General features: G+C 52.7%; 370 protein-coding genes, 8 tRNA genes, 1 pseudogene and 1 riboswitch (1 of these 380 only partly in view). Of the genes and pseudogenes, 139 read left to right on the top strand and 240 right to left on the bottom strand.

Annotated features, from left to right (window positions below; translation table 11 throughout):
- On the bottom strand, positions 1-40 hold the beginning of the coding sequence (gene pepT, locus NTX59_11980) for a peptidase T (protein MCX5786396.1). It extends 1,193 nt beyond the left edge of the window; the window shows 40 of its 1,233 coding nt (coding positions 1-40); it begins with the start codon at positions 38-40; the stop codon falls past the left edge of the window.
- 122 nt (positions 41-162) lie between these two features.
- Here pepT and NTX59_11975 point away from each other — a divergent pair, with 122 nt between their 5' ends.
- A complete protein-coding gene (locus NTX59_11975; protein MCX5786395.1) occupies positions 163-789 on the top strand; it encodes a DUF47 family protein in 627 nt (208 codons plus the stop codon).
- Positions 782-1,780 (top strand): inorganic phosphate transporter, encoded by a 999-nt coding sequence (locus NTX59_11970; protein ID MCX5786394.1) that lies wholly within the window; start codon positions 782-784, stop codon positions 1,778-1,780. The genes NTX59_11975 and NTX59_11970 overlap by 8 nt, the downstream gene beginning before the upstream one ends.
- Before the next feature lie 80 nt (positions 1,781-1,860).
- On the opposite strand, the gene NTX59_11965 is transcribed toward NTX59_11970, so the two are convergent.
- From NTX59_11965 to NTX59_11955, 3 genes are all read right to left on the bottom strand, one after another.
- Positions 1,861-3,123, bottom strand: a complete 1,263-nt coding sequence (locus NTX59_11965) for an aminoacetone oxidase family FAD-binding enzyme (protein MCX5786393.1) — start codon at positions 3,121-3,123, stop codon at positions 1,861-1,863.
- Positions 3,124-3,225: 102 nt separating this feature from the next.
- A complete protein-coding gene (locus NTX59_11960; GenBank protein MCX5786392.1) occupies positions 3,226-4,218 on the bottom strand; it encodes a class II fructose-1,6-bisphosphate aldolase in 993 nt (330 codons plus the stop codon).
- 174 nt (positions 4,219-4,392) lie between these two features.
- A complete protein-coding gene (locus NTX59_11955) occupies positions 4,393-5,418 on the bottom strand; it encodes a hypothetical protein (protein MCX5786391.1) in 1,026 nt (341 codons plus the stop codon).
- Between the two features lie 210 nt (positions 5,419-5,628).
- Between NTX59_11955 and NTX59_11950 the strand changes: the two genes are divergently transcribed.
- The 4 genes from NTX59_11950 (at position 5,629) to NTX59_11935 (ending at position 10,205) form a co-directional block, all read left to right on the top strand.
- Positions 5,629-8,055 carry a hypothetical protein gene (locus NTX59_11950; GenBank protein ID MCX5786390.1) on the top strand — a complete coding sequence of 809 codons (2,427 nt, stop codon included), beginning with the start codon at positions 5,629-5,631 and terminating at the stop codon, positions 8,053-8,055.
- A 62-nt stretch (positions 8,056-8,117) separates the two neighbouring features.
- On the top strand, positions 8,118-8,567 hold the full coding sequence (locus NTX59_11945; protein ID MCX5786389.1) for a DNA-binding protein: 450 nt from the start codon (positions 8,118-8,120) through the stop codon (positions 8,565-8,567).
- 126 nt (positions 8,568-8,693) lie between these two features.
- On the top strand, positions 8,694-9,599 hold the full coding sequence (era, locus tag NTX59_11940) for a GTPase Era (protein ID MCX5786388.1): 906 nt from the start codon (positions 8,694-8,696) through the stop codon (positions 9,597-9,599).
- A gap of 141 nt (positions 9,600-9,740) precedes the next feature.
- Positions 9,741-10,205, top strand: a complete 465-nt coding sequence (locus NTX59_11935; GenBank protein ID MCX5786387.1) for a hypothetical protein — start codon at positions 9,741-9,743, stop codon at positions 10,203-10,205.
- 32 nt (positions 10,206-10,237) lie between these two features.
- Here the strand turns inward: NTX59_11935 and amrS (NTX59_11930) are convergent, their stop codons facing one another.
- Positions 10,238-11,371, bottom strand: a complete 1,134-nt coding sequence (gene amrS / locus NTX59_11930; GenBank protein MCX5786386.1) for an AmmeMemoRadiSam system radical SAM enzyme — start codon at positions 11,369-11,371, stop codon at positions 10,238-10,240.
- Positions 11,372-11,506: 135 nt separating this feature from the next.
- Positions 11,507-12,397: a diacylglycerol kinase family lipid kinase gene (locus NTX59_11925; GenBank protein ID MCX5786385.1), complete on the bottom strand. Its 891-nt coding sequence runs from the start codon at positions 12,395-12,397 to the stop codon at positions 11,507-11,509.
- 207 nt (positions 12,398-12,604) lie between these two features.
- Here NTX59_11925 and NTX59_11920 point away from each other — a divergent pair, with 207 nt between their 5' ends.
- Positions 12,605-13,429 carry a FecR family protein gene (locus tag NTX59_11920; GenBank protein MCX5786384.1) on the top strand — a complete coding sequence of 275 codons (825 nt, stop codon included), beginning with the start codon at positions 12,605-12,607 and terminating at the stop codon, positions 13,427-13,429.
- Between the two features lie 88 nt (positions 13,430-13,517).
- On the opposite strand, the gene NTX59_11915 is transcribed toward NTX59_11920, so the two are convergent.
- From NTX59_11915 to NTX59_11890, 6 genes are all read right to left on the bottom strand, one after another.
- Positions 13,518-14,576: a hypothetical protein gene (locus NTX59_11915; protein MCX5786383.1), complete on the bottom strand. Its 1,059-nt coding sequence runs from the start codon at positions 14,574-14,576 to the stop codon at positions 13,518-13,520.
- A gap of 23 nt (positions 14,577-14,599) precedes the next feature.
- On the bottom strand, positions 14,600-15,046 hold the full coding sequence (locus tag NTX59_11910; protein ID MCX5786382.1) for a hypothetical protein: 447 nt from the start codon (positions 15,044-15,046) through the stop codon (positions 14,600-14,602).
- Positions 15,047-15,247: 201 nt separating this feature from the next.
- Positions 15,248-16,420 carry a PorV/PorQ family protein gene (locus NTX59_11905; protein MCX5786381.1) on the bottom strand — a complete coding sequence of 391 codons (1,173 nt, stop codon included), beginning with the start codon at positions 16,418-16,420 and terminating at the stop codon, positions 15,248-15,250.
- Positions 16,421-16,471: 51 nt separating this feature from the next.
- Entirely contained in the window at positions 16,472-19,978 is a 3,507-nt protein-coding gene (locus NTX59_11900) for a PepSY domain-containing protein (GenBank protein MCX5786380.1), read from the bottom strand.
- 17 nt (positions 19,979-19,995) lie between these two features.
- The gene (locus tag NTX59_11895; GenBank protein ID MCX5786379.1) at positions 19,996-21,120 is read right to left on the bottom strand and encodes a HEAT repeat domain-containing protein; all 1,125 of its coding nucleotides are present in this window, start codon (positions 21,118-21,120) and stop codon (positions 19,996-19,998) included.
- 188 nt (positions 21,121-21,308) lie between these two features.
- Positions 21,309-21,382, bottom strand: a tRNA-Arg gene (locus NTX59_11890).
- A gap of 350 nt (positions 21,383-21,732) precedes the next feature.
- On the opposite strand from NTX59_11890, the gene NTX59_11885 reads away from it, so the two are divergent.
- The 12 genes from NTX59_11885 to NTX59_11830 all read left to right on the top strand — a co-directional run bounded on the left by NTX59_11885 (position 21,733) and on the right by NTX59_11830 (position 33,362).
- Positions 21,733-22,488, top strand: coding sequence for a YebC/PmpR family DNA-binding transcriptional regulator (locus tag NTX59_11885; GenBank protein ID MCX5786378.1), 756 nt, complete (start codon positions 21,733-21,735; stop codon positions 22,486-22,488).
- A 35-nt stretch (positions 22,489-22,523) separates the two neighbouring features.
- A complete protein-coding gene (gene ruvC / locus NTX59_11880; GenBank protein MCX5786377.1) occupies positions 22,524-23,060 on the top strand; it encodes a crossover junction endodeoxyribonuclease RuvC in 537 nt (178 codons plus the stop codon).
- A gap of 55 nt (positions 23,061-23,115) precedes the next feature.
- Complete coding sequence (locus NTX59_11875) at positions 23,116-23,736, top strand: hypothetical protein (GenBank protein ID MCX5786376.1); 621 nt, start codon at positions 23,116-23,118, stop codon at positions 23,734-23,736.
- Between the two features lie 101 nt (positions 23,737-23,837).
- Positions 23,838-24,863 (top strand): Holliday junction branch migration DNA helicase RuvB, encoded by a 1,026-nt coding sequence (ruvB, locus tag NTX59_11870; protein MCX5786375.1) that lies wholly within the window; start codon positions 23,838-23,840, stop codon positions 24,861-24,863.
- A 1-nt stretch (position 24,864) separates the two neighbouring features.
- The gene (locus NTX59_11865; protein MCX5786374.1) at positions 24,865-26,007 is read left to right on the top strand and encodes a SpoIID/LytB domain-containing protein; all 1,143 of its coding nucleotides are present in this window, start codon (positions 24,865-24,867) and stop codon (positions 26,005-26,007) included.
- Positions 25,997-27,187 carry a tRNA preQ1(34) S-adenosylmethionine ribosyltransferase-isomerase QueA gene (gene queA / locus NTX59_11860; protein MCX5786373.1) on the top strand — a complete coding sequence of 397 codons (1,191 nt, stop codon included), beginning with the start codon at positions 25,997-25,999 and terminating at the stop codon, positions 27,185-27,187. The genes NTX59_11865 and queA overlap by 11 nt, the downstream gene beginning before the upstream one ends.
- A 142-nt stretch (positions 27,188-27,329) precedes the next feature.
- Positions 27,330-28,463: a tRNA guanosine(34) transglycosylase Tgt gene (tgt, locus tag NTX59_11855; GenBank protein MCX5786372.1), complete on the top strand. Its 1,134-nt coding sequence runs from the start codon at positions 27,330-27,332 to the stop codon at positions 28,461-28,463.
- An 87-nt stretch (positions 28,464-28,550) separates the two neighbouring features.
- Positions 28,551-28,826, top strand: a complete 276-nt coding sequence (yajC, locus tag NTX59_11850) for a preprotein translocase subunit YajC (GenBank protein ID MCX5786371.1) — start codon at positions 28,551-28,553, stop codon at positions 28,824-28,826.
- A gap of 10 nt (positions 28,827-28,836) precedes the next feature.
- The gene (secD, locus tag NTX59_11845) at positions 28,837-30,276 is read left to right on the top strand and encodes a protein translocase subunit SecD (GenBank protein ID MCX5786370.1); all 1,440 of its coding nucleotides are present in this window, start codon (positions 28,837-28,839) and stop codon (positions 30,274-30,276) included.
- Complete coding sequence (secF, locus tag NTX59_11840) at positions 30,273-31,160, top strand: protein translocase subunit SecF (GenBank protein ID MCX5786369.1); 888 nt, start codon at positions 30,273-30,275, stop codon at positions 31,158-31,160. The genes secD and secF overlap by 4 nt, the downstream gene beginning before the upstream one ends.
- 93 nt (positions 31,161-31,253) lie before the next feature.
- Positions 31,254-31,919 carry a hypothetical protein gene (locus NTX59_11835; GenBank protein ID MCX5786368.1) on the top strand — a complete coding sequence of 222 codons (666 nt, stop codon included), beginning with the start codon at positions 31,254-31,256 and terminating at the stop codon, positions 31,917-31,919.
- A 42-nt stretch (positions 31,920-31,961) separates the two neighbouring features.
- Entirely contained in the window at positions 31,962-33,362 is a 1,401-nt protein-coding gene (locus NTX59_11830; protein ID MCX5786367.1) for a hypothetical protein, read from the top strand.
- 73 nt (positions 33,363-33,435) lie between these two features.
- On the opposite strand, the gene NTX59_11825 is transcribed toward NTX59_11830, so the two are convergent.
- The 4 genes from NTX59_11825 to NTX59_11810 are packed head-to-tail and all read right to left on the bottom strand — an operon-like array spanning position 33,436 to position 40,411.
- A complete protein-coding gene (locus tag NTX59_11825) occupies positions 33,436-34,713 on the bottom strand; it encodes a hypothetical protein (GenBank protein ID MCX5786366.1) in 1,278 nt (425 codons plus the stop codon).
- An 11-nt stretch (positions 34,714-34,724) separates the two neighbouring features.
- Positions 34,725-36,284 (bottom strand): hypothetical protein, encoded by a 1,560-nt coding sequence (locus tag NTX59_11820; GenBank protein ID MCX5786365.1) that lies wholly within the window; start codon positions 36,282-36,284, stop codon positions 34,725-34,727.
- A gap of 33 nt (positions 36,285-36,317) precedes the next feature.
- Complete coding sequence (locus NTX59_11815; protein MCX5786364.1) at positions 36,318-39,929, bottom strand: hypothetical protein; 3,612 nt, start codon at positions 39,927-39,929, stop codon at positions 36,318-36,320.
- Between the two features lie 20 nt (positions 39,930-39,949).
- Complete coding sequence (locus tag NTX59_11810) at positions 39,950-40,411, bottom strand: T9SS type A sorting domain-containing protein (protein MCX5786363.1); 462 nt, start codon at positions 40,409-40,411, stop codon at positions 39,950-39,952.
- Between the two features lie 296 nt (positions 40,412-40,707).
- On the opposite strand from NTX59_11810, the gene NTX59_11805 reads away from it, so the two are divergent.
- From NTX59_11805 to lptB, 15 genes are all read left to right on the top strand, one after another.
- The gene (locus NTX59_11805) at positions 40,708-42,282 is read left to right on the top strand and encodes a hypothetical protein (protein MCX5786362.1); all 1,575 of its coding nucleotides are present in this window, start codon (positions 40,708-40,710) and stop codon (positions 42,280-42,282) included.
- A 137-nt stretch (positions 42,283-42,419) separates the two neighbouring features.
- Positions 42,420-43,235 (top strand): polysaccharide deacetylase family protein, encoded by an 816-nt coding sequence (locus NTX59_11800; protein ID MCX5786361.1) that lies wholly within the window; start codon positions 42,420-42,422, stop codon positions 43,233-43,235.
- 167 nt (positions 43,236-43,402) lie between these two features.
- Entirely contained in the window at positions 43,403-44,434 is a 1,032-nt protein-coding gene (locus NTX59_11795; GenBank protein ID MCX5786360.1) for a glycosyltransferase family 9 protein, read from the top strand.
- A complete protein-coding gene (gene lpxK, locus NTX59_11790; GenBank protein ID MCX5786359.1) occupies positions 44,431-45,528 on the top strand; it encodes a tetraacyldisaccharide 4'-kinase in 1,098 nt (365 codons plus the stop codon). The genes NTX59_11795 and lpxK overlap by 4 nt, the downstream gene beginning before the upstream one ends.
- Entirely contained in the window at positions 45,525-46,145 is a 621-nt protein-coding gene (locus NTX59_11785; protein MCX5786358.1) for an HAD-IIIA family hydrolase, read from the top strand. Before lpxK ends, NTX59_11785 begins: the two co-directional genes overlap by 4 nt.
- A 13-nt stretch (positions 46,146-46,158) precedes the next feature.
- Entirely contained in the window at positions 46,159-46,710 is a 552-nt protein-coding gene (locus NTX59_11780; GenBank protein ID MCX5786357.1) for a hypothetical protein, read from the top strand.
- Positions 46,700-47,686 (top strand): DUF3108 domain-containing protein, encoded by a 987-nt coding sequence (locus NTX59_11775; protein ID MCX5786356.1) that lies wholly within the window; start codon positions 46,700-46,702, stop codon positions 47,684-47,686. The genes NTX59_11780 and NTX59_11775 overlap by 11 nt, the downstream gene beginning before the upstream one ends.
- A gap of 87 nt (positions 47,687-47,773) precedes the next feature.
- A complete protein-coding gene (gene rfaE1, locus NTX59_11770; GenBank protein ID MCX5786355.1) occupies positions 47,774-48,790 on the top strand; it encodes a D-glycero-beta-D-manno-heptose-7-phosphate kinase in 1,017 nt (338 codons plus the stop codon).
- Positions 48,772-49,518, top strand: a complete 747-nt coding sequence (kdsB, locus tag NTX59_11765; GenBank protein ID MCX5786354.1) for a 3-deoxy-manno-octulosonate cytidylyltransferase — start codon at positions 48,772-48,774, stop codon at positions 49,516-49,518. The genes rfaE1 and kdsB overlap by 19 nt, the downstream gene beginning before the upstream one ends.
- A 111-nt stretch (positions 49,519-49,629) precedes the next feature.
- Positions 49,630-51,240, top strand: coding sequence for a CTP synthase (locus tag NTX59_11760; protein ID MCX5786353.1), 1,611 nt, complete (start codon positions 49,630-49,632; stop codon positions 51,238-51,240).
- Positions 51,241-51,316: 76 nt separating this feature from the next.
- Positions 51,317-52,150, top strand: a complete 834-nt coding sequence (gene kdsA / locus NTX59_11755) for a 3-deoxy-8-phosphooctulonate synthase (GenBank protein ID MCX5786352.1) — start codon at positions 51,317-51,319, stop codon at positions 52,148-52,150.
- A 467-nt stretch (positions 52,151-52,617) separates the two neighbouring features.
- Positions 52,618-53,598, top strand: a complete 981-nt coding sequence (locus NTX59_11750) for a KpsF/GutQ family sugar-phosphate isomerase (protein ID MCX5786351.1) — start codon at positions 52,618-52,620, stop codon at positions 53,596-53,598.
- Positions 53,595-54,101, top strand: a complete 507-nt coding sequence (gene lptC, locus NTX59_11745; protein MCX5786350.1) for an LPS export ABC transporter periplasmic protein LptC — start codon at positions 53,595-53,597, stop codon at positions 54,099-54,101. The genes NTX59_11750 and lptC overlap by 4 nt, the downstream gene beginning before the upstream one ends.
- Positions 54,098-54,847, top strand: a complete 750-nt coding sequence (locus NTX59_11740; protein ID MCX5786349.1) for a hypothetical protein — start codon at positions 54,098-54,100, stop codon at positions 54,845-54,847. Before lptC ends, NTX59_11740 begins: the two co-directional genes overlap by 4 nt.
- Positions 54,848-54,941: 94 nt before the next feature.
- Positions 54,942-55,661, top strand: coding sequence for an LPS export ABC transporter ATP-binding protein (lptB, locus tag NTX59_11735; protein ID MCX5786348.1), 720 nt, complete (start codon positions 54,942-54,944; stop codon positions 55,659-55,661).
- Between the two features lie 108 nt (positions 55,662-55,769).
- On the opposite strand, the gene NTX59_11730 is transcribed toward lptB, so the two are convergent.
- The 5 genes from NTX59_11730 to NTX59_11710 all read right to left on the bottom strand — a co-directional run bounded on the left by NTX59_11730 (position 55,770) and on the right by NTX59_11710 (position 60,637).
- On the bottom strand, positions 55,770-57,005 hold the full coding sequence (locus NTX59_11730; GenBank protein ID MCX5786347.1) for an agmatine deiminase family protein: 1,236 nt from the start codon (positions 57,003-57,005) through the stop codon (positions 55,770-55,772).
- 184 nt (positions 57,006-57,189) lie between these two features.
- Entirely contained in the window at positions 57,190-58,251 is a 1,062-nt protein-coding gene (locus NTX59_11725; GenBank protein MCX5786346.1) for a tetratricopeptide repeat protein, read from the bottom strand.
- Positions 58,252-58,333: 82 nt separating this feature from the next.
- The gene (locus tag NTX59_11720; GenBank protein MCX5786345.1) at positions 58,334-59,140 is read right to left on the bottom strand and encodes an endonuclease III domain-containing protein; all 807 of its coding nucleotides are present in this window, start codon (positions 59,138-59,140) and stop codon (positions 58,334-58,336) included.
- Positions 59,141-59,178: 38 nt separating this feature from the next.
- Complete coding sequence (locus NTX59_11715; GenBank protein ID MCX5786344.1) at positions 59,179-59,583, bottom strand: response regulator; 405 nt, start codon at positions 59,581-59,583, stop codon at positions 59,179-59,181.
- A complete protein-coding gene (locus tag NTX59_11710) occupies positions 59,552-60,637 on the bottom strand; it encodes a lysylphosphatidylglycerol synthase transmembrane domain-containing protein (GenBank protein ID MCX5786343.1) in 1,086 nt (361 codons plus the stop codon). The genes NTX59_11715 and NTX59_11710 overlap by 32 nt, the downstream gene beginning before the upstream one ends.
- 76 nt (positions 60,638-60,713) lie before the next feature.
- On the opposite strand from NTX59_11710, the gene nadB reads away from it, so the two are divergent.
- Complete coding sequence (gene nadB, locus NTX59_11705; GenBank protein MCX5786342.1) at positions 60,714-62,318, top strand: L-aspartate oxidase; 1,605 nt, start codon at positions 60,714-60,716, stop codon at positions 62,316-62,318.
- An 81-nt stretch (positions 62,319-62,399) separates the two neighbouring features.
- The gene (uvrA, locus tag NTX59_11700; protein ID MCX5786341.1) at positions 62,400-65,264 is read left to right on the top strand and encodes an excinuclease ABC subunit UvrA; all 2,865 of its coding nucleotides are present in this window, start codon (positions 62,400-62,402) and stop codon (positions 65,262-65,264) included.
- Positions 65,265-65,315: 51 nt separating this feature from the next.
- Here the strand turns inward: uvrA and NTX59_11695 are convergent, their stop codons facing one another.
- The 15 genes from NTX59_11695 to NTX59_11625 all read right to left on the bottom strand — a co-directional run bounded on the left by NTX59_11695 (position 65,316) and on the right by NTX59_11625 (position 84,888).
- Complete coding sequence (locus tag NTX59_11695) at positions 65,316-66,530, bottom strand: hypothetical protein (protein MCX5786340.1); 1,215 nt, start codon at positions 66,528-66,530, stop codon at positions 65,316-65,318.
- Positions 66,531-66,816: 286 nt separating this feature from the next.
- On the bottom strand, positions 66,817-67,125 hold the full coding sequence (locus NTX59_11690; protein ID MCX5786339.1) for a hypothetical protein: 309 nt from the start codon (positions 67,123-67,125) through the stop codon (positions 66,817-66,819).
- Between the two features lie 233 nt (positions 67,126-67,358).
- Positions 67,359-68,015 carry a prepilin-type N-terminal cleavage/methylation domain-containing protein gene (locus NTX59_11685; GenBank protein MCX5786338.1) on the bottom strand — a complete coding sequence of 219 codons (657 nt, stop codon included), beginning with the start codon at positions 68,013-68,015 and terminating at the stop codon, positions 67,359-67,361.
- 7 nt (positions 68,016-68,022) lie between these two features.
- The gene (locus tag NTX59_11680) at positions 68,023-68,475 is read right to left on the bottom strand and encodes a hypothetical protein (GenBank protein MCX5786337.1); all 453 of its coding nucleotides are present in this window, start codon (positions 68,473-68,475) and stop codon (positions 68,023-68,025) included.
- 3 nt (positions 68,476-68,478) lie between these two features.
- A complete protein-coding gene (locus NTX59_11675) occupies positions 68,479-68,922 on the bottom strand; it encodes a prepilin-type N-terminal cleavage/methylation domain-containing protein (GenBank protein MCX5786336.1) in 444 nt (147 codons plus the stop codon).
- Between the two features lie 111 nt (positions 68,923-69,033).
- Positions 69,034-70,251 (bottom strand): type II secretion system F family protein, encoded by a 1,218-nt coding sequence (locus tag NTX59_11670; protein MCX5786335.1) that lies wholly within the window; start codon positions 70,249-70,251, stop codon positions 69,034-69,036.
- A 117-nt stretch (positions 70,252-70,368) separates the two neighbouring features.
- The gene (locus NTX59_11665) at positions 70,369-72,114 is read right to left on the bottom strand and encodes an ATPase, T2SS/T4P/T4SS family (GenBank protein ID MCX5786334.1); all 1,746 of its coding nucleotides are present in this window, start codon (positions 72,112-72,114) and stop codon (positions 70,369-70,371) included.
- 104 nt (positions 72,115-72,218) lie between these two features.
- A complete protein-coding gene (locus tag NTX59_11660) occupies positions 72,219-73,973 on the bottom strand; it encodes a hypothetical protein (GenBank protein ID MCX5786333.1) in 1,755 nt (584 codons plus the stop codon).
- A gap of 151 nt (positions 73,974-74,124) precedes the next feature.
- Positions 74,125-75,003, bottom strand: a complete 879-nt coding sequence (locus tag NTX59_11655; GenBank protein ID MCX5786332.1) for a hypothetical protein — start codon at positions 75,001-75,003, stop codon at positions 74,125-74,127.
- A complete protein-coding gene (gene pilO, locus NTX59_11650) occupies positions 75,000-75,614 on the bottom strand; it encodes a type 4a pilus biogenesis protein PilO (GenBank protein ID MCX5786331.1) in 615 nt (204 codons plus the stop codon). Before pilO ends, NTX59_11655 begins: the two co-directional genes overlap by 4 nt.
- Before the next feature lies 1 nt (position 75,615).
- Positions 75,616-77,184 carry a hypothetical protein gene (locus tag NTX59_11645; GenBank protein ID MCX5786330.1) on the bottom strand — a complete coding sequence of 523 codons (1,569 nt, stop codon included), beginning with the start codon at positions 77,182-77,184 and terminating at the stop codon, positions 75,616-75,618.
- Between the two features lie 107 nt (positions 77,185-77,291).
- On the bottom strand, positions 77,292-79,175 hold the full coding sequence (locus NTX59_11640) for a hypothetical protein (protein MCX5786329.1): 1,884 nt from the start codon (positions 79,173-79,175) through the stop codon (positions 77,292-77,294).
- 213 nt (positions 79,176-79,388) lie between these two features.
- On the bottom strand, positions 79,389-82,196 hold the full coding sequence (locus NTX59_11635) for a tetratricopeptide repeat protein (GenBank protein ID MCX5786328.1): 2,808 nt from the start codon (positions 82,194-82,196) through the stop codon (positions 79,389-79,391).
- Entirely contained in the window at positions 82,197-84,680 is a 2,484-nt protein-coding gene (locus NTX59_11630) for a tetratricopeptide repeat protein (protein ID MCX5786327.1), read from the bottom strand.
- Between the two features lie 136 nt (positions 84,681-84,816).
- Positions 84,817-84,888: transfer RNA gene (locus tag NTX59_11625), tRNA-Thr, on the bottom strand.
- Between the two features lie 207 nt (positions 84,889-85,095).
- Here NTX59_11625 and NTX59_11620 point away from each other — a divergent pair.
- Positions 85,096-86,610 carry an amino acid permease gene (locus NTX59_11620; protein ID MCX5786326.1) on the top strand — a complete coding sequence of 505 codons (1,515 nt, stop codon included), beginning with the start codon at positions 85,096-85,098 and terminating at the stop codon, positions 86,608-86,610.
- Positions 86,611-86,748: 138 nt separating this feature from the next.
- Here the strand turns inward: NTX59_11620 and NTX59_11615 are convergent, their stop codons facing one another.
- Positions 86,749-87,732, bottom strand: coding sequence for a hypothetical protein (locus tag NTX59_11615; GenBank protein MCX5786325.1), 984 nt, complete (start codon positions 87,730-87,732; stop codon positions 86,749-86,751).
- Between the two features lie 76 nt (positions 87,733-87,808).
- Here NTX59_11615 and NTX59_11610 point away from each other — a divergent pair, with 76 nt between their 5' ends.
- Positions 87,809-88,765 (top strand): TerC/Alx family metal homeostasis membrane protein, encoded by a 957-nt coding sequence (locus NTX59_11610; GenBank protein MCX5786324.1) that lies wholly within the window; start codon positions 87,809-87,811, stop codon positions 88,763-88,765.
- Between the two features lie 343 nt (positions 88,766-89,108).
- On the opposite strand, the gene NTX59_11605 is transcribed toward NTX59_11610, so the two are convergent.
- The 7 genes from NTX59_11605 to NTX59_11575 form a co-directional block, all read right to left on the bottom strand.
- Entirely contained in the window at positions 89,109-89,936 is an 828-nt protein-coding gene (locus NTX59_11605; protein MCX5786323.1) for an FKBP-type peptidyl-prolyl cis-trans isomerase, read from the bottom strand.
- Positions 89,937-90,064: 128 nt separating this feature from the next.
- Positions 90,065-91,192: a hypothetical protein gene (locus tag NTX59_11600; GenBank protein ID MCX5786322.1), complete on the bottom strand. Its 1,128-nt coding sequence runs from the start codon at positions 91,190-91,192 to the stop codon at positions 90,065-90,067.
- Positions 91,189-91,590, bottom strand: coding sequence for a hypothetical protein (locus tag NTX59_11595; protein ID MCX5786321.1), 402 nt, complete (start codon positions 91,588-91,590; stop codon positions 91,189-91,191). The genes NTX59_11600 and NTX59_11595 overlap by 4 nt, the downstream gene beginning before the upstream one ends.
- Positions 91,591-91,897: 307 nt before the next feature.
- The gene (locus NTX59_11590; GenBank protein ID MCX5786320.1) at positions 91,898-93,172 is read right to left on the bottom strand and encodes a nucleotidyltransferase family protein; all 1,275 of its coding nucleotides are present in this window, start codon (positions 93,170-93,172) and stop codon (positions 91,898-91,900) included.
- A gap of 41 nt (positions 93,173-93,213) precedes the next feature.
- Complete coding sequence (locus tag NTX59_11585; protein ID MCX5786319.1) at positions 93,214-95,034, bottom strand: ABC transporter ATP-binding protein; 1,821 nt, start codon at positions 95,032-95,034, stop codon at positions 93,214-93,216.
- A gap of 14 nt (positions 95,035-95,048) precedes the next feature.
- On the bottom strand, positions 95,049-95,576 hold the full coding sequence (locus NTX59_11580) for a lasso peptide biosynthesis B2 protein (GenBank protein MCX5786318.1): 528 nt from the start codon (positions 95,574-95,576) through the stop codon (positions 95,049-95,051).
- 509 nt (positions 95,577-96,085) lie between these two features.
- The gene (locus NTX59_11575) at positions 96,086-96,409 is read right to left on the bottom strand and encodes a PqqD family protein (protein MCX5786317.1); all 324 of its coding nucleotides are present in this window, start codon (positions 96,407-96,409) and stop codon (positions 96,086-96,088) included.
- Positions 96,410-96,878: 469 nt separating this feature from the next.
- Here NTX59_11575 and NTX59_11570 point away from each other — a divergent pair, with 469 nt between their 5' ends.
- The gene (locus NTX59_11570) at positions 96,879-98,948 is read left to right on the top strand and encodes an HAD hydrolase-like protein (protein MCX5786316.1); all 2,070 of its coding nucleotides are present in this window, start codon (positions 96,879-96,881) and stop codon (positions 98,946-98,948) included.
- 252 nt (positions 98,949-99,200) lie between these two features.
- On the opposite strand, the gene NTX59_11565 is transcribed toward NTX59_11570, so the two are convergent.
- The 11 genes from NTX59_11565 to NTX59_11515 all read right to left on the bottom strand — a co-directional run bounded on the left by NTX59_11565 (position 99,201) and on the right by NTX59_11515 (position 111,118).
- Positions 99,201-100,349 carry a glycosyltransferase family A protein gene (locus tag NTX59_11565; protein MCX5786315.1) on the bottom strand — a complete coding sequence of 383 codons (1,149 nt, stop codon included), beginning with the start codon at positions 100,347-100,349 and terminating at the stop codon, positions 99,201-99,203.
- 75 nt (positions 100,350-100,424) lie between these two features.
- Entirely contained in the window at positions 100,425-101,414 is a 990-nt protein-coding gene (locus tag NTX59_11560) for a hypothetical protein (GenBank protein MCX5786314.1), read from the bottom strand.
- The gene (locus NTX59_11555) at positions 101,411-103,366 is read right to left on the bottom strand and encodes an asparagine synthase-related protein (GenBank protein ID MCX5786313.1); all 1,956 of its coding nucleotides are present in this window, start codon (positions 103,364-103,366) and stop codon (positions 101,411-101,413) included. The genes NTX59_11560 and NTX59_11555 overlap by 4 nt, the downstream gene beginning before the upstream one ends.
- Before the next feature lie 33 nt (positions 103,367-103,399).
- Positions 103,400-104,326, bottom strand: a complete 927-nt coding sequence (locus tag NTX59_11550; protein ID MCX5786312.1) for a hypothetical protein — start codon at positions 104,324-104,326, stop codon at positions 103,400-103,402.
- Between the two features lie 195 nt (positions 104,327-104,521).
- The gene (locus NTX59_11545) at positions 104,522-105,529 is read right to left on the bottom strand and encodes a glycosyltransferase family 4 protein (protein ID MCX5786311.1); all 1,008 of its coding nucleotides are present in this window, start codon (positions 105,527-105,529) and stop codon (positions 104,522-104,524) included.
- An 11-nt stretch (positions 105,530-105,540) separates the two neighbouring features.
- On the bottom strand, positions 105,541-106,329 hold the full coding sequence (locus NTX59_11540; GenBank protein MCX5786310.1) for a galactosyltransferase-related protein: 789 nt from the start codon (positions 106,327-106,329) through the stop codon (positions 105,541-105,543).
- Between the two features lie 82 nt (positions 106,330-106,411).
- The gene (locus NTX59_11535; GenBank protein ID MCX5786309.1) at positions 106,412-107,272 is read right to left on the bottom strand and encodes a galactosyltransferase-related protein; all 861 of its coding nucleotides are present in this window, start codon (positions 107,270-107,272) and stop codon (positions 106,412-106,414) included.
- A 243-nt stretch (positions 107,273-107,515) separates the two neighbouring features.
- Positions 107,516-107,592: transfer RNA gene (locus tag NTX59_11530), tRNA-Met, on the bottom strand.
- Between the two features lie 126 nt (positions 107,593-107,718).
- Complete coding sequence (locus NTX59_11525) at positions 107,719-109,050, bottom strand: metallophosphoesterase (protein MCX5786308.1); 1,332 nt, start codon at positions 109,048-109,050, stop codon at positions 107,719-107,721.
- 2 nt (positions 109,051-109,052) lie between these two features.
- Entirely contained in the window at positions 109,053-110,798 is a 1,746-nt protein-coding gene (ade, locus tag NTX59_11520; protein MCX5786307.1) for an adenine deaminase, read from the bottom strand.
- 92 nt (positions 110,799-110,890) lie between these two features.
- A complete protein-coding gene (locus tag NTX59_11515) occupies positions 110,891-111,118 on the bottom strand; it encodes a hypothetical protein (protein ID MCX5786306.1) in 228 nt (75 codons plus the stop codon).
- 187 nt (positions 111,119-111,305) lie between these two features.
- Between NTX59_11515 and NTX59_11510 the strand changes: the two genes are divergently transcribed.
- A complete protein-coding gene (locus NTX59_11510) occupies positions 111,306-112,079 on the top strand; it encodes a TSUP family transporter (GenBank protein MCX5786305.1) in 774 nt (257 codons plus the stop codon).
- An 87-nt stretch (positions 112,080-112,166) separates the two neighbouring features.
- On the opposite strand, the gene NTX59_11505 is transcribed toward NTX59_11510, so the two are convergent.
- Positions 112,167-112,979, bottom strand: a complete 813-nt coding sequence (locus NTX59_11505; protein MCX5786304.1) for a polyphenol oxidase family protein — start codon at positions 112,977-112,979, stop codon at positions 112,167-112,169.
- 67 nt (positions 112,980-113,046) lie between these two features.
- Between NTX59_11505 and NTX59_11500 the strand changes: the two genes are divergently transcribed.
- Positions 113,047-113,475, top strand: coding sequence for a GNAT family N-acetyltransferase (locus NTX59_11500; protein ID MCX5786303.1), 429 nt, complete (start codon positions 113,047-113,049; stop codon positions 113,473-113,475).
- Positions 113,468-114,373, top strand: a complete 906-nt coding sequence (locus NTX59_11495) for a phosphatidylglycerol lysyltransferase domain-containing protein (GenBank protein ID MCX5786302.1) — start codon at positions 113,468-113,470, stop codon at positions 114,371-114,373. The genes NTX59_11500 and NTX59_11495 overlap by 8 nt, the downstream gene beginning before the upstream one ends.
- A gap of 92 nt (positions 114,374-114,465) precedes the next feature.
- On the opposite strand, the gene NTX59_11490 is transcribed toward NTX59_11495, so the two are convergent.
- From NTX59_11490 to NTX59_11475, 4 genes are all read right to left on the bottom strand, one after another.
- The gene (locus NTX59_11490; GenBank protein ID MCX5786301.1) at positions 114,466-115,785 is read right to left on the bottom strand and encodes a M14 family metallopeptidase; all 1,320 of its coding nucleotides are present in this window, start codon (positions 115,783-115,785) and stop codon (positions 114,466-114,468) included.
- 203 nt (positions 115,786-115,988) lie between these two features.
- Positions 115,989-116,606 carry a sulfite exporter TauE/SafE family protein gene (locus NTX59_11485; GenBank protein ID MCX5786300.1) on the bottom strand — a complete coding sequence of 206 codons (618 nt, stop codon included), beginning with the start codon at positions 116,604-116,606 and terminating at the stop codon, positions 115,989-115,991.
- Positions 116,607-116,715: 109 nt separating this feature from the next.
- Positions 116,716-116,910 (bottom strand): hypothetical protein, encoded by a 195-nt coding sequence (locus NTX59_11480; GenBank protein MCX5786299.1) that lies wholly within the window; start codon positions 116,908-116,910, stop codon positions 116,716-116,718.
- A 164-nt stretch (positions 116,911-117,074) separates the two neighbouring features.
- Positions 117,075-118,205 (bottom strand): 4Fe-4S binding protein, encoded by a 1,131-nt coding sequence (locus tag NTX59_11475; GenBank protein ID MCX5786298.1) that lies wholly within the window; start codon positions 118,203-118,205, stop codon positions 117,075-117,077.
- 21 nt (positions 118,206-118,226) lie between these two features.
- On the opposite strand from NTX59_11475, the gene NTX59_11470 reads away from it, so the two are divergent.
- The gene (locus NTX59_11470) at positions 118,227-120,371 is read left to right on the top strand and encodes a hypothetical protein (GenBank protein MCX5786297.1); all 2,145 of its coding nucleotides are present in this window, start codon (positions 118,227-118,229) and stop codon (positions 120,369-120,371) included.
- Positions 120,372-120,480: 109 nt separating this feature from the next.
- A complete protein-coding gene (locus NTX59_11465; protein MCX5786296.1) occupies positions 120,481-122,526 on the top strand; it encodes a tetratricopeptide repeat protein in 2,046 nt (681 codons plus the stop codon).
- A 362-nt stretch (positions 122,527-122,888) separates the two neighbouring features.
- On the opposite strand, the gene amrB is transcribed toward NTX59_11465, so the two are convergent.
- The 9 genes from amrB to NTX59_11420 all read right to left on the bottom strand — a co-directional run bounded on the left by amrB (position 122,889) and on the right by NTX59_11420 (position 133,494).
- Positions 122,889-124,364, bottom strand: a complete 1,476-nt coding sequence (gene amrB, locus NTX59_11460) for an AmmeMemoRadiSam system protein B (protein MCX5786295.1) — start codon at positions 124,362-124,364, stop codon at positions 122,889-122,891.
- A 25-nt stretch (positions 124,365-124,389) separates the two neighbouring features.
- Entirely contained in the window at positions 124,390-125,112 is a 723-nt protein-coding gene (locus NTX59_11455) for a hypothetical protein (GenBank protein MCX5786294.1), read from the bottom strand.
- Entirely contained in the window at positions 125,109-125,432 is a 324-nt protein-coding gene (locus tag NTX59_11450) for a P-II family nitrogen regulator (protein ID MCX5786293.1), read from the bottom strand. Before NTX59_11450 ends, NTX59_11455 begins: the two co-directional genes overlap by 4 nt.
- A gap of 46 nt (positions 125,433-125,478) precedes the next feature.
- Complete coding sequence (gene amrS / locus NTX59_11445) at positions 125,479-126,708, bottom strand: AmmeMemoRadiSam system radical SAM enzyme (protein MCX5786292.1); 1,230 nt, start codon at positions 126,706-126,708, stop codon at positions 125,479-125,481.
- Positions 126,709-126,756: 48 nt separating this feature from the next.
- Complete coding sequence (locus NTX59_11440; GenBank protein MCX5786291.1) at positions 126,757-127,641, bottom strand: TIGR00730 family Rossman fold protein; 885 nt, start codon at positions 127,639-127,641, stop codon at positions 126,757-126,759.
- 293 nt (positions 127,642-127,934) lie between these two features.
- Positions 127,935-129,833, bottom strand: coding sequence for a 1-deoxy-D-xylulose-5-phosphate synthase (gene dxs / locus NTX59_11435; GenBank protein MCX5786290.1), 1,899 nt, complete (start codon positions 129,831-129,833; stop codon positions 127,935-127,937).
- Positions 129,834-129,921: 88 nt separating this feature from the next.
- Positions 129,922-130,875 carry a polyprenyl synthetase family protein gene (locus NTX59_11430; protein MCX5786289.1) on the bottom strand — a complete coding sequence of 318 codons (954 nt, stop codon included), beginning with the start codon at positions 130,873-130,875 and terminating at the stop codon, positions 129,922-129,924.
- Positions 130,876-130,978: 103 nt separating this feature from the next.
- On the bottom strand, positions 130,979-132,028 hold the full coding sequence (locus NTX59_11425) for a hypothetical protein (protein ID MCX5786288.1): 1,050 nt from the start codon (positions 132,026-132,028) through the stop codon (positions 130,979-130,981).
- Positions 132,029-132,225: 197 nt separating this feature from the next.
- On the bottom strand, positions 132,226-133,494 hold the full coding sequence (locus NTX59_11420) for a clostripain-related cysteine peptidase (protein MCX5786287.1): 1,269 nt from the start codon (positions 133,492-133,494) through the stop codon (positions 132,226-132,228).
- A gap of 291 nt (positions 133,495-133,785) precedes the next feature.
- Between NTX59_11420 and NTX59_11415 the strand changes: the two genes are divergently transcribed.
- From NTX59_11415 to NTX59_11395, 5 genes are read left to right on the top strand one after another with little or no spacing between them, the layout of a single operon-like run.
- Positions 133,786-135,270 carry a hypothetical protein gene (locus tag NTX59_11415; protein ID MCX5786286.1) on the top strand — a complete coding sequence of 495 codons (1,485 nt, stop codon included), beginning with the start codon at positions 133,786-133,788 and terminating at the stop codon, positions 135,268-135,270.
- 31 nt (positions 135,271-135,301) lie between these two features.
- Positions 135,302-136,075, top strand: coding sequence for a MotA/TolQ/ExbB proton channel family protein (locus tag NTX59_11410; GenBank protein MCX5786285.1), 774 nt, complete (start codon positions 135,302-135,304; stop codon positions 136,073-136,075).
- On the top strand, positions 136,075-136,749 hold the full coding sequence (locus tag NTX59_11405; protein ID MCX5786284.1) for an OmpA family protein: 675 nt from the start codon (positions 136,075-136,077) through the stop codon (positions 136,747-136,749). Before NTX59_11410 ends, NTX59_11405 begins: the two co-directional genes overlap by 1 nt.
- On the top strand, positions 136,746-137,393 hold the full coding sequence (locus NTX59_11400; protein MCX5786283.1) for an OmpA family protein: 648 nt from the start codon (positions 136,746-136,748) through the stop codon (positions 137,391-137,393). The genes NTX59_11405 and NTX59_11400 overlap by 4 nt, the downstream gene beginning before the upstream one ends.
- Positions 137,390-138,310: a tetratricopeptide repeat protein gene (locus tag NTX59_11395; GenBank protein ID MCX5786282.1), complete on the top strand. Its 921-nt coding sequence runs from the start codon at positions 137,390-137,392 to the stop codon at positions 138,308-138,310. Before NTX59_11400 ends, NTX59_11395 begins: the two co-directional genes overlap by 4 nt.
- Positions 138,311-138,679: 369 nt before the next feature.
- Here the strand turns inward: NTX59_11395 and NTX59_11390 are convergent, their stop codons facing one another.
- From NTX59_11390 to NTX59_11355, 8 genes are all read right to left on the bottom strand, one after another.
- Complete coding sequence (locus tag NTX59_11390) at positions 138,680-140,587, bottom strand: hypothetical protein (GenBank protein ID MCX5786281.1); 1,908 nt, start codon at positions 140,585-140,587, stop codon at positions 138,680-138,682.
- 129 nt (positions 140,588-140,716) lie between these two features.
- A complete protein-coding gene (locus NTX59_11385) occupies positions 140,717-141,673 on the bottom strand; it encodes a PorV/PorQ family protein (GenBank protein ID MCX5786280.1) in 957 nt (318 codons plus the stop codon).
- Between the two features lie 134 nt (positions 141,674-141,807).
- The gene (locus NTX59_11380; protein ID MCX5786279.1) at positions 141,808-142,527 is read right to left on the bottom strand and encodes a FecR family protein; all 720 of its coding nucleotides are present in this window, start codon (positions 142,525-142,527) and stop codon (positions 141,808-141,810) included.
- Between the two features lie 82 nt (positions 142,528-142,609).
- Complete coding sequence (locus NTX59_11375; GenBank protein MCX5786278.1) at positions 142,610-144,706, bottom strand: hypothetical protein; 2,097 nt, start codon at positions 144,704-144,706, stop codon at positions 142,610-142,612.
- Between the two features lie 156 nt (positions 144,707-144,862).
- On the bottom strand, positions 144,863-162,550 hold the full coding sequence (locus NTX59_11370) for a fibronectin type III domain-containing protein (protein MCX5786277.1): 17,688 nt from the start codon (positions 162,548-162,550) through the stop codon (positions 144,863-144,865).
- Between the two features lie 93 nt (positions 162,551-162,643).
- The gene (locus tag NTX59_11365; protein MCX5786276.1) at positions 162,644-164,719 is read right to left on the bottom strand and encodes a DUF2341 domain-containing protein; all 2,076 of its coding nucleotides are present in this window, start codon (positions 164,717-164,719) and stop codon (positions 162,644-162,646) included.
- Between the two features lie 75 nt (positions 164,720-164,794).
- Positions 164,795-175,723 carry a fibronectin type III domain-containing protein gene (locus NTX59_11360; GenBank protein ID MCX5786275.1) on the bottom strand — a complete coding sequence of 3,643 codons (10,929 nt, stop codon included), beginning with the start codon at positions 175,721-175,723 and terminating at the stop codon, positions 164,795-164,797.
- 282 nt (positions 175,724-176,005) lie between these two features.
- A complete protein-coding gene (locus NTX59_11355; protein ID MCX5786274.1) occupies positions 176,006-176,926 on the bottom strand; it encodes a transposase in 921 nt (306 codons plus the stop codon).
- Between the two features lie 129 nt (positions 176,927-177,055).
- On the opposite strand from NTX59_11355, the gene NTX59_11350 reads away from it, so the two are divergent.
- Positions 177,056-177,697, top strand: a complete 642-nt coding sequence (locus NTX59_11350; protein ID MCX5786273.1) for a lactate utilization protein — start codon at positions 177,056-177,058, stop codon at positions 177,695-177,697.
- A gap of 75 nt (positions 177,698-177,772) precedes the next feature.
- On the opposite strand, the gene NTX59_11345 is transcribed toward NTX59_11350, so the two are convergent.
- Together NTX59_11345 and pulA are read right to left on the bottom strand one after the other, a co-directional pair.
- Positions 177,773-178,435: a hypothetical protein gene (locus tag NTX59_11345; GenBank protein MCX5786272.1), complete on the bottom strand. Its 663-nt coding sequence runs from the start codon at positions 178,433-178,435 to the stop codon at positions 177,773-177,775.
- Positions 178,436-178,532: 97 nt separating this feature from the next.
- Positions 178,533-180,989 (bottom strand): type I pullulanase, encoded by a 2,457-nt coding sequence (pulA, locus tag NTX59_11340; GenBank protein MCX5786271.1) that lies wholly within the window; start codon positions 180,987-180,989, stop codon positions 178,533-178,535.
- Positions 180,990-181,054: 65 nt separating this feature from the next.
- On the opposite strand from pulA, the gene NTX59_11335 reads away from it, so the two are divergent.
- The gene (locus NTX59_11335) at positions 181,055-182,254 is read left to right on the top strand and encodes a putative glycoside hydrolase (GenBank protein ID MCX5786270.1); all 1,200 of its coding nucleotides are present in this window, start codon (positions 181,055-181,057) and stop codon (positions 182,252-182,254) included.
- 238 nt (positions 182,255-182,492) lie between these two features.
- Here the strand turns inward: NTX59_11335 and NTX59_11330 are convergent, their stop codons facing one another.
- From NTX59_11330 to NTX59_11320, 3 genes are read right to left on the bottom strand one after another with little or no spacing between them, the layout of a single operon-like run.
- On the bottom strand, positions 182,493-183,500 hold the full coding sequence (locus NTX59_11330; protein ID MCX5786269.1) for a WD40 repeat domain-containing protein: 1,008 nt from the start codon (positions 183,498-183,500) through the stop codon (positions 182,493-182,495).
- The gene (locus NTX59_11325; GenBank protein MCX5786268.1) at positions 183,497-185,191 is read right to left on the bottom strand and encodes a glycosyltransferase family 39 protein; all 1,695 of its coding nucleotides are present in this window, start codon (positions 185,189-185,191) and stop codon (positions 183,497-183,499) included. Before NTX59_11325 ends, NTX59_11330 begins: the two co-directional genes overlap by 4 nt.
- A gap of 6 nt (positions 185,192-185,197) precedes the next feature.
- Positions 185,198-186,511 (bottom strand): hypothetical protein, encoded by a 1,314-nt coding sequence (locus NTX59_11320; protein MCX5786267.1) that lies wholly within the window; start codon positions 186,509-186,511, stop codon positions 185,198-185,200.
- 74 nt (positions 186,512-186,585) lie between these two features.
- Here NTX59_11320 and NTX59_11315 point away from each other — a divergent pair, with 74 nt between their 5' ends.
- Positions 186,586-189,960, top strand: coding sequence for a M28 family peptidase (locus tag NTX59_11315; protein ID MCX5786266.1), 3,375 nt, complete (start codon positions 186,586-186,588; stop codon positions 189,958-189,960).
- 23 nt (positions 189,961-189,983) lie between these two features.
- Positions 189,984-191,066 carry a DUF4185 domain-containing protein gene (locus tag NTX59_11310; protein ID MCX5786265.1) on the top strand — a complete coding sequence of 361 codons (1,083 nt, stop codon included), beginning with the start codon at positions 189,984-189,986 and terminating at the stop codon, positions 191,064-191,066.
- Between the two features lie 354 nt (positions 191,067-191,420).
- Here the strand turns inward: NTX59_11310 and NTX59_11305 are convergent, their stop codons facing one another.
- Together NTX59_11305 and NTX59_11300 are read right to left on the bottom strand one after the other, a co-directional pair.
- Positions 191,421-192,068 carry an RluA family pseudouridine synthase gene (locus NTX59_11305; GenBank protein ID MCX5786264.1) on the bottom strand — a complete coding sequence of 216 codons (648 nt, stop codon included), beginning with the start codon at positions 192,066-192,068 and terminating at the stop codon, positions 191,421-191,423.
- The gene (locus tag NTX59_11300; GenBank protein ID MCX5786263.1) at positions 192,068-193,282 is read right to left on the bottom strand and encodes an MFS transporter; all 1,215 of its coding nucleotides are present in this window, start codon (positions 193,280-193,282) and stop codon (positions 192,068-192,070) included. The genes NTX59_11305 and NTX59_11300 overlap by 1 nt, the downstream gene beginning before the upstream one ends.
- A gap of 161 nt (positions 193,283-193,443) precedes the next feature.
- Here NTX59_11300 and NTX59_11295 point away from each other — a divergent pair, with 161 nt between their 5' ends.
- Together NTX59_11295 and NTX59_11290 are read left to right on the top strand one after the other, a co-directional pair.
- Complete coding sequence (locus NTX59_11295; GenBank protein ID MCX5786262.1) at positions 193,444-194,871, top strand: aminopeptidase; 1,428 nt, start codon at positions 193,444-193,446, stop codon at positions 194,869-194,871.
- Between the two features lie 88 nt (positions 194,872-194,959).
- Entirely contained in the window at positions 194,960-195,448 is a 489-nt protein-coding gene (locus NTX59_11290) for an asparaginase domain-containing protein (GenBank protein MCX5786261.1), read from the top strand.
- Between the two features lie 189 nt (positions 195,449-195,637).
- Here the strand turns inward: NTX59_11290 and NTX59_11285 are convergent, their stop codons facing one another.
- Complete coding sequence (locus tag NTX59_11285; GenBank protein ID MCX5786260.1) at positions 195,638-197,086, bottom strand: hypothetical protein; 1,449 nt, start codon at positions 197,084-197,086, stop codon at positions 195,638-195,640.
- Complete coding sequence (locus tag NTX59_11280; GenBank protein ID MCX5786259.1) at positions 197,083-198,114, bottom strand: FAD:protein FMN transferase; 1,032 nt, start codon at positions 198,112-198,114, stop codon at positions 197,083-197,085. The genes NTX59_11285 and NTX59_11280 overlap by 4 nt, the downstream gene beginning before the upstream one ends.
- A 199-nt stretch (positions 198,115-198,313) precedes the next feature.
- Here NTX59_11280 and NTX59_11275 point away from each other — a divergent pair, with 199 nt between their 5' ends.
- From NTX59_11275 to lepB, 3 genes are all read left to right on the top strand, one after another.
- Complete coding sequence (locus NTX59_11275) at positions 198,314-199,891, top strand: FlgO family outer membrane protein (GenBank protein MCX5786258.1); 1,578 nt, start codon at positions 198,314-198,316, stop codon at positions 199,889-199,891.
- Positions 199,892-200,011: 120 nt separating this feature from the next.
- On the top strand, positions 200,012-201,670 hold the full coding sequence (locus NTX59_11270) for a hypothetical protein (protein ID MCX5786257.1): 1,659 nt from the start codon (positions 200,012-200,014) through the stop codon (positions 201,668-201,670).
- A gap of 106 nt (positions 201,671-201,776) precedes the next feature.
- Positions 201,777-202,292: a signal peptidase I gene (lepB, locus tag NTX59_11265; protein MCX5786256.1), complete on the top strand. Its 516-nt coding sequence runs from the start codon at positions 201,777-201,779 to the stop codon at positions 202,290-202,292.
- 34 nt (positions 202,293-202,326) lie between these two features.
- Here lepB and NTX59_11260 read toward each other — a convergent pair whose 3' ends face one another.
- The 4 genes from NTX59_11260 to NTX59_11245 all read right to left on the bottom strand — a co-directional run bounded on the left by NTX59_11260 (position 202,327) and on the right by NTX59_11245 (position 204,568).
- The gene (locus tag NTX59_11260; GenBank protein MCX5786255.1) at positions 202,327-202,782 is read right to left on the bottom strand and encodes a hypothetical protein; all 456 of its coding nucleotides are present in this window, start codon (positions 202,780-202,782) and stop codon (positions 202,327-202,329) included.
- Positions 202,783-203,090: 308 nt separating this feature from the next.
- Complete coding sequence (locus NTX59_11255) at positions 203,091-203,645, bottom strand: sigma-70 family RNA polymerase sigma factor (protein MCX5786254.1); 555 nt, start codon at positions 203,643-203,645, stop codon at positions 203,091-203,093.
- Between the two features lie 144 nt (positions 203,646-203,789).
- The gene (locus NTX59_11250; protein MCX5786253.1) at positions 203,790-204,308 is read right to left on the bottom strand and encodes a ferredoxin:glutaredoxin reductase; all 519 of its coding nucleotides are present in this window, start codon (positions 204,306-204,308) and stop codon (positions 203,790-203,792) included.
- Positions 204,305-204,568: a glutaredoxin family protein gene (locus NTX59_11245; protein ID MCX5786252.1), complete on the bottom strand. Its 264-nt coding sequence runs from the start codon at positions 204,566-204,568 to the stop codon at positions 204,305-204,307. The genes NTX59_11250 and NTX59_11245 overlap by 4 nt, the downstream gene beginning before the upstream one ends.
- A gap of 387 nt (positions 204,569-204,955) precedes the next feature.
- Here NTX59_11245 and NTX59_11240 point away from each other — a divergent pair, with 387 nt between their 5' ends.
- From NTX59_11240 to NTX59_11220, 5 genes are all read left to right on the top strand, one after another.
- Positions 204,956-205,963, top strand: coding sequence for a BMP family ABC transporter substrate-binding protein (locus tag NTX59_11240; protein MCX5786251.1), 1,008 nt, complete (start codon positions 204,956-204,958; stop codon positions 205,961-205,963).
- Between the two features lie 10 nt (positions 205,964-205,973).
- Positions 205,974-207,530, top strand: coding sequence for an ABC transporter ATP-binding protein (locus tag NTX59_11235; protein ID MCX5786250.1), 1,557 nt, complete (start codon positions 205,974-205,976; stop codon positions 207,528-207,530).
- A 95-nt stretch (positions 207,531-207,625) separates the two neighbouring features.
- Positions 207,626-208,687, top strand: coding sequence for an ABC transporter permease (locus NTX59_11230; GenBank protein ID MCX5786249.1), 1,062 nt, complete (start codon positions 207,626-207,628; stop codon positions 208,685-208,687).
- Between the two features lie 2 nt (positions 208,688-208,689).
- Entirely contained in the window at positions 208,690-209,613 is a 924-nt protein-coding gene (locus NTX59_11225; protein ID MCX5786248.1) for an ABC transporter permease, read from the top strand.
- A 98-nt stretch (positions 209,614-209,711) separates the two neighbouring features.
- The gene (locus NTX59_11220; protein MCX5786247.1) at positions 209,712-210,932 is read left to right on the top strand and encodes a glycosyltransferase; all 1,221 of its coding nucleotides are present in this window, start codon (positions 209,712-209,714) and stop codon (positions 210,930-210,932) included.
- Between the two features lie 92 nt (positions 210,933-211,024).
- Here NTX59_11220 and NTX59_11215 read toward each other — a convergent pair whose 3' ends face one another.
- From NTX59_11215 to NTX59_11145, 15 genes are all read right to left on the bottom strand, one after another.
- Positions 211,025-212,026, bottom strand: a complete 1,002-nt coding sequence (locus tag NTX59_11215; GenBank protein MCX5786246.1) for a PorV/PorQ family protein — start codon at positions 212,024-212,026, stop codon at positions 211,025-211,027.
- 182 nt (positions 212,027-212,208) lie between these two features.
- Positions 212,209-219,642, bottom strand: coding sequence for a lectin like domain-containing protein (locus NTX59_11210; protein ID MCX5786245.1), 7,434 nt, complete (start codon positions 219,640-219,642; stop codon positions 212,209-212,211).
- 272 nt (positions 219,643-219,914) lie between these two features.
- The gene (locus NTX59_11205) at positions 219,915-220,934 is read right to left on the bottom strand and encodes a PorV/PorQ family protein (protein MCX5786244.1); all 1,020 of its coding nucleotides are present in this window, start codon (positions 220,932-220,934) and stop codon (positions 219,915-219,917) included.
- Positions 220,935-220,953: 19 nt separating this feature from the next.
- Positions 220,954-224,304: a M6 family metalloprotease domain-containing protein gene (locus tag NTX59_11200; protein ID MCX5786243.1), complete on the bottom strand. Its 3,351-nt coding sequence runs from the start codon at positions 224,302-224,304 to the stop codon at positions 220,954-220,956.
- Between the two features lie 18 nt (positions 224,305-224,322).
- Entirely contained in the window at positions 224,323-225,312 is a 990-nt protein-coding gene (locus tag NTX59_11195) for a hypothetical protein (protein ID MCX5786242.1), read from the bottom strand.
- 119 nt (positions 225,313-225,431) lie between these two features.
- Positions 225,432-227,765, bottom strand: coding sequence for an autotransporter domain-containing protein (locus NTX59_11190; GenBank protein ID MCX5786241.1), 2,334 nt, complete (start codon positions 227,763-227,765; stop codon positions 225,432-225,434).
- Positions 227,766-228,137: 372 nt separating this feature from the next.
- On the bottom strand, positions 228,138-228,440 hold the full coding sequence (locus NTX59_11185; GenBank protein ID MCX5786240.1) for a hypothetical protein: 303 nt from the start codon (positions 228,438-228,440) through the stop codon (positions 228,138-228,140).
- Between the two features lie 188 nt (positions 228,441-228,628).
- On the bottom strand, positions 228,629-230,599 hold the full coding sequence (locus tag NTX59_11180; protein ID MCX5786239.1) for an ABC transporter permease: 1,971 nt from the start codon (positions 230,597-230,599) through the stop codon (positions 228,629-228,631).
- Between the two features lie 8 nt (positions 230,600-230,607).
- Entirely contained in the window at positions 230,608-231,600 is a 993-nt protein-coding gene (locus NTX59_11175; protein ID MCX5786238.1) for an efflux RND transporter periplasmic adaptor subunit, read from the bottom strand.
- A 5-nt stretch (positions 231,601-231,605) separates the two neighbouring features.
- On the bottom strand, positions 231,606-232,871 hold the full coding sequence (locus NTX59_11170) for a TolC family protein (protein MCX5786237.1): 1,266 nt from the start codon (positions 232,869-232,871) through the stop codon (positions 231,606-231,608).
- A 70-nt stretch (positions 232,872-232,941) separates the two neighbouring features.
- Positions 232,942-233,094, bottom strand: a complete 153-nt coding sequence (locus tag NTX59_11165) for a hypothetical protein (protein ID MCX5786236.1) — start codon at positions 233,092-233,094, stop codon at positions 232,942-232,944.
- Positions 233,095-233,315: 221 nt separating this feature from the next.
- Positions 233,316-234,245, bottom strand: a complete 930-nt coding sequence (locus NTX59_11160) for a hypothetical protein (protein MCX5786235.1) — start codon at positions 234,243-234,245, stop codon at positions 233,316-233,318.
- A 271-nt stretch (positions 234,246-234,516) separates the two neighbouring features.
- A complete protein-coding gene (locus NTX59_11155; protein ID MCX5786234.1) occupies positions 234,517-234,909 on the bottom strand; it encodes a periplasmic heavy metal sensor in 393 nt (130 codons plus the stop codon).
- A complete protein-coding gene (locus NTX59_11150) occupies positions 234,906-235,364 on the bottom strand; it encodes a zf-HC2 domain-containing protein (protein MCX5786233.1) in 459 nt (152 codons plus the stop codon). Before NTX59_11150 ends, NTX59_11155 begins: the two co-directional genes overlap by 4 nt.
- Positions 235,361-235,948 carry an RNA polymerase sigma factor gene (locus NTX59_11145; GenBank protein MCX5786232.1) on the bottom strand — a complete coding sequence of 196 codons (588 nt, stop codon included), beginning with the start codon at positions 235,946-235,948 and terminating at the stop codon, positions 235,361-235,363. The genes NTX59_11150 and NTX59_11145 overlap by 4 nt, the downstream gene beginning before the upstream one ends.
- A 455-nt stretch (positions 235,949-236,403) precedes the next feature.
- On the opposite strand from NTX59_11145, the gene NTX59_11140 reads away from it, so the two are divergent.
- The gene (locus tag NTX59_11140; protein MCX5786231.1) at positions 236,404-236,748 is read left to right on the top strand and encodes a hypothetical protein; all 345 of its coding nucleotides are present in this window, start codon (positions 236,404-236,406) and stop codon (positions 236,746-236,748) included.
- 1 nt (position 236,749) lies between these two features.
- Here the strand turns inward: NTX59_11140 and NTX59_11135 are convergent, their stop codons facing one another.
- From NTX59_11135 to NTX59_11090, 10 genes are all read right to left on the bottom strand, one after another.
- The gene (locus NTX59_11135) at positions 236,750-237,331 is read right to left on the bottom strand and encodes an outer membrane beta-barrel protein (GenBank protein MCX5786230.1); all 582 of its coding nucleotides are present in this window, start codon (positions 237,329-237,331) and stop codon (positions 236,750-236,752) included.
- Positions 237,332-237,384: 53 nt separating this feature from the next.
- On the bottom strand, positions 237,385-238,284 hold the full coding sequence (murB, locus tag NTX59_11130; protein ID MCX5786229.1) for a UDP-N-acetylmuramate dehydrogenase: 900 nt from the start codon (positions 238,282-238,284) through the stop codon (positions 237,385-237,387).
- A 32-nt stretch (positions 238,285-238,316) separates the two neighbouring features.
- Positions 238,317-239,258 carry a DMT family transporter gene (locus tag NTX59_11125; GenBank protein ID MCX5786228.1) on the bottom strand — a complete coding sequence of 314 codons (942 nt, stop codon included), beginning with the start codon at positions 239,256-239,258 and terminating at the stop codon, positions 238,317-238,319.
- Between the two features lie 147 nt (positions 239,259-239,405).
- Complete coding sequence (locus tag NTX59_11120; protein MCX5786227.1) at positions 239,406-240,620, bottom strand: ornithine--oxo-acid transaminase; 1,215 nt, start codon at positions 240,618-240,620, stop codon at positions 239,406-239,408.
- Between the two features lie 107 nt (positions 240,621-240,727).
- The gene (locus NTX59_11115) at positions 240,728-241,477 is read right to left on the bottom strand and encodes a hypothetical protein (protein MCX5786226.1); all 750 of its coding nucleotides are present in this window, start codon (positions 241,475-241,477) and stop codon (positions 240,728-240,730) included.
- A 136-nt stretch (positions 241,478-241,613) separates the two neighbouring features.
- Positions 241,614-242,645, bottom strand: a complete 1,032-nt coding sequence (gene add, locus NTX59_11110; GenBank protein MCX5786225.1) for an adenosine deaminase — start codon at positions 242,643-242,645, stop codon at positions 241,614-241,616.
- Between the two features lie 51 nt (positions 242,646-242,696).
- The gene (locus NTX59_11105) at positions 242,697-245,531 is read right to left on the bottom strand and encodes an AMP-binding protein (GenBank protein MCX5786224.1); all 2,835 of its coding nucleotides are present in this window, start codon (positions 245,529-245,531) and stop codon (positions 242,697-242,699) included.
- 280 nt (positions 245,532-245,811) lie between these two features.
- Complete coding sequence (locus NTX59_11100) at positions 245,812-247,137, bottom strand: hypothetical protein (protein MCX5786223.1); 1,326 nt, start codon at positions 247,135-247,137, stop codon at positions 245,812-245,814.
- 132 nt (positions 247,138-247,269) lie between these two features.
- A complete protein-coding gene (locus tag NTX59_11095) occupies positions 247,270-248,001 on the bottom strand; it encodes a hypothetical protein (protein ID MCX5786222.1) in 732 nt (243 codons plus the stop codon).
- A gap of 141 nt (positions 248,002-248,142) precedes the next feature.
- The gene (locus NTX59_11090) at positions 248,143-248,535 is read right to left on the bottom strand and encodes a diacylglycerol kinase family protein (GenBank protein ID MCX5786221.1); all 393 of its coding nucleotides are present in this window, start codon (positions 248,533-248,535) and stop codon (positions 248,143-248,145) included.
- Between the two features lie 289 nt (positions 248,536-248,824).
- Here NTX59_11090 and NTX59_11085 point away from each other — a divergent pair, with 289 nt between their 5' ends.
- The gene (locus NTX59_11085; protein MCX5786220.1) at positions 248,825-249,196 is read left to right on the top strand and encodes a response regulator; all 372 of its coding nucleotides are present in this window, start codon (positions 248,825-248,827) and stop codon (positions 249,194-249,196) included.
- Positions 249,197-249,280: 84 nt separating this feature from the next.
- Here the strand turns inward: NTX59_11085 and NTX59_11080 are convergent, their stop codons facing one another.
- The 3 genes from NTX59_11080 to NTX59_11070 all read right to left on the bottom strand — a co-directional run bounded on the left by NTX59_11080 (position 249,281) and on the right by NTX59_11070 (position 251,761).
- Complete coding sequence (locus NTX59_11080) at positions 249,281-249,685, bottom strand: protease inhibitor I42 family protein (protein MCX5786219.1); 405 nt, start codon at positions 249,683-249,685, stop codon at positions 249,281-249,283.
- 41 nt (positions 249,686-249,726) lie between these two features.
- Complete coding sequence (locus tag NTX59_11075; GenBank protein ID MCX5786218.1) at positions 249,727-251,001, bottom strand: hypothetical protein; 1,275 nt, start codon at positions 250,999-251,001, stop codon at positions 249,727-249,729.
- A 283-nt stretch (positions 251,002-251,284) separates the two neighbouring features.
- On the bottom strand, positions 251,285-251,761 hold the full coding sequence (locus NTX59_11070) for a C40 family peptidase (GenBank protein ID MCX5786217.1): 477 nt from the start codon (positions 251,759-251,761) through the stop codon (positions 251,285-251,287).
- A gap of 109 nt (positions 251,762-251,870) precedes the next feature.
- On the opposite strand from NTX59_11070, the gene NTX59_11065 reads away from it, so the two are divergent.
- On the top strand, positions 251,871-252,599 hold the full coding sequence (locus NTX59_11065) for a hypothetical protein (protein MCX5786216.1): 729 nt from the start codon (positions 251,871-251,873) through the stop codon (positions 252,597-252,599).
- A gap of 28 nt (positions 252,600-252,627) precedes the next feature.
- Here the strand turns inward: NTX59_11065 and NTX59_11060 are convergent, their stop codons facing one another.
- The 10 genes from NTX59_11060 to NTX59_11015 form a co-directional block, all read right to left on the bottom strand.
- Positions 252,628-253,323: a hypothetical protein gene (locus NTX59_11060; GenBank protein MCX5786215.1), complete on the bottom strand. Its 696-nt coding sequence runs from the start codon at positions 253,321-253,323 to the stop codon at positions 252,628-252,630.
- Positions 253,320-254,294 (bottom strand): ABC transporter ATP-binding protein, encoded by a 975-nt coding sequence (locus NTX59_11055; GenBank protein ID MCX5786214.1) that lies wholly within the window; start codon positions 254,292-254,294, stop codon positions 253,320-253,322. Before NTX59_11055 ends, NTX59_11060 begins: the two co-directional genes overlap by 4 nt.
- 33 nt (positions 254,295-254,327) lie before the next feature.
- A complete protein-coding gene (locus NTX59_11050) occupies positions 254,328-254,876 on the bottom strand; it encodes an MOSC domain-containing protein (protein ID MCX5786213.1) in 549 nt (182 codons plus the stop codon).
- A 26-nt stretch (positions 254,877-254,902) separates the two neighbouring features.
- Positions 254,903-255,064, bottom strand: a complete 162-nt coding sequence (locus tag NTX59_11045; GenBank protein MCX5786212.1) for a hypothetical protein — start codon at positions 255,062-255,064, stop codon at positions 254,903-254,905.
- Positions 255,065-255,236: 172 nt separating this feature from the next.
- Positions 255,237-257,078 (bottom strand): WD40 repeat domain-containing protein, encoded by a 1,842-nt coding sequence (locus tag NTX59_11040; protein ID MCX5786211.1) that lies wholly within the window; start codon positions 257,076-257,078, stop codon positions 255,237-255,239.
- A 156-nt stretch (positions 257,079-257,234) separates the two neighbouring features.
- Positions 257,235-257,936: a hypothetical protein gene (locus NTX59_11035; GenBank protein ID MCX5786210.1), complete on the bottom strand. Its 702-nt coding sequence runs from the start codon at positions 257,934-257,936 to the stop codon at positions 257,235-257,237.
- Positions 257,937-258,187: 251 nt separating this feature from the next.
- Positions 258,188-258,730, bottom strand: coding sequence for a DNA-deoxyinosine glycosylase (locus tag NTX59_11030; GenBank protein ID MCX5786209.1), 543 nt, complete (start codon positions 258,728-258,730; stop codon positions 258,188-258,190).
- 105 nt (positions 258,731-258,835) lie between these two features.
- The gene (locus tag NTX59_11025; protein ID MCX5786208.1) at positions 258,836-259,660 is read right to left on the bottom strand and encodes a hypothetical protein; all 825 of its coding nucleotides are present in this window, start codon (positions 259,658-259,660) and stop codon (positions 258,836-258,838) included.
- 207 nt (positions 259,661-259,867) lie between these two features.
- Positions 259,868-261,250 carry a hypothetical protein gene (locus NTX59_11020; GenBank protein MCX5786207.1) on the bottom strand — a complete coding sequence of 461 codons (1,383 nt, stop codon included), beginning with the start codon at positions 261,248-261,250 and terminating at the stop codon, positions 259,868-259,870.
- A 184-nt stretch (positions 261,251-261,434) separates the two neighbouring features.
- Positions 261,435-262,361, bottom strand: coding sequence for a hypothetical protein (locus tag NTX59_11015; protein ID MCX5786206.1), 927 nt, complete (start codon positions 262,359-262,361; stop codon positions 261,435-261,437).
- Between the two features lie 244 nt (positions 262,362-262,605).
- On the opposite strand from NTX59_11015, the gene NTX59_11010 reads away from it, so the two are divergent.
- Positions 262,606-263,199 carry a hypothetical protein gene (locus tag NTX59_11010; protein ID MCX5786205.1) on the top strand — a complete coding sequence of 198 codons (594 nt, stop codon included), beginning with the start codon at positions 262,606-262,608 and terminating at the stop codon, positions 263,197-263,199.
- A gap of 47 nt (positions 263,200-263,246) precedes the next feature.
- On the opposite strand, the gene NTX59_11005 is transcribed toward NTX59_11010, so the two are convergent.
- Complete coding sequence (locus NTX59_11005) at positions 263,247-264,479, bottom strand: hypothetical protein (protein ID MCX5786204.1); 1,233 nt, start codon at positions 264,477-264,479, stop codon at positions 263,247-263,249.
- 213 nt (positions 264,480-264,692) lie between these two features.
- Between NTX59_11005 and NTX59_11000 the strand changes: the two genes are divergently transcribed.
- Genes NTX59_11000 through NTX59_10990 form a run of 3 tightly spaced genes read left to right on the top strand, consistent with a single transcriptional unit; the run spans position 264,693 to position 268,562 of the window.
- Positions 264,693-266,693, top strand: a complete 2,001-nt coding sequence (locus NTX59_11000) for a phosphoenolpyruvate synthase (GenBank protein MCX5786203.1) — start codon at positions 264,693-264,695, stop codon at positions 266,691-266,693.
- On the top strand, positions 266,683-267,927 hold the full coding sequence (locus NTX59_10995; protein MCX5786202.1) for an MFS transporter: 1,245 nt from the start codon (positions 266,683-266,685) through the stop codon (positions 267,925-267,927). Before NTX59_11000 ends, NTX59_10995 begins: the two co-directional genes overlap by 11 nt.
- Complete coding sequence (locus NTX59_10990) at positions 267,924-268,562, top strand: hypothetical protein (GenBank protein MCX5786201.1); 639 nt, start codon at positions 267,924-267,926, stop codon at positions 268,560-268,562. The genes NTX59_10995 and NTX59_10990 overlap by 4 nt, the downstream gene beginning before the upstream one ends.
- A gap of 144 nt (positions 268,563-268,706) precedes the next feature.
- Here the strand turns inward: NTX59_10990 and asnA are convergent, their stop codons facing one another.
- Positions 268,707-269,744 (bottom strand): aspartate--ammonia ligase, encoded by a 1,038-nt coding sequence (gene asnA, locus NTX59_10985; protein ID MCX5786200.1) that lies wholly within the window; start codon positions 269,742-269,744, stop codon positions 268,707-268,709.
- 1,676 nt (positions 269,745-271,420) lie between these two features.
- Here asnA and NTX59_10980 point away from each other — a divergent pair.
- Positions 271,421-271,993, top strand: coding sequence for a hypothetical protein (locus NTX59_10980; GenBank protein ID MCX5786199.1), 573 nt, complete (start codon positions 271,421-271,423; stop codon positions 271,991-271,993).
- 82 nt (positions 271,994-272,075) lie between these two features.
- On the opposite strand, the gene NTX59_10975 is transcribed toward NTX59_10980, so the two are convergent.
- From NTX59_10975 to NTX59_10960, 4 genes are all read right to left on the bottom strand, one after another.
- The gene (locus NTX59_10975) at positions 272,076-272,333 is read right to left on the bottom strand and encodes a DUF1353 domain-containing protein (protein MCX5786198.1); all 258 of its coding nucleotides are present in this window, start codon (positions 272,331-272,333) and stop codon (positions 272,076-272,078) included.
- Between the two features lie 258 nt (positions 272,334-272,591).
- Positions 272,592-272,783 (bottom strand): DUF1353 domain-containing protein, encoded by a 192-nt coding sequence (locus NTX59_10970; GenBank protein MCX5786197.1) that lies wholly within the window; start codon positions 272,781-272,783, stop codon positions 272,592-272,594.
- A 51-nt stretch (positions 272,784-272,834) separates the two neighbouring features.
- Complete coding sequence (locus tag NTX59_10965; GenBank protein ID MCX5786196.1) at positions 272,835-273,593, bottom strand: formylglycine-generating enzyme family protein; 759 nt, start codon at positions 273,591-273,593, stop codon at positions 272,835-272,837.
- Positions 273,594-273,626: 33 nt separating this feature from the next.
- On the bottom strand, positions 273,627-274,217 hold the full coding sequence (locus NTX59_10960; protein ID MCX5786195.1) for a hypothetical protein: 591 nt from the start codon (positions 274,215-274,217) through the stop codon (positions 273,627-273,629).
- A 584-nt stretch (positions 274,218-274,801) separates the two neighbouring features.
- On the opposite strand from NTX59_10960, the gene NTX59_10955 reads away from it, so the two are divergent.
- Positions 274,802-276,604: a YgiQ family radical SAM protein gene (locus tag NTX59_10955; protein ID MCX5786194.1), complete on the top strand. Its 1,803-nt coding sequence runs from the start codon at positions 274,802-274,804 to the stop codon at positions 276,602-276,604.
- Positions 276,605-276,682: 78 nt separating this feature from the next.
- Here the strand turns inward: NTX59_10955 and NTX59_10950 are convergent, their stop codons facing one another.
- The 5 genes from NTX59_10950 to NTX59_10930 form a co-directional block, all read right to left on the bottom strand.
- Positions 276,683-277,819, bottom strand: a complete 1,137-nt coding sequence (locus tag NTX59_10950; GenBank protein MCX5786193.1) for an HRDC domain-containing protein — start codon at positions 277,817-277,819, stop codon at positions 276,683-276,685.
- 92 nt (positions 277,820-277,911) lie between these two features.
- A complete protein-coding gene (locus tag NTX59_10945; protein ID MCX5786192.1) occupies positions 277,912-280,236 on the bottom strand; it encodes a response regulator in 2,325 nt (774 codons plus the stop codon).
- A 205-nt stretch (positions 280,237-280,441) separates the two neighbouring features.
- Positions 280,442-280,684, bottom strand: coding sequence for a response regulator (locus NTX59_10940; protein MCX5786191.1), 243 nt, complete (start codon positions 280,682-280,684; stop codon positions 280,442-280,444).
- Between the two features lie 6 nt (positions 280,685-280,690).
- Complete coding sequence (locus NTX59_10935; GenBank protein ID MCX5786190.1) at positions 280,691-283,204, bottom strand: ATPase, T2SS/T4P/T4SS family; 2,514 nt, start codon at positions 283,202-283,204, stop codon at positions 280,691-280,693.
- Positions 283,197-283,496, bottom strand: a complete 300-nt coding sequence (locus NTX59_10930) for an Hpt domain-containing protein (protein MCX5786189.1) — start codon at positions 283,494-283,496, stop codon at positions 283,197-283,199. Before NTX59_10930 ends, NTX59_10935 begins: the two co-directional genes overlap by 8 nt.
- A gap of 152 nt (positions 283,497-283,648) precedes the next feature.
- Between NTX59_10930 and NTX59_10925 the strand changes: the two genes are divergently transcribed.
- The 6 genes from NTX59_10925 (at position 283,649) to NTX59_10900 (ending at position 289,555) form a co-directional block, all read left to right on the top strand.
- A complete protein-coding gene (locus NTX59_10925; protein ID MCX5786188.1) occupies positions 283,649-284,209 on the top strand; it encodes a pseudouridine synthase in 561 nt (186 codons plus the stop codon).
- An 82-nt stretch (positions 284,210-284,291) separates the two neighbouring features.
- Positions 284,292-285,182, top strand: coding sequence for an NAD(P)-dependent oxidoreductase (locus NTX59_10920; GenBank protein MCX5786187.1), 891 nt, complete (start codon positions 284,292-284,294; stop codon positions 285,180-285,182).
- 80 nt (positions 285,183-285,262) lie between these two features.
- The gene (locus NTX59_10915) at positions 285,263-286,501 is read left to right on the top strand and encodes an MFS transporter (protein ID MCX5786186.1); all 1,239 of its coding nucleotides are present in this window, start codon (positions 285,263-285,265) and stop codon (positions 286,499-286,501) included.
- A 120-nt stretch (positions 286,502-286,621) separates the two neighbouring features.
- Positions 286,622-287,908: an L-serine ammonia-lyase, iron-sulfur-dependent, subunit alpha gene (locus NTX59_10910; protein ID MCX5786185.1), complete on the top strand. Its 1,287-nt coding sequence runs from the start codon at positions 286,622-286,624 to the stop codon at positions 287,906-287,908.
- Positions 287,909-288,002: 94 nt separating this feature from the next.
- Entirely contained in the window at positions 288,003-288,800 is a 798-nt protein-coding gene (locus NTX59_10905; GenBank protein ID MCX5786184.1) for a hypothetical protein, read from the top strand.
- Between the two features lie 125 nt (positions 288,801-288,925).
- Positions 288,926-289,555, top strand: a complete 630-nt coding sequence (locus NTX59_10900) for a hypothetical protein (protein MCX5786183.1) — start codon at positions 288,926-288,928, stop codon at positions 289,553-289,555.
- Between the two features lie 356 nt (positions 289,556-289,911).
- Here the strand turns inward: NTX59_10900 and ptsG are convergent, their stop codons facing one another.
- Complete coding sequence (gene ptsG / locus NTX59_10895) at positions 289,912-291,693, bottom strand: PTS glucose transporter subunit IIBC (GenBank protein ID MCX5786182.1); 1,782 nt, start codon at positions 291,691-291,693, stop codon at positions 289,912-289,914.
- Between the two features lie 35 nt (positions 291,694-291,728).
- Entirely contained in the window at positions 291,729-294,284 is a 2,556-nt protein-coding gene (ptsP, locus tag NTX59_10890) for a phosphoenolpyruvate--protein phosphotransferase (protein ID MCX5786181.1), read from the bottom strand.
- 398 nt (positions 294,285-294,682) lie between these two features.
- On the opposite strand from ptsP, the gene NTX59_10885 reads away from it, so the two are divergent.
- A complete protein-coding gene (locus NTX59_10885) occupies positions 294,683-296,116 on the top strand; it encodes a glucosylceramidase (GenBank protein ID MCX5786180.1) in 1,434 nt (477 codons plus the stop codon).
- A 21-nt stretch (positions 296,117-296,137) separates the two neighbouring features.
- Here NTX59_10885 and NTX59_10880 read toward each other — a convergent pair whose 3' ends face one another.
- Both NTX59_10880 and NTX59_10875 read right to left on the bottom strand, forming a co-directional pair.
- Positions 296,138-297,583, bottom strand: coding sequence for a glycoside hydrolase family 30 protein (locus NTX59_10880; protein MCX5786179.1), 1,446 nt, complete (start codon positions 297,581-297,583; stop codon positions 296,138-296,140).
- A gap of 35 nt (positions 297,584-297,618) precedes the next feature.
- Positions 297,619-297,762, bottom strand: a complete 144-nt coding sequence (locus tag NTX59_10875; protein ID MCX5786178.1) for a hypothetical protein — start codon at positions 297,760-297,762, stop codon at positions 297,619-297,621.
- Between the two features lie 81 nt (positions 297,763-297,843).
- Between NTX59_10875 and NTX59_10870 the strand changes: the two genes are divergently transcribed.
- Both NTX59_10870 and NTX59_10865 read left to right on the top strand, forming a co-directional pair.
- Complete coding sequence (locus NTX59_10870) at positions 297,844-299,373, top strand: glycosyltransferase family 39 protein (GenBank protein ID MCX5786177.1); 1,530 nt, start codon at positions 297,844-297,846, stop codon at positions 299,371-299,373.
- A 179-nt stretch (positions 299,374-299,552) separates the two neighbouring features.
- On the top strand, positions 299,553-302,024 hold the full coding sequence (locus tag NTX59_10865; GenBank protein MCX5786176.1) for a DUF3536 domain-containing protein: 2,472 nt from the start codon (positions 299,553-299,555) through the stop codon (positions 302,022-302,024).
- A 61-nt stretch (positions 302,025-302,085) separates the two neighbouring features.
- On the opposite strand, the gene NTX59_10860 is transcribed toward NTX59_10865, so the two are convergent.
- The 7 genes from NTX59_10860 to NTX59_10830 form a co-directional block, all read right to left on the bottom strand.
- Positions 302,086-303,705 carry a DUF1957 domain-containing protein gene (locus NTX59_10860; GenBank protein ID MCX5786175.1) on the bottom strand — a complete coding sequence of 540 codons (1,620 nt, stop codon included), beginning with the start codon at positions 303,703-303,705 and terminating at the stop codon, positions 302,086-302,088.
- Positions 303,695-304,570: a DUF4912 domain-containing protein gene (locus tag NTX59_10855; protein MCX5786174.1), complete on the bottom strand. Its 876-nt coding sequence runs from the start codon at positions 304,568-304,570 to the stop codon at positions 303,695-303,697. Before NTX59_10855 ends, NTX59_10860 begins: the two co-directional genes overlap by 11 nt.
- A gap of 402 nt (positions 304,571-304,972) precedes the next feature.
- Entirely contained in the window at positions 304,973-305,767 is a 795-nt protein-coding gene (locus NTX59_10850) for an ABC transporter ATP-binding protein (GenBank protein MCX5786173.1), read from the bottom strand.
- The gene (locus NTX59_10845; GenBank protein ID MCX5786172.1) at positions 305,764-306,702 is read right to left on the bottom strand and encodes an iron ABC transporter permease; all 939 of its coding nucleotides are present in this window, start codon (positions 306,700-306,702) and stop codon (positions 305,764-305,766) included. Before NTX59_10845 ends, NTX59_10850 begins: the two co-directional genes overlap by 4 nt.
- Positions 306,703-306,774: 72 nt before the next feature.
- Positions 306,775-307,656: a helical backbone metal receptor gene (locus NTX59_10840; protein MCX5786171.1), complete on the bottom strand. Its 882-nt coding sequence runs from the start codon at positions 307,654-307,656 to the stop codon at positions 306,775-306,777.
- A gap of 135 nt (positions 307,657-307,791) precedes the next feature.
- Positions 307,792-307,846, bottom strand: a riboswitch (cobalamin riboswitch).
- 32 nt (positions 307,847-307,878) lie between these two features.
- Positions 307,879-309,318: a hypothetical protein gene (locus NTX59_10835; protein MCX5786170.1), complete on the bottom strand. Its 1,440-nt coding sequence runs from the start codon at positions 309,316-309,318 to the stop codon at positions 307,879-307,881.
- Positions 309,315-311,501: a glycoside hydrolase family 3 C-terminal domain-containing protein gene (locus tag NTX59_10830; protein ID MCX5786169.1), complete on the bottom strand. Its 2,187-nt coding sequence runs from the start codon at positions 311,499-311,501 to the stop codon at positions 309,315-309,317. Before NTX59_10830 ends, NTX59_10835 begins: the two co-directional genes overlap by 4 nt.
- Positions 311,502-311,820: 319 nt before the next feature.
- Here NTX59_10830 and NTX59_10825 point away from each other — a divergent pair, with 319 nt between their 5' ends.
- Entirely contained in the window at positions 311,821-314,376 is a 2,556-nt protein-coding gene (locus NTX59_10825) for an ATP-binding protein (protein ID MCX5786168.1), read from the top strand.
- 173 nt (positions 314,377-314,549) lie between these two features.
- Here NTX59_10825 and NTX59_10820 read toward each other — a convergent pair whose 3' ends face one another.
- The 11 genes from NTX59_10820 to NTX59_10770 form a co-directional block, all read right to left on the bottom strand.
- Complete coding sequence (locus tag NTX59_10820; protein MCX5786167.1) at positions 314,550-315,206, bottom strand: YceH family protein; 657 nt, start codon at positions 315,204-315,206, stop codon at positions 314,550-314,552.
- Between the two features lie 142 nt (positions 315,207-315,348).
- Positions 315,349-316,065 carry a hypothetical protein gene (locus tag NTX59_10815; protein ID MCX5786166.1) on the bottom strand — a complete coding sequence of 239 codons (717 nt, stop codon included), beginning with the start codon at positions 316,063-316,065 and terminating at the stop codon, positions 315,349-315,351.
- Positions 316,066-316,248: 183 nt separating this feature from the next.
- A complete protein-coding gene (locus NTX59_10810; GenBank protein MCX5786165.1) occupies positions 316,249-316,950 on the bottom strand; it encodes a P-loop NTPase in 702 nt (233 codons plus the stop codon).
- A 266-nt stretch (positions 316,951-317,216) separates the two neighbouring features.
- Positions 317,217-317,621: a hydrogenase nickel incorporation protein HypA gene (hypA, locus tag NTX59_10805; GenBank protein ID MCX5786164.1), complete on the bottom strand. Its 405-nt coding sequence runs from the start codon at positions 317,619-317,621 to the stop codon at positions 317,217-317,219.
- A 124-nt stretch (positions 317,622-317,745) separates the two neighbouring features.
- Positions 317,746-318,036, bottom strand: a complete 291-nt coding sequence (locus tag NTX59_10800; protein ID MCX5786163.1) for a YbaB/EbfC family nucleoid-associated protein — start codon at positions 318,034-318,036, stop codon at positions 317,746-317,748.
- Between the two features lie 42 nt (positions 318,037-318,078).
- On the bottom strand, positions 318,079-319,641 hold the full coding sequence (locus NTX59_10795; protein MCX5786162.1) for an amino acid permease: 1,563 nt from the start codon (positions 319,639-319,641) through the stop codon (positions 318,079-318,081).
- A 118-nt stretch (positions 319,642-319,759) separates the two neighbouring features.
- On the bottom strand, positions 319,760-320,266 hold the full coding sequence (locus tag NTX59_10790) for a hydrogenase 3 maturation endopeptidase HyCI (GenBank protein ID MCX5786161.1): 507 nt from the start codon (positions 320,264-320,266) through the stop codon (positions 319,760-319,762).
- Positions 320,267-320,497: 231 nt separating this feature from the next.
- A complete protein-coding gene (locus tag NTX59_10785) occupies positions 320,498-321,829 on the bottom strand; it encodes a Ni/Fe hydrogenase subunit alpha (protein ID MCX5786160.1) in 1,332 nt (443 codons plus the stop codon).
- 30 nt (positions 321,830-321,859) lie between these two features.
- The gene (locus tag NTX59_10780; GenBank protein ID MCX5786159.1) at positions 321,860-322,645 is read right to left on the bottom strand and encodes a cytochrome B; all 786 of its coding nucleotides are present in this window, start codon (positions 322,643-322,645) and stop codon (positions 321,860-321,862) included.
- Between the two features lie 21 nt (positions 322,646-322,666).
- The gene (locus NTX59_10775; GenBank protein ID MCX5786158.1) at positions 322,667-323,503 is read right to left on the bottom strand and encodes an FAD/NAD(P)-binding protein; all 837 of its coding nucleotides are present in this window, start codon (positions 323,501-323,503) and stop codon (positions 322,667-322,669) included.
- A gap of 15 nt (positions 323,504-323,518) precedes the next feature.
- Complete coding sequence (locus tag NTX59_10770; protein ID MCX5786157.1) at positions 323,519-324,553, bottom strand: 4Fe-4S dicluster domain-containing protein; 1,035 nt, start codon at positions 324,551-324,553, stop codon at positions 323,519-323,521.
- 459 nt (positions 324,554-325,012) lie between these two features.
- Here NTX59_10770 and NTX59_10765 point away from each other — a divergent pair, with 459 nt between their 5' ends.
- The 3 genes from NTX59_10765 (at position 325,013) to NTX59_10755 (ending at position 327,527) form a co-directional block, all read left to right on the top strand.
- Entirely contained in the window at positions 325,013-325,537 is a 525-nt protein-coding gene (locus NTX59_10765) for a histidine phosphatase family protein (protein MCX5786156.1), read from the top strand.
- A 135-nt stretch (positions 325,538-325,672) separates the two neighbouring features.
- On the top strand, positions 325,673-326,755 hold the full coding sequence (locus NTX59_10760) for a SpoIID/LytB domain-containing protein (protein MCX5786155.1): 1,083 nt from the start codon (positions 325,673-325,675) through the stop codon (positions 326,753-326,755).
- A complete protein-coding gene (locus NTX59_10755; protein ID MCX5786154.1) occupies positions 326,748-327,527 on the top strand; it encodes an undecaprenyl-diphosphate phosphatase in 780 nt (259 codons plus the stop codon). The genes NTX59_10760 and NTX59_10755 overlap by 8 nt, the downstream gene beginning before the upstream one ends.
- An 87-nt stretch (positions 327,528-327,614) precedes the next feature.
- Here the strand turns inward: NTX59_10755 and NTX59_10750 are convergent, their stop codons facing one another.
- A complete protein-coding gene (locus NTX59_10750; GenBank protein MCX5786153.1) occupies positions 327,615-328,889 on the bottom strand; it encodes a HAMP domain-containing sensor histidine kinase in 1,275 nt (424 codons plus the stop codon).
- 185 nt (positions 328,890-329,074) lie between these two features.
- Here NTX59_10750 and NTX59_10745 point away from each other — a divergent pair, with 185 nt between their 5' ends.
- Positions 329,075-330,193, top strand: a complete 1,119-nt coding sequence (locus NTX59_10745) for an AI-2E family transporter (GenBank protein ID MCX5786152.1) — start codon at positions 329,075-329,077, stop codon at positions 330,191-330,193.
- 159 nt (positions 330,194-330,352) lie between these two features.
- Here NTX59_10745 and NTX59_10740 read toward each other — a convergent pair whose 3' ends face one another.
- Positions 330,353-331,096 carry a PD-(D/E)XK nuclease family protein gene (locus tag NTX59_10740; protein ID MCX5786151.1) on the bottom strand — a complete coding sequence of 248 codons (744 nt, stop codon included), beginning with the start codon at positions 331,094-331,096 and terminating at the stop codon, positions 330,353-330,355.
- A gap of 89 nt (positions 331,097-331,185) precedes the next feature.
- Positions 331,186-331,797, bottom strand: coding sequence for a 16S rRNA (guanine(966)-N(2))-methyltransferase RsmD (rsmD, locus tag NTX59_10735; GenBank protein MCX5786150.1), 612 nt, complete (start codon positions 331,795-331,797; stop codon positions 331,186-331,188).
- A 105-nt stretch (positions 331,798-331,902) separates the two neighbouring features.
- Between rsmD and NTX59_10730 the strand changes: the two genes are divergently transcribed.
- Positions 331,903-333,231: a response regulator gene (locus NTX59_10730; protein MCX5786149.1), complete on the top strand. Its 1,329-nt coding sequence runs from the start codon at positions 331,903-331,905 to the stop codon at positions 333,229-333,231.
- 118 nt (positions 333,232-333,349) lie between these two features.
- Here NTX59_10730 and NTX59_10725 read toward each other — a convergent pair whose 3' ends face one another.
- From NTX59_10725 to glgP, 3 genes are all read right to left on the bottom strand, one after another.
- Complete coding sequence (locus NTX59_10725; protein ID MCX5786148.1) at positions 333,350-333,652, bottom strand: DUF3467 domain-containing protein; 303 nt, start codon at positions 333,650-333,652, stop codon at positions 333,350-333,352.
- 63 nt (positions 333,653-333,715) lie between these two features.
- The gene (locus NTX59_10720) at positions 333,716-333,934 is read right to left on the bottom strand and encodes a cold-shock protein (GenBank protein MCX5786147.1); all 219 of its coding nucleotides are present in this window, start codon (positions 333,932-333,934) and stop codon (positions 333,716-333,718) included.
- Between the two features lie 238 nt (positions 333,935-334,172).
- Positions 334,173-336,728 (bottom strand): alpha-glucan family phosphorylase, encoded by a 2,556-nt coding sequence (glgP, locus tag NTX59_10715; GenBank protein ID MCX5786146.1) that lies wholly within the window; start codon positions 336,726-336,728, stop codon positions 334,173-334,175.
- A gap of 253 nt (positions 336,729-336,981) precedes the next feature.
- Here glgP and NTX59_10710 point away from each other — a divergent pair.
- The 5 genes from NTX59_10710 to NTX59_10690 all read left to right on the top strand — a co-directional run bounded on the left by NTX59_10710 (position 336,982) and on the right by NTX59_10690 (position 342,544).
- A tRNA-Ala gene (locus NTX59_10710) sits at positions 336,982-337,057 on the top strand.
- A gap of 264 nt (positions 337,058-337,321) precedes the next feature.
- Positions 337,322-339,529, top strand: a complete 2,208-nt coding sequence (locus NTX59_10705) for a glycosyltransferase (protein ID MCX5786145.1) — start codon at positions 337,322-337,324, stop codon at positions 339,527-339,529.
- Entirely contained in the window at positions 339,495-340,574 is a 1,080-nt protein-coding gene (locus NTX59_10700) for a glycosyltransferase family 4 protein (GenBank protein ID MCX5786144.1), read from the top strand. Before NTX59_10705 ends, NTX59_10700 begins: the two co-directional genes overlap by 35 nt.
- Positions 340,575-340,608: 34 nt before the next feature.
- Entirely contained in the window at positions 340,609-341,373 is a 765-nt protein-coding gene (locus NTX59_10695) for a glycosyltransferase family 2 protein (GenBank protein MCX5786143.1), read from the top strand.
- Positions 341,374-341,491: 118 nt separating this feature from the next.
- Positions 341,492-342,544, top strand: a complete 1,053-nt coding sequence (locus tag NTX59_10690; protein MCX5786142.1) for a peptidoglycan recognition family protein — start codon at positions 341,492-341,494, stop codon at positions 342,542-342,544.
- 25 nt (positions 342,545-342,569) lie between these two features.
- Here NTX59_10690 and lysA read toward each other — a convergent pair whose 3' ends face one another.
- The 4 genes from lysA to NTX59_10670 form a co-directional block, all read right to left on the bottom strand.
- The gene (gene lysA, locus NTX59_10685; protein MCX5786141.1) at positions 342,570-343,787 is read right to left on the bottom strand and encodes a diaminopimelate decarboxylase; all 1,218 of its coding nucleotides are present in this window, start codon (positions 343,785-343,787) and stop codon (positions 342,570-342,572) included.
- Positions 343,788-344,073: 286 nt separating this feature from the next.
- A tRNA-Leu gene (locus tag NTX59_10680) sits at positions 344,074-344,155 on the bottom strand.
- Positions 344,156-344,258: 103 nt separating this feature from the next.
- Positions 344,259-345,731 (bottom strand): glycosyltransferase family 39 protein, encoded by a 1,473-nt coding sequence (locus tag NTX59_10675; GenBank protein ID MCX5786140.1) that lies wholly within the window; start codon positions 345,729-345,731, stop codon positions 344,259-344,261.
- Positions 345,728-346,456 carry a glycosyltransferase family 2 protein gene (locus NTX59_10670; GenBank protein ID MCX5786139.1) on the bottom strand — a complete coding sequence of 243 codons (729 nt, stop codon included), beginning with the start codon at positions 346,454-346,456 and terminating at the stop codon, positions 345,728-345,730. Before NTX59_10670 ends, NTX59_10675 begins: the two co-directional genes overlap by 4 nt.
- A gap of 183 nt (positions 346,457-346,639) precedes the next feature.
- Here NTX59_10670 and NTX59_10665 point away from each other — a divergent pair, with 183 nt between their 5' ends.
- Positions 346,640-348,166 (top strand): CNNM domain-containing protein, encoded by a 1,527-nt coding sequence (locus NTX59_10665; GenBank protein ID MCX5786138.1) that lies wholly within the window; start codon positions 346,640-346,642, stop codon positions 348,164-348,166.
- A 129-nt stretch (positions 348,167-348,295) separates the two neighbouring features.
- Here the strand turns inward: NTX59_10665 and secG are convergent, their stop codons facing one another.
- From secG to ileS, 41 genes and pseudogenes are all read right to left on the bottom strand, one after another.
- On the bottom strand, positions 348,296-348,670 hold the full coding sequence (secG, locus tag NTX59_10660; GenBank protein ID MCX5786137.1) for a preprotein translocase subunit SecG: 375 nt from the start codon (positions 348,668-348,670) through the stop codon (positions 348,296-348,298).
- A gap of 111 nt (positions 348,671-348,781) precedes the next feature.
- Positions 348,782-349,999, bottom strand: coding sequence for a phosphoglycerate kinase (locus NTX59_10655; GenBank protein MCX5786136.1), 1,218 nt, complete (start codon positions 349,997-349,999; stop codon positions 348,782-348,784).
- A 100-nt stretch (positions 350,000-350,099) separates the two neighbouring features.
- Entirely contained in the window at positions 350,100-351,440 is a 1,341-nt protein-coding gene (locus NTX59_10650; protein ID MCX5786135.1) for a cyclic 2,3-diphosphoglycerate synthase, read from the bottom strand.
- A 102-nt stretch (positions 351,441-351,542) separates the two neighbouring features.
- Positions 351,543-352,595 carry a type I glyceraldehyde-3-phosphate dehydrogenase gene (gene gap / locus NTX59_10645; GenBank protein ID MCX5786134.1) on the bottom strand — a complete coding sequence of 351 codons (1,053 nt, stop codon included), beginning with the start codon at positions 352,593-352,595 and terminating at the stop codon, positions 351,543-351,545.
- 186 nt (positions 352,596-352,781) lie between these two features.
- Entirely contained in the window at positions 352,782-354,044 is a 1,263-nt protein-coding gene (locus tag NTX59_10640) for an O-antigen ligase family protein (GenBank protein MCX5786133.1), read from the bottom strand.
- A 3-nt stretch (positions 354,045-354,047) separates the two neighbouring features.
- The gene (locus NTX59_10635; GenBank protein ID MCX5786132.1) at positions 354,048-355,451 is read right to left on the bottom strand and encodes a sugar transferase; all 1,404 of its coding nucleotides are present in this window, start codon (positions 355,449-355,451) and stop codon (positions 354,048-354,050) included.
- A gap of 105 nt (positions 355,452-355,556) precedes the next feature.
- A complete protein-coding gene (locus NTX59_10630) occupies positions 355,557-356,342 on the bottom strand; it encodes a glycosyltransferase family 2 protein (protein ID MCX5786131.1) in 786 nt (261 codons plus the stop codon).
- Positions 356,339-356,512 (bottom strand): annotated as a pseudogene (locus NTX59_10625) (DapH/DapD/GlmU-related protein). The gene NTX59_10630 and the pseudogene NTX59_10625 overlap by 4 nt, the downstream one beginning before the upstream one ends.
- 397 nt (positions 356,513-356,909) lie before the next feature.
- Positions 356,910-357,809, bottom strand: a complete 900-nt coding sequence (locus NTX59_10620; GenBank protein ID MCX5786130.1) for a glycosyltransferase — start codon at positions 357,807-357,809, stop codon at positions 356,910-356,912.
- Between the two features lie 25 nt (positions 357,810-357,834).
- Positions 357,835-359,199, bottom strand: a complete 1,365-nt coding sequence (locus NTX59_10615; GenBank protein ID MCX5786129.1) for a hypothetical protein — start codon at positions 359,197-359,199, stop codon at positions 357,835-357,837.
- Positions 359,196-361,508, bottom strand: a complete 2,313-nt coding sequence (locus NTX59_10610; protein ID MCX5786128.1) for a hypothetical protein — start codon at positions 361,506-361,508, stop codon at positions 359,196-359,198. Before NTX59_10610 ends, NTX59_10615 begins: the two co-directional genes overlap by 4 nt.
- Positions 361,509-361,511: 3 nt before the next feature.
- Complete coding sequence (locus tag NTX59_10605) at positions 361,512-362,441, bottom strand: glycosyltransferase family 2 protein (GenBank protein ID MCX5786127.1); 930 nt, start codon at positions 362,439-362,441, stop codon at positions 361,512-361,514.
- Positions 362,438-362,833 carry a GtrA family protein gene (locus NTX59_10600; protein ID MCX5786126.1) on the bottom strand — a complete coding sequence of 132 codons (396 nt, stop codon included), beginning with the start codon at positions 362,831-362,833 and terminating at the stop codon, positions 362,438-362,440. The genes NTX59_10605 and NTX59_10600 overlap by 4 nt, the downstream gene beginning before the upstream one ends.
- A 38-nt stretch (positions 362,834-362,871) precedes the next feature.
- Positions 362,872-363,942 carry a 3-dehydroquinate synthase gene (locus NTX59_10595; GenBank protein MCX5786125.1) on the bottom strand — a complete coding sequence of 357 codons (1,071 nt, stop codon included), beginning with the start codon at positions 363,940-363,942 and terminating at the stop codon, positions 362,872-362,874.
- On the bottom strand, positions 363,933-364,601 hold the full coding sequence (locus NTX59_10590) for an SDR family NAD(P)-dependent oxidoreductase (GenBank protein ID MCX5786124.1): 669 nt from the start codon (positions 364,599-364,601) through the stop codon (positions 363,933-363,935). The genes NTX59_10595 and NTX59_10590 overlap by 10 nt, the downstream gene beginning before the upstream one ends.
- A complete protein-coding gene (locus NTX59_10585) occupies positions 364,598-365,413 on the bottom strand; it encodes an aldolase/citrate lyase family protein (protein MCX5786123.1) in 816 nt (271 codons plus the stop codon). The genes NTX59_10590 and NTX59_10585 overlap by 4 nt, the downstream gene beginning before the upstream one ends.
- Before the next feature lie 42 nt (positions 365,414-365,455).
- Entirely contained in the window at positions 365,456-367,246 is a 1,791-nt protein-coding gene (locus tag NTX59_10580; protein ID MCX5786122.1) for a thiamine pyrophosphate-binding protein, read from the bottom strand.
- Between the two features lie 7 nt (positions 367,247-367,253).
- Positions 367,254-368,147 carry an NAD(P)-dependent oxidoreductase gene (locus tag NTX59_10575; GenBank protein MCX5786121.1) on the bottom strand — a complete coding sequence of 298 codons (894 nt, stop codon included), beginning with the start codon at positions 368,145-368,147 and terminating at the stop codon, positions 367,254-367,256.
- A 21-nt stretch (positions 368,148-368,168) separates the two neighbouring features.
- Positions 368,169-369,986: a glycosyltransferase family 39 protein gene (locus tag NTX59_10570; protein MCX5786120.1), complete on the bottom strand. Its 1,818-nt coding sequence runs from the start codon at positions 369,984-369,986 to the stop codon at positions 368,169-368,171.
- Between the two features lie 208 nt (positions 369,987-370,194).
- Positions 370,195-371,406: a glycosyltransferase family 87 protein gene (locus NTX59_10565; GenBank protein ID MCX5786119.1), complete on the bottom strand. Its 1,212-nt coding sequence runs from the start codon at positions 371,404-371,406 to the stop codon at positions 370,195-370,197.
- Positions 371,407-371,413: 7 nt separating this feature from the next.
- Positions 371,414-372,115, bottom strand: a complete 702-nt coding sequence (locus NTX59_10560) for a glycosyltransferase (protein MCX5786118.1) — start codon at positions 372,113-372,115, stop codon at positions 371,414-371,416.
- The gene (locus NTX59_10555; GenBank protein ID MCX5786117.1) at positions 372,105-373,127 is read right to left on the bottom strand and encodes a GDP-mannose 4,6-dehydratase; all 1,023 of its coding nucleotides are present in this window, start codon (positions 373,125-373,127) and stop codon (positions 372,105-372,107) included. The genes NTX59_10560 and NTX59_10555 overlap by 11 nt, the downstream gene beginning before the upstream one ends.
- Positions 373,128-373,131: 4 nt before the next feature.
- Positions 373,132-374,016: an NAD-dependent epimerase/dehydratase family protein gene (locus tag NTX59_10550; protein ID MCX5786116.1), complete on the bottom strand. Its 885-nt coding sequence runs from the start codon at positions 374,014-374,016 to the stop codon at positions 373,132-373,134.
- 66 nt (positions 374,017-374,082) lie between these two features.
- Positions 374,083-374,772 carry an FAD-dependent oxidoreductase gene (locus NTX59_10545; GenBank protein MCX5786115.1) on the bottom strand — a complete coding sequence of 230 codons (690 nt, stop codon included), beginning with the start codon at positions 374,770-374,772 and terminating at the stop codon, positions 374,083-374,085.
- A 28-nt stretch (positions 374,773-374,800) separates the two neighbouring features.
- Entirely contained in the window at positions 374,801-376,114 is a 1,314-nt protein-coding gene (gene rfbH / locus NTX59_10540; protein ID MCX5786114.1) for a lipopolysaccharide biosynthesis protein RfbH, read from the bottom strand.
- 41 nt (positions 376,115-376,155) lie between these two features.
- Positions 376,156-376,902 (bottom strand): MBL fold metallo-hydrolase, encoded by a 747-nt coding sequence (locus tag NTX59_10535; GenBank protein MCX5786113.1) that lies wholly within the window; start codon positions 376,900-376,902, stop codon positions 376,156-376,158.
- Between the two features lie 173 nt (positions 376,903-377,075).
- Positions 377,076-378,167, bottom strand: coding sequence for a CDP-glucose 4,6-dehydratase (rfbG, locus tag NTX59_10530; GenBank protein ID MCX5786112.1), 1,092 nt, complete (start codon positions 378,165-378,167; stop codon positions 377,076-377,078).
- On the bottom strand, positions 378,149-378,931 hold the full coding sequence (rfbF, locus tag NTX59_10525) for a glucose-1-phosphate cytidylyltransferase (GenBank protein ID MCX5786111.1): 783 nt from the start codon (positions 378,929-378,931) through the stop codon (positions 378,149-378,151). Before rfbF ends, rfbG begins: the two co-directional genes overlap by 19 nt.
- A 75-nt stretch (positions 378,932-379,006) precedes the next feature.
- Positions 379,007-380,143 (bottom strand): GDP-mannose 4,6-dehydratase, encoded by a 1,137-nt coding sequence (gmd, locus tag NTX59_10520; protein MCX5786110.1) that lies wholly within the window; start codon positions 380,141-380,143, stop codon positions 379,007-379,009.
- Between the two features lie 18 nt (positions 380,144-380,161).
- Positions 380,162-381,589 carry a mannose-1-phosphate guanylyltransferase/mannose-6-phosphate isomerase gene (locus tag NTX59_10515; GenBank protein MCX5786109.1) on the bottom strand — a complete coding sequence of 476 codons (1,428 nt, stop codon included), beginning with the start codon at positions 381,587-381,589 and terminating at the stop codon, positions 380,162-380,164.
- A gap of 105 nt (positions 381,590-381,694) precedes the next feature.
- Positions 381,695-382,777, bottom strand: a complete 1,083-nt coding sequence (gene rfbB / locus NTX59_10510) for a dTDP-glucose 4,6-dehydratase (GenBank protein ID MCX5786108.1) — start codon at positions 382,775-382,777, stop codon at positions 381,695-381,697.
- Between the two features lie 142 nt (positions 382,778-382,919).
- Positions 382,920-383,462 carry a dTDP-4-dehydrorhamnose 3,5-epimerase gene (rfbC, locus tag NTX59_10505; GenBank protein ID MCX5786107.1) on the bottom strand — a complete coding sequence of 181 codons (543 nt, stop codon included), beginning with the start codon at positions 383,460-383,462 and terminating at the stop codon, positions 382,920-382,922.
- Between the two features lie 101 nt (positions 383,463-383,563).
- Complete coding sequence (gene thrS / locus NTX59_10500) at positions 383,564-385,348, bottom strand: threonine--tRNA ligase (protein MCX5786106.1); 1,785 nt, start codon at positions 385,346-385,348, stop codon at positions 383,564-383,566.
- Between the two features lie 101 nt (positions 385,349-385,449).
- Positions 385,450-385,524, bottom strand: a tRNA-Val gene (locus NTX59_10495).
- A gap of 524 nt (positions 385,525-386,048) precedes the next feature.
- The gene (gene queF / locus NTX59_10490) at positions 386,049-386,453 is read right to left on the bottom strand and encodes a preQ(1) synthase (GenBank protein ID MCX5786105.1); all 405 of its coding nucleotides are present in this window, start codon (positions 386,451-386,453) and stop codon (positions 386,049-386,051) included.
- A gap of 157 nt (positions 386,454-386,610) precedes the next feature.
- The gene (locus NTX59_10485) at positions 386,611-388,821 is read right to left on the bottom strand and encodes a heavy metal translocating P-type ATPase (protein MCX5786104.1); all 2,211 of its coding nucleotides are present in this window, start codon (positions 388,819-388,821) and stop codon (positions 386,611-386,613) included.
- Between the two features lie 129 nt (positions 388,822-388,950).
- Positions 388,951-389,787 (bottom strand): hypothetical protein, encoded by an 837-nt coding sequence (locus tag NTX59_10480; protein MCX5786103.1) that lies wholly within the window; start codon positions 389,785-389,787, stop codon positions 388,951-388,953.
- A 74-nt stretch (positions 389,788-389,861) separates the two neighbouring features.
- Positions 389,862-392,273, bottom strand: coding sequence for a hypothetical protein (locus tag NTX59_10475; GenBank protein MCX5786102.1), 2,412 nt, complete (start codon positions 392,271-392,273; stop codon positions 389,862-389,864).
- Between the two features lie 65 nt (positions 392,274-392,338).
- A complete protein-coding gene (locus NTX59_10470; protein ID MCX5786101.1) occupies positions 392,339-393,310 on the bottom strand; it encodes a tetratricopeptide repeat protein in 972 nt (323 codons plus the stop codon).
- Between the two features lie 96 nt (positions 393,311-393,406).
- The gene (gene lspA, locus NTX59_10465; GenBank protein MCX5786100.1) at positions 393,407-393,856 is read right to left on the bottom strand and encodes a signal peptidase II; all 450 of its coding nucleotides are present in this window, start codon (positions 393,854-393,856) and stop codon (positions 393,407-393,409) included.
- Positions 393,853-396,660 carry an isoleucine--tRNA ligase gene (ileS, locus tag NTX59_10460; GenBank protein ID MCX5786099.1) on the bottom strand — a complete coding sequence of 936 codons (2,808 nt, stop codon included), beginning with the start codon at positions 396,658-396,660 and terminating at the stop codon, positions 393,853-393,855. Before ileS ends, lspA begins: the two co-directional genes overlap by 4 nt.
- A 149-nt stretch (positions 396,661-396,809) precedes the next feature.
- Between ileS and NTX59_10455 the strand changes: the two genes are divergently transcribed.
- The 4 genes from NTX59_10455 (at position 396,810) to NTX59_10440 (ending at position 399,689) form a co-directional block, all read left to right on the top strand.
- Positions 396,810-397,781 (top strand): SUMF1/EgtB/PvdO family nonheme iron enzyme, encoded by a 972-nt coding sequence (locus tag NTX59_10455; protein ID MCX5786098.1) that lies wholly within the window; start codon positions 396,810-396,812, stop codon positions 397,779-397,781.
- 92 nt (positions 397,782-397,873) lie between these two features.
- Positions 397,874-398,125 (top strand): hypothetical protein, encoded by a 252-nt coding sequence (locus NTX59_10450; GenBank protein MCX5786097.1) that lies wholly within the window; start codon positions 397,874-397,876, stop codon positions 398,123-398,125.
- A complete protein-coding gene (locus tag NTX59_10445; GenBank protein MCX5786096.1) occupies positions 398,122-398,613 on the top strand; it encodes a cyclic nucleotide-binding domain-containing protein in 492 nt (163 codons plus the stop codon). The genes NTX59_10450 and NTX59_10445 overlap by 4 nt, the downstream gene beginning before the upstream one ends.
- Positions 398,610-399,689, top strand: coding sequence for an AI-2E family transporter (locus tag NTX59_10440; GenBank protein MCX5786095.1), 1,080 nt, complete (start codon positions 398,610-398,612; stop codon positions 399,687-399,689). The genes NTX59_10445 and NTX59_10440 overlap by 4 nt, the downstream gene beginning before the upstream one ends.
- A gap of 82 nt (positions 399,690-399,771) precedes the next feature.
- On the opposite strand, the gene NTX59_10435 is transcribed toward NTX59_10440, so the two are convergent.
- From NTX59_10435 to NTX59_10390, 10 genes are all read right to left on the bottom strand, one after another.
- Positions 399,772-400,161 carry a response regulator gene (locus NTX59_10435; protein ID MCX5786094.1) on the bottom strand — a complete coding sequence of 130 codons (390 nt, stop codon included), beginning with the start codon at positions 400,159-400,161 and terminating at the stop codon, positions 399,772-399,774.
- Between the two features lie 25 nt (positions 400,162-400,186).
- Positions 400,187-400,561 (bottom strand): response regulator, encoded by a 375-nt coding sequence (locus NTX59_10430; GenBank protein MCX5786093.1) that lies wholly within the window; start codon positions 400,559-400,561, stop codon positions 400,187-400,189.
- 152 nt (positions 400,562-400,713) lie between these two features.
- Positions 400,714-400,798: transfer RNA gene (locus NTX59_10425), tRNA-Leu, on the bottom strand.
- 390 nt (positions 400,799-401,188) lie between these two features.
- Positions 401,189-401,947, bottom strand: coding sequence for a polysaccharide deacetylase family protein (locus tag NTX59_10420; protein MCX5786092.1), 759 nt, complete (start codon positions 401,945-401,947; stop codon positions 401,189-401,191).
- Positions 401,948-402,059: 112 nt separating this feature from the next.
- Positions 402,060-403,724 (bottom strand): hypothetical protein, encoded by a 1,665-nt coding sequence (locus NTX59_10415; protein MCX5786091.1) that lies wholly within the window; start codon positions 403,722-403,724, stop codon positions 402,060-402,062.
- Between the two features lie 83 nt (positions 403,725-403,807).
- Positions 403,808-404,536, bottom strand: coding sequence for an ABC transporter ATP-binding protein (locus NTX59_10410; protein ID MCX5786090.1), 729 nt, complete (start codon positions 404,534-404,536; stop codon positions 403,808-403,810).
- Positions 404,537-404,663: 127 nt separating this feature from the next.
- A complete protein-coding gene (locus NTX59_10405; GenBank protein ID MCX5786089.1) occupies positions 404,664-405,359 on the bottom strand; it encodes a SurA N-terminal domain-containing protein in 696 nt (231 codons plus the stop codon).
- A 60-nt stretch (positions 405,360-405,419) separates the two neighbouring features.
- Positions 405,420-405,821 (bottom strand): polymer-forming cytoskeletal protein, encoded by a 402-nt coding sequence (locus NTX59_10400; protein MCX5786088.1) that lies wholly within the window; start codon positions 405,819-405,821, stop codon positions 405,420-405,422.
- Positions 405,822-405,924: 103 nt separating this feature from the next.
- A complete protein-coding gene (locus NTX59_10395; protein MCX5786087.1) occupies positions 405,925-406,689 on the bottom strand; it encodes a peptidoglycan DD-metalloendopeptidase family protein in 765 nt (254 codons plus the stop codon).
- Positions 406,690-407,198: 509 nt separating this feature from the next.
- A complete protein-coding gene (locus NTX59_10390) occupies positions 407,199-408,038 on the bottom strand; it encodes a hypothetical protein (GenBank protein ID MCX5786086.1) in 840 nt (279 codons plus the stop codon).
- 325 nt (positions 408,039-408,363) lie between these two features.
- Here NTX59_10390 and NTX59_10385 point away from each other — a divergent pair.
- Positions 408,364-408,439: transfer RNA gene (locus NTX59_10385), tRNA-Glu, on the top strand.
- Here NTX59_10385 and NTX59_10380 read toward each other — a convergent pair.
- From NTX59_10380 to NTX59_10360, 5 genes are all read right to left on the bottom strand, one after another.
- On the bottom strand, positions 408,410-410,101 hold the full coding sequence (locus NTX59_10380; GenBank protein ID MCX5786085.1) for a recombinase family protein: 1,692 nt from the start codon (positions 410,099-410,101) through the stop codon (positions 408,410-408,412). The two genes, NTX59_10385 and NTX59_10380, sit on opposite strands and share 30 nt — an antisense overlap.
- A gap of 45 nt (positions 410,102-410,146) precedes the next feature.
- Entirely contained in the window at positions 410,147-410,347 is a 201-nt protein-coding gene (locus tag NTX59_10375) for a hypothetical protein (GenBank protein ID MCX5786084.1), read from the bottom strand.
- Positions 410,348-410,449: 102 nt separating this feature from the next.
- Positions 410,450-411,898, bottom strand: a complete 1,449-nt coding sequence (locus NTX59_10370) for a hypothetical protein (protein ID MCX5786083.1) — start codon at positions 411,896-411,898, stop codon at positions 410,450-410,452.
- 26 nt (positions 411,899-411,924) lie between these two features.
- Entirely contained in the window at positions 411,925-413,013 is a 1,089-nt protein-coding gene (locus tag NTX59_10365) for a hypothetical protein (GenBank protein ID MCX5786082.1), read from the bottom strand.
- Positions 413,006-414,112, bottom strand: coding sequence for a hypothetical protein (locus NTX59_10360; GenBank protein ID MCX5786081.1), 1,107 nt, complete (start codon positions 414,110-414,112; stop codon positions 413,006-413,008). The genes NTX59_10365 and NTX59_10360 overlap by 8 nt, the downstream gene beginning before the upstream one ends.
- Before the next feature lie 253 nt (positions 414,113-414,365).
- Between NTX59_10360 and NTX59_10355 the strand changes: the two genes are divergently transcribed.
- From NTX59_10355 to NTX59_10155, 41 genes are all read left to right on the top strand, one after another.
- A complete protein-coding gene (locus NTX59_10355) occupies positions 414,366-414,941 on the top strand; it encodes a sigma-70 family RNA polymerase sigma factor (protein MCX5786080.1) in 576 nt (191 codons plus the stop codon).
- 53 nt (positions 414,942-414,994) lie between these two features.
- Positions 414,995-415,273 carry a hypothetical protein gene (locus tag NTX59_10350; GenBank protein MCX5786079.1) on the top strand — a complete coding sequence of 93 codons (279 nt, stop codon included), beginning with the start codon at positions 414,995-414,997 and terminating at the stop codon, positions 415,271-415,273.
- The gene (locus NTX59_10345; GenBank protein MCX5786078.1) at positions 415,270-416,109 is read left to right on the top strand and encodes a PD-(D/E)XK nuclease family protein; all 840 of its coding nucleotides are present in this window, start codon (positions 415,270-415,272) and stop codon (positions 416,107-416,109) included. The genes NTX59_10350 and NTX59_10345 overlap by 4 nt, the downstream gene beginning before the upstream one ends.
- Entirely contained in the window at positions 416,109-416,675 is a 567-nt protein-coding gene (locus tag NTX59_10340) for an HNH endonuclease (GenBank protein ID MCX5786077.1), read from the top strand. Before NTX59_10345 ends, NTX59_10340 begins: the two co-directional genes overlap by 1 nt.
- Positions 416,676-416,689: 14 nt before the next feature.
- Complete coding sequence (locus tag NTX59_10335) at positions 416,690-417,562, top strand: AAA family ATPase (protein ID MCX5786076.1); 873 nt, start codon at positions 416,690-416,692, stop codon at positions 417,560-417,562.
- A gap of 1 nt (position 417,563) precedes the next feature.
- Positions 417,564-418,139: a hypothetical protein gene (locus NTX59_10330; protein ID MCX5786075.1), complete on the top strand. Its 576-nt coding sequence runs from the start codon at positions 417,564-417,566 to the stop codon at positions 418,137-418,139.
- Positions 418,117-419,748 carry a DEAD/DEAH box helicase gene (locus NTX59_10325; GenBank protein MCX5786074.1) on the top strand — a complete coding sequence of 544 codons (1,632 nt, stop codon included), beginning with the start codon at positions 418,117-418,119 and terminating at the stop codon, positions 419,746-419,748. Before NTX59_10330 ends, NTX59_10325 begins: the two co-directional genes overlap by 23 nt.
- Complete coding sequence (locus tag NTX59_10320; GenBank protein MCX5786073.1) at positions 419,745-423,077, top strand: DNA-primase RepB domain-containing protein; 3,333 nt, start codon at positions 419,745-419,747, stop codon at positions 423,075-423,077. Before NTX59_10325 ends, NTX59_10320 begins: the two co-directional genes overlap by 4 nt.
- Entirely contained in the window at positions 423,074-423,454 is a 381-nt protein-coding gene (locus tag NTX59_10315) for a hypothetical protein (GenBank protein MCX5786072.1), read from the top strand. Before NTX59_10320 ends, NTX59_10315 begins: the two co-directional genes overlap by 4 nt.
- Positions 423,455-423,476: 22 nt before the next feature.
- Positions 423,477-423,833: a hypothetical protein gene (locus NTX59_10310; protein MCX5786071.1), complete on the top strand. Its 357-nt coding sequence runs from the start codon at positions 423,477-423,479 to the stop codon at positions 423,831-423,833.
- Between the two features lie 135 nt (positions 423,834-423,968).
- Complete coding sequence (locus NTX59_10305) at positions 423,969-424,154, top strand: hypothetical protein (GenBank protein ID MCX5786070.1); 186 nt, start codon at positions 423,969-423,971, stop codon at positions 424,152-424,154.
- Positions 424,151-424,693, top strand: coding sequence for a hypothetical protein (locus tag NTX59_10300; protein ID MCX5786069.1), 543 nt, complete (start codon positions 424,151-424,153; stop codon positions 424,691-424,693). Before NTX59_10305 ends, NTX59_10300 begins: the two co-directional genes overlap by 4 nt.
- 197 nt (positions 424,694-424,890) lie before the next feature.
- A complete protein-coding gene (locus NTX59_10295; protein MCX5786068.1) occupies positions 424,891-426,309 on the top strand; it encodes a hypothetical protein in 1,419 nt (472 codons plus the stop codon).
- On the top strand, positions 426,296-427,069 hold the full coding sequence (locus NTX59_10290) for a hypothetical protein (GenBank protein MCX5786067.1): 774 nt from the start codon (positions 426,296-426,298) through the stop codon (positions 427,067-427,069). Before NTX59_10295 ends, NTX59_10290 begins: the two co-directional genes overlap by 14 nt.
- Positions 427,060-429,021, top strand: coding sequence for a phage portal protein (locus tag NTX59_10285; GenBank protein ID MCX5786066.1), 1,962 nt, complete (start codon positions 427,060-427,062; stop codon positions 429,019-429,021). Before NTX59_10290 ends, NTX59_10285 begins: the two co-directional genes overlap by 10 nt.
- A 3-nt stretch (positions 429,022-429,024) precedes the next feature.
- Complete coding sequence (locus tag NTX59_10280; GenBank protein MCX5786065.1) at positions 429,025-431,040, top strand: DNA adenine methylase; 2,016 nt, start codon at positions 429,025-429,027, stop codon at positions 431,038-431,040.
- Between the two features lie 107 nt (positions 431,041-431,147).
- The gene (locus tag NTX59_10275) at positions 431,148-431,270 is read left to right on the top strand and encodes a hypothetical protein (protein MCX5786064.1); all 123 of its coding nucleotides are present in this window, start codon (positions 431,148-431,150) and stop codon (positions 431,268-431,270) included.
- Positions 431,271-431,356: 86 nt separating this feature from the next.
- Complete coding sequence (locus NTX59_10270) at positions 431,357-432,388, top strand: HK97 family phage prohead protease (GenBank protein MCX5786063.1); 1,032 nt, start codon at positions 431,357-431,359, stop codon at positions 432,386-432,388.
- A gap of 12 nt (positions 432,389-432,400) precedes the next feature.
- The gene (locus NTX59_10265) at positions 432,401-433,303 is read left to right on the top strand and encodes a phage major capsid protein (GenBank protein MCX5786062.1); all 903 of its coding nucleotides are present in this window, start codon (positions 432,401-432,403) and stop codon (positions 433,301-433,303) included.
- Between the two features lie 9 nt (positions 433,304-433,312).
- A complete protein-coding gene (locus NTX59_10260; GenBank protein ID MCX5786061.1) occupies positions 433,313-433,525 on the top strand; it encodes a hypothetical protein in 213 nt (70 codons plus the stop codon).
- Between the two features lie 3 nt (positions 433,526-433,528).
- A complete protein-coding gene (locus tag NTX59_10255; protein ID MCX5786060.1) occupies positions 433,529-433,954 on the top strand; it encodes a hypothetical protein in 426 nt (141 codons plus the stop codon).
- Positions 433,955-433,963: 9 nt separating this feature from the next.
- Positions 433,964-435,553 carry a glycosyl hydrolase family 28-related protein gene (locus NTX59_10250; GenBank protein MCX5786059.1) on the top strand — a complete coding sequence of 530 codons (1,590 nt, stop codon included), beginning with the start codon at positions 433,964-433,966 and terminating at the stop codon, positions 435,551-435,553.
- A gap of 22 nt (positions 435,554-435,575) precedes the next feature.
- On the top strand, positions 435,576-436,907 hold the full coding sequence (locus tag NTX59_10245; GenBank protein MCX5786058.1) for a hypothetical protein: 1,332 nt from the start codon (positions 435,576-435,578) through the stop codon (positions 436,905-436,907).
- A gap of 6 nt (positions 436,908-436,913) precedes the next feature.
- Positions 436,914-437,237: a hypothetical protein gene (locus tag NTX59_10240; protein ID MCX5786057.1), complete on the top strand. Its 324-nt coding sequence runs from the start codon at positions 436,914-436,916 to the stop codon at positions 437,235-437,237.
- Complete coding sequence (locus NTX59_10235; GenBank protein MCX5786056.1) at positions 437,209-437,832, top strand: hypothetical protein; 624 nt, start codon at positions 437,209-437,211, stop codon at positions 437,830-437,832. Before NTX59_10240 ends, NTX59_10235 begins: the two co-directional genes overlap by 29 nt.
- The gene (locus NTX59_10230) at positions 437,829-438,152 is read left to right on the top strand and encodes a hypothetical protein (protein ID MCX5786055.1); all 324 of its coding nucleotides are present in this window, start codon (positions 437,829-437,831) and stop codon (positions 438,150-438,152) included. Before NTX59_10235 ends, NTX59_10230 begins: the two co-directional genes overlap by 4 nt.
- Positions 438,149-438,637: an HK97 gp10 family phage protein gene (locus NTX59_10225; GenBank protein MCX5786054.1), complete on the top strand. Its 489-nt coding sequence runs from the start codon at positions 438,149-438,151 to the stop codon at positions 438,635-438,637. Before NTX59_10230 ends, NTX59_10225 begins: the two co-directional genes overlap by 4 nt.
- Positions 438,637-439,128: a hypothetical protein gene (locus NTX59_10220; protein ID MCX5786053.1), complete on the top strand. Its 492-nt coding sequence runs from the start codon at positions 438,637-438,639 to the stop codon at positions 439,126-439,128. The genes NTX59_10225 and NTX59_10220 overlap by 1 nt, the downstream gene beginning before the upstream one ends.
- Before the next feature lie 12 nt (positions 439,129-439,140).
- Positions 439,141-440,103 (top strand): phage tail tube protein, encoded by a 963-nt coding sequence (locus NTX59_10215; protein ID MCX5786052.1) that lies wholly within the window; start codon positions 439,141-439,143, stop codon positions 440,101-440,103.
- Between the two features lie 2 nt (positions 440,104-440,105).
- On the top strand, positions 440,106-440,483 hold the full coding sequence (locus tag NTX59_10210) for a hypothetical protein (protein MCX5786051.1): 378 nt from the start codon (positions 440,106-440,108) through the stop codon (positions 440,481-440,483).
- Positions 440,484-440,485: 2 nt separating this feature from the next.
- A complete protein-coding gene (locus NTX59_10205) occupies positions 440,486-441,664 on the top strand; it encodes a hypothetical protein (protein ID MCX5786050.1) in 1,179 nt (392 codons plus the stop codon).
- A gap of 30 nt (positions 441,665-441,694) precedes the next feature.
- Positions 441,695-442,468: a hypothetical protein gene (locus tag NTX59_10200; protein MCX5786049.1), complete on the top strand. Its 774-nt coding sequence runs from the start codon at positions 441,695-441,697 to the stop codon at positions 442,466-442,468.
- Positions 442,465-445,215, top strand: a complete 2,751-nt coding sequence (locus NTX59_10195) for a hypothetical protein (protein MCX5786048.1) — start codon at positions 442,465-442,467, stop codon at positions 445,213-445,215. The genes NTX59_10200 and NTX59_10195 overlap by 4 nt, the downstream gene beginning before the upstream one ends.
- A 2-nt stretch (positions 445,216-445,217) precedes the next feature.
- Positions 445,218-447,635: a hypothetical protein gene (locus NTX59_10190; GenBank protein MCX5786047.1), complete on the top strand. Its 2,418-nt coding sequence runs from the start codon at positions 445,218-445,220 to the stop codon at positions 447,633-447,635.
- Between the two features lie 47 nt (positions 447,636-447,682).
- Positions 447,683-448,255, top strand: a complete 573-nt coding sequence (locus NTX59_10185; GenBank protein ID MCX5786046.1) for a peptidoglycan recognition family protein — start codon at positions 447,683-447,685, stop codon at positions 448,253-448,255.
- Positions 448,256-448,525: 270 nt separating this feature from the next.
- On the top strand, positions 448,526-449,773 hold the full coding sequence (locus tag NTX59_10180; GenBank protein MCX5786045.1) for a site-specific integrase: 1,248 nt from the start codon (positions 448,526-448,528) through the stop codon (positions 449,771-449,773).
- The gene (locus NTX59_10175; protein MCX5786044.1) at positions 449,770-450,717 is read left to right on the top strand and encodes a tyrosine-type recombinase/integrase; all 948 of its coding nucleotides are present in this window, start codon (positions 449,770-449,772) and stop codon (positions 450,715-450,717) included. The genes NTX59_10180 and NTX59_10175 overlap by 4 nt, the downstream gene beginning before the upstream one ends.
- Positions 450,710-451,708, top strand: coding sequence for a tyrosine-type recombinase/integrase (locus NTX59_10170; GenBank protein MCX5786043.1), 999 nt, complete (start codon positions 450,710-450,712; stop codon positions 451,706-451,708). Before NTX59_10175 ends, NTX59_10170 begins: the two co-directional genes overlap by 8 nt.
- Before the next feature lie 19 nt (positions 451,709-451,727).
- On the top strand, positions 451,728-452,021 hold the full coding sequence (locus NTX59_10165) for a hypothetical protein (GenBank protein MCX5786042.1): 294 nt from the start codon (positions 451,728-451,730) through the stop codon (positions 452,019-452,021).
- Positions 452,005-452,583 carry a hypothetical protein gene (locus tag NTX59_10160; protein ID MCX5786041.1) on the top strand — a complete coding sequence of 193 codons (579 nt, stop codon included), beginning with the start codon at positions 452,005-452,007 and terminating at the stop codon, positions 452,581-452,583. Before NTX59_10165 ends, NTX59_10160 begins: the two co-directional genes overlap by 17 nt.
- A gap of 88 nt (positions 452,584-452,671) precedes the next feature.
- Complete coding sequence (locus NTX59_10155; GenBank protein MCX5786040.1) at positions 452,672-453,946, top strand: hypothetical protein; 1,275 nt, start codon at positions 452,672-452,674, stop codon at positions 453,944-453,946.
- Here the strand turns inward: NTX59_10155 and NTX59_10150 are convergent.
- The 13 genes from NTX59_10150 to NTX59_10090 all read right to left on the bottom strand — a co-directional run.
- On the bottom strand, positions 453,939-454,763 hold the full coding sequence (locus NTX59_10150; GenBank protein MCX5786039.1) for a DNA adenine methylase: 825 nt from the start codon (positions 454,761-454,763) through the stop codon (positions 453,939-453,941). The genes NTX59_10155 and NTX59_10150 overlap by 8 nt on opposite strands.
- Positions 454,760-455,644, bottom strand: a complete 885-nt coding sequence (locus NTX59_10145) for a DNA adenine methylase (protein MCX5786038.1) — start codon at positions 455,642-455,644, stop codon at positions 454,760-454,762. The genes NTX59_10150 and NTX59_10145 overlap by 4 nt, the downstream gene beginning before the upstream one ends.
- A 13-nt stretch (positions 455,645-455,657) precedes the next feature.
- Positions 455,658-455,852, bottom strand: a complete 195-nt coding sequence (locus tag NTX59_10140; GenBank protein ID MCX5786037.1) for a helix-turn-helix domain-containing protein — start codon at positions 455,850-455,852, stop codon at positions 455,658-455,660.
- 514 nt (positions 455,853-456,366) lie between these two features.
- Positions 456,367-457,251: a tyrosine recombinase gene (locus NTX59_10135; protein MCX5786036.1), complete on the bottom strand. Its 885-nt coding sequence runs from the start codon at positions 457,249-457,251 to the stop codon at positions 456,367-456,369.
- A 495-nt stretch (positions 457,252-457,746) separates the two neighbouring features.
- Positions 457,747-458,208, bottom strand: a complete 462-nt coding sequence (locus tag NTX59_10130) for a hypothetical protein (protein ID MCX5786035.1) — start codon at positions 458,206-458,208, stop codon at positions 457,747-457,749.
- Entirely contained in the window at positions 458,205-458,426 is a 222-nt protein-coding gene (locus NTX59_10125) for a hypothetical protein (GenBank protein MCX5786034.1), read from the bottom strand. The genes NTX59_10130 and NTX59_10125 overlap by 4 nt, the downstream gene beginning before the upstream one ends.
- A complete protein-coding gene (locus NTX59_10120; protein ID MCX5786033.1) occupies positions 458,423-458,755 on the bottom strand; it encodes a hypothetical protein in 333 nt (110 codons plus the stop codon). Before NTX59_10120 ends, NTX59_10125 begins: the two co-directional genes overlap by 4 nt.
- A complete protein-coding gene (locus NTX59_10115; GenBank protein ID MCX5786032.1) occupies positions 458,733-459,194 on the bottom strand; it encodes a hypothetical protein in 462 nt (153 codons plus the stop codon). The genes NTX59_10120 and NTX59_10115 overlap by 23 nt, the downstream gene beginning before the upstream one ends.
- Positions 459,195-459,203: 9 nt before the next feature.
- Complete coding sequence (locus NTX59_10110) at positions 459,204-459,722, bottom strand: hypothetical protein (protein ID MCX5786031.1); 519 nt, start codon at positions 459,720-459,722, stop codon at positions 459,204-459,206.
- 4 nt (positions 459,723-459,726) lie between these two features.
- Positions 459,727-459,939 (bottom strand): hypothetical protein, encoded by a 213-nt coding sequence (locus NTX59_10105; GenBank protein ID MCX5786030.1) that lies wholly within the window; start codon positions 459,937-459,939, stop codon positions 459,727-459,729.
- Positions 459,936-460,154 carry a hypothetical protein gene (locus NTX59_10100; protein ID MCX5786029.1) on the bottom strand — a complete coding sequence of 73 codons (219 nt, stop codon included), beginning with the start codon at positions 460,152-460,154 and terminating at the stop codon, positions 459,936-459,938. The genes NTX59_10105 and NTX59_10100 overlap by 4 nt, the downstream gene beginning before the upstream one ends.
- A 123-nt stretch (positions 460,155-460,277) precedes the next feature.
- The gene (locus NTX59_10095) at positions 460,278-460,466 is read right to left on the bottom strand and encodes a hypothetical protein (GenBank protein ID MCX5786028.1); all 189 of its coding nucleotides are present in this window, start codon (positions 460,464-460,466) and stop codon (positions 460,278-460,280) included.
- A gap of 653 nt (positions 460,467-461,119) precedes the next feature.
- Positions 461,120-461,373, bottom strand: a 254-nt coding sequence (locus NTX59_10090) for a hypothetical protein (protein ID MCX5786027.1), incomplete at its 5' end; no start/stop codon positions are given.

Below are 461,373 nucleotides of genomic sequence, written 5' to 3'. Positions count from 1 at the left end.
ATTTTTCAAGCCGCCTGTAAAGCTGGTTTTTGAAGTCCATGTTTTTCTCCCGCTGTTTTGCCATAAACGCTTTAAAAGGATATAATTAAATTATCCTGCTGTTCAAGACTATTCAGTGCCGTATCGGGAGCTATGCTCCTCAGACGGCCAAGGAGTTCACAAATGGCCATAAACTTTATTCCCAAAGAACTGAAATTTTTCGATTTTTTAAGCCTTCAGGCGGACAATATAATAAAGGCCGCCGACTGTTTTAAGTCTTCCGTAAAAAAAGGCGTGTTCGACGAAGAAACCGTGAAGAAAATAAAGGATTTTGAACATGAAGGCGACACCCTTGCCCACGAAATAGTGGACATGCTCAACCGCACTTTTATAACCCCGATCGACCGTGAAGACATTTACTCGCTGGCCAACACACTGGATGACATTTTAGACATGATAAACTCCATGGCCAACCGCATAAGACTTTACAAGCTTGACGCCAACGAGGAGTACATGATACAGTTCGCCGACACCATAGACCAGTCGGCGCGGGCGCTGACCAACGCCGTAAAGCACATGCACGACACCAAACGCGCCCGCCGGGTGCTTGACCACTGCATAGAAGTGAACCGCCTTGAAAACATAGGCGACCAGATACGCGAAAAGGCCATCAGCAATCTTTTTGAAACCGAAAAAGACCCCATTATGGTCATTAAATGGAAGGAAATTTACGAAGTGGCCGAAGGCACCCTTGATACCTGCGAACATGTGGCGAAGGTGATAGAGGCCATACTGGTGAAAAATGGATAGTACCTTGCTTGCAGTGATCGGGCTTGTAACTCTGGCCCTGGTATTCGACTTCCTTAACGGCTTTCACGACGCCGCCAACTCCATAGCTACCATCGTTTCAACGCGGGTGCTTTCCCCCCGTCAGGCGGTTATATGGGCGGCCTTCTTCAATGTTTTGGCCTTCTTCCTGTTCAGCCACGCGGTGGCCAATACCATGGGTAAAGGGATAGTTGACATCAGTATTATAGACACACACATTATCTTTGGAGCGCTGATAGGGGCCTGCGCCTGGAATATCCTCACCTGGTATTACGGCATGCCTTCAAGTTCGTCGCATGCCCTTATGGGCGGATTGGCGGGCGCTGCCATTGTAAAAGCCGGCACAGGCGTGCTTGTAATGAGCGGCATAATGAAGGTTTTGATCTTTATAGTAATTTCGCCTGTGCTGGGACTGCTGCTGGGGTTGCTTTTCGGTACGGTGGTTTACCGATTGTTCAGTAAATCAACTCCGAGCAAGGTGGACCATCTCTTCAGAAAGGGACAGCTGTTGTCTTCCGCCGCTTACTGCATCGGCCACGGAGGCAATGACGCGCAGAAGACCATGGGCGTAATAACCGGCCTGCTGTGCAGCGCGGGATATTTGAGCGAATTTAAAGTACCGGGCTGGGTGGCTTTGATCTGCTACGCGGCCATGGGGCTTGGCACGATGTTTGGCGGCTGGCGCATAGTAAAAACCATGGGTCATAAGATCTCAAAATTAAAACCAATAGACGGGTTCTGCGCTGAAACCGGGGCCGCTGTCACACTCTTTTTTGCATCCTCAATGGGCGCGCCCGTAAGCACCACTCACACCATAACCGGCGCCATAATGGGCGTGGGAACCATAAAACGGTTTAATGCCGTAAAATGGGGCGTGGCGGGCCAGATTGTGTGGGCCTGGGTGCTTACGATTCCCGGCTCCGCCCTGATCTCAGCAGCAGTCTACTGGCTGTCGGTGCATCTATTCAGATAATAGGGATAGCGAATAGGGGTTAGCGGTTGGGGGTGGAGTTTCTTAAATTTTCAATAACTATAAACTCTCTACTCTAGCCCCTAGCCGCTATGTGCCGCGTGGCGGCCCGCGAGTATGCCTGAGGTCCAGGCCAGGTGTAAATTGTAGCCGCCGGAATCCCCGTCAATGTCCAGAAGTTCGCCGGTCACATAAAGCCCTTTGACTTTTTTGGAAGCGAAGGTGGAAGGGTCTATTTCATCCAGAGTACAGCCGCCCGTAGTAACCATGGCGTCCTCAAAACCCGTGGCTCCTGTGATTTCAAGCCGGAAGCATTTCAAAATTCCCCCGAACTTGACAACTTTTTCAATACCAGGCAGTGTTGCCCGCCAGTCAATAACTGCCAGTTCCGCCGCCGCCTTTAAAATTTTATCGTTCAATAAGCCGCAGGCAAAATGCGAAAAAGGCCGGCCGGAAAAAGCCCTGGCGCGTTCACGCAGTACGCCGTCAAATTTTTGAGCGGGCCATTCCGGGAAAAAATCCGCCTCCGCGAAAACCGGGCCGTTGTCCAGCGCTTGCAGCGCGGCGCGGCTGAGGTCAAGAGTGGCCGGACCGGAAATTCCGTAGCCGGTAAAAAGCAGTTCCCCCGCTGTTTCAGCCAGTTTATCTTTTCCATCCGTCAGGCTCAGGCGCGCCTCAAGCCTGACGCCGTCAAGATTCTTTACGATTTTTTCCTTGATCTTTAGCGGCACCAGGGCCGGGCGCGGCGCGCTGACGCTGTGCCCAAAGCTTTCAAGCAGAGCGTAGCCTTTAAGCGAACCCCCTATCTGCGGATAGGTCGCCCCTCCTGCGGCTAGTATTACGCGTTTGGCGCTGTAATTTTTTTTGACGGATTCAGCCGCTTTCTTTTCCCATCGGGGCGCGACCGCAAATGTTTCCACCAGAAAGCCGTCTTTTTCTTTTCTTATGGCCGTAACTTCCGTGAGCGTCAGCAAAGTTACGCCAAGAACGCCCAGTCTGTTTACTAGCACTCCAACCACATCCTGGGCTTTCATTGACCTGGGGAAAAGACGGCCATTTTCCCCGCGCGTACAAAGCAGGCCGAGTTTTTCAAAAAACGCGGGTATCTCCGCCGGAGACAGGGCCTTGAAAGTTTGCTCCAGAAAGGCCGGGTTATGAATGTGATAATGGTCAGGCGAGATTTGAAAGTTGCTGAAGTTGCATTTACCCGCGCCGGTAGAGAGTATCTTGCGGCCCGGCACATGATTTTTTTCAATAACCAGAATACCGGCGCCGACATTGGCAGCCGCACAGGCGGCGGCAAGCCCCGACGCTCCGCCGCCGATTATGATAAGGTCGTAAGTCACAGTAAATTACAGGGGATAGAGAATAGCGAATAGCGATTAGGGAAGGAGTTCCTTATTTCTTGGTTCTAATCCCTATCCGCTAGCCCCTATTCCCTGCCGTTCTTATACCCTTCCCGCTGAGCCCAGCACATCCTTATTCTTGGCCATGTACATCTTGACCAGCTCTTCGCGGGCGGGGCCGAGATATTTTCTCGGGTCAAATTCCCCCGGTTTTTCAGAGAAAACTTTCCGGATCATGGCGGTCATCACCAGGCGGCCGTCGGAGTCTATATTTATTTTGCAGACGGCGGACTTGGCGGCGCGGCGCAGCTGCTCGGCCGGCACGCCCACGGCGTTCTCCATCTTGCCGCCGTATTTGTTGATCATGGCAATATATTCCGGCATAACGGAAGACGAGCCGTGCAGCACTATGGGAAATCCCGGTATCCGCTTTTCAACTTCTTCAAGTATGTCAAAGCGGAGAGGCGGGACAGATTCGCCGGGTTTCACTTTGAATTTATAGGCGCCGTGGCTGGTGCCAATTGAAATGGCGAGCGAATCCACGCCTGTCTTTTTGACAAAGTCTTCAACCTGCGCGGGATCGGTATAGTGTGACTTTTCGGACGAGACTTCGTCCTCTATGCCGGCGAGCACCCCCAGTTCCCCCTCCACGGTGACGTCGAATTTATGGGCGTAATCCACCACCTGGCGGGTTATGCGCGCGTTCTCCTCGTAGGACAGGCTTGACCCGTCATACATCACCGAGGAAAAACCGCTGTCTATGCATGACTTGCACAGTTCAAAGCTGTCGCCGTGATCCAGATGCAGAGCCGCCGGCACGGGCGCGCCCAGTTCTTTCATCATTTCCACGGCTCCCCGGCCCATCCAGCGCAGCAGCGTGGCGTTGGCGTAATCCCTTGCTCCCTTTGACACCTGCAAGATCACCGGGCTTCGGCTTTTCACGCAGGCGGTTATTATGGCCTGAATCTGCTCCATATTGTTGAAATTGTAGGCGGGCACTGCGTAACCGCCCTTCATGGCGGCCTTAAACATCTCTCTGGTGTTTGAAAACCCCAGCTCTTTGTATGAAACCGGTTTTGTTTCCGTCGTCTGCATTTTGTCCTCCAGTGGTCTTAGGCTATCTTGAATTATATGATTTTGCCGGGCGCATTTCCAATTTATGGAAGACGGCGGCGTATCAATGCCTGTGGTCTTCAGACAAGCTGTTGTTTTAGATATTACGGGGAAATGACACGAAACCGCGCACGATCTTAACAGTCAACTGTTATGTCAAAACTTATGCCGGTAGCCGATGGAAAATTTAACCCTGCCGGGGTCTGCCGCACTAGAGCCCGCTGAACGCAACTCGTTGTATTTGTCAAGCAAACCGCTGGTAGCTATGATCATGAGATCAAAGTCAAGGCCGTCCGCTTTATGTGGACCCCACATACATTGTTCTCCGAGTCCAAGGGAAATTCCTGTGTAAGCCGTATTAGAATCAACTGTGGATAATATAGATAATATCCCGTTGACTCCATAGTAGGCGGAAACTCTTGCACGGCATGTATTGTCAACCGGCATCACATAATATTTCAACCCGACATTGTATCCGACCCCCGCAAGTATTGTCGTCCCCACACCGGCTGAAACATTTAAGTCGGGGATATCCGGCATACTTATGTCAATGTTCGCCCCTAAAATGCCGTAAGGAATGCCGAAACCCAGCCCCAGTCCGATCCCGGCAGACTTTCCGTCTTCCTGCGGCTCTTTATACCGAGAACCGCTACGCTTCGGCTTGGAAACTCTGACTGAGGAGTCGAGAGCATCATCCCTCCACTGAGCGGGTTTTTGTGTTCCGGATTCAGCAACGGTTTGAAAAGTTTCAGAATTGCTGTCGCCGGTGTCTGTTGCCGGCTGGGACTCTGCCGCTGTTTCCGGATCGGCAGCTTCCGCCTGCGAAACCGTGAACGACCACATCCGCGACGGTTCATCAATTACGCCGTTTCTGCTGGGAGCGACGGTCCACCAATATTTCCTCCCCGGCTCCAGGTAACCTTCGCTGACCAGGCAGGAATGTCCCCTGACCGTGAACTTCACTATCTGCCTGGCTCCTCTTCTGTCTGAAAAAACAGTCACGACGTAAACATTTGCGTCTTCCAGTTTTTCCCAGAGGAGCGCGGGGGTCGTTGTCTCAACGAAGGAATTATTGGACGGACTTAAAAGATTTGGCTGCGCCTGCGCCATGGCCGCGGCAAGAACAGTTATGAAAAATGGAAATGATATTTTCCGGATTAAGCGTTGTGTGAAAGAAATCATGCAGTCTCCTGATTTTTAAAGATAGTTGATGCCAGTGCGGAATTATCCCCCCATCTGCGATGCACAATGACTGAAAACTCTTTTATAGTATACACCATGGCCCGATGGAATTCAACGGAAGTATTCCCCCGCCCGCTTCATATAGCGAACATTCAGTGTCCTGTAATTTGGTAAAATATAGTGTTGCCGCAGTATTCCGCCGGAACTTTTATGGACACACAGCAGCTTTTTACTAATGTAAAGCCCTCAAAGTTTTCCCTTGCGCCCAGGCGCGCCGGCTATTACGATGTGTCCGATATCATCATGTCGGCGCAGTTCAAAGTTGAAGACACCGATGTAAAGGCGCTTGAAGATATCGACCTTATTTACAGAGCTTTGTGCGCTGTACTTTACAATTTTGTCCCGGCTTCCGGCCATCCGGGAGGGAGCATTTCCTCGGGCAGAATAGCCCAGGCTCTCCTGTTTTTTGGGATGGATTACGATTTCTTCGCTCCGCAACGCGCGGACAACGACCTTATCTCCTATGCCGCCGGACATAAGGCAATGGGACTTTACGCCCTTTGGGCGCTTAGAAATGAATTAGTCCGCATAGCCGACTCCAGCCGTCTGCCGGAGGAAAAATTACAGCTGCGCCTGGAAGATTTATTGGGTTTCAGGCGCAACCCCTCCGCCGATACCCCGCTTTTTAAGAAATTCAATTCAAAAGCGCTGGATGGTCATCCCACCCCGCTTACCCCTTTTGTAAAAACAGCCACCGGCGCATCAGGCGCGGGAGTTGGCGCCGCTGTGGGGCTTGCGCTCGGGGCCATGGATGTTTACGGCCCCGGCTGCCCCAGAGTCCATATGCTGGAGGGCGAAGGCGGCATGACTCCGGGCAGAGTGGCTGAGTCCCTGGCCTCCGCCGCAACGGCCCAGCTTTCAAACCTTTATATGCATGTGGACTGGAACCAGGCCTCCATCGATTCCAATAATGTCTGTCCTGAAAATTCCAAGCCGGGCGATTATGTGCAGTGGACCCCCGCCGAACTTGCCTATCTGAACGACTGGAATGTGGTTCATGTTTCGAACGGGCATGATTTTTTCCAGATACTGACGGCCCAGAAATTTGCCGCTGACAATTCGGACAATAAACAGCCCACCGCAATTGTTTATCGTACGACAAAGGGCTGGAAATACGGCATAGAAGGCCGCGCGTCGCATGGAGCCGGGCACAAGTTTGCTTCAGACGGCTATTACGCGGCCCTGTCTGAATTTGAAAACCGCTTCAACGTGAAAATTCCCCGTTATTGTTCAAATTCGCGCGCGGACGACGCGGTTGAGGCATGTTTTTGCGACACACTTCTCACCGTGAGAAAGGCGCTTGAAAACACTCCCGCTCTTCCGTCTTTCGCGCTCAGAAAGCTAAATGAGTCCCGCGCCCGACTGGACACGCGCGCGCGTACACCAAGAGCGGGAAGCCCGAATCATCAGGCGGCTTTTGAGGCCGACCCTCAAGTTGTCCCGGCTGAATTGCGCCTGGAGCCCGGCTCTGTGGTAACACCCGGAGAAGCGCTCTCCCGGGCGCTGAACCACTTGAACCTCGCCACTTCCGGTTCGATAATTGTCTCGGCGGCCGATCTCTACGGTTCCACCGGAGTGAATTTGGCAGGCAAAGGTTTTGCGGAGGGGTTTTATAACGCGGTTTCAAACTCCAAATCCAGGATTCTTTCCGCGGGCGGCATCTGCGAAGACGCCATGGGCTCAATAATGTCCGGGCTTTCAAGTTTCGGCTGTCATATAGGCGTCACATCGTCTTACGCGGCTTTTATAGCCCCGCTTGAACACACCTCGGCGAGGCTACACGCCATAGGCCAGCAGATGCGCCGCGCGCTTGACGGCCGGGCGTATAACCCGTTTATAATGATAAACGCCCACTCCGGGGTTAAAACCGGGGAAGACGGCCCGACCCACGCCGATCCCCAGCCGTTACAGTTGCTGGAAGGTAATTTCCCTAAGGGCGCCGTGATAACTCTTACCCCGTGGGAGCCGCAGGAGGTCTGGCCGCTTCTGGCCGCCGCCCTCAGGCTGCGCCCGGCCGTAATAGCCCCGTTTATAACAAGGCCGCCGGAGAAAATAATAAACCGCATAAAAGCCGGCCTGCCGCCGGCGCAAGCCGCCATCAAAGGCATTTACCCTTTGCTTAAAGCCAGCCGTAAAAAACCCCCCTGCCATGGCACAATAGTCCTTCAGGGGAACGGCGTTACCACTGTTTTTGTAAATGAGGTGCTTCCTGAAATACGGAAAATGGGGCTGAACCTGAATGTTTTCTATGTGGCCTCCAAGGAACTTTACGAACTTTTGGATGAAAACGAAAAAGAATCGCTCTACCCCGAGCATTGCGCCCTGGAAGCGATGGGGATAACGGATTTCACGCTGCCCACCATGTATTTCTGGGCTCGTTCAAAGGAAGGCATTGCCCGCACTCTGCATGCTTTTAAACAGGGCCGTTACCCGTGCTCTGGCAAGGCGGAAGCGGTGATGAAAGAGTCCGGTCTTGACGCAGATGCGCAATTAAAAGCCATTACGGACTACGCGCGGTTTAGATGCAGCAAAGCAGCGAACGACGCGAATATAAAAGCGAATGGAACGAAATTATAAATTGTGAGCGGCATTGCCGCTCATTCGTCTGATTCGCGTATACTGACAACGGAGGGATTTACATGACCCAACAGGAAAAGCCGTATTTAAGCGCCAGAACTTTCATGTTCAGCGTTCAGAAAGGTGATGATCTGCTTCAGGCCCTTCAGGGTTTCTGCCATCATTACCAGATCCGCTGCGGAGTAATTCACGCCCTGGGAGCGGTTGAGCGGGCCACCTTCAGCGTTTATGACCAGAAAGCGAAAAAATACGTAAAGATCAATCTGGAAAAGGAACTGGAAATACTTTCGCTGTGCGGCAATGTAAGCCTTTTTGACGATAAGCCTATGGTTCACGCCCACATAACCTTTGCGGACGCCCAGGGACACGCTTTCGGCGGGCACTTGATGGCCGGAACCATGGTATTCAGCTGCGAAATCTTTATACAGGAACTTTCAGGCGAGATGAAAGTGCGCAAACTGGACAAGGCCACACAGTTGCCGCTCTGGACTAATCCTGTGTTCTTTAAATAACATTGAATAGGGGCTAGGGGCTGGCGGGTAGGGGTTTAGGGAAGGAGTTGCCTTATATTTCTGCGCCCCTCTTACCGCTAACCCCTCGCCCCTAGCCCCTCCACGTTGGTCTACCGAGGCAATAAATTGACACAGGTTCCCGCCAATTTCAAAGCCGGCTTCGTCGCTATCACCGGGCTGCCGAACTCCGGCAAGTCTACGCTTTTAAACGCCCTTTGCGGCGCGCAGCTTTCCATAGTTTCGCCCAAACCCCAGACAACCCGCAATAATGTACTTGGCATCCTGAATGAAAAGGATTGTCAGGCGGTGTTCGTTGATACGCCCGGTTTCCTTAAACCGCGCAATCTTTTTGAGAATAGCATGGCCGTCTCTATAAAGAGGGCGGCCCTTGAGGAAAGCGATCTGGCGGTGCTGATAACCGAACCGCGCCTTCCCCCCAAGGACAAACTTCCTTTTTTTGACCAGTTGAAAAACCTCAGGGTTCCGCTTTACCTGGTGATAAACAAAATAGACCTGTATCCCGCGCCCGACGCGGCCTCCGCCGCGATTGATTATTTCAAGACGCTGCTGCAGGTAACGGAAGTCTTTCAGGTTTCCGCGCTTAATCTTACCGGGATAAAAGCCCTTAAAAAAGCCATAACAGCCGCCCTTCCGCAAAGCCCGCCTTATTACCCTCCGGACCAGCTGAGCGACCGCTGGGAGCGGTTTTTCGCCGCCGAAATAATACGGGAGAACATTTTCCGGCTTTATCAGGACGAGATACCTTACGCCTGCGCGGTGGAAATAGAGCTTTTTAGGGAAACCCCCGGCCTCCCGGACCATATTTACGCCATCGTCCATGCCGAGCGCGCCAGCCAGAAACCGATTTTAATAGGCCAGGGTGGCCGAAGCATAAGGCGCCTCAGGGAAGATTCACAGAAAGCCATTGAAAAATTTTTAGGCCGTCACGCTAAACTTGAGCTTATAATAAAAGTGACCAAGGACTGGCAAAACAGCATCAATTTTTTAAAAAGAACGGGGTTTTATGAATAGAGTGGATAGATACAAGTGAATAGCGAATAGTAAGAAAGCAAATAGTAATAACCGGAAAAGCTTCGCTATTGGCTTTTTCCCTATTCTTCACTATTAGCTATTCGCTATCTTGCTATTCACTACTTCAGCCTAAACAAGCACATGCGCACATATCTAAAAAGTTTAACTCCCCTATGGCTTTATCCGGGGCTTTCGCTTGTGACCACGGCTTTCGCATTTTTAGCCGTGCAGGCGGGGGTGCGGGCCGCATTTGTCTGCCTTCGTTTTGCCTTCGGACAGGAAAAGATTTACCGGGTAAACCCCTTGATCTATGATTCGGCGGAGTTCGCGCTCTTGTCTGCGGGACTCGCGCTCGCACAATACTTTCTTGCGAGTTCTTTGGCTTTATCGCTGAAAGACAGGGTTTCGGCTTTTTCGGTGCTGTTCTTTTCAGCCTCGGCCTCGGGATTGTTTTTTTTACATATTGCCGCGGGCTCAAATTTTGGCGCCTCGCGCCTTTGCGGCCTGCCGGTAATAGCCGCCTGCCTGCTCGGCGGGCTTACCGCTCTTTTTCAAAAAGAAAGTGAAAACCCCCTGCGCGGTTTTAAATTCAACCCGTTCAGATAGCGGAAGTGAGATGTTGTAAATGACAGGGCCGCTTACTTCCAGACACCGGGAACCGGTGCGCCGCAGGCCGGGCAGGCCCCGCCCTTTTGGCACGGTGAACGGGGCTTAATCCCCTCACCTGTATTTCCCGCACCGCTGGACTGGTCCAAAAGAGCGGGGCAGGTTCCTCGCCCGCCGAGAAGATTTATGATAACCGAAAAACCGCGTCTTTCCACCAGCAGTTTTCCGCAAGCGGGGCAAAGAGTGTTCTCGGCGTCGCCGGAGCCGGCGATATTGCCCGCATACACGAACTTCAGGCCTTTTTTCAGGCCTATTTCACGCGCGCGCAGAACCGTTGCCGGCGGGGTGGGATTTGTGTCGGACATTTTATGCGCCGGGTAAAAGGCCGTCACATGCCAGGGAATGTTTTTTGAAAGTCCCGCTATAAACGAAGCCGCGGCGCCGAGTTCTTCCGGGGAGTCGTTAAAGCCGGGCACCACAAGCGTCACCACCTCAAGCCAGAAACCCATTGAGTAAACCAGCTCTATCCCCTGAAGGACCTTTTTAAGTTCTCCTCCTGTTATTCCTAAATAGCGTTCGGCGTTAAAACCTTTCAGATCCGCCTTATAAAAATCAAGGCAGGGGCGCATAAATTCAAGGGCCTCCTTTGAGGCGTAGCCGTTTGACACAAATGCCGTGCGCAGGCCTTTCTTTTTGGCCTCGCTAAATACGGCGCGCGCCCACTCAACGGTGATCAGCGGTTCATTGTAAGTTGACACAATAAGCGGCGCGGAATTTTCAAGGGCTCCGGCGATCATGGCTTCCGGGGAGATCTTTTGAGGGTAAACAGACTCCGCCCCGGCCTCCGCAGGCAAAGCGGTTTGGCTGTTCTGGCAGAAAGCGCAGCGGAAGTTGCACCCGTACATGCCGAACGAGAGGGCTTTGGCCCCAGGCAGGACATGGAAAAAAGGTTTTTTTTCCACAGGGTCAAGCGCGATACCCGAAGCGTAACCCCATGGAGCGAAAAGCTCCCCCCTGCGGTTAAACCTGACGCGGCAAAAGCCGAAAGAGCTTTCGGAAATTACGCAGGCGCGGGCGCAGGCCAGACATTTAACCGCGCCCCCCGGAGCGGGCCGGAAAAGTTCCGTCCGCCTTGAGAATTTTTCAACCAGCTCGCGTAGGGTCATAACTCAGGAATAAGGATTCAAGATTTAAGATTAATAACTAAATAACCTGATGGCAACAGTTCCCCCCTCTTCGCAGTTCCAATAATTCCAACTCTTCAATCTTGAATCCGGAATCTTAAATCTTCAATTTACTGCCTACTGCGTGGTTACCGGCGGAGCTTTAACTTTAAGGGCTCTCGGCAACACTGTTATTTTTAGCAGGCCCGTGTCGCAGACAAAATCCTCCCCGTCAAGATGGTAAGCTGTTCCCTTGAGGCAGTGCAACTCAAAGATCTGCGCCTTGAAGTAACTTACCAGTTCAGGGTGAGAAGCCAGCCTGCCGTTGAATAGATCCGGCAGAGTTAAAATAGTTTTTAAAAAACCTTTCTTTTTTACTACGGCAAGATCCAGCAGGCCGTCGTCCAGATAGGCGTCCGGGGCGATCTGCGCCCCGCCGCCGAACTGGCGCCCGTTCATGACTGCGGCCAGAAGGGGCTCAAATTTCATCCACTTCGAATTGAAAGCCGCGGCCATAGGAACCGGGCGGTATTTAAAAAACTGAAGCGCCCCGTGATAGATGTAGGGCAGAATGCCGCGCCCGCCCTTGCGGGCGTTAAAATCCCGGGCTATTTCCGCGTCAAGGCCGACGCCGGCGGAGCATAAAAACAGTTCACCGTTGGCAAGCCCCGCGTCTATCGCGCGCACATGCCAGTCAAGCAGGCCGCGCACGCAAGCGCCGGCATCCAGCGGAATGTAAAGGTTGCGGGCCAGGCCATTGCCGGAACCGCAGGGAATTATGCCAAGAGTCTGGCTATGGCCCACAAGCGCCGAGGCCGTTTCCCTTATGGTACCGTCGCCTCCAACGGCCACCACATCGCTAAAACCCTGCGTAACTGCTTTAGCCGCCAGTTCGCGCGCATGCGATCTCTTAGTGGTAAACTCAATTTCGTAGCGCATTTTTCTGGCGGAAAATACGCCATTTATTAGTTTGACGATATTTTTGCGCTTATGGCCCGCATTAGGATTGATGATAAAGAAATAGGACATAAGTAAAAAAGTTCCGGCACGAAAGTTTTATTCTATAATATTTGTGGTATATTAAAGTGATACTTGAGGCTGATAGCTGAAGTAGCAAATAGTAAATAGCGAATGGCAAATAGCAGGGTTCTTCCGGTTGCCACTATTTACTATCTTACTATTCGCTATTTGCTTGTACCTGCTCCACCTGCACAGGCACCCTACTGGAGATACATGATGAAAACGTTAATATTCACTGTTCTGTCGGCCATGTGTGCAAACCTTTCAGCCGCGGACAACGCCATAGGCCCGCGGCAGGCCAGTGTCACCGCCGCGGACGCCCCCTCCAAGCCCGGGGGTGAGCAGGTCGGTGTCACCGGCGGGGTAATAGGCTGTATCTATAACGCGGGCCGCAATGCCGAATTGATGAAAGCCGGTCCGGCTTCTTTGTGGCAGCCGGTAAAAAAAGCTATGCCGATAGCTGAAGGCGACCGGATAAAAACCGGCCCCCGCGGGAATTGCGAGATCTTGATCAAGGACGGGACATTTATAAAAGTGGACGAGCGCTCGGAGCTTACAGCCAGCGAACTGAAACTGGACGCCGCCGGCCGTAAATATTCCTTTGCATTCCTGGCCGGCAAGGCCATGTGGCTGGCCGCCAAATTCAAGTCCGATCTGGCTTCAAAGATTGAAGTGCGCACTCCATCAGCCGTCTGCGCGGTGCGCGGCACGGCTTTTTCGGTGGCGCTTTCGTCGCAAAACACGTCCGTGGGGCTTTTTGAGGGGGTTCTGGCGGTAACGGCTGGCGCGGAAAACAAGGAAATAGCCCAGGGCAGCGAGGCTGATGTTTCAGGCGGTTCTCTGGCGGTTCAGCCGCATCTGTCGCGTCTTATGGAGGGTGAAAGAAAAACCTACAACAAGCTGAAAAATCGTGTGGAAGACCTTAGAAAAAAACTGGCCAAGAGGGAAGATTTTATCGACTCTTTTCTGGCTGAGCAGGATAAAAAGGTTTCGGATTACAAAAAGAGACAAGCGGAAAAACTCAAACAACGCGGCAAATAGTATGTACAACAGGGGCTAGCGGATAGAGGCTGGAGATTTAGGGGCGGAATCCCTTATAACCCTATACTCTGGCCGCTAGCCCCTGCCGTTATTTAAACGCGGCGTCAAGTTCGTAAGCGGATGTTTTCCCCACCGACAAGGGGCGCTTTGAATTTTTTATCAGCAATTGCGAAAGATCAGCCGCCCCTCCTTTGCGCATGCCCACATCGACAGAGGCGGCCCCGTCAGAGTAGTTTCTCAGCCAGCAATCTCTTACCGTAGGAATATTGCGCAAACCTTTTATAAATTCGCTCAGGTCGTTTAGCGAAGCCAAATTCGAGAGGTTAAGTCGCACCATTGACTTTTCCCTGAGGGCCTTAAGCACCTTTTCCAGCAGGCCGTCGGCTGACTTTTTCGCCGCGTTAATAATGGCGGCGCGCGAAGCGGCGGAGTCGTTCAGATCTATGCCGCCTGCTGTTTCCTGGGCGGTTGCCATTGTTTCGTCGGAAGCGGGTTTTACCGCGTTCACTGAAAGCGACGCGCGATAGGAAACAAAGCCGCCAAGCCCCTCGCGGGTGTTGAAATCCGAGCGGGCGGAACCTTTTATAAGGATGTCAGCCTTGTTTTTCTCCCCGGTCATAAATCCCGCGTCGGTAAAACGGTCTTTCAGCTCAAGTTCGGCGTAATTGGAAGGCTGCTCCCTGCCGTCAACGGCTTCCTTTATATCAAAACCGATTACTGGGTTGCCGAGTTTTTGCGGCTCGGTTTCAAGTTTGCGAAGCTTCGCCGAAAGATCTTCTTTCCGCACATGGGCGCGTATTCTGGTTTTATAAAAATCCCCGTCGCGCCAATCCTTGAGAACTTCGTATTTTTCTATGTAGCCCTCGGTCTGTGAGGTTATATTCTCATCTATCAGCACGGACTTCGAGACCAGGGCGTCCTGCGAGACGTATATTCCCACCACCAGGCCCAGGGCATTGCGCATGGCGTCGTGGAGCGCCGCTTTTTTTGCACCTTCGGAGTCCCCGTTAAGCACAGGGGACATACCTTCTGCTTCCACCGTCTCCGTTTCATAGGCGGGGTTCAGCCCCGATCTTTTAACGGCGGAGGAACAGCCGAAGGCGGCAATAAGGAGCACTCCCAAAAGGACGCGCTGGCAGCTTTTCATTTTTTGGTCTTTTTCCCGGAGACCTATTCGACTATCTTAATTCCTGCGTCTTTGAGCGCCTTCTTGGAAAGCCTGAGCACGATAACGCAGCCGTCATCGCTGGTCCACTCGGAACGTACTACCTGGGCGCCTTTTATGACAGCGTCAATTTTGGTGGCGAGCACGGAATCGGTCTCGATCGCTTTTTCAACGGTAACGCCGCCTTCCAGGCTCACGCCCTTTACGAAGGAAAGCATGTTATACTGTCCGTTTACGATGGCGGCGTTCCTTGAAGTGGCCATCTTCTGGGTTTTGTTCTCCAAAGTCTGATCCGCCGCGCCGATGCCGCGGGCAAAAATATAATTTTTAGTAATGCCTTCTTCCACCCACTCTCTTTCAATTGCGCCCGAACTGGAAACGGTGCCCTTAGGGGCAGAGGAGCATCCAACGGCCATAACCGACACGAATGCCAGGAACAGTGCTTTTTTCATGGAACCTCCTGAGGAATCTTCATTTTTATTCTATAAACAATAGCCCGCGCTGTCAATTTCCCGTTTTGCCGGGCAAAGCGGGAAAGCCATATGCCGTACGCCAGAAGCCCTAAGTTCTATAAGGAACACCTTAAAGCTTATGGCATATGGCCTAAAGCTGATGGCGGTCTTTATGGCGCGGCTGGAACAGCCGCATCGCGGTCAGTTGATCAAGAAAAAATCGGAGTTGTTTTTGTTTTCTTCCGGCGGGGGTTTTTTAGGCTGGGGCTTGGCTTTAGGCGCGGGATGTACGGTTTTCCGGGCCGGTTCCGGTTCTTTGTAATTCACTTTCCGTTTGTAAGCCGAGTTTACATAACCGTTGAATTTGTATGACAACGCCACTTGTGAAGTGTTAAAAACCGCGTTCCCGAGCGACAGGGCGAAATCAAACGCCAAGTCATCATAATGAACGCCAAGGCCCAAGGTAAGGCCCTTGTTGTCCTCAAGCGCCTTGTAACCAAGGCGCGCTTTGAAAATTTTCTCAAAATTATATTCCAGGCCGAGGCGCAGACTTTTTTTAGGTTCGGCGAGATAGGAGTCGTACTCCACCGAAACAAGGGCGGACTGGTCCAGTATAGTGGGACGCTGCAAGGCAAGCCCCAGCCGCAAAATAGACGGCAGCTTCTCCGTCTCGCTTGCGTATTTTATTCCGCCGCCGTAATTGGCAAGCCCCGCCCCGAAAGTGAGCCCGATATTCTGTTCCATCACCAGCCAGCCGGCGTCAAAAGCCAGCGCGGAAGCGGAATAATGCTGAAGCATATCGGAACTTATGAATTTGACGGACATGCCCGCATATTGCTCGATTTTGGCCTTATAGCCTTCCAGATTCACATCCCCCGAATAAACTTTCTCGCCATAGCTTAAGGCAATCACGCTGTCCGTTTGGGCGTTAAGGTTTTTTGACGACAATGATCCGTCACCGTTCATGGTGGTCCAGTTAAAACGGCCCGCGTCGGAAAAAATCGCGGAAACAGCCATGGCCGGCTTTGCAATGCCTGCCAGCCCCAAAAAGGGCATAGGCATGCCGATGGCCACATATTCAAGTTTTGCGTCATCAAACCCTGAAAGATACATGGCCGAGGCCTCGGGCACATAAAGCTGGGCCAGACCCGCCGGATTATAATTCACGGCGTAAATATCGTCCGCTACCGCCACAAAACTGCCGCCCATACCCATTGCCCTGGGACTGATATCGGTTTTAAGGACCTGCATGGCCGTAGAACCGGAACCGCCGGCAAAAACAGGGGTTAGGGTAGAGGGCAGAGGGGATAGGGTAAGGGCAAACAGAAATGCCGGGACAAAAGCATGCTTTCTGTTATGTATTAAAGTATTCATAAAATTCGCTCTCAACCCTCTACCCTATCCCCTCACCCCTATACCCTGCCGTTATCTTACCACCGCTACTTTGACTATCTTATCAAGGCCTGGGCCCGTCACCGTGATGAAATAAATTCCGCTGGCCACTTTTCCTCCGCCGCTGTTGGTCCCGTCCCAGTTCACTGTTCCCGTGCCGGTGCCGGCGGTGCAGGCCTTCTGGTTGCCCGGACAAAGGATTTTAACAAGCGTCCCGCTCTGGGTGTACACCTTTATGGATATAGAGCCCGCCGACTGCACATCGAATTTTATAGTAGGGCAGGATGGAGAACACTTATCATTATCACAATGACATGGATCGCCCGGCTTCAAAATATTGTTATAGGCGAGCGCGGCGGATTTATTGGTCGTGAGGTTTATAGCGTCGGAAACTCCGAGCGAAACCACGCTGCCAAGGCGGTTTCGGCCGAAAACCTCAAGATATACGGTCCCGACCCCTGGATAGCGGTTCGCAAAACCGCTCAACAGATGCACCGTACCGTGTATCTTATTGTCGGAATAATCAGTAACGGGATGAGACAGGCGCATGTAAACACCGGTTAAGTCCGCATAGGCTTTTGTAAGTTCCAGAGGCTGGTAATTATGATCGCGGAGTTGCGCGTATTCAAAAACAGTTTCGGCGGAGGCGGCGCCGGCGACAGAAGAAGCCGGATTCATGGCGGCGTTGAAGCTTGCGTTCGGGGTGGCAAAATCTATGATATCGCCGTCAAAAACCCGTGTTATGCTTGCTTCTGAACTGCCTTGCGGCGTGTAATCAAGGGTAAGGGTATATGAGCTGAATGAGACCGTGTTGGAATTGCCGGAAAAGTCATTCGGCGCCGCGGTAACCATAAGGTAATAACGGCCCGGATAGTTGTCCGGCGGGGAAATAGTATATTGAAGCGTAACGCTCGCAGACTCTGTCTGGCAATTGCCGTCCATGAGGCAGCCGCCGCCGCCGGACGGGTTATATATGGCAGGCACCTTTTCCACCACATAGTTGCGATTAGCGTCAAAGAGATACAGGGCGAAGGCCGAATATAGCCCGTAAGTCTGATTGGTAGACGGAAGATAAAGTTTTGCCGTAAAAGTTCCCTGCTTGAGCGGTAATGAGTAATAATCCACATCGCCCACCGGATAAATCGTGCCTGTAATAACGGAGACGCTGCTGATATCGGTGGCCCATTCCGGGCCGTTATTGGGTTCGTTGGCATCTCCCCCCGCCGCCGGCCCGGTGGAAATCATGTGTTCTCCGAAAGCTTGCTTTATCGAACTGAGGTAATTTGGGCCGGAGGCGCAGTTGGACTGTTCCAAACGCTGACAGACCATTTCCATGGCGTCCATAAAATTGGCGAAGTTATCGGGAAAATAAAACAGAGCGTCAAAAATAAAGACATCCGCCCGCGGCAGGCCGGCAAAAGTGGTGCCCGCAGCGAAAGTGCCGAGAGAGTGCGGCCCTCCATCGCGCAATGAGTAAAGCGCCTGCGAAAGTATAAGGCTGTCGTCGTGAACTTCACCGGACCAGTCACCAGGCATTTTTTTTAAGCCGCCGACGCCGGAAAGGTCCCTGGCCGTGCCTTCGCCCGCTCCGATAAAATTACCGAGGATCGAAATGTCTTTTCCCTCCGCCTTAAAGGAAGCAAGAGAAAAATAGTCGGCCATGGCTTCGGAAATAGCGCCAAACTCGCCGAAATTTATTATGGGGTAAATCTGATTTACCGCTTTGTGCGTGTATTCGTGCCTTATTATGGTTCCATCCAAAGCGAAAGAGCGGAATTTACCGTCCACGTCCATTGGCCCGTCGCCTATAAGTATATTATCGTGCTCAAAATCATAATATGCGTTCTGCATGCCGCCATCCACCGCTATATTATCGGCCTCCCCATGCGCGTGAACCATAACCGGCACCCTGCCGCTTAGATCGGCGGGCTTGGGGCTGCCCGGATAAAAGTTAATCGGGTCAAAATAGGCGTGCATCTTATTCAGATGATAAAACGCGTTAACTTCCGCAAGCGAATTTGAAGCGCCGCCCCAGTCAAGACTTGCGTCAAGCGATGTCACTTTCGTCATAGTGGACGATATCGCTACCGAGTGGGTGGACCACTCAATAGAGCCGGTGGAGTTATCGGAAGCAGCGGGGGCGTTGGTGAGAACCAGATAAGATGATATGTCAACGATAAAATTACTGGAAGCGCCGGAAGGGTCGGCTTGTACGTCAAGCTCATAAGAAGGGCTTTCCACGGAAGCGCCGTAAAAGCCGGTTGTCCTTTTTCCTATGTAGCTGGCTACCGGGCCGGCGGGGTCCTTAATGTTTAGTTCGGTTCCGTCCATTATCGTCCCGCCAATATCAAGCTCTCCCATATGGAAAGGCTGCCCGGCGGCCGCGCTGAAATGCGGCATGACTTTCGCAAAAGCCTCCGAGGCGGTCCATTCGGTAGCCGGTATTGTTACAGTATAGGGAGAAAGGTTATGAACAGGCGTGGCATAAGTGCGCCACAGTCCTCCGCCATTGTCAAAGTGGGCGCTCGGGCCCCGAAAATTAATTACTGAAAAATAGGGGCCTTTGAGTGAAGCAAAAACCTTCCCGCTCAGGGTCGTGGAATAGGCGCCGTTCCCGTCCGTGGTCACGGGATGGGAGTAGTCTCCCACCCAGACATACTGGTCCCGGATCGGTTGAATGGAAAGCGGGGCCCACAAGGATTCCATCGGGGGATTGTTCAGGTCGCTGTTGCCGTTTGGAATGGGTGAGATATCGTAAACCGTTCCTCTGACTGTGCCGCTGGCGCTGGTGAGATAGCGCAAATCGTCATACTTAAAGAGCACCTTGCCGGTTGCGGCATCCACATAATACACCCATGAACCCCTCCCTCTGGAAAGGATTTTCCAGGCAAGTTTTAAGACGCCGTCCGTCTCATCGGGGAAAATTACCAGCGAGGTCTTTTTTACTTTCAGGGCGTAACCCATATCTGCCACGGCGGCGGAAGCGGCATAATCGGGCGAGACCAGCGGCACAAGCGATAAATTTATGTCCGGTTCGAATTTTGCCTGATAGCCGCTGACCGCCCCGTCCTTGTCTATGTGAAGCCTGACATAGGAAAACTCTACCGGGATGCCGTTATAAAATTGCTGATAGTTAAGATGAGTCGCTCCCAGGAAATCCTTTTTATAGGCCAGGCGCAATTGGGAAAAATTCACATTCAGCAGGGCTGCATTATCCGTGAGGAAGGCCGCGGCGGCCTCTTCAGGCGACCCGCTATAAAGGAGAGTGCGGCCGCCGATTATAGCCTCGGGCAGGGCCGTGCGCGGATTATAACGCACCCGCCAGCCGTTCCCTTGTTTAAGCGAAAATTTTCTGAAGGCTTCCATGGTGGAAAAAGACGGCGATTTTCTGAGCGGACGGATAGAATCTGAAAGCGGAGAGAATTTTTGGGCCCGCGCCCGCCACGCGGCTGCGGCGGGAGTGCCCCCCGGGGCTGATGCCGCCGCGGCGCACAGGGCCAGCGGAAGAAGGAGAGTGAAAAATATTGTTTTTTTCATCATAAGGTGATTTCCGCGTCCTACTTCTTTGAAAACCGCCTCAGTATCTGCAGGGCCGCCTCAAGCTTTACGGAGGCATTTTCATCGGCCAGCGCGGCGCCGAGCAAAGGCTTGGCTTCCTGCGGATTAAAATTTTCAAGCGCCCTGACCGCTGAAATTTTCACTTCAGGGTTCCGGGCTTCCAAAGCCCGCGAAACCGTTTCCAGTTCCGGCTTTCCGGCTGCGCCGCCGGCCTGCCCGTCCATGGCGTTACCGGCGGACGGGGAGATGAGTGCGGGCAGTATGGCCAGCTTTAGTTTAATGTCGCCTGTCTCGGAATTTATCTCCGCAAGTTTAGCGGATACTTTTTTATCTTTTATTCCGGCGAGCGCGACGATCGCCTTATATTTAACCGTGGGGTTATCGTCATCGGCAAGAGCCATAAGCGCTTCCGTCGCGGATTTCCGTTCAGGAATACAGGCTATGGCGTCAAGCACGGCGGTTTTTACCATTAGAGAGGTTTCCTTCCCCAGCAGTTCTTTAAGTTTCGGCAAGGCTGCCGCGCTGCAAATTTTTGAAAACACGGTGGCGCTCTGGTAGCGGATGGCCTCGTTTTCCGAGCTCAGGGCGTCAATAAACTGCGTCATTTCCTCGTCGTAGCCCAGACGGGAAAGTTCTCTTGCCGCCACGTCGCGCACGGCGCCGAAAACGTCGTTTTTCAGGCTAAAAAGCAAGTCTCCCGCTTTCTCGCCTTTCATGCGCACTACGGCTTCTATGGCGTGTTCCCGGATCTTGTTCTGGAAAATGGTTTTAAGCTCTATCATGGGTGAATGATCCACTGGTTCCTTGGCGGGAACATCGTTGATAATCGCGTAGACAATTTTCATCCCGGCCGGGCTGTCAAGCTTCCAAAGAGCTTCCGCCGCGGTTATGCGCACATGTTTGTCCGGGTCGTTAAGCAGCTTCGTAAGTATTCCCACGGCGGCTTTATTCCCGGCATTGCCCAGCACCCCCGCCGCCATAGCCCGTATATCAGAATCTTTATCTTTTATGTCGGCAATCACCGTTTCAAGAGCCTTTGTGCCCAATTCCTTGTCGGAATAGACTTGCGCCCCAAAAGCAATGGGAGGCCATAACAATAAAAAAACGGCGAACACTGGGTTCATATCTATATTTTCCCTTTTTCCTCTTGCGTTATTGTTGACATTTGGTTACAAAAAGGTTACAGGCAGCAGTCGGATTCAAGATTCACTATTCCGGATTCAAGATTCAAAATCCGAGGTTAAAATTTATCTCCCCTTTAGTCCTTAATCTTAAATCCGGAATCTCGAATTTTCAATTTTCCATAAATCTGTGCCCCCTAGAGGATTCGAACCTCTAACCTACTGCTCCGAAGGCAGTCGCTCTATCCAGTTGAGCTAAGGGGGCCTTTGTCGCATCCGCCTTAGGCGGACGGATTACCGTCGGGCTTTATAAGGTGGCGCCCGGTGCTCCACGAGGGGAACTAAGTTCCCCTTCGTCGTTCGCTTTGCCGCCTTTGGCGGCCCGCTCACTGAACCCCTTCTATAAGGTTCCCGCGCTCACTAACGAAGGTAATCGCGCGGGCTTATCGCATCCGCCTTAGGCGGACGGATTACCGCCGGGCTTTATAAGGTGGCGCCCGGTGCTCCACGAGGGCAAACAAGGAGATGTGTCTATTCCTTGTGAAAGCGCTCGCTTTATTATAGAATTTATAGCAACGCTTCCAAAATTGAACCTGATTGCGCAAGGAGCTTTATATGGGCGGACATTCCCACTGGGCTGGAATAAAACACAAAAAAGCTATTACTGATGCCAAAAAAGGCAAGGTCTTTACAAAGATAATAAAAGAAATCACCATCGCCGCCAGGATGGGCGGCGGCAAGGTTGATGAAAATCCCCGTTTGCGCAAAGCTATAGAAGACGGGAAGGCGGCAAACATGCCTTCCACCAACGTACAAAGAGCCATCGACCGCGGCACAGGCAAGGAGCCCGGAGTAATCTATGAAGAGATCACCTACGAGGGTTACGGCCCGGGCGGTATAGCCATCCTGATAAACACGACCACCGACAATAAAAACCGCGCCGCCAGTGAAATCCGTAAGATTTTGGATGTGCACGGCGGCAATATGGGTTCCTCCGGCTGCGTGTCCTGGATGTTCGAGCAAAAGGGTTACATAGCCGTAAAAAAAACAGACGCCAAGGAAGACGAGCTGATGACTCTGGCCCTTGAAATAGGCGCCGATGACTTCCGTTCCCCCGCCGATTCCGACGAATTTGAAATAATAACCTCCCCCGCGGAGTTTGAAAACGTAAGGGCCAAACTGCAGGAAAGGAAAGTGCCGGTGGTCTCGGCCGAAATCACCATGCTGCCCAAGAACGAAATTAATGTCGGCGAAGACAAAGCCGCCCAGATAGTCCGCCTTATGGACGCTCTTGAAGACCATGACGATGTTCAGACGGTCTATTCAAACTTCAACATACCCGACTCTATATTGGCAAAACTTGAGCAGTAAAGCGCCCTTTACCTGTCGCCGGTGACCTCTTACAAATGAAAATCTTAGGCATTGACCCCGGGCTTGACAGAACGGGCTGGGCTGTCCTTGAGAAAGGCGGACCTGGTGCGGCGGCGCGAGTGCTTGCAAGCGGTCTTATCCACACGTCCAAAAGCCTTGCGCTTGAAAAACGCCTGAGCGCTATTTATGACTCTCTTGCTTCGGTGATAACCGAAAATACGCCGCAAGCCGCGGCTATAGAAGAGGTTTTCTTCTCAAAGCGCGCGGACACGCAGGCAAATACCACCCATGCCAGAGGAGTAATTTTACTCGCCTGTGAAAAAAAATCCCTGCCCATAAGCGCTTACAATCCGCGGGAAATAAAAAAAACCGTAAGCGGCAGTGGCAGCGCCGACAAAGCCCAGATGCAAAAAATAGTGCAGCTTATTCTTGGTTTAAAGGAAATTCCAAAACCGGACGATGTGGCCGACGCCATGGCGGCCGCGCTTTGCCACCTGCGGCTGTCCCCGGTGCGGCTGGCTCTTGAAAAAGCCCGGATGGCTGTAGGAACGAAGGGAGCGAATAGTAAATAGCGAATGCCTAATCTTGAACCCGGAACCTTGAATTTTATAAAGAGGTATTCTTGATATGTTCGCCTACCTGAAAGGCCGCGTGCTTTCAAAAACCGCACAAAGCGCGGTAATTGAAACCTGCGGTGTGGGTTATGAGGTTTTTTTCTGCGAAACTTCCCTTGAGGCGCTGGCGCAGTCCGCCCAGGCGGAAGTTTTCATAGCGGAATCGATCAGTATGTACGGCGGCATCGCCCTTTACGGTTTTTTGAGCGCGGAAGAAAAAGCCCTTTTTGAGCTTTTCCGCGACGCGGTACCCGCCACCGGGGCGAAAAAAGCCCTTGAATACCTGAATAAGGCCCTCAGGTCGCTGCCGGACTTTAAAAAAGCGGTAATCAAGAACGACCTTAAGCTGCTAATTACTATTTTTGGGTTTACCGCAAAAACAGCCGAAAAAATATCCGCCGCCCTTAAGGACAAAATCCAGGGACTTTCCATCTCCGGTCCGGAAAAGATAAAGGGAGGCGCCTATTCGGCCGACGGAGCGTATATGCAGGTGCTAAGCGCCCTTTCCGCGCTGGGATTCAGGCCCGGCGAGGCCCGCGACGCGCTGGAGGAGGCGGCCGCTTCCGCGCCTGAAGAGACGGAAAACATAGAAACCATTTTAAAAAGAGCGCTAAAGATCCTTTCGCCGAAGTAGTATAAAGAAAGGGGATAGAGGCTAGAGGAGAGCGGTTCAGGGAAGGAGTTCCTTATTCTTAATTGCCCTAGCCGCCGGCCCCTAACCTCTGCCGTTGAACTATGCAAAAAGAAGACAATCCGCTTTCACCCAAAACCGCTCCCGGAGAAACCGCGCGTTTTGATTCGGCGCTGCGCCCGCTTACGCTCAAAGAGTTTATAGGCCAGAAGAAACTCAAGGAAAATCTGGATATTTCCATAAGGGCCGCTAAAAACCGCGGTGAGGCGCTTGACCACTGTCTTTTTTATTCCCCCCCGGGCCTTGGCAAAACCACGCTTTCGCATATACTCGCCCGTGAAATGGGGGTAAACATAAAAGTAACCTCCGGCCCCGTGCTTTCAAAACCCGGAGATCTGGCCGCCATGCTTACCACTGAGCTCGCTGAAGGCGATATCCTTTTTATCGACGAAATACACCGCCTTAACGCCGCAGTGGAAGAAGCCCTCTACCCCGTAATGGAGGATTTCATTTTCTTTATAAGCACAGGCAAAGGCCCCGGAGCTACTACCCTTAAACTCGCCGTGCCGCGCTTTACTCTGGTGGGCGCTACGACCAGAAGCGGATTGCTCACCGGCCCTTTACGGGACCGTTTCGGACTTTCATTTAATCTGGGCTTTTACGGAGAAACTGAAATTGAAGCCATTCTTGAGCGGTCGGCCGCCATACTTAACACTTCCGCCTCACCGCAGGGCCTGAAACTTATAGCCGCCCGCTCGCGCGGCACGCCGCGCATAGCCAACCGCCTGCTTAAAAGGGTTCGCGATTTCGCCGAAGTGAAAGGCACGGGCGTTATCACTCCGGAGATCACGGAAGCCGCCATGGCTTCGCTGGAGATAGACTCGGAGGGGCTTGACAATCTGGACCGCCGCCTCCTTACGACCATAGCGGAAAAATTTGAAGGCGGGCCGGTGGGGATAGAAACGCTGGCCGTTTCCATTTCCGAAGAGCAGGACACGCTCACGGATGTAATAGAGCCTTTTCTTATGCAGAGCGGATTTTTAAAGAGGACGACAAGAGGCAGAGTTCTTACCGCCAAAGCCGCCAGACATTTGGGCCTTAAACTTCCGCGGCAGCAGGAACTGTTATAAAATGCTGCGACTTGCCGCCTCCCTCGTTTTCGCCTTTTGCGTATCAGTCAACGCCTCGGATGGAGCGCAGGGCGACAGCGGGCCCAGAATAAGAGTCGCCATAGTCCGTGATTCCCCCCCGATTAAACTTAAAACTTCGGTAAAAACCTACGTGCAGGAGGTAAAAACCGGACAAAAATATCTCCTGCTCGCAAACGCCTACTATGAAATACGAAGTTTTGGCACCCAATCCCTTTCGGTGGCTAATCAGAAGCTCTCTTCTCCAATAAGGCTGTTGGCGGCGGATGGTTCCGAAAAAATACGCCTCGGCGGAAACATTTACAAAGGGGATATGCTGATCAAGGTGGCTTCAAACGGCAGGCTTGATATCATAGAAGAACTCCCGCTTGAAGACTATCTTTACGGAGTTCTGCCGTCGGAAATGAGCCCCTCCTGGCCGCTTGAGGCGCTGAAAGCGCAGGCTGTGGCTTCGCGCAGCTACGCCGCGAAGAACATAAATCCGGCCAAAGATTTTGATATCACCTCCGGAGCCGACATGCAGGTATACAACGGAACGAAAGGCGTAAATTCAAGGATACTTGAGGCCGTTAACTCCACGCGCGGAGAGGTGCTGAAATACAAGGGCAAAATAATAACCGCTTTTTTTCACTCCTGCTGCGGCGGACGCACCGCCAGCGCAAAAGCGTACTGGGGTGAGGAAGTCGTGAAGCCACTTGAAGGGGTGAGCGATCCTTATTGTTCCCTCGCCGCGCATTATCAGTGGAGCTTCCATGTGCCATACGAAGACCTGCTCACTTTTGTGCAAAACAGCGGATCGACCGCGTTAAAGATTAAAGCCATCAAGGTATATAAAAAGGACCGTTCCGGGAGAGCTCTCAGCCTGCTTTTTCACACGGATCAGGGGGACTTCCAGCTGCCCGCCGGTGAATTCAGGAAAAATTTCGGCAGCAATTCTTTTAGAAGCACATATATCACCCGTATTAAAGAGGACAAAAGCGGATATGAATTTTACGGGCGCGGCTGGGGGCATGGCGTGGGACTCTGTCAGGAAGGCGCGAAAGAAATGGCCGCGCGCGGAAAGAGTTATAAAAAAATTCTCAGGCATTATTACCCCGGCGCTTCCATAACCGATTATGACAACTGACCCCGCCAAACGCTTGCTCCGCTCTTTTGGTTCGGATGCTATCGCTTATGGACATAATTCCGGTAATACCCCGTCGCTTTGCCCCAAAAGGGCGGGGCCTTCGGCAAATAAGCAGGCGGTTAGGGCAACCTCCGCGTCTTTGCACGAATTTTCTTCCCTGGAAATAGAGCCGCTTATAGCCCCAAAACCGGCCGAGCCGGCGGACTCCTCGCGCCTGCTGGTACTTAACCGCGCTTCCGCCTCTATGAGCCACCTTGTTTTCCGTGAGCTGCCCTCGCTGCTGGGGCCCAATGATCTGCTGGTCTTAAACAGAAGCCGCGTCTGGAAAGCGAAACTGCCGGCGGAAAAGCCCACGGGAGGAAAAACCGATCTGCTTCTTATTGCTCCGCAGCGTCCGGATATGACCATTTGGACGGCGCTTGCAAGGAAAATAAAAGCGGGGCAGCGCCTTGTATGCGGCGCGGGTGTCAATGCCGTCTGCGCCGGGCTTAACCCGGACGGCAGTTGGACCTTTGAATTTTCCAGCCCGGTTAACGAAGCCTATCTGACGGAACATGGACAGGTTCCCCTTCCCCAGTATATTTTAAAAGCCAGAAAAAGAAAAAGTTGCGGCAACGCCGAGTTTGCGGCTGACGAAGCGCGCTACCAGACGGTATTTGCCGACGCCCCCGGCTCAATAGCCGCGCCCACGGCCGGTTTTCATTTTACTCCCGCGGTATTCGCGGCGCTTGAGGCCCGGGGCGCGCGCGTCGCGTTCGTCACACTTCACATAGGCTGGGGAACTTTCAGGCCGGTGCGCTGCAAAAACCCGGCCGATCATGTTATGCTTGAGGAAACCTGTTTTCTGGACTCCGGGACGGCTTCAATGATAAACGCCCACAAAAAATCCGGAGGGCGCGTTATAGCCGTGGGCACCTCCTCCATGCGCACTCTTGAAACTTTCGCGGGGACGGACGGCCGGCTTATCCACGGTGAAAGGCGCGCCGGGCTTTTCATACGCCCCGGTTATAAGTTCAAAGTAGCGGGCGCGTTCATAACCAATTTGCATGTGCCTGATTCTGCGCCGCTTTATATGACCGCGGCTTTTGCGGGGCGTGAGCCGCTTTTTAAAGCCTATACGGAAGCCGTAAGGGAAAAATACAGGTTTTATTCTTACGGCGATTCAATGCTTATTTTATAGTAAATAGCGAATAGTGAGAAAATGAACCGGGCAGTATCCCAGAAGAGATTATTAAATTTCGAGTAGAAGGTGGGTTTTTATGGCTGTTACTATTCGCTATTCACTTTCTTACTATTTGCTTATTACCAAGGGGTCAGCTTAAATGCCATATTTTGAGGTTTTGCACAAAGACAAAGACACCCAAGCCAGGGCGGCGGCACTTAAAACCGCGAGCGGCGTAATTCACACCCCGGTTTTCATGCCGGTAGCCACCCAGGGCACCGTGAAGGCGCTTTCACAGGATGATCTGAAGGCCATAGGAACAGAATGCATACTTTCAAATACCTACCACCTCTACCTTAGACCCGGGCTTGAAACCCTGAAAACTTTTGGAGGTCTGCACGGTTTCATGAACCATCGCGGGCCCATTCTTACCGACTCGGGAGGCTTCCAGGTTTACAGTCTGAGCCGCCTCCGCAAGATCACCGATTCAGGCGTGCATTTTTCCTCCCATATAGACGGCAGTCCGCATTTCTTTACTCCCGAGAGAGTGATAGACTATCAGGAGGCCATAGGCTCCGATATCTGGACCTGCCTGGATGTCTGCGTAAAGAACCCCGCCACAAGAGCCGAGGCCGTGGACGCGCTTGAAAAAACCACCCGTTGGGCCGAGAGGGCCAAAAAGCATTTCGCGGAAAAAGTGAAAGCGTACCCTCACGCCAAACGGCCCCTTCTTTTCGGGATAATACAAGGCTCCATCTATCCGGACCTCAGGGCCACGGCGGCAAGACATATAGCGGAGCTGGGGGTGGACGGCTTTGCCGTCGGAGGCCTTGCGGTCGGAGAGACAAAACGCCAGATGATGGAATCTCTTGCCGCCGTGATGGAGGTTCTCCCAAAAGACAAGCCTGTTTACTTCATGGGCCTCGGCTCCCCGGAAGATCTATGGGAAGCCGTAAGCCTGGGCGTGGACATGTTTGACTGCGTTCTGCCGACCAGAAACGCCCGCAACGGCCAGGCCCTGACTTCAAAAGGAAAACTTTACATAAAAAACGCGCCATATCGGAGGGACGATTCCCCCCTTGACCCAGCCTGTGATTGTGAAACCTGCCGCAATTATTCCAAGGCCTATCTTTCGCACCTTTATAAGGCCAAAGAGCTGCTGGTCTCCCGGCTTATATCCATACACAACCTGCGGTTCCTGATTAACCAGACCAAGGCCATGCGCTCGGCCGTAGAGTGCGGAGACTTCCGAAAACATAAAAAAATATTCATGGACAGCTATTTGGCCCCATAAAATAGCGGCAAACTTCAAGATTCAGGATTTAAGACGGCAAAAATTTGTTAAAATAATAAAAGAATTATAGTTTCTACGGAGGACAAGATGAACCCGAGCCCCGCTTTCATGCAATTCATACCGTTGGCAGCCATAATGCTTATTTTTTATTTCCTGTTGATCCGTCCCCAGCAGAAGCAGATGAAGGAAATGAAAAAGATGCTTGAAGCCTTAAAGGTCGGCGACAAGGTACTTACCAACGGAGGCATAATAGGCACCATCAGCGCTGTACGCGAGCACGAGTTGGAAATTGAAATAGCAAAAGGGGTAAAAATAACCCATGTGCGTTCGCATATCCACTCAGTTTTAAACGAGACAAAATAAGAGGTATAAAATGACCAAACTTCATTGGAAAATGGGTTTAATCCTTGGACTTTTAGTGCTTTCCATTTACCTGTTATATCCCACCGTTGAATGGTACACAAAAACCAACGATGAACGGGGCAAACTTGAACTCGCGCGCATGCGCCCCAAGAAAATTTTAACATTGGGACTGGACCTTCGGGGCGGCACGCACATGCTGCTTGAGCTGGAAGCTGATAAGCTTAATAAGAAAGAAACATTAAACGACGCCATGTCCCGCGCGATAGAAATTATCCGCAACCGCATTGACCAGTACGGCGTGGGAGAAACCCCCATTTCAAGGCAGGGTGACCGCTGGATAGCGGTGGATCTCCCCGGAGTTTCAAACGCCCAGGAGGCCGAGAATCTTATAGGCAAAACCGCGCTGCTTGAATTCCATCTGGAAAATTCCGGCGAAGGCGCGCAGGCGGCAATCGCGAAAGCGGAATCGCTTGACGGTTCCCCTTTTGACAAAGACGGTAATCTGGTCCCGGAAGTCGCAAAACTCATGCCCAAGGGCACCGGCCTTTATAAGGCGGCCGACAACGGCGAGGAAGGCGGCTCACGGGTCAAGTATTACGTGCTTGACACGACTGTGCCGGTTACCGGCGCCTATCTGGAAAACGCCAGGGTGGAAACGGACCGCCAGTTCGGCTACCCGAACATTAACTTTACCTTTAATAAGGAAGGCGGCAAGCTTTTTGATACTTTCACCGGCGCGAACGTCGGCAAGAACCTGGCCATAGTGCTTGACGGTGTGGTACACTCGGCCCCCGTGATAAAAAGCAGGATTTCCGGAGGCAGCGGGGTGATAGAGGGCACTTTCACTCTGGAAGAAGCCCGCAATCTGGCAATAGTCCTGCGCGCCGGCGCGCTGCCCGCCCCCGTGAAAATCATTGAAAAACGCGTGGTAGGCCCGGGGCTTGGCGAAGACTCGATACGCAAGGGCCTTGGCTCCTCCGTTATCGGTTTTCTGCTTGTGGTGGTATTCATGCTGTTTTATTACAAAGGCGGCGGCTTCATAGCGGATGTGGCCCTGGTTCTCAACTTCGTTATTCTGCTTGCGGCCTTGAGCTATTTTTCGGCCACTCTTACCCTGCCGGGAATAGCCGGTATGATATTGTCGCTTGCTATGGCCATAGACGCCAATGTGCTTATACTTGAGCGCATGCGCGAAGAAATGCATCTCTCAAAACCGGTGGCAATGGTCATTCCCACGGGCTACGACAAGGCCTGGAGCGCCATCCTTGACTCCAACATGACCACCTGGATCGCAGCCGTATTCCTGTTCCAGTTCGGTTCGGGACCCGTGAAAGGTTTTGCCGTGACGCTGACCATCGGCCTGCTGATCGGTATGTTCACCTCCGTGTTCGTTACCAGGGCCTTTTACGAATTTTGGCTCACCTCAAATCCAAAGGAGCTCAGTATATGATAGAACTGCTTCCAAAGACACATATTGATTTCGTAAAAAAACGCTTCATTTTCTTTACTATTTCCGGAATAGTAACGCTTGCCGGCATTATCTCGCTGTCCGTAAAGGGCCTTGACCTCGGCCTTGATTTTACCGGCGGTACTCTGGTGCAGGTGAAGTTCGAGAAGCCTGTGGACATATCCGCGATACGGACCGCGCTTAAGGGCGCAGGCATTGAAGCCGGCATACAGACCTACTCCGAAACCAATTCCTTCGCTTTGAAGGTCAAAGGCACCCAGGAAAATGTAAATGAAACCGCCGACAAGATGACCGCGGCGCTTAAAACGATACAGGGCGATTCCTTCACCGAGGAAAAACGGGATTATGTGGGGCCTGTGGTGGGACGCGACTTAAGCAAGAAAGCGCTTTTTGCCATTATCCTGTCTATGTTCGGGATAATCGTCTATGTAGCGTTCCGCTTCTCGAACCCCGTATGGGGCACGGCGGGCGTTATAGGCATTATGCACGATGTGTTTGTGGCGATAACAGCCATGTCGCTTGCCAACCGCGAGGTTGACCTGGTGATAGTGGCGGCTTTCCTCACGATAGCCGGTTACTCCATAAACGACACCATCGTCATTTTTGACCGCATGAGGGAAAATATGAAAAAGTTCCCCAAAATGCCCATGGGCCAATTGATAAACATGAGCATTAATGAGTGCCTTTCAAGGACCATCATAACCACCCTTACGGTTTTTATAACCGTGCTGGTGCTTTTCCTCTTCGGCGGCAGCGGGATAAACAATTTCGCTTTTTGCATGCTGATAGGCACCATTACCGGCGTCTACTCGACCATATTCATCTGCTCGCCCATAGTTTACCAATGGGAGCACAGGGCGAAGTGAAGGAAGAGTGAATAGTGGAGAGTGTAGTGTGTAGAGTATTTAAGAAAGGTACGTATGGTCTCTACACTATCTACCCTACACTCTACACTGACTATGCGCAAAATCAAGAATTTTAAAATCCCCATTTACACCTACGACATACTGCGCAGGGCCCGCAAACACAGACTGGATCTGCCCTCGGCGGGGCTTGCGGATGAAGAAGCCGCCAAAGAATACATCGCGGGGCTCGCCTCATCCATTGAGCCTTCCACGGTTTTTGCCCATCTCCCGCAACAGGACTCCATAGCCGCGGGAATAAGCGGAAAGCCCGGCACGCGCATGACCGTTGGAGTGATTACGCTTGGTAAAGCTTTTGAAAGCAGGCTAGCCATTACCAGTGAAGAAACTCTGCGCCGCCTTGAGAGGATTGCTGGCGCTGTTTTTCTGGAAACCGGCTTTAATGTGGTAAAAGAGCTGCTTGGCAGTGAGACCGAGCCGGAAGGTTTTGAGCTTGAAGACCCGGTTTATATTCATTCTTCCCCCCCGCAGGAAACAGCGGCCCCCTGCGAGCCCACGTCAGTTCCTCTTTTTGAGAATGCATTGATAAAAGAGCTTTTTGAGCTGCTTGAAACCGGAAAGATCGGCGTTGTTTTTGAGTCGGGTGTTTTTAGCCCGAAATACCTGACTGTTTTCTCCATCCCCTGGATTTCCAAAAAGAAAAAGAAAGCGAAACAACAGCAGAGACTAGGGGCTGGCGGCAAGGGTACAGAAAATAAATAACTCCTGCCCTGACCCCTATCCGCTGTCCTCTCTACTCTAAAAATGTCACATATCTTTCTTATAATCTATAATTTACTTACCCCCCTGATCGCGCTGGGCTACCTTGTTTTTTTTATTTTTTCCCCCCGCAGGCGCCTGCTTAAGAACTTTTTTGCGGAACTTAAAGAAAGGCTTTCCGTGTCCCTCAACCTTCAGCCTTCAGCCGCGGACAGCGCCATGGGCCCGCGGCAGGCCAGTGTCACAGCCTTCAGCCTTCGGCCCTCCCCCATATGGGTGCACGCCGCCTCAGTAGGGGAAGTTAAAGCGTTGGTAAAACTTATCCCGGATTTGCGCGCGCTGGTTCCAAACTGTGAAATAATAATAACCGCTTCAAGCTGGTCCGGCAGAGAGGAGGCGCTTAAACTTTCCGCGAATGTCCGCCTGGCCCCGCTTGACTTCTACCCTCTCACAAGGGCTTTCATTAAAAAAACAGCTCCCCGCGCCTTGATAATCGTTGAAACCGAGATCTGGCCCAATATGCTTTTTTGCGCGGGGAAAGCGGGTGTGCCGGTATTTATGATAAACGCTCGCGTCTCCAAAAAAACGCTCGCACTTTACCGGGCATTTGCCCCGCTTACGCGGCTGATTTTTTCAGGCATAAAGCGTGTGCTGGCGCAAAGCCCGTGGGACGCGGAAAAGCTCAGTCTTCTGCCGGGACTCTACGGCAAAGTAATTGAAACAGGCAATTTAAAGCACGATTTAATAGGGGCTTCACCCTCCGGCAGCGCTGAAGTTTCAGGCTTTATCAAGGCCTCGCTCTGGGAGGGCACGCCTGTAATAACCGCCGGCAGCACCCATCCTGAAGAAGAGCACGTAATAATAGATGCCTGGCTGGAAGCTAAAAAAAAGATTCCGGCCCTTAAACTTATAATTGTGCCGCGCCATACGGAAAGGCTTGCTGAAACGGAAGCTATTGCGCGCAGCCGTTCGGTAGCGTTTGTCAGGTGGTCCGCTGGCCCCGCCCCTTTGGCCCAGGAAGCGGGCACTACCACATCACCCGGAACCGCCCATGCCGACAGATTGTTCCAAAGGGGCGGGGCGGATTGTCTGCTGGTTGACGCCATGGGCCTTCTGCAGGCCTTCTATGCCGTTTCCACGGTATGTTTTGTGGGAGGGACGCTGGACAACACCGGGGGGCACAACCTGCTTGAGCCGGCCCTGTTTTCAAAGCCGGTCCTGTTCGGGCCGAATTATAAAAACGCTAAACTCGCGGGCGCAGCCCTGCTGAAATTTAAGGGCGGTTTTATGGTGCGTGACGCCGCGGAACTGGGCGCAAGGCTCAATATGCTGCTTGGCGACCCGGCTTTCCTTAAGGATGCCGGAGAAAATTCCTTAAAATCCCTCCGCTCCCTTCAGGGAGCGACCGAAAAAACACTCGCCGCTATTTCCCCTTTCCTGAAATAAGCCTGAAATGAAAAGGGGTTCAGAATTAAACCCCTTGACTCCACTGCCGCTTGTTCAAACCCGAATTGCAATTCTATGGGCAGGTTGCGCTAGCTTGACAGTTTCCAAGGCAACAGTTCGGCGTGCCGCCCGAGCAGGCGGTACCTGCGGCGCAAGTACCGCAGGTACCGCCTGAGCAGTTGCCGCTAAATAAACAGGGGGTAGTAGCGTTGTAACATGTGTTCTGCGTGCCGGTCGGGCAGACGACCGAAAAGCTGCAGGTCGCGGAGCAGCCGCTGCCGGCCGAGCAGGTGCCGGGGTGATTGCCTCTGTGTGTCCCGTCTACACAGCAGGCGTTCTGATCGCACCCTAACGAGCCCGAGCAGGCGTTTGCGGTGCAGCCAGTGCGCACATTGGTAGCGTCCGCGCACTGCGTCAGACAATTCGTGTTAATGTTGCAGGTTCCGCCGCCGCAGGTCGTGGTGGAATTGCCGGAGCAGGCGCAGGCGGAACCCTGCGCGCAGCCATCGCAGGCGCCGCCTGAGCAGTTGCCGCCATATGAGCAGGGGTGGGTTGCATTATAACACGCGCCCTGTGTGCCGGTCGGACAGGCCGCCGGACTGCTGCAGGTACCGGAGCAGCCGCTGCCGGACGAACAGGTGCCGGGGTATACTCCTGAGTGCGTGCCGTCAACACAGCAGGCGGCCGTGCTGCATGCGGATGAGCCCGAGCAGGCGTTGGCGGTGCAGCCCGTGCGCACCGCGGTCCCGCTTGCGCACTGCGTCAGACAATTCGTGTTATTATTGCAGGTTCCGCCGCCGCAGGTTCTGGTAAAACTGCCGGAACATGTGTTGCATCCCGGCTGCGGGCCGGCAAGATTGCTGCAGCCGTTAGCCCCATCGGCATAGCGGCAGACCGGACAACAGCCGCTGGCCGCGCCTATCGCGTCAACCGCGTTGCGCAACTGGGTGATATGCGAAGCGCTGACGAGCGTGGAGCCGGCGGTGATGGCGCCCCAGCCTGGAGCCGCCGGAACCACGCCGGAACACCAGCCATTGAATGCCGTATTAATATCATCCAGCTTGTCGCGCAGGTTATCAAAATGAATCTTGCGGATGCGTGTGGTGCCGGCTGTGATGGTGGCGTCGTCGCCATTTTCATTCCAGGCCGCCGCGGAAAAACCATAGTCTGTGCGCTTGTTATTAACCGCCGTGCGCAGCTCATCAATATGAACCTTGCGGATATTGACGCCGGCGCTGATAACATCCGTCCAGCCGTAAACCATCCCCGGCAAGGACATCAAAACCCATACCAGTATGCGCACGATGGACGCGTGAAAACCTTTTCGGCATTGATCGGTTAAATTTCCCATTTTACGCTTCTTTACTGCTGTTTAACTCCGCTTATCATGCTTTTCCAGTCCGCTTCGTTCCAGCCGAAGGGCCCGTACCGGTTTTCCCAAAGGAACGCGGGACCGTCTTTAATTTCAAGCTCGCGGATTAAAGACGCATCCTGCCTGAGCAGTTCAAGGCCCTCGCCCGACGCTATACACTTTGTTATGGTTTCCGATTTTTCAATACATGACGAAGCCCGCATGGTATCATCCAGGTTCTGATTGCGGCAGTTCAGATACGTGAAAAAATTATCTATTGAGGCATGCTGAAAAATGCATATCTGCCGGATATCTTCGTCGATCTCCAAGTCGCCTTTATCCGCGGTCAAAGAGGCTGGGTGACCGGCTTTATCGCCTCTCCGGGGGACGCCGGCCGCTTTTCCTGAAGCCGGACCGGGCGAGGCGGGCGCCTCAGTCGCGGCGGCCACCGCCTGCGTAATGTAATGAAAGCTGAAGGTCAGATCGGAGGCTTTTGTTTCAGTCAGAAATTTTAAAAATTCCGCCTCGGCTGCCGTCGTCACAGGGGAAAGACTTTTGACAAATACATCTATCTGCCCCGGGGCTCGTTTGCGCCTTAACTGAACGCTGGGAGTATAATTTCCCTGCCCAGGCAATATCAAATAATTATCATGCGATTTTGCATAGGAAACTTTCAGGAGATTCTGAAAATTGGGGTCATGTTCCACCTTTTTATCCAGCACGTAAAGCGGCAAAACCCGGGCGTCATATTGTTTTATCAGTCCCTCGCCCTCTTTGGAACCGGCGTCTATTATCCGGATGTTGACGCCGGGGTGGATCTGTTTAATCGTTTCCGCCAATGTCGCGCCGCAGAATTTACAGCCCGTCTCAACTACGGCCAGCGCGTCAAACTCGACAGGGTTGTCGCCGCAGCCTCCGCCGGATCCCGTCGTCTCGGGAGGCATATTTTCCGCTTTTGAGCAGGCAGCAGGCAGCCGTAAAATGCCTTTGCCTTTCAGGGCATCGCAAATAGCCAGTGTGATGGAACGCAAACTGCGGCTTCCGTTATAGGCAATTGAATCCACGTAAATCGTGGGGGAAGCGCCGGCTTTGCGTTCTATTGAAAATTCCAGGCTTTTTGAAAGCAAAGCCGCGCCTTCAGCCCCGCCGGAACAGTTTTGAACGGCTGAAGACGAAATCCCCGCCAGCGAGGCGGCTTTCTGCCAGTCGGAGTCATTAATACTTTTGTTCCTTTCCAGAATGAAAACCATGAATTTTTCCGGGAAGTGTTCCATTACGCATAGCTGACGCAAATCCTCATCCACTTCTTTTTGCCCGTGCATGCTGCGGAATTCCGGAGTTCCGCCCGCGGCGGGAGTGGATTTATCGGCGATGAAAAACAGCCGGAGATCGGTAAAATCCTTTAAGCTCGCGACCGCGGGAAATATGCCGTTTTCAGCCTGTACGCCGTATGGGCACATGCTCATTACATGCAGGTCAAGCGCGACTTTTTCCGGCTTGGCCGTATGCGCGGCAACGATGCGGCTTGCCGGAAAAAATATCAGAGCCAGGAAAATCGTTGACCTTTTCATATCATTTAAAATATATCACAATGGATTCCCGGTTTAAGGCGCATACACAGCGTAATATCCGGCCGGGCTTGTAGCCGTGTAGCTTACTTTCAACGTCCCGCATTGCGCGGTTCCCGACGCGTTTATACCCAGGGCGACATCCGGCAGCGTACAATCGGTCGGGTCCGCGGCCAGGGCGGTGGCTTTTCCGACTGTGACATTGGAAGGCAGCACATAGCGCAGGAAATTATCGCTGCTCCATTCGCCGACTAAATATTGGGGCGTGGTGGCGTTGCCGGCATCGGCAGTCATATTGAAGTAATTGTTATAGAGATAGCCAGCAGCAGTACGAACCGGAATAGTATTACCCACAATCGGCAGAATCTGGTTACTGGCATGGAAATTATCCACGGTATCCGCGTTGCCGCTGATGCTGCCGATGAAATTGGTGGCGGTAATAGTATGGCCGGAGAAATCTCCGTTGGCGTCGCGCCGCACTACAGTGTTGACGGTGGCGGCTTCGGTGGACTGCACCCAGCCCGGAGTTGCGGCGCCGTTGGCCTGCAGAAGATAATTGGCCGTGCCGGCTCCAAGGGCGCTCATAACGCCGGCGGCGGAAAAATAAGGGACCGCGCCTATAGCCCCGGCGCTCAGGTTCGCGCCGGTTCCGCCGTAAAGGCTTGAAAGCGGGCTTGCCAGTTGAAGAACGCCCGCGGCCGTGAAAGTGGATTTGGCCGCTCCCTGTCCGAACTGCGCGTTGCCTTCCACATCAAGTTTCGCTCCCGGATTCGCCGTCCCGACGCCGATATTGCCGGCAAAATAATTATTGCCGCTTCCGCTTGAAATCAGCACGCCCGTTTGGGAGATGTTGCCCGAAACCGTCAGTTTTTGATCCGGAGATGTTGTCCCCAGGCCCATCTTGCCGGCAAAATAATTATTGCCGCTTCCGCTTGAAATTATCATACCCGTCTGGGAAATGTTGCCTGAGACTGTCAGTTGCTGGTCGGGAGAAATCGCTCCGATGCCCGCGCTGCCGCTTATTATTATTCCATTTGACGGCGGCGCGTTTACTCCGGCATAACCGCCGATCGATAATCCGCCGGCCACATCCAATTTCCCTTTTGGCGCCGCAGTGCCTATGCCCGTATTGCCTTCTATTATGGCTCCTGACGCCGGCGCAGCCATAATCCCGTAAGCCGCCCCCACCGCCATATTGCCGAGAACCCCGAGTTTGCTGTTAGGCCCCGTAGTGCCTATGCCCAGGCTGCCGGCAAAATAATTATTGCCGCTTCCGCTTGAAATCAGCACGCCCGTTTGGGAGATGTTCCCCGCGACCGTCAGTCTTTGGTCCGGAGAGACTGTCCCGATGCCTGTCATAGCCGCGGGGGCGGTGGAAAGCTGTACATTGCCCGCGACAATCAGAGCGGCAAAATAGGTCAGCGTGGTCGAGCGCTGTACCAGGCCGCCGTCAAGGATCAAATCTCCGCCCACTAAAAGGTTTGTACCGGCAAGGTATGAGGAGATTCCCTGCGGACTGCCGATAACCAGCGCCCCCCCTCTGACGTTTAATTTCCCAGTGGGGTTCAGCGTTCCCACGCCCACATTGCCGCCGCTGTTTATTATCATGCCGTCGACATTGCCGGATTTCAATATAACGCTGCCGCCGTGGTTATCGGCGTTGGCCTGAACAAGCGCGTCATTGTTGGTTGATATGCCCGAAGCCGAGCCCAGGTTTGCGGTGGTCATTTTGGAGCCGTCGGAAAATATCAGGCCGTAAAGCTGCCCCGGCGAAGAGGTACCGGATATTCTGAGATTGCCCTCCACCGTTAATTTGTTGTTCGGATCCATTATCGAGGTTCCTATGCCCACATTGCCCATATAAGAACTTACGAATACGGCGGGCGTGGTGTTATAACCGGTGGAAATCCACACCACATTGTTCTGCATGCGCCAATACACGTCGTCAACCAGCATTTTTGTCTGTCCGCCGCCGCCGCCCACGGTCAGCGCAAGCGCTTTAGGATAGGCAAGCTGGGTTTCCAAACCGGCAATTTGCGCCGCGCCGCGGTAAAAATAGAATTTTGCGTCGGCGTTGCCGCCGCCCACCAGATAAGCCAGCGAATTGTCGTTGCTGAATATGGAGTTGCTGTCGCCTATCTGCAAATATCTTGAGCCGGTAAAATTAAAATTCGCCGCGCCTACTCCCACGCGGCTGCTGGTTATAATATCGTCCGAAGCCACAACCTGCTTCTTGAAAGTGTTCTGACCGTAGAAGATATTATCAGGGCTTAAATAGGCCGGATCCCCCTTTACGGAACCTATTGCGCCAGTCACGGTAAGACTGCCGTAAACAACGGTGGAAGAGAGAAAAACCTGGCTGCCAAGGCCTGAATTGGCGGTGAAATTACCATTTACCGCGACATCGCCTGCAAAAGCCGCCGTGGCCGCTATAATACCGTAATCGGCGCGCACATTGCCGTGCACATGCAGTTTTTCCCTGGGGGAGTCCGTACCTATGCCGACATTGTAAGAGTTGTTCTGTTGCAGCAGCAGGTGCGTGGCGTTCGCCGCGCGTATTTCATTGGGAGAGGAGGTCCAGCCGCTGTAAGCCCCGGCGGAAACGGCGCTTGCAAGCAGCCCGGTGTTAGTATGTATATCGCCGCTCACGTCAAGTTTATATCCCGGCGCCGCCGTCCCTATGCCGACATTCCCGTTCGAATGAACGCGCATGCGCTCCGCCCCGCCGGACCAAAGGGCTATAACATCGTTACTTTCGCCAAGTGAAATATACTCGGAATTATTGCCGGTTATGCGGCCGTTCGCCACAAACAGGTTCCCCTGGATGTTAACTACTCCGAGGTGTGTGTTGTAAATACCGGCGTCGCCAAGATACAGGCTGCCGTTCACATCCAGCGTTCCCATAGGGCTTGGAGTCCCGATACCCATCTTTCCATCGTTGGTAATGCGGGCGAGTTCTAGAGTCGGGGTGTTGAAGATGACATCCCCGGGGGAGACGTTGGCGGCCTTTATCACCACAAAATCGTCAGAGGCGATTCCATTGGCCGAGCCAATATTGGCTGCTGTCATAAAGGAGCCGCCCGGGAAGCTGATGCCGTTACCCGAGCCAAGCAATTTAATATTGCCGTTTACTGTAAGCTTACTGGGGGGCGTGTCGGTAATACCTATCCCGACATTGGAGTTTGAAGTAGTGGCCAGCAGCACCTGGTAGGCTGCCGTAAAAGTTGAAACGCCAAGGCTGGATCCGTCTTCAAGTTTCTTCGCCACTATTGCGTACGACACGCTGTTCAGCGGTTCGCGGGGTGTAAGAGTCTCGCTTTCCACCTCCACCTCAAGATAAAGGGTTCCGGCGCCGGCAAAAGTCCCCCAGGGAGGCGTGATGTTCGTGCTGAAAATACCCTGCACCGCGGTAGCCTCTACCTCCGGCTTCTCAGGAGTTGCGCTGGTCCAGAGCGGCGTTCCGCCTGTCAAAACGTTATAAATTTTAAAGATCAGGTGTATATTGCCGCTTACTGGGGCGTTGTCCCGCTCAAGGCGGCCCTGGTAGTTTATGGAGCCGGGCACGGCCCCCGGGCTTATTTCCCCCGCCGGCGCATAAGAAACCAAAGCGGCCGCCATGAAAATCGCCATCGTCAGACATTTTTTCATATAAAATCTCCCGAACACCGCTACCTTATCAGAACCAGTTTTCCGCTCTTTGACGAACCTTCCCCTTTTACAAGGTAAAGATAAAGCCCGCTTGCCACGGTGGAACCGTTATCGTTTTTAAGTTCCCGCCAGACAACGCTGTCTGTATTATCACTCTTTTTCAGGCGTTTCACTAACTCGCCAGAGAGGGTATAAATATCAACTTCGGCCCTGAGCGTGAGACGTGTGAAAGTGACTGAAGTGCAGTTATTCCTGATGTTGCAGGGGTTGGGATAAACATGCGCGGCAGACACATCCGCCTGCGCAGGCCTCCAGGAGTTTACCGCCCCCCAGCTTACGGTATAGCGCCCGCCGGAAAGCGGGGTTTCGGCGCCCATCTGGCCTGTGCTCCCTAAAAGAGAATAGCCTCCCCCTGTTTTAGCGACGCTATTGCCCACCGTCGCCTGCTCGCTTATCAGGATGCGGAAAGAGTTTGACCTCATTAAAGCCCCTGTCAACCCGTAGAAAAATAATACGGCCGCGAAAAGAATGACCCGGTAAAATGGCCCCGCGTATTTATGCATATTATATTGATAGCTGAAATCATGTTACATATCAATGTTTATTACGTTACAGGTTTGTTCCCCCCCGGTTTTTTAGCAGGGCTTGTCAGCCATTTTTTGTGATTCCTTAGGCTGTTTTGGCTGCCCGATACACAGCCCGGCGGCCAGTCCAACAGCCTTTCTTGCTGCACCTATCCACCTGAACAGTCGCTAAATGATATAATTTTTAATTGATAATGGAAATACTTACGGAGACCCCGAAAATCCTGGTTATCAGGATGTCGTCTTTGGGCGACATCATACTGACGGCGCCTGTGCTGCGCAATCTTAAAGACAGATGGCCGGAGGCCCGCATAGATCTGCTGGTAAAACACCAGTTCGCCGCCGCGGCCTCCAACAGCGTTTTTCTTTCGGGGGCGGTGGAATTCCGGGGGCTCTTTAAAACAGCCCGGACGCTCAACTCAGCCGGTTACGATCTTATAATTGACCTCCACGCCACCCTTCGCAGCCGCCTGCTTTCCACCCTGATAAGGGCGCCGTTAAAAATCCGCTACCGCAAAGATTCATTGGCCCGCAGGCTGTTCGTAAATTTCAGAGTGCCAAGCCCTGCGCTTGAAAAGCACACCCTTGAGCGTTACCTGGAAACGCTTGGCCGCCTTGGCGTGCCCGTAAAATATACCGGGCCGCTCCTTGGAGACTGGAGTATCGCGCAAACCGCCGGCTTCCGGTCCATAGTCCCCCACCCGCCTTTGGCAGGTGTGAGTGTCTCACCAGTAAAGTTTTGCGTTTTTCAAAGCGCTTTTTTGGGCGACTGCGTGCTGACTCTGCCCCTTTTAAAAAAGCTCAAAGAAATAAGGCCGGACGCATCCATTACCGTCCTGACAAGGCCCGAAACCGCCGGGCTTTTTTCGGCTTCCGGCCTTTGCGCGGAGGTGATCACGGACAACAAAAAAACAGCCCCCTCCGCCGCCGGTGAATTTCTTCGCCTGGTGAGTGAGCTGAAAAGCAGAAAGTTTGAAGCCGCCATCATTCCACACCGCTCTCTCAGAACCGCTTTGCTCGCCCGCGCGGCCGGCATACCGCTTCGCTCCGGTTTTTCCACAAGCGCGGGAAGCTTTCTCTTCACGCATAAAGCGCCTTTTTCCTGGCTTCTGCACGACGCGGAACGCAATCTTACACTTTTAGCGCCGCTCGCGTGCGGGCCTTCCCCCGTGTCCCCGGCCCCGCAGTCCGGCCGCCCCGCAGCCTGGCCAGGCGGCGGAGTGGCCGCCGCGGCCGGAACTATTGAGAAGTTTGCCCCCGGCGAGAAAATTCTGATCGGCCTGAACGCGGGTTCGGCCTGGTTTACCAAGCGCTGGCCGAAAGAGTGCTGGGCAGCGCTTATCAGAAAACTGGCTTTTACGCACCGCTCGCGGATATTGCTGGTGGGCGGTCCGGGTGAAGCCGTCTGGAACAGTGAAATAGCCGGGATGGCCGGAGACGAAAACTGTCTTAACCTTACCGGAAAAACCGGCATCGGAGAACTTATGGGCCTGATAGCCGGGCTTAAGCTTTTTATCACCAACGATTCCGGACCAATGCATATAGCGGCGGCGCTTGGCGTGCCGGTGGCCGCGGTCTTCGGCCCCACTACCAGAGAACTTGGCTTTTTTCCCCACGGAGAAAAAACGGAAGTAATTGAAACACCGCTTAAATGCCGACCCTGCGCCCTGCACGGCTCAAAAAAATGCCCGCGCGGGCATTTTTTGTGCATGCGGCTCATAACGGCGGACAAGGTATTTGAGGCGGCCGAAAGGCTGTATGAAGCATGACGCCAGTGCTGAAGCGCTAGAAGTTCTGAAGCGCTGAAGTTACAGAATAGCTGGAAGAGTTGAAGTTTAGCAGACTTCAGAGCTTCAGGTCTTCAGAGCTCTAGATTTTAAACTTTAATTCAAGGGACCGGTGAGCTATGGAAATCCTGATAATTTCAGTTTTATTCCTGACTGCGGCCTATCTGAGCGGCCGTTGGGCCTGGTGGCGGAAAAAAACACCAGGCTTGCCCGTGCTGTGCTATCATAAAATCGGTACGCCTCCGCCCGGATCAAAGTTAAAAGAGCTTTGGGTAACGCCCGCTAAATTCCGGCGCCAGGTGAAACACCTGCTTGATAACGACTACAAAACCCTGCTCTTCTCAGAGCTTCTTGCGGCTTGTAAAGGCACGGCCCCCCTTCCTAAAAAAGCCGTGGTCATTACTTTTGACGACGGCTACGAGAACAACTATACCCAGGCCTGGCCCATACTTCGTGAACTGGGAGCGAAAGGGAATATCTTCGTGGTTTTCAATACCATCGGCAAGGCCAATACCTGGCATGATCCGGCCTCGGAACCATGGATAAACATGGCCACAGCCGAAATGCTGCTTGAAATGAAAAAAAGCGGAGTGATGGAATTGGGCTCCCACACCATGAACCACCCGCATCTTGGAGCGCTTGAGCCGGAAGACGCCGCCTGGGAAATGAGGGAATCAAAAAAACAGCTGGAAGTTTTGCTCGGCGGGGAAATATGTGCTTTCGCCTACCCATACGGAGACGGCGCCTATTCTCCTGCCGTGCGCGCACAGGCGCTGTCTGCCGGTTACAGCCTCGATTTCAGCTTTACGCAGGGCAAAACCTTCTGGCCATGGGACAGACAAAAAGGTCCGCTGGACAGGCTCTTTATACAGGGCGATGAAAACAACGTCGACCTGGCGCTGCATCTTTCCCGCGGAGCGTCAAGACTTTTTTAATCGTCGCGTTTTACGCGATGATTAAAAAAGTGCCATAAGCCGTATGTTTTAGGCCATAAGCTATAAGGGAACTCCTTAAAAAGCATACGGCATACGGCTTAAAGCGTATGGCAGCCTTTCAGCATATGGTTTACGGCTTATGGCAAACAAACAGTTTAGATAACGTTATGGACTTTATTCCTAAAAAAATCCTTCTGATACAGCTCCGCCAGATAGGAGACGTGCTTCTGACCACGCCGGCGGCGCAGGTTTTAAAGGATAATTTTCCGGAGGCAAAGCTTGATTTTCTCACCCAAGCCCCCTGCCACGAGGCATTATCCGGCAATCCTTTCATAGACGAAGTGCTGGTCTACCGTAAGGAAAGCCCCGTAAAATGGATGCTGGAAGTGCGGAAAAGGAAATACGATCTGGTCATAGATTTCATGTCAAATCCGCGCTCGGCTCTTATATGTTTTACCAGCGGCGCGCCGCTCAGGGCGGGGCCGGCATACACGTCATCCGCCTGGGCATACAGTTTAAAGCTCACAAAAAGTCCCCTTGACCATCCGTATAACCCGTTCTTCAAAATAGACAGTCTCAGACATTTGGGGCTTAAAAATATTTTTTACCCCTATCCCAAAATTTACATTCCAGAAACAGAAAAAGAAGCGGCAGAAGTCAGCCTTAAGAAAGCCGGTTTCGGCGGCGCCGGGACGCTTATCGGCATGGCCCCGGCTTCGCGCAGGATAACCAGGCAATGGCCGCGAGAACATTATGCCGCGCTGGCCGCGCTGGCGGCAGCGCGGTTAAAAGCGGAAGTCGTAATATTCTGGGGCCCCGGAGAAGAGGAGTTGGCACACCGTATAGCCGCCGCTGCCGGAAGTCCCCTGGTAAAGCCTGCGCCGCGCACTCCCACGCTGATGAGCCTCGCTGCCATGCTTTCAAAGACCGCTGTCCTGGTTTCCAACTGCAACGGCGTCAAGCATATCGCGCAGGCAGCGGGCGTGCCGACGCTTGGCATATACGGGTCAAGCCGGCCGGAAAGCTGGACGCCGCCGAACGATCCGATTCACCGCGTAGCGCGCGATCACTCCCTTCCCTGCGCGCCCTGCGGCAGCAACGAATGTCAACAGGAAACAATAAAATGTCTCAGCGGTCTGAAACCGGAGATGGTATTTGAAGAATTAATGTCTATGCCGGGACTGGCAAAAATACAATGAACTTTAAAAAAATACGCGCCGATCTTAAAAGCCGCCGGGGCGGCCCCCTCCTGTTAAAAATCCTCTCCCGCGTTTACGGCGGCATTATTAACGCCAGGAAAGCGCTTTACGCCTGCGGATTTTTTAAAACCCATTCCCTTGCCGCGCCGGTTGTTTGTTTCGGTAATATCTCCACCGGAGGCACCGGTAAGACCTCGACAGTATCCGCGGCCGCTCTTGAACTTAAAAGATCCGGTAAAAAACCGGCCATCCTGCTGCGCGGCTATAAACGTCAGGCGCCCTCCAAAAAGCTGACGGAGCTGGCGGGCCCCGGCCCGTTTAATCCCGCCGAGGCCGGCGATGAGGCCTTTATGCTGTACAATCTGGTTTCATCCGCCGATATTCCGGTAATGGTTTGCGCCGACCGCTTTAAAGCGGGAACTGCCGCCATAAACAACTACGGCTGCGACATTTTACTTATGGACGACGGCCTGCAGCATTTGGCCATGCGCCGGGACCTGGACATAGTATTGATAAACGCCACCGCTCCTTTCCATAAAGATTTCCTGCTGCCTTTCGGGGATCTGCGCGAAAATGCCATGGCGCTTAAAAGAGCCGGAGCGGTTATAATATCCCACTGTGAACACGCCACGCGCGGCGCTCTGGAAGAGCTTTCAGCGGAAATTAAAAAGATCAATCCCGGCGCCGCTCTTATAGAGAGCGCCCATCAGCCGGCTTTATTCATAAACGCTTTCACTAACGAAACCCTGGCGCCAAAGGCGTTCGCGGGCAAAAAAGCCGTGGCGCTTTCCGGCATAGGAGACCCCGAATCTTTCGAGAGCACGCTTAAAAATTTAAAAATCACCGTCAGTCAGACCTGGCGCTATCCCGACCACCACCATTTTACGCGTGAAGAGCTGATGTCGCTTGAAAACACCCGCGGCGGCGAGAGCATTATCACGACCTACAAAGATTTTTCCCGTTTCCCCCCCGATTGGAGGGAACTGCTTACCGGCGGGGTGTATCTGCTCTCGGTAAAAATAATTTTTATGCGCGACGGCTACCGTTCGCTTATGAACGCCGTCAATTCTGTTTTCAAGGAAAAAGACCGGTGAAAACCTGGCCGATTTTAAATAAAACCACTCCAAAACCCGCGGCTTTTATTGACCGCGACGGAACGCTCACACGCGATCGGGCCGGCATATATGTCACGGAAACCGCCGGTCTTAAACTTTACGTCCGTGCCGCGCGCGCTTTGCGGCTTTTGGCGGACAAAGGGTACCGCCTGATCGTGCTTACAAACCAGTCCGGCGTGGCCAGAGGATACATGAGCCTTGAATGCGCCAAGGCGATAAACCTTAGGCTGAAAAAACTGCTTAAGGAGAAAGGCGCGCGCCTTGACGCAGTATATTTCTGTCCGCACGGACCGGATGCCGGATGTTCCTGCCGCAAGCCGCGCACGGGCCTCGTAAGAGAGGCGCTGAAGGATTTCAGGACCGACCTGAAAGCTTCCATAGTAATAGGCGACAAAGCAAGCGACATGCAGATGGCAAAAAAATCCGGTATCACGCCTTTATTTGTCACCACCGGGCAGGGCCGCGGCCAGCTAAAAAAACACCCGGCGGCGTTAAAGGGCGTTTCCGTTTTCCGGGATATATTGTCGGCGGCGCGCAGCGCCCCGGACCGGATAGAGCCAAAAAATGCAAGGTGTAAAAGACAAAACATAATATAAAAACGAGAAAAACATGAAAAAACGCATCCTTATTTCACAAATCATAACCCTGGCGGTTATCGCATTGGCCAAACCCGACAGTCCGAAACTGTTTGCCGCTGGCTTTATATTAATGCTTTTAGGCCAAATAGTACGCGTACTCTCAAGCGCGGCCATAGTAAAATCCAGCACCCTTACCGTCTCAGGGCCCTACGCTGCGGTCAGGAACCCCCTCTACCTCGGCACCGCGCTGATGACACTTGGGATGCTGTTAATGCTTTCAAGCCCAAGGCACACATTCCGCACAGCCGCCATCTGGTGCGTCACACTTGCGTCATATTCCTGGATATATTCAAAGCAGATAAAGCATGAAGAAGAATTTTTATCCTCCACTTATGGTCCGCAGTTTGACGAATATAAAAAAAATGTACCCTCGCTCGTGCCGCGCCCGGCGGATATGAAATCCTTCTTTGATCTTTCCGCCTACTCACTCGATGTTTTCAGAAAAAACAAGGAATGGCGGGGCCTTTCCGCCGGATTTGCCCTGGCCGCCTTTATTTTCTGCAGAATAAAATATGGCTTTTAAAAAAATCTCTTATCCTTCAGCGCTTTCTCTCATCTGCCTGTTATTGGCGGCTTTGAGCGCGGATGGAGAAACTGTGCCGCTGATTTCCACCGGACCTGTGCCGCTGGTCTCCACCAGTCCTGTGCCGCCGGTCTCCGCCGGCCCTGTGGCGTTGCCGGGTGGCAAACTTTTGCGGCATCCCTACCAGGATTTGGAAGCCGTGCAGATTTTTACACCATCGGCTTCCCGCATCTTCCCAACGGTTGAGGGTAAATCCACCCAGACTTGGGCGGGGTTCCCCTTGCTCGGGGAAACGCTTGAATACGATATTTCCTGGGGCCTTATGACGGTTGGACACGCCTGGCTTAAGGTAGATAAACTTGTAATGATAGACGGAAAGCCGGTCTATCACATCACTTCCAGGTCGAAGTCCGCCGCCTTTATTAATAACTTCTTCCGTGTGGACGATATAAATGAGGCCTGGCTTGACCCGGAAACACTTAAATCTTTCGGCTATTATAAAAAAATCCAGGAGGGCGGCTACTTTTACAACGAATGGGTGCTTTTTGACACGCCGTCAAAAATTTTCAGGGGTGAGAGGATGAATAGAAAAAGGGAAATTACCAAGTTTGACGGCCCCCTTGAGGGACCGGTAAATGACGTGCTTTCCGCCATGTACGCGGTGCGCGTCATGGAGCTCAAAACCGGCTCAGCCCTGGAAATAAAAGTAAACACCAGGCGGAACTGGGCCATGACAGTTAAAGTCCTGCGCGCTGAAAAAGCCAAAACGGATTACGGCAAATTCAAGTGTTATGTGGTGGAACCCAGGGTGGGAGACGAGGGGATATTTGTTCCCAAAAAGGGCAAGCGCATGTTCGTGTGGCTCACTGACGATAACCTGCGCCTTCCGCTAATACTTAAAGCCGAAATCTTTATAGGTTCCGTAACCGCCAAACTGGTAAAAAGAACTGTGGACCAGCCAGAGCTGAAGCGCTGAAATCTGAAATTAACCGAATTGGCAAGGAATGCCTGATTCAGATTTCCATAACTTCAGCGCTTCAGCGCTATTTAGTATAATCTTGTTATGGATAGTGCGACTTACGACAGGATAGCCGCCCTGGTAAAAAATTTCAGCGGCCGGAAAATTACCGTCCTTGGCGATTTAATGCTGGACCGCTACGTAAAGGGCACGGTCAGACGCATCTCGCCTGAAGCCCCGGTGCCTATAGTGAAAGTGGCTGAAGAGTTTACCGTCTGCGGCGGCGCCGGGAACGTGGCCATAAACCTGGCAAAACTCGGAGCCAAAACCTCCATCATCTCTGTAACCGGAAAAGATTCAGCCGCTAAAAAGCTGTCACATGAGCTTAAAACGGCCTGCGTGGACGCTTCAGGCCTTATCGCCACAGATGAAGAGGCGACCATAGAAAAGACCCGCGTGATAGCCGAGCATCAGCAGGTAGTCCGTTTTGACCGCGATCCGCTAAAACCCCTTTCCCCCGGCCTTGAAAAACGCGCCCTCCATACCCTGGAACGGCAGTTAAAGAACGGAGCCGAAGCGGTTATATTTTCCGATTACGGGAAAGGCCTGCTCTGCCCGGCCGTAATAATCCGCGCTATACGCCTTTGCCGGGCGCGCCGGGTGCCGATTTTCGTGGACCCGAAAGTTGAGCATTTCAGACTATATAAAAAAGTTGCCTGTATAACCCCTAACACCATGGAAGCCTTCGGGGGCATGGGCCTGCCCCAGAAAGACGGAACGCCGGAAGTGGAAGCTCTGGGCAGAAAAATAATTTCAGAACTGCGCTGCCGCTCGCTTCTTATCACCAGGGGAGAACACGGAATGACGCTTTTTACGGCGCCCGGAGCCAGGCCCCGCGCGCTGCACATCCCCACTAAAGCCAGAGAAGTTTTTGACGTAACCGGAGCGGGTGACACCGTAATCTCGCTTTTTGCCCTGGCCTGGTCCGCGGGCGCGTCTCCCGAAGACGCGGCAATTACCGCTAATTTTGGAGCCGGCGTAGTGGTCGCCAAGCTCGGCACGGCCTCCGTATCAAAAGAAGAACTGCTTGAAAGCATGAGATCATGGATAAAAACTGCCTAATTGTAATACCTGCCAGATACAACTCGCAGCGTTTTCCGGGCAAGGTGCTGGCAAAAATCGCCGGGAAGCCCGTTCTTCAATGGTGCTATGAAGCGGCCGCGCGCGCGGGTCTTGGCGAGATCCTGATAGCTACCGAGGACTATCGCGTTATGGCGTTCGCCAAGTCCATAGGCGCGAAAGCGGTTCTTACCAGCTCGCGCTGCCAGTCCGGGACTGACCGGGTTTTTGAAGCGGCCGGGAAAACAAAAAAGAGCTTTATTATAAATTTCCAGGGCGACGAGCCTTTTATGCGCGCGGAAACCCTTGTTAAAGCTTTCAGGCAGCTTGCGCGCGCCCGCGACTGCTCCATAGGCACCGCCTGCGCCCGCATACGGGATGCCGCCGATATAAAAAATCCGAACTGCGTCAAGATCGCCATGAACTCAAAAGGCCGGGCATTATATTTCTCACGCGCCCCCATACCTTTCCATCACCCTCTTTCTGAACTCAAAAACTATCCTTTTTACAAACACTGCGGCTTTTACATCTACCGCAGGCGATCTCTGGCGCGCTTTGTCAAACTGCCGGCGAGCCCTCTTGAAAAACTTGAAAGGCTAGAGCAACTGCGGGCCCTTGAGAACGGCATGGGAATAACAGTGGCCGAAGTGCGGGAGCTCGGCCCCGCCATAGACACGCCCGCGGACCTTAAAGCGGCTGAAAAGTATTTGCGGCGCCAGTCACAAGTATAGTTAGTTGCACGTTACCAGTCACAGGTGAAGAATGAAAGTTCGCTTGAGACTTGCGACTTGAGACTAAGCTGACCTGTGACTTGAGACTATACATTAGCAGGAGCGATTTAAATGGCCAAATATATTTTTGTCACCGGCGGCGTGGTAAGTTCACTCGGCAAGGGCATTACGGCGGCCTCGGTCGGCCGCCTGCTTAAAGCCCACGGGCTCTCTGTAAGCATCGTAAAATGCGACCCTTACCTGAACGTCGACGCCGGCACCATGGCGCCCTTCCAGCACGGCGAGGTATTCGTGACCGACGACGGGGCGGAAACCGACCTGGACCTGGGCTATTATGAAAGATTCCTCGGTATTGACACCGGCCGCCGGAACAATATTACGGCCGGCCAGATTTACCAGGCCGTTATTTCAAAGGAGCGACAGGGCCTTTATCTGGGCCAGACAGTGCAGGTTATCCCCCATATCACCGATGAGATAAAAAGCCGTTTTTTTAAGGCGGGAGAGGGCTTTGATATCACGATAATCGAGATCGGCGGCACGGTGGGCGACATAGAAAGCCTCCCTTTCCTTGAGGCCGCGCGCCAGATGCGCCGGGATAAAACAAAAAACGACACCATATATATACATGTCACGCTGGTGCCTTACCTCTCCTCAAGCGACGAGCTTAAAACCAAGCCCACCCAGCACTCGGTAAACAAACTGCGCGAAATAGGAATAGACCCGGACATAATAGTCTGCCGCGCCGACAAGCCGCTCGCCCGGGAGATAAAAAACAAGATCGCGCTTTTCACCAGTGTGCCGGAAGAAGCCGTGATAGACGCCCCCAACACGTTCTCCATCTACAATGTGCCCAACATCCTTAAGAAACAGGGCATAGACGAACAGATCATGATGCTGCTGCGCCTGCGCAGCAAAAAATGGGATTTTGAGGAGTGGACCGCGTTCGTGGAGCGTCTTAAGACTTCCATGAAGGCCGAAAGCGTACGCATAGCTATAGCCGGCAAATACACGAAACTTAAAGACTCCTACAAATCCCTTGCCGACGCCATACTGCACGGCGCCATAGCCAACGGCGTTCAGGCCGAAATATGCTTCGTTGATGTGGAAGCCCCCGACTTCCGCGAGAGCCTCTCTGGAATGAACGCTATAATAGTGCCCGGCGGCTTCGGTGACCGGGGAATAGAAGGCAAGATAGAAGTGGTACGCTACGCCCGCGAAAACGAAATCCCGTTCCTCGGCATCTGCCTTGGCATGCAGTGCACGGTCATAGAATTCGCGCGCGATGTGCTTGGATTTAAAAACGCCCATTCGACAGAGTTCTCCCCCAAAACCCCGCACCCTGTGGTAGGCCTTATGCTCGCTCAGAAAGGTGTTAAGGAAAAGGGCGGGACCATGCGCCTTGGGGCCTACTATTGCGCGCTCAAAACCGGCTCTCTTGCCAGCCGCATATATGGGAAAAAGGTCATATCCGAACGGCATCGTCATCGTTACGAATTTGACGCAAGGTATGCGGCACGCTACGCAAAAAAAGGTCTTGAGGTAAGCGGAACCAATAAAGCCCTTGGCCTGCCCGAAATAGTGGAACTTAAAGGCCACCCCTGGTTTGTGGGAGTGCAGTTCCATCCGGAATTTAAATCGCGGCCCCTCATGCCCCACCCGCTGTTTTTCAGTTTTATAGCGGCGGCGATAAAGAACAGGGATAGACAGGGAATAGCGAAGTAGGGAATAGCGAACAGCAAAACAGAATTTCCCTGCTTTACCTTTCATTACTTAGCTGTTCGACAAGTTCACAGGCTATATGGCGAAACAAAAAGAAGTAAAAGCCGGAAACGTGGTTTTTTCAAATAACCGGGCGCTTGCCTACATAGCCGGACCCTGCGTTATTGAAACCGAATCTTCATACGAACGTCTGGCGCTTCACTTAAAAAAAATATTTTCGGACCTTAAGACCCCTTTTGTTTTAAAGGCTTCATTCGACAAGGCCAACCGCACCTCACACTCCTCATTCCGGGGCATCGGTGTGGCGACTGCACTTATTTTCCTTAAAGGCCTCAAAGCGCGCCTTGGCCTTCCGCTGCTAGTGGATGTGCACGAGCCGGGGCAGGCTTCCAAGGCGGCCGAAGTGGCCGACATATTGCAGGTGCCGGCTTTTCTCTGCCGCCAGACCGACCTGCTTTACGCCTGCGCGGATACCGGCAAAGCGGTAAATGTCAAAAAAGGCCAGTTTCTCTCGCCCTGGGAGGCGGAAAATATAATAAAAAAACTGGAATCGCGCGGCGCCCGGCGCATCATGCTTACCGAGCGCGGGAACTCTTTCGGCTATTCAAACCTGGTGGTGGATATGCGCTCGCTCGAAGTGATGAAAAGTTTCGGCTATCCGGTTATTTTCGACTGCACCCACTCCGTGCAGCGCCCGGGAGGACTTGGCCGCTCCACCGGGGGCGATGCGCGCTTTGCGCTGCCGCTTGCCAAAGCCGCGACGATACTTAAAATCGCGGGCGTGTTTTTTGAAACGCATCCCGATCCGGCAAAAGCGCTGTCCGATGGCCCGAACTCGCTGAAACTCAAAGACGTGCGGCGGGCGGTTTCCGCGCTCAACCGCGTTGACCGATTGGCCATAAAGATAGGGTGAAAACTAGTGGTTAGGGGATAGAGGCTAGGGTTTAGGGAAGGAATTCCTTACTTCCGAACTTCAGCTCTTCAGAGCTTCAGCGCTATTGTTGCGAGGTTTAACAATGAAATGTCCGAACTGTTCCCAGGAAAATAAAGCTTCCCTTAAATTCTGCCGCAAATGCGGCAGAGATCTTACCCTGCCCCCTGTCTGGTTTCCAAGCTGGAAGTGGCATTTAAGAACTCTGTCGTGGATTTATCTGGCGCTGATTGCGGGTTTTTTTACCCTTAGCTGGTTTCTGCACAAACTTCCCCCCCCCTACAATCAGCGCCAGATCCCACCCGAAATGACCCCCTGGCTCGCCCCTCATAAAATCCCCGCGCCATGACCCGGCCAACGACAGGGGATAGGGTAGAGGGGATAGGGTTTAGGGTAAGAAGTTCTTTACCTCTTCCCTCTACACTGTTTTCTCTGAAAGAGGTGACAGTATGAACGCAAAAGACGCCGTAATATTGCGAACGGCCCGCGGGGTGATAAAAAAAGAGGCCAGGGCCGTAGGGAGCCTGTCAAAAACGCTTGGCCGGGATTTCTGCGCGGCCATAAAACTGCTGGCGGCTTCGCGCGGCAAGGCGGTGCTTGTAGGTATCGGCAAATCCGGCCTGATAGCGCGCAAGATCGCGGCCACACTGTCCTCCACCGGCACGCAAAGCATCTACCTGCACCCGGTCGAATCGCTTCACGGCGACCTGGGTATGATTTCCGAGGGAGATACGATAATCGCCCTTTCCTACTCGGGCGAGACCGAGGAAACCGCCAAACTCATGGCTTTGCTTTCAAAACAGGGGCTGAAGATAATTTCCATAACCAACAACCCCGCTTCCCGGCTGGCGCGGAATTCGGATATAACGCTGGACCTGGGAGTCAAAGAGGAAGCCTGCCCCATGAATCTGGCGCCCACCTCGTCCACCACGGCAATGCTGGCCCTCGGCGACGCCATAGCCGTGGTGCTCATGCGCCTTAAGGGTTTTACCAGCGACAAATTCGCCCGCCTGCATCCCGGCGGGAACCTTGGGAAGCTTCTGAATATTCGCGTGGCCGACTTAATGCGCAAAGGCCGTTTGAACCCGGTGGTAAGAGAAACCAGCCCCTTAAAGGCCGCGCTGAAAGTCATGACAGCCACCGCGGCCGGAGCCACCTCCGTTATCGACGCAAGCGGCCGCCTGTGCGGTTTTTTTACCGACGGGGATTTACGGCGGCACCTGCAGGATGACGGTTTTGACCTTAACATAAAGGTGGGCGCGGTAATGACCCGCAATCCTTTAAAAGTGTTTCCCGAAACCATGGCGATAGAAGCGGCGCGGATAATTTCCGAGCGCAAGGTGGACAATCTTCCGGTAACCGACAAGAAAACCGGCCGCCCCGTGGGCATTCTGGACGAAAAAGATCTGCTGAAGGAAGGCCTGCTTTGAAAAAAGCGATGCCGTTTCTGTTGTCGCTTATCTGCGCATGTTCCGGCGGCGGACCGGCTGAAACTCCGCGCGGAACCAACCTGTTCTCCGGTTTTTCTGTTTCCGAGACGGATTCTAATTCCGCCAAGTGGCGCCTGGACGCGCCGACCGCCAGCATGGAAGATCTGGAGGGCCGCATGGTTTTTTCCTCGCCGGTGATGCAGTTTTACGACGCCAACAAAGTTTCCTCCGTTATAAAAGCGCGCTCCGGCCTGCTGGAACCGTCAAAAAAATCCGCCGTGCTGTCAATTGATGTGTCAGTGGACGCTAAAAAAGACGGCATGCTGCTTAAAACCGAGAAACTCTATTACAGTTCGGCAAAAGGCAAAATCTGGACCGACGAGAAAGTAACGCTGTTTCGCGGCAAAACCGTGATAAAAGGCAGAGGATTTACGGCCAACCCCGATCTTTCAGAGATAGAAATTGAGCATCAGGAAACCAAGTTAGGGCCTTCGACAAAATGAAAATTTTATTGTTTCTCCCCTTTCTTCTGGCGTCCCAAGTCCCGCAGGCTGCGGCGGCCGCCGCCACGGATGATATTTTGATGGGTTCGGTGGTAAAAAGCGACAAGTGGACAATGGACAGAAAAAAGAATCTGGAATATTTTGACGGAGCCGTGTCATTCAAAAATCCGCATTATATAATGCGTTCGGAACACGCCATTTATGACCATGCGAAAAAACTCTGGAACATTTACGGCTCCGCCTATATCCTGCGCAAATCCACGGACTCGTCCAGCGTTGAGATCAACTGTGAAAGGGGCAAATATTTTGAAGCCGAACAGCTCGCCTTTCTGGAACGGGGCAGCCGGCAGATACGCATGAAATATAATTTCCCCGACTCAGCCGCGCCGGAGGGAGCGCCGAGAGAAGGCCAGCGGCAGGCCGGTGCAGCGAAGGAATTGCATGGTCTCGTTGACAAAGCTAAAGCCGAAGGCGTCACGGGACTGATGTCTTTTGAGGGGGATTTTTCGCTTGCTACCGAAAACCTTTACATGCTTGCGCAAAAAGGGCTATACCGCGACTCCGAAAAAAGCTTTCTGATGTATGAGTCGACCCCTGTGGCCGTGGGAACGCGCGAAGGCTACGACTTCGCCGTCACCGCGGAGAAGCTGAAATTTTTCAGGGACAGCCGTGACATAAAGTTCTATAATAACGTTTCCGGCTGGATTAAAGATGTGCCATCCAGGGTGGCTAAGGTGAAAAAATAGGGGCGAGGGGATAGCGTACGGGGTTTAGGAAAGGAGTTGCTTATTTCTGCGCCCTAGTCCCTAACCTCTCTCCGCTAGCCCCTGCTTTACTGATATGAAACTCTCCTGTGAACTGCTGGAAAAAAGTTTCGGGCGCAGGGCTGTGGTAAACGGGATCACGCTTGCCATCAACTCCGGCGAGGTTTGCGGTCTGCTGGGCCCGAACGGCGCCGGCAAAACCACCACTTTTCATATGCTAGTGGGATTTCTTGAGCCTGACTCGGGGAAGGTTTTTATCGACGGGCGGGATGTGTCGCGCGATCCCATGTATAAACGGGCCAGAGGCGGCATAGGCTACCTGGCCCAGGAACCGACTGTTTTCCGGGGACTCAGCGTTGAAGAGAATCTTTTAGCCATCCTTGAACGCACAATAAAAGACAAAACCGCGCTATCGGCCCGCGTAAACGCGCTTCTCACCGAGTTCGGCCTGCTCAAGCTCAAAGCGCAGAAAGCCTGGTCGCTTTCCGGCGGAGAAAAGCGGCGGCTTGAAGTGGCGCGCGTGATGATCAACGAGCCCAGGATCATTCTGCTTGACGAACCCTTTGTCGGCATAGACCCCATAACGGTCAGCGAGCTTAAAAAAACAATACTTCACCTGAAGCAAAAAGGGATAGGCGTGCTGATCACCGACCACAATGTGCGCGAAACGCTTTCCATTACCGACCGCTCCTACCTCATGTACAACGGCCAAATACTTATCGAGGGCTCGCATGACGTTCTCCTGAACGACCCGAAAGCCCGCGAGCTCTATTTAGGCTGGGATTTTAAGATGTGAGAGTGGGGACCGGGTAGAAGTCAGAATTTAGAAGCCAGAATCCAGAAGTTGGATCTTAAGGAATAGTTCCTTACGTTCTGACTTCTGGATTCTGGCTTCTGACTTCTATTATTTGGCCTGTTCCTTTAACTGGTTAAAAGCCGCTGAAACCGGGGGCAGGGTTACATAATTAGCGGGTTCCAGGGTCATGGAGACCGCGTCGAACTCCGGCATATCCGTAAACGTCATATCTTTAACGGCGGGAGGGAGCACAGGAATAGTCTGGGTAACACAGTGAATTGAACCGCCGGAGGTTATGCTGTCGTCCGAATTGATAGACACCACATTCACCCCCGGTATACCGGCCTCGTAAGCGGCTTTGCCCTGGGCATTTTCAGTATCGTGGCCGGAATAGGACGGCATCAGTACTACCCCGTTAACTATAAGCGAGTTGGTATAGGTGTACCAGGTGCCGGATGAATCCCATCCTTTTACCGTTATAACCTTGTATGGTACGCCGTCCGGGGCGGTTTTGCCTTTGAAAAAGGCCGCCGCTTTTTCACCGGTGGACTTGAAAGGCTCGGTATCGGCCACTGATATCAGCACGGTGTGGTCGTTTAAGAGCTTCATGAACATATCTATGTGCCCGGTGCCGTCCGCCGGCTCAGCCGGATAGCCCGAGTAGTCAAAAGTGTAGATATTCTTAACTTTGAAATAATTTTTCAGCGCGGCGTCAACCTGCTCCGGGGACATATTGGAGTTCCATACGTAGGTGCGCTTGGTCATGAAAAGGTCGCCTTTGGAGTCCGTCATCACATTCCCGCCGTCAATAATCAGCGGCATCCCGAAAATATCCATTTTTTTGGCTTTTCCCAGGTTAGAGGGGAGGGCGTCATCGTTGCGGCGGTACTGGTAATGCCGGTATGTAGAATCCACTATCCCCACCCTGGTTTGACCGGAAGATATTCCGTAGGGGCCGTAATCGCGCATCCACACGGTGTCTATGGGGACGTTGATCCTCGAGTAGCTCCCGGCAGGCACGCCGGATATGGAAGCCGGGGCCGAAACCCCCCATATTTGGGCGCGGCCGGGCCCGGTAACGGCCTGGGCGATAGAAGTAAGCATATCCGTATAGCCTGCCCAGCCTATTACCACTGCCGCCACCTTCTCATACTCGGCCGGGAGACGGAAATCGCTTGGCGGCTGCTGCGCGGCGCGTGAAATCGCGGCAGGCGGACGACCATCGGCATGTTCCCGCGTTTTGTCCACCCAGTTAGGAAGCGGACGGGCGAGGTCCAGCGCGAAAGCTCCGGAAGATAGCATGCCTAAAAATGACAATCCGATGAAACCGATAACTTTTCTCATAGTCACCGCCTTTTAACCTATAGGACTTCAGACTTCAAAGCTAATTTACAAAACGCGGACACATGCCGGCAATTACCGTACGCGGAGACGCCGGCTTCTTTACTGCGCTACTGTATATTATAATATTCCCCCGAAAACCCGCATGAGTATAAAGTCCTATTCTATATATAGGCCAAAAGGCACCTTAGGTGAATATTTCCAGATATGTATGCAGACCGTGTTTTTTGGCTTCTCTCAGGGCGGAGAAATGAAGTTTTTCGGCTTTGGCTGTCATGCCGAGCAGATAATTTACCTGAGCAAGAGAGAGACGGGTAAGGATCAGACCGCGTGGTTCAAAGCCGGAGGAAAATAACTTTTCCGCCCGCTTGAAAGCCCTTTCGGCTTTTGTCAGTTCCCCCCGCTTCTTGTGGACCTCTCCTATTCCCCACTCCACAAATCCCAGATCCGGCCCGTCCTTAATAGCTGAATAGAGTTTATGCGCCCTTTGGTAACCCTCAAGCGCCGTGCCCAGGCGACCCGACTGCCGCAGAACATTGGCCAGGCCGCATTCCGCGTAAGCCCGCGCAAAAATATCATCCGAACCCGCGAATATCCGCCGCGCTTCATTGTAAGGTTTAAGCGCGCTTTCGATGTGCCCCGCCACGCGCAGCACCCCGCCCAGTCCGAAAAGCGCGTATCCGCGCGCCGCTTTGTCCCCCGACTTCGCGGCAAAACGCGCCGCATCCTCAAAAGCTCTTATAGACAGTTTATACTGCCCCTTAAGCCGCCATAGACCGCCTAACGCCCAAAGCACAAAAGAAACAGCCCCCCAGTCGGCTCTGCGGAAGTAAAACCTGTGTAAACGTTTAAGCGCGGGCTCAGCATGAGCGAAATCTCCGGCCAGGCGGTGCGCCAGGGCAAGTTCCAGTTCAGCCTCAGGAATAAATAACCCGCTTGAGCGCGCGGCCGCAAGGGCGGAACCGGAGGCTTTAAGTGCGATGGAAGTAAGTCCCAGCGCGCGGCTCACCGCCGCCTTTTTAATTAATATTTCAAGACGCAGCGCACGATCGCGACCGGCGGCTTTAAGCCCGGCATTATACTGCGCCAGGGCTTTTCCAAATTTCCCCGCCTGTCTCCAGGCTTCGCCCCTGAGGAAAAACACCTCGCCTCCGGCTGCCGCTTTTTTCAATCCCGCCAGGGCCTTAAACGCAGCCGCCGGTTTTTCAGCATCCAGCAGGTTCCTTGTTTTTTCTATCTGTTTGAGCATATCAGTAGCGAAATAGCGAATAGCAAATAGTAAATAGTGAAACGAGAATTAAGGGATAATTCCATCCCTGCTTCGCTGGCCGCTATTTGTTATTCGCTGTACTATTACACATCCTCCTTAACGGACAGCCGCTGCAGCGCGGCTCCCTTTTTCCGCAAAAATCCTTGCCCAGTTTTACCAGCAACGCGTGGTATTCATTATATATTTTAACATTTGCCGGCAGATTCGCCTGGAACAACTCCTGCCAACCCTCGTAAGAAAGCTCCCCGCCGATTCCAAGCCGCCGGGCTATGCGCTTTGTATAAGCGTCAATTACAAAGCAGGGCTTACCGCCGGCGTATAAGACCATGGAATCGGCTGTTTCGGGGCCTATCCCCTTAAGAGCAAGCAATTCGGCGCGCAGCGCCAGACAGTTCGAAGCGGAGAACCATTTTTCAAGTCCTTCAGGATGTTTCCGCAGGACATAAGCGCAAAAATCCCTGAGCCTGCCGGCCTTTTGGCGATAATAACCGCTGGACCGTATAAGGCGGCCCAGCTTCCCCGCGGGACAGGCGTATATTTTTTCAGGCGAAGTGATGCGCGCCGCATTCAGCGCGGCAAGGGCCTGTTCCACATTTTTCCAGGCAGTGTTCTGAGTGAGTATGGCCCCCGCACAAATCTCAAAAATCTCATTTTCAGAAAGGCGGCCGTAAAAGCCCGGCCTGTAAAGCGGCTTACCCCGCTCTTTTGGGGTAATCTGCCGTCGCCGGAGATTATAAGCCGGGTGAGAGACCTTGTTTTCCTGGCCAAAAGGGCGGGGCGTGTCCCAGCCCACCGGCCACCACCCCTGCGGGCCAAAGGCCGCCAGCAGAAGAGAGTAAGTTTTTCTTACCCCGCCGCCTGCTTCCAATCGAAGATTTGCCTTCGGCGAATAAGCGGGCGGCGGGGTTACTCCAATAAAAGTTTTTTTATTTCCCTCAGCAGGTCTTCCAGATTGTAGGGTTTTTTCATGAAGTTTTTCGCACCGCATATCTTAGCCCTTTCGACGCTTTCGGGAGAGTCCATGGTGGAAATTATAAGTATCGGTATATGCCTTACTGTGTTGTCGCGCTTGAGGGCGGCGCAGACCTCATAACCGTTCAGTTTGGGAAGCAGCAGATCAAGCAGGATCAGGTCAGGTTTCTCGCGGTGCGCAAGCGCAAGCCCCGTCACGCCGTCCCGGGCCAGAAAAATAAGCCTGCCCTCGGCTTCAAGCACAGCCTTCAGCGCTTCCGAAGTATTCTTGCTGTCTTCCACTATCAGGATTTTTTTCTTCTGCGCTTCAGGTCCCGTTGTAAGGGAATTCTCCGTCATTTTCACTTTCCTTGTCCGGGTTGTGAGACTGGTAACAGCGGCGCTCCGATATTTTCAGCCCCCAGTAAATCGGTATGCTGGTCAAAGACGGCACAATATAGTAAAAAAGGCGGAACAGCAGGCTGGCGGTCAGCGCGTGGCCCACCTCTATGCCCATTTGCGAATAAGCGGCCGTCATGGCGGCTTCCATGGCGCCAAGGCCGCCGGGCAAAATCGGGATAACGGTCATTATCATGCCGAAAGCGAAACCGATAACGAGTTTTGAAGCTCCCATTGTCACGCCCAAAGCCTTGAAGGCGAAGAACAAAATCAGGATATTGCAAACCCAGTCCGCGGCCACATAGCCCACCACTTTCGGCAGTTCGTATTTGCGGCTGTGTATGGTGTTAATTCCGGAATTCAGCTGGCGCTCGAACTCAATAAAATTTTCATGCGGTATTTCCCGTCTGGAAAAGAAATAGATAATATGGTTCACGATCTTGAAAATTTTTCTGGACCAGGAATGGCGCAGTTCTTCATGGAAGAAAAGCAGTATAAGCGCGAGGGCGATACCCGCTACGAAGCCGACCCCTACCACGCCTTCCAGAAAACTTCTGCCGAAATCATTGGTTTTAAGTATCTGAAGGAACACGCCTTCAACAATGATAACCGCGAGAATCAGGTAAATAAAAACGGTCAGCACCACCGAGGAAGTGACGCTGGCCCCGTACGGGACATTGCGCTTGCTTAAAAGATGCGCCCTGGTGGCAAAGCCGCTGATGCCCCCCGAAGAAAAAAAATAATTCACGGTGGTGGAAACAAAAGAAATGCCGGCAGCCTCCAGAAAAGGAAGCGGCCAGCCGAGGATGCGCAGTACTTCCCAAAGTGAAAGCCCCATTAAAGCGTAGCTGCCAAAGGAAAAGAACAGAGAGAACACAAGCCACCACGGGTTGGATTCTTTCAGCGTCGCCAGCAGGGAATGGGCATTGGGCGCTATCAGCCATGCCAGTATCCCAAGCGACAAAGCCATGGGGGCGTAGATGAACAGTTTGCTACTGAAAGCGGCCTGTTTCATAATTTTGTAAACTGTAAGCAGCAGCCGTAACCTCTTCCTTATATTCTAAAACTTTTGGCGAGAGTATTAAAGCTAAATGTCTATTTACAAGTCTGATTTCCTGGTAATCGGCAGCGGCGTTTCGGGGCTGCTTTCCGCCTATAAACTCTCGGAGCTGGGTTCCGTTTCAGTGCTCAGCAAGCGCGAGGCTTTCCGCTCGAACACCGATCTCGCACAAGGCGGCATAGCGGCCGTAATGGACGAAAAGAACGACGCTTTTTCCCTGCACATAAAAGACACGCTTAAGACAGGAGCCGGTCTTTCGGACCCGCGCGTGGTGGAATTTACGGTGCGGGAAGCGCCGGAACGTATAAGGGAACTGGTGGAACTGGGAACGCGGTTTGCCGGCGCGGGCGGTCATTTTGAAACCGGGCTTGAAGGCGGCCATTCAAGGCGCCGCATACTGCACGCGGCCGACGCCACCGGCCACGAGGTAGAGCGCGCGCTTTTAGCGGCCTGCCGGCAGCGCCGGAATATCCGTTTTTTTGAAAATCATTCGGCCGTGGATCTGATACTCGCGGCTCACCCCTCAACCGTAAAACCGCGTTCCAACGCCTGCCTCGGCGCCTACGCGCTTGAGGAATGTTCCGGCCGGGTGCACAGCTTTTTAGCGGGCCATACCGTGCTCGCCAGCGGCGGGGCCGGCAAGGTTTACCGTTATACTTCAAACCCCGATGTTTCCACCGGCGACGGGATGGCCATGGCCTATCGCGCCGGGCTTGACCTGGTAAACCTGGAATTCGTGCAGTTCCACCCCACCTGCCTCTACTTTCCGGGTGCGAAGTCTTTTCTTATCTCGGAGGCCTTACGGGGCGAAGGGGGCGTGCTTCGCCTGGCGCCCGGCGAAACAGCTTTCATGAAAAAGTATTCTTCGCTTAAAGATCTGGCTCCGCGGGATATTGTGGCCCGCGCTATAGACAACGAACTAAAGCGCACAGGACAAAACTGCGTCTATCTCGACATCACGCATCTTTCACCCGCTTTTATAAAACGCCGTTTCCCGAACATCAGGGCGAAATGTCTTGAGTTCGGCCTGGATATCGCCAAAAATCCCATTCCGGTGGTGCCGGCCGCCCATTTTTTCTGCGGCGGAGTGGCGGTTGACGAGTATTCAAGGACGGCCCTTCCGGGACTGTACGCGGTCGGAGAAGTTTCCCACACCGGCCTTCACGGGGCCAACCGCCTGGCCTCGAATTCGCTTCTTGAGGGCTGCGTGTTCGCGCACAGGGCATACCTGGCTATAAAAGAGGAATTTATAAATCCCCGCGCTGCGGCGGAAAAGCCCGGTCTTTGGAACTGCGGCGATGCTAAACATTCGGATGAAGCGGTCATCATCGCCCATAACTGGGATGAAGTGAGAACCCTGATGTGGAACTATGTGGGCATAGTAAGAAGCGACAAACGCCTTGAACGCGCCGCGGCCAGGATGGGCATAATCACGGAGGAGATAGTAAAATACTACTGGGATTTTCTGCCCACGCGCGATTTGCTTGAGCTGCGCAACATTGCCTGCCTGGCCGCTCAGATAATACGTTCAGCCCAGAGCCGCAGGGAATCCCGCGGGCTGCACTACAATATAAATTACCCGAAGCCCGAAGCCGACTACCGCAAACCCACACGGGTGAACAGGTATATGGGGTAGGGGATAGGGGCGAGGGATCAGGTCAAGGAACTCCTTATAACTCTACTCTCTCCGCTAGCCCCTCTACCCTGTTATTGATTTATGGACAAACTTATCATCACGGGCGCCCGCTCCCATAACCTCAAAAACATAAACCTTGAGCTTCCCAAAAACAAGCTGGTGGTGATCACCGGGCTTTCCGGTTCCGGCAAATCCAGCCTTGCCTTTGATACGATTTACGCCGAGGGTCAGCGGCGTTACGTGGAAAGCCTGTCCGCCTACGCGCGCCAGTTTTTGGAGCAGATGGAAAAGCCGGATGTGGAATCCATACAGGGCCTTTCCCCCGCCATCGCCATACAGCAGCACTCCCCTTCAAGGAACCCGCGCTCCACCGTCGGGACCGTTACCGAAATTTACGATTATCTGCGGCTGTTGTACGCCAGAGCAGGGAGAGCGAAGTGCGTTTCCTGCGGGCGGCCCCTCAAAGCCTGGTCCGCGCAGGCCATGGTATCGGATCTGCTGGCAAGACACGCCGGCAAAAAGGCCAGGATTTTCGCGCCTCTTGTAAGAGGGCGCACCGGAACCTACGAGGAACTTTTTTCCCGCCTCAAAAAAGCCGGCTTTATCCGGGCAAGGACCGACGGCAGACTGTTTGAACTTTCCTCGCCGCCCGCGCTTTCGCGCTATTCAAAACATAACATCGATCTCTTCATAGATGAGATGACGCTTTTCCCCGCAGAACGGGAACGCCTGAGCGAAGCAGTGGAATTGGCGCTGAAAGAATCGCGCGGGCTCAGCCTCGCGGAGGTGTCCGGCATAAAAGCCCCCATCGCTTACAGCGAAAAGAACTCCTGCCCCGAGTGCGGGCTCAGCTTCCCCGAACTGGAACCAAGGCTTTTTTCTTTTAACTCGCCCTACGGCGCCTGCCCCGGCTGCACGGGGCTTGGCGTGAAAATAGAAATAGACCCGGCCCTTGTGGTGCCGAACCCGGAAAAGTCGGTTAACGAAGGAGCCCTTGAAGCCTGGTCCGATCCCGTAACCACCCGCACCCACCGCTGGAAAAATTCCTGGTCCGGCTATTACGCCGAGATGCTTTCCGCCGCCGCAAAGACCGCCGGCATAAGCCTTGACGCGCCCTGGCAAAAACTTACCCCGAAAGCCAGGCAGGTGCTTTTTTACGGCGACGGTCGGGGAGAATTTGAAGGGGTGCTTGTAAACCTGAAACGCCGCTACGATGAGACTGAATCCGAATTCGTCAAAGAAGAAATACACCGCCGCTTCATGCGGGAAACGATCTGCCCGGAATGCAAAGGTTTAAGGCTTAAACCCGAGGGCTTAAGCGTGCTGGTGGGCGGGAAAAGCATAGCACAGTTAACGGAACTGTCTATCGCCAAAACAAAAGAGTTTATGGCGGAGCTGACGCTTTCGGAAAAAGAGCGCGCCATAGCCCGCCTCATTCTCAAGGAAATAAATTCCCGGCTTAATTTTCTGGACGATGTGGGCCTTGGCTACATCTCGCTTGAACGCCGCTCTGAAACCTTATCGGGCGGAGAGGCGCAGCGCATACAGCTTGCCACCCAGATAGGCTCAGGCCTTACGGGCGTGCTTTACGTGCTTGACGAGCCCACCATAGGCCTGCACCAGCGCGATAACGCCCGCCTCATCAACACACTGAAAACATTGCGCGACATCGGCAACACGCTGATAGTGGTGGAACACGATGAAGCGGTCATCCGCGGCGCCGACTACGTTGTTGATATGGGCCCCGGCGCCGGCCTTCACGGGGGACGGGTTGTGGCCAGCGGAACCCCCGCCGAGATTATCGCGAACCCCGATTCCGTAACCGGACTGTTTTTAAACGGCGAACGCAGCGCGGCGTTTGAAGGAGAATCCAGGCGTCCGCGGCCGGGGCGCTTTCTGGAATTTAAAGGAGCCGCCCAGTTTAATTTAAAAAATATCGATGTTTCCGTGCCTCTCGGCCTTTTTACCAGCATCTGCGGCGTTTCAGGCTCGGGTAAATCCACCCTGCTCTATGAAATAATTTACAAGGCCCTGGCAAAAAGGCTTTATAATTCAAAAGAGGAGCCGGGGAAATTTAAAAGCCTGAAAGGCGCGGAGTCGGTTGACAAGGTTATTATAGTCGACCAGTCGCCTATAGGCCGCACCCCCCGCTCAAATCCCGCCACTTACAGCGGCGTTTTCAACCATATAAGGGCAATTTTCGCCGGCCTGCCCGAAGCGAAACGCCGCGGCTACGAACCCGGCCGGTTTTCTTTCAATGTAAAAGGGGGCCGCTGCGAAGCCTGCCAGGGCGACGGCACGCTTAAAATACAGATGCAGTTTTTGCCCGATGTGTATGTTAAATGCGACGAATGCGGCGGCCGGCGCTTCAACGACGACACACTGGCAGTGCGCTTCAAGGAAAAAAATATCTCAGAGGTGCTTTCCATGTCGGTGGAGGAAGCCTCGGAGCTGTTTTCGGCCGTGCCGCAGATAGCTAAAATTCTTTCCACCATGACCGAGGTGGGCCTTGGTTACATAAAACTGGGCCAAAGCGCCACAACTCTTTCCGGCGGAGAAGCCCAGCGCCTGAAGCTGGCCGAGCAGCTCTCCAAACGCGCCACAGGGCGCACGCTCTATATTTTGGACGAGCCCACCACGGGCCTGCATTTTGCGGATGTTGAAAAACTTTTACAGGTCCTGCGCAGGCTTGCGGAGAACGGGAACACGGTACTGGTAATAGAGCACAACCTTGATGTGGTGAGTTCGTCCGACTGGATAATCGAGCTCGGCCCCGAAGGCGGCGATGCCGGCGGACAGCTTGTTTTTTCCGGGCCGCCTTCGGAAATAATCAAAAAAACCCCGCTCTCCCACACCGGCTTATACCTCAAAGAACACATGCGCGTGAAGGGTAGAGGGACGAAGGCGGCGACAAAGGGACAAAGTGTCAAAGGCACAAAGTTATAAGGAGTTCCTTCACTTTGTGCCTCGGTGCCTTTGGACCTTCTGTCCCTTGACCTACTTTTTTGATTCTTTTTGGGTTCCGAAAGGGACAAAGCCGAAAGAGGAAAACTGCATCGGTTTAAAATTAAAACTGGCGGATGGCTGAGCGCCTGAGAAGCCGGAATTCTGTTTCTGGCCGGAGTTGCCGGCCCAGGCAAGCCATTTACCTTCAAGCTCTATCGGGTCTTTTACCCTGTATATCTCCCAGAGCGCCGCATCCACCTTCCCCCCTTTACGCAACAACGCGCAGAAGTTTTTAAATTGCAGCCGCTGCTGCGGCTTGTAAAGATATGCCACTATTCCGTAAGACTGCAGATACCAGTCGCCTATCTGGCGCTCGGAGGGCAGGTCTTCAATTTTAACGGTAAAGAACCTGTCAAATTCTATCAGACGCTCTTTCGGAAGATAAGGCAGCGCCTGGCCCCAGGGGCCTGCCTCCGGGTAGGCGTTGTCCTCCATGAATACCGCGAGCCCCTCGTTAAGCCACTCCGGCGGATAGGTAAGCTTCTCGCCGAAATAACTTTCAAAATAAAGATGTGTAAGCTCGTGGGCGATAACGGCTTTCAGCTTCACCATATCGCCGGTGTCATAGACTACCACGGTTTTCTTGCCGAAAAAGGCAAGACCTTTTGACCATTTAGGCGGGTCAAATTCTCCCACTAAAAACGATTTCTGGCCTGAATAAATATAAATTTTTGTTTTTTCTCTTACCATCCACGGCGCGAACATCGCCATATTAAGGCGCATGGAAGAATACATCCGCTCAAGCTCAAGGCCGATCGCGGCGGGCGACCAGCTGGACTCGTGATAAACGTCAAAATGAGGTGAGGATTTTAGATGCCAGGCGGTCCGTCCGGCGACGCCGGCGGCCTGCGCCGGGCCGGAAACAGGCGCCGAACTGAGACCCTGGCCTGTCACGGGCCCCTGGCGCTGTCCGGAACTGATGCCGGGCCCCGCTGACACGCCCCGCCCTTTTGGCCCCCCTCGGTCACCTTCGGGGGTAACCTCCTCCTCGCTAGCGCGCTTTCCAGCCCCAAAAGGGCGGGGCACGCCGGGGCCGATCTTGCGTTTTAGGCTCTGCCGGATATCCCCGCCGTCTGTCTTACCGCGTCGGCGCGGTTTTGCGGCAGGGGGCTCAACCATCACGCTGTCAGGCTGGTTTACCGCACCGCCGGCTTCCGGTCCCGAAGCGGGTGGCGCGGGTACATCGCCCGGGGTTAACCGCGGCATGTCCCGCTCTTTTGGCCCCCCTCGGTCGCCTCCGGGCGTAACTTCCTCCTCACTGGCGCGCTTTCCAGCCCCAAAAGGGCGGGGCATGACGGTATCAGGAGCCTGCGGCACACCGGAAGAGGGCTGGATATAGTCGGGAGCCAAGGGTATGCCGGAGGCGGTGGACGGGGGTTTGGCTGCGGCCTGAAAACTAAAAAGAAGAAGCGTTAAAACACCTGTTGCTCGGAGCAGACATGTTAGGGAAGGTGAATGTGGCATGAAAGCGCTCCGGAAGTATCCGCCGAAACTATTGGTCCTCGTCTGAAGTTATAGTGAATTTTGTGCCGGCAGAACCATGTGAAACTGTCTTACCTTCCGAGTCGGTAACGCTGCCGCTTCCCACGGGAGCGCCCGTAAAGGCAGCAGGGGTGCAAAACAGGTTGGCGCTATAACCCTGCGCACGAACCTTGGTCGTGCTGCTCTTGTAGGTGCGCGCGGCTACGATATAACGGCCAAGAACCCACTGCATAACCATGACGGCTATCATGGAAAGAATGACAGACATCACCAGTACCTGAAGCAGTATCATTCCCTTTCTGTAGATCAGACGAGACATAGTTATAGTCTAGCAGAGAAAACCGGTGTTTTCAATCCCATGGAGGTGCCGTATCAGGGCCTATGGCTTTCAAACGGCCAATGACTTATTCGGGCTGGGCTGCTGGAAAAATCAGCAGCCCCGTGATTACACGGATTACCGGAGGATTACACTGATTTGTCTCCATAAAACAATCTTTCTAATCGCAGTTAATGATCTGTGTGATCAGGCTCACTGAACTTTTTCAGTGCGCCCTACTGACCGGGGATATTGACTTTTATGGAGGTGGTAAGAGATTGGGTAATTGAGCGCTGGGCATTGGCAAGGTTTGCGCCGCTAACGGTTAGTACGGCCGGGTCCCAAAATACTCTTAAATTTACAAGCACATTATCGCGCTCATTTATCGCTCTTGAAAAAACAGCCGTGGCTGGAGACACATGGTCCAGAAGCTGCACGCTTGTCCAGCCGCCCCCGCCGCCGCCGCAAGCCGGATATGCGGCGGCTCCGCCGGACCAATACAACGGGGTGCTGGAGCCGCATCCGCCTCCTCCTCCGCCCAAATTGGTGGTATAGTAATAAAGAATGCCGTTAAAATGACAGAATTTATGCAGGGTAACGGGGTCTGCCGTGCTTATTGGATAGCAGCCGCTAAGCTGGTCCACATTAGTAGCGAAGGCGAGTTCATCGCCGGACGAGCCAAAAGCGGGAACATCAAGCTTGGTGGCCTCCATAAGCTTCTGTTGTATAGTGCGCATGGCCATCACCGTATTGATCTTTATCACATTCTGGCGGTAATCCTGGGTCATATTCCTGTTGACCGTGGTGTACATACTGGAGAGCGAAGCCAGCATGAAGCCGAAAATAAGTGTGGCTATAACCACTTCAACCAAGTTAAAACCTTTTCTTTTCATTCCCTTATTAATCCTGGTAAGTCAGCGTAAACCTTACTATTTTGCAGGCGTTAAAGCCTGTCCCTAAATTCATGCAGTCATTGTCCTGCACGGTATAAGTTAAAGAAGCGCCCGGGAGAAAAGGCGGGTTGGGTAAAAGCGAGCTTATATCGTGCAAGCCGGCGGCAAGCGCCCAGGCGCCGGAAGAATCAGCCGCCCAGCGCCCCCCGTTGGGCGAGCCTGGAGAGACAAGGCCCGAGCCGGGAGTATAGTTCGAATTAGCCGGTTCCGCGCTGACATAACTTTTAAGCGTTTCCTGGGCCTGCTTTAGTATAAAACCGCAGGCCTCGCGTTTGTCCGCCTTTTTCTGTGAAGCAAAACTTGAAAGGATGACCGAAAAAGTGCCCATGGCGGTAGTGGCCGCTATTACAGTGGCCACGGCGACTTCAACCAGCAGTTGACCTTTCTTTTTGTGTTTCATTTTTCAGAAAACAGGGCAGCTGGGCGCACCGCCGATCGCGCTGCATACCCCGGTATTTGAGACGATGTAACCCCAGCCGCCGTAAGTAGGATTGCAAGTGGCCGCATTGCAGCCTGAAGGGGGCGAGCAGTTTCTGGTCGCGGAGGCGCCGCCGGAATTATCGGCGGAATAATTATAAGCCGCACAGGCCCAGTTCTGATCGGCAAGATACCTGCGAACGACAAGCGGGTGGCTGCTTGAAATCGCTCCCGGAGCGTACGCGTTGTTATCCAGGAAGTACATCCTGTTCGCGCTTGCGACCATGTTGGTCGTCGCGGCGGCGCCGTCGGCTTTTGAGTTTTCAACGGTCTTCATGTAATAAGGCACTCCTATAGACGCGAGTATCCCTATTATAAGCACAACCACGCCAAGCTCCATTAATGTAAAGCCTTTTTTATTTTTTTTCACACTATCACCCCCGTAATAAGTCTGAAGTGCTGAAGCTCTGAAGAGCTGAAGTTTGGAAGCCTGAAAGTCTTTTCCTTCAGCGCTTCAGAGCTTCCAGCTCTTCAGCTCTAACTAGTGAATTTGCGAGAGTTGGAAGATAGGCATGAAAATGGATAATACTATCACGCCTATCACGCCGCCCACGCCCACCACAAGTATCGGGTCGATCATGGAAGAGAAACGCCGTATCCACTGGTCGATCTGTTCCTGATAGAATTTGGAAAGCACCGCTATGATATCGGGTAGCTTGCCGGATTCCTCGCCCATCCACATCATGTCGGTTACCATGCCTGAAAAAATGCCGGTTTTCTTAAAAGACTCGGAAATGGAGCGGCCGCTGGCAATATCATTTTTGGCTTTTTTAAGAGCGTCCTGGAAAATAAGATTTTTTTTAAAAGCGCCTTCAAGCACTGATACGGCGTTAAGTATGCTGACGCCGCTGCGTATGAGGGTGGACATGGTGGTTAAAAGGCGCTCGGTCTGTATGTTTTTTAGGAAATTGCCTAACAGCGGCAGTTTGAACTGTACATGATTCCAGGTCAGCCGGCCCTGGGGAGTGGCGATATAAGCTTTGAAAGCGAAAGCGGAGCCTATGCCTACCACGATCATAAGCACGCAGTAGTTTGAAATTATCATTGAAACCATTATTATGAACCGGGTAAGCGCCGGCAATGTCAGATTGAAGTCCCTGAAAATTCCGGCGAACACCGGAACGATGAAAACCACGAAGTAAATAAGCACCCCGCCGGACATAAACATCAGCACCATGGGGTAGGCAAGCGCCGTGATGATCTTTGATTTTATGTTTTCCTTCGATTCGCTGTAACTCGTAACCTGCCTGAGCACGGCCGGCAGCTGGCCGGAAACCTCCCCCGCCTGCACCAAAGACACCCATATTTCATCAAAAACCCTGGGATGCTTTTCAAGGGCCTTATGTAAAGCTCCGCCGGCGGAAACCTCTTTGGTAACCTGGGCAAGCACCGCGGCCAGGTTTTTATTTTCGGCATGCTCGCTTAAGAGGGAAAGCGCCCGCACCAGCGGTACGCCGCCGCCTATCAGCGTGGACATCTGCTCGCCGAAAAACACCAACTCGCGGCCCGACACCCTGCCTTTGTTCAGTCTGTTAATGCTGAGCACGCCCTTGGCTTTGGCCTGGTCGGACTGGATGGAAAGGATAAACAAACCTTTTGTCTGAAGGGTTTGTATTGCCTGGTCCTCATCGTCCGCTTCCACATTGCCGGTGGTAACGGTGCCTTGAGCATCCTGAACCGTGTAAACGAATTTTCCCATAGTAGAATTAGACAAAAAAAACCAGCGCAAAGCAATAGTAAAAAGGGATAGCGAATAGGAGTAAAAGGAAATCCTTTCCTATTCGCTACTTCCTATTCGCTATTCGCTTCTTCCCTGCTACCTTTCCGTGACCGTTACCGAAAGCATTTCCTCCACCGAGGTGGCGCCGGTCATCACCTTTCGCCAGCCGCTGGCGCGCAAATTACAAGCGCCGCCCTTGGCAGCGGCCGCGGCTATTTTAGATACATCGGCGTCTTTATAAATAATCTTCTTCATTTCCTCAGTATTGAAATAAACCTCATATATAGCTTTGCGGCCTCTGTAGCCCATATTATTGCATTTGGGGCAGCCTTTGGCCTTGTAAAACGTAAGCTTTGTGGTGTCGGGCAACGGAGTTACAAGCGACTCCGCCGCGAACTGGTCAATTTCTTCCTGCGACGGGCGGTAGGGCTGCTTGCAGTCGGGGCAGAGCAAACGCACCAGGCGCTGGGCAGCCAGCAGAAGCAGTGTGCTCGCGAGGAGATATTTCTCTATCCCCATGTCTATAAGGCGGGGTATGGCTTCTAAAGCGCTGTTGGTGTGCAGAGTTGAAAGCACCAAATGGCCCGTCATAGCGGCTTTAAGGCAGGACTCGGCCGTTTCATTGTCCCGGACCTCTCCTACCAGAATGACGTCAGGGTCCTGGCGCAAAAAAGAGCGCAGGCCTGACGCAAAAGTAAGGCCTATCTGGGGGTGTACCTGCACCTGGCTGATGCCTTCCATCTTGATTTCCACAGGGTCTTCCAGCGTCATGATGTTCAGTTCAGGCGTTTTGATGGTATTTAAAACGGCGCCCAATGTGGTGGTTTTACCGGAGCCCGTGGGCCCGGTCAGAAAGATAAGGCCGTTCGGGGCCTTGCAGGCTTTAAGGAAATCTTCACGCTGACGGATCTCAAAGCCCATCTTTTCAATATTAAGCTCCACCGCGCCCTTGTCAAGAAGACGCATAACCAGCTTTTCGCCGAACACCGTAGGGCACACGGAAACGCGGACTTCAATGACGCGGTTCTGGTACTTGATGGCAAAAGTTCCGTCCTGCGGCAGACGGCGTTCGGAAATATCAAGTTTTGAAAGGATCTTAACGCGGGAGATCAGGCTTTCCACCAGATCCAGCGGCGGAGCGCTGCGTTCGTAAAGCACGCCGTCAATGCGCAGGCGCAAAGAGACTTTCTCATCGAATTTCTCAAGATGGATGTCGCTGGTCCGCTCCGAGATAGCCTGTTTGAGGATGGCGTTGATCAGCTTTATTGACTGGGCGCCTTTTGACGCGCCTATAATAACCTTATCCAGGTCCAGCTTCCCGTCCGGCGAGATAAAATCACTTTCCGCGATTTCGCCCTTGGAATCTCCGGCCTTCTCCATTTCCCTGTCTATCATATCGGCCTGGCCCTGCTGATAGAAAGAGTCGATCACTTTCAGGATTTGCGCCTTGGTGGCGATGAACGGCTGGATCTCCATGCCGCTGACAAGTTTGATGTTGTCAATCATCATAATGTCGGTGGGGTCGGTAAGCGCCACCGCCAGTACGGTTTCATCCTTGAAGAGCGGGGTTACGGCGTGGTCCCGCGCAAATTTTTCGGGGATCAGCTTTTCCAGCCCCTGGCCTTTCTCGGGGTTAAGTATCTGATTCTCTTTGGAAGCGTAGGTTACGCCAAGCTGTCTGGCCAGCGCCTGGGCGACCTGCTCTTCGCTTGCATAGCGCAGCTTTATCAGAGCCTCGCCGATGCGGCAATTTTGCTGGATCTGGAATCTAAGCGCTTTATTGAGCTGGTCTTCAGTTATCCAGCTCATCTGCATCATCAGTTCGCCAAGTCGTTTTGCCATAAGTAAATCAGGGGCTAGCGAATAGCGGTTAGAGGTTAGGGGTGGAATTTAATAACCCTTCCTTCCCTATCCGCTAGCCGCTAATCTCCAACCACTTCTCCAAATCAGTCCACCAGTATCGTCGGCGTTATGAAAATAACCAGGTCGGTATTCTTGCGCTCGGAACTGACGCTGGTAAACAGCCAGCCGATGATCGGTATGTAGCCGAGCAGCGGAACTTTCCTCACTATTTTATTTTCTTTTGAAGCCAGCATTCCGCCTATTACCACTGTTTGCCCGTTTTTAACCCGGACCATTGTTGAAACTCCGCGGCTGATAGGATCGTAAACCGTATCGCCCAGGACGGAGGATGTAGTGTCGGAATAAGAAGGCTGGACGATAAGGGTAACATAGCCTTCCTTGTTCACCTGCGGCGTAACCTTCAGGATAAGGCCTACGCGCTTGCGCTCAATGCCGCTGGAGGATGTCCCGGCGCCTCCGGCGGACACAGAGCTTGTGGTTCCCATAGCGGCGTCCTGTGTCATCTGTATAATAGCGGTTTTATTGTTCATGGCCACGATCTTCGGCTTTCCAAGATAGCGCATCTCGCCCCTGGAAATAAGGGCGCGGAAAACAGCCTGCAGCTGGGCCAGGCTGAAAATGCCGTAATAAACGCCTTTCGGGCTTATCTGCCCTGTTGACAAATATTTTGCATTTACGCCGCCGCCGCCGCTGCTGCTGCTGGAAGATCCGCCTGAGGTGCTGCCGGATGCGGAAGACGCGAGATCGGCGGTTGCAGGAAAGAAATACTTCCAGTTGTCGCCGGAAAAGAAACCCGGGCGCAGACCGTAATCCGTAAGGCGGGCGGGTCCGGCAAAATAAGCCATTTCTCCGCGCGAACCGCTCCCCCATTCAATGCCCAGTTCATTAACCCTGTCGGTGTCTATTTCAACTATCTGGGCCTCTATCAATATCTGCGGAGCTTTCTTGTCCAGTTCGGAGATGATCTGCTCGATCTGCGGAAACACTTCAGGCACGTCGGTTACGATAAGAGTGTTGGTGCGCGGGTCCACGGCCAGCTTGCCGTATTTTTTTGAAAGTACGCTGCGCACGATGGTTAATATAGCGACACCGTTGTCCTGATCCTTGCCGTTGTTCCCTCCGCCCAGTCCTGCCTGGGAGCCTCCGCCCTGGGAGTTGCCGGCGCCGCCGCCGGCGCTCGAAGATACATCCTGCGCGGTGATGGCGGACATGTCTTCTACCGCCGAAGTGATCGAAATCAACGGTATATAATTAAGGATATAGATCTTGGTTATAAGGTTCGGCATATCGGCCGAGCGCTTTTGCACGACATAAGTATTGCTCTTGCCGATGCGCTGGTAAGTAAGACCTTTTACTCTGAGCAGCAGTTCCAGAGCTTCGCGCACCGTGGTTTTGCGCAGGAAAACGGTTATAGTCTTAGCCTCAAGGCCTTCGGTTATTATGAAATTCACCTTTGACTGGGCTGACACCACATCCAGGAAGGTTGACAAGGGAGCGCCCTTGAGCCGTATCGGACCTATTTTCCTGTCAAGCGGGGAAACCGCCTCAACTTCCTCATACATCGGCGCTTCTTTCGGAACGCCTCCTATCTGCACCGACTCCACCGGAGCGCCCGGCGTTTGGCCCTGCGGAATGGTCTGGGGCGGCGCCGCGGCTTCCTGGCCCTGCTGCTGTGTCTCCATTATGGGGCCGCCCTCCTCGGAAGCGGGGCCCTGAAGGTCCTGCATGAAATTCTTGTCCTGAGCCGGAGGCGCGCTTTGTGCGAAAAGCGCGCCTAAAGGCAAAGCCGTCTGCTCAAATAAAAAACAAAGCGTGATTAAAATCTTTAGTTTGTTCATAACCGCCTCCGTTACTATTATAGTTAATCCGCGCCGATAAGCAAACCGGTGTTTACGACAACAGCGCTGAAGTCTGAAGCCCTGAAGCTCTGAAGTTTGGAAGCTTGTAAGTTTTTTCCTTCGGCGCTTCAGCACTTCCAGCGCTTCAGAGCTATTTTAACACTTTCTTAAACTGCTTGCCTTTATACTCCCCTATGAAATAATCGGTTCCCACTTTTAGTATCCTGGCTCCGAAAATCGTCTGCCCCACATTGTACATGTCGCCGTTGATTATAACGGAATTGCCCACTATTCCCTGTAAGCGCAGTTTGCCTTCTATGCCGGTTTCCCTGCTGCGTCTTCTAGCCTCCGCGAGCCGCTGTTTCTCTTCCTCGGCCCGCCGCTCCTCCTCCTCTTTTTTCTGACGATATTCCTTGGGAGAGATAGTAGGATCCCGGTCATATTTCGGTTTAAAATAAGAAATCAGGGTCGCCTGAGTGGACACGGCAACCGCTGTGGTGACACCGGCCTGTCCCCCGGGCACTGAGACGCCATTCTGCGTCGCAGCCGGTACCGCGCTTGAAAGAGCGACCTGGGCGGAAATACTTAATGGAGAGTCCGCGTTTTTCGTACTGGAGGACTCGGGCCGCGCCATGCCGCCTTCCGGCCCCCCCGCCGAACTGTCATCCGGGCGCCCCCCCCCGCGGCTGTTTCCTGCGGCTGTAGCGCTGACCTGTGCCGCTTTAGACGTACTGTCCGCGGCTGAGGGAATACCGCCCTGCGGTTTCCCCGAACCTGTTGCATTATTATCCTCGTTTTTAATTTGTTTTCCCTGCGCAGGAGAAGCCGCAATCCCGGAGTGTGCGCCGGCAACCGTCACGGGAGGGGTCTTTTCAAACACCGGAAAAACATTGCCGGAATTTACCGCTTGGGCCCGTTCCAAAGCCGCCTTTTCCTTATTTTTAGACCACCAGTTATAAAAGAGGAACGAGGGTACGGCAAGAACAGCCGCCAGTAAAAGCCATCCTGCGGCTGAAGTCAAATTTTTCATACCCCGCCCCCAGGAGCCCCGACGCCGCCAAAACGCGGAAATATCGTCGACAGGGTAAATTTCGCCTGAATAACGCCCACACTCCCATCCTGTTTCTGAAAACTCATTTCCGTGACTTTAAGCAGAATAGGCGAATTTTCTATGTCGGCAAGCCAGGCGCCAAGCTTGGCATAGCTGGTTGTCACGGTTACCCCGCGCGAAACAACCAGAAAACCGCTGATCTCCGTTTCCGTTTGCGCGGTGAGAGAATCAAAAACCAGGCCGTTTTTTTGGGCCGTAGTGGTAATAATATGGTTCAGCCATTCGTCTTTGTCTTTAAGCAAAGGCAGTTTTGTCTGATAGGTTAAAAGTTTGGTCCGCGCGTCCGTGTATTCCTGGTAATTCTGGGTGATCGCTTCGAACTTTATCAGCTCAGCCGACCTGGAATCCACTTTTGAACTTAAAGGCCCGTAAACAGCGGAATAAATAATAAGCAGCGCCGGCAGCGCGAAAAGCAGCGGTTTTTTAAACGGCTCTATGCCTTTATCAGCGTAGATTATTGTGATATCGGCCGCCATATCCTTGAAGAAAGCCAATAGCCTGGCGAATAGATCCGCAACGAGCGCGCCCATATCAGCGTCTCCTCTTTACAGCGCAGGTTATGGTAAAGCCGGTGGGGTCCGCGCCGGATCGGAGGCCCGCGGCCCTTAGCGCCGCTCCGGGATCCGAAACGTCGGAGCCAAGGTCGAATTCCACTCCGCCGTTGGGAGGGCTGAAAACCTTGAACTCCCTGGAATTCTTAATAGCCTTTACAAAAAAATCCACCATGCGGAATTTTATATCCCCTTTAAGCATGGTTTTCCCGCTGATGATCATATCCTTGGGCGTGGATTGCATCACATCGGAACTGAAAGGATTTGCATAGTGCAGCTCCGCTATCCAGATTTCCGCCGGAATGTTGTCGACTATCACCTGCATCTTGGGCGCTACGGAATCGGTATCGCCAAGCAAGTTGTAAAGCGTGCGCCCGTTCTCCTGAAGGCTCGCTATTTTCGTTTTTATGGCCGCTTCGCTGCTCCCCTCCAGTTCCGAGACATTTCCCGCCTTGGCTTTCAGGCTTGAGAGCTTTGAGTCAAGCATAAAAAGGCGCGTCTGGCTGATAAGGGAAAGCAGAAGCATTATGCCGCCAAGCAGGAAGGTAATGTTCCACACATAGCCCTGCACCTGCTTCTCAAGCCTGGCGGCGGTGCTTATGCCGGAGAGATCAAGCGTAAGCTTGCCGGGAGCCATCCCCTTAAGGGAGGCTCCGACTGAAAAAAGCGAAGCGGCATCATTGTCTTTCAAATCCGCAAGTTTTGACGGCTCCCAGGTGAGCGCCGGCATCGGGGATTCCTGGTCGGCCGTCGTCTTCCACACATCCAGGTTTTCACCGCTCAGCATCAGGTTTTTGTAACCCTGCCCCCCCACATAGCGTTCCACGAACTGCACCGCGCCTTTAACATCCAGACGCTTGCGCTCGCTTATAGTGGATGAACTGTCAAAATCGTTTTCGCGGTATAAGACCGGATAGCCGTCGTTTGAGAACAGCGTTAAACTCTGTGCGGCGGAAAAGTGAATATAGGCTTTTGACGCGTGGTCTTTCGGATCAAGGAAAGCGAACAGCCTCTCCATAGAACAGGAATTACCCTCAAGGCTCACGAGCTTCAGGCCGGCGTTTTCAAGCGCGTTTATCAGGAATTCCACGCTTTTTCGCTGGGTAAGACCGAAAAGAACGCCAAGTTTTTTGCCTCCGTCAATTGGCACGGCGTTGTAATCGTAAATCACTTCCTCAAAAGCGACGGGAATATATTTTTTTGATTCAAGGGGTATGGAACGGCTCCAGAATTTTCTTTCCATGACCGGCATCACAAAATAACGCAAAATGGCGAACTGGGGCGAAAATGTAACCACCGCGTTTGAGGAACCCCAGTTAACTTTTTTCACAGCCTGATTGAAGCCCGCTATCCACGGAGCTTTCTCATTGAAAAAATCACTGTTGATCGAGAGCGGGCGCGTCATTCCGCCTTTGGAGGTGAATTCGGTGGGTATTTTCACCAAATGCTGCACCTCAAGCCTGGAATTTTTGTCCACCTTCACTTCCGAAAGACAAATTTCCGAGGGCGAGATATAAATACCCAAACTGTTGCCTATAGTTGTAGCCATATATTAATTCAGGGTATAGGGGCTGGCGGTTAGCGGTTAGGTAGAGTTATAAATAACTCCTTCCCTAATACTCTATCCCCTATACGCTATACTCTGCAACTACTCCCTTACTCCTTCCCCACCAGTTTTATTTCAACCAGGGTTTTGGGAGTATCTGAAATTTTGGTCTGGGAGTCCAGGCGTTCTTTGTCTATTTTATACTTTTCGGTAAGCCTGGAAACCACATAGTTTACCCTGTTTTCCGCCATGGTATCGGCATTAGGCTCTCCGGAATAGGCGTAGCCGGTAAGTTTTATCTTTGACATCGGATAGTAATTCAGGGTTTCCGCCACTTGGGAGAGCTTTTTTTCGCTATTGGCCGTCACAGTGGCGCTGTTCTCTTTAAAATAAATTTTATAACTTACCTGGCCTGAGCCGGGAGCCTGGGTGTCGCCGTTTCCAGCGGCCTCCGTAGAAGCGGAAGAGGCCCCGTCCGAAGAAGTCCCGTCCGATGACAAGGTCTCGGTCTCAGTGGAAGGCTTGGCGGCTTTCGCCGCGGCGGATTTCTTTTTTAACGCAGCGGCGGCGGTTTTGGATTTTTTGCCGGCTTTTGAAGCTTTTAAAGCGGCCCCGGTCTTATGGGCGGAGGGTTTATTCTTTAAAAGAGCTTTTCCGGTTTTAAGGGACGATTTTTTTAAAGCTTTACCTGCTTTCGTCTTTGGCGCCGCCAAAGCCCCCGGCGCTTTTTTGTTTACGGGTGCAGCCTGCAGGGCCGCCTCTTCTCCCGGCGCCGGTTTGACGACAAGCAGGCGCCGCACATTATTTTCCCTGCCCTCCACATCCGCCGCCGTCATCGAGAACAGGTATTTACCCGAGGGATAGGCGGCGCCGAAAAAGTTTTTCCGGGCGTTCCAGAAACTCTGGTTATACTGGGCGCCGGCGCCCGAAATCTCCTGAAGGGGCAAAAGGCTGTTATCTTTCTGCACCTGATAAATCTGGAATTTCCAGGAAGGCGTACCCGCGGGCGGCGCGAAAACCGAAAATTCCACTATAGCGCCTTCATTGTTACGCGTGGCTATAGAGGTCGGGAAAATGCCAAGCGAAACTTTCGGCCCCCTGGAGGACATTTCTTCGGTATCCATAAGACGCTGCGCGTTACCATAGGAAAATAATATTATCAGTCCGCTGATGTTGGTAAGTTCTTTCGGAAATTTCACATCGGCGCCTGTCAGGTTCACATCGATACGCGCGGGAGAGAGCCCGCGCGAAACCAGATAAGAATTCAGCGCCAGGGCCTGGCGGATGCTTTTAATTTTGACATCGTTCTGGGCCGAGCCCTCAGGCAGAATAAGACAGTTAGCCTTGCCCAGGGTAAAAATCAGGCCGGCCAGATTTGAAAGCACGGGCGCGGTATTCGGCTTAAAAACCGTTTCATTCGCAAAAAGGGCCGAGGGATTAATGGTAATTGCCTTGGGCAGGTCGTCGCCCATATAAATTTTAACGCTGTCGTAACGCCCCAACTCAAGAAGGGCCGAGCGGCGCATCTCCGCAATTTTCGCGGATATCTTTTCGCTCACCCTTTCTTTCTGCGCGACCCTGGCGTCGGCATCGTCCGTTTCCGCGTTCTCATCGGCGCCGGCGCTCTCCCCTGAACGAAATTGTTTTTTGACCTGAGTCTGTTTTACCTCTTCGACATCGCTTAGCCCGCCCGTGTCAGGCCCCCTGTCCTTAAGAGTGCCCACACCGGTATTCATTCTAAGGGTGATTTTTGTGATGTACTCATTGGCCAGCGACTTTTCCGAGGGAGTGCCTTTTGTGAGGATCTCAATGAAGCGGTCCATCGCCTCGTTGTCCTGCCCCTCGTGGTAAAGCCGTATGGCCTGTTCCATGGAACGGCTGATGCCGCCCGCCTTTGCCGGCGCCTGCTGCGCGCGCGAGGGCGACCCGGCGGCGAAAATAAAAAAACCCGCCAATGTCAAAAAAAAGAGCCGGCCTTTAAAATTGTTTTGCATTTTAACGCTCCAAATTTATCTTTCCCGCTCTATATTTAACACTTTCCACTTTACCTAAATATTGCGTTATTGTTACGAAAGCGTGGCAGTCACAGGCACATACCAGCGCTGAAGAGCTGGAAGCCCTGAAGTTCCGAAAGGTTAAGCCAACACATTCGCGTCTTTAAATTCCGTCAACTTCAGACTTCAGTTCTTCAGCGCTTCAGATCCAGCCTACGGCAGCGCCTTTAGGCGGGCCGCCACGGAGGCGTTGCCCGGCTCAAACTGAAGGAATCTCTCCCACTCGGCCTTGGCGCTGGAAAAATCGCCCTCTTTTTCATAAGTGACCGCCAATCCGTAACGGGCCGCATTATCGGCCGGGTTTCTTTTAAGCAGGATCAAAAGCAGGGTTTTGGCGCCTTCCATATCTCCCGCCTTGAAAAGCAGTTTGGCTTTAAGCGTAATCAGTTTCGCGTTGCCGGGATCGAGATTCAACAGGGCGCCGGCTTCTTTCACGGCCTTGTTTATATCTCCGCCCGCAAGGCCGGCGGAAGCTGAGCCGTAGCGTTCCAGCCACGCCACGTCAGGATCGTCCTTTATTTTCATCCTGACGGCTATACCGGCCAGATTTTCAGCCAGCATCTTGTTATCAGGGTCTACCCGTACGCCGCGGCCATAAGCCATTTTAGCCCCTGGCAGGTCTTTTTGCAGCGTGTAAAAATAGCCGAGCGTATTCCACATGTTCCCGTCATCGGGGAAAACCCTGACTGCGTCTGAAAACAGCCGCACCCCCTCTTTGGCCGCCAGCTCTTTTGTCCCCCCCCCGCCTGACCCGGCACTGCCAGGCACTGCGGGGCCCGAACCGGGCGGCAGGGCTACGCCGGATGAAGATATATAGATCTCAGCCAATGCCTGATAAACCTGCGGGCTGAGGGGGTTTATAAAAGCGGAGGTTTTAAGGGCGCTTAGCGCCTCCGGTGTTTTTCCTGTGCGCCTTTGCACCACGGCGAGATTAAAATAGATCTCATCGTACCCGGCATTGGCATTAAGCGCCTCAGCGTAGGCCCACTCGGCTTTTTCGAACTCTCCGGCGCGCACGTAGGCATTGGCCAATTCGTAATTGGTATTAACTTCGCGCGGATACTGGTCGTAAGCTTTTTTGAGCTCACGCGCCGCCTGCGCGAAATTATTCCTGCGCATTTCTTTGAACCCGTTGAAATAATAAAATTCGCGCGTGAACTGTCTTTGCCAGAAAATGACGGACAGGGCGCAGAAACAGACCAGGGCGGCAAGCCCCGCGCTTTTGGCCCAGGAAACACGGTTTCCCGTCCCGCCTATGATATTGCGCGCCAGCAGCTTATCCCAAAAGAGCGGGGCAAGCCCCGCGCGCCTGAGCCACACGGGGGCTGTGACACTGGCCTGTTCCGCCTTAGGCGGACTGTCCGCGGCTGAAGGCTGAAGGCTGAAGGAGGGTGCGGGTGAAAAAACTTTCAGGGCCAACGCGCCGGTAAGCCACCAGAACAAAAGCCCCGGCACCGCAAAATGCAGGGAAACATTGAACATATTATCAGCGAACATCCCCGCCAGCGCCGCCGCCAGCGGCACGGCTGAAGCCGCGGCCTCGGGCGCGGAGCGGCGGTAATAAAAGTAAAAGCCGGCGCCCAACGTGAAAAAGAACCAGAGATACACGCCCAGGCCCAAAAGCCCCGCCTGCGACCACTGTTCAAACGCTTCGTTATGGGCGTTATTGGCATGGGTGCGGAGGCTGCGCGCCGCTTCGTAGTTGAAAATCAGGTTGCCCTGATAGAACGGGTAAAAAAGCTCAAAAAGTCCCCAGCCCTTGCCTAATAGCGGGTTTTCGAGGCCCATCTGCCAGGCGCTGGTCCAGATAAGCAGACGCTGATGGTAAGACGGATATATCTTATCGTTGCCCGCCGACAGAGAAAGAGATGAGACGGAATTTATTTTTCCCGTGCCTTCCGAAACCCTTTCAAAAAGCCCCGAGCTGAAAGGCTTCAGGGAGGCGGAAGGCCAAAAGATAAGCACGACCAGCGCCGCCGAAAAGAACGGGACCAGAAATTTTCTGTTGGCGGAAAATTTTTCCCGCACCGCCCTGAAGGAAAAAAGAAAAATGAAAGCGACCGCCGCGCCTATCCAGGAGGACCGCGTGAGGCTGGCCATCAGCATCCCTTCGTAGGAAAAGAAGAGTATCCCGTAAAACAATCTTGAGCCGAGGGTTTTAGCTCCCGCGAGGTAATAGGCGGCCAGCGGCAGCAGCATGACCACATAGGAAGAGATAAAGTTGGGGTTGCCGAAAGTGGAAACGGAACGGTTGCCGTAGGGATTTACAAGTTTAGCCCATACCATTTCAATATGGAAATATTCAAGCACTCCGTAAAGCGCGGAAATGCCGGCGGCCGCCATTATCATGCCCAGAACATCTTCCTGCTTTGCGGGTTTTTTGAGCGTCAGATATACGGCCGCAGCGCCCACAAGCCATAAAACGCCGCCGTATGGATCCCAAAATCTGGACCAGAAATCCTGCGCGGAAACAGGGGACTTAATAAAAGGAAAAAGGAACCACATGGCGCCCCACAACAGGATAAGCGCCAGCCATTTATTGACTCCAGGCTCTTCAAGCTTGGCTGGACCGGCAAACGGGGTTCTCAGCGACAGGTAAAAAACAAAAAAACAATTAACCAGAGTGAACAGCCCGGTTTTCAGGCCCTCGCTTGCCATGGCCGGCCGGAAAAAAGCGGCGTGGTTGAAATACGCGTAAATAAAACTGCACAGATAAACCGCCAGAAGCGCGGCCGCAGGCATGTTAAGGGGCAGTCTCGGCAAAAAATTGCCGTGACCCCGGAAAGCGTTTAAGGCTATAACGGCCATAGCCGCCAGCAGAGAAATATTGAGCAGTGTTATTTGCAGATAATACGGATTGCGGGTGAGGTCGGTAAAGAAAAGCAGCGGGGAAACAAAAAACGCCGTTACCAGGAGCAAGTTAAGCAGCCCCTCCCCCTTGAAAGCGTTTTTTTCCGGCATTTATTTCCCAGGTTCCACGGAAATGATGTTGACCCCGAAACGAGCCTGCAGAACGCCCAGATTGCGCTTCGCCGGCTCAGAATTGGGATCCAGTTTCAGGGCCTCCTGATAGTCCTCCGCCGCCTCTTTGAATTTGCCCATGGCGTAACGGACATTGGCTAGGTTGGTATAGGCCTCCGGTGTGGCGTGCAGATGGCCCTTGATATAGCACTTCCAGCCGTTCAGATTATGAAGATATTCGGTTTCGGCCTTATCAAATTGTTTGCGGTTTATGTAGATCTGAGCCTTGCGGTAATAGTTAAACGGGTAAACGGGGTCCAGATTTTCATAGAGATTCAGCCGCGCCAAAGCTTTATCAAGGTAGGCCTGGGCTTCCTGCGGCTGCCCATGCGCGTTCAGATAATCGAACATCTTCATGTAAAGCGTGCCCACCTGATGATGCATCTGCACATAATTGGGGGCTATGGCGCGGACTATCTCATAGGAAGCCATGGCCCTTTCAAAATCAGTGCGGGCAACGCCGTTTTCATCCCCCCAGTCGGGCCTGTACTGCCGTTCCATGTTCAGGCGGTCGTTGAAAACATTGCCCACGAAATAATAAGGCATAACGAAGTATTTGTCGAACTTGTTTACTTTCTTATAGTAGGTTATGGCATCTTCCCACTTGCCCTGTTTGGAAAAGAAAATAGCCATGTTATGATATACATCGCCCTTGAACCAGCCCCAAAAATAATAGGTGGGCCAAAGCACCAGCAGTATGGCCAAAGCGGTCCCCAGTACCGCGCCTTTAAGAAGTATTTTTGAATACGCGTAGGCAAAAAAAACCACCACGGAAAGTAAAACCCCCCATGATATCCACCACTGTAATACTTCCCCGCCGGCTACATAATTGCGCAGCGGTCCCTGAAGTTCCGAAAATTCGCTGAATATCAGAAAAACAAGATACGCCAGCGCGCCCAGCGCAAACGCCCGGGCCGCCCAAAGCAGGGCCGTATAAATCCCGCCCGCCGGCGCTTCGGTTTCCTGCGGTTCAGTCGCGGACAGCGCCATAGGCCCGCGACAGGCCAGTGGCACAGTCGCGGACGGGCCGCCTGAAGCGGCCCGTGTTCCGGCCTGTTCATTCTTGTAATGCAGTTCCCAGAGCGCCTGTCCCCGCGCGAGGTTCACTATAACCCCCGGCAGCAGTCCGAAGAAAACGCCCGAAGAAACAAAACGCAGGCTTACATCGGTAGAATTATGTATAAGCATCGCCAGAAAAGCCGTAAGATATCCAAGCAGATCGTATGCTGCCGGAGGCGGCCTTGAACCTTTCAATTCTCCTGTAAGCGCTTCAAGACCTCTGAGGCCTACGGTGGTCACGAACGCAATTATCCAGATGTAAAGCCCGAAACCGATAAGACCGTTGTCCATCCACTCCTCTATATGCTCATCCTCGGCATGATCGGTTTCAGTATTGTGCTTGCCTTCTATGTGGAAGATCGTAGGGCGCCTGAAAGCAGGATAGATTATTTTAAAACTCCCGACCCCTGTGCCTATGAGAGGATGCGTCTCGATCATTTCCCAGGTGGACAGCCAGGTGGCCACCCGGAAACTTATTGAAATGGGGTTTTTGGCAAGGAAAATAGCGACACCGATAAACGCCACTATCGGCATGACCGCGGCTCCAAGAAGGAACTTAACCCGGGCGCCTTTCAGCTTATCACGCAGGAAAAAATAGCCGTAAAATACGGCGAAAATAAAAGAAGAAATACCGAAACCCAGCCAAGCCCCCTTTGTTTCGGTGCCGTAGAGGCAAAGCAGATTAAGGAAGATGAGCGGAATGAGATAAAACGAACGTTTTTTAAGATATTGCGCGACCGCGATAGGCAGAATAAGCACCAAAAAGTCCCCGAAGAAATTGGGATTGCCGTAAGTTGAAAAAGTCCTGTGCCCGAAAGCCTGTCGCCACACGAACGGATCAAGCCCGGCCCCCTGGTCTTTGGGCGGAAAGAAGCGTATATCCAGAAACTGCACTAAACCGTAGAGGACGGCGATATAGGCTGTTATAAGCAGTATCTTTGTAAGGCGATCTATGGAGGGAACGCTGAATTCTCTGAGAACGATAAGCGTCACCGACATATAGAGGATATAGCGCACAAAATCATCGACGCTCGCGCCTTTGTATGGCGCATGGAAGAAAGAAATAAGCACATACGCCAGGTAGGCGAAGAAAGGAGCCAAAAACACAAAATCATCGCCGCGGAAAGCCTTCCGCCCCTCCATGGAAAGCAAAGAAACCCACAAACCAAGCAGACCGATACCCCCCATCTGCAGGAGAGTGATTTTCACCTGGGCGGAATCATAGGTGCGAAGATAGAAGGAATCGGAAACCAGCAGGTAAAGTATGGGCAGCCACCAGCATATCGCCTTTCTGGCAAAGCTGACACCCGGCGCGAAATCTATATCGGAAAATTCGTCGTAATTCTGAGTGTTCTTTTTGGACATAAGCAATGCGGCTGTTCCAGCCGCGCCATAAGCCGTATGCCAGAGGCCTTAAGCTATCGAGGAAACTTCTAAAAAAGCATATGGCATACGGCCTAAAGCTTATAGTATAAACTTTTGCTAAAGCAAAAGTTTATTCAGCCGAGGATGGGATTTGAACCCACAACCTGTCGCTTACGAAGCGAATGCTCTACCGTTGAGCTACCTCGGCATATAAATACTTTGTTATTGTATAATATTCAGGACGGTTTTCAAATTTTCAGAGGAATTCATATTACTTCACAGGTTACATAGGCTGAAGGCTGAGGGCTTATAAAGTTTTAATATTAATCCGGTGATTTCCTCAACCGCGGAGAGCGCCATAGGCCCGCAACAGGCCAGTGTCACAGCCTTAAGCCTGCAGCAACGGGAGATCTTTATGAAACATATTTTCGCAAAAAAACACCTGCATCTTCTCCTGGAGGAGATGAACGGAGAGCATCGCCTGCGCCGGGTGCTTGGCCCTGTTCAACTGACCAGCCTGGGTATCGGATGCATTATCGGCACAGGGATATTCGTCCTTACCGGCATAGCCGCCCATGATAAGACGGGGCCGGCGCTGATCCTTTCGTTCATAGTGGCGGGAGCGGCCTGCATCTGCTCCGCGCTTTGCTACGCGGAATTCGCTTCCCTGGCGCCCGTCGCGGGGTCCGCCTACACCTACGCGTACGTCACACTGGGCGAACTGTTCGCCTGGATAATCGGCTGGGATCTTGTGCTGGAATACACGGTGGCTTCCGCCACGGTGGCGCACGGCTGGTCGCATTATTTTCAGAATCTTATCGGCATTTTCGGATTCCACGTGCCGAATATAATTTCAAGAGCCCCTTTCGATTTCAACCCCGAACTCGGCAGATTTATACTCACCGGAACCGTGATGGATGTCCCCGCTATTATAATAGCGGCGCTGGTCACCTGCGTGCTCGTGATAGGCATAAAGGAGAGCGCCTCGCTCAATACGGCCATGGTAGGCATAAAGGTAGCGGTCGTACTGTTCGTGATAACGGTTGGGGCCTTTTACGTGAATCCCCATAACTGGGTGCCGTTCGCCCCTTACGGTTACAGCGGGGTAAGCTTCTTCGGCAAAACTCTGCTGGGGCGCGCGGGACTAGGCGGCGAGCCGCTCGGCATGCTTGCGGGCGCCGGCATGATATTTTTCGCGTATATCGGGTTTGATTCCGTCTCCACTCACGCCGAAGAGGCGCGAAATCCACAGCGCGATGTTCCCATTGCCATCGTGACTTCCCTGGTTATATGCACGGTCCTCTATATCGCGGTTTCCGCGGTGTTGACCGGAATGGTCCCTTACAACCAGATCAATATAGACGCGCCCGTGGCCGACGCGTTCCGCGTAGTCGGGCTCCCGTGGGCGCAGTTTATAATCGCTCTGGGAGCGATAGCCGGCATCACCTCCGTCCTGCTGGTCCTTATGCTCAGCCAGCCCCGCGTGTTCCTGGCCATGGCGAGAGACGGCATGGTCCCCCCGGGCATTTTCGCCGCGGTCCACCCGCGCTTTCGCACGCCCTGGAAATCCACTATTTTGACCGGAGTCGTTGTCGCGGTCCTCGCGGCTTTTATCCCGCTGCGCCTGCTCGCCGAACTTGTAAATATCGGCACACTGCTCGCTTTTGTGATGGTTTGCGCGGCCGTGCTTATTATGCGGAAAACCAATCCCGGAGCGACACGACCGTTCCGCTGCCCTATGGTCCCGTTTATTCCCATCGCGGGTATCGGCATCTGCCTGCTGCTTATGTTCTCACTGCCCGCGGAGAACTGGCTGCGGCTTTTCATATGGCTTTTCCTGGGCTTCCTGATCTACTTCACCTACAGCCGGCATCACAGCGTGTTGGCAAAATTACGCAGAAAAAGCGCGCTGATGGGTAAGATAGGCTGAGGGCTGAAGGTTGATAAGAGGATTTCACCAGTTCCAGCCAGATGCATTAAGGCTTCCGGAATGCGGATAACAATCCCGCGCAAATAAAACTCCGCCGGCTTAAAAAACCGGCGGAGTTCTATTTTTAAAAACGCTCTCTTACTTTTTTGTCGCCGTCCGCATGGCGAAAAGCTTATCCGTGGCGGCCTTTATACCCGAGCGCACGTCGTTTACGCTTTCAACCGGCCACTTGGCCTTGTCGTCGCGCAAAAAGCTGGTTTTATCCGTGCGGTTGTCAAAGCGGCCTATGGGCAGGTGATATTTGGCCTTCCCAGCGCTTATTGTAACCGTGCCGGGAACCTCCGAGGTTTTTTCCAGCCAGTCCATGTCGTCGGTGCCGTAATCGTTCATCATTACATCCATGGGCACGCCGTGGTGCAGTATGGAGCCGGGATCGTTCGGATTGGTGCGGGCTGTGTTTTTGCGGCGCGACTCTTCCGGCGTCACCCACACATAAAGGATGACCGCTTTTTTAAGGATCCTAGGGGAGAATTGGCCGAGCGAATACTGGTAACCGAACGGCGCTTTCAGCGGCATGGCGGAATCGTGCGCGCCGCCGCGGGCGGCTTCTATCACTATAGTTTTGCCGTCAAAAGAAGCCGGGTATGCTGCATGTTTTTCATCCAGCATGGCGCGCGCCTCTTTTTCAAGCGCCGCGGTAACCGTGGCGAGCGTTCCCGCGTCAAGCGCCGAAAGTCTGGGGTTCAGGCCGGCTTTTTTCGCGGCCCTTTCCAGGCGTTCTATCAGGAGCGCCGCAGCGGAAGCGGTTTTTGAAATACGCTTGGCCATAAGGTCGGCATAATCCTCATTGATAAGATGTATCAGCGTGCCCCAGTCCTTCGGATCCGCAAAAGGCCTGTCAGGCGATCTAAAGAATATCCGGGCGCGGCCCATTTTTGCCAGTTCATCGTCGGCGCGGCGCATCATGTGCACATAAGGGAAATCGTCAAGCTGAAGAGTGTCGCCTATGTGAAAATCTTTCCTGAGTTCTCCGGCCGGAACATTGGCAAGATACCGGCGCACCTCCGATTTACCGGAAGCCGGCAGGGCAAGCAGCAGCACTATGTCAAAAGTTTCGTTCATAGAACCTCCGATTAAGAATATGCCTTATTCTAATTTATCTATCCGCGGGTTTCAAGCGCTATTTTTTGTCTTATTCATGATTAAATGTATAATTTCCTTAATGACCCGCCTTGAGATCATGTGGAGCGTTTTTATTGTCACCACGGCCGCGCTTTTTATCGCCGACATAAAGCTTTCCGCCGGCAAAGCGCATGTGATATCCCGCAGGGAATCCATGGCGCTTTGCGGCTTCTGGGTGCTTGTGGCAGGCCTTTTCGGCCTGCTTACCGGCTATATGCTGGGCTATGAAAAAATGCTTGAGTTCTTCACGGGCTATGTGATCGAATACTCGCTTTCCATGGACAACATGTTCGTGTTCCTGCTAATTTTCTCTTATTTCGCCATCCCCGACAAATATCAGCCTAAAATACTCACCTGGGGCATACTTGGCGCCATTATCATGCGCCTCGTGCTTATTTTCGCCGGCATAGGCCTGCTCCACACATTCCACTGGCTTATTTATGTGTTCGGAGCCGTGCTTATTTTGACGGCGGTCAGAATGCTTAAGCAGGAAGAGGAAAAAATGGACCCCGGCAGGAACTTCGTTTTAAAACTGCTGTCCAAATTCATCCCCTTTGACAATTCCGCCGATACGCCTGATTTTTTAATAAAAAAAGGGCTCTGGTACGCCACACCGCTGCTTGCCACGCTTGTGGTGGTGGAAACCTCGGATATTATTTTCGCGGTTGACTCAATACCCGCGGTGCTGGCCGTTTCAACCGATAAATTCGTGGTCTACACTTCCAACGTGTTTGCGGTGGTGGGATTGCGCTCGCTTTATTTTTTCCTCGCCTCGATAATTGATTCTTTCCGTTTTCTGAAAACCGGCATCTCCGTAATACTTTTTTATGTGGGACTAAAAATGCTGCTTTCCAACTTTATCCACATACCGGCCATCCTTTCGCTGGGCGTGGTGCTGGGCCTGTTGGCCGCTTCCATGCTGCTGTCGGCGGTGATGCCGGAAAAGGATAAAAGGGAAGCGAATAGGAAATAGCGAATAGCGGACAGGGGATGCAGTGAACACAGGACAAACCCGAATCCTTCAGTCGAAGGATTCGCCCGAAGGGCAGCTCTTTTGCCCACTGATTCGTGAATTATTGGGCAAAAGGGCTGGGTTGCCCCGCCCTTTTACGACCATAGTGCAATTAGTAAATGCATATTTCCGTTCATTCTGCATTTTGCTTGCACCGGCGCAACCAACTAGCGGAAAAGGGCGGCCCCTCTGGGACGAAAGTTGCAGTTGACTGCAACTTGCGGGCAAATAAAAGGCCGCAGGCGTATAAAGCCTGCGGCCTTTTTGTATGCTTCTGCTATTTTATATTCTGTGTTCTATAATTTTATTTCGCCGGTTTCGCAGCCGGCTTGACTGCGGCGGGCTTTACAACCTTCACTGGCTTTGCGGCTTTCGCGGGGTTCTCCCCCACTGCGACCGCGGGCTTAAGTATTTCAAGCAGCTGCACATCAAATACCAGTGTTGCGCCGCCGGGTATAGCCCCGCCCGCGCCCTGGTCTCCGTAAGCGGTATCTGACGGACATATCAGCTTCGCCTTGCCGCCCACTTTCATTTTCTGGACTCCCTCGGTCCAGCAGGGAATCACGCCGTTAAGCGGGAATTCCGCCGGCGTTCCCCTGTCAACCGAGCTGTCAAAAACCTTGCCGTCCGGAAAGGTGCCGTGATAGTGGACTTTTACCATGTCAGTGGCCTTAGGTGCCGCGCCGGTGCCTTCCGTTACCGGAATATAAACGACCCCGCTTGCCAGTTTCTGGGCGCCTTTTTCCTTGGACATCGCTTCGACAAACGGCTTGTTTTTCTCTTTCTCCTTGTTCACCATCGCAAGCTGTTTCTTGCCCAGATACTCATTAAGTTTCTGGCCGTACGATTCGTCCACCTTTGTTTTTTCCCCGTTCATCGTGTCGGAAAAGCCCATGATAATATATTTGCTTTCCTCGGTAGTAAAACCGAGCTGCTTTATTTTTGAACTGACCGCCGTGCCAAGGAAATACAGGGTTTTCTGGTCGTCGTTCGCGAATAGCCCCCCCTGAGTGTCAAAGGGAACCGCTACCGCTGCCGGCGCCGCTCCCGTGCCTGTCGCCGGAGCCGGAGTCTGGGCCATAAGCCCCGCCGGCAAGGTTACCGCTAAAACCGCAAGAACTATTTTATTCATTGTTTCCTCCTACTATTTTACACATGTTGCAAACTGTCCTGAATATATTACAAAAAAACCGCCTTGGAAATCACTAACCCGGAAAATCGGTCAACCGGTTGAAGGCCCTAGATGGACAAAGGCGGCCCTCAAACAAGTTCCAGCCAGGAGGGCGCGCGCGAAATAGCCTTACTTAACGACGCTACAGGCCGCCTTGCCAGCTCCCGCCCCGGCGGCAGGCTGGAAATGATGCCCGGCAGGGCGCTGAACGCGTATTCCAGCGTTTCAAAGAAGACGCCGCCGCAAAAACGCTCCAGCCGCAAGCGTATCGATGGGTTAAGGAGTTCCTCTCCGACAGCCGCAAATCCCATCGTCAGAATAAAAGCGCGCAAAGCCATATAAAGTCCGGAAACGGCGCTGCCGAGCAGCAGGCCCGCCGATAATGAAGCGGCCATAACCCCCGCCCATACGCCAACGCGCTTCAGCAAGGCGCTCGCGCGCGGATAGGCGCGGACGCAGATAAAGGCGTATAAAGCCGCGCCTCCCAGCATAGCGGCCGCCGGGATTTTACGCCCGGCCGCCATTACCGCCGACACAAACAGTATATGCAGCAGAAGCGCCGCCGTGGAATAGCGGCGGCGGGAGTTTTCACAGTTCCCGCGCGGTTTAAACGACATCCCGGTCGCAATTGGCTCCGGGTTTACCGCTTCTATCTTTCCGGCCCGCATTCCGGCAGCCGCCGCCGCAAGCCCGGCCAAGAAATATGCGGCCAGAAGCAAAATCAGCGGCCACCATAAATTCTGCGGCCCCAGCCCCGCCCGGGAGCGCAGCCATTCAAGCCCCCGGATATAGATGGAAACGGCGTCCGGGCCGTAAAGGATCAGCATCGTGGCCAGTTTCTGCGCCAGCGCCCAGCTCATGGCAAGCCCGCCGGCAAGAAAATAGCCCGCAAAATTCCCGCCCAGCAGGCTGACACCAGCTTCGGCAAGCAGACCCTCCATGGAAATAGCGAACATCGGGCCGAAGATCACCGCGCTGGGCGAAACGGACTTCATGGCCGCGCAGACAAGGCCCGCGCGCCACAGCAGACCGCGCTCCGGCCACAACCGGTGCCCGGCTACAAGTATGGTTATGCCTATGGCGGTAAGAAATTCGCCGGAAAACGGTATGCGCGCATTATGGAGAAAGCTGCCGAGGACTATTTCAGAAGCCGCCCAAAGGCTGCCAAGAACGGCGGCTTTGCGCCAGACAAGACTGTGGTGGACGGGGTTCTTCATGAAAGCGGTGCTATTATAGAGAAGGAGCCGTGCGTAACTCCTTTGAGACCGCGCAACGCGTCGGCCAGACGCTGAAGTTTTTCCGGTCTACCGGTAACAGCGACAACGCAAAGCAGCTTTTTTTCACGCAATATATGCGTTTGCGCGGAAAGGACGCTTTTTGCGTTTTCCAGCAGGAGTCGCTCTATACCCCTGCCCGGACGGAGATCGGAACAAGCGTACATCACGGAAATCGTTCCAGCGCATTCCCGGCCGCCGTTCCAATCCTTTTTCACCAGCGCCCGGCGTATAAAATCAGATATGGCCCGTGAACGGCTGGAGTAGCCCCGTTCCCCGGCTATCTTATCCAGACGGGAGAACAGACCTTTCTCCAGGCAGATGGTGGATCTCTCTTTCATAGTAATACTATTCTAGTAAAAAGTATGAGTGAACGCAAAAAAAATAAACCCCGCCTGATAATTCCGGGGTTATTAAATCTGGTTGCGGGGGCCCGCAATGTTTTTTACAGATACTTTGAAACCTATCAAAAAGTGCTTAAAATCCCTTTTTTCAGGCTGGAAAAGCGGAAAAGTCGGAATAATTGGCATTTTTAGGGGGATTTTTTAAAAATCCGCACAATAAAGGTTCCTACCTACCCAACTTATAAGTATTACATCTTGCAACTTTACAGATTTGCCATCTATTTTGGCGGAATATAGCCTAAGATTACCGGCTATGCCGCGGGGAGCGGCCCACCGGTTCCTCTGTCGGCCCGGCCAGCCAGTTTGCGATATGATTCGTACGGGCAACAAGAGCTTTCAGCAGGGCATCATTTTCATGGAACTTTTTCAGCGTGCGGCCGTGCCGGCGCAGCACATCAATAAAGCGGCGCGGATAACAGCCGTAAATTTTTACAGAATCCATCGGGACCGAATATTGCTCGGCGATAACGGGCCGGGGCAGAAAAACCCGCTGCCAGAAAATACGGATTTTATCCCAAAGGCGTTTGCTGTTCAGAAGTTCCGCAAAAGACACGGGCACCGAGAAGGCAAAGCTTTTGTCGGTGAACACCTGGGCGCGGGCGGTCTCCAGAACAGCTTCCTCCATATCCGCCGGCCGCAGCCTGGCCAGGATATCGTCCGGCACAGACGCGCCTGCCAATTCCCCCGCCAGCCGCAGAGCCAGGTAAACGCCCCTCTGCCAGCCTTGGCTGACAGCCCGTTCCGCAACAGTCTGCCAGTCAAGCGCGGAACCGAAGCGGAGAATGGTTTCCGCGATATCGCAGGAAGGGCGCAACCCAAAAGCGAACTGGTGGTGGTAGGAGGTGTGTAGGCAAAGATGCAGGAGCAGGTCTTCAGGCGCAAGCGACAACGCATCGCAACCGGTAATCTGACCAGGCACGGCGCGCTTCCATAAGCCGCCGGGATCCATGCTGTAGCTTTTACCCGGACCTGTAAGGTTCCAGTGTATTTCAAAAGAAGCATAACCATTCTTGACCATGCGGGGCAGATGATGATGCATCTTGAGGGTGGTATCCGCGCAAATAGGCTGGAGCGGCGTGTAGCCCATAGCCGCCAGGATATCCGAAATCCGCGTAAGATCTGCGGGGCGGGCCAGCACATCGATATCGTTCATTTCCCGAAGCCCGACTTCGTCGTAAACCGCTTCCGCCAGATATATACCCTTAAGCAGGATCAGCGGCATTCCCTCACGCTTCATGGCGGACAAAAGGAGCCGCAATTCTCCGTAATATCGCAGGTTATGCAGGGTGTTGCGGCGGGCAGCCTCCCGAAAGGCTTTTGCCGCTGCAGCAGGCACTGCCCTCTCCAGCCCTTTTTGCCTGAGCCGATGCCACAGCAGGGGCATGACCCGCTGCGTTTTTGCCAAAGCTAGAAAGGCTTGCCAATGTTCCGTTGAAAGACTTGAAAGCCGGGCGACATCTAATCCTGTTTTATCATTCTTTAAACAATCAATCAGGAGCCTGCAATACTTCTGTTCCATCGTTTCCATAGACATCGCCAAATGAATACAGTTTTGAATTCTTAATTATTTTTTCCCCGCATCTGCCGGGTCCAGGATTTTTCATAGCGCCCCTGGGCTGCCAACAGTTCTTCGTGGCTGCCGGATTCAACGATGCGGCCGCTATCCATAACATGAATTACATCCGCCTGTAAGGCGGTCGTGAAGCGATGGGTGATGATCAGGGCTGTCCGGCCGGCGGTGAGCTGGCGAAAACGCAGCAGCCAGTCAGCTTCCGCCCAAGAATCCATAGCGCTGGTCGGCTCATCCAGTATAATGAGTTCCGCGTTTCTAAGAAAGGCGCGCGCCAGGGCCAGGCGCTGCCACTCGCCGCCGCTCAGTTCGGCGCCGCCGAACCATTTCCCCAGCACGGCTTCGTGGGCGCCGGGCAACCGGCTGATAGGTGCATCCGCCCCTGCGGCCCGGGCTGCCGCGGCAATCCGGTCCATATCCGGACGGCTGTCAATGTCCCCGAAAGCGATATTATTGAAGACCGTGTCATGATAGCGCACCGGGTCCTGAAAAAGCACGGTGATCCGCTGCCGCAGCCCCGGAATAGAAAGGGAGCGGATGTCCGTTCCATCGATGAGCAGTCGTCCTTTTTCAGGATCATAAAAACGGCAGAGGAGTTTGATCAGGGTTGTTTTGCCGGCGCCGTTCTCGCCCACCAGCGCCGTGATCTGCCCTGCCGCAATCCGCAGATTGAAGCGCTCCAGGGCGGGCTGCGTCATGCCGCAGTAGCGGAAAGTGACGTTTTGAAACTCTATTTCTTTTCGCAGACCGGGATGGGGAAGCGGTATTTCCGGAGAGCCGATCCGGGGCTCAAGGGCCAGAAATTCAAACAGATTTTCCAAAAACATCATGTTGCGGTAAATCTCTCCGGCGCTGCCCAAAAGCGAACGCAGCATGCGCTGACCCTGGAAAAATGCCTGATAAAAAAGGGCCAGGTCCCCCAGCCGGACCGCGCCTTTTAAGGCCTGACGGCCCATCCAGGCAAGAGCTCCGGCCATACTCCCCAGCCCGATAAGAGCCGCAGTGGCCTGTGCGACTGTTTCGCTGCGGGCAAGCTCTACCCGCTCATGGCGCAATCGTTTACTCAAATTTTTAAAAAGCGTCCTGAAATACGAGCCAAGGCCGAACAGCCGCATTTCAGCCGCCGCCTCCCTCTGGGTGAGCAACATATCATAGTAACTTGTTTTGCGGATGGCCGTGGTGTTTTGGATCCGCCAGCGATGAAAGCGGAGCGTGTGGCGGAGCACTACCAAAAGTGCGGGCAGGGTGCTGAACGCCAGCAACAGGGGTATCCATACCCCGAAGGTAAGAAGAACTCCCCCCATCGCGGCCAAAGTGACAAGGCTTTGCAGCAGGGCGCCCGCGTTTTCCAGCAGGAGGGCCGGCCGGCTAAGGGCGTCTATCCGGGCGCGGTGGAGTTGATCGTAGTAACCGGGATCGTCGTAAAAAGAGAGATCGAGCCGCATGGCCTGCTGATGGATGAGTTGCTGAACGCGGTCCTGCACGCGCTCCGCCTGGGCGACGCTGACCCATCTGCCGATGCTCTGAAACACTTCCATTCCGATCAGCACCAGGACCATGGCAGCGCCCGCCGGAAGCAGCGGCCGCATGGCCCCCCATCCGCCTCCGGCGCCGATCATCGCAGCAATTCCGTTCACAAGCGTCCGGGTCAGATATACCGTGGCGACCGGCAGCAGACCCTGGACCAGGAGCAGGGCCGCCCAAACAACAGCCAATCCTCCGGCCGCCCGCCGGATCAGTTTAAAAGCCTGTGGCAGATAGGGGAGCTGTTGCCGGAGCCGCCCGGCCGCGTCGGCAAGCTGCTTGATCATCCGTTACCAGTCCTTCATTCCCGGCTTTTATCCGGATAGCGCGCCAGAATGTGGTAGCGCTGCGCCGTGTCGTACCCGATAACACCCACTGCGCCATCCTGCAGCCAAACATGGGCGGTTAAGCCGCCGGCGAAGTGTGTTGCGGCGCCATAGTATAAGGTCGTTCCTATGCCAAGCCGGCGCAGTATGCTCTGCGCGGCGATCGCGCGCGCAAAACACGCCGTTTCACCCGGCAGAAACCATGCCGCCTCGTTAATTAGCCCTTGTATTCCCTCGCGCAATCGCTTGCGCTCGTCGCCGGTAATCTTCTCCTTGTGCGGCGTGTAGGATCTTAATAAAGATGATTTCCATATCCGCTCACGCCGGGCATAAGAGGCTTCCGGTAATTCAGCCGGACGCTTGAAATACGATGTCAACCATCTAAAAGGAATCACCCGCAGGGACAGACGGGCGAGAATCAGACAGGATATTACCTCAAGCAGATAGCTGCGGACCGGCGGTGAAAACCGGCGGAATCTGACCAGTCTTTGCTTTACCCACATATATCAATCCGGGTTTCAGCATCTCTTTTTTCTGCTGTTTTGGGCTTTTCAAAATGCTTCCGCAAGCACATCATCAGTTTCGCGGCCGTCAGCAGAAATGCCGCGTTGCGCCGCCGCATCTCCGCGGGCGCGTTGGCGAGATCGTTCCATCCGCCAACATCTGAAAAGCGCTCTCTTAGGACGTTAACCCCGCATCAACTCCCTGCCCCGAGCCCGAAAGCGCTTCATTCAAGGGTATGCGCTCTAAGGTCGGCGTGCGCCAGGGGCGGAGTGTGGAACGATTCACTGTTTCAACCACGCTCGGAACAACCGCTTCATTCTGAGTTCGAATGGGTTCTTTCTCTTGCATGTTGTCCTCCATGTAATAATTAAATTTTCAATATCTTTGACCAAACATTATACCAAACACACGGTACACAGACACTATGGCCGGGCTCAAATGCCAACGGCAGAGTCATAATCACATATTCCACCCGTGAATATAGTGAAAAAATAGACACCTCCTCAGTTCATGGCGCCGTTGAAGCCCGGCCGGGCGCTTCGCCGATTACCTGCGCTAGTTCTGCGTCACAAAGCGCCTGTAACAGCGCGAGCGTCTCGCGCAGGCAAGTTGCCTCGTCCACCGCGAACTCCTGCCGCAATTGCGCGCACACCGCGCTGACCGGCATAGGGGCGGATATCAACTCCCACACTCTCCCCGCCGTTTCATTGAGCGAATAGCAATAACCGGCCTGCGCGTCGATGGCCAGCAGTTCGTCGTCCAACTGGCTGAACGGCACATCTTTGCCGCGCTTGATTATGTTGGCGGAATTTATTTTGGTTGCGGGTCCCATGGTTTCGTATCCTCCCTGCCTTTTAGTATCACTCGGCTTTCGGTTCTGCGTCTCGTCAATAAATAATTCCGCATACTAAGATCTGCAGTAAACATGAGGGCCATTATCGTTAGCACTCCCACCATCTGAAACTTCCGGACGCTAAAAAGATTTGTAAAAGCATTGCACTCTCGCTATAATACAAAAAGCAGGGCTATTTAGTAAATTTTATGAAATTTCTCCGCAGCCTGGCGGTTGTCGGACGGGTGAATGTGTGGGAGTCGGTCAGTCGTCAGCCGGGGAAAGGTCTATTTCTTCGTATAAGTCAGCCCGCGGATCCGACTGGGAGTCGTCGTCAGGCGGACCTCAAGCTTTGGGGGCTGGCTATTGAGGCACCGTCCACCGAAAGGGACGTAAACAGATAAGCCACCCTTCCGCTTTGTATGTTCAGCGCTCTACTCGACCAATTTAAAGAAGGGACCGAACGCAAATGGCTGCAATAAATTTTGATAATATCCTGCAGTCGCATTTTAAGGTGTATAGCTTTGATGTCTTTGATACCGTGGCGACCAGAAGAACAGCTACTCCAATAGGCCTATTTATGATCATTCAAAAAGTACTATTAGAGAAGAATGATTGCTTGCCCAAACAGTTAACGGAGAATTTTACTGAAATACGTATCATGGCAGAACAGGAGGCTCGGAGGATTACCCGCAATGAAGAAGTGACGCTTGATGAAATTTACGGAATAGTGGCGCAAAAATTTAATCTATCGCATAACATTCGGGATTCGCTGGCGTCCTTAGAGATTGACCAGGAGCTGCAAGAGACTCGACCTGTGCCGCAGATGGTCCATCTTTTAAATTCTTTATACGAGAAAAATAAACGAATAATTTTTACTTCGGACACATATTTGCCTAAAGATGCAATTAAAAAGATTCTTGTAACTTTTGGGGTGTATAAGGCGGATGCGGCTCTTTACTGTTCGAGTGAGTTATTAATTACAAAAGCGTCAGGTAAATTATTTAAGAAAATTCTTCTTCTCGAGGGTTGTTCACCGCGCGATATGGTGCATATAGGGGACAATTTTCACGTTGATATATTACAGGCCGGGAAAGCAGGCATCAAAACGCTTTATTACAGCGATACTCAGCTCAGCAGATACGAAAACATACTTCTTTACGGGTCACGGTATGGTCCTAGCGGTCATCCCTCTAATTATGTTTGGCAAATAATTGCCGGAGCTTCTCGTTTGGTTCGGTTAAACTCGCACATAAAAACTACCCGCTATCGCACTCTGTCTAACCTTGGAGGCAGTATTGCTTGTCCGATTTTTCTTATATATGTAATTTGGCTCTTGCGAGAAGCGAAGAAAAACAATATACAGCGGTTATATTTTCTTTCGCGCGATGGCCAAATACTCTTGGAGATAGCAAAATACGTGAACGGCGCATTAGGCATGAATATCGAATTGAGGTATTTGTATGCCTCAAGACAAGCGCTTTCATTGCCGGGATTAAGTGAAATCAACAAAAATGCGCTTTCCTGGATGATGTCACAAGACCCATATTGTTCCATTAATATATTTGCCCGAAGAGTGGGCTTAAATCCTGCTGTAGTGCAAAAAGAACTTCAAACCGTAGCGCATAGAAGAATTAATACCAATAAAAATCTGAATCCTCAAGAGAGAGCTCACCTTATTGGTTTAATTAAAGGCCCATTGTTGTCATCATTAATTCTCAATAATGCAAAGAAGGCGAAAATCGCTGCGGCCGATTATTTTCAGCAAGCTGGTTTTTTTGATAAAATCCGCTGGGGGATCGTCGATTTGGGTTGGATGGGGCATCTCCAATCCGCACTACGTGAAATCCTGAATTATGCAGGCTATGCCGCTACCGCAATTCACGGATTTTATTTTGGAATAATAAAAGGGAATATATTTATTGAAAACGATACAAATAAAAAAGATAGTTTTTTCTTTTCGGAAAAATCCCCCCACTTTGTTTATAGTACGGGATTTCAAGCTATAAATTTTTTTGAAATCTTTACAACTGCATACCACGGCTCTGTTATGTCTTATTGTTATGGAGAAGAAGATAAGCCATGCCCTAGATTTAATAATATGAACCACTACAATATTAAAGAATGGGGATTAGATCATCTTCGTTCTGGGTACCAGTATTTTCTTAAGACGATCCCAACCGATTTCATTAATGATTTAAGATTAAATGAATTGTTTTTGGAAGAATATAAAAGGAGAAGTTGCGAATTAATGAAGTGTTTAATGAATGATCCGTCGAGAGAAGAGGCGGAGGCACTTGGTGACTATCGTTTTAGCGGCGATCAAACAGAAACCGTAATGAGGAGGTTTGCTCCGCCATTCTCTGTCATGGAGGCGCTCAGATTTCATTTTTTAGACCGTTGCAAATCAATGAATATGACCTTTTGGTGGCGGGGAACATGGGCTCGCAGTAACCTGATAAATAAAATATTTCTTTCTTCAAAATTTAAGATCTTTGCTCAAAAAATGTGTTCTATGGGTGTAAAATTGAAAAATTGAGTGCGCCATTTCAGCTAAAGATTTCTCTCAATCTTTCAGAAAAGTTTAAAACCCCACAGATCTTCTTTACAGGAAAAGAGCAAGCCCTTGCAGAGAATTTTTGGACGGTAAATGCTTTTACGGAAAATGATTTTATTGTTAGAGTACATGCTCAAGCGTCGCATGATCAAAGGCGTTGGCCTTTAACTAATTTTCGGACAGTTCTGAGTTATTTTGAAGAAAAATATAAGGCTAGGGAGCGGGCAACGTTTATCACTCAACCGTTCGGTTTGTTGTAGGGGAATGCGGCTTCGTTAAGAAAAACGCTTTATCCGCCTTGCTTGAAAACCATTGCGGATGTGCAATTCTGCGTTTGCATGCCGTCAGCGCGGCGTAAAGTCCGGAGTCCGGCTTGAGCCGCAAGCCGCACGCCAGCCATAACTTGAACGTCCCCTGGCCGGTGGTAATGTTGAACTGCGGCGTGAGCCGCCGGTAGAGCCGATGACAAGCCAACCCCAGGGGCGCCGACCTCCGGCAAACCGCAAACCAGCGGTCCGCCATACGCCGGCGCAGGAACGCGTCCGGCGTTTGCGACAGGCGCGCCAGCCACCTGCCGGCCTCCTCCAGCTCCTCCAGGCGCGTGAAAGGCTCTCCCGCCGCGGCGCGGGCGATTATGGCGCGCTCCGCCGGTGTCGCCTGGGGGAACAGGGCGCACAAATAACGCTCGCAATACTTCCGCCAGTCTGCGCAAAGCTCAACCGCCTTCGCCTTATGGATCTGTTGCGGGTGGAAGCGTTCCCTGAGCAGAATCCGGGGCAAGTTTCCCATGCGGTAGAGCGGAGCGAGCCGGGTCCACAGTTCATAGTCTTCGAAGGACGCCTGCTCATCGTAGGGATGCGCCTTCGCGATATCCGCGCGCATTAACACGGTTCCTTGAAGAAATCCACACCGAAAGACCAGTTCATTGCGGATGGCTTCGTGCGTCTCGGGAAACCATAACAGGCCATGGCTGTCTCCGAACGCTTGCGAGCAGCCGCCGCAAATATCCACGCCGGTGAGGTGCATCCAGTCCAGTTGGGCGGCAAGCCGGTCCGGCAGCGCGACATCATCGTCGTCCATGTGAGCGATGTATTCGCCGCGCGCCAGCGCAATCCCGGCATTGCGCGCGCGTCCCTGGCTGTAATGCGGCGAAAACAGCGCGCGAATCCTGGGATCGCGCGCGGCAAGCGCCCGCACAATTTCCGGCGACTCATCGGTGGATCCATCGTCCACGATGATGAGCTCAAAATGGGGATAAGTCTGCGCCAAAATCGAATTGACCGCCTCGGCCACATACCGCGCGCGGTCATGGACCGGCATCACCACTGATATAAGGGGCAGGGAACGCAACTTAACCTCCATAGATATTGATCTGAATTGCAAACAGTTCGCTGTCCAGTTGGCCGAACTGCTCATTTTTGCCGCGCTTGGCGCTTCTTCATTATATTCTTTTTTACATCAATCGGATTTTATTTTTCTCCGGCGCGGTCCGCAAGTCCGGCATATCCCTCCAGCTTTCCGCCTTAGGCGGACGCTATTGCGCAAATGCGCCTGCAACAAGCGCATCGCCGCGTCCATCTCCGGCCAATCCCGCGGACGGGAAAATACCCAGACCGGCACGCCCCGCGCCAGTTCGGCGCAGCGTTCCCAATGCGCGGCAACCTGTCCCATCGGCTCAAGCAGGTCGCCGCGATAGGTTGCGGAGATAATAAAACGGCGCAACGCATCCACGCCGGTCAAGCGTCTCAAACCCGGTTCGCCCCATTCGAGCAGATAGATGGCGCGCACGGGCAATGGCGTGAGCGCGCTGCGCCGCGGCAAGTGGAACTTGTCCAACCGGAAATGATCGCGCTCCAGGCCTTCGTCGCTTAAGCCCAGCGCACCCAGCGCCTCGCGCCACAGTTTCAAGCGCGGCGACGAGGGATAAACGCTCGCCTGTCCGGCGGCGACACCGAAGAGACACAGATCATCTCCTACAAAGCGATGGCTGCGCGCGATCAGCCATGCGGCAGCCGATGATTTGCCGGATCCGGCTTCACCGCAAAACACGACGGCCTGATCGCCAACCTGCACGGCGCTGGAGTGGAGCGCGAGCAAACCGCGCTGATAACAGAGCGCGCCCCACGCCGAGCCGAGCAAAAACAGGCGCAGTTCGCGCGCTTGCGCGCTCGACGCGGGTGTGATTACTATCTCACGTCCGTGATGCACCAAATAGCCTCCGGTTCCGGGAATATGAAAGCTATAGGCCTGTGCGTCGACTACAGGCCGGCTTTCGCTTTCCGGCAGGTGTGCGGCCGCGTCGATATTCAGGCTGATGACAACATCGGGAAAGTTAAGCTCCTCGTCTTTCCTAAAAGGGAGCCAATCGGGGATTTCAATTTCCGAACGGATGCGCAGTCCGAAATAATCGTAACAATATCGTTTCATGCTGCGGCGGGGGTGTTTCATCCTTGCTCCTCAAACCACCGCAGGAAGCGCCCAGCCATCAGGCCGCGTTCCAGAATACAACTATACTCACGCGTTACTTGGACCTGGTCGTAGCCGCCCTTCGGCCAGTATTCGACCAGCCGGCGCAGCCGCGGCAGGTCCAACGCGCGGTGCGCCAGGCCGCACTTTTCCAGCCGGTCCAGCTCCGCCGGCAATTCCGCGCGGACGCCGCTCAATTCTTCAAACCAATCCGCCGCCTGCAGGCCGCGCTTGCGGTTCGAGAGCACCTCCGGCGGCAGACGGCCTGCCATGGCCCGGCGTATGAGCGAACGCGGTTCGCCGTCGCGCAGGAACTGGTCCTCCGGCAGAGCGAGGCAGAACTCGGCCAAGCGCACATCGGCAAGCGGCGAGCGGGAATCCACGCCGAACATTGCGCGGAAGGCGGTGATAAAGGCTCCTAAATCCTGCGCGACAAGCGCATCATAACGGATCTGACGACTGGCCGGCATGGAGCGAATGCGAAAATCGTATCTCTGCTCACGGGCGCGCGCATCCACCTTGTACGCGGCCGCAAAGTCGGGATGAATGGAAGAGAAGTCGCGCCAATGCTGAGTAATTCTGTTTTCCGGCTTACCACGCAACCAGTTGATAGCCAGCCTCAACGGCGCCGGCAGGAGCGGCATGACGCCCTGCCCAACCAATATACGCAGGGATGAACGGTTTGCGTTTTGCCTCGCAGACGCCTGCGCCTCGCGCAAAGCCCGGGCCCAGCGCCCGCCGCGCAGCAGTTCCGGCAACAAACCGCTGCCTTCCCAACTGACCGTTAAATTGCCCTGCATGCCATCCAGAATGACGCCGATCCCGCGCTGGCGCGCCGCTTGCAAGATCGCTTCGATCCACACGCGATTTGCTGTGTTGCGAAACGGGCCTTCCAGATTGAAAAAGAGCCGGTCGAGGTCGTCCAGGAATGTGCGGCCATCGGTATGCACCGGGTTCAGGTCAAGATTATCGTATGTCCGGGCAATCGCCTGAACCAAAGGCGTCTCGTCGGCATAACGTCCGGCCGGCACAGGACCGTCAAAACCGGCGCGCGGCACTTCGGTAAACGTTGCCAGGCGTTTGCCTTGCGGCCTGAGCAAACGCGCCGCCGTCACCGCCAGCGACGAAGAATCCAATCCGCCGCTCATCATCGCGCCGACCGGCGCACTACTGCGCATATTATCGCGCACAACGCGCGTGAACAGTTCGTCAAACGCGGCAAGGTAATCCGTGTCGCGCGGAAAGCGAATCTCACGTTGCAGATCGGGTTGCCAAAAACACCGTGTCTTGAATCCATTCCGGCCGGCGGCAAGCAGATGTCCGGTAGGCAGGCGATAAATATCGCGATAAAGGGTGGTGCGCGGTTTGCCTCCCAAATCCACGAGAAAGTCGGCCAATTTTTCCTCGTTGAGCGCGCGCGGAACGAAAGGCAATGCGCACAACGCCCGGACCGTAGTGGCGAACGCCAGTCTGGACGGAGCGGCCCAATAAAGAAGCTGGGGCGCGACAATAGGCGACCGCGCGAGGAAAAGAGTTTGGGCGCGCGCATCCCACACCGCAAACGCAAAAACCCCGATTAGATGGCGCATACAATCTTCGCCCCATTTATTGTACGCGCGCAAAATAAAATCCGAATCCGGCGCCTCGCGCGTATCCAACGGCGCGCCGCCCAGTTCGCGCATCAACTCAGGGCGATTGTCAAGACGTCCATCGCTGACCAGGACGCGCTGCCCGTCCGCGCCGGCCAACGGCTGCCGCTCAAAGCGATCTTCGGGAGTAAAACACATCAGTTGTTGTCCCAGCCCCGCGGACCCGCGGTTCCAGATACCTCCGCCGTCTGCGCCGTGTGCCGCCAGGGCCGCGCGCATCCGCTCCAGGTCGTTCGCACTGACCGGCTGATCGTTCCAGTTTATTACTCCAAATATTGCGCTCACATTAACCGCTCCTCATTCAGCGTCTGTTTTTTTCTATACTTCCTTTTTAAGACGGCGTTGGGTACGGCGCCAGGCTTCATGAAGCCCATGTAAACGTGCGACACGGACGAACCGGCGTAAATTGTCCCAGGTGATAGAAGGGTCAGAATATTTCAACGATACGGTTTTTAATAAAGACTCCCTCTGTCGTGGCTTTACCGGATGAACAAGTTTGTTTTCGGGATAACCGGCTAAAGAGGTATGGAACGGGCGATAGCGCATTGTTTTCCCGTCGGAAAGCCTGCAACCGGACGAATCCAGATAAAAACGGTTAACGTCTTGCGGCAAAACGAAATCGCCGGTTCCCCCAAAATCCCGCAAAGTGAAGTTTCCATGAAACAACAAGGTGGGAATGAGCGCCTCATAAATCCCTGTCCATCCTTTTAAATACATCTGGTAAACATATTCCAGGGCCGGATAAGAGATCCGGAATATGGGATTAAAAGATCGAAGGGCTTGCACTAAATCTATTTTTTCATCGAACTGATCCAGATGCCAATAGAACCAGTCAGGCTCCTGTGCATACCTGCGGATATGGGAGGTCAGGAAATCCTCAGTGCTTTCGGAAAAATAACGGAAAAAATATTCCCAATTGCCGGAGAAGCGGACATCATATTCGATAAGCCAGTAATAATTAAATTCGTGTTCCCTGGAAAATTTTATCAAGGACCTGTCGGGTTTAAAGCATGCCCGGGAATCAGCAAAATACGGCACATCCGACAGCCTTGTTAAATCCAGATCGGTCAGGATGCAATGAGGAAGATTTAAAAACCTGCGATCGATAGAAATGCCGGGTTTTTGCTGATAAAGCAGAATGCACTCCCCCATTGTTTTGGTGGCGCGCTGTATCTTTTCAAATTCCCTGTATATTTCTTTTGAATAAATATGAGTTAAGAATAAGAAAACCTGGTCTTTGTTCATGCTGTTAAGTTTTGCGGGTTTTAAAAAACCCGATCGTTCGCGTGTAAGCATCCAGTGTTGGCCGGACGATGTTGTTTATGTCAAAATTTTTTCGTATAGATTCAAGAGCGTTTTGTGAGATTTCATGCCTCATCTGGGGTTTTTGAAGCAATTCAATTATTGCATCGGCAAGGGCCTGGGCCTCAGCAGGCGGGATCAGCGATCTCCTGTTCGCCCGTCTTTAATAATCTCAACAAGGCCGCCCACCTTGCTGGCGATAACGGGACAGCCGCAAGCCATAGCCTCAAAGACCGCTGTTCCTCCAGGCTCATACAGCGAGGGCACAACACAAATAGTTGCTGATTGATAATAATGCACCAATTCCTGCGTGGGCAGGGAGCCTAAATAAATAATTCTTCCCTTGCCAAAATTTTCCATTAAATATTGCGACCATGTCTGTCGGCTGTCCATGTATTTATAATCCCGGCCAGCCAAATAAAATCTGGCGCCCGGTAATTCTTTTAAAACCAAAGGAATCGCCTGCGCGAGCACCTCTATGCCTTTAGACTTTTCCAGTCTGCCCGCGAATAGAATTGCCTGATTTTCCCTGGAAGCTTCCGCCGGGCGGAAAACATTTAAATTAACGCTGATGGGAATAATTTGAACGTCTCTTTCTTTTAATTCCCAGGCATTCCGCACGAAGTCAGTGTAAGATTCCGATACTCCCGTCACAAGATCCGCGCCTGAAAGGTGTTTTCTGAATAAAGACCAGAGAAAATAGTTTTTAGGCCATTTTTTTAATATCCCCCGGTCAAAATCATCTTTAAAACCGGGGTAACCGTGAAGTCTTACACAAACAGGCACTTTCCGTTCGGTTAAATAAGCCCAGGCATCTATCCCCCAATCTGTGGCTTCAATTATGTCAATAGCATGTTTATCGATCAAATCAGGCAGAATTTTATTAATAAATTGTCCATAACGCCATGTATCCAGAGGAAAGACATTTTCTAATAGCCAAGAACCCTTAAAAGATGCTCGTTTGAAATTTAAATGATGGACAAATATTTTACCTTCAAAACCACTAAAGTCCCTCTGTCCTTTTCCGGTTAAACTGATAATATGCACCTGGTGTCCCAGTTCGGCCAAAGCTCTTGACATATAATAAACGTAACTCTCCGTTCCCGCCTGATTGCTGAAGGAACGTATTAAATAACAAATATTCATTTTAATCTTTCTCAAAGACGGACAATATGTCTGACGAATCCGTCTCCAGCGATCGTTTCGAGAAGCTCGAACTTCAGATCGGACAGGCCGTCAGTTTTTGAATCGTAGTCCGACATTAGGCGCATGCAATTTTTTCGATATTGCGGATTTCCGCGGCACTTAAAAGTTTCATGAGCGCGGGGATGGCCAAAAGCTACCTGCTCGATGGAATGATACCTGCCCATCCTCCGGGTCCAGGGGATAGTCCAAGTTCGCTCGAACCTCTTTCTTAAATCACTGTCCTCCGCTCCCCACCCCCAGTATTGATTGCTGCATCCGTTAACTCTCCGAAAGTCCCTTTTATTCACCAAAATAACGCCCCCGAAGTGATAAGCGGCAACCTGATAGTCAAACTGTGAACAGTAAACGGAAAGGTGGGTTGGTATGACGGGATAAGAGTAATCGCATAACGCGGATTCCGGCAGCAGATCCACATCATGAAAACAAAAATAGGCGTTTGCATCCTGATACAGACTAAAACCCGCATTCAGTAATTTAGCTTTATTGAATAAGCCATCCCCTGTCTGTTCGATCACTACGATGCGGTATTTGACGTCCCTCAGGAAATGCTGCATATGCGGGATAAACCGTTTCAGATTTTCTTCGCGGTTGCGGAATGGAACGATAACAATGAGTTCTTTCTGTTTGTGCATCATAGGCAGCATAATTGAAAAACGAAGAACAGAAACGAGCGTTTTTACGGACTTTTTAAAATTCAAAAAAGCCGGGAAACGGCGCGCTCTGTTTTTCAATCTTTTCAATCTTTCGTATTGAGATACGCTGAGCATAAAATTAAATAATAAATATTCGTTTTAATCTTCCCGTTAACAAACCTTGTTGTTCTCAAAGACGGACAATGTGTTTGACGAATCCGTCTCCAGCGATCGTTTCGAGAAGCTCGAACTTCAGATCGGACAGGCCGTCAGTTTTTGAATCGTAACCCGACATCAGGCGCATGCAATTTTTCAGATATTGCGGATTTCCGCTGCGCTTAACAGCTTCATGAGCGCGGGGATGGCCAAAAGCTACCTGCTCGATGGAATGATACCTGCCCATCCTCCGGGTCCAGGGGATGGTCCAAGTTCGCTCGAACCTCCTTCTTAAATCATCGTCCTCAGCTCCCCACCCCCAGTATTGATTGCTAAATCCGTTAAGTTTCAGAAAGTCTTCTTTATTAACCAAAAGAACGCCCCCGAAATAATGAGGAACAAACTGATATTCAAACTGTGAACAGTAAACGGAAAGATGAGTTGGCATGACGGGATAAGAGTAATCGCATAATGCGGATGCCGGCAGCATATCGACATCATGAAAACAAAAATAAGCATTTGCGTCCTGATACAGACTAAAACCGACATTCAGTAATTTGGCTCTATTGAACAATCCATCCTCTGTCTGCTCTACCACTACGATGCGGTGTTTGACGTCTTTCAGGAAATGACGCATATATGGCACAAACTGTTTAAGATTTTCTTCGCGGTTGCGGAACGGAACGATAATAATGAGTTCTTTCTGTTTGTGCATCATAGGCAGCATAATTGAGAAACGGAAAGCAGAAATGAGCGTTTTTACGGACTTTTTAAAATTCAAAAAAGCCGGGAAACGGCGCACCCTGTTTTTCAATCTTTCGTATTTAGATCTGCCGGGTATAAAAAATAAAAATCGGGTACATATGAAATCGTTACTTTGGAAGATTTTATTCATAAATCGGAACTCATTCATTAAAAATTAATCCGTGCTTTGGCCCGAGTGACTTTCCTCCGAAACTAGTTAAAATATTTTAGCAAATGGCGGTTTAGGAGAGAGAAATTTATCCCTGGGCTGGAGTATCTATCGGGAAGATGTTACAGTACGATAGAACGATAGCATCATATAAACACAAAGCCCCGGGCTTGCGCCCAGGGCTGGTCCTGATATTTCTGATCTCAGGTTCGGATCTGTTGAATCTGGTTGCGGGGGCAGGATTTGAACCTGCGACCTCAAGGTTATGGGCCTTGCGAGCTACCAGGCTGCTCTACCCCGCAGTTATAGTATAGCAGAAAAACGCGGGGAAAGCAAAACAACACGAGGGTAGTAACAACAGGGGCTGGGGGCTAGGGCAAAGGGGCGGAAAGAAAGAACTCCTTACCCCTACCCCGCTACACTGCGGATCACTTCTGTATTGCAAGATTGTCTATAACCTGGCCGCCTTTATCGTAGACGGTCATTGTCAGACTTTTATCCCTTAACTCAAAGTAAGCGAAATGATAAACCGGCAGGAATTTGTCCGACCAGTCCTCGTTCTCGCGCTGGGGATGAACTAGCTGCCCGCCGCCGCCAAGGGTGACATAAACAATCCCGTTTTCATCGTCGGGCAGGCCCTCCTTCATCGGTTTGGTCCTTTCATAATTGTGGTTGTAGCCCTGCAATACCATGTCCACGTCATATTTAAGGAAAAGCGGTTCAAGCGCGGCGCGTTCCGGCTCCAGCCAGCCATACGCGCCTGTGGAATAGAGCGGGTGATGCAGGACTATAAATTTCCAGGCCTTCGCGGTTTTGCCCAGGAAATAATCCAGCCACTTATACTGCTTTGAGCCCGGCGCGAGCGACGGGGCGAATTTGGCCCCGTAGAAAGAGTTGGTGTCCAGCACGAAGAAACGGGCGTCGCCGATGTCAAAAAAATAGTAATGAGGCGGCAAACCGGTCAGCGGAACGCTGTGAAAAGACTGATAATTGGCCTTTACAAAACCTTTCCCCTCCTCTTTGTTGTATTTTTCTCCGTAGTCGTGATTTCCCAAAGTCAGAAAAAACGGCTCGCGGGAAAGCATTTTGGCGTAGGGCTTGAAATATTGCGCGTCGGCGTCGGAGTCCAGTCCCGTTTCCAGGACATCACCGGTATTCAGCACGAAATCCGGGTTGAATTTATCCATCTGGGCCGCAACAGCAAGCTGTTCTTCGGAGCCGGAGCCGGAATCGCCGAAAGCGAGGAAGTCAAAATAAGGTTTGTCCGCGTCGCGGAAAGTGCGGAACGTTCCCTCAAAGGCTTTGTACACCGCCCCGCCCGTTTTCCCGCCGGACTTTTGCGGCGGAAGCCCGGCAGCCGGCTGTTCGGCTGTGACATCGGGCATCGGACCTGCATCGCTGTCCGCGTATGAGGAGGCAAGCCCGTCCGATTCCAAAGCGGAGGGCGAGGATACGCCCACGCCCTGGTCCGCCGGGAGATAAATGCGATAGCAGTGCGTGGTATCGGCGAGCAGTCCGAAGAGCGTTATTTTTTGTTCAGCGGCAAACGGGGCCGTAGTCATGAATCTTTCGCAATCAGGCCAGGCGCCGTAAGTGATCCAGGCGGACGTGGCCGTGTCAAGGCGGAAGCGGACGGCGACCATTTCGGAAGACATATTTTCCAGGTAAGGCCCGCGCGCGAAGGTCGCGCCTTGCAGAAGGGCTAAAGGCTGAAAGCTGAAGCTCAGCAGGAAAAATGCCGCCGTTGCTTTTTTATTCATGCTTATTTTTTTAATTTGTTCACAAAAAGCGGCACGACCTTGAATTTGACAGCGTCAATTATGCCCCGGTCTGTTATCCTTATTTCAGGTATGGGCGGAAGCGTCAGGAACGACATGGCCATGAACGGGTCCTGCAAGGCGGAGCCGAGCATGCGCGCGATTTCATTCAACTGCCGCTGTTTTTCCCTCACAAAGTCAGTGCTCCGGTCCGACATTAATCCGGCCACCGGAAGCGGCAGGGCTTCCAGCACCTGGCCGTTCAAAGCCGCCACTATGCCGCCCTGCATTTTAACCACCTGCACGGCCGCAGTGTACATATCTCCGTCGTGCGTGCCTATGACCACTATATTGTGGGAGTCGTGGGAAACCGACGAGGCGATAGCGCCTTTTTTAAGCCCGAAGCCTTTTACCAGGCCAAGGGCTATGCGGCCCGAGGCCATATGGCGCTCTATTACGGCGATTTTAAGGATATCTTTTTTGGTGTCGGAAGAAACATAGCCGCCGTCCTGCTTTACGGGCTCAATGCTCATTTTGGTGGTTATCTGGTCCGGGATCACATTTATCACCCGCGCCAGGCGCCCCCCCGCCTTCAGGGCAAAATCCTCGTGCTCTATCCATTTGACATTGACGGTGCCGCGTGTCTTGCCTTTGTACTCGCTGATAACCCCGGGTTCTATAACGCCGTTTCTGGAAACAAGCCGGCCCCTCTTGAAAACCTTTGAAATTTTCAGTTTTTTAAGGTCATCAAAAACCACCAGATCCGCCGCGTAGCCGGGGGCGATGGCGCCCAGGTTTTTAAGCCCGAAATATTCGGCGGTATTTATGGTGGCCATCTGTATGGCGCGGATGGGCTCAACGCCCAGGCGTATGGCGGTGCGCACCAGGTAATCTATATGGCCCTCGCGCAGAATGTCGTCAAGGTGGCGGTCGTCGGTCACAAAGATAAATTTCCTTGAGTTCTCGGAATTCACAAGCGGCAGAAGGCCTTTAAGATTTTTTGCCGCGGTGCCTTCGCGTATCATGATATACATGCCGGCGCGCAGTTTTTCGCGCGCTTCGGCCACATTAGTGCATTCGTGGTCCGAGCGGATGCCGGCCGACACATAAGAGTAGAGCGCTTTCCCCTGGAGCATGGGGGCGTGGCCGTCTATGACTTTATTGCCGGCGATGGCGATTTTCCTCAATACCTCTTCGTCGCGGTAAATAACGCCCGGATAGTTCATCATCTCGCCGATGCCCAGCACCCGCTCATCGTTCAAAAGGAGGCTCAGATCGTGGGCCGTGAGTTCGGCCCCGGCGGTTTCAAGATGTGTGGCCGGAACGCAGGAAGGCAGCATCACATAAACGCTCAAAACGCTGTTAAGGCTGGAGGCCAGCATGTACTTTATGCCGTCCAGCCCCAGCACATTGGCTATTTCATGCGGGTCTATAACGGCGGTGGTGGTGCCGTGCGGCAGGACGACGCTGGCGAACTCCGGGATTTTAACCATGGAGCTTTCAATATGCACATGGCCGTCTATAAAGCCGGGGGCCAGATAGGCGCCTTTCAGGTCGATAACCTGCTTGGCCGGATAATCGCCAAAGCCCACTATGCGGTCCTTGTGCACGGCCACGGCGGTTTTGTGAATGTCGCCGGAAAAAGTATTTATCACGCGGGCGTTTTTCAGCAGCAGATCGACTTTTTTTCCCCCGCCCGAAATTTCAATGGTACTTTTAATTTGTGCGAGTACGCTTTCCGTGTCTGTCATGATATTGCCCTCCGCGCGCGCTTTTTTAAATTTTACTTTTTAATCGGCGTCAACGACAAACGCCTGCGAACAAGACGAATAATTACGCGTCCTTAAACCGCCTTATCCTTATTCAGCAGACCTAGAATGATACCCGCAACCAGCAAAATAACGCCGGGCCAAAAGGAAACCGCTAACAGCAGCCCCAGGCCGACAGGATTACCGCCTTTAGCTCCCGTGATGAATTCATACAACGCATAAAGGAGAAGAGGACCGCAGCCGATAGCCAGGATGCCCAACCCGGTTAAAAAGACTTTTGAGCGAAATATTTTTTTAATCATCTATCCTGCCCCCGTTTTTGCGCGGCATCATTCGCGCTTTCTATATTTTAACTTTTTTACCCTCCTGCATGCGGGATAAAACAAAAAGCCGTTTAATCTCTTTCCTTTGCCATCGCCTTTTTTATACTCTTTAATCATTAAATCTATCGGCTTATGCCACTTGAGCCGCAAATACGGGATTTAGCTTATGTTTGACAATCCGCACTTCTACTCTTTGATGCTGTTGGCGTTTTTTGTCTGCCTGGCGGGCTGCATAGACGCCATCGCCGGGGGCGGCGGCCTGATAACCCTGCCGGCTTATCTGCACTTCGGGCTGCGCCCGGGTTTACTGCTGGGCACCAACAAGCTTTCCTCCTCCATGGGCACCACGGTGGCGGCTTTCAAATTTTTAAAGGACTGCAGTTTTGGCAAGTCTTTTCTTTTTATCCTGATCGTTCTGGCAGCCGCCGGCTCAAGCGCGGGAGCGCGGGTGATATCCCTGGTCCCGCCCGCCGCGGTTAAATATCTTCTGATAGTGACACTGCCGCCGATAGCTGTTTTTTTAGCGGTAAGACATAATTTCGGCCTTTCGGACTCAAGCTCGAGTCTTGGCGAAAAAGGGCTTCTGGCGCGCGCGGGCGCAATAGCTTTTTTTATAAGTTTTTACGACGGTATGCTCGGCCCCGGAACCGGCACTTTTTTGGCGGTGGCTTTCGCGCGCTTCTGCCGCTACGACCTGCTTAGCGCCACCGCGCTCAGCAAGCTTATAAACCTCACCTCGAACTTAGCCGCTCTGGCTACTTTTCTGGCGCTGGGCAAGGTAAATATACGCCTCGGGCTTGCCATGGGCTGCGCCGGAATGGCCGGCAACTATCTTGGCTCGCACCTGGCACTTAAAAAAGGCGTTTGGGTGATACGCCCCGCGCTTTTGCTGGTTTCAGGCTCGCTGCTTGCTAAAATCGCATGGGATATGGTGAGGTAAAAACGCCATAAGCCATACGGGTGCCGCACCCGCCATAAGCCATACGCAGAAATCTTATATCAGGCCTTTATGCAACTCTTTAATAGCTTATGGCCTAAGGCATACGGCGTATGGCAGTGATTTTAACATCGCCATTAATCCGAACCTGCCTGTAGTATCTCCGTCACGCCGCCGGGAATAAAAAAGCTCTTTTTCCGCGTAGGTGCACAGGTGCATGAACTCGTATTTTTTAACGCCCAGCGCGGCCAGTTGATGTTTCAAAAGTTCGCGCAGGCTGAAATGATGGCGGCCTTCGCGCAGCGTCAGAAACTTCCGGCCTTCCTCGCCCGGATAAAACTCCTGGAGTTTTTCAAGGAAATCCCCCCTTACAGGGAAGTGGTCGGCGGAAATCATGGGGGATACGCCCGCCGTAATATTTTCCGGGACTGTCCCAAAGCGCAGGCGCATTACATTCAGCACTGAGCTGTAAATATTCAGCAGCCCCCCCCGCCAGCCGCTGTGAGCAACGGCCAGCGCCCGGTGCCGGCTGTCGTAAAAAACGGTCAGCGCGCAATCGGCTGAATGGGCCAGCAGCGGCACCCCGGCGGCCGCCGTTACCAGCGCGTCGGTATTTTCCGCCGGCGGCCCGCCCCCAGCTTCCAATACTGAAACATTAGCCGTGTGACGCTGGCGCATAATGGTCAGCTTGCCCGGATCGGCGCCGAACGCCGCGCAGAACAAATCCAGGTTCTTTCCCACATTCTCCGGGTTATCCCCGGTCCAGGCGCCAAGGTTCAGCCCGGCAAAAGGCGCGGAACTCACGCCCCCCGCGCGGGTAGAAACACAGCATTCCACTCCAGCCTGTCCTTTAAAGCTGTCAAATCTAAGAAGTTTAATTCCCTTTTTTTCCTCAGTATACATTTCCCCTCCCCTTCCCGTCTTCGGCTGGCGGCTTTCTTTCCCGCCGCAAGATTGATATTATGGTCTTATGCCCCACGGCTTAACATTCCGTTTCATAAGAAAAGCGGACGCCGCCACCCTGAATTGCATTATAACACTTTACCGCGCGCAGGGCTGGTGGGGCCGCCGTGACAGGCCGGAACTGCTCTCGCGTATAATAAACGGCAGCCATTGTTTTGTGTTGGCGCAGCGGAAAGGCCGCGCAATAGGCATGGGCCGCGCCATAAGCGACGGCGTAAGCGACGCCTACATACAGGATGTGATGGTGCTTAAGTCCGAACGGGGAACCGGCGCGGGCTCCGCCATAGTTAAAGCCATCCAGAAACGCCTTAAAACGGACGGGATAAAGTGGATAGGCCTTATCGCGCAGGATAATTCTTCGCCTTTTTATTCCCGCCTCGGCTTCAAAATTCTTAAGCGGGCACACCCCATGCTCTCAAAAGAAACCAATGTTTAACCGCCTTAAACCGGAAGACCATAGCGCCCTGAAGAGTTTTTTTGAAGGGCACAGCTACGCGCTTTGTGAATACTCGCTGGCTTCAATTATAGTCTGGAACCGCTGCCTCTACGAGGTTTCCTGGAAAATTGACGGCGATACGCTGCTGGTGGCGGAAACCGACCTTGAGCCGCCGGCAGGCAGGCGCCTGCTGATGCCGCTGCCGGTACCTTTTCGCGAAATAACTCCGCGTGAGCTGGCTGACATAGCCATGCGCAACAGGCATGGACGCTACTACTATGTTCCGGAAGGTTATATTGAGCCGCGCCGGACGGAACTTGAAACGCTTTTTACCATTACGGAACAGCCGGGGTACATGGACTATCTTTATAATCTCCGCGACCTGGCGGGGCTTGCCGGACACAAGTATTCAAAAAAACGCAACCTGATAGCCCAGTTCGACAAACAGACCGCCGCCGCGCGCAAAGTGAAGGTTGAGTCCATAACCGCGAAGAATAACGGCCTCTGCCTTAACCTGCTGGACCGCTGGACCGGCGACCCGGAAACAGGAAAACACCTGGACATGCTTAATTGCGAACGAAAAGCCATAATAAATTCGCTGAACCACTTTGACCTGCTTGGAATGAAAGGGGTGCTGGTGTTTATAGACGACGAGATCTCCGGCTTCGCTTTCGGCTCACGGCTTTCCAACGACACTTTTGTGCTTAATTTTGAGAAGGCCCTGGATAATGTAAAGGGACTGTATCAGTTTCTGGATAATGAGCTGGCAAAACATCTCCCCCCTCATTACGCCTTTATCAACAAGGAAAGCGACCTGGAAAAGCCGGGGCTCGCCAAAACCAAGGAATCCTATTACCCATGTAAAAAAGTTAAATCCTATACGCTGACATTAAAATAAACGCCATAAGCTATAAGCCGTAGGCCGTAAGCAGATAAAATGAAAAAGCCCGGAAAGTTTTCCGGGCTTTTTCATTTCCTTTTTACTGTTCGCTAATTAATCGTCTTGTACGGGTTCTCCGTCATGCTCAGCATGTAAACAGCGGCCTTGATGTTGTCGGTAACGGTTTTAGCTATAATGCCGGCACCGGGGTAGAAACTGTTGCCGCCAAGCTCCGTGGTGAAAGCGAAGATCTTGGCCACATCATAAGCCCAGTCGCAGGCGTCGCCGGTGGCGATATACATTTCATTTGACTGTTCGGCGGTGTAGCCGGTGTCTTTCGCCATTTCATTGGCCATCTTGATGAACACCTGCTTGTCTTTATCGCTGTCTATCGGGCCGTCTTTGCCGCCCCACGGATACATTATAGTGTCCGCGTAGGAATGGTAGCTATTCAGGGTTTTGAGATTCTTCCGGGCCAGCACGAATTTTTTTATGGCTGTGGTTTCGGGCTCTGAGAAGGCCGAGGGGCCGCAATACGTATCGGAATTCGGGGAGTGCGATGCGCCCTCGCCGCCGAACCAGGAATCATAGTTGCGGTTCAAGTCAACGCCGATGCTCTTATCGGAGTTCACACGCATATTTTTCCTCTGCCACTGGTATTTTCCGGTCTTTATGTCATATTCCACCCCGTCGGGGTTCAGCATGGGTATGATATAAATATCCAGGGAATCTATATATTTTTTCACATCCGCGTCGCCCTTGTGGTCAAAAAGCCAGGATGCGAATAACAGCGGAACCTCGTTCGAAAGGTGCTCGCGCGCGTGGTGATTTCCGATAAAGACCGCGCCCGGCTTGGTGCTTGCGCCCTCTCCTTTGGCGTTCGTGTTTATCCTCAGGCACCATATATCCCGGCCTTCAATGGTCTTGCCGATAGAGAACAGGGAAGCGATAGTCGAATTATTGGAGGCAAGAGTTTTCAACAGGTCGGTGGTTTCTTTATAGTTGTGATAGGCGCTGTCGGCCGCGGGAAAATCCTTCCCAAACTGCTGCACATACTGTGCCATGGTCATTTTGCTTTCCACAACGAAACCTTTCTCGGAAAGCGTGTCTAAAGTCTTTTTATTGACAAAACCGGAGACCTTGTCCTTCTTCACCTCAACGATATCCATGCCCGCGTCAAGCAGTTTTGTCCTCTCGTATTTATCGGAAGCAAGAACAGTTACCCAGTATCTGTCGTCGGCGTTTATTGCGGCCTGGGCATCCTTGTCCAGCACGGGTTCAGGGATATTTATGTTTCCAAGGGATGACGCAACCAATTGGCCAAGCAACTGGTTAAAAGACACAGTAGTATTAGATTGTTTGGGTTCTTCGGCCTTAAGATTATGGGCACACAAACCGAAAAGCAGGAGAATAAGCGCAAGTTTTTTCATCCGGGATGCCTCCATGTTGTTACAAATCAATAGTTGTTAGATTATAAGACCAAAGGCCTAATATATGCAAGGTCAAAGGGCCTATGCCTTTATAGGTCTAAGGACCTATATTGGCAGCGGGTAGGGGTGAGAGAATAGGGTTTAGGGTAGGAATAAAGAACTCATTCCCTGAATCCCTAGCCTCTCTCCCCTATATCCTTTCCTCACCCAACTATTCCTCTCAATCCGAGTAAAAGATACCATGATGCGGCCAAAAACAGCGTCATACGGCCAATGTTTTTTAATCTGGAGCTCAAAAAAGACGTCGGGGCGAGTGCCGGAAGCAGAAAAAGAGAGGTGGACACGAAAAAACCCCCAAAATAAGCCAGACCTTTAAGTATATCGGCAAGACCCACAAGACGCAAAAGACCAGCGGCAAAAGGCGGACAGATGTTGATACCGGTCAGGAAACCAAGTAAACAAGGTATCCGCTTTTCGGCCCAGGCGGCCGGGAACGAAGCAAGACAAGACGAGTGTTGTTTGAGATGTCCGGAAAAGAGGGAATAAAACATTAAAAGCGCCGTCACGGCCATGCCCGCGGCAAGCACTCTGGGCGGAAGATAGGGGCCCGATAATTTTCCGAACGAGACGGCGGCCAGCGCGAAAAGCATATAAGCCAGGAATCGCCCGGCCAAAAATTCAAGGAAAATAAACAAATTAGCTTTCCAAAACCCGCTTCCGCCGGCAAGCAGATACGGCGCGAGCACCGGCAGGCAGGAAGCCAGGCAATATACCCCGGTGGAAAGACCAAGAAGGAAACCCTCTGAAAAAAGTGCAGGCATAGAGGCAGCGAATAGGGGTTAGCGAATAGTGATGATGTACGAGCAAACCGACCAAATAAGGAATAACTCCAGCCCTATTCGCTATTTCGCTGTTCGCTATTCGCTGTAGTTATATATGCACCGCTCTGTTGCACTGCTTGCACCAGCCTGCGGCTTTTAGCGAGTTGTTTTTGCGGTTGAGCGTCACCTGATTTTTGCACCCGGGACATTTAACATCCATACCCGAGAGATCCAGTTTGGGATAGTCCTTTTCAAATATTTCTTTGTCGGTATACCTTGGGTCAAGCCATTTACCTTCTTGCATAAGGTCTCCTATACTACCATAAGCTTTAAGCCGTAGGCTGAGAAACTGCCATACGCCGTATGCCTTAGGCCATAAGCTTTTAAGGAGTTCCAGAAGACCTTACATAAGATTTCTGCGTATGGCATATGGCTGAAAGCTTATGGCGGGTGCAGCACCCTTATGGCTTATGGCATGATCAATTTGAGAACATCTCTCAATGCCGCCGGGGCCCAAAACGAGGCGAAAACGGCGCTAAGCGTCAGCGCGGCAAAAACAAAAAAACTTTCCGGATTAAGAAGCTTCCAGAAACCTTCCTGCGACAAGCCGAAACTAAAACCTAAAACAGAATAGTTTATCCCCCCGTTGCCGCAGGCTTTAAGGCATTCCCCGCACATGTTACAGTAAGCGGTGATTTCCGCTTTCCCCCCGGGCACGCAGTTAATGGCGTACATCGGACAGGCGCTAACGCAAGCCAGGCAGCCTGAACATTTTTGCGGATCAACGCTTACTCTGAAAGGATTAAGCCTGCCCCAGAATGCCTGCCAGGCGCCGAATGGGCAAAGGAAAGAGCAGAAGGTTCTTTTTTTTGTCAGGACGGGCCCGATAACAAGAACCGCAAGAGCCAGTCCCATCAGGCCATATTGTATTTTACGGATCAAGGCATCGTCAGGGTCAAGAAAAACTCCGGTCAGCTTGAAAGGGCAAAGCCAAAGGCAGTAAGACGGCGCCATATTGGCGAAAGAAATCAGAAGCAGAAAAATAAGAAGCGCGGCCGGAAAATCCCGCAGTTTCAGCCCCGACTTTTCCGTCTTCAAAAGCGCCTTCTTCGGCAGGGCCGAAAGCCCGTCGTCAATGCCTCCATAAAAACAGGTCCAGGAACACCAGCCCCTGCCCAGGACAAGCGTGGCGAACAGCCAGAGAAATACCAGGCTTAAAGGGCCCCACAATTTCCACCCGCCGCTCATCACCGCCAGGTATTGCTGGTAGAGGTAATTCAGAAAAGAGGGCGCGATGGCGATGTGGCAGTAAGGAGTATCTTTAAAGCAGGAAAGGTGAAAGCCTTTTAAAAGAAGGCCGAGTTTAAAATGTATCAGAAAAGCCAGGGCGGAAGCCGAAAAAAATATACGCCTGAAAAATGATACCCTGCCGGTGTAAAAAACGGCAAAAGCCGTGCCGCCCGCAAATAGTGCCCAGGCTATAGCGTAAAAAGGGCTGATCTCCCGCGAAACTATCAGGTTTGAGAACACGGCGACCGGGACAAAAACCAGCGCTGCGAAGACCAGCGCGGGAAATAACTTTTTATAATCCGGGAGCATGTAATATAATATAAAAAATATATGCTTTTGTTTTTTATCTTCGGTTTTTTCGCCCTTCTCTCGCAAGCGCTGCTGCTGCGGGAAATATCTTTTCTCTTCACGGCGCACGAACTTTCCATAGCCTGCGCTTTGGCTTTCTGGCTTTTCTGGACCGGGGCCGGCATCAGGGCCGCGCGCCAAAACAGGCGGCTTGACGCCCTTGTTGAACAAGAAAACGCCGCGGCTTTTTCTTTCGCCTTTTTTGCCCTGTCCGTACCGGCTTGCATGCTGGCCGCAAGGCAGGCCGCGCGGCTGGCCCAAACAGGCCTTATGCCGGGTTTCTTCGAAATGATCGCGGGAACTCTTCTGCTCACCATGCCGGCGGGACTCGCCGGAGGCGTTGCTGCGGCCGCCAGTCTGCGCAAGCGCGGAATTCCCTTCTACGCTGCGGAGGCGGCAGGCGGGGCGCTGGCCGGAATTTGCGCCCTGTTGTATTTGCGCTATTTCCCGGGTTTCAGCCCGCTCAGGCTGACGTCAGCCTGTAGCGGGGTACTTGCCGCGGCGGCGCTGTTACAGGCCCACAAGTCGCAAATAACAGCCAGCAAGTCTGTCAAACCGCTTAAAATATTGGCTTTAGCCGCGACAATGGCTGTGCTTGCCTTTTTCTGGCGGGGCGATGCGCGAAGCGTGTTTCTTAAAGGCGGAGCGCGGCCGGCGGAGGTGTTTAATTCAACCGGCTCCCGCCTGGCAGTTTCCGCCGCTTCCGGCGCCGTCACGGAGATCACAGAAAACGGAGCGCTGCTTGCCGCTTTGCCCGATGAAAGCGGAACTTATGAAACTTTCGCCCTGCCGCTGCTTGCGCGGGCAAAACCGCTGAAAATACTTGCAGCCGGTGAAAAAGCTTTTTTTGCGGCGCAGGAACTGCTTAAGCATAAACCCGGAGTTCTTGAAGTAGCGGAGCCGGATCGCTTCAGAGCGGAGTATATACTTGGCAAACTGACCTTAAAACCCGGCGCCGTTAAAATAACGAACGAAGACGCCCGCCGGCTGCTGGCCTCTTCCACCGACAGTTACACGGCCATAATGCTCGCCTCGGGCGGCCCCGTAAACGCGGCGGCAAACCGTCTTTATACGCTGGAATTTTTCCGCCTTGCCGCCCAAAAATTAACGCCTGACGGCCTGCTTGTTTTTGAACTGCCTTTCTCGGAAAATTATATTTCACCGGAGCAGGGCTATCTGGCCGCCTGCCTGATAAATACCGCGCGCGGGGCTTTTGGAAATATTACGCTTATACCGGCGGCGAACAGGCTGACGATAATAGCTTCAGCCAAACCGGTTAACCTGGACCCCTCGGCCATGACAGGAGCTTACGCCGCAAGAAAGCTGAAGAACCGCAACGCCGTGCCAAGCGCTTTTCCTTTTTTGCTTGACCCCTATCGCGCCCGATGGGCGCAGGCTTCGCTTGAGAAAATAAAGAACCCTCGGGTAAACTCGGACATGGACCCCATTTCATATTTCTACTTCTGGCGGCTGTGGCTTGCCATGGTGGCAACGCCCTCTATGCTTTTAGGCCTCGCGCTTACGGCGCTTATACTTATTGTTTCGTTCGCCGGCCTTTTCGGGTCCTCGGCAACATGGAAGGAACCAGCCGGGGCATCTTCTTTGCTGATAGGCTTCTGGGGAATGGCTTTTGAAGCGGGATTGATCCTGGTTTTTCAGACGCTGACCGGCCAGCTTGCCTGGAAGCTTGGTGCGCTGTTTTCGGCTTTTATGGCAGGCGCGGCCTTGGGCGCGCTTACGCCGTTCAAAAAGCGCGAAACCGTGCTGGTGCGTGCGGAATTTATGGCGCTGGGGCTTTCAATTTTAGCGGCGGCGGTCGTAAAAAACACTCTCTCCTGCGGCATTAACACGGTTTTCATTTGCGCCGTTGCAGCGCTGGCGGCGGCGGGCGCGATCTCAGGCTGGTATTTTTCATGCGCCTCGGCCCTGAATCCGCAGAGAGGGCCCGGCGTTTACGCGCGCGACCTGGCGGGCGCGGCGCTCGGGGCTTTTGCGGCCTCGGCCTTCGCCGTGCCGCTATGGGGCCTGACATCCGCTTTCATCCTATCGGCCGCGGCGGCGCTTCTGGCCTTAATCATAGACGGCAAATATTATTTCGGGACTGCTGAAAGACCGGCAGCTCCTTGATCACAGGATTTCAAATTTTTTGTATTATAGTCGGTAGCGGCTTGCCTTTACAGATTTCAAGGGCTTCCGGAAACTTCAGGCGACGAGGGAACCCGCGCTGACAACCCATATGTCTACTGCACATCTGTCCGATAATCCCAAAAAAAACATAAATCAAAAAGCAAAGCCAGCACCCCGTTCGTGGAAAAAAGAAGTTTTTACCGCTATTCAGAAATGGGCGCCTATGGCGGTTCTGGCATTTACCGCTTTAATTTACTTCAGGGCGCTTCACAATGGTTTTGCCGGTCTTGATGACGATATGTACATTCTGCAAAACCCGTTTATCAGGAATTTCAGCGTGAACGGCATTAAAGCGATTTTCACCACTTTTTACAACAGCAACTACCATCCGCTGACCATGCTCGCATATTTAGCCGAATACACATGCTTCGGAATAAATCCCATGCCCTATCATCTGCTGAATGTATCGCTGCATCTGATAAACACATGGCTTGTTTTTCAATTTATCAGGAAGTTAAGCGGCAAAAAACCTGCGGCTCTTGTGGTTTCTATTTTATTTGCCGTACATCCCATGCACGTGGAATCAGTGGCCTGGGTTTCCGAACTGAAAGACATGCTGTATACATTTTTCTACCTGTTATCGCTGCTTGTCTATCTGCGTTACATCGACCTCGGTTATCGGGTTAAGCACTTTATGGGAGCGGTATTGTTTTTCTCAGCTTCGCTTCTTTCCAAATCCGCGGCGGTTACATTGCCCGTGCTTTTGATCGCGATCGATGTTTATAAAGGAAGAAATATCGGCAGAAGGCTATTGTTGGAAAAAATTCCGTTTTTTCTCCTGTCGCTGCTTTTCGGAACACTGGCGATACTTTCGCAGCAGGCCGGAGGCGCGCTCAGTTACGTTTCTTTGCATTACGGGCTGGTCGACAATATATTCATCTTTACATATGCCGTTGCATTTTACATTGTAAAGTCGGCTGTTCCGTTCGGTTTATCGGTCATGCACTATTATCCCGGAACTCAAGGCGGAGCGCTGCCCTGGCAGTACTACGCATCTTTGCCTTTTTTAGCGTTCATTGCCTGGCTTTTATTCAGGCCCAATTCATTACGAAAGGAAATAGCGTTCGGCGTTTGCTTTTTTTTGACGACCATTTCCATTATGCTGCAAATTATTCCCGTCGGCATCGCCGTCACGGCTGAACGCTACACCTACATGCCTTACATCGGTTTATTTTATATCGCGGGGCAATGGATTTCGGATATCGAAAAAAAACAGGTAAAAAACCTTGTCATAGCCGGGCTGTATATTTCAATAATTATATTTTCGTACCATGCCTGGAAGCGCATAGGAGCGTGGCAAGACGGTGAAACTCTTTTTGCCGATGTCATTAAAAAGTATCCCAATAGTCATCACGGCTACTGGATAAGGGGCAACGTTAAATACAGGAAAGGGGACATGATCGGTGCGCTGCAGGATTATACCAAAGCCTTGGAATACAACCCCCGCTTTGCCGCCGCCTTAGCGGCCAGGGGATGTGTTTACACTATTCTTAACGAATACAAGGACGCGCTGCGGGATCTGAATAGCGCTATAAGCATGGACGCGACAATTGCCGAGGCATATAACAACAGAGGCTGGGCGCATTACGAATTGGGCGATAAAGCAGCAGCTATGCAAGATTATAATAAAGCCATCCTGCTGAATCCCGCATATGCTGACGCGTATAATAACAGAGGCTGGGCGTATTACGAATCGGGCGATAGGACGTCAGCTATACAAGATTACACTAAAGCTATCCTGCTGAACCCTGTATATGCTGAAGCGTACAATAACAGAGGCTGGGCGTATTACGAGTCGGGCAATGTGGAATCAGCTATGCAGGATTTTACCAAGTCTATCCTGGTGAATCCATTATTTGCCAAAGCTTACTACAACAGGGGCGCGCTTATGGTAAAAACAGGCGATTTCGCCGGAGCGGTTGATAATTTCAGTAATTTATTAAAACTGAACCCTAACGACAGCATAGCCCGTTTTAACCGCGGCGTTTCATATTTAAACCTGAAAGACAGAACGAGCGCCTGCGAAGACTTGGAGGACGCTTTTATATCGGGATACGCGGGGGCAGAACACGCGGTCAAAAAATACTGCCGTTAAAAGGCATGTACATAAAAGGAAAGGTAGCGTCTACCTTTCCTGTACCTTTTCTGCAAAAATCAGCGGTATTTTTATAAATTTTTGCGAAGTTTTCCACTGGGCGGGTAATTATCACTGTACCGATATTAAGGGTGGGGACATGTAATATAAACAAGGGAGCCAGCGGGTTTTCTGCGCGCTCCTTTGAGAGTTTTAAGGCCGGGGTCTGTAGCGTATCCCTCAGGGACGGCGAGGATGTTTGAGGCAAAAAACCTTGTTTTTTTGCCGAGTTCCGGAACCGGCGGAAGACCCCAGCCTTCTTCCCGATAAAACCCGGTCTTGGAGCGCACGGAAAATCCACTGGCTCCCTTTCTTTACAATTATTATTTTTCCTTAAAGGCTTCTACGGTGAAGGTGTAGAGTTCCGTTTTGGGGTCTTTCCAGCAATCGCGCGGCAGGCCGGCTTTCTGGGAACACAGTTCGCTTAAAAAATCTTCTTTTCCCGGAATCTGTTCCCAAACCTGCGGCAGGAACAGGCCCGACTGGCCGCCGTTGCGGACCACCACGCCGTGGCGGACCGGAGTTATGTTTTTGGCGGAAGCAACCCGCTCTAAGCGCGAAAGCGCGGAAATCTCTATTTTTATGCCCGGCAGCTCTTCTTTTGTAAGCGGCTCAAAACGGTGGTCGCTGAAAGCGGCCGATATCGCGGCGTACTTAACGGCGTCCAGCAGCGCCATTTGCGGCTCAATCGTGCCTATGCAGCCGCGGAGCGCGCCGCTTTTTGTAAGCGTCACAAAAACGGCCGCGGGCAGATTCAAAGCGTAATCCGTTTTTTCAAGCTCCGCGCGCGGCTTTGAACCCGCCAGCACCTCGGCAATAACCGCCCTGGCCGTTTTAAGCAGCAGATCCTTGCGTCCGGCGTCAAATTTTATTTTGTACGGTTCAGCTTTTGGTTTTGCGATAAAAACGCCCGCGAGGTAACCCACCACCCTGCCCTTTTCCGAAATTTCAGGGGCCTCGTCATAGGAATCTCCGTATTTCAGATTCACAAATTCCCCCGCCCCAAGCTGTTTTGCGGCCTCAAGCCCGGCCGTTATGGCGGCCGAGCCGCAGGCGCAGGTTTCAAGCCCGGCCACGCCTTTTGACATTAAAGCCATGCCGGTCAGCTGAAAATATTCCGGCGACATGGTTTGCAGGGCAAGCGCCTGCGTAAGGTCAACGGCGCGGGCCGTTTCATGCTCCGGATAATGCGACATATCGGAAGAAATAACAAGCAATACCTTGCGGCCTTTGAGTTTTGAGGCCAGCACCCGGCCGACTTTGAGCAGGTCGGGAAGGTTTTCGGAATTCATCACGCCGGCCACAAGCTTAAACGGTTTTTTCAGTCTGCGCTGGAGAAAGGGCAGCTGCACTTCAACGGCATGCTCGTTTAAGTGAGCCGCGGCGTCGTCGGTAAAAAGCGGGTCCGCCTTTATAAGCTCGCGCGAAAGTTTTTCATCTACCGGCACGCGCCCGAGCGGTGTTTCGTAAAAGCCGGAGGCGAGCAAGGCCGCTCCTTTAACCGACTTAGTGTGAGCCGTGCTGAGAATTACCACCAGGTCATAACTGTCAGCTGTGAGCTTGTAGGCATAAGCGGCCGCGCGGCCTGAATATGGGTAGCCGGCGTGAGGCGCCAAAATCGCTATAACTTTTGAATCCGCCTTGGGAGCCGGAGCGGCGGCCAGAGCCTTATCGACAAAGGCGGTCAGTTCCGCCTTGTCCGCCGGATAAAATTTACCCGCGAACGCCGCCTCCCGGGCAGAAACATCGCAGGCGACAAAAGAAATGGTAAAAACAAAAAACCAGATTTTAGTTTTCATAGCCGCTTTCATGGCCGCTGACTTTTCAGCTGCCCTTCAAATAAGTCCAGGCCATCACCACGACTGAACTGAGGATAGGAAATGCAAAAGCTTTCAATGCCTCGTTCCAGATGGGGTAATTCATGTCTATGATCCTAATCACCGTGGCCGAGCCCAGTATAAACAGGACCGGAGCGAACCATATATCCCGCGGTATTGCAACGATAAAGCCAGGCTTGCCCGCTATGGCGGCGGCCAAAACACCCAGCGACAGCACGGTCAGCGTAAGAGTGCAGAATTTAAAAGTGCAGGAGCATAAGAGCCTTGCAAAAGCATAATGAAAAAAAACTATGCCTAACAGCGTAAGCACCATCAAAATAAGCGGCACACCCCACCATATCATGGGCAGCACGGCATTTTTATTTTTCCTAAACGATTCTCCGGCTTGCGACATAAAGCCTTTACTTTTGGGCAGGAGCCGCCGGCCATGTTTTTTCCCGCCGAATTCACCGAAACCGCGGTTTTTGCCAAGCCCCTTTACCAATTTCTGCAAAGCGGCCTGTCTAGGGTTAACCTCCGCGGTATCGTCGCCGTCGGACAAGTCCTGGTCTCCCCCCCTGATTTCTTCCAAAGCAGCCAGCGGGCTGTCTATGCTTTTCTGGTACGTCTGCGCCGTTTTCGTCACGGAACCCATAAGCTGATTCATCATCAGAGAGGTCATCCCGAAAGAGCCCGCCCCGAGCAACAGAAGAGGAATCAGAAATTTCATTTACTGTCCCCCATATAAAAACCCGTAACATGGTCTATTTTCTGAACGAACGCGAAGCCTTTGCCAGGTGTGTTTATACCCACCTGTTTAACCACTTCATCCAAAACGGATTTTGCCTTCCCGGTTTCAGTCACTATCATTATTATCATTTTCTCAGCTTCGATGAAACTGCCCAGAAATCCCAGTTTTTCCCTGACGCCCTTCCCCCTTCCATAAAAATAGCTGGCCCCCGGAGCGCCCCCCTTCAACGCGGCATCCAGGGCTTTGTCTCCGTCCTTGCGCTGCACTACTATCGTAAGAAGTTCTTTTCCAATTTCCATACTTGCCTCCATTTTCCGCCTTTTTTAAAAGGGTACTATTCGCTGTTCACCATATTCCCGGTATTTTTGTGCCGTCGTAGGGGCAGCGGCCGCCGTTCGAAGACAGCAGGTTTTCAAGCACGGCATAGCCGTAGCGCCGCACCAGCACCCGGCCGCACTTCGGGCAGTAGGTGTTTTCACCCTCGTGGCCGGGCACATTGCCCACATAAACATATTTCAGTCCCGCCTTAAGGGCCGCGGCGCGCGCCCGGGTAAGCGTTTCAACCGGCGTGGCCGCCAGATTTTCAAGCCGGTAATTGGGCATGAAGCGCGAGAAAAAAAGCGGGGTATCGGAGCCAAGGTTTGTTTTTATCCAGACGATCATTTCGTCAAGGCTTTTATCGTCGTCGTTAAGGCCCGGCACCACCAGATTTACCACTTCAAACAAGGCGCCGCTTTTTTTCAAAGTCAGAAGCGTTTCTTTTACCGGTTCAAGGCGCCCGCCCACATAAGCGCGGTAAAACTCCGGGCTGAAGCCCTTAAGGTCGATTTTAACCACATCCATGTATTTCAGCAGCTCCAGCAGGGGCCCGCGGTTGATATAGCCGGCGCTTACCATCACATTTTTAAGACCTTTCTCCCTGGCAAAGCGGGCCGTGTCATACATGTATTCATAAAAAATCACGGGTTCGGAATAAGTGTAGGCGACGGCTTTGGAACGGGTGGCGAGCGCGAAGGACACGATGTCCGAGGGAGAAAGAGCGGAAACTTCTTTTTGCGCCAGTTCCCCGTAAACTCTGCCTGAGGCGTCGGTTTTTACCGTCAGGGCCGAGGGCACCGGCGACGAGCGGGCCGCTTCCTCAGGCCAGATCTGGGATATTTCCCAGTTCTGGCAGGCCTTGCATTTCAGGTTGCATCCGGGAGTAGCCAGCGAATAGATCAGGGAGCCGGGGTAAAGATGATAGACCGGCTTTTTTTCTATGGGGTCAAGGTGGACTGAAACAGGCTTTGAATAAACAAGGGTTTTTATCCGCCCGCCGTAATTAATACGCACCCGGCAGCGGCCGCGCGCCCCTTCCGGAAGGAAACAATTGTAAGGACAAAGATGGCACTGAACTCCGTTGCAGACAGGCGCCGCGAACATGCCGTTGCGCACACCCGGATTATTTGCAGGGTAAAGCGCCTCAAAAGTGCCCGGCAGCGGGTAAGCGGCTAGAAGACCGCAAAGGACAAGCGCCAGACAGACAGTTACGGCCGCCAGACCCAGCGCCAGTTTTGTTTCAACCTTGTCAATCACCAATCCCCCATGCTCAATTAGCCCTCAGCCTTCAGCCTTAAGCCTTTCCTAGTAGAATTTCCCTGATTCCCCTGTCACGGAATCTGAAACAAGAGGATGTTCCTTGTAAAACCCGCTTATTATGTTCCAGGCTTCGCGGCCGGTTTCAGCATAATGAAAGAGTTTAATATCCTCTTTCGCGATATAGCCCCATTTCGCTATGTTCGCGAAATTAATAACATCATCCCAATATTTGCGCCCCATTAAGATTATGGGAAGGCGGCGTTTTTTTCCGGTCTGAACCAGCGTAAGCACTTCAAAAAGCTCATCCATCGTGCCGAATCCGCCGGGGAACGCCACAAGGGCTCTGGCCCGCATTACAAAATGCATTTTTCGGACGGCAAAGTAATGGAAGCGGAAGCAGAATTCGGGCGATACGTAAGGGTTTGGCGCCTGTTCGTTTGGCAGCGTGATATTAAGGCCTACGGTTTTTGCCCCCGCCTCATAAGCCCCACGGTTGGCGGCCTCCATTATGCCCGGGCCGCCGCCGGTTACGACAATTAACTTTCTGCCGTCCAGGCTGTTTTCGGCGACTATTTTTCCAAGGTTGCGCGCCTCATCGTAATATTTTACGGAACTCATCAGCCGTCTTACCGCGGCGAGTTTTTTTCGCAGTTCCGCATCTTTGGGTTTTCGTTTTACCAGCTTCTGCAGTTCAATTATCCGTTCTTCCGACTCCGGCTTGTCCCAGGTGCGTGCGCTGCCGAAAACCACCACGGTATCGGTGACATTGTGATCGGCAAGATATAGTTCGGGTTTCAGCAATTCAAGCTGAAGGCGCACCGGCCGCAGTTCGTTCCTGCTTAAAAAATCGGCGTCAGCGTAAGCCCTTCTGTAAGCGTGGGAACGTTTGAGGGCAAACGCCTGTTTTATGAGTTGTTTTTTTGTCGGCACTGTGTTCTCCTTATTGTCGGCCACAAGTTTCAACCTCGCCGTCAATCGGTTGAACTCGCGGCCCCGGCTCGCGATTTCATCTACTGATTCAATATCGCTCCGCCTTTTTAATCCCTACATAGGCCAAGGGGAAACCGCACTGCGGTGTCCCCTCAACTGTTGGGAAGGGGTGTTGGCCTGTTCCCTCTCCTTGAGGAGAGGGAGGAATTAAAACCCCGCTCGCACTGCACAGCGTGCCGCGTTGCCTCTGGCGGCTGTTAGCGGCATGCACAGCACGCGAACCAGCAGTAATCTTATTCAGAGTCGTTCCCGGCACAAGCGGCCTGGGTACCAAACCGAGAAAGCCAGTCCGTGACAGCGGCCGTTATCCCGTTGGCGTCCAGACCCAATTCCGCGTAAAGCTCGTCCGGTTTACCCTGCTCAATATAATTGTCCGGGATGCCGATGCGCAGAACCTGCGCCGTTAAGCCCGCGGCGTTCATGGCCTCAAGCACGGCTGAGCCGAAACCGCCGGACAAAGCGTTATCCTCAACTGTTGCCAGGCGGCCGCAAAGGCCGCAGGCCTCTTTCAAAAGGTCCAGGTCAAGCGGTTTTATAAAACGCATATCGGCCACGCCCGCGTCTATCCCCTTGGCTTTAAGCAGGCGCGCCGCTTCAAGGGCCGGGTGGACACGGTTCCCTACGGCAAGTATATTGATATCCCCGCCTTTTGAAAACCAGCGGCCTTTCCCCAGAGGATAGTTTTTAAACTCCTCGTCCATCTCCGCTCCGAAGCCCCGTCCCCGCGGATAGCGGATCACAACGGGCATGTTGTAGCCAAAAGCGCTTGAAAGCATGTGCTGCAGCTCGTTTTCATCGGCGGGCGCCATTACGGCGATATCGGGCAGCATCCGAAAAAGCGACAGGTCAAAAACACCGTGGTGAGTGGGGCCGTCTTCCCCCACAAGCCCCGCCCGGTCGAGGGCTACCACCACAGGCAGCTTCTGCAGGCAGATGTCATGCATTATCTGGTCAAAGGCCCGCTGTATGAAAGATGAGTAAATGGCCGCCACGGGCCTGAGACCGTCCGCAGCCAGCCCCGCCGCGAAGGTAAGGGCGTGTTCTTCGGCAATGCCCACGTCGTAATATCGTTTTGGGAAAGTATCCCGGAATTTATCAAGGCCCGTGCCCTCGGGCATGGCCGCCGTGATAGCGCAGATTTTCTGGTTTTTTTCCGCAAGACGGACAATGGTCTGTCCGAAGACTTTTGTAAAAGAGGGCGCGGACGCGGACGCCTTTTTCGCTTCGCCCGTTTCAAGGTTGAAAACAGGGGCGCCGTGGAACTCTGTAGGCTCCTCTTCGGCGGGCTCATAACCCTTGCCTTTCTTGGTTACCACATGAAGCAGCACTGGCCCCTTCATGTCTTTTACATAGCCCAGCACCTCGGTAAGCTCGCTGATATTATGACCGTTCACGGGCCCGAAATAAGTAAAACCCATTTCCTCAAAGGTCATGCCCGGGAAAAGCAAAACCCTGGTGCGTTTTGCCACCTTTAGTATGCTCTTGCCCCAGAACTGGAAGCGGCTGAGAAAAACCTCCGCCTTGCGCTCCGCGCTCTGCACCGTGCCGAGCGTGAGAAGCCTGGTCAGTATCCGCCCGAGCCGCCCTACGCGCGTTGAGATAAACATCTGGTTGTCATTTAACACGGCAAGCAGATCGGTGCCGGACTGACCGATATTTTGCAGAGCTTCCCAAGCCATGCCGCCGGTCATGCATCCGTCTGAAACCACAGCCACGACCTTATGCCTGGAGTCGGCAAGGTCCCTTGAGGCGGCCATGCCCGCGGCCGCTGAAAGGGCCGTTGAGGCGTGTCCCGCCCCGAAGGCGTCATGCGGAGACTCATGGCGTTTTAAAAACCCGGAAAGCCCGTTTTTCTGGCGTATGGTTTTAAACCCTTCCAGGCGGCCGGTCAGCAGTTTGTGGGCATAGGCCTGATGCCCGGTGTCAAAAACTATTTTGTCCGCCGGCGAGTTATAAACGTAATGAAGGGCCACTATCAGGTCCGTAGCGCCAAGACTTGAAGCCAGATGTCCGCCGGTTTTGCTGATGGAATTAAGGATGGTTTCCCTTATTTCTGCGGCCACCGCATCCAACGCCTCAGGCGGAAGTTTTTTAAGGTCCTGAGGTCCCAGGATATTTGGCAGGTATTTCATGAATACAGCCTCCATCATTGCGCAAATCACAAGCTGCAGGCAACGGGTTGTAAGGACCGCGCTTAATGCGTAATGCTGATTTCCAAGCTTAACTCTCCCGTCTGTAAACGAATTCGGCTATTTCTGAAAGTATTTTTACCTTCTCCGGCGGCCGGGAAAGGCGGCGCAGCTCCGCTTTCGCCTCACACATAAGCGCCTCGGCTTTGTGCCCGGCCGCTTCAAGACCGAAAAGGGAAACGCAGGTGAGTTTTTTATTTTTCCGGTCGCTGCCGTTCTTGCCCAGTTTTTTTTTGTCGCCTGTAACGTCAAGAATGTCATCGGCTATCTGGAAACACAGGCCGATCTTACGCGCGAAAGCGGATAGCGCCTTCAAATCCCCGTCGGGAGCCCCCGCGAGCGCCGCCCCCATCTCTACCGAGGCCATAAGCAGGTCCGCGGTTTTATGAAGATGAATATACGCGAGGAGGTTTGCCCCCCTCTTCCTGACGGCGGGCGTCATTTTTCCGGCGGACCTAAACCCTTCCGCTTCCAGATCCGCGGCCTGGCCTGAAACCATGCCGCAGGCGCCGGCGTGACGCGCAAGAACGGCAACGGCTTTAAGAACATTTTCTTTTTTAACGCCGCGTGCCGGTTTTTTTGCCCGCCTTGCACTTCCGGAAAGGGAAACTAAAACAGAAAAAGCGTCGGTAAGCAGCGCATCGCCGGCGAGTATGGCAAGAGCTTCGCCGTAAACCTTATGATTCGTCGGCCTGCCCCGGCGCAGATCATCGTCGTCCATGGCGGGCAGATCGTCATGTATGAGCGAGTAGGTATGCACCATTTCAAGCGCGCAGGCGGCAGGGAGCACGTCGCGGAAATTACCGCCGTAAAGCTCGTAAGCCGCTCCCAAAAGCGCGGGGCGCAGCCGCTTTCCTCCCGCGGAAAGCGAATAAAGCATGGCTTCTTTTAATTTGGGATGGGAAGTTTCAAGACCGTTGATAAACCCGGGCAAAGCGCCGTCCACGGCCGCCGCTTTTCGCGCCAGATACTTATTGATATCCATTTGTTAAATTATACAAAAATGCCGGGGATACGAATTGCGAATAGCGAAGCAGCGGATTGTTTATAGGGAACTCCGCCGCTATTCGCTATCCGCTGCCACAGGCTTACCAGATAAACTGCACACCTATACGGCTGGTAGCGCCAAGGCCGCCGTAGTCCATGTAGGAATAATCAAGTCTGACCCCGCGCAGGATGCTCGTCTTATCGGAAAGACGGTCAAAATTCATACCCATCCCGGCGCTCAGGCGGGAACCGGAATCTTTTTGCGTCTTATAGCCAAGGCGCATTTGAAACATTTGGAGGATATTCACTTCAAGCCCTGTGGCGCTTAAGCCGGCGCTGTCGGAATACTTTATCAGATCCGAAGCCAGGGTGAAAACTATTGTGTCGTTTTTGGAATGAAAGTCTTTTGCAAGACCGGCCCGCAGTTCGCTCGGCAAAGTTGAGCTTGCCTGAACGAATTTCTGTTTTCCCCCGAAGTTTAAGGCCGAAGCGCCCAGGTGGAAATGATGGGGCAGAACCAGCAGAACGCCAAAATCGCAAGCGTAAGCTTTAGCGTTATAGCGGTCCAGAGTTTCACTGATCTGCCGGACGCTTGCCCCCAATGAAAGCCTGTAGGCTTTGGGGCGGTATTTTCTTACAGGTTCCACCCTGATCCAGTCGGGGCTGATAAGCATGGGGTCAAGCATGCCTATATCCTCGTTAAAATGCGGCCAGGACTGGGAATAAGATAATACCCAAAGCTGGTGGGACGTAGAAGTTTTGCCGATGAGCATATCATTCTCATCGTAAGCGTCGATCTTTCCGCTGGAAAGAGACGAAAAGCCAAACCCGATAGTTCCGTAAGTCGCATGATAAGCGGCCGCCACATACTCCTGGGTAACGCCGTTAATATACAGGTTATGGGAACCGGAAAAAGAGCTGTAACTGAGCAATCCCAAACCAGCGGGATTATAAAGTATGGAATCGGGCCCCACCATGGCGGTGTAGGCCTCCCCAAGGCTGGTGGGAATGGCGGCGACCGGGACTTTCAGAAAATTTGCCGAAGTGGTCCCGACGGAGGCCCCGGCTTCGGCAGGGAGCGGGCAGCACCACAGGATGCCGTAAAGAACGGCGGCCCGCGATATTCCCTTTATATACGCAGTTTTAACCATAAAAAAACCGGCAGGCGCAGTTCTGCTTCGCCGCCACTAATAGTATACACCCGCATTTACTTTTTTCAATGTCTAAAATGTTACACTCCGTACGCAGACTGCGAGATGAATAATTGCCCGGACTCCGCAAGCCGGGAAATTAAAAGGGCGGGAGTTGCCTCCCGCCCTTTTTTAGGACTTTATCGTTAATACCTGCTTTATTTTATCCACTTTATGAAATCATCCCAATTCGAGTCGGCCGCCCATTTCAGAGCGTCATAAGAAGAGGTGTAAGAGGTGGGGATGTAGATGGCAAGCCCTGTGGCGTTCGCATACTTCGCGCCCACCGCACGGTTGCTTATTACGACATCGCTCTTTATGAAGTCAAGCAGGGTTTTGCCCTTGGCCGAAACCGCCTGGCTTACAGCCGCGTCGTCCACAAGTTTAACAAAGTGATAGACATCCTTGTTTGACGAATAATAGAACGCCTGGGCGTTGGTCCTGGCATTCTTGGCGCTGGCAAGCTCGCCGGCTTTCATTACCTCGGCGGCCCAGTCGTTTATAAGCGCGGTGAACTTATCGAACGCCGCGGTTTTAATGGCCGACTGCGTGGCCTGCTGATTTACACTCTGGTAATGGTCGCCGTAGGAATTAACCATAGCCGTGGCAAGTTCCGCCGCAGGCATAGCAGGCTTTGCCTCCAGCGGCTCCAGCCAGGTGTTATAGGTGTAGCCGTCGCCGGGCTCGGTTTCTTCGGAGCCGACTATATAATCTGCGTAGTTCTTTACTTCATAGCCTACCTCAACCATCTGCATCAGGCAGGCGTCCATCCCAAGAATATCAATTTTACCTATCTGTTCCATGGCCTGTCTGAGCTGGGGAGTGGTTATGTGGTTGCCGCTCTCATCGTCGTAGGAAATGCCTTTATCGGATTCAAAGGCAAGGTCCTTGTTCCAGCCGGAACCGTGGTTCCAGACCACCAGCGCGTAATGCCGCGCGGGATAAGCGGTCATGGCCCACTTGGTAAATTCCACCAGGTGATTCCAGTCGCCCATGTCGGTCTTGGCTATTTCCATCACTACGGGGGAAGAGATTATTGAAATATCATTGTCTTTCCGGACCAGATAGCGCCGCGTGGTTTTCCAGTCGCCGTCGGAAGTGGAATAGCCATTAATGCGGCCCAGTTCCGCCACAATGTTTACCTTGGCGTCGGAGCCCACCATTTCCATCTCGTTAACATCCTTGAGGCCGTATGACTCAAGATTGTTTTTGGCGTTGACATAGACCATTACGGTCCATTCTTTATCCGCTTTTGCCATACCCTGCGGCAGCGGGATTATTTCCGCGCCCGGATTGGCCGCTTTAAGCTGGCTGACCATTTTTGAAACGCTGCCGGGCTGATCAAAGGTAATATTACCGTCAAGCGCGAACGCGCATGGAACCAGGCCGAGACAAGCCAAAACCCCAAATAACCTATTACGCATCATAAGCCTCCGTAACACCGTTTTATTTTTCAATTGAAACAATCCTATTAAATGACCGCTCCGATAGTCAAGGCGATTTCCAAGCCCGCGGATTGCGGATTTTATGAATAGATTAGAATGGCAACAAAATAAACGAGCATGGATTATCCCCATATTGTTCCCTTTTCCATCTCCGCAATCAGCTCTCTATCGTTGGAATCTCTCAAATTCCGGCCGAATTTTTTAATTGTGCCGGACAAGGCAATAATAATATAATTATTTATTGACTGTTTAAACGCTGGGGGCACGCCACTAATGAAAAGATCATTGTTTTTTTTACTATCGCTGTCGCTTACTTTCTGCGCGGTTTCATCCGTCCGGGCGCAGGCGGAGAGCCGCAACGCGCTTGAAGCCAAACTTGCTCTTGAGAACTCACTCGAAAAAAGGCTGAAGATGGTCTTGTCCGAAGCGCTGGGCACGGAGGACATAATAGTTATAATCTCGGCCGAACTGCAGGAACAGGAGAAAAAAGCGCCGGTTGAAATCATGCCGGGTATTCCAAAAGAGAAAAAGATGGGCGAACTTTCTCTGTCAGGCACGCTGACCATGTTAAAGAAACTTTCCGCCAGCCTTATACTTGACAAAACCATCTCCGAAGAGGATACAAAATTGGCCCGAAAACTTACGGCGGGGCTGCTCGGTCTGCCGCCGGAGCGGGAAAACCTGATAACCATCGAGAAGATGAATTTCAGGAAAGCGCGCCCTTTCACAGCAAGCGATCTGCTTGTGCCCCCGAATCTCTGGAACGTGACGTGGATCATGCTGGTTGCGGTACTGACGCTGCTGGCTATTTTCGTGTTCCTCTTTCCGCTGTCGCGCTCGGCGAAAGCTTTTGTCGCGGCTTTTTCCGCCCAAAACGCCCAGACCTCACAAGCAGAGGGACAGCGTTACGAAGAAAAGCGCGAGGCGGAAGTTATGGAAACGCAATCTGCGGCCGCGCAGGAGTCCGCCCAGGGCGGGAAAACGCCTCTTTTCGGATTTCTGTCCGCCGATAACATTTCAAACCTGATATTTTTAATGAGAACAAGAACAACGCAGGACCTTACGATAGTGCTGAATTACGCCCCGAAAGATGTCTCGGTAAAACTGGTCGAGGCGCTGTATCCCAGAAGCATGCAGGCTTTGGCCGCCCTGCCGAAAGTAACGCTCATGCCCGAGCAAAGCATACGCGCCCTTGAGGCGGAGATCAGGGCGGCGCTTGACTACGTGGTGGGAGGAGAGGATAAGACACTCGGCATAATGGAAACTCTTGACGAGACCGTGCAGGATAAAGCCATAACGGATTTTGCCAGGCTTAATCCCCTGTTTTCAATAAAGGTGAAATCCTCCGTAGTAAGGCTGGCGGATGTGGCGCGTCTTGAAAACGTACACGCCCAAATGCTGGCGCGCCGCGTGCCGATGCGCGTTATGGCGGCGGCTTTAAAAGGTTCAAACTATGCGGAAAGCTTCCTGACAAAACTCAGCGCGGGTATGCAGGAACGCTTCCGGCAGGAACTGGAACTCACCCGTGTCATGCCTGCCGCGGCCTACAAAGCTGAACGGGCCAAGGTGGTGGAGGCGCTGCGACAGATGATAAAGGAAGGCCTGATGACCGCGGAGAATTCCGCTCCCCGCCCGCATGCCGATACGCTTTCACACCCGGCTGTAAAACCGGCCGCCATCCCCGCACAGGCCGCGACAAAGCCGCCAGTTAACCAGCAGTCTGCCCGGCCGGCCCAGCCAACCGTCCCAAAACCCTGATTTTTCAGGCCCTAACCGGAGGTAAAAAACAATGGACCTAATGACAGTACTCGGCGCCACGATCGGCATAGGGGTTATAGTATTTGTGCTTTCAGCCGGCGGCATGGTAAAGTTTCTGCTTAACTGGGAAGCCATAGTGCTCATCTTCGGGGGCACGCTTGGTTCGATCATGATTTCCTATCCCTGGGCGGCGCTCAAGTGGGTAACCTCCTCCTTCCGGCTTGTTCTTTTCCCGCCGAAGCGCCCGCCCATCGTAGACCTGATACGGGCCATGGTTTATTTCGCGGAGGTCAGCAAAAAAAAGGGAATTGGATCTTTGGCTGGAGAACTTTCGAAATCCCCCCATCCGTTCCTGACTGACGCCTGCCAGATGATGATCGACGGGGTGGACGCTCACATCCTGTCCGAAAGGATGGAGCACGACATAAACACCACCCGCCTGCGTCACCAGCAGCAGACCAATATTTTCACCTCCGCCGGAACTTTCGCCCCCATTTTCGGACTTCTCGGCACGCTCATCGGCGTGGTACAGGTGCTCCGGAACATTTCAAACCCGCAGATGATGGGCTCTTCCATGGCTATAGCCATGACCGCCTCTTTCTACGGCATTTTCTCCGCCAATTTCATTTTTCTGCCCATAGCGAGCAAACTCGGCTTTTATTCCGAAGAGGATATTCTCAGCCGCGAGATGATAGCGAAGGGAGTGCTCTCTATTTATGACGGAGACGTGCCCTGGCTGGTCTCAAAAAAACTTGAGGGCTTCCTGTCGCTGGCACTCAGGCGCAAGGCCAGAACGAAAAAATAATGAAATCCTTTCTAAGCAGATATACCGGCCAAAAAACCGTTGAGAATCCCCTTTGGCTGATCGTGCTTTCCGATATCATGACCAACCTCATGCTCTTCTTCCTGATACTGTACGTTTTCAATATACAGCCGGAGAGCGAGGCAAAAACCATTTTCATGAACGGCTTCGACAAGGAACATGCCGAAGCCCAGAAAGCGAGGAAGGCCGAAAATGTTGTGCAAAAGTACAGGGAACAGGATATGGCCAAAAACCTGGAAGAGGAACTGGCAAAAGCCGGACTGAAGAATGCCGCCGAAGTGCAGATGACGGAGAAACAGATAAGAATAAACATTGCGGCGCCGGTTCTTTTCGCTTCCGGCAAAGCCAGGCTTAATACAAGTTCCGCCGGGATACTCGGGGCGCTCGCTAAAGTTCTGACGCGTCTCCCGAACGACATAATAATCGAGGGCCACACCGACAATGTGCCCATACGCTCAGGCGATTACTCAACCAACTGGGAACTTTCCTCCGCGCGGGCCACCGCTGTGGCTGATTTTCTGGCGGCTAAATTCGCTATTTCCAACACCAGAATGATCTGCGCGGCTTACGGGGAGTACCGCCCCGTGGCCTTAAACGACACGCCGAAAGGCAGAGCGCTGAACAGGCGCATAGAAATAATAGTTTCAAGAAAATGAGCGTTAAAAAAAACAATACCCAGCTGTGGATGGTGCCCTTCGCGGACCTGATGACGGTCATGGTGATTTTATTTCTCTCCCTTTACGGTTTTTCGTTTAATATGAAAAAGTCCGACTACGAGGCCGCCATAGCGGGGCTGCAAAAAGAGCTTGGCGTAAAGAGTGCGGCCAAAAAGGTTGAAGAAATGAAAGCCACCAGGCAGGTGGAGGAAGACCTGAAAAAACAGATACAGGCGGGGAATTTGGGCGTGGAAGTTACCACTTCGCGCATAAAGCTTACCTTCTCCTCGCCCGTGCTGTTCGACTCCGGCTCCGACCAGCTTAAAGAGTCGGCCAAAACCGCGCTCAGCCAGGTGGCCAAAAGCCTGATAAAAATGGAAAACCAGGTGACCGTGGAAGGACACACCGATGCGGCCAGAATGCTCGGCAAAAAATTCGCGTCAAACCGGCAGCTTTCGCTGATGCGCTCTTTTTCAGTGATAAATCACCTGATAAAAAACGGGGTGCCGCCGCAGTATCTTTCAGCCTTCGGCTACGGGGAATTCAGACCGCTGGCTCCCAATGATACCGAGAGCGGCCGCGCCAAAAACCGCAGGATAGAAATAATCATAATACGGCAGGAAAACGGAGAAAAAAAGACATGAGACAGCTTATTCTCATTTCTATATTTTTGCCGTTGGCTTCCGCAATCGCAGCCGAAGCGCCTTCCGGCACGCCGGACGCGCAGGCCGTGCAGATGCACGAATATTATGACAAAGCTTTCGGATTTTATATGGCCGGGAATTACCAGAAAGCCATGGATTACTGGAACCTGGTGATCAAAGCCGACCCCAAGCAGGTGACGGCCCGCAATATGATAGAAGAAGCCCGGCAAAAGATGGCGAAATCTTCCGTGGGCATGAAAGACGTCTGTTACGCGCTTATCAGGAAAGGCCGCTACGCCGACGCTCTGGCAAAAACGGAAAATATGCTCGTCGCCGACCCCACCAACCAGGGCTATCAGAAACTTCACGGCCGTTTGCGGATAGTATCGGCCATAACGCCTATAAAGCCTGCATCCACAAAACCATGGAATATCGCCTCGGACGGCCTTTCCGCCTGGCTGAGCGAGAAAGAGGACGCACTTTTCGCTTACGACGCCCTGCGCTACGCCCTTGAACTTTCGCCGACAGAAGGCAGGTTCCACCGCATGATTTCCGCGCTTGAGGAAGAAACCCCCCAATTAAAAATAAACGATACCAAACCGCCGAATGTAAGCGTTCTGGAGAATAAAAAAGATGTAGCCCTGCACTATATTTACGACTCAAAATTTTATCTGGCCGTAAAAGAGCTTGAAAGCGCCCTCAGACTTGAACCGGAAGATATAACCTCCCTCAAACGGCTGGGTTCGGCTTACATTCAGCTTAAATATTATCCAAAGGCCAGGGCGGCCTGGCAGAAAGCCTACGACCTCTCGCCCGGCGACGCGCAATTAAAGGATTATCTGGAAGCTCTTGATAAAGCCTCCCCCCCCGGACAAACCAAAACAAAAAAACCGTTAAAACGAAAAAAGCGGGGTTGATCCGTGTCTGTTGGAAAATTCCCGCTAGCCTGAATCCTGCAGTTCAAGGTTATTCTCATTTGAAAACATAAGGAACAAAAATATGCAATGCTTTCGCAGGTGCCGTAACAAAGGCCTATGGCCATCAGACGGCCAGGATCCCCCGCTTTGCGGGTCGCAAATCAAGCGCATTGCGCGCAGAATTTGCGAGGGTGTATGCCGCGCGAAGCGCACCTGAGCACCGCGAAGGGAAAAATTCAATTGAATTTTTCAGGCTAGTCTGATCACAATAGCGGACCGATCACGGAAATAATATTCGGGGAAAGGATGCAATACCCGGCTCTTATCTTATCCCTGTAATCGTTTTATTTTATCGCCGTAATCTCTTCCTTAGAACGAATAATTATATCTGGTGAGTATGTTGATCGCGTTTGAGCCGTTGGCGGGATTTACCTTGTCTTTTTTTGAAGTACCGCCGACGCCGAACGTGAATTTGGAACTCCGGCTCTTCAGCCACACGGTTTCCAGATTCACGGAAAGCGAGTGGGAATCGCCGGGCAGCGCGGGCGAATTGTTTTTATTGGAAGAGATGGTGGTCCAAAGCTGAACGGCCATGGCGCGGCGGGGCATAGTATAGGTAAAATTTCCCGTTATGGTGTTGTTTTTAGAGGTGGTGAAGTCTAATTTATCCTTGGTGTTCGAGTTGACAAATCCCGTAGACATGGAAAGCCTGTCGCTCAGCTTAAAAGCGCCGCTTAAGGAAACAAGGGTCGTGTCCAGATCATGGGAGATATGCGTTTTGTCCTTAAAACCGCTTGTCTGCAGCCCCAGATTCAGCGTGTGAGCGTTAACCGGCTGGAGCACGGAAAAATTAAGCGTGGTGGTCTGGTTGTTCTGCACCGTCGACGGTTTCCCCTTGGCCGCGTTGACCAGATAGGAACTATTGATCATGGTATGGCCGAACACTTTCAGGGTATTTGAAAAACTGGTCTGGGTCTGGTTCGTTGTGGTTTTGGCGGGATCGTTTTTGAGGTTGTCCGCGTAGTTATTGAAGCCCATCGAAAAAGTGGTCCAGTCCGCTGGATAAAGCCCCAGTTCTATCTCGCGCACTTCGCGGTCCGATATGACGGAGGGGCTTGCGAACGAGGCGAATTTGGGGTCGACCCTTGCAAGCGAAGCGCGGGCGGTGGCTACCCCCCCCCTGTATTTAAGCTCCTGCTTCCAGGCGCCTCCGCTCTCGGCCCTGAGGTTTGACCTGAGATCCGGCTTATGGGAACTCAGCTGATACTCGCTCGCAAAGGTAAGTTGTTTGCGCAAATTCCATTCCACAAGCGTACCGTAAACAACGCTTTGCTGCGGTTTCAGGGTGCTTGCGCTCGTATCTATGGAAATGGAATATTGATCATCGCTGCTCAGTACCGAATTAAGGGAAATCTTGAGATTGGGCCGGGCCTGATAAGAGGCTTTGAGCCCGCCGGTATATCTGGCAAATCTGCCGGTATTGAAAGCTTTTGGGGAGTCCGGCGCCACTATCCTGCCCGCAAGCGCGGTCCAGGAGAGTTTATTCCTGGTCTGGTCCAGCGATACGCCTCTCATGCCCTGCCCATCCATGGAAAGCGGCGTGAGCGACGGGGAAATATCCCCCACGCTTAAAGTTCCCCAGGGGGCGTAATAATTAAGAAGCACTATGAGGGGGTTAATGGGGCGTGCGTAGGTGTGCACTATATAGGTGTTGAAAAGGAAAGAAGATTTCTTCACCTTGCCCACGATGTTGGCGGCGGTGATGCCCTGGTGTTTCTTCCACTCGTCAGCGCTTGAATTTTTATAACTGAAAGTAACGTCTCCGCCTATCTTGAAGTCCTGGGGCGGGGGAGGGTGGAATTCTTTTTCGATAACCTGAAAGCTTTTATAGTCCGTTTCCACGATACGCTTGCCGTCTTTTATGAGGAAAACGCGGTAAAGCAGGCTTCCGCGCGTGTTCTCCGGCACCGTGAAAGAAAGCTGTGCGCCGTGAGCCGTGCCGGGGGCGACATCTTCCTGCGGGGAAACAGTTTCCGTTTGGGCCAGAAATTTGTGATTTTCCCCCTCAATGGTGTATATTTCGCCCGCCCAGTAATAAGTCCCTTTAACCCAGGCGGAGGGGCCGGTGTTAACGACAAGCGTCTGAAGCTTGACCTCGTCGCCCGCCATTACTGGGTCGGGCGCGGCCACGGTGAACTGAAGAGCCGCCGAGTCGTCCGCGAAAACGCGGCTGCCGGGGAGCAGAAGCAAAATCCCGGCGAATAATATTTTATACATAAAACGCCATTATACCATTCTGAAAAAGTCCGGAACTTATAGCCTCAAAGGTCCTGGCCGGCAGATAGCCACAGCGGAGTTGCTTCGCCTTCGGCTCGCAATACCAGACATTTTATCGCTGTAATCTCTTCACTGGAATTTAACACCCACTGAAAATCTGTGGGAATTGCCAAGCTCCCCATAAGGCAGGAACGCGTAATCCAGCGCGAAGCTTCTGTAATTAAAGCCCACCCCGGCGTAAAACCCGTAAAGGCTGGAAACGCCCGAGGAGGAGCTGCCAAGTTCACGGCCCAGTATCGCGTCCCTGTCCGAGGAAGATCCGGTTTTATAGCCTAAGCGAAAGGCCACATTGTCCACACCCCGGTATTCAGCCCCCGCCCTTATTGCCGCGCCTGAGTCGTTCGGAAAATCGGCCTCAAGGGCTAAAAGCAGTTTCTGCCCCTTGAAATCGGCTGCGGCACCCAGCCTGTAGATAAGCGGCAGCGGGAAACTCTCGTCGACGAACTTTATCTTAGTGCCCAAATTGGAAACAGACGCCCCTGCCCAATAAGGCGTGCCGTCAAAATGATAAAGCGCGCCGAAGTCCGAGCAAACGGCGCTGGCGGCGCTTGATTTTATACGCTGGTGGATATAGCGGCCATTAACGCCCAAATGCAGAGCGTTAACGTCAAAGCCGTAGCCGGCGGAAAAAGCGAGGTCCTCCGCGGTGAAATTCCCGGTCGGGGTCTGATTGCTGTCCATCCCTTCTATCTCCCCGGCCGAAAAATATGTCAAAGCGAAGCCGTAAGGCCTTTTTGTAAAGCCCAGCTGGGAGATTCCCATATCCTGGATATGCCAGGCGTGGGAGAACAGGAACTCTTTTTCTTTCGCTCCGCCTTTAAGCGCGAGCCCCGCGGGATTGTAGTAGACCGAAGAAATATCGTCCGCCACCGCGACGAAACTTTCGCCCATCCCGAGCGCCCGGGCCCCGAAGCCGAGTTTCAGGAATTGCGCCGCGGAAGACTGCGCCCCGTAACCGAAAGGGCAACAGCATAGAATTAACGAAACAGAGCAGCTAAACTGCGCCATTACCCTGTAAAGTTTCATAACTCCTCCAAAGACGAGATTACAGCAATAGAACAAATCGGGTAAAGGTTTCAGGGGTCCCGCCAAACAACAGGATATAGGGCAAAGAATTTATAATTATTCTCTACCCTATACCCTAACCCCTATACCCTGCTTTATTTCTTCTTCAGCTTTATGTCCACTTCCTTGGTCTGGCTGCCTTTCGTGATATCGACTTTGAGTTTCTTTTCGCTCTCGCTGCGGTCCTTGAGCAGCTTGGAGAATTTATCGTAGTCCTTTACGCTTATCTCCTCCTGCCACTTGCCCATATCTCCGCCGCTCATCTGCTTGGCCGCTCCCGGCGCGGCATTGGCGCCGGCAACGGTGGTCATCTGTCCGGCTTTGAGCTCCTGTTTGCCGAGGGCATTTCCGACATCCACATGCCCTTCATAGACCTTCACGGTAAGAAGATCCCGCTGTTCTATGTCGGCCTCGGTGCCGCGCACCGCGCAGACGGCGGATGGCGTTCTTACGTTAAGTTTAGCCATCTTATGCAGCATCTTGGTCCAAACCTGGCCGACGGCGAGGTTAATCACCTCCCGGAGTTTGCCTTTGGGCGAGATCTCAAAATTGGAATTTTCATTGAGCCTCACCTCGGCGCCTCCTTTCGTAACAACGGATGCCTGACTTGCCGCCCCGGTCTTTATTCCATCCCCGGAGTTGAGCATGTCATTGACCTTGATCTCAGCGTATTCTTTCTCGCCGGCGCGCTTGACCTGGACATCCCCTTTAACAAACACCACTACCGCGCTAAGGCTCCCGGCGCAGAAAGCGCTCGCGCACAAACCGGAAACCAGCGCTCCCGCAACCAACAGTTTCACCCCTCTTACTTTCATATTACCTCCGTTAAGTAGTTCCCGCTCTAAAAGTCGCAGGAACATTGATCACTGTAATCGCCCTGTGCATCGCTGTAATCTCTTACTGCTGCTTAGACACATCCAGTCTTTTGAACTCCACTTTTTCGGTCAATTTGTCCACCGCCCTGAAGACATAAGCGGAGAACATAGTTGTAGTATCTTTCGGAACTTCCACAACGTAATAATCAAACACTATTCCCTCGTCGCTAGTTCTTCTGCCCAGCAGCCTTACCGTTTCGGCCCTGTCTTTCCGTCCCGTGATAATTCCGATAATGGTTTTGGCGTTAAAATCTATCTCGGGAGTGTTCTCGTTGGACAGGAGCTTCCATACCTCCTGCCAGTCTTTCTTTGTCCTGATGGCATAAGTCCTGCCTTCGTCGGAAGGCAGCGCCTCGGAAAATCCGCTCCACTCAATGTCTGTCCCGGTTTTCTGCTCGGTCGCTTCGGTATGAGGCTGGGGGTTTTTTGCGCCGGGAATATTAAGGTCCGGTTCGTCAGGGTATCCGGCGGCCGCGTCTTCGGAAGGCTGCGCCGGCGCGGTTATCTGGCCCGCCGCTGACTGCGGCTCCTGCGCGGTCCCCTCTATAGAGGCGTTTGAGATGCCCGCTTGGCCCTTCATTAAGGACTGCACCAGGCCGACCAACTCACCCTGCGCGCAGTCAGCGCAGATTATGGATTCAAAAGTATAGCCTTCAAGCGCGTTCAACGCGTCAGGGCCCAGTTTGAGAAGGATCGCGTAATACATCTCCTGGGGTGACAGTTTACCGGCTAATTCAAGGTCCGGTTCGTCAGGGTATCCGGCGGCCGCGTCTTCGGAAGGCTGCGCCGGCGCGGTTCCCTGGCCCGTCCCCGGCTGCGCCGCCTGCGCGGCCCCCTCTAAAGAGGCGTTTGAGATGCCCGCATCCCCGGTCGTTAAGGACTGTACCAGGCCGCCCAACTCCCCCTGCGCGCAGTTAGGACAGGCTATGGATTCAAAAGTATAGCCGTCAAGCGCGTTCAGCGCGTCGGGGCCCAGTTTTTGAAGGATCGCGTCATACATCTCTTCGAATGTCATTTCTTTCGCCCCGCCGCCGGAAGCCCCGTTTGAGGTTCCGGACAGCAACCCGATGTTCCTGGAGATCAGCAAGGTCTTGCAGTTGTCCGGAATATTATCGTCAAAAAGGTCAATACAGGCGACCGCAAGCGCCGTATCCTGCCCGTCGGGAACAAAGGCGGTGAAAGGGATTTCCTTCTTTTCGCCGGCATTGATGAACGCAACCTGTTTGGGCGAATCCTGCGCGGGCAGTCCGCCCAGCGTCAGTTTGGCCGTGATATTAGTTTCATTCGTGCTCCCGGTGTTTGAAAGCGTCGCCTTGAAATTCATCGGTTTTTTAAAATCATTTTCGGGCGTGGTCGTTTCAAGTGCGCTGACCGCCACGTCCCGTGTCTGGCTGGACACCTGCGACTTCAGCGAAAAATTGGAGATATCGCTCTCGGATAGTTTATTGCCGGCGGCATCAAGCCCTTCTATCTTCCAGTAATAAACCTGCTCCGGCACCAGCTCTTCCCGGGGCTGGGTGGAAGTTTCAGGGTAGGTATAGAAGCCTTCTCCGGAGTTTACGCCCTGATGCGCGGGATTGTAAAGCCCCGCGTTATCTGAAACCGTTATTCTGTAGCGGCTCGCGCCGCTGGCGATCCAGCGGAAAATCAGAGGTTTGTCGGAAAGCCCTTTCGCCCCATAGGGCGGATAGATAAGGGTTATATTGGGAGACGAGATCGTGAACTTTACCTCCTGTACCACGATTTCCGTGTCAAGATCCGCCTCCGCCCTGTAAACATATACGCCCGGCACGTTATAAAAGGAAGGTATGGAGATGCCGGAAATCTGGGTCTGGGCGGTTCCGGGAGTGCCGGGGGCGGCGTTTCCCGTATGGGTGAACACAACCGCTCCGGCCGGGTTCAGGATAAAAAATTTGAACCGTATCATCATGCCTTTGCTTAAAGTGTCGTTCCTGACCTGCTGGCGGAGAATAAGGGATTCCGTGTTTGAAAATGTAGCCCTGGAATTTCCGTTGCCGTCCAGAATGGATATACCCTGAGCGGTAAGATCAGCGGCTGCGGAAATGCCGGGAACCGCCAGAATAACCGCGAGAATAATTAAATTTTTAAGTCCGCGCATATTTTTCTCCCACAAGAGATTATCCCACTCTGTCATCGCGAGGCTCGATGTTCCGGCCCATGGCGATCCCGCTGTTTATACTACGGGATCGCTTCGCCTTCGGCTCGCAATGACAAACTTTGCCGTCAATTCCGCCCTTCTTTCCGTTCCTTCAGCCTATCTTACTATAGCCAGTTTCTTTATAGTTTTTTCAGTGTCTCCGGTTCCCTCGTCTTTCACTTTGACCATATAGATGTAAATGCCGGAGGCCACTTTGGGGTCTATATTCCAGGTAAATTCGTATACGTAGGCGCCCGATGTATTCCAGCCCGCATCCGCATCGGCAAACTCCCGGATAACCCGGCCGTCAACTTCAAAAACTATTATATGTTTTTTAAGCGCCGGTCTATCCGATTCTATATGGAAAATAACGCTCTTTGAGGCGGGATTCGGATAGGCATAGACTTTATCCTTCTTTAGAAGCGTCCCTAAAGGACTTATTTCAAGATTCTGCCCCTCTTTCAACTGGACCTTGACCTCTTTTGAGCCTTCAGGAAGTCCGACTATCTTCACAGTGTATTTCCCGGGCAGAAGGTTCGCTATTTTAAATCTTCCATCATCCCCCACATCCGCTGTAGCGATCTTTCTCCCCCCCTGATAAAGTTCCACGTAAACTCCCGCCCCTTCAACCTTACTCCTCCCTTTAGCCTTCAGCCTTAAGCCTTCAGCCTTCGTGTACGCTGCCACCTGCCCGGAAACGCTCGCGAGCTGGTAAGCGACCGAAAGCTCAAAATCCGCGTCCGCGTAACCCATCGGGATCAGGTCTTTTGAAACCGAACTCACAAAACCGTTCTCCGTCCAGGTGACCTGGATGCGGTAAAAGCCGTCGGCAAGCCCTGAAACGACAAAAGTGCCGCTCCCGTCGTCAATGGTGTAAGCGTTCCCGGAGGTTGAGCCGAAACCGTTGATGGCTTCCACCAGCACGCCGGTTATCCCCTGCGCGGCCGGATTTTTCACGTAGCCGGATATCTGATCCGTCAGGTACGCGCCCGATATCTCAGAAACGGCCGGGGAAGCGTCCGACCAAAGCTCCGCGTCATCCATTGTCCAGAGGGTCAGGTAATAAGTAACGGAAGGGACCAGCCCTGAAATAGTCAGGTACTGCGTGGAACCGGGGGTTATATTCATGGTTGAAACCATTACCTGGGCGGTCCGGGTGCTGAACTCCGCCCCCGCCCAGGTTGAATATTGGACGGCGAACTGGCCGTACAGCATGATACCGTCGTCCCCGTCATCACCGGCGGCGGCCCATTGGAGCTGTATCCTGCCCGGCAAAGTTCCGCTTGAAGCGGAAATAACGCTTACGGCCGAAGGAGAGGAAACATCCAGGAATGTGAAAGTCGTCCCGTAAACGCCGAACAGAGGAGAATTTGAAGGCGTCGCCCAGTCTCCGGGGGCGGCGGTAAGATAATACGAGGCATTGGAAGCCAGATTACTCTTCAGGTAGCAGTCGGGCTGATAATGCCAGGACGCCCCGCCGGCGGCGAGTGTTGAAACCGCCATGTCCGACCAGTTCCTGCCGAAGAAGTTCCACCATTTCCCGTCGGAAGCTCTCCCGAACCTGAGCGCGACCGAAGCTATGCCGGAATTAGGCGGCGCGTCAAGGGCCGTGCCGGTTATGTAATTCAAACTGCTTACCGCCACGCCGTTTTGCGGCCAGGTAACGCCCGCGGAGGGAACGCTCGCGTCAAAGGTGAAGGTTGCGGTGGCGTAAGGCGCGGAATAATTGCCGGTGGTATCGCTTGAGCGGACTACCGCCTCATAAGAGACTCCGTTAAGCCAGGCGACAGCGGAAGTGTCGTAATTCCAGACCGCGGTCCCGGAAGCGTTAAACCAAAGCGGCGCCGGGGAACTGAAATCAAAACCGTTCCAGTAGAGCATGGCGGATTTATCCAGTATCTTAAGTTCCACGCCGGTTATCGGATAAGCCAGCACCTGCGCTGCGGTTCCGGAGACGGCCGCAAGCGCCGATCGGTAGCCGGAGGCCGGCGCGGTTATTTTCACTTCGGGGCCGTTGATATTCTTCAGCACCTTGAACGCGTCAACGGCCGTCGCCTCATTTCCCGCCCTGTCCCGCGCGCGCACGGAAATATAATTCGTGACGACGTTTAAAAGCCCAGCGAAGTTTACGCCCCAGTCCGCGGTATAGGAATTCTGTCCGGCGCTAAGCGCCGCTATCCGGGTCCAGTCGAGCACATCGGCGTCGGCGGAATTAGGGTTGTCGCTCGCGCTATACTCTATGCCCTCAAGCCCGGAGTCCGAGTCCGCGAAATCCACGTTATATATCGGGCCGGGGTCCGTCTGCCGCCAAATATTATCGCCCGCCTGATTATCCGCAATGACCGGCGCCGCGCTGTCTTTGATCACATAGAACGCGTCGGTCAGGTCCGTATGATTTCCGGCGCCGTCGATCGCGCGCACGGAGATATAGTTCGTCCCTTGCGCAAGAAGGCCGAAAACCGCGGGCGAAAGGCTGAAATCAGCGGTATACGCCGCGGAATTTATATTTGTCAGCACCGGGGCCCAGTCTGAGACCAATGTCCCGGTCTGCGCCATGCCTGTCATCGCCTTTACCTCTACCTGCTGTAAGAACGACCCGCCGTAATCGGCAAAATCCACATCATACACGCCGTTGTTGGAACCCCGCCAGGTATTGTCGCCGGTCTGATTGTTAGTAATGACAGGCGAGCTTATATCCACGTCCGTGAATGTGGTGGTGGAACCTAAATTTAAGTAGCCGGTTTCAGTCCCCGAAATATTTCTCGCCTTTACCCTGAAATAATATCCGGTGAACGGGGTAAGATGCGCCGCCTGGGTGGAAACCCCGGTGAACCACCGCGCCGGGAACTTCGCGTCGCCCGAAAAATCAGCGGCGGTGGAAACCTGGGCGAAATATTCGGTATAAGCGGGATTGCCGTTCGCCAGCCACTGGAAGAGGACAGTAAACCCTCCGACAGCCGGGAAGGTGTTGATATGTTGCAAAGCCGGCGCGGCGTAGGTTATCGTGCTGCCAAGGCTGATATACAGGCTTAAAGACCCCACCGCGTTAATTGACGCCGCCCTGAAATAGTGTGTGGTATTGGGCGTCAGCATAGAAAAAACAAGGTTGTTGTCCGCGGTTTTGGACGAGGCAAGCACCGAGCCGAAGTTATCCGTTGAAACCTGCGCCAGATAAAGGGTTCCGTCCGCGTTGCTGTTCTTGCCCCAGTTAGCGCGGACCGAAGTCGCGGTCACTGAGCTTAGCGGCGCGTAGGACGGATATAAGGTCGTGGTTACAGTTGAACCGAACTCGACGAAAGCGGTTTCTACGCCTGTCAGGCCTTTGGCCCTCAACCGCGTGAAATAGGTCGTATTGGCGGAAAGCCCTTCAAAAGCGTACTGGTTCAGGTAGGTGACGGTCGACATAAAACTGACGGTAAATCCGGGGTCGGCCGCAGCCTGTACGATATACCGGGTATAGGGAGAATTCCCGTTGGAGTTCCAGTTCACGGTAAAGCTTGAATAAGTCACGCTTGAAACGCTTACGGCGGCAGGAGCAGCGGGATTGGTTATGGTGGAAACGGCGGCCGTATAAGCGGTGGATATGCCCTGCGCGCTGACCGCTTTAACGCGTAAATAATATGTGGCGTTGGAGACCAGGCCGGCAGCCAGGAATGCATTGCCTGTATCAGAGTAACTTGACGCCGGCGCGGAAAAGCCGGGCTCGGAGGAAACTTCCGCCTCGTAATTGGTCCAGGAGGGATTATTTGTGCCGAAGTTCCAGGCCAAAGCGGCGCTGGATATATAAACTCCGGCAAAACGGGAATTTTGCGGCTGAGCGGCCCAGGTATAAATTACGGCCGCGCTTGAAACTACCGCTCCTCCGTCATTTACCGCCGCGGCATAGGCCTGATAGGAAGTATTCGGCGTCAGCCCGGTCTGGAACCAATTCGCTGCATCCGTTAAAAGAGTGGCCGTCCCCGCGGCAAGGGTGAAATCGTCATTGGCGCTCCCATAGCTTGAATAATAAACCCTGAAGCCCGCCTCATTGGCCGCGTGGTCGGTCCACAGCCATTGTATTGAAGTTGACCCTAAAAGGCCCGTATGCATATTGTCAGGCGCCTGAACTTTTCCCCGGGCATTGCCGCCCATGGGTATGGTAAACTCCGCCCCTGTCCATTTAGCGGTTTTAAGGCCGCCGTTGGTCACACCATAGTAGCTGATACCAGGGCTGCCAGCGCCGTCCAAAGCAAGGGAGGTGTAAGAACCCACATCCCCCTCGCTGTCCACTGTTTGCGTACTCCAGGATGTTCCGGTCCATCTTGCAAATTTGAGGTCGCCGGCGGCGGCAGCGGAGTAGCTTATATAAGGATTGCCCGCTCCGTCCAAAGCGAGAGAAGTATAAGTGCCCGCGGCCCCCGCGTTGTCCACGGTTTGGATGTCCCATGAAGCGCCTGTCCGTTTTGTATATTTCAGGCCGCCATTGTATCCATCATAATAACTGATATGAGGGTTTCCCGCCCCGTCCAAAGCGAGGGAAGTATATTCGCCCACATTCCCCCCCGCGCCGTCCACAGTTTCAACATCCCATGAAGCGCCCGTCCATTTTGCGTATTTGAGGTCTTGATTGGTGTTGTTAAAGTAGCTTATCCGGGGGTTGCCGGCGCCATCCAATGCGAGGGAAGTATATTCGCCCACATCGCCAGCGCTGTCCACAGTCTGGGTACTCCATGAAGCGCCTGTCCATTTTGCGTATTTGAGGTCTTGATTGGTGTTGTCAAAGTAGCTTATCCGGGGGTTGCCTACTCCGTCCAAAGCAAGGGAAGCATATTCGCCCACATCCCCCGCGCTGTCCACAGTCTCAATGCTCCATGAGGTCCCCGTCCAGCTTGCGTACTTAAGCTTTTTATTCGCGCCGTCATAGTAGCTTATATGAGGATTTCCCGAACCGTCCAAAGCGAGGGAGGTGACGGCATCCCCGGCGTTGTCCACGGCTTGAACGGCCCAGGAGGTTCCGTTCCCTTTTGCATATCTGAGAGAAGTGTCGCCAGGGGAGTAGTAGCTGATATGCGTATTACCCAGGCCGTCCAAAGCCAGGGAAGTGTGCCTGCCCGCGTTCCCGGCGCTGTTCACTATTGCAAAGTCAAACGGGGAGACGGACGCGCTTACAGTGTCGGACTGTACCGACCAGTTTTGTTTTTCGTCCGCGACCCACACTCTGAAATAAGCGGTCTTTTCCGCCGGAAGATTGTTAATAAGCGCTGATACTGTTACCCCCGCATTAACGAAATCCGTAGGCATTATAGCCTGGACGTTTGCGGTGCTCCATATTACCGTTTCCGGCGGATTTGTACTCCATTGTATCCTGAATTCGCTCCCCATAGCCAGATTTTTCAGATATCCATTGTTTCCGGGGGCGGTCCAGAACAGCTTAACGGAATTGGCGGCGCCAGACTGATATGCCGCAACGCCGGTAGAAATACCCGGCGGTATTATGTCGGGAGTAACCGTGCTTCCCGCGAAAGTGTAATTAGGGATATTTGCCCAGCCCAGCGACCCGACGCGGAAATAATACTCCACATCGGAGTCAAGATTAGCAACGGAAAGGCTGAAGGCCGAAGGCTGAAGGGTGAAAGAAGAAAAAACAAGACCGGAGAAATCGGAGACGGTGGAGGCGTCAACAATGAATCCCTCGCAGGAAGCGCTTGAAGGCGTTAACGGCAACGCTGCCCAGCTAACCGCTACGCTTGAAATAAAAAGGTGTAATTGCTGCCCTGTAACCTGGTTTGCCAGTGTGGATGAAGCTATTGCGGAGGCAAAGTTCCCCGTTCCATTCCAGTTCAGAGCGCCCGCATGGAAGAAGTAGGTGGTGTTGGGAAAGAGAGAGCCTACGGAAAGGCTGAAGGCTGAAGGCTGAAGGGTTAAAGAAGAAAGAATGACACCCGAGAAATCAGAGGCTGTAGAGGCTTCAACTGCGTAGCCCTGGCCTGTAACAGTGTTCCAGATCATGGTGGCGCTTGAAAGAATAACACTTGTGAGTTGTACGCCTGTAACTTGCTCGGCTAATGTTGAGGTTGAGCCCAGCTCCAGCCAGGAATAATCGGTAACGCCCGCCGTGTTATAAGCCCGCGCCCGGAAAAAATAAGTAGTATCTGCAGAAAGACCGGATACTGGATACTGGATACTGGATACCAAACTTGAGGATGTAATTACCGAAAAATCAGATAACGATGAAACCTGAATCTTATAACTCGCACCTGAGCCGTTGAACCCGCCGGTAACCGAGCCGGAGGACCAATTAACCATTATGGTTGAAGTGGCAATTGAGGCGAAAAGCGGCGTTCCAGTATGCGGCAAGGCCACAGCCGCAAGCGTATATGTTGAAACCGTAATTTCGCCGGTCTCCACGCCAAGCGCGTTGCGGGCCTTGGCTTTGAAGCTGTACAACATGTTGGGTGTCAACGCCGTAAACGAAGACGCCACGCCGGGGTCGTATTCCTCGTTTGTATGCAAGGTACCAGCTCCACTATCTCCCCCCACGACATACAGCTTCCCGCCTATTATTTCCGCAGAACCAAAACCACGGAGTGCGGGTATTACAGCTTTTATACTCCAGGTATCGGCTGCGGGGTCATACTCCTCGTTAGTATTCAGGTTGGGAACATTTCCCCCCAAGGCATACAGTTTGCCGCCTACTATTCCAGTAAAGAAACCTTCACGGGCCGTCGGCATTGCAGCTTTTGTACTCCACGTATCAGCAACAGGGTCATACTCCTCGTTGGTATGCAAGTAACTCCCATTCCATCCCCCCACTACATATAGCTTGCCGCTTATTACGCCAGCCGACAAAAAACGACGGGCAGTGGGCATTACCGTTTTTGTCGCCCAAGTATTGGACGCGGGGTCATATTCCTCGTCGGTATTCAGCCAACCACTCCCAATTTCCCCCCCCACGGCATACAGTTTGCCGCCTATTACTCCGGCTGACAAAAACTCACGAGCCGTGGGCATTGCCGCCTTTGTCGTCCAAGTATTGGATGCGGGATCATACTCTTCATTTGTATTAAAGGGATTATCGTTATTATGAGGCGTCCCCCCCACCGCATACAGCTTACCGCCTATTACACCCGCAGACAAACCATCACGGGCCGTGGGCATTACTGCTTTTGTCGCCCAGGTATTGGACACGGGGTCATATTCCTCATTGGTATTTAAATAATTAGCTCCATTCCATCCCCCCACGGCATACAGCTTCCCGCCTATTACCCCGGTTGACAATTGCCCACGGTCAGTTGGCATGAGCGCTTTTGTTGCCCACATATTCCCGTTCCGCCAAGGTTTATATGCGTTGTTTATAGCCACCGCCACGCCCGACAAACCGGCATCAAGTCCGCTAAACGCAGGCGTGGCTGCGTAGCCGGAGGCTGTTATAGAATTGCTGGATATTTCGGTAAAGTAAATTGACGTCGGCGTTTCCACCCAGGTCATGGTTGAGCCGAGCGCTTTGTAAGCCGTTATTATTCCGTTTATGCTTATGGCGGCCACGCGGCCATAATAAGTGGTGTTGGGCAAAAGGCCGGGCAATACCGCATTGAGGTTGTATGTATCGGACGACGCCATCACCAATCCGAAAGCGGAATCTGTGGACGCCTGCGCCCGGTATAAGGTCACGGCGCTGGGATTAGCGCTTTGGGTCCAGTTAACCGTAACGGCATTTGAGCTTACGCCTGTAAACGCCGGCGTTGCGGCGCCAGGCACAGCGGCCAGCGTGTAGGTTGAAAGCGTAACTTCACCGGTCTCCACGCCCAGGGCATTGCGGGCCTTGGTTTTGAAATTATAAAGCGTGTTAGGCGTCAACGCGGTGAAAGTTGAAGCCACGCCGGGGTCGTATTCTTCGTTGGCATTCGAATAGCTGCTATTAAATCCCCCCAGCGCATACAATTTGCCGGATTTTACTCCGAGAAAAAAATTACAACGGGCGGTGGTCATTACCGCTTTTGTCGTCCAGGTATTGGACGCAGGGTCGTATTCCTCGTTGGCAGTAAAGAAACTGCTGCCGTTGAAAGTTCCGCCCACGGCATACAGTTTGCCTCCTATCACTCCCGCCGACAAACCGGTGCGGGCCGTGGGCATTGCCGCTTTGGCTGCCCAGGTATTGAACACCGGATCATATTCCTCATTCGTATTAAAGGATGGAGCACCCCCACTCCATCCTCCCACTACATACAGCTTGCCGCCGATTACTCCGACAGACAAACCATTACGGGAGGTCGGCATAACGGCCCTAATCCTCCACGTATTCGCGGCCGGGTCATACTCTTCATTGGTATTCAAGGAACTGCCGCCATCGGGAGAGCCTCCCACCGCATATAACTTATTGCCGAGCGCTCCGACCGAGAAAGTATAACGGGCCGTTGGGATCACCGCTTTTGTCACCCAGGTATTAGACGCCGGGTCATATTCCTCGTTGATATTCAAGGGGCTGCTGCCATCGGGGGAGCCCCCCATTGCATACAGCTTACCGTCTATTACTCCTGCTGATAACCACATACGGGCTGTGGACATTACAGTTTTTGTCACCCAGGTGTTGGCGACGGGATCATACTCCTCATTAATATTCAAAACACCCAGCCCATTAGATCCCCCCACCGCATATAGTTTGCCGCCTATTACCCCCCCGGATACACCATCCCGTTGCGTCGGCATTCCCGCTTTAACCGTCCATTTATTCCCGTTCCGCCAGGGTTGATATGCGTTATTCATGGCAACCGTCACGCCGGACAAACCGACATCAAGCCCGGTGAAGGCTGGTGTGGCCGCGTAGCCGGAAGCGGTTATTGAATTGCTGGATACTTCGTCAAAGTAAATTGATGTCGGAGGTTCCACCCAGGTCATGGTTGAGCCGAGAGTTTTGTAATCCGTTATTAACCCATCGTGATTTATAGCCGCAACACGCGCATAATAGGTGGTGTTGGGGAGGAGGTTGCTGGTTGTTAGTTGATAGTTGCTGGTTGTAGAAGAACCGGAAATCGCCGAAAAATCGGACGCGGTGGAGAGCTGGGCATAGTACATCGTCCCGTCGGGATTGGCGCTTTGTGTCCAGTTAACCGTAACGGCTCTTGAGCTTACGCCCGTAAACGACGGCGTTGCGGTGCTTGGGATAGCGGCCAGTGTATAGGTTGAAAGCGTAATTTCCCCGGTCTCCGCGCCCAGGGCATTTCGGGCCTTAGCTTTAAAGAAATACTGCGTGTTCGGTGTCAGCGCGGTAAACGACGACGCCACGCCGGGGTCGTACTCTTCGTTAACATTTAAGTAACTGCTGCCATTATCACCCCCTACGGTATACAGCTTGCCGCCTATTACTGCACCCGACATCATATATCGGGCCGTCGGCATTGCCGTTTTTGTATTCCACGTATTTGCCGCAGGGTCATATTCTTCATTGGTAGTCAAGCAAATACCAGTGACACTGCTTCCCCCTATAGCATACAGCTTGCCGCCGATTACTCCGGCTGACAAACCAGTACGGATCGTGGGCATTGCCGCCTTTGTCACCCACGTATTGGACACGGGGTCATATTCCTCGTTGAGACTACCGCCCGATCCCCCCACGGCATATAACTTGCCATCTATTACTCCCGCAGATAACTCAGCACGGGCCGTAAGCATTACAGCTTTGGTCACCCAGGTATTTGTTGCGGGGTTATACTCTTCGTTTTCATTTTCGCTTCCGCCTATGCCTCCTATTGCATACAGCTTGCCACTTATTACCCCCATTGATAAAGCGCCACGTGATGTCGGCATTACCGTTTTTGTGGCCCAGGTATTGGATGCAGGATCATACTCCTCGTTGGCATTCAAGTAACCACTACTATCCTGTCCCCCCACCGCATACAGCTTGGGGCCTATTACTCCAACTGATAATCCGCGGCGGGCTGTGGGCATTACAGCTTTTGTACTCCAGGTATTGCTCGCAGGATCATACTCTTCGTTAGTATTAAAGTAGCTACCACCAACTCCTCCACCCACGGCATACAGCTTGCCGCCTATTACTCCAATAGATAATTTATTACGGGGCGTTGGGATCACCGCTTTTGTCGTCCATTTATTGCCGTTGCGCCAGGGTTTATATGCGTCGTTTATGGCCACCGCAACGCCGGACAGACCGACATCTAGCCCGGTGAACGCGGGTGTGGCGGCGTAGCCGGAAGCGGTTATTGAATTGGTGGTTATCTCGTCAAAATAAATTGATGTCGGCGTTTCCACCCAGGTCATGGTTGAGCCGAGCGCTTTGTAATCCGTTATTAACCCATCGTGGTTTATGGCCGCCACGCGCGCATAGTAAGTTGTATTGGGATACAAACCGGTTACTGGATACTGGATACCGGATACCTGCCCCGACGAATTGATAACCGAAAAATCCAAGGCCGTAGAGATTTGGAGATTATATATGGTTCCGACGGGATTATCACTCTGCGTCCAGTTAACCGTAACGGCTCTTGAGCTTACGCCAGTAAATACCGGCGTTGCGGCGCCAGGCACAGCGGCCAGCGTATAGGTGGAAAACCCGACCAATTCGGCGGTCTCAGCGCCCAGAGCATTACGGGCCTTGGCTTTGAAGAAATACTGCGTGTTGGGCGTCAAAGCGGTAAACGACGACGCCACACCGGGGTCGTATTCTTCGTTATTGTTCAAGTCATTAACACCATCATTTCCCCCAAGCACATACAACCTGCCGCCTGCTGCACTGGCAAATAAATAATTACGAGCAGTGGACATTACCGCTTTTGTAATCCATGTGCCGGACACAGGATCATATTCCTCGTTGGTATTCAAAAGAGAGCCATTGTTTCCGCCCACCGCATACAGCTTGCCGCCTATTACGCCGGCTGACAAATCATCGCGAACCGTGGGCATCGCCGCTTTTGTCACCCAGGTATCGTTGGGGGGGTCATACTCTTCATTTTTATTTAAGTTAGCACTCCCGTTAGTCCCACCCACCGCATATAACTTGCCGCTTATTACACCGGACGCGAATGTTCCACGGGCCGTGGGCATTGCCGCTTTAGTCGCCCAGGTATTGGCCGCCGGGTCATATTCTTCGTTGGTATTCAGCCAGCTTCCATTAGTACCCCCCACCACATATAGCTTGCCGTTTATTACACCGGCTGTTAAAAATTTACGGGCAGTTGGCATCACCGCTTTTGTACTCCAGGTATTGGCTGCGGGGTCATACTCCTCATTGGTATTCATGGGAGTCCCGTTATTTCCCCCAACCATATAGAGTTTTCCGCCTATTACTCCGGCTGTCAAAATCTCCCTGGGAGTGGGCATTGCCGCTTTAGGCAACCACGTATTCGCTACCGGGTCATATTCCTCGTTGGTATTCAAGTAGCCCGTCACATTCAATCCCCCCACCACATATAGTTTGCCGCCGATAGCCCCTCCTGCCAAACCATGCCGCGCGGCGGACATTCCTGTTTTCATCGTCCATTTATTGCCGTTCTGCCAGGGCTTATATACGTTGTTAATGGCCACCGCCACACCGGACAGACCAACATCAAGCCCGGTAAACGCGGGGTTGGCGGCATAGGCCGCGGCCGTTATGGCGGTACTGGATACCTCGTCAAAGTAAATCCTCGTCGGCGTTTCCACCCAGGTTATAGTTGAGCCGAGCGCTTTGTAATCCGTTATTATTCCGTTTAAGCTTATGGCGGCGACACGGGCATAATAGGTGGTGTTGGGCGAAAGGCCGGGGAATACCGCGTTGAGGTTATATGTATCGGATGACGCCGCCACCAGTCCGAAAGCGGAATCTGTGGACGCCTGTGCCCGGTATAAAGTAACGCCCGTTGGATTTGTGCTTTGGGTCCAGTTAACCGTTACGGAGTTGGAGCTTACTGTGGGATACGCCGGCGTTGCGGCGCCAGGCACAGCGGCCAGCGTATAGGTTGAAAGCGTAATGTCCCCAGTCTCCACGCCCAAGGCATTTCGGGCTTTAGCTTTAAAGAAATACTGCGTGTTCGGCATCAGCGCGGTGAAAGTTGAAGCCACGCCGGAGTCATATTCTTCGTTGGTATTCAAGTATTCCCCACCCACAGCATACAGCTTGCCGCCTATTACTCCGACAGAGAAATTATGACGGACTGTAGGCATTACCACTTTTGTAACCCAGGTATTGGATCCTGGGTCATACTCTTCATTGATATTTAAATTAACCCAATTAATATCCCCCCCCACGGCATATAGCTTACCGCCTATTACCCCGGCTGCCAAAAACCGACGGGCGGTGGGCATCACCTTTTTGGTCGCCCAGGTATTGGCCGCGGGGTCATACTCTTCATTGGTGTTTAAGTGTGCGCCATTCCACCCCCCCACGGCATATAGCTTGCCGCCGATTACTCCGACAGCAAATACATCACGAGCCGTGGGCATTGCTGTTTTTATCACCCATGTATTGGCCGCCGGATCATACTCTTCATTGGTATTAAAGAAAGAACTATTATTCCATCCCCCCACGACATATAGCTTACCACCTATTACTCCGACAGATAAATCCCACCGGGCCGTGGACATTACCGCTTTGGTACTCCACGTATTGCCTGCAGGGTCGTATTCCTCGTTGGTATTCAAGTTGGTTCCATTCCACCCGCCCACAGCATACAGCTTGCCGCCTATTATTCCCGCACCCAACTGAACCCGGGCTGTAGGCATTACTGCTTTTGCAATCCACGTATTACTCGCGGGGTCATACTCCTCGTTGGTATTCAAGAAATTACTACCATCGGAACTCCCCCCCACGGCATACAGCTTGCCGCCTATTGTTCCGGCAGCAAATGCGCCACGCGCCGTGGGCATTCTCGCTTTGGTTACCCATTTATCACCGTTCCGCCAGGGTTGCGCATATGTCCCGCTTGTGGAAATATTCACGCCGGATAGACCACTATCAAGCCCGGTAAACGCAGGTGTGGCAGCATAAGCCGCGGCCGTTATCGCGTTGCTGGACACCTCGTCAAAGTAAATTTTGGTAGGCGTTTCCACCAGCGTATAGCTTGTTACCGCGTCGGAGAGGGGGCCTTCTTGCCCTACCTCATCCACCATCGCTACTATCACTCCGTATGCCGTGTTGGTGGATAAGCCGGTCTGGGTAAAGCTATTGACTGACTGCGATACCGGCGATGCCATATCGGAAGTCTGGTACACATTATATGCACGGGCCTCCGGCAGAGAATCCCAGGACCAGGTAATGGCGCCTGGCGACAGGGGCGTGCCGGTAATATTATTTACCATTCCCCATTTAGTCTGAGTGGAGCCTGTGTTCACATAATTCGCCGCGCCTCCCCAGTTAAGGCTCCCCACCCTGAAATAATAAGTCGTCCCGCTGGAAAGCCCCGAAACGGTTAGAGTAGAGAGCACAGGGGATAGGGTATTGGAAGAAGCCAAAACACCGGAAAAGTCGGAAGCGGTGGAAGCCTGAACCATATAACCTTCGCAGGCGGAAGAAGAAGGCGAGGCGGGGAAAGAAAGCCAGTTCACCGTTACGCTCGAATAATAAATATTTTGGAACTGCCCTCCCGTGACCTGGTTTGCCAGAGTTGAGGTGGAACCCAGATCTGCGTAAGCGGATGTGGACGCCATTACCGCGTTAACCCTGAAATAATAGGTAGTGTTAGACTCCATGTTTTCAACAACAGCCTGGGTGGCGTAAGTGGCGGAGCTTTTGTTCCCCGTGTAATAGTTAGGAAATACGCCGGAGGAAGCTTCAAGGTTGTAAATGGTTCCGGGTTCGTTGCCGGCAGCGTTCCACCGGGCCGTAATGCTGGAAACAAAAACCGCGCTAAATGCGGGCTGCGCGGCAATAGGTTCGGCAGGCAGCCACTTTACTTTGTTTCCGGGGTCATAGTCGTTTGTCCCGCCCGCATTAGCGCCCTGCCAGTTCCGCATAACCCAGTTAAGGCTGGGATTGTTCCCTTCCACATACACATTATAAAGCTGGGTATTGGGCCGCGTATTGTTAAAGGTAAGGCCGTAAAATGTGGCGGCGCTGGTTAAATCTCTGACCGTAATGTAAGCGCCGGTGGAAGATGTTCCCTGGCCCGCCAAGTCAAAGGCGGAAGATGAAATAGCCACGCCCTTATTTCCCGATAGCTGTATGCCGGCCGGGTCCATGTTGGTGAATGTAGAGTAAACGGCGGTGAAAGCGCCCGAGTCCACAAAAGTGTAGTAGGTGGAGGCGGAACTTAGCCAATCCACAATTGTGGGGAAGCTGCCGTCGGTTGTTCCACGCAGGACTATGCCGCCCGCTAAATCCACTTCCAGTTTTGAGCGGCCATTGTTGAAAGAAGAAGCCGCCGGGCCAAATAGCAGTTTTTTCTGGCGGTTGACGTCGTTTGAGGCGGCTACGGTCACAAAATCCAGCATATCGTCCACATTCAGCGTGCCGCCCACCGTGAGCCTGAAATGCACCTTGCTGCTGTCCGCAAAGTCGTGATAACCGGAGATACTCTGAGTGAATGTTCCCAGTACGCCTGAAGATGAACCCGTGACGGTCCAGGAATTGCCGCCGGTGTGCTTAACCGTTATAAGCTCCGAGAGCGTCGCCGCATCGTCAGTGGCAACAGCCGTGATGGAATGCCCCACGCCCCGCATCAGCTTAGGAGCGGTATTGGTGGAGACATATAGCCGCGAAGTATAGTCCAGCGTCAGCGTGGAGCCAGCCAGCCGATAATTACCCCATATATGCACCGTACCCGTATCAAAGTCCTGGTTATAAGAGATAAGCGAAGCCCCGTCCACATCCATACCGTCCGCGGAGACGCCGGCCAAAGGGTTGATCCTCACGCCTTTAAGTACCATGGTTTCGGCAGTTCCGCCTGGTTCAAAAAATATCTCGGCGGTAGTATTATTCAAACTGTCGCCTGCGGCGCTGTAGCCTATATTGCCGCCGACAACGGTGTTGCCGGATGAATTGCCGGCGCGAATGCCGTAGGAATTGGAGTAGATATTGTTCCCGGTCAGGGTGTTATTAGAGGCGTTCCAGAGCCAAATGCCGTAGCTTGAATTGGAGTAGAAGTTGTTCCCGGTCAGGGTGTTGTTGGAGCTGGCAAGGTAAATTCCTGGCTGTGAATTGGAGTAAGAATTATTCCGGGTCAGTGTGTTATTATTGGAGCCGGAGAGGTAAATGCCGTAGGAATTGGAGTAGAAATTGTTCCCGGTGAGGGTGTTGCTGGAGGAAGCTGACTCGAAGTAAATGCCGTCGCTTGAATTGGAGTAGGAATTGTTCCCCGTCAGGATGTTATTGGAGCCATAAAGATAAATGCCGCCGCCGGCGCTTATGGCATTGCAGTAGGAATTGTTCCCGGTCAGGGTGTTATTATTGGAGCCATAGAGATAAATTCCGCCGCCGATGCTTGTTAAATTGGAATAGGAATTGTTCCCGGTCAGGGTGTTGTTGAATGAGCCATTGAGGTAAATGCCCACGGCTGTATTGGAGTAGGAATTATTTCCGGTCAGGGTATTGCTGGAGGACCCGGCGAGCCAAATGCCGATTGAATTGGCGTAAAGGTTATTCCCGGTAAGGATGTTTGTGGAAGAGGCGTTGAGGAATATTCCATCGTAGCCATTGCGGACGGTGGAGCTGGAAATTGAGCCGTGTGTCAGGGAGTCATTAAAGGTTATACCGTATTTTCCGGCGGCGTTAGTGCCAAGGTAAGCAAACTCGCCCAAAGTAAGCGAGAAACTTGTGGCGTTCTGCGCCAGATTCCGGATATAGGCGCTGTTGCTGTTAACATCAGTGCCCGACGACTGTACCAAAACATTGCGCGTGAGATTACCCACAATGATGGGGCTGGTGGAAGACAGCGTCCGGGCCGTGTCCAGCGGCTCCGCAACCGACCAACTGACGGTGTTGGAGCCCCCGGTATGGTCCACGCTTGTAATAATGCGGCTTGAGGTGGTGGCGACCCCGTTGCCGTTGGTCGGGCCTATGGTAATAACATCCCCCGCCTGCCAGCCGTCGGTGGAGGTGGAGCCGTAGACCTTCAGGTTGGTGTCCGTCGCGCCGATACTGGCGCTGGCGAACGCGTACGGCGTTTTAGTGGAACCCCGCACGGTGAAGTTGCCGCCATTGTTAATGATAAGCCCGTACTGCCCGGCATAAGTGCCCGAAGCCAGCACCAGTTGGGCATTAATTGTTGTTGGAATGGTGTTACCCTCATTGCCGTAGTCAAGCGTCCCCCCCGCATTCACATTAATATCGCCACCCGTCAAAGTCCAGTTTGAGCTAACCTCCCGGCTGGCTTGCAATATCCCGTTAATAGTTGTAGTGGATGAAACTGCGGTCATAATATCTATAGTGATAGTATGCCCCGCGGCAATGGTGACGGCGTTGGCAGAGGTGGGAACTGTCCCGGAATCCCATGTGTCGGGGTCGGACCAGGGACCGGATTTCGCGCTGGCAATTGGCCAATCCACGTAGCCGACAGGGTCGTTTTCGTAAGCAGGGCCGCTTCTTGGGCCGGCGAATTGCCGCATGGTGATGCGCGACCCTGAGGCCAGGGAACTGCCGTTCACATTCACGGTGATGTTCGCGGAGTTAAACGCAACCTTAGGAAAAGTTAAGACAAACTGCCCGCCCAGGAAATTGATGGCCGTTGCGCCTGCGGTGAGGCTTTGGAAAGTCATGCTGGCAATTGAAAGCGTCGTTCCCGCCGATTGTGTGGCTATATTCACCCCGAACTTGCCGCCACTTATGGTATTAGAGGAAAGATTAATAACGCCGGAATTATTCTCGTCCAGATAAATGCCCGCGCCCTGCGAGCCGCCGCTGAACGTGCTTGAAGAAAGCGCCAGATTCACGTTGCCCCCGGCAAACCAGAGGGCTACGCCAGTGGTGTTAGTGGCAACGAAGACGCTCGAGTTGAGAATGGTCCCGGTGGAGCCGCTGATGTAAGCCGCCGTAGAACCCTGGATATAAGAATCAGCTATGGTGTTGGTGGCGGAATTAAGGATATAAAGCGCATAATTACCGGCGGTAGTGCCATTGCTGGTCATGGTGGAATCAGAGATGGTGTTGTAATCCGCGCCAGTGACCAGGGACACGCCGGTTCCCGACGGATTGGAGATATAGGAATGCGTCACAATATTGGAGTCGGAATTATTAAATATCAAGAGGGCGGAATAGGCGACGGTGTTATTAGTAATGGTGCTGAAAGACACTTCGCTGTTTGAGCCGGTAATCTTCAGCCCATTGGCAGATTGTACAGTAATGCTTGAATATGACACCGTGCTATAGCTCGAAACCGCAATACCCGCAGTCAAAATCTTCTCACCTGAAATCACATTAACACTTGAGATATTTACCGAAGCCGACGAGGCCAATATGCCGTAAGCCACAGTATTCGTGGAAATAACATTAATCCCCTGCACGGTCACGCTGTCGTTCATTATCTGGAACGCCGCCGTGGAAAGCATAGGCGGATTTACAGCGGGCGCCGAACTGACAAAAGTCGGGTCCGCCATTATCTTCAGCCGATACCCGTTGTTAGCAAACCCCTGCACCGTCACTTGCTCCGAATAAGTTTCCGTATCCCGTATAACCACACAGGTCGGAGTATTTAAGGTAATTGTCAGCGCATTTATGGCCGCCTGTATGGAGGTGTAGCTGCCGGTGCCGCCTTTTGTTACATCAACGCTGTAGCCGCAGCCGGCGGGCTTAGGCCAGGAAGCTGCGGTCCAGCCTGGGGACATCAGCACCGCCGGATCGTGAAGAACGCGTATCGTGGCGGTGGATGAAATCCCGTCATAGCCGTGCCAGGCCAGGTCCAAGCCGCCGGCATTATTGCGCCAACCAGACCACCGCAGGCGCGGGTTGTTCTGGGTTTGCGCCCCGCCCGATATGTTTTGCCATGCGCTCCAAGTTTAACTATTGTAAATACTGCGCTTTATATTTATCACAGAGTTCGTAGTATCGGAGCCGGACCACACCATGTAAACATTACCCAGCGCGTCAGCCGCCACCTTTGGGTTGCTCTGAGGAGCTTCCGGTATAATTTGCGCATAAGCCCAGGTTGACCAACTTCCCCCCGGGGGCCTGACCGTGTATTTGATCTGGCTTTTGGAGTAAGTAGTGTCCGCGGAACTCCAAACCGCCATAAGGTTGCCGGCGGAATCTATGGTAAGCGAGGGATCCCCTTGATCCGCGCCGTTCCCGTCGGTAAAGATACTCGTCAAGGTGCCCCATGAACCTGCAGCGGAGCGCGAAGAATAAAGAATGACCGGCGTAGCCCAGGCGAGGGAAGCCACCGCATGTCTTAGCGCAATATGCACCCCGTCTTTTGAGTCTATGGCTAGCGACATGGAAGAGTAAATCTTGCCATCATTGTTGATTTCAACATATGGGGTCCAGGAACCTGTGGCGGTACGCGAAGAATATCTTATTGAGCTGCAAACATTGCCGCAATCCTGACCAGTCCATACAATATGTAATCCGTTTTTAGAATCCACCCCTATACTAAAGCCCCCCTCGACGCCCTGATAAGAGTGGGCCGGGATTTTGACATACGGGGACCAGCTTGTGCCGGGTACGGCGGCCGAGGAGTAGACGCATTTGCTTTCCACGCCGCCGGAAGTGTCAAGCGAACTATTTTTCCCGCCCCAAACCAGGTGCAACACGTCATTTGAGTCGATAGCCAAGGCGGGATCCGACTGATCATAGGAATTTGCCGAAGGCACGTCTCCGGCGGTCTCAATGGGAGCAGCCGTGGTGTCGGCCCAACTGGCGCCATCGTCGGTGGAGCGCGCCAGAAAAATGCGTTGTTTTCCATTGTAAACCTTAACGTAAACTAAATATAGGTCGCCTTTGGAGTCGCGCACCATAGACTTCTCCATGGGGATGTTATCCTTAGAGACCGCGCTGGAAACGACACCGGTGCCGCTAAAATCCCCGCTTGCCTCTGCTCCTACGCTTATTGTCGGTTCTGGAGATGAGAAAGATCTAACCTGCATATCATCGATCTGTTCACTTCCCGGAGCACTCCCGCCCCAGCTGCCAATTTTAAGCAGAGTACCGGCAGAAGGTGTGCGAGTAGTAGCTGACACCTTCTCTGTTCCATTAACAAACACCTTCACATTCGAACCCCACGCTTGAATTTTAAGAGTGTACACGGTACCTGTAGTAAAAACATTGGAAACGCTGCCTATTTGAACTCCCCCGGAATTAATTTGAATTACATCATAGCCCCAACTGCCGAACCACACACTAATATCCCCCAATTCCACATGCATTCCCTCACAGTCAGAAGCCAACGTATATTGGAATTGAATTTCAAAATCTGTGCTACTGTTAACAGTAGCTTGAGAATTATCAGGCGTATTCACTGTACCTACTCTAACGCCTTTATTGGTTTGTATATGCCAATTACCGCTTGTCAGAGTCCAGCTGCCGCCTAAGCCGGAAGATGTATTCGCTCTGGTGAAATCGTCCCAAAAGGTAAATGTGCCGCCCTTATCGCTTACGCTGGTCACACCTGTATTTCCATAATACATATAAATTGTTTTTGCTGAGCTTGCCGGAATTGAAGGAACTTTCACCCAGATTTTAGTGGAAGCGGTATTTATGCCGGACTCTATCCAATAGTTCAGCAAAGTGTTCCCATCAGAATCAGTAAATCTTATATCCCCGCAATCCGAGCGCATCTTGCCCGCTGATATCAGAGAAGCTGTGTCGGTGGTGACCAATACCTGATAATCTGTCAAAGGTGAAGTTGTTGAATTTGAAACCAGAACTGGTTTACGATAATTCCAATTAACTAACGCGCCTGCTTCAGCAAATCCTGCGGCGGCAAAAAAAAGAAAAGCGAAAATTACAAATATATGACAACAGGGAACGTTGTCAAAACGCTTAAATGTCTTCAATTTAAGGGACAAAATATCACCAGCGCGCGCCTTAACGCGGTTCAGTGTACCCTTCAATTTTCCCCGTTTATACAGCATCATGTTAATCCGCTTAACTTTACATTTTAGACAATGACAAAAATGTAAAGTTAAGCTTTTTTACCGTCGGTGCAGCAACTACTTTATTATCGCCAGTTTTTTTATTGTACTGGCGGTATCGCCTGTGCCGGTATTTTTTACTTTCACCTCGTAAATGTAAATGCCGGAGGCTACTTTGCTGTCAATATTCCAGGTAAATTCATATTTTCCCCCGCTCAATAAATTCCAGCCCGCGTCCGAATCGGAAAATTCCTTAATAACCCGGCCGTCAATTCCAAAAACCATTATCTGTTTTTTCAGCGAGCTGATATCCGATTCCAGGTGGAAAATGACGCTCTTCGAGGCGGGGTTCGGGAATGCGTAGACCTTATCCTTCTTCAACAGCGTTCCCAAGGGACTTATTTCCAGGTTCTGCCCCTCTTTCAACTGAACATTAAACTCTTTCGCGCCTTCCGCAAGCCCGATTATCTTTACCGTGTATTTGCCGGGCAACAGGTTGTTTATTTTAAATTTCCCCGCCGCATCCACATCTGCGGTTGAAATCTTTCTCCCCCCTTGATAAAGCTCCACATAAACTCCTGCCCCTTCAGTCTTACTCACACCTTTAGCCTTCAGCCTTAAGCCTTCAGCCTTATTGTACCCCTCTATGTTGCCCGAAATGCTGGCAAGCTCGAAAGTGACCGATAGCATAAAATCGACATCCGCTGTGGCGGAGGGTATCCCGTCTTTTGAGATATCGCTTATTATGTCGTTCGCGCTCCAGGTGGCGTGAACAGTGTAGCTCCCGACAACTATTCCCGTAAGCGAATAGCTCCCCAGCCCATCCGACGAGGTATAATCGGACGCGCGCAAAATCTCCGCCGTGTCAAAGGCCTCCACCAGAACCCCTGTTATGCCAACGCTTGATACCGTCAGCACATGGCCGTCTATCCTGCTCTCGGGATACGGCCGCGCCTGCGCGCTGGTTCCGTTTGAAAGCTCGGACCAGTTGCCGGCGTCATCCGCCGTCCAGAGCCGCAGATAATAAACAAGCGCCGGGGTAAGCCCAGTCAGTTCAGAACTTCCCCGCGAGCCCGCGCTCACATTCGCGGTTGAAACGGTTATTTGCGCGGCCAAAGTACTGAAACTTACCTGCGGGTCTAAAGCGTATTGGATTTTATATTGGCCGGTCAGCAGCGTTCCGCTTGAAGCGTCGTCGCCGGTAAACGACCAGCTTGCGATTATAGTCCCCGGCAATGGGCCTGTGGAGGCTGTCAGGTCCGTGACTGCCGCCGGCGGCGTATTGTCAATGAAAGTGAAGGTTGAACCCGCGGCCCCGAATGACAGGATGTTCGCGGGCACCGCATTGTCCGCCGCATCCACCGTAACATAGTAACTCACGTTAGCGGCTAGAGTTGACTTGAGCGTTTTGTTTACGGCGTAAGTCCATGAGGTTGTCCCCGAAACCGAGGTGCTTGAGGGCGAAACCGTCCAGTTTCCGGATTTGAAATTCCACCATTTATCGTCGCTCAAACGCTTAAGCCGTATCTCCGCCGATTTAACGCCGGAAACCGCGTCGGAGGAGGTTCCCGAAACGGCATTGAGCGAATTAATGGTTGAGCCGTCCGCCGGCGACAGTATGCCCGCCGACGGCGGATAGCCGTCAAAAGTGAATACGGCGGTTGAATAATCCGCCGAATAGTTTCCCTCCGTGTCGCTTGAGCGGGCGATTACCCAATAACTTACGCCTTCCGTCCATGGGATCGCCTCGGCGTAATTCCAGGCTGCATTTCCGGCGGCGGCGAACCACTGGCTCCCCGGAGCTAAAAACGCCGTTCCGTTCCAGTAAAGCCCCGCGGAGCTGTCTTTAATGCTCAGCTCGGTTCCCGCAAGCGGATGGGACAGGGTGTCGTCAGCCGTGCCGGAAATGACCGCGAGGGAAGAGTAGTAAGCCGAGCCGGGAACGGTTATGCCTGCAATGGGGCCGCCGACGAACTTTAATATCTTGAACACGTCAATACCGGAAAGGGTTACGGTACTGCCCGCCGCGTCTGCCGCCCTTACGGAGATATAGTTAGTAGCGGCGTTGGCAAGCGCCGCGAAAGCTACGGCCCAATTGTCCGCATAAACCGTGGCGCCCGCGGGCAGTTGGGCAATTGTAGTCCAGTCAAGAGCATTCGCGTCCGCGGTCCCCGGATGCGTGCTCGCGCTATATTGGATAGTTTGCAATCCGGAGCCGTAGTCAAAAAAATCCACGTCATAAATCGCCCCGCCGTCATCTTTCCGCCAGGTGGTCTCGCCGGACGCATTGTTGATTATAGAAGGCGGGACGGTGTCTTTTAAAATATAGAACGCGTCAACCGTTGAGGTGGAGTTGTTATTATTATCAAAAGCGCGCACGCTGACATAGGAAGTACCGCCGGGGAGCAGCGTCCAGAGGCCGGAGGGTATAGGCCAGGGGTCCGAATAATCGAACGAATTTATATCCGTCAGCACGGGAACCCAATCCGAAATCAATGTGCCCGTCTGCGCCATACCCGTGGTTATTTTTACCTCCGCCTGCTTTAACAGCGCCCCGCCTGTATCGGCGAAAGCCACTTTATAGACGCCGGAGTTTGAATTACGCCAGATCTTGTCGCCCGTCTGGTTGACCGTGATGGTCGGGCTTGAGAAATCCAAAGCGGGGTTGGCTTTTGTGGAGGTTGAGCTGAGATCCGTCCAGCCCGTGTAGGCGCCGATGGAGTTATACGCCCGCACGGAGGCGTAGTAAACGAACTTGTCGCTAAGGCTGTCAAAAACCGCGAAAGAATTTGCCGTATCGGAAGACGCCGCGTTCTGCGTATGGGCCGCATCGCTTGAAATTCTGGCTTCGTATCTTGTGCCGGCGGGATTGTCGCGCGTCCCCCAGTTGGCCTGCAGCGACCACATCCCCACCCCCGTAAATTGCGCGGTTGAAGGCTGTACGGCAAAAGTGACCGTGGAGAAAACGGGAGAGTACTCCGTTTCAACACCATAAAAGTTCCGCGCCTTAACCCTGAAATGATAGGCCGTATTGGGCACAAGCCCTCCGAAATCATATCCCGCGGCGGAGAGCCAGCCGGCGCCGGACACACCTGAGCTAAAGCCCGCATCCTGCGCGCGCTCCGCTAAATATTCGGTTCCGGCCACGGCGGCTCGCCAGACATCGCTTTTGGTTATTGTTCCGTCAAAGCCGCCTAATATCAGAAGTTTCCCTCCAACCCCGGCCATTGAATGGAATTGGCGCGAAGGCATTGAAGTCAGAGCGGCCCAGCCGGCCAAAGACCCGCCCGCGTTTATAAAACTCCTCCACACGCCGTCCTGCGCGTTGGAACCGTCGGTCCCGCCGGACATGAATATAGCGCCTTCGGCCTCAATCATCGCGTGGCCGTAAAGCGCTTTGGGAAGCGCGCTGTCCCCCGTCCAGCCGCCAATCGAGCCGTCGGAATTCAACTGCGCCCTCCAGACGTCAGGTTTGGCGGAAGTCCCGTTATTACCGCCTGAAACATAAATCCAGCCGCTCCCGGTCAACGCCATGGAATGGAAATATCTCGCTTCGGGAAGCAGGGCAACCTCCGTCCAGCCGCCCAAAACGCCGTCATCAGAAACTTTCGCGTACCACGTTTCCTTACGGGCCCCGCCGTTATATCCGCCTGAAACATAAATTATGTTCTCGCCAGTGGCGGAGGCGTGGCCGTACCTTGCCTGCGGCAGAGGCGGGGCCTGCTCCCACTGTCCTACAGTTCCGTAAGAGCTGACAATGGCGGACCACACCGTTGACTGCGGAACGCCGCCGTGAAGCCCGCCTGTCACATAAAGCCGTCCCTTTAAAGCCGACATCGTATGGCCGTAGCGGGACTCCGGCAGAGATGTGGTCTGTGTCCACTGGCTTACGGCCCCGTCCGCGCTGACTTGCGCGGACCACACTTCCGCTCTGTAATTTGTTCCGTCGGTTCCGCCGGAAATAAATATTCTGTCGCCCGAAACGGCGGCCGCCTGGCCATATCGCGCGGCAGGCATATTTGACGCAGCCAACCATCCTGATATTGCGTAGCCTGGGGGATTCCCCCCCGAACCCCACCATATACCGGCATTGTTCGGGCCCGCGTTCCTGGCCCCGACTTGAGGAGGAACAGCCGCAAGCGTTATTGAGCTTGAATAAGCATACCCGCTGCCCGCCTGTTCCCCGTTCGCGAGAGTTTGCAATCTCATGTAACAAGTGGTGTTAGGCGGCAGCCCCGATTCAAAAACTGCCGAGAGTGTCACCGTTTCAGAGGAAAGCGACACTGTGGTGAAATTATTGGTTGAAAGCTCGCATAAATATTTTGAGCCGTCGGAATTTCCGTTATTTTGCCAGCCTACCTGCGCGCTTGACAGCCAAAGCGTGTAATTGGCCAGCGCGGGCGGCACGGGCGGGGTGACAGTTGAACCGAGAATAAGTGGTTCTGAAAGGTCCATGTTATTCCCCAACGCTCCGACCCTGAACGCGTAAGCCGTATTGGACCTGAGCCCGTTAAAAGGCAGGGCAAAGGGACCGGGATAAAGGGCGGGGGTCAGCGAAGAGACGGCGACACTCGCGAATTCGTCGGTTGAACCCTCAACAAAATACTTTGTCCCGGGGCCATTACTGTTTGAAAGCCATTTAACCGTTATTGAAGTCGCGGCAATGTTTGCAAAATTCTCCGTGGAAGAACCCGGCTGGACGGAATAAGTGGAGCTGGATAGCGCGGCGGCAAAGTTTACTGTGCCCGCCCAGTTAAGCGAGCCCGCCCGGAAGAAATAAGTGGTGTCGGGGAAGAGGGCAGGGACAGATAGGCTGAAGGCTGAAGGCTGAAGGCTGAAGGAAGAATAAACGACGCCGGAAAAATTGGAGGCGGTGGAGGCCTCCACAATGTAGCCTTCACAGGTTGCGCTTGACGGAGTCAGCGGCAGCGCAGTCCAGTTTACCGTCGCGCTTGTGAAATATACACTTGTGACTTGTGCTCCTGTGACTTGCTGGCTTAGTGTCGGCGTGGAGCCCGGTACCGCAAAATAGTCGGTAAGTCTGCCGCCGGCGTTGACGGCGGCCACATGCGTGTAATAGGTGGTGTTGGGGAACAAGTTATAAGTTATGAGTTGTGAGTTGTAAGTTGTAGAGGAAAAAGCGATATCAGAAAAATCCACTGTGGACGAAACCTGCACGAAGTAGGGAATACCTGTGGCGTTGCCGTTGGCATCCCAGTGGACGGTAAGGGAGTCTGTATAAACATCGGTGAAAGCGGGGTCGGCGGGGCCGGGCACAATAGCCTGCGTTATGGTGGAGCCTAGCGTCAGCCAGGAATAATCCGTCATCCCGGCCGAGTTGTAAGCCTGCGCGCGGAAGTAATAAGTGGTGTTGGATGAAAGACTGGATACTGAATACTGGCTACTGGATACTAGACTGGAAGATGTAACAACCGAAAAATCAGAAACCGATGAAACCTGAATCTTATAGCTGGCGCCAAGTCCGTTGAAGCCTCCAGCCTCCGTACCGGAAGACCAGTTTACAATAATGCTTCCGGAAGAAATATTCATAAACAACGGCCCGCTTTGCGGCAGAGCTACAGCCGCCAGCGTATAGGTGGAAAATCCGATCACTTCGGTGGTCTCCGCGCCGATGGCATTTCGGGCCTTCGCTTTAAAGAAATACTGCGTGTTGGGCGACAGCGCGGTAAACGAAGAAGCCACTCCGGGGTCATATTCTTCGTTGATACCCAAAGTTGAGCCATTGTCGCCGCCACTGACATAAATTTTGCCTCCGACAACCGTACCGGCCGCTCTGTCGCGGGCTGTAGGCATCGCGGCTTTGCTGGTCCAAGTGTTCACAGCGGGATCGTATTCCTCGTTCTCGGTCCCGAGACCGCCGACGCCGCCGATGGCATATACTTTTTCTCCCACGGCGCAAACGGCCAGGTTGGAGCGGCTCGCGGACATCGGCGCTCTTGTCGACCATGTATTGGTAACAGGATTATATTCTTCGTTGATGTTTACAGGGGAACTTGTGTTTCCTCCGACAACATACACTTTGCCGCTTACGGCCGCGGCCCGGGCGCCGCCGCGGCTTGTGGGCATCGGCGATCGCGTTATCCAGGTATCGGCGCCGGGATCATATTCTTCGTTCGTATTTAAATTTGTTGAGCCGTTCACTCCGCCGATAACATATATTTTCCCTCCCGCAACAGCAGCCGGGAGCCAGGAACGCGCGGTTGTCAGCGGCGCTTTTGTGGCCCATGTGTTTGCAACCGGATCATATTCCTCGTTTAGATTATAATCAGCGCCGTAGTCGCCCGCCCTGCCGCCGATGGCGTAAACCTTGCCGCCCACAGCCGCGGCTGCCAGATAATTCCTGCTTACCGGCATGGGAGCTTTTGAAAGCCACGTGTTGGCAACAGGGTCATATTCCTGGTTATCATTAGTGGCTGAGCCGTATTCATGCCCGCCAACGACGTAAATCTTGCCACCGACAGCCGCGCCGGCGGGGCCGCTGCGGGCAGCGGGCATTGCCATTTTTGTCACCCATGTATTGCCGTTCCGCCAGGGTTTATAGACGCCGCTCATAGCCACTGCCACTCCGGACAGACCTGTTTCAAGTCCTGTAAATGCGGGCGTGCCTGCATAGCCGGAAGCCGTTATTGAATTACTGGATACTTCGTCAAAGTAAATATTCGCAGGCGTTTCCACCCAGGTCATGGTTGAGCCGAGCGTTTTGTAATACGTTATTATCCCGTTTTTGTTTATGGCCGCCACGCGGCCGTAATAGGTGGTATTGGGCGAAAGGCCGGGCAATACCGCGTTGAGGTTGTATGTGTCGGACGACGCCGCCACCAGTCCGAAAGCGGAATCTGTGGACGCCTGCACCCGGTATAAGGTGACGCCTGTGGGATTGGCGCTTTGGGTCCAATTAACCGTGACGGCGTTTGAGCTTACGGTCGTATACAGCGATGTTGTGGTATCCGGGACAGCCGCCAGCGTGTAGGTAGAAAATCCGATTACTTCGGTGGTCTCCGCGCCCAGGGCATTGCGGGCTTTAGCCTTAAACTGGTACAGCGTGTTAGGCGTCAGCGCGGTGAAAGTTGACGCCACGCCGGGGTCGTATTCTTCGTTGGCTGCTAAAGGACTTCCGGCATATCCCCCGACCGCATACAGTTTGCCGTTAATCGCGCCGGCAGAAAAGTTATAACGGGCAGTAGGCATTGCCGCCTTAGTAGTCCAGGTATCAGATATGGGATCGTACTGTTCGTTGGTGTTCAACCAAGTCCCGTTATAACCTCCTAAAGCGTATAGCTTGCCACCTATCGTTACCCCGGCGGATAATCGCTGACGGGCCGTGGGCATCGGCGCTTTAGCAGCCCAGCTATCAGCCGCAGGGTCATACTCCTCGTTGATAGCCACGGAACCGCTGCCATCATCACCACCTACTACGTACAGTTTGCCACCTACCACCCCGGCTGCCACATCTTTTCGGGCTATTGGCATTGGCGTTTTAGTGGCCCAGATATCAACCGCGGGGTCGTATTCCTCATTGCTGTTTAGAGTTGTGTTACCGTCAGAGACCCCACCCACTGCATATAGCTTGCCGCTTATTACACCCACTGACAAAGTATTACGGGCCGTGGGCATCACCGCTTTTGTAGCCCAACTATCAGACACCGGGTCATACTCCTCGTTGGTGTTCGTGCCGCCGACCCCTCCCACGGCATACAGCTTTCTGCCGATTACTCCCACTGCCAGCAAATTACGGGCCGTGGGCATTGCCGCTTTGATAGCCCATGTGTTGGCAACGGGGTCATACTCTTCGTTGGTATTCACTTGACCACCACTACTCTGCCCCCCCACCACATACAGCTTACCGCTTATTACGCTGCCTGATAGCTGTTTACGGGCCGAGGACATTGGGGTTTTTACTGCCCATGTGTTTCCATTGCGCCACGGCTTATATGCGTTGTTCATAGCCACCGCCACGCCCGATAAGCCAACCTCAAGCCCGGTAAACGCGGGGTTGGCGGCGTAGGCCGCGGCCGTTATGGCGGTGCTGGATACTTCGTCAAAGTAAATATTCGTCGGTGTTTCCACCCAGGTCATGGTTGAGCCGAGCGTTTTGTAATCCGTTATTATCCCGTTTCCGTTTATAGCCGCCACGCGTGCGTAATAAGTGGTGTTAGGGAAGAGGTTGCTGGTTATCAGTTGCTGGTTGCTGGTTGTAGAAGAGCTGGAAATAGCCGAGAAGTCGGAAGCGGTGGAGAGCTGTGCATAGTACATCGTCCCGTTGGGATTGGCGCCTTGCGCCCAGTTAACCGTAACGGCGATTGAGCTTACACCCGTAAACGCGGGCGTTGTGGTACCCGGTATAGCGGCCAGCGTGTATGTGGAAACCGTAATTTCCCCCGTCTCCGCGCCGATGGCGTTGCGGGCCTTGGCTTTGAAGAAATACTGCGTGTTCGGCGTCAGGGCTGTAAACGACGACGCCACTCCGGGATCGTATTCTTCGTTGGTATTCAATAAACCGGTCCCGCCCATTCCCCCCAAGGCATACAGTCTGCCGCCTATTACTCCGGTTGATGGATTTTCACGGGCCGTGGGCATTACCGGTTTTGCCGCCCAGGTATTGGACGCGGGGTCATACTCCTCGTGCACATTGGAGTAACTGCTCCCATCCCAGCCCCCCACGGTATACAGCTTGCCGCCTATTACTCCAGCTGACAAACTATCACGGGGCGTGGGCATTACAGCTTTTGTCGTCCAGGTAGTGGTTATGGGGTCATACTCCTCGTTGGTATTCAATACACCAACCGCATTCCCTCCCCCCGCCGCATACAGCTTGCCGCCTATTACTCCCACAGATAAAGAACCGCGGGCCGTGGGCATTACCGTTTTTGTCGCCCAGGTATTTGCCGCGGGGTCATACTCCTCGTTGATGTTTACCTGGCTAGTCCCGTTATACCCGCCCAAGGCATATAGCTTGCCGCCTATTACGCCGCCCGCGGACAATTCACGCCGGGCGGTGGGCATTGGCGTTTTTGTCATCCAGGTATTGGAAGCAGGGTCATACTCCTCGTTGTTATCTACGAAATGATCCCCCTGAGCGTCATTATAATACCCCCCCACGGCATACAGTTTGCCGCCTATCACTCCGGCCGATAAATAACTGCGGACCGTAGGCATTACCGCTTTGGCCGCCCAGGTATTTGCCACAGGGTCGTACTCTTCATTTTTATTGTAATAAGTGCCCCCCCCATTATCCCCGCCCACGGCATACAGCTTGCCGCCTATCGCTCCGGCCGCAAAAAACCAGCGTGCAGTGGGCATTCCGGTCTTTGGCGTCCATTTATTGCCGTTACGCCAGGGTTTATATGCGTTATTAATGGCCAATGCCACTCCGGATAGGCCGGTTTCAAGCCCGGTGAACGCGGGCGTGGCCGCGTAGCCGGAAGCGGTGATTGAAGTGCTGGATACTTCGTCAAAATAAATTGATGTGGGCGCTTCCACTAAAGTCATGGTTGAGCCGAGCGTTGTATAAGCCGTCATTACCCCGTTGCCGTTTACAGCCGCCACGCGAAAGTAATAAGTGGTATTAACGACCAAGCCCCGGAAACTCGCGCTGAGATTATAAGAATTCGTAACAAACCCCACTCCGAAGGCTGGATCAAAAGACATCTGCGTTCGGTATAAGGTCGTGCCCGTGGGATTGGTGTTTTGAGTCCAATTGACCGTAACGGCGTTTGAGCTTACGTCCGTAAACGCCGGCGTTGCTACGCCCGGGAGAGCGGCCAGCGTATAGGTGGAAACGGCAGCGGTTTCAGCTGTATAAGTAACCCCGTCGGATTGGCGGGCTTTGGCTTTGAAGCTATACTGCGTGTTGGGCGTCAGCGTGGGGAAAGTGAAAACCACGCCGGGGTCGTACTCCTCGTTGATAGCCGTTCCGCCAATGCCCCCGATGGAATACAGTTTGCCTTTGACAACCGGGGTGGCATGCTGGTAGCGGCCTGTCGGGATTGCGGCTTTGATAGTCCAGGTGTCCGCCAAAAGGTCATATACCTGGTTGTAGGTCAAAGTATTCGAGCCGCCTGTTACGTAAATTTTGCCGCCTATAACCGCGGCGGCGGGCTGTCTGCCGGGAGCCATCGGTATTGCCGCTTTCGGTGTCCAGGTATTGGCCACTGGGTCGTATGCTTCATTAGTTGTCAAATTGCCGGCGTTCATTCCGCCTATAGCATAAATCTTGCCGCCGTACGACTCGGCAACAAGATATTTGCGGGCCGTCGGCATCACGGCTATTCCCGTAGTCCAAGTGTTTGTTACCGGGTTGTATTCCTCGTTGGCATTTGTCCACGTGGTGCCGGTGTCTCCTCCTACCACGTATATCTTGCCGCCTACTGCCGCTATACCTTGAGCGGCGCGGGCGGTCGGCATTACGGGTTTAATCGTCCAAGTGTCTGCCACAGGGTCGTATTCTTCATTTTGGTTCTGCTGCCCGGTACTGTTGTATCCGCCTATCGCGTAAATCTTGCCGCCGGCGACTACTCCGGGAAAGGTACCGCGAACCATCATCATTGGGGCTTTGGTACCCCAAGTAGCCGTCACGGGGTCGTATGCTTCATTTGTGGTTAAAAATGAGCCACTGACCCCGCCTATAGCGTAAACCTTGCCGCCTATAGCCGCACCCGCAAGGTCGCTGCGCCCCGTGGGCAGTACAGCCTTTGTCGTCCATTTATTTCCGTTGCGCCAGGGCAGCGTATATGTCCCGTTTATGGAAACATTCACCCCCGAAGAGCCGGTCTCCAGACTGCTGAAGGCGGGATTGGGAGCGTAGATGGAAACGGTTATTGAATTGGTCGTAACTTCATCAAAAAAAACATTAGTCGGCGTCTCCACAGCTCCCGCAAAGCGCGGCAAAAAAAACACAATACTCAGAACCGCGCCGATAAGAACAAAACCGGGTACGCGATAAGGGATGTTGTTTAAAGTCTTAGTGTTTGGTATTTTTAGAGACAAAATACCGCCAACCCGCGCCTTAATGCGATTTAGATCGCTGCGTCGCAAAGCTTTTCGCAACGGCTTTGATGGAAAAAGCGTAAAATATATTTTTTCGCTTTTTATGAGATGTGACAAATTCTATCCCCCCCGTATGATAACGCGCGTTATATACGCAACACGCAAGATATCTAAAGTTTATCATGATAATTTCCCCCAGTCAATAAACCTTTAGTCACTGTAACCAAAGCTACATTCCCATTCCCTTAACTTTACATTTTAGACAATGACAAAAATGTAAAGTTAATGGGTTTTTTGATGGGTGGGGTCTGAGGATAGGGTATTGTATATGGTTTGTCTGGAGGTTCCGAACCTGTCTGCGATTTCGTTAAGCGTAAATCCGCGCGATTTTAATTGTTCTATAAGATATTTTCTGGCCTTCAATCCCTGCGGGGATCGCAGGCGGCCTTTTTCCGCCAGTTCGGAGATTTTCCTGTCAAGCACGTTTTCATCAAGAATATCATTTTCCTTTTTCAGAAACGCGTTTTTTAAAACCGGCAGCCCGGACAGCAGGCTGATCAGTTCCGCTTTGAATGAATTTAACGCGCCCGGTTTTTCCCATACCTCGCCGGTTCTGATAAACGCCGCCCGGACCAAGAGCTGCCGGTAAATTTCTTTTGCCGTGTCCGAATCTCTGCTTAACAGGCTGAGAATGAATTTTTCATCCACGAAACTTATTTTATTTTCACCTCCGGCATACAGGCCGCACGACGACCACCTATAGCCGAACGGATCACCGGCCAACGCGGCCCGGACAGGATTCAGGTGGATGTAAACCGATGTCGCCAGCGCGTAACTGTCGTCCAGGCAAAGCGCCTCGCGGTAAGCCCCGCAAAACACATGCCCTTTGCGTTCATATTTCTTATTGAAAAACCGCGCATATTCCTGAAACAGGCTTTGCATGGATTCAGCAAGATTGGACTCCTTTAACCTGATTTGCAGATGCAAATGATTCGGCATGAGGACAAAACCGTACACATCGAACAAAAACTTTTTATGCTTTTCTTTTAACAATTTAAGCATGAAAAGATAATCAGAATTTTCAAGAAAAAGCATTTCTTTTCCGGGCGCCCTTTGTGTGATGTGGCAGCACGCCCCCGGATAAACAATTTTTTCCCGTGCTCTGAACACCCTTCTTATTTTCCCCTCTTCAACAAGCCGCATAATATCCATATTTCCCCATTAACTTTACACTTTTGTCATTGTCTGAAATGTAAAGTTAAGATAGCAGATTAGGAGGGGGATTTCAAGAGTTGCGGGGGATTTTATAGAATAGTGGAAACGGGAGGAACGATGAAAGATGAAAACAAGCGGGCTTTTGAACTTAAATTGCTGAAAAGCGCAGCTGAAGCGCTGAAACAAAACGGTTTTGACACCGAAGTTTTTGAGGACTCCCCCTCCGCGGCTGACTATGTCCTTAAAATGATCGGCTCAGGGAAAACGGTCGGGCTGGGTGGAAGCATGACCGCGGCCGCGCTCAACCTGCCGGAAGCCCTAAAAGAAGGCAAGAACGAAATAATAACTCACACACCGGCAATGGCCCCTCAGGAAAGGGTGCGCACCTGGCTGAAAGCCCAGGCCGCGGATTTCTACCTGGCCTCGCCTCAGGCTATAACGGTGAAAGGAGAGATGATTTTCATAGATGGATTCGGGAACCGGGTTGCCTCCGTCATCTACGGCCCCGGGAAAGTGGTGCTTCTTGCGGGCGTGAATAAAATAGTCAGGGATATGGAAGAAGGGCTCTGGCGGATGCGCAATGTGGCGGCGATAGCCAACAATATACGGCTTAAACGAGAAAATCCCTGCGTAAAAACAGGCAAATGCGAGGACTGTGCTTCGCCCGAGCGCATCTGCAACGCGGTGACCATGCTCTGGAAAAAGCCGCGCCTGACGAACTATAAAGTAATCCTCATAAACGAGGAATTAGGTTATTAAAATACACGGTCTGACGCAAAAAGGGCGCCCGCTTTAAACGGACGCCCTTTTAAACAGCTAAATCCCTATCCCCGGCTACGGCTGGGTATTCTTGACAAGGCTTTCCGTATCGGAATAGGTGTGCCTGGCCTGATACGAGAAATCCCTGCAATTGCGGGATATATCCGACGCGGTCCACTCCGCGTCGTATCCGAACAGTTCCGGCCGGCCTGAGCGTATCGTCCCTTCCAGGTTCTGAGAGGCGTCTTCCATGCCGGGCCACGCGTCGTAAAGGATCATCCTGGCGTCCTGGTCCATCTTCCGCGCGATATCATTCAGCTGTTTTGATTTCTGCGCCAAGCCCAGTAACTCCTTCACGTCGGAAGCTATCCGCCGGATATCATTAACGCGCCTGGACATATCCGTAGACATCTTCCGAAGATCGCTCGGGAAAAAAGCGTCCTGCGAGTTAGTCTGTATCATGCGCTGGGCGGTATTGTTAAGATTGTCGAGGTCGTTTTTGACCCAGGTAAGATCGTTGCGCATTATTCTGAGTTCGTTAGCGGCATTATTGAATTTATTCACCAGGTCCGGCGGCGCCGGATCTTCTTTGGCCGGGGCGGAGGGAACCGGCACCGCGATATCCGCGGCCGCTTTAACATCTGAAGCGCGAATAGCGTTTAAATCCAAAAAGCCGCCGGCGCGAACGGCAGTGACCGAAACAGCGAACATAGCCAGAAGACATACGGTTTTTCTCATTGATAATCACTCCTCAAAATAATAATGTGCCCGACCCGTATATTTTAGTATTTTCCCCGCTCTTTTAACAGACTCCTTTGTCCCGTTCCCCCTACGGTTAGTAATAAAGCACGGTCAGTGAAATGGGCGGCACGTAAACATGGCCGGAAATTTTTTTATCTTCCGCGCTAAGGCTGTTCCCGTCAAAGGCTTTTTTGTATTTTCCGCGGGGCAGCGCGAACCTCTGCGCCGTCTTCTGTGGGTTTATCAGCACAACTATCCGCGTCCAGGCATCCCCGGCTCCGGCCGCTTTGAGCATATAGGCGATACTGGGCGCCGCGACCGGGAGCCCGAGCTCTTCGTAGAACCTGAGATTTTCACGCACCTCCCCGGCCGTCTTCATCCTGAAAGCCGGATGGGCTTTTCTGAGGGCTATCAGGTCACGGTAAAAGGAAAACACATGAAAATATTCTGTTTTGCGCGCCCAGTCCAGCTTATTAATCTCGTCCGGCAGGTTGAATGAATTGTCCTCCCCTTTTTTTGTGCGCAGGAATTCTTCCCCGGCGTGGATAAAGGGAATGCCCTGCGAGGTAAGCACTATGGCCTGGGCGAGCTTGTCCATTTTAATTTTAGTTTCAGCCGGCGCGCCTGTTGCCGACAGGTCAATGCGGTCCCAAAGAGTGTGATTGTCATGGCAGCTGACATAGTTGACGCTTTCAAGCGGCGACTCCGCGAATGTTTCAGGCGAACCTTTTATGCCGTTTATCACCGCCTGCCGGTAATTCAGCCCGTAGCTTTGAATATAACCCAGGTCTTTGATGTTAAATACGCTGCCCTTGAGAGCGTCCCTGAAGTCGTCGTTAAAAACCGCGAAGCCCCGGTCTTTCTGGGAACCTTTTTTGATCCCCGTAACCGGAGTAGGCCCCGACACCCACGGCTCTCCGTAAATTATAATATCAGGCTTGAACTCTTTAAGTTTTTTTACGGCCTCAAAGGCCGTTTCCGTGTCCATAAGCCCCATCAGGTCAAATCTGAAGCCATCTACTTTATAAACGCGCGCCCAGTGCAGCAGGCTGTCGATTATAAATTTACGGGCCATGGTAGCTTCGGTCTTAAATTCATTGCCGCAGCCGGAGCCGTTCCAGTAAGAACCGTCGGGTTTGACGCGGTAATAATAATCGCCGGACAGAGCTTTGAAATTGTAAATTCTACCGCCGGTTTCGGCAGTGTGGTTGTAAACCACATCCATTATAACCTTCAAGCCTTTTTTGTGCAGAGCGTCGATCATTAATTTTGCCTCACGCACTCTTGAGACATCGTCTGTTTTTGTAGCGTAGGCGCCTTCGGGGGAATTGAAATTAACGGACATGTAACCCCAGTTATAAGCTGAGGTGCTGTCCGAGTTTTCAAAATCCTCAAAAGGCAGTATATGCACCGCGTTCACTCCCAGCTCGACCAGATGGTCCAGCCCCGTTTTTATTTCAGGGTGCAGCGGTTGGAAGGTCCCCTCTTCGGTAAAACCCAGATATTTACCTTTGTTTTTTATTCCGGAAAAAGTGTCGCTCGAAAAATCCCTGATGTGCACTTCGTAAAGCACCGTTTCGGACAGATCAAATTGCGGCGGGTCCGCCACGGGAGTTTCGTCATAGGCTATCAGGGCGCGGCCGTCGTCCGCCGTCACGCAGGCCGCGTAAGGGTCCAGCCCCTCGCTTACGCCCCCGGTACTTGTGACGCGCAGGCGGTAATATTTTCCCGCCAAATCCCTGTCAAAAACTTTTTCCCACAGGCCATGACCCTTGTATTCTAAAAGCTCGTCGTTCGCCTCCCCCCCCGCAGGAGTGCCGTAAATAATAGCCTCGGCTTTTGTCGCCCTGGGCGCGAATACGCGTATTACCGTCATGCCGTCGGCGGTAAAAGCTCCCATTCTTTTAGTGGAAGTGAAATCCGGACCGTAAACCACGGAGCCGAGCTCAACTGTTACCGGCTTTAGATCGCGCGCATGCGCCTGCCAGAGCCCCGCGTTAAAAGCCTGCGGGTCCGTTTTTCCAAGTCCGCTGAACTCAAGCACGACGGTTTTGCCGTATTCTCCTCCGTCATAAAACTCAGCTTTCACGGCAGGGAAAATATTTTCGCCCTTGCTAAGGAAAAAATCCCGCTTGTCCAGAAAAGCCAGGTCAACAACGCGGCTGAGCGCCAGCTTCACCTCGTTTTCACTTTCAAGAGAAGCCGACACTATTTTTGTGGAAAGGTCGGGCGGAGCATAATAAATCCCAGCGTCTCCCTCCATCAGATAAATATTCCCCTCTCCGGCCGCTTTCATAATACGGTCAGGGCCGTCTTTTTTTTCCCAATTGCCGTATTTCGGCAGAAAACCGGTTTTTTTATTCAGAAGGCCGAAGGTCTTAATATCTATTTTAAAATAAACGCCAAGATCGTCCTTTCCGTCCGGAACGACTTCAAAGCCGTTTTTTTCCCCTTCTTCGTTCCAAACCCATAAGCTCCAGTTCCGGTAGTCGCCGCTCAGGCGGTTGTAATGGACAGTAAGTAAATTTCCGGCGTATAGTTCGGCATTCATAAAAATAGCTCCAAATAAAATCAGAAATTTAAAAGGCTGCATGTTAAAATTGTAAGATATATTGCATGGCTTACACACTATTTTTTTTACTCCTCGCTCAGCCGGGGCCGGTTTCAGCCCAGGCGGCCCGAAGTGCGGAAGCGCTCTCAATTCCCGCCAGCCAGCAATCCACGTCCGCGATAACCGGCGATAAACAACCGGCAAACCCCGTTTCTATTTCAACTGAGACCATAAGACAAAAGGTGCTTTCTGAAAAAATCGTGCGCGGGATACACCTCACCTGCTGGAGCGCCGGCTCAGCCAAAAGCCGCAGGGAAATCATAGGCAGGATTAAAAAGTCGGTCATCAATACGGTGGTGGTGGCCGTAAAGGAAACCGACGGCAAAGTTTATATTCCCGGCGTTAAAAAAGCCGAGGCGTTCGGTTCGTACGAGGCCGCGATCCCGGATCCGGAAGAGATGGTGGGCGATTTCAAGGCGGCAAAACTTTATACCGTGGCAAGAATAGTGACGTTCAAGGACAATATCGCCCCGAAAAAGCGCAAAGACCTGGCCGTGCGGACGCCGGAAGGCGATCTGTGGCGCAGCCATAACGGGGCGACCTGGATGGACCCGTATAACAGGGAAGTGTGGGACTATAATCTGGAAGTGGCAGCCAGAGCGGCTAAAGCCGGTTTCAACGAAATACAGTTTGACTATGTGCGCTACCCCTCCGAGGGCAATACCGCCCGCTGCCGCTATTCAAAACATCACAGTTCAAAAACCGCCACGGCTAATCTGGCGGATTTTCTGAAATACGCGAGGAAAAAACTTGAGCCTTATAGCGTTAAAATTTCGGCCGACGTGTTCGGGCTTACCACCTCCGTCAAGGATGACATGGGCATAGGCCAGGACCTCAGGGCGCTGGCTGAAAACGCGGACTATATCTACCCCATGATGTACCCCTCGCATTATTACCCGGGGGAATACGGACTGAAAAACCCTAATTCCCAGCCCTATAAAGTGATCAACCACGGACTAAAAGACGCCTATTCAAAACTTGGCCTGAACTACTCAAAGATACGGCCCTATTTGCAGGATTTTTCGCATGGCAAGCCGCATTACGGTCCGGAGGAAGTGCGCGCCCAGATGATGGCTTTACGGCGCAATATGCTTGAAAGCTGGATTTTATGGAACCCCGGAAATAAATACACCTGGAACGCCCTTACCCCCCAATATTACCGCGCTTTCGTGGATCCCCATTACGAGAGCGTGACGGCAAAATAGTCACAAGCCCTTATTCTGAATTCTTCAGTTGTGGCACTGGCCTGTTCCGCCTTAGGCGGACTGTCCGCGACTGAAGAATTCCCCTCCGCAGTGCTCAGGGGTCGCTTCGCGACGGATACGCCCTTGAAAATTTTCGCACATAGTGCTGAAAATTCGCAACCCGCTGCTGCGGGGAATCCGGCAATATTCCTGTTCCCTGTGTTTTTTAATGAAAACTATCTAAACTGCAGGATTCGGGTTATTTCAGCGGCTGAAATATCCGCACCCCGGCATTCCCTGAAGCGCAGACCAGATATTTTCCGTCGGGCGTGAATTTGACGGAGTAAACGGCGGAATCGGACACCTTTATTTTTCTTTCCCGGGAGCATTTTTCCGCGTCCCATACCCGTATCTCTCCGTCAAGGTCTGAAGAAACCAGCCGCGAGGAATCGGCTGAGAAATCGAGCGAAGTGACGCCGGAAGCATGTCCGGTAAAAACGCACTTGCGCTCACCCGAGAAGTTATCCCGCACCCTTATCGTTTTTCCATATCCGGCATAAGCCAGATACCTGCCGTCGCGGGAAAAAGCGACGGTCATAAGGCAGTCGGCGGGATCATCCCTTACCATTTTCACGAGATTGCCGGTTTTCATATCCCAGACGGCTACCACGCCGTCGCAGCCGGCGGAAACGAGGAATTTAGCGTCCGGCGAAAAATCCAGAGCGTTCACCGCCCCGCGGTGGCCGTGTAAAATCATGGCGGGCGCGGGGAAGGCCGGCTCCCATAGCCTGATAAGCCCATCCGCTCCCGTGGCGGCCAGATATTTTAAATCAGGCGAGAACTTGATTCCGAGCACGCTCCATTCGGCGTCTTTAGCTATCCGCTTTTCGGTTTTTTTTCTGTCCGACTGCCCGGCTGACAGGAAGCGGGCCCGCAGCTTTCCGTCCAGCCCGCCCCAAGCCAGTATTTTTGAATCCGCTGAAAAAGAAACCGCATAAACCGGCATGGAGTTTTCCCGGAAATCGGAGAGAACCGCGCCGCTCCCAAACTCTCTTAAAACGACCCCTCCCGCCGCGCCGGCTGACGCGACCAGTTTCCCATCCGGAGAAATAGCGATGTTTTTAACCGCTTCACCGGAAGCGCCCCAGGTCCTGCAGGCGGGGAGCCGGAACGACTCGCAGCCGCGGAGAGAGCCGGCGTCCCGCGGCAGTCCGCTGTCACAGCCGCAAAAACAAAGCGCGGCTCCCAGTAAGATCACGACTTTCATTTAGCCGCGCCTCCCTCAATTTTATTTTTAAGACAGGCGGCATCTTCCACGCGGCCCGTGAGATGGAGCATTTCCGCAATTTTCCGCATACCTTCCTCGTCGCCGGTCAGGTCATAAACAAAAATGGAATACCCCGCCTTGAACACAGGGGCCTTTTCCCGGAGCCATTCCAAAAGCCGCTTATCCCTGTAATACACGCTTTGCAAATTGGTAACCGACACGGCGAGGAGATGTTGCTTGAACGAGCATGGGGCTTCCCCCGTCCCTTTCAAGGGCAACTCCGAGAAAATACTGAACGGCACATATTTTATGCCGTAATATTCCGGAAGCGCGGTCCCGAAATAGCAGAGATAGACCGGCGGATTACCGCGTTTCCGAAGCTCGATGGCAAGATTTTTTAAATCCTGCCCCCAGTCTATATTGGCCTCCACAAGATGCCTATAACCGCCGGCAGGCCCGCCCGCCAGTTCGTTAAAATAACTCAGGTAATACGGATGGACCGGCGCGACCGAAAGAAAAACACAAAAAAGCGCCGCGGAACCGGCGACAGCACCAAAACCGCTTTTAAACGCGCGCGACATGGCATATCCCTCGATGACGGCTACAAAAGGCAGCGCGGGCAGAAGATGCCGGAAAGCGACCTGGAACTTTGAAGTCAGCGCGAATTCCAGGTAAAGCGTGGCGGGGATATAGATCCATAAATGTTTCTTTTCACTTTTCACGAAGGAATAAAAAACGCCGGCGGCCAGCAGCGCAATATGCCCGAGCGGCGTTTTAACCAGAAAAACGTAAGGAAAGTACCACCACACACCCTGCTTCTCATACAACCCGTTCATAAACGAAACTCTTCCTGCGGCAAGGCCCTGTGAAGTTTCCAGCACTCCCCGGAAATAAAGGCCCACATCCGTAACCCGGTAGACGGCAAGCAGGACGGCCAGCGCGGCCGCGCCGTAAACAAGCAGGAGATAAAGGATCTTTTTACTGAAACCACGGCCGGGACTGACCAGCATGCCGGAGGCAAAAGTTCCGGCGATGAATAACGGCAGAAGCGCCATATTGAACTTGGAGACCATGGCAAGCCCCGTCAGGGTTCCGGAGAGCGCGGCGCGCCAAAAGGCCCTTCCGTAGTCGCCGGCGTCCAGGTTTTTAGCGGTCAGATACGCGCCCAGGAACGCGCCAAGATAAAGGACGCTGGACGGAGCGTCGGTAGTTACCAGCGTGTTATTGGAAATAAAAGCGGGCGTAAGGGCAGCCGCGGCAAGGGCCCACCAGGCGGCATCACGGTCCGCCATCTCGCGCGCGAACAGAAAAACAAACAGAAAAAGCAGGGAAGTCCAGACGATATACGCAAAATATCTCGCGGTGTTCAATATTTTTTCCGCCGGGGCGGTATTATGATAGAGGAATTCGGCGGCGTAATTGTAAAAATCATTTCCGCGGTAGGCAGCGCCGTTTTCAAATGTTTTAAGGCCGGGAAAGAACAAAAGCGGCGCCGAGGCAAGCATGTCGGAAAAGGGAGGGTGGTTGAAGATACGTAAATGGTATTTCCCCGTCTTTAAGTAGCTGTAACCCACCACTAGATGCGCCCCTTCGTCATATGTCAGGCTTGAAGTCCTGATAAAGGAAACCGCGCCGTAAATATTAAAAGCGACAGCCAGCGCGGCGGCGATAAACGGGAAGTGTTTTTTCATTTATGTTCAGACAGTGCGGGATTTGCCCGCCACCCCGCTCTTCCTTTTGGCAAAGGGAGAAAGAGGTGTATATGGAGCTGCTGTCTGAATCTTAGTTTTTACACAGGCGGCGTACTGCTTTTCCACGCCAAACATCTGGGCTATCATGGAGCCTATATCCGTCAGCCCCGGATACAGGCCGGTCTGAATGCCGCCCAAGTCCCCGCCGCAGTCGATGCGCTTGACTATCACGGGCAGAGGCTCGTTTGAATGGTAGCCGTAATCCGCCCGGTGTTCCATGCCATGGTCGGCCGTTATTATCATTAAATCGCCCTTATCAAGCCGGCTTTCGATAAGCGGCAGCAGGCGGTCTATTTCCTCAATAGAATTTACCGCCCCCTCCACATCGCGGGTGTGTCCGTAAACGCTGTCGGTGTCCACCAGGTTGGTAAAGACAAAAGTGCCTTTGGGCCGGTAAATAGCCCTGGCGCCCTCGAGCGCATTTATGGTGCCCTGCACCGTGAAGGGGTTTGTGTCTTTTTTCTTCGGATGAACGAAGCGCAGGCCAAGCGCTGGGTCAAGGAAGATTTCCTTATTAAGCTTCACCTTTGCGTGATAGGCGGTATTCACCAGATCGCTGGTCTTGCCCACCGCCACCGTCCAGACGGAGTTGTCGTACAGTATGTCCACCAGGGTTTTTTGGCCGATGGGCAGAACGGCATCGTGGCGGTTGGAGGTGCGGATGATCTCGCCCTGCGCGTTCTTTATATAGGAACGGGCTATGGCGCGGGTTATGGGTATTTTCATCTCCATGGCGAGCGCGAAAGCGATATCGGCTATTTTGTGCTGTTCTCCGACCGGTATGACAGCTTCGTTCATCGCCAGCTGTATCAGGGGATCGCACTTGCTCGAGTAAACTATAGGTTTACCCGTGCGCTCGTGCTCCGCCGCGTTAAGTTCTATGGCCTCCATACCGCCGGCCATTTTATTGTAAAAAGTTTTTCTGCCTATGCGCCTTTCAAGTTCGGAGAGATACTTTTTTGAAAACCCGCCGTTGAACAGGTCGTAAGTGCGGTTATCTATCACGCCCACCATCTCGCGATGGCCCACAAGGCTGTCCGCCGTGGCCGAAACCTGCGTTATGCGCGCGGCGTAGCTTTTAGCGGCGAACGGAGGCGTGAATCTTTTTTTATATTGAGGCAGCACAATATTGCCAAGGCCGAGTTTTGACAGATTGGGCATTTTTACTTTTCCGGGATAACGCGACAGCAGATATTCGACGGTGGAAAGTCCAACCGCGTCTATGACCATCAGAAGCGCTACCGGGGTTTTCTTTTTCATGCGGCCTCCATCTGGTAAAGTTGTAATATATTGTATAAGTTAAAAGCCATCAATTAAAAATTCCGGACAGCAAAATGAAAAATATTTTCTTTCCTCTTGTAATCATTTTAGCCTTTGCGGCAGGTTTGAACGCCGGGACAGTTAACCATGCTCTTGAAATAAATATTGATCCGCAAAACCATTCCTTCTCCGTCAAAGACACGCTGACTTTGGCCGATGCCGGCCGGGAATTTATTTTCTCCCTGCACCAGGGCCTTAATCCGTCGGTAAAAGCCAAAGACGCCGCGCTGGAACTCATAGCCCGGGAAACCGCTCAAAAAAAATACGGCATTAATTATTCCTCCAACAGCCTGTTTTTTGACGCCTACCGCGTAACGCTGGCAAAGCCGTCAAAAACCTTTACGCTTGAATACGGCGGCATTATAGATCACCCGCTAGGTGAGCGGGCGGAAGAATATGCGCGCAGTTTTTCCGAAACCCCCGGAGTAATTTCCGGAGAAGGCTGCTATCTTTCCGGTTCTTCCGGCTGGTACCCGCACTTTGAAAGCTCCCTGGTCGCTTTCAGGCTTGAAACCAGGCTGCCGGCGCCCTTTGATTGCGTGGCGGGCGGCGCGCGCGTTAAACATTCGGCTGATAAAACCACGATTAGAACGATTTGGGAAGAAAAAAACCCGCAGGACGAAATCACGCTTGTCTGCGGCAAATACTCGGAGTATAAGCGCCGAGGCGGCCCGTCCCGCTTTTTTGTCCCGGAAAACGAGGCCTCAAACCCGGCCAATACTTCACACTCCTTGCCCGTTGAGTCAACAGGGCGGGTACCGCTTGAATATTACGCTTTCCTGCGCTCTCCCGACCGGGAACTTGCAGAAAACTACCTTGACGCCGCTGAAAAATACGCGGTTTTTTATTCCGGGCTCATCGGCCCCTATCCTTATTCCAAATTCGCTTTGGTGGAAAACTTCTGGGAAACAGGCTACGGGCTTCCGTCATTCACCCTGCTGGGGCCCAAAGTTATACGCCTGCCTTTTATAATCAATTCTTCATATCCGCATGAAATACTGCATAACTGGTGGGGCAACGGCGTTTTTGTGGACTATGAAAAAGGCAATTGGTGCGAGGGTCTTACCGCCTACATGGCCGACTACCTGATAGCCGAAAACCGCGGGAAAGGCAAAGAATACCGGGAAACCACCCTGCAGAAATACGCGGACTATGTTTTAGAAGGCAAAGATTTCCCGCTTACGGAATTCCGTTCGCGCGATTCCTCGGTCTCGGAGGCCGTCGGCTACGGCAAGGCCCTTATGCTTTATCATATGCTCAGGAACGTTCTGGGCGATGCCAGATTCAAAACAGGACTCAGGGATTTTTACGCCGATAACCGCTTCAGGCTCGCGGGGTTTGACGACCTTAAAAAAGCTTTTGAAAAGCGAACCGGAAGCGGCCGGCTGGACCGTTTCTTTACCCAGTGGACGGAGCGCGCCGGCGCCCCTGAACTTGCCTTAAAGAACATAAGAACGGGCCGGGGAATGGACGGCGAATATACCCTCGAATTCACTTTGGCGCAGGTTCAGGAAGGCCCCGCTTACGCGCTTGAGGTGCCCGCGTTTATTTATCTTGAAAATATGCCGCAGCCAAGACCAAAGCTTCTTACCATGACCGCCAAAGAAGAAACCTTCCAGTATTCCGCGCCGCTGAAAATACTGCGACTTGAAATAGACCCGGAATTCGATATTTTCCGCAAGCTCGACCCGCTTGAAACTCCGCCTGCGCTTTCACGCATGCTGGGCGCTAAAAAACCCGCTCTCATACTGCCTGCGGGCGCCGGCTACGCGGCTTGGAATGAATTCGCGTCCGCCTGGACAAAAGACAAGGAAAACCTCCCCGTTATAAGCAGCGATTCAGCTGCCGCGGCCCCCCCTCCCGGAGCTTACTGGCTGCTGGGCTCTGAAAACAGGTTCACCCCTGATTTTGAGAGAGGGCTTGAAATATACGGCGCCCGTTTCAGTTCTTCTTCCATAATTATGGAGAACCAAAAATTCCCGCGCGCCGGGAATACTTTTGTGTTCGCGGGTTTTTCCGGCGGGCTGATAATTTCCGCCTCCACGGCAAGCCTGTCGGCGCTGGCGGCTAAACTGCCGCATTACGGCAAATATTCCTGGCTGGTCTTTGACAGGGACATGAACTCCGCCGCCACCGGGATCTGGAAGACTTTCTCCTCCCCGCTCGGCATAAACTTGCCCGGAGCGGAGGCCCCGGCCGGGCGGCGCTACCCGGCGCGCGCCCCGCTGGCGGTCCTGCCCTCCGTTTTTTCAGGGCAAAGGATATATTCCGACGTCAAAACGCTTGCCTCCCTGCCCGGCGGCAGAGGTCCGGGCTCGCCCGGCCTGGGGAAAGCCGAAACCTTGGTCAAGGCCGCTTTTAAAGAGGCCGGCCTTGCGCCATTCTATCCGCCCGGCTTTTCCGTTCCGTTTACGGCTGATAACGCGGGGCGGGAGCTTCGGCTCAATAACGTAATAGGCAAGGTGGAAGGCACGACCGCCAAGGACGATTACGTCGTGCTCTCCGCGCATTACGACCATCTGGCCGCGAAAGGCGCGGAAGTTTTCCCCGGCGCGGACGACAACGCTTCCGGCGTGGCGCTGCTCCTTGAACTGGCCCGTTATTATGCCGTGCATCCGGCGCGCCGCACTATAATCTTCGCCGCTTTCTCAGGGGAGGAGGAAGGGCGGCTGGGCTCCAGGAATTTCGTGGCCGGCTTGTCGCCGGCGACGGCGGCGAAGATCAACGCAGACTTGAATTTTGACACCGTGGGCCGCCTGGAAGGAGGGAAAGTACTGCTGCTAAGCTCAGGCTCTTCCGATAAGTGGGTGCATATATTCAGGGGGGCCGGCTTCGTCACAGGCTGCGATTACGACCTGGTAAAGGAGGACCTGGATTCCAGCGACCAGATCAGTTTCATTGAAGGCGGCGTGCCGGCCGTGCAGTTTTTCAGCGGGCCCAAGACGGATTATCACAAATTCACGGACACCGCCTATAAGATCGACGTGGCCGGCGTTGTAAAGCAGGCTGAATTCGCTAAAGAAATAATAGATTATCTGGCCTCGGATAGTGATTTTATCACCCGTCCCTCTTTTTCCGGCAGCCCGGCCGTCCAGCCGTCCAGCCGCCCGGCTTCCCCCGGCATCCGCAAAGTATACACCGGCCTGGTGCCGGACTTCACCTTCCAGGGAAGCGGCGTGAGAGCGCAGGACATAACGCCCGGCTCGCCGCTTTCAAAAACGGCGGTAAAGCCCCTGGATGTGATAATAAAAATAAACGGGCTGGCCGTGGACGGACTTAAGGCATATTCCGACGCGCTGAAAAAGTTCTCTCCCGGCGACACGATACAAATGACTTATCTGTCCGATAACGAGCAAAAGACAATTGAGATGGAAATAGCGGGCAGGTAATAAAGTCACAAAGAAAACCTAAAATGCAAAATATATATCTGCCGGTTTTCTTGTTCTGCTCCATGGCAACGGGCGCCGTTTTCGGCGAAACTGTCAACGAGGGAATTTTTGCGCCAAGCCGCCTTGATTTCGTGCTTGGACAGGATGGGGTTACCCCCATCCCGGTTATTTTCAAGGACGGAGAGAAAAAATATCTCTGGACATTCGGCGACACCATGCTTGGCGCCTGGAAAGGGCCGGTGGTTACCACCGCCACCCTGAATTTTGCCGGCGCCGCGGACACGGAAGCCATGCCCTGCAATACCCTGGCGCTTTCAGCTGTTCCGGCGGAAACAAATTACAAAGAACTTCGCTTTAAATTTTACACTGAAAGCTCAACCGTCTCTGAATTCATCAAATATAATAAAAACGAAAACCCTTTCATAAACCGCCTGTGGGCCGACAGCGGCATACAGACGGACAGCGGGGTGTACGTGTTTTACATGGATGTGGAGATTGCTAAAGAAAACGCCGCCGGCTTTAAATTTAAAGGCACGGGGCTGGCAAAAGCAAAAACCCCTGAAAAAGCCGACATTCTCGAATTCAATTTTGAAAGGGTCGGCAAATTTTACGCGAAAGATATTTTATTGGGCGACAGCGTGGTAAAAAAAGGCGGCTATGTTTACATCCTGGGAAGGATCGCAAAAAAAGCGGATGGCAGCCTGAACGCGCTCTGCGCCGCCAGAGTGGAACCGGCGCGAATAGAGGACTTTTCAGCTTACGAGTTCCTGTCCCGTAAAGGCCGCTGGCAAAAAAAAGAAAAAGGGGCTTTTTTTGACGATGTTTCAGGCGAGGCGTCGCTGGTATATGATGAAGGGGTGGAGCTTTTCAGAATAGTCTATATGAGCGGCAGGACCCAGGACATACGACTGGTTGAATTCGGGACTTTTAATGCGCTCGCGCGTAAACCGTCCGTAAAAAGCGTTTACAAACCCGAACCCAAAAAAGATATTTTCTATTATTCCGCCAAGGAAATATTTCACTCGAAAGAAACCGTCCGCATCATCTACATTGATCCTTCCATCTATCAGCCGATACTGGTGAAATACAGTAAACCCGTTAAATAGCGGTCAGGGCTTGTCCAGCTTGAGAGTCTTTACTCCTGATAAGTGCGTCAAACCGCACCAGTTTATTAACCGCGGCAGGTATCTCAATGGAGCGGGTGACGGGGGTTGGGTGGAAAAATCCTCCGGAGGCCGAGACTTGCATAAGCGGCGAGGCCGAGGAAGGGAAGGGCGGCACGGTGTGTCCCGACCCTGGTTTTTGGAACCCATCCCCCGGCAGGACCCGCGAACTCACAGGCCTGCCGTTACCTCTTACGAGGGTGTCCCAGCGCACAAGTCAGGCAACGAAGCATTTGCCTTTTCAAATTGAGTTAATTCAAGGTCTCAGCACTTCAGAGTTAGCGGACGGCGCTCCTTTTACAAAAACGGCAGCACGCTCATAAAATCTTTCGGCGGGTCGGCCCGGAACGACAGTTTCTTGCCGTTCCTGTCTTTGAACTTCAATTCATAGGCGTGCAGCATCAGGCGCGGCCATTGTCTTTGTTTCTCCTGATCGCCGTAAACCCTGTCTCCGACAATGGGGTGGCCTATGGAATACAGGTGCACTCTTATCTGATGGCGGCGCCCGGTTAAAATGGAAACTTCAAGCAGCGTGGAATTTTTATAGTGTTCAAGCGTCTCGTAGCGGGTTATGGAGGTCTTCCCGTCGAAAGCCACTGACACGCGGCCCGATCCTCCCTGAACGAGCGGCTTGTCAATTTCCCCTTTTTTCTCCGTTATAAGCCCGTTCACGGCGGCCAGATATTTCTTGGTAATGTCCCTGGTCTCAAAAAGCCCTGAATAGTAGCGGTGTGCCTCGGCGCTGCGGGCGAACAATATAAGGCCGCTGGCGTCTTTATCCAGCCGGTGAACAACGAACACGGGGCATTTAAGCGCCCGGGTCAGCAAGGCCAGAAGATTTCGCTCTTTGGCGGCAGGGCCGCGGCCCGGCATTGTCAGCAGGCCCGAGGATTTATTGGCCACTATAAGGTCATTTTCCTCAAATACGATCTCAAAAGGGTTCATCAGGCTATCTCCGGGTGGAAATCTTTTTTATAACAGTAGCCGGCGAATATTGAAGTTACGCCGCCCATCGCCAGGTAAAGCACGGCCATAAAAATCGCCAGCGCCAGGCCGAAGTGATCGGAAAAAATACCCAGCAAATACGGGGAGAGAGCGTCGCCCATAGCGTGAATTATGAATATGTTAAGGGCGAAAGCCATGGAACGCATACTGACCGGGATGGTTTCCACAATAGCCGCGTGATAAGGCCCTGAATTCATAAAAATAAAGAACTCGGCGAAAAAAATCATGGTGAGCGAAGTGTGCAGGTTGTCCGTGAGCACAGCCGCCACGCCGAAAGGCATACTGAGGAAAAAACTCAGGTAACCTACTATAAAATAAGACCGCTTATTGCGCGCGCGAAGCCAGTCCGCCGCCCAGCCGCCGGTGAAATTTCCGGCAATACCCGCGGCCACGGTAACAGCTCCGAAAAGAAAACCGGCCCTGGCAACGCCAAGCCCGTAACTGCGCACGAAAAAAGACGGCATCCAGGCGGCCATGCCGCCCACCGAGAAAGTGCTTATGGACTGGGAAAGCGTTATAAGCAGGTAAGTCCTGTTCTTAAAAAGCTCCGTATAGTGCGAGAAAGACACTTCGCTTACCCTGGCCTTTTTATCGTCCGTTTCACGGAAAAACAAGGCAATAATGCCAAGCAGTATTCCCGGCGCAGCCACCATAAAAAAAGCGGTTCTCCAGCCAAAACGCTCTCCCAATAAGCCGCCAAGCAGGTAGCCTACGGCGCTGCCCACCGGAATAGCCAAAGCGTAAAGAGACATAACACGGGCGCGCTTCTCAACCGGGAACCACTCAGCCAGATAAGACGGAGAAACGGTTCCGTAGCCCGCCTCGCCTACGCCCACGGCGGAGCGGGTAAGGATCAGCTGGCCGTAGCTTTTTATAAAGCCCGTGCACACCGTGGCCGCGCTCCAGAAAATAGCGCTTACTCCGATAATGAGGGGCCTGCGGTATTTATCGCCGAAATACCCCACCAGCGGCGCGAAACACATATAAACCAGCATGAAGGATGACGCCAGAAAACCAAGCTTTGCGTCGCTGAGAAGCAGGTCCTTTTTGATAAGCGGAAAAACGGCGTAAAGGGCCTGGCGGTCTATATAATTGAAAAGGCTGATGAAAAATATCAGAAACAGCACCCGGCGCGAATATTTAGCGTTTTGCATCAGGACTATAATATCATAAAATTATGTTGGTTCAATTTTGCTGGTAGGCTGGCATGCTTGTAGGCGGGTAAGCACTCAGAAATATCGGGTTGTAAGCATACTGGCATACTGGCGTACTAGCCTACACGCCTACTAGCCGCCCGTTGAAGAAGGAGAACAAAATGAAAAAAAATTCCAAAAAATCCGAGCTGGCCTATTCAAACAAAAACGGCTACGAGAAACTGCCTAAAGCGGAGCTGAAAACCCTGGAGGAGTACAATCGTCTTTACCTTGAATTTATCGCCAGGGCGAAAACGGAAAGGGACGCCCACGACGAGGCTGTTACCCTGCTTGAAACAGCCGGTTTCAAGGACCTGCGCAAATTTGAAAAAGACAATATACGGCTTACGGCGGGCGACAGGGTGTACAAATCCTGTTCCGGCAAAACGCTGATGGCCGTTATTATAGGAAAAAAACCGCTTGAGGCGGGCATGCACATTGTGGGCGCCCATACCGATTCCCCCCGCATAGACATAAAGCAGAACCCGCTCTACGAAAGCGGCGATATGGCGTTTTTAGACACCCACTATTACGGCGGCATAAAAAAATACCAGTGGGTTACCATACCGCTGGCGCTTCACGGCGTGTTTATAAAGCCGGACGGCAAAAAAATAAAAGTGAGCGTGGGAGAGGACCCCTCCGAGCCCGTGTTATGCATAACCGATCTTTTGCCGCATCTGGCGCAGGACCAGATGAAAAAAACGCTGGCTGAAGGCATAGATGGCGAGTGCCTCGACGCCATAGTCGGCTCAATTCCGGCTGAGGGCAGGGGGCTGAAAGAAAAGATAAAAAGCAACGCGCTCAGGCTGCTGAACGAAAAATACGGCATTACGGAAGAGGATTTCCTTTCCGCGGAGCTTGAACTGGTGCCGGCGGCCAGACCCCGCGAGGCGGGCCTTGACCGTTCCATGGTCCTCGGCTACGGCCAGGACGACCGCGTTTGCGCATACGCGGGCCTGAAAGCCCTGATTGACCTTAAAGGCGCGCCGGAATACACCTCATGCGTGCTGCTTTGCGACAAGGAGGAAATAGGTTCTGTGGGCGCAACCGGCATGGCCTCGAATTTTTTCGAGAACACCGCCGCGGAGCTTTTAAATCTTACCTCCGATACTTACAGTGAGCTTTCCCTGAAACGCGCGCTTGAGCGTTCGTGGATGCTTTCCGCCGATGTAAACTCCCTTTTTGACCCGCTGTTCCCGGCGGTTTCGGAAAAGAAAAACACGGCAATTATGAATCACGGGCTTTGCCTGACAAAATATACCGGCGCGCGCGGCAAGTCCGGCTCTTCCGACGCCAACGCCGAGTTTTTGGCCGAGATTCGGCGTATTTTCGCGAAGGCCAGAGTGATCTGGCAGACCGGCGAACTGGGAAAGGTTGACCAGGGCGGCGGCGGCACCATAGCCTGGCTGATGGCCCGCTACGGTATGCAGGTGGTTGACTGCGGCGTGGGATTACTGTCCATGCACGCGCCCATGGAGCTTGCGGGAAAGCTGGATATTTACATGGCCTATAAAGGTTATCTGGCGTTCCTGAAAGACGGGAGAAAATAGGGGTTAGCGTAAAGCGGATAGCGGCTGGGGAAGGAATTCCTTATCACTAATCTCTCGCCCCTATCCGCTATCCTCTGTTCGTCCAATTATGACCATTAAATTACTTATCACCGGCGGGACTTTTGACAAAGAATACAACGAACTCAACGGCGAACTTTTCTTTCGCCGGACGCATCTTTACGAAATGCTGAAACTCGGCCGCGCGCGAGTGCCGGTGAAAGTAAAAACGCTCATGATGATAGACAGCCTTTTCATGACGGCCGCCGACAGAAAAAGAATACTGAAAGAGTGTCTTGCCTCCCGGGAAAAACGCATAGTAATAACCCACGGCACCGATACTATGCCCCAAACCGCAAAGGTCCTTGGGCCAGGCATCAAGGACAAGACCGTCGTCCTCACCGGCGCCATGGTTCCCTACAAGTTCGGTTCTTCCGACGGAATGTTCAATTTAGGCTCAGCGCTCTCTTTCGCGCAAACGCTCCCCCCGGGCGTTTATATCGCCATGAACGGCAGGTATTTCAACTGGCACAATGTTCGCAAAAACAAGAATAAGGGCGAGTTTGAAGAGATTCCCTAGCCCGAATTCTTCGGTTAAAGAATTCCCCTTCGCAGTGCTCAGGGGTCGCTTCGCGACGGATACGCCCTCGGGAATTTTCGCGTATAGCGCTGAAAATTCCCGACCCGCTGCTGCGGGGAATCCCGCATTTTTTTATTCACCCGATTTCACTATTCGGAAACCACTTCAATTGCAGGATTCGGGTTAACCTTATTTTCTCAGCCGGAAAACCTTGAAATCAGGGTTATCATAGACTTTTTCCAACGAAGCCCTGTTTCGCTCCGCGAAACCATAAAGGTAAAGTGCATCCTGCCCGAAAACACGGCTCACCACAAGGTAGGAGGCTCCCGCCTCCCGGAAATACGCCGTGAAATGCGCGTCATTCCCATAAGGTGGATAGATTGAGCTTTTTCGGCCGGTAAAGAAACACATGCTTCGGGGCTTTACGAAGATGATCGTGTCGGCGGCGGAAGAAGCGCCCTTGAGAAAACCGAACATTTCCTGGGCCGGCCGCCCGTACGGTCCGCCGTTCATGGGGCCGTATTCAGCCTTTATAGCGAAACTCCATCCGTAAAGCGCAAAAGCCGCCGCCAGAAAAGCCGCTGCCGCACGCCGCCCCATGACCGCCCCGCCAAATATTTCAAACCCCTCAAATGCCTTCCAAACGAGGTAAGGCATCAGCGGGAAGATATATCTTACCCCATCGTACATACCAAAGCCCGCCACGGTGAGCAGATAGAACGCGGCAAAAAAATCCATGGCCTCAAGTTTACTTTCACGGACCCGCCGCACAAGTCCAGCCGCGAAGCCGAAAAGAGTCAAAAACGCCAAAGCCAGGGCCGCCAGCGCGGCGGGCAGACTGGTTTCCGGACCCAGAGCCCAGAAACCCTTTAGAGAAAATAAAAATTCTTTCAGGACCTTTACGGCCGAAGGCAGAAGGGCGGACCTTATTGGACTGGCTAACTGATCCGCGTAAGAAGACAGGTCGAAGAAAAAGGCCTGCGCCGCCGCCGGCGCAAGAAAACAGGCACAGAGTACGGCCTGCCGCCGCCGGTCCGCCTTTCCCGCCAGAAGGTCCTCAAGGACCAGTGCCGCCGGCAGCAGGGCTCCCAGCGGCCGCACGGCGTAGGCGAGATAGGCGCAAAAGCCGGCCAGGGCATGCATGGCAAGCCCCGGCCTGGAATAGGAGAGACGGTGCAGCAGGAGGGACAGGTAAAGCAGGCAACAAAAAAGGATGTCCGAATATACAAGGTCTTTATAGTCCCACAGGACCGGATTCAGCCCGAAGAGCGCAAGCAGGCCCAGAAGTCTGAAGTCCCCCGCCGGGGAAGTAAAAAAGAAGAGCAGGCAGGCAAGCAATCCCGACAGGAAAAACACGTTCCCTGCCTTCATGGCCTTCAGGCCGCCGCCAAGTTTTAAAGGAACGGTCAGGACGGCGGGATAGCCTGGAGGATAGGCCCGGGGGCCGACATAGGGATTCTCGGGATTATAGACGTAGCAGGTGTCCGCGTAGGGGCGGCCGGAAACCAGATTATCGGCGTGCATGATGTACATGAACGCGTCGTCCATCCAAGGATGGCCGTCCCTGATGGTGAAGAACTGGAAAACCGCGCACAGCGCGATCAGCGCCAGGCCGGCGGCCGCGCGTTTAGCGTTCATGACGCCAGACTAAAAAAGCCTTTGTTTTTTTCCCACCGCGCCTTGCTCCCGGAATTTGAAAAAACGGAAACTTTCCCCGAGCCGTCGATCCAGACGGCGGCCGTTCCCTTTATTTTCGAAAGCAGACCGAAAGCCTTTTCTTTGCCCATTACCGCCAGCACCGCGGAAGGTATGTAATTTCCGCCTTCAAGCGAAGGGTAATAAACGATGAGGTTCGAGAAATTCTCTATGGGATAGCCTGTTTTCAGGTCCAGAATGTGGGAGTAGAGTTTGCCCTCAATTTGCACAAAATGATCCCGCCCGGACGAAGACATCACCACGCCTTCCTCAAAAACCAGTTTCCCCAGCGTTTTGGTTTCATGGAACGGGTCGGGCACCGGGTATTGCCAGGCGCGCGCGCCGCTGGTCAGCATATAACCGCCCAGTTTGACCTCAACCGGCGCGCCGCCGCCGCTTCTCTTTATTATTTCATAAGCTTTTTCCAGACAGTAGCCCCGGAGGATCCCCCCCATGTTGATCTGCACGGGCTTTGAGAAACGCACCATTTTGCGTTCCGGATCGACCTGCACGTATTGCGAACCGATATTTTCAAGCGCGGCGGAAATATCTGTTTTAGAAGGCATTTTTTGGGAAGAAGCGGCCTCTTTCCATATGGGCCACAAGGGCGCAAAGGTTATGTCAAAAGCCCCGCCGGTCATTTTTGCATAATCAAACGAAAGCTCAAGCAGGCGCAAAAACTCCCCGTCTACTTTTACCCATTCCCCGTAAGCCTTCTTATTCACGAACGAAGTGGAACTATACGGTTCGTTAAAGTTGTATTCCGCGGCTATCCTTTCCCATTCTTTAAAAATTTCCCTCACCAGAGCTCGACCGGAGTTCGCGTCCGGACTGTACACCTTGATCTGGACGGGCACGCTCATTAAAAACATGCTTTGGGAGACAACCGGCTCGTTTTTGGATCCGCAGGAACAGAAAAAACAACCGGCAAGAACGCCGCAAAACAAAATCAGACTATTTGTGAGTTTCATGCTGGATCTCCAGAAACGGTAATCACGCGACAACGAGGACGCGGCTTTATCTGCGGCTGTCGCGCTCCTCATGTTCGACTACCATTTAAGATACAAATTTTGCCGGCCGTATTCAACCGCCTCTTTTTTGACTTTCCATGGCGGTTTTAGTATTCTTACATGACATAAGTCTTTTACCGGAGATACGGAGGGGCAACCCATGCTCAAGACCAGATTATTCGCGGGCGTTTTTTTAACAGCTTTGCTTGCTGCCGGCTTGGGAGACCTTCGGGCGGCGGAGCTTGATAAACTTTCGGATAAACTTCAGGACGGACTGAAAGACAAAACCGGCATAAAGGTGGCCGTATTGGAATTCCAGTATACCGACGCCAAGGCTTCCAAAGGACCGGTTATAATCCAGGAAAGGCTGACCACGGCGCTGGCCCAAAACAAAAAAATAACGCTCATAGAGCGGAATCTGCTTAAAAAGGTGATGGGAGAACTTAGTTTAGAGGTCTCCGGCGCCATTAGCGAGGAAAGCGTAAAAAAAATAGGCCGGATCCTGGGAGCGGACGCGGTGGTAACTGGCACTTTGAATGATCTGAGCGAAGTAGAAACCGAAATAAACGCGCGCATAGTGGAAACCGAAAGCGGTAAAATACTTTCCGCCGCCGCCGCGACGGTGAAAAAAACCTGGAAAGAACAGGGCGGGACAACCGCGCACGGGACCGGCGGCGATTTTTCAAAAAAGCCGCTGGTGCAGGTGGCGGTGCTTTTAGACACCTCGAATTCCATGGACGGCCTGATAAACCAGGCCCGCACCCAGCTTTGGAAAATAGTTAACGAGCTGATCTCCTCGGAAAAAAACGGCTCCGGGCCGGCCATTGAAGTGGCCCTCTACGAATACGGCAATTCGGGCCTTTCGCGCGAGTCCGGCTACATCCGCCAGGTATCGCCTTTTACCAAAGACCTGGACCAAGTCTCCCAGGAATTGTTCGCTCTTAAGACCAACGGCGGCGACGAGTACTGCGGCTGGGTTTTGAAAGACGCGGTGGAAAAACTCTCCTGGAGTTCCAAAAACGATGTTTACAAGACGATTTTCATCGCCGGCAACGAGCCGTTTACCCAGGGGCCGGTGGACTTCGCCGCGGCCGCGGCCGAGGCCAAAGCAAAAGGAATTTTTGTCAACACTATTTTCTGCGGTTCAAGGCAGGCAGGCATAGCGACCCAATGGCTTGCGGGCGCGCAGGCGGCCGACGGCGACTACTCAAATATCGACCAATCAGCCGTGGTTTATACGGTAAGCGCCCCCCAGGACAATACAATAAATGAACTCAGCGTATTGCTTAACCAGACCTATGTAACTTACGGCGCGGAAGGCGAAGCATCCATGAAGCGCAAAAAAGAAGTTGATTCAAATATGGCCGCCGCGGGCGCGTCAGTGATGTCGGAACGCGCGGCCTTTAAAGCCGCGGCCCCCGGCGCCGCCAGGCAGGAATCCTCGTGGGATGTGGTCTCGGCCGTGGAAAGCGGAGCCGTTCGCAAGGACGAAATAAAAGCGGACCAGCTCCCTCCTGAACTTCAAAAAATGAAAAAAGAGGAATTGGGGAAATATATTGACACAAAACTGGCGGAGCGGAAAAAAATAAAAAGCGACATAACCCGCCTGCAGGAAGAAAGAAAAAAATATCTGGCGGCTGAGGAAGCAAAACACGCTTCCGGCCCCAATACCCTGGACAAAGCGGTTATAGACTCTATAAGGAAACAGGCCACAAAGCGCGGGTTCACATTTAAATAAATTGACCAGCAAATAGTAAATGGCGAATAGTGACAGCGGGAGGCAGGTTGTATTTTTCAAACTTTATATTTTAAACGAACTATTCGCTGTTTACTGTTCGCTATTCGCTCTCCTATAACCATGCGCTTTTTTCCGCGTTCCCCAATTTGCGCTTTACATTTTGCATTTTGCATTTTTCTGTTTTCGCTGCCAGCCGTCATTCTGCCCTATAACCTCCAGGCTCAGGATCAGCCCTCCATTGAAGAGAAAGCGGCCCAGTTGCTGATAATTTCCATAGACGCGTCGGAAATAGCCTTGGCCACCGGCGCCGTAGCGGCGGGGCTTGGCGGAGTGCAGCTGCAATGGGGTTCTTACTCGCTTGAAGATACCCGCCGCATCGCGGATGAACTGCAGCGGAGAGCCCTTGCTGCCCGCCTTACAACCCCGCTTTTCATCGCCGTTGACTATGAGGGCGGCAGCGTTTATTCCCCCACCACGCTCGGGCTGCTTGAACTGCCCACGGGCATGATGCTTGGCGCGGCCGCCAACGAAAGCGATACCGCCTCGCTTTTCTACCTGGCAGGCAAGGAACTGAAGCGCGCGGGCGTAAACATGGCTTTCGGCCCGGTGCTGGATGTGAATACGGAAGCCTTGAATCCCATAATAGGGATACGCTCCATAGGCTCCGATCCGGAGCTTGTTTCCCGCATTGGCGGGGCCGTGTTAAATGGTTTTAAAGCAGCCGGCATCATCGCTGTGGGCAAACATTTTCCAGGGCATGGCGCGGCAAAACAGGATTCACACAAGACCATGCCGGTAATTCAAGCCGCGCTGCCGGAGCTTGACGAGAAGCACCTGCCGCCTTTTAAAAAAGCCGTTGAGCTTAGGACGCCGGCCATAATGACGGCTCACGCGCTTTACCCCGCCCTTGACGCAAAAAATCCGGCCACCCTCTCAAGGCGTATCATAATGGACCTGCTGAAAAAACAGCTGGGCTTTGAAGGGCTTGTGATAACCGACAGCCTGGATATGAAGGCTATAACTTCGCGCGAAAGTACGGCAAAAGCCGCCGCCGACGCCCTTAGGGCGGGGGCCGACCTTCTTCTTATAGGCAAAGGGAATTTTAACTCCGCCGTCAGTGAAATAGCCGCTCAGGTACGTTCGGGGCGGATAAACGAAACCCGCTTAAACGACGCTTATTACCGGGTTTATGCCGTAAAAAAAGAAGCCGGCTTATTTTCCGCCGCCGAAGCGTCATCGCCGTTCGATAAAGCCTACCTTGATATTTCACGGACGATATCACGCAAAGCGCTCACGCTTGTAACAGACAAAAACGGTTTTCTGCCGCTTAACAAAATCAAAAAAATCGCCATAATAATATTCGCGCCCCAGCGCTTCGCCGAAAACTCCATTGAACTTTACAAGACTTTGCTGGAACAGGGTTATCAGGCAAAGCAATATTTTTTTGATATAGGCCCCGGCCTCGTAGATAAAGGCAGGCTTCTGGAGGCCGCCAACGAAGCGGACGCGCTTGTTATAGGCAGTTTCCAGTGGGCGCAGGCCCAGAACAAAAAACAGCAGGCCTTGATACACAAACTGCTTGCCGCGGGAAAACCTGCCGTGCTGTTAAGTCTGATGAACCCCTACGATCTGGAAAATTATCCCGAGGCCGGTTGTGCCGCAGCGGTTTACGGCATAACAAAGCCGTCCATGCAGGCAGCGGCCGGCCTGCTTACCGGGACCATTAAAGCTGAAGGGACGCTGCCGGTAAAATTTGCCTTAAAAAAGGGGAAAAAGTGACCCCGCCACCTGCTTCGGAACCGAATGGGCCCGCCAAAGTCGGGCAAGCCCCGCCCTTTTGGTTCCGATATATATATCCAAAAGAGCGGGGCAAGCGGGTGGTGGGATGAACAAGGCGCGCGTTTCACTGATAATATTCATTACGCTGGCTTGCGGTCTATTGGCGCGGCATTACGCGGCCGAGCCTGTTTACATAGCCAGCGCTTCCATGGAACCCACTTTAAACGTCGGGCGTCATCTTTTTGTCGACAAGATCACATACAGGTTCAGAAAACCGGCCAGACAGGAATTAATATGTTTCGAGTCTCCGGTGGGCGAGACCCACGATTCCGTAAAAAGGGTTATAGCCGTGGAAGGCGACACCGTCGAATTAAGAGAAAAAAAGGTTTACCTGAACGGAGAACCGCAGCTTGAGATTTATACGCAATACACGCGGGCAGGGGAAACTCTTGAAGGCGATAATCTAGGCCCGCTTCGCGTACCCCCGGATTCTCTTTTTATTTTGGGCGATAACCGGGACAATTCAAATGATTCCTCAAGTTGGAAAAACCCCGCCACGGGCGAAAGGCTGTATTTTGTAAAGTTGGAAAAAGTTAAAGGAAAAGTAAGAGGGATATATTAATCCCATGAATACTTCTTATCCATGCGGCTTCCGGTTAAAGAAAATTTCCACGCTCGCACTGAATTTTCAGGCCTTTGAAGAATACTTCCGAAAGAATTAACGCATATAAAACATTCAGCAATGTTATTTCCGTAAGCGGACCTATAAATTCCGGCTTATGGAGCTCGGCTAGCAGCCCCATTATACCCATCAGAAACCCTATAGCGCCGAATGCCAAAGCGGCTCTTGAACCTGTATCAAAAACGTGGACGGCTTGCAAGTATTTCTCTTCCGAACTCTCATACGCTGGCATGATAACGAATTTGAAAGCCTGTATTATTTCTTTTATGGAAAAATTGATAACAAGGAACAGCGAAGTACCGCCGACTACCATGGTTAAAGACCATAGATCCAAATATATCCTGAGTTGCGCCACAAAATACCGGCAGGTGGCCGCCAACAGGACAATACAGGCTAAAGACGCGGCTATCGGACGTATATTGAGTTTCATTTTATTTCTCCTGTGAATTAAGATAGTTTGCCACAGCTTCCAGCTTTTCACTTCCATGTTTCACCTGGTCTGATGCGAATTCCATAATAAGCGGCCCGGATAATCCATAGGGAGATCCTTTGATTTCCGGGATGAACAACGGGCACGCGGCTATTAATAATACGCATAATATCTGCAAAACCAAATCCGCACCGGAAGAAGAAGCCCGCATAGGGGCGCGCGGAGCGGGGTACAACCGCGCGATCTTATCATCCAAAGCGGCGGATGGTTTTACTGTTGTAAACAAGCGCAAACAGGTTTCAATGTTTTCAGGATCCATTTTGATATTCCCGCAATAATTCCTGAAGCTTCCGCAGTCCGTACTGATACCTGGCTATCACCGTATTAATCGGATCTCCGGTTATTTCCGCGATCTCCCTGAATTTCATATCTTTGTAAATTTTCAACATTATTATTTCCCGTTGTTTTACGGGTATGTCGAACAGCGCACGGTTAACCAGTTTTTTTAATTCCTTCAGCTCAGTGCTATTGCCGGGTTCTTTGCCGGAAAAATCAATCAGACCGTCAAGCTCCTCAGAGTACTGCACTTGTTTATTTTGACGTTTCAGCCAATTAAAGGCATTATTACGGGCACAGACATACAGAAAGCCGGAAATTCCGCCGCGTCCGGAATATGCCTCCGGCTCCTTGAGTAATTTTGCAAAGATCTCGTGTAAAATATCCTCCGCCGCCGCATGGTCGCCCACAAAAGACACGATATAAGCGAATAACCCCTCTTTATGTTCTTTATACGCGCGCAGGAGGAAATCCGCCGGCCGCTTTGAGTCATCCCCCAGGACATCATTATTGCGCCCCGCTTCCATTCACACCTCAATAATAAGACAATCAGGCGGCATGATTTATTGTACCGCCTTTGTGTTATCCTGTAAATTGTCTTGAATATTTTCTAAGGATGAGTCAAAAAACACGCCGAAACAGAAATTATTTTAAACCCTTAGCCTTTATACTCACAACGCAAATTCTTCAAATCTGTCTTTGTCCGCCTTGCAAATGGGGCATTTGGCCGGCGGAGTTTCTTTGGCGCAAAGATAACCGCACACTTTGCAGCGCCAGACTTTTATCGCCCCCCCCGCGCCGGATTTCACAGTTGGCAAAGGTTGTATATCGTGAGCCGCTTTGAGCCTCCGCTCTGCGGGCGGACGCCGCTCCGGCACGGGGGCGGCCTTTTTTTTGCCGGAAACGATCTCGCCGCTTACATAAAGCGCGCAGTAGCAGGAACCGTATTCGGCCAGGTCGGAGTCGCGGTAATCACAGGGGCAGATAATGTCTTTGTCTTCCTCCCTTTTACCCGAAGCCAGACGGCAGGGGCAGGACATATAACCGTAGCGGCCCTCATTTTTCGCAAGCCCGGCGCAGATAGTGGAAGTCATGTCAAGATCGGGGTTAAGGTTATAACCGGTAGCCCTGGCCTCTTGAGCAAGACGCTGGCGGAGTTCTTCACCCTTCTGATCAAGATCGTTGTTCATTTATTAAGCGCCTCTTGTATTTTCTCAGGCTCAAAGCCGACTACCACGCATTCCCCGTCGTTGATGACCACGGTAGGGAAAGAAAGGCTGGGGTTGTGTTTTTTGGCCTGGGCCACGACTTTTTCTTTTTCGGCCTCGTCCTCTATCGTGTCGGTATATATAATTTCCGCTTTAATGCCGTTTTCTTTCAGCCACCCCACGGTCTTGCGACACCAGCCGCAGGTGCTGAGAGCGTAAACTGTAACTTTTTTATTTTTCATATTAATTTGTAGGAAACATAAGGCCTGTTATAGTTGGTTTTCCCCCCCACCTCTGCCACACTGACTTCCTAAAAAATTTTTAAAAAACGCTCCCCTATCGTCCATTTTATCTATAATACCAAAAGCGAGGTGTTTTTTTAAAATTTTTACGTGATTTTCCGCCGCCTGCGGTGTCGCGTTAAAAAATGATTTTTTAGTTTAGTATATAGGGGAAAGCTGGCCGAAATAGCAAGGCTGAGCCGCTTGATACCAAAAACAGGAACTCCGCAACCCTCATGATGCCCCTATAATCCGCTTTAATGCAGGGATATAACATTTATTTATGCCGACGATTCCGCAATCCTTAATGGTTGTAATTAAAATCCAAATTATCTAAACTTTCTTTTAATGAGTTTCCGCCTTAAATCAGCCGCACTTATTGTTTCGCTTTGTTCTTTGGCCGCCTGCTCGCCCGGGAAGAAAGAGGACACGTCAAAACCCGCGGTGGGGCTGGTTTTTGACGTGGGCGGCAGGGGCGATAAATCTTTCAACGACTCCGCCTACGCGGGCATTGAAAGAGCGCAGAAAGATCTGGCGGTGCAGGTGGATTATATAGAACCGGGCGAGGGCGCGGACAAGGAATCGGCCCTCCGGCAGCTGGCCTCCGGCCGGCACGGCCTTATTTTCGGCACGGGATTTCTTTTCACGGACGATATCAACACGGTGGCCGCGGATTTCCCGAATAAAAAATTCGCCTGCATAGACTACGCGCTTGACCCTTCAAAACAGATACCCGGCAATGTTCTGGCCATAAAATTCCGGGAAGAGGAGGGCAGTTTTTTAGTTGGAGCGATAGCCGCCCTTACCACCAAAACGAACGTGATAGGCTTCGTTGGCGGAATGGATATACCTCTTATCCACAAATTCGAAGCCGGCTACCGCGCGGGCGCTCTGCAAGTGAATCCGAAATGCAAGGTGCTGATAGGCTATGCGGGCGTCACCGGCGAAGCGTTCAAGAACCCCTCCAAAGGCAAGGAGCTCGCTTTCTCGCAGATAGGCCAGGGCGCCGATGTGATATTTCATGCTTCAGGCTCAACCGGCCTGGGCGTTTTTGAAGCCGCCCGGGAAAAGAAAATTTACGCCATAGGCGTCGACTCGGACCAGTATTTTGAAGCTCCCGGCCGCATCCTTACCTCCATGGTCAAAAAAGTGGATATTTCCGTTTACAAGACCATAAAGGATTTTCTGGAGGGTAAATTCCAGGGCGGCCTCAGGGAGTTCGGTCTGGCCGACGACGGCGTGAGCTATGTTTATGACGAACACAACAAAGATCTTATCACGCCGGAAATAATCAGAAAAACCGAAGAACTCAAAAAGCTCATCATAGCCGGAAAAATCAAAGTTCCGAATAAGTAAGGCCCAGTCAATGACCGAAGAAACATTTGAGATAGAACTCCGCGGGATGGCTAAAAAGTTCGGCGGCGTTTACGCCAACCGGGACGCGACGCTCGCCGTAAAAAAAGGCGAAATCCACGCCCTGGTGGGCGAGAACGGCGCCGGCAAAACCACCCTGATGAAGCTTCTTTACGGCATGTACCGCCCTGACGGCGGTGAAATGCTGCTGCGCTCAAAACAAGTCCGCTTTGACTCCCCGGCGGGCGCCATAGCCGCGCGCATAGGCATGGTGCACCAGCATTTCATGCTGGTAAAAACCCTTACCGTGGCGGAAAATGTGGTTCTTGGGGACGAAATCGTAAAAGCCGGAATTTTTCTTGACTCAGGTTACGCCGAAGCGGAAACCGGGCGGCTCATAAAAAAATTCAATCTGGCGCTGGATCCCAAAGCCAGGGTGGCTGACCTCTCAGTGGGGGAGCAGCAGCGTCTGGAGATTCTCAAGATCCTTTACCGGAAAGCCGATATACTTATTTTGGACGAACCCACAGCCGTGCTTACTCCACAGGAAACCGCCGGGCTTTTTGAGATACTGAAGAGTCTGCGTGCCGAAGGCAAGACCATCGTCCTTATCACCCACAAACTGAAAGAGGTCATCTCAATTTCCGACTCGGTGACAGTAATGCGCCAGGGCCGCACGGTTGGTTCGGTAAAAACCGCCGGCACCGGCGAAAGCCAGCTCGCCCAACTGATGGTGGGGCGGCCCGTGGTCTTTGAGGTGGGAAAGACGCCGCTTCCCGCCGGAGAAATAGAAAAGAGGGCGGCGGTATTGGAGCTTTCAGGCCTGAAAGCCAGATCCCCAAAAGGCCACTACGCCCTTGACGGTTTTGAACTCACCATAAAACAAGGCGAGATTTTCGGCATAGCCGGCGTGGAAGGCAACGGCCAAAGCGAACTTATTGAAATCATAACCGGCCTGAAAAAACCCCAGGCCGGAGCAATGGAACTCAACGGGGAATTGATAGATCTGTCCAAAGCCAACCCGCGCATGCTCTTTGACAAGGGCGTAGCGCATATTCCGGAGGACCGCCATAAACGCGGCCTTGTGCTTGACTACAGCGTGGCCGACAACCTGGTATTGGGCCGTCACAGAGAAAAAATATTTTCCCGTCCGGGGCTTATTAATTTCGCCGCCATAAATGATTTTGCGCTTAAAATGACAAAAGCCTTCAACATCCAGCCTCCGCGCTCCGAACTGCCGGCGCGGAGCCTGAGCGGCGGCAACCAGCAGAAAATAGTGGTCGCCCGTGAATTTTCGAGGGGGCCGAAACTCCTTATCGCCTCACAGCCCACCCGGGGAGTCGATGTGGGCGCCATAGAATTTATCCACAAAAAAATAATCGAGGCCAGGGACGCCGGCTGCGCAGTGCTTTTACTTTCCGCCGAACTCTCGGAGATAATGTCTTTGTCCGACCGCATCGGCGTGATTTACCGCGGCCGTATCGCGGGCACGTTTAATGCCGGAGAGGCCACTGAAGAGCGGCTGGGCCTGCTTATGATGAGCGGGGCTGAAACAGGGCTGAAGACTTAAGCAGCAAATAGTAAATAGGGAAGAAACCAATAGTAAAGTTTTTCCGGCTACCACTATTCGCTGTCTTGCTATTCGCTATTCGCTTGCATCTATTTATGGCTAATAAACATTTAAAGCTCTTTCTCATCCAGATAGGGGCTGTATTGCTCTCTATACTGGCCGCTTTCGTCGTGGGCGCGGTGCTGATGCTGCTTATAAAAGTGAACCCGATAGAAGTTTATTGGAAACTCTTTGAGGGTGTGCTGTTAACCCCGTACGGCATCGCCCAGACCATTTTCAAGGCCACTCCTCTTATTATGACGGGGCTGGCCATTGCCCTCGGCTTCAAGGCCGGCATTTTCAACATAGGCGCCGAGGGACAGATGATAGTGGGCGGCTTTCTTTGCGCCTACGCCGGATTTTCGTTTCACGGTCTCCCCCCCGTTTTGCACATAGTTATTTGCGCGGCGGCGGCATTTGCGGGCGGGCTCGCCTGGGCGGCCGTTCCCGCCATCCTGCGGGTTAAAACCGGCGCGCATGAAGTGATAACCACTATAATGATGAATTTTATAGCGCTCGCTCTTACCAATTATTTTATCACCTATTACTTCCACCTGCCGGAAACCGTGCACACGCAGCTTATAGCCCCGGCGGCCGGCCTTGCGCGCATGGATTCTTTCCTGGGAGCCTTCAGGGGTTCCCCCGCGAACATGGCATTCTTCATAGCCCTGGCGCTTTCGGCCTGCGTATGGTGGGCGCTTTGGAAAACGCCTTACGGTTATGAAACCAGGGCCGTGGGCTTGTCCCCCTTCGCGGCCGAGACCGCCGGCATAAACGTAAAGAAGAACCTGCTTGTCACTTTCCTTTTATCAGGCGGCTTAAGCGGGCTTGCCTCGATGAACTTTATAATGGGCTACAAGCACTATTTCGAGGAAGGATTTTCCCAGGGGGCGGGCTTCATGGGAATAGCCGTGGCGCTGGTGGGGCAGAACCATCCTGTCGGAATAATACTTGCGGCTTTCCTTTTCGGCGCCCTGTCGCACGGCACGCTTGTAATAAACGCCCTGGTGCCGAAAGACATAATCCAGATACTGCAGGCGCTGGTGATAATATTCGTGATCTCGTCCAATCTTGCGGTAAGGAAATTTTATTCGGTTACGGACGCGGACAAAAAATAGCTATGGACTCCCTGACCCGGATATTCACTTTATCGCTTCTGACCCAGACGGTGCGTATTTCCGTGCCCTACGTGCTGGCGGCGCTGGGCGCCACCATCTCGGAACTGGGCGGAGTGGTGAACATCGGGCTGGAGGGCATTATTCTTACCGGCGCCTTCTGTTCGGTGCTTGGGAATTATTATTCTGGCAACCCCTGGGTGGGGATCGCCGCGGGAGTCGCCGGTGGTATCGCGGCCGCGTGGATACACGCCGTGGTTTCGATAAAATTCCGGGCGAACCAGATAATATCGGGGCTCGCAATAAACATACTCGCGGTGGGCGCCACAAAATTTTTTCTTAAATTCTTTTTTCACTCCTCCTCGAACTCCGGCAGGATAAGCGCCTTCTCCAAATGGGATATCCCGCTGATCTCAAATATCCCGCTGTTCGGGGACCTGCTTTCAAATCCGCTTATTCTGCTTTCCATATTTCTTGTCGCCGCGGCTTATATTTTTGTTTACAAGACCACTTTTGGCCTCAGGCTGCGGGCCGTGGGCGAAAACCCGGAATGCGCCGACACTCTGGGAATTAATGTTTTTCTGACCCGTTACGCGGCCGTGCTAATATCCGGGGCTTTAGCCGCGCTCGGAGGAGTATGGCTGGCCTACGACCAGCACCAGTTCACCGACGGCATGAGCGGGGGGCGCGGCTATATCGCGCTTACCGCCATGATCTTCGGCAAATGGAACCCGCTGCTTGCCACTCTGGCCGCGCTGTTCTTCGGGTTTGCGGAAGCGTCGCAGATACAGCTGCAGACCATGGGCCTGAATATTCCCGTGCAGTTCATACAGATGATACCCTACCTGCTGACCATAATAGTGCTGGCCGGCACTTTCACCAGTTCAGCCTCCCCGTCGGCCGATGGCGTGCCGTATGAGAAAGAATAAGTAACTACTCCGGTAGCCAGGAGTCAGTATCCAGAATGGGCTACAACTTCTGTCTTCTGTATTCTGTATTCTGACTTCTGAATTCTGATTAAGACCCCATGGCTCTAAAAATCCTGGTTAATTCCCTTTTTGGCGGCGGCGCTGAAATTCAGGCGGCGCTTCTTGCTAAAGCCATGAAGCCGGAAGCCTTCCTGTTGCTTGACCGGGAATGTTCCCCCCGCCCTGATTCGCCGCCGTTTTCAAGTCTTTTCCGCCATGGCGCGTCGTTGCCCGGCGCCCTCAAAACCATTTTATCCCCGCTCTATGCCTCGCGCCTGGCCGCCATAACCGCGCCCGGCGACACCGTGCTCTCGTTCATGGAACGCTCAAATTTCGTCAACATACTGTCCGCGCGGAAAAGCGGGCATCGCGCCGTTATCTGCGAAGTAACCCAGCCCTCCAGGGAATTTTCGGGCCTTCGCGGAACGCTTATGAAGCCGCTTATAAAGAAACTCTACCCGCTGGCGGATCTGGTAATTTCAAATTCAAAAGGCAATGCGAGGGACCTGGCCGATAATTTCGATTTTTCCTGCGAAAAAATAAAGGTTATATACAATTCCTGCGACACCCAGGCAATAGCGCTGAAAGCCGCCGAACCGCTTGAAAGTCTTCATGCCGCCATTTTTAAAAGACCGGTTATAATTACCAGCGGCCGCCTGACCGCCGCCAAGGGCCATTGGCATTTGCTCAGGATATTCGCCGAACTTAAAAAAACAAATCCCGGCGCCGCGCTGGTTTTTTTGGGAGAGGGAGAACTTAAAGAAAGACTGCTCGGCTTATGCGCGGCGCTGGGACTTAAAGCATATTTTCCGGGCGGCGCCGCGCTGTCGCCGGATGCCGGGGATGTGTTTTTTTTGGGCTTTCAACGAAACCCGTATAAATTTCTCTCAAAAGCCAAAATATTTGCCTTCCCCTCTCTCTGGGAGGGACTTCCAAACGCCGTGCTTGAAGCCCTGGCCTGCGGCCTGCCGGTGATCTCCTCGGACTGCCGCTCGGGACCCAGGGAAATACTGGCCCCTGAAACGGATTTTCAAACGGAGGCCGCGGCGCCGGAAGAAACCGCTTTCGGATTTTTGATGCCGCCATTTAAGGCTGCCGCGCCGGATTCTACGCCGGTTATAAGCGGCTTGGAAAAGCTCTGGGCAAAAAACACGGCGGACCTGCTTGGCGACGATCAGCGGCTTGAAAATTACAGCGCCTCATGCAGAAAGCGGGCTGAAGCATTTTCACTGAAGGTGAAAGTTGTAGAATGGGAAACAGCGCTCAGGCTGAAGGCTTAGGGCTGAGTGTCGTAGAGCCTGTGGAAAAACCTGCTATACGGACGCAACACTCCTTGACTCCAAGACTCTTAGACGCCACGACTCTTTGACTACTACCACATAAGCGGGATTTCCTCTTCCTCTTTTTCTTTTTTCTTTTCAACCGGCTTTTTGCCCTTTACATCAGCGGCGGGCGCGGCGGGCTGTTTAGCGGGCGCGGCCGACGGCTTGCGGGAGGGAGGTGTGTAACCGCGCGGATACTTTTTTGGAGCCGGAATGTCCTTCCGCTCCACGCCAAAACGGAAAGAAAGCGTTAGCCTGTGGGAGTCGCCCAGGTCGCCGTAAGGGGAAAAGGCGTAATCCAGCCGCAAATCGTTGTTTTTTATGCCGATGCCGGCCGTAAAACCGGCGCCGGCGGACTGACTCCTGCCGCTCTTATACCCCGCCCTGGCAAAAAGCGCCTCGTTTTCCTTGATCACAAACTTGCCCTCAGCGCCCGCGCAGAACGCGGTCTGACTTTCGCCAGCTTTCACCATATCCGCCGAAAGCAAGAACTGTTCATTCAGACGCTTTGCCGCGCCTGCCCGTATAATAAGCGGCAGACCAAAGGCGGTGGAACCGAGCTTCAGTTTAGTGCCCAGGTTGGAGACCGACGCGCCAAAGCGCAAATTCCCTGAAATTTTCAGCAGCCCCGAGTCCACCGCAAAGGCGGAGGCGCTGTCTTTATCGGCTTTCTGGTAAAACACTTTCAAGGCGGAAGCGCCGTACCAGTTCCCGCCAAGAGCAGTCGAAAGCCCGAAGCTAACAACTCCTTCCAGGGAGTTGAAAGAGCCGGTATTAACCCCTAAAGCGTCGTACTTATCCATAACGCCGCTTAACAACACGTTCGCGCCGCCAAAAACCGTATGGTTTTTGCCGAACGGCTGAACATAAGCCAGGTTTTCGTTTCGCAGCCCCTGAAGCCACTCGTTATGCGAAAATTCAAGTTCTTTCCTGTCCGCGAGCGCGGCGCCCGCCGGATTGTAAAAAACGCTGGCGGCGTCGTCGCCCGCCGCGGAGTAAGCCCCGCCAAGTGCCGCGGCCCTGGCGCCCGAGTCTATTTTCAAAAAAGGCATAGCGGTAGTGCCGGCGGCAAAAGCGCGAACCGGACTTAAAGCTATAATACACGCTAAGATTATCTTGACCATATTAGCCCGCAAGGCTGAAGGCTGAAGGATGAAACAAAAACAAAAATTATTTTTCCGGTTTCATTCCTAATCCTTCAGCCTTCAGTCTTAAGCCTTCAGCCTTTCCCTTCTTACCAGCGCACAAAAAATTTTCCGCTTCCCTTACCGTATTTTTTAGTCTTTACCAGGTAAATATAAAGCCCGCTCGCGGCCTTCCCCCCCCCTTTAAGCCTTCCGTCCCACAAGGCCTCATTAATCGGATCGATGCCGTCGCCGGGTTTTAAAACGCGCACCAGCTCGCCTGCCGAGTTGTAGATGTAAACTGCGGGGGCTGTTTCATCCTGCGGAATGCCGGCTATGGTTAAGCGGTAAGGGGTTTTATTGAAGTCGCAGGGATTCGGATAAACCCTCAGGTTCGAGAACGTAAGCCCGGAAACTGACTTTACCCTTATTGAATAGACCGAGAAATGGTTGACATCCGCCGATAAGGTGTTGGCGCTATAATCGTGACTGACTCCCGGCAGCGGCACCCAGCTGCCCGATACTTCGTCCAGCCAATAAATCCAGGTCAGGTCCTCACGGACATTGTCGCCGTCTACCATGCCGTCCGCGTCGGCATCCGGATAAGCCATAGTTATCGTAGGGGGCGCGGGGAAATTATGTATTTGCGCGTCAAGCTCGCTTTTGGCGGAGAAATCCCTTACAAGATCATTTACGTGCAGCTTTACCGAACCGGGACTTAAGGCGTCAGCCGGGTCGGTCAGAGAGGATGCCACGGTTGAGATAGTTACAAAAAAGTTTCCGCTGACATCCCCGGCCGGTACGCTCACGCCGCAGCCATCGCTGTTCGCCACCGTGCCGCCGGCCGCGCCGGAAATGGCAGTGTCAATATTGAAACTTCCGCCTGATGTTATCACCGTGCCGATATTTCCGGCCAGATCGGCGGCGGAAAGCACAAAGCAGGCGGCGCCGGTGGAAAAATAAGTTTCTATGAAAGAGGAAACCGTCCAGGTGGAATAGGCCAGATAGGAGACATTCGTGTTATAAGCCGCGCCGCAGCCGGGAGCGATTTTAAGCGCGGGCGCGCCGGCCAGGCCGTTGGCTTCGGTAATTATCAGCTTCGCGCTGAAAACGCCGAGTGTGGCAGGCTGGACGGAGGTAATTATCACCGTAGCCGTGGGGCTTGTAATATCCACCATCTGGCCGTCGGATACTTTCACGGCGGAAGAAGAGCCGCTGTTACTGTACGCTTTCACTGAAAAATAATAAGTTGTGCTCTCGGTCAAAGCAAGACCGGCGACAGTGGTGCTGAGCGCCACCCCGTTGGCGGTCCAATCCTTCACGTTCAGGCCTCCCGTGAATGTGCCGATAGCGACTTCATAACGGTTAATACCGCTGGGATGGGCGGAAGCCCCCCAATGGGCTGACAGCGTGTTCAAAGAAGAAATATAATCTATGTCGGAGCCCGTGCCGTCGTAAACATAAGTGATATCCGCGGGGGAACTTGTATCTAATATTTGCCCGTTGGACCAGGTAACATCGGAGTAAACGCCCACCAGGTTTTCCGCCTTAACCCCGAAATAATAGGTAGCGCCGTTCGTCAGGTACAGCCCGGTCCTGGTAACGGAAGTGTTGTTGCCGTTATCAGTCCAGCCCGCCACGTTAGTCCCGCCCACCGTGGTGCCGATAGCGTACCAGTAGCCGGCTATGCCGCTCTGCGGAGCGGAGCTCGAGTCCCAATTGGCCGACAACTGGGTAAGCGAGTTGGACCAGGCGGCGTCGGCTCCGGTGCCGTCCCTGACCTGGGCCACGTTTGTCGGCGGAGTGAAATCCAAAGTCACCACCTGGCCGTTCGAGTTGGAAACACCGGATTGCAGGCCTACGCCATTCTCGGCTTTAACGGTAAAGTAATAGGTCACTCCGTCCGTCAGGCTGAGCCCCGCCGTTGAAACAGATATGTTGGCGCCGTTGTCCGTCCACCCCACAAAATCCGTGCCCCCCGCGGTGGTGGAGCTTATCGCATACCAATATCTGGCTATCCCGCTCTGAGCGTCGGCAGCGGCTATCCAGTTGGCGGACAGCTGGCTGAGGGAGTTAACATAATTTATATCTTGCCCCGTACCGTCATTGACCGCTCCGGGGTTTGACGGGGCGGTCGTATCCACCGTCTGGCCGTTTGAGTTGGATACATCGGACTGCAGCCCCGCGCCGTTCTCGGCTTTAACGGTAAAGTAATAGGTCGCGCCGTTCACCAGGTTCAGCCCCGTAGTTGTAGTGGAAGTGTTGGCGCCGTTGTCAGTCCACCCCAGAAAATCCGTGCTCCCCACAGTGGTGGTGCCTATCGCGTACCAATATCTGGCTATCCCGCTCTGAACGTCTGCCGCGGCTGTCCAGTTGGCCGACAGTTGCGTGGTGGAATTCACATAAGTTATATCCGCTCCCGCACCGTCATTTACCGCGCCGGGGTTTGACGGGGCGGTCGTGTCCACCGTCTGGCCGTTGGAATTTGCCGCGCCGGACTGCAACCCGGCGCCGTTCTCAGCCTTAATAGTAAAGTAATAGGTCACGCCGTTCGCCAGGCTCAGCCCCGTAGTTGTAGTAGAAGTGTTAGTGCCGTTGTCAGTCCAGTTCACCACATTAGTGCCGCCGACGGTGGTGCTTATCGCGTACCAATATCTGGCTATATCGCTCTCCGCGTCTGTCGCGGCGGTCCAGTTGGCCGACAATTGCGTGGTGGAAGTCGTATAAGTTATATCCCCCCCCGTGCCGTCATTGACCGCGCCGGGGGTTGACGGGGCGGTCGTGTCCACCGTCTGGCCGTCGGAATTCGTTACGCCGGACCAGAGCCCGGCGCCGTTCTTCGCTTTTACCGTGAAGTAGTATTTCTGCCCGAAAGTCAGGATCAAGGATGTACTTGTAACGGAGGTGCTGTTGCCGTTATCGGTCCACACCAGGGTATCCGTGTCTCCCGCAGTGGTGCCTATAGCGTACCAGTATTCGGCTATGCCGCTCTCCGCGTCGAAACCTGGGTCCCAGTTGGCCGACAGTTGATCCGAAAAGCCGGACCAGGCGGTGTCGGCTCCTGTACCGTCCCTTACCTGGGCCACATTGGAGGGCGGCGTGACATCCGTGTTCAGCCACTGGCCGTTGGAGGTGGTGGAGGAGGACTCCAGCCCGACGCCGTTCACCGCCTTGACCGTGAAGTAGTAGGTCACGCCGTCTGTCAGGGTCAGACCGGTTGTTGTAGTAGAAGTAATAGTGCCGTTATTCCTCCAGCCGCCTGTCACGTCGGTGCTCCCCGTAGTGGTACCTATCGCGTACCTGTACATGGCTATCCCGCTCTGCGTGTCGATACCGGCGGTCCAGTTGGCCGACAACTGGGTCGGGATACCGGTTTCGGCTATATCGGTTCCCGTGCCGTCATTTACGGCCCAGATATTGGAAGGCGGAGTAGTGTCAACAGTTACGCCGTCGGAATTGGCGGCTAAGCCCGGCAACCCAGCGCCGTTCTCGGCATAAACAGTAAAGTAATAGGTTACACCGGTAGTCAGGTCCAGCCCGTTCTCTGTGACGGACATACCGGCGCCGTTGTCCGTCCACCACAAAACATCCGCGCCTCCCGGAGCGGTGCCTATCGCGTACCAGTACATGGCTATTCCGCTCTCCGCGTCTGTCGCGGCTGTCCAGTTGGCGGACAGCTGCGTGATGGAATTCGTATAAGTTATGTCCGCCCCCGCTCCGTCATTGACCGCGCCGGGGTTTGACGGGGCGGTCGTGTCCACCTTCTGGCCGTTGGAATTCACCGCGCTGGAAGGCAGCCCCGCCCCATTTTCCGCTTTTACCGTGAAGTAATATATATGCCCGTTGGTCAGGTTCAGCCCGGACCTTGTAACAGAAATGTTGGGACCGTTATCTATCCAGTCTGTCACCTCCGTTCCCCCCGCGGTGGTGCCTATCGCGTACCAATATCTGGCTATTCCGCTCTGATCATCTGTCGCGCCTGTCCAGTTGGCGGACAGCTGCGTGTTTGAGTTCGCATAGGTTATATCCGCCCCCGTGCCGTCATTGACCGCGCCGGGAAGCGACGGGGCGGTAATATCTACCGTCTGGCCGTTGGAATTCACCACGCCGGACCACAGCCCCGCGCCGTTCACCGCCTTGACCGTGAAATAATATATCTGCCCGTTGCTCAGGCTCAGGCCGGTAGTTGTAGTAGAGGTATTAGTGCCGTTGTCGGTCCAAGCCACTACATCCGTGCCCCCCGCAGTGGTGCCTATCGCGTACCAGTATTTGGCTATACCAGTCTGTGGATCGGAACTGGGATCCCAGTTGGCCGACAGCCGGGTCAGAGAGCCGGACCAGTCAATATCGGCTCCGGCGCCGTCCCTGACCTGGGCCGGATTGGTTGGCGGCGTGACATCTACGTTCATTAGCTGGCCGTTGGAGTTTACCGGCGTAGTCTGCAGCCCCGCGCCGTTCTCCGCCTTGACCGTGAAGTAATATATTACGCCGTTGACCAGGCCGCTCAGGCCGGTCTTAGTAACAGAAGTGCTGGTTCCATTGTCGGTCCAATCCAAGGTATCCGTGACCCCCGCAGTGGTGCCTATCGCGTACCAATATCTGACTATGCCGCTCTCCGCGTCGGAACTGGCGGCCCAATTTGCGGACAACTGATTCGGGATGCCGGTTTCGGAGATATCGTCCCCCGTGCCGTCGTTTACGGGCGCGGGGCTGGAAGGCGCCGTAATATCCACGGTCTGGCCGTTGGAGTTTACCGGAGTGGATTGCAGTCCCGAGCCGTTCTCGGCTTTAACGGTAAAGTAATAGGTCACCCCGTTCGTCAGACTCAACCCCGCCGTTGAAACAGAAATGTTGGAGCCATTGTCGGTCCAATCCAGGGTATCCGTGCCCCCCGCGGTGGTGCCTATCGCGTACCAATATCTGGCTATACCGCTCTCTGCGTCCGCAGCGCCTGTCCAGTGGGCGGACAGCTGCGTGCTTGAATTCACATAGGTTATATCACCAACTCCAGTGCCGTCAATGACCGCGCCGGGGGCGGAAGGGAAAGTGGTGTCCACCTTCTGGCCGTTGGAACTCACCGCGCCGGACGGCAGGCCCGCCCCGTTTTCCGCCTTGATCGTGAAATAGTATATCTGCCCGTTAGCCAGGGTCAGACCGGCCGCTGTAGTAGAAGTATGAATGCCGTTGTCGGTCCAATTAACTACATTCGTGCCCCCCGCGGTGGTGCCTATTGCGTACCAATATCTGCCTATCCCGCTCTGCGCGTCTGTCGCGGCTATCCAGTTGGCCGATAATTGAGTGTTTGAATTCGCATATGTTATATCCGCCCCCATGCCGTCATTGACCGCTCCGGGGTTTGACGGGGCGGTCTCATCCACCGTCTGGCCGTCGGAATTCACCGCGTCGGACTGCAGGCCCTCTCCGTTCTCCGCTTTTACCGTAAAATAATATGGATACCCGTCCACCAAGGGCAGACCCGTCTTCGTGACATAAGTTTTGTTGCCGTTGTCAGTCCAACCCAATACGTCAGCCGCGCCAGGCGAGTGGCCTATTGCGTACCAATATTTAGCTATGCCGCTCTGCGCGTCGGAACTGGCGGCCCAGTTCGCGGACAACTGCGATGGGAAGCCTGTCCAGGCTATGTCAGCCCCCGTGCCGTCGTTTATGAACGCCGGGGTTGAAGGAGCGGTGTTATCTGTAGTCTGCCCGTTGGAATTAGTGACAGCGGAGGACATCCCTGCCCAGTTCTCCGCTTTTACCTTGAAGTAGTATATTTGCCCGTTGGTAAGGATAAGCCCTGTTTGTGTCACGGAAGTATTGTTGCCGTTGTCAGTCCAATCTAGAACGTCGTTCCCTCCGAGCGTGTTGCCGATGGCGTACAAGTAGCGCCGTATCCCGCTTTCGGCGTCCACGGACGCCGTCCAGTTGGCCGACAGTTGGCTGAGGGAGTTAACATAAGTAATGTCGGTGGATAAACCGTCGTTGACGGTGGTTATGTTGGACGGGGGCGTGGTGTCGGAAGTGAAAGCCTTTATATTGACGTTGGCGTTGGGATTTGGCGTAATAAGATCCGTCCATACGCTGCCTAACTCACTGATATAACTTTCTCCCGCATGGGCCGTCGCGCCGCTGGAATAGGACGGGCTGGGGGAGGTTATGGGTAATTCCATAGGGATAGGGAAATTATAGCCGGGGGTGGTCATCTTTATTACTACTGAAAATTTTTGGCCGCTGGTCAGCGCCACTGTGGTGGCAAGAGGAACAGTATGATAGCCGGCATAGGGCTGCGACCCTCCTGGCTGGCTGGAGATCAGAGTGCCGGAGCGCGGGTTGCCGGCTGTGACGCCGCGGTAAACGTATATGTCATAGGCTGAATCCACAGCCAGGGTATAAAAACCTACGGCGGTCACCTGGGTGTTATTTTCAGCCGCGGTAAACACATTTGAAAACCAGGCCGTATTGGTGCCGTAGCCTGTGGCTGAAGTCTGGCCCAGCGGGTCATACTGGTAAGTCCTGTTATAGTTGCCGGTGGACTCGGCCACCGAGAAAGCGGTATTCTGCTTCAGGCCCGCGTCGTAATACGATATATAAAAATAGCCGCTGTCGCCCCAGCCGGCGCCCCAGGAGTTCTTGACAATAAAGGCGCCGTTGCCGGCCGGCACAGTTTTAAACTTGTTCTTGTCAAAATTATCGTCCCAGCCGACTATGGTAACGGAATGGTCGGTGTCGGCGGCGCCGTTGTAATAATAGGACTTGTTGGCGGGATCATAGTAGTCGGAGTAGTTGGGGTCATCCTCATTCATATAGATCGAGGTAAACACCGCTCCGTAAGCGGTCAATGCGTATTTTATATTGTCGTTATCGGCAGGGCCGGACCTGTCCGGAAGAAAGAGGGCCTCCTGCAGATGCTTCTGGGTGTTGGGGGAAGGGTATATGGGGGCCTGTTTATTTTCCGTAATAACGTATGGATCGGCCGTTTCGTTCCAAGGACCGCTCCACCTGGCCAGGTATGCCGTTGCCATTGCATACTCCCCTCCGTCGCAGGGGGCGTAATCGAAGCCGGACGTGTTTTTAAGGTTATTTTCGGAGAAATCCCGCGATTCACCCGGAAGCAGGCGGGATTCAAGAGACGCCATGGTTGCAAAAGCCCAGCATGAACCGCAGCCGCCCTGGTCCTTAACAGAGGAGACTTTACCGAGACTCCTTAGGTCATAGGTGGAATCGTATCCCAACTTGGGCACATGAGCCCCCCCCTTGAGCGCGGGGTGCCGGCCTTTCATGTACGAAAAGTCGAACGGCGCAGGAAGTAAACCCAATGTATGACTGGAACCTGAAACTGCTTTCACCCGCTGCTGCTTGCCGGACGAGGCGGCCATATAAGCCACGAACTTAGGGTTAAGCGGCGCGGAGGAAGGAACTGCACTCTGGGCGATGAGCGCGGAGGGAAGGAGCATCGAAAAAGCGGCTGCGGTGGCAAAGAATAAACCACGCGCGGCTGAACGCGCCGTGATCGCTGTAAAAACCGTTTTGGAAAAGGTCTTCATTTAAAAAACCATAGCTCCGCGGTTAGGGACATAACACTACCGCTCAACACCGCCCCGGTGGCAGACAAGCCGGCGCGATATTAAGGGGCACAGAAGCCTTGTCACTATGTTCATAGTATATATGGCGTGTCAGCATTTGTCAATTTGCGAAATATTACAGTGAAAATCCAAGAGTCTGAGAGTCGGGAGTCATAGAGTCTGTTGAAAAATCTCCTCTAAAGATACTCCCTGACTCCAAGACTCTTAGACGCCACGACTTTTTTACTCCCTTACTACCATATCAGCGGAATGCCTTCTTTGTCTTTTTTCTTTTCAGCCGGCTTGTTGCGCTTTCCGGCCGGCTTGCGAGAAGGACGCGGATACTTTTTTGTGGACTGAATATCCTCCCGCGTCACGCCAAAACGGAAAGAAAGCGTTATCCTGTGGGAGTCTCCCAAGTCGCCGTACGGGGAAAAGGCGTAATCCAGGCGCAGATCATTGTTTTTGATACCGATGCCGGCCGTAAAACCGGGGCCGGTGTACTGACTCCTGCCGCTTTTATACCCCGCCCTGACAAAAAAAGCCTCGTTTTCCCTGATCATAAACTCGCCCTCGGCACCCGCGCAGAACGCGGTCTGACTCTCACCCGCTTTCACCGCATCCGCCGAAAGCAAAAACTGTTCGTTCAAACGGTTTGCCGCGCCTGCCCGTATAATAAGCGGCAGACTAAAGGCGGTGGAACCAAGCTTCAGTTTAGCGCCCAGATTGGAGACCGACGCGCCAAAACTCCAATCTCCATAAATTTTCAGCAGTCCCGCATCCCCCCCAAAGGCGAAGGCGCTGTTTTTATCAGCTTTCTGGTAAAATGTCTTCAAGGCGGCGGCTCCGTAGCAGTTCCCGCCAAGACCAGCCGCAAGACCCAGGCTAAAAGCTCCTTCCAGGGAATTGAAAGAGCCGGTATTCCCCCCTGAAGCGTCGTATTTATTCATAGCGCCGCTTAGCAGCACGTTCGCGCCGCCAAAAGCCGTAAAGTTTTTGCCAAGCGGTTGGACATAGGCCAGGTTTTCGTTCCGCAGCCCCTGAAGCCACTCGTTATGCGAAAGTTCAAGTTCTTTCCTGTCAGCGAGCGCGGCGCCCGCCGGATTGTAAAAAACGCTGGCGGCGTCGTCGCCCGCCGCGGAGTAAGCCCCGCCAAGAGCCGCGGCCCTGGCGCCCGAGTCTATTTTTAAAAAAGGCATAGCGGTAGTGCCGGTCTCGGCCCGTGCGCTAACCGGGCTTAAAGCTATAATACACGCTGAGATTATCTTGACCATATTAACTGGAACTTACTTTTCACCAGCTCACAAAAAACTTTCCGCTTCCATTGCCGTATTTTTCCGTCCTTACCATATAAATATAAAGCCCGCTCGCGGCCCTGCCTCCCCCTTTGCCCCTGCCGTCCCACGAGGCTTCGTTAAGCGGGTCAATGCCGGCGCCGCGTTTTAAAACGCGCACCAGCTCGCCTGCCGAGTTGTAGATATAAATTGCGGGGGCTGTTTCATCCGTCGGAATGCCGACTATGGTCAAGTGGTACGGGGTTTTATTGAAGTCGCAGGGATTCGGGTAGGCCTTGAGGTTGGCAAGCGTGAGGGCCGAAGATGCCTGCGCTCTTATGGAATAGAGCGAGAAATGATTTACCGCAGCCGTCAGCGTGTTGGCCGCGGTGTTGTGCGCGGTTCCCGCTACCGGAGTCCACCTACCCGATGCCTCGTCCAGCCAATAAATCCAGGCCAGGTCCACGCGGATATTGTCGCCGTCTATCCTGCCGTCCGCGTCGGCATCCGAATAAGGCAGAGTTATCGTAAGGGGCGCGGAAAAAGAATGTATTGACCCGCCAAGCGCGTCTTTGGCGGAAAAATCCCTTACAAGATCGTTTACGCGCAGCCTTACCGAACCGGGGCTTAAGGCGTCGGCAGAGTCGGTAAGAGAGGCTGCCACGGTTGAGATAGTTACAAAAAAGTTTCCGCTGACATCCCCGGCCGGCACGGTCACACCGAAACCATCGCTGTTCGCCACCGTGCCGCCGGCCGCGCCGGAAATGGAAGTGTCAATATCGAAACTTCCGCCTGATGTTATAACCGTGCCGGTATTGCCGGCCAGATCAGCGGCGGAAAACACAAAGCAGGCGGCGCCGGTGGAAAAATAAGTTTCGATGAAAGAGGAAACCGTCCAGGTGGAAAGCGTCACCCACGACAGGGCTGTATTATAAGCCGCGCCGCAGCCGGGAGCGATTTTAAGCGCGGGCGCGCCGGCCAGGCCGTTGGCCTCGTTAACTATCAGCTTCGCGCTGAACGCGCCGGGGCGGGCGGGCAAAGCGGAAGTAATTATAACTTTAGCCGTGGGACTTGTAACATCCACCTGCTGGCCGTCGGACAGGGCTACGCCCGAGTGCCCGACCGCGGTAAAAGCCTGTACCCCGAAATAGTAGGTATTTCCATCCGTAAGCGACAACCCGGTTTTGGTAACGGCGCGATTGCCGCCCACGCTCGTCCAGCCAGCCACATTAACGGCGCCCGGTGTGGTTCCTATGCAGTATTCATAATGATCGATGCTGCCGCCGGTATAGGTGGAAGCTCCCCAATTGGCCGACAGGGTATTCAGCGAGGAAACATATTGGATATCCGCACCCGTGCCGTCGTTGACATAAGGGATATCCGTAGGGGAACCCAGATCTACCCTTTGACCGTTGGACCAGGTAACAGCGGAGTAAAGGCCCACCCCGTTTTCCGCCTTAACTCCGAAATAATAGGTAGTGCCGCTGATCAGGTTCAGCCCGGTTTTAGTAACAAATTGTCCCGATAGTCCCGTCCCGTTGAAAGTCCAGCCTGCCACGTCATTGGCTCCCTGCGAAGTTCCTATGGCATACCAATACCCGTACAAGCCGGTTTCTGAGTCGCTGGACGCGGTCCAGTTAGCCGATAATTGCGTTAAGGAACCTGTTATGGAGATATCCGCGGTAAGCCCGTCATTTACAACTGCGATATTGGCGGGAGGGGTCGTGTCGGTGCTGCCCAGATCAAAACTCATCGGATTGCCGGTAGCCGAAATATTTTTCAGCAGCAGTTTCAGATTCTTCCCTCCATAACTTTTACTGTTGGGGTCGGTGCTGTCGCCGAAAATGGTTTTATTGCCGTAGCGGAAATAATCTGAGTCTTCCCCGGTCGCATTGGGATCAGTTTGCAGGATCTGCACCCCCCCATGCGCTTCTTCCAGATCTACCAGATAATGCGTTTTATCGGAGTTATCGGGCATACTTTCGTCCACATGCCAGACAAGTATGCCCCGGCTGGAGCCGGGCAGATAGGCGTCAAAACCGTAGCCCTGCCTGTTCTCCACCAGAAAATATTCGGTTGACGGGAAAGAAGCATCCTGCAGCATGTACATAGCGCCGGAATTATCTTCAATTCTGGGCAGGGAATCGGTTCCGATCATGGTCAATTGGGCGGGTGTGGCCCAGCCCAGCGTTTTTTTGCACCACGCGCTCATATGCGCGGGGGAAGCTCCATTATCACTCGGACCATTCCAGGAACCTCCGGACATCAGGCAGAATGCCCCGATCCCCGCGCTGGCGCCGGTCGTGTCATAAAGATCGGGCAATCCCAGAAAATGGCCTGTTTCATGGCAGATGGTCCCTATGCGCGTTAAGCCCCAGGAAGTGTTATCGTCATCCCAGCCCCGCACTTCCGGCTCGGTATGATACATCTGCATTGTTTTACCCTGTTTCGTTACCGGCGTATCCAGTTCCCATTCATGGGACCATATATAATTGGGATCATTGCCCCCCCATTCTTCGCCTCTGCCCGAGTGTATAATATCCAGACCATCCACCATTCCGTCTCCGTTGCCGTCCACCGTGGTGAAATTAAACCCCGTGGCAGCCAGCGCGTTTATGGCGTCTATTACCATTTGCTGAGGATCGATATCAGTTCCCTGGCCGGCAGTGTTCGCGCCGTAATAATCATGGTTGTGAGGAAGGGTTACCCACTGGGTCACCACCGACTGAACCGTGAGATTGTTATAAGAGACCTCATGATAATAATCCTTTACCGACCCCAGAGCATGGTCGGTGGCATATCCGGCCTGGTTAAACAGGGCGTCAAACTCGGCTTGAGTATGGGTGTGTGGAATGTCCGGGAACTCGGCTAATATCACCAGGTTCTTCATTGTGCCGGTCAGTATCGGGGTTTTGGCCGGCGCAGCGGAGACCCGCGCTCCGGTAACGGTGCGGCTGCCGAAAACATGGAAAGCGGAGGAGGAATCCCTCTTATTGCGCAATTCTGTCGCGCGCCTGACCTTATCCGAGTCCATATAATGTTTCAAAAAACCCAGGGAAGCCGGGTTATTAACCCCGGCTTTATACTTCCCGGGCCTTAGCGAACCCTTCGCATCCCGTTCAGCATAAACCCAGTTATTGGTGGAGGTATCCTTCAAGACCGTATAACCGCTCTCATCTTCATGCCAATGATGGAATTCATCGCCCCTGAGGATAAGTTTTACTTTGGCGCCGTCGGACTGCATAACTTCGACGGGCTTGGGATTGGCCGGCATTCCCATGGAAACCGCGGGGAGGAAAAGATAACCTAAAATCAGCAAGATAGAACGATCCAGGAAACCCCGCGGCATAGAGTTAAAACGCTTTTTCATAAATTAAAATTTCTGGTATTATTTAGCGGGTTTTATTTTCATGACGCTGCGGGACGCTGGATTTGCCCGGTCCAGATTTAGTTCCACCGGAATCGACCATTGATAGGGGCCCGCGCCGTCGGAGGCGGTCAGACGCAGATAATATGTTCTGCCGGATTCCAGAACCGGCCATAAAGGCTTGCGCGTGTTCTTATCGGTCATTTCGTCTACAATAACACCTTCAAAATCAGCCGTTTCAGCTATCTGCAGCCTGTAATATTTGGCCGTTTTCTCCCAGGTAAAAACCTTCCCCCCCTTTACGGTCAGGTAAGCCGGCAATTTTGCCTTTTGCGGGGCCGAACTTTTTGGGGCTCCGGGCTGCCCCGGCACAGCGAAAGAATAGGTCTCGGACCAGGAGCCTTCTTTTTTCTCCCCGTTGTTTAAAGTCAGCAGCCCTTCCACCCGCCAGTAGTAAACGCCTTCGTGGAAAAAAGCAGGATAGATATTGTAAAAGTTGTCATCAACCGTAGTTTCCACCAGATTAGCCGAAAAATCGCTGTCGGAGCTTATCTGCAGCCTGTAACGGTCGGCTTTCATTACGTAGTTCCAGCGCAGGATCATCTTTGCTCCGTTTTGCGCCTGGTTTACCCTGGAGGTAACCACAACCGGGGCCGCCGAGGGATCTTCCAGAAAGCGCTTGTTCCAGGCGTTGACGGCAAAAACCGCGTTTTCCCCGCGCTTGAAAAATTCGGACATATCCTCCACCTTGTCCCTGTAAACCTGCGCCCCGTATTTTCTCTCCAGGTCCGCGTCCAGCGTTTGCGGAATATAGCCTATAAACGCAACCGGAGGGAATGATTGCAGCAGCTTGGCGTCCTTAGACGCCAGAAAAGACTGGAATTTAGTGTCAAAAGCCGTTTTGTCCGAAGGCAGGAGCAGCAGCGCGTTCGCCGGAGTTTCCTCCTGCGCGCAAACACCCGCGGGCAAATACAAAAAACCCAGGGCCGCCAGTAAAACAATTTTATTCACAATATCCTTCATGCCTAATCCCTGTTCCCTAACCCCTGCCTTATATATATTATATCAACTGTACTTTACATAAATGTTGCGCGTTTTAAAGAACCGCCATACCCCCTTTACCACTGTTTCTAAAACTTTATGCGTACGCCGGCACTAAGGACCTGCTCCGTCAAATGGGAATACAAATCGCAGGAATAGTCCAGGCTGGCCGTAGTCCGCTCGCCCCAGTTTACTGAGAATCCTATTCCAAGCAACGCGGCATCGCGCGCAAAATTCCCCGTCGCCACGGAAAATACGCCGCCCGCTCCCGAAGCCAGTTGCGACTCTATCGGGCTCTGGTCTTTGAACTCGTGCTGCCAACCCGCGCGCACGTATGACGCAAGCAGGTATGAGTCCACTATGAAAACATCCGAGTATCTCACCCCAAGGCTTGATCTAAGCGACTCCGCCTCTTGGGCGGACACATTCAGGTTCAGGCTTTCGGCGCCCTTTTCCCTGAACGCATCAATCTTTAGCCGGTCATAGTTCAGGCCGGCGTACGGTGAAAAAGCCGCACGCCCACCCATTTTGATGTCGTAGCCTGCGTTTGCAGACAGGTTTACCTCGTCACCGTCGGGCTTGGCGGTCGCTTTCCGTGAAATGTCGCCGAAAACAATGTCCCGCCCGGTAGTATAGTAATCCACCGCCCTGCCCGCGTACAGGTTTACATGGAAGGTATCGCTGTATCCGGAAGCATAGACTCCGTAACGGGCGCTGCGGTTGTCCACCGTGGCGATATCGGGCGAAGAAACGGAGGCGCGACCTGCCAGATAGCCACCAAAAAAACCCGCCGCTAGATGGTCATTTATGCGGTAGTCCGAACCCACAATCAGGCCGGCGCTATAAAATTTGTAGCCGGGCTGAATATCAGTTGCCTCCTTGACTCTGCCCACAGTTCCCACTCCGGAGGCAAAGAAACCCCACGGCATATCCGGCCCTTTCTCAGCGCTCTGCCGGGCAGCGGCCTTTTCTCCGCGGACGGCGGCAGCGGGAATCGTGCCGGGATAAGACGACGGGCCGCTGAACTTGTAAGAGGCGAATCCGCCGCGGTCGGAACCATCGGCCAATGCGGACATGCGCTGGTTCACGGCGGCGGATTGGAGACCGGCCCCAGCCATGCCTATCCCCCTCATGGACGCCAGGGAAAACGGGCCTATCTGGTCCAGGGCCGATCTCAGTTGAGCGGTATTAAGGGTATACATGTTTGCGATCACTGTTGTGATATCACCGGAGGGTGATATGCGCAGAGGTTCAAGGCTGGCGCCTACGGCGCGCTGATTGGCGGTTGCGGCCACATCGGTGAAGGGAACCAATCCGGCGGTCAGCACCACATCGTTGCCGCTGTAAGAGGGTGTAAATATTATTGCCGCCGGAGAAACTATCGTTGAGAATGTTCCCGTGATGGTTCCCGCTGTTATGGGAGTGAAAGTCTGGCCCACGAGTATAATTTGAGGACTGATTGAAAGAACAAGCTTTCCATCCGTTAAAACCGCGGTTCCTGTAACATTGAGGTTCGGAACCCCCGTTTGCAGCAACATCGAAAGCGTGCCGCCGCCGGAATAGCCGCCTATGGCCTGCGTATAGCCGCCCAGCGCGAGAGTAGCACCGCCAGTTACCGCCACCGCCCCGAAAATGGGAAGAGTGTTGTCCGCGCCAAGCTGGAGCGTGCCGGAACTCACCATGGTTCCACCAGTGTAGGTATTGGCGCCGCTTAAGACAAGAGTCCCATCGCTTATTTTTGTAAGACCACCCGCGCCGCTTATAACGCCCGTAAGAGCCAGGGTGTAACTTTGATTGGTGTCAATAGTGCCGCCGCCCGAGTTCAGTATTACACCGCGCGCCGAGGAAACGTCGTCCCTGATATGCAGCGTTCCGCCGTCAAAGGTAAGCGCGCCGGAAGCGGCGCCCAGGTTTGAATCTTCCGATATGCTGATTATTCCTTTTTTAAAGATCGTTCCGCCGCTATAAGTGTTGTCTTTTGTGAGGTATAGTGTCCCGTCACCGTCTTTCGTCAGGGAACCGGTGCTTATTAGTATGACGGAGATGGTCATTGGGTTCGCCGTGGCGTCGTTTCTTATCGTTACGGTTCCGCCCAGGCCGAGCGTGTAGTCGTCGTCAGAAGAATAAAGCGTGACTGCGGAATAGGCGTTGTCAACGTCAAGGGTGGTTACCCCGTTTATATTAGGCAGCGAGCTGCCGAGCGAAATTGTGCCGCCGGTGTATCTCCAGCGGATAGTTGTGTCCGCGTTATCGCTGTTGGAGGTCGTTATAGCATTGCGCAGGGTGTACGTGCCGGAATCATCGGAGCTGTCCACATAAACAATAGCCGCACGGCACAGAGAAGAAATAAGTGCCAGGAGGCAGGCTATGGATAAGACTTTGCCAAGTTTTCGGACATACTTGAACACGTATGACATGGGCATATGATGCACTCCTTCGTGTAAGGTACCCACCGGTACGCCAGTGAAACTGGCGTCAACTTTAAATCATAATTCCGGGACAGCCCAGGGTGGCAAAACTATGCACCCAGAGATTTCTCAACTACCGCCATAAACTTATAAACACCAAAAGGTTTACCAAAACAGCCGTGGAGCTTAAATTTATTAACATAGATCAGGCATTCTTCATGCGTAAGACTGCCGGTTATAAGCAAAATTTTAGCTCCCCCATTTTTTTGCCCTGATTAAATTTATAAGATCCGTCCCTACTACCATCAGATAGAATTAAGTCGGTAATAAATAAATCGCACTTGTTTCTCATAATCTCCGCTTCAGCGATGTTGTCAACCAGCGCAACTAAATAACCCATCTGCATGATATTTTAAACTTTCGCAGGGAAACAACGGCTTCTCCATCCTTGAGTATTCTCGCCGCCAGTTTGTGTTCGCCGTCCGCAAGGTCACTAAGGTCGAACCACCAATGGCCGGCTTCATTCCTGCATAGCGTCCAGTCACTCCCGTCAACTAAAACCTCAACCTTCTCACCCCGGGGAGCGCTTATTCTTACCGCATAGTATCCGCCCCGAATGACTTCATTGGTCTTAGGGTAATCTATCGTGATATATCTTTCTGTTTTTTGCTTTTTTGTCGCCTTTGTCATAATGTTTACTCCCCGTTTAATTCACTATTTTTTGAAAGTGCGGCGATTAAAAATGTGTGCGGGCCTCCGGTACGTTTTCAAAAGCCATTCCTTGGCCAGAAAATATGTTTCCCTGTCAAGAAAGCCGCTGGATTTTTCTACACCGGGCATTTTTTTAGGTTTTTTTGATTTTTTTATTTTCAGCGTCTTTATTCATAACGGAGCGCTTCTATAGGAGATAGTTCCGAAGCCTTTTTGGCTGGCCAGAACCCGAAAATAATACCCACCGAAGCTGAAAAACCGACTGACATTATTACAGATCCGGTCGTAACTATCAGGGTCCACTTTGCCAGTTTAGCCAACAGCAAGGCCGAACCCGCTCCCAACGCCACGCCTATAACACCGCCTGCAATAGATAAAGCGGACGCCTCTATAAGGAATTGCGTCAATATAGCTGTGCGCGTGGCTCCTATAGCTTTGCGCAACCCTATCTCGCGGGTGCGCTCGCTTACGCTTACAAGCATTATGTTCATAATGCCTATACCTCCGACCAACAGCGATATCCCGGCTATTACGCCCAGCAGCATTGTCATTGTTGTGACCATGGACCCCACCATCTCGCGGATATCTGACATATCCATTAACTGAAAGTCGTTGTCCTTATCCTCAGTTAGTTTGTGACGCTTGCGCATAAGAGCCGTAACATAGGTTTTAGCCGCGTCCACACTATTCTTATCCTTAGCCTGGAGCCAGATAGCGCTTACATATTTGTTTCCCAATAAGCGTTTCATCGCGGTATCGAGCGGAATCATTATGACGTCATCCTGGTCCTGGAATCCTCCGGAACCCTTAGCCGGCAACAATCCTATCACACGGAAATTTTTATGGTTTATCTTTATTGTGCGCCCGATAGGATTCCCGGTGCCGAACAGGTTGGTGGCCACGGTTTGGCCTATAACCGCCACCGCCGCCATCTCGTCATTTTCCCGCTGGACGAAATAACGCCCATAGCGAGGTTTGGCGTTATGCATGGCGGGGTATGCGATAGTTGTCCCTTTTACCGAAGTGTTCGTGTTTTTTGCTCCGTAAACAGCCTGCACATTACCACCCACATTAGGGTCCACATATGCGATAAGCCGTTTATTTCCCGCCAGGGCTTTTGCGTCTTCAAGCGTAAACCGGCTGGTCCTGGCTCCGGACGCCCCGCCGCGCTGCGCTGACGAGCCCGGCATAAGACCAATCAGGTTAGAACCAAGGTTGGATAATTTCTCTTCCATTGACTGCTGCGCGCCACGGCCCAGCGCCAACATGGCAAGCACCGCTCCCACGCCGATAATAATACCCAGCATGGTAAGGAATGAGCGCATCTTATTGGACGCCATAGCCCGCAGCGCGGACATAAAATGCTCTCCGAATTCGGCCGGAGTGAGCCCTGTCGAGCCGCGCGGCGCATGCCGGGATTTTTTGGTTTCGGGTGGCGGAGGAACACCAGGTTTGGAGGTATCCTCAACTATCTGTCCGTCCCTGATGTGAATAACGCGATTGGCCCAGGCCGCCACATCAGCCTCGTGTGTAACCATCACCACGGTAATACCCGCCGCATTGAGACCCTTCAGAATATTCATCACTTCGCCGGTCTGCGAAGAGGCGAGGTTACCGGTGGGCTCATCCGCAAAAATGATCTTCGGGCTGTTTACCAGCGCCCGGGCGATAGCCACGCGCTGTTGCTGGCCGCCGGAAAGCTGGTTCGGCTGATGAAGCATACGGTCTTGCAGTCCCATCTGTCTTAGGTATTTCTCGGCTACGGCCTGACGGTTTGACGTACGCGTGTAGACAAGCGGCAAGGCCACGTTATCGGTTGAGGTCATGCGGGGCAACAGGTTAAACTGTTGAAAAACAAAGCCGATGGTTTTTGAGCGCAAAAACGCAGTTTCCTCGTCTGAAAGGCCCAGAACTTCTCTGCCACCTATGAAATACTGCCCCGTCGTAGGCCGGTCCAACAGTCCCATTATGTGCATTAGTGTGGATTTACCCGACCCGGAGGGGCCCATAATGGCCACGAATTCGCCTTCGCGGATCTTCAGGTCAATCCCGCACAGTATCTCAAGGTCGCTATCACCCAGGTTGTAAACCTTTTTAATGCCTTTTATCTCTATTAATGGAGAAGTTTCTTCAGTCATAATCATTGTCACATCGGCGGAGGCCCGGAATTTCCGCCAGTTTTTTCGGATTTGGTTTTCTTGAGACCGCTCGGCATAAAAGGACTGGCTGAGTCCGAGGCCGCCTGTTGCGGCATAGAACCATCGCCTGGGGAAAAGATGATTTCGCCATCCGCCACTCCGGAAAGTATTTCGACATTAGTTCCGTCATCAAGGCCTGTTTTTACCGGGGTCAACACAGGATGTTTCGGGTCGCCCTTGTATACGCAACGCGTCCCGTCCTCGGTGTCGGTGAGCGCCGTAACAGGCAGCAACACCGCCCTCTGTTTACGCGTGACTATAACCTTGATATTTGCGGACATCTCCGATGCAAAAGAAGCGGGCACATGGTCCGGGCGTATTTTCACGGAATAGGTGATGACATTGCTGACGCTCACTCCTTCCCGCAGTATTTGGAATACCGTGCCCTGGAATGCGTCTTTCGGATAGGCGTCAAGCGTGATAACGGCGCGCTGCCCTTTCCTGATGCGCCCGATGTCCGATTCATCCACCTGCGCGACTACAATCAGATCATCTGCAAGTGCGAACATCTCGGTTGATGTATCCAGCGTCTGCCCTTTAACTACACCGCGCTTTATCACCGTGCCGTCAAGCGGGGAAAGCACGGGCGTGGGTTTATAGGTGTTTTCCCATTTAGCCAACACTTCGTCGCCCTTGGCGCGCGCGGCATCCAATATCGCCACCCGGTCGGTGGAACTAAGGTAGGCCAGTACCTGACCGCTTTTAACAGTATCCCCTTCTTCCGCAATTATTTTATCTACCCGGCCGGCTACAGCGGGTTTCACAACCACACGGTTCAAAGGCGCTATATCACCCGTGGTGTCAACAACATCACTTATTTCACCGCGCTCGGCGGTCACCGGAACGTAAACCGGCGTATTTAGTTGTTTTTTTTGATTATAAAACCGGTAGCCTGCGGCTGCGACTATAATAACGATTAAAGCAATGATGATTTTTTTCATAATTTTCAGTCTCCAAGCGGTATCCCCAGCAAACTGTCAACTTCCGTACGTGCGATGTTTACTGACCTGAGTGAGGTTAAATAGGTCTGTTCCGAAGAAACAAGCTCCTCTTCCACATCTTCCCAGGTCTGAAAAGACATTGTGCCGGAGAGGTACTGTATTTCAGATTCTGAATAGCGCTGCCGAGCGGCGTTGAGCAGCATGGCAACCGTGGCCACATTTTCAATATTCGTTTCCAGCGCCGCCAGGGCTGATTGTAAATTGGTCTTGGCGCTAAAAAGAGTGCTGCGGTAGTCTTCTTCCGCTTTTTGCATGGTACTTTTGGCGTTAGCCAGATTGTTTTTGAAATAGGTCGGCCCATTACTGAAAAGCGGCCAGGAAAGCGAAAGTCCCAGCGACCAGGCACGGTTCCCGGGCAATTCCGACACTCCATTCCAACCGAGACCCTGGGTGGCTGACAGAATGGGGAACAGGTCCGCATTCGTCTGCTTAACTTTCAGACTGTATAATTCCACTGACTTCTTTGCGGATAGCACGCTTGGGATTAATAGCGCCGCTTTATCAATATCGATGTCAGAAACCGTTGCGGGAACCGAGAGTGTGCCGGACGCGACAACCGGAACAAAGTCATCCGCTCCGATGTCGGCGGTTAGGCCGCGCTGGGCGGTGAGCATATCACGCTTTGCCTGCGCCAGATCCGCTTTGGCCTGCGCCAACTGGGCTTCGGTACGCAGGCGATTGCCTTCGCTTTCACGGCCGCTTTCATACTTTAGATTTATCATCTCCGCGCTTTTCTCACGGATAGCGAGGATGTTTTCCATCACTCCGATCCTTTCCTGTGCGTAAAGCAGATAAACAAAAGAAGTAAGCAGGTTTTTGCGCGTGTCCGCCAAAGCCGCGCGCAAACTCACATCCGCTTTCTCCACGGATTTAAATTGCACTTCCAAATCGGCATATGACTTCATACTGAACAATGTTTCCGACGCGTTCAGATTGACTGAAAAGTTATTACCAGGGCTGGAATTCACGGAACCATTGCGGGAATAGGAGTTAGAAACAGATATACCGGGAAATGGCAGACTCTGGCTTCGGCCGGCATAATAACTATAGCGGGCCGACTCCAACAACCGGCGGTATCCTGCCAATACAGGATTTGACAGCATAGCTGTTTCCTGGCAGTCCCTCCATGTAAGCGTTTTTACTTCCTGCGCGACCGCAATGGCAGGCAGCAGCGCAACCACGGCTGTAAGTATTGTTTTTAATATGGTCATAGATGTGTTCACCGCAGCGAAGCAGTCTGGAAACGCGCTTCTTTTACTGCCGTCAGGGCCGTATGCGGTATCACAGCATACCTACGGCCGCAGCAATTAGCGCGATAAAAAGCGCCATCGGCCAATCCCGCTTAAGCCCGCCAAAATCGTCGTCGTCATGTCCGAAATCTCCGAAAGAATCCTCTTTTTCTCCGGTTATGTCCGTTTTCCGCCCCGAAGGCACAGCTTGAGCGCCCGGTGCGGGGGACAGTCCGCGTTTTTCCGCCAAGGCAGCAGGAACGGAATTCTGAGACACAAAGCCGGGCCTAGCCAGCTGTGCGCGCGGGGCACATGAGCTCAAAAGCGGCGCGGCTAACAGCGCCGCAAACGCCGCATTTCTCCGTAGAGGCCGCGGCGCTTTAAGCCTATACAGGGCAGCCGGAAAATATTGACGGCTGATATTTTTCATCGCATCATTACGATTTTTCTCGCCAGCTTTATTTTCAGCCAGAAGCTTATAGGGTCAGGCAGGGTGGGAGCGGAGTTGTTTGCGCCGCCAGGTCCGCCCATACCAGGGCCATTGTCCGAAATGCCGCCCGGTCCGCCTATACCCGAACCACCGCCGGGCGGAGGACCACGTCTGCCGCCGCCCGATCTGCCCCCGGGGCCACCCATACCTGAACCGCCGCTTCTGCCGCCTTCCGAACCCGATTCTGAATTCCTTTTGCCGGGCATGGAGCTTTCGGTTATTTCGGATGTTTCAAAGCCCGCTCCCACAACAGCGACGTTTTTTGAAATTAACTTGGCAAGCGGGATCTTAAACTCGAAAACCGGCCTTTTTTTTCTGTTAAGCCCGGATTTGAATTCCACGCCCTCGGAATCAAGCGAAAACAGCGGGCCATCTTTGTCCACAATGCCTGCTTCATATGAAACCGCTCTCGGCTCCGGCATCTTCCTTTCCCAAGACTGCTCCTGGGACGGCTGAGTTTTAGCCTCCCCCTCCTTTTCTTTTACTCCCTTGATCTCAAGCTTTATGCCATAAACCTTTTTTTTTCCGTCTTTGCCGTCCAGCCAGAGCGTGAAAGTCTGCTTGAATATTCCGGAAAGCTGCGCGGCGGAGTCGCGATCCAGGGCGGCGGCGTAGATATAAAGATTCTTATCGTCATTGGCCGCCGAAACCGCCAACCCTCCTTTTTCCGTCATCCCATCCGCATCCCATTCTGCCCCGTCTCCATCCACTTTTATCGCCGATTCGTTCCATGCGCTGGGTATTTCTTTGGCACCGAAAAGGCCCGCACAGGCGGTAGATGCCATAATAAGGGCAAAACCCGTGGCGGCGCAAAGTCTTACACCCAGCCTGCCCGTACCACTATATGAACTTATACGGTTTTTCATAACAGCCTCCATTAACGAATGTCCCTGAAATTTTATAACCAAGCCGCCTGTAATTATGTGTAAAAAAGGCGTTTTCGGAAATTACCGGAGTATTCCAGCTAAGTGGAAGCCGGGCCTTTAAATTCAGTGGAAAAGCGAGCGGCAGTTTTTATGGCGGCGCAAAAGCTCTCAAGCTGCCGGGGCAGGAATCGGCGTTGCGGTAAACTCTTGCCTGTTCCGCTGCTGCGGCTACTGTCACTATTACTGCTGAAATTTATGATGCGGCCAGGTATCAGAAACCGCCATGGCCGCGCCGCATGGGCGGACCGTGGTGTCCCTCCGGCCTGAAGTCTTTTTCAAGTTCCTCAAGCTTGGCAGCCTGTTCGGGTGTAAGCACCGCCTTCAATTCGGACTTGATCCGCAGCCGCACTTCTTCCATTTTGGGTCTGTTCTCCTCCATTATCTTTTCCATCTCCGGCTGGTACTTTTTAAAAATAGCCGAAACTTTTTCCCGCTGAGACTCTGTAAGTCCCAATTCGTGGTTGAACATCTCCATGGGCCCGTCCATGTGGTGCGGCGGCGGAGGCCATGGCATGCGGTGCATGCGGTAAAAGTCGGAGAAGACGGCTCCCAGCAGAAAACCTGCCGCGGCGGCTACCGCCACCTGGTTCCAACGTATGGTCATTTTTTCCCTCCTTCAAGTAACATGGCCAGAAGCTGTTCGCTGCCGGTTTCTCCGCCGCCGAAAATCATAATTGAAAGTTTTTCAGCTTCTTTATGCGCCGCCACAGCGGCCAGCAGCGGCGACTGGCTGACGGGTAAAAGCCCGGTTTCAACGCATAGCGCGTATACAGCGCAGGACGCCAGCGCCAGCACCGGGACTTTCCACCAGCCGGCGAATGCGGGGGTGTGGTACACGCCGACCGAGTCCAGCACAGCTATACGCGCCATAACGGCCACTGAAATATTCGAAGTTGTAACGCACGGTTTAAGAATTACTTCCATGGCACGCAGGTGGGACAGTTCCTCGCGGCAGCAGGGGCAGGTGTTTATGTGCGCCGCAACGGCGCGGGCCTCGGCCGGCGGCAATTCGCCGTCGTGAAAGGCCTCTAATTTAGCGCAAAAATCATCCGGGTTCATTCTCTCTCCGTATGTTTAGACACTTGTTCAGGCAAAACGTGTCGCAGTCGGGCGCGCAGTATTACCCTGGCGCGCCTCAGTTTGGCTTTTACCGAATCCATAGAAACCCCCAGCGCGACTGCTATCTCGGCGTAATTCTCCCCCTCCAGACGCAGAGCTACCACGGCCCTGTATGCGGCGGGCAGCGCCGCCATTGCCCCGGCTGCAATTTCAGGATCCTCATGAGGGGCCGCTTCAGGAGCGGCCGCGCGCATGGCTTTCTCGCGCGCCGCCTCGGTCATGGCGTCAAAACTTTCCTGTCTGGCTCTACAGGTTTTTCTGCGGAGGTTGCAGCAGTGGTTGAAGGCTATGCGGTACAGCCAGGTGGAGAAGGAAGAGCCACGGCGGAAACCGGGCATGGCGGTGAAGGCTTTTACGAATATCTCCTGGGCGGCATCTTCCGCCGCCTGCCTGTTAGAGAGCATTGAAAGGCAAAAGCCAAGCACCTTCTGCTGATGGCGGATGACAAGGACGGAAAAAGAGTCGGTATCTCCGTTTAGAACTTCGGTAATCAACTCTGTGTCGCTTGGTTCAGAAATAAGCACAGTCACCTTTCATTGAAATATAATTGCAGTTATTTATTATTAGACACCGCAAGACGTCAAAAGTGTCGCGGGCAGCGGCGCCACTAACACCGCATCGCGCCAAAAGACCCCGGCACTTTGAATCTGCACAGGGCATCCGAAAGATATTAACGTCCTAGTCCGGGACCGGCCCCCCCCACAAAAAATGTTAAAAGCCGGTCGCACAGCAAAATTAGCATTACCCAATACGCCGGGGGCTGGTTTAGCCGGACACAATGGATAACTGCGGCTCCACAACATAGTAAAGCCCATTTATATAACGCAGTTTACTATGGCAATATTGCAGCGGTTCGCGGTGTGAGGAAAATGGTTGTGGAGGCGTCGAACGGATTTTACCGCGCTTTTGTGCAGATAATAGACATTGTGATTTTTTAAAATGTTGCGCGCGCGGCGCTTTAGGGAGTATAATTCTTATTATGCACAGGAATTGTACTCCGGCCTTAAAAACAGAAGCTGAGGATGACGCCATAGAACCGGAGATAGTAAGCAGCCCCTCACGGGGCGCGCATGGCGGACAGAAAGCCGGAAGCGCAATGTCGCGGTTTCGCGCCTTTATATTCAAACTTAAACTGCTTTTCGCGGGAGTGATAGGCCTTGTAGCGTTGGCGCTTATAATAACGGGCGCCGTGCTTACTTCCACCGTAATAGGGGCGATTTTGGGGATACCTCTGATGCTTGTCGGAGTCTTGCTTATCTGGCTGCTGCTCAACGCGCTTACCTTCGGAGAAACTAAAAAATTTTTTGTTTCCCGGCGTTTTTGAGTTAAAACATATTTTCCAGCCGGAAGGTGGTCACAATATTTGTAGCGGATACTTTAGCGTTCCCTATACCGATAAAACGCAGTATCTTATGCATCCGCAGGTCGATCCCGAACGTGAGACCTGACTGCTTCTTGTAAATCAGGCCGAAACCGCCGTTATAACCCAGCTTATCGCTGAAGCTGGTGGAATATTTCGCACCGTCGCGCGAGTCCGTATAGGCGGGCGTCCACCTGTCATACAAGCCAAGGCCGATCCTCCCGTAAAAATCAAAGGGGCCCAGCTCTTTGACCTCTTTGTAAAAAGGCGCGAAATAAAGCACCCTGGGTTTGCACTCTGTAACAACGAAGTGCGGGTGCCCGGAATCATACCCGATCTCAAGCCCCAGCCGGTGTCCCTCGTCAACCTGGTACTCGGCTGAAACCGCAAGCGCGGAAGAAGCTTTGTACTGTTTGCCCCATTCCCCGCTGATAGGCCTGGAAAAACCGTATCCAAAACCATACGAAATATTACCGGCGTCAAAAGCCTGACACAAAACCGGATAGCAGCTTATTGCCGCCATCATAACAAAAGCCATTTTCTTCATATCCGCCTCCCTGAAATGTTTCTTCCGCTGAGCATGTCAATATCGCGGTATTTCTACTCAAAATCCCCGAGCAGTACCTGTTCAAGATCAAGTTCAATGCCGGTTTTGGCCTTAACCTCGGCCCGCACTTTTTGTATCAAGCGGTAAATATCCGACGCCGTGGCCCCGCCCGAATTCATTATAAAACCCGCGTGTTTTTGCGACACCTGCGCTCCGCCTATTTTAAGCCCCTTAAGGCCGCATTCGTCTATAAGGCGGGAGGCGAAATCGCCGACAGGACGTTTGAAGACGCTGCCTGCCGAGGGATAGTCAAGCGGATGTTTTTCGGCCCTTTTAGCCAGTATGCGGGCCCGTTCCGCCAGAAGTTTCTCGCTCCCCAAAGGCTCAAACGCGAAAGAGACCGAAAGAACGATCAGGTTTTCCAGCCCGAGCACGATCCTGTAACCATGCGCGATTTGATTTTTCTTTAACGTAAAAACGCGCCCCTCGGCGTCCATAGTCTCAACCGAAACAAGACGGTCGAATGTTTCCTGGCCATAAGCCCCCGCGTTCATGCGCACAGCGCCGCCGACCGTACCGGGGATACCTGAGGTTTTTTCCAGACCGCCAAGGCCTTTTTCCGCGCAAACGCGCGCCAGGTCGTCCCATAAAACGCCTGAGCCCGCCGTTGCGGCGTTGCCCGAGATTGTAAGCTGTGAAAATCTTTCCGTAAGCGCCGTAACTCCGTCAAGCCCCTTGTCGCTGACCAGTACATTAGAACCTTTGCCCAGTACGCGAAAAGGCAGGTTTTTTTCAAGACACCAGCGCCAAAGCCAGCACATTTCGTCGGGGGAAGCGGGCTTGACCAGCGCATGGGCGGCGCCGCCGGCCCGGTAAGTGGTGAAATTGGCCGCGGGCTCGTTAAAAAAACAGAAGGTCCCGAATTTATCTTTAAGTGCATCGTAATCAGGCATGGCGCGTGGTTCCTTTTTCCGTTTTTTATTTATCAGTCCGGTTTAAAGCCGTTCGGACCTGCGGCCTGAAACCTGAAACCCGTGACTCTGTTAATGTTAACAAAATATACCCCTGCAAGTATAAGCAGACCGCCGAAGATCGCGGACGGAGCGGCCGCCTCGCCCAGAAAAAAATAAGCGGAAAGCAAAGTGGCAAAAGGCTGAAGATATATAAAATAGGAAGATGTTACAGGGCCCAGTCCTTCAACCGAATTATTCCAGAACAGGTACGCAAAAGCCGTAGAAAGCACGCCAAGATACGCAAGGCTTACCCAGCCGCGCGCCGTTACCCGGACAAACTCAGCGGGCCCGCCGGAAACCAGCCAGGCCGGCAGCAGGGTTAAAAGCGCCACCAGCATGGTAACCGTGGTCACCTTGGCCTGCGGCCAAAAGGTAAGCCATTTCCTGTTAAGCAGGACGTAAAAGGCCCAGGCGAAGCAACTTATCATGAAGATAAGGTCGCCGCGCGTGGAAGGCAGAGAAAAAGCCGCCGCCCCTGTTTTTGAGAACACCACCAGCACTGCGCCCGCAAAGCCTAAAATGAAGGCAACTATTTTGAAGGGACCTATTTTTTCACCAAAGGCGGCCATTAATCCGGCCACCAGGATAGGTATGGTAGCTATAAGCCACCCCGCGTGGGAGGCCTGTGTGTATTTCAGCGCGTAGGCCTGCACATATTGCTGGATTGAAACGCCCAGCAGGGACATTAGCAGCACTTTCCACAACAGGGACGGCTTGCAATCCGCCGCTTTAAGGCGCGCACCGCTCAGGAAAAGAAGCAGCAGCACGCCTATAAGCGTGCGGGCGGTTACTATTGAAAGCGGCGAGATTTCGGTAACGAGATACTTTGTAAAGGGGTAAGACGCGCCCCAGACCGCGGCGGCAAAAGTTACCTGGAAATAGAGCCAGTTACGGTTTTTTGACGGAACAGCCATAAAGAAAGGTCACAGGTTTCAAGTCACATGTCACAAGCAGAAGAGAACCCTAAAAAGGTATGGGTCTAAAAGTCCAACGGATAGCGCCGGGGGAATATAAGTTCCCCGCACGCTATCCGTTAGTCGCCATTTGCTATTCGCTATTTATTATTTACGCAGCACTTTCTTTATCCGCCTGAAAGCCCAGTCGATCTCTTTCTTCGTGATGATCAGCGGCGGAGCGAAGCGGATCACATGGTCATGCGTTTCTTTGGCAAGCAGGCCAAGGTTCATAAGCTGCTCGCAAAAGGGCCTGGCGGGACCGTTAAGTTCAACGCCTATAAGCAGGCCTTTGCCGCGTACTTCTTTTATGTTCGGGCCTTTTATGGAGCGTAATTTGTCCATGAAATATTCGCCGATCTCGCGTGAATTTTCAACCAGGTTTTCCTCGGTTAGAACTTTTAAGGCGGCCCGGGCCACCGCGCAGGCCAGCGGATTGCCTCCGAAAGTGCTTCCGTGGTCCCCCGGGTTGAACACGCCCAGAACTTCTTTGGAGGACACCACGGCGGAAATGGGCATTACCCCCCCGCCGAGCGCCTTGCCGAGTATCATCATGTCCGGCTTCACGCCCTCGTGCTCGCAGCAGAATTTTTTTCCGGTGCGGCCGAAACCGGTCTGTATTTCATCGGCCACGAAAAGGACCCTGCTGGCTTTGCAGATATCGTAGGCGGCTTTCAGGTAGCCCGCCGGCGGCACTATTATGCCCGCCTCGCCCTGTATCGGTTCCACCAGGAAAGCCACGGTATTAGGCGTTACGGCGGCTTTTAACTCTTCAAGGTTGCCGTAGGGCACTACCTTAAAGCCGGGAGTGAACGGCCCAAAACCATCCTTGTACTGCGGCTCGGTGGAAAAAGACACTATGGTCACGGTGCGGCCATGGAAATTATTGGAGCAGACTATTATCTCGGCCTGGCCTTCCGGCACGCCCTTTACTTTGTAACCCCATTTGCGCGCCGCCTTGAGGGCGGTCTCAACGGCTTCAGCGCCGGTGTTCATGGGCAGAGTCATTTCATAGCCGGTAAATTCACAAAGCTCTTTAAAAAACGGCCCTATCTGGTCGTTATTGAAAGCTCGCGAAGTGAGCGTGACCTTTTTAGCCTGCGTGGTGAGCGACTTGATCACTTTCGGATGCCTGTGGCCGTGGTTAAGAGCCGAATAGGCGCTTAACATGTCCATATATCTGCGGCCTTCCAGATCTTTAACCCACACGCCTTTTCCCTGCGCGATTATTATCGGCAGAGGGTGATAATTGTTGGCCCCATAAGTTTCGATCATTTCAAGACAGTTCTGGGACTCCGTGCTAAGTGTTTGATTGGTTTCCATGATAAACTCCTTTGCATAGTAGAGAGTAAATAGCGGATAGTGTAGAGGTCTCCTTACGAATGTTTGCTTCTTACTCTACACTCTCGTCTATATTCTCTACACTCTTATTAGAATCTCGCCCCAAGGCCGGCTTGGTAACCGCTATTGCCATGCAGTGAACTGTAGGCACCATACACATAAAGCAGCGGCATGGGAGAGAATTTAATGCCCGCCGTGTAGCGGGGTTTGAACGATGTTTTGGCGGTCACGCCATTGAACCCGGGCACACCCTTTACCTCAAGGCTGGTATGGTCTAAACCAAGGCCGACAAAAGGCTTAATAATAGGGATATTCAGCGAGGCCGACACGTCAAAAGACATGTGGCTGCCTTTGAAATATTTGTAATCAATAGTGTCGTAAAAGGCCGAAACGGACACATCAGGTATGAACTTGGTGAGTGTTCCGCTCTTAAACACCGGATAGCGCAGGCCTCCGCCCATTATTGATAAGCCCGAAACCGTGATGCCGCGCACCGCTATATTCGCGCCGATCAGCGGCAGGCCGGCCGAAATCTGCGCCAGCGGCACTCCGAAAGCGTTAACCTTGGCGTTTTTAAGGAGAAGGTCCTTTGAGTTAGGCTTTGACTGCATGGTAACCGCAACGCCCGCGTCAAAACCGGGGAAACCGAGAGAGCGGCCGGTGGTGAAATCAGCCCCGCCCAGCAGCCCGCCGAAGTCTTCAGCGAAGGGTTTCAGCAGGGCAGTACCCTGCAACTGCACCTGCTTCTTGAAGTCGGAAAAAGGGTCAGCTTTTGCCATACCTGCAAATAACCCCACAGTTAAGACAGAAAACAGCGCTATTTTTAATATGTTTTTCATTGTTACCTCTCCTTAATACAGCAAGTTGCCCGCTACAGGGATATTATCCCAAAATAAAAGGCCGCCTGTCTACCGAAGTTACAGCGAATAGCAAATAGCGATTAGCAAATTATAGGCGGGAGGCACCATCTGCTGGTTAGCGGAGAAAATCCGCAGCCTGCTGTTTTTTATCCCGGTTAAGAAAGGAACCGTTCAGGGCGCATTTTATGGTGTAATCAAGGTCCCTAAATGAAAGGCCCATTTTTTCCACGCATAAACGATATTCTTTATTAAGGCTGGTATCCAGTATTTCAGGGTCGTCGGCGCCGATACATACGCTTAAGCCGGATTCGATAAATTTTTTCAGCGGATGAGCTTCAAGTGAATCTACGGCATGGGTAAGATAATTACTGTACGGGTTAGCCTCGATGGTTATGGCGTTTTCTTTTATAAGCCGCATCGCGCGGCCGGAAGGGTCGTCGGCCGCTTTAACTCCGTGGCCGATGCGCCGGGGACACAGCGCTTCGATAGTCTCTATTACCTGCGTGTACTTTCCCTCCTCGCCGGAATGCACCGTAAGCGGTATTCCGGCCTGTCGGAGTTTTTTTACGGCTTCCCTGTATATGCGGGAGGGATAATCTATTTCGTTATCCGCCAGGTCAAAACCTATTATGCCGGCTTTGTTCTTAACGGCAAAATCAATTGTTTTAAGCACCGAATTCATGCCATAGCTCCGGGAAGCGATAACGATTATCCCGCCGACGAAAGCGTTGGCCTTTTCAAATTTTTCCACTACCCCGCGCATGACCTCCAAAGACTTCTGCCAGTCCAGATCCTTTCCTTGAAGCATAAAATCGGGGCTATAGCGCAATTCCAGAAGCTTTATATTCTCATTTTTATAAGCGTCTTCAAGCGCCTGGAAAGTTATCTCTTCGAGCGCCGTATAGGAAACAAAAACCGACTGAACTATTTCGAACATCTTTAGCACGGCGGCCAAAGAATTCATGGGGGCGTGGAGTTTGGCTGTTTTGGCAAGTTCCCCTGCATCAAAAGTGGGCAGTTTAAGGCCATATTGGCGTGCCAGTTTTATTATAGTGGGTACGCGCACGCAGCCCTCAAGGTGCCGGTGCAGCTCCGCCTTAGGCATTTCTTTTATTTTTTCTTCAAGTCCGCTTTTGGTTTCTTCCATACAGTTCAGTTTTCCGGTTAAAATTTAAGCGGCGATCAGTGGTAAAAACAGCTACTTTTTCAGGTTGTCTGCGCCTGTCAGTTCCAGGGCTTTTTGTTTAAGGGCTTTCAGATCCAGCCGGCCGCCTGTAAGAGGTATGGTGTCAACTTTGTAATAGCTGGCGTGCCGCGGCTTCCAGGAATCCGGCAGAGAGCTTGCGGCAATTATAGAACGCAATTTTTGGGCGTCTCCGGCTCTGGAGGTATACAACACAGCCAGCCGCTCTCCGCCGTGGCCGTCCGGAGCCGAACTGACCCCCACCACCCGCTTCTCCAGGCCAAGCCCGTCCTGCAGCGCTTCCTCAAGCGCCAGGTGCGGCACCATTTCACCCGCGATCTCAGTAAAGCGGGATAAGCGGTCCTCTATCGTTACAAAGCCTTCCTCGTCCACACGGGCGACATCCCCAGTCCTGTACCAGCCGTCCTTAAGCGCTTCAGCGCTGAGTTCAGGACGGTTCAAATAGCCTTTCATAACATTGGGCCCTTTCACCAGCAAATGCCCCTCACTGCCCGGCGCCGCGGGCCCGCCGGTCTTAAAATCCACAACTTTCATAGCCACGCCGGGCAAAGGCAGGCCCGCGCTGCCTTCTTTCCAGCCCGTCTGAAACTCCTTGTCAAAGTCGGCATGCTGCACCGACAAAGCCGCTACGGGCGACAGTTCGGCGGAGCCGTAGCCCTCAAGCGGGCGCAGGCCGAATTTTGCCCTGAACGCTTCGGCAAGCGATGCCTTAAGCTTCTCCGCCCCCACTATTACATGCCGCAGCGTTGATAAATCCTCTTTTTTCGCTTTGCGGGTGTAAAGGCGCAGAAGCGCCGGGGTGGCAAAAAGCATGGTGGCACCGCGCTCACGCACCAGCCGGACCATAGTCCCGGCGTCAAGCGGGTTATGGTGATAAACAACAGGCACAACGCTTAGCAGGGGATACCAGAAAGAAGCCGTGTAACCGAGCGAGTGGAAGAAAGGCAGAGCCGAGCACATACGGTCTTTTCCCGTCAGAGCGAAAACAATGCGCAGGGATTCTATATTTGAAAGTATATTGTGATGGCTCAGCATTACTCCCTTGGGCGCGCCGGTGGAACCGGAAGTGAATAGTATGGCGGCCGTGTCGCCCGGGTCAAACGCCTTTTCTTTCAGGAGCCTGGAAGCGGGCGACACCCTGGCTTTTATTCCGGAAAAATCTCCCGGCTCTTTACCGGCGCCCGGAAGAAGGTCTTCAAGATATAAGGCCTGGTCCTCGCTGAGCGGGACGCCGGTATCCCCCGGGAAAACCCGGGAAGTTATCACGGACCGTATACCGCATTCCTCTATAGCCGCGCCAAGAGCTTCTTTTGAAACCTTGTAATTCAGGTTGACGGGGATCTTTCCCGCCAAAGTCACGGCCAGGTTCATCAGCGCCGCCGCGACAGACGGCGGCAGGAGCAGGCCGACATTCTCACAGCCCTTGGTCCTTTCCTCTATAGCCGCGGTCAGTTCAAGGGCGCCTGTGAGCAGGGCGCCGTAGGTCAGTTTTACGCCCGAACTGTCGCTTAATATAACGCGGTCCCAGTTCGCGCGCGCGATACTGATAAACTCGCGGCCCAGGCTTACGCGGGCGGATTTCCTTTCTTTGAAATAGTCGCAGGAAAGCTCCATGACCGCCAGGCGCACTTCACCAGCGCCTGAAGCGGCGGGCATGGGCCGGCCGAATATGACCGATACTTCGCAGCGGAACCAGCCTTTCCATTGTTTTACGAACCGCCCGTGATAATAGCTGGTGAGAGTACCCCACGCTCCGCCGATATACACCGGGATAATGGGATAGGCGCTGTTCTTCATTATTTTTGTAAAACCCTGGCGGAACTCCCTTAGCATCCCGGTGCGCGTAACCGCTCCCTCGGCAAAGATGACCACCAGGAAACCGTCGTCCATGGCCTTACGCGCCGCCTGAAGAGACGCCACTATTTTCTTGGGGGGATCCGTCATCTCTATGGGTATGCAGCCGAAAATCCGGAAGATGGGCGTGATGAAAGACCAGCCCTGGTAGATCTCCCGCGTCATGATGAAACGCAGACGGCGCCGCTGGGTGGCTATTAAAAGCAGCGGATCCATGTAAGAGATATGGTTGCATACGAGCAGCGCAGGGCCTTCCAGCGGAATGTTCTCAAGGCCGCTTACCCGTATCTTGTATAAACCGCGCGTTAAAACCAGGGCTATAAACCTGAGCAGGAAATCCGGCATAAGCTTAAGGGAAGCCGCCGCGGGCGCCAGCGTAACAAAGCCCATAACCAGGAACCCCCGCCCGGCGCTAAAACCAAGGGCATAATTAAGAAGGGCAAAACCCGCGCCTAAAAGCGCGCCGGCCAGCCCCACGCGCGCGGCGACGGACGCGGTAGGCGCATCGCCGGCGGCGCGGCGCAGTAGATAGCTGTCTATGGGCGCCATGAAAAGCCCGGCTCCCAAACCGGCAAGCGCTATCACAGGCGCCGCCAGTTGAAGACGCGGCGGCAGGAAATCCAAAGCCGACATGGAAAACGCCAGCAAGAAAGCTCCCGCCGGTACAACGCCGAACTCTATATCACGGCCGGAAAGCCGGTCAGAGCAGAATTTGCCGCAGCCAATGCCCAGCGCCGACAGGAAAGCCAGACAGGCGGCAAGCCCGGGGCTTAAGTGAAACCGCTCTATGCCGTAAGGGATTAGATTGAACTGCAGGTAAGCGCAAAGCATGGCGAAAATTGCCGCGGCAAGCAAGGCGTAGAAAAAATACCTGTCGCTATTCAAAAAGACGGGCAACGGCAAGTCAGCGCCCGCCGCACCTACGGCTGGCCGGCTGAATCCGCCTTTCCCGGACTTTTTCAACTCTCCGTCCATGTAATCCTTAAAAACATCGGAAGGCTTAAAGCTGAGGGCTGAAGGCTGAAGTTTGGAAAACTCTCTTGGGTTCTTCCGCCCTCAGCCTGCAGCCTGAACAGCCTGGATAGTTACAAAACATCATCCTTAATAATAACAATTTGCCGCTTGAAACGACATACCCGCGCACAAAAATCCTGCGGATGTTTTATACAAGCCCGGATAGCATAACAGGCCACCGCGACGACATATCGCGGTGATAAAACCTTAAAACATAATAATCGGGGACAGCGGGAACTTGTCAGCGCGGAAGCCACTTGGAGGCGGCTTTATGGAATTCCGTCCAGGCGGGGTGAAAAATTTCCTTTCCATTGTCGCCGGGGCGTATTTCTATGGGGCTCCAATAAGGCTCCGCCGCCATCGGAGACCACCATTGAGGCTGGCTGTCGCCGTCCATAAACCAGCCTTTGGGATTCCAGAACCAGCCAAAGGCGAGCACGACATCCGCCCCCGACCTGAAACAGCGGTCAAACAGCCTTTTGAAATATTCGGCCTGCGTCTCCGGCGAAAAGCCGCGCACGAGCGGTTCGCGGGAGTAGCCGGCCTCAAGCACCCATACGGACCGGACGCCTGCGAGCTGCTTGGCTCTGGCTACGATATCGGCCATTTCCTTGTCCCTGAGCGGGAGGCCGAAGAAATAGTTGCCGTAAAGATCCACGCCGACGATGTCTATCCCGTCGTCGCCCGCAGCCTTTACATAGCTTTCCCATTCCGCGGCCAGTGTGGCGTAATTCTGCGTAGTCCGTAAAACAACTCCGCGCTTCGCCCCCTCGTTATGAACCACGGCGGCAAGTTCGCGCAACAGGCGGTGCTGAAAATCCTTATCCCCCCATGAGGGCTCCTTTATCCGCCAGTTGGACATTGCATGGATTTGGGCCACATTTATCTCATTTTCAACCTGCCAGACAAAAACCCGGTCCGCGTACCTGCGCACTCCGGCGCCTACCACCCATTTCAGGAACGTCACGTAAACATCCCGCCCAAGCCTGTCAGGGGAAACCTGCACGGTGCTCCCGTCTTCCATTTCAGCGAACGGGGCTTCTTTCCGGTAGCCGCAGCCGGTCACAAATGACACCTTTATACCCTGTACGGTGAATGCGTTAACCAGAATATCCATCCTGTTCCAGCGCCCGTTTTTGGAAAGTTCGCCGATCATGGAGTCCAAAAGCGCGAAATCGGTCGTTGCCTGCCTTAGGCGCGCCATGTCCGCTTTGGAAATAAGCGCAATAGGCTCGTTCAGGGGAAGATGGGACCTGTAATGCGTGCCGCCCGACTCTTTTATCAGTTTGGCTATCTGCGGGAATGAAAAATACGGTATGTCAAAAGGTGTGCCTGAGTGTGAGATGCCTATCCCCTCGACCTTGCGGGTAGGAGGAAGGTCGGGGTATCTGTCAGTTGCCGGCCTGTTAACGGCCTTGACCTGTTTGAAAGACGCCTGCTGCACAGCGGAAAGCTGCGCCGCAAAATCGGCGTCGGAGGAAACCGGCTGACCGGCGGCGAATAAGCGGCCGGCAAAAGCAAGCGGAAGCGCGGCCGAAAATAAAACCCGGGTTCCTTTAATATTCATGATGGCCTTGTTTCTAGTCTAACACACGCCACCGTAAAAATCAATCCCCCCCGCGCCTTAATTCCCGCCTCTGTTTTTTCCGCATGTGCATGCATGAGGGGAATTCATCGTAATTCTACGAGGGAAACAGCGCTACTTCCGCTTTACCTTCACGCTGCCCGCTCCGGTTTTTATATTTAAAATGAACGGCGCGGAAGAGTCGCTTGCAAAGTCGCTGTTAAAGCTACCGAACCCGCTTTTATGGGAGATATTCAGTCTGCTGTCTTTGGGGAATCCAAGGGACACTCTGCCCGCGCCCGTAGTAATCGCGGCGGAACCGTATTTAGGCGGCCTGAGCCAGTTGACGGCTACATCGCCGGCGCCGCTTTTACAGTCAAATTTTTCGGAATAGATATCGCCGAGAATCCTGCCGGCCCCGCTTGTTATGCGGATCGCCCCGGAAAGGCCGTCCAGCTTGATGGTTCCAGCTCCCGCCGTGATCGCGGCGCCCACCGAAAAAGAGCTGACATAAACGGCGCCGGCGCCGGTTTTTATTTCAAGCTGTTTTTCCGCCGAGGCCGTCACGGAAAAGCCGGCCTTGCAGCCGCTGTTCCAGAAATGCTTTTTTTTCTCGTTATTTTTGGCTTTCAGGAAAAGCGTTCCGCCGTTCAGCTCGGAAGTTATTTCGCATTTATCCGGGGAATATTCGCCGATAAGCTCCACTTTTACGGTCGGCGCCTCCGAAACGACGAGTTTTATTTCCCCCGAGGCCGTCTCCGCCTGAATGGACAGGACGTCGCCGGACTTGAACTCCCAGTTTTTGGGCATTTCTCCGGCTATACAGTTTATGCCCCCCAGCAACAGTATTATCGCAATACAATTCATGTCCCCCCCCTTTTTTTTAACGCACAGGCACGAACCCCGTCCGCGCCCATGCTAAATTCTACAATATTGCAGAAAACATTTTCATCCCTGTCGGAGAAAATCACCCGCGCCTTTTCAAACTGCCTGATGTCGTATGGGATTCTATTCAACCCGTATAAACAACGCCCGGAAATAAGGGCCGAATATGACAAGGCCCGCTGCCGCCGAACCGATGGCGGAAATCAACACAGCTCCGGCGGCGATATCTTTAGCTCTGCCTGCCAGCGGATGGAACTCGGGAGAAGCCAGATTCACAAGTGATTCAATGGCCGTATTGAAAGCCTCGGCGGCCCATACGGCGGCAATGGCCAGAATAATCACGCACCACTCGCAATTGCCGAGATGGAAGCAGAAACCTGAAACAATAACGGCAATCGTAAAGAAGGCGTGGATCCGGGCGTTATGCTGGGATTTCAGCATAAGCGATAAGCCGTTAACGGCATGAAAAACGCTTCTAACCCGTCCGGCAACTCCAAACTGCGTGTTGTTAGTCATAGTTCAGCCGCCTTTTGATCCTCGCTTCGATATTTGAAGATTGCGGCACAGCCCTCAAAAGCAAGCTTTGAAACCCCATCTCCCCGCGTTAATTTAAGTAAACTTCAATTCTCAATCAATAATAGCAAATTCACCAACGCGGCGACGTAAAAGTGAAACGGGACTTTCATTGCATGCGGGATAATTGCGCTTTTAAAACTCCCGCCCGCACGCGCAAACCTGCCGCGGTATTTGTTTTGCGGGAAGATTTTCGCTTGACCGCTTTTCTTAATTTGTGTTTAATTACGGTATGGGAAACAAAATACTTATTGTGGATGACGACCCTGATATTCCGAACGCGCTGCGGGGAGTTTTGGAACCGCTTGGACATCAGGTGGAAATCTGCGCCAACGGACAAGAAGCGCTTGACACTCTGCAGTCCTATAAACCCGACCTGGTAATAATGGATGTAATGCTGCCGGGAATAGACGGCTATTCGCTGGTCATTACAATTTCCGACAGTGTGGGATTCAACCGTCTGCCTATCATAGTGATATCCGGTCTGGACTCCTCAAAGGTAATGTTTGAGCGTTTCCCGCAGGTGGCCGCTTTCTTTACCAAACCCTTCCACATGGACGACTTCACGGAAGCGGTAAAAACCGCACTGGCAAAAAAAGAATAACCAGGTTTTAGCTACAGGGCCCAAGCAGCTGAAAATCAAAAGGCTCCCTTCTCCGGGAGCCTTTTTTTTGATACTGCACAACCACTAGAATTGCACGACCTCGAACTTCATGTGAAATGTTTTCGCCGGGTTCACATTTTCCTCCCAGGGCCGCGTATAGGCGAATTTTAGTACCGCACTGCCCATCCGCAGGCATTTTAGTTTGAACACACGAACACCCTTCGCGGCAACGAATTCATCTGAAACGATCTGAAAAATCCGTGTATCGGGCTTATCCGCAGACCACATATATCCCGTGGCTGGATTTTCGGCAAGCCGGATTTCTATCGTGCCGTCAACCGGCACCGCAAACACTTTGCCGGCCGCGCTCTCGTCAAAATACGCGGGGAGATTCGGCGCCGCTATTTTCGCTCCATTTCCCGTCTCCTGCGCCAGGGCAAACGTCCCGGCGGATATGGCTATAAACATCGCAGCTATCAGTTTCTTCATTATAAAAACTCCTGTATATTTTCCCGCATCCGGCACGCGGTTTAATTTACCGTAAGCGCGGTCTTTGTGTCGTTCAGGGGATTTGAGTCCAAGTTCACTTCATCCGGAGTGATATTGCCGTCGCCGTCGGTAAGGCTGAGTTCCAGCACATACTTCCCCGGCGCCATGGGCCGGCCGTTTATCTCGGGCATCCACACAGCGGCGGTCGCGGCGCTCAGCATGATATCGCCGGAAGCGGGATTTTTTAACGCCATTATTCCCTGCAGCGCCACGCCCTGTAAAACCCCGTCCCGGTAAACATTCAGCTTGTAAGTCACTTCGTTCGAGCGGTTATCCAGAGCGGTGAATTTTATGTAGACCGCTTCACCGGCGCGGACAGTTTTCGGGCTGACGGAAAGATTCGCCACTAAAGGAGGCAGCTTTTTTGAAGCGGATTCCAACACCGCCACAGTGGCTGCTCCCGCCTCCGCCAGCTGACGGAAGCGTATTTCCGGGGTCGCTGTAATCCATTTATTGTTATTATTGCCCCCGTCCGAATTATTCGATTGCTCCGGAACGGCCCAAAGGTCGCTGTTCCGGTCGCCGCCGTAATGGCCCCAGGGCCCGTAAGTAATGTCCTGACCGAGCGGAGGAGCGTTATCCGCCGGGACCCAGTAAGGTTTGCCTGTGGCGGGATTCACCCATTGTGAAAGATGACTTCTTGTCTCGTCCTGAACTTGCTGGTAATACGCGTAAGGCTCAATATCCGCATTGTAACGGGAGGCGGAAATATTCACTTTGTTGTCCCAGGAAGGCCAACCCTCAAAACTGTCACCGGTGCTGTGTTTTATGTTGGCAGCGTGAGTGGGAACGGCCTGGTCCTGAGTGAGATGGCAGATAATTCCAAGCCTTTCATACGCCGAAGTGGAATCGAACTGCTCGTAATTATAAAGGACCCCGCCTTTGCTGGCAGGCGTTTTCCCATACCACAGATCTTTCGTCAGGCCGCCGTTGGCCGCGCTGTTGGGATGCCCCGATTCATCGCTGCCGCCGGTCATTAGGACACTATTGGCGCGCCCGATATCGGGGAATTCCGTTTTATTCGTAAAACTCAGGGCGGCTTTTGTAATGGCGTTGTGAGCGGAACCGAAGAAAGCTACGCTCCACCATCTTGTTCCGGAGTTCGCCGGCGCCGGAGGTGAAACCGGATTTACGGCCGCGACGGCTGATTTGTTCTCTATATTATTTAGGTCTGTTTCAAAATCAGAAGCCTTCAAAACACCGTAGGCGGAAATGGCGAGAAACGCCGCTATCAGGATATTTGCAGTTTTTTTCATCTGTTGCATCTCCCTATATACCTGTGTCGCTGGCCGGTAAATTTCTCCGGTATAATATTTATACCTCTTAATTACCGCCGTTCCAAAGGCTTTAGGGCAGAGTTATTAAGTTTTAAGGCCTATTATAAAATAGGCCGAATGGGCAGGGAAATTTCCGGCTAAAGCTGGGGAAATGCAGGTTCACAGTTCAGCGGTTCAACGGTTGGGAATCAGGGAACACAAAAAGATTGTAAAAAAAATAACCGGGAACCGATGAACCGTGAACCGGACAACCTGAATGTCGCTAAAATCCGCGGTATTTTCTGAGGCTGACCAGACGCTGGAAGTAGTACGGGTTTGTAATAGAGTCTATGTGAATTCCGTTAGTAACGGAGGCATGCACAAAAAAGCCCTTCCCGACATAAATGCCCACGTGATCCACTTTTGCCGTTCCGGGATTCTTCATCGAGAAGAAAAGCAGATCGCCCGGCAGTACGCCGGCAGGCTTCAAATACAGGGTCTCGTCAAACTGATCACGGGCAACGCGGGGCACGTGCAGGTCCGCCGTACGGTATACCAGTTGGACGAATGCCGAGCAGTCCAACCCGGTCTTCGGGTGCATGCCTCCCCATAAATAGGGCACGTTCAGATATCTCAGCGTCTCGTGAACGACCTCATTTCTGGCGTCGGCAATGGACCTGGCCTGCGCCGCCGCCGCAAAGAATAACAGGCCGGCAGACAGCCGGAAACACTTAAAAACTTTGGCGCGGAACAGTATCATTCAGATATATTTTTAGCATATTTGCCGGTGGCAAATGCAATAGTGTATTATATGGGGTCTGCTAAAAAATATGTGCGATCGTTTTTTAAATCCGTGTAATCTAATTCCCATGAAAATAGCGGTTTTCATGCTCTTCTGTCTGATAATAGTAAGCCAGCTCGCGCCGGTCCGCGCGCAGGCGCTGCCTGATTTGAAGGCCCAGGCGGCATGGGGAGAAAAAGAGAAGCAGGAGTTCCTGAAATTCCTCAAATCCGACCAGCAGGTCCCTATTACCGGCCAGGTAAAAAAAGTAGCCGCCGCGAAGGGCGAACGCGCCGCGCCCAGGAAAGCCCGCTATTTTACCCTGAACATGGTCACCGACACACTGCTTGCGACGGCAGCCGACGGGAAAGTGGAAACCATAACGCAGAATTCAGGTCCCCAAGTGCTTTTGGGCGGGCATCTTTTCTCATGGGTCCGCTACTACGGCGGGTTAAAATACAACCGGCTGAGCCGGCAGAAACTGGACGGAACCGAAGCCCGGCTGACCCATTTTGAAATTCCCGTGGGAATGGAACTTGCGCTTATCCCGCTGGGCACGCCGCAAACGCGCTATGTGATCATGCGCCTGGGCCTGTCCGCTCACTCTATATCCGGCCCGGCTGACAAATCCGACTTCAAGACCCCCCTGCTGGGCTGGTACACCGCATGGAACGCGGGAGTCGGCTACGAATGGCAGTTCGCCAATTCCAACTGGCGGGCGCACCTGCTGGCCGAAGGATACAGATCCTTCGCCGGCAGCAACTCTCCAAAATTTTACGGGATAGGCCTCACAGGCGGGTTTGTGTACACCTTCTAAAATATTTCAGCAGGCTAATGGCTTTCCCCTAATCCCCCCGTCCGCCTTCTCCGAAACGGCGGAGCCTAAGAGCCAGAAGAGCCCCCGCGACCAGACATCCGCCGTAAACCGCGGCGTATATCAGATCAAGCCCGCCGGTCACCGGCCCGACCGCGCTGCACAAGTAAAGCGGCGGCAGGAGAACCGAGATATGCCGGAGCCAGTCGGGGCAGAATAATGTATTGTGCGCGTAAAGGGAGAGAAGACAAAGGGGCAGGGCGACAAATATGTCCATGGGGAATATGCTTGAAAGGAAGAAGACGAGGCCTCCCGCCACGAGGTATTGCAAAGAAAGCTGCCACGCATAGTGCAAAACCGGCGGAAAAAACCCGTACTTCCAATAGTATATCCCCTCAAATAACACAGCGAAAACATGCAGGGAGACTCCGCCCAACAGCCAGCGCAGAATATAATAGCCGCGGGGGTCCAGGGGGCGGGAAAAAAAGATCCTGTAATAACCGCGTTTCAGGTCTCTGTTGACGATGGACTTTGTCAGCGACAGGATCGCCACGAAAGCGCAGAAGTTGAGGACATAGGGGAAAAGACCCAGGGGGCCGCCGGGGCCGCCTGCCGACACCACGGCGGGCAATAAGAACGCCACCGCAAGCATAAGTAGCGGGGTCAGAAAAGCTCCCGACATATCACGCAGCATCCAGCCGGCATAACCCCATGGCAGTTTTATCATACTGGTTTTTTTACAGATGAACGGAAGGCGCGCTCAAGGCCGCTTTGGTCCGGCTGGAACGCGGAAACAACGGCGCCGGCCGCCAGTAATTTTGCCAGCCCGAGGTTCAGGGCGCCTGCATCCCCTTCAAGCCTGTACTCGTTCTCCCGCCCTTCCACTGACACGGCTTCGGGAAATATTTCTTTGAGCGCCGCGCAAGGCGCCCCAAGCTTCAGCCGGAACGAAGCCGAGGGAACGACGGCTCCGGACCGCACTACGCGCTGCAGGCGGCCGCGGTCAAGGATAGCGACCCGGTCCGTGAGGCGTTCCAACTCGTCCAGGTTGTGCGAGGCGATAAGGATCAGGCGCCCGGGACGGCGCAGCTTGCGCACCAGCTCCCGAAAGCGCGGTATCCACACGGGGTCCAGACCGTTTGACGGTTCGTCAAAGATCATAAGGTCGCTGTCGGCCATGAGCGTTTGGGCTATGCCAAGCCTTTGCAGGGTGCCTTTGGATAAACGCCCCGCCGGCGCTCCCCTGTACTCGCCAAGCCCCAGCTCCGCGATAACAGTCTCCACGCGCGGCCCCATAGCGGCGCGGGGCATGCTTCCCAGGGCGCCGAGGCGCCGCAAAGCCGTTTCCACGGTCCATTTCGGGGGTATGCGGATAAGTTCGGGGAGATAAGCGATACCCTCCCTCTGGACATATTCGCGCGGCGCCATGCCCCGTATAAGCGCCGTTCCTCCGGTTGGACCGAGGAACCCCAGCAGGATAGAAAGCAGTGTGGATTTGCCGGCGCCGTTAGGGCCCGCTATACCGACCACCTCGTTCCAGTAAAGGGTTGCTGTGACATCGGAGAGCGCATCGACCTTAGACCCGAAAAGCAGGGAATACGTCTTACACAAACCTGCCAACTCTACCGCTGTCCGGGCGCCTGAGACGTTCGCGGCCTCAGCGGCGGCGGCGCTGGGTATTTCAGTTTTTTTATCCATCTTTTTGCGCTCAAATCCGCGCTGTTTCGCGCGTTAAATTTTTTTAACCACATCGCCTACACGGAACGTTCCGGATTTAACGACCCTGGCATTGATGCCGCGGAGGTTGAGTTGTTTGCCCGCCGGGGAATTAACGAACTTCGCCGCATCCGGCCCGAACCACTCCGAAAATTGTTTACAGCCTGTGTGAGGCTCGGCGCTGACCGCTATCACTGCCGAGCCGAGAACTAATTTAGTCCCGGGAGGTAAATTTCCGGAGCTCAGATCGAGGTCTATAAAAAGCTGATCCCCCGCAAGCTGCCATCTGTTTTTCTCCCGCGCCACAAGGGCGGCAGCGCGGGAATTCATGATAGTAAGCTGGGTCGCGGGATCAGGCTTTCCATCCGGTGTACGGGAACTGCCGCGCTTGCTCCAATTGTCCCCCACAAGCCCTTCCGCCGGATTAAGTTCGCCTTCTTCCAACACCTCACGCTCTCCGGCTTCAGGCCGTCTGACTATCAGTTCCAGCGAGCCCTCGTCTTTGGGCGACTGCCGGACCCCGTCCAATCCGGCTTCGAGCTCGTTCCAGGTCAAATGTTTCATCGATGATCCGATACCATAATTGGAAATTACTTTGACTTATAAAACCCGCACATGATCGGTTTATTGATAATATCGTCCGGCATCTTATGGCCGTAGCATTTGTTCTCGGAATCAAGGTTTTTGCACTCCACGCACTTGACTTTAGTCTTGCCCGTCAACAGTCCCAGCAGCATACAGACATAGCGCATATGCATCTCCTTTATATTTTCCGGCAGAATCAAACCCTTTACCCATCGCCTGTTATTATCAGTGCTCCGCCGGCACCTTAAAATAAGCCTTGAGATGTCCGCAGGCCGGGCATGCAGCGGGCGGTTCATGTCCCTCGCGGACATAACGGCAGTTACTGCAGCGCCGTCCGATTCAGGAGTCTTTCTTCAACACCCTGGCTTCTTCTATGGCCTTTTGGCAGGCGGATAGAAGTTCCGTGTCCCTGGGTGAAATTTTCGCGGCATAAAACTGTTTTTTTAAACCGCACATTTTTTCACAGCAGTCGTAGTTCTTGATCTTAAAGAACGCTTCAGCAAGGCCTGAAAAGGTGGAAGGATCGAGCTTTAACATCAGCAGAGTTTCCGGCCTGTTGATTTCCTCGTATATAGCGACAAACGCGTCATAGTCCTCGGGTTTTACAAACTCGTCCGATAGCCGGCCGGAACGCAACATGTTTACCGCCATTTTATAATTGCCTTCTTTCACGAACTTAACCGCGTAAGACAATAAAAAATAATAAGGGATATCTTCCTTAGGCAGATCGTCAAGAGCCCGCATGCCGCGATAAAGCTCAAGCAGCTCCTGCTGGGGCAGGTTCTGCGGTTTTCCGCCGATCGCCTTGTATTCAGTGTATAGTTTAAAGGCGTTTTCATAGCTTCCGGAAAGCGTCTCGTTTTTTATCGCATCCGGCAAAGTCTTCCTTAATCTGGCGTTCCTTTTTGACTTGAAAACAGCCCACACAACAGCCAGCAGCGCAAAAGCGCACAGCAAATATTCCAAACCTGTTGCTGCCAGTCGTTTTATTTCCTGTTTCTTTCGGTTCAGGGAGTTCACAGCCTCATTAAGTTTTTCCTCACAGCTTATGTTTTGTTTATAGGAAAGCGCCTGTTTAAATTCCGCTATCGACTTTTTAAGGTTCGACATTGTCGGCGAAGACAACAGCTGAAGCCCCGCCTCATAGTGGATATCGTAATTTTTGTTTTTCTCGGCTTCTATTCCATCCAGTGTCTGCATTTCTTTGTCGCGGCTGTCCGCCTCCCATGGCGTCAGCCATAGCTTAATGGTTTTATCAAAACTTCCGGACGCCAGATATTTCCCATCCGGGGAAAGAGCCACGGATTTTACCGAACCACTGTGCCCTTTAAACGTTCTCGTGAGCGCGCCGTCGGAAACATGCCAGGCGTTTACCGTGTTATCGCCGGCCCCGGAAAAGACGTAAGTGCCGTCCGGGGAATACGCGACGGCAAGAACCGGCTGTTGCTGGCCGGTAAAAGTTTTTACGCACACACCGTCCTTAATCCGCCAGATCTTAACAGAGCCGTCATCGCTTCCGGAGGCAAGATAATTGCCTGTTTTAGAGAAAGCCACTGAACTGACGGCATCGCGGTGCCCCTCAAGCGTTCTTACGCAGCCGCCGCTTTCGACATCCCAGATCTTTATGGTGTGATCCGCGCTTCCGGAAGCGATGTGTTTACCGTCGGACGAGATGGAGACCGAATAAACATATCCTGAATGCCCCTTTAGCGTTTTGTCGGGCGTTCTGGAATCAACCCGCCAGATCTTGATCGTGCCATCGGTGCTTCCTGAAGCGATTCGTTTTCCATCCGGAAAAAAAGCCGCCGACCAGACGGAATCCCTGTGTCCTTTAAATGTGTTTATACAGGAACCGTCTTCGATGTTCCATATTTTCACAGTATTGTCTTCGCTGGCAGACGCAAGATTTTTCCCATCCGGAGAAAACGCCACTGAATTAACGAAACTCTTATGTCCTTTAAGCGTTTTAACGCACAAGCCATCTTCCAGACGCCAAATTTTCAGGGTATTATCCACCCCCCCTGACGCGATATATTTTCCGTCGGGTGAAAATGCGACCGAATAGATTATTTTTGAATGCCCTTTGATGGTTTTCAGCAGCAAACTTTCCTGTCCGGAGAGATTATCCGGGCTGTAAACATATGCGCCGAGAAAACAAATACATAGAAAAATAGTTTTCATTTTTTATCCCCTTATGCCTTTATAATACAATCCTTCAGGGGATATCGTCAAAGGGACTATGCTCCGGGCCAGTGTTACGACTAAATAGTTCCGGTAAAAAGGCATAAAAAAACAGCCGGTTTTTAAACCGGCTGTCTTTATTTTAAATGCCGAAAGTTACTTAATGATAGTTATCAGCGGAGTATTGGGCACGGTAGGCCTGCAGGGTGTGGATATCGGGCCCACCCACGGACTGGGAGACGGTATCGTCGGGAACGGGTTGGGGTTGGAGATATAGCTGCCGTCCTTACAGCGATAGGTGCAGAAGTGGCCGTCGTCCATGGCCAGCTGGCAGACATCCTGCGCCGGCGCGGCCTTCGCGGCGGCCTGTATCGGACCCTTGGGCGTGATCTGGAAAACATCCAGCACCCTGTTGACGGAGTACTTGTAAACCGTGGTGACAGGCTTCATGCTGAGGAACGAGCCCCAGAGACAGACTTCAAAAACTTCTTTCTGTCCCGGCTGAAGCACCCTGGGCTCCGTTACGACTATCTGCGCGTCGGCGCTGTAGTTCTGGAACGAAGGGGTGCAGATCTGGCCTACGTAGGGACCCATGTTCTGGCAATCCTGGTCCTCTTCACGGCTGGAAAGAGGCACCACCGCCGAGGTCAGCGGATCGGACGGACCGAATGTGATGTTTTTGCAGTCGCGGCTGATATAAACCGGCATACCAAATTTGGCGGCCGGAATTACGGTATCCGACGTTTTGGCCTGCTGGATAACGCTTTTTACGTCTACTCCCTGGTCGAAGTTTACGGCGGCATTGGCTGAAGCTACGAAGCCTAAGCAAACAAGACCTATGATCAATTTACTGTTCATGCAGTTTTGCCTCCCCGAGTTTCCATCGTGTACAAACGGTACGGACTTCCTGGTTAAATTATAACTTTAAATACCGGGTTATGTAAGAGGCTTTAGGCCTATAGCGAGCCTTCCCAAAAGGCCCATCCTTGGGGGCTGCCGGAAAAGCCAGGCAGCCCCATGCTCACACGAATTTAAGACAGATCGCACGGATTTTTCCTGGAAACCTTATCCATGTGATCACTCTCTTACCTGTGTAAACCGAGCCCTGATTAAAACTTAATAATTACCGACCACCGCGCCAGCTTTCCCCCTTTTGTCAGGCTTGCCATCGCAGGGCTTGTGGAAGGCAGCCTTAAGTACTTAATCCGCGGGTATTTGCTCTGCACGACCGGAAGAACCCGCTTTTTATAATCTCTCTCAGCCCTGCCTCCGTTGAAAAAAACACGCCTGATGGTTTTATGTTTCGCGTAAAAAGGCAAAAAATTATTTTCGACCAGTGATGCTTCAATTATAGACGAGTCCAGGCTTCCTTCCCTTTCACAGGCCTTCAAAACATCCCAAAGGGCGATATTATTCTTTTTTAATATTTCTTTCCTTTCTTTATAGCCGGCGGCAGGGTCGAATTTCAGCAGACGGCTCAATATGAACCAGAATGAATTTCTTTGATTCGCGTAGTACTGCTTTTTTCTCAGCGATTCCTCCCCCGGCATACTTCCTAATATAAGCACTCTGGGTTTTCCCCCGGCTATGGGCGGGAACCCGGTTTTATGAGCGCACCCGGAGATACGCGATAATTTAGCCGTTTTATACATTTCTTCCCACAAAAAATAATGTTATATCCCTAATTCACTTGTGAATCTTCAGCCTTCAGCCTTAAGCCCTCAGCCTTCCCGAAAAAGCAAACTGAATTTTTCGGATTAAGGGCGTGTCTGCTGGAACCGCAGCAGCACCGGGACCGACCGGTCGATATAGTTCCCAAAATCGCGGCGGCCTGAGAAGAGCGGCAAAAGCTCGGCCTCAAGCGAAGCAAGCTGGGGATAGTTGGAATGACTGAAGTACTCTCCCGGCCTGGCCTGCTCCGGCCACAGAGAGGCCAAAGACGGCTCGCCGAGAATGAAGGCCGCCGATATTTCGGAGAAGGCCCATAAGCGCTGATCGTCAAGCTGCTGCCGGCCGTAGCTGGCGCGCGCCAGCTGAAAAACATGGGACAGCACGATTTCATGCGCCACTATCCGCAGTTTCAGCTTCGGGGAAAGGTCGTATCGGGCGGCGATCTTGCTGCCGTACCAATCGCTTATACCGGGATGAAACACAGACACGACGCAGACATACCCCGGGTGAAACCACGTATGCCCGGTCATTGAGGTCACTGTTTTCGAGAATTTTTCAACGATGGGCTGCCAGAGGGCGGTGTACTCCTGCCGGGCACTGCCCAGAGATGCCGCCAACCGGCCGTACCGCTCGTCCACCAGCTTTGCGATGACATCCGCCACCTCCGCGACATCTTTGGCGGCGTGTATGCGCTCCGCCACATCGCGCGTTATGCCCATGGAGGCGGCCCGCGAAGCCAGTCCGGCGGGGTCGTCGTGATGGAGCATCCCGTAGATATGAGTACGGTCAAAATCCTTGTCAATAACGAAATGAATATCAAAAGCTGAAACGCCGGCCCGAATGCCGGAGTCCGTCGGCCTTGCGATATCTGTCCGCGCTGCGCCGGCGCACCCAAGGAGACCAGCACACAATCCAAGTATCACGCCATGAGTTCTAATGAGCCCCCCTTACCTTCCGGCCATAGGGAATATTGTTAAAAGTTTGATCGCTTGTCGCGGCATACAATACCTTATGAAACTACAACTTAGTATTCAATCTTTCAATAATGTGCATATCCCCCTGATAAAACAAAACTGCGCAGGCTATGCCCGCGCAGTTTTGATGACTGGCAAGAACAATCAGTCCGGCAGTTGAATGGTATAGCCTTCCTTGGCAAGGAACTCAACCGCCTTTTCTATGGTAGAAAAGGCACCGGAGTTCTCCTGCCTGGCTCCGAAGTCATTCAGTTTGGCCAGTATGCATTCCAAAGCGGCACGGACCGGCTGAGGCGTTTCGGGTTTTCTTATAAGCGCGTAGACGTCTTCATAAAAGCTGACATCCCGGCTCACCGGCCCGCGCACACACCAGTAAGCGCCGTTTATCACCCCGTATCCGGCGCCGGTCCTGACCGGCCCGCCGGTCGCCTCTCCGGAAGAGCCGGTAAAGAAATAGTGCTGCTCATCCCAGCGCTGCTTGTCCAGGACTATATAAATATCATTCTCATTAAGAGGAGGAATCCCTCCGGGGCGATACGCGGTGCCCTGGCTTGCCATAATAAGCTCCCTCGCGTAAGGGAACCTGGCTCCCTGCCCGTGGCAGTAAAGCCTGGCGGAGGTCGCGGTCGTGTGGGGCTGCGTGGGAGCGGAAGGTATCCATTGCAGGTTCGGCTGGGGATTTACCCAGTCGGCGTACTCGTTGGACTGTAAGAAATCAAAAACCTTTCTGGCCAGGAGTTTCATGGAGATATTGATCGGAGCGGATACCTCAAAACCCCGTATCTGCCCGGTCTTGATCTTTTCCACGGTCAGGGTAACGGAGATATTGGCTCCGCCCAGCATGGTATAGGAACCATAAAGGACATAATCCATGGATTTAAAGATATCCATCGGCAGAGATTTGCGCTGCGAACGCGCTTTCACGTCCACGACCACGGGGGAACCGGAATACAGGAAATCCACCCTGCGGAGTCCGTCTCCGATGCCGTAAGCGCGGTAAAGCTCGTCAAGCTCGGCGCGGAACTGGTTTTCAAACGATACCGGTATTCCCTGCACGGCCTCGTCCTTATGCTTGTTATGCACCTCGTCAAAAGTCAGGACGATCTGGGCAAGGGTTTTCGCCAGCTCGTTCAGGTCCGCGTTGGACGCGGCCATGGGGATGAATAGCTCGCCGAATTCCTGCAGGAGCATCTTCCGCACCATATCCCTGTTCTGGCTCATCGTATACGAGAACTCGGCGTAGTCGGCCCCGCGGAGAAAAAGAATGTCGGGCCATATATGCGCGGTCCCTTCCTGATTGACAAAACCCTGATCGGGCTGAACATTGCTTTCGGGAGCTTTAGGGGCCGGAACTTTAGCGCTCTTGGCGCGCAGGCCTACGATCAGTTCGGCCATGGAGCCCTTGTTGGAGCCGTCCAAGAAAGAAGAGAAGTCGCCGGCGGCGCGGGCCGGCGCCGACAGGGCGCAGACCAACGCGAAAAAAACTATTGCGGAGGTGGCTTTGGAAACGGATTTGTTGTAGGTCATTGCTGATAGTTTAGCGTAAACGGGGCTGTTCCATAAGAGGCCAAGTACCCAGATCAAGGAAGTTTTAATACCTATTATTTATATAGGTCCGGCTGGCCCAAAAAGTAGGCCTTTAGGGCCCACGCCCTAATTAGTTACAAATAAAAAAGGCGGAGCTTTTGAGGCCCCGCCCGCTTTTATCGGATCATTTCCCGCCGGCGTCAGCAACACCGATGGGTTCGGCGACGATCTTCGGCTTTGCAAGCATGGGGTAATGATAGACTATCACATCCCCCGGGCCCAGCCGGATGATCTTCAGGGTGAATCTATATTTCCGGCCGAGCCGGAATAGATCCCAGACCGGAACGTCCGTGGGGAAAGAAACCACGAGCTCCCGCGCGGAGCACTGGAAAGACGACCGGCTGAAGGTGCGCGGGCTCTCTGAGATGACGACATACGATGTCGGACCGCCGCCGCAATCCTGACCGCATTTTGAATCAGGCGCGATATAGGCGATATAGCCTTCCGTATTGAAGATCCCCGCCTGGCCGTTCTTGTTGAGCCGGCTGATCGCGGCTGACGGATATTTCTCGTCGGGGTCCGGGTATCGCCCGGCCAGGCCGCGCATACGCTTTTCAGGCTTCCTGGGACGCGTCTTCTTGGACGGGATCAAAGGCTTGTCGCCGCTCTGGATGAGGGAGATATTCGCTCCATTGCGGCTGCTCCTTATCGATGCGCCGTCCGCGTAGGCGGGATGATCCCAGTTTAAAAAAGAGACAGCGCCGCCTGGTCCCATCGCGGAACCTGCTTCTATATCTGCCCTGATTTTCTGCCCCGCGCTGAAAGTGCCGGGATCGTTGTCGATCGCCCTGTAGATCCGCCCCTTTTCCACCGGGCATTTCTCTTCCTGACCTGCGTGCATCGCTTTGATGTCAACGGCGCGTATCTTCAAATCAATGTAGGTACTTTCATATTCCCGGCCTGAATCAAGAAGCTTGGTTTCAGAGCCGACAGCGACTATTTCCGCCGTTACGGAGCAGGAAGCGCTGCCTATGTCAGAGGCTTGGGATTTCCCGGACAAAAATACCAGGATGGGAACCGCGATTAACAAAAGAAAACATATTCTCTTCATATTGAAATCAAAGTACTCTCGGCAAGTTCACGGCATATCAGGCGACTTTGTCCCCTGCCTGTACCTGTATTTCCGCTTTCAACCGGCCATACACATTATACCTCAAAGACTTAAAGATTATTCCCCCTCTCCTTTTCATATAAGAGTTTCCCGCCGGCATAGGCCTTTAGGCCTATACGCATAGGGACGATGGACCCTGACAAAACGCCCCGGCAGCTGGTAACATATATCCAGGAGAATTTTTATGAAACCCTCAATTCTTCTGTCCGCCGCAATACTTTTAGCCCCCTCGGTTTACGCCGCCGATCTTAACAATATTCATGCTTCAGAAATCAGGGCGTTGGAAATATCCGTACCCGCGCCCGTCCCCGCTGTAGAGTCGGAGAAAGTGCTTGACGGCCAGTATCTCTGCTACGGGGATTCCTGCTCCATCACGACCAGTGCCACCAACGTGTGCTCGGACGGCATGAAGATCGTGACGGAATTCAAAAGCAGCGAATATATAGACGAGAACCTCAAAAAATGGGCCGAATACCAGCGCAACATAGGGAAAAGCGCGAAATGGCGGGACCCCAGCCACCAGAATACGACCGCTACCGGAAAAGTAAATCCCTTCCAGATCGCCTATGTGGTCGTTCCCGGGAGCCAGCGCAAGCTGCTGAACAAGGTCGCCAAGGTCTGTGTGCTGGCAACCGGTAAATGCATAACCGCCGAAGTGCGTGAAGTCGGACCGGCGTTTGGCGAGATCTCCGTGGGCGCCATGATGCAGTTAGGACTTGACGCGCATCCCTGGGAAGGGCGCTACACTGGCAGGATTTCCTACACTTTCTCCAATTAACAGGCCGCCGGCTATAGACTAGGCCGTCTGATAGGCATAGCCATTGGCTAGAAACAGGCGCCGAATTCCCCCTCGTCAGTGACTATCCGGATACGCCCGGCGGTTTTTTTCGCCTGCCCGGATGTTCCGGACAGGATACCCACCCATGACCAGTCGTCCTGTCCGACAGGGCTTGCCTTGGCCCCGTTCCCGAGGATACGGGTGTGAAGGCAGGAGACGGGCCCCGGTAAGATCACATCCCTGATGGTCCCTCCGCTTTTCAGACCGTAAAGGATCGCCTCCGTCTCCCGCCTGCGCGATAGATCGCCGTACGGATTGCCCGTATCAGAGTGGAACAGCCCGACCTGGAGCGCATGCTTGTATATTTCCGAAGGAGGCACATTATAGGAAAGCGCCAGAAGCTCGGCTATCGGCCCTCCGCCGGGCCGCCCGACATTGGGATCTATCATATGGCAGCTCTCCTCGCATTCGATAAACTCCACATGGAAATAGCCGTTCCGGAATCCGGAGCGCTCGACCAGAATTCCAACGGCCCTTTTGGCGTTTTCCCGGACGGACGGGTTCATCCCCGGGTCTATAGGAAAACTGGCGCCTGTTTCGGTCGTCCCCACTTTCCTCCGCCCCGTAAACCCCAGATAATTGATCCGCCCGTCTATGACATAGCCTTCCAGACTGAACAAAGGCCCGGTGGCGAAGGCTTGCACGATCCAGCGGCCGGAATCCAGTTCTTTCGGCAGCTTGCAGCCGGCGATATGCCCGGGAAGACGCGCGACATCTTCCGGGGTCTCCAGCCTCAGTACGCCCGTACCGCCTGCGCCGAGAGTGGGCTTCGCGACGAGAATTTTAAAAATTCCCAGGAGGTCCAGTATCTCGTCCTGCGGGACCTGCCCGGCCCTGAAGCCGATAGTTATAGGGATATACTCCGGAACGAGCTTGAAGGAAAAGTTTTTATCCTTCAGCTTGGAGACATTCCTGTCCAGGCCCGGAACTCCGAGACGCAAGGCAAGTTCCGCCGCCGCCGCGATCCTCGCGTCCTGGAAAGAGGCCACCGCCGCCAGAGCGTCCGCGAGCCCGTTCGTCCTGACAAAGCCCTCCAGTTTTTCGACATTTCCGGTGTGGACGTCAAAGTGCCGATAACGCCGGATCTGGTCAAGCGTGTCACCGTGATAGTGGCTCAAGTCGCACAGGAAAACCGGGACGTATCCCATTTCCATAACGGCCTGGGCGCTGTAATGCGCGCCGATGTCGGAACTCTCAATAAGTAAAATATGCTTTTTCATAAAGACCCCTGGAGCCAAATGGAAACCCTGCGGATATAATACACTATTCGCGCGGGCGGGGTGAACACGCGGTCCAAAAGGCTCGCATGCGGATAGGTCCAATTCCTTCCGTCAAATAGGCCCAAAGCCTTTGTTACCGTCTTATCTTAAAATATATATTACAACTAGCTGGCGGCCCGCCGCGAGCATGAAAGCTAATATCGGGGGGATTTTATGTCCGAAGCGAATTCAGCGGCAGTTCAGCTTTCCGCCGAGGAAACGGTTGCGTCTCTTATAGGCGAAAGGCTTACCCTGCAGGCGTTCCACCAGCTGGCGGGAGTTCTGGCCGGATATCCGTTCGTCAAGATCGTCGTTGACCGGCAGGAGAAAACCATTCATTTTGTCAACAACGCCAGGTATCAGTTCCATCTCGACTATATCGGGGAGCGGATCCTGAAAACCAATGTGCGGGAGCTGGAAAGCAAGATAGACGATTTCAACCGCAGCGTGTACTTTGATCCGCAGCGGCGTTTTTACCTCGGTATAGCGGCCCTCCACGCGAGAAATGAAAACCCGTTCTTCACGCTTGAAACGGTGGAAGTGGATACCATGGACGCCGCCATGCTGAAGTTCTTTTACGATTTCGTCAAGAAAAACCTGGACCCCGGCCTGCCGCTGCTTTTCAAGCCGGCCAATCATCTCCAGGAGGAATTTATCGCGGAAATAGACGCGGCGGACATCCCCCGCATATACAGCCACGAGATATTCGCTTCCGCGAAGTTCATAGCGCTCAACAAAGGCAAAACCGCGGGCAGGCTGAGATTCTTTAAAAGCGAGGACGAATACCGCCGCCAGCTCCCTGACATAGAGTGGCACGACATCCTGGTAATGGCCCGCGTACCCGACGACATTCCGCGCGTGGCCGGCATTATAAATACCGCGCACACCACTCCGCTTTCCCATACCAACGTGCTGGCCAGCGGCTGGCAGATACCGAACGCCATACAGATCGGGATAGAGGAAAAGATAGAAAAGGAAAATCTTGACAGCCAGTGGGTGCGCTACGAAGTGGACTCCAACGCCGGAGGCATCATTCTTGAAAAGACCGAGCCCCCGGCGGACCGGGGCGCCCGCCCCGTCTGGTACGCGGAACGCGTGAAAATGGACCAGCCGGAAACTGTGCGCACCCCCATCGAGCATCTGAAAGATCTGCGCCTGACCGACCGGTTCCGCTACGGCACAAAGGCGGCCAACCTGGGCGAACTCAACCGGCTCGTCAGGAAAGGCTCTTCGCGCCTTCTGGGTTTTTATCAGATCAGCCGGCCGCCGCGGGAAAACCTGCTGCCGTACCTGGCTGAGCAGCTTAAAACGCGGCCCGGGTCCAACCTCGAGAAAGCGGCCTGGGATTTCCTGAAGTCGAACATAAGCATCCCGCGCGGGATCGCTATCCCGTTCTCGATACAGCAGGAATTCCTGCAGGGCTCGCCGCAGATACAGCAGCAGATCGGCAAGCTTAAAATGGCGCTGGAGCTGCGCTCAAAAGCGGTGGAACCGCTGTGCCTGGCCCTCCATCAGATGATCACCGCGGCCCGCATCCCGGACAAGCTCCGCGACTATATAGATTCGCAGATAGTGCGGCATCTGGGCGGCGTTTCCAGTTTCGTGGTGCGCAGTTCGTCCAACGCAGAGGACCTGGAAAATTTTTCCGCGGCCGGCATTTACGAATCCATCAACCAGGTCGCCACGTCCGACAGAATATTCGACAGCATCCGCACCGTATGGGCGTCGCTGGTTTCACCGAGGAGCACCCGCCTGCGCGACGAAGCCGGGATCTCACTCGACGATTCGTACATGGGCGTTATCATCCAGGAAGAGGTATCGGCGGACATGGGCGGCGTGATGATCACCAAGAATCCCGCCAACAGCGCCGACTTCAGGAATATTTACATAAACGTCTCCTCCAAATCCGTGGTCAGCGTGGTCCAGGGCTCCGATATGCCATACCAATTCCTCTACAACACGGTGGAGGGCGGCGGCCGCACGCTCTCGCTCGGGAGCGCGAAGGAAGACCTTAACGCTCAGAAAAAAACGGTCCTGGCGAAATTGGCGCTGGCGGGCCGCCTGCTCCAGTCGCATTTCTCGCAGGACTACACCTTCGCCAACCCGCTGGACATAGAATGGGCGGCGAAAGGGGACGACATTTATATTCTGCAGGCAAGACCATATGCGCGATGAGCTGAAGAAAATAATACGTTTATATTACGGTTTCCAGTTCTTTTTCCCGCTTTTTTTGTGGCTCCCTATTTTCTACGAATATCAGAAGCGGATGGGCCTGAACGACCATCAGATCTTCGGAATACAAAGCTTCTACTATCTGGCTTTTTTTCTTTTTGAGATACCTACCGGTTTTTTCGCGGATATATGGGGATACCGCCAGAGTATGCGGGTGGGAGCCGCCATACTTGTGCTTTCCAATCTGCTGCCGATCTTCTGGACGTCTTACAGCGGATTCCTCGTGCATTTTATCCTCATAGCCCTGTCGCGGTCGTTCGTCTCGGGCGCCTCAAGCGCCTATCTTTACGAATACCTGAAAGCCGGCGGCGCGGAGGCCGTATATAAACAGGCGGAAGGCAACGCCAGGGCATACGGCCTGGTAGGGAAAGTCGTATGCTGGGCGGGGATAGGCGCCGCCATGAAATGGCACATAACCCTGCCGTACTGGCTTACGTTTATCTGCGCCGTCCTTTCGTTTGTCTACGCGCAGCGGCTGCCTGAGCGCCGCATCCTGCCGCGGAAGGCCTGGGACCGCGGTTCCGGGATATGGGAAGAGAATGGTGAGGAGGAAAATGTATTCTGGGTGTCCAGGATCTGGACGCATATGAGCGAATACATGCTGCCTGTGTTCAAGATCCTCAGAAACTCTCCGTTGCTGGCGCTGTTAATGCTTCAGGGAATAGGCATATTCATACTGGGCCGGATCTGCCAGATCAACCTCTACCAGCCTATACTCGAGGCGAGAAAATTCGATCTGGTTTCCTACGGGTGGATAATGTCCGTAATGACGATCTTTGAGGCGGCCGGCTCCATGCGTCATAAATGGACAAAGCGCGTCATGGGCGATATAAACATGGTTTCCGCGCTGACGCTTATAATCGCGGGCAGCCTGTCGCTGATGGCCGTATCCGGAAAAGCCGGCACTTTCGCCGGCCTGATGATCTTCGCTTACGCCTCGGGCCTTGCCTATCCTATCCAAAAGCAGATACTGAACGACGCCATAACCGATTCGCGCTACCGCGCCACGCTGCTTTCAATGGAATCCCTTATAGACCGCGGCGTCTGCGCCTGCATCGTTCCGATGATCGCCCCGTTCGTGGCCGGAGGGAAGTTGAATTTATTCCTTCATATTTCCGCGCTGGTGACGGCCGTCTGCATAGGCATATTGTTCGTGATAATCAGGAGGACGAAATGAACGTATCATACATACTGAAAAAACTGGTATTACTGCTTCCGCTGATGGCCGCGCCCGCCGCTGCCCAGAATGCGCACCCCTGGGTTTTCTTCGACCTGGGCAAAACACTGATCGACCACACGCCGCAATACACTGACATGAAGTACATTCCGGGGGCCCGGAAATACCTCAAAGACTTAAAATCACGCGGTTTTCATCTGGGGATGCTGATAAACTGGCCGGAAGAAGAAGGGAACAGCAACGCGGAGAAACTGGAACTGGTCAAACAATTCCTGTTCAACGGCTGGAACGATCCGGCCCCGTTCGATTGGGACATGTTCGAAGCGGTGCTGTTCCCGCCGAAGAACGAACTTCGTAAGCCTAACCCGTATCTGTTCCTGCAGGCCCTGAAAACGGCAGGCCCTGACGGGGCCGTCTATCAGGGCGAAAATCCAGCCGAAATAGCGGCTGCGCAAAAAGCGGGGTTGCCGGCGCACAGGGTAATATTTTTTCCCGGGCCCGGGGAAAAGCCGACCACATTTTTAAGCGCGGACGAGATAATCTCAATGCTGTCCCGGCGCGGACCGGAAGACGGCGCCGCACGGTTTGACGGCATTCCGGCCGGCGATCTTGAGAGAACAGAATTAAAATATTAACCAGTTACCATCTGGCAGGAAATATAAGGGCCATTACCGTATGTGCCCTGCACGTCTGAAGCCCCCGGCACTTCCGAAAAACCGCAGAAACGAACCGACGCTAATAGAATTATTTTTTGCCATGGACAGTTCGCCCGCTGTCCTTTACAGCAGCCTGATACCGGCTTTCGCGCAGACGGCGGCCATGGGGGCGGGCCAGACGCTGGCGTGCACTTCGCCGATATGCAGTTTTTTGAGCAGGAACATGCAGAGCCTGGACTGGCCGATGCCGCCGCCTATGGTCTGCGGCAGGCGGTTGGCCAATAACCGTTTGTGCCAATAAAGCCCCTTTCTGCCGAGGGCGTTCTTGATTTTCAGCTGCTTCAACAACGCCTTTTTATTTACCCTGATGCCCATCGAGCTTAGCTCCAAAGCGACCTGCAGAGGCTCGTACCATACAAAAATATCCCCGTTAAGCCCCTTTCTGCCGCCGATAGTGGACGTTGTCCAGTCGTCATAATCGGGCGCCCTGTTGTCGTGCGTTTTCCCGTCATGCAGCTCGGCCCCTATGCCTATTATGAAGATGGCGCCGTGGGTTTTAGCGGCCCGGTTCTCTCTCTCCCTGGGCGTCAGCCCGGGGTACATTTTTGCCAGGTCTTCGGAATGGATGAAAGTTATATCTTCGGGAAGCACGGGCCGTATCCCGGGATATTTTCCATGAACGGCGGCCTCCGTTTCCTTCAAAGCCTTATATATCTTCCGGACGATAGTTTTCAAAAAGGCGAGGTTCCTCTGTGTTCCGGTCAATATCCTCTCCCAGTCCCACTGGTCGACGTACACGGAGTGGATATTGTCCAGGCAATCCTCGTCGGGCCGGATGGCGTTCATATCGGTATACAAGCCCTCGCCCGGACCGAACTGATAATCGGCCAGCACCATCCTTTTCCACTTAGCCAGTGAGAATACCACTTCAGCGCTTGAACGTCCGTCCTTTATCCTGAAAGACACCTTATTCTCGGTTCCGCCCAGGTCGTCATTGATCCCGGTGCCCTTTCGCACGAACAGCGGAGCCGAGACCCTCTGCAGCCGCAAATCCCTGGCAAGATTAGTCTGAAAAGCATCCTTGATAAACTTAATGGCCCTCTCCGTCTCCCTCAGCGACAGCATGGACTTATACTTTCTATCCACTATTAATTCCGCCATATGTTTACCTCCTGCGCTGCCTGTTTAAGACAATATAATGCAGATTATCGAAAGTCCCCGCACCTCACGCTTACTGCTGCCTGAAAAAATCCGGAAAAATGCTCCCGTATCCACCATTTTATTTATAATACAAAAAGTCGGGGCGTTTTTATTTAATTTTGCAGCGCTCCCCCTCGTCCGGCACCCGCCAACCGGCGAACGGCTTTTCCGGGTAAAATAAAGGGCGGGAATTTCTTCCCGCCCTTTATACGACTTGAACTTAAACTCAACTTATCTGCACGGATACGACTGTGGCCATCCCTGGCAGGTGATATTACAGGAACCATGGAAACTGAGGCATTTGCCGCAAGCTTCCTCTTTGGTCCAGCCTTGATGTCCTCCCCAATGTTCCTCAAAGCCGGTATCACTGGCAGTACAATACGGCTGGGGCGGAGGGGGCGGCGGAGGCGGAGGAGGAGGCGGCGGAGGGAACGGACCGGGATGAGGTCCGGGGTGCGGATGCCATGGGTCGGGGCCGGGTCCGGGCTGCGGATGCCATGGGCCGGGCTGGGGTCCGGGCTGCGGATGCCATGGGCCGGGCTGGGGTCCGGGCTGCGGATGCCATGGACCGGGCTGAGGGCCTGGCTGCGGATGCCATGGACCGGGCTGAGGGCCTGGCTGCGGTCCGTTGTGGTCTCCGTGGTTGCCATGTAATACATCTCCGATGATCCCTCCTATGTTGATGCGATTTTCGGCTTGCATGGTTTCTACCATGGAACCGATCGTTTTGGAGTTGTCACCGGGAGTGTCGAACGAAACTACCTGAGCCGTGGCGAAGCTCGCGTAGCCTAAGAGCGCCATCATTGCGATGAAAGCGCTTTTACTGTTTTTTTTCATGCTGTTTGTCTCCTAATTACTGCTGTGTATTTACCGTCTGGATAAATTATATAGCCTTTGCCTGATATCCCATAAGGTTCAAAAGTCCCTTAAATTTCGGATAAATGACCCAGGAGCGGGGGTTTATCAAAAACGCCTTTAGTTAAACCTTTGGCTTAGCCGATTTGTGGGCGCATTCTAATTGGAAGGCGGGTTCAACTTGGAAGTGCAGCTTTGTGCCAAAAGGCCCAACTGGAACTAGGCCTTTTTTTCTTTTTTTAGGGGCATTCCGCCTCTTACGTCCGGGCTGTTTTCGCACTATACTATGTTTGTTAGTTGAATTGTCAGCACAGCGGTTCATAAGGGATTTTATACATGAAAAAAAATGCCAGCAGACTCCTTGCCCTATTGCCCGTTTTTTTCCTATCTGTCTCAACACTGTCCGCCCCCCGTGCTCTTTTTGCTTCTGATACAACGGATTTGGCGGCGGGCAACGCAGCGTACACAACCGATGCCCTGGCATCTTTAAACGCCGACGATCTGCTCCAAATGTCGAAGACCAGCAGTCTGCCCGTCCCGGCTCCGCGTTTCTTCCAGGCCGCACCCATAGCCGGGGACCCCGTTGTAATAACCATACCCGGCCTGTCTTCCCGTATTTTAGCCGGGAGCTTTATCAGCTCGATAGGAAACCCGACACCTGATCCGGACTCCTACCTGCAGGATAGGCTGGAGCAACTGCCCCAAAGCGCCGCTATTACCATTTTGTTCCGTTCATCTGGGCCAGGACATTCAGCGACACCCAGAACGCCCTGGACAGGTTCGTGCCGCAGCTCATAGCGGTTTACGACACCTATAAAAATACCGGCCGCCCGATCTACATTCTGGCTCACAGCTGGGGCGCCGTTATTATGCACGATGTTATGCACCGGGTCGCCAAAATAAGACCCGATGTCCAAATAGACAAATTCATCACCATCGGCACTCCGCTCATGTCCCGCTGGATGATAAGCCCGATCACCAATTATCAGGTGAACAAATTCCACCTGTTGAAAGTGGTTTCGAAGCCGGTCAATCTCCGCTACTGGAAAAATATATGGGCCAGAAGGGACCCTTTCTCCAATATCGTTCCGGCAGCCGATCTAAATGTGCAAATAGACGAAAGTCTTGGGTTCCCGGAAATCTATCTGACCAGCCTGGGCGCTATCCGCATGGATCTTAGGCTGCAAATAGACATGGATCTTCTGCACCTGATGAACGTGCATGCCTGGCATAAGTCTTATTACAAAGGATTCAAGACCATTCTCAAATCCATAAACCGGAAAATCGACGTTGAGGTGTTCGACTCCCAGATCGCACCGGAGATAGCCGCTTGCACGAGCAAAAGCTATTTGTAATCGGAAAGGCACCTGCTTTTCTATAAATAAAACGGGCGGAGCTTTTAAGGCTCCGCCCGTTTTTATATGTAAACTAAATTCCCTACGTCAGTTCAACCGATTTTTTAGGCATTGTCCCCGCCACCCGCTTGATCCCTCTGTGGCGCTTGCGATCGTTCACCGCCCAGACCCACCAGCCAAATGATCTAACCGCCCAATAAAGCGGCAGCTTCTGAAAGGGCGACACCTTCAGCACACCCATCGCCTCAAGAAAAATATCGTCGCTCTCCCTGCGGCTCCTCTTCTGCGTCCAGTAAAGAAAGTCATGTATCACCGCGGCATTTCCGTTAGGGGCTTGCAGCGGAATAATATGATCATCTGGAGGCCCATATTTGAGCCGGATGCAAGGCGCGACGAGGGAGCATAGCGGTGCCTATGTAACTGAGGAGCAACGCGGCAGCCGGTTTAAAGATGGGCCTCCCCCAGGGGGCTGAGCCGCTTTCGGGCTACGCCTTTGCGGTGTTCCGCTAACGTACGTGTAGTACGCGTCGCTTCACGCCACTTCGGCTCGCTCCAAAATCGACTCAGCCAAATGGTCATATTATTCCGTTGCAAGCCCTCATCCCCATTGCGGCAGAACCGCCCAAAACAGCCGCGGCACCGTAGCGAAATCCGTCTTAAACCCTATAGGAACATCTATCCTGTCCCCGCTTCCTTCCGCCCCCACATCATACCCGAACTCGCTGCGAATAACCCAAGTCCTCCCGTCAGCCAACGGGGAAACCAGCAGTATCGCGGTAAATTGGCTCATAGAAACGGTTTTTCTTTCGTTCCTGATAAAAACAATATTATGTCCATAAGTTCAGCGGGCGCACCGCAAACCGAAGGCGGCGTACCTCAAGTTGGGGGTAGTCCTGCCGCGGCTGGCGGCCCGGACATTGTCCGGGGGGTTATTCCACGCGCCGCCCCGCAGAGCGCGCTCTTTGCCGGTCAAAGGTCCCTTCGGATTCTTCTCGGGACTGTTGTGATAGTAATTCTTATCGTACCAGTCGGCTGTCCAGACCCACACATTCCCCTGCATGTCGTACAACCCATATTGATTCGGCTTTTTCTGCCCGACCGGATGAGTTTTTTGGTCCGAATTGCCGTCGTACCATGCGTATTCGCCAAGCCGGCGCGCGTCATCGCCGAAGCTCCAGCGCGTAGCCGTGCCGGCGCGCGCGGCTTTCTCCCATTGCGCCTCGGTCGGCAAGCGCTTCCGCGCCCAGCGGCAGTAGGCGTCGGCGTCGTCCCATACAACGTAGACCACAGGATGATTGCCCGCGCTGTAGGGAGGCTGTTGGCACATTTTCCTGTGCGTCGCCCGGGCGAATTTGCGATATTGCGCCACAGTCACCAAATGTTTGTCGATGTAGAAGGCATCAAGATTCACTTTATGGCGCGGATGCTCGCTGTCGCTTCCCACGCCATCGGGGGAACCCATCATGAATTGTCCGGCGGAAATGAGCGCCATATCGGCCGGCTGCCTCTCTTTTTTCGCCGCCGCGGCGGGATTGCCCTCCGCCGCAAAAGCCACGCATGGCAGCATAAAAACCGCCAACATAATACCTGACTGTTTCATACTCGCGCCTCTCATAAGACGATTTTATGCCGCTTACCTATTTTCCTTATCATATATGCGCCAGGTTTCTTCCAGTGTGACGACAGACGCTGCGGTGACTCTAGCAGCCGCAACCGCGTCGAAATAGTTCAGGGGCCTGGGCGATATTTTGCCCCGTCTGACAGCCTCGCTCTGCGCCAGTTGAAGAAGGTCACAACCTGTGCGCATTTTTTTTGCTATCGTCCCAGTTTTCCCTTTTACGGGCGGTGGATTTTTGCCGTAAAGCCGGCTATTGCAAAAACCTTTAGCGTCGGCCAGTGACGGAGTCTGTTTTCTGGCGATAAGGTCCGCCATCGCTTCCTGAAAGTGCTTCAACCGCACCTGATCGCGCTGTGCCGGCCACGCGGAGAATTCAGCCTTTATTTCCCGTAAAATTCCACAGCAATCCCCCAGGCCCTGCCCCCTATCCAGCGAATTGTCTTTCCGCTGGTTGGAAGACTCCGGGTTGTTATCCCCGCTCCCCGATGAAATAGAAGCGCACCGCGCATCGGCTTCGGCCAGGTGATTAACCGCCCCCCCCTTTGCCGCCGCCAACACACCCACCGTTAATATCAACCCGAAAAATATTATTTTCCCCCCATTCATCCCGAACCTCCCCGTCTTCAGCCCGTCAAACGCGACCCTTTTATAAACCAAGAAACAAAGTTATGTCCCATATCCCCAAGGAGAACAATAAAAACACGAAAGCCGAGTATTTAAGCATTTAAGCAACGCCCCCTGCCGCCATTCCATTTTCGCTACCACAAAACTAGTGTTATGTCCCCAATTTTTTGGTATGGGGCATATCCTGACCTTCTCCCTGTAAACCAGACCAGTTGCTTTCATTTATAATACTAAACTTGCCATAGTATTCCAATCTCTCAAAATCCTCAAAATGTTATAATCTAGCCGGAGTTTTACCCCGTCGGTCAGGCATTTTCCATATTGCAAACAACAATAAAGCGAAAGGGCGGGACATTCAAGTTATAATTTGGGTGGGGACAAACACCTTAAATTAAAAAGGCAGATTTCCTGGAGGGGTGCCGGCGGGTTTGTCTGAGGGGGTTTTCCGGAGGCCGACTTGGGCTTGCAGTCAGAGGAGGCCGAGGATAAGGGCGGCCGCGCTGGCCGACCCGACCCCCTCAGATAAATTCGCTGGCAGGCCCCCGAACCCAGCGGTTTTTAACATTATGAACATCAATAAATTTCTCCCCATAACGCCTGAAGAGGTCAAAGCCAGAGGCTGGGACTACGTTGACATCGTCCTGGTTACCGGCGATGCCTATGTTGACCACCCAAGCTTCGCCATGGCCCTCCTGGGCAGAGTATTGGAAGCCCAGGGCTACCGCGTCGCCATCCTCCCCCAGCCCAGCTGGCAAACCTGCAACGACTTCAAAAAATTCGGCAAACCCCGCCTCTTCTTCGGAGTCTCGTCCGGCAACATGGACTCCATGATAAACAAGTACACCCACAACAAAAAGATCCGCTCCGAAGACGATTTTTCCCCCGGAGCCAAGCCCGGCCGCCGCCCCGACCGCGCCGCCATAATATATTCCCAAAGGGCCAAAGAAGCCTATCCCGACGCCCCCGTGATACTAGGCGGCATAGAAGCCACCATGCGCCGCTTCGCCCACTACGACTACTGGTCCGACAAAATCCGCAAAAGCGTACTGCTTGACTCCAAAGCCGACCTGCTGGTTTACGGCATGGGCGAACAACAGATAATTGAAATAGCCGGACGCCTGGCAAAAGGCGAAAAAATAACAGAATTAAGGAATATACGCGGCACCGCCTACGCCCCCGGCGCCAAAGAAACAGCCGCTCTGAACATTCCCGGCTCCATTACACTCCCCTCCGCCGGAGAAGTCGCCTCCAACAGGGTGGATTTCTCAAACGCCACCCGCATAATTTACGAAGAATCAAACCCCTACAACGCCAAAATATTAATACAGAAAAGCGAAGGCCGCGCCGTGGTGCAGAATCCCCCCGCGCTCCCCGCCACCACGCAGGAAATGGATTTCATTTACGGCCTGCCCTATACAAAAAAGGCCCATCCCTCGTATAAAGAGCCCGTTCCGGCCCTTGAGATGATAAAAGACTCCATCGTAATACACCGCGGCTGTTTCGGCGGCTGCGCCTTCTGCTCGCTTACTCTGCACCAGGGCCGCTTCATCCAGTCGCGCAGCGAGAGTTCCGTTGAAAAAGAAGCACGGGAACTGCTTAACACCCCGAATCACCCCTGCAATATCTCCGACCTTGGCGGGCCGTCGGCCAATATGTACCGGATGGGCGGCAAAGACATGGAAATATGCAAGAAGTGTAAAAAACTTTCCTGCCTTTACCCCGTTATCTGCGTTAACCTTGGCACCGACCACAAGCCCCTGCTCTCCCTGATGCGAAAAATGCGCTCCATTAAAGGCCTGAAGAAAGCGTTTATCGCAAGCGGAATAAGAATGGACCTGGCTCTACAATGTGGAGAATATATTTCGGAAATAGCGCGGTATCACACCGGCGGCCAGTTGAAAGTGGCGCCAGAGCATATCTCGCCCAAGGTGCTTGCGGTAATGAAAAAACCTTCGGTGGAAATTTTCAGCCAGTTCGCAGAAACATTCGCGGTGGAGTCAAAGCACGCCGGCAAAGAGCAGTACATGGTGCTTTATTTTATTTCGGCGCACCCCGGCTCCACGCTTGTGGACATGGCGGAACTGGCTATTTTTCTTAAAGAGCGCGGCATCCGCCCCCAGCAGATAAACGATTTCCTGCCCGCACCCATGGAGCTTGCCACTTCCATTTATTACACGGGCCTGGACCCGTTCACGCTTGAGCCCGTTTATGTGCCGAAAAAAGAAGCGGAGCGCCGCATGCAGAGGGCGCTCCTTCAGTATTTTAAACCCGAAAACAAAATTTTAATAGCCAAAGCCCTCCACGAAATCAGAAGGCCGGACCTGCTGCGAAAACTGCTGCTGCCATACGCCGGAGGCCATAAGCCATAAGCAATAAGGGAACTTCTAAAAAAGCATATGGCATAGGGCTTAAAGCTTACGGCTTCCGTAGCCGGCGCTCCGCGCCGCTTACGCTTTATGATGTTTCAGGAAATCCAGTATATCCGCGGCGTAGATCAGCAGTTTTTCCCCGGCAAGGCCCCGGATGGTTTGAAAGTCCTCAACGGTACGCGGCGAAGCGAAAGCTATGCGCTCCAGTATATCGTTGCCCAGAATAGCCTCGGGCAGCATATTGCGTTTTGCCGCCGTGGTCTTGCGCCAAAGTTTCAAGACATTGAACTTGGTTTTAACGGAATCAAAATACACCCGTTTTTCGTGCGACACTTCCCTTCTCGGAAAAGTTACCTCGGGGACCTTCAGGCCTTTCTGCAGGGCCTCCCGTATCCAGGGACCGTGGTTGGCAAGCACATAATTGGTGACTCCCTTGAAAATGTCCAGATTTTCGATCCCTTCGCGGGGAGCGACCGCTAGGCGCAGCATTAAATCCTCGCTTATTATCTTAAAGGACGGCACATTGCGCCTTATAGCAGCCACTTCCCTTGACAGATAAAGCTCGCGCAAAACGGCAAGCCCCCTGCCGTTAAGCTGGCGGGCGTTATGAAGGCGCGAAAAGCCTTTTTCGTCAAAATGGAAAGGGACCGGCTCCACCCTGGCGAGCTGGCGGAACTGGTCTTTTATCTCTTCCAGGCGGTTTTTCTCGCTCAGTTGGGCGGCCAGCAGTTCACGCAGTTTGTAGAGGTAAAGCACATCCGTGATGGCGTAATCCAGCATCTCTTTTGAAAGCGGACGCCTCCCCCAATCGGCCTTCTGGAATTTTTTATTGAGCGCCACGCCGAAAAATTCGCCCACCAGGCTTTCAAGGCCGCATTTTTTCATGCCCAGATATTTGGAAGCCACCATAACGTCAAAAATATTTTCAAAAGTCCCGCCTACCGAGGCTTTAATGACCTTTATATCCGAATCGGCGGAATGGAGTATTTTTTCGACTTTAGGGTCGGCAAAAACCGGCAGGAGAGGCCTTATATCCACGCGCAGGGTGTCCACCACGGCGTTTATATGTTCGCTTGCGATCTGAAGCAGACAAAACTGCTCCTTGTAGACATAAAGGCTGTTGGATTCCGTATCCAGGGCCAGGAATTTCTGTTTGGCTAGTTTAGGAACCAGGGCGTCAAAATCTTTTTGATTTTCGACAAAGGTGTAGTCCATATAAAATTTTAGCCTCAGTTGCGCAGAGTTGCCTTCGCGGTCTTCGTGTGTCCTGTCAAGTTACCCCCCAACGGGCGGCTGCCGCGGCGGATTTACAAATACTTGTGTATCTTTTCCAGGAGTCCGGCTTTTTTAACCGGCTTAAGCAGGTAATCCGTATAGCCCGCCTCCAGGCATTCCTTGATTTTCACGGGGTCGTCATGCGCGCTAAAGGCCACCACCGGCACCGTTTTTCCGGCTGCCGTCTTCCGGAGTTCCCTTACCGCGGTCAGGCCGTCCATCACGGGCATTTCCATGTCCATCATCACCAGCGAAAAAACATTCCGCTCCAGCATCTTCAGGGCTTCTTGCCCGTTCGGCGCCCAGTAAAAACGCAGCCCGGCTTCCCCCTTGAGGTGCAGCTCCACCAGTTTAAGGCTGTCAGGGTCATCGTCAACGATCAGGACCTTGTATCTGGTATCCAGCCACTTGTCCAACGCCCCATAAAGCGCCTTTTCCTTCAGCGGCCTGGTTATATGGGCGTTCATGCCGAGGGAAAGCGATTTCGTGATATCGCTCTCCCGGTTGTACGCCGTAAGAGCAATGATAGGAGTCGTCTTGCAGGCCTCGGTTTTACGCAGCTGTAAAACAGCTTTATGGACGTCCGTTTCCGGCATTTGTATATCCATTAAAACCAGGTCATAGTTCAAGGCGGCGCATTTTTCAAGCGCCTCCCGGCAATCGGCCGCTATATCCAGTTTATAGCCGGCCTTTTCCAGCATTATCCGGGTCAGGTTCCGGGTATCCGCATTATCCTCGACCAGTAATATGCGCAGATGTGAATAGCCGCGTTTAGGCACCGATGCACCCGCCGAAGCTGCATGGAGAGCGTCCGGCCGGAAAACTTTAAGGAGGGCGTCAAAAAGTCTGGAGCGGATTATGGGCTTTGCAAGGGAGACAGAAACCGCCGGCTTCACGCTAGCGGGAATGGTCTCCCCCCTGGAGTGGAGAATTATTATTTTAGCCCCCTCCGCGGCGGCGCTGCCGACGGCCTCAGCAATAAACTGCTCTCCGTCACCGCAGAGCATCTGGTGATCCACAACCAGCAGGTTGAATTTACCCGCGCTCTTAAGGAGTTCAAGGGCTTCGGCGGCATTCCTGGCCGAAACCGTGCTGAAGCCCCAAATCGCCATGTTTTGGACCAGTATTTCCAAACTGACCGTGTTGTCGTCCACCAGCAGCGCGCGCATACCGGAAAAAGAAACATTCTCCTCCCGCCTGACCTGGTCCGCCGAAGCCTCCTCGCAGGGCAGCCGGAAACTGAAGATGGACCCCTTCCCCTCCTCGCTCTCAAGGGAAATATCCCCTCCCATCATTTCCACCAGGGCCTTTGAAATACTCAAGCCAAGCCCCGTGCCGCCGTGCCTTTGCGCGCTGGAATCGCCCACCTGTGAGAACTTGCGGAAAAGTTTTTTCTGATTCTCCTCGGAGATGCCTACGCCGGTATCCGCCACCGAGAATACCAGCCAGCCGGCGGCTTTGCCCTTTAGGAGCTCGGCGTTTATTCTTATCCGTCCTTTGAGCGTAAACTTAAAGGCGTTCCCCACCAGGTTTATTAATACCTGGCGAAGGCGGTTTCCGTCGCCGAGAACGGAGACGGGTATATCCGCGGAAACATTCAGGACCAATTCCAATTCCTTAAAGGTCCGATGGGCGAACATCTCCACCACGCTTTCGGCCACCTCCCGCGGGTCGTACGGCTCTTTCCTTATTTTAAGCGCGCCCGCCTCCATCTTTGCGATATCCAGTATATCGCCTGTAATATAAAGCAGGGCGTCGGCCGAACGCTTTATTGAATGCAGCTGCCGCTTTTGCTTTTCGTCCAGGCGGGTGTCCAGCAGCATTTCCACCATGCCGATAATGGAACTTATGGGCGTGCGGATTTCGTGGCTCATGCCGGTCAGAAAGTCGCTTTGTGCGCGGTTGAGGGCCTCACTGTCTTTTTTGCGCGCGGTAATGTCCTCTATGGCAAGCAGGATGATGCCCTCTTTTCCCGACACACTTTGAATTTGCCGGGCATTAAGCCGCATTATGCGCATGCCGATGTAAGGGAAATTATGTTTCACCTCATAGTTGTCAAATGTTGTTTTTTTGGGGAGTATGGTTTCCAGCAGCGCCCGGAGCCTTGGTATATTCCACTGTTTATTTCCCAGGCTGTAAATAAGCTGTCCCACGGTCTCTTCAGGGTTTACCTTAAAGACTTCATAGAAGGAGCGGCTGGCGGAAAGCACCCTAAAATCCCGATCCAGAGCGATCAATGGTTCACGCACGGTGTTGATGATGTTTTCGGCGTATTTGAGGAGTATATCTTCGGATTTGTCCGGGTCCGGCCTGCAGACTTTGCTTTTGCGGCCGATTCTTTTGAACCAATTGTCCATATTCCCTTTCTCACACCGCAATTTTGTAAGCCCGCCCTGATCTTGTTGTCCCTGTTTAATTGAAAAGGTTTATAGGGACGGAACGATTCATCGCAGCAATTCTCAGGTTTTCACTTCAATTTTTGTCGTTGTTGCGCCTATCCGCCTTTATCGGGACCTCCGGGCTTCGCCAGCCGGCTGCGGCGTCTAAGTTTACAGGAAGAATTCAGCGCTGTTTGGCGAATATGTTTTTGAGCCGCAACAGTAATATTCCTTTTTTGACCGGCTTGCGTATATAATCAAGCGCGCCAAGCTTCAGCCCCTTCTCTTCCGCGACTTCACTCGCTTCCTGCGCGGTCAGAAACACCACATCCACGTTTATATTTTTCTGGCGGAGGATCTCAAGCAGGCGCAACCCGTCCAGGTTTGGCATATCTATATCGGAAAGTACAAGATCGAACTTCTGGATGCTAAGCTACATGATGGCCTCTATGCCGTCTTTCACCGCCGTGACATCATAGCCCGCCCCCGAGATGACCTTTTGAGCGAGAAGCAGTATATCCGGATCGTCGTCCACCACCAGTATTTTTTTAGGCTTTTCCACCGGAAGGGGCGCAGGGGGCTCAGGGGCCGCCGGCTTCTTTACCCCGATATATTCGTCCTCGTCTTCCTCACTGGGTTCTTCGAAAGGGCCGGGAAGAGCGGCAGGGGCGGGAGGTGTGACAGGGGCGGGATGGGCGGCAGGGGCGGGACGGGCGGCAGGTGCGGTATGGGCGGCAGGTGCGACATGGCCGGCAGGGTCGGCACTGGCGATATAGGGGGCAATGGCGCCAGGGGCGGGACGAACGGACTCAGGAGGCGGGAGAAACAGGTTTGCATCGTCAGCCACAGGCGATATCTCATCTCCAAGGTCCTCGGCCAGGACTTTTTCATAGGCGTCGTTGAAGGAGGTGATCCCCTCAGTTATCTTGGTGAGCGCGGCATCGGTTATAAGGGTCACATTCCCGCGCCGCAGGGTTTCGCGTATGTTTACAATTGAGTCTCCTAAACGTATCATCTCCGACACTTCAGGGGTCATGATCAGTATCTCGTAAACAGCTTCCCGGCCGTTATATCCCGTATTGTTGCAGTCGACGCAGCCGACGGGATGCGCCGTCTGGCGCGGAGCGGGGCAGTGCAACCTGGAAAAAACATTAACAATTTCCGCACTCGAAGGCCGCATCTCCCTGCATTTAACGCAAAGACGTTTAATGAGGCGCTGGGAAACTATGGCCAGCATGGTGTAGGCGATCTGCGCCCGCGTCACGCCCAGACGCTCCAGGCGGAAAACCGCCGTGGTGGCGTTGGAAGTATGTATGGTGCTTATGGTAAGGTGCCCTGTGCTTGCAAAATCCAGAGCTGTCTGGGCCGAAGTTTTGTCGCGGATTTCTCCCATAAAGAGTATATCCGGGTCCTGGCGCACGGATGACTTGAGCAGCGCCTCAAATGTCGCTCCGGCTTTTTCATTTACCTGCTGCTGGTTTGCGTTGGGGATACGGAACTCTATCGGGTCCTCTACGGATATAAGGCTGCGCCGCTGGGTATCCATACCTGAGAGGAAGCTGTAAACGGTCGTGGTTTTGCCGGAACCGGTGGGGCCGGCCAGGATTATCATACTCTGGTTTTTCCCCGCAAGCATCGCCATCGTCGCGACCTGGACTTTGTCCATACCGAGTTCAGTCAGGGTTTTTGGCTTGGCATAAGGTTCAATGAACCTGATAACCATGCTCTCACCGTAGTTCGTGGCTGTCGTGGCCAGGCGCAGCGTGAATTTCCTTTCGCCCAGTCCGGCGACGAAAGCCCCGTCCTGCGGGCGGCGCCTTTCCGCTATGTCCAGGCCGCCGAGAACTTTAAGGCGCGTCAACACCTTGATCGCGGAGTCTTTTTTTAGTTTTGTGAATTCCCTGAGGTCGCCGTCCACTCTGAAACGTATGGCGGTAAAAAGTTCCTTGGGCTCTATATGCACGTCGCTGGCCCGCCCGTGTATGGCCGATTCTATCAGTTTGGCGGTGATATACTTGACGGAGCTTTCTTCAGCCTGCGTGAGCGCGACCCTTTTTGCGGGCGTATCGCCGACCTCCTCGGCTTTCATGGAGAGAGCTTCCGCCTTCGCGTCGGGCTCCATGCCGGAATCCTGCCCGAAACTGTAGAGGTTCGCTATGGAATCCGGGTCTGAAACGGCGAGTGAATAGGGCTCCTGTATCAACTGCCTGATAGATTCCAGAAGCTCAAAGTCAAAAGGGTTGGGCATTACCACAACCAGGCCTTTATCTTCGTCAAGTATGGCGACAAGACTGTTGGCCCGCGCGAACCTGGCCGGGAACACGTCCAGTTTTATGTTGTCAGGATTTATTATCGCAATAAACGGCAGTTTCAGGAACGCGGCAATGGTTTTAGCCGCCACGGACCGGGATAAGTCAAGCTGCCCGAGTACCTTGTAAACATCGGTAGAGGTCATTTTGTTGACCGCGTCCGGATTAAGCGATCCGGAGCCCCCCGGGGAAAGAAGCTCCTTCTTGAACGCCGCTATGGACGCCTTATTTTCAAAATGCGGTTTTTCCTCCTGGGGCGCCGCCCATTTGACTTCTTTAGCAAGGTGTTGGTTGATAGAGGAAATAAGCTTACTTTTATCAAAAGGTTTTGAAATGAAATCCACGGCGCCGAGCGAAAGCGCTTTCATCTTGTCGGAGGGCTGGTTTAAAGCGGTAAGGAAGATTACCGGCACATCCACGGTCCCGGGATTCTTGCGCAGCAGCGCGCAGACGTCGTAGCCGCTCAGTTCCGGCATCATAACGTCCAGCAGTATCAGGTCGGGTTTTAAATTGTCGGCGGAAGAAACGGCCTCTTTCGGATTGGTAAGCGAAGTTACCTGAAACCCTGCTCTTGAAAGAACGGTATTCAGGAGTTTCTGTATATCTTCGTCGTCATCCACGCAAAGGATCTTACTCATATACTACTTCTAGGTTTTCAAGATATTCCTGGAGTTCAGCCAGCCGCGCGGCAATCCCCGCTGCGTCGTTGGCCAGGGCCAGAGTTTCGATCTGTTTTCCCAGTTCAGAAAGCCGGTCCAGGCCATAGCCGCCGCCGGAGCCGGAAAGCTTATGCCCGGCTCTCTTTAAAGCCGCCATGTCCCCGGCTGAGTTTAAAGCGAAAAGACCCGGAATATCCTTGAGCCTTGTCTCAAGATAGCCGGGCACAATATCCTGCAGATCTTTATCTATGGAAACCCTGTATTTCGCCATAACACCTCCGGTAGGGCTGACGACGCTGCCTTTCGCGTTTGAACTTATTATAGTATATTATAAAGACTGTAATCCCCCCGTAATGTCAACAAAACAAGGGAAAGTCAGGAAAATTTCATATTGGATTCGACGGCATTCCGCGGCATCTGGTCATGACAACCGTAATTATCAACAAACCCTACGGCATACTGTCGCAATTTACCCCCCGGGACGGGCACGCTTCACTGGCTGATTTTGGCCTGCCCGGAGAGGTTTATGTCTCAGGCCGGCTTGACCACGACAGCGAGGGCCTGCTGATCCTCACTTCCGACGGCCGTCTTCAAAGTTTCATTTCAGACCCGAAACATAAAACCGTTAAAACCTACTGGGCGCAGGTTGAGCGGAAAATAACGGCTGAGGCCATAAAGAACCTGCAAAAAGGCCTGGTTTTAAAGGACGGACCTACCCTGCCCTGCGAAGCGCGCAGCATGGAGGAACCCGCCCTGCTGCCGCGGGACCCACCTATCCGTTTCAGAAAAACGGTTCCGACTTCATGGGTGGAGATAAAACTGCGCGAAGGACGCAACCGTCAGGTAAGGCGGATGCTTGCCAATGTGGGATTTCCGGTGCTGCGGCTGCTGCGCTACGCGATAGGGCCGTTCACTATAGAGGGCTTAGCGCCCGGACAATGGCGGGAATTAACAAAAGCGGAAATCAAGAGTCTGGGAGTCTGAGCGTCTGAGCGTCGAGAATCGAAAGAGGAAATCTGTGACTCTAAGACTCTTAGACCCTTAGACTAACGAAGGAGCTTATAACATGTCCATCCCCCCAAGAATCGGTTTTATCGGCCTCGGCACAATGGGCCGCGCAATGGCGCATAATCTGGTGAAGGCAAGGTTTTCCGTTTCGGTTTACAACCGCACACGGGAGCGCGTTTCCGAATTCGCGGACCTGGGATGCGAGGTGGCCGTCACCCCGCGGGCGCTTGCCAAGGCGTGCGACATGGTAATTACCATGGTTTCAGACCCCGCGGCGCTTGATTCCGTGCTTGAAGGGCCTGAAGGCGTTTTTTCGGCTTTTCTGGGCGGCAACACCTTTATAAACATGAGCACGGTTTCAGTTGAATATACCGCTGCGCTGGCTAAAAAATGTTTCACCGCCGGGGTAAAATTCGCGGATTGCCCCGTTGCCGGGTCAAAACCCCTGGCGGAGAGCGGCCAGCTTATAATACTTGCGGGCGGAGAGCCTCAAACCATTGAAAAATTAAAATCGATCCTGCTTACCATGGGACGCGCCGTGGTTTATGCGGGTCCCGCGCCGTGCGGCACCGCGCTTAAGCTCTGCATGAACCTTATAGTGGCGCAATTGACCACCGGGCTCGCCGAAGCGGCCGCGCTGGCAAAAGCCATGCAAATTTCGCCGGAGCTTATTTTTGAAGCGCTGGACGAAAGCCCCGCGCTTAACTGCGGCTACTTCAAGGCCAAAAAAGAAAATATACTTAAACAGGAATATTCCCCCGCTTTCGCCCTTAAGCACATGTTCAAAGACACGCGCTTCATGCTGGCGGAAGCCCGTAAAGCGGGGTTGGATATTCCGGTTACGGAAGCGGTGGAAAAACTGATGGCTAAATCCTATAATAACGGTTACGGAGACAGCGATCTGAGCGTTATTTTTAAAATTCTCTCTAAAGGGCTCGTGATAAAATAATGCGGCGTAAGAACTTCGATTATTAAAAAAAACAATGAACCGGCATCCGATTTCCCGCTATTCACCCCGGAGGACACGACATGGATTTAGTTAAAAGCATAAAAACAGGCCTCAACCGCAATATCACGATGCTCGGCGTGGTAAGCGGGCTTACCGATATTTCAAGCGAAATGCTTTATCCGGTCATGCCTATATTCCTCACCTCCGTACTCATGGCCCCCATGCGCGTTGTGGGCCTGATAGAAGGCGTGGCCGAAGCCACCGCCAGTTTCGTTAAAATATTCGGCGGCATATGGTCGGACAGGGTAAAAAAGCGAAAACCTTTCGTGGTATTGGGCTATTCGCTTTCCTCCATATCAAAACCGCTGATAGCGCTGGCTTTCACCTGGCATTTCGTCCTTTTCGCGCGCTTTATTGACCGCCTGGGAAAGGGCCTGAGAACCTCCCCGCGCGACGCGCTGGTGGCCGCTTCGGTGGACAAGCAGTACTGGGGCAAGGCGTTCGGCTTTCATCGCGCCATGGACACCGCAGGCGCGGCGCTGGGCCCGCTTGTAACCCTGTTCCTGCTGAACAGGCTCGGCCTTGATTACAGGACTATTTTTTTTATAGCTTTCGTTCCGGCCGCTTTGGGCGTATTGACCCTGGCGCTTTTTGTCAAAGAATATACCAGCACGGCAGAGGCTGGCGGCGAGAGGGTAGGGATTAGAACTGAGAATGTCAATCCCCAAAACCCCAGCCCCTCTCCCCTAACCCCCGCCCTTCCTATGACGGCGGATTTTAAGATATTCGTCCTTCTTTACGCCATTTTCGCCGCGGGGAATTCCAGCGACGTCTTTCTGATAATGAAAGCGAAAAACACGGGGTTCACCACTACGCATGTGATACTCGCTTATACCGGCTATAACATACTCTATGCTATTTTCGCCATGCCCGCCGGCTGGATCTCGGACCACCTGGGCAAAATAAAGACCATGGCTTTCGGCTTTTTTATTTTTACCGCGGTATACGCGGGCTTCGCCCTGACCCATTCCAAAACCGTCATCTGGCTGCTGTTCCTTCTTTATGGCTTTTACGGGGCTTTCACCGAAGGCGTGGCCAAAGCCGTAGTCTCGCACCTGAGCTCGTCAGGCAACAGGGCCACGGCCATGGGCTATTTCCAGGGGGCGCTCGGTTTTCTGACCTTCTTCGCAAGCGTTACTGCCGGCTTTCTCTGGGACAAAATTTCGCCCGCCGCGCCTTTTTTAATGGGCTCGGTCTGCGCCCTGCTGTCCGCCGCCACGCTTACGATTTGGTTTAAAAAGAAAAAACTGGCATTCTGATCCGAAAGGCTGAAGGCTGAAGTATAAAACATTAAAACAGACTTAAAGCTGAAGTTGAGGGAATTACCTTGCAAATCTTAAGCCTTCAGCCTTAAGCCATCAGCCCTCCAAGAAGATAATATGGGAAAACTGCTGAATGAAGTACTGAAACATGAAGTTTACCCGGCTATGGGCTGCACCGAGCCGGTGGCCGTGGCTTTTTGCGCCGCGAATGCAGCCAAACTGCTGTTACCCGGGAATACCATTTCGTTAAAGCTAAAGCTGGACCCCGGCACATATAAAAACGGCCTTGCCGTGGCGCTGCCGAACACGCGCGGGGAGAAGGGCAACCTGATGGCCGCGGCGCTGGGGGCGGTTATAGCCCGCCCTGAAGCCGGTTCCGCTATTTTCAAGGAGCTCGCGGCTTCCGATTTAAAAAAGGCACGGGCCATGCTGCGCAAAGGCGCCGTTTCCATAGCCATTGACTTCGCCAAAAAAGGGATTTATATTTCAGCGGAAGCGCGTTCGCTGAACCACAGGGCGCTTTGTGAGGTTGAAAACAGCCATAGCGCCGTCACTCTTTTAAAAAAAGACGGCAGAATAATACTGCGCAAAAAAGCGGGGGCCTCAGGCGGGACTCACGCGGCATACAAATCAGTTTTGCGCAAAGCCGGTTTTAAAAAACTTTTCAAAGAGATCGGGACCGTAACTCCCGCCCAGCTTGCCTATATAAAAGAAGGCGTCGCCCTTAATCTTGCCGCTTCAAAAGAAGGCCTTAAAATAAAAAAAGTGGGCTATTATATAGCCGACCTTATCGCCAAAGGCTATATTAAAAAAGACATACTTTCAACGGCCAAGCTTACCACCGCGGCAGCCACCGACGCGAGGATGGCCGGCGCTCCGCTGCCCGTGATGTCAAGCGGACAGTCGGGCAACCAGGGCGTGGTGGCTATACTTGTGCCTTACCTGGTCGGGAAAGCTTTTAAAGTGCCTGAAAAAAGAATTTTGAAGAGCATAGCGCTTTCCCACCTGGTTAACGCCTATATCAAAGTTTACACCGGAGAGCTTGCCCCCATATGCGGCTGCGCCGTGGCCGCCGGAGTGAGCGCGGCCGTGGCTATAGTCTGGCAGCGCAGGGGCGCGAACCTGGCCTCCGCCACGCTTGCGGTTAACAATGTAATAAGCGATATAGGCGGAACTCTTTGCGACGGGGCTAAAAGCGGCTGCGCTCTTAAAGTGGCCTCTTCCGCTGATTCGGCCATAAGGGCCGCATACATGGCGATCAACGGCGAAGGCATAAGCGAGCTTGAAGGTTTTATAGGCAAAACAGCCGAAGAAACAATAAAAAACATAGCCCTTATTTCGAAAACCGGAATGGCCCAGGTTGACAGAGTAATACTTGAAATAATGTCGGCAAAAAATATGTGAGATGGGGAATTTTCCAAGCAGACGGAATCCGGAATTCAGAAGTCAGAATTCCGGATTCTGTCTCCTGAATTCTATCTACCTGTACAGTAACGACATGGAAAAATATTCACTTATACTCTCCGAACCGGAAACCGCGAACGATAAAGCCGCCGCTTTTATGGTCTCCGCTTTGGGCCTTGAACAGAAAGAAGCCGAACTGTGCCTGAAAGTCTCTCCCGGTTTCCTGATCGAAGGCATCGGTTTGGAACCTGTCATGAAGGCGCGCGCCCAGGCCGACAGCGCCAGGCTTAAAACCATGGTAATTGCAAGCCCGGATCTCCCCCTCCTGCCGCGCCCGGTCGCCGCTGGAAAAATAGAATTTAAAAGCGACGGCTTCTACTATCAGAACAAGGTGCAAAAAGACTTTGTCCGCTACGACAGTGTGACAATGCTTGCGGCGGCGGCCGTTGAATTTTTTCTGCCGCCCGTAAGAATGCCGGCTGAGCTTGAAGCGGACCTGCTTGAAGAGTTGCGGCGCAAATTTTTACCGGCTCTCATAAAACCCGGAAATGACCGGCCAAATGCTCCGGCGCCGCGGCCCCGGAAGGAAATAGTTTTATACTCCGATATTTTCAGCGCGCAGGGCGATTTTCCGCACCTGCGGTTTAAATATGACGAGTTTGACTTTTCCGGGCTCGGCGCGGCCAAAACCTATTCAAGCGCTGAGAACTTCCGCCTGACCCTTGACGAGCTTGAAGCCCGCACGTTCTCGAAGCCTTTCATGAACCGCGCGTTCCGAGGCATTAAGAAAAGAACTCCCGCCAGGGATTTTATTCTGCCCTCGCTCGCCGCCTATGAAAAAGAACTGCTTTGGCTCGCCTGCCTGGGAAAAGCCGCCAAGCGGACAGACTAGCGACTGCATTTAAGCGTTTAAGCAACGTCCCTTATACCCATATTGACTAATGGCCGGGTTCGTGGTATGCTATCGCATACGTTTAACACGCGCTCGTTTAAATCATAAAAATCGGGGTGTATATTATGAAAAACACTATAAACTTAAAAAAAATATCGGTCTGTTTCTGTTTTTTTAGCCAGTGTTTAATTTCAGTGGATGCTTTTGCCGGTCTGCCGTCGAAAAACCAGTTAAACCAGGCCGTCCCCACTCACGGCAACTATTGCGGATCGGGGTGGAGCAACGGTAAATGGAATCCCTCCGGAGGCGACAAAGATATTTGTAAAACCGGCATCCAGCTTCTCCCGCCGAAGGACGAGGTGGATAAACTATGCGTTGCGCATGACAAAGACTATTGCAGCAGCGATAAAGCGAAGGAAGACGACGCGGACAAACAGCTTATCGACGGTTTGACCCTTCTGAAGCCGTCCCTTCAGAAAGAATGGGCGGACAACGGGTGCGCTGAAATGGGTGCGCCGGTGGATTTGCCCGCAAATAACGGCGCCAAGACAGGGCAGGCTTTGATGGCGGCCATAATGAACCTCGTGAAAAAGTCGGTCAAAAAGACCGAAAAGTGCCAGCAATTAAAAAGCGAGCTGGCGTACACGGACGCCGCGATACCCGCCCTTAAAGTTAAGCGGGCGCTGTACCAAAAGACCACCGCTAACCTGAATCCTGCATTCAAGACGATTTCCATTGGCAAATCAGGTAAATAAAAAAACACAGGATTCCACGCAGGAGCGGGTCGAAAACCAAGCCCCGCTCTTTTGGATTAATGTTCAGCCAAAAGGGCGGGACACCTGAGTTCTGCGAAGGGAAAAATGCAACTGCATTTTTCAGGCTAAGAAAGCGGCCAAAAAATAATCAGCGGTTGCGCGCCTGGAAAATAAGTTGGTTTTGAGTTGCGGCCCCGGCGCCGGATAGCGGGGTCAGGTCCCGGTTTAGCTGCAAGGCCCCGGCCCCTTTGTCTCCACAGATCCACAGCCCCCCATTTCATCTTAAACTATATGATGCTGAAAAACGCGATTTTTAAAGCCGCGCAGCCCGTCCGAAGGAGACCGCTCAGGCGGCGTTAATCAGAGAGAAGAGCTTTCATCTCCACGCCGTATTGATCGGCGTTCAAGCCCACTATCAAATGGCAGACCCCGTCGGGGAACTTCATTATTTCCGGAACACCCGCCTTTTTCAACCGGTCCATATCCAGCGTTCTGTCAGGAGCGATAACCACGCGCAGACGGGTCTGGGCGCACGCTTCCACGGAGCGGATAGCCGCTGCCCCGCCCAGCGCGTCGATCCATGCCCGCGCCTTGCCGGCAGCTTCCGGATCGCGCTCAGGTTCCGCGAAGCCCGCGGCGGCGGGAGCCGGCGCGGCGGCCGGCTGGCGTTCCGTTACTTCGGCTTCAGCGCCAGCCGTTGCCAGATATTCCTGCAGGTCCGTTTTCATGTTTTCCGATTGCGTGCCGAATATAGCCTGTACCCCGCTTCCCACCACCATGACTCCTGCAGCCCCCAGGCCTTTAAGGCGTTCCGGGTCCACTTTCGCGATGTGGTATACCTCAACCCGCAGACGGGTGATGCAGGCGTCAAGGCTTTTCAGATTGCTTTTGCCGCCGAAAGCCAAAGCCAGCTGATGCGAGAATTCGTGGACAGGCCGCGACTGCGCCGCATCCTCGCCGGCGTCAGGTTCCCTGCCGGGAGTGATCAGATTCCACCGCCGGATGGCGAAATTAAAGATCCCGAAATACATCAACGCCCACAAAGGCCCTATCACCAGGAACCAGAGCGCGTGGGAAGATTTCGGGAAGAGGACGATGAAGTCGATGAGCCCGTGGGAAAAAGTCATCCCGTGTTTCAGGCCCAGCAGTATGCACAGGGAGAACGCGGCCCCGGCAAGGACGGCGTGCAAGCCGTAAAGGACGGGCGCCACGAACATGAACGCGAACTCTATGGGTTCGGTGATCCCGGTCAGGAAGGAGGTCAGGGCCGCCGACATCATAATGCCGCCTATCCTTGCCCGCTGCGACGGCTTGGCGTTGTACCAGATCGCCATCGCGGCGGCGGGAAGCCCCCACATTTTGAACAGGTATCCGCCGGCCATATTGCCGGCCGTGGGATCGCCGGCCGTGAACCGGAACAACTCCCCATGGATGATCTTCTGGGTCACAGGGTCGAAGTACGACCCCGCCTGGAAGAAAAAGGGCACGTTCCAGATATGATGCAGGCCGAACGGGAGGAGCGACCTTTCCACCACGCCGTAGATGCCGAACGCCGTGGCCGGAGAACCGGATGACGCCCATACCGAAAATTTGGCGATGGCCCCCCCGATAGGCGGCCACACAAGGCTGAGAACGCAGCCTAATGCGATAGCCGCGAAGGCGCTCAGAATAGGCACCAGCCTCTTGCCGGCGAAGAAGCCCAGATACGGCGGCAGTTTTACCCGGTAGAAGCGGTTAAACAGGAAACCGGACACCGCGCCGATCAGCAGTCCGCCGAACACGCCGGTATCGAGCGAATCCATGCCCATCACGGGGGTGAGCGTGGTGTGCATCATCGCGCCCATCACTCCCATGGTAGCTATCATGACCGCGTAGCCCACCGTGCCGGCCAGCGCCGCCACTCCGTCGTTACTCGTAAGGCCCAGGGTGACGCCTATGGCGAATATCAGAGGAAGATTGCCGAAAATGGCTCCTCCCGCCTGCGCCATCAGCTTTGAGATCAGTACGGGAACGAAGGTGAAGTTCGCGCTCCCGAGTCCCAGCAGCAGTCCGGCCACAGGGAGGACCGACACCGGAAGCATCAGGGATTTGCCGATCTTCTGAAGAAGAGAGAACGCTTTCTTGAATGGATTTTCCATAAATCTCCTTTGTCTCCCCGGGAAACGGGGGAAGTTTATTCCTGAGCGTGAACGGGGATCAGGGCGCGCACTTCCGCGGCCGTTCCGAAAGAGACCGCGCGCTTTGCCAGCCGCCTGCAGTCTTCAAGTTTAAGGCGCCGCACCGCCGCTTTTACGGACGGCACCGCGGGCGCGTTTACGCTAAGCTCGGTTACGCCAAGGCCTATCAGCAGCGGGATCCCCCTTGGGTCTCCGGCAAGCCCTCCGCAGACGGCTACGGTTTTCCCTCGGGCGCGCGCGGCTTCAACCACTATGCCGATAAGCCGCAGGACGCTGGGGTGCAGCGCGTCCGCTTTTCCCGCAAGCCTTGGATGGCCGCGGTCCATGGCCAGCGTATATTGCGTCAGATCGTTCGTGCCGATGGAGAAGAAATCCGCCTCTACGGCGAACACCTCCGCCATGACGGCCGCGGACGGGACTTCAACCATTATTCCTATCGGGACTGGCGCTACGCTAAGCCGCTTCGCTTCCTCAAGCACGATGGCCCGGGCCGCGCGATACTCACCGATATCGGAGATCATGGGGAACATTATCCGGACTTTTCCGGCGGCGGCCGCGCGCAGGATGGCGCGCACCTGGGTTCTTAGAATATCCGGGCGGTCCAGCCCCACCCTGATGCCGCGTTCGCCCAGGAACGGATTTTCTTCCTTGGGGATCTGGAGATAGGGCAGATGCTTGTCGCCCCCCACGTCCAGCGTGCGTATAATGAAAGGGCGTTCTTTGCCGAGAGCCGCAGCGGCCTCCTGGTACGCCAGCGCCTGCTCGTCTTCCCCGGGCGCCTCGGCCCTGTCGAGGAACAGGAATTCCGAGCGGAGCAGCCCCACTCCCTCCGCTCCCATTTTCACCGCTTTGGCGGCTTCGCCCGTCTTACCGATGTTAGCGAACACTTCCACTCTGTGACCGTCAAGGGTGACCGCCGGCCGGTCGGTGGCGTTCGCTTCTTCCCGCCGCAATTCAGCCGCGCGGGACTGACGGGTTTTTACCCGGTCCATATCGCCCGCGGAGGGGTTAAGGCGGACAGTGCCATTGTCCCCATCCAGTATCACCTGGTCGCCGGCGCGTATTTCCAGCGCGCGCGGTTCCAGGCCGACCACGAGCGGAAAACCGAACGACTGGGCGAGTATCGCGATATGCGAAGTGGCACCTCCGCCGACCGTGGCGCTGCCGAACACCTTTGTCCTGTCCAGTGAAACGATATCCGACGGAGTAAGCTCTTCCGCTATCAAAATGCTGCCCTCCGGAATACCGGTAATATCTTTATCAGGCCCTCCGAGCATGTGCTTAAGCACGCGGCGGCCCACATCCCGCAGGTCGCCGGCGCGCGCGGCCAGGAGTTCATTTGACATTCCCGCCAGCCGGTCGGCATGGGCGGTGAAAGCCTCTTTCCAGGAGAAAGCGGCGCTCTTGCCTTTCGCGATGGCGCTCGCAGCAAGGTTAAGCAGGTCCGGGTCTTCCAAAAGTTCCATGTGGGCGTCGAAAATAGCGGATTTGCCAGCATCGCCTGAAATCCTCAGGCGGTCCTGAAGAGCGGCGATCTGCAGACGGGCCGCCGCAAGGGCTTCATCGAGCCGCCGTCTTTCCATTTCCGGCGTTTCGCCGTGTTCCGGCACCCGGCTTTCCGTTTCCGACAGGATAAAAGCCCGTCCGACAGCCAAACCCGAAGAGGCGCCGATGCCGTTAAGCAGGTTGGCGTCTCCGGACGGACCAGGGCGCGAGGTCGCCGGCCCTGAAGGCGCCGCGGCGGATGGGGCGCTCCCGGCTTCTTCGCCAAGCCCTTTCTCAAGGGATGGGACAATGGCGTCAAGAGCTTCTTTGGCGTCCGCCCCGCGGGCTTCGAGAAAAACCTTGTCCCCCCGCCTTATGTCCAGGCTCATGATGGACGAGACGCTGCGGATGTTGGCCTGGGCGTCGCCCTTGCGCAGGCGCAGGTCGCAGCGGTACCCGCGCGCGAGCTTGGCCAGTGTGGCGGCCGGCCGGGCGTGCAGGCCGGAGCTGTTCGGTATTATCACCGCTTCCGAAACGATAGGGGCGCCGGTTTCAGGCGCCGCCTGGGCGGTTCCGCCGGCTGCAAGGTCAATAGTCAAAACAGGATCTTTACCCGCGCTGACGCTGCCGGCGTATTTGCGCATGGCGCTGACGCGCTCCGGTGTGGTGATGACGATCTGGGTGAGGAGACTGCGCGCTTTTTTCGCTGTTTCGTCGGCGGAAAATTCTATCAGAGGCTGCCCCGCCGTTACCTGGTCCCCCGCCTTAACACGAGGGGTAAACCCTTCTCCCTTCAACTGCACCGTATCGATACCGATATGCAGCAGGATTTCCAGCCCGCCGCCCGTTTTGAGGGTCAGGGCGTGGCCGGCTGAATGGACATTGAGAACCGACCCCGCGCAGGGAGCCAGCAGAACCTGTGTCGTCGGGTCAAGAGAGATCCCGTCACCGACTATTTTTCTGGCGAAAACCGGATCCGGAACAGTTTCGATGGGAACAAGTATGCCTGAGAGCGGGGCCAGAAGCGTTATTGAGGCGGCTTGTTCCACGGAATTCTGGTTATTCATTGTTTAATGGTCTCCTTATCTTTTTTTCATGTTCCGAAACACCCGGCTTTAAATACGCATCAGCGGCACCGCGCCGTCAGCCTGAAAAATGCAGTTGCATTTTTCCCCTCGCGGAGCTCAGGTGTCCCGCCCTTTTGGCTGAACATTAATCCAAAAGAGCGGGGCTTAGTTTTCGACCCGCTGCTGCGGGGAATCCTGCATTTTTTTATTCACCTGATTCTCTTATGGAAACCAGATTAAACTCCAGGATTCAGGTTAGCTTATATCGCCCTTTTTTGTGTTGTAACTTTGGAAATTAAGATTTACAATAAATAACATTAAACAATATTAAACGGCATTATGGGAGGCGTATTATAAAGACATGGAAACCGGCGGACTTTAGATTTGCGGGGGCCCGCATGTGCGCGGCCGCGCTTCTGGCCCTGGCTGCAGGCTGCGCTTTAAGGAACGGCGCCCTGAAAAACACGGCATCCGCCCCGGACCGGCACGCGGCTGCGGCTGAATTCTGGCTGACGAAAGCGGACGGCTCCGTCTTATTTCAACAACAGCCCGGTTCGCTTCATTTTGACAAACAGGAGGCCGCACCCGGCTTGGCCATAAAAATAGACCCGGGCGTAAGCTATCAGGAAATTGACGGCTTCGGCTGCACGCTTACCGGCGGCAGCGCCAGATTGATACAGGATCTGCCGCAGCCGGAAAGAGCGGAATTACTGCATGAGCTTTTTGCCGTTGACGGCGGCGCCATCGGACTCAGTTATTTAAGGATCAGCATAGGCGCGTCGGACCTGGACGGGCGGGTTTTTTCTTATAACGACCTGCCTTCGGACTCTGAACAAAAAGATCCGGAGCTGGCCGGCTTCAGCATCGCGCCGGATAAAGAGGCCCTTATCCCGGTGCTTAAACAGATACTGGCGGTAAATCCCGGACTCAAACTGCTTGGTTCGCCGTGGTCCCCGCCGGCATGGATGAAAACCAACGGGAACTCAAAAGGCGGGTCCTTAAAACCGGAATACTACGGGGTTTACGCGCGGTATCTGGCAAAATACATCGGAGCCATGCGGGCCGAAGGCATAAACATTGACGCGATCACGGTGCAAAACGAACCCTTGAACCCGGACAATAATCCCAGCATGTTCATGCCGGCCGAGACACAGGCTCTTTTCATAAAAAGATATCTGGGCCCGGAGTTTAAAAAAGACGGCCTGAAGACTAAAATACTGCTGTACGACCATAATTGCGACAGGCCGGAATATCCGTTAGCCATACTGGAGGACGAGGAAGCCGGCCGCTACATAGACGGTTCCGCCTTCCATAAATACGGGGGAGAGATCACGGCCCTGTCCGCGGTGCATGAGGCCTATCCGGATAAAAACGTTTACTTTACCGAGCAATGGGTCGGCGGGCCAAGCAAGTTCCGTGAAAATTTTGAATGGCATCTCGGGACTTTAATTATCGGAGCGACAAGGAACTGGAGCAAAACCGTGCTGGAATGGAATTTAGCCTCGGATCCGGACTACGGCCCGCATACAGCTGGAGGTTGCGTGAACTGCCAGGGCGCGCTCACCATAGGCCGGGAGATCAAGCGCGATGTGGCTTACTATGTGCTGGCGCACGCTTCAAAATTCGTAAGACCCGGTTCAAAAAGGATCGCCTCGAACCTTCTGCCGTCGCTGCCCAACGCGGCCTTCAAAACGCCGTCCGGGGATATAGTCCTTATTGTGTTGAACGAAGCCCCCGCCGCGGCTGAGTTCAATATTCAGTATCGGGGCGGAACCGCGGCTGCAAGCCTGCCGGGAGACTCGGCGGGAACCTATGTTATACGGAACCGGTAACGCGGCCTTCCGCCGAGGCGCTTATTCCACGACCAGCGTCGCGATAGAATGAGGCGGGGCGGCAAGCGCGGCGGCTTTGCCGGCTATCCAGAGACGGTAAGGGATATTGTCCCCGCTCTGGTTCATGACAATGACCGCCAGGCTTCCGTCTTTGTTCAAAAAAGCCGTGGTCAGCAATTGGGCGCGAGAAGAGGAACTTGCCGCGCGCCTGGCGCCGGGCCGGATAAACTTTGAAAAGTGCCCGATGTAATAATAAGAATTCATGTAACGCAGAGAGCCTTTTCGCGTGTCCCCGTGCAGGGGGGCGAAGCAGAAATTCCCCGCATGGTTCGGCCCGCCGGTTTCATCCAGAAGCACGTTCCAGTCCGTCCAGGCCGCCGCACCGTTATTGAAATCATTTATCATGGATTTTCCGTACAGCTCTCCCCAATTCCAGTCGTCTATGGTTTTCCAGCTGAACGGATAATTGCAGGCCTCGGTAAGGATCAGATTCGTGTCCGGATAGGCTTCGCGCGTCCGTTTCACATTTTCGAATATGGAATCGCCGTGCCATTTTTCATACCAGTGAAACCCTATACCCCAAAGATACTTCGCGGTATCCGGATCATCCAGCAGAACGACGGCGCGCTGGAACAGCAGATCCCGGTTATGGTCCCAGCCTATAAGTTTTTTCGCGGCCAGGCCCTCTTTTTCTAAAGTCGGGCCAAGATAGTTTTTTATAAAATCCCTTTCTTCTTCCGCGGTATAAACGCAGGACTCCCATTTTTGCACGGCCATAGGCTCGTTCTGCACCGTCAAGCCCCATACCGGGATGCCTTCTTTCTCGTACGCCTTTATAAATTTCACGTAATAATCCGCCCATGACTGCGAAAATTCTTTTTTCAGCTTGCCGCCGTGCAGGATGTCGTTATTGTCCTTCATCCAGGCCGGCGGACTCCAGGGGCTGACGAACAAAGTCAGTTCGCCGCCTGCGGCCGCTATGGCCCGTTTGATAAAAGGAATGCGGTATTTAAGGTCATGGGCCACGCTGAAAGATTTCAGCTCTTTGTCCCCCTCGTCCACGTAGGTGTAGCTGCCGCTTGAAAAATCAGAGCTGTTCATGGGCGTGCGCGCCAGGGAATAACCTATGCCCGCCTTGCGGTCGAAATACGCGGTCAATACCTCCTGTTGCTTGTCCAGGGGCAGTTTCGCGAAAGTCTCGGCGGCGGCATCGGTCAGGGCCCCTCCTATGCCCACGAAAGCCTGAAATAATTTGGAGGGGTCCACAAAAACGCAGGGTTCGGTTTCCAGCGGCTGGCTGAAAGGTTTGAAGGCGAAAGCCCCTTCCGGGCTTAAACGGTATTCGGTCTTGTCCGCGGTGATATAAACCGAGACTTTTTTGTTCCAGGTTGAAAACGCCGGCCCGTCCGGCTGCCGGGCGCACCCGGCCAAAATGAGCAGGCACAAAGATAAAATAGTTCTTTTCATACGCGCACCCCTTAAATAGTTTAGCGGCGGTTCAATTATACACCTTTGACCAGTTCAAAATAGGCTCTCAATCTTATATCGGCCGCCGAAGAACCTATCATAAGGACAAATTCCCCCTCCTCCGGTCCATATTCCAGTTTCTGGTTGTAACTCCTGCCGGTTAGAATTAATTTTAACATAATTGCCGAAACGGCGCTCCAATGGCTATAATACAAAGCGTGCCCCGCTCTTTTCGGGCAAAGGGCCTGGGCAACTAAATCATGAAGTTAAAAGAATATTTTTGGCGGTTCGTGCAGCGGGATGAATTTCTGCCGTCGCTGACGATCCTGACCGCGGCGGCTCTTTGGCTGCCCAGCGCAGCTTCCTCGCTGTGGCGCGACGAAGCGATAACATACTGGGTAATAAAAGACGGCTGGGCCGAAACTTTTAAACGCGCCTTTACTTTTCAGGAATGGTCCGGCGCCTATTTTCTGTTCATGAAGGCGTGGATTGCGGCTTTCGGCAAAAGCGAGGCGGCCCTGCGGCTGCCTTCCATTGCGGCGGCCGCGATTGCGGCTTACGCGGTCTACCTGCTGGGTAAAAGGCTCAGGGACAGGGAAACAGGGCTCCTGGCGGCGCTGGTGTTCTGCTCTTCCGTCGCCATGGTTTTCCACGCGGCGGACGCGCGTCCATACTCGGCGGCGCTGGCGTTCGCGATATTGTCGACCCTTAACCTTGCGGCGCTGCTGGATGAGGGCAAGACAAAGAATATGTCCGCTTACGTCTTGTTCACGGTCCTCGCCGTTTATTCACATATCATGTTCGCGGCTCTGCTAGCGATACACGCGCTTTACTGCGGCGGAAGATATTACACGGAAAGACGCTTTGCCGCGAAATTAGCCGCGGCATACAGCCTAGTCTTCCTGTTCCTGCTCCCGCTGGCCGGTCCGGCGCGCCGCATCCTGGCCAGGGCGGCCTTGCTCATGTTCTCCCGGCCTCCGCCCGCTTCGGCCCTGATCTCCACGGCTATCCCGTCAGCGCTGGCGGCCGCAATAGCGGCGGGACTGCTGGCGGCCGGGGGTGTCAGATCTCAGGCGGAAAGGCTTAAACCCATCCCGGCTTCAGCCCTTGCCCTTGCGGCGGGACTGGCCTTCCTGCCGCCGCTGGCATTTTTTTCCGTGTCACGCCTCGCCGGGCTCGGGATATGGGTGCCAAGATACTTTTTATATTCGCAGGCCGGCGCCGCCCTGTGCGCCGGGATATTCCTGCGGTCGCTGGAGACCGGGAAAATGCGCAGGCTGGCTGCCGCCGCGTTCGCAGCGGCAGCCCTGTTGTCCTACGGCCGCACGGCTCACAGCAATGAGGACTGGCGCCTGGCCGCGCAATGGGCCGCCGCGCGGTCCGGGCAGTTCCGCGCCCCGGTGATGCTGGTGAGCCCATACGTGGAATCGAACCAGTCCGCCTGGCTTTACGATCCCGAGAAAGCAGGGTATCTGGCCGCTCCGCTGTCCTATTATCCTGTCGGCGCCCGGATCATAATTCTTCCGGTAACGTACTCCGGCGCGGCCGAAAATTACGCTCTGGAGAGTATAAAAACCGCCGAGCAGGGGGAAGCCGGCGCGGTGATCATAAGCGCCGGGGGAATGGATTATGATGGATGGCTGAACAGTCGTTTCATGGAAAACAAATTTGTCAGGGCCGAGTACAGGCGGCGCGGCGATCTTTCCTCGGCGCTGTTTGTTCCGCGTTCTGGCCGCCAATTCGGCGGAAAAACCGCCGGTCCCGCCGCCGCCCCCCGATATCATCCATAAAATCTTTTCGCGGAGCCGGCTCTTCCGGCGCGGACGAAGGGGCTGGCCGCGCCCTTTTGGCAAAGTATCCGGCTGAACCGTTGCCGGAAAAGTTCCTTGCAACTTTGTGCCTTCGCGCCTCCGCCCATTCCCCCATCTTTCTCCTTGAACACGCGCCCGGCAATGACTATAATTTGTGAATGACCACTTCAGACAGCCGCAACAAATTTTTAGCCGTGCACGCCCACTTTTACCAGCCGCCAAGGGAAAATCCCTGGACCGGCGAGATCGACCACCAAAGTTCGGCCTGGCCGTACCACGACTGGAACGAACGCATAGCCCGCGAATGCTATATCCCGAACGCCTATTCCCGCATTAACGATTCAATGGGCCGGGCGCTGGAGCTTGTAAATAACTATGAATATCTTAATTTCAATTTCGGGCCCACGCTGCTTTCCTGGCTGGAGCGGAAATACCCCGCTTATTACGCCAAGGTGATAGCCGCAGGCATCAGCAGCCGGGAAACCTGCGGCCACTCGAACGCCATAGCGCAGGTTTACAACCATCTGATAATGCCGCTCGCTTCTTTTAACGACCGCCTCACCCAGGTTATATGGGGCATAAGGGATTTTGAATTCCGCTTCGGCTTCAGGCCGGAAGCGATGTGGCTGGCGGAAACCGCGGTCAACGACGACACGCTGCGCCTGCTTATAGACCACGGGATGCGATACGTCATACTTTCCCCCTACCAGGCCGAAAAGATAAGGCCGCTCGACTCGGATAAATGGACGGACGTCCCCCTCGGTATTTTTGACACCGGCGAGCCCTATATCTGGTTTGACCGCGCTCCCGACGAAACCACAATCAAGAACCGCAGTCTGGCTATTTTCTTTTATAACGGTCCGCTTTCAAAAGCTATCGCCTTTGAAAACGTGCTTAAGGATTCCGGCGCGCTCTCCGAGCGGATCAACTCATGTTACCATGCCGCCCCGCGCGCGGACCAGCTCGTAAGCGCGGCCGTTGACGGGGAAACTTTCGGCCATCATCACAAGTTCGGCGATATGACGCTGGCCCACTGTTTCAGGCACGAACTGAAAAAACACCGCATAGAGGTCGTGAATTTTTCCACCTACCTTGATACCCATCCCCCGAAAAAGGAGGCGCTTATAAAAAAAGGCCCCGACGGAGACGGGACAGCCTGGAGCTGCGCCCACGGAGTAAGGCGGTGGAAAGGCGGCTGCGAATGCGGCAAAGAAGGCAACTCCAGCCTTAACTGGCGCCTGCCTTTGCGCGCGGCCTTAAACGCGCTGAGGGACACGGCGGCTGAAATTTATCTTGAGGAAAGCGCGGGCCTGCTGAAAGACCCCTGGCGCGCAAGGAACGACTATATAAACCTGCTGCTTGAGCCCGGCCCCGGACCGAAAGAGGCTTTTTTCAATGAACAGGCGGCCAAACCTCTCGGCGAAGAGGAAAAAAAGAAAATATTGCTGCTTCTGGAATTGGAAAAAAACACTCTGCTGATGTTTACCAGCTGCGGGTGGTTTTTTTCGGACATTTCAAGGATCGAAGCCCTGCAAAACCTGAAATACGCGGCCAAGGCCGTGGAAACCCTTGAATTTCTGGGCTTTAAAGACGCCCGGCGCAGGTTCCTTTCGCTGCTTGAAATGGCGCAATCCAGCCATAAGGACTTTGAGAACGGCGCCCAGCTATACGCGCATTTTGCCGGCGGCGCGGCCCCAGGCCCTGAAAAGATAGCGACGCTTTATCTGCTTGAACTGTTTTTGCGCCCCGGCGAAGGGCGCCGGACAAAGCTCTTATTCTCCCACGAGCCCGCCGGGTCGGCTGTTTTCGGCGAACTTCACTGCCGTTGGGGGCGCGTAAGTTTTTACTCACCCGAGACGGACACAAAAACCGGCCTCTCCTTTGTTTTTCTGCGCAGGGACGGGGAATTTCCGGTGTTCTTTTTCCCCCGCCTGAAGGACGGAGAACCCATTGAGCCGCTGTTGAAGAGCGGGGACCTGGAAACGGCGGGGCTCGCGCTGACGGAAAAACACGGAGCGGAGCGCGTGGGCTTTGAAGACTTGACCCACGACGAGAAAAGCGCCTTTCTCGAACTGGTGGTCGCTGAAATAAAGGCGAAACACTCCAAACAGCTTTTAAGCGTGCTTGAAGACCTGCTTTATGTTTTTGAAAAAAATCCGGGGACTCAGCTTGCGGTGTTCGAAACACTCAGACGCAGCATCAATACTTACGCGGGCGAAGCGCTCGGCGTGCTTTTTGATATGGTCCTGCGCGACAAAAGCGGGGAAACTTTTAAAAAGCTTTATGAACTTTCAAAAAGGCTGAGCACTATTAAGGCGGATTTTGAGTTTTCCCCCGCGCCCGCGATAGCCGCCGCCTGCGCCATTTCCTGCGCGGCCAAAGTAAAAAAAGATCCGTCTTCAAAACACCTGGAAGAGTTGACCCTGCTTTTAAAAACCGCGCGGTTCCTGCGCGCGGGAGAATTGTTGTTTCACCTGCAGAACTCGCTCGAGGGAATTTTCCTTGAAGCAAGAACAGATCTCCGCTGGGCTCCCATGGCGGCCCAGTTGAAAGAGCTCTATCAGAATTCGGAGATGGTGATAGAAAGGTTCAACCTTAGGCTGGAGGAACTTTCAGCCCTGAAAAAATAGCTCAGATAAAAAAAATCCCGCGGCTTATTAAAAGCCGCGGGATTTTTGCGTTCGCCGAAGATCAACTCTTGGCCGCTTTATCGGCTTCGGCCGTGGAAAACACTCTGTAGTCTATGGCGGGGAAAATATTGTCCCGCCATTCTATGTCCTTCAGGTAGCCTTCGTCAATGCGGTTCCCCATTATCTGCTCGTAAAGGGCGATAAAGCGGTGGGTATGCTCAACGAACCGCTTGGTGGAGTAGGTTTTAGCCGTCCCCACCGTCATTAAAAACGCCCAGTCCGAAGACATCCCCAGCGCCACTTCCCGCGCGCACTGGTTCAGCGCCCGCTTAAGCGGGCCGTCGGGCGACTCAAAACGGTTGGCCATTTCCACCATGCGCTCCACAGCCTTGTGCAGGTGCCGGTACATCCAGTCGTTGGTGCCGTTAAGCCACACTTCGTTATAGCCCTTATCCCCCCATGTTGACATGGAGGGCTGCACCATCTGGTTGTCGGGGTAAATGCCCAGGTACTCGCTGGGGGTTACAAGCTTGACAGTCTGCTGGTCGTAGTGGATCTTTTTAAGGAAAAATTCTATGAAATCCGTACCCTCGTACCACCAATGGCCGTAAAGCTCCGCGTCGTACATGGACACGACTATCGGTTTGCGGCCCAGGAAACCGTTCAGGTGCTCTATCTGGCGCTCGCGGTTGAACATGAAGTTACCCGCGTGTGAAGCGGCTACTTCGCGCGCTTCCTGGGGATTATAGGGCGCCTTTTCGTTCAAGCCCACGCGGCCGGTAATGCGGTGATACTTCATACTTATGTTGCGCCGCACCCCGTCAGAGTGCAGATAGGGCTTTATGTATTCATACTCCATATCATAGCCCAGGTCGCGGTAGAACTCCCTGTAGCGGTGGTCGCCCGGGTAGCCCGTTTCCGCGCTCCATACCTGCTGGGCCGATTCCATGTCGCGGCCGAAAGCGGCTACGCCGGACGGACAGTAAACCGGGGCGTACACTCCGTAGCGGGGCCGGGGGCTGCCGTAAATTATGCCGTGCGTTTCAAGAAAGAAAAACCTTATGCCGTTGGCTTTCAGATACACGTCGTCGCCGGGATTATAGGCGCATTCGGCAAGCCAGATACCGCGGGGCCCCCGCCCGAAATGCCTGCGATAATCATCGGAGGCAATTTTTACCTGGGCGTAAACAGCTTCCTTGCGCACCTCAAGCGGCAGAAAGCCGTGGGTGGCGCCGCAGGTTATAACCTCAAGCCTGCCCATGTCCTGGAATTTCTTAAATCCCTCAAGTATATTGCAATGATAGTAATCCTCGTAAAGTTCCTTGATGCGCTTGAATTTGCGCTCGTACATCCTGGCTACGTCGTAAAATTGCGTATTGCGCGTACGCACGACTTCCTTTTCGGAAAGTTCCAGGCGCTGGTTGTAATAGCGCTGGAAACGCTTGCTTAGAAGAGGGTCCGCCATCATATTGCATAAAGGCGGCGTAAGCGACATGGTAATGCGGAAATCGACGTTTTCCCGCGTCAGACGTTCATAAATGTCCAAAAGCGGCAGATAAGTTTCGCACATGGCCTCATAAAACCAGTCTTCTTCAAGGAAATCCTCATACTCGGGATGTCGTATGAAAGGAAGATGGGCGTGAAGCACTAAAGCCAGGTAGCCTTTTTCGTTATTTGCCATCGGTGTGGGTGGTTCTTGAAACTTTGATCTCTATTTCCCTCGTATCGCTTTCATCGTTTGAAACAGCTTTTATGGGCAGGCCCATGCTGCCGTCCGGCAGGGCAAAACGCATGGAGAAAGTGCCGTCCGTGTTTAATTTTACTTTGCGGCCCGAGACCGTTACGCAGGCGTCCGGCTCGGTGGCCCCGTAAAGGATAAGTTCGCAATCGGCCACCAGCCAGAAATTCTTATTGACGGAAGGCTGTTTGCCGAGGGCGTGGGAAGACAGCGAGCTGACGCCCCAGGAGGACGCGCGTGAAAACACGGCGCGCAGCATTTCCCAACGCTGGGCAAGAGATTTGGCCACTTCACCCGAACCTTTGCCGATGTATTCCACTCCGGAAAGCTGCAGCAGCTTTTCAAAGTCGGAGGAAACCGACATCCACTTTTCATCGGTGACATCGGACACCATTCCACCGGGCAATTTAACCGGATTAGTGCGCACCAGCCCTATAAAACGGCCGTCCGGGGTAACCAGACCGACTTCGCAGCAATAAGTCCTGCCGCTTTCCTGGACATTGATATACCAGTTCTTAGCGTCCACCATGATCGGGATGTCAAAATATTTCTGGTCGCCCCCGTCTACGGAACCGGTGGCGGTAACATCGTAAACCCTGATTATCTGTTTGGATTTCTGGAAGATGTCCGCGCCGTGTTTCTTGCAGACTTCGGCTTTGGCATTGGCGGTTATTTCCCAGTAAATAAACATCCAGTTAGGGTCCCTGGGAAGCAATACGGCTTCGGTGCTGCCGTAACCCTCAGGTAGCGATTTATAATCAGAACCCGGGCTAATATTATCCTTATTTATCTGACCGGATGAGGTCATTATCGTTTCTCCTTAAGATGGTCTTAATTCCGTGTCGTTACAGCTTCCGCCCAGAGCGGACCAGCCGGATGCAGTATGGCTGGAAGGGGTTTGGCGGCATAGTACCGCAATGGACGCAAAAAGGTTCAAAGTCCCCCATTGACCTTTGACTATAAAGACTATAGCAAATTCGGCAACCGGAAGGCAAATGGTAAAAAGAACTGACGTCAAGTGCCAATGGACCCCAAAAAACCAGGCCAAAAGGCCCATTCTCTGCCTTAAGCCATATGCCCTGCGGCTGTTCCAGCCGCACCCTATGCCGTATGCCTTAAGCCATATGCTTTTTAGGGGAGTTTCCTTACAAGCCTATGGCGTATGGCTTAAAGCGTAGGGCGATTTTTCTGCTTATGGCAGCCTTTCTGCCTATGGCGTATGGCTTCGAGCGTATGGCGGTCTTTCTGCCGCGGCTCCCAGAAAAAGGCGGACGCTTTCTTCTTTAAGCGCGTAAATACCGGCAAGAATAGACGATTTAAGCAGATTTTCAGGTTTTCCAAACAGGTTTCCCCCTCCTTTCTTCAGAATCAGCAGGCGGGAGGCGGAAGCGGCGGCAAGTGAAATATCGTGCGAAACAAGACAGACGCCAAGACGTCTTTCAACAGCCAGTTTTTTAAGCAGCGCCAGTATTTCCACAGTATATTTAACATCCAGATGCGAGGTGGGCTCGTCTAAAAACAGCAGTTTCGGGTTCTGGGCCAGCGCCTGGGCGATAAAAACGAGCTGCCTTTCCCCGCTTGAGAGAGAATTAACCGGTCTGGCTGAAAAAGCGGCCACACCAGTTTCCTCAAGGGCCGAGGAGGCGGCGGCCCTGTCCTCTTTTGAATAATCGCGCCACCAGCCCGCGTGGGGAGCCCGGCCAAGCAGCACCGTTTCGAGAACTGAAAATTCATAAGGCAGGTGAATTTCGCTTGGCACATAGGCAAGCGTTTTAGCCAATTCGGTGACCGGAATAAGACCCAGTTCCCGCCCCTCAAGCCTTATGGAGCCGGAAGCGGGTTTTAAATAACCGGTAAGCAGTTTTATAAGCGTGGATTTTCCGGCGCCGTTAGGGCCCAGCACCCACAGCAGATCCCCTTTCAAAATTTCGAAGGAAAGGTCTTTTATAAGCGGCTCCCTGCCGTAGGAGAACACAAGGCCTTCGGTTTTAAGAAGTGTTCTCATGCGCGCCCCCTTGAATTTTTACATAAAAGCCATAAAAAGAACGGCGCGCCTATAAGGGCGGTAATAACGCCTGAGGGTATTTCAGAGGGAGCGGCAACCGTGCGTCCGATGGTGTCGGCTATGGAGAGGAAAACCGCTCCGCCAAGCGCCGATGCAGGCAGGAGTGTTCTGTTCGAGGCGCCGAAAGCCAGGCGGACTATATGCGGAGCCATTAACCCCACAAAACCTATGGTGCCGCCTATTGCCACCGCGCCCGCGGTGGCGGCGCTCGCAAGCGCGAAAAAAAACAGCCGCGCCTGCGCCGGTGACGCGCCCAGATGATAGGCTTTTTCTTCGCCCAGCGAAAACAGATCCAGCCGCCGCCAGGAAAAAAAAGACACAAGAAACACGCCCAGGACTATAAGCGCTGAAATGGCGAGCAGCCCCGGCTCTGCCGAGTAAATCCCTCCCATAACAAAGTAAAGCATGGAAAAAGAGCGTTCTTTTGAAAGGCTCAAAAACAGCATGACAAGTGCGGTTATAAATGAACCGACCACGATGCCTGAAAGCACCAGCCCCGCCTCCGAGAGATTGCGGGCGGAACGCGCCACGCCGTAAGAAATAAAAGTGGCGGAAAAAGCCCCCGCGAAAACCATAGCGTAAAAAATAAGCGTGCTGCGCTCCACTCCCAGCGAGAGGCAAAGCACCGCGGCCGCCGTTGCGCCGGAGGAAGTGCCCAGAATGTAAGGGTCGCTCAGCGGGTTTTTAAGCAGACTCTGGAAAATAGCGCCCGAGAGCCCCAGTCCCGCGCCTACGATTACGGCGGCGGCGGTGCGCGGCAGCCGTATGTCAAGGATAATAGACGGTATGGAAAGGCCCGCAGGGCCTAAAATCAGCGAGACTGCGCAAGCCGCGGCCAGAATGATTAAAAGCCAGAATAGTTTAGTGGAAGTCATAAAAAAAATCCAAGATTCAGGATTTAAGATTCAAGATTAGAAGACAATCTTCAATTCCGGAATCTTGAATCTTCAATTATCATGTCTTAAATCCTTAAGCCGCAGAAGGGTCTTTAACTTTTCAATTTCACCAAGGATGCCCGGCGCGGGCCGGGTAAAAGCATTGCGGTCCAAAGAGGTTATGATCCGGCCGCCGCGCGCGGCTTTCAGGCCCGCGGCCATCGGCCTTTTGAGGAACTCTTCTTTTGACGATGAGAGAAGCACGATAGCGTCGGGATCCCGCGTTACTATTTCCTCCCAGGAAGTCTGGAAATAATCTTTTTTTTCAGCCGAAAAAATATTTTTCCCTCCGGCGCGTTCAACGGCGTCGGAAAGAAAAGAAAGACCGCCCACTGTCCAAAGCCCTTCATCGGCTTCCAGGTAAACGGACACGGGCTTGCCCCGCGCCTTGGCCCCTTCGGAAAAAGTGCGGGTCTTGTCTGCTGAAGCTTTTTTGGGCCCGGCTAAAAAACGGGAAGCCAGCTTTTCCCCCTCTTTTTTCCGCCCGAGAGCCGCGGCTATTATGCGCGCGCTGCGCGCGATATCCGCCACCTTTGCTTCCGGCGGGATCTCGACCATTTTAAGCCCCAAGGCCGAAAGTTTGGCGGCTAGCCCCGAACCTTTCCAGCGTCCGGTAAAAACCACATCCGGCTTTAAGGAATAAATTTTCTCCGCGTTGGGGCGCAAATAATCGCCTACTTTTTCAATTTTTGCGGCTTCAGGCGGTCTGTCGCAGAAATTTGTCACTCCGACCAGCTCGCTTCCCGCGCCGAGAGCGAATATTATCTCGGTATAGGAGGGCATTAGAGATACGACCCGCCTTGCCTGCGCGGGCGAGGAGAAGGCACAAAGGCACAAAGGCACAAAGGCGCAAAGAGACAGGATATTTTTATTTTGCGATTTTTGTTTTTCCATATTTTCTTCAATCTGTGCAATCGCTACCGAATCCGTGGAATCTCTTCAAATAAAAAAGTCCTTTTTCCAGGGGAAAAAGGACTTAAGCGGTTTTCCCCTCGGAATAAACGCCCGTTTGGGCGCTTTAGCAGTAGACCGGGCTTAACCTTTCGGTATTACCGTTGCGGGGCAGCCCCGGAATCGCACCGGGTTCCTCTGCGTGTTTGTCTATGATAGCATTTTTTATTTTACGCCGGCTTTGTCCAGCGCCGCTGAAATCTCTTTGTTTGCCATGAACCATTTCCAGACCGAGCCGCTGCGCAGGTTCTCGGCACTGAGCAGAGTGATGCCGGTGTCTATGCCTATCACATCCTTGTCTACCCAGCCGGTGGAAGGGTTGAAGGAGTCCACAAAGCCGTAAATGCCGTAAAGACGTCCGTTATAAAGGAGTTTCATCCGCTTAAGCGCGCTAAGCGCTATATCCGGCGTAAGCATCAGTGAGCCGCCGGCCGCGCACGGGACCACCGTTCCGTCTATATCGGGCGTGACCGGAGGACCGCCCCAGGCTTTGTAACCGGAAGCCCCGTCGGAAGCGGTTATCCCCCACATATCGGGGCCGTAACCGGGGAACTTGGCCGACAAGTCAACGCACATACGGCGGTTGGCTTCCGTGGCAAGGACCGAATTTTTAAACCAGTCCGTTCCCCCGTCCGCTTTCCCCCTGAAATCCACCCAGGCCTGGGTGTATTGGTGTATAAAAAGCGGCTCGGCGCCGCTTATATAGGAATAATCCCCGTAATTCACTACCGGGCGTTTCCAGGCGTTCCATGAAGAGGCCGGCAGCGGAAAGGCCGGCGAGCCGATACCCAGCAGATAAAGGAGCATCATTTCGCTATGGGTGTCCCACCTGGAGGAGAGAAATCCGTTCTCGGGAGTCCAGCCGTGGGAAAGGATATTTTTATCTCCGGCGAGCATCCACTGGAAATCCACGCGCCGGTATATTTTATCAGCCAGAAGGCCGATATCGGGATAGGCGGAAAAGCATTGTTTCGCGCTCAGCGCTCCCGCCAGAAACAGCGCGGTGTCTATGGAGGATATCTCGCTGTTCCAGGCCCTGCTGCCGCTGCGTGAATCCATCCAGTGATAGAACCAGCCGTGCTGCTGCACGGCCTTTTCAGCTAAAAACTCAAGCGTCTTCCGCGCGCGGGAGGCGGCGGCGTCGGAAGAGAGCCAGCCGCGGCCGGCACCAACGCATAAAGCCGAAAGGCCGAAACCGGTGGAAGCCAGGCTGGCGATGTTGCGGTGCCCCGGATCAAGCGGCGAACCGTCGGCACGGGCCCGGTCCGGCACGAGGCCGGTATTTGCGTCGGAGTTATCAAGAAAATAGCGGAAAGAGCGCCGGGACAGATCCTCTATGAAAACGCCGTTCTCAGCGGCGGCATCATCGGCGGGTTTTGGATCCGGCGTTATGAGCATTAATGCTTGCCCCGCTTTTTTGGATCTGCTTTGGAGCCAAAAGGGCGGGACTTGCGCAGGCTCCGTATCGGGACCTATGGCAATTAAGGCGTCCAGATCCGCAAGGGCATATCCCGGAGCGCCGCTCCGCGAATCCGGGTTAACCTCCGCGCGCGCGGCCGTTATCAGCAGCGTACCGGAAAAAAACAGCAGAAATATCTGTCTCATTTATCGTTTACCTCGAACGAAGATTCCAGCCCGCCGACCGAGGAGGTTGCCGCGTAAACGCTGAAAACACCCGGCTCTACGGCAAAGCCGCCGGCGTAATAATACCCGAGCTCTTTCGGCCCGAGTTCAAATTCAAGCATTTTTTTCTCTCCGGGGGCGAGCGTCACCCGTTTAAAACCTTTCAATTCGCGCACGGGCCTTGTTTCGGAACCGGCCGCGTCGCGGATATAAAGCTGGACCACTTCGTCGCCCGTCTTTGAAGAAATATTCTCCACGGAAACCCGCGCTTTAACGCTTCCATCCGGCTTTATCCTGGCTGGCGATACGGACAGGGCGGAAAGCGTAAAAGAGCTGTAGCTCAGCCCGTAGCCGAAAGGATACAGGGGCTCAACGGGCGAATCCAGATATTTGGAGGTATATTTGTCCGACGCTGCGGCGGGGCGGCCCGGACTGCGGTGGTTATAGTAAATAGGCACCTGGCCTATGGAACGCGGGAACGTCACCGGCAGTTTTCCGCCGGGATTTCCCTTTCCGAAAAGGACCCGCGCTACGGCCCGCGCGCCTTCCGTGCCCGGATACCAAGCTTCCAGTATTGCCGGAATATCGGCGTCAAGGCGGCCCAGTTCAAGCGGCCTGCCGTTGAACAGCACGACAACCACCGGTTTGCCGGTCTTTTTAAGACGGTCCAGCAGTTCCAGTTGGCGGCCCGGCAGAGCAATGGAGGAGCGCGAGGCGGCTTCGCCGCTCATATCCGCCGTTTCGCCGGCCGCGGCTATTATAACATCGGAGTCGGACGAGACTGCGACGGCCTTGTCCATTTCCTCGTCCGTCCAGCCGGTCACCGGGCAGCTTGTGGAATACGCCACTATCGTCCCTGAGGAAACATTTTCTTTTACCGCCTCCAGAAGCGTAACCGCATCCTCCGCCCTTCCGTCCCCGGACCAGGAACCCAGCATATCAAGCCTGCTTCCGGCCAGCGCCCCGATAACCACGACTTTACGTGTGGCGGGGTCCAGCGGCAGCAGTCCGCCGACATTCTTAAGCAGCACCAGCGATTCAAGCGCCGCCGCTTTTGCCAGTTCCAGGTTTTCCGGCGTCCTGAAGCTTCTTGTTTCCAGTTCCGGCGCGATATATGGGTTTTCAAATATCCCCGCGCGGAATTTTGCTTCCAGCACCCGCCGGACCGAAGCATTCAGTGTTTTGGCTGAAATTTTACCGGCTGACAGGGCGGCTGGGCCTTTACCGCGGTAAAGCGTGCTGACCATTTCCATGTCCACGCCTGACGACAGCGCTTTTACGGCCGCGTCTTCCTCGTCGGAAGCCAGACCGTGCGCTATCAGTTCCTGCACGGAGTTGTAATCGCTGACCACGAATCCCCTGAATTTCCATTCCCCCCGCAGCACCCCACCTATTGTACTCCGGTTGGCGCTGGCCGGAACGCCGTTCAGGTCGTTGAACGCGCTCATGAACGTGGCCGCCCCCGCGTCCACGGCGGCCTTAAAAGGCGGGTAATAGATGTTGCGCAGACTTGATTCGGAAATATCGGTGTAGTTATAATCCCGCCCGGCCTCGGCGGCCCCGTAGCCGACCCAGTGCTTGGCGCAGGCCATTATTTTGCCGGGGGCGCCGAAATCCGCGCCCTGAAAGCCGCGCACCCGGGCCGCCGCGAGCGCGGAACCGAGATACGGGTCTTCACCTGAGCCTTCCGCTATACGGCCCCAGCGCGGGTCCCTTGCTATATCCGCCATCGGCGCGAAAGTCCATTTAAGCCCCGAAGCGTAAGCCTCGGCGGCGGCGACGGCGGCCGACTTTTCCGCCATTTGCGGGTCCCATTGCGCGGCTTCGCCCAGAGGTATGGGAAAAATGGTCCTGAAACCGTGTATAACGTCGAAACCGAACAGTATCGGAATGCCCAGACGGGAGTTTTCCACGGCCTCTTTCTGCAGTTCGTTGACGTTCTTCGCGAAACGCACGTTCAGAGTGGAGCCGAGCTGCCCTTTGCGCGCGAGCTCAAGGTGTTCTTTGCGGTAGGGTCCGTCGTAATTTCCGTCCAGCTGCTGTAGCTGGCCGAATTTTTCCTCCACGGTCATACGGCCAAGCAGGTCGCGGGCCCGTTTTTCAGGCGAAAACCGGGGGTCTTTATAAAGCGGGGCGCGGGCCGGCGCTGACATCCCCGTTTTCACGATATTTTGAACGCTTCCGGCCCAGCCGCAGACCCCAAACAAGGAACAGCACAGTAAGGTGTTGAATATATTCTTCATGCTGGTAAATTGTACATAATATTGCGCCCGGGCCTTCGCGCGTCGTAAGCGCGTTTAACTGTGCCCGTTTTTTTTGATATCATAACATCAGAGACAGGCGCTCGGACGCCTTCAGCCTTGGAGCAGCGAGGGATTCAGTTAACGACCGTTTTATTCTTTCAGGCGCGTTTAAAACCGCATGCGGAAATAAGCCGTCAGGAACGCCGTACCGGATATAGACGCATGTTTTACAGAAAAAATCATGACTGAACAAAAACCGGAAGAACCGGGGAAAAAGCCGGATGGGCCGATGGACAGAAGCGGGAATCCTTCCATTAAAAACACAACCGTACGGTCCTCTTCCGGGAGTCATTTTTTAGTCACAAACACAAACATTTTGCTGCTTATGCTGGCGGCGGCGCTGGGTCTTTGGTTTTTTATCTCCGGACGGAGCAAAATGGCGGCGACTGAAGAAATAAGCAGAAGTCTTATAACCATAAACACTGACAAAGCCGCGCAGATAGCCCACTGGCGCGAAGATCATATCCGGGAAGCCGCACGGCTCAGAGTCAATCCTCTCTTAAGCGGGGCAGTTTCAGAAGAAATAGCAAAACCCGGCTCAAAACGCGCTCAGCTGAACGCCTGGCTTGAAGGACAGTTGATAGCCCACCGTTACGCCTCGCTGGCCTTCCTGTCCCCGCAGGGGGACGTCATTATGGCAACTCCCGGTTACGCCGCCGGAACTGAAAAACACTTTACAAGGGGCATCGCGAATGTTTCAGTAACAGCGAGAGTGCTGCTTACCGACCTTTCCCTGGCCGCGAACGGCCGGCCGGGCATGGCAATGGTTATCCCCGTTTCCGCCTGGGGAAGGACCGGCGGAAAACCCTTGTGCGTGCTGCTTATAAATATAGACCCGGAAACTGAGTTTTATCCCATGCTGAAAGCGTCGCCCTTGTTTTTCACGACCGCTGAAACGATGCTGGTCCGAAAGGAAGGAAAAGATGTTCTTTTCTTAAACGAGCTCGACTACCGCAAAAGCGCGGCCCTTAAATTAAAGCTTCCGCTTTCAGATAAGAACCTGCCGGCCGCAAAAGCCATTCAAGAAAACTACTCGGGCTTTTTTGAGGGCACAGATTACAGGGGCGTGAAAGTTTTCAGCGCCATAACCCATATTGAAAACTCAAACTGGGCGGTTATAACCAAGATCGACCAGGATACAATACTTGCCCCTGTAAAAGACAAGGAATATATGCAGCTGGCGCTGATACTGCTGGCGGCGGGCCTGCTTTACGGATTGTTTTACTATATTCTCCGCCTCCGGGAGCAGGCCGCGCAAAAAATACTAATTGAGAACGAGGAATTCCTCTCACAGATCATCGAAAACATCCCGGATATGATTTTTGTCAAAGATGCCGAGACGTTGAGGTTTGCCCGATTCAATAAGGCCGGAGAAGAACTCCTGGGATATACACGGGAAGCCCTTATCGGCAAGAACGATTACGATTTCTTCCCCAAGGAGCAGGCGGACTTCTTCATCCAAAAAGATAGAGAAGTACTAAAGAGCGGACAATTGCACGAAATACCCGAAGAGCCGATAGATACAAAGCGCGGCCTGCTGACACTTCATACGAAAAAAATACCGATACTCGGTAAAAACCGGGAGCCGAGGTTCCTTCTTGGAATATCGCGGGACATCACCGAGCGGAAACGCATAGAAACGGAACTTAAAGAAACAACAGCCAAGCTGATTACCCTGATGGAAAACATGCAGGCCGGCCTGTTGGCGGAAACCCCCGAACACCGGATCATGTTCGCAAACCGCAAATTCTGCGAGATGTTTTCTATTTCCGTCCCGCCGACGACACTGATAGGCTCCGACCGCTATGCGTCTGCGGAGCAGAGCAAGGCGCTTATGCAGGACCCTGAAGCTTTTATGGCCGGATTGCGGGAAAAGACAGAAAGCCGCAAGCTTACGCTCGGCGCCGAACTTTTTTTAAAGGATAACCGGGTCTTGTCGCAGGATTACGTGCCTATCTACACTGAGGACGGGCGTTTTGTGGGGCATATGTGGAAGTATATCGATATAACCCCGCAGAAAAAACTGGAGCAAATGCGGACCGAGGTTACACATCACATAAATCACGAGCTGCGCCAGCCCATTACCAACCAGATGCTGGCCCTGAGCTACCTGCAGGATGAAATAGGCAAAACACTTAACGCCGAACAGTCCAGAATACTGAACAACTCTTTGGATTGTGCGCGTAACCTGAACCGCATGGTGGAGGACCTTCTGGAAGTTACCCGCTCCGAAACGGGCAAACTTTCCATACAACCGGAAAAGACGGACTTAGCCGCGCTGTCCGCCGACATGGTTACCGCTCTGACGCCTTCCGCGAAGAACAAAGGCCTGCGCTTTGAGCTTGAGACGCCGGCCGGCCTTCCGCCTGTAAACACGGACCCCGTAAGGGTACGGCAGGTTATAGGCAACCTTATAGATAACGCTTTCAAGTTCACGCCTCCGGGCGGCCGGGTGAAACTGGCCATGCGGAACGCGCCGGACACTCCGGATATGGTGGAGGTTTCTGTTTCTGATACGGGCCAGGGGGTAGAAAAAGCGGACTTTGAGAAGATTTTTGACCGGCTTTACCAGACCGCGAATATTGCAAGAAAAGGCACGAGAGGATTGGGCCTGGGCCTGCATATCTGTAAGACGCTTGTAGAAGGGCAGGGCGGGCGCATCTGGGTGGAAAGCGAAAAAGGGAAGGGAAGCATTTTCCGCTTCACCCTCCCCCGTCATAAGCAAACAGATATCTGATAAGCAGCCGCTGGTAAGCCGCACCGCAACTTCCGGTATCCACTCGATTCTAACGGTCTTGTAGAATATTATCGCCGAATAAAAAAAAGGCTCCTGCCTTTTTTCTGTGTTGTTTGATCAGGTTTAGCCCGAAAAATTTAGTTGAATTTTCCCCCTCACGGTGTATGGAAACACTATCCGACTGCAGGATTCGGGTTAGCGAGGCGCTCTTCGTGGGTTTTCACCAGGGCTTCCAATACTTCCACCCGTTTTTCCAATTGGGACAGGCGGTCCGCCGGAGCGGAAGCCCCGGCGGGCGGTTCGGCCTGCACGGCGGTGGCGGCGGGAACTCCGCCTGAGAAAAGGTGCCGGTAGCGTGTTTCTTTTTGTCCCGGCTGGCGGGGAAGGCGGGCCACTAAGGGGTCCTCGGTCCTCGCGCACAGCTCCCGCAAAAGCCCTTCAACTTCCGCGGTGCTTTCGAACTCACAAAGCCGGTCCGTGCGCCCTTTTATTTCGCCGGGCGTCTGCGGGCCGCGCAACAGCAGCACAGTTATAGCGCCGATCAGTTTTGAGTCTGTCGCGTTCAGCAGCTTATAAATGTCATGCCGGAATTTTGGAACGCGGTCGCCCGGGGCCTGCAGGCGCTCCACCAGGCCTTTTTCTATAAGCGTCTTTACGGCTTTGCCCAGCGTGTCCGTATCCAGAGCCATAACTGGCTCCCGGCTGGTCTTCTGATTGCAGGCATTGAGCAAAGCATTGAAAGTGAGCGGGTACTGTTCCCGGGTGGTAAGCGATTTCTCTACCAGCGAACCCAGCACACGAGCTTCTACGGCGTCTAAATCTATCAGCATATTTATATTTTACCTAAAACACCCCTCTTTGTAAAAAAATTCCCGCTTTTTTCCCCGCGTTCAATAATCCCAAACAGATAAAAGCCGGGCCCTCATAAGAGAGCCCGGCTTTTTTTACTTCTGCCGCTGTAACGCGTTGATGTTAATGGCACATGTCCTGGTATGTGTATACCTTTTGAGTATCGGAAGCCTGTCCCTGATAGTCGGCAAGATTTTTATCACCCTGCACGAATTTAGCCGTGATATCCTTTGTGGTCGTCTCATAGTAGAAACGCACGTACTGGTAACCGGGCCTGGTGACCCATTGCTGATGACAAATGGGGCCGGGATAGGGACCGGGATACGGGCCGGGATAGGGACCGTTTTTCAGGCCCAGTTCATCGGCAGCCGTTGTCAGGTCGCGCAAAGCCTGGGAATCGGAGTCAGCGCTTTTAATCGTTTCCACCCCGCGGCAAACCATTTCCTGCGTCTGATACGTGCAGGATTCCGTTCCGGACTGCTCCGGAGTTTGAGTTACTTTTGTCACGATGTCACCCGCTAAATCAAAATTCTGATTAAGCTGGGCCGCCGTGAGCACGAAATGGTCGTTGGTTTGAATATTTTTGTCGAAGTTTAATTCAATAACTGTCGGTTTTGAGGCATTGGCCACTTCCATCTTTATCTGCTTCTGCTGGTTAACCAGTCCCAACGTAACTTTTGTCTGGAACTGGCCCGGGTTCACAACTACGTTCCCGTCCGATTTTGCGAATGTCATTATTTCATGGACGTTCAGCATACCGTGGAATTTAATCTCATCGCAGCCGATCAAAAGTACCATCAGCGCTAAAACGCCCGCTTCCGCGAATACTCTTCGTTTCATTACATTCTCCTTTATTTAGTATATCGGTGCCGCACGATATAACCCCTCACACTATCAGTAAACAAAAAAACCGTTCCCCACCATAAGAGCCAAAAGGCCCAACCCGAAAAAAGCATAAGGCCCAGATAAAATTAGGTCCATTGGTCCTGGTCTGTCCTAAAAAAACGGGTATCCGCAATTTGGCTAAAGGATAGCGCGGGAGATCTTTTCGAGGTCGGAGGCGAAAGCTGTTTTCAGTAGTTTTTCCGGAGAGCCGAGAGCCGCTTCCAATTTCGGATCCAGCCGTATGCTCCCGGCGGGACCAGCGGGTTTTCCGGAACCCTGGCGCATATTTTCGATCACGCCGAGCGTCGGAACTTTAAGCCGTTCATATAATTCCAGCGAACGCGCAAGCACCGAGTGCGCCATTACCGACGGGGTGGTGACAGCCAGCACCTCGGTTCTGGGGATAAGCCGTATGATATCCAGCGCCGCGTCGTTTATGCCCGGCGGCATATCTATTATCAGGAAATCCAGTTCCCCCCACTGGGTGATGGCAAGCAACTCTATGATGGCGTCCGAAATATTGGCTCCGCGCAGCGGCACGGCTTTCCTTTTAGAGAAGAACGAAACCGACATGAACCTGACTCCCGCTATAAGCGGCGGCTCAAGCCCTTTTTCCTCTTTTGGAAAAATGCCGTCCGTGCCCAGAACGACATGTGCCGAAGCCCCGGCGAAGTCAAGGTCCAACAGACCGGTCCTATGCCCTTTTTTGCCGAGTATCAGAGCCAGAACGGCCGCGGTTACGCTTTTGCCTATACCGCCTTTCCACCCTGTAACGGCTATAACACGCTTGACTTTTTTCAGGCGCTCGTCTATAACGGAAGGCCGAGGGTCAAGGATCATTTTTCGCCCCTAGGGCTTGCAATGGAATAATAGGAGCATTTGGAGGCCCAGATTTGGACCGGATACAAGGCGCGACGAGGGAGCATAGCGGTGTCTATGTGACTGAGGAGCAACGCGGTAGCCGGTTCAAAGATGGGCCTCCCCCAGGGGGCTGGCCGCTTATGGGCTATGCCTTTGCGGCGTTCCGTTAACGTACATATAGTACGCGTCACTTCACGCCGCTTCGGCTCGCTCCAAAATCGACTCAGCCAAATGTTCATATTATTTCACTGCAAGCCCTTAAGGTACTTAATATAAACGCCCCGCCCCGCGGTAATTTCAAAATCGGGGCTGGCACATTTAGGACATTTAAGGAAGGTGTGGGCCATTTCCGGGATAAAATGTATGTATTCCGCTTCCACATCGGTTTTTTTCAGGGATTTAAGCGAGAACTCTTTGCCGCAAACTTTGCATTTAAAGGCCGCCGGCTCGTTTATAACCTTGAATTTACAGGCTGAAATTTTGTCATTATTCTTAACAAGTTCTTTTAAAGCGAAGGAAAATATTTCCTGGTCAATGGCCTGCAGTTCCCCGAAAACGACGCCGACCTCGGAAAGTTTTTTCAACTTTTCATTTTTGGAGTGTTCAGCGGCGGTTTTAACGACCGATTCAGCTAAAGCCCATTCGTGCATAGTAGATAGATAATAGCGATCAGCGAATAGCGAATAGTAAACAGCGATTAAAGGACAAAGACATAAATTTTCCGCTTCCTTACCTTCAGCCCTCAGCCTCCAGCCTGACGCCCTTTACGCCTTTTCAGCCAAGGCCAGGCAGGCCGAGGCCGGTTAGTGCGCTCATTTTCTGCGCTGCGGTTTTCTGCGACTGGCGCACCGCCCTGTTGACCGTTTCCACCAGCGAGGCCTCCAGTTTTGCTTTGTCGGTTCCGGCGAGTTCCGGCTTTATGGACACCGCTTTTATTTCCTGTGAGGCGGTAATAGTGACTTTCACCAGATTATCCTCGCTCTCAAGCGTCATGCCGTCAAGTTCCTTCTTGATCTCGTCCATCTTTTTCTTCATTTCCATCAGATCTTTTATTTTATCGAACATAAGTTTCTCCATTACGAAGCGTAGCTGTTTACCGGTTACTGGCTACTGGTTACCGGTTACTGTCCCTTTGATTGCCAGATCTCCCCGGCGCAGGCGGGAATTTTTATAGCCGTACATGAAATAGATAATAAGCCCGATAATAAGCCACACAAAGAACCTCAGCCAGGTGATCTTATCAAGCCCCAGCATCAGGAACAGGCAGAATCCTATTCCGAGAATAGGCGTGACAAGGCCTCCGGGGGCTCTGAAAGGCCGGACGCGGTGCGGGTCTTTTATCCTCAAAATAATGACCCCCGCGCAGACAAGCACGAAAGCGAAAAGGGTGCCTATATTGCAGAGATTGGCCATCTCGTCTATATTGCAGAATGCCGAAAGAACCCCCACAATAACACCGGTCCAGATGGTGGTAATATAAGGCGTCTTGAATTTTTTATGGATAGTGGCGAAATAGGGCGGCAGCAGCCCATCGCGGCTCATGGAAAAAAATATCCGCGGCTGCCCCATCTGGAAAACAAGAAGAACGGCCGTATGCGCCACCACGGAGCCCAGGGATACTATTACAATTATCCATCTGGCGGCGTGGTTGTAATCAAGCCCCGCTATCAGCGGCTCGGCTATCTTGTTTTTTAATTCCATGAACGGCATCATGCCGGTAAGCGCCACGGTTACCAGTATGTATACGAGGGTACAGATGATAAGCGAACCGATGATGCCTATAGGCATATCCCGCTTTGGATCGCGGGTCTCTTCGGCCACGGTGGAAACCGCGTCAAAACCGATATAGGCGAAGAAAATGGTGGCGGCTCCCACCTGAATGCCTTTCCAGCCGCCCGGCGCGAATGGCGTCCAGTTATGTATATTGAAATAATAAAAGCCCACTCCCACAAAAAGGGCCAGCACGGCAAGTTTGATAATCACCAGGAAGTCATTGAACCTGGTGCTTTTCTTTATGCCTATCACAAGCAGCGCCGTAAGGGCAAACACTATAAGCGCCGCCGGCAGGTTAAAAATTATGGGTATGCCGAACACATGGGGTATCAAAGAGGGATCGAACATTTTAAGGGTCTCGGCCAGGGCGGGGTTCCCGCTTTTCACCGCCGCGGACAGCGCGGCCGATTTTGCGAAAAAAGTCCTGTAATCTATCCTCAGCCAAAGCGGCATATTGATGCCGAACGCGCTGTTTAAAAAATCATTGAAATAGCCGGCCCAGCTTATGGCGACCGCTACATTGCCTATGGCGTACTCTATAATAAGGTCCCAGCCTATTATCCAGGCCACAAGCTCGCCCATAGTGGCGTAGGCGTAAGTGTAGGCGCTGCCCGATATCGGCACCATGGCTGACAGTTCCGCGTAGCAAAGCGCGGTAAAACCGCAGGCGATAGCCGTGAGGATGAAAGAAATTATGAGCGCGGGACCCGCCGGATAGCCGCTGGATGCGCCGACCGCCGCTTCGCCCACCATGGCGAAAATGCCGGCGCCTATAATGGCGCCTATGCCTATCATCGTCACATCGAAAGCGCCCAGGACTCTGACAAGTTTATGGCCGTGCTCGTGCGATTCGGCCATTATCTCGTCTACGGATTTGACTTTAAAAAGATTGGACATTAGTTTATCCTTAAGTTACGGCGATAATTACTGCCATACGCCATACGCTTTATGCCATATGCAATTAAAGTAATTCCTTATAACTTACGGCTTATGGCATAAGCCTTACGGCAGTCAATTAAGTTATAGCTTTACCTATAGTATTAAAATAATTGGCAAGCTTTAAAGCGGAATCTCTAACCTCGGGGCAAAGTCCCTCGGCATAATCAAGCGATTTTGGCTGCACGCCTATAACGGCAAGTTCAGCTCCCGTGTCCTGCTTTATAATTGAAAAGATGACTCCCAGCGGAAAGCTGTGTGTGGAAATAACGGTATGCTGGCTTATTTTTTCAAGCGGGATAACGGCAAGTTCGCCCGCGGAACCGCCGAAGCGGGCGGCATCTATGATTATTATTTTGTCCGGCTTGAAATTTATCGCGTCGTGAGCGATGTTTTCGGGAGTGGTGCCGGCATCTATAAGGCGAAAAGCGGGTTTTGTGAACTTTACGAGACCGGCTATAAAAGGGCCGACACCGTCGTCGGCCCTTAAAGCGCTTCCAAGCGTTACCACCAGCGTTCGCACCTTGGGGGCGAGCGCCGCGGACACCTCAGGGTTCGTGGCAGAATAATATGGACAATTTGCCATGGCGAAATTGGAGCGAGACGAGGAACGAGAAGCGCACATACCGGGAGTTTGTAAGTGACGAGTGACGAAGCCGCAGCCCAATAGCGCCATGGCCCCCGGGGGGGAGGCCCCTCTTTGGCCAAATTCGTCGTTGCTCCTCACTCACATAGACCCACTATGCTCACTCGTCGCGCCTAGAATTTGCCGCAAAGCCGGGCCTCCAAATTATTCATATTATTCTGTCACGAGCCCTTACTCCACGAATTTGACATCAAGGTAATGCGCCGAGCAGGAGATGCACGGGTCGTAGGCGCGCACCAGCATTTCCAGCCGCAGGCGTATGGTGTCCTTCGGCAGGGTGATTATCTCGGGCAGGAGTTTCTGAAAGTCGTATTCTATGTTGTTGATGTTCTGGTTCGTCGGGATGATGCAGTCGGCGCGCTTTATCATACCGGCCGCGTCTGTCTCGTAATGGTGGTGAAGAATGCCCCGAGGCACTTCAACCGAGCCCACGCCGCTGCCGGCGCGCACGGGGATCGCGCCTTTTTCGTTCAGGCCGACCGTTATCTCTTCCTCGTAATCCAGGCCGTTCTTCTTCAGGTCCTTTATCAGCTCTACCGCGTGATGCCAGCAGTGCACTATCTCCACTACCTGCGCCACCGTGTTAAGGTAAGGGTTATGGCAGACCGGCTTGAAGTCGAGGGATTCGGCGACTTTTTTGGCCTCAGGGTGGAGCTTATCGTAATTAAGGTTGAACCGCGCGAGAGCCCCCACGAAGAACGAGTCGCGCGACAGCTTCGTGAACTTCGCGGAGGAGCGCGGGTCTATGAATTCGTTGGTCGCCTTCTTATAGTCCGCCTTTTTAAACCGCTTGCCGTCGGTGGAGCCGATATCGCCCGCAAGCAGCGGGTATTCCCCGTCGTCGGAAACCAGGGCCACGTATTCCGTTTCCCTGCGGAAATCAGGGAATTTAAGGCTGGCGGCGAGCTTAAGCGTGTCGGCCAGGTCCGTTTTCATTCCCTCCAGTATGTTCAGCATGGCGGACAGGTCTTTCGGGCGGGGCAGTTTGGTAAAGCCGCCGACTATCGCGGAGATGGGGTGCACGTGGCGGCCGACCAGGATGTCGCAGACGTCGTTCGCGGCCTTTTTCATCCTGAGCGCGCGCCTTATCATGGCGTTATGGGTCTCGACCAGCGGCACGAACGAGGGCGCGCCCAGTATGTCCGGGGCGGCCAGCAGATAGAAGTGCAGGATATGGCTGTCGAGGAACTCGTAGTCCAGCAGCAGCTTGCGGAGTTTTACGGTCTGCACGGTCGGAACCACTCCCAGCGCGTCTTCCGCCGCCTGTATTGAGGCGAGCGAATGGCCGCAGGAGCAGATACCGCAGATACGGGAGGTTATATGCTGCGCCTCAAATATGGAACGGCCGCGCAGCATGCCCTCAAAAAGACGCGGAGATTCCACAACGTGAAATTCGCATTTCTCGATTTTTCCGTTTTTCACATTAACCACAATATTGCCGTGGCCCTCCACCCGTGTGAGGTATTCGACTTTTATATCCAGATCTTTATTTTCCGTTGCCATTTTGGTCTCCTGTTAAAGCAGAAATCGGTTTTACTTTCGGCCTTTCGCTGACAAGGCGGCATCGGCTTCGCCGCACTTGTTGTACATGTCAAATTTATTCTTTATCAATTCCGGCTTCAGGTTATATTTTGAGATAACCTCTTCGGCCGCGCCGGAAGCCGGATGCTTTACAAGCCCCCGGCAGCCGTAGCAGATATTACCGTTATTCACGCACCAGGAATTGCAGCCCGCTTTGGTCCATGGGCCAAGGCACGCCACGCCGCGTTCGTACATGCACACATTCTCGTTGAGCTTGCATTCCGAGCAGACAGGGTTGTCCGGCACGGTGTAGGGGAGTCCCCGAAGGGCGCACTTTATAACCTCTATGAGTTCCGGAGGGTAGATCGGGCAGCCATTCACGGTGTAATCGACTTTTACCACCTGGCCGACGGCCCTTGTGGGGGTGCTGTCAAAAAGCTTGTAATCCTTCCCGTAAACGGACTGGCGTATTTCATCCAGCGCAAAAGAATTTTTCATGCCGTTTACGCCGCCTATGGAAGCGCATGCGCCGTAAGCGATCAGCACTTTGGAGCGCGCGCGTATTTTTTTTATCCGCTCCTCCGCGTGATGGTCGGTAATGGAGCCTTCAATTATCGCCACATCGTAATCCTTATCCCACTTCTCGCTCATCACCTCGCGAAATTCCACCACGTCGATGGCGCCAAGAATGTCAAGCAGGGCCTCGCCCAGGTTCGCCACCTGCAGCTGGCAGCCTTCACAGCAGGCAAAATCAAAGAAAGCCACTTTCGGTTTTGTGCTCACGTTAGCCTTTGTCATTGTAGTCCTCTCTTACAGTTTCTAAAGTTTCCTGGCGGCTTTCACCTCTTCGTAGGTGAAAGTGGGGCCGTCTTTGCAGCAGTAGTAGTTTTTAGGGTGGTCTATCTGACAGTGACCGCACTTGCCCATGCCGCATTTCATGTGGCGCTCAAGGGAAAGAATTATCTGTCGCTCGGGTATGTTCTTTTTTAAAAGCTCGGCAATAACGAATTTATACATAATAGGCGGGCCCACGACCACGGAAAAAGTTCTTTCCGGGTTCATGGTAACGCCCGGAATGAGGCTTGTAATAAGTCCCACATTGCCTTTCCACTCGGGAGCGCTGCGGTCGACGGTGCAGGAGAAATTTACATCCAGCCGTTTCTGCCACTTTTTAATTTCGTCCCCGAAAAGCATATCTTCGGGCGTCTTGCAGCCAAGCAGTATGTCCACCTTGCCGAATTCGCGGCGATTGTCCATGACATAATTGATCAGCGAGCGCAGCGGCGCTATGCCAAGCCCGCCGGCCACGAACAGCAGATCGTTGCCGGTCATCAGCTTTACGGGAAACGGCTTGCCGAACGGCCCGCGTATGCCGAGCCAGTCGCCCTTGCCGAGCGCGTGCATTGCCCTGGTGAGACGCCCGGCCGCGCGCACTGTCAGTTCAAAAGAGCCGCGTTTTGTGGGGGACGAGCATATTGAAATCGGGGCCTCGCCTATGCCGAAAAGCTCCACCTGAACGAATTGGCCCGGTTCATGGTCCAGTCCGCCGTCTTCAAGTTTGATGTCGAACCATTTTTCGGCGGACGTCATCTGTTTGGCGTCTATTATTCTTCCTTTCCTTAACTTCCAGTTGGAATTCTTTATTTCCTCTTTCATAAATCTCCCTTAGTCTTAGCGCTGTTCGGCGGCCAGGGCCTTTAAAGTGTCCTTAAGGTTTATTTTGGCCATGCAGGTCCGTGTGCAGCGGCCGCAGCCGGTGCAGAAAAACCGGTAAAACTTGTCCAGCGGGAATTTAAATTTCCTGGAGAACCTGTGGCGCTGGCGCTCAGACCTGTCCGGACGAAAATCCTCCCCCCCCGCCACGGCGGCGAAAGTTGAGAACTGGCAGGAATCCCAGGTGCGGCTGCGGGCCCCGGTTTTAAGATCAAGGTTTACGGTGTCGGCCATGTCAAAGCAATAGCAGGTGGGGCAGACATTGGTACAGTTGCCGCAGGAAAGACAGCGTTTGCCCAGCTCTTCCCAAACCTTGCTGTTCATGGCTTTTTCAAAAATTTCCGGCAGTTTTTTGGGCTCCACTCCGATTTCATTTTTAAAAATCGCTTTTTTGTCCTCGCGCACGCGGGTAAGCTCCGCCATGTCGGCGGGAAAGGCCTTCGGCAGGCCCATATCCTCCAATAGATCCTCTCCTTTCTGGGTGTTTACGTGGATTATAAAGCATTCGCCCAGGTCGGTAAAAAACAGGTCGTAGCCGCCGTTCGGGAGCTGATTTCCCACGAGCGCGCAGCTGGCGTGCTCATCGCAATAGGTATTGCATTCAAGCCCGATAATAAAGAGCTTTTCTTTTCTAAGCAGGTAGTTATAATCCCGGGGACGCTCGGAAAAAACCATGTTCAGGCACTGTATGCCGGCCAAGTCGCAGGTATGCACTCCGAACAGCGCAATTTCCTCCGCCTCAAGCATGGCCGTATCTACGGGGCGCTCTCCCGTAACGTCGAATTCCAGCATTTTTTCCCGCTGGGGCATTAAATATTTTTTCGGGGGCAGTATGGTGGGAATGTATTTAAGCGCCACCTGGGCGCCGGAAGAGACTTCCTCAAAGGCGAAATTGCCGTGTCCCTTGGAAACGGGAGCGTACACCTTCATCTTTTTTGAAAGTTTCTTGATAAATCCGTCAAGCCCGTCTTTGTTAAGTATATGATAGTTCACGCGCTTGGACCTCCGTGACAAAATTAACGTTGCTTTAATACTCCGTACTCGTATTATATTATAGTCAAAAAGCCGGTCCTTTTCCTCATAAACAGGAACGTTGCCCCGATAATTGCACAGCAGGGGTATAATTGAATCTTATAGCCTTCATAAAAAAAGTCCGGCAAGCCCCGGCCGACGCAAAGACGGAAATATGTTTTTCGGAAATAAGAAAAATTAATAACCGCCGCACGGGGAACGCGGGGAAAAAACATTTTTCCCGGGATTTACCACGGACAGCTTTGCCGGATCCGCCGGAAATATGTGGCGGAAAGTCCGCCCAACTTGTAAAATATATGGGTTGCCGGCAAAGGCCGGCAGCCCGTGATTACAGTGATGGCAGAACGATGACAGAGATACCGCTCCGATCAGAAATCGCTGTAATCTCAGCTTTATCGCTGTAATCTTTCCCTTAATTTTATGAAACAAATAGTTCTACTGCGCCATGGACAGGCCTTAAGCTTTTCCGAGTCCGGCACAGGAGAAGATTCAAAAAGACCGCTGTCTGAAACCGGAAAAGACCAGGCCGCCGCCGCCGCTAAAAAACTGCTGGAACTGGAATTTCTGCCTGAAATAGTAATAGCAAGCCCCTATCTTCGCGCGGCCGAAACTGCCGCAATTGCCTCCTCTTTTTTCCCGGAAACGCGGCACCTTAACTGCGAGGCGCTTGCCTGCGGCGACAGTTCGGCCGTCATTGAACTGCTTGCCCTGGAGCTTAAAACCGCCGCTTCGGCGCTGATAGTGGGACACCAGCCGCTCCTTGGAACACTTGGCGGATTTTTACTGAGGCGCGAAAGTTTCAACCTTGCACCCGGTGGTTTTATATATCTGAAAACTGCCTGGCTGCCGCCGGCCCCGCCCGTGACACTGGCCTGCTCCGCCTTAGGCGGACTGTCCGCGGCTGAAAGCGAACTTGTGGAATTTTTTCCCCCGGTAAGACCGTGACTATGCCGGGAATAATGAGGCATTATACTGACATATATAGCACTGGCCTTCGTACTTCTTGTTCAACCTGCCTGCGCCTTTTCAAAACCTATAAAAATAGATCTTTACCGCATTTATAGGCCGACGCTTGTCAGTGTGGAACCGGAAGACTCGCGCGTTTTAATCGGCGTTTACCCGCTTAAAACAGGCGTAACCATAACCGCCTCTGCCGGATCGGTAAATACGCGTGTCACCGGTTTTAAGGCCGGGGAAAAACGCGTTGAGTCTTCCTTTCAGCTGCCGGAAAATGGTCCCGAAAAAACCGTCACAATAATGTCTTACGGCAAAGGCGCCTGGCTATCGGGCCCGGGGCTGCCGCGGCGGCTGTATCGGGGCAAGCTTATTTTCACCGCGCGCGGCGGACGGCTAAAAATAGTCAATGAACTTGAACTGGAGGAATACCTTGCAAGCGTGGTGTCCGGTGAGGCCGGAGATCTGTCCCAGCTTGAAGCCTATAAAGCTCAGGCCGTAGCGGCAAGAACCTATACTCTGAAAAACATAAACAGTCACGCTAAAGACGGCTTTAATTCATGTGATTCCACGCATTGCCAGTTTTACGCCGGATTCGGCGCTTTGAACGAAAAAGCCAAAATAGCCGTGGACCTTACAAGAGGAGAGGTTTTGCTTTACAAGGGGTCCCTCGCTTCCACTTTTTACCATTCCATCTGCGGGGGAAGTACGGAAACCAGCGCCTTTGTCTGGTCATACGCCGATATGCCCTACCTGGTGTCCGTAAAGGACGGCCCTCAAGGCCGCCCCTATTGCTCCATAGCGCCCTCTTTCAGATGGAAGACAAAAATATATCTAAAGGCGCTTACCCGCATTGCCCGCGCGGCATCCTGGATAAAGCCGGACGAAGAAGCGCGGAGCATGAGGATCAGCAAAAGGGGCATGTCCGGCCGCGCCTACGAGCTGGAATTTTACACCGCGTGCAGAATCGTGAAAATTCCGGCCACGGAGTTTTATCACGGTTTCGGCAGGCGCGCCGGCTGGGAGGCCGTACGAAGTTCGCTTTTTGAGGTATATTGCGCAAAAGATTATATAATTCTTGAGGGCAAAGGCAGCGGCCATGGAGTGGGCATGTGCCAATGGGGCGCCGAAGGGATGGCGCGCAAAGGCTTTAAATACCGGGAGATACTGAAACATTATTATCCCGGAACGGAGACAGGATATGACTGAAATACAAGCGGCTGTTCTGGGACTGCTGCAGGGTACGGGAGAATTTCTGCCGATATCCAGTTCAGCGCACCTGGCCCTGGCGCCGCGCGTCTTCAACTGGCAGGACCCGGGACTGGGCTACGACGTGATGCTGCACCTGGGGACGCTAGCGGCGGTGCTGGCATATTTCGCCGCGGACTGGCTGAAAATATTCCGGGACGCGCTTACGCGCCCCGGGGAAAAGGAAGGACGCCTGCTTTGGCTGCTGGCGGCCGGGACCATACCGGGCGCAATAATGGGGCTCCTCTTCAACCACGCAGCGGAAACGGCGTTCAGAGACCCGCGCTGGATAGCCTTTAATCTGGTGTTTTTTTCGTTCCTCATCTATCTGGCCGACAGGAAACCGGCGCAGACGCTCGGCGAGGGATCGTTCTCCCTTAAAGATGCGCTGATAATCGGCTCCGCGCAGGCGCTCGCCATACTGCCGGGGGCCTCCCGCTCCGGCATGACGATCATGGCCGCGCTTTTCCTGGGTTACAGCCGCGGCTCGGCGGCGAAACTTTCATTCCTGCTCAGCACTCCTATAATCTTCGGCGCCGCCCTTATGGAATCCAGAAAGATAGGATTTTCCGGTGTGGACGCGGCTTTCCTTACCGGCCTGGTTGTTTCCTTCCTGTCAGGCCTGGCCGTGATCGGACTTTTCCTTTCCTGGATTAAAAAGCGCACCCTGGCGCCCTTCCTGGTTTACAGGGTGATCCTGGGCGCCGCGATATTCTGGCTGTTCTGGAGATAAAGGGACAGCTGGAAGTTCAGAAAATTCAAGGAGTTTCGGAAGTTACGGAATTTCCGGCCTCCAGGACTCGGCAGCTTTCAAAACCCGTCAATTCTCCGCCGGTCCGCCGAGCGGGAAAAAAATAGTTATCCTGGCGCCGCCGGCGGGAGAATTATCCAGCTTCATCGTACCGCCGTGTTTTTTAATTATCTGCGCGCAGACAAAAAGCCCGAGGCCGGTGCCGCCTTCGGCCTTTCTGGTCGTATTAAAAGCCTTTATTCCTTCCTTCAGCATCTTTTCAGGAAAACCGGGGCCGTTATCGGCCACTGTAACCGCAACCGCGTCATTTTCAAGCGCGGCGCTTACCCTTACAAAACCCCCTTCAGGGGCGAAGGAAATGGAGTTTGAGAGGATGTTGATAAAGACCCTTTCCATATGCACCTTGCTAATGCGGAGCCGGGGCATGCTTTCAGGCAAGTCGGTTTCAAGGCGCACTTTCCGGCTTTTGGCGCTGTAGTCAAGCATCAGAACGGAATTGGAGAGCGGCTCCCGCAGGTCAACAGCTTCAAAAATATATTTCTGCTCCCGCACTATGCTTAAAGCGTTTGTTATAACATCCTTGGCGAATTTCGCCGCCTTCACGATCTGTTCCAAATCGGATTTATCAGGTTTTTCATCCTCTACAGCTATCTGGGCGCTTAAAAGAATAACGGAGACGGAATTACCCAGATCGTGCATGATGCCGCTGACCAGGCTTCCCACTTCCCCGGCCGAAGCGTTGCTGACTATTTCCATGTCTTTTGTGGAAAGCTCTTTTAAAAGTTTTTCCACTTCATGCCTTTTGGCGAGCAGACCGGCCTCCGCCTTTTTTCTGGAATTAGCCGTGCGGTGAACCACCACTGAAGAAAGGACAAACACTGAAATTTTAACCGCCAGCGCCAATATTCCGGCTAGATCTTCCACCGCAAGCGGCCAGCTTAGAAGTATTACCGCGAGGGAGCACAAAAACGTCACGCCGCCGGAGTCCTTGGGACTGGCCATCAGGGCCGATGCGAAAATAGGCAGCAGGTAAAGCACCCAGAAATAAGAATCACCCCGGCCGGAATAGTAAAGCACCCCGGTTATAATCCAGAAGTTGGACAACAGGATCAAATCCAGCAGCCAGAGGTTTACTTTGGAGCGCGCGCGCAAAAGCCGATTGAAAATAAAATTAGAGGCAAGAAGCAGAAGAAATAAATAGAGAATTTCAGGGTATTCTATCTGCGGGTTGCTGCGGAAAAGATACGCGATGGCGATCATAAAGACCGAAAACACCATCTCGTACGAATTCCTGGAAAAACCGCTTATATCGCCGCGGTCAAGCGCTCTGATGTGTTTTTTCATATCCCCAATAACGAATATACCATTTTCCGCACGCGAATTACACGAATGCCATACATGAATAATTCCGCCGGCTGGGCACGCATTAAACAAGTTTAAATATTCATTAATTAGCTATTCACTGTTCACTATTCGCTGTTCACTATTCACTGTTCGCTATTCACTGTTCGCTATAGTATAATTGAACCATGGACATTGAACCAAAACTGCGCAAGCTCCTAAAGTTCGACCACCCTCAGATTTTCAGCTTTTTTTTCTTCGGCATACTATTGTTTCTTCTTTACCAGCTGCTGCGCGTGCTTTCCCCGTTTGCAGGCGCCATTATACTGGCGGCCATGACAACTCTTATCTTCTACCCGCTCCATCTTTGGATAAACAAACGCTTAATCAAGAATAGAACGGCTGCGGCCGCCGTTTCAACGCTTACCGCCGTTATAACGGTCATACTGCCGCTGCTGTTCTTCGGCTGGCTGGTGATGAGAGAAGCCAGACACCTTTACCCGCAGACGACGCAATGGCTTTCAAACCTTTCCCAGAACGGAATTGAGCTTTCGCTCCCGCCGCAACTGCGTTCGTTCGGGGATATAGACCTGCAGGACATAGTGGACAGCAACATACAGAACCTGCGCGAGAACATTATGAATTCCAGCGGCAAACTGTTAAAAAATATTTTTTTCTTCGCGGTCAACTTCATCGTGCTCATCGCCATGCTTTTTGTTTTTTTCAAGGACGGAGAACACTTCCTGCACTGGCTTATCGACATCATACCGATGGACCGGGATTCCAAGCACCGCGTGGCAAACCAGCTTTATATAACCACCATAGCCGTGGTGCGCGGAATACTGCTGACTGCCGCCATTCAGGGCTTGACTGCGACCGTGGGCTACCACCTTGCCGGCGTGGCTTCGCCGACGGTGCTGGGGATGCTCACCGGTTTTGCCGCGTTAATTCCCTTTGTGGGCACCAGCCTGGTCTGGCTGCCGCTTGGGCTGTTTTTTGTTTTTTATAAAAGCTTCAACACCGGGATTTTCATACTCGCCTGGGGAGGGCTGGTGGTTGGACTGCTGGACAATTTTCTGCGCCCGATACTGATAGGCAAAGAGGCGAAGCTTCCTATTTTCCTGCTGTTTTTGGGCATTTTCGGCGGCATAAAAGTGTACGGTCCGCTGGGTATTTTCCTCGGGCCGCTCTTAATTTCCTGCGTTATCGTTTTTCTGCAAATCTACAAGGAAACCAAAAAAGCCGCTTCAGGCAGCCGGGATGCCGGCCAGGAAGCGCCCGTCACACCTGGGCAGTTACCCAAATAAAATCAAAAGCCGGAAATCGGAAGTCAGACAGGAATCCGGCTTCTTGACCGGAAAAAATTTGGTTGTTTTTTCAGATTGGCACTGCCTGGTTCTTTCCTTAGCGGTTGACTGGTCTATGCCCCGCCCTTTTGGTTTGAGCGTTAATCCAAAAGAGCGGGACTAGGGCTGTGCCGTATCAGGGGCGAGGCTCTTCAAAACGGACTGCGGACACAGATTTTTTATCGGGCAGCGCGTACAGTTTCCTGTACGCGAAAGGTCCATAGCAAGTATTTTCTCCCCGGTCTCACGCAGAAGGGACAGAGTTTTTTCGTCTCCGCTCCCGTCATACCCGGCCGACACCTTGTACGGGCCGTTCAAAACGAAAAAAGATATTTTTGTGACCGTAATATTCAGAGCGCGTTTCAGCCCAAGGGCGTAAATGGCAAGCTGAAGACTTTGCGCCACGTCAGCCGGAGTTTTCCCCTCAAATCCCATTTTATAATCTATCAATTCAAAACAATCCCCGTCCAGCCGGTCCACCCTGTCTATAGTACCGCGCACCCGCCACTTTTCAAAAGCGAATTGGAATATTTTTTCCGAAAACACGGTGCGGCTTTTCTCGGCCTGAGCGGCCAACCAGTAATTTTCAAGTACTTTTGCCCCCCTGTTATAAAACTCCATGCTTTGCTGGGCTGTGGAGTAACCGCGGTTATTCCATGAATCCGCGTAATATGTCAGCAAGTCGCTCAGGTCTCCGCCGGAGGCATGATAGCGGGCCAGCGCCCCGTGCACCGAAAGCCCAAGGGAGGCATAAGGATTCAGCGGGGGAAAACGCCCCTCCGTATAGATGTATTTATAAAGAAAGGGACAATCCAGGTAGGCATTAACCTTGCTGTAATTAAGCTCAAGCGGATCAAATGGCATAGGGGAATGGGAAGCTCGCACCGATCTGTTACAAGATTAATCAGCCCTGACCAGGTCTAATCCGTGTAATCTCAGTCTAATCTGTGTAATTATTCAGTTGTTTTCACCAGGCGGAAAAAATCCACCAGAGTGTCTCCGTATTTTTCCTGCCGCACCCGCTCAAGTCCCGCGGGAGCCGGCACCGCCTCTTTTTTGTGATGCTGAACGACAGCCATACCAGAAGCTGCGAGTATTCCGCCTTCAGCCATAAGTTCAAGGGTCCGGGCGCTATAGGCAAGCGGCAGATTTTCCTCCGTTCTGTAAGGCGGCCCGAAAAAAATTATGTCATAGCCCTGGTAATCGCTGTAATGTTCAAGCCACTTAAGCCCGCTAAGCACATCCGCTTTCAAGACCTTCGCCTGTTCCGAAAATTGCAGATGTTCAATGTTTTTCTCTATGGTTTTCACGCAAAGCCCGTCAAGCTCAACGAACACGGCCTTCGCCGCCCCGCGCGACAACGCCTCAAGGCCTACCGTTCCCACGCCGGCGTAGAGATCGAGAAAGACCGAACCAGTGATATAGGGCCGCAGTATGTCAAAAAGCGACTGCCGGATCCGGGCCGAAATCGGCTTGACGAACTTGTGTTTCGGCACGGAAAAGATGCTTCTGCCTCTTCTTGAGCCGGCTATTACTCTCATCATAGTGTAACCTTGGCGAAACAATTTGTTAATTTCAAAACAGCTATAATGTATTATAGAATAAAATGACTGGCCCGAATATTCGGTTTTCCCGGCTTGCCATGCACCATAGCTGAAAAGAAACTGTATATGGAAAATGCGGAAATAATGATAATTGACGACGACCCTATGGTGGGAGAGCTCTCGCGCGACCTCCTGACGGACGCCGGATATACGGTATCGCTCATCCAGGATTCCATGGAATCCATGGCCGCCATACAAGCCCAGAGACCCCGGTTGATAATAACCGATATCATGATGCCCGGCATCACGGGACTTGACATCTGCAAGGCGGTAAAAACGGACCCGGGATTGAAAAATATAAAAATAATAGTGGTTTCCGGAAAATCCTACGATGTGGAAAAACAGCGCGCCTTCCAGTTCGGAGCCGATTTTTTTATTCAAAAGCCTTACAATGTGGAAACCTTTTCCAATACCGTCAAGAGCATTATGGACGGTTCTTCCTCCAAAACTCCGCCCCCGCCTCCCTCGGCGAAAATTGAAATAGTGCGCGAAGACGACGCCGCTCCGCAGTCAAGCGACCTTGCAGCCGGACAGCTGCGCATTACAGTTTGGGGTTCCCGCGGGCTTTCCGGCGAAATACCCAACACCGTTTCCCGCTACGGCAGACAGACTTCCTGCGTGTCGGTGGAAAGCAGGGACCATCTTTTTATTTTTGACGCAGGCACAGGCATTGTGGCTCTTGGCAGGGAAATAGCGGCGCGCAAACGCTACTATAAAGATATCTGGATCTGCCTCACCCATTTCCACATGGATCACATTCTGGGGCTTGGCAATTTTTTGCCGCTGGACGACCCCGATTTCTCAATACATCTTATCGGCTCGAATGACCCTGAAAAGGGTCTTAAGACCGTGGCACAGGACACTTTTTACAGTTCTTTCTCGCTTACCAAACGCCCCCCCAGGGCTAAAATCAATATTTACGAGATCCTGGAAGACAACTATGAGCTTATGCCCGGGATAAAACTTTCTTCAATGTACGCCAACCACCCCACCAGTTCGCTTGTTTATAAGCTTGAGATGCTCGGCAAAAAGATAGTTTATGGCCCCGACAGTGAAATTTGGGGAGACGCTACCGCCTTTCAGGACTATGATGAGAAATTGTCCCACTTTTCGAAAGACGCGGATTTTTTTCTGCATGACGCGGCCTACTCGGACAAGGATTACGAACAAAGAAAACACGAGGGACATTCCGGCCTTACAATAACGGTTGATTTCGCGGCCGAAAAGGCGAACGCAAAGGACCTGGTGCTGTTTCACGCAAGTTCCGACTATTCAGACGATGACCTGGACGCCATGCTTGCGGCCGCCAAGGCCAGGGTGCAGGCAAAGGGCTACGCCCTTAACTGCCATCTCCCGAAGGAAAAGACATTTTTTCTGCTGCAGGGTAATCAATAGGGACGAACCTATAGGGGAGAGGGGTTGGTCACCAGAAAGCGAAAGCCCGGAGAGAATCTCCGGGCTTTCGCTTATTCCGGCTCTATTATCTATTTGCTCTTCGCTATTCGCTTCCCCTTTAACTGTGCCCGTGGGTCAGGTTTACCGCGCGCTCAGGTATGGGCCCGAAGCGTTCTTCGTAGCGCTTCATGTTTTCCACAAGCGCCGCCATAAAACGCTTGGTGTGCACGGGACTTGAAACAATGCGCGCGCGCAATTTTGCCTTAGGCTGGTTAGGCTGCAGGAAAAGAAAATCAAAAATAAATTCCGTTTCGCTGTGTGTAACTCCGGCCAGATTGGCATAAATGCCCTGAGCCGTCGTGTCGTCCATTTCCACCTGCAACTGCATGGGTTTAGCCTGTTCCGGTTTATTTTCCGCCATAAGTTTCTCCTTTAAAAAAAGCCGGCCCCGCTCAAAACGGGGCCGGCTTTGAATTTATAAGCCTCAGGCTTTCGGAGTCTGTGACTTTTGCACGTTAACGGCTTTTGGCCCCTTATCCGTGTTCTCAGTTTCAAAGTCAACTTCCTGTCCTTCGGCCAAGGTTTTGAAACCGTCGCCAAGAATTGAAGAGTGATGAACAAAGAGATCCTTTGAACCATCATCGGGTATGATGAAACCAAACCCTTTCTTATCGTTAAACCACTTCACTTTGCCTTTTGCCATTTGTTAATTTCCTCTCTTTAATTACTATTACTGCTTTCCGGGCCGTTTCCGGCCGGCAGAAATATTATATATTTTTTTCGTCCCGAATAACAGTTTGGAACGAAAGCCGCAAGCCATATGCAAAAAGGCTGCCTTAAGCTTTAAGCCATACGCCATAGGCTTAAAAGGAACTCCTTAAAGCTTACGGCCTATGGCGCGGCTGGAACAGCCGCATGGCTTATGGCCTACGGCAACCCCTTTATTCCCCGTTCCATTTCACGAAAGGCGGCATGAGGACATTTACCGCGTCCGGATGCTTTGGTATTACCCGTACCGCAAAATCGTGGCGGCCGCTTTTATAGGCGGATATCTCCCCGTGGAAAAGATGGGCGTCTCCCAGCTGGGAATCGCGCGCCATGGCGACGGCAAAACCTTCCCTGAAAACGCTTTCCCCGTCGGCCACACCCACATAAAGCTGCACCTCCACATCTTCCGGGGACAAGTCGCCCAGCCACACCATGGCGCGCATCGGCAATTTTGCGCCTGAGCGTATTTCCATCTCCGGCTTGAACTGATCCAGCGTCACCCGCACGCGGGGCCAGTTATCCTCTATCTTTTTACGCCAGCGCGCGATCTCCACAAGCTTTGAATTGTCGCTGAATTTTTTCATCGCGCGATGCGCGGGTGAATAAAACTTTTCATAATATTGCCTGATCATGCGGTTGGTGTTGAATTGCGGCACCAGTTTCTGCACGGAGGCCTTCATCATTTTCACCCAGTTATGCGGTATGCCGTCCGGGCCTTTGTCGTAATAAAGCGGAGCCACCACTTTTTGTATCAGATTGTAAATGGCCTCTGCCTCCACAGCATCCCGCTCAGAATCGCTGTTATAGGCGTAGGCGCCGCCTATGGCCCAGCCGATTTCAGGCAAGTACCCCTCCCCCCACCAGCCGTCAAGCACCGAAAGGTTCAGCGCCCCGTTTATGCTGGCCTTCATGCCGCTGGTACCCGAGGCCTCAAAGGGGCGTATGGGGTTATTGAGCCAGACATCCACCCCCTGTACCATGTAGCGGGCCACATTCATATTGTAGTCCTCAACGAATATTATCCTGTCTTTGAAACGCTTGTCCTGGCTAAGGCGGGCGACCGCTTTTATGTATTCCTTGCCCATGGTGTCGGCCGGGTGCGCTTTTCCCGCGAAAAGGAACTGCACGGGCATGGCCTCGTTGGTTACCAGTTCAAGCAGCCGCTCCAGATCGCGCATGAAGAGGGTGGCCCGCTTGTAGGTGGCAAAACGCCTGGCAAAGCCGATGGTGAGATAATCGCAGTTAATTACCTTTTCGGCCGACTCAAGCACGGTGCGGTCGGCGCCCTGGCGCTGGTACTGCCGCTTCAGCCTTTCGCGCACAAGCTTGGCCAGTTTCTCCTTTCTCACCATGTGGGTTTCCCAAAGTTCCCTGTCGTCAATGGCGGCTATTTTCGCCCAGTCGCATTTATCGGGTACGCCGTCGGTCTCGGACGTTTCACAGAGAAGATGTTTTTTGTAAAGGTTGTAATGCTCATGACTGATCCACGAGGTGGTATGCACTCCGTTGGTTATGCCTTCTATGGGGATCTCATAACGGGGCAGGCCCGGCCAGATTTTATGCCACATATCGCGCGAGGTATCGCGGTGCAGCATGCTGACCGCGTTAAGGGAAGCGCAAAGCCGGAGCGCCACCACCGTCATACAGAATCCCATGGACGAACGTTCTTCTTTGCCTATTTCCAGAAATTCGGCAAAGGTCAGGCCAAGCTCCTTCGAATAGCTCTCCATGTACTTACGCACCAGGTCAAAATCAAAATACTCGTTGCCCGCCATAACCGGCGTATGCGTGGTAAAAGCCGAAGACGCCCACACGGCTTCCCGCGCTTCCTTGAAGGACAATTTCCGCGTGACCATCAGCTGGCGGATCCTTTCAAACAGGAGGAAAGCGGAATGCCCCTCGTTGACATGATAGACAGTGGGTTTAAGACCCATCGCCTCAAGCGCGCGCGCGCCGCCGATCCCAAGCACTATTTCCTGACTGATGCGGTTTTCCCTGTCTCCGCCGTAAAGCTGCTCAGTAATGGCGCGGGCCCTGGGTGAATTTTCCGGCAGATTGGTATCAAGCAGGTAAAGCGAGGTCCTGCCCACCGGTACTTTCCAAACCCCTATTTTTACAGTTTCCAGGTCCAGACGCACTTCCACCTGCAGGGGATGTCCGGCGGCATTTTTTACCACCTGCACCGGCATGTTATACCAGTCGTTTTCAGGATAGCGCTCCACCTGCCAGCAGTCGCGGTTCAGAACCTGCTGAACATAGCCTTTCCTGTAAAGCAGCCCCACGCCCACTACGGGCAGACCCAGGTCGGAGGCGGATTTAAGATGGTCGCCCGAAAGCATACCGAGGCCGCCTGAGTAGATAGGCAGCCCTTCTCCAATGCCGTACTCCATGGAAAAATAAGCCACCAGCATATCTTTGTCCTGGGCATCCGAGTGGGAATTGAACCAGGTGTCTTTGTAACCGATGTAAGCGTCGAATTTTTTCTTTATCTCTCCCAGGCGCTCAAGAAAAGCGCCGTCTTTGCTCAGCGCGTCAAGCCGCTCAGAGGGCACGGTGCCGAGTATCCATTTCGGGTTTCGGTGGGAGCGGTGCCAAAGCTCATCATCAATGCCCACGAACATCATTATTGCGTCCCAGTTCCAGGTGAACCACATGTTGGTGGACAACTCCTCAAGAGCCTTTAAATTTTCCGGAAGGTTGGGGATGACATTAAAAGATTTTATTTCCATTTTTGACTCCACGCTGTTAAGTACGTTAATTCTACAAAACTTTGACCCGCCCGTATATTATTGAACACTTTCTATCAGCTTCTAGCCGGTATTTGCCTTAATCGCGCCGAACTTGCTACAATAAGTTTATGGTTACCGGTGGTTGATCACCGGTTGACGGATTTAAGGGCGTGCCCATCCCTTTTGCCTTAGGTGGGCGCGTCGTATGATAAAAGTTTCGCTGAGGAGCGGGACTTTTTGAGGCAAAAGGGATGGGCGTGTAGCTCAGTTGGGAGAGCGCCTCCATGGCATGGAGGAGGTCGCAGGTTCGATCCCTGTCACGTCCACCAGATTTAGATGTACCGATGAAATATCGGGCGTGCAGCGGGCCAACTGCTTGGCTCGCTGTGGGATCGAAAGGCGGAGCGTTGTTCCGTCAGCAGGCGGAACCGCGAGCCGGGGCCGCGACCGAGGTGAACTACGGTGAGCCGAGAGTTGTGGCCGATCCCTGTCACGTCCACCAGATTTAGATGTACCGCGGCGTCGAAAGCCGCCTGAGCCGGAAGCAAGCGACTGGAATCATTAAAACGCCGCCCTAAAGCGGCGTTTTTTATATGGTAATGGACAAAAGAACCAGGATATTACTTGTCAGGACCGACAGGATCGGGGATCTTACGCTTACAACGCCCGCCATTTCCGCTTTGCGGGAAAAGTATCCCGATGCGCATATTTCCGTTCTTACAAGTTCCTACGCCCGCGATGTATTAAAAAACAACAGCGATCTGGATGAGATAATAACTGAAAACGGTTTTTTCCACACATTGGGCGAAATCAGAAGCGGGAAATTTGATGTTGCGGTTATTATTTTTCTGAATCTTAAGGTCGCCCTCCTGGTGTTTTTAGCCGGGATCAAGCTCCGGATAGGCCCCGCGTCAAAAATATGGTCTGTTTTTCTTAATAAGCCTGTTTTCCAGCACCGTTCAAGAATGGAAAAACATGAGGCGGATTATAACCTGGAACTTCTGGAAGTATTGGGTGTAAACACCCGTCGCCGCAAATCCAGAATAACCTTAACCGCGGAGGAAAAGGGCGGTTCCGCGGAGATATTGAATAAGCTGGGACTGAAAAAAGAAGATTTTATTGCGGGAATACATCCGGGCAGCAATGGCTCCGCCCTTAACTGGCCGGAGGAAAATTTTGCCGGGCTGGCCGATAAACTGCTGAAAGAATTCAACATTAAAGTGCTGCTGACCGGCTCCGCCGCTGAGATCCCCCTCCTGAAAAAGATCTCCTCGCTAATGACCGAAAAAGCTTTTATTCTGCGTGAGCCGATGCCTCTCCGGCAGTTTATCGGGGCAATTTCATTTTGCAGGATTTTCATAACAAACAGCACGGGGCCCCTTCATCTTGCCTCCGCTTTAGGAATTCCCACACTCTCATTTTTTCCGCCCATACGAGGATGCTCTCCCGTGCGATGGGGGCCGTACGGTGACGGCATGAACATAGTGCTCTCCCCGGGCGGAAAAGACTGCCTGCGCTGTGAAAAGAATAGTTGCACGCGTTATAATTGCATGAACGAAGTTACCGTGGACAACGCTTTTAAGGCGGCAGGGAAAATGCTCAATTCCCTTAACTTGCGTCCCATAAAACCCGAATGTCCGGATATCCCTGCGGCAAAGGGCCCATTTACTATTTTTCACCTCGACGACGGCAGAGAGTTGCGCGGCGGCCAGGGCCAGCTGCTTAACCTGGCAAAAGAACTTTCCGCCCTGGGCCACAAAAACATCATCATCTGCCGTAAAAACAGCCCTTTAAGCGGGGAAGCCGCCCGCCTGAAGCTTAAAACTTTTTTTCTGCCCTATTTTTTTGAATGGGACCCTGTTTCCGCTCTGATCTTAAGGCATAAAATAAAGACCGGGCTCAAAAATCAGGCCTTGCCGGCTATTTTGCATTCCCACACCTCACACACGGCTGCGCATTCCTGGCTGGCCGGGCTTGGCCTTAATTGCGTCCGCATAGTCCATCGCAGAGTGGATTTCACCTCCTGCAGGGGAATTTCAACCGACCTTAAATATGCCCGGGCCGACAGAGTAATAGCTATTTCGAGGGCGGTGCGGGAAATGCTTATTAAAGCCGGTCTCCCTCCCGACAAAATAGCGATGGTGAACAGCTCCATAGACCTGAGCGCCGCTCCCTGGCGGAAAACAGGTTTTGAAGCCTATAGAAAAAATTCGCGCGAAAAGATCTCAGCCCTTTTCGGCATAAAGAAAGACGCCTTCTGGACAGGCTCCCTGATAGCGCTGGTGCCGCATAAAGACCCGCTTAATTTTGTCCGCGCGGCTAAAGAAGTGCTGAGCGTAAAACCGGACACGCATTTTTTATTGGCCGGAAAAGGCAGGCTTCGCGGCCGGGCGCAAAAGCTGGCAAAAACCCTGGGGCTGGAGAACAACTTCCATTTTCTCGGCTATTACCCGGAACCCTATGAAATACTTTCGGCCCTTGATCTTTTTGTACTGTCCTCCCGCGAAGAAGGAATGGGCAGCGTGCTTTTGGAAGCCATGCACGCCGGAGTTCCCATAGCGGCCACCGCCGCAGGCGGCATAACCGATGTTATTGAAAACGAAAAGAACGGCCTGCTTGCCCCGAGGGAGGATCCCCCGGCGCTCGCAATGGCGCAGTTGCGCATTATGAACGACCCTGAACTCGCAAAAAGTCTGGCCGCTGAGGGCCGAAGGCGGCTTGCATATTTCTCTTCGGTAAAAATGGCCGAACGCACCCTTAAAATATATGAAGAAGCAGTTGAGAATTTTAAACCTGATTGATATCCCCTGGAATTCGGCCCTTGCGGCCTACGCCTTTGACCAGGCAAGGGCGCTTAAAACCGCCGGGCATGAAGTTTATTTTGCCTGTCCGCCGGCCAGCGCCGCCTGGGAATTCGCCCGTAAAGAGGGCCTGGCCTGTTTCCCACTGCCAGACAGGAAAGAGCCGTTTTTGCGCCTTCCGTTTTTAAAGTTAAAAAAGGTACTGGCCGCCGAACGCATAGATATAATAAGCGCCCATACCGGCAAAACCCAGACCCTGGCTTTTTTTCTTTCGGCTTTCTCCGCCAAAAGACCCGCCCTTATACGTACCAAGGCCGACGCCAGACCGCCTTCAAAAAGCTTCACTTTCATGAGAGTTTCAAAAATAGTCGCGGCTTCAGATTATATACGGAATGGTTATTTGAAACTTGGCTTTGCCCCGGAAAAAATGGAACTCGTATATCAGGGCATAAGCCGCCCCGCTATTGAGGCCGGCAGGCCGGTCCCCCCCTATAAAATCGGCGTTTTAGGCCGCCTTGACCCCGTAAAGGGCCATGATTGTTTTCTGAAAGCGGCCGCGGAGCTTATTAAACACGGGGTGAAAGCAGAATTTCATATAGCCGGCTATGAGGCTGGCATAAAATACAGTGACCTTAAAAAGCGGGCGACCGAACTGGGCCTTGGCGCCGCCGCAGTGTTTCACGGCAGGGTGCCGGATGGCTTTGAATTCATAAATTCCTGCGACATAGGCGTTATTCCATCGCTCGGCAGCGAGGCCGTTTCACGCGCGGCTCTTGAGTGGCTGGCCTCGGGCAGGCCCGTAATAGCTTCGCGGGCGGGCAGTCTGGGCGAATTCATCGCGCCCGAATATCTGGTGTCCCCCGGAGACGCGGCGGCTCTGGCGCTTAAGCTTGAGACGCTGCTGGCTGCGCCCGGACTCCTGCTTAAAATCGGAGCCTCCAACCGCGCGCACGCCGCGCGTGATTTCAGCCCCGAAGTTTTCGCAAACCGCACAAACGCCGTATTTGAAAATGCGGCAAAGGGTATAAAGGAGCTCCTTCCCTAATCGCTATTTGCTATTCTCTGTTTGCCGCCCCTATATGCCTTCCATTTCAATAGTAATAATCGCTCATAACGAAGAAAAAAACCTGCCGCGGGCGCTGGCCGGCGCCGGCTGGGCCGATGAAATAATATTCGTGGATTGCGCTTCAACTGATTCAACCCTCGCTCTGGCTCAAAAAAGGGAAGTGAAAATTTTCCAGAGGCCCAATAGCCTGGCCGTATACGTAAACAAACAGTTCGCCATGGACCAGGCATCCTGCGACTGGATTTTCATTCTTGACGCGGACGAAGAGATAACGGCGGCCCTGGCGGCCGAAATACGGGAAAAGATCTCGGATCCGGGCCACTGCGCCGCTTTTAAGCTGCCCAGAAAGAATTTTTACTATGGAAAATGGCTTAAACACGGCGGGAAATATCCGGACACACAGATACGGCTGTTTAAAAAGAACCTGGCCAGATACAAGCCTCTGCTGGTGCACGAAAAACTGGAAATTTCGGGTGCTACCGGCGAATTAACAAACCCTCTGTTTCATTACCCCTGCTCGGACGACGCGGACTTCAACCGAAAGCTGGAGTTTTACGGAGCGATCGTTTCGGAAAACTATTTTAAAAACAATACGAGCGTTTTTTACTCCGTAATCAGGCCCTACTTAAAACTCTTTAATTCCCTGGTGGTTAAACTCGGGATTTTAGACGGGAAAGCGGGCGTATTAACCGCTCTCCGGGACCTTAAAACCTTGAATTTCGCCCGCTCAGAATTTATTAAAAAAAGCCGCGGCCAATCGCCCCGGCTTTTCACATGATAGGCCTTTCGGCCTATCAACCGGCAGGTCTTTAGACCCTTTGTTTTGTTTGATGTGCGCTTATAATTTATATATGATGCCGACGGTGTCAAAATCCCCGTTTTTATCCGTTCTTGTAATGTTTTCTTTTCCCCTCGCCGCCTTGGCCGGGGAGGGCGAAAACACAATTGAATTTAAAAATTCTGTCTATCCGATAACCATAAACTTCAGCGCCAATGATAAAACCGGCACACCGATTTTTGAAAGCAAGCTGAGCGAACCGCCTTCCTGCGACTACGACACTGTGCTAGTACAGGGCGAAATGCCGGATCCCGACCTTCTTCTTGAAATTTCGATCCAGTCAAAGACCCAGCCTGCCGGCTTTGATAAATTCCGGCAGCTGGTTTTAAGGCGTTTTCCAAACGGCAGATTTTGGGCTAAATACCAGGCCGGCCAGCTGACCCGCCAGCCGGTAAAGCTAAGCGTCACCAATCTGGGCTCAAAGTCCAGCGGCACGCTGATAATTTACAGCGTTGAATTAGCGAAAGAAGCGCTGCTTAAGGAGGAAACGCTCGTAAGCACGGCGCCTTACACACCGGATGCGTCGCTCTATCTGCCCGATAACGCGCCGTTCAAGATCACAAGGCGCGCCGACTGGAAAGCGGCCGCGCCCAAAGAACCCTACACCCCTCACTCGCCAGTGATATTTACCATACACCACACCGCCGGCCATTACCCCAAAAACTACAGCGAGGCCGTGGCCGAAATACAGTTTATACAGGATTATCATCAGAACGCAAAGGGCTGGATAGACATAGGCTACCATTTCCTGATAAGCCCGCAGGGTGACATTTTTGAAGGCAGGCCGATAGGCGTTGTGGGCGCGCATGTACTATACCGGAATCCCGGCAATGTGGGGGTTTCAATAATGGGCAATTATCATCCCCCCGCTTCCACCCCTGTCACTCCCGAAATAGTGTCTTCTTTTGTAACCCTGGGCCGGTATATGAAAGACACCTACGCCGTTTCAGTAAGCAGTTTCTACGCCCATCGCGAAATAGGCCAGACCGATTGTCCGGGCGACGGTCTTTACGCCAGAATGCCCGAATTTAAAGGTTTGATTTTCGCTCCCCAGCCGGCCGAGACAAAAGTCCTCAGACAACTGCTGGACTCTATAAAAGATCCTGATTAAGTACGGACTTCAATAAAGACAGCTGTTATATTTCCCTGGCTGTTAAGTCACGGAAAGTTTCTCTTTTTCTTATAAGCTTCCAGGAGGAAGGCCCGGTTATAAGAACCTCCGGGGCTCGGGGGCGGGAATTATAATTCGAACTCATTGAAAATCCATAGGCTCCGGCGGACATCACAAGCAGTATATCGCCCCGCTCCGGAAGGGGCAATTTCACATTCTTGGCCAGAAAATCACCGCTTTCACATATAGGCCCGGCGATATCAAGCTTGACGGCCGGGCCTTTTCTTTTCTCAAGCGGAACAATAGGATGCCTGGCGCCATAAAACGCCGGCCTTATAAAGTCGTTCATTGCGCCGTCCGTTATGGCATAGGAAACATGTCCGCTTTTTTTCCGGTAAAGGACGCTTACCGCCAATGCGCCGGCTGAGGTTACAAGGGAACGGCCGGGCTCAATTATAAGCCTCATTCCGGGAAGGCTCTTGAGAGCGGAACCCGCAGCTTTTGCGAGCCGCTCCAGCGGCAGCATCTCGAACCCCTCTTTAACGCCCCAGCCTCCGCCGATATCGAGATATTTAAGGTTTATCCCCCCTCTTTGCAATGAAAATATAAATTTTTTAACAAGGCCCAGAGCCAGGATATATGGTTGGGGCGAATCTATCTGCGAGCCAAGGTGGAAATGCAGCCCCAGCGGAACAAGGTTGCGGTCGGCCGCGGCAAAAGCGTAAAGCTTTCCGGCCTCTTTGAAATCCACGCCGAATTTAGTGCCCAGCTTGCCCGTGGTGATAAATTTATGAGTGTGCGGGTCAATATCGGGGTTTATCCTTACGGAAACGGGGGCTTTAAGCCTGAGCCGTGCCGCAACCGCGCTAAGGGCCCGCAGTTCCTCAAAAGATTCCACGTTTATCAGCAGTATTTTGGAACGCAGGGCGTAGGCCAGTTCGCCGGCGGTTTTCCCCACCCCTGAAAAAATAATTTTTTCCGGTTTAAAACCCGCTTTCAGCGCCCGGTAAAGTTCTCCGCCGCTTACCACGTCGGCCCCCGCCCCCTTTTCCGATAAAAGCCTGACGATACCTCCGCTTGAATTGGCCTTCATGGCGTAACAAAGAACAAAATCAAGTTCGGAGAAGGCTTTGCGGTAAGCGGCGAGGTTGTTAAGTATTTTAGCTTTGGAATAAATGTAAACAGGCGTTCCTGTCTTTTTAATTATTTTTTTTACAAGCTTTGGAGGGAATAGGTTGGACATGGAGGCGGCGCAATACTGCGGCGGCTTTGCCGCCGCGCCATAGGCTATAGGCTTTATGCCATAAGCTTTTATATGGAACCCCTTATAGCCGATGGCCTACGGCTTATAGCTTATGGCAACACTGAAAGCTGTTTTCCCCCCCCGACTGCGACAGGGAGTTTCTGAAAAACTGCGCGGGGGGGGACCAATGATACAGCAAATTGTGTCCGTCCGCCTTAGGCGGACTCCCACCCGAACCGGGTGTTCGATTCCCCCCCCCAACTGCAACAGGGAGTTTTTGAAAAACTGCGCGGGGGGGGACTCGAACCCCCAAGCCGTTAGGCACACGCCCCTCAAACGTGCGTGTCTACCAGTTCCACCACCCGCGCGCCGGACATTGCGGTCGGCAAGGGGCTACATAAAACCGCAACTTTGATATTATAGTATTTTTTAAATTGCGGCGGAATATCGGGATTGATTAAGGGAGTTCTCTTAAAGATGTATCCGGGATAAGACCCATTTATCCGATGAGGCGAATTTAAATAATTTAGCGGCTGGAACCGCTTCCTTTATTTCTTCATAATCTTTTGCGTCTGAAATTATAAAGGCCTCCTTATCGTTTTTCCGGATTTCCGACAGCAGTTCCTCAATATTGTTTACCTGTTTGTCTAAAGGCCGGAGACTGTAAAAAGTTAAACCCTGATTAAATATATAGGATCTTTCCTTGTATAAAAGCAGCTTGCTGTCACCGGGCACTATATTATTTACGCAGTGATAAAGAGACATATATTCACTCCCTTCCTTTGGGGCAGGCATGGGAAATATTGTTACGAAGATCAAAACCACACCGGCGATCGAACAGACAACATGCTGAAAATAAGGGAATTTCAGGGGCTTTATAAGCTTTTCAAGAGCTAACGCTGCGAATATCCCCACGGGCGCGAAGGCCGGAATAAGATATCTGACGCCGAAAACGCTGCTCGCGGATAAGGCGGAAATTATGACAAAAAACCATAAAAACAAAAGAATAAAACCATTGCGCTCGTTTTTATTTTTCAGCCCGTTAAAACCAAGCAGTATTCCATAAAAAGCGGGGATACTCCAGTAAAACATCCTGAAAAGGTTTTTGAAGGGGCGATAAAAAGGATTATCATGGCCCGCAAGGCCGCCGTTGACCAGGGGCCCTATTCCGGACTGTGACAGAAGGAACTCTTTACCGTGGGTTATGTATTGGGGCACGAACCACAAACCTATTAAAAAAATAGCGCTTAAAACAGAAAGCAAAAAATAAATATTGAACAATTTCCTGATTTGCCCTGTGAGAATATAATACACGGGGATAATACCCAAAGCGTAAAGCCCCTGTATCCCTTTAAAGTAATATCCAAAAGCCAGGCCAAGGCCGTAGAGCAGAAGGAACTTATCGTTATTTTCTTTTTCCGCCTTCACAACGGAAAAAATGCTTAAAATAACGGCGAAAGTTACCGGCATATCAAGCATTACTCTCTGAGTATAGCTCAAAAAATAGAAACTTGTGGACAGGACGAACAAAGTCAGGAAACCCGTTCTTTTGTTGAAAAGTTTTGACGCTACTTTGTAAGAGAGAAGAAAAGCTAAAAACCCGGTTAAGGCGGCGGGGAATCTGGCCCAGTATTCGGAGACTTTGAAAATTTTGAATAAAACCGCTTCCATCCAGAAATAAAGCGGAGGCTTGAGCCAGCTTATCAGATTGCCCTCGTGCATTGTAAACCAGTCTCCGGTTTGAAGGATCGAAATCCCCATGGAGGCATGGGTCATATCGTCCAGTTGCGGCAATATATACGGTTCAAGCTTAACGAACATCAGGATGAATAAAAGGAATAAATAAAATATATTCAGGTCCTGCTCCCGTTTTTCTTTTGAAAAAACGATGTCAGTGCCGGCCGCATGGTTTATCTTATCGGAAAGGCGGTTTAGGAAAGTCATTTAAGCAAAGGATATTTTAAAATTTTCAGTTTATGAAGGCCGTATCTGAAAAGGACATACAGGCTGGTAAATCCGTATTTCAGGCTCCTTGTAAAACTTATCGAGGACGCATCTTCAAAATATTTTGTCTGTATGGGAACATCCCCGATACGGAAACCGGCGCTGGCGCATTGGATCAAAAACTGGGTATCGAACACAAAATCATCAGAGTTCTCCCGCCAGGGAATAGTTGAAAGGACTTTGGAAGAATACGCGCGCATTCCGCTGTGCCATTCCCCGAGATTTTGCCCGGTCGCCAGGTTTTCGACGAAAGTCAGGAACCGGTTCGATAAATATTTATAAAAAGGCATCCCTCCGCCGAGGGCCTCTTTCCGTGTCCGTATCCTGTTAGCCAGAATAACGTCGCAGATATCGTTTTCTATCAGACCGACCAGATAGGGTACTATTTTGGGATTGTACTGATAATCGGGGTGAAGCATTATTACTATATCCGCGCCGTCGGCCAGGGCCTGCGTGTAGCATGTTTTCTGGTTTCCGCCATAGCCCTTGTTTTTCGTGTGCCTTATTACCTTAAGACCCAATTTTTCGGCCAACTCCGCGGTTTTATCGGAAGAAGCGTCATCCACCAGGATAACCTCATCGATAACTCCTTCAGGTATGTCCTTTATGGTTTGTTCTATGGTTTTCTCGGCGTTGTAGGCCGGCAAAACTATTATGGTTTTCATCGGCTAAATTCTATCATTTTAAGCCGGGACGATAAAATGCGCCGGATATATTTTGTTATTGGTTGACACGAATGGTAAAATAACGTGACTGCTCAGGTATCCAGGAGTCAGAATACTGTTGGAGACCTATTCGTATCGCCGGCTATTCTGAATTCTGTCTACCTTGAGCAACTTCGATATTCCATGAAATACATAATCGACTTGTTGATAGCGCTGGTTTTCCTGGTAATGAACGCCGCTTTCGTACTGGCGGAGTACGCCATCATCAAAGTGCGCTATACAAAACTTGAGGAGCTTTCAGCCAAAGGCAATAAGCGGGCCGATCTGGCCAAACACGCGGTAAAGCACCTCGACGGATACCTGTCTTCGATCCAGCTCGGCATCACTATGGCAAGCCTCGGACTTGGCTGGATAGGCGAGCCGGCGCTCGCTCACCTGCTGGCCCCCGTCTTCACGGCGCTGAACCTGCCTTTCTCGACGACCGCCGCCTATTCCATTTCATTCGGAGCCGCTTTCATTGTGATGACAGGGGCGCATGTTATTTTAGGCGAACTGGTTCCCAAATACGCGGCAATACTTATGACTGAAAAGATGGCGCTCGCGGTGGCGCTGCCGCTTAATATTTTTTACCGCCTGACCCATTACCCCGTGCTTATAATAAACAAAAGCGCCAATTTTGTCACCCGCGCCATTGGGATCCACGCGAGCGAAAGCGACCTCCTGCATTCGGACGAGGAACTGCGCATGATACTCGGCCAGTCGCAGGAATATGGAAAAATTTCGCTGGGGCGCCTGATGATGTTCGAGCACCTTTTTGATTTCGGCAAGACCAGTGTGAAAGAAATAATGACGCCAAAAAGCGCCATCGCCTGGCTGTCGGTCCGAAAAACCTGGGCGGAAAACCTAAAAATCATCCGTGAAAAGAAATTTTCCCGCTATCCGCTGTCCGACGCCCCCCAGGAACTGGAATCCGGATTTGTGCATTTAAAAGACCTCAGCATAGCCTGTTTTGAGGAAGGCGGCGGCGCCCAGGGCCCTGAGCTTATTAAATTCAGACGCGAGCTGCGCCGGATCCCGGAAGAAATAACCGTCGAGAAAGCGCTGAGGGAATTTCAGGAACAACGCATCCAGTTGGCGCTTACAAAAAATTCAGCGGGCGAAACCACAGGGCTGCTTACCATGGAAGACATCGTGGAGGAACTCACCGGGGAAATAAGAGATGAATTTGACCAGCCTCCCCGCTTGCTGCTTAACGACGCCCTTATAAAAGAAGCCTGCGCTCTGGACCTTAAAGAAACCTCCCGTTTTGAAGCCATAGGTGAAGTGCTTGCAAAGCTGCACGCCGCGGCCCCCTGTTTTGACAAGGACGAAGCCCTTAAGGCCATAATAAAGCGCGAAACCAATTTCTCCACGGCGCTCGGACACCAGACTGCTTTCCCCCACGCCCGCCTGGCCTCGCTTTCAAAACCGCTGCTCGCGGTGGGAAAAAGCAGAGACGGCATTTATTTTCCCTCCCCCGACAACCAGCCGGTTAAAGTGATTTTTCTCATTCTCACCCCGTTTAACGAGCCGACCCTGCAACTTAACATCCTTTCCCAGCTATCGGGCCTTATCTCAAACCTTACGCTGCGCAAACGCCTGTTTGCGGCCAAAACAACGGACCAGCTGCTTGACATAGTACTAGCTTTTGAAAACAAGGTTATGAAATAAGTGTTCTAAGGGTCAGGAGTCTAAGAGTCTTAGAGTCACACAAAACAAAGAAACCCCGCGTTATTGCGCGAGGTTTCTTTGTTTTTACGTCTGTTTATTCCACGACGCTCAGACTCCTGGACTCTTAGACTATTTCTTCGCAGGCGCGGGCGCGGCTTTCGCCGGAGCCGCGGCCGAAGCGGGAGATCCGCCCGCGGGCTGTGCCGCCGGCGCCGCGGGGGCCTGCTGCTGAGGCCGGGTCTGCAGAGGATATTCCTGCACCACTGAGCGCATGCGGTTTGAAGAAGCGAACACCGTAAGCAAAAGCGAGGTGGCCGCGAATACCGCCGCTACCGTGATAGTGAACTTTTTAATAAATGAAGTTCCGGTAGCGGAGTTGAAAAGAGAATCCCCCCCTCCGCCGAACATCGCGAGCGCAGAACCTTTGCTGGTCTGAAATACCACTATGGAAAGTATCAGCACCGAAGCGGCTAAAACATGAGTCACCAAAAGAAAGGTATACATTTATTATTCCTCCAAAGATAATTACTGCTTGCCCTACGCCATAAGCTTTAGGCCATAGGATTTTAAGGAATTCCTTATTGCGTATGGCTTACGGCCTACGGCTTATGGCAGCTATTTCTGCGCCAACGCCACCAGGCCGGGCAGCTGCTTGCCTTCAATAAACTCAAGGCTCGCACCGCCCCCGGTGGAGCAATGTGACATCTGTTCAGCGCCCACCTTGGCCGTTTTCAGCACGGAGAGGGTATCGCCGCCGCCAAGTATCGTGGTGGCTCCGCTTTTTGTGGCTTCAGCCATGGACCTGGCCACGGTTATACTGCCGCCGGCGAAAGCGGGGATTTCAAAAATGCCCACCGGACCGTTCCAGAAAATGGTCTTCGCTCCCTTTATCTTGTCGGCAAACAGCAGTTCCGTTCTTGGGCCAACATCCACGCCTATCCAGCCATCAGGCACCGCCATGGCCTGGGTTATTTCCAGCGCGGCATCCGGTTTTATTTCGCGCACCACGCGGTGGTCCGCCGGCAAAAGCATTTCGACATTGTTTTTGAAAGCTTTCAGAATTATAGCCTTCGCCTCGTCCACTTTATCAGCCTCCAAAAGCGAGTTGCCTATGTTAGTGTTTTGGGCCGCGAGGAAAGTGTAAGCCATACCGCCCCCGATAATAAGGGTATCCACCTTGTCGAGCAGGCTATAAAGCACGTTTATTTTGTCCGACACCTTTGCTCCCCCGATAATGGCCACAAAAGGCCGCACGGGGCTTACCATGGTTTTGTCAAGGTATTCCAGTTCTTTTTGCACCAGGTAACCTATGGCTCCGGGCAGAAATTTGGCTATAGCCGCGGTTGAAGCGTGCGCCCGGTGAAGCGCTCCGAAAGCCTCCTGCACGAAAAATTCCCCGTGCCCGGCGAGCTGCCTCGCGAAAGTTTCGTCGTTTTTTTCTTCCTCGGTATGATAGCGCAGGTTTTCAAGCAGAACTATTTCCCCGTTTTTTGCGTCGGCTATCGTTTTATCCGCCTTCGGACCCACACAATCGGCCGCGAAACGCACTTTAACCCCGGCCAGCGCCTCAAGACGCGGGGCTATGGGCCCCAGGCTGTACTTGGGATCGGGCTTACCCTTGGGGCGGCCAAGATGCGCGATCAGAACCACCTTACAATTTGCCGCAAGCAGCAGTTTCAGCGTTTTAAGCGTTTCACGAATGCGCGTATCGTCGTTGATAACCCCGTCTTTCATGGGCACATTGTAATCAACACGCACCAGCACGGTTTTATTCTTTAAATGCGCGTCCTGCACTTTCGCCAGTTTAAGCACGGTTTTATTTTCAACGGTCATAAGAACCTCGATATTTTTTGATGCATAGCAACTTAGAGGCGTGGAGGCATAGCCCCGAATTACGCATCTATACCTCTACGCATCCAGAAAGCCGGTCGTCCTACACGCCTACCAGCCTGCTGGCGTTCTTAAGCATCACCTTCAGCTCTTCTTTCATGCCGGGAGTGGTGCGTTCTTTCAGCGAATAGGTGACGCGCACCGACGGTTTGTTGAACTTAAGATGTTCCGCCAGATCTATCGGCGTGCCTACAAGCACCAGGTCCGCCGGTATAGCGTTAATGGTTTTTTTAAGCTCTTCCATCTGCTCTTTGCCGTAACCCATGGCGGGCAGGATGTCTTCGAGGTGCGGGAAGTTTTCAAAAACCTTTTTAATGGTTCCGATGGCGTAGGGCCTCGGGTCGACTATTTCAGCGGCGCCGTACTGTTTGGCGGCCACATAGGCCGCTCCGTATTCCATTCCTCCGTGAGTGAGCGTGGGGCCGTCTTCCACCACCAGGACTTTCTTGTTTTTTACCTGGCCGTTTTCGTTTTCTATAATAACGGGGGACTCGGCTTCGATAATTCTGGCCCTGGGGTTCATGCGCTTGATGTTGTCCTTCACTTTTTCAACGGCATCCGGCTCGGCGGTGTCAACCTTGTTTATTATCACGACATCGGCCATGCGCAGGTTCGTGGCGCCCGGATGATACATCTCCTCATGTCCGGGGCGCAGCGGATCGGTTACCACTATGTGGAGGTCGGGTTTATAGAAAGGCAGGTCGTTGTTGCCTCCGTCCCATAAAATAACATCAGCTTCCTTCTCGGCCTCCTCAAGTATTTTGCCGTAGTCCACGCCGGCATAAACGATACAGCCGGCGGCTATGTGCGGCTCGTATTCCTCCATTTCTTCAATGGTGCATTTATGTTTCTCCAGATCTTTCAGCGAAGCGAACCTCTGCCAGATCTGCTCGGACAGGTCGCCGTAGGGCATGGGGTGGCGTATAGCCACGACCTTCTTACCCATTTCTTTAAGCATGCCGGCTATCATGCGGGTAGTCTGGCTCTTGCCGCAGCCGGTCCGCACGGCGCACACCGACACGACCGGTTTTTTTGATTTTATGAACGTGTGGTCGCCGCTGAGCAGCTTGAAATCCGCTCCGCAGGCGAGCGCTATGGACCCTTTGGCCATAACGGTATTAAAGCTTACATCCGAATAGGCGAACACAACTTCGTCCACCTTGAGTTTCTTTATAAGCGCCGGCATCTCTTTTTCTTCATAAATAGGTATGCCGGACGGGTATAGCTTTCCCGCCAAAACCGCGGGATATTTACGCCCCGCTATATTCGGGATCTGGAAAGCGGTGAACGCCACCACCTCGTATTTTTTGTTGTCGCGATAATAAACGTTGAAATTATGGAAATCCCTGCCTGCCGCTCCCATTATCAGAACTTTTTTTGCCATATCAGCTCTCCTTAATGATAGTGTAGAGTGTAGAGTTGAGAGTGCAGAGAGTAAGCGGAGTTTCTATCCACTATCCACTCTACACTATCCACTTTTCACTGACTAAATCCCTTTCCCTGCCATGTAAAGGGCCAGGTCAACCACGCGGTTTGAATAGCCCCACTCATTATCGTACCACGCCAGCACTTTAACAAAATTGCCGCCTATGACCTTGGTGCTCTTGCCGTCCACAATGGAACTGAGCGGGCAGTGGTTAAAGTCTATGGAAACAAGCGGCTCTTCGGTATATTCAAGTATGCCCTTAAGCGGGCCTTCGGCCGCCGCTTTTATAGCCGCGTTTATCTCTTCGGCGGTGGCTGGTTTTGCAAGCATAACGGTAAGATCCACCACGGAGACATTGGGGGTGGGCACGCGTATGGCAAATCCGTCCAGCTTCCCTTTAAGCTCCGGTATCACGAGCGCTATGGCTTTGGCCGCGCCCGTGGAAGTGGGTATCATGGAGATGGCCGCCGCGCGGGCCCTGCGCAGGTCAGAGTGCGCCATGTCGTGGATTTTCTGGTCGTTGGTATAGGCGTGAATGGTGGTCATCAGCCCCTTTTCAATGCCCCATTTATCGTTTATGACCTTTGAAAAAGGCGCAAGGCAGTTGGTGGTGCAGGAGGCGTTGGACACCACATGGTGGTTTTTAGGGTCGTATTTGCCTTCGTTAACGCCCATTACTATGGTAATGTCCTCGCCCTCGGCCGGAGCCGAGATAATAACTTTTTTCGCCCCGCCTTTGGTGATGTGGTTTTCGGCGCCTTTCACTTCCTTGCCTTTCTTGTTCACGCCGTCTTTCTTTATGGTAAAAAGTCCGGTGGATTCAACCACCAACTGAACGCCCAGGTCTTTCCAGGGAAGTTCGGCCGGGTCTTTTTTCTTCAATACCTTTATTATTTTCCCGTCAACTGAAATTTCCTCTTCCGAGACGGCCTTTACTTCTCCGGGAAAGCGGCCGTGCACCGAGTCATACTTCAGCAGATGCGCGTTGGTTTTTGAGTCGGTAAGATCGTTTACGGCCACCAGCTCAATGGAATTGTCTTTCCGTTCAAGGATAGCCCTTGTAACCAGCCTGCCTATCCTGCCAAAACCGTTTATGCCTACTTTAAGCGCCATATATGATTGTCCTCCGTATGTTGTTAAGGTTCAATAAATTTTATTCAGCGCCGCGCGTTCCGCATACCAAGGCGCAGATTAATTATAACAAATTACCCGCTTGGTAAGTTCTGAAGCCTGAAGCGCTGAAGTCTGAAGTTCTGGAATATATGAAGGGTTAAAGCTTGGAAGCCTGTATTTTTTTCTTCAGCGCTTCAGCGCTTCAGCGCGAGGTGTGTCCGGGGCCTGGGAAAGCGCCAACATGAAATAGAGGCTCATAGCCACCCTGGGCAGGTGATAGGATGAATCCGTAAGCATCATAACGTAAAATCCCGCCAGCGCCGTAAAAGCCCACAGGCTTTCCGCGCTGCGGAGAGCGCGGTAATTTCCATAAACCAGCCGCAAAAACGAGAACAGCAGATAAATAAATATCAGGCCGCCGGCCAGGCCGTACTCAGCCGCCTTTTCCATATAAAGGTTGTGAACATCGTTTGAGTCGTATCTGCTGTCAAAAAGCCCGGGATGATAAAAGCCGAAGACCCGCTTTACATTATACGGCCCGACCCCTCCTACCGGATAGTCCCGGATTATTTTCACGCCTACTCTCAACAGCTCCACGCGTATAGACGAACTTTCGTCCACACCGGCGGCTGTATTTTTTTCCCCGGATACCAGTTGGACCATAACGCGCGGGATCGAGACCAGCCTAAGCCTGAAAGACGGAACGGCGGAAACTGTGACGGCCAGCGCCGCAAAAAAGACCACCGCGGCCACGCGCAGCATTTTACGCGAGCGCGGTTCAAGGAAATACAGCATGGCCAGCGCAAAGGCAAGTCCGATGGCGGGGCCGCGGCTCAGACTCAGGGAAAAAGCCGCAACCAGGACGATCGCAGAGACAAAATACGCTTTTCGCGCGAAGGTTCCTTTTTTTGAATTTATAAAACCCACTAAAGAGAATATCAGCGCCACGGCCATTGTTTCGCCGTAGGTAACGGCATGCATCTTTACGTGAGCCCGGATTGTATCCTGACCGTCTGAAAGCATATGTCCGCGAATAAACTGCCAGATGCCAAGCGCCCCCATTAATGTCGCTCCGGCGGCATACCACGCGCCCGCGGCGGCGGTTTTTATACCTGGCACAGCCGCTATAAGAGCAAAGCAGGCCAGTGCTTTTATAAGTTCGGAGTTCAGGAAGGAGAAACTGTTCGCCCTGTCCACTCCGAGTATGGAGGAATAAACATAAGCGATAAAAAACAGCAAAAACGGAAGAACGAGACCGCTGCCATTTATCCGCGCAAGGTATGCGGCAGCTTTAGTTTTATCCTTCGCGGCAAGATAAATAAGCGATATGGCTATAACTAATACGGCCGCCTGGCTTAAAGTTATGGAAAGCAGGACGGAAGCCGCGAAAACATACACGGTCCATTCAAGAATTTTCTCCGGCAGGGATAGTTTTGATGCTTCCGTCATTTTTTATTTTACTTCAGCGCTTTTCTTGACTGTAAAAGAGGCGTCTTTCTGGAAAACCCTGCGTAAAGTGCGCAGTATAATGCCTATATCCAGCGCAAGCGAAATGTTCTTGACATAATACAGGTCGTAGCGGAGTTTTTCCACGGATTCCTGTTCATTGGAGGTGGCCCTGAAATTTATCTGCGCCCAGCCGGTCAATCCGGGTTTTACAAGGTGGCGCAGGTGGTAGTGCGGCACGCCCTGTTCAAGCAGCCGCACCTCCTGCGTCCACTCGGGGCGCGGCCCCACCAGGGACATATCCCCTTTAAAAACGTTCCAAAGCTGCGGCAGTTCATCCAGGCGCGTGCGGCGCAGGAACTTCCCCAAAGCGGTTATCCTGGAATCCCCCTGCATGGCCTTATAAAGGGGCCCTGCCTTGTCGGCGCCGGGGACCATAGTGCGGAACTTCCAGATAACGAACTTCCTGCCCAAGTAGCCGACGCGTTTCTGAAAATATAAAGCCGGATGGCGCTTGCCATCGGCGATCTTGAGGGCGGCATACACGGCGGCGAAGAACGGAAATCCGCCTATCAGCCCGGCGGCGGAGACGCATATGTCTATTGCACGCTTGACCAGCAGATAAACGTTCTTGTCCCGGCTAAGCACGTTCCGGAACAGCCAGCCTGATTCGGCCGCATGCTCCGGCGGTATCTTCCCGTAAAGGTCTTCGTAAAAATCCAGGTGGGAGATAACCGGGATATCCTCCGCTACCGCAGTCGAAACCACAAGACTCTCGAAGAGGGAACTATTGGCCGCATCGGAAGAATTCACCACAAGCACGTCCACCGAAAAAGCCCCCCCCCCCGCGCGCCTGCCGAGCGCCGGCAAACCGCCTTCGTTCCTGCGGGCGGCTAATTCGGGCAGCGGCGCAACGGAGAAGCCGAGATGGGGGTTATTTTCCAGGTCGCGGCGTATTTCCTCGATAAGGGGGTTGCTCCCCAGGAAAGCCACGCGCTGGGCCAGCACTTTCGCCAGCAAGAATCGCGTCCAGATCCGCCGCCACAGCATGGCCAGCGCGTGCATAAGTATGAACGCCACCATAAAATTGATCTTGGGGCTGGTGCCTATCTGCAGCGAAAAAAGGTAGAGGACAGCCACCGATACGGAAGAACTGGCGACCAGGGCGAGCAGCGTGTAGTTAATAAGGTTCGTCAGCTTGTTTACGCGTCGTATATCGTAAAGACCCACCACATAGAACACCCCGGCCCAGATAGGGACGAGCAAAGAGAAGACCTTGACGTTATGAAGGTAGAATTCCGGAGTTATAAGGGCAAAATGCCGGACGATAAGAGCCAGGCCCAGCGCGACATAAAAAAGCGCCAGGTCGCCCAGAAAAAGTAATATCCGCCGCCACCTGAATATGAGCATTTGCCTCAAACCTCTAGTGTATTATCTCGCAAATAGCTTTACTTTTGCGAAACAATACACTAGCAGGAATTATACTAATTTGACGCGGATCCCGCGGTCGCGGGGTCAGAACAGTTTATAGCCCCACTTATTAAAATATCGGAAAGTGCTGTGGATGAAGCGGACCATAGCCCTGAAACTGACATGCGCGGAACGCGCCCAGAAATGCGTCACCTCCGCTTCCGGCAGGTACATGGTCCGGTGCGTCTTCTGTATGCTGCGGCAGAGATCAGTGTCCTCGAAGTACAGGAAGTATTTCTCGTCGAAACCGCCCAGCTTTTTAAGCAGGCCGGCGCGGCAGAACATGAAGCAGCCGCTGACGGAAGGCACATAATAGCTGTGGCTGTAGCCAACGTCGCGCATTTCAAAAGCGTCCATGCGGCGCTTAAAATATTTTTTAAACGGACGGGGCATGAAACGCCGCAGGAACAGGTCCCATACCGTGGGATGCAGCTTATTAAGCCCCTGTATTGAGCCGTCCGGGTTAAGCACTTTGGGGCAGGCCGCGCCCACATCCGGGTTAGCGTCCATGAAATCCCTAAGCAGGGCGAAGGTATCCGGGCGCACCGTCATATCGGAGTTCATTATCACGAAGTAGCGGCCCGCCGAACGCTTAAGGTTTATATTGTGGTTCTCGCCGTAGCCCGCCGCGTCGTGGTTCTCCACCACGCTTATCCCGGGGTAATTTGCGGCGAGAAATTCCTTAGTGCCGTCCGTGGACCTGTTATTTACCAGCAGCACCTCGGCATCCGCCCTCCCGGCCGCGGGCATAAGCGTAGGCAGCAGCCGCTCCAGGTCCGGGCGCTGGTTCAGGGCGACCAGGGAAATAGTGACGGCCGGGCTGCCGCTCATTTTACGGTCCTTTGCTTTATTACTTTGGCCGGTATGCCGCCGGCCACGGAATTAGGCGGGATATCCCGCGTGACCACGGCGTTGGCCCCTATAACGGCGTTGTCGCCTATGGTTATACCGCCCAGCACCTTGGCGCCGGCGCCTATCACCACATTATCCCCCAGCAGCGGCCGCTTCTCCGGGGTATAGGCCACATCCATTTCCTTAGCCCCCAGCGTGACTTCGTGGTAAATAAGCGCATTGCTGCCTATCTTGCGGGCGCCGATGACTATGCCGTAGGTATGCGCGAAACAGAGACCCGGCCCTACCTCGCAGCGCGCCGCCATCTCTATCCCGAACAACAGGAAGTTAGCCAGCGAGACCAGCCGAGAAAGTATAGAATGGTTCCCAAGATACAGGGAATGGGCCGCACGGAATATTACCACGGGCGTGAACCGCGGGTTAAACACACCGCACAGTACGTCCGTCAGCCCGGCTTTCCGGTCAGCCTGGCCGGCGTAATAGTAAAGGCGTTCAAGGTCTTTTTTCAGCAGTTCTGCGAGCATTGGCCCTCCCGGGCGTGCCGTCTTATTTTTTCCGCAGCCAGTCCGCGGCTTTGAATATCATAAAGGCCGGCCAAAGCGGCAGCATTATGGCGGGCATCGTAAAGATCCAGAAATACAGGTATCGCCGGTAAAGCGGGTAAAGGGCCCCGAAATAGTCCTCAGGTTTCGTGGCCAGGATGTTCTTTCTTGCCCTTATTATGTTGGCGGGAAAGAATCTAAGCAGCAGGCGCCGCTTTATTATCTCGAAGCAGGCGGGCTCGACGCCCTTCCGGATATAGATCCCACATACGTCCAGGAAATTCTTTCCAAAGACCTGACAAAGCATATAACCGCCGGAAGCGTCGGCCTTGGCGGCTACTGAGTAGCTGCGCACATACACGTTCGGCTTCCCTTTGAAAACGGCCTCAAAAGTCCAGCAAAGCTGTATAAGGTTCGTGTTTCGGAATTCGTCAAAGTTTAAATCCGCGCCCGCGAGATCTTTGTTTATGATGTTCGAAGAGATGAATGTAAGAAAATAGCTTGCTCTGCCGAGAAAAGCGTTCAGGTTCGAATGCACCTCGTACCCGGAAGGATTGCCCGCCGGCCGTTCGTCCTCCAAGCTTTTCCTAAATCCGTAGGAGTTCAGGTGCAGCACCCCGTATTCGCCGTTTTTCACGATGTCGATTACGCGGCCGATGGCGCCATCCAGGATTATGTCGTCGTCGCCCAGAAGCCAGAAATATTTCCCGGCGGCAGCTTTGTAGCACTGCACGAAATTGTTGTCCGGCCCCATGTTAGAGGCGTTGCGCAGATAGGTTATCTTCAGCCCCGCGGCAGTACGGGCTTTAATCACAACCTCAGTAGAATCCGTAGAGCAGTTATCCGACACCAGCACCTCAACTAAGTCCGCCACAGGGCCTATCTGCCCGGCAATATGAGCCAAAGCAGTATCCAGATAAGCCGCGCGGTTATATGTCGGTATTGCTATTGTAAGCAATGGTGCAGGGTTGTTCATTTAAATGACCTTTAGCGCGTTTCTTGTTGAAAATCCATATTATCCATGGCAGGCCCCAGATATAGCTGGAAAAAAAACCAAGGAAAAAGTAGTCCGGGGACAAAAACAGGGCGGAAAAATAAGTAGCGACAATTATGTATACAGCGGAAAACACCGACGGAACGACCAGCGGCTCTTCCTTATGGGCCCGCAGGTAGAGGGCAAGGCCGTTAACAATAACCTGCAGCCACCAGCCGCCGGCAAGAAAAAGCATGGAAACCGGACTAACGAACCTGTCCGCAAGCGCGAACCGCCCACGCGCAAGCCCGAACAGCGAGAATACGCAGCCGACGCCGGCCAGAAAGGTGGCGGCTGAAAAAACCAGATTTCTGAAAAACAGTTTATCCAGATGCAGCCATTCTTTTTTTGATATGTGGATATTTATTTTCGGCGTAACCACGGAAAGCCAGATATTGGAAAGCGTCAGCACCCCGGTCCAAAGCGTTATGCTTATGCCTATTTTTCCGGCCTCCACGGGGCCGTAATAATGGAACATTATCGGTGTGTACATCTGGAAAATAAAGTAGCCGCTGGCCCAGCTTAAAGAATAACGTCCCAGCAACGGCAGGAACTCTTTTCGCCAGGAATGCGCATACCCCCTGGCAGCCGCCAGCAAACTACCCGCGGCAGGACGGAAAACCTTAAAAAGCAGGGCCGCGCCGGCCAGCGCGCTTACAATAGCGGAAAGCGCCAGCGCATAAAGTTTTAATCCCGAGATCAAACCGGCGCAAAGCACCGCTATCATGGCCAGATTTATCTGCGCCCTTATTTTTTGTGTCTTCGGCACGCAATCGCAGCCCTCAAAAAAATAAAGAAAGCTGTTGTTCATAAAAGTGAAAACAGAGCCGATCACATACAGCAGCCAGGGCGCCTGCCAGGCGGCTTCGGCCGGCCGGCGCGACATTATATACCAGCCTGCCATGAAAATTACCGGCAAGGCTATCGCCACCACCCCCGCAGACCACTTAAACGCAAAAAGGAAAAAACTGCCCAGGCGCTTTAAGTATTTTTCCTCCCCTTCTATAGCTCCTGAAGCGTTAAACCGCAGGAAGGCGAATTCATGGGCGGCGAACTGCAAAATGATGGTGGAAAAACCGGAATCAGCTATTATCATCAGCGCGGAAAGGCTCATGAACGAGAACCAGTACCCCTGCTCCGCCTTGCTGAGAAAAAGCGGGACAAGAACCAGCATCATCACCACATAGGCGGTCTTTGATAACTGGTTTACAGCGGTAAACATATGGGAAACGCTGATGTTCTTCAGGGCGGTTTTTATCATTCAGACTTTGATGCGATCCTTCTATACACTGACATAAGGCTGCCGGCCTCGACAAGCTTATAGTTCGGAGCTTCTTTATTGAACAATTCACGCAGCTCCATAAGCCTGCCTGCCCTGGCAGGCCGCTCGGTTTTCAGGAGTGGTAAAGCGTACACAGCAGCCCACGGATCAGGATTTGCGGCATTCATGTCGGAATCGGCAAAAAGGTATTCGGGTTTCATGCTTTCCAGTTTAGCGAAAACTTCATCACCAAGTTTGTCACTTATCATGTACCACGGCATTTCAAAATGCGGCATCAGGCTGTAGCGGCCGCTTAAAAACGGAAGAATATTGTCATACTTGGAAATTATGTATATTCCCTTGCCCTCAGAATATTTTTGTATCAGCGCGACAGCCCCGGAAAAGAGATCAGGGTTAATTGTCGATACGAGCTTAGCGTTTTTAAAGGTCCAGTTATAGCACTTATGGGTTTTAAAATTGTCGTAAAATTCCTTCTGCCCGGCTGGAGCAAGATAAAAATATAAGGCAGAAACGGCCACAAGCAAAACCGAAAATAAAACCGCCGCAGGTTTGACATTATAGACCCATTTCCATAACTGTTCTCCGCCGCCAAATCCTTTTTTCTCGATCAATAATGCGGCAAAAAGCAACTGCAGAGTTATGAACGGGAACAGCAACGGCAAGTGGTTTAAAAGACCGGACCAATAAAAATAAACAAAAAGGCCCTGCGAGTAGAAGAAGCTGAACAGATAAAGGTATTTGGCGTCGCTGCGATTTTCCCGTATGCGGATAAGGAACAGATAGGAAAGCACAATATATGCCATTGTGAAAGCGACAACGATCGTTTTAGGCGGCCAGGAAAAAAACCCGTAAAAATAAGATTTCAGTATTCCGCCTGCCCCGTCCCCTGAACCTCCGCCGGTAAGCCAGACAGCGAGAGCCGTAACCAGAAGCGGCAGAAGAAGCCATAAATATTTGAGCGAACCGGCCTTATTCTCAAGGCCATAAACCGCCATGGCCGCCACCCATGAGACAGCCAGCATTCCACCGAACTGTCTGTTGAGAAATATCGCGCAGGCGACTAACAAACCGGAAAACAAAACACACCCCCACCTGGACCGGTTCCTTAAAAACGCGGCCAGCGCCAGAATCAAGGCGGCGTCAAAAAAATGTATAGTCGGAATAATTCCGGGAGCCAGGACGAAAGCGATATAATTGTACGAAAAATGCATAAAAGCCACCGCGGAAAATCCGCACAATACGTAAGTTATATCCCGAAAAACATATATCAGCATTGCCAGGAATATCGCATAGTAGACGAAATAATACAGATAACATTTATAATAGTTAGCGATCGAAACCCCGCCAAAGGCCTGCATGGTCCGCTTGAACAGAAGCGTGTTCCCTACCCCATATTGCATGTATGTTTTAGTTAATGGTTTTCCCAGGTCATATTCGTTTACAGGGTTCAGAATATATCCTATATGGTTGATCTGCCCCCGTCCCATAACCTGATGTTCATATTCCAAAGCATTGGCTTTAACAAAAGCCTGCAACGACAACAACTTCGAATAATTTACGGGAGAGCCGGAAGCCAACGCATTCCCCCATGCCTGGATTTCCGGCTTTTTTAGTTTTATCAGGAAATCCAACCCCTCTTCTCCCGGAATTTTTTCGTGCAGTTTCAGATCGCGGGACAGTTCAGGAAGTTTGGAGAGGAAGTCGCTATTTTTTACGTATAGGCCGTCCAGACGCGTCTCGCTGGATATCTCCGGATACTCGTTCATCAGCGGCACCGGCCCGACAAAAAGCCGCAGCGGCTCTACCATAAGAACGGCGAACATCAGGAAAAGCGCGCAGTAGAAGGACTTTTTATAAATTTTACGCGGAATAAACTGCGCCAGCGGAATGGCGGACAGCAACAAAGCGGGAACAATAATTCTCAAAGCAGACAACTTAACTAAAACAATACCTAAAACGACAAAGGAAAACCCAAAAAATGTATAAAAACCCCTGTCTTCGAGCGAATCCAGCCTGGCTTTTAAAGCGCCGGAGTATTTAGGTAAAAAAACATAGAGGAGCAGTCCGACAGCTCCTATTCCGGAACACAGAAAAAGGTAATTAAGAAGCCCGCCGCTATATGGATGATAATACGGGTACGCCCATGGTTTTACCCCGGCATACATATCATCCATAAATTTCAGCCTGAACACATCCACGAGCTTCCACAAAAAAACAGAAAACCCAAAGGCGGCGATAACCGACTGGATAACAAAAAGCCTGTACTTGGAACAATTTGCCGGCTTCATAAGTTAAAAATTGATTCTTTCCCTTTCCACAACCAGCGGGCGCTTAAGGACTTTTGTATGTATAGAGCCGATATATTCCCCGACAACCCCCAAAAAGAAAAGCTGCACCGAAAACATAAAGAAAAGCCCTATCACTATCGGCGCTATTCCCAAAGAGAACTCCTGCCAGTAAATAAGCTTATAAACCAGATAAGAAAGCGCCACAAGAAGGCTTATCAGGGACATTGCAAACCCCAGGAACGTGGCTATCCTTAACGGGATCTTTGAATAGTTCGTAAGTCCCAGCATGGCCATGTCATAGAGAGTGTAAAAGTTATTCTTGGTTATTCCCGATTTCCTGGCCGGCTGTATATATTCAACGCGGGAGATCTCAAAACCGATGTCGGCAATAAGCCCCCTGAAATACGGGTATGGGTCGTCTATGCCGCGCAGTATCTCAATGACCTGCTTGTCGTAAAGGCCGAACCCCGTAAAGTTTTCTATGTGCCGCACTTCGGAGATGCGGTTCATTATCCGGTAGTAGAACTTGCGTATCCCGAATATCAGCCCGTTTTCGTCGCTGTCTGTTTTAATTCCGACGACTATTTTGCTTCCCCCCTCCCATTTTTTAATAAATTCCGCGATCAGCTCCGGAGGGTCCTGCAGGTCGGCTACCATTAGTATTACCGCGTCTCCGGATGTCTGGAGCAAACCGTGAAAAGGGGAGCGGATATGCCCGAAGTTACGGACATTGCGTATCAGTTTTACTTTTTTATCTTCGACCGCTATTTTTTTCAGTATTGCAAAAGTCCCGTCCTCCGAAGCGTTATCTATAAAAATATGCTCATAGTTGTAATCACCCGAAGTGGAAAAGATATCTTTAACCGCTTTATACGCCTTCTCAACGTTCAATTCTTCATTGTAGCAGGGCATTACGATACTGATAGTTTTCATGGATGTCCCCTAAAAACCAGCCTGGAATTTAAAAAATATGAAACCAGCGCCATAGGCGGCAGCAGCATGGCTCCGGCCGCGTACATATTAAATCCTAAAACGCTTAACTCTTTAAGCAGCCCTACATTCAGAAAATAAACGACAGCGTAACCTGACACAAATTTAAATATAAGCCTGTTGTTGCTATGCTTGAAGACAAGAGAGCCGGTAGTTTTAAAGTTGAACAAGATCCCCAGGAGCGTGGAGAGAAAAACCGCCAAAGAATAATGCAATCCGGCAAATATCAACAGCGCGAACAGGGCATACCCGACAAGGGTATTTAGCCCGCCCACGATCAAAAACCGTATAAACCTGTTATCCCAGGCTTTTTTCAGTTCAGGAGCATCAGCCATAACAAAAACCGCCGCCCGGCGTGGACGGGGAATATTATTTAAACCGGCCACAGCTCGGCAACAGCCGCCAGCGCCTCCGTTTCGTCGAGATCGTTTACCCGCGTCATCCGGAAGCCGTCCATTGCCATCACAAGGGCAAGTTTCGCCCCGGTGCGCTTTTTATCTTTTTTCATGCCTTGCACAACGGCAGCCCCGTCGATACCGGCGCTTAACATCCCCGGCGGGATAATAGGGGAAAGGATCCGTTCCCGCATAAACATTTCCAAATCCTTTGACAACAGCCCTCTGCGGCGTGAAACCATATTCGCCAGTATTATGCCATAAACCACCGCCAGGCCATGCGGCACGGCAAAATCCGTGGCGGACTCTATAGCATGGCCGAAGCAGTGCCCGAAATTCAGCATATTCCTGCGGCCCGAGTCGAATTCGTCATCCTCTATATAACCTTTCTTTATCCCAAGAGCCTTTCGAAGAAAACACAGAAGCGGCGCGGATTCACGCTTAAGCATCCTTTCAACGGCTCCGGCAAATTCTTTCGCCTCGGCTTCTCCGCCTATTATGCAAAGCTTGGCTATCTCTCCAAGGCCGCTCAAATAATCGCTGTCTTTCAGCGTTGAAAGAAAACCGGCGGAGATATAGATTTCAGAAGGCGGATAGAAAGTGCCCGCCAGGTTCTTGTAGTTTTTGTAGTTAAGCGATGTTTTTCCGCCTATGCAGCTGTCGGCCTGCGCCAGAAGGGTGGTCGGGATAAAAGTCCATTTTATGCCGCGGTAAAGGGTCGAGGCGACAAAACCGGTTATATCCTGCGTTATCCCCCCGCCAATGGAGACAAGGCGCATGTTCTTCTTGGGGGCGAACTCCACTATCCGGTCATAAAGCATCTGTACCGATTTCAGTGATTTCAGCTCTTCGCTTATCGGCAGTATTATCAGGGAAGCGCCTGCAAGCGGCTTAAGGACGGAGCCTTTATGCAGGCGCCAGACATTTTCGTCCACGGCAAACACGCAGTTAGGCTCGCCGGCCAGCCGCGGAAGATAGTCAGCCGGTTCAGCGAAAAGAACATTATAATCCGTCAGCCTGGATCTAACGGTAAAGTTATCTAAAGACAACTATATCCCCCGTCCACAGTTATTGTCTGGCCGGTTATATACGTATTCTGCCCTGAAGCGAGAAAAGCCACAACGGCGGCGATCTCGGAAGGCTCTGCAAGCCGCTTAGCCGGGACAGCCTGCGCTATAGCGCGGATATCGCTCTCTGAATTATTTTTTCTGGTGAGTTCGGTATTTACGTAGCCGGGGGCTACGGCGTTAACCAGCACCCCGTATTGCGCGCACTCAACGGCGGCGGCGCGCGTCATGCCGTTTATCGCCGCCTTTACCGTTGAATAAGCGAACCGGCGCGGCTTTGAAACAAGACTCCACACGGAGCTTATGTTAACTATCCTGCCGTACCGCTTCTCGCGCATGGGCGGCAGCAGCCCCCTGATAAGCCGCATTGGCGCTGTAAGATTTACCTGTATAACGGCGCTAAGGTCGGCGTCGGAATAGTCCTCCGCCGAGCCCAGCGGATTAATCCCGGCGTTATTTACCAGGATATCCACTTTTTTCCCGATTCCGGCCAGATACCTGTCTATAGACTCGTTGGAAGAGAGGTCAAGTTCTGAACGCGACGGGGTAAGCAGAACGGCTCCGTTCGCGCGGAAAGCGCCGGCAATGGCTTCGCCGATACCCCTTGAAGCGCCTGTAACCAGGGCGACCCGCCCTTTCATACTCCCTTAACCCCGGCTTCTTCTATAAGGCGTTTGTACCTTTTTTCAAGCATGTTTATGCGGTGCTCGTCCTCGGCATATATAGAGCCGTAGAAGTTTCGTTTGTTTTTCAGCCACATCAACTCAAAACCCACAGCTTTAAGGATTCCGGCGGGAGCTTTGTCCGACAGCGCTTCGGGACATTTAAAAATAACCTTACGCGTCTCATACCTGTCCAGCAGGCCCTTGGGCAGGCGATTGAAAAACGGCAGGGATTCTTTTGCCACCCCGCCGCCAATAACGCATTCAAGGCCCTTCTTTTTAGCCTTCGTGAGAAGGTCTTTGGCAATGTTGAATATTTTTTCGGAATTAATGTCTTCCCGTGTCATACCTAGAGAGCCTGTCATATCAACGCGGCCCAGCACAATACCGTCCAGCTCACCGATATTATCTATCTTCAGCATTTCATCAAAGTTCTCGGCTCCCATTATTGTTTCTATATTTACAAGCAGAGAAACCTGCTGTATTTCCTCTTTGGGAAAAGCCATTTTGGCGGCGCTCAGGTATTTTGTCAGCGCGTAAGGCGACTCTATCATAGGCGCCACTATCCTGCAGACCCCTATCGATCTGGCGTCGTACATGTCTTTCAGGGCTTCGCAGCCGCCTATTTTTATAGTCAGATCAAGGCCGGCGCGGGTCACGACTTCCTTAAGACGCAGGGCCTCCTCAAGACGCGTGCCTTCAGCCTCAAATTCGGCCTTAATACCGGCCACATTGTGGTTTTCCTTAAGGTCCTGAAGCACATCCACCATTTTTCTTTCAAGATTATTCATATTCGACCGCCTTTTATTATATATATGATACAAAACATCAATTCAGCCGATGATGTTACTTTTAAAATCTTCCCTGTCCAGAAAAGGCCACATATCCTCAAGCGGCTTGGACACCATGCTGCCGTCCGGTTTCTTTTCGGAGGACAGCTTCGGCATGAATTTATGGTCCGCGGGAAGCCTGACATCGCAAAGCGCCGGGCCTTTTACAGCCAGAACCCGGGCTATCTTTCCGCTCATATCTGAAACGTTATCTATAATTTCGGTGTGCAGGCCAAAAGCTTCTCCGACTTTCATGAAATCGGGGAAACCCACTCCGGATCTGGAGTCGCAGGCCACGTGGCGGCCCTCGAAGAAATTATCCTGCGTCTGCTTGATAGAAATATAGCCCTCGTTATTCAACACAAATATTTTTAACGGCAGTTTGTAATGCGCGGCCGTGGCGAGTTCCTGCAGGTTCATCATAATGCTGCCGTCTCCGGCCAGGCAAACCACCTCTTTTCTGCCGCTCCCGAAGCAAGCCCCGATAGCCGCAGGCAGATCATAACCCATAGAGGCGCAGCCGGAATTCCAGAATATCCGCTGGCCCTTATGAGCTATCCCCGCCTGGAAAAGGCAGACGCAGGCGGAGCCGTTACCCGCGACGACCGAAGTTTCAGGTTTTAACATGCCGGTCAGTGTTTCAATAAAATGATACGGGTTTACTTTTGTTTTCAGTTTTTTGTATTCCTCAAGGACAACCGGATACTTAACTGAGCGCTCCCGGCACCAGGCCAGCCAGCCGGAGAAGTCGCCGGCGCCGGCTTTCGGAAGCGCCGCAAGCAGGGCAGCCATAAAATCTTTCACATCCGCGCATACCGGCAGTTCCGGCTTAACAGTAGGCTTTACCAGTTCAGCGGGGTCTATATCCACGACTATTTTTTTAGCATTGCGCGCATAATTGGCCCAATCGTAACTGACCTGGCGTATATTATTGCGCGAGGCCAGCGACAGCACCAGGTCCGCGTTCTGCAGCGAGAAATTGCCGCCCCTGGTGCCTACTGTGCCTATCCTGCCCGCAAACCACGGACTATCGTTCGGCACAAGGTCAAAACCGGCAAAGGTAGCCAGCACAGGTATTTTTAAAGCGTCCGCCAGTTTTCCAAACAACTCCTGGGCCCCCGCGATCCTTATGCCGTGACCGGCGATAAGCACAGGCCGTTTAGCCGCGCGCAGCATTTCAACAGTTTTAGCGGCCTGGATTTTAAGGTCAGTCCTGAATGGAATAGGCGCTTCAGGCTCATAAGCAGCAAGCTTAGTTTCGTCTATCAGGGCCGCCTGGACGTCCAGCGGAATGTCTATCCATACCGGACCCGGCCGCCCCGTTGTGGCAATATGTATGGCCTTATCCAGCACATATTTAACCTGGTACGGGTCCTTAAGCATCTGTGCGAATTTTGTAACCGGTTTTACGATATCTATGATGTTTATTTCCTGGTCGCCAAGCTGCCTTAACCCGGCTTCAGGGCAGGATGCGACCGTGGTCGTAAACTTCACCTGTCCGGAAATATAAAGAGCCGGCAATGAATCAAGCCACTGCCCTATTACTCCGGTTAAAGTATTTGTACCGCCGGGCCCCGTTGTAACGACCGCCACCCCCAGTTTGTCGGTGACGCGCGAATAACCTTCAGCGCCCATGGCCGCGGCCTGCTCGTGGTGATTGCAAATGTATTCAAGCCCTTTACATTTTCCCACGGCGTCGTTAAGGTGCATAGCGCCGCCGCCGGATATCATGAACACGTGCTTTACGCCATGCTCTACCAGCCGTTTAGCCACATAGTCCGAGAGTTTTATCATGCCAGTCTCACTTGTCGGAAAGCAGCGTTTCCCTGTTTATAGAATCCTTGTTGGCGTTATACCATGAATAAAGTTTCCCGATCGCCTCGTCGGGCGGGGTAAAGGACAAACCCTTGATTTCCGCCCTGAGCCTGGAATTATCACCGCTGTATTCCTGGCCAAGGCCGAGCTGGGCGACTTTTATCGGCAAATCCTTACCGGATATCCGCAGAACTTTATCGGCCAATTCCAGAAGTTCGACAGATTTGTCCGGAGTAACGTTATACGCCTTGTGGCAGGCGTTGTTTTCCAGAAAATATTCCATAACAGACAACAGGTCGTCAACCCAGATATAATCAAACCGGCGGTTCTGCTTTATGGTCAGCGGCAGGCCGCAGACGGCCTTACAGATCATGTTGGAAATGAACCGTATGGCATAATCTTCATACTTGCCGTAAATACCGAACACCCGGAGGTCTGTTATATTGTCCGTCCCCTCAATATACTTGCCGCAGACATACTTGCAGAAGCCGTGCTCATCGACAGGAACATGCCCGTCAAAATAATCCTCTTTCATTTTCGGACGGTAATGGCGCATATCGTAAATGGCGCCGGAACCCGTTACCAGCATCTTTTTAAAATATTCCGAGCTGCGGGCCAGGTTAAAGAACATCCGGGTATTCTCATAAAAAACCTTTCCCGGCTCTTTGGCATTGCGGTGCCCCGGCTTGGACGCGCTATGTATTACAAAGTCAAAATTGCCGCTTTTGATGTAGTTCCGTACTGCGTCCTCATCCAGCAGGTCCAGCTCCGCGTGGCGCGGGGCCGCAATTTCATATTTTCGGGCCAGAGGGGATTCAAGGAGGTTTTTCCCTATAAACCCGCCGCCGCCGGTAAGCAATATCTTTGCGCGTTTGTTCATTGCGATTATCGACCAGACCAGCTACACATGTTTCCAAACCCTCAAAACAGCGTTATTCCCTATAATATAAGAAGCCCGCGTTCTATATACCCCGGTTTTAGGATCGGCCTGCTCAGATATCCACCGTATAATTTCTCTCTGCACGCAGGGCCTTCCGCCGCGGAACAGCAGCTCGTGTACCTTGACAGCGGCCTCGGGTAAGTCAAGCATGACAATAATCTTAGGGGGATCGGCTTTAAGCGCAGCAAGATCCTCTTTCACCAGACTGTCACTTACCGTGTCGTACCAATGCTGAAGCGAGTATGTCGGAGGCCATCTGTCCGATAAAATATAAAAGAGAGGTATTGACGGATAGGCATATATATGTTCCCCGGGTTTTGTTTCATCCAGTATCGTCCTGGTAATTTGTTCTATCGCCTCTTTATTTTCCCGGGTCGTATATATGCCTTTCAGCAAAGGCAGATTAAAACCTTCCAGCTCGCCGCGGATATCGCTGCTGCCCACATACCACCAGGAATAAGGCCGGTGATATTTCGAGAACACGAGGCTTTCCGTATAGATAAAAAGGCAGAAAAGCAATGAGATGAGCCCCCATTTGACGTACCGCAGCCGGTTGTACAGCAAACATATCACTAATCCTAATCCCACAAAAACGCCCGGAGCCGAGATCATCGTGGACATTGCCGTTGAATACATCAGGCACAGGGACAGGAACGCGACGGCAAGCGCATTAAACGCGGAATTGTCCGGGTTATCCCGCAACAGCCGGGGGATCCGGCCAAGGACCAGTAAAGTTCCGATGATAGCCAGGGGAATTACCGGCGCTGAAATATTGTTGACTAAAACAGCGGATTGAACAGGAAAAGGCCAACGCACCAGCAAATGATTCAGAACGACAAAAAACATAACGATGGATATGGGCAGCCACCCTATAACCTCTCCTCTCTCTTTATCCGCGGTTTTTTCTTTAAAGCACAAAAAGAAGCAGAGGATCAGCAGCGAAAGCAATATCTGGACGAAAAAGGGAATAGTTAACTGAAAGCGGAGAAATCCGAACAGGATCGAAATCCAACTCCCTTTGGCGCCGACTCCCAGAATTACCGCTTTATAGAAACCAGCCGCGCTTGAGAAATTAAAGAGCCATAAACAGAATATCCCTATAGGTATTATCAGACCCAAAACGAAAAAGCAACCGGCCTTTAAGCGCCGGATAGAGGGAGCGTGGTAATAAGCCATAAATAAAAGAAGTGAAACCGTTAAGATCAACAGCCCCCCCAGGGAATGTTTGACCAATATGCAGCAGGAAGCAAAAAAACCGGCCAACGCGACGAACAGATTTTCCTTTAATGGCCTATTGTTCGCGTTAGACGCGTCGAACGCGTTCATAACGAATAAGACGGAAACAGCAGCGTACAATGTGTCGAACGAATGATAGTCATAAGGGATAAAAACGTTAAAAGACTCAAAACAAAGCACCGAAATAAATGCGGAAATAGACGCCCCTAAAGATGATGTGATGCGCCGGAATATTGAGTAAATCACAAAAGTCAAAAGCATCAAAACCAAAACGCCCATAATCCTTAAAGCGATAAAAGAAGGCCCGAACAATTTAGTCCAGACCACTAATTGAAACGGATACAGAGGAGGGAGAAACAGCGCTGTGTCCTTATATGGCAAATACCCTGAAATCCAGCGCTGTGAATAAGCGGAAAACCAACCCTCACAAACAGAAAAATACCGATCGAACCAAATCAAATTAAAAACCCCTACTGCTAAAACACTAAGCGACAACCCCTTTATGTAATCAGTGCCTTTTGGAGCAGCAGTATGCCGGGTCATGTCTTGGTTCGCCAAAGATGACATGCCGGCTAAAAAGTTTTTGAATGACAAAATCATTTAGTTCATTGTCCCCGCAAAGACCTTAAAGGCTTTCACGCTATAACCAAGCATTTCAGTGCCCATTCCCGGATATGCCTTTCATATGTGTGGGCAAGAGGGGACTCAGGGATATTTTTCCCCATAAATCCGCCGCCGGTAAGAAGGTGCTTCATGCCGAACCCCGCAAACTCTTAAACCCAGGTTTATTTTCCATGCAGCCCTGGTAAAGAATGACACTTAAAACAGCCAGGATTATTAACGGGTTAATAATTACCGCCACGCTGATATCGCTGCGTATAATAAGATAATCTTTGGGAACGCACAACAAAGCAAAAGCAGAAGCAAAAAATATGGAACCTTTAGTTTTGTTGTCCCTGACAAGGAAAAGAGTGATCGGTATAAACAAATGCATAAGTTTATAATCAAAAGACACTTGTGGAGCCACCAAGAAATACAGGACTATTATAGCGACGAATCTCCACAATTCTTTTTCCATAAACACCAGATATAAAGAAATAACGATAAAAAGAGCCGCCATCGCGGCTGAATAAACAGCTTCAGGGAACGCGCTGCCCGGCATAAAATAGCCGTGGGCAAGCCTCAAAACCCCGAAAAGAGAGAGATTGTGCTGCAGGCCGGTATCCGTAAGAAAATAGCTGTTCCTGAATCCCGCCATATTTCTAATAAATCCCGTATAAGACGCCGTTACCCCGCCTCTCAAAACAAGCATGCTCAAAAACGTTAATCCGGCTACCAGCGAAAGAGTGTAAAATATGTTTTTATACTTTTTATCCGCAAGAAAAAGAAGCAGAAATGCCCCGGGATATATTTTCATGGAGATGGCGCAAGCCAGACAGAATATGCTTTTCCCATCTTCTTTTCGCCGGTAATAATAAATGAATAAAGCCAGGAACATAAAAACTATTGCTTCCAGGTTAGCTCGGTCAAAAATGAACAAAAAAGGATAACTCATAAACAGAAAAGCGATCGTTTTTAAATATCGTCCGTCATAGTCAATTTCCGCAACAGTTCTATACACATATCTCCACGCAAACACTGTAAAACCGGCAAGCATAAGTACAAACGCCAAATCCCGCTTAAACATGGTAAAGGGAAGCATTACCAGGTATGTAAAAGGCGGATAAACGCTGACCGCGAACTTAAAAGGGTCAAGGCCGGCCGTAGCCATATAGATATCAGTGAAATCATGAAATCTACCTGCGGGGATAAAAAGAAAGGTATTATGCGGATAGAAATTTAAGTTCAACACAAAAGCCTTGATAAAATGAAACACGACGGAAACCGACAATCCGACAACGATCAAAACCACCATATAATTCAATTCAAACCGCCTGTCTTTTTCCATTGTGGTTTTCACCATTTGCGGTTTATTTCAGCCCGAACCGCAGCTTTAACAATGTCACGGCGAAGGAAATCATAAACGCAAAAAGATCCCGCTTGGTTTCGCCGAATTTTCTTTTTTCAAAGTTAAACGGTATTTCCTTGATCCTCGCTCCGGGGTTGTTTTTGACTATCTTAAAAAGTATCTCCTCAACTATATCAAAATTGTCGCAATAGAGTCGGAGATTTACGAGGAGTTCCCTCCGGTATAGCTTGAAATTGTTGGAAATATCCTTGCAGTGTATGTTCAAAACCAGCGAATATATCCGGTTCAGTACCCTGCTCATGAAAATCAGCGTCTTAGTGTTCTCCGCGCCGCCGCCATCGACATACCGTGAAGCCACGACCACATCATAGTCATTTCTGAACCGGTAAAGCTCCGTTACGAACTCCGGGGGGTGGGACCCGTCGGCGTCCATAAACGCCACAAAACGCCCCTTGGAACGCGCTATTCCAGTGCGGATAGCGGCCCCGAAAAAATCGCTGTTTTTCCTGTTTATATATACCGCTCCGTTCGTCCGGCAGATTTCCGGGGTGGCGTCAGTTTTTACTACCCGGTCCACAACCAGTATTTCGGAAATAATTTCCGCGCGCTTCAACGCGCCGGCAAGGCGCGGCAGCAGAACCCGCAGATTTTCAGCTTCGTTGTACGCCGGGATAACAACAGTCAAATCGATATTATCTTCCATTTTTAACCCAATCGATCATTTTTCCTATTCCGGCGTCTTTCCCCACACGCGGAGCCCAGCCGGTCATTCCGCCGATTTTAGAGATATCGGCCACAAAAACTTTCTGGTCGCTCGTCCGCGCGGGAAGTTTAACATACTTAAGCTCAACTCCTACTTTTTCCTGCAGCATGGAGAACAATTCCAGGAGCGAGAGTGAATTATCCATCCCGCCTCCGACATTGAAAGCGTGTCCCCTGATTGTCTTCATGTCCTGCGCGGCTTTAAGGTAAAGCGCGACCATGTCTTCCGAGTAAAGGACATCCCGCACTTGTTTTCCGTTGCCGGAAATCGTAAACGGTTCTTTAAGGAGCCCCGATTTAATATCTAAAGCTTTCTGCACGAACCAGCCGATCCAGCCCTGGTCAAAAGTGGAAAACTGCCTGCCGCCATACATGGAGGAATGCCTGAAAACAGCGGTATTCAGGCCATAAATCCTGCAATAATCAAGCATATACTGGTCCGCGGTTCCTTTTGAACAGCCATAGGGGGAGTGAAAATCTATCGAGATCGTTTCAGGGAAGCCTTTTGGATAGTCAACGGCGATGTACCGGGTGTCCGACTCGCCGTATCTCGCCCATTCCAGGTCGCCGTAAGCTTTGTTTGTCGATGAATAAAGGATAGCCGACCCGGGAGAATATTTTCTCACAGCCTCAAGCAAATTAAGCGTCCCAAGCGCGTTGATTTCAAAATCCATCCGGGGGTTTTCGATCGAGGTGGTCATTGCGACCTGCCCGGCCAAATGGAATATCACGTCAGGCCTCTCCGCCTGAACCAGGTTATTAATGTCGTTAGTATTGCGCACGTCTCCCATCACGTGCCGGCACTCTCCCATTGTCTTGAGCCACTCCAAATTTTTTTCCGAACCCGCCCTTGAAAGATTATCGAACACGATCACTTCCGCAGCCCGCCGTATAAGCGCAGAAGATATATTTGACCCTAAAAAACCGCAGCCGCCTGTTAACAGGTATTTCATCTAATCATCTCCTGCACAACTCAAATTCGACAGTCTTGGACAAGCCTTCCCTTAAAGAAACCTTTGGATACCACCCAAGGGATTTAACGCCGGTGATATCGGTTTTATACTCCATAATTTCATTTTCGCGGTATGGGATAGCGCCGAAGTTAAGCCTGGTCCTTGTATTTTTGGTTATCCTTTTTATCAGGCCGATAAAATCCCGGATTGAAACAGGATCCCCCGCCCCCACCTCGTAGGATTGAAACCCTCCGCCTTTAGATATCGCGTTTCTAAGTATCGCGGCAAAAGCGTTGCTGACATCGTCGACATAGATAAAATCCCGTTTCTGATAGCCCAGGGTAAGGTCTATCTGCGGGATTCCCCTGATAAGGGACTGAATGACCCAGGTCACGAACTTTGAATCGTCGTCGTTGGGCCCGTAAAAATGCTCCAAAGAAACACTGACGCACATCAGTTTGTCGGAATACAATTTAAGCCAATCCTTGAACTGGCTTTTAGACAATGAATAGAAATCAATCCGCTTATCAAGAATTGTGTCGGTATTAATGAAACATCTAAGGCCATTGCTTTTTCCGACCTGTAAAAGTTTCAGCGGGAGCGTTAAATTAGCCTCCAGTATTGAAAGAGGAGATTCCATTTTTCTGCCATAGTTCGTGGCGCAGTGGACAACGGCATCAACCCTGAAATCTTTAAAGATCTTTTCATAATCGCAGCTCTCAACATACAAAACCCGGATTTTATCCAGATTCTCTTTGATCCTTGAAAAATCGGAGGTCTCCCGCGCAAGGATCACGACATTAAAGCCTTCGGATAAAAATTTGCGCAGCAGATTGCTGCCCAAAAATCCCGTGCCCCCGGTCAAAAGAATCGTCGGTTTCGTCTTCATTATTCTCGCACATTCACACGAACGCAGCTCCGGACTGACACATTATGCCGGAAACAAGTCAAATAGTTACTCCCAATCGTCCGTTCTGATATTTTCGGCGGGGACGCAGTTGTCAGCCAGGCTTAATTTGAAATTTTTTATCATTTCAGGAGGACCCGAAATAAAATAAACGGCGGAAGGCCCGTTTTCCCTGAAAATTCCCTGAATATCAAGCCGGCCGTCTTTTTCCTCGTTCAAAAGCGTGATGAAAAACGAGGGATTAACACCCCGCGCTTTTTCCAGGTCGTCCGCGTAAAGGTGATGGGAGGGACTTCTCACCCCGAAATAAAGCCTGGGGTTTTTATAAGCCGCAAATGCCGGGGCCGTAAACAGCGAAAGGAAAGGCGTGATTCCGGTCCCCCCCGCGACAAAGACGGATTTTTGCGTGTCATGTTCTATCGAAAAAAGATTCCCATAGGGCAGTTTGACATGTATGATCTTTCCCGGAGCGAGTTCGCGCGCCATGCGCGCGGTGAATTTCCCCTTAGCGGCGAAGGTTATTTTGATCGTCTCCTGATCCGGAGAGCTCTGCATGGAGAAGCAGCGCGATTCGGGCCAGGGTTTGGCGGGATCGAATTCATCCAGCGCAAGATGAAGGAACTGGCCGGGATTATATTTGTAGGCTTTCTCAAGCGGGCGCAGGGTGACGGTTCTGATATCCGCGACGGGGTTTTCTACGGAAACGACTTCGGACTTGTATTTTTTAACGATGGCCATTCAAAAACCCCTCTAAATTGCTATGCCTCTAAGCTGTTAGCCTCTGGAACCGCCCCATGAATTCGGCGACACAGTCTTCCACATAAGCGAACATCCCGTCGGTCATACCGGGATAGGTTCCGAGGAAAAAAGTGTTATTCATGATAAAGTCGGTAACGCTGAGTTCCCCCTGCGCACGGCAGGGCCTGCCGATAAAGGCCGGCTGACGGAGGATATTGCCGGCAAAAATATTCCTGGTCTCTATCCGGCGCTCGTTTAAAAACGACACCAGGTCATTGCGCGTGAAGGGGGCGTTTTCCCTGACAGAAACAATATAGGTGAACCAGGAAGGATCGGAGCCCGGGGTCGCCTCGGGAAGAAGAAAGGAACCCGAATAGCGGGAAAAGATCTTCTGATAACGCTTAAAATTCCCGCGTCTTTTTTCGCCGAACATTTCAAGTTTATCCATTTGGACGGAACCTATCGCCGCCTGCATATCGGTCATTTTCATGTTATAGCCGAGCTCGGAGTAGACATATTTATGATCGTATCCGGCGGGAAGCGTCCCGAATTGCTGGGAGAAGCGCTTGCCGCAGGTATTGTTTTCGCCGCCGGCGCAGTAGCAGTCGCGCCCCCAGTCCCGGAATGAACGGACGATCTGGGCCAGCTGCTCGCTATTGGTCACCACGGCGCCGCCCTCTCCCGTGGTTATGTGGTGAGCCGGGTAAAAAGAGATAGTGGCGATGTGCCCGAATGTGCCGGTGTATTTTCCCTTATAGCGGCTTCCTAAAGCGTCGCAGTTGTCCTCTATAAGCCAGAGGTCATGTTTTTTGACAATTTTCAGGACCTCTTCCACATTGAAGGGGTTGCCAAGCGTATGAGCGAGAAAGATCGCGCGGGTTTTGGATGAAACGGCCTTTTTCAGGGCTTCGATATTAATATTGTAGGTGGGGAGTTCCACATCCACGAAAACGGGAACCAGCCCGTTCTGCAAAATGGGAGTCACCGTCGAAGGGAACCCCGCGGCCACGGTGATCACTTCATCGCCCGGCATGAGCCTTTTTTTGCCTAATTTTTTAGAGGTAAGAGCCGAAAGCGCGAGCAGGTTGGCGGATGAGCCGGAATTTGCGAGTATGACATTCTCAACCCCCATAAAATCGGAAATTTTCTCGGCGAAACTCTCAGCGTAGCGCCCTTCAGTGAGCCAGAAATCAAGCGACGAATCCACCAAAGCAACAAGTTCTTTTTCGTCAAATACCCTTCCGGCATAACGGACGGTATCCTTTTCCCTGTTGAAGGGTTTAGCGGCGAAAGCGGCAGCGTGGTAGGCCCTGACAGCGTTTAAAATTTCTTCGCGTTTCATTTTATTCCCGCCTTTACTTTCTGAAATAGCATTTAAAACCTCTACCGCAATTTAATCCGCATTCCGTCTTTGGCGGCGGCGGTACGCGAAAACATCTTCCTGGCCACACGCAAGGCCATGGCCCTGCCGCGCATATCGGGATATCTGTCGGCTGAAAAGTGCGTAAGCGCAAGGCGCCTCGCCCCCGCCTCACGCGCAAGTTTGGCTGCCGTTTCCGGGTTGAAATGCGGCCAGCCGGGGTTGGATTCGCCCGGAAGATGGGAGCATTCGGCTATAAGCAGGTCCGCACCTTTCGCCAGTTTAAGGGCATTGGGACAATAGCCGGTATCGGTACAATAAGCCACCGTCTTTCCGTCAAGACGCAGGCGGAAACCAAGTACCGGGTCTGCGTGTTCAAGCGGCAAGCTTTTTATCTTGAAAGGCAGTTTCCGGGCTTCGACTGGAAGTTCAACTACCCTTACAGGGTAAGGCAATTTGGACAACGGCATGGTAAAAGGGGCGTTTACGAACGCTTTTAACACACGGCGCGCGCCCTTTTGCGCGCAGATGGTAAGGCCTTTGCGAAACCTGAATTTCAGCAGAGCATGCAGGCCTATAATGTGGTCCAGGTGAAAATGGCTGAGAAAAAGATATACCGGTTTCGAACCGTCGCAATAGCGGTCAAGTTTGGCCAGGCCGTTGCCGGCGTCCAGCACAACATCAAAGCGCTTTGTTTTAATAAGGGCGCAGACGGTATTGCCGGTGGAAGTATCGTACCAGCCGTTGGTGCCAAGGAATACTATTTCCATGATAAAGCTACTCGGTTGCTATAAGCCATATGCCTTAGGCCATAGGCAAAAAATGCCAAAACCAACACTTTACAACTTCATAAAAAAACCAGAGTTTTACTCCGATATCCCAAACTAATCAGACATTCCTTAAAAGCCTATGGCATACGGCATATGGCTTATGGCAATGATTTCTACTTACGGTCTATGGCAAGATAATCCTTTATCTGTCTAAGAGTCGCTTCCCGCATGTCTTCTTTGCGTGTATAGGCTTCGGTCCAGTCAATAACGCGGTCTATCGCCTGGCCGATATTCCAGCGGGGAAGCCAGCCCAGTTCACGCCGCGCCTTTGAAGAATCAAGTTTAAGATAATGCGCCTCGTGCAGGTGGCGGCCTTTGTCGATAATATAACCGGGGGCCCCGTGCCACTTTTGGAACATGCGCTTTACTATCCATTCCACATCTTTGGCGTCGGACTCCGCCGGACCGAAGTTCCAGGCCTCGGCATAGGAAGGGCCCTTCTGGCAAAGCTTCTGGGCCAGAAGCAGATAGCCGCTTAAAGGCGCAAGCACATGCTGCCATGGCCTTATTGAGCGGGGGTTCCTTATCAGGACCTTTTTGCCTCGCAAAGCCGCCCTTATTATATCCGGGATAAGCCTGTCTTCGGCCCAATCCCCCCCGCCTATAACATTGCCCGCGCGAGCCGAGGCTATAGCCACGCCGTGCTTCTTATAGTCCCTGGCGTTAAAAAAAGAATTGCGGTAAGCCGAGGTTGCAAGTTCCGAGCAGGCCTTGCTGGAGGAATAGGGGTCATAACCGCCAAGAGGCTCGCCTTCGCGGTAGGCGCCCGGACGCTCCTTATTTTCATAACACTTGTCGGTGGTGACATTTACCACCGCTTGTACTCCGCCGCACCCGCGCGCGGCTTCCAACAGATTTACGGTACCCATTACATTTACTTCGAAAGTATCCCGCGGTACGCGGTACGACTCGCGCACCAGCGGCTGCGCCGCCATGTGGATAATGATATCGGGCCCCGCCGCTTTAAGCGCTTTTTTAAGGCGGCTCAAGTCGCGGATATCGGCGATGGTCGTATTTGTTATTTTATCGATGGCACAAAGGTTAAAAAGGCTGGGCTTTGTCGGAGGCTTCAAGGCGTAGCCGTAAACTTCGGCGCCCATATTACTTAAACACAGCGACAGCCAGCTTCCCTTAAAACCGGTATTGCCGGTAAGGAATACCTTTTTCCCGGTCCAGAACCGGTCTTTCATTGCCCGTCTTTCCATACTTTCCAGGGAGCCTTTTCGGACTGCCAGAGATTTTCCAGCTCCTGCTTGTCGCGAAGCGTGTCCATGCATTTCCAGAAACCGTCATGCTTATAGGCTGAAAGCTGTTTTTTCCTGGCCAAAGCCTCCAGCGGAGCACGTTCCCAAATTGAAGCGTCGCCGTCTATGTACTTGAATATTTCCGGTTCAAGCACAAAGAAACCGCCGTTTATCCAGGAACCGTCGCCATGCGGCTTTTCCTGAAACGAAACCACCTCCCGCTCCCCGCTTATATCAAGCGCGCCGAAACGGCCCAAAGTCTGTACGGCAGTAATGGTGACGCTGCGCTTGCTCTTACGGTGGAAATCCAAAAGTTTTTTTATGTTTATATCCCCCACACCATCGCCGTAGGTAAGCATGAAGGGCTTATCCCCCATATATTTTTCCACCCGTTTTATGCGGCCGCCTGTCATGGTGTTTAAACCGGTGTCCACCATGGTAATTTTCCAGGGCTCGGCCTTGGAATGATGCACTTCCATGCTGTTGTTTTTCAGGTCAACGGTGAGGTCGGACTGATGCAGGTAATAATTGGTGAAATACTCCTTTATCATATAGCCCTTATAGCCGAGACAAAGCACAAAATCGTTAAAGCCATAATGGGAATAAAGTTTCATTATATGCCAAAGCACAGGCTTTTGGCCTATCTCGACCATGGGCTTGGGTTTTAAATCCGTTTCTTCCGAAAGCCTGGTTCCCAATCCGCCCGCCAGAATTACGACTTTCATATAAACCTCCGCGATCGATTATTTCCCAGCGACTGCCGCGCAGTCTGAATCTTTAATCCTGATTTTTTACAGCTTTTATTCCCCGGACTTTACTTTAAAGCCGCCTTTTTTTAAGTGCAGTTCGCGAAGAGCGCCGTATAGATCCGCATGGGTCATTTCAGTAACCAGCCCCTCAAAAGAAGTTTTAGGCCTCCAGCCGAGTATCTTTGCGGCTTTGGCCGGGTTTCCAAGCAATGTTTCGACTTCAGCCGGGCGGTAATACTTGGGATCGACTCTCACTATGGTATCGCCGGGCCTGGCCTTTATATCGTGCTTGTTAAACTCAACAGCCAGTTCCGGTTTTTTAAAAGCCTTAAGTATTCCAAGCTCAGCAGGCCCCTTGCCTTTCCATTCCATGACCATACCCATTTTGCGGGCGGCTATGTCAACGAACTTCCTTACGGAATGCTGCTCTCCGGTGGCAAGAACAAAATCATCGGGCCGTTTTTGCTGAAGTATGCGCCACATACCCTCAACATAATCCCTGGCGTGGCCCCAGTCGCGCTTCGCGTTGAGGTTGCCCAGATACAGACAATTTTGCAGCCCCAAAAGAATTCTCGGGAGCGCCATGGTTATTTTACGGGTGACAAAAGTCGCGCCCCTGAGCGGAGATTCGTGATTGAATAATATGCCGTTGGAAGCGAACATATTGTAGGACTCCCGGTAATTGATGGTTATCCAATAGCCGTAAAGTTTGGCCACCCCGTAAGGCGAGCGCGGATAAAAAGGCGTCTTTTCGCTCTGCGGGATTTCACGCACCTGGCCGAACAACTCAGAGGTGGAAGCCTGGTAGAACTTCGTGGTTTTCTCAAGGCCGAGTATTCGTATAGCCTCAAGCAGGCGCAGCGTTCCAAGCGCGTCGGAGTTGCCGGTATACTCCGGCTGCTCGAAACTTACCGCCACATGGCTCTGGGCGCCCAGATTATAAACCTCCTCGGGCCGGACCTTCTGCATGATATGTACCAAAGCCGGGCAATCGGTGAGGTCGCCATAATGCAGTTTAAGGCGCACGCCCCTATTGTGCGGATCACGGTAAAGGTGGTCTATCCTCCCGGTATTGAAAGATGACGAGCGGCGTATGATGCCATGAACTTCATAGCCTTTTTTCAGGAGCAGCTCCGCCAGATATGCTCCGTCCTGGCCGGTTATGCCGGTTATTAAAGCTTTTTTCATAAATTCACACCTTTTTCCCTATCTTCTGCCATAACCATCATTTAAGCGGATGATATCGTCCTCGCCGAAATAAACGCCTGACTGTACCTCTATTATTTCAAGGTCCGCGCGGCCCGGATTAAAAAGCATGTGCCTGGCTTTAAGCGGTATATCCACATGACGGTTTTGCGGGACTTTTATTTTTTTCCCGTCCAGCGTAACCTCGGCCAGGCCCTTTACGACGAACCAATGCTCGGAGCGGCGCCTGTGGTACTGGTAACTTATCTTATGGCCCGGATAAATTTTAAGTTTTTTAACTTTGTAATTAGGCAGATCCTCAAGCACCGTGTAAGAACCCCAGGGGCGTTCCACGGTTACATGCTCGTCCAGTTCGCGGCGGTTTTTCTTTTTAAGCTCCGCGACGATTTTTTTAACTTCCCGCGAACTGTTTATTTCCGAAACCAGAATGGCGTCACGGGTTTCTATTACCGCCAGGTTTTTAACGCCTATGGCCGTTACGAGCCTGCTCCCTGAATAGAGCAGATTGTCCCGCGCGTCAAGGGCAAGCACGTCCCCGAATTTAACATTGCCGTCCCTGTCCTTGGGTAGCGCTTCATAGAAATAATGCCAGCTGCCCACATCGCTCCAGCCGAATTTTGCAGGGATCACGCAAACCCGGGCGGATTTCTCCATTACCGCGTAGTCTATGGAGATGGACGGCATTTTTGAGAACGGGGCTGAAAGTCCGCCGTAATTTATTTTTTCCCCGTTAAAAGCCTCTTTATCTATTTTTTTAAGCAGGTTGTAGGCCGCGGGCAGATATTTTTTAAATTCCTCCAGCATCACTGAAGCCTTGAAAACGAACATCCCCGCGTTCCAGTAATAGCCGCCGGTTTTCAGGTATTTCCGAGCCGTCTCGAGGTCCGGCTTTTCCACGAATTTTTCAGCTTTTAAACACTCCGTGCCTCCTATGGCATATGGCTTACGGCCTATGGCTTTTATATAGCCATAACCGGTTTCCGGAGAATCGGGAGTCACACCAAGCGTGACTATTTTGCCCTTTTGGGCTTCTTTGACCGCCGCGGACAAAACTTTGAGGAAAGCCCTCCGGTCGGTTATCATGTGGTCGGAGGGAAGCACCACGGCAATGGGATCGTTTTTACAGATTTTAAGCAGGTACAGGCAGGCGAGCCCTATGGCGGGGGCGGTGTTTCTGGCTTCCGGCTCGATCAGCAGCCGTAATTTTTTCAGCTGGTGGTAGCCGGAACCTAAGGCGTGCAGTTTGTTCGTTACCACCACCACATTGTTCCTGCCGGTTAAAGGGGTTATCCTTGACACCGTTTTTTCAAAAAGGGAATCTTCGTTTCCAAGGCGCAAAAACTGTTTAGGCAGAAGCTTGCGGCTGAGCGGCCAAAGGCGGGTTCCCGAGCCGCCGGCAAGTATCACGCCGAATACGTTCGTATTCATAAGATAGATTTTATCAAATTGCCGGGCGGAGAAAACGGTAGGGATAGGTCAAGGTTAAGTAAACACGACATTCTTGTCGCTGCCTCAACCCGCTGTTCCTGAACTTCAGCGCGAAGTGTAGTTTTTTTTCAGCCAGGCGCGGTATGACGCGGCCACGGTTTTTTTCAGCCGGGCGCCGTGCGCCAAGTACCAGGCGACGGTCGCTTCAAGACCTTCATTAAACCCGAAAAGGGGTTTCCAGCCCAGTTCTTTATTTATTTTTCCGGAGTCTATAGCGTAGCGGCGGTCGTGCCCGAGACGGTCTTTGACAAAAGTTATCAGCTCTTCGTAGCGGCGCCCTTTAAGCCGCGGGTTTTTAACGGAAGGCTTAAGTTTTTCAAGGGCGCAGAACAGCGCCTTCAGTGTTTCCAGATTTTTCTTTTCGCAGTTACCGCCCACATTATATGTTTCGCCGGGTTTGCCCCGTTTAAGAATAAGCCAGATAGCCCGGCAATGGTCCTCAACGAACAGCCAGTCGCGCGTGTTCCCCCCGTCGCCGTAAACCGGGATGGACTCGCCGTCAACGGCTTTCAGAAGCGCCAACGGGATGAGTTTTTCCGGATGCTGGTAAGGCCCGTAATTATTGGAGCAGTTGGAAATGGTAACCGGCAGGCCGTAAGTGTGGAAATAGGCCCTGGCAAGATGGTCGGAGGAGGCCTTTGCGGCAGAGTACGGGCTTCTGGGGTCGTAAGGCGTGGTTTCCGTGAAGCGGCCGGTTTTACCAAGCGAACCGAACACCTCGTCGGTGCTGATGTGATGGAACCGGACGTCCTTCCTGTTTTTCCAATGGACCCGGGCGCACTCAAGCAGATTAAAGGTGCCGTTGATATTGGTTTCTATAAACTCTTTAGGGCCGTGTATGGAACGGTCGACATGAGTTTCAGCCGCGAAATTAACGATCACTGAAACATCGTATTTTTTGATCACGGCGTCAACTTTTTTAAAATCGCAAATGTCGCCCTTTATAAAGATATAGCGCTTCGGGCCAAAACAGCGCTCGATATCGCTAAGATTCCCGCGAAGGCCGGCATAGGTAAGTTTATCTAAATTTATTATCCGCCCTTTAAACCCTGTTTTTTTAAAAATAAAACGGATAAAATTTGAGCCTATAAACCCCGCTCCGCCGGTAACAAGCATGGTTTTAGTCATTGGAAAATTCCATCACCAAGTCCGCCATACGCTATTAAGGAGTTTCTTGAAGAGCCTATGGCCTATGGCCTATGACCTATGACCTATGACCTATGGCTTACGGCAGCTCCCAGACTCTCTGACTCTAAGACAGCTTTTTCACTTACAGTTTTGCGCTTTTTAAAAACGGCAAATTTTTATCTTTTTCGGAAAGGCGCGGTTTTTTGAACGGCCATTTCACCCCTACCGCTGGATCATCCCATCTGATGCCGGCGTCATGCGCAGGGGCGTACTCTTTTGAGCATTTATAAGTAACCTCGGAGCCGTCCGCAAGCGCCAGGAAACCGTGGGCGAAACCCGCAGGTATAAAAAGCGACAGGCGGTTTTCGCCCGAAAGCTCAACGCCGAACCATTTTTTGAATGTCTTTGAATCCTTGCGCAGGTCCACGGCCACGTCAAAAACGCGGCCCCTGCCGCAACTAACCAGTTTTGCCTGTGAAAACAGCCGCCGCTGATAGTGCAGGCCGCGCAATACGCCTTTTTTTGAAACGGAACGGTTATCCTGCACAAAAGCGTCTTTTATACCGGCTTTCCTGAAAACGGAACTTTTATATATTTCCGAAAACGTACCCCGGTCATCGCTGCCGATTTCCGGTTTTATCAGGACAAGTCCCTGAATTTTAAGTTTTTGAAATTGGAAGAGCATACAATTATAAGACTGCCATAAGCTTTAGGCCATAAGCCGTACGCCCTACGGCTGTTCCAGCCGCGCCATATGGCTTATGGCTTTTGCAACGCACGGCCGGGCTAAACCCCTTCTGGAGGAGTATACACGCCGGTAAGCGCGCGGATGTCCCGTTCTTTTTTGAGGTTGACTATTACTTCGTCCGGCTTCAGGCCGTAAAGGTTTTTGCCGCCTTTAAGGCGAAGGGCGATGGTGCCTTCCGCCTTTTCTTTCTTGCCGACGATCAGCGTGTAGGCAGGTTTTTCAAGGGCCGCGGTGCGGACTTTAGAACCTATCGTATCGGCTCCAAGGTCAAGAGCGACTCTGAATCCCTCCGCTTTCAGCCTGGCTGAAAGCTCGCGGGCGTAATCCTCTTCGGCTGAGGTAATGGTCAAGATTTTCACCTGCACGGGGGAAAGCCACAATGGAAAATGGCCGGCAAAATGTTCTATAAGAAAGCCCACAAAGCGTTCATGCGTGCCCAGCGGGGCGCGGTGTATGCAAAGCGGAGTTTTTTCGGCTCCGTCCTTGTCTTTATACACCAGGCCGAAACGGCCAGGCACGGCGAAATCCACCTGGTTGGTGGCGAGCGAGAACTCTTTGCCTATGGCGCTCCAGATCTGAACATCTATCTTCGGGCCGTAGAAAGCGGCCTCGTTGACAATTTCTTTGAACGGCAGCCCGCCGTTGACCAATGCTTCACGGACCATCTTTTCCGTGGAGTACCACATCTCTTTATTATCGACATACTTCTTGCCCAGCCCTTCGTCCGAATGGGTGCTGAAGCGCATGACGTACTTTTCAATGCCGAAGATCTTGAAGTAGCCCAGGTACATGCGGCAGACCGCCAGGAACTCCTCCTGGAACTGCTCCGGCGTGCAGTAGATGTGAGCGTCGTTCATTTGCATCGAGCGCACGCGCATCAGGCCGAAAATCTCCCCGGACTGTTCATAGCGGTAGCAGGTGCCATACTCGGCCAGGCGCACAGGCAGGTCGCGGTAGCTGCGGGGCTTGGCGCCGAAGATCTTGTGGTGGTGCGGGCAGTTCATCGGCTTCAGATAATATTTCTGCCCGTCTATATCCATCGCGGGGAACATGCTCTCCGCGTAATACGGCAGGTGGCCGCTTTTCTTGTACAGGGTCTCTTTGCAGATATGCGGGGTTTTTACGCGTTGATAGCCGCCGGCGGCCTCGGTTTCCTTGGCCAGCCGCTCAAGTTCCTCTATTATCACGCCGCCGTTGGGCAGCCAAAGAGGAAGGCCCGGCCCGACATCATCGTCAAAAATAAAGATCTCCAGCTGTTTGCCAAGCTTGCGATGGTCGCGCTTTGCAGCCTCTTCCTGCATTTTAATATAGGCGTCAAGCTCCGCCGGAGTTTCAAAGGCCACGCCGTAAATGCGCTGAAGCATCGGGTTCTTTTCGCTGCCGCGCCAGTAAGCGCCCGCGATAGACATAAGCCTAAAAGCTTTGATCTTACCGGTATGCTCAACATGGGGTCCCTTGCACAGATCCGAAAAAGGGCCGTTCTTATAAATGCTTATGGTACCGTCGGTCAGATCGCTGACCAGTTCCACTTTGTATTTTTCCCCCCGGCCGTTAAAATACTTAAGCGCCTCTTCCTTCGGCATTTCGGAACGCTCAAATTTCTGCGCCTGGGCTATAATATGGCGCATTTTCTTCTCTATGGCGGGCAAATCCTCCGGGACAAAATGATGAGGGGTGTCAAAATCGTAATAAAAGCCGTTCTCTATGGCCGGCCCTATGCCCAGCTTCGTATCCGGGAAAAGCTCCACCACGGCCTCCGCCATCACATGCGACAGCGAATGGCGCATTTTTTCAACGTAATTTTCAGGTTTTTCTTCAGGCATAGTATAAAAACAGGGGCCAGGGGAGAGGAGCGAGGGTTTAGAGGGTAAGGAACTCCTTCCCTTAACCCCTGACCTCTAGCCGCTATCCCCTGCTGTTAAAGTGGTGCCCAGTACAGGGATCGAACCTGTGACCTTTCCCATGTCAAGGGAACGCGCTACCGCTGCGCCAACTGGGCTCTGGTCGCATCCCGCGCCGCACTGCACAGCGCGCGGGACGATTAACGCCGGCCTTTAATCGGTGACGGCCGGTGCTCCACAAGGGGAGCTAAGCTCCCCTTCGTCGCTCGCTTTCCGCCTCAGGCGGACGCTCGCTGAACCCCTTTTAAGGGGTATAACCGCGCTCACTACGAAGGTATTCGCGCGGCTTATCGCATCCCGCGCCGCACTGCACAGCGCGCGGGACGATTAACGCCGGCCTTTAATCGGTGACGGCCGGCGCTCCAAGAGGGGAACTAAGTTCCCCTTCGTCGCTCGCTATTCCGGCATTAAGCCGGAACCGCTCACTGAACCTCTCCTATAAGGAACCCGTGCTCACTAACGAAGGTAATCGCACGGGCCTATCGCGCCCCGCCCACATTGCGCGGGTAACGCTTAATTGATTTTATAATATATTTTTTATGACAGCAACCTGCTACAAATGGGAGGATGTTTTTTGAGTTTTCTGGAGACTCACCATATCGCTAAGCTTGCGTCGACCATCTTATTTTTTCTTATATTGCGCTGTTATTACTGAGCGGAGGCCGCCTCTGGGAGTGAACTCTCCGGTTACTGTGCAGGTTTTGGGCTTTGCGGCGCGCACCACGTCGTCAAGGACGCGGTTCGCGATATTTTCCATGAAAATACCTATGTTGCGGTATTGAAGGAAATAATATTTCAGGGACTTAAGTTCCAGCACCAGCTTGCCCGGCACATACTCCACGGTAATCGTGCCGAAATCGGGCAGGCCGGTTTTTGGGCAGACGGAGGTAAACTCCGGGTGGACTATTTTTATGACGTAGTCCCGCTTGTACTGGTTTTCCCAGGCCTCTATAGGCGGCAACTTTATTTTACCTACGCTGCGAGCCTGGCCCGAAGTATAGCCGAATTTGGTGGATACATCTTTCATGATACAGCTCCTTGTAATTTTGGACTCAGGGTCGTAGAGTCTGAGAGTCGTAGCGTCTTAGGGTCTTAGAGTCTGGGAATCAGGATTTATAATTCTTTGACTTTCAGACTCTTAGACTCTTAGACGCTTAGACCCTCAGACGCTCAGACGCTCAGACTCATATCTTCATGCGCCGCAGGCGCAATGAATTCATAACCACTGAAACCGAACTTAAGGCCATCGCTCCGCCGGCGAAATAGGGCGGTATTGTAAGGCCCAAAGAAGGATAAAGCGCGCCGGCCGCAAGCGGAATGAGCAGGGTGTTGTACGCGAAGGCCCAGAAAAGATTCTGGTTGATCACTTTTTTAATGGCCCTTGAAAGTTTGACCGCGTCCACCAGGGAGGAAAGATCGCTTTTCATCAGAGTTATGTCGCTCGCCCGCACGGCGATATCGGCCCCCGACCGCATGGCCACTCCTATGTCCGCCTCAGAAAGGGCGGCGGCATCGTTAAACCCGTCGCCAACCATGGCCGTCTTCCTGCCAAGGGCCTTATAGCGCAGCACTATATGGCGTTTTTCCTCCGGGAATATTTCAGAGTACAAGGTGTTTATAGAAAGCTTTTGAGCTACAGCCGTCACCGCTTTTTTTCGGTCGCCGGAAACCAGCACCGGCTCGATCCCCATATCGCGCAGCGCCTGGAGCACGGCCGGAGCTTCGGGCCTTATGGTGTCCCCAAACTCGACATACCCCTTAAACTCCCCGTTTAACGCTAAAAACAGGGCGGACCCCTCCGTTCCTTCAAGTTCGGAATGCGCGGACTCAGGTATAGCCACGCCTTCCTGCGCGAGCCACTTGGAGGAACCCGCAAGCGCCAAACCCGCTGACAAACCAACTCTGACGCCTTTGCCGGGCAACGCCTCAAAGGATGCGGGGGTCTCCGGTTTTACGCCGCGCTCCGCGGCGAATTGCCGCGCGGCAAGCGCCAGCGGATGTTCCGATCTTTCTTCCGCCGCCGCCAGCAGTTCCAAAAAATATTTTTCAGAAAGGCCGCTTGGCCTTATATTTATCACCCGGAGCAGGCCCGAGGTCAAGGTGCCCGTCTTGTCGAACAGAACCGCGTCAAGTTTTGCCGCGCGCTCAAGCACATCAGGGTTCCTTATAAGAATGCCGGAAGCGGCCGCGCGCCCGAAACCGACGGCGACCGCCATGGGAACCGCAAGCCCCATGGCGCAGGGACAGGCCACCGCGAGCACCGCGGCAAAAACATTTACAGCCTGGGAGGCCTCCCCGTAACGCAGCCAGACAGCGGCGGAAAAAGCCGCTATAAAAAAAACAGCCGGTACGAACCAGGCCGAAATTTTATCCACCAGGCGCTGTATCGAGCTTTTGGCTGCCTGTGACTCAGCCACCGCCTTTATAATTTTTGCCAGCACCATGTCCTCTCCGACACCGGTGGCCTCAAATTCTAAGGCCCCATTTTTGTTTATGGTGCCGGCGTAAAGTTTTGAGCCTGACGCCTTATCTACCGGCAGGGCCTCTCCGGTGAGCAGGCTTTCATCAAGGGCCGAAGCGCCGCCCTTTACCACACCGTCCACCGGCACCTGCTCTCCGGGTCGCAGGCTGATGCGGTCACCGGGCACAATATCCGAAACGGGAACTGTTTCCCCAGTACCCGCCCGGAGGCGGCGGGCGAACTTGGGCACAATGGAAAAAAGGCGTGAAACAGCTTCCCCCGCCTGGTTCTTTGAGCGGGCTTCAAGCCAGCGGCCTAAATTGATGAAGGTTATAAGCAGGGCCACATCGTACCACTGGGCGTGATAAGGCGCCGCCACGGCTGACGGATAAAGAGTGACGAAAGCCCCGTAAAAAAAAGTGACGCTGGTGCTCATGGAAACCAGGGTGTTCATGTCGGCGGTTCTGGCCTTTAACGATTTAAGCAGGCCCTTGTGAAAATGCCAGCCGCCCCAAAGCCAGACAATAGCCGCCACCGGCATGCCGGTATAAGGAGAAAGCTCAAAAAAACCGCCTGAAAGTAAAAACAAGGTTCCGCCGGCGGCCAGCCAGAAACGGTTGCGAAACATGTTCTTTTCGCGCAGAAGGGACTCCACCGCCACGCTTTCCGCGTTCAGCGTTGACTCCGAAAACGCCAGGGCCCTGTAGCCGAGTTCCTCGATTTTCTTTTCTATTTGGAGAGGGGTGATCAAAGCCGGGTCATAAGACAGGAAAGCTGTTTTTGAAGGCAGGTGCACCGAAACGCTGCCGATGCCGCCGGTAGCGCCCAATCCGTTTTCAATGCGCGCCACGCAGGAGGCGCAATGCACCCCTTCAAGAGGAACTACCGCTTTTTTTATTTTTTTTTCATCGGAATGCATATGTTGTTGAGTCATGCGAATTTTATGCAAATTAACGGCTCATACGGCTGGAATGCGAATAAGACCATGCGGATGAATTTGAATTCTTATATGTTTTGCACATATTCGCATATCTTTTAATTCGCCGATCATTCGCATGTTTTTTCAACGCTTTACTTCCAACAGCCAGGTCCGTTCAACATCTTTCATGTCCTTCCACAGCACGCCGAAAGAGGCCGCCACGGCCTCATCCAGGCCGCGTCCGTCTTTCAGGCGGCCTATAAAAGAAGAAAAGCTGAGCGAACCGCCCTGCCTTACCATGAAAGACGCCACCGAGCCGGCCTGGGCGTACCAGCGCTCCACCGCAGCATCCTTCTCACCGCGCGGAACAAGGTTCATCATCTGTGAAAACGGGATAGGATTGATCGAAATATCATTTAATATTTTACTTTCGTAAAAAGTTTTGGACGGGTAATCGGCGCGCATCTGCTCATAAACGGCAAGGCCCTCATTAAGCCAACGCAGGCTCTCGGGGACTGAAAGTCCCATGAACTCGTTAAACACAAGGTGCGTCATTTCATGTGCCAGAATGCCGGGAGCGCCGTCGGATTCGTAAATAAGTATGGCATTGCCATAGGTTATCCCCCCCGACCAGTCCGGCTGCGAAGTTTTAAGGTGATATTCAGGCGCGTCCTTGTAGATAACGATGTTATAAGGCTTTGAAGGCACAAAGGAGTAAATACCCAGGTCGTTCATAATGCGCTGATAGTCTTCTTCGCACAAGGCGCCATAGCGCTGCGTTGTTTCGGAAGAATAGGCCTTAACTATAAAATGCAGGCTCTCATCGCTTTTATAGCCGGGGTCAAGCTCCTTATACGGCGCTTCCACAGCCCGCGAGGATCGGACTTTGGGCAGCGCGGCTTCGTCCAGCGGCACACAGCCGCCGAACATCAGGGCGCAGGCACACAAGAGAAGAACGTCGCGGTCAGGATATTTTTTCATAAAGAGAATATGCCGCAGATGGCAGAATGAGGCAAAGCGGCCGGGAATCCGTCATCAAAAGCGACAGATCTTACTTAATAAAAACGGCCGGTCAACGGCATCCTTATATTGCTTTTGGGCGAGCCGATTTCAAATATCTGCCCGTTTATTTTAAAAGCTTCAAAGCTCAGTACGTAAGGGCTTAGCGCGAAATCATAGTTGAAAATAAAATTGCGCACAAAAAATTCCGGGGCCTGATAGCCCTCGCAATCAAAGGAGTCGAGTTTCAGCTCAAAAAAAGAATTCCGCTTCACAGCCAGGGACAACTTCGCGTTAATCTCACGGGGGGTATCGGAATGCAGTGTTATAGTCCGCGAAAGCGCCACATTCGGATTACCCAGAAATTTCAACCGGCCCGCGAGAAAGCGCTCTACGGCTTTGGCGCTAATTTGAGCCGAAACCACTTTTACCGAACCGACTCCGGAAACGACAAGGTCTGAAATAAGGGGCCTCGCCCATCCCTTTTGGTTCAGGAAGCGCGGATTAAAACCGACACTGCTGTTTTCCCCGCCCGCAGACCGATTAAAATGGGCGGGGCCGGCCGCGACGATACGTAAATCCGTAAGCTCAAGAGCAAGGCCGTATATATCAATTCCTTCGTAGGAGGCGGAAGGCGCGAAAACCAGTGCATTCGAGTAAATGCCTTTTTGGGGATCAAAATTTTTGAGCGTCAGCTTCGCGTTTTCAAGGTTCAAGCCGCCGATTTCATATTTTTTAATGGTGTATTTACCGGCGGCAAAAGGTTCCTTCGTCTGCCGGCGTTTGGCGTAAAGCAGAACTTTTGAGGTGTCCTTAAGCTCGAATTCACGCGTCTCTTCAAAAAGCAGGTCAAACCACGATTCTGAAAAAACGGAAGAAAGATCGCTTTCCGCCAGCGGGCCCCGCTCTTTTGGTTCGGCAGGTTCGGTCTTTAATTTATGTCCAACTTCCGTGTTGTCCGTTTCGCGGCCAAAAGGCCGTCTGATGGCCATAGGCCCTTGATACGGCACCTGCGCAGGCATTGGGCGGGACGGGACCGCGCCGTAAGAAGGTGTTCTATACACAATATAATCGGCGAAAGCCGGAGCCAGGTCGGACCGGTTGTAAAAAACCATATTTTTAGCCACTCCGCGCTCGCCGGCGAGGAGGCTGAAACTGGCGGAGTTGAAACTGTTCCCGCCGCCCGCCACCAGAACGCGCGAAGGCCCGGGGCCCTGGGAGGTAAGGCTCTCAAGTATTTCCGCGCCGCGCTGTTCGTCTTGTTGCGGCGCCTCAAGTCCCGCTACAAAATAGCGGCCGAAACTGAAAGGGGCGACCAGTCCGCTTTGATTTAAAAAGGTAAGCCCAAGCGCCAGCCAAAAAAGATACTTCCTTATAAAATTGGGCGTCATCACGGCCGCTGCGATGGCTAAAGGAAAAAGAGCCGGATAAAATAATTTCGGGTCAGTGGTTCCTACAAGATAAGTCAGCGCCAGGTATGGCACCCAAAACCAGGCCGCCACTACTTTTTTATTGGCATACGGCATGAAAACCGAAAAATACATCCATAGCAGGGCCAGCCCGCCGATGATAAAAAAGGGCAGCGAGGCCGCCTGGACGGATAAACCGAAAGATGTCCAGAAACCGGCGCTTTGGCTTTCCGGCCTGTAAAACCCTAAAAAGCGGGAAACCAAAAATACGCTGTACCACTGTAAATTCAACGCCAAGCCTAAGAGCAGCCCCTTTAATATCTCATTCCTCGCCAGGTAGCCGGCCATAGCCGGCATAATAAAAGGCGCCAGCGGCAGGGCGTAAACCCAGAAATGACGGTGGGCAAAGAACCCGAGCGAAAAGAAAACGGAGGACCAGAAACTCCAGTTGGAGTGCTCAAAATCCTCTGAATTTATGTAACAGGAATAGGCGGCCGCGGCCATGGCCATAGCGGCAAGTTCCGGCTCCGGATGCCTTGCCACTTCAAGCGTAAACGGCATAGCCATGGTGAAAGCCGTTCCCAGCCAGCCTGAAAAATTGTTCCGGCTTTTTTTAACGGCTAAAAAGATAGACAGCGCTATCACCAAAAGATAGAAAGAGTTTACGGCCAGCATTGCCGACGTCAGGTCGGACGTGAGGAATTTAAATACCGGGAAATAGCTGAGGTAATAAAGCGGAGGATTGGGGTCCAGTTCAAAACCCGATATCATCGGTTTGAACAGGCTCCAGAAACCGCCGGAGGACAGGTGCGCGGCATAAGCGTTGATGCGCTCAAAACCTGACGCATCCGCGGCCGAAAAGAAACAGCCCTGCCTGAACGCCCACTGGGCAAGCAAAAGGACCCCTAAAAGCCAGATACCCGCCGCCCCTAACAGGCCGACGCTCAGCTTTTCCCTTGCGGGCATTACCAGTTCTTTCTCGAACAGGACGCTTTCAAAAGTCGCCCTGTTCGCGAGAAACTTCTCCTTCCAGGAAAGCTGTTTTTTTTCCTCAGGCATTAATTTATCTTTTAGGACAACGGTATTCGGTAACCAGTAATCAGTGACCGGTTACCGGACACTGATTACCGGCTACGGCTGTTTCTTCCGCCCTTGTGTTTTTTGGGTGCGGGCTGCGGACGCTTTTGTTCAAGAGAGGCTGCCAGGGCGCGGTAAAAGGAGGCGTTTTCAGGCGCCAGTTCCGCCGCTTTCAGGTATTGCTCCACAGCGCCGGCCTTATTCTTCATACGGGCGAAAATATCCCCTTTCAGGGCGTAAGCCGGCGCGTAATCATTTTTCAATTCCAACGTTTTATCAGCGGTAGCCAGCGCGCCATTATAGTTGCCAAGCTTTGCAAGAGCCCGCGCCAAAGCGTAGTGATAACCGTAAACACCCGCTTTAAGCTGAACCGCTTTTTGCAGATCTTCCGCCGCGCCCGCGTAATCCCCGAACGATAATTTGCTCCTGCCGGTTTCAAACCAGGCTGTGGCCGATTTTTTATCCAGAGCCAGCAGAGCGCTGAAATCGCCAAGCTCTCCGGTGAGATTGCGCATCTTCCTGTAACAAAGGCCCCTGTAATAGAGCGCCAGACCCATGGAAGCGTCTTTCGCGATGACTCTTGAGAGGTCGGGCACAGCGGCGGCACAGTCGCCCTTGTGGTAAAAAAGTATGCCGCGGTTCAGGCGCGCGTAAATATATTCGGGGTCCAACTGAATGGCGCTTGTCAGATATTTGTACGCCTCCTGGTAAGTACCCTCCTCAAGGTAGATGGCGGCAAGGTTGTTGTAGGCCGGCATGTAAGAAGGGGCCGCGTCAATGGCTTTTTTATAGTCAAGCACGGCTTTTTGGCGGTCGCCCATTTTTTCGTAAACAAGCCCGCGCGAGGTCAACACCTCCGGAAATCCCCTTTTCAGAATGACCGCCTGGTTGTAATTTGCAATAGCTTCTTCAAACCTGCCCGCGGATGCCTGCCTGTTACCCTCTTCAAAATAATATTGCGGATCCCGGTTGCACCCGGCAAGAGCGGTTAAAACCGCAAAACAAAAAAACTTTATCATAAGTTTCCCCTGTCGTCAGTTTAAAGAGTAGAGGGGTCAGGGGATAGGGGTTTAGGGAAGGAATTTCTTATTTCCGCAAACTCTATCCGCTAACCACTAACCTCTATCCCCCGCCTTATCCCTCATTCCCCAGGCCAGCAGCGCGGCGCCCACGGTAATAGCGCTGTCGCCCACATTAAATACCGCCGGAAAAAAAGAAAGGTCAAAGAAGTCCACCACAAAACCGTAGGCTATGCGATCGTAAATATTACCCAAAGCCCCGCCAAGGACAATGGCAAGGCCCAACTCGGCCACGGGGCCGTGCGCGGTCAGTTTTTTTCTTGCAAGCAGCAGGCCCGCCACCAGCGCGGCCGAGAGCGCGAGGAAAACCGCGTTGCGCTCCTGGAACATGCCGAAAGCAACGCCGGTATTTTCCACATAAGTAAGTTTAAAAAAAGGCGCTAACTTAAGCGGCCTCAGCTGCAGGTAGTTAAGGGCCAGATATTTGGCCGCCCTGTCCAGAAAAAAAACGACCACGATCACGGCCGGAGTTAAAGGGTTTTTCATTTTTCTTCCAGCGCGGCGGCGCAGCGCGCGCAAACCCCGGGATGCGCCGCGTTCAGGCCTATGTCTTTTCTGCGCTGCCAGCAACGGGGGCACTTTTCCCCTTCCGCCTGCAAAACCTTTATTTCAAGCTCTCCGGCGGAGGGATCCTTTTCCAAAGCGCACTCTGAAACTATAAGCGCCTGCGGCCACAAGGCCTCATTTTCGCGTATAAAAGCGGCTGTTTCCTCTTTTGAAGTTCTGAAAATGACTTTCGCCTCAAGCGAAGAGCCCACCGTGCCGTTTTTGCGCAATTCTTCTATGGCCTTGGTGGCCTGTTCGCGCACACGCATTATCCGTTCCCATTTTTCAAGCAGGGACCTGTCCAGCCAGGCAGCCGGGAAGCGGGGATAGTCGCTTAAAAAAACGCTTTCTTCAAGACCCGGGGCGATTTCCTTTCTCGCCGTCTGCCAGGCTTCTTCAGCGGTAAAAGACAGCACGGGGCTTATCATTTTCAGCACGGCCATAAGCGTATCGTAAAGCACGGTCTGGCCGGAACGCCGCGCGGGGTTATCGGCGGACAGGGTATAAAGCCGGTCTTTGAGCGAATCGAGATAGAAAGCCGACAGGTCAAGTATGCAGAAATCCGCAACCGCTCTTATGGCGGAGCGGTACTGGAAATTATTGTAATGCTCCTCCACGTTCGCGGACAGTTCAGCTAGCCGAGCGCGCATGTAGCGGTCGGTTTCAAGCAGGAACTCATGCGCCACAGAGTGCCGCTCCGGATTAAAGTCGCTCAGGTTCCCAAGGATATAGCGCACGGTATTGCGGAGTTTGCGGTAAGTGTCTATCGGACCGGCGAGGAGCTTTTCCGAAATGCTCACATCTTCGGAATAATCGGCGAGCGCCACCCAAATCCGCAAAACCTCGGCGCCATATTTGCTTATAACTTCCTGCGGCTCCACCGCGTTGCCCATGGACTTGTGCATGGCGCGGCCTTTATCGTCCAGCAAAAAGCCGTGGGTAAGCACAGTTTTATAGGGCGCATGCCCGTGCAGCGCCACGGAAGGGATAAGCGAGGTCTGGAACCAGCCGCGGTGCTGGTCCGAGCCTTCCAGGTACAGATCGCAGGGATAAAAATCTTTTCCCAGTTTTCCGTTTTTGAGCACCGCGTACCAGGAAACCCCGGAATCAAGCCACACGTCCAGAATATCTTTCTCTTTGCGGAATTCCCCGCCGCCGCACCCGCATTTATAATCCGCCGGCAAAAGTTTTTCCGGCGCTTCGGAAAACCAGAAATCGCTGCCTTCGGCAAATACCCGGTCCTCGATTTTTTTAAGCACAGCGCTGTCGGTCTGGGGCTTGCCGCAGGCCGTGCAGTAAAAAGCCACTATAGGCGTGCCCCAGAAGCGCTGCCTTGACAAGCACCAGTCCGGACGCATTTTCAGCATGGAGACCATACGCTCGTGGCCGGAGGCCGGCAGCCATTGGACATTCTCGGCCTCTTTTATCAGGCGTTCCCGCAAGCCCTGCATATCGACCTTAAGGAACCACTGCTCCGTGGCCCTGAAAATAATCGGCTGCTTACAGCGCCAGCAATGAGGGTAACTATGGTCAATGGTTTTCAAGGAGATAAGCAAACCGTCGGCTTTAAGGGTTTCGGCCACCTTTTCATTAGATTCGAATACTTTAAGCCCCTCAAAAATTCCGGCGTCTTTGTCAAAGCGGCCGTCGGCTTTAACCGGGCAGAAGATCTCAAGGCCCCACTTTTTTCCGGCGTGGAAGTCTTCCTCTCCGTGGCCGGGAGCTATATGCACGATGCCGGTGCCGGTGGACATGTCGACGAAATCAGCGGCGATCACCGGCCGCTCAAAGCGCCTGTTTTCAGGCAAATGCGGCTCAAGGCAATGGGCATATTTCAGGCTCACCAGTTTTTCGCCGGACACGCACGCGCCTTTTACAGCCGCAAGCCCGGTTTCAGCGAGAAACGCGTCGGCCAGTTTATCGGCCACAAAAAGAGTTTCGCCAGCGGACTCAAGCGCGCGGTAATTTTCATCCTTCGAAACAGCGGCAGCCATGTTGGCTGGAAGCGTCCATGGGGTGGTGGTCCAAATAACGATATAGCCGCCGCGCGCGCCGGAAACAATACCTACCGGCATATTTTTCAGCCGGAACTTTACATAAACAGAGGGGGATTTATGGTCGTGATATTCCACCTCCGCGTCGGCAAGGGCGGTCTCGCAGGAAACACACCAGAAAATGGTTTTTTTATCGCGGTGGATATAGCCTTTTTCAAGCAGCTCCCTGAAAGCCCGTATTACCGTGCCCTCATAGTCTTTGGACATGGTGACATAAGGGTTATCCCAGTCCCCAAAAACACCCAGGCGCTTAAATTCTTCGCGCTGTATGTCAATAAATCTGCCGGCGAATTCTCTGGCCTTTTGCCGGAAAGCCGGCACATCGTCTATGTGCCTTTTCCCGATTTTAAGCTCCTTTAAAAGCTGCTGTTCTATCGGCAGTCCATGACAGTCCCAGCCGGGAACATAAGGCGTATAATGGCCTGTGAGACAGCGGGACTTTATCAGAATATCTTTCAGGATCTTGTTGAGGGCGTGGCCCATGTGGAGATGGCCGTTGGCGTAGGGCGGTCCGTCGTGGAGGATATAGGGTTTTGAATTTTTGCGCAGTTCCAGCATTTTCCCGTAAAGGCCGCTGGATTTCCAGAATTCAAGTATGCCGGGCTCTTTTTTGGGCAAGTCCCCCCTCATGGAAAAAGAGGTGTTAGGCAGGAAAACGGTCTTTGAATAATCAACATTTTCGATGGTCATTGCCTAGATTATACAAAAAAGGGAACCGACGCGGTCTATTCCGGACTGACATTTTTTATGGTTTCGCAACGGCCTTATAAAAATATTATAATAGCTAATTAGCGTCACTATATATAAGGTCAAGGTACTGTCCTTTCCGTAATTTACGCATGAAAAAACAAAATATCCTCCCGATGCGCATATTTTTCTTTTTTTCCGCGCTGCTCCCGGTCTGCGCGGTTCCGCTTCGCGCGCTGTCTTCCGGAGGCGATGCCGCAAAGTCTGAACTGCTGGAATATATTCAGAGCGAAAGCGCAGACCCGGCCTGCGGCGTATGCCTTAACTCCGCGCGCCATTATCTTGCGAACATCATGCAGGAAAAACTGCTTAAAAAGGCTGCCGGCATGGCGCCCATGCCTGGGGGCAAGTACCGCCGCGGCTCACCGGAAGGCCTGGGTGACCCTGACGAAAAGCCCGTCGCGGACGTAATGCTTGACCCGTTCTATATTGACAAGACAGAAGTCACCATAGACGATTACACGCAGTTCACTCGCGCTATGCGCGGCAATTACCCGGAATGGGTGAAGCCCGGAGGCAAGTTCAACATCTCCACCGGTTCCGACAAGTATTACCGGCACTTGGCGGACATCATCAAGCACTGCCACAATTGCCCCATGTTCGGCGTCACATGGGATGACGCTGCCGCCTACTGCCGCTGGAAGAAGAAGCGCCTTCCCACCGAGGCGGAATGGGAGGCCGCAGCCCGCGCCGGTTCGAATGAGGCCTACTCATTCGGCGACTCCCCATACTCGGCGGAGGGATTTGCCTGGCTGGAAACCAATTCCGGGGAAGTGCCTCATCCCGTGGGAACCAGGAAGCCTAACAATTACGGCCTGAGCGACATGAACGGCAATGTATGGGAGTGGGTATCCGACTTCTACGATAAGAATTATTACGCCCTGCGCTTCGTCACAAACCCCCAGGGCCCGAAAACAGGACGCGAACACGTCATAAGGGGCGGCTCCTGGGCTTCCGACGCAAACTCGGCGCGGTCCGGCAACAGGGCCAGCACGCGCCAGCCTAACGACGACATAGGCTTCCGCTGCGCCGTTTCCGAGAAAGAACTTTCAAGGGAACCCTGACCGCGCCCGCCCTTATAAAAAGTGTTCCGCCCCCTGATTTATTTTATATACTTTGAATAATGGAACCAAATCTGCTTTTTGGGAGCGTACACATGTCGATCACTTTGGTTATTTGCGCCGTTACAGTCACTGTCATGTTCGTGGCGCTGGCCGTGCAGGCTATACTTACACTCGCGCAGGTAAGGAACACCGCCAGGGCCGTGGAATACCTGGCCTTGAACGCCGACAGCAAACTGACCGCGCTTGACCCTATTGTCAACGCCGTAAAAACAGTTTCAAGCGGCGTTGCTTCGGGCTGGTTCAGGATAGCTCAGGCGGTTTACGGGCTATTCACAAAAAAATGAAAATATTCAACTTTTTCAACAAGCTTTACGACGAAGATGTCCTCTCAAAACTGGTCTTCTTAAAGCGCATACGTCTTTTTGAAGGCATAAACAAGCGCAGTCTGATACATGTGCTTGAAAATCTGCAGGAGCGGACTTACCTTAAGGGAGAGATCATATTCACGCAGGGCGATATAGGCCGCGCGCTGTTCATAGTTTTTTCCGGAAAGATCGCCCTGTCACGCCTGGACCCGGTAACACAAAAAAACGAGCTGATAGCGGAGGTGCAGCCCGGGGAATTTTTCGGCGAGATGGCGCTTTTGGAGGAAATGCCCCGCACCGCAACCGCCTGCGCCCTTGAGGAAACCAGGGTGTTTATGCTGTTTAAGATAAAACTGGAGTCGCTGTTTTTTGCCAGGCCGAAAATAGGCGTGGTTATAGCTTCACAGTTGGCAAAGATACTGTCCGCCAGGCTCCGGACCTATATAGACAGGCCGCCCGCCCGATGACAAGCGAAACGACAACACAGAAAAAAAGCTATTCGGAATACCTGCTGCCGATATTTTTGGTGCTGGCCGGATTAGCTTTGATCGTGCTGGCCAGGGGCGCGGTATTTCCGTTTATTTTAAGCGCCGCCCTCGCCTATATATTAAGCCCAGTGATAAAATATTTCGAAGTGCGCGGCATCAAACGGAGTTACGCCGTGATCGGGCTATACCTTACGGCGGGAACCGCCATCTTTGTCATCATTTACCTCCTCTTCCATTTCCTTTCATTTGAAATTGAAACCTTGCAGCAGTCGTGGCCGCTTTACGCGGAGCGCATACAAAAATTCATGGTTAATTTCAACGCCACGCTTATAAATAAATACCCTTTCGCGGCCTCGCTGAAGCTGGACGAGAAACTTATGCATTACATGGAGGCGGTACCGCCTTTTCTGATCGGCCTTTTACCCGCGCTGACGCTTTTATTTGTGGTCCCCTTTATCACTTTCTTCATACTTCTGGGCGGCGCAGGGCTTATAGATTACCTGCTTGACCATATTCCCGCACAGCACGCGGAACTGGTGCTGCATATCGCTTCAAGAATTGACGCCTCGCTCGGCAATTACCTTCGGGGAATACTGACTGAGGCGTTTATTATTTTCCTGATCGCGTTCGCCGGTCTTATGATGCTGGGTCTTAATTACTCGGCTTTTATCGCCATCCTTATCGGGATTTCAAGCCTGGTGCCTTACCTGGGAGCGATAGTGGGCGCCGTGGTTTCGTCCGTTGTGGCGTATTTCCAATTCGGGACTTTTATCCCGATAATAAAAATCCTTATTTTTTTCGCGGGCCTGCGCTTTACCGACGACTGGGTGCTTCAACCCTATATCATGAAAAAAGCGGTAAAGCTGAACCCCGCGGTGATACTTTTCGCCCTGCTCGCCGGCGGGGAATTGGGCGGTTTATGGGGACTTGTTTTTTCCATACCCGTGACCTGCGTCATAAAAGAAATAGTGCAGATAGCCGTGGAACTTCAGGAAACCGAATTCCGCTGGAAACCGAAGCCGGAACCCACGCGGATAAGCATACCGTATACGTGACAACGCCATAAGCCGTAAGCTTGAAGCCATAAGCCCCATAAGGAAACTTTCCCTTAAAAGCCTATGGCATAAAGCCTATAGCCTATGGCGTCTGTTTTTTTAACGCCTGCGCGATAGCGTCTTTCATTATATTCAGAGGGCAGGGTTTTTGAAGGAAACCTTTAACATTGGTCTCCTGCTTGAACATCATTTCGGTGGAGGGATCAAAGTGGCTGGCTGTCATTACAATAACCGGGATATTTTTGGTTTCTTCCTCTGAAAGCAGCATGCGCAGGAATTCCAGGCCGGATACTTTCGGCATCATGACATCGGTAAGTATTACGTCCGGGTGCTGGGCAATGGCAAAATCGAACCCTTCCTGTCCGTTGGCGCCGGTAAAAACCTGATACTCCTCCGAGCTCAAAGCCATCTGGGCCAGCTGAAGAAAATTTATATTATCGTCAACCAACAACACTTTCATTTTTTCAGGCATGTGCCGCCTTTTATTTTCACCGATATCAGGCGCCAAGTATATTTTTCACTATAGCAAGTATCTCGGTGATAGGGGTTGTTTTGGAAATAACCTCGCGGACATTGATCTCCTGTTTAAAAATCGACTCCAGTGAGGCATAGTTGCTGCCGGTAGCTACCAGAACAGGTATACCGCGGGTTGCTTCCTCAGCAAGAAGCATCCTGAGCATTTCCAGGCCGGAGATATTCGGCATCATCACATCCATTACTATCAGGCTGGGAACTTCAGTCACAGCTTTCTCCACCCCTTCCCGGCCATCAAACGCGGTAATAACGCTAAAATCATCCTCAAGCGCACATTTAAGCATGGTGCTGAAATTAGAATCATCATCAACTATAAGCACTTTTTTTTTATCGCTCATTTCAACCTCATAAAAAAACCCGATCAAAGCATAAACAGCAGATAAAGGTAAAAGCCCGGGTAAAACAACTGCAATTTTTCACTCTGCCTGAACCTATACTGAATTACCTGTTGTTTCTATACTCTGCCTTACCTCGCCCCGCTTTATGAAAATGGGCAAGGAGGGAGTCGAACCCTCACTCGCCAGAGGCAAACAGGTTTTTGAGACCTGCGCGTCTACCAGTTCCGCCACTTGCCCATTGTCGCACCCCGCTCGCACTGCATAGCGTGCGGGGCGATTAACGCCGCCCTTTATAAGGTGACGGGCGGTGCTCCCACAAGGACGGGCTCTGCACCCTTTCCCAACTACTGAGGGGACACCGCATTGCGGTTTCCCCTCCTTGTGTTCACTCGCTACCTTCACTTCGTTCAGGCCGTCTGTCGGCCATAGGCCTTGATACGGCACTGTCACAGTCTTGTCGCTTGTTAAACCTCCCGAGCTGTAATTCCTGAACAATAAGGTAATGTCAACTTCTCGCACCCCGCTCGCACTGCACGCGGGCTTATTCAAGAAATATTTCTCGAGGACTATTCTACAACATTTGCCAGTCACGATTACCGCTGTTATTTACGCCAAACTGTTTACCGGTCACTGGTTGCCGGTTACCTGCCTTATTCCCAATAACTCGTCCAGCCTTATGGCTTTCAGCCCTTTTTTTTGCGCTTCCAGCAGAAGTTTTTCGACAATACGCAAATTTTTTCCCTTTACTTCCCCCCCGCCGTCGTGCAGCAGGAAAATTGCTCCCGGCGCAAGATTTTTAAGGTATTGGGCCGTCATTTGCTCCTCAGAAATCTTTGTCCAGTCGCTTCCGTACGTCCAGTTAACCAGGGTATAGCCGTTTTTGGACGCCACTTTAGCCACCCAGCCCCTGTTGTAGCCGTTCGGCATTCTAAGAAACACAGGCCTGACTCCGGAAGCGCCTTCTATTTCCTTTTGCGCTTTTATAATTTCCGAGTCCAGTATTTTTTCCTTATCAGGCGACTTATCCAGCTTGAAATAATTTTTATGGGCAAAGGTGTGATTACACACAAGATGTCCCGCTTTCGCCACGGCCCTCGCCCGTTCCGGATAGGTTTTAGCCGCGGAACCCAGCATAAAGAAAGAGGCTTTAACGCCGTATTTTTCAAGCAGCTTTAAAAGGTCCATGGTTATATAGCCGGGTCCGTCGTCAAAGGTAAGGGCGAAGAACGGCTTTTTCGCGTCACCCTGCGCGTAAAACTTGCCGGCGCAGGGGTTGGCCGCGAAACAGTAGCCGGTAAAGAGTAAACAGCACCCGAGAACCAGTGACCAGTAACCGGTAACCGGTAACCGGTGGATGGAAATCACTGTAAATTTTATTTTTACCATTAAGATTTTTCCTCTTTTGTGGACACTCCACTTACCTGACATCTTTCATCTACCGCTTAACATTCGCTCTTCACTGGTTACTGATTACCGGCTACCGGTTACTAATTCCCCCCTACACTTCCTGCTTTTCCAGATTTCTCAGCCCCAGTTTCCATGGAACGATCAACGCCGCGGCATTTATCAGTAAGAACATCAGCGCGCAAAAGCCGATTATTCTGAAATCCCAGGGGTTTTTCCGCCCGAAGTGTTCGGCAAAGTGCATCTGCACCGGCCAGGCCTCGATTGCGACCACCAGCCCCAAATAACCCATGGAGGCTGCCATGTAGATAAAACCGCCGTAAGAGGATTCCAGCTGGTGTATATTTTCCACTTTGAAATCCGGGAACAGCGCCCCAAGGCCTATCCCCATAACCGAAAGTACCAGCGCGGCTGTGACTATAGTGAAAACAGAAAGCGCCGATACGAACCTGTCGGCGTTAAGGAGATAGTTTGAAAAACTTATCAAAACAAATCCCAGCAGCATGGAGGGGACGGCCGATAGCAGAAGTTTTTCTGTCATTATCCCGGAAGCGGTAACCGGAGCGGCCTTTAGCAGCCAGAAACTGCCTCCCTCAAGACTTATTGCGGGAAAGGTAAACCGCAGGCCTATGGCTGCGACCACAAAACCGGCCACTCCTATATTCAGGAACGAGATGAGACTCTTCAGGTCCGGGGTTTCTAAGGGAAGCTGCCGGACGCTGAAAAGGTAAACCACAATAAGCGCGGCTATGAGTATTATCTGCGACCAATAGCGGGCGTCGCGCAGCAGAAGAAGGCGGTCTTTCCAGTAAAGCGTGAGCGCAGTTTTAAACCGCACGCTTTTAAGCGCCAGGCTCTGTTCCCAAAGCATTTTATTTTTTCCATGAAATCTTGCCGAACTCTGCGCCCCGCTAAAACCCCGGGCGTAAACAAACCCGGCCAGGTAATACATGAAACCGTAAAGCGCGAGTCCCGCGGCGAACAGGGCTATGGCATAAAGCCCGAAATCCGCCCAATGACCGCTTGAGTAGGCGATCATGGCCTTGGTCACCCACCAGGAAGGCAGGTATTTGGCCGTCGGAGACTGAAGGTATTCAATATATTGCGCCACCACGGCAAGCGCGTCGGGGCGGATGAGTTTTTCCGGCTTTGAGAAACGGACCATCATGTAAACGAAGGCCACAGAAACGCTGCCAAGCAGCCAGGTAATATCGCGCGTGCGGGACGAGGGGAAAGCGTACATAACCAGCATGCTGAAAATAATGCCGAACGCCCCCGCGAGCAGAACGAAAGGAACCATCAGCGCCGCGTAAGAAAGATAAAAACCGGCGCCAAGGCCTTTAACCCTGCCCAGCGCCAGTATATAGGGCAGTATGGCAAGCAGCAGCGTCCAGGACGAGTAAAATACCGTCTCGCCCGCCTTGTCAAGGAAAATAGAGCGCTCAGGCAGCGGGCAGGAAAAAAGAAATTTCAGGTCGGAAGAATAATAAAGCGTGGTCATTGAAATTATTATGGAGGAAACCACGATCATGGAAAAAGTCATGAGCAATACCATGGAGGTGAGCTTCCAGGAAAGTATGGGGCCTATCAACTGAACCGCTTCAAGGTATCGCAGCAGGCGCCAGAACCCCGCGTACATAATGGAAAGCATCAGCAGACCCACGCCGATGAAAAGCAGGTTTTTTACCAGTTTCCAGCCGCGCAGACCTTTCAGGGTATTCACGGCGCAAATAAATTTTCGTCGAAGAAGCAGGGGCATAGGCAGGGACAGTAACCGGTAATCAGTAACCAGTGTCCGGTAACCAGTTACTGAATACCGACTACCGGTTACCGATTACTGTTTTATGGCTCACTGGTTAACTCCAAGAACACGTCTTCGAGTGATTTCTGGTCGGACCCGGCCACAAGCCGTTTTACGGCGGACACCGTATCTTTGGCTATCAGCCGGCCATTATGAATAATACCCACCGAGGTGCAGAGCTTCTCCGCCATTTCAAGGATGTGCGTGCACATAAAAACCGCTGCCCCGTTTTTGACCATCTCGGAGAGCAGTATTTTGAAGCGGCGGATGCTTTTCGGGTCAAGCCCGACAGTGGGTTCGTCAAAAAGCACGACTCGGGGTTTGCGAAGGAGCATTCCGGCGATAAGCAGTTTTTGTTTCATCCCGTGGGAATAGCTCTCCAGCAATTCCCCTCTCTGGGCCGAAAGCTCAAAGGTTTCAAGCAGTTCAGGGATGCGCCGCATTTGCTCGCCATGCGGCACATCATAGAGATCGCCCAAAAACCGTAAAAACTCAAAGCCGGTAAGTTTTGGATAAATGAAAGGCTCGTCCGGTATATAGGCGATAAGACGTTTGGCTTCAAGCGGCTGCCGCGCTATGTCAAAACCCGCCACCAGCACCCTGCCGGAAGTGGGGGCCATAATGCCCGAAAGAATTTTTACGGTGGTGGTTTTGCCCGCGCCGTTCGGGCCCAAAAAACCGAAAATCTCTCCGGCCGCCACATTAAGGCTCAGATTATCCACGGCTTTGCAGGCGCCGAAGGTTTTAGTGAGGTGTTGGATTTTGATCATTGGATAGAGAGACAGCGAAATAGCGAACAGGGAAACAGCGAAGAGGGGCGGAAAAACGGATTTCGACAGTTTTTATTCGCCACTTCGCTACTTCGCTGTTCGCTATTCACTATTTCGCTAACCCCTGTTACCGGCCCTGTTCCCGCAGTTCCATGTAGCTCTTTATTTCTATCTGCGAAGTCAACTGACGCAGCATATAGTTGGCAAGGTTCGCGAACTTGTCTTTTGAAAGCTCTTCGGCATACTTGGCTTTATCTTTCTCAAAGTCTTTAAGGCCCTTGTTCTTCGTCAAGTAATAAGCCTTTGCCTCGTCAGGGGTAACTTTCACGGTCGTGTATATGAACTGTTTGAACTTGGAGGCAAGCCGGGCCTTTTTTCGCCAGGCTTCATACTCGGCGGGAGACATCTGGAACTCGTTATAGATCGTCTGGTAATAGCGCCTGGGACTGAAGCCCGAACCTTCCCTGAACTGTGGAGTGTTTTGTATTTCAACCGCCACCTCGAAGTCCGGCACCCGCATCCCCATTTTTTCCGCCTGGGACGAGAAAAGCTCTTCAACAACCATATCGCGGAAAACTTCCTGCTTGACGCTTTTCATCATAGCGTCATTTGTTTCGGTGCCGGATTCCCTGAAATTGGCCAATATTCTGTTAACCTGCATCCTGAACTGCTGGTAGGGGATTTTTTTCCCGCCCACATCGGCCACTGCGGCGGACGCCGAGGAACTGAAGATCTGGCCGCTTATGAAAAAAATGGAACCCAAAAACACCACCGAAATTATGATGAAAAATATTCTTTTATGTTTTGAAAAGAAAGATATCATTTTCCGCGCTCCTTGATGTTCCGCCTGTCGCAAGGCTGTGCAAAATATCCGGCTTAAGCCTTATCTGGACTCAATTCTTTCGGGCTTTTCTTTTTTAACATCTTTGCCGCTTTCCATCCGGCAATTGCCGTTAAAAACCGCTCCGTCTTCAAGTATTATCTTCGGGGCGCGCAAATCTCCGTCTATGCGGGCCCCGACAACAGCTTCAATGTGGTCAAGGGCCGTAATATTTCCTTTAACGTCGCCGCAAACATAGCAGATCTCACAGGAAATATCGCCCTTTATCTTTCCGGTTTTGCCGATAGTAACTATCTTCGCGTCCACTATGGAGCCGTCAACGCGCCCGTCAATTTTAAGCGAGCCTTTGGCCGTAAGCGTTCCCTGAAAATAAGCGGCATTCCCTATGATAGTGTCGCCATTTTTGGATTCAAACGAAATTCCGGTATTCTTAAAAAGCCCCATATATTCCTTTATTTATGAGAAGTGATAAAGTTTTAAAGGCACACAGGCACAAGTGAAGAAGTTACTTATAACTTATGCGCCTCTGTCCCTTTGTGCCCTGGCTCTACAAACTTCCGAAAATGCCGTCAAAAATACCGCCGAAATTGCTGTTTTTTACCCTGACCTCAAGGAAACGCATGGGATCTTTAGGTATGCCGGCCACCCAAACCTCGTAATGCAGGTGATTGCCCGTTGAAGTGCCGGTGGAGCCCATGCGGCCCACCAGTTGTCCGCGTTTCAGAATTGCGCCTTCCTTAACCGAAAGTTCGCTCATGTGCCCGTAAAGGGTGGAATAGCCGAAACCGTGGTCCACAACCACGCACATACCATAGCCCTGAGCCCAGCCGGAATGGCGCACCACGCCGTCAGCCGTAGCATGTACCGGCGTGCCGGCTTCGTTGGCTACGTCTATTCCGGTATGATACTCGCTCGCGGCTCTTAAAGGCGCCATGCGGTAGCCGAAAGGGGAAGTGATGCGGCCCTGAGCGGGCCATATGGAAGGCGTGGCGCGCGCGGAGTTATGGCGGTTTGCCATATACCAGGTAATTTCGGAGTAGCTGGAAAGGCGCTTGCGGGATTCCTCCTGCATTTTAGTGATGGAACCGCTGAGCGTTTTTTCCTTTATCTCGTCAGCCTTACGGGAAAGCATTTTTCTGAAATCCGACAGATCGGCGGCTCCCGCGCCCCCGAGAGAATCAACCTCGCCTTGAAGTTCGGTGCGCATGCCGAGCATTTTACGCAGCTGATTGTCGGTTTTTTTGGTCATCTCCAGGTAGGCCATTCCCTGCTCCACCTGTTCCGAAACCGAGGCCATTTTGGTTCTGAGCATCCTATTATCCAGTTTGGTGACATAATAGTCAAAATGCCTGCTGGCCGTGTAACCGGCCCAAATGGTGGCAAACGTCCATGCCCCCCCGAACAGAATAAAGAAGAACACAGGCAGGTTAAAACGAAGCGATGGCAGGCCGTTATGCGGAATAATAAAAATGCTGATAGGCTTGCCCGCTCTCTTTAGTAAACGCAAAAAGTTCCTGAGCCACATAGAGTATAATTATACCAAACTAACCCCGCCTTTTTGGCACAAAACCACCGGTTATTAACGAGACTGTGCCTATAGACCCGGATATAGCGCAAAAAAGCGGGGCTGATGACGTAACGATAACCGAAACAACGGCTGCCGCGATTCTTAATTTTCCAAACCCTCTTTACGCCCTTATACCTTTACCTTGGAATACTTCACTATTACAAGATTATATGAAAAGACTGTTACAAAAAAATTGCACTTTTTAGGTCTTAAACCGCCCCCCCCCATGCATTCTTTCAACCGGCTGATGGCTCCTAGTTCCCTACCGGCGGAGGAGCTTTCCGTTTTACCGCGACAGAATCGCTTTGAGCGCCGCCGTTTATGGCCGATGGGTCGAATTTAATCTCGGTGTCGGAACCCGGCCCCACAGGATTACGTTCCTGCGTCCCTGCGGGTAAAGGCATAGCGGCCGGTATCTGAGGAATAGCCATGCCTGCCCCCGCCGCCGGCAACCGGCCCAGCTGAGGCATGCCGCTTAGAAGCGGTTTAAGTTCAGGGTCCGCCACCACCTCCATCATAAGTTTCATAAAATCCGGCCTGAAGGTGAATTTTGCTATGATTTTATCCATGCCTTTTATGTTGTGGATATTGGCGATGACTTTCATGGGGTTGTTACTGCCTGTATTCGCAAGCGCCTCTCTGTAAGAGGGATCTTTCTTAAGCTCAGCGATAAAATCCTTCACTATCGGGCGGTCGGCATATTTCAGCAGCGCCTTGTAGACCTCTGTAGCGCCCGCGGGCATTTCCCCCGGCCCGCCCGCAGCTTCGGGAAAGGATGCGCCGTTAAAAATCGTAAGTGAAGAAGAAACGGAACCGCTTGAGAGAAATAGACCTGATGTCGAAGCGTTTATATTATTTTCCCGCCCCGTTTTAACGAGCCCTGACGAGGGAAAAGACTGTTCCATCGCTTTAAAGGCCTGGCTGGCGGCTGAAATTTTTCTATAAAACACAAAGGCGAAAACAGCGCCCGCAAGAAATATTACGGCAACGATAACGGCGCCTATTTTCAACAGCTTTTGACGGCCCCGTACAAGTTCCAATTCCCTGCGCAATTCCGCTTCGCCGGCGGGAATATCATTTTTTTGTTCTTCCAAAGCGATTACCTCCCTTGTCGCACCCCGCGCGCACTGCACAGCGCACGGGGCGATTAACGCCGCCCTTTACAAGGTAGCGGGCGGTGCTCTACGAGGGGAGCTAAGCTCCCCTTCGTCGCTCGCTAAGCCGCCTTTGGCGGCCCGCTCTCTGAACCTCTCTTATATGGTACCCGCGCTCACTAACGAAAGTAATCGCGCGGGCTTATAAAATCTTTCACTTGCAGCGAAGCAGTCCAATTTGACAATTGTCCGTCGTAATTGATAGACTCATATTTTACAAAATAAATCGCGCTTTTTAAGCGGCATATGCTGATTTATTTTCTGCGCCCCCATCGTCTAGCGGTTAGGACGCTGCCCTTTCAAGGCAGAGATCAGGGGTTCGAATCCCCTTGGGGGCGCCAATCTTTTTTCACTACAACCGCCCCAATTCGGCGGTTGTTTTGCGTAAAGTTCGTTTTTACCCCCCATTCTTCTGGTGACACACCCACCCCAAAAGCCAACTTTTCATTTAGCACCTTTTGGATTTCCTCGACGGAGATTTCTGGAACTATAATTTTCACGCGATTCTTGTAGATGATTATTTCCTGAACAATAGTCCGAATAACCTTAACCTGATGCTCTACCGGTATCCGGTTGATTAAGACGGCGAAGCGCTGGAAGCCTCCCTGAATCACTTCGACATCGTAGACGGCCTTCTGGCTATGCGATGCCAGTGCTTCAATTTTAAGAATACGGTCAGCGAGGTCTTTCTTGACCACCTCCAGGCGCTGAATCTCCTCAACGACCTCACTCGCGGAGTTCCCGGACTTCACCAGGCTAAGTAGCTGCTGAGCCTCGCCCTTGATGGTCTTAAGCTGTACTTCAAGCGCCTGACGCTCCTTGTCCAGAGGCGTAAGGCTTTCCTTGGCCAGCTTCTGTGCCTTAGCAACGATTCTTTCGAGGAAGGGCCTGTCCCACCCAATCGCCGCAAGATTCTCCACGATGAAAGATTCAAATTTCCGGGCACCAAGCGGCGTTATGGCGCACCGGTGCGGCATTCCGCCCTTTTGTGCCAAGCACTTATAATAAAGGTAGTAATGCCCTTTTTTATTACGAAATGTCGGGACAATCGCAGAACCGCACTCTCCGCATGTAAGCAAACCTTTAAGCAGGAAGCCGTGTTTGTTGCTGGCGACATGGATTTCCCCACCGCGATGATTACGCAGCTCCAGCAGTTTTTGGACTTCGTCGAAAAGCTCTTTATCTATGATGGGCTTGTGCTGTCCCTGAAACTCTTGCTTGCTTCGAGTATTTTGCACATAGCCGAGATATGCCCGACGCTGTAATATAAGCACGATGGAATCCATGTCGAATGGCTTCCCGCCGAAGGTGTTACCACCCGCTGAGGTATAGAGCTTCCGCCTAAAGCCAAGGTCATTCAATTCCTGCGCAATCCTAACGGTGGACTGATACTCCAGGTACATTTTAAATATCCGGTTCACAAGCTCGGCTTCTTTCTCGTTTACGACTAGGTGCTTATCCTTAGCATCATACCCCAGCGGAGCCAGGCCGCCAGTCCATAGACCCTTTTTAGCGCGGCTAAGGTGAAAATCTATGGACCGTACAACATCCAGCTCTCTATCGTATTGGGCGAACTGGACCATAATCGCCGTCATCAAACGGCCAGCAGGGCTTTTTGTATCGATGCTTTCGGTGCTACTTATGAATGCCACATTATGCTTTTCGAATAGTTCCAAAAGGCCATGAAAATCTTTCGAGTTTCTCGTAAGCCGGTCAAGCTTGTAAACAATTACGCCATCAATCTTGCCCTCCGCGATGCGTTTTAATAGCCGCTGCATCGCCGGGCGCTTCAATGACTTTCCGCTTTCGGCGGGATCGTCAAACACTTCCTGGTATTCTTCCCAGCCGTTGCACTTATTTATTTCTATAAAACTTCTGCAACAGGATTTTTGGCTATCTAAAGACGTGACGCCATTCGTCAGGTTCTCGTCATTTGATTTTCGAGTGTAGATAGCAATGCGCTTCACCTTCGATGCGTTCAAAGTACTTACTTCTTCGGGCATAACATCTCCTCTGTCATTGAATGATACGGTGTTCTCGCGGAACAATCAAGAGCTTTTAAGTACATTCCGCTTCTTCACTTTTTTAGGCTGTTCTGGCGCGGCCGGGGCCGGGTCATCAGTGAGTGGCAGCAGCCCCCGCTGACCCAGATAAACGAACGCTTCGGCAAAGACATCCGCTAAGGCGTCCAGGCGTTCTTCGTGAAGAATATCTTTTGAATTTACCGCAGGGTTATCTTGTTTTTCCATACTGCGTATATACAGCGCAGAAATGGAAAAGGTTAACTGCGACTAAAAACACAGCCAAGAATATTACATGCGAGATAGGTGAAATTACGCTAGTGTAATAAATTATTCTTCGGACAATTCTTGCTCCGCATGGAACCAGTCTGTCCAATCGTCACCAGTTGGATTGCATCGAGAAAGCCAATTAAAATATGCCGTTTCTTGGAGAGTGAATGGGCTTAGCCCCTTTTTATGAGCACACAATGTAAAAGCAGCGTAAGCCATTACACACCCGGCAGAATTACTAATTGGTGCCCATAACGGGTTGGATAAACAATATTTACCTTGAGTCGACTTACATTGATTCGGGTAAAATGGGCACGGAGATATTCTGTCGTTTTTAATAGAATCTTCCATTATGTGGAAAATTGCCTTTAGAAGCATTGTCGTGCGCTCAAATTCTTTATCATCGGCTAAGCTATATATTTGGTCTTCGGCATTAACTTGCCCTATACCTGTGAGAGGAGCTCCGAATATTGACACAAAATGACTCAGCATATCTTTTGGATTAGCAGGATGTATAAAGTAATTGTGGTCAAAAAGCCGGGCAGTAACTGCCGACTTCATCCTAATAATTACTTTCCGCATATCCGCAGCTGCTTCTCTAGGTCCAGCCAATGATAATTGGCCATCTAAATCATTAAGCCTAGTAAGTGTTTTTATTAAATCGGCACGAATCGGATAAAGGTTTTGAAGCCTTGAACGCAACAGAAGAATATCCTCGGTATTTCTCAAGGATGGCGGCGCTTTTATTAAATCGTCCGCGATAATAGAAAACATGTGTCCAGGGTCATACGTACAAAGACACGCATCACAAATTGATGCCACAATCCAAAATGGTGGGGTTTCCCTAAAATGATGAATTACCCATCGAGTAACAACACTATAAAATATTTTTGGGGCAGCCACTGGATAACTATCAAGAAGAGAATCGCTCCATTTTCCATCAGTTTCGATGTACCATTGGATTGATGTAGACATACCTTCAGCGAATGCAGATGGAATTAATGGCACTTCAAATAGCTGATTCCCTTCAGGAACCAGCATATATTTCATCGGCACTGTCCTTGAATAATTTGCCAGCGTAATACTTTTATCAAAGAACTCCCATGCTGAAGTCATCGGAAGTTTGGATTTTTGCAACGGAGTGTAGATGTCATAGACTGCCTGGATCTCATCTGATAGGGTTTGAAAGCCTTGAATATAGCATTGGATCTCTGGGGCTTTATTGTTTGCTAACGGAAAACTAGTTTTTGTGGTCCCAGAAAATATTTTCGCCACATCTGTCTGATATCCGAACCAATTATTAAAGACCGTTATGAAAACGGGCGAAGAAATGGTTTGCAAATAATGGAAATACTCGTGCAGAATCAATCCCCAAACAATATTTGTGGCAGGACGTAATTGATTATTTATGTCGAAAACATCCTGGGGCAACAATGATAAGTGGATAAAGAGTTGTCGTGGATTAAAGCCCCCGCCGCCATACTCTTCGCTTTTGTAAATGTCGCCCATAAATTTACCTGTAATTACCAGATGCCCTACGGCTTCAGCATTCTTTTCGCAAACCCACTAACCACTGAATCCGCATGTTTTTTTAAATTACGGAGTTCATAAGTCACAAAATCCGGATGCGTCGAAATGCGATAGTGTTTTGAGCCATCGTTCTCAATGAATTTTTTCCCATCCTTATCCTGCAGACTCCCCTCCAAAGGCTTCCTGACACGGTCAAATATTTGATATTTTCCTTCTTCCATTTTCTTGGTCAACCAGCCGCCCTTTCTTTTCTTCAATTCAACCACAAGTTCGATTATCAGTCTGAACGCCTCATCCGGCATTTTTATCGTGTGGCCATTAACAATGATGCTATTACTGCGCTTCATCGGGGCTGTGCCGGAAATATGCAGTTTGTCATAGCACTTATACTTATACTTCGTATAATCCGCCGTTTGCCGCGCAGTCAGTTTCGGCGATGACTGGCCAGATGCTTGGCCGAATCGCGCCTTGCTGTAATCAATCGCGTAGTCCTTCTTCCTAAACGCCTCTTTAAAGGTCAGACACACTATATTCTGTCCGGCCAGCTTGCTCAACAAATCCTGTGATTTAATCACATAGCTGGGGCAGAGAACCAGGATTCCGTCCATCTTCCCAATTTTTGCTTTTAACCCCAAAAGTTCGGCCCTCGCCTGCTCATCATCCGATACGAAAGCCATGAACACGCCGATATTATTCTGAATAACCGTTGCCTCACCGATAAACCATATCCGTGAAGTAACGGCATCGACATTCTTTGTAAGGTCGTTTCCTGTCTTAATGTTGGCAAGCAACGGCTGGACATTGAAAGCGTATCGGTTGAGATCCTGTTCTTTGAGGTATACCGGCGATATTCCAGAATCCTCTGTCGAAGTCGCAATCCACCGACCATTCACCTTCTGGACGAAGCGTTCATTACCGCGCTTATCACAGTAAGTCTCCTGCTCAAAATCATACTGGTCAAAGAGCAAATACTTCTGTTTTTTTAGAGCAGAAAAACCGGACGATGAGATACAGGCCAGCTCGCTCTCGTAGAACGTTGCATCGGGCAATCCCTCAAGGTGCTTGAGTAAATATGCGAGCAATTTATCAGTCAAGTAAAACCCCTTGTGCCCGCAGATATGTCTCGATAATCTGCCTCTCTTTTTTATGCTGAATCTTGCTGTTTTCAGGCGGCCTTATCTCGACAATGAAACCCTTGCTTTTTTTACCCTCTCGCTTAATAAAGAACTTCAACTTTGCGGACACGAACTCGGCCCCGCCGTCAGGACCAATGCCATATGCTTCCATGCTGGAGAGGTCGTTTGATTTTAATATTAGCCGCAATGAACCATTGCCGACCTTTGCATTCACCTCGGTGAGCTTCACTGACTCGATTTGTTCATTGCCCTTGAAGTCGAAAGTGCGCTTTTTGATCGGGCTGATATCCACAAGGGAATTATTTAATGTTTCCTCGTCTATTTGTGCGACTCCAAGAAAAGCGCCGCCGACCATCTCAAGATATTTCTTTTTGTCATCATCGCTCCGGCTGCTTAGGCTCATGCTCAGAACATTGTTGGTCGTATTAAAAACCAGCATATCTTCTTTTGCCGGTCTGAACGATTCAATTCTAGTCTTAACATCCTGGTCTTTAAACACCAGCTGTGTTTTCATAAAATCGCCGCGCGCGATCAGTATAATGTGATTATCACCCTCAATCCGATGGCGAATGTCACAATGAAAGCTTTTGCCGCAGTCCTTAAAATACACCTCCACCGCTGACTTAAACTGCGGGAACTGCCCATCGCTAAAATCAGGAGTAGCTTTCTGAAACCTATGGCGACTCACCTTTTCGGAAAGTATGTAATAAAGATACGCATCAAATGCCAGGGAGAACGCTTCCTCACTATGCAAGTAAACCCGCATTGCGGTCGTCTCGGACGTTTCGTCCTCTTGTTTCCCAATTTTATATTCCCGGCAAGCCTGCTCTAAGCAGTCGCGGGCGTGATCGGCGGTATCGTTAATGCAGTGAAGACGCTCTTCAATCTTAGCTCTTTCGGCTTCCAGAATAGTTTCCCAAAATTCTTCCAAACTGTTGTCCTCAAAATTAACAACGAGGGGGAAGGTAATCTTATATGTCGCAAAAAACTGCGTCCTCAGTTGTGGGTCCACAGCCTTAAGAAATTTATCCAATTTAAACGACCTGTGTTTTGTCATATTGTATCCCCCATAAAGCAATTTTAGCACTTCCCACCCCATAATTCCTTAATTCTTTGGCAAAAGGCTGCCCATGCGCAGGCCAATAGCTTTAAAAATCAACCGCCGAAAGGCGGTTTTTGTTTTTTCTAGGGTTCCCGACGTGAAATCCAATAATCACGGAGCCCTCCGTGATTTCGTTTACATCCGCCAAGGCGTACCATGTTGTTGGGGTTAAGTCCGAGACACCGAAAAAATAAAGCGGAGGTGTCTCATGACTGAACTTGCAAACAAAAAGCTGGAATACCAAGGTCTTTTCACAGACCTGGAAATTAGTGTCGTAAAGAACCTAATAAACGAAATCCGAAGACAATGGACATGCTTGGAGAAAGAGGACTTTGATGATCTCCTGCAGTCCTGCCTGGTGAAGTGGTGGACGGCTAAAGACAAGTATAACGAAAAGTCCGACGCGTCCTTATCCACTTTCATGGCGGTCGTCATACGAAACCATCTCCTTAATGTTAAAGACAACCTCTTATCCGATAAGCGGATCATAGCGGAAAAGTCGGTGTCTTTAGACCAACCACCAGATGGTGACGATGAACTACCAGCACTTATAGAACGCATCCCCGCCCCTGATTTACTGGCCGCTATTGAACTCAAGCTGAATATAAAAATATCCATTTCCGCGCTATCAGAACGGCAGCAGGTGGTTTGCCGTTTGCTAGGCGAAGAGGGCTTAAGTATGGCCGCAGCCAGTAGGTCACTAAAAATCTCTGAGCTAACCCTCTATAGGGAAATAAAGCGCATAAGGGCCGTCTTTGAAAAGCAAAACTTGCGCGATATTTAAATCGGGGTTAAGTGTTTTCAAAAAAAAGCTGTATAGACGCTCTGGAGGAAAAAATGATGGCCGAGATATGCAAATTCAGTTTCAAGCAACCCCTGCGCAAAGAAGACATAGAGGAACGCATCGCTTTGGCCATTATTACCGCTGAATGCGTTTACGGCCAAGCCAAAGTGCGGTTACATGCCGCATATTCTGCCGCAGCCGACAAAGCGGTAATAGACGTGTCCAGTGCCGTAGGCGAGCATATCGCGCAGGTTTTCACAGGGCTGATGATCCGGCAGTTGGGCGAAGAGAGCTTCACAATTGAACGACTACTTTCAAAGGACAAATCATGAAACTCCCCAATCCAAAATACACAGTGAGCGATGTCAACCACAAGTACAGCATCCTGCTCCCCAGTGGCGAGACTATCGGGCCGCTTAAATCCGTGACCAGTATTCTCGGCATCATTGCAAAACCAGCGTTGATAGCATGGAGTGCGAGAGAGGCCGCCAATTACTTCAAAACAGAACTACTCCGTCTTGGGCGCACCGCGCTTGATCCGGCCATGCTCGACCAGATAGCAAAGGACGCCGCCGGGGCGCACCGCCGCAAGGCTAATGATGCAGCGGACCTTGGCTCTAAATGCCATGAGATTTTCCAGGCCATAATCCAAGGCAAGGAACCGGAAATGATACCCAACGAACTCGTTGAGCCTACACTCGACTTCAAGCGCTGGCGCATGCAGAGTGACATCGAGATCGTCGCTCTTGAGCTTCCTGTCGCATCCCTCGATTACCGGTTCGGCGGACGGCTGGACGCCGTCGGGCACTCAAAAACCCGTGGAGGATTTGGAATTGTCGACTATAAAACCTCTAAATCCCTGGAATATGGGAACGAATATTCTTATCAAGTCGGCGGCTATGCCGCTGCCTTGCGGGAGCAATATGGCATCGATGTCGTATGGGGTGAAATCGTGCGTTTCGGAAAAACCGCGCCATTTACCTCAGAATCGCGTGCCGTGACAGACCTACCGGCCGCCACCGCTGGATTCCTTTCCGCAGTCGCGCTAACGAAAAGTGGTGATGTTCAGTTGATAGGTGAACAGAGTTTCTGCACTAAATCAGTCCGCGCGGTCGAGTCGCCGGTGTCCGTTAAGAAAAAGAGCACCCCCTCGGCACTGGGGTTCTGATGCCAAAAGGCGTGTTTCCACGAATATCTGCAGAACAACGTTTCTGGACTCATGTCCAAAAAGGGCCTGGCTGTTGGGAATGGCAAGCAGGCCGCAAACTCGGAAAGCACAGGTATGGCAAATTCAAGATGAATAGAAAAACTATTGGAGCACATCGCGTCGCATGGGAATTCGAAAAAGGCCCTGTCCCGGAAGGACTTTGCGTTCTACACCACTGCGACAATCCCCCCTGCGTCCGGCCAGACCATCTCTGGATCGGCACGAATCTCGACAACATCAAGGACCGAGATGCTAAAAATCGTCAAGCCAAAGGCGCAAGCAATGGATCTCGCCTATATCCAGAACGCCTACTTCGTGGGGAACGGCATCCTAACAGACTGCATCCAGAAAGGCTCAGCCGAGGCAGTTCTCATTACAACGCAAAATTAACAGAAGAACAGGTGCGCGAAATTAGAAGGCTCCACGCCACCGGCCAATATGGATACCACAGCCTGGCCGTCAAATTTGGGATGGGATCTACTCCTATCGCAAGTATCGTTAATAGAAAAAGCTGGAAGCACATCTAAAAAAGGAGAAATACATGACTACCACAGAGAGACAAGAGACACCGCCGCAGACACCGCCCGCCCATCAACTGGTGAGCTCGCGCAAGAAGAAAAAGACTGGAATGCCAAAGTCCGGCATTTGCATCATCGTGGGTTACCCCAAGACTGGGAAAAGCAAGTTCACTGCTTCATTCCCCAACTCGTATGTCCTCAATATGGACTGCGGTGATGCTGATCACATCGATGGCCGCATCGAGGATATCGAGGATGTCGTGGACGCTCACGGCAATATCGTTAAGACCAAGCTCGATAATTTCCGCGAGGCCCTTATGGTCGCGATTAAGGACCCGAGTATTGAGGTAATCGTTATTGACACAATCGACACGCTCGTAGAGAACATCTGCGATGAGATAGCCAACAAAGCTGGGCTATCCAAGATCACAGACCGGCTACCAGGTGTCGATGGCTTCTCTCTCTGGGGCGAGCTCGGAGCGCGCATCGACGGCATGATTAATCTCTTCAAGAAGAGCGGCAAGCTGTTCATCCTGAATGCCCACCTACGCGAGCCGAAACTCGACGACAACAACAAGGTCATCACCCCCGCTGGCATTAACGTGCCGGGTAAGAGCGGCGACAAGCTGGCCTTCGCCGCAGACATGATCGGCTACACATTCAAGCGCGAGGTCGGCGGTAAAACAGAATACTGCCTTACGTTCCAAGGTGGTGTTGCTGGACGCTGGGGGTCCCGCGTTGAGGAGCTCAGCGACAAAACGATCAAGCTCGATGGCGACAATCCATACAAGTCTTTTGCGGCTCTATTTACTGAGAAGGCAGCGATGTCAGAAACAGCCGAATCCGCGAAGGAACCAGAGAAGAAACCGGCAGCCAAAACCAAAGGAGGCAAATAACATGGCACGCATCAACTACAAGGGTGACGCGGAAGCAGAAAGCGCAGGACAGGGCGGGGGCGCACAGTTCACTCCTGCGCCACGCGGCATCTACACGCTGCAGATAGCCGACCACTCGGACGGTGAGGTCACGCAAGGCGGCAAGAACCCCGGCACGCCTCTTACCAAGCTGCAATGCGAGATAGCCGACGAGGGCGAGCACTTCGGCAAACGCGTCTGGCATAACGTGGTATGGGTCCCGCGCGGCAACGGCGAGAAAGCCAACCCGGGCCACGGTATGGCTGTGCATTTCCTCCACGCCATCGGGCTGCAATACGACGGCGAGTTCTCGTTTGAAGAGTCCGACCTGCAGGGGCGAACCTTTCGCGCGCTTTTGGGTGTGGCGACGTATGACAAAGTCGTAAATGGTCGGACATATACGAACGAGAAGAACTTCATCGAAGAAATCTACACCGACAAACACCCCGAACCCGCCAATGACGAGCTGCCTGCGCCGCGCAAGAACGTGCAGCAGCCGGCCAAGGACAAACAAACGGACCGCACCGGGGCGGCCAATGGGGGCTCCGTCCCATTCTGAGCATAGGCTTCCCCCCATGGAAAACGACCAGCAAGACACCGGCATTGTCCTTCGCCCCTACCAGGAGGCCGCCATCCAGGCTTGGAATAGCAAGCTGGATGGCGGCCTTAGGCGCGGGATAATTAACCTGCCCACGGGCTGCGGCAAGACCCTAACTGGTCTCTCAATCGCAAAGCGTATGGGAGGACGGACCTTGTGGCTCGCGCACCGCGACGAACTTATCGAGCAGCCGTTACGCGCCATCCGCGCCGTGTGGCCCGAGGCTTCCACCGGCGTAGTTAAGGCGGAACGTAACGAGACAGACGCGCAGGTTGTATTCGCCTCAATACAGACAGTCTCACGACAAAACCGCCTTAAGAGCCTGTCCGGCTTCGACCAGATCGTGGTTGACGAAGCGCATCACGCAGCCGCCGACAGCTACCTCCGGACTATGGACGCACTCGGCTGCTTCAAACCAGGCGGCACGCCTGCATTAGGGCTTACAGCTACCGTCGAGCGCGGCGACAGCCTGGGACTCGACGAATCCTTCGAGGGAATCGTTTACCAGATGCAATTGCTGCAAGCCATCAAGGACGGCTGGCTTGTGGACCTGCGCTTAAAGCAAGTCGCGCTGGACTTCGACATGGATGCTATCGCCACAGTACACGGCGACTACAATCAGGGCGAACTTGGCGATGCCATGCTCCGCGCCGGGGCAGCCGAGGCAACCGCCAACGCCTACCAAGACCATGCAAAAGGCCGCAAAGCTTTAATCTTCACGGTTACCGTGGATCAGGCGCGGCGCACAGCCGAAACGCTTAAAAATCGTGGTGAGGCGGCTGAATGGTTATGCGGGGAAACGCCTATTGAAGAGCGCAGGGCAATTCTAACCCGCTTAAAGACCGGCGAGACTATGGTCGTGGCCAACTGCGCCGTCCTGACCGAGGGTTTTGACGAGCCGTCCATTGATGCCATCATAATCGCCCGCCCCACGCAGTCCAAGACACTCTACCTCCAGATGATAGGGCGCGGCACCAGAATCTTCCCCGGCAAGGAAGACTGCCTGATAATCGACCTCGCGGGCGCATCGCGTAAGCATAAACTCATCCAAGCGCCCGTGCTATTCGGCCTGGACCCGGACGAGGCAGAGGAAAATACAGTAACCGAAGCGCTCGAAGTAAGAGACCGCGAGACCGCGCTGGTCTCTTCTTTAGTCCGCGCCAACCGCGTTGTTCCCTGCCCACGGCAGTTCCACTGGATATCCGCCGCAAATACTTTTTATGCCGCCTCAGCCGGTGATCGGGGCACGGTGCTGCTTATACGCTCAGGTGACGGCTGGGTTGTTGAAGTGTCGCCAAAGAACCGCTTCGCAGCGTCTACCACACTTGAGTCCCAACCAGTGGACCTTGAACTGGCGCAGGGCATCGGCGAGGACTACATCCGCCGCGCATCAGCCACACAACTGGCAGCCGAGAACGCATTCTGGCGGCGCAAGCCCGCATCAGAGAAACTACTGGCCGCTCTGGCCAAATGGCGCATCCCCGTGCATAGCGGGATAAGAGCCGGTGAAGCGTCAGACCTCTTAACCGTAGCAATCGCAAAGGCCTGGCTATGGCGGAGAAAGCAATGAGCGAGCCACTCCTCCGGCCAAACAAGGTGGCTATAGCCGCACATCTGCGACATTTATTTGGCCAGGTGACTGACGCATTGGTTGAGTTGGCCTGGGCAGACGCATCAGATGGCCGCCTGCGCCACGCCCGGCTATTCTGCCCGCAGGAACTGGACAGCATTGCGGATTTCGCGGCCTCCCGGAACTCCGTGGCAGGGCAGAACCTATACCTCGGCGCGGCACTGCGGCGGATAGACACGCCGCGAAACAGGCGGGCAGCAGACGCCGATTTTCACGCGCTCACTGCCTTATACGCCGATTTCGACGATGAGGGCGCTCTGGACAAGGCTGAAAGGTTGTGCACCGAGAAGGGAGTTCCCCCCACCGCCAAGGTTATCACCGGTCACCATCCATATTCACGCGGGCAATTGTGGTGGCGGCTACAGGAGCCGCTACGCGATGCCGAGGCCTGTCGCAGGATAAACCGCGCCATAGCCGTCGCGTTAGGCGGAGACACAGCCGTTTTTAATACCGGGCGCGTCATGCGCATGGGAGGCTCGGTTGCCTGGCCGCGTAAAAAGGGCCGCGTGGCCGAGATTACTACGTTTGAAGCAATCGCGCCGCATCGCTATGCGCCGGAAGAGCTTGAAGCGGCATTTCCGGCTGAACAACCGGTTCTGCCGACAGCCGCACCTGCAACCGTCATTCGCGGCCCCTCACCCGGCATAGACGCGCTCATGGCCCAGCTATGCCCGAATAACTGGCATCTGCCAATGCTACGGGCGGTCGCAAGGATGGTGGCCTGCGGTTGGCCGGACCAAGACATCCTTGCGCGAAGTGAAAAGCACACTTTGCCCGGCTGGACCGCAGAGCAGACCCGTGACGAAGTCGCGGCCATGATAAGCGGAGCCAGACGTAAAGGCTTCGGCAACGTCCGAAAGGCCGCGCGGCTTATTCCAAACGTCCAGCCTGGCTATGATTCTAAACCACTCGCCCGCGACGACGCATCTGCGCAACTCAAATCCGTTATATCTGGTTGGTTCAACCGCGCTGTGCCACTTGCGCAGGCGCGTAAGGAACTCGCCCGCCGCCACCGCGCCAGATTCGGCAGGAAGCTGCCACCGGCAGTTGCCGAAGAACTCCGCGCAACGGTCAAAGCACAGTACGGCATAGACAACCTGCGCGATGCGCCAAGGCTGGCGGTCCAGGCGGCTGCGGGCTTGGGCAAAACCATGCAGGTGGTGCAGGAGATAATGGCTCGCAAAGAAGTCTGGGACCTGCGCATTTGGATTATGGTCCCCACCATCGACCTGGCCGACCGCCTGGCGGAGCAGTTTGCGGAGCTTTCTTGCGAGGCCGGGCCAAATGTGCGCGTTATGCGCGGCAGACTCGCCCTGGCTATGGAAGTGCGGCGGCCACACGAGCACAAGACCATGTGCCGCAAACCCGACGCGGCTGACGCAGCCGGCCGCCTTGGGCTCAACGTCTATAAAACGCTTTGCAATTCGGACGCGGAACACTGCGCTTACTTCTACCACTGCCCATGGATCAAACAATGGGAGAGCCACGGGCCGGGCGTGAGAATATGGTCGCATGAATATTTACACCTGCCTATGCTTTCCGACTATCCGCCACCGGATATGGTCATCTGCGACGAGTCTGTTGTTGAGGTACTGGCTGGCGGCCTGCAATTTGCACCCGACCGGCTGACCGAGGTACCTGGCTGGGCAGGTGGCGGTGAGGTTGAAGTGCTTACTCACTGCCTGGCGGACATCTACGCGGCGCTGTCTGCGGGTGGGCCCGCGCTCGCGGCGCTCAGGGCAAAGGGCCTCACTCGCGAGGCCATCGCCAAGGCGGCAGACATCGCGGAGGGCAGCGAGGATGGCGACACCGGCATAACACCGGATATGCCGGAGGCTGAAGCACTTGAACGCCTCAGCGCACTGGAAGAATCTGAGCGCGAGAAGATTGCGCGGCTCCTGCGGCAACTGGCCAAAGAGATAAACCTCCCACGCGACACCTCTCATGCCGTAGAGTTGCAGCGCAACGTCGCCGTCTTAGTGAACGGCAAGCCCGAGCGTCAGAACCGGGTAAGCGTCCGGTGGCGGCGGAAGGTACTCATAGGCCGGACTAGGCCGCTTCTGGTTATTGACGCGGACGCAGACGAGGAGATAACCAAACGGCTGTTTGGCGGGCAGCTGGAGCACGTCGCCATCCCGGTCCGGAGAAACGCCGTCGTCACGCAGTGCCACACATCCAACTTCTCCCGGCAATCGTTACTCGGCTTTGACGGTGCGGCGGCAGATTTCAACGCCAAGGCCGCAAAAAGGCTTGAACACGTCAAACTCATCATCCGCAAGCTCGCCAAGTCCACCCGCCTACTCGTGGTCTGTCCATTGCCGGTCCGGAAAGCCATTACAGGCGAAACTGCCACGCGCTTACCGCTTTCATGCGAATGGGAAGGCGCTACCATCTCGCATTTCGGGCGCATACGAGGCGTGGACGACTGGAAGGACTATGAAGCCAGCCTTACCATAGGCCGGGAGCAACCGCCGCCTCTGGCGGTGGAGGCTATGGCACGCTCAGTCTGGGATGACGACCCTATACCACTCAATCTGCCGGGCGAGTACGCCAAAGCGCCGCGCGGCTATAGAATGCGCGGCGGGACCAAGCTGGGCGTAGAGGTGGACATTCACCCGGACCCGCGCGTTCAGCGGGTGCTGGAGCTTAAACGCGAACGGGAGTCTCTCCAAGCCATAGACCGCATACGCCTTATTCATCCGGACAGCATGAAGGATGTTTATATCCTCTGCAAGGTGCCGCTGGATATCGATGTGGATCGTTTATCTGGCTTCGCGGAGATACTTAATAACGAGGGATCTAAACTGGAGCAGGCATACCGCAGGGCGCGGTGCGGATTGCCGCTTGCAGCAGGACGCATATCAGGCCTATGGCCCGACCTCTATCCATCAGAAAGTGCTGCAAAAACATCAACTTTTCGAGAACTTAAGGACAGCGTTTCAGATGGTTGCAAATGGGAAATAGATCATATTACCCTTTTGCAACCATCTGAAATAGGCGATAAAAATGCCAAAAATCAAGCGCGACTGGTTCGGTTTGGAAACACTGAAGCTGCCATAATTCGGTTCCGGCCTCGCAACAGCGCAGAAGGCGGACACCACAACTGGTCCAGAGCCTTAGTTGCCGCAGATACCCCCTATTTCCGGGCCAGAGTACGAGACGTCATGGGCAGTGATCTTGAGTTTGAATATCCCCCCACAGGCATGGTCTCGGCTTCCGCTGCCAGGCTATCACAAATCCCAACACCAGTCACAGGAGGAATCGTATGAGCAATCGGTCAAAGGGCAACATGCATGAGAAAAAGGTCGCGGACTACCTCAAAACGCAAGGCTATCTGGTCGAGCGCAGCTTCGGCAAGCCGGGCTGGATACCGGGCCGGGGCATTGTATTCTGCGCACGCGACCTTTTCGGCGCGTTTGATATTGTCGCGCTCCGGCAGCCAAGTGAGGTAAGGTTCATCCAGGTAACCTCAGGCGCGGTGGCGGTCCGGCGCAACAAGACATTCTCGGTCTGGCCGCAGGCGGAGGTATGGGAATTTGTTTTGCGCGGCATCTACAGAATTCACCGGCTTGACCAACAGCCAACTATCGTGGATACGAAAGGAGAACACTATGTTGAAAAAAGGGACACACGGGATGTGGGGTAGGACAGCATCGGAACACGTGATAATGATGAATACAACGACGAAGGCGCAAAAACAAGAAAAGCACGATGAAGACAAAAGCGTCGTTCTGGACCGCTTCTCTTACGATGCCGCCTATATGTTCGGCGAGGCAATGATCAAGGGCATCGGATGGGACACCCTCAACGACGCTGTGGAAAATCAGATCAAAGAGTTTATCCGCACCAAGGAGTTTCAGCACCTGGTTCGGGATGATGTCCGAAGGACGCTCTCTGAACAATCGTTTCGGGACTTGTGGGCTAATGACGTTCTTGAGACTCTCCGGGATGCATTACCGAAACTTGCCAGCGAAATAAGCGTGCAGGTGATTACCAAAGGCCGTGTGCAGGGCAGACCATTATAAAACAGCAACGCAATGATATGAAACTTCCCAATTCACAAAGCGGACGGCACAACCACTGTGCTCGACGTAAAACAGACGAATGCCGCTTAAACAGTTTAAACAGTTTTATGGACTTTCAGGAGGAAACCAACCAAAATGTATAGAGTCAAATTTTGCAAATACTGCAACGAGCCGTTTACGCCAACATATGCAAATCAGCGGTTCCACACGAAGTGCGGACGTAAATGGCGCAGAGACTATGAACGCAAATACCATCGTGAGTATGAGCGCCAGACCAGGAAGCAGTTGAAAGAAGACTGGATACAGGAGATTGAACAGTGAAGGGAAGAAAACCGAAATATTCGCAAGAGGAAACCAACGAGATTGTGGCGAGGCTCGCCGCAGGTGAAAGCCCGTCTGCCTTGTCAACGGAATTCAATAGACCGCGCACTTCCATACTTCGCTGCGCCGATAGCGCACGGGCACCGGGGCAGATTACCGAACAGGCTAAGCGAACAATCAAGGACAAAAAGGCAACGCAACGCGAGCGGCTCTTTTGGCGGTTCGTGGAAGCCAATCTGCGTCAGGGAATCCAGAAAGCCACGCAGGCCGCGCCGAAGGAAGTTGCGGCCATGCTCGAATCCGCTGTGAAACTCAAAGCGCTCATGACCACTTCCGTGACGGGTTCACGTGGGTCGCTGATTCAATTCACCGACGAAACCATCCTGCGGTTCGGTCGCTTCATAAAGGGAGAAGTGGTTCCCATTGCGTCTGTTGAGCAGGGGCAAGAAGCTAACCTGGGCGAGGGCAAAGCCGACGCTTTGGAAACTGATCCGGGCGAGGGGACAAGCGTGCCGCCTGAGGGCACGAATGGCGAGTGAATGCGCAAGGAAGCGCAGTATTCACCTGACATAATGCACCATTATGTCAGGTTTTACCGACGAGGAATGAAGATGGCAGGACATGGAAAAAATAGCGTAAATTTTGAGGCCGGAACTCGGTACGCTCCCCTTTTGCGTATTTTGCGACAGTCTGGTTTCAGCGGGACTTCTAATTTTTTTGCGGCAAAACGGTTCCTATGAGCAAACAGATTCTCAATCAAGGGCCCTTCCCCCACCTGGACAGCAACGGCGTCCAGCAGAAGCTATTTGACCTCTTTGGCTTTGCGCGAGACGTATTGGGATATCACGACATCAGCAATCTGCACCTGCGCTGGTATAAAGAACTGCTGGACCACCGGTTCATCCTGCTCTTGAGCCCCCGGGGACACCTAAAGACTTCGGCTGTCACGGTGGGCTATTCACTGTGGCGGCTTACCCAGGACCGGAACCTGCGCATCTCTATTTTAAACGAGGTACTGGGTAATGCCAAGGACATCCTGCAAACCATCAAGGCACATATCTCCAGCGAGAAGTTCCAGGAACTCTACGGCCACTGGGACACACTGAGCAGCATGTGGACGGCTGAGAAGATACTGATTCCACGGGATAAGGTCTTAAAAGAGCCCAGTATATCCGCAGCTGGCGTTTTGGGCACCATAGTAAGCCAGCATGCCGACCTGGTAGTAATAGACGACCCGCACAGCGAAAAGAACAGCCAGACCCCGCACCAGCGAAAGAAGATCATCACCTGGTTCCAGCAAACGGTTATGCCTATTCTTGAGCCGTCCGGCCAGTTGATAGTTTGTATGACCCGCTGGCATAAGGACGACTTGGCCGGACACATCATGTCCGACCCCGGCTTCAAGAACTGGCGCATAATCGAGCAGCGGGCGGAATGGACCGATGAAAACGGCAATCGGAAGATACTATTCCCAGAGAAGTGGCCGGCTGACGTTTTGGATAGATATAAATCCAATATGGGCAGCCTGGCATATCGGACGCAGATGTTAAACGACGTCGCCGGGTTGGAAGGCTCTGATTTCAAGATCGAGTGGCTCACCGCCTGCCGCTACACGGAAAAACCGAAGGACATGAATATTTACATCGGCGTGGACCTGGCCACCGGCAGTACGGAAGCCCATTCTAAATTCGCCTATGTGGTCTTGGGCATCCCAAAGGGCGACAAGGACGCTTATATTTTGGCGGCGCATAAGGACAGCATACAGTTCCCTGAACAGGTCAAAACCATCAAATGGCTCTACAAGTTTTATGAGCCTACCGAAATGGGCATTGAGAACAATGCCTACCAGCAGTCGATGCTTCAGTTTTTACGGGTAGATGAGGAAACATCGAAGCTGCACATAAAGGGCCTCACCTCACAAGGCGATAAACAAAGGCGCATAAGAGGGATGGCGCTGCTTTTTGAGAACAGGGCAATCCGCCTGCCGAACACCTTGCCGGAACTTGAGGAAGAACTGTTGCACTTTCCAGTGGGCGATGATGATTTATTGGACGCGCTCTGGCTGGCACTTGAAGTCGTACGGAAGAAGAAAGTAGCGCCGAATATCAAGTATGTCTCGGATTTTGGACAGAGCAGATACAATGACTATCTCTGAAACGAGCGATATCACTTTATCCATAACGCCCATCAGCAATACAACGGGCCGGGAGTTTGTTGCGGCACATCATTACGCCGTCATCTGCCCGCCCATAACGAAGATAACCTATGGCCTCTTCAAAGGCGAGAAACTGGTCGGCGTTGCGCTCTGGGGTTTTGGCACTCGGCCCATGCACACCATACGCAGGCTGTTCCCCTCGCTCGGAGTGAATAATTACCTGGAGTTGAACAGGTTTTGCGTGCTGGACGAGATGCCACGCAATACTGAAAGCATGTTTTTGAAATTATGCGGCCAGCGGATACAGCAGGACTTTCCCGGTGTCCATGTTTTGTTTAGTTGGGCTGACGGCCTGCGCGGCAAGCCCGGTTATGTTTACCAATCGGCGAACTGGCTTTACGGCGGTTTTATCAAAAGCCAGTTTTACTGCACAGCAGACGGCGAGGTTGTCCATCCCAGATTTTTGATAACCCGCTATGGGACCAGAGCCAACGGATTCACCCGCAGCATTGGTCTGAGCAAGATTTCGGGCTTTCAGTTCAGATACTGCAAATTTATGTGCTCGCACAAACTCAGGAAGGCGCTGCTCAAGGAATCGCCGTTTAACTGGCGCAGCAGTTATCCCAAGCACTGCGACCTAAAGTGGTGGATTGATGCGGAGGAGGGCTCAAGAGAGAGCTTTGAGTGTCCCACACTCAAGGGGTCGGGGCAGTTCCGGCACTCCGCTGGGATTTCAAAGGGAGACAGCTTATGGGAATAAGGGAACGGCTGATAAATGCGTTGTTCGGCAGCGTAATCCGGGCCGAGGTCGAAAAATCGTCGAAGCAGATAATCTCTTATGTGACGGGATTGCCGTCGTCAACTGAGGGCATCCTGCCGGACATAGACTTTGAGATTTTCAACCAGATGTATGAGCAGACGTCATGGGTCCGCGCCGTTGTGGGCGTCATCTGCAAGGCGGTAACGGCCCGAGGCTACGGCCTGGCGCCTGCCAAACCGAATGCCGATCCCAAAAACGCAGAAATGCTTCAGTCCTTTTTTGACGGCTGCAACCCAAACGACACGCTCCTTGAGATACTGGACGATATCGCCCGCGACGTTTATGTATTCGGCAACGCGTTCCTTGAGGTGGTTTACGGCGCGGACGGCAAGCCCAGGGAGTTATGGAATCTTGACGCGACCACAATGCGGGTTATAGCCGATGAACACGGTTCCATTGCAGGCTATATTCAAGTCTCCAGGAGCCAGCCGGGAAAGGTCGAATTCACACCCAGAGAAGTTATCCACTTCAAACTGGGAACCAAGGGGGCTACCCTCTACGGCCTTTCCCCGCTGGCTTCATTAATCCTACCGGTGACGGTGGATAAATACGCGCAGATATACAACAGGGCGTTTTTCCTGAACGGCGCAAAAATCAGGGGTGCGTTTATTATGAAGGACGCGGCCCCGGAGCAGGTTGAGCGAAACCGCGAGTATATGGCGGCCAGAGCCAAGAGCCCTGATATGGCGCATTCGGATCTGGTGCTTGAAGGCGACATAGAGTTCAAGCAGATAAGCACGACACAGAAAGACATGGAGTTCCTGGAGCTCCGGGAGTTCACCAGAAACGAAATACTGGCAGTCTACGGCGTTCCGCCGAGCAAGGTGTCCATCATCGAGACCGGCAATATCGGCGCGGGCACAGGCGACCATCAGACGGCCACGTTTTATGATGAGACGATTTCCCCCTTCCAGATGCGGCTGGCGGAGAAGCTGACAAAACACGTCATTCGACAGGGCTTCGGCATAAACGACTGGTCATTCCAGTTTAACAAGCGTGCCATAGACGAAAAAGACCAGGCTGAGATTTTCAATATCTACTTGCAAAACAGTGTGTTCAGTCCTGATGAGGTGCGCAGGATAGTAGCACCCAGAATGCCGGAGATGCAGAAATCACTGAATCCCCGTGAGACCATAGCCAATGCCACGCGGGCCATAGTGTCGCTTGAGAACAAGTTCGTTGAGGCTGTGCGAGGCATGTTCCGCAAAATCGGCGACGCGGTCAAAGCAAAACTGCCGGGCATCAAGCGCGAGGGCGATTTAGAGGTACTGCTCCAGCTGGTTAATAAAGACGGCATCGCTAGAACCATAGAGAAGTTCACTTTGGAGGCAGCACGTAAGGGTCTTGCGCTGGCCGCACAGAGAAGCGGGCTTGAAAACGTAGATGACCTAAGCCCCGGTATACAGGAGAGAATCAAAAGCGAGGCAGCCGCGTTGGCAGATAATTTAGCAAGCGGCATGGTTGACCGGCTCCGGGAGGAGCTGTCGGCAGGGATTACGGCCAATGAAACTATTCCACAGCTTATGCGGCGCATCGAGAACTGGGTCGGCAGCCAGTCCATTACAGTCAAGCCGGCCACTGATACCGAAGGGAATATTATAAGAGAGACGAGCAGCCGGGTAATCGGCAAGGACGTTCTGGCCGAGGTAATAGCCCGCACCGAGGCGAACCGCGCGTATAATGCAGGCAATCTGGACGCGCTTAAGCAGGCCGGAATTGAAAAAGTCCAATGGCTGCTCGCGGGCGACGCCTGTCTTGAGTGCGCGGATGCGGCCGAGACAGCACCCGGTGAGAAGCTCGGCAAGATCATGGCATTGGATGAAGCGTCAGACATACTGCCCGCGCATCCAAACTGCCGCTGCACATGGGTAAGCGTACTGGAGGAAAAATAAACTATGGAAACAATAAAAATTAACTTTGCGGATTACGGTGAAATGTTCAGGACGGACCCAGTCAAGCTGCCGGACCAAGAGCTGTTGTCTATGGACTTCATCCTGCACAGGGCATGGGCCATGCTGCAGGCCGGACATAAAGTATTCGACGAAACCACCGCATGGGACGCACAGGATATCCTGGCACTACATATCGTAGTTCAGTTGGAGATGACCCGCCGTGGCTTCCAGAATACCATACAAGACGCTTTGCAGGAGCAGACACTGGCCATGATTGCGGAAGATGCCGCAGAAGCGGGCGTGGAGGAAGACACGGAAAAAGGCGTGCGCCAAGCGTTCGGCTCATACGGCGGCAAGCGCTATCTGGCTCACCGCATAGCTTCGTATATTCCCCACCATCGCACCTATGTCGAGCCGTTCGCGGGCGGCGCGGCTGTGCTCTACGCCAAGGACCCATCACCGCAGGAAGCATTAAACGACCGCGACGCGGAGATTGCCTTCATGCATAAATTTATCCGGGACCACAGTCCGGAGGATAGTAACGCGCTGGCAAAACGCGAATGGACAATCCTCAGGGAAACCCATGAGCGCCTTAAAGCCATGAAACCGGAAACCGACCGCGACCGTTTCTATAAGTCATTCTATCTGACCCGGTCGTCCTACGGCAAAATGCGGGGCGGCTCCTTTAACCCCGCCAACGAGGGCGTAAAGATAGACTTCCCGAATACCGTGAATCGTGCGCAAGAACGGCTGCGCAACGTGGCGGTCACCAACAAAGACTATTTGCAGGTGCTCAAAGACTACGACAGCCCGGAGACGTTCTTCTACATGGACCCGCCGTATCCCGGCAAATTCAACCTTTTTGACTTCGGGTTCAAGGAAGAGGATTTTCTAAAAGCCGTTAAGGGCCTGAAGGCAAAGTGGATAATTTCTTATCCCTCCGAACGAGTCAAAGTGTTCAAAGGATACAACGTATATATCGTCAAGCGCAGGAACCAGATGCGGGGCCCGGGCGGCAACCAAGAGTGGGTCACGGAGATGATGGCCTCCAATTTCCCATTAAAGCCGCTTAATCTTTACATTGAGAAGGGACTGGAAGCCGAGCCGGAAGGCATGGAGGATAAAGCGCCGCCATTCCTGCCACAGCTTGAGGACGCGCCGGACCTGGAGAAGGTTCACGGCGCTTTCAAAAGCCCAGGCGGCAAATACCGGCTATACAAGAAAATCCTGGCGCTTATCCCGGAGCACAAAACATTCGTTGAGGCGTTCTGCGGCGGAGCGCAGGTATTCTTCCATAAGAAGCGGTCTGACGCGGAAGTAATCAACGACGTTAATTCCGACCTTATATTCTCATATCGGTTCATCAAGAGCATGACGCCGGAGGATTTAGACTGGCTAAAAAAACAGGAATGGGTTATACACAGAACCCTGGCACGGAAACTGTTTGAGAGCCAACCCAAAACGCCAAGAGAAAGATTTTACCGCTTCGCCTATCTAAATAAAGCGACCTACTGGGGCAGGTCTGACGCATGGGAAGGAGTAAGGACGGGCAGGAACGGCGAAGGCTACCACATCAAACTGCCGCTTAAACTGCCCGACATTCAGGAGAGACTAAAAAATGTCACGTTGCATTCCTGGGATTGGCAGGATATTCTCAAAGAGTATGATGGCGACAATACGTTTTTCTACCTTGACCCGCCCTATCCCATTCACTGGCCCAAGGAGCACGGAGACCACGGCGCTAAATTCTTCAAAGAGGAGGATTTAATCCCGGCACTCAAAAGTATTAAAGGGAAATTCATCCTGAGCTACGAACTGGAAAAACTGGGGCTTTTCAAAGGCTTCAAAACCTATCGCGTAAAAACCTTGTGGACCGGCATGCACCAATTGGGAGTGCGTCATAAATACGAACTCCTTGTCTCGAACTTCCCACTCAAGCCATTGAATCTTTACTTCGAGAAATTACAGGAGTCCGGCGAGAAGCATACTGAGGTTATCAGCAGCAATCCGACGGCGTAAACTATTTAAACAGTTTATGGACAAACACCAATCGATGCATTACAATTGAGTATATGCTGGAAACGCAAAAGCCGGAAACTTTAGAGTCCCGATTTGAAGAACTTCAAGTGAAGCTCCGTCGGGAGCGTTTCTACGGCACACTGGAAGTGCATTATCAGGACGGACGGCTTGTGCGGGTTAAAAAGCACGAAACTGTTCTCGTAAAGGATATGCACGGTTTGAAGGAATAACAATCTCTTAGCGCTGTCGAACTGAGTCGAAGCGCTGTTGGTCCCAATACATAGGGACCGGCAGCGCTTTTTTGTTTTGGGCAATTATGAAAGACGAAAACACATTGCTGGAAAAAGTCGGATTCGCGTTCCCGGTACAGGTATTGAAATTTGCCGAGGAAGCCGGTGAGTTCCACGTTGTCGGTTACGCCGCCACAAGCGACTTCGATTTGCAGGGCGACATCATAACCGAGGAGGCATTAAAAGCATCATCGCTGGACCTGCTAAAAAACTCCACCGTGCTGCTCAACCACGACATGAAGCTGCCCATCGGCAAGGTGACTAAGGTCGAGTTCGACCAGCATGGCCTTCTGATAGACGCGCTCATTTCAAAGACCGAACAGGACATCATCCAGAAAATCAAGGAAGGCGTCCTTAATAAATTTTCCATTCGCGGGCAGGTGCTGGAACGAGAGCGCAAATTCTCCACCGAACACGACCGCATGGTCAATATTATCCAGCGCATGAGCCTGGTTGAAGTATCGCTTGTATCAGTCCCCGCGAACCCGGAGGCAAAGGCTATCGGGTGGTATATAGCGAAAGCCCTTAAGGAAACAGAAGAACAAGGAGACAAAACAATGCCAGATGAAGTGATTATAGAGGAATTACCGGCGCATGACGCAAATCCCGCGCCGCAGCTGGCAGCCGAGCCGCCTGCCACGCCAAAGGCCGCTGCACCGGCCCCGGAAGAGAAACCCAAGCCTGACGACACAGTCGCGCAGGTACAGGCGCAGAAACCTGCTGAAATCCAGAAATCGAACGTCGGCGGCCTGCTGGACAAGCTGATAAGCATTGGCGGCCACTCCGGCGTCATCGCGCAGCAGCTTAAAACGCTGCTCAAGCCGCCAGCCATTGAACCGGCCCCGGCGGCAGTCAAGCCGGTCGAACCGGCGGACCTGGCCAAATTGGTTGCGGGCGAGGTCGCCAAGCAGCTGGAAGCCGCGCTAAAAGCGGTTCCCACCCTGCGCAAAGGACTCGTCCAGCCGGACAGCGAGGCCGAGGAACTCAGGAAGCAGTTCGACAGCCTGCCCCCAGAGAAAAAGCTCCGGGCGGTACTGGCAGTTCGAGAAAGCAAATAGGAGGAACTAATAATGAACGATTTGGAACAACTCAAGAAGGCGTTAGACATGGCGAACGCGGGCGGCGCGCTCCAGCAGCCCATGGTGGACAAGGTGCTGCAGGAACTCATCGAGGTAAATAACCCGCTGCGCGTGAACCTGCCCCGCAAGCCGGGCTCCGGCTCCGCGTGGATACTGAACCAGCGCACATCAAGAGGCGCGGGCGCCAGTTTCGTGAACGACAGCGAGGAGCCCACGGAAACGCAGGGTGGCGTCGCGCAAAAGACGTTCCCCTATGCGAGCATTCTGGACCGCAGGAAGATAACCCGCAAGCTCCAGGCGGTAGGCAAGAGTATGCTGGACGTGGAAGCCGAGGAAGTCGAGAACGGCCTGCAGAACGTGCGAGACACCGAAGAGAACGCCCTCATAAACGGCGACTCTTCCGTCAATAACAAACAGTTCAACGGCATCCGGAAGCTCATTCCTCCGGGACAGATGGCGATAGCCGGTGCGAACGGCGCGCCACTGACGCTCGAACTGCTGGACGCGGCCATCGACATGAACAGGGGCAATCCCAGCATGCTCATCATGTCCAAGAAAGCCAACCGTAAGCTGAATGGGCTTTTGCAGGCGCAGCAGCGGTTCACTGACACAATGGAGGTCAAAGGCGGGTTCCGGGTTCAGAGCTACAACGGCATCCCGATATTCCGGTCAATCTGGATATCGGACGCGCAGACGCAGGGGACCGCCACCAACTGCACGGACATTTTCGTGTTGGACACCTCCGCCGTCTGGATAGGCGAATTAACGCCGCTTAAGATGCTCCGGCTGGCGCAGAAATCCTCGCAGGGCAGCGAGTTCGACATCTTTGAGGACATCACGCTGGTCCTGGCCAATGATATCAAAGCGTCGAGGCTGGCCGGTGTGACCCTATAAGGAGGCCGGATGTTCAGGCTTAAAAAACTGTATCCCCCCTTCGGCACTAAGGACGCGCCAGTCATAGAGGCCTCTTACGCCGAAGGCACTGTAGAGGTTGTGGACGGACTCTGTGAGGTTAAATTGCCGGAAACCAAGGACCGGCTGCTTAAAACCGGCTACACGGAATTACCCGCAGACGCACCGGCAAAACCGAACGGGAAGGAAAACAAGAGGAGATAGCCAGTGGCACATCCTTTCCCCCTGCCGCCGCCACCCAATTTCAGGGTGGCGCAAGTGGAGCCGACGTATATACGGCTTACCTGGTCCGATTATCCGGCGGAGTTTAAGGCAAACCGCCGGTTACGAGGATTCCGGCTTTACAAATCGGCAGTCAAGAATGAATTAGGCCGGCGAATAGCCGATGAGAAAATTTTGGGCACGGGAGTATTCCATTATGATGACCATGAAGCTGATGCTGGTCCTGATAGGTTTTACACCATGGTCGCAGTTGAAGACTCCGGCTGGGGCGACGGCTTATTCGGCGTTGGCCCGTACGGCCAGCCCGATCCCGGCGGCTTTCACCTGATGCCGTTTAATTCAAGGCCTTGGGGCGCGCCGGTCAGAGGTTTTGGCGAAGCGCCGTTCGGCGCGGAGACATACGGATTTTGAGGCAATACAATGGCAGAAACTTTTACAGACAAACTGAAACTTTCAAAGCGCGATACCGGCGACCTTAACTGGGGCCAGGGCGCGAACGCCAATCTGGAAGCCATAGACGCGCATGTCCAGCAGGCTTTTTTAAGGCCGCCGAGAACTACGCTCGCCACGCTCGGCAGCGGAGCCGCAGGCGCGAACCTATTAGGCAACACGGCTTATTTCTACAAGGTGACGGCTGTCAACGCTGCAGGCGAAACCACGGAAGGCAAAATCCCTGCAACCGTTGAGGCGCAGGTAACCCAGCCCACAACGCCTCTGCCGGTTATTATCCAATGGGAAATCGCAAAAGGCGCTACGGGATACAAGATTTACAAGTCCACAGCCACAGACCAGGAGAAATTCCTCGCCTCCGTTTCTGGAGAATCCACGGTTACATATACGGACACTGGAAATACCGCGACCAATCCAGCCATATCGGTTCCAACCGCCAACACGGCTTCCATAGCAGGTTCAAATGAACACGTGATTTTCAACGATGCCGGAGCAATAAGCGGCAATGACAAGCTCAAATTTACGAAAGCCAGCGGATTACTGACCTTAACCGGCCAGATAAAGATAGTGGATGGCCAGCAGGGCAGCGGCAAAGTACTGATGTCTGATGCCAACGGCCTCGCCGCATGGCAGGCGGCTGCGGGCGGCGGCGGTTACTCAACAACCGTGGTGCCCGCGCCCACTGGCGTAGCCGCAACCGACACGGCCAATATCCAGACAGCCTTGAATGCCAAAGGCGTTTATACAGGAGCGAGCACCGTCGTTTTGCGGGAAGGAACATACATTATTAACGCCACCTTGAACATCCCAGATAACACGATACTTAAGGGGCAGGGAATAAACGCCACTATAATCAAGGCCGATGCCGCCCTTGGGGCGGTTCCGATAATCAGCCACATCGGGAATGGCACCTATATTGAGCTTAGGGACTTCAAGGTCAACTGTTTTTTTTCGGGGCGCGGGGCGGTTGCGTCTAACGATATCTCGCTTAGCGGACGTCTGACACGCCTTGAACGGATTGGACTGATCGGCCACACAGCTTCCACAGGCGCGTATTCCGCGATACGGCTGGTCTGCGGTTCAAGTGCCGTAGGCGGCTCGGTAATCCGTGATTGCGAGTTTCAGGCTATGGGCGATATGGGCTCAGCGGGGCCTGCCTGCGGGAACGGATATATTTCAGCGAACTCCGTGCTTATCCAGGGCTGCGTATTCCGCGCTTCTTCCGGCGATATCACGCTCATCCACGGCAGCCCGGGCACGAATAACAACGGCAGGGTAGCCATAATCGCCAACGAGTTTCATCTTCTGTCCAGCAACGTCACGTATCTGATCAAAATGTATACCGGCATCGTGGCGCACAACAGGTTTTACCGCGAGTCGGGCACGACCACAGAATCGGTCAGCACGGCTGGAATAACCGCGACGAACATATCGGTCACAGGCAACGTGGCGCTGAACTCGGGCAATGGAGCAATCAATGCGTATGGCACGCTTATAACAGTAACCGGCAACGTCGGATTCACCTCATACACCGGCGGGACTCCGGTAAACAACGTCTGACAGTAAAAAGGAGAAATAACTTATGGCAACTCTTGAATCCCAACTATCGCAGCAGGTCCTGGGAAACCTCGCGGCCGACATCCTGTCGGCAGAGCCCGCTATACTGGGGCTTATACAGGCCAGCCAGTTTATTGACGGCCCGACGCCGAAAGGCAAGACGCGTATAACGCTTAACTGGACCGCCCCGACAAAAAACGAGTTTACCGGCGGTGAGCTGTTCAAAAACCCGGACGGCACACCGGATCTCGCGGACGGCGCAGCCGCCGCCCTTCATGAAACGCAGTTCGACCCTATTGCGGCTGGCTCGTTTACCGTGTATGAAAGAACCTCCGCATCATCCAACACAAAGACGCTTACGGCCTCAACGGTTCATGGCCAGCGCATCATAAACATAGGCACGCCGGTTCCTGCCGATATCATAGTCGGCGCCAAGATAGTTATAGACGACGGGGTGACCAATAAAGAAGAGTATGCGAGCGTGAAGGCGGTGAATACGTCCACCGGCGACATCACTCTCACGGACGGGCTTTTCTATCCGCATGCTTCGGGAGCTGTGGTCAAGCAGACTGTTGTGGTTACCAAGACTCTGTCAACGCATTACACTCTTGACCTATCTACAGGCGTTCTGACGGAACTTGCAGGCGGGTTCACCGCAGGCAACCGGATCGCCATACGCTATCAGGCCACCCTGCAGGACCTTGACCATTACGAGCTTTACCGCGTGCCGGGCAACGCGCCGGTATCGGTTCCGACAAAGACGAACGTACTGGCAGCCTCCGGCGTTTCCGCCGTTAGTTCGGCAATTCTGTCAACCGCCACCTCGTTTCAGGACCAGACGCCGCTAGACCCGGACAACGGAAAAGACTTCACTTATTACCTGTTTGCCGTTGACGATCAGGGCAACGCCTCCAACCTGTCCAGCGAGGTGATGACGCAGAACCCGCATCTCGCGTTCGTGGAACTGATTCCCACTGTGCCGCAGAACCTGGCGACCGAGGTTTCCTCAAACAAGGTGGCAGTTTCATGGGACGCGGTCACCGATTCAAACGTGAACGGCTACAACATCTTCCGCGCGCCCGGCTCGTCATTCGACCCCGCGCAGGCGCTCAAGGTCAACTCAACGCTTATAGCGAAAGGGACCGGCAGGGTGAGCTTTGACGACAGCGCGGGCAATGCGTCCAATCGCAGGCCTTCCGCTCAAGTGCCCTATCCGCAGGACGGCCAGACCTATAGCTACAAGGTTGAAGCCGAGGATACCACAAGTTACTGGACGGACGGCACTTCCAATATACCCACGCTGGACACAAGCGCTTCCAAGACCTCAGGCACTGGCGACGGCACGGGTGGGAGATAACCTCTCATGGCAGAGGACAACGACAATGCTGTTCTGCACGTTAACAAACCGGGGCAAGCGCCCAGGGCGATTGTGTTTCTTGACAAAACACAGCGCCCCTTGACCCCGGCTGAGGCCAAGCGCGCACGGTTCATCAAAAACCTGAAAAACAACTATGCCCGGCTGAACGAAGCGCTGGCATTTTTTGAATACTTCGCCGCCATCTGCGAGCTTTCATTGGAGCGCCGTGAGTCAATACGGAAGGCCAACAAGGACGCTATCGATGAACTGAGCAGGAACTTTGAGGATAAACTGGCCGAGTATGACAGGCGGCGAAAGGGGGTTGTGTAAGATGGCGACGCTGGCCTCTTTACTCTCACAGGCGGTCATGGCTGTTATTCCGACCGCCTACACGACACCAGCGCTCGTTTCCAAGATGACCGGCGGTGAAGTGCCGGAGGAAGACATCCTGCCAGAGTGGATAGAGGCCGCCACCGAAGAGATTGACCGGCGTTCCGGCATGTGCTTCCGGACCAAGCAGTTCACGAATGTGTTGGATGGCGACGGTTCCGACGCTGTTTTTTTGGATTGCTTCCCGATCCTGCAGATTGACTCGTTTGAACTGGACGGCGACGAAATTCAGCAGAAAGAATACGCGCTCAAAAAGGCGACAGGGATTATAAAGCTTAAAAGCCGACTGATACCGTACGGCATAGCCAATGTAATCGTCAGCGGCATTCACGGCTACGTCAAAGTCCCGGCTTTAGTCCAGAAGATAGCCACACTCATAGTTGCAAAAACCGTGCTATCGGCCAGGTTAGAACCGCTTGTGGACAGCGAGAATATAGGCGATTTCTCGCAGACGCGCAGTTTCAAGAAGCTGAACGACGAGTTGGATAGGGCGTGGGCCGCGCTCGGCAAGCGGTTCAGAATATCGACATTATGATTGAAAAACGGCTGTTGAACGAAACCATCACCATCCGCAAGCCTGTCCAGCGGTTCGTGACCGGCACGAAACAGCCCGTGTTTGATTATGTGGTATTAACCACCGGCGTAAAAGCGCGATTCAACCCGGGCGGGACGGCATCAAACCGGAACGTACTGGGCCAGACGCCGAAACACGCGTTCCGGCTGTTCGTGAACACGACAGACCTTAAAGAGAACTACGAGGTCGTCCTGGAGTCCGATAATAGTGTGTTCACGGTAACCGACGTTAAGAATTTCTGGAATCACCACCTGGAAGCCACTCTTGAGGAGAAAAAATGATCCGCATCATCCTGAGGGACAAAGACGGGCTGATAAAGACGCTGCCGCAACTGCCGCAGCGGCTGCATAACGCCATCGTCCGCGCCATGCGGGAATCGGCGGTTCTCCTGCAAAGCTACGCCAAGCTCTACGCGCCGGTATTCAGGGGCCTGTTGCGCGTTTCCATAGCACAGAACGTAACAGAAGAAGGCAACCGCATAATCGGCGAGGTGGGCTCAGGCCTGCCTTACGCTTCGGTAATAGAGGAAGGCCGGAACCCGTGGTCCGGCGCTATGCCGCCGCCGTCTGGCGACCTGCGGACCTGGGCGCGGCGCAAACTGGGCGACGAACGGCTGGCCTTTGTGGTAGCCAGAGCCATCAAACGGCGCGGATTCAGGGCCCAGCCGTATCTGAAGCCAGCGTTATTGAGCGCAACGCCACGGATTCAAACCATTTTCCAGTCGCGTGTTCTGGAAGCCTTACAGCAGGCGGGAGGCGAAACCTGATGCCCGCGCCAAGACTGCACGAAACGCTTATCGCCGATCGGATAGTGGAACTTATCGACCAGCACCTGGCCGACCAGATGGGACTTAAGGTAATCGCCATAGGCGCGCTTGAGTTCTTCCCTGCTCTGGAAAACCTGTCGGATAACATGCCCGCTGTGTTCGTGAAGCCGGCTCCGGCCACAAATCTTGAGCGCATAACTACGGGACAGACTTACCGCATCGTCTATCACTTCCGGCTGGTGTTCGTAAAGCCGTTCAGCCCAAGCGAGGAGATAATAAAGACAAAAACCGCCGAGACCCAGAAAATAGCCGAACTGCTGATAGACAACGTTGATTTGGACGGGCTGGCTCTGCCGAACGGGCAGGTATTGTTCTCAAGCCTGAAAGCTATTGAATGGGAGCCGCCGGAGGATAATCTCGTGGCGACAATAAACGCCAATCTGACAGCCGCCGCGCTGGTATTTACAGTGGAAACCACAAGCCGCAAATAAGGAGGCAATCGTATGCCGTCAGCAATTGAAAGCCAGAAATATGGATTCAAAAAAGAAACAACCCGCGGGATAGCCGAAGCCGCGCCGCAGAAGTTCCTTGCGGTCGGCGCGGAAGCCCTGCTGGATTATAAATCGCTGCTTATCGCGGACGACAAGATACGCGGCTCCAAGGAATCTTACCCCTCGGCCGCCGGAATACGCGAAGGCGGCGGCTCGCTGCCCGCTATTGACCTTGAAGCGGACACGCTGGGCGATCTGCTATACGGCTGCCTCGGCAAGGTGACAACCACACAGCCGGACGCAGCTAACTCGCCAACCGTGTTCAGGCATGTTTTCAAGCCCGACAATAAGGTGCAGTTCCCATCATTCACTTATTTCGTTGACCGGGGACTTGGTATCAAGCGTTACCCGCTCACCGTAATAAAGAAGCTGACAATGACCGGCTCTGTTGACGGCAAGGGGCAGGTATCGGCGGACGTGTTGTTTAAGACCGAGGAAACGGCATCGGCGTTCTCGGCGGTATTCGGTACGCCGAAGCCGCTGATGTTCTTTCAGACAGAATTCAAGCTGGACGGGATTCTTAACCAGGACGTTAAAAGCTGGACGCTAAGCATCGACAACGCATCGGCGGCACATCGGACCTTAAGCCAGTCAAGGGACGCGAAGGACATAATCTCATCCGGCAAATTCTCCATCGAGGGCGGCTATGAAATCTATTTCGAGACCGAAGCCAACCGGCAGAAATTTCTGGATAACCTGCCGCAGGCCATTGATTTAGCCCTGACCGGCGATATCATAGAAGACACTTTCAAGAACAAGCTGGAACTTAGCGTTCCGAAAGCCAAATACACCGCCTATGCCTTCGGCACGCTGGAGGGGCTGTTCGGCTCTGCCGTATCATTCCAGGCGGAGCTGGACCCTGCATTGGGCTACAGCCTGCAAGCAGCGCTCACCAACGCGGTGTCAGGATATTGATTATGTATGAACCAGTTTCCGTAAACATGCTCAAGGAGCGGCTCAACAAAGAGAAAACCGTGGAAGTCTGCGGTTTGTGTTTCCGCATACGCCGCGTGCCGCTGCTGTTTTTAGGTGACGAGACCGCCGATTTCTGGGCTATCGCGCGGGAAGGCCGGGACGCGCTGGCCAAGCGCATAAATGAGCTTATATCCAATCCCAAGCTGCCGCAGTTCCGGCGTGTGCTTTTATACGGAATAATCTCACCCAAAATCGGAGTTGGTGACGGGGATCGTGACGCGGTGCCGGTGGACGCAATTATTGCCGAATATCCGCTCGCGGTCGGGCTTTTTGTCGAGATAATAAATTTTACCCTTGATTGCATACCAAAGGCGGTTTAACCATGCCCGGCTTCGAGATAATATTCGAGGCCGTAGACCAGGCCTCGCCCGCCATCCAGCGGCTGTCGCAACAACTCCTTGACGCCGCGCAACGCTCCGATAAATTCGCGGGCTTAATTGAAAAATCCACGGCGCGGGCTGATAAAGCCTTTACGGCGCTCCCCCCCAAAGTTAACGCAGCGGCGCAATCGATGTCGGCTGTCCAAGGCGCGGCAGGCCAGCTTATAAATCAGCTGGCGGGCTTTGCCACAGTCGCCGGTATAGCTGCTTTCTTTAAATCCGCAGCGGACGCGGCCTCAGGCGAAGAGGACGCATTAAGACGGCTCCAGTTTGCGGTCGAGGCAACCGGCGGCTCTTTTGGCAAGGAAAAAGAACGCATCATGGCGTTCGCGCAAGAGCAGCAGGCCCTGACCAGGTTTTCAGATACAGACACTTATGAGGCACTCAGTAAGCTTACAAGGATTACTGGCGATGCCGGGCAAGCCATGCAGGCTACAAAGCTGGCATTTGGACTTGCGTCCGCGTCTGGCAAAGACTTCAACCAAGTTTTAGAACTCCTTGGCCCGATTCTCAATGGCGACGCCAGCCGCATGCGGGCGCTTAAGACCGAGTTTGGCGCGTTCATAGGTGATGCGAACACTTCGCAGGAAGTAATAGATGCCCTTTCTAAAAAGTTTCTTGGAGCAGCAGAAAGGGAATCTGGTTTTGCACAGCAACTCGCAACCTCACGAAATCGGCTGGACGATTTCAAAGAGGTAGTCGGCATGGGTGTGTTACCAGTTTTCAACTTCCTGCTTGCCGCGCTCCTAAAAGGGACACAGTTCTTCGAGGTCCTCGGGGTCGTCATGGCTAACTGGGGTGCCAAGGCCATGGTAATCATTGAGCAGACTGCCAGCGGCTGGGGCGCTATCTTTAAAGGGCAATTCGACCGGCTGCCGGATATCGTGCAGGATGCCAATGTAAAGATGCAGGCCATAGAGGAAGCCTCAGTTGAGCAGGCAGCCGAGGTTCACAAGCGTTATTCAGATGAGCGCCAAGAGCTGATTACACAGGAAGTTGAACTTAAAGCCAGAGTTACCGAGAAATCGATAGAAGACTCGCAAAAAGAGGCCGACGAGAAAAAGCGCCAGGCGCAGGACGCGCATGACAAACTAATCCAGCTTGACGCGGAACGCCTGTAATCCGAGGGGCAGAGCCTGGAGTCCAGGCTGATGCTCATTGAGCAAGAGAAGACTCAACGGCTGCAGCAATTTGAGGATTTACGAACCAAGGGCCTGATAACCGAGGACGAACTTACCGCCGCCAGGATGAACGCGACCGCCATTTCTATTGCGGAATCCCAGAAGGCAAGGGATGCTATAAACGGCGACCTTATAATGGTACACGACACTCAAAAGGCTGTATCTGAAGCCTTTGCCTCTTCATTCTCCGGTGCCGTGGCGGACATGATCCTGCAAGGCAAAAGTTTTGAGGATGCCTGGAAGGCCGTAATGAATACGGTCTTAAGAACAGCCATTGAAACATTCACCCGCATCGCCGTAGAGAGAGCCTTGGCAGATTCCGCAGCCTCATCTGCGGGAGCAGCCTCTGGTGGCATTGGTGGAGGGCTTTTAACTGCCGGTTTCATGGCTATCGCACCATCGGTCTCTAAAGGATTGAAGAAGATTTTTGGATTTGCCGACGGCGCTATCGTCACAAAGCCTGTCCTGGCAACAATTGCGGAAAGCGGCCCTGAAGCAGTCATCCCGCTTGACCAGTTAGACAAGTTTACCGGGGATGCACCTGGCGGGAACATATCTGGCGGGGACGTAAACGTGTCGGTCATACAACACAACACTATTACGGTCACCGGTGTAGGCGATGAGCAGGTAAAACAGTTAATGCGGCGCATGTCCGAGGTTACCCGTTCCGGCACAGCCGAGGGCGCAGAGCTTGTTAAATCCATCATCTCAAAGCAGGGACGGCTGTCCAAGGAAGCGGTATGAAGACCACTTCAGCAGGATACAAAGCTGCACAGACCTCAAACCTGATTTATCCGGTCAGGAAAGTTGAGCTTTTTCGAAGGCTGGCAGACGGCTCAAGCTGGGAGACCACTCCCATTGATATTACCACCGAAGTCGTCAGGCTTGACCGGCTTTCCTGGAAGCTGGATACAGAGGCATTAAACGAATATAAGGCCTCCAACATCCGCATAGAAGTAGAAAACGCAAAGCGGCAATGGGACGCCGGATCGGCAGGCCGCTTCGCGGGATTCCAGCGATTTCATTCCAAAATCAGAGTATCTTTAGGGCTTAAGGTCTCCGGCGCTGACGAGACCTTCCCGACCTTCACCGGGGTCATTGAGGACACCATAGAGGACTCCGGCACACCCACACTGCAACTGGACATCCAATCGACAGACCAACTGCTTGAAGATGCCGACGCTGACAAAGCGGCCATCCTCGTAACTAATGAGCTTCTTGGCATTGGCGATGGCTTAAAAGCTGAGTTTGCACTCGCCAACACACCTGTAGGAGCCGTGAAAGCTGTGCGCGTCGGCGGCGAGGTGATGCGCCCTGGCACCAGATGGAGCGCTACAGGCTTAAATGACCCAACAAAGACCGCTGTAATTAAATTTGAAACCGTTCAGCCGCCCCTCGGCGCGGAGGTGCGGGCAGATTATGTGACCTGGAAACGGGACCAGCGAATCCACAGCGTAGCAAGCGACCTTATTGCCTCAGTACCACAGGTCCAGACAGCGGCGATTGAAACCGTACAGTTCGAGCCGCCCGCCCAGCGCGAAATACTGCACACACAGTTAGTGGACTTCGCGTCTTACAGTTTACACCGGGCGGCAGTTGTAGCTGAAGCAGAGCCGCCAGAGGGCGATGGGCAGCTTACTATCAATCCGTATGACACACAGGCTGAATGGGAAGCGGTGTTAAATGTCAACCGCATAAATTTCCGCCGGATAAAAGACGGGATTCATCCAAAATGGACTTCGCAATATGAAGGCGACTACGCACCGGCTCTAGAGAAAGGCACGGTTGAGGGCGATTACACATTCCCCTGGTCGGAAACCTTGCCAACAGGTTCGACAGCCACACTTGCCGATAGCATAAGAACGGTGACACACAACGGCGGCGCGGATTACATGCTCTACAACCAGGCCGAAGAGTTTGGGCTATCAAGATGCGTTTGCGCCAGAATGAGATTCTCAGCAGTCCACGGGACCATCACACTGGGAACAATGGTAGGACAATCCCCTTATCGAGGCGCACAAATTGAAATAACAGACCTAAACAAAGTAAAAGTTCGGTCTGCCACACTTAGTCCCGGTTACAATGTGGATCTTACGCAGTTCCATACATTTCGTCTCGCACTTACCATGACAAGCGTATCAGCTGGGACCTGGGCACTGTTTATTGACGGTACGCAGGTTCTTTCTGGAACGCTGGGAACGCTCTCCGGCGGCACTTCCGGAGTCCGGCTTCAATCAAGCACAGGCACGAATAGCACTTTCAGCATAGACTTTATCCGCTATAACGGCATAAGCCCGACCCCAGCGACAGGGCAGATAACTCTTTGGGTGGATTATGGAGTAGTTCTCTCTGGCCTAACGACATTCGCGCTTATAACCACCTTAGGGCCGTTCTTCGCAGAGTTGCAAGGCTTACCGGCGGGAGCCCAGTTTTACTGGTGTTGGGGCAACGACACCTATTCTTACCCCACAGAAATGCCTGTCCTCAATGGCGGAAATATCGGGAACTGGACAAATGTTCATTCTCCCAGGTATATAACGCTCAAAATTGTTTTAACTGACACCCTTGAGTCACTCCCTTATGGCGTTAAACGGGTATGGCTGCCAGCTATCGCGGTCTCACCGGCAATTGATGGCGGCTCAGGGATAGCTTCCTGGGATACCTGGAAGGCAGCGGTTATTCCAAACAACGGCACCGTCCAGAGATTTACTGCAGTTGTCACGCCGCTTACGATGTCAGGCTATGGCTACCACCGGGCGCTGGGGCCGAATGACACAATAATCTCCGACGAGTTCGCTGTATCCAACGGCTTCGGGATGCCACCTAAGATGGCTTTTATTACGCTGCTAAACACAGCTGGAGTAGTTCCCCCCGCGCACACGCTAAGCATCATTACGCTGACCACCAGAGACATCCTCATCACGATGGCAAACTTCGGCAGCCGGTCGGTGCTGGATGTAATCAAGGAGCTGGCAAGAATAGCCGACTTTGACCTCGGCCTTGACGGTGATGGCCGGTTCTTTTTCAGGAACAAGACAACAATCGCCTCTCCTTTGATTACCCTGGACGGCTCAAACATAGAGAAGGTCCAAAGCATCAGTCCCGGCTGGGACAGGGTTTACAACAGCATCAGAGCGAACTTCGGCGAGTTCGTTAAAACGGCGGACTCACAGACCGAGGGAGACCCTGCACCCACATCAAACCAGCGCTTTGGGATCAGGCCGTTGTCAGTAGGCGGCGGCGGGATGTTATTCCAGGCCGACGTAGATCTGGCGACCGTAATGGCAAAGCGATATTTCAGCCGCTACAAGGAGCCGAAGCGCCGGGCAACGCTTACGACCAGGTTTATGCCAGAGATGGAACTGAGTGACCGGGTCAGGCTGAACATCCCAGACCCTCGGCAAATCGGAGAAGCGTTCGATGCCAGGATTATCGGTATAGCGCATGACTTAATGAATTTCAGGACTGAGATGGACCTGCTGGAGATATAACGATGGCCACCAAAGAAACTTTAAGCCAAGCAGCGCAGTTCCAGAATAACGCCGGGGCAACCGGACTGGACCTGACGGTTATGCCAATTAAGCTCCAGCAGATATTTACGCTTGATGAAGTGGATAATTTTAATGACGGCGCCAAAGACCCGCGCTGGATAACTGCGCCTTCACAGTCTGCCCCGCAGTTATTCCTGCAGGTGGTACCGAATGTCGCAGCAGCAGGTTACGGGCTTCATAACACAAGCTATCACTTCGCGCAAATTCTCAAGCTTACCGCCAACAAGGGCATTTCGAGAATCGGACTCAGGATGTCATCTTATCCAGCATACTCCGCTCCGGGTAATATCATAGTAGAAATCCGCACAACCAGCGGCGCGGCAGGCGCAGAAATTCCGACAAACGTTGTTTTGGCAACGGCAAACCCTGTGCCTGCAAATACCTTAAGGTTTCTGGGAGGCACGCCGCCTATCGTTTATTTCACGACCTTTGACTTTCCGCAGTCTGTCCAACTGCAGGCCGGTATATCCTACGCCATTGTTATGCGTTTGTCGCAGACAGATTTCAATCAATTCCCTGTATGCATGTATGCCGAATACGGCGCCGCAGGCAGCAATTACCCCAACGGCAGGGCAGTCATATCACTCGATGCGGGCGCGTCATGGACTGCGGCGGGCCAGATCCTGGATTTTGATTTCCAACTTTATGAGTCAGTGGCAAATACACAGCCGATAGAAACTGGGGGGTTCCTACAGTTCGATTACAATAGCTCACCGACCATCAGCAACGAAACCATATTTAATTCCTCACGAGGGTCCATAGAACTGGAAACCCGCTTTATCTGCGAAACAATTTCCAATACTATGCCGCCTTACTCGGACTACTTCGTTCCTTTTGGCCCCGCAATACTTGGCGGCAACATTAATTCACCTCCCCTGACAGATGTTGACCGGGAAAGCCGACTGATATGGGAGTGCTGGACCAATTGGTGCCCTTACACTAATTTTTTATCCTTCCTTCCGTTTTGCTATGGGGCCAATGGAATTAGATACTGGTGGAGCCAATCAACAAATCAATGGATACAAGATCCGGGAGCAGCAATGCGACAGGGAATTTTCCTAAGTAATCCGGCGAATATTCCTATAACACTGAAATGCGAAATCAACGGGCAAGGGATAATAATTAAGGCTTATAAAAACGACAACCCGGCGCAGATTATTTTCCAGACCGGAACCAGCCCCGCAATACGCCAGCTTGATAACTACCACCTACAGCTCGCTCATGCAGCGAACTCGGACGGTGGCCGCACCAAGTATGACTACTTTAAACTCTCGGGCGCGGTAATTGAACCAGACTCCGGCGAGGTCATTCTGCGCCGGACTTATCCAATTAAGACCAAGGTCACCAAATACACGATGAACCGCATACTGCCAACGGCAGGCTCCAAGATAAACATAAAAGCTCGGTCTGGAGATACCCTTGCGGCGCTCCAGGCCACTCCGTTTAGCGACTTACCCGGGGGCACTGTCGCTGGGAATGTGGAGACGGGAGACGTAACCATAGCGCCGGGATTGTTATTCGACATAAAGCTTGAGTTCGTAAAAGCCAGCCCAAGCCCGCTGCTGAATTCGTTTGATTTCACAACAACCCCGCTGGCTGTGGATGAGGATCAACCGATAATTCTCTCGCTGGACGAGGCAGGTCCGGGGCTTGCGATGGTAACCTCCAGCGAGGAAGGCTTAAGCGAAACCTCAAACACACGAAAGCTTATGGATGGAGATACCGATACACCGTGGACCTCGTTGAATGCCTCGGACGCGACATCGGCAACTTTACAGGTCAGCTTTTTGACCCCGGCTGGGGGCGGCGATGTAAGGACATACAACGCTGTAATTCTGCGGAACACGAACATAAAGAACTTGAGAGTTCATGCCGGTATCACTACCTTTTTTGACGGAGAGATTCTGGACGATGACGTGATAATCCCCTTTCCAACGGTAACGATGCCGGTCGTTCAGTTAGAGGCTAAGACTACGAAAGTTCCCAACCAGAATAAGAAGATAGGCGAGCTTTACTGCGGACAGATTCTTATCGCGTTGCCCAATTTTGACTCATACACGCCGCAAAGGGAGCTTTTTGAATCCGGCAGTTTCAGGACATTGGGCGGCAAGCTCATCGCTTATCGCGGGAAGAACAAATACGCAGGCAAGTGGCGAATAATACTAACGGATTCCCCCTCCAAGGACACTGTTGAGCTGATTTTTAAGCAAAACCCGCTTATTACGTTTTGGCCGGAGCCCAAAGCCAGGCCAAGAGACCTTTTTGATGTCGGATGGAAGATTGAGTCCTTACCGTTTGCTTACAGCGACGTATTCAAGAACGCCGGGTACACAATAGAGGCAGAGGTAACGGAGATCTGACCGCGTCAAAGCCGGCCGGAATCCCGTTTATAGCTTAGGAGGTATTTATGAACAAGCCAAAACTAGCGCTGAATATTGATGTATGCCGGTCCAGACCTTGGACCGGCATAGTCTGGCATCATTCGGCCAGTCCGGACGGGGTAGCGCGGGACTGGGATGCCATACGCCGCTACCACACATCATACCGCATAGACGGCAGCATCGTTTCCGAAGCCGACTATAAGCGGCGGTTGGCAACCGGACTTGGCAAGTCGTTCCAGCCGCCCTGGATCGATATTGCATACCACGGCGGGACAGAATGGGTAAACGGCCAGGTAGTTTACAACTGGGGCAGGCCGCTCAGCCAAATCGGCGCTCACGCCGGTGTCAAAGGAGCGTCAAATATTTACAACACAGACTACTTAGGCCTGTGTGCTGTTGGAGATTTTGATAAAGCCCCGCCCAAACCTGAGCATTGGGAATTCAACCTACAACTGACGCGCGCCTTTATGGAAGCCTTCCGCATACCGGCCAGTCATGTAATCGGGCACTGGGAAGTATTCGACCGGCTCGGAGTGCCCAGACAGAAATCCTGTCCCGGAAAATGCTGGGACATGAGTCTTTTTAGAGAGGAACTGTGATGGACAGAATAAAACGACTGACACTGGCGCTGGCAAAGAATACCTTCGAAAGCGACTTCGCGCAGAACCTGATGCGGGACCTCAAGTCGCTTCGAACTACCTGGAACTACGTCTTATGTGCGGCAGCACATAAAACGTAATATGTGATGGCCGCACTTATGTTACGTAGAAAGCAAAGAGCTTTGTATTTCATGAGCTTTTATAAATGCGACGCCACATAAGCGCAACATCCTGTCAGTATAGTTGGATATCCCAAAAGGAGGTCCAACTATGTTTGAGCAACTCTACACAGACCATAGAACCATCTGTCGCCACAAAGATGCCCCGTATAGTAAAGAGCGTGAAGACTTTCTTGCACAACGCGCCCAGGAAGGGTATGCGCGTAGCACACTGTTCTCGCTGTCCTCGGAGCTTCTTATTGTGGTTCGCGAACTTGGTAGTGCAGGTGAATTGATGATGACTTCTGACCAGATTAAAATGGTAGCAGCCCGATGGGCCCGGCGGCAGCGGCGCATTGGACGCGCGCGCTTTGGCAAATCCTCGTATAAACTTTTCTGGGTGGTGGCGACACAATGGCTTCGTTTTCTTGGCCGCCTGTATAAGCCGCCTCAAATATCGGCATCTTCGTCTGGCATGATCGACGAATTCGCCGCGTGGATGAAAAGCGCGCGAGGGCTGTCTCCAACGACTATCTGGAGGCGGTACCGGTATATCAGACAATTCCTGCGCTGGTATGAGGCAAAAGGACATCCCATGTCCGACATCCAGATCGCTGATATTGATGCCTATTTGACCGAACATGGTGCTAGTCACTGGACTCGGGTAAGCGTGGTCAACAACGCCCGTGCACTCAAGGCTTTTTTTAGGTTCGGCGGAATGCGAGGCTGGTGCCTGACATCGATAGCGGATGCTATTCGAGGGCCTCGGATATTCTCCCAGGAAAATCTCCCCTCGGGACCGACATGGGAGGATGTGCAACGCCTTATTGCCAGCTTGGATACGGATAAGCCGATCGATATTAGGAATCGGGCCGCCATAATGCTCCTGTCCATATACGGGCTGCGTGTAGGCGAGGTCTCGCAACTTAAGCTCGAAGATATCGACTGGGAACATGACCAGATATTGATCCGACGACCCAAACTCCGACGAGCTCAAACCTACCCGCTCGTGCCTGTCGTGGGGAATGCCATCCTCCAATACTTGCAAGCTGTCCGTCCCCATTGCTCCCGTCGAGAGGTGTTCCTGGCGTCTACAGCTCCCTTCCGGCCCATCTCCCAAGGGACTCTTTATCATACGATCAGCGAACAGGCCATGGGACTGGGGATTCATCTGCCTCACAGGGGCCCGCATGCGTTGCGGCATGCGTGCGCCACTCATCTCGTTTCTCAAGGCTTTTCGCTTAAGGAAATTGGCGATCTTTTGGGACATCGTACCTCCTCGGCCACCAGAATTTATGCCAAAGTGGATCTGACGGGCCTACGAGAGGTGGCCGCCTTCGATATAGGGGGGCTTCCATGAAACTCACACAGCTTACGGATGAGTACATAAAGTTCAAACGCTCCCTCGGTATGCGCTTCTTAACGGAGCCAGTGATCCTCAAGGGCTTCTGCCGGGCGATAGGAGACCTCGACGCCGGGGAGGTGAAACAATCCTCCGTGATCACCTTCCTCGCAGGGAAAGGACCCGTTACAACCTTCTGGCACCAAAAGTTCATCATACTCAAAGGTTTCTATGCCTTCGCTGTCTCCAGAGGCTATGTATCATCATCCCCATTGCCTACAATACTACCCAAACGACCGGCCAGTATGGCGCCCTACATATATACCATCGATGAACTGCGCCATCTATTGGAGGCAACGTCACGACTTTCCGACCGTCTCAATCCTCTGCGTCCTGTCATTTTCCGCACACTTCTGCTTCTCCTCTATGGAGCCGGGCTCCGTATCGGCGAGGCTGTGTCGCTTACATTGGCCGACGTGGATTTGTCGGCGAGCCTACTGCATATCCGTGACAGCAAATTCTTCAAAACCAGGCTGGTACCCATCGGTCCCCGTCTGACCACCGAACTGGATGCCTATATTAAAAGACGGCGGCAGGCGCTGCCATGCCCGGCGGGCGAAGACTCTACCTTCTTTGCCACGCGTAAGGGTACTGGCATTGCGGTCAGTCAGGCTGATAAGACTTTTCGGTGGCTGCGTGACAAGACCAGTATCCATCGCGAGCGCGAGGCGCGTTACCAGCCGAGAATCCATGATATCCGCCATACCTTTGCCGTGCACAGGATGGAAGCTTGGTACCGCCAGGGAGCCGATGTTCAGCGGCTCCTGCCCAAACTGTCCACCTATCTCGGCCACGTCGACATCGCCTTTACCCAGCGATACCTGACCATGACGATGGAATTGCTGCAGGCAGCGAACCATCGCTTCGAATGTTATGCCTTCCCGGAGGTGAGTCATGTTTAATGCAACGCTAATCGGTCATTGGGTTCGTCGGTTTCTCATGGAGCACATAGTGGCTGAACGGAATCTCGCGCGCAACACTCAGACAAGCTATCGCGATACACTGGCTCTCTTGCTTCCGTTCGCTGCCGCGAAAGTGAACAGGTCCGTGGATAAGCTCACTATCGAGAACATCTCGCCTGAAGTAGTCCGATCTTTCCTGCTTCACCTTGAGCAAGACCGGAAGTGCTCCATCGCTACTCGCAATCAGCGGCTGGCGGCTATCCACGCGTTAGCAAAATTCATTGCCGAGCATAGCCCGGAACATATTGCTTGGTGCGCCGAGGTCCGCTCGATTCCGCTTAAGAAATCTTCCAAGCCGGTGATGTGTTACCTCGAGAAGGCCGAAATGGATGCCATTCTTGAGGCCCCTGATCGCAGCACGTCACAGGGACTCCGGGATTACGCCCTCCTGCTTTTCCTTTACAACACAGGGGCTCGAGCCAGCGAGGCTGCCCACGTTACTGTTGCCGATTTGAACTTGAATGGATCTGCGTCGGTTAAGCTCGTGGGGAAGGCTGGAAAAGTGCGTCATTGTCCGCTTTGGCCCTCGACAGCCAAAGTGATGGCCGATCTCATATGCAGTCGGGAAACCGCCACGATGGCTTTCCTGAACCGTCTCAAGCAGAGTATTACGCGTTTCGGAATCAACACTTTGGTTAAACGTTACGCCGACAAAGCGAGCCGCCACATTCCTTCTATGGCGACCAAACAGATAACTGCGCATACGCTCCGCCATACGACGGCAGTACACCTGCTTCGCGCCGGGGTGGACATCAACACCATCCGGGCCTGGCTGGGGCATGTGTCCCTCGACACAACGCATATTTACGCCGAGATTGATCTCGAAATGAAGGCCAATGCCCTCGCTCATTGCGAAATTCAGACAGCAACCCTGCCCAGGGCACAGTGGCGCGATAACCGTGGGGTCATGGCATTCTTGAAATTGCTGTAGAGGACGGAGGGACTTTATTATGTTGCGTCCAGAAGGTGATATCCCAAGGAAACCCAATGACTTTCGCTGGCTACGTGACATAAGCGCGGCCATCACATATTACGTCTATCTCGCCCTATACGTCTTCCTGTGCGTCTGGACTGCGCTATATCATCCGGAACACCTTTCGACCGCCATCACCGTCACCGGCGGCATCGTCAGCGTTGTGTTTGCGGGCTACGTCCTCACCAAAACCTACGAGAAGGTCAAAAACGGGAACGGCAACGGGAACCACAAGCCGCCCGGAGGAGATGAAAATGGCGCTTCTGACTAAGATTTTCGGGTTTATCATCCGGCGGCCACAAGAGGCCGCCATTATCCTGTTAGCTTTAATGCTGGCGGTTCTGTATTGGCAACTCAAGCGCGAGACTGGCCGGGCAGAGCAACTCACGGCAAAGATTGAGGGCCTGCCGCCGAATACGAAGCAGGTGGTCACGATTTACCGCGACCGGGTCGTCACCAAGTTGCGAGATGGACCAACAAAGATTGAATACAGAGACCGCTACCTGCCTCCTGAGGGCCATGTCGAGGTCGTAAGCAAGGTGGACCAGCCGGATAAGCCGCCGGAAGTGGTGGTTAAGGATCGTGGTTTCACCCGACGGCTGGGTGGCGGTCTTGTCTATTCTGGCAAGCTACTGCCACTGGTCGACTTCAAGTGGGCATATTGGGGACGTTATAGCCTTACCGCCGGGATAACGCCGCTGTTCGGCGGGATTGGTCTTTCACGCCATATTGACGATTTTACACCTTTTCAGAATTTGGAACTCCAAGGTCTCGCCGGTCTTGGATGGGGTGCGAAGCTTCGCTTTGGGATTGGATTGAGAACGAATTTTTAGGAACCTGCTACAAAACAACTTTGTTTCCTTTAGAAGCAAAGTGCTATGATAAAAAGAATTCAGATTCAAATTTATTCGGAGATTAGAGATGCCATTCACTCGCAAGGATTTCGGGTTCGGTCGCATCGGGGATGTGATAAAAGGGCTTAAGCACAGACATAAAGTTGATTCCCTAGACTCTATTTCTGAAAAAGATAAACTTAATACTCTCTGTTATGTTCTTGATTTTAGCCCTGAACAACTCGATGCACTTATAGCCGACAATTCTCCTGTCCTGCGCACAGTCCAAGGCCACGCCTTTGAGACTTTCTTCCAGATTTTACTGGCAAGAAATGGCCATACCATCGAAAAACGTGGTGGGGACACAGATATAGATCAGGTTCTAAATGGGCACACTCTCCAACTTAAGACCCCGACACGGTCTGGGACCAGAGAAACTGAAGTTCAATATAAAACTCACAAGACACACGGAGCGAAATCAGAACAAGAATCTCTGGAATACTACCATGGGGCGGACTCCTTCGCTGATTTTCTTGTAGGGCTAATCACATATACCCCACTAAGGATTATGATTTTAGGTAGGGATGAATTACCCACACATCCGAAAGATAGAAAACGCATACTTAGTCCATTCACCATCAATTGGAGTCTGCATTCCGGACTAGGAGCCTTTAATCGGCTAGGGATAAAAAAACTAGATTTAGAAGTGATGAGTAGCCACACTCATCCGAAAACATCTTTACTGCCACGCACATCTAAACTTACAGAGTTAAGTTCTGAAATAATTGTTGACACCATTATTCAAGAAGAGAACTTCCGAATTTGGGATATGAACATGCGTGGTTTTGCGAGAGAGCATGCATTTAGATTCTTTCTTAAAGATCAACGTGTCGTAGCGTATGATGTTAGCCACTGTTCAAGGCCTAGGGCTGATAAAGCCGACATAGCACTGCTTAGAAGGGTTGGAAATGGCTGTGAACACTTCCAGGTAAAAGGGCCGACTGTTGGGGCATGCGATTTCAACCAAACAGATCCTATAATTGGTGTTGAGACACAACTCTCGCGCGGCAGGGCAAACGATCACCCGACTCAAAGTCGTCTCTATTTAAAAACAGATTTTGAAGGGGTAATCGTTTGTATTGAGCCTCAACTGGCATACCAAATCAACTTATGTAGAAGCGGAGGCCGCAATCCCAAGGATGATGTTTCTTGGGAGTTTTATTCAATCCCTGTATCAGAACTTATCGCGCATCAGAAATATCCTCGAAGGATAAATTCCATGCAAAAGCTTAGATATTCTAAAATGCAACGATATAGGATTAATGACGCATGGGCAAAGCAATGGACAGAATTACCTAAATAAAATTTGTAATCAACAACTCTTTTCCTTTTTTCCGGACGGTCTTAACATTTGCAGTGTTATACCACCATTCCTCCGCGCTCAAATGCGCCCAACTATATAGTTTTCGCGCTGTTTCACAGTCATCGTAAGACAAAAGAAATTTATGCCTTGTTTTCTGCAGTACCTTAGCCAACCGTTCGTGGTCATGCATCCTGAATGAATGGACATAAGCGCGTGTCTGATCTGCCTCAATATATGGTGGGTCAAGATATATAAAGACTTTCCGCCCCTGCGGTTTAGTCATAATCACCTCTTCAAAATCCAACGAGGTCAACTTCACACCCCGTAGTTTCTCTGCCGAAGAAGTGATAAATGGCTCCCATGATTTTGGTGGAGCACTTTTTCCAACCGCATAGCCCCACGCTGGTTTTTTCATAATACCCGAATATGATGTGCGGTTTAAATAATAAAACCTATAAGCCTGCGACAAACTATCTTGCGGCCCCCACTCCTTCATTTCCGCATGGCGAACCTTGTCGGCAGTTTCAGGATTTAAGAGTGAAATCAACTTCGGTCGCAAAGAGTCATCTTGAATGACCTGGTAGGCATTAATTAAGTCAACGAATATATCATTCAACCAATTAAATCGAACTTTTTCTTTTGAAAAGAATACCTGCCCACCTCCTACAAAAGGCTCACGGTATTCGTCATGTGGGACCTGATTCCAAATATGCTCCATATATTTTATCGCGTAGAATTTCCCACCTGGGTATCGGAAAGGAGACTTCACCCTGGCAGCAGCCTGCGGATTAAGAAGCATTAATTGTCGTGCAATCATTTTGAAACCTTAAAGTTACAGATGACCAACTCAAACCCTTTGCGTCTTCGGCCAGCAGCTATTGAGGGCCCATTTTCCTGTGAATTATCTACACGGTAAAAAAATTCCACAGGATATATACTCGCCCATTCATATAATTTACGAATGTCGGGATGATCTTCATAGGTTAATATGAATGAATGCTTGGTTTTTTGCAGCAAAGATGCCAGCCTCAAGTGATCTGAAGTCTCAAAGCCATTACTGTAGTGCTTACGCTTAGGCGGCATATAGTATGGCGGGTCAAGGAACAATAATACACCCTTGCCACGACTTGGGGAAGCTATTACCTTTTCAAAATCAAGGCATGTAATCTTAACATCTCGTAACTTCTGGCCACAAGGATTGAGTCTCTCATTCCAACGCTCAGGGGGCAAACTGCGTTTAGGGCGATACCCCCAACCTGGGCTTACCATTTTCCCACTAAACGAGGTCCTATTGATGTAGTAATATCTGTATGCCCTATCAAGACTGCTTTTGGGCTGATAGGATCGAACTTCCGCCCATCTCTCTTTAGAAGCTATTTCTTTAGAAAGCCTCTCAACTAATTCTGGCCTCAACTTGGCATTGGCCATTACCTGGTAAGTATTTACAAGCTCAGAATCAAAGTCATTTATCCAACTATATTTAGCTTTAGGTTTTGCAAAGAATACTGCACCTCCCCCAACAAATGGCTCGCGATATTCATCGTGAGGACATGCCTGCCAAAATCGCTTTAGTCCAGATAGCGCATAGTACTTTCCACCAGGATAGCGAAATGGAATTATCACTTTTTTCCCATTGTCCGGGGCGGCTAACAGTTTTAAGTCTGTGATTGCTTTCCGCTTTGTAAGTATTGTGGGCATTCTTAATATTATCCTAGCTCGTTGCGATAGATGTTCTAATGTGTTTCAAATAATTTTCCAGATCTGACTGTAGTATAAGCCAATCACGACCAAGCTTTTGCCCCCGGAACTTGTTTTGTCTAATCAAAAGCCGCGTATGCTGAATTGTATATCCCAAAAGCTTTGCAGCCTCAGCTGACGTTATATACTGTGAATTTTCAATCTTCATAAATGTCCCGTGCGATATTCCCTAGGGAACATCATACATAATCGACAAGACGAACTCAAATTTCCCCAACTATCCTTGACTCACCATCACTTCAGCCGTGTAGATGCAGACCGTGAATCCGTCAATATAAGGTGCACCATAACGATCTTTTTCACAAATAAAGTATAGCAGACCAACGCGACAACGTAGTGTCGCGATGAAAATGGCAGTTTTTGCCACATCTGTCCGGGGAAAGTTTTAAACGGCTGCTGGATGTAAGCGGAGTCGGACTTCAGAACAGACTAAATCCCCTATGAAAAGGCGATTTTGGGGTTGTTTGGCAGTGCTGTCCGGGAAAGTAGGGAAAACGGGATACACAAAATCATGTCCAGATTGGAGGAAGGAGAGTGTAAATAGGCGTCTTAGCGGTTAAAGATTACGGTTTCCGACGGAAAATGCGCCATAATACGGCGGTGTAGGGCTAATTTGATGATATGCGGCAAAATTTCCCCGGACAGATGTGAGTTTTTGCAATTTAAAACCTCGGATGCGCCTTACCACAGGTCGCTTTCAGAAATTCTGCGGTGACGTGCGTATATCGCTGTGTTGTAGTTATTTGGCAATGTCCAAGCATTTCCTGTAAAACCCGCAAGTCAGCGCCCCCCTCCAACAAATGCGTCGCGGCGCTATGCCGGATTTGATGCGGCGTGATCCTGCCATGCAGTCCGGCTCTCCCGGCCATTCTCCTCAGTTCCCACCAGAACGTTCCCCTGTTTATCGGCTGGCCCCGCGAATTCACAAAAAGGGTAGCTTGAGCTATAGGCAATCGCTGATTCCTTGCCACCAGGTAGCGGAGAATGGCGGCATTGGCTTTCTTCCCGAACGGAACGATGCGATCCTTTCCGCCTTTGCCGCAGATACGCACACAGCATCCTTCCAGATTGACTTTATCCAGCGTGATGCGCAGTAGTTCCGACACGCGCATGCCGGTGGCGTACATGAGTTCCAACATCGCATTGTTACGAACGTGGTTAAATTTACCATCCACTGGCGCATCAAGAAGCCTTGCCATCTCTTGAACGCTTAACGGCTCCGGCAGCCTTTGCTTAAATTTAGGAAGCTTCATTCCAATGGTCGGGTCTGCTTTGGCATGACCCCTCTCCGCCAGGAACCGATGGAATTGGCGGATGGCGATGGCCGCCGCGAAGAGCGAGCTGCTCGCCAGCCGCGCATCCCTTCTGGCCTCCAGGTATGCCATGACATGATCGCGGGTAGCCGTGGCCGGAGTCTTCCCCCGGCCCACAAGGAAGCGCAGATAGCCCCGAATTTGGTAACCATAACTGGTCCAAGTGCATGGAGAGAGCCCCCGCTCTACCCGTAGGTGCTGCATAAAGCCGGCCAGCATGGCATCCGGGCTCATGGCGTTCCGCTCCCGGCCCACCGCTGGGCCACCCGGTCGACCGCCTTGGCACCACGCCGCCGGGCTTGGCGAATCTTAAACGCCACATAGCTCTTGGCCCGCCTCAGCGACTTCCGGGGTATAGGGATGCCGGACTCCCGCATGCGGGCAAAGGCCCACTGTTCAGCCTCGTATTCCTCTACATGACGGGGTTTACGCCTGATCCTTGGCCCTGAGGCCGCCTGGGCCTGCCCGGAGCCGCCGTGGGGCAACGTGGGCCCAAAGACGTGCCCCAAGGCCACATGGGCGCATTCATGCAGGAAAATGTGCAGGGCCCGCCGGGTAACCGGCCTCGGCGCCGCTATCTCTGCGGTGCTATAAGCCCTGCCTGACAGCGTTCTGCGGATGCGGACGACCCTGACCGCCACCGGAGTGTTGGCCAGGGCCGCCTGAATACACAGTTGCCGCATCCTTTCCTTGCCTGCCTTGAGCGTCTCAGCGTATGGCTTCATGTGGTTATGCCTTCTTCTGGATGACTTTGACCCGCTTTTTGTCGTCTTTGACAACCTGCCAGCCCTTTTTCTTGAAGGTCCAACACCGCGCCCGCACATTCGCTTCAAGGTCTTTGCCTTTACCCGCGTCACCGGCTTTCTTGGCAAGCTCGGCGGCAATCTCATGGGTTGTTTTGCCGCCAGCCAGAAGCATCGGGTCAATGATGGCCGCCAGAGAACCGCTGTTCTTCGCTTTGGCATCCCCCCCCGTCTTGCCCTTGCCGTTGACCTTCAAGAGGAGTTTGGACTCTTTGCCCACACCCTTTTCGTCATACGGCTTAAGCTCGTAGTCGCCGTTCACCATGATGGTCGTGCCGGTGGTCTCCAGCTTTATGAGAACCTTGCCAGCCTTTGAACCAGTCACCGTGACCGGAATGCCCGTCTTGGACAGATACTTCTCGCCTGTTTTCGCTTCGCTTGCTTTCATTGTTTTTTCCTCCTGGGGCTCATGGCCCCGATAACCCGCTCCGTAGCCCGCCCGTCCACCCGGCGCTGGCTGAACTCATAAACGCCATGGGACACACCGCGAGCTACAGCCGCCTCGACTTCCTTGCGGCTATAACCCAACTGCAACGCCCGGATGACCTGATCAGCGACCAAGTCTGTGACTATGGCGTTGAGAACATCCTCACGTGGCATCTTCATTCGCGTTCCTCCTCTACCCCGGCCTCAATCGCGGCCCATGCCAGTTCGCACAGGGCTTCTGCCGTCTTGTGGGCCAGGCCGAGCTTGTGGGACACATCGGCTGCCGTCATGGTCTCAATCAGGCCTTTCAGCCCATCGCGCTCGCGCCACCCGATCTGTTTTACATTGTTCTGCCAGCTTCCATTCTTAATTGTGCTGACAGACTTCTTAAAGGCGGCCGGGATGCGCTTCACGACCTCCTGCGCACCCTTTTTGTAGACAGCAACACAAATCAGTTCGCCGTCATCTGCGTAAACCGCCCAATACCTACCTCGTTTTTCTATTTTCATATGACTCATCCCACACTGGCCACATGCATATACCCGCCTTGTCATCCTGCCCAATGTCGTATTCCTTCCCGCAGGCGATGCATGTCACCCGGCTCTCATTGTTGTAGTCCCAACCCTCAGAGTAGTCTGCCGCCTTATCGTCATACTCTGGGCCGTCCGCCGTTATCTCGCAGGGGACACCCCGCAGTTTCAGCGTTACCTTTTGGGCTTTGAACTGGTCGCTTCCACACGCGCATTTAATGTTCTTCTTCCGGGCATGCTCAGCAGCCCTATGGACTATGCTCCTGGGGATAATGTGGCGGTAGCGCCGGATGGTCTGTTCAATCATGCGCTTGGTAGGCTCGTCTGCAAGCTTCACATAGAAGTCCAATATCTCGTCACGATTGGATATCCAGTGCTTCATACGCTTTTCCAGTTCCTCTTGAGTCAGCGTTTTCATTACTGCCTCCTATACCGCAATATTTGCGGCCTTGAAATATGCGACCAACAGGACTGCGGCCAATTGATTCCGGCCACCTATATGCCAATCGGTGTTCTTTTCAGGCTCAAGGCTGGATTTATAATCGTAGATGGTAAACTCCAGGCCGCTAATGCGCCCATACCATTCCGCCTTGACCTTGCCGTCCGGTGATAGTCCCGCCAGCGGCTTGCCGAATACGCGCACAAGGTCCTCGTAGCGTGTGCCCTCCGGCAGATAACCTATGCATCCCGTGCCGCGAGGGCGGTTACCGCCCACTTGAACTTCTGCCTCCAGCATTACTTTCATTTTTGTCTCCTTGCGGCGAATCAGGACATTGTCCGGGGTCATTATCCCTGCGTTGACCAATTCCTTTTTTACCAGTGCGTGTATCCGGACCGCCGCGCCGATTGTCAAATCCAAACGGTGAGCCAGCATATCCGGCTGAAGGCTCCAGACCTTCTCGTATAGCTCTTTCGGAATCCCGTCACCGCATTTTTTTATCTCCATATAACTATGCCTTAGGGAAGTGCTTTGCCAGAACTGGATCAGCGCGGTAAAGCTTCAACATCTTCATCGCCGCCCGCGCGCCCCGCACCAATTGCGCCCGCGACAGCCAATCCAACGTGGAGTGGAAGATGTCGTTGCGCATAATGTCCTCAATGTAGTCAGCATCCTTCCCGCTGGCCGCCGTCGCCTCAACAATAACCTGCTGATAGAGGCTCATGGCTTGACCGCCTTGACCACGGTCGGGATGTCGCCCTCAACCCGCGTCCCCAGGGCCGTAACATCTTCAATAAACAGCTCATCTTCTACCGCCAGGTTGTCCCACTGTACGAACACCTCCTGACCCGCAGTGCGAACCACCGTTCCGGTGTATTTGCCGCCCCATTTCGCGTCGCGCACCCGGTCGCCTTTCCTTATTTTCTTCGTATTCTTCATAGTGCTTTACCTCCTTATCTCCGTCGGTGAATCACTCTACAGGATCACCTTACAAGGAATTCTGGGCGAAGTCAAGGCCTTTCTTCGTCGGCGAAAACTCATTTGAAGTTGTGTCAAGGCCTGTTATTTCAGCGATTTTTCCGCCTCGTTCTGAAGCCTGTGCAGCTTTCGGACATAAGGCAGAAATCCTTCTTTGGGCTTCTGATTCAATTTCCAGAACAGGAATTTATCAAATGCATCCCAGAAAATCTCGCCATCTGAATAAACCTGAATAGTAAATTCCATAATGAGCACCTTTTTCTTCTTTGGCATGGTTTTTCTCCTCGGGCAAGTTGCCGCAGATAGGGAGGTTACCTTCGTTAAAAGCCTTATGCAACACATGAGAGCCTTCTTCGTCAGTTATGGATATTCCTTTATATTGCTTTGATAAATTTGGATTTGCTGGTTGGATTTGCTATATTTTTGGTGGGTACTCATAGATATATATTAAATGGCATGAGTCATTTCTCGCAGCATCAGTAATATGGCTGGTCAGAATGAAAAAACTATTGAAATTGCATTTTAAAAATGCTCATTTAACTGAGAGCAGCCCGCAGCCCGCAGCCCGCAGCCCGCAATTTTCACGCATCGGATCAGCGAGGCTTGTAGAAAACCAGATTAAACACTTGATACATAGATATATTATTCGAACCTCTCACTGATGCGCCGGCGGAAGAAATGTAACATTCCGGTGTAACATATCTCCCCACGCCCACCTCTTCAGCCCTTCCCGCGCGGCTCGGCCGCCAGCGGCGATTCAACCCTGACAGAGCATCCGGCACATCCCTCGCCGGACCTGTACCGGCGCACGCTTTCCTGCGGTCGAGACCGGCATAGCCACAGCGCCCCCGGTGCAGCGGCATCCGCGCAGTGTCGGGCCTGATCTTTTTTGTCGGGCCGTGTCCGGTCTGGTGAAATTTCCCCGTCTAGCCACCTGTCGGCACGTCGATGCGCCGCTTCATGCGTGCGCGGCGAAGGCCGGCAAATGCGATCGGGTCTTTGCCCTGGTCGCTCGGGGACGCCGCAGGAAACCATGCGGTGCCCATGGGTCGCGAACAATCAATCACGCCGGCGACGAACTCGCTTCCGGCAAAAACGGGGATTTGACTCATGCGTACATCCATCAAACTGCTCGTCACGGCAGCGCCGCTTGCGCTGTTCGCCACCATCGCCCTGCCCG

The organism is Elusimicrobiota bacterium, assembly GCA_026388155.1.
Lineage (GTDB): Bacteria > Elusimicrobiota > Elusimicrobia > Elusimicrobiales > UBA9959 > UBA9634.
This window is presented reverse-complemented; position numbering and strand designations above follow the sequence as displayed.

Coding starts and splice junctions, on each gene's coding strand:
- NTX59_10990 (MCX5786201.1), top strand. CDS start 267,924: ATGAACGTATCATACATACTGAAAAAACTGGTATTACTGCTTCCGCTG.
- NTX59_11600 (MCX5786322.1), bottom strand. CDS start 91,192: ATGAAGAACCCCGTCCACCACAGTCTTGTCTGGCGCAAAGCCGCCGTT.
- NTX59_11685 (MCX5786338.1), bottom strand. CDS start 68,015: ATGAAAAGAAAAGGTTTTAACTTGGTTGAAGTGGTTATAGCCACACTT.
- NTX59_10310 (MCX5786071.1), top strand. CDS start 423,477: ATGATGAATACAACGACGAAGGCGCAAAAACAAGAAAAGCACGATGAA.
- ade (MCX5786307.1), bottom strand. CDS start 110,798: ATGACAGACACGGAAAGCGTACTCGCACAAATTAAAAGTACCATTGAA.
- NTX59_11335 (MCX5786270.1), top strand. CDS start 181,055: ATGGCTTACACACTATTTTTTTTACTCCTCGCTCAGCCGGGGCCGGTT.
- NTX59_11060 (MCX5786215.1), bottom strand. CDS start 253,323: ATGATAAAACTGCCATGGGGTTATGCCGGCTGGATGCTGCGTGATATG.
- NTX59_11210 (MCX5786245.1), bottom strand. CDS start 219,642: ATGAAGACCTTTTCCAAAACGGTTTTTACAGCGATCACGGCGCGTTCA.
- NTX59_11320 (MCX5786267.1), bottom strand. CDS start 186,511: ATGAAAAAGAAAACCCCGGTAGCGCTTCTGATGGTCATAGACGCGGTT.
- NTX59_10835 (MCX5786170.1), bottom strand. CDS start 309,318: ATGAGACAGATATTTCTGCTGTTTTTTTCCGGTACGCTGCTGATAACG.
- NTX59_10340 (MCX5786077.1), top strand. CDS start 416,109: ATGCCAAAAGGCGTGTTTCCACGAATATCTGCAGAACAACGTTTCTGG.
- queA (MCX5786373.1), top strand. CDS start 25,997: ATGACAACTGACCCCGCCAAACGCTTGCTCCGCTCTTTTGGTTCGGAT.
- NTX59_11010 (MCX5786205.1), top strand. CDS start 262,606: ATGAAACCCTCAATTCTTCTGTCCGCCGCAATACTTTTAGCCCCCTCG.
- NTX59_11315 (MCX5786266.1), top strand. CDS start 186,586: ATGAAAAATATTTTCTTTCCTCTTGTAATCATTTTAGCCTTTGCGGCA.
- NTX59_11155 (MCX5786234.1), bottom strand. CDS start 234,909: ATGACCATACGTTGGAACCAGGTGGCGGTAGCCGCCGCGGCAGGTTTT.
- NTX59_10215 (MCX5786052.1), top strand. CDS start 439,141: ATGCCGTCAGCAATTGAAAGCCAGAAATATGGATTCAAAAAAGAAACA.
- NTX59_11095 (MCX5786222.1), bottom strand. CDS start 248,001: ATGAATTGTATTGCGATAATACTGTTGCTGGGGGGCATAAACTGTATA.
- NTX59_11235 (MCX5786250.1), top strand. CDS start 205,974: ATGACCGAAGAAACATTTGAGATAGAACTCCGCGGGATGGCTAAAAAG.
- NTX59_11115 (MCX5786226.1), bottom strand. CDS start 241,477: ATGAAAAACATATTAAAAATAGCGCTGTTTTCTGTCTTAACTGTGGGG.
- NTX59_11090 (MCX5786221.1), bottom strand. CDS start 248,535: ATGACTAACAACACGCAGTTTGGAGTTGCCGGACGGGTTAGAAGCGTT.
- NTX59_10330 (MCX5786075.1), top strand. CDS start 417,564: ATGGCACGCATCAACTACAAGGGTGACGCGGAAGCAGAAAGCGCAGGA.
- NTX59_11030 (MCX5786209.1), bottom strand. CDS start 258,730: ATGTATAAAACGGCTAAATTATCGCGTATCTCCGGGTGCGCTCATAAA.
- pulA (MCX5786271.1), bottom strand. CDS start 180,989: ATGAATGCCGAACTATACGCCGGAAATTTACTTACTGTCCATTACAAC.
- NTX59_11800 (MCX5786361.1), top strand. CDS start 42,420: ATGGAAATCCTGATAATTTCAGTTTTATTCCTGACTGCGGCCTATCTG.
- NTX59_10820 (MCX5786167.1), bottom strand. CDS start 315,206: ATGCTGATAGATTTAGACGCCGTAGAAGCTCGTGTGCTGGGTTCGCTG.
- NTX59_11355 (MCX5786274.1), bottom strand. CDS start 176,926: ATGCGGCTTGTTGAAGAGGGGAAAATAAGAAGGGTGTTCAGAGCACGG.
- NTX59_11430 (MCX5786289.1), bottom strand. CDS start 130,875: ATGGATATCAATAAGTATCTGGCGCGAAAAGCGGCGGCCGTGGACGGC.
- NTX59_10435 (MCX5786094.1), bottom strand. CDS start 400,161: ATGCCTGAAAAAATGAAAGTGTTGTTGGTTGACGATAATATAAATTTT.
- NTX59_11185 (MCX5786240.1), bottom strand. CDS start 228,440: ATGACAAAGGCGACAAAAAAGCAAAAAACAGAAAGATATATCACGATA.
- NTX59_11570 (MCX5786316.1), top strand. CDS start 96,879: ATGGCTGCAATAAATTTTGATAATATCCTGCAGTCGCATTTTAAGGTG.
- NTX59_11975 (MCX5786395.1), top strand. CDS start 163: ATGGCCATAAACTTTATTCCCAAAGAACTGAAATTTTTCGATTTTTTA.
- NTX59_10875 (MCX5786178.1), bottom strand. CDS start 297,762: ATGTTAAAATTAATTCTAACCGGCAGGAGTTACAACCAGAAACTGGAA.
- lpxK (MCX5786359.1), top strand. CDS start 44,431: ATGAACTTTAAAAAAATACGCGCCGATCTTAAAAGCCGCCGGGGCGGC.
- NTX59_10350 (MCX5786079.1), top strand. CDS start 414,995: ATGATGGCCGAGATATGCAAATTCAGTTTCAAGCAACCCCTGCGCAAA.
- NTX59_10950 (MCX5786193.1), bottom strand. CDS start 277,819: ATGGACTACACCTTTGTCGAAAATCAAAAAGATTTTGACGCCCTGGTT.
- NTX59_11080 (MCX5786219.1), bottom strand. CDS start 249,685: ATGAAGAAACTGATAGCTGCGATGTTTATAGCCATATCCGCCGGGACG.
- pilO (MCX5786331.1), bottom strand. CDS start 75,614: ATGGGCGCGCTCGTTGCGGATCTATTCGCCAGGCTATTGGCTTTCTTC.
- NTX59_11640 (MCX5786329.1), bottom strand. CDS start 79,175: ATGCAAAACAATTTTAAAGGCCGGCTCTTTTTTTTGACATTGGCGGGT.
- queF (MCX5786105.1), bottom strand. CDS start 386,453: ATGAAAGATGTATCCACCAAATTCGGCTATACTTCGGGCCAGGCTCGC.
- NTX59_10970 (MCX5786197.1), bottom strand. CDS start 272,783: ATGAGCCAATTTACCGCGATACTGCTGGTTTCCCCGTTGGCTGACGGG.
- NTX59_11590 (MCX5786320.1), bottom strand. CDS start 93,172: ATGGAACAGAAGTATTGCAGGCTCCTGATTGATTGTTTAAAGAATGAT.
- NTX59_10745 (MCX5786152.1), top strand. CDS start 329,075: ATGGACATTGAACCAAAACTGCGCAAGCTCCTAAAGTTCGACCACCCT.
- NTX59_10180 (MCX5786045.1), top strand. CDS start 448,526: ATGTTTGAGCAACTCTACACAGACCATAGAACCATCTGTCGCCACAAA.
- NTX59_11125 (MCX5786228.1), bottom strand. CDS start 239,258: ATGGCTGTTCCGTCAAAAAACCGTAACTGGCTCTATTTCCAGGTAACT.
- NTX59_10755 (MCX5786154.1), top strand. CDS start 326,748: ATGACTGAAATACAAGCGGCTGTTCTGGGACTGCTGCAGGGTACGGGA.
- NTX59_10445 (MCX5786096.1), top strand. CDS start 398,122: ATGAAAATATTCAACTTTTTCAACAAGCTTTACGACGAAGATGTCCTC.
- NTX59_10470 (MCX5786101.1), bottom strand. CDS start 393,310: ATGATAAAGTTTTTTTGTTTTGCGGTTTTAACCGCTCTTGCCGGGTGC.
- NTX59_10995 (MCX5786202.1), top strand. CDS start 266,683: ATGCGCGATGAGCTGAAGAAAATAATACGTTTATATTACGGTTTCCAG.
- NTX59_11365 (MCX5786276.1), bottom strand. CDS start 164,719: ATGATGCTGTATAAACGGGGAAAATTGAAGGGTACACTGAACCGCGTT.
- NTX59_11470 (MCX5786297.1), top strand. CDS start 118,227: ATGCTTTTGTTTTTTATCTTCGGTTTTTTCGCCCTTCTCTCGCAAGCG.
- rfbG (MCX5786112.1), bottom strand. CDS start 378,167: ATGGAAAGACGGGCAATGAAAGACCGGTTCTGGACCGGGAAAAAGGTA.
- nadB (MCX5786342.1), top strand. CDS start 60,714: ATGTCTATTTACAAGTCTGATTTCCTGGTAATCGGCAGCGGCGTTTCG.
- NTX59_11275 (MCX5786258.1), top strand. CDS start 198,314: ATGCTCAAGACCAGATTATTCGCGGGCGTTTTTTTAACAGCTTTGCTT.
- NTX59_11140 (MCX5786231.1), top strand. CDS start 236,404: ATGCACAGGAATTGTACTCCGGCCTTAAAAACAGAAGCTGAGGATGAC.
- NTX59_11775 (MCX5786356.1), top strand. CDS start 46,700: ATGGCTTTTAAAAAAATCTCTTATCCTTCAGCGCTTTCTCTCATCTGC.
- NTX59_10405 (MCX5786089.1), bottom strand. CDS start 405,359: ATGATATCTTTCTTTTCAAAACATAAAAGAATATTTTTCATCATAATT.
- NTX59_11580 (MCX5786318.1), bottom strand. CDS start 95,576: ATGTGGGTAAAGCAAAGACTGGTCAGATTCCGCCGGTTTTCACCGCCG.
- NTX59_10410 (MCX5786090.1), bottom strand. CDS start 404,536: ATGATCAAAATCCAACACCTCACTAAAACCTTCGGCGCCTGCAAAGCC.
- rfbB (MCX5786108.1), bottom strand. CDS start 382,777: ATGACTAAAACCATGCTTGTTACCGGCGGAGCGGGGTTTATAGGCTCA.
- NTX59_11160 (MCX5786235.1), bottom strand. CDS start 234,245: ATGAAAAACCGTATAAGTTCATATAGTGGTACGGGCAGGCTGGGTGTA.
- NTX59_11475 (MCX5786298.1), bottom strand. CDS start 118,205: ATGCTCCCGGATTATAAAAAGTTATTTCCCGCGCTGGTCTTCGCAGCG.
- NTX59_10560 (MCX5786118.1), bottom strand. CDS start 372,115: ATGGAAGATAATATCGATTTGACTGTTGTTATCCCGGCGTACAACGAA.
- NTX59_11610 (MCX5786324.1), top strand. CDS start 87,809: ATGATTAAATGTATAATTTCCTTAATGACCCGCCTTGAGATCATGTGG.
- NTX59_11760 (MCX5786353.1), top strand. CDS start 49,630: ATGGCCAAATATATTTTTGTCACCGGCGGCGTGGTAAGTTCACTCGGC.
- ruvB (MCX5786375.1), top strand. CDS start 23,838: ATGCAAAAAGAAGACAATCCGCTTTCACCCAAAACCGCTCCCGGAGAA.
- yajC (MCX5786371.1), top strand. CDS start 28,551: ATGAACCCGAGCCCCGCTTTCATGCAATTCATACCGTTGGCAGCCATA.
- NTX59_11300 (MCX5786263.1), bottom strand. CDS start 193,282: ATGCAAAACGCTAAATATTCGCGCCGGGTGCTGTTTCTGATATTTTTC.
- NTX59_11175 (MCX5786238.1), bottom strand. CDS start 231,600: ATGAAAAAAATCATCATTGCTTTAATCGTTATTATAGTCGCAGCCGCA.
- NTX59_10665 (MCX5786138.1), top strand. CDS start 346,640: ATGAAATACATAATCGACTTGTTGATAGCGCTGGTTTTCCTGGTAATG.
- NTX59_10165 (MCX5786042.1), top strand. CDS start 451,728: ATGTTGCGTCCAGAAGGTGATATCCCAAGGAAACCCAATGACTTTCGC.
- NTX59_11405 (MCX5786284.1), top strand. CDS start 136,075: ATGAAATCCTTTCTAAGCAGATATACCGGCCAAAAAACCGTTGAGAAT.
- NTX59_10295 (MCX5786068.1), top strand. CDS start 424,891: ATGAGCAAACAGATTCTCAATCAAGGGCCCTTCCCCCACCTGGACAGC.
- NTX59_11000 (MCX5786203.1), top strand. CDS start 264,693: ATGTCCGAAGCGAATTCAGCGGCAGTTCAGCTTTCCGCCGAGGAAACG.
- NTX59_10195 (MCX5786048.1), top strand. CDS start 442,465: ATGAAGACCACTTCAGCAGGATACAAAGCTGCACAGACCTCAAACCTG.
- NTX59_11895 (MCX5786379.1), bottom strand. CDS start 21,120: ATGAACCCAGTGTTCGCCGTTTTTTTATTGTTATGGCCTCCCATTGCT.
- NTX59_11630 (MCX5786327.1), bottom strand. CDS start 84,680: ATGTCCAAAAAGAACACTCAGAATTACGACGAATTTTCCGATATAGAT.
- NTX59_11050 (MCX5786213.1), bottom strand. CDS start 254,876: ATGAAACATTTGACCTGGAACGAGCTCGAAGCCGGATTGGACGGGGTC.
- NTX59_10400 (MCX5786088.1), bottom strand. CDS start 405,821: ATGGGGCTTTTTAAGAATACCGGAATTTCGTTTGAATCCAAAAATGGC.
- NTX59_11350 (MCX5786273.1), top strand. CDS start 177,056: ATGAAAGATGAAAACAAGCGGGCTTTTGAACTTAAATTGCTGAAAAGC.
- NTX59_11660 (MCX5786333.1), bottom strand. CDS start 73,973: ATGAACAAACTAAAGATTTTAATCACGCTTTGTTTTTTATTTGAGCAG.
- NTX59_10825 (MCX5786168.1), top strand. CDS start 311,821: ATGACTGAACAAAAACCGGAAGAACCGGGGAAAAAGCCGGATGGGCCG.
- NTX59_10155 (MCX5786040.1), top strand. CDS start 452,672: ATGCCATTCACTCGCAAGGATTTCGGGTTCGGTCGCATCGGGGATGTG.
- NTX59_10185 (MCX5786046.1), top strand. CDS start 447,683: ATGAACAAGCCAAAACTAGCGCTGAATATTGATGTATGCCGGTCCAGA.
- uvrA (MCX5786341.1), top strand. CDS start 62,400: ATGGACAAACTTATCATCACGGGCGCCCGCTCCCATAACCTCAAAAAC.
- lepB (MCX5786256.1), top strand. CDS start 201,777: ATGAACAAGGCGCGCGTTTCACTGATAATATTCATTACGCTGGCTTGC.
- NTX59_10315 (MCX5786072.1), top strand. CDS start 423,074: ATGAGCAATCGGTCAAAGGGCAACATGCATGAGAAAAAGGTCGCGGAC.
- NTX59_11645 (MCX5786330.1), bottom strand. CDS start 77,184: ATGGCTACAACTATAGGCAACAGTTTGGGTATTTATATCTCGCCCTCG.
- NTX59_11875 (MCX5786376.1), top strand. CDS start 23,116: ATGTTCGCCTACCTGAAAGGCCGCGTGCTTTCAAAAACCGCACAAAGC.
- NTX59_11535 (MCX5786309.1), bottom strand. CDS start 107,272: ATGAATAAAATCTTCCAAAGTAACGATTTCATATGTACCCGATTTTTA.
- NTX59_10850 (MCX5786173.1), bottom strand. CDS start 305,767: ATGAGAACACTTCTTAAAACCGAAGGCCTTGTGTTCTCCTACGGCAGG.
- NTX59_11205 (MCX5786244.1), bottom strand. CDS start 220,934: ATGGTCAAGATAATCTCAGCGTGTATTATAGCTTTAAGCCCGGTTAGC.
- NTX59_11040 (MCX5786211.1), bottom strand. CDS start 257,078: ATGAAAACTATTTTTCTATGTATTTGTTTTCTCGGCGCATATGTTTAC.
- NTX59_11015 (MCX5786206.1), bottom strand. CDS start 262,361: ATGAAGAGAATATGTTTTCTTTTGTTAATCGCGGTTCCCATCCTGGTA.
- ptsP (MCX5786181.1), bottom strand. CDS start 294,284: ATGAATAACCAGAATTCCGTGGAACAAGCCGCCTCAATAACGCTTCTG.
- NTX59_10885 (MCX5786180.1), top strand. CDS start 294,683: ATGTGCGCGGCCGCGCTTCTGGCCCTGGCTGCAGGCTGCGCTTTAAGG.
- NTX59_11485 (MCX5786300.1), bottom strand. CDS start 116,606: ATGCCTGCACTTTTTTCAGAGGGTTTCCTTCTTGGTCTTTCCACCGGG.
- NTX59_10860 (MCX5786175.1), bottom strand. CDS start 303,705: ATGGCAAATAACGAAAAAGGCTACCTGGCTTTAGTGCTTCACGCCCAT.
- NTX59_10865 (MCX5786176.1), top strand. CDS start 299,553: ATGACCACTTCAGACAGCCGCAACAAATTTTTAGCCGTGCACGCCCAC.
- NTX59_10925 (MCX5786188.1), top strand. CDS start 283,649: ATGACAACCGTAATTATCAACAAACCCTACGGCATACTGTCGCAATTT.
- NTX59_11695 (MCX5786340.1), bottom strand. CDS start 66,530: ATGCCGCGGTTAACCCCGGGCGATGTACCCGCGCCACCCGCTTCGGGA.
- NTX59_10145 (MCX5786038.1), bottom strand. CDS start 455,644: ATGCCCACAATACTTACAAAGCGGAAAGCAATCACAGACTTAAAACTG.
- NTX59_10930 (MCX5786189.1), bottom strand. CDS start 283,496: ATGGCGAAATACAGGGTTTCCATAGATAAAGATCTGCAGGATATTGTG.
- NTX59_10675 (MCX5786140.1), bottom strand. CDS start 345,731: ATGACTTTCCTAAACCGCCTTTCCGATAAGATAAACCATGCGGCCGGC.
- NTX59_11400 (MCX5786283.1), top strand. CDS start 136,746: ATGAGCGTTAAAAAAAACAATACCCAGCTGTGGATGGTGCCCTTCGCG.
- NTX59_10740 (MCX5786151.1), bottom strand. CDS start 331,096: ATGCCATTTGATCCGCTTGAGCTTAATTACAGCAAGGTTAATGCCTAC.
- NTX59_10795 (MCX5786162.1), bottom strand. CDS start 319,641: ATGTCCAATCTTTTTAAAGTCAAATCCGTAGACGAGATAATGGCCGAA.
- NTX59_10120 (MCX5786033.1), bottom strand. CDS start 458,755: ATGAAAATAGAAAAACGAGGTAGGTATTGGGCGGTTTACGCAGATGAC.
- NTX59_10160 (MCX5786041.1), top strand. CDS start 452,005: ATGGCGCTTCTGACTAAGATTTTCGGGTTTATCATCCGGCGGCCACAA.
- kdsB (MCX5786354.1), top strand. CDS start 48,772: ATGGATAAAAACTGCCTAATTGTAATACCTGCCAGATACAACTCGCAG.
- NTX59_10265 (MCX5786062.1), top strand. CDS start 432,401: ATGAACGATTTGGAACAACTCAAGAAGGCGTTAGACATGGCGAACGCG.
- NTX59_11605 (MCX5786323.1), bottom strand. CDS start 89,936: ATGAATAAAATAGTTCTTGCGGTTTTAGCGGTAACCTTGCCGGCGGGG.
- rfaE1 (MCX5786355.1), top strand. CDS start 47,774: ATGGATAGTGCGACTTACGACAGGATAGCCGCCCTGGTAAAAAATTTC.
- lysA (MCX5786141.1), bottom strand. CDS start 343,787: ATGTCCAACCTATTCCCTCCAAAGCTTGTAAAAAAAATAATTAAAAAG.
- NTX59_10640 (MCX5786133.1), bottom strand. CDS start 354,044: ATGACGGAAGCATCAAAACTATCCCTGCCGGAGAAAATTCTTGAATGG.
- NTX59_10375 (MCX5786084.1), bottom strand. CDS start 410,347: ATGGAAAAACAAGATAACCCTGCGGTAAATTCAAAAGATATTCTTCAC.
- NTX59_11815 (MCX5786364.1), bottom strand. CDS start 39,929: ATGAAAAAATGTCTGACGATGGCGATTTTCATGGCGGCCGCTTTGGTT.
- murB (MCX5786229.1), bottom strand. CDS start 238,284: ATGCCTGATTACGATGCACTTAAAGATAAATTCGGGACCTTCTGTTTT.
- NTX59_11830 (MCX5786367.1), top strand. CDS start 31,962: ATGTCACATATCTTTCTTATAATCTATAATTTACTTACCCCCCTGATC.
- rfbC (MCX5786107.1), bottom strand. CDS start 383,462: ATGCTCTTCCAATTTCAAAAACTTAAAATTCAGGGACTTGTCCTGATA.
- NTX59_10955 (MCX5786194.1), top strand. CDS start 274,802: ATGAACATCAATAAATTTCTCCCCATAACGCCTGAAGAGGTCAAAGCC.
- NTX59_10480 (MCX5786103.1), bottom strand. CDS start 389,787: ATGAAAAAATATCCTGACCGCGACGTTCTTCTCTTGTGTGCCTGCGCC.
- NTX59_11345 (MCX5786272.1), bottom strand. CDS start 178,435: ATGAGAAAAACCGTATGTCTTCTGGCTATGTTCGCTGTTTCGGTCACT.
- NTX59_10360 (MCX5786081.1), bottom strand. CDS start 414,112: ATGACAAAACACAGGTCGTTTAAATTGGATAAATTTCTTAAGGCTGTG.
- thrS (MCX5786106.1), bottom strand. CDS start 385,348: ATGCCTGAAGAAAAACCTGAAAATTACGTTGAAAAAATGCGCCATTCG.
- NTX59_11250 (MCX5786253.1), bottom strand. CDS start 204,308: ATGAACAACGATCTTGATCAGAAGGGTGAAGAACTCCGCCAGCGTCTT.
- NTX59_11330 (MCX5786269.1), bottom strand. CDS start 183,500: ATGAAAGTCGTGATCTTACTGGGAGCCGCGCTTTGTTTTTGCGGCTGT.
- kdsA (MCX5786352.1), top strand. CDS start 51,317: ATGGCGAAACAAAAAGAAGTAAAAGCCGGAAACGTGGTTTTTTCAAAT.
- NTX59_10175 (MCX5786044.1), top strand. CDS start 449,770: ATGAAACTCACACAGCTTACGGATGAGTACATAAAGTTCAAACGCTCC.
- NTX59_11045 (MCX5786212.1), bottom strand. CDS start 255,064: ATGCGCTATGTCTGTATGCTGCTGGGACTGTTGACGGGCAAGACTAAA.
- ileS (MCX5786099.1), bottom strand. CDS start 396,660: ATGACCATCGAAAATGTTGATTATTCAAAGACCGTTTTCCTGCCTAAC.
- NTX59_11925 (MCX5786385.1), bottom strand. CDS start 12,397: ATGTCCTATTTCTTTATCATCAATCCTAATGCGGGCCATAAGCGCAAA.
- NTX59_10810 (MCX5786165.1), bottom strand. CDS start 316,950: ATGATCCTTGACCCTCGGCCTTCCGTTATAGACGAGCGCCTGAAAAAA.
- NTX59_10705 (MCX5786145.1), top strand. CDS start 337,322: ATGGTAATGGACAAAAGAACCAGGATATTACTTGTCAGGACCGACAGG.
- NTX59_10355 (MCX5786080.1), top strand. CDS start 414,366: ATGACTGAACTTGCAAACAAAAAGCTGGAATACCAAGGTCTTTTCACA.
- NTX59_11960 (MCX5786392.1), bottom strand. CDS start 4,218: ATGCAGACGACGGAAACAAAACCGGTTTCATACAAAGAGCTGGGGTTT.
- NTX59_10780 (MCX5786159.1), bottom strand. CDS start 322,645: ATGACAAAGGCTAACGTGAGCACAAAACCGAAAGTGGCTTTCTTTGAT.
- NTX59_11750 (MCX5786351.1), top strand. CDS start 52,618: ATGAACGCAAAAGACGCCGTAATATTGCGAACGGCCCGCGGGGTGATA.
- NTX59_11710 (MCX5786343.1), bottom strand. CDS start 60,637: ATGAAACAGGCCGCTTTCAGTAGCAAACTGTTCATCTACGCCCCCATG.
- secG (MCX5786137.1), bottom strand. CDS start 348,670: ATGTATACCTTTCTTTTGGTGACTCATGTTTTAGCCGCTTCGGTGCTG.
- NTX59_11290 (MCX5786261.1), top strand. CDS start 194,960: ATGACCATTAAATTACTTATCACCGGCGGGACTTTTGACAAAGAATAC.
- NTX59_10475 (MCX5786102.1), bottom strand. CDS start 392,273: ATGCCTGAGGAAAAAAAACAGCTTTCCTGGAAGGAGAAGTTTCTCGCG.
- NTX59_11410 (MCX5786285.1), top strand. CDS start 135,302: ATGGACCTAATGACAGTACTCGGCGCCACGATCGGCATAGGGGTTATA.
- NTX59_10200 (MCX5786049.1), top strand. CDS start 441,695: ATGCTCATTGAGCAAGAGAAGACTCAACGGCTGCAGCAATTTGAGGAT.
- NTX59_11575 (MCX5786317.1), bottom strand. CDS start 96,409: ATGGGACCCGCAACCAAAATAAATTCCGCCAACATAATCAAGCGCGGC.
- NTX59_10245 (MCX5786058.1), top strand. CDS start 435,576: ATGGCAACTCTTGAATCCCAACTATCGCAGCAGGTCCTGGGAAACCTC.
- NTX59_11375 (MCX5786278.1), bottom strand. CDS start 144,706: ATGCGCGGACTTAAAAATTTAATTATTCTCGCGGTTATTCTGGCGGTT.
- NTX59_11690 (MCX5786339.1), bottom strand. CDS start 67,125: ATGTCTCGTCTGATCTACAGAAAGGGAATGATACTGCTTCAGGTACTG.
- NTX59_10430 (MCX5786093.1), bottom strand. CDS start 400,561: ATGAGCGATAAAAAAAAAGTGCTTATAGTTGATGATGATTCTAATTTC.
- NTX59_10855 (MCX5786174.1), bottom strand. CDS start 304,570: ATGACCTCATCCGGTCAGATAAATAAGGATAATATTAGCCCGGGTTCT.
- NTX59_10205 (MCX5786050.1), top strand. CDS start 440,486: ATGCCCGGCTTCGAGATAATATTCGAGGCCGTAGACCAGGCCTCGCCC.
- NTX59_10870 (MCX5786177.1), top strand. CDS start 297,844: ATGAAGTTAAAAGAATATTTTTGGCGGTTCGTGCAGCGGGATGAATTT.
- secF (MCX5786369.1), top strand. CDS start 30,273: ATGATAGAACTGCTTCCAAAGACACATATTGATTTCGTAAAAAAACGC.
- NTX59_10555 (MCX5786117.1), bottom strand. CDS start 373,127: ATGAAATACCTGTTAACAGGCGGCTGCGGTTTTTTAGGGTCAAATATA.
- NTX59_11100 (MCX5786223.1), bottom strand. CDS start 247,137: ATGAATATTAAAGGAACCCGGGTTTTATTTTCGGCCGCGCTTCCGCTT.
- NTX59_11795 (MCX5786360.1), top strand. CDS start 43,403: ATGGACTTTATTCCTAAAAAAATCCTTCTGATACAGCTCCGCCAGATA.
- NTX59_10545 (MCX5786115.1), bottom strand. CDS start 374,772: ATGGCCATCGTTAAAAAATACAAGTCCGAAGTCGTTTCCGTAGAAAAC.
- NTX59_11280 (MCX5786259.1), bottom strand. CDS start 198,114: ATGAAACTCACAAATAGTCTGATTTTGTTTTGCGGCGTTCTTGCCGGT.
- NTX59_10585 (MCX5786123.1), bottom strand. CDS start 365,413: ATGAATAATCTTGAAAGAAAAATGGTGGATGTGCTTCAGGACCTTAAG.
- NTX59_10210 (MCX5786051.1), top strand. CDS start 440,106: ATGTATGAACCAGTTTCCGTAAACATGCTCAAGGAGCGGCTCAACAAA.
- NTX59_11260 (MCX5786255.1), bottom strand. CDS start 202,782: ATGAAACTCAATATACGTCCGATAGCCGCGTCTTTAGCCTGTATTGTC.
- NTX59_10320 (MCX5786073.1), top strand. CDS start 419,745: ATGAGCGAGCCACTCCTCCGGCCAAACAAGGTGGCTATAGCCGCACAT.
- NTX59_11635 (MCX5786328.1), bottom strand. CDS start 82,196: ATGCCGGAAAAAAACGCTTTCAAGGGGGAGGGGCTGCTTAACTTGCTC.
- NTX59_10270 (MCX5786063.1), top strand. CDS start 431,357: ATGAAAGACGAAAACACATTGCTGGAAAAAGTCGGATTCGCGTTCCCG.
- NTX59_10730 (MCX5786149.1), top strand. CDS start 331,903: ATGGAAAATGCGGAAATAATGATAATTGACGACGACCCTATGGTGGGA.
- NTX59_10775 (MCX5786158.1), bottom strand. CDS start 323,503: ATGAAAGAGGAAATAAAGAATTCCAACTGGAAGTTAAGGAAAGGAAGA.
- NTX59_11305 (MCX5786264.1), bottom strand. CDS start 192,068: ATGAACCCTTTTGAGATCGTATTTGAGGAAAATGACCTTATAGTGGCC.
- NTX59_10535 (MCX5786113.1), bottom strand. CDS start 376,902: ATGGAAATAGTATTCCTTGGCACCAACGGCTGGTACGATACTTCCACC.
- NTX59_10800 (MCX5786163.1), bottom strand. CDS start 318,036: ATGTTCGATAAAATAAAAGATCTGATGGAAATGAAGAAAAAGATGGAC.
- NTX59_11075 (MCX5786218.1), bottom strand. CDS start 251,001: ATGAAAAAAACTGCAAATATCCTGATAGCGGCGTTTCTCGCCATTTCC.
- NTX59_11725 (MCX5786346.1), bottom strand. CDS start 58,251: ATGCTCAAACAGATAGAAAAAACAAGGAACCTGCTGGATGCTGAAAAA.
- NTX59_11810 (MCX5786363.1), bottom strand. CDS start 40,411: ATGAGGTCAAACTCTTTCCGCATCCTGATAAGCGAGCAGGCGACGGTG.
- NTX59_10750 (MCX5786153.1), bottom strand. CDS start 328,889: ATGAAAAAACACATCAGAGCGCTTGACCGCGGCGATATAAGCGGTTTT.
- NTX59_11135 (MCX5786230.1), bottom strand. CDS start 237,331: ATGAAGAAAATGGCTTTTGTTATGATGGCGGCAATAAGCTGCTATCCG.
- NTX59_10600 (MCX5786126.1), bottom strand. CDS start 362,833: ATGGCTGATGCTCCTGAACTGAAAAAAGCCTGGGATAACAGGTTTATA.
- NTX59_10690 (MCX5786142.1), top strand. CDS start 341,492: ATGTTTTCTTTTCCCCTCGCCGCCTTGGCCGGGGAGGGCGAAAACACA.
- NTX59_10580 (MCX5786122.1), bottom strand. CDS start 367,246: ATGATAAAACTCTCGGACTATGTGGCTAAACGGCTGGTAGAGCATGGC.
- NTX59_10285 (MCX5786066.1), top strand. CDS start 427,060: ATGGGAATAAGGGAACGGCTGATAAATGCGTTGTTCGGCAGCGTAATC.
- NTX59_11295 (MCX5786262.1), top strand. CDS start 193,444: ATGAAAAAAAATTCCAAAAAATCCGAGCTGGCCTATTCAAACAAAAAC.
- NTX59_10965 (MCX5786196.1), bottom strand. CDS start 273,593: ATGAAACAGTCAGGTATTATGTTGGCGGTTTTTATGCTGCCATGCGTG.
- NTX59_10370 (MCX5786083.1), bottom strand. CDS start 411,898: ATGGGCGACATTTACAAAAGCGAAGAGTATGGCGGCGGGGGCTTTAAT.
- NTX59_10115 (MCX5786032.1), bottom strand. CDS start 459,194: ATGAAAACGCTGACTCAAGAGGAACTGGAAAAGCGTATGAAGCACTGG.
- NTX59_11055 (MCX5786214.1), bottom strand. CDS start 254,294: ATGGATAAAAAAACTGAAATACCCAGCGCCGCCGCCGCTGAGGCCGCG.
- NTX59_10785 (MCX5786160.1), bottom strand. CDS start 321,829: ATGGCAACGGAAAATAAAGATCTGGATATAAAAGTCGAATACCTCACA.
- NTX59_10565 (MCX5786119.1), bottom strand. CDS start 371,406: ATGGTGAAAACCACAATGGAAAAAGACAGGCGGTTTGAATTGAATTAT.
- NTX59_11545 (MCX5786311.1), bottom strand. CDS start 105,529: ATGAATATTTGTTATTTAATACGTTCCTTCAGCAATCAGGCGGGAACG.
- NTX59_10840 (MCX5786171.1), bottom strand. CDS start 307,656: ATGGAAAAACAAAAATCGCAAAATAAAAATATCCTGTCTCTTTGCGCC.
- lptB (MCX5786348.1), top strand. CDS start 54,942: ATGAAACTCTCCTGTGAACTGCTGGAAAAAAGTTTCGGGCGCAGGGCT.
- NTX59_11450 (MCX5786293.1), bottom strand. CDS start 125,432: ATGGAAATTGGAAAAGAACTTCTTACGATAGTAGTGCAGCGCAAGGAC.
- NTX59_11970 (MCX5786394.1), top strand. CDS start 782: ATGGATAGTACCTTGCTTGCAGTGATCGGGCTTGTAACTCTGGCCCTG.
- NTX59_11615 (MCX5786325.1), bottom strand. CDS start 87,732: ATGAACGAAACTTTTGACATAGTGCTGCTGCTTGCCCTGCCGGCTTCC.
- NTX59_11510 (MCX5786305.1), top strand. CDS start 111,306: ATGTTTGACAATCCGCACTTCTACTCTTTGATGCTGTTGGCGTTTTTT.
- NTX59_11225 (MCX5786248.1), top strand. CDS start 208,690: ATGGACTCCCTGACCCGGATATTCACTTTATCGCTTCTGACCCAGACG.
- NTX59_10110 (MCX5786031.1), bottom strand. CDS start 459,722: ATGGAGATAAAAAAATGCGGTGACGGGATTCCGAAAGAGCTATACGAG.
- NTX59_11285 (MCX5786260.1), bottom strand. CDS start 197,086: ATGAACGCTAAACGCGCGGCCGCCGGCCTGGCGCTGATCGCGCTGTGC.
- ruvC (MCX5786377.1), top strand. CDS start 22,524: ATGAAAATCTTAGGCATTGACCCCGGGCTTGACAGAACGGGCTGGGCT.
- NTX59_10570 (MCX5786120.1), bottom strand. CDS start 369,986: ATGACCCGGCATACTGCTGCTCCAAAAGGCACTGATTACATAAAGGGG.
- NTX59_11825 (MCX5786366.1), bottom strand. CDS start 34,713: ATGGGAAATTTAACCGATCAATGCCGAAAAGGTTTTCACGCGTCCATC.
- asnA (MCX5786200.1), bottom strand. CDS start 269,744: ATGGCGGAATTAATAGTGGATAGAAAGTATAAGTCCATGCTGTCGCTG.
- NTX59_11805 (MCX5786362.1), top strand. CDS start 40,708: ATGGAAATACTTACGGAGACCCCGAAAATCCTGGTTATCAGGATGTCG.
- NTX59_11780 (MCX5786357.1), top strand. CDS start 46,159: ATGAAAAAACGCATCCTTATTTCACAAATCATAACCCTGGCGGTTATC.
- NTX59_10815 (MCX5786166.1), bottom strand. CDS start 316,065: ATGAAACGAAGAGTATTCGCGGAAGCGGGCGTTTTAGCGCTGATGGTA.
- NTX59_11885 (MCX5786378.1), top strand. CDS start 21,733: ATGGGCGGACATTCCCACTGGGCTGGAATAAAACACAAAAAAGCTATT.
- add (MCX5786225.1), bottom strand. CDS start 242,645: ATGGAAGAAACCAAAAGCGGACTTGAAGAAAAAATAAAAGAAATGCCT.
- NTX59_11620 (MCX5786326.1), top strand. CDS start 85,096: ATGAAACATATTTTCGCAAAAAAACACCTGCATCTTCTCCTGGAGGAG.
- NTX59_10335 (MCX5786076.1), top strand. CDS start 416,690: ATGACTACCACAGAGAGACAAGAGACACCGCCGCAGACACCGCCCGCC.
- NTX59_10920 (MCX5786187.1), top strand. CDS start 284,292: ATGTCCATCCCCCCAAGAATCGGTTTTATCGGCCTCGGCACAATGGGC.
- NTX59_10455 (MCX5786098.1), top strand. CDS start 396,810: ATGAAAAAACAAAATATCCTCCCGATGCGCATATTTTTCTTTTTTTCC.
- NTX59_11905 (MCX5786381.1), bottom strand. CDS start 16,420: ATGAATACTTTAATACATAACAGAAAGCATGCTTTTGTCCCGGCATTT.
- NTX59_10610 (MCX5786128.1), bottom strand. CDS start 361,508: ATGAAGCCGGCAAATTGTTCCAAGTACAGGCTTTTTGTTATCCAGTCG.
- NTX59_11150 (MCX5786233.1), bottom strand. CDS start 235,364: ATGAACCCGGATGATTTTTGCGCTAAATTAGAGGCCTTTCACGACGGC.
- NTX59_10395 (MCX5786087.1), bottom strand. CDS start 406,689: ATGCTCAGAACCAAAATGGCCTCGGTTTCGGAACAGGTGGAGCAGGGA.
- NTX59_10935 (MCX5786190.1), bottom strand. CDS start 283,204: ATGAGTAAGATCCTTTGCGTGGATGACGACGAAGATATACAGAAACTC.
- NTX59_10575 (MCX5786121.1), bottom strand. CDS start 368,147: ATGAACAAACGCGCAAAGATATTGCTTACCGGCGGCGGCGGGTTTATA.
- NTX59_10105 (MCX5786030.1), bottom strand. CDS start 459,939: ATGAGCCTCTATCAGCAGGTTATTGTTGAGGCGACGGCGGCCAGCGGG.
- hypA (MCX5786164.1), bottom strand. CDS start 317,621: ATGCACGAATGGGCTTTAGCTGAATCGGTCGTTAAAACCGCCGCTGAA.
- NTX59_10220 (MCX5786053.1), top strand. CDS start 438,637: ATGCCCGCGCCAAGACTGCACGAAACGCTTATCGCCGATCGGATAGTG.
- NTX59_11935 (MCX5786387.1), top strand. CDS start 9,741: ATGCGCACATATCTAAAAAGTTTAACTCCCCTATGGCTTTATCCGGGG.
- NTX59_11005 (MCX5786204.1), bottom strand. CDS start 264,479: ATGAAAAAGCATATTTTACTTATTGAGAGTTCCGACATCGGCGCGCAT.
- NTX59_11200 (MCX5786243.1), bottom strand. CDS start 224,304: ATGAAAAAGCGTTTTAACTCTATGCCGCGGGGTTTCCTGGATCGTTCT.
- NTX59_11655 (MCX5786332.1), bottom strand. CDS start 75,003: ATGAAAAATTTGACTTCAGCCGCAGGATGGCTTTTACTGGCGGCTGTT.
- NTX59_11900 (MCX5786380.1), bottom strand. CDS start 19,978: ATGATGAAAAAAACAATATTTTTCACTCTCCTTCTTCCGCTGGCCCTG.
- amrB (MCX5786295.1), bottom strand. CDS start 124,364: ATGAAAACTAAAATCTGGTTTTTTGTTTTTACCATTTCTTTTGTCGCC.
- NTX59_11670 (MCX5786335.1), bottom strand. CDS start 70,251: ATGGGAAAATTCGTTTACACGGTTCAGGATGCTCAAGGCACCGTTACC.
- NTX59_10260 (MCX5786061.1), top strand. CDS start 433,313: ATGTTCAGGCTTAAAAAACTGTATCCCCCCTTCGGCACTAAGGACGCG.
- NTX59_11730 (MCX5786347.1), bottom strand. CDS start 57,005: ATGAGAAAAGTTATCGGTTTCATCGGATTGTCATTTTTAGGCATGCTA.
- dxs (MCX5786290.1), bottom strand. CDS start 129,833: ATGAAATACCTGCCAAATATCCTGGGACCTCAGGACCTTAAAAAACTT.
- NTX59_10655 (MCX5786136.1), bottom strand. CDS start 349,999: ATGACCGTTGAAAATAAAACCGTGCTTAAACTGGCGAAAGTGCAGGAC.
- NTX59_10440 (MCX5786095.1), top strand. CDS start 398,610: ATGACAAGCGAAACGACAACACAGAAAAAAAGCTATTCGGAATACCTG.
- NTX59_10485 (MCX5786104.1), bottom strand. CDS start 388,821: ATGACTCAACAACATATGCATTCCGATGAAAAAAAAATAAAAAAAGCG.
- NTX59_10790 (MCX5786161.1), bottom strand. CDS start 320,266: ATGGCAAATTGTCCATATTATTCTGCCACGAACCCTGAGGTGTCCGCG.
- NTX59_11455 (MCX5786294.1), bottom strand. CDS start 125,112: ATGAAATTTCTGATTCCTCTTCTGTTGCTCGGGGCGGGCTCTTTCGGG.
- ptsG (MCX5786182.1), bottom strand. CDS start 291,693: ATGGAAAATCCATTCAAGAAAGCGTTCTCTCTTCTTCAGAAGATCGGC.
- NTX59_10650 (MCX5786135.1), bottom strand. CDS start 351,440: ATGGCAAAAAAAGTTCTGATAATGGGAGCGGCAGGCAGGGATTTCCAT.
- NTX59_11230 (MCX5786249.1), top strand. CDS start 207,626: ATGGCTAATAAACATTTAAAGCTCTTTCTCATCCAGATAGGGGCTGTA.
- NTX59_10095 (MCX5786028.1), bottom strand. CDS start 460,466: ATGCCAAAGAAGAAAAAGGTGCTCATTATGGAATTTACTATTCAGGTT.
- NTX59_11945 (MCX5786389.1), top strand. CDS start 8,118: ATGACCCAACAGGAAAAGCCGTATTTAAGCGCCAGAACTTTCATGTTC.
- NTX59_11560 (MCX5786314.1), bottom strand. CDS start 101,414: ATGAAACACCCCCGCCGCAGCATGAAACGATATTGTTACGATTATTTC.
- NTX59_11190 (MCX5786241.1), bottom strand. CDS start 227,765: ATGCCCATGTCATACGTGTTCAAGTATGTCCGAAAACTTGGCAAAGTC.
- NTX59_11310 (MCX5786265.1), top strand. CDS start 189,984: ATGCAAAATATATATCTGCCGGTTTTCTTGTTCTGCTCCATGGCAACG.
- gap (MCX5786134.1), bottom strand. CDS start 352,595: ATGGCGCTTAAAGTAGGCATAAACGGTTTTGGCAGGATAGGCAGGCTG.
- NTX59_11415 (MCX5786286.1), top strand. CDS start 133,786: ATGAAAAGATCATTGTTTTTTTTACTATCGCTGTCGCTTACTTTCTGC.
- NTX59_10135 (MCX5786036.1), bottom strand. CDS start 457,251: ATGAGCCCGGATGCCATGCTGGCCGGCTTTATGCAGCACCTACGGGTA.
- lspA (MCX5786100.1), bottom strand. CDS start 393,856: ATGAAAAACCCTTTAACTCCGGCCGTGATCGTGGTCGTTTTTTTTCTG.
- secD (MCX5786370.1), top strand. CDS start 28,837: ATGACCAAACTTCATTGGAAAATGGGTTTAATCCTTGGACTTTTAGTG.
- NTX59_10305 (MCX5786070.1), top strand. CDS start 423,969: ATGTATAGAGTCAAATTTTGCAAATACTGCAACGAGCCGTTTACGCCA.
- NTX59_10170 (MCX5786043.1), top strand. CDS start 450,710: ATGTTTAATGCAACGCTAATCGGTCATTGGGTTCGTCGGTTTCTCATG.
- NTX59_10615 (MCX5786129.1), bottom strand. CDS start 359,199: ATGATAAAAACCGCCCTGAAGAACATCAGCGTTTCCCATATGTTTACC.
- NTX59_10515 (MCX5786109.1), bottom strand. CDS start 381,589: ATGAATACGAACGTATTCGGCGTGATACTTGCCGGCGGCTCGGGAACC.
- NTX59_10905 (MCX5786184.1), top strand. CDS start 288,003: ATGGAAAAATATTCACTTATACTCTCCGAACCGGAAACCGCGAACGAT.
- NTX59_10345 (MCX5786078.1), top strand. CDS start 415,270: ATGAAACTCCCCAATCCAAAATACACAGTGAGCGATGTCAACCACAAG.
- NTX59_10230 (MCX5786055.1), top strand. CDS start 437,829: ATGATTGAAAAACGGCTGTTGAACGAAACCATCACCATCCGCAAGCCT.
- NTX59_11390 (MCX5786281.1), bottom strand. CDS start 140,587: ATGTATAAAATATTATTCGCCGGGATTTTGCTTCTGCTCCCCGGCAGC.
- NTX59_10240 (MCX5786057.1), top strand. CDS start 436,914: ATGGCAGAGGACAACGACAATGCTGTTCTGCACGTTAACAAACCGGGG.
- NTX59_11950 (MCX5786390.1), top strand. CDS start 5,629: ATGGACACACAGCAGCTTTTTACTAATGTAAAGCCCTCAAAGTTTTCC.
- NTX59_11180 (MCX5786239.1), bottom strand. CDS start 230,599: ATGACTGAAGAAACTTCTCCATTAATAGAGATAAAAGGCATTAAAAAG.
- NTX59_11245 (MCX5786252.1), bottom strand. CDS start 204,568: ATGAAAAATAAAAAAGTTACAGTTTACGCTCTCAGCACCTGCGGCTGG.
- NTX59_11865 (MCX5786374.1), top strand. CDS start 24,865: ATGCTGCGACTTGCCGCCTCCCTCGTTTTCGCCTTTTGCGTATCAGTC.
- NTX59_10450 (MCX5786097.1), top strand. CDS start 397,874: ATGTCGATCACTTTGGTTATTTGCGCCGTTACAGTCACTGTCATGTTC.
- NTX59_11215 (MCX5786246.1), bottom strand. CDS start 212,026: ATGCCTTTTTTGAAAATAGACTCGGGCGCCAGGGCCGCGGCACTTGGC.
- NTX59_10765 (MCX5786156.1), top strand. CDS start 325,013: ATGAAACAAATAGTTCTACTGCGCCATGGACAGGCCTTAAGCTTTTCC.
- NTX59_10945 (MCX5786192.1), bottom strand. CDS start 280,236: ATGGACAATTGGTTCAAAAGAATCGGCCGCAAAAGCAAAGTCTGCAGG.
- amrS (MCX5786386.1), bottom strand. CDS start 11,371: ATGACCCTACGCGAGCTGGTTGAAAAATTCTCAAGGCGGACGGAACTT.
- NTX59_11495 (MCX5786302.1), top strand. CDS start 113,468: ATGTTTAACCGCCTTAAACCGGAAGACCATAGCGCCCTGAAGAGTTTT.
- NTX59_11035 (MCX5786210.1), bottom strand. CDS start 257,936: ATGAACAGTAAATTGATCATAGGTCTTGTTTGCTTAGGCTTCGTAGCT.
- NTX59_10845 (MCX5786172.1), bottom strand. CDS start 306,702: ATGACTTCCACTAAACTATTCTGGCTTTTAATCATTCTGGCCGCGGCT.
- NTX59_11585 (MCX5786319.1), bottom strand. CDS start 95,034: ATGATCAAGCAGCTTGCCGACGCGGCCGGGCGGCTCCGGCAACAGCTC.
- NTX59_11425 (MCX5786288.1), bottom strand. CDS start 132,028: ATGGTTAAAACTGCGTATATAAAGGGAATATCGCGGGCCGCCGTTCTT.
- NTX59_11420 (MCX5786287.1), bottom strand. CDS start 133,494: ATGATGCGTAATAGGTTATTTGGGGTTTTGGCTTGTCTCGGCCTGGTT.
- NTX59_11480 (MCX5786299.1), bottom strand. CDS start 116,910: ATGCAAGAAGGTAAATGGCTTGACCCAAGGTATACCGACAAAGAAATA.
- NTX59_10235 (MCX5786056.1), top strand. CDS start 437,209: ATGACAGGCGGCGAAAGGGGGTTGTGTAAGATGGCGACGCTGGCCTCT.
- NTX59_10380 (MCX5786085.1), bottom strand. CDS start 410,101: ATGCCCGAAGAAGTAAGTACTTTGAACGCATCGAAGGTGAAGCGCATT.
- NTX59_10280 (MCX5786065.1), top strand. CDS start 429,025: ATGGAAACAATAAAAATTAACTTTGCGGATTACGGTGAAATGTTCAGG.
- NTX59_10605 (MCX5786127.1), bottom strand. CDS start 362,441: ATGAAAACTATCAGTATCGTAATGCCCTGCTACAATGAAGAATTGAAC.
- NTX59_11955 (MCX5786391.1), bottom strand. CDS start 5,418: ATGATTTCTTTCACACAACGCTTAATCCGGAAAATATCATTTCCATTT.
- NTX59_11820 (MCX5786365.1), bottom strand. CDS start 36,284: ATGAAAAGGTCAACGATTTTCCTGGCTCTGATATTTTTTCCGGCAAGC.
- NTX59_10325 (MCX5786074.1), top strand. CDS start 418,117: ATGGGGGCTCCGTCCCATTCTGAGCATAGGCTTCCCCCCATGGAAAAC.
- NTX59_10590 (MCX5786124.1), bottom strand. CDS start 364,601: ATGAAAGGGCGGGTCGCCCTGGTTACAGGCGCTTCAAGGGGTATCGGC.
- NTX59_10140 (MCX5786037.1), bottom strand. CDS start 455,852: ATGAAGATTGAAAATTCACAGTATATAACGTCAGCTGAGGCTGCAAAG.
- NTX59_11170 (MCX5786237.1), bottom strand. CDS start 232,871: ATGACCATATTAAAAACAATACTTACAGCCGTGGTTGCGCTGCTGCCT.
- rfbH (MCX5786114.1), bottom strand. CDS start 376,114: ATGAAACGCGAAGAAATTTTAAACGCTGTCAGGGCCTACCACGCTGCC.
- NTX59_10130 (MCX5786035.1), bottom strand. CDS start 458,208: ATGAAAGCAAGCGAAGCGAAAACAGGCGAGAAGTATCTGTCCAAGACG.
- NTX59_10290 (MCX5786067.1), top strand. CDS start 426,296: ATGACTATCTCTGAAACGAGCGATATCACTTTATCCATAACGCCCATC.
- NTX59_11910 (MCX5786382.1), bottom strand. CDS start 15,046: ATGAAAAAAGCACTGTTCCTGGCATTCGTGTCGGTTATGGCCGTTGGA.
- NTX59_10630 (MCX5786131.1), bottom strand. CDS start 356,342: ATGAGCGGCAGCCCGGCCGTCACTATTTCCCTGGTCGCCCTGAACCAG.
- NTX59_11715 (MCX5786344.1), bottom strand. CDS start 59,583: ATGACGGAGAATTCCCTTACAACGGGACCTGAAGCGCAGAAGAAAAAA.
- NTX59_11915 (MCX5786383.1), bottom strand. CDS start 14,576: ATGAAAAGCTGCCAGCGCGTCCTTTTGGGAGTGCTCCTTATTGCCGCC.
- NTX59_10550 (MCX5786116.1), bottom strand. CDS start 374,016: ATGAAGACGAAACCGACGATTCTTTTGACCGGGGGCACGGGATTTTTG.
- NTX59_11595 (MCX5786321.1), bottom strand. CDS start 91,590: ATGAAAGAGAGATCCACCATCTGCCTGGAGAAAGGTCTGTTCTCCCGT.
- NTX59_10915 (MCX5786186.1), top strand. CDS start 285,263: ATGGATTTAGTTAAAAGCATAAAAACAGGCCTCAACCGCAATATCACG.
- NTX59_10125 (MCX5786034.1), bottom strand. CDS start 458,426: ATGAAGATGCCACGTGAGGATGTTCTCAACGCCATAGTCACAGACTTG.
- NTX59_11395 (MCX5786282.1), top strand. CDS start 137,390: ATGAGACAGCTTATTCTCATTTCTATATTTTTGCCGTTGGCTTCCGCA.
- NTX59_11085 (MCX5786220.1), top strand. CDS start 248,825: ATGGGAAACAAAATACTTATTGTGGATGACGACCCTGATATTCCGAAC.
- NTX59_10910 (MCX5786185.1), top strand. CDS start 286,622: ATGGGAAAACTGCTGAATGAAGTACTGAAACATGAAGTTTACCCGGCT.
- NTX59_10415 (MCX5786091.1), bottom strand. CDS start 403,724: ATGCCCCTGCTTCTTCGACGAAAATTTATTTGCGCCGTGAATACCCTG.
- gmd (MCX5786110.1), bottom strand. CDS start 380,143: ATGAAAAAAGCTTTAATAACCGGCATAACCGGCCAGGACGGAGCATAT.
- NTX59_10960 (MCX5786195.1), bottom strand. CDS start 274,217: ATGAATGGGGGGAAAATAATATTTTTCGGGTTGATATTAACGGTGGGT.
- NTX59_10225 (MCX5786054.1), top strand. CDS start 438,149: ATGATCCGCATCATCCTGAGGGACAAAGACGGGCTGATAAAGACGCTG.
- NTX59_10880 (MCX5786179.1), bottom strand. CDS start 297,583: ATGAAAAGAACTATTTTATCTTTGTGCCTGCTCATTTTGGCCGGGTGC.
- NTX59_10725 (MCX5786148.1), bottom strand. CDS start 333,652: ATGGCGGAAAATAAACCGGAACAGGCTAAACCCATGCAGTTGCAGGTG.
- NTX59_11255 (MCX5786254.1), bottom strand. CDS start 203,645: ATGGAAGCGGGGCGCAATAATGATGTCCTGGGGGATGACTCAAAGCGG.
- NTX59_10190 (MCX5786047.1), top strand. CDS start 445,218: ATGGCCACCAAAGAAACTTTAAGCCAAGCAGCGCAGTTCCAGAATAAC.
- NTX59_11385 (MCX5786280.1), bottom strand. CDS start 141,673: ATGAAACTTTACAGGGTAATGGCGCAGTTTAGCTGCTCTGTTTCGTTA.
- NTX59_11835 (MCX5786368.1), top strand. CDS start 31,254: ATGCGCAAAATCAAGAATTTTAAAATCCCCATTTACACCTACGACATA.
- NTX59_11740 (MCX5786349.1), top strand. CDS start 54,098: ATGAAAATTTTATTGTTTCTCCCCTTTCTTCTGGCGTCCCAAGTCCCG.
- tgt (MCX5786372.1), top strand. CDS start 27,330: ATGCCATATTTTGAGGTTTTGCACAAAGACAAAGACACCCAAGCCAGG.
- NTX59_11680 (MCX5786337.1), bottom strand. CDS start 68,475: ATGAAACACAAAAAGAAAGGTCAACTGCTGGTTGAAGTCGCCGTGGCC.
- NTX59_11020 (MCX5786207.1), bottom strand. CDS start 261,250: ATGACCTACAACAAATCCGTTTCCAAAGCCACCTCCGCAATAGTTTTT.
- NTX59_10670 (MCX5786139.1), bottom strand. CDS start 346,456: ATGAAAACCATAATAGTTTTGCCGGCCTACAACGCCGAGAAAACCATA.
- NTX59_11380 (MCX5786279.1), bottom strand. CDS start 142,527: ATGAAAGTAAGAGGGGTGAAACTGTTGGTTGCGGGAGCGCTGGTTTCC.
- NTX59_10635 (MCX5786132.1), bottom strand. CDS start 355,451: ATGCTCATATTCAGGTGGCGGCGGATATTACTTTTTCTGGGCGACCTG.
- glgP (MCX5786146.1), bottom strand. CDS start 336,728: ATGGAAATAAAATCTTTTAATGTCATCCCCAACCTTCCGGAAAATTTA.
- NTX59_11525 (MCX5786308.1), bottom strand. CDS start 109,050: ATGAATAAAAAAGCAACGGCGGCATTTTTCCTGCTGAGCTTCAGCTTT.
- NTX59_10720 (MCX5786147.1), bottom strand. CDS start 333,934: ATGGCAAAAGGCAAAGTGAAGTGGTTTAACGATAAGAAAGGGTTTGGT.
- NTX59_11500 (MCX5786303.1), top strand. CDS start 113,047: ATGCCCCACGGCTTAACATTCCGTTTCATAAGAAAAGCGGACGCCGCC.
- NTX59_10100 (MCX5786029.1), bottom strand. CDS start 460,154: ATGAAGAATACGAAGAAAATAAGGAAAGGCGACCGGGTGCGCGACGCG.
- NTX59_10700 (MCX5786144.1), top strand. CDS start 339,495: ATGAAGAAGCAGTTGAGAATTTTAAACCTGATTGATATCCCCTGGAAT.
- NTX59_11065 (MCX5786216.1), top strand. CDS start 251,871: ATGAAAATAGCGGTTTTCATGCTCTTCTGTCTGATAATAGTAAGCCAG.
- NTX59_10420 (MCX5786092.1), bottom strand. CDS start 401,947: ATGGTAAAAATAAAATTTACAGTGATTTCCATCCACCGGTTACCGGTT.
- NTX59_11665 (MCX5786334.1), bottom strand. CDS start 72,114: ATGGCAAAACGACTTGGCGAACTGATGATGCAGATGAGCTGGATAACT.
- NTX59_11220 (MCX5786247.1), top strand. CDS start 209,712: ATGGCTCTAAAAATCCTGGTTAATTCCCTTTTTGGCGGCGGCGCTGAA.
- NTX59_10695 (MCX5786143.1), top strand. CDS start 340,609: ATGCCTTCCATTTCAATAGTAATAATCGCTCATAACGAAGAAAAAAAC.
- NTX59_11105 (MCX5786224.1), bottom strand. CDS start 245,531: ATGGACGGAGAGTTGAAAAAGTCCGGGAAAGGCGGATTCAGCCGGCCA.
- NTX59_11070 (MCX5786217.1), bottom strand. CDS start 251,761: ATGATACTGTTCCGCGCCAAAGTTTTTAAGTGTTTCCGGCTGTCTGCC.
- NTX59_10900 (MCX5786183.1), top strand. CDS start 288,926: ATGAAAAACACTATAAACTTAAAAAAAATATCGGTCTGTTTCTGTTTT.
- NTX59_11505 (MCX5786304.1), bottom strand. CDS start 112,979: ATGTATACTGAGGAAAAAAAGGGAATTAAACTTCTTAGATTTGACAGC.
- NTX59_10250 (MCX5786059.1), top strand. CDS start 433,964: ATGGCAGAAACTTTTACAGACAAACTGAAACTTTCAAAGCGCGATACC.
- NTX59_11270 (MCX5786257.1), top strand. CDS start 200,012: ATGCGCTTTTTTCCGCGTTCCCCAATTTGCGCTTTACATTTTGCATTT.
- NTX59_11240 (MCX5786251.1), top strand. CDS start 204,956: ATGAGTTTCCGCCTTAAATCAGCCGCACTTATTGTTTCGCTTTGTTCT.
- NTX59_11325 (MCX5786268.1), bottom strand. CDS start 185,191: ATGAAAAAACACTTCCCGTTTATCGCCGCCGCGCTGGCTGTCGCTTTT.
- NTX59_11515 (MCX5786306.1), bottom strand. CDS start 111,118: ATGATTAAAAAAATATTTCGCTCAAAAGTCTTTTTAACCGGGTTGGGC.
- NTX59_11550 (MCX5786312.1), bottom strand. CDS start 104,326: ATGAACAAAGACCAGGTTTTCTTATTCTTAACTCATATTTATTCAAAA.
- NTX59_10150 (MCX5786039.1), bottom strand. CDS start 454,763: ATGATTGCACGACAATTAATGCTTCTTAATCCGCAGGCTGCTGCCAGG.
- NTX59_11920 (MCX5786384.1), top strand. CDS start 12,605: ATGAAAACGTTAATATTCACTGTTCTGTCGGCCATGTGTGCAAACCTT.
- NTX59_11465 (MCX5786296.1), top strand. CDS start 120,481: ATGTCTACTGCACATCTGTCCGATAATCCCAAAAAAAACATAAATCAA.
- NTX59_11120 (MCX5786227.1), bottom strand. CDS start 240,620: ATGGAAACCAATCAAACACTTAGCACGGAGTCCCAGAACTGTCTTGAA.
- rfbF (MCX5786111.1), bottom strand. CDS start 378,931: ATGAAAGTCGTAATTCTGGCGGGCGGATTGGGAACCAGGCTTTCGGAA.
- NTX59_11490 (MCX5786301.1), bottom strand. CDS start 115,785: ATGAAAAAACTTGCGCTTATTCTCCTGCTTTTCGGTTTGTGTGCCCAT.